This window comes from Streptomyces sp. NPDC001515, from assembly GCF_053597115.1.
Window position 1 is genome coordinate 454310 of sequence record NZ_JBSFHN010000001.1, and the last position, 354882, is coordinate 809191.

Genomic DNA, 354882 nt, shown 5'->3' on the forward strand with positions numbered 1-354882 from the left:
GAACGCTCCCAGTTCTGGAAGGACACCGCCGTCGGCTTCTTCGGCGCCAACCGGGACGGCAACAAGGTCACCCAGGGCAACAAGGACGCCTTCTGGTACATGGCCATGCAGGAGACGATCGAGGGCGGAGTCGCCTGCGTCGACGCCTTCGCGGCCACGGACTTCCACGACGACCTCAAGAAGTTCGACGTCCCCACCCTCGTCGTCCACGGCGACGACGACCAGGTCGTCCCCATCGACGCCACCGGCCGCAAGACCGCCGAACTCGTCCGGGACGCCGAACTCAAGGTCTACGAGGGCGGGTCGCACGGCATCGCCCTCGTCCCCGGCGACAAGGAGAAGTTCAACAAGGACCTCCTCGACTTCCTCAAGAAGTGAGGCAGACGCCCGAACGGAAACACTGAGCACATCGCTTGCGGGAGCCGGGACGACACCCCGGCTCCCGCAAGCGCCACGCTCACCGGTCGCCCCTGAGGGGAACGTACGGCGACACCGGCCCCCACCTGAACTGCGGCAAAGCCCCGCCCTCTCCCAACGGCAGCCCACCGCCCGTACCATGACCACACATCAGTGCGCGTCGATCGGCACATAAGACGCCCCTTCCCCCCCCCTGCCGCTTCTCCCGGAGGAACCATGCTCAAAGGCATGACGGCCGTCGTCACCGGTGGTTCCCGGGGCATCGGTCGGGCCGTCGTCGAGCGCCTGTGCCGGGACGGCGCGGACGTGGTCTTCTCCTACGCCGCGAACGAGGAAGCCGCGGCCGACGTCGTCAGGGCGGTCCGTACCGACGGCGGAAAGGCCCGCGCCGTACGCACGGACCTCTCCGAACCGGACGGCGCGGAAGAGCTGATGCGGACCGCCGACGACCACCTGGGCGGTCTGGACATCCTCGTCAACAACGCGGCGGTCGCCTTCACCCCGACCCCCCTCGCGGAGACCGACGTGGAGGTCTTCGACCACGTCATGGCGGGCAACGCCAGAGCCGCCTTCCTCACCATGCGCTACGCGGCCCGACACCTGCGCGACGGCGGCCGGATCGTGAACATCTCCACCCTGAACACCCTCCGGGCCGCCCCCGGCATCACCCCCTACGCCGCGAGCAAGGGGGCCCTCGAACAGCTCACCGCCGTCGCCGCCCGCGAGCTCGGCCCCCGGGGCATCACGGTCAACACCGTCTCCCCCGGCGCGACCGACACCGACCTCCTCCGCGGCACCAACCCCGCGGAGGCCCTCCAGGCCGTGGTCGGCATGACCCCCCTGGGCCGTCTCGGCGAACCCTCCGACATCGCCGACGCCGTCGCCTTCCTCGTCAGCCATGAAGGCCGCTGGATCACCGGCCAGAACCTCAGGGCGACGGGCGGCCTGACCTGAGCACGTCCGTGCTCACTGCGCGATCTCCCACACGTGACCTCCCGGATCAGCGAAGCTCGCCGTCCGAATCCCCCAGGGCCGGTCCATCGGGCCGTTCAGCAACGTCACCCCCCGCGCCACCAGTTCCTCGCACATCTTGTCCACGTCGTCCACGGGCAACGTCAGCTGCACCCGCGCGCCGGCCTTCGGGTCGGCCACCCGCGCCGGCGCGATCAGGTCGTGCGCCGCGTCGGCCCGCAGCAGATTGACGATCGTGTTCCCGAAGTCGAACACGGCCGAGTTGTCGTTGTCGTACGTCACCGGCAGGCCGAACACCTCACGGTAGAACCGCTTCGTCGCGTCCAGATCCTCCGTGAAGAGGGTGAGGGCACTGATCTTCCCGGGCCACGCGTTCTCGCTCGTCGTCTGAGTCACGATCGTCAACGATCAACGAACGCACGCAACGTGTACAGAGGCAGCGCGCCCTCAGGCACCCGTGGGTTCCTCCTGGCGTACGGGGGCGGCCGGGGGCGCGAAGTAGCGGCGCGCGTACAGGGCGACGTGGACGAGACCGATGAGTACCGGCACTTCGATCAGCGGACCGACCACCCCCGCCCCCGCCTGCTGTCCCCGACCCCGACCCCCACGACGACGCCGCGCGCCCACACCTGACCCCCTCCGCCCCACGTTGGCACTCGGCCCGTCGCCCGGCAGAGAACCCCCATGCCACGTCAGGAAAGTCATCCGCTCACTCCTTGCCGACGCGGCGCGAGGCGCCCAACGATCGGCAAGCTGTCCGACGCCATGGGCGGTACGGGCTGACGCGGTTGCTGTACTTCGCTGCTGTACGGGCAACGCGAGAGGCCCCCGGGATTTCTCCCGGGGGCCTCTGGCCTGCTGTGCACTCGGCAGGATTCGAACCTGCAACCTTCTGATCCGTAGTCAGATGCTCTATCCGTTAAGCTACGAGTGCTTGTGCTTCTTGGGCTTTTCTGCCCCGTCGGCGTTGCGAGAACAACATTACATGACCTGCGCCGGGACGCGAAATCCATTACCCACACCCGGCCTGAGCTGGGCAGACACCCGGGCGCGCCCACCCGGCGGACCCGGGGGACGGCCAGGGAACGACCGAAGCCCCGGCCGGGTGGGCTCGGGGCTTCGGTGGTGGGGCGGAGGCGGAGGGATTTGAACCCTCGATGGGCTTTAAGACCCAAACCGCATTAGCAGTGCGGCGCCATAGACCGGACTAGGCGACGCCTCCAGCACACCCACGCGAGCGCGGGTGGTGCGTGCAGATGATGACACAGCTGAGTGTTGCGTCACCAATCGACGCCTACGGTACTAGGCAGTCGGCCGCGAGGGCAAAGCGCCCGGGGTGCGCAACGCCGGGGCGTGCGGAGCGTTAGGAGGGGCGGGGCGTCCGCCCCCGTCGTTCCGTGCCGCCGGGAGTGCCGGGGGCGCGCCCGATCACAGGAGCCCGCAATGATGCGTCGTCTCGCTCTCACCGCCGTCGTGTCGCTGGCCGCGCTGTCGGCCGCCGCGCCCGGGGCGGTCGCGGCGACCGGTCCGCTGCCGTTGCCGCTGTCGCTGCCCGTTCTGCGGGGGGACGACGGGGGCACGCGGTTGACGGTGGTCGTGTCGGGGTCGGGGGACCCGGCGGCCGACGGCCGGTACGAGCTGGAGTGCGAGCCGGCCGGCGGCAGCCATCCGGTGGCGCGGCAGGCCTGCGAGCGGCTGGGGCAGCTGGCGGAGGAGGGCGCCGACCCGTTCGCGCCCGTGCCGAAGGGGGCGATGTGCACCCAGCAGTACGGCGGATCCGCCACCGCGCGGGTCACCGGTACGTGGCGGGGGCGAAGCGTCGACTCCGCGTTCGACCGGACGAACGGGTGCGAGATGGGGCGCTGGAACGCCCTGCGGCCGGTGCTGCCGAACGTGCGCTGAGCTGCGGCGGAGCCCGTTGCGGGGCGGCCGGGCGGGGGTGGCGGGGGCCGGGCCGTACACCGTACGCACAGAACCTTGGTGAGAGCTCCCCCTCATCCGCCGCCTCTTGCGCCTCCCCTGCCTTTAGACTCCTCCAGTGACAGTGTGCGGCCCGAGGGGCAAGATGGGGCCCGCTGTCCGCAAGGTGCAGTAATCAGGGAGGAAGCGTCGTCGTGAGCAGCAGGCCATCCCGAGGCGCTGCTCGCCTCGCCGCCATACTCGATGCACTCCCCGACGGGCTGCTGCTCGTCAACTGCAACGGCACGGTCGTCAACGCCAACACCATCGCCCTCGAAATGTTCGAGACGCCGGGCACCGCCCTCGTCGGGCGCGGCCTGCTCGACCTGCTGCCGGAGTTCGACTCCAAGCTGATCCCCGGGTCCATGCGGCGGCCCGACGCGGCGGACGAGCGGGGCCGTACGAAGCCCACGCGGATGACGGCGCGGCGCACCGACGGCCACGAGTACCCGGTCGAGGTGACGAGCGCCAGCCTGGAGGACGGGCAGGCGGCGTACAACGACGTCCAGGGTGCCCAGGGCCCGTACGGGGGCGGCGGCAGCTACACCGGTGACGAGCTGCTGATGCTGGTCGTACGCGACCTCTCCGGCACCGTCGACACCGAGGCCGAGCTGGCCCGCTCGCAGCGACAGACCGAGATGATCCTGCGGGCCGCGGCCGAGGGCGTCGTCGGTACGGACACGGACGGCCGGGTCGTCCTGGTCAATCCCGCCGCCGCGCAGATCCTCGGCTTCCGCGCCAGCGACCTCGGCGGCCAGGAGCTGCACCCGCTGATCCTGCACTCGCGTGCGGAGGGCGAGCCCTTCCCGTACGAGGAGTCGCCGCTCGCCGACACGCTCCGGTCCGGGCGCAAGCACCGGGTGCGCGGGCAGGTCCTGTGGTCCAAGAGCGGCACGCAGGTGCCCGTCGACCTCACCACCGCGCCCGTCCGCGACGGCGACCAGCTCGTCGGCGCCGTCATGACGTTCACCGACCGGCGGCCGTACGAAGAACTCGACGCGCGTCACACGGCCGAGGTCGCCGAGCTGACCGCCGGCCACACTGCGGAGATCACCGAGCTCACGGAGGCGCACGCCGCCGAGATCGCCTCCCTGACCGAGGCGCACACCACCGAACTCGCCGACCGCACCGAGCGCCACTCCGCCGAGCGCGAGGAGCTGACCGAGCGGCTGACGGACCTGACCGCCCGCCACGCCCAGCTCACCGCCGTCCTCGGCGAATCGCTGCGCGGCCCGCTGGAGGAGCTGCGCGGCGAGCTGTCCACGCTCGCCGCCGACCCGGCCGGCCAGCTCTGGCCCGAGGCCAACCAGATCCTGCACCACCTCGCCGCCGGCTACGCCCGGATGACGACCCTCATCGACAACGTCCTCGGCTACCAGCGCCTGGACAGCGGCACCGAAACCCTCGTCAAGACGAACGTGCTGCTCGACGGCGTCGTGACAGCCGGCATCGACGCCGCCGTCGAGCTGATCGGGCCCGGCCGGGCCCAGTTCGCCGTGCACGCGCCGCCGATCGAGGCCGAGGTCGACCCGGCCCGGCTGGTGACCGCGCTCGCGCACCTCGTCGCGGATGTCGCCGGCGTCGACTCGACCGGCAAGACCCGGCTCCTCCCGGGCGGCGGCTACGTGGACATGACCATCGTCGTCGCCGCCGCGCAGCGCGGTGACGTCGTCCGCATCGAGGTACGCGGCCCGTTCCCGGGCGGCGACCCCGTGCACGTCCCGATCGTGAGCGGCATCGTGCGGGCGCACGGCGGTGTGCTCCAGACGCACGAGATGCCGGGGATGAGCGGCAGCGCGTACGTCCTCGAAGTACCGCTCGGCGCCGGCACGGGCACGGTCCCGCCGCCCGTTCCCGCCGAGCAGCCCGTCCTCCCGCAGACCCCCGACGCCGGGGCGCACCCCGGCGCACCCGGCGCACCCGACGAGACCCCCGCGCCCGAGCCCGGTCGGGGGCGCCGCCGCGCACGCCGGTCCTCCACCGACGCCTTCCTGGACAGCCCCCTGGGCGGTTCCGACGGTACGGGCGAGCCGGGCGCGGCCGAGCCCACCGGGCGCCGGCGCGCGCGCCGTGCGGCAGCCGACGGAGACACGAACGAGGGCGTACCCGGAACCGATGCTGCCGGTGCGGTTGCCGCCGTCGGTCCCGACGGGGGCCGTCCCTCCGACACAGGGCCGCAGACCCTCCCGGCACCGCACGAACTCATCCCGGCCCAGCAGGGACCGGGCCAGGGGCAGGGTCAGGGAGCTGGTCAGGGCCAGGGGCCGAACCGGGGCTCCGGTCGTCGGCGTGGCCGGCCCAGCCCGGCGGAGACGGGTGAACAGCCCGTGGGCGCGCCCGCCCAGGGCCAGGCCCTCGCGCTGCCCGCCGCCCTGCCTTCCTCCTCGGAGAGCGGCGAGGGGGAACCGACACCCCGGACCGCCGGTGCCGCCGCCGGCCGCCCGCAGCTCGGCCCCGCGGTCCCTCCGCACGGCGTCACCGGCCAGGGCACGCCGGGGCAGGGCGTCCCCGGCCAGGGCACGCCCCCGCAAGGCCCGACCGGCGACCACGTGCCCCCGCACGGGGCGACCGCCCAGAACACTCCCGCGCAGGGCCTGCCCGGCCAGGACGTCCCGCCTGATGGCACTCCCGGCCGGCACACCCCCTTCCCGGGCGGCCCGGCCGTCCCCAACGCGCCGGCGCACCGTGCCCCGGCCGCCCACCACACCCCCGCCGGCCACAACTCCCCCTCCCAGAGCGCCCCTTCCCAGGGCGCCTCCGACCACGGCGTGCCCGACATCGGTCAGGGCGTCCCGGCGCACGCGGTGCCCGGCCTCGGACAGGGCGGCGCCCCGGCGCACGCGGTGCCCGAGCTGGGTCCGGTGGTGCCGCAGCAGGGCGCGTCCGCCGAGGCTCCGGTGCCGGTCTCCGCAGGGGCGCACCGGGGGATGGAGGGCCAGCTGGCGCTGCCCGCCGCCTCGCACGCGCCCACGGGGCCGCAGCCCGTGGGACCCCAGGGGCTCACCGGAGCCCCCGGCCGGCCGATGCGTGCTCCGGCGCCCTCGCAGGCGCCCCGGCAGGACGGGGCATCCCCGGCTCACGCCCCGGCGCTCGGGGACACCTCCGCTCCGGGGAACGCGGCGCACGCGCCGTCCGCGCCGCAGCCGACCGGGCGGCGGGCCCGGCGGGCGCTCGCGGCAGCTCAGGACCGGGCCGCGCAGGCGGAGGCGGGGCCCCGGGTCCCGTTCGCGCTGCCGCCGGCGGACGCGGACCGGACGCCGGACGCCGCCGGGGCGGACGCCTCGCCGGCCGGCCGCCACGACGCGGTGACCGGTGCGCCGGATCTGGACCACACCCCGCCGCAGGCCCATCCGCTCCCGACCGGAACCGGGCGGCGCCGTGCGCGCGCCGCCGAGGCGCCCCACCAGGACGCCCCGTTCGCGCTGCCCGCGCCGGGACGGCAGGACGGCCTCTTCACCGACGACCTCACGGACGACCGCACCAGCGACTTCACCGAAGACTTCACCGAAGACTTCACCAGCGATGGCGACGGTGACACCGAGGGCGACGTCTACGGTGGCCTCGACGGAGTCGGTCGGCCGCTCCCGGTCACCGGGCCCGGCGGGTGGGACGCGGACGACGCCCCGGGCGCGGCGGACGGGCCCGGGAACGGACCGGTGCCGCCCGTAACCGGCCCGACCACGCACACCACCGGCACGACATCCGCGGGCACTCCGGCCGAGACCGCCGCGACCACCGAGACCACAGGGACGGCAGGGACCGCGGGGCCCGGCGCGCCCCGCGTGCGCCGGCTCGCACCGGGGCCGGACCCGCGACGGCAGCCGCTGCCCGCCGAGGCCCCGATGCCCGGGTCGTCCGACTCGACGCAGGGGCGGGCGTTCAGCGTGCGCACCCTGGGCCAGGGCGTCCCGTTCGCCCAGCACATCGGGCACCAGCAGAACCACACGCTCGGCGGCGGCAGCGCCGGAGGGGCCGGGCGGCGCCGCAAGCTCGCCGCACCGCCCGAGGGCGACCGGGTCGCGCTGCCCCCGGCGGCCACCCCTGCCCCGCCCACCCCGTCGGCACCGCCCGCACCGCCCGCCCCGCAGCCGGGCGCCCCCGGGGCCGCCGGTGGCACGGTCCACGGACCCGGTTCCGGCCAGTTGCTCGCCACGTCCTCGCCCGAGGGGCGCGCGTACGCGATCGGTGCGCCCGACGAGGGTGCCGCCGAGGGCCCCGAGCCGCTGGACGGCCCCGGTGGCGCCGTCGAGGTCGCCAACCGGCCGCTGCCGCAGCCCGTGGACGACGAACTGCCCCCGGAGCCGCTCGACAACCCGCGCCGGCTGCTCGTCTGGCCCGCGCCCGACGTCTCCACCCAGCAGGCACTGAGCGACCGGGGCTACCGGCCGGTGATCGTCCACTCCCGCGAGGAGGTGGACGCCCAGATCGCGGCGTTCCCGGCCGCGCTCTTCGTGGACCCGCTGACCGGCCCCATCACCCGCAAGGCGCTCCAGTCGCTGCGCCAGGCCGCGGTGGCCGCCGAGGTGCCCGTCCTGGTGACGGCCGGTCTCGGCCAGGCGTCGCGGGACGCGGCGTACGGCGCCGACCCCGCCGTCCTCCTCAAGGCCCTCGCCCCGCGCGACAGCGAGCAGCACCCGCCCCGCGTCCTGCTGATCGAGGAGCACGCGGACATCGCGCTCGCCCTGACGCAGACCCTGGAACGCCGGGGCATGCAGGTCGCCTGCGCGGCGACGGACAGCGAGGCGGTCTCGCTCGCCACCCGGATGCGGCCGAACCTGGTGGTGATGGACCTCATGCAGGTGCGCCGCCGCCGGGCCGGAATCGTGGACTGGCTGCGCGCCAACGGCCGGCTCAACCGCACCCCGCTGGTCGTCTACACCTCGGCCGACATGAACCAGGCCGAACTGGCCGGGCTGGGTTCCGGCGAGTCCGTCCTCTTCCTCGCGGAACGCTCGACGAGCGACGAGGTGCAGTCCCGCATCGTCGATCTGCTCGCGAAGATCGGCACGAACTGACCGGCGGATCGACACAGACCGACCAGCGGATCGACACGGACCGACCAGCGGATCGACACGGACCGACACAGACCAACCAGCAGCTCGGCACGAACGAACGGCCGACGGACCGGCACGAACGGACCGGCGCCCCGTGCGGGGCTGCCGCAACGCACGAGGGCGGTACGGGAGTTCCCGTACCGCCCTCGTCGTCCGCGTACGTAGGCGCGTCCGCGTACGGACGCGCGTACGCGCCGTGGCTCAGAGCTGGGTGACGTCCAGCTCGCCCGCCGCGTACTGCTTGCGGATCACCTTCTTGTCGAACTTGCCGACGCTCGTCTTGGGGACGGAGGGGATGACCGACCAGCGCTCGGGAAGCTGCCACTTGGCGATGCCGGACTCGGCGAGGAACGCCTTCAGCGCCTCGTAGTCGGCGCTCGCGCCGTCCTTGAGCACGACGGTGGCCAGCGGGCGCTCGCCCCACTTCTCGTCCGGAACGGCGACGACGGCGGCCTCGGCCACGTCCGGGTGCGCCATCAGGGCGTTCTCCAGCTCGACGCTGGAGATCCATTCGCCGCCGGACTTGATGACGTCCTTGGCCCGGTCGGTCAGGGTGAGGAAGCCGTCCGCGCTGATGACGCCGACGTCACCGGTCTTCAGCCAGCCGTCCTCGCTGAACTTGTCCTCGGGGCGCAGCGCCTCGCCGTCGGCCCCGCCGTAGTAGGCACCCGCGATCCAGGGGCCGCGCACCTCCAGCTCACCGGCCGACTCGCCGTCCCACGGCAGGTGCTCGCCCCCCGGACCGACCAGCCGCGCCTCGACACCGGCCGGGAAGCGGCCCTGCGTGATGCGGTACGGCCACTCCTCCTCCGCGCTCAGACCGGCCGGCGGGTTGGCCATCGTGCCCAGCGGGGACGTCTCCGTCATGCCCCAGGCGTGGCAGAGGCGGACGCCCAGCTTGTCGTACGCCTCCATGAGCGAGGGCGGACAGGCCGCGCCGCCGATGGTGACGTTGGCCATCGAGGTGAGGTCGCGGGGGCGGGCGGTGACCTCGGCGAGCAGCCCCTGCCAGATCGTCGGGACGGCCGCGGCGTGGGTGGGGCGCTCGCTCTCGATCATGTCGGCGAGCGGGGCGGGCTGGAGGAAACGGTCCGGCATGAGCATGTTGACGCCGGACATGAACGTGGCGTGCGGCAGACCCCACGCGTTCACGTGGAACTGCGGGACGACGACCAGGGTCGTGTCCTTGTCCGTCAGGCCCATGGACTCGCTCATGTTGACCTGCATGGAGTGCAGGTAGATGGAGCGGTGGGAGTAGACGACGCCCTTGGGGTCGCCGGTGGTGCCGGAGGTGTAGCACATGGCCGCGGCCCGGCGCTCGTCCAGCTCGGGCCAGTCGAACTCGGTGGGCCGGCCGGCGATCAGTTCCTCGTACTCGTGCACCCGCAGCGGCGCGCCGTTCAGGACGGAGCGGTCGCCGGGACCCGCCACGACCAGGTGCTCCAACGAGGTCAGCTGGGGGAGCAGCGGCGCGACGAGCGGCAGCAGGGAGCCGTTGACGATGACGGCCTTGTCGTCGGCGTGGTTGACCACCCAGACGAGCTGCTCGGCCGGGAGCCGGAGGTTCAGGGTGTGGAGCACCGCGCCCATGGACGGGATGGCGAGGTACGCCTCCACGTGTTCCGCGTTGTTCCACATCAGGGTCGCGACCCTCTGGTCGCCGTCGATGCCGAGTTCGTCGCGCAGGGCGTGGGCGAGCTGCGTCGCCCGCCGGCCGATCTCGGCGAAGCTGCGGCGCTGCGGCTCGGGCTCGCCGGTCCAGGTCGTGACCTGCGACTTCCCGTGGATCGTCATCCCGTGCTTCAGGATGCGGGTGACAGTCAGCGGTACGTCCTGCATGGTGCTGAGCACGGCGTCCTCCCGGTGGGCGCTACGCGGCAGTAGGGTTCCGCTGATTCTGCGCACATACCGAGCGGTATGTCACTACTCCCGGGCCTACGAATCGGTCTCGCCCGACGAATTCCCCTCGTCCGGACACCCGGGCGGCTCTCCCCCGGCACACATGGTGACCAGCGACGACGTGATCAACGGACCGGCCGCGCGGAAGGGCGCGGACGCCGGACGGCCCCTCCGGGCGCCGCTCAGCGGACCGGGGTCAGCTCCGGGTCCTGCCGCAGCTTGCCCAGCGCCCGGGAGACCGCGCTCTTGACCGTGCCGATGGAGACCCCGAGCACCTCGGCGGTCTGCGCCTCGCTCAGGTCCTCGTAGTACCGCAGGACGACCATGGCCCGCTGGCGGTCGGGCAGCTTCAGCACGGCCCGCCACATGGCGTCGTGCAGCGACTGCTGCTCGGCGGGGTCCGGCCCCGGCACCGGCTCCTGCTCGGGCAGCTCGTCGCAGGCGAACTCGTCGACCTTCCGCTTGCGCCACTGCGAGGTCCGGGTGTTCAGCAGGGCACGGCGCACATACCCGTCGAGCGCCCGGTGGTCCTCGATCCGCTCCCAGGCGACGTACGTCTTCGTGAGCGCGGTCTGCAGCAGGTCCTCGGCGTCGCTGGCGTTGGCGGTCAGCGAGCGCGCGGCCCGCAGCAGCACCGGTCCGCGCGCCTTCACGAAGGACGTGAACGACGGATACGGAACGTACGGGGCACGCGGGGCGGCTGGGGTACGGGAGACGACGGCAGGGGTACGGGAGACGGCCGCGGCCCGAGAGACGGCCTGGGTGTGCGAGGTGGCCTGGGCGTGGGGAGCGGCCTGAGTGTGGGGCGTGGCCGGGGCGCGGGAGACGGCCTGGCTGTGGGAGACGGCCTGGGCGCGGGTGGCCGGGGTGCGGGAGGCCGGGGTGCGGGAGGCCGCCGGGGCGCGCGGCACGGCGTGCGGCGCGCGGGAGGCGCGTCCGGCGTGCGACGGCGCACCCGGCCCGGACGTCGTGTCCGGAGCGGTGGCGGCGGCTCCCCTGGCGGCGCCCGTGCAGACTGGCGTGGTCATGGCTCCACGCTAGGAGCGGACGCGGCCCGGGGGATCGGCCCCAGGTCCCGAAACCGCGTCCGCCTCAGGGTGTAGAGCCGCCTCCGCCTCCACCTCCTGTAGGTGGAGGGGCCGTTCCGGGGTCCTCGGGGTCGGACCCGGGCCCCGGTCCGCGCCCGCGCACAGGCCGCCCGGCGCGCAGGACGCGTCAGACGCGCCCCAGGACGAGACCCGAGGTCGGCACCCCCGTACCGGCCGTGACCAGGGAGGTCGCGGCCCCGGCAATCTGGTTGACGGAGGTGCCGCGGATCTGTCGCACGGCTTCCGCGATGCCGTTCATCCCGTGCAGATACGCCTCTCCGAGCTGCCCTCCGTGCGTGTTCAGCGGCACCGCGTCGGCGGCCACGAAGTCCGCGGCCTCCCCCGGCCCGCAGAAGCCGAATTCCTCCAGCTGCATGAGGACGAACGGGGTGAAGTGGTCGTACAGGATCGCCACGTCGATGTCGGCGGGCCCCAGCCCCGAGGTCCGCCACAACTGCCGGGCGACGACGCCCATCTCCGGCAGCCCGGTCAGACCGTCCCGGTAGAAGCTCGTCATCTGCTCCTGGGCCCGCCCCGCCCCCTGCGCCGCCGCGACGATCAGGGCGGGCGGCTGCCGCAGGTCCCGTGCCCGTTCGGCGCTGGTGACGACGATCGCCTGACCGCCGTCGGTCTCCTGGCAGCAGTCGAGCAGCCGCAGCGGCTCGACGATCCAGCGGGAGGCGGCGTGGTCGGCGAGGGTGATCGGCTTCCCGTGGAAGTACGCCGCCGGATTGGTCGCCGCGTACCGCCGGTCGGTGACCGCGACATGGCCGAAGGCCTCCGGCGTCAGCCCGTACGCGTGCAGATAGCGCTGGGCCGCCATGGCCACCCAGGAGGCGGGCGTGAGCAGTCCGAAGGGCAGGTTCCAGCCGAGGGCCGTGCCCTCGGCCGTGGGCTCGCGCCGCTGTACCCCGGAGCCGAAGCGGCGCCCGGAGCGCTCGTTGAACGCGCGGTAGCAGACCACGACGTCGGCCACCCCGCAGGCGACCGCGAGGGCCGCCTGCTGGACGGTGGCGCAGGCCGCGCCGCCGCCGTAGTGGACGCGCGAGAAGAACGACAGCTCACCGATGCCGGCCGCCTGCGCGACGGTGATCTCGGGGCTCGTGTCCATCGTGAAGGTGACCAGCCCGTCGACGTCGGCGGGCGCCAGACCCGCGTCGTCGAGCGCCGCGTGCACCGCCTCGACGGCCAGTTTCAGCTCGCTGCGCCCGGAGTCCTTCGAGAACTCCGTCGCCCCGATCCCGACCACCGCCGCCCGCCCGCCCAGAGAGTCGGCCCTGCGCACGCTCATGCCGATCCCTCCGGGTCGCCCACGCTCACCGTCACCGTTCCGGTGACGTGCCGGCCGATCCCGTTGACGCCGACGACCGCCACCCGGGCCGTCGTCCCGGCGTCGTCCACCTCGGTGACCGTGCCGCTGAGCACCATGGTGTCGCCGGGGTAGTTGGGGGCGCCCAGCCGGATGGCGACCTTGCGGAGGACCGCCGAGGCGCCGAAGTGGTCGGTGACGTACCGGCCGACCAGCCCGTTCGTCGTCAGGATGTTCATGAAGATGTCCGGCGAGCCCTTCTCCCGGGCCAGTTCGGCATCGTGGTGCACGTCCTGGTAGTCGCGGGAGGCGAGCGCCCCCGCCACGATCAGGGTGCGCGTCACCTCGATCTCCAGCGGGGCGAGTACGTCACCGGCCTTCACTCCGGTCCCTCCTTCACCAGCAGTTCGCCGAGTTCCTGAAGCACTTCGCTGCCGCAGCCCAGATGGGCGTCGAGCTGGCGCCCCCAGAGGAAGTGCCGGTGCACGGGGTGGTCGAGGTCGGCGCCCGTGCCGCCGTGCAGATGCTGGCCCGCGTGGACGACCCGCTTGCCCGCCTCGGAGGCCCACCACGCGGCGGTCAGCGCCTGCGCCGCGTACGGCAGCCCCTCGTCCCGGCGCCAGGCCGCCTCGTACGCCGTGACGCGGATCGCCTCGGTGTCCATGTACGCGTCGGCCGCCCGGAGCAGGACCGCCTGCCGGTGGTCGAGGGGGCGCCCGAACTGCTGCCGGCCGGCGGTGTGCGCGATCGCACGCGCCAACGACCCGGCGCACACGCCCACCTGGAGCCCCGCGAACGCCGTGCGCGCGGTGGCCAGGACGTCGTCGTACGCCCCCGACCCCTCGGCGCGCCCGCCGACCCCGTCCTCGTACGCCCCCGACCCATCGGCGCGCCCGCCGGCCCCGCCCTCGTACGCCCCCGGTCCCCCCACCTGTTCCGCCGGAGCCCCGGACAGCACGAGCCGGCCGGCCGACCAGGGGGCGGTGGTCTCGACGGGTTCGATCAGCACGCCGGGGTCCGCCGTCGTGACGAACCACAGCGCCCGGTCCGCGTCCGCGACCAGGACGTGCGTGGCGTCCCGCAGCCACGGCACCACGGCGACGGTGCCGCTCAGCCGGGCGTCCCCCTCCGCGCGCACGGTGCCCCGGTTGGGGAGCGCGCCCGCCGCCACCGCCGTACCGTCGCGGAACGCCGGCAGGAGGCGGTCGCGCTGTTCCTCCGTACCGTGCCGGGCGACGGCGAGCAGCCCGTACACCCCGCTCGACGCCAGCGGCACCTGGGCGGTGGTCCGGCCCTGTTCCTCCAGCATCAGCACCAGGCCGAGGAGTCCGGTCTCCTCGACGGCGGCGGGCAGTCCGGCCGCGCAGAGCTCCTTCCACAGCCCGGCGTCCGTACCTGTGCCGGCCGCGACGAGCCGGTCGTGCGTCGACAGATCACCGAGGATCCGGGCCGCGAGCCCCTGCGCCTCGGTCTGCTCCTCGCTCGGTGTGAAATCCATGTCAGCCCTCGCTCCCCCGGAAGAAATCCATGTCAGCCCTCGCTTCCCCGGAAGACCGGAAGCACCAGTTCGGGGTCCGTGCGCAGGAACTCCAGGCGCACCGCCATCCCCACCCGCACCTTGTCGAACGGCACCCCCACCACATTGCTGACGATCCGGACGCCCTCGGCCAGTTCGATCAGCGCCACGGCGTACGGTCCGCCCTCACCGTTCTCGCTGAACGCGGGAAACGGCGGATGGTGCATGACGACATGGCTGAAGACGGTCCCCTCGCCCGAGGCGTCGACCGTGTCCCAGTCCGCCCCGCCACAGGCGTTGCACCCCGGCAGCCAGGGAAAACGGAGCGTTTCGCAGGCCGTGCAGCGCTGGATCAGCAGCCGGTGCGCGGCGACGCCCTCCCAGAAACCGGCGTTGTCGCGATTGATCACGGGGCGCGAGCGTTGCGGGACCGTCTTCGGGGCGGCCGTGGCGCCGGGCCGGGGATTCCGGTGCGCCGGGCGGTACTTGAGGATGCGGAAGCGGTGCGTCCCGGCGGGCTCGCCCTCGGCCCGGACGTCCATGCGCGTGGTGACGAAATACCCCGTGCCGAGCTTCGTCGTCTTGCGCTCCGAGACCGATTCGATCACCGCGTCGAAGGTGATCAGGTCGCCGGGGCGCAGCGGGCGCAGATACTCCTGCTCGCAGTCGGTCGCGACCACCGAGGTGTAGCCCGCGCCGTCGAGGAGCCCGAAGAGCGCGTCGTACGCCCCGCTCCGGTCGGTGTGCCCCGAGAGCCCGCCCATGGTCCACGCCTGGAGCATGGCGGGCGGGGCGACGGCGTCCGGCCCGGTGTACGCGGGGTGCGCGTCCCCCATCGCCTCGCACCAGTGCCGGATCATCGGTTCGTTGACCCGGTCCTTGCCGACACCGGCCTCGGCGGCCGGCCGCCCCTCGTACGCCTTGAGCCGTACGTACAACGCGTCCGTGTCCCCGGGCCGGGGCCCACCGGCCGCGGGAATCCCCTCCGCACCGTCCGTCACCGCTTTCCCCCCTTCATCCCGAGCCGCATCGTGGCGACGAGTTCGCGCTGGACCTCGCTGACCCCGCCGCCGAAGGTGTTGATCTGCGCCGCCCGGTTCATCCGCTCCAGCTCCCCGTCCCCGAAGACGCCGGGCGAACCGGCCCGGACGAGACCGGCGTCGCCGGTGATCTCCTGGCACATCCGGTAGACCTCGACGGCGCTCTCGGTCCCGGCGAACTTCACCCCGCTCGCGTCACCGGGGGCCAGCGCGCCCGCGCCCACCGCGCCGACGAGCCGCCAGTTGAGCAGCCGGGTCGCCGCGAGCCGGGCGTGCGCCTCGGCCAGCCGGGAGCGCACCCACGGTTCGTCGGCGGGGCGGCGTCCGGTCACCGGGTCGGGGGTGCGGGCGAAGGCGAGGGCGGCGGCGTAGACGTCCTCGGCCTGCATCCCGATCGCGGCGAGCGCGACGCGCTCGTGGTTCAACTGGTTGGTGATCAGCCCCCAGCCGCCGTTCTCGGCCCCGACCAGCGCGGTGGCCGGGACGCGGACGCCGTCGTAGTAGGTGGCGGTGGTGGTGAGCCCGCCCACGGTCTCGATGGGGGTCCAGGAGAACCCGGGCGCGTCGGTCGGTACGAGCAGGATCGAGATGCCCCGGTGCTTGGGGGCCTCGGGGTCGGTGCGGCAGGCGAGCCAGATCCAGTCCGCGTTCTGCGCGTTGCTGGTGAAGATCTTCTGCCCGTCGATGGTCCAGGAGTCGCCGTCGCGTACGGCCCTGGTGCGCAGCGCGGCGAGGTCGGTACCGGCCTCCGGCTCGCTGTAGCCGATGGCGAAGACGGTCTCACCGGCCAGGATGCGCGGCAGGAAGTACGCCTTCTGCTCCTCGGTGCCGTATTTCATGAGCGTGGGGCCGACGGTGTTGAGGGTGACCATGGAGACGGGGGCGCCGGCCCGGTACGCCTCGTCGAAGAACACGAACTGCTCGTCCGCGCCCCGGCCCTGCCCGCCGTACTCCACGGGCCAGCCGAGCCCCAGCATCCCGTCGGAACCGATCCTCCGCAGCAGCAGCCGCTGGGCCTCGGGGTCCTGGTCGGGGACGGCGCGGCCACCGGGGGCGCCCCCCGGGCCGGGCATCACCTCGCGGAAGTACGCGCGGAGTTCGGCGCGGAGCGCCTGCTGGCGTGCGGTCGGGGCCAGGTGCACGTCGACTGCCTCCCGGGAACGGACGCGAGAATCAGGGTTTCTGACTGTCCGTCAGATTGCCGTCGACGTCAAGACGGAACGCACACGAGGCGGAATCCGCAACCCGGGCCCGGCTCCGGGCCCAGCACCTGGAGCCCCGAACGCAGACCCACACCCACAATCCGGAACCCCGAACACAGACCCACACCCACGATCCGGAACCCCGAACGCAGATCCGCGACCAGGTTCGGGAGCCCAGGGACACGGACCCACACCCACAACCCGGAACCTCGGACGCGGCTCCACACCCAGGACCTGGACCCCCGGGACGCGATCCGGAGCCCTGACACAGGTCCGCGCACCGCCACCGAAGCGGCGATGCGCAGACCCGACCCCGCTTCCCCCCGGCCGCGGTCCGGCCCCCCGACCGGGCCGCGCCAGGCGGTGGCTCACCAGAGAGGCGTGAAGTTCACCGTCACGCTGTGGTCGGACTGGTCGATCCAGGTGAACGCGGAGCCGTTCACCTGCGCGGAGTTGCTCGTGTTCGAGGCGCCCAGGCCGATGGCCTGCTGCTGCGAGGTGGACGCGTTCCCGAAGTTGTCGCCGCTGCTGCCGATCGTGGCCACCCCCGCGTTGGATCCGTCGTTCGCGATCGCGCCGGTGTCGGCCTGGGCCACACCGCCGAGCAGCACGGCGGCGAGCGGCAGAGCGGCCGCGGCGGCGAAAACGCGAGCGGTACGGATGCGTGCCATGTTTTTCCTCCAGAAACCGGAAGTAAGGCTGGCCCCGGGCCGGTTGGCCGACCGCCCCGGGTGAGTCGCGACGTCGCGCCAACAGTGCTGCCCAGGGCCGCCCCGGCGAACCACCCGCCTTCCGCGATTCCCCCGCAAGCGTGACGAAGAACCGCCAAACCCTCAGGCGTCACAACCTTCCGGACACCCGGATCCCCCGCCCAGACCCCGTACCCCCCAAGCGAAGAAGCGTTAGGCCACCGGCGCGGCCCCACCCCCCGAATGCCTCGGCACCCCTCCCCCCTTCCCATACTCGAACGCACGTACGAAAATGAATCCATGGCCACCTTCGACCGGCGAACCGCCACCCTGGCCCTGGCCCACGCGCTCTCCGCCGCCGAGCACGGGCTCCCCGTCATCCCGCTGTCCGCGAACAAACTCCCCGCCCTGCGCTCCCCGCACCGCGACCGGACCGGTCCCGCCACCTGCCGCGGCGCCTGCGGCCGCCCCGGGCACGGCGTCCACGACGCGACCACCGACCCCGCGGCGGTCCGCGCCCTGTTCGCCGCCGCCCCCTGGGCCACGGGCTACGGCATCGCCTGCGGACGGGCGCCGCACCATCTCATCGGCATCGACCTCGACATCGACGCCACCGGCCGGCACGACTCCGCCGCCGCCCTGCGCCACCTCGCCCTGGAGCACCTGTTCACCCTGCCCCCGACCGTCACGGTGCTCACGCCCAGCGGCGGCCGGCACCTCTGGCTCTCCGGCCCGCCGGACGTCACGGTGCCCAACTCGGCCGGCCGGCTGGCCCCCGGCATCGACGTCCGCGGCTCCGGCGGCTACCTCGTCGGCCCCGGCTCCCTGACCGCCCGCGGCGCCTACCGCCTGGTCCCCGGCACCGGCACCCTCCCGCCGACCCCCTGCCCCGACGCCCTCCTCCAGCTCCTCACGCCGCCACCCCGCCCGCGCACCGCCACGACGGATCACCCCGACCAGGGCCGGGGCCTCGTCCGCTTCGTCCTCGCCGCCCACCGCGGCCAGCGCAACACCCGGCTCTTCTGGGCCGCCTGCCGCGCCTACGAACACGGCTTCGGCGACGCCCTCGCCGACGCCCTCACCCGTGCCGCCGTCCGCACCGGCCTCCCGGAACCCGAGGCCCGCGCCACCATCGCCTCCGCCGCCCGCCTCACCACCCCCCGCTGCGCGCCCCCGACCTGACGGCCCACGGCACACGAACGAACGGCCCCCGACCGATTCCCCGGTCAGGGGCCGCTCCAGGCGATTCCGACCGGATTCGAACCGGCGTCCTCACGGTTTTGGAGACCGCGCGCGACGACCTCTGCGCTACGACTCCGCCCACCCCATCCTAAAAACCCCCACCCACCCCGCAAACGCCCCCGCCCGGCCCGCCCCGACCGTTCACGAAAGCACCGCGCCCACCAACAACGCGCCGTAGTGCACCCACTGGTGCCGCCGCTTGCAGTACCGCTTCGCCCGCCACATCGAACGCCGCGTAAACGACTTCTCGCACCACACACACGCCCGACTCCTCACATCCCCCATGTCCACGACCCTATCGGCCCCCCATCAACCACCCCGGCTCCCAAGGGAGACGCCCGCACCGGGAAACCAGCGAGACCAGCGGCGCCCGCCAGGGACCGGGCACGGCAACGGCCCCCGACCATACGTCCTGGTCGGGGGCCGTTCGCCTGCGGTGGGTGTGGGATTTGAACCCACGGTGACATCGCTGCCACGACGGTTTTCAAGACCTTTTGGCGGACGGATGATCGGCGGCTTCCGCCGCAGCTCAGAGGGGCCATAGCGCAGCGCCGGAGCCCTCGTCATTTTCACCGTGCCCCCTGCGTGCCCCCTACGCATGACAAGCACGTCCGGCAGCTTCTCCGCGTCCCAACCGAGACCGTCCAGCTGATCGGCTCTGTCCAACCGATGATGCGGTCGGTAGCTTCCTGATGTGCCAAGAACGAGCGTGGGTAACGAGACGGACAGCCTGTTGTGCGTATGGGTTGAGCCATGGGGAACGGATCATTGGATGCGCCCTGGCGAGGTGTTCACCGTTGTGACCGAGGCGGATGCTGAGGAAGCGCCGTTCAACGTCGTGATTCATGACCAAGGCATCAGCGTGTGGGTGAATGCCGGCTTCAGCGCCGAGGTCATCGACCAGGAAGGGCGCACGGCGGCCTGTGGTCACCAGCGTCCCGACGGTTTCGACGCGGACTCGCGCTGGCTCACGGCTTGGGGAAAGGGCCGCACGACAGAGCTGGAGACCAAAGAGGAGTAGGGGCGCCTCTTCACGAGACACCCCTACAAACCCGTCGACGTTCAGACAGAAGTGGATCCGTCACCGTCCTCGGGCCCTCTGTCTGTCCGCTTGTGATCGTGCCCGTTGAGCCAGAAGTCCGACGCTTCCGCTACTTGCTCATCCCGACCGGCGACCGGCCGGGCGTAGTGGCGAGTGGTCACGCTCGCGTTCGAGTGTCCGAGCCGGTGGGCGGCGGTCATAACGCCGTACCGATCGGCCACCCATGTGCCGTGTGAGGCGCGGAGATCGTGCGGCGTGACGTCAGTGAGCCCCGCCGCCGCCACGGCGGGATCGAAGTACGCCTTGCGCCACTGGTTGTAGCGCAGAGGCTTACCGCCGGGCGTGACGAAGAGGAGAGCGTCCTCCCCGCCGGGCACCTTCTCCAGGTGCCGGCCGATCCGCGCCGCGAGTGACGGTCCGATCCGCAGGACACGTTTCTGATGGGACTTGGGGGTGTCGAAGACGAGGGTGCCGTTCGCTTCGGCCAGGTTCTCATCGACGAGGACCAGGCCGCCGGACACATCGATGTCCGCCCGCCGCAGCGCGAACGCCTCCCCGACCCGCAGCCCCGCGTAGGCGAGCAAGGAAATCAGCAGGTCATGCGGTTTCGTCGCGCTCCGCACGATCCGTGAGGCTTCCATCGGGGTGAGGATGTGCGGCTCGGTCTGCGGCATGCGAGGCAGCTTCACACCCCTGCACGGCGTCTGCCCGATCATCTCGTTGTCGACAGCCGCTCGCATGATCTGCGAGAGCACTCGGTACGCCTGCCTGATCCGCGAGGCGCTGAGACCACGGGTCTTCATCGCACCGACCCACTCGACGACAGTGATCGACCGGAGGCTGGACAGCTCACGATCACCGAGCGCCGGAACGATCAGCGAGTTGATCAGGGACCGGTACGACGCCTGTGTCTTGTGTTTGAGCTGTGGGGAGACCGCGGCGAGCCATCGTGCCGACCAATCGCGCACAGTGGTCTGTCCCTCGGCGGGGTCGAGCCAGCGGCCCTCCTCCATCTCGATGCGCTTCCGTACCAGCCAGCGATCGGCGTCCGTGGTCGTCGCGAACGTCTGATCAGCGGGCCGCAGCACGCCGTCAGGCCCCGGATACCGAGCCTGGAACCGGCCGGACGGCAGCTTCCGGATCCGGCCGAAGGCGCGGCGGGACTTGCGTTTGGCGGCCATCAGGCGGCCCTCCGGTACGAGTACGCCGAGGCGGGCCGCAGGACGACCGGCGCCACCGTGTGGGCACTGATGTAATCCTCCACGGCGCTCTCGGGGATGCGGACGTGTCGACCGACCTTGACGAACGTGATGCGGCGTTCCTCGATGAGCCGGCGAGGGAAGCGGAGGCCGGTGCCGAGGCGTTCGGCGACCTGATTCACGGTGAGCAGTCGATCCGCCACGGTCACCGCTCCCCCTCGTTGGCGGTGAGCCCCTTCAGCGCGTCGCGTGCGGTCTCGCGGTTGGTCTGGAGGTCACGGGCGATGGTGGCGGCTAGAGCCCCTTCACCAGGGGTGTGCCCGTGGCCGAGGTACTGCCAGTCCGTCATGACGAGGACGGTGTCCGGTTCACGGTCTGCCAGGCCGAGGACGGTCGCTTCCTGCGCTGCGCGGTAGTCGGCACGTTCCTGGCGAAGGGCGCCGAGGGTGGTCGAGTAGGTGCGGGACTTGGACGAGAAGTGTCCGCGAAAACCGAGCATGTGCGCCCAGGCCCAGAGGCGCCGGTCCGGATAGATGCTGTCGAGTTCACGGCATGCGGTGATGAGCCGACGGGTGTGATCAGGAACGCGGTGGCGGTCGAGTTCGGCAAGTTCTCCGATGCGGCGGTCCAGGGTGCCGGTGTTCTCCGCGGCTTTGGTCGCGTACTTGGCTACGTACGACGCGACTGCCTGTTCGGTGACATCTGAACCTTCGCCGAAGGCCTTGATCGGGCGAACGTCAAGCTGTCGGCCCCATCGGAACGTCCGGGACGGTTCTCCACCGGCAGCCGGGACCGATACCGACGTGTACGAGTGCGCGGCTGCGGCGCGTATCGAGTCGGTGAGGAGATCGGCCGTGGCCCAAGAGGGCGGCGGCGTACGAGGTCCCTCCGGACCGTCGAGGCGTACGACGGCGTGGAAGTGAAGAGCTCCGCGCTTCTGGAATTCGGCAACCTTGCCGAAGGAGACGCGGAGATGGTCGCCCAGCTCGCGGCGCCGGATGCCCGCACGGACGCCGAGTTCGCGGCGGAGTCGGGTGGTGAAACGCTGCCAGAGCTCCCCGGCATGGTTGTTGAAGAGCACGGCGCCCGCGTAGTCGTAGGTCTCCGGATCAAGGGCGGTGCCCAGGTCACCGGAGTCCGAGGGGTGCGCGGCGCCACACCGGCAAGTGCCCCGGTCGGGGCGGTTGTGGACGGGGCCGAAGGACGGCGCGGTGAGGGTGGCGAAGACGCGCGGGTGGTCGCGGACAGCGGCGGTGATGTCGCGGCGGTCGTCTCCGGCGAGGCCGGCGCGGATCAGGTGGTAGGTGTCGCCCGCGTACGTCCAGGCGCAGGAGGGACAGCGGGAGGCTCGGCGGTTGCCGCAGGCGATACGGAGGCGCCCGCCGGGCTCGTACGCGGTCGAGTAGCGGTGCAGGGTCTCGCCGGTGGTCTTGTCCTTGTGGGTTACCCAGCCGCTCAGGTGGACGGGGTCGGCGCAGCCGCCGGTGCGGCGGATCTGGTCCTCCCAGCGGATGTAGTCGGAGGCCGAGGCCACCCGGAGGACGTCCCCGAGGACGGCCGGGTCGAGTCGTGGGGCGGGCATGGACGGCTTCTGTGTCGTGGGTGAGGCCCGGTGGGCCATGCTGGGGGTTCCTTCCGGTTGCGAGATCGATCGGTGGGGACGGCTCCCGGGCGGCGGATGCTTGGCGGTATCGAGGCCGCCCGGGGCCGGTCAGCGGCGCTTGGCGTCGGACGCGATCAGCGAGCGCAGGACGACCGCGCAGACGGCGACCGAGGCGCTGGTGACGGCGACCGCCAGGAGCAGCGAGACCAGGACGGTGCCGACGATCAGGACCACGGCGATGCCGGCGCCGACGAGTGCGAGCGCGGTGCCCGGGGTGAGCTGGACGACCGGACGGGACGGCGCAGGGGCGGCGGCGGGTGCCGGAGCAGCCGTGCCCGGCGTGATGGTGGTCGGCTGGACGACAGCGGGCGGGGTGACCAGGCCCGAGGGCTGCGGCATGGTCGGGATCTTGGGCTGGAACATGGGTGGTTCTCCTTCCCGGGCGCGGGCTACTTGACGGCGGTGTCGATGACGGAAGCGAAGAGGCTGTCGGCGAGGAGGTAGCCGCCGAGGAGGAGCACGCAGATCAGCCACACCGGCGGACGGAAAAGCTTGATGCCGAGGTAGCCGACGACCAGCAGGGCGATCCAGAGGGGGACGTCCATGGACGCTTTCTCCTAACGGACGGTGCAGCGGTGGGTACGGGCGGCGAGTTGAGCGGCGGTCCGGCTGGAGTAGTCGGCGGACCAGCCGCAGCGGTCGGCAGTGCAGACGGCGGCGTGGGCGGTGCGGCCGGCGCGGTCGCGGTGGGTGCCGATCTGCACGGGACCGATACGCATCACGGAGTGGAAGCTGTGGCGGGCGGGCATGCCGATCAGCCCCTGTCGGTCGTCGGGTCGGTGTACTGGGCTCGGATGCTGCGGGCGGTGGCCGGGTCGTCGACGCGCCGTGCGGCTTCCTCGGCAAGCAGGTGGGCGAGCAAGGGGCGTCCGGCCACCGCCATCTCACGTGCTCCGTCGAGGTAGTCGTCCACGGTCAGATCGGCGGGATCGTGGGTCATCTCGGTTCTCCTTTGCGGTCAGCTGAGGCGGGCGGCGATGGCGTCCGCGAGGTGGGGCGGAACGCCGAGGCGGGAGCGGAGGGTGTCGGTGTCGATCGGCGATCCGGTGCGGGTGCGGTACTCGTCGGCGACCTTGCGGGCGTGTTCGATCAGCACGGCTGGAACGGGCGGATCCGGGGACGGGACCGGGGGCGAGGACAGGGCCGTAATCGCAGGGGGTTCGTCGGGTGACGATGGGACCGGGACGGCCTCAGGCGTACGCACCGACTCGGCGTCCTCGGTCTTCGTGACGTCGGCTGACGGAACCTGCTCCGGCTCCCCCGACGAATGGGCGAGGAGAGTGCCACCGAGAAAGGCGAGTGCAGGCCATCCGGCGATGCCGAGCCGGAGCGGGGCCGGCGGGTCGGCCAGGTCGAGGAACCCGGCGGTGGCGACGTTGGCACCGAGCGAGGCGAACAGGGCGACCAGGAACCAGCACCAGGCCAGCCGGGACGGACCCTCACTGCGCAGCCGACGCCAGGCGGCGACAAGGAGCAGGTCGACGCTGACCGGGTAGGCCCACGCCTTCCAGCCGTCCTGTCCAGCAGCAGCGGCCAGGTCGTGCAGGTGAGCGAAGGACAGGGCTCCGGCGATGACCGCCTGGATCAACACCGCGTCGACCCGGAGACCGTGCCGGGCGCCCATCAGGAGTCCTCAGCGGAGTCGGAGTCATCCGGGAACAGGTCAGGCGGCGGCTCCGGCAGCGACACGGCGAGGGACGGGCTGACGACGTCCACGAAGTCGAGGTCGGCACCGCCCATCTCGGCGTACAGGGCGAGTTGGCCGAGCAGAAGGACGGTCCGGGCGAAGTCCTCGCAGTCGGGGCACATAGCGGTTCTCCCTTCTCTGGGCATGGCGGTGGTAGGGACCTGGCGCGAAGACGGTCGCGCCTACCGGGTGGGTGTGGGAGAGATCAGGCGGTGGCCGATGAGGCCGTCGCCGGTGGCACAAGCTCGGTTGCGGTACCGGCCGTGGCAGGCCGGAAGGAAGCCAGCTCGGGAAGGTCCGGGGTCCTGTCGGCGTACCGGTTGCAGAGGTTCACGGCCTGGCGGAGCGAGGTGTGCGGAGCGCGGATGCGGTGCCAACCGCCGGAGGCGTCTCCGGCGATGGCGAGCCCTCGCCGGTCGGCGGGAATCTGGATGGCGGCGAGGACTGCGTCCGGGGCGATGTCGCCGAAGGCCATGTTGGCGGAGGTCTCATCGTTGAGACGGTGGGCGGTGCGGCCGGTGAGTTGGGCGCGGAGCATCGTGATGCCCTTGCCGAGTTCGGAGCCGAAGCGCTGTCCGCAGATTTCGAGGTAGATGCCGGCCGCGCGGCCGAGCTGCGCGAGACGGACCAGGGCGGTGATGATGCGGTCCCGCCGCCTCTCCTCCTCCTTCGTTGCGTACAGAGCGAGTTCGGCTACTTCATCGACCAGAACGACCACCGGTGTCGGGCGGAGCTCATCAGGCAGGTCCCAGATGTCGGCGGCGATCTCCGCGTCCGGCACATCGACGGTGATGCGCTGCTGGGTACGGATGAGGCGGTAGACGTCCGCCATCCGCGCCACGAGTGCATCGAGGAGTTCGGCAGCCGCGTCCGGGCTGTCGGCCAGCGCGGAGAACCGGCGGGCCAGCGGGAAGAGTTCGACCCCCTGCTTGCAGTCGATGCCCACGAGGGCGACGTCCATGGGAGCGAGGCCGGCGACCAGGTTGCGTTGGTAGACGGACTTGCCGGACTCCGTGGCACCGAGGGTGAGGGCGTGAGGTATCGCCCGGTAGTCGCGGTAGTGCACCGCCCCGTCCTCCCGCAGGGCGACCGGCACCCGCATCGTCCGAGTCTCCGTCTCAGCAGGCATCTGCACCCGCTTGAGCACGTCGTATCCGGTCATCCGTACTTCGACGACACCGGAGCGCACCTCCCGCGAGGTGACGCCGAACATCGAGAACGAATGCCGAAGCCGGTCCGAGGCCGCCGCGATATCGAAGACGTCCTGCCCGGGACGGAGCTTGAGCCGCAGGACCAGGCCGGTGCGAGTGGGGCGCAGTCGTCGTATGCGCGGCGGGCGGGGCTCAGGAATCGGCCGACTGGTGGCCCGAGCCAGGGCTAACCGCCACCGCGCCGGCGGCACGGTCAACCCGCACGCGTCCATGACCGAGCGGTACCGGACCAGGACCCGCAGCGCGGCCAGAGTGACCCCGAAGGCCAGCCAGTACCAGGCGGGGCGTCGCCATCGCAGGAGCCCCACGGCGGCGACGACCAGCGCCAGAGCGGCCGTGACCATGAATACGGTCATGATCAGGCCGCCTTCGCCCCTGCGGCGGCGACGTCCGCGAGCGAGGTGACCGCGACCGCGCGGAACGCGATGCCGTGCCGCCGCTGGCCGTTGAAGTCGTTCTCCCAGGGGCGGGCGACCAGGCCGGTGAGCGCGACCGGTGTGCCCATGGACAGCTCACCGCTGATCCCGGGCTCCGGAACGGTGACGGACAGGATCTCCACCTCCTCGTTCGCCGCGAACATCACGTCCACCGTCATGAGCTGGGCACCGGTCTCCATGTCGGTGGCGACCTCACCGGTACGGCGGTCACGCACCTTGACCTGCGGAGTCTTGGCGACCATCACGACCGCGCCGGAGGTGTCGACGGGAATCTGACGCACAGCAGATCACTCCTCTATAGATGCCAAACTTTGCCACTCATGTATATGAGTGACATGAAGAAGAGTGCATCACTCCTGTACATGAGTCAACCCGCCGCGAAGAAGAACTTACGACGGGTTGCGGGAAGTTGAGCGGGCGTCAGTCGCCGGCCGGGATCCGATACTCGAAAACGAACTGGTCAGCAGCCATGAGCGTGTCGCACACCTCGACCACCCGCCCCGCAGTCGTACGGGCCTCCCGGATCAGGTGAACCACGGGCGCACCCGGGCTGAGCGCCAGTTCCGACGCCTCCGACTTCGAGGCCGGGCGCGCTTGCAGTGTCTCGACGAACTCCGCGAACTCATGCCCATGGTCTTCGAGTCGGGCGTAGATGCCACCGCCCCCGGGGTTCTCGGCGAACAGCTCCGGGATCTCCTTCACCACGTCCCAGGGCAGATAGGACGAGGCGGTCTCCACCGGGGTGCCGTTACGGAAGTAGAGGCGTCGACGGGCCAGCACCTGCGTACCAGCAGGGACGCCCAGGCGCTCGGCGGCGTCCTCGGGCGCGTCCATGGGCCCGATGTAGAGGACGCTGACCTTTGCTGTGGCGCCGGACTGCGCGGATTCCGCGAGATAGGCAGCCTGCCCACCCTGCCGGAGCGAACGCCGGAAGCGATCGGAGGAGCGGTGCCTTACGGGGGGCCGGTTCTTCACGATCGAGCCCTTGCCGTGCCGGGTCTCGACGAGCCCACTCGCCCGTACTTCGACCATGGCCTTACGGATCGTCCCGCCGGAGACTCCATAGCGGTCCACCAGCTCGGATTCGCTCGGCACCATGTCGCCGGCCTTGAGAACCCCCGCCCGGATCTGCTGCACGAGCTCATCAGCGATCTGCACATACCGAGGACCGGAACCGGCCCCTCCCGCCGCAGTTCCCATAGTCCTTCCCTGCCTCCTATGCTCCTCTACATGAGTCAACCACAGGAAGCGACGCCCCCTCCCCTGCACTCCGTCTCCGTAGCCGGAGTAGTGGTGCGCGAGGACGGCCGCCTCCTGGCGATCCGCCGAGCCGACAACGGCACCTGGGAGCTCCCCGGCGGCATTCTCGAACTCAACGAGACCCCCGAGGCCGGCGTCGCCCGCGAGGTCTGGGAAGAGACAGGCATCCACGTCGAGGTGGACCAGCTCACCGGCGTCTACAAGAACACGACCCGAGGCATCGTCGCCCTGGTCTTCCGCTGCAAGCCCTCCGGCGGCACCGAGCGCACATCAAGCGAGACGACAGCCGTCTCCTGGCTCACATCCAACGAGGTCAGCGCCCGCATGTCCGAGGTCTACGCGATCCGCCTCCTGGACGCCTTGGACGGCAACGGCCCCCACGTGCGAAGCCACGACGGCAAGCAGCTCATCCCAGCGGGATAAAACTTTCTCTACTTCATCAAGGCACCCGGCTACGCTCCGCTCCGCCGGGCGCGCTTCCCGGCTCTGGCTGCGCCCGCGCTCCTGCCTTCGGCCCGCTCGGCGCTGCCGCCGCCGACGCGCGCCCACAACTGGATAGGCCCGGGGGCATGAGACGAGAACCCAAGCCCGCGGCTTCAACACATGCCTCCGGCGGGGGCGCTCAGACTCCGGGATGGGAGAGGCGCCGTTCGCGAGTGCCGGCCGGAGCGTGGCGAGCGTCGTGGAGCTCCCATCCCGACCACCTTCGACCCAGGCAAAGCCGAGCAGTCGCGGCCCAGGGCGTCAAGGTCGTTCGTACAGTGGCGCGCTCCACCTTGACGCCCTGAACCACGCCCGCTCCACGGTGTGTGGGTCGAAGGCGGACGGGATGGGAGCCGGGGGGAGTGGTGGGTGAGGTTCGTCGGATGCGGCGCCCAATAATCATGTGAGCCTGATCACGCGACAAATGCGCCATCATGGGGACATAAGGCCAGGAGACACTGGGTTTGCAGGGATGATGGCACGTCAGTTGCCATACCCGTGTGATATGGCGTCGAGGTGCCCGTGTATCGCGGCTGGTCAGGGCCTCGCGTGATGTCGCAACGGAATCTGGGTCCGCGCCCGACTTCGAGGTGAACGACATCTCCGACGTCGAGAACGACAACTCGGTCGGCGTCACAGTTTGTCGGTGCCGTGCCATAGCGTAGGAGGACCAAACCGAAGGGCACGCCCGCCTCTTGGGGAAGATGCTTCGGGCGTGCCCTTCAAGAACCGGAGGAAACATGTTCATCCCGGATCTCGGTGGGGCGGCACTTAATGGCGCCCACCTTCTCCGTACTGTCGCACGCCACACTGACAGCCGCAAAGAACCGCTGTTCGCAGCGGCCTTCGTTTTGGCCTGCGTCATCAATGGCGACAGCCTGACGAGCGTGCTGCGGCAGGCCACGTGGTTCATCGTGGCCCTGATTGTGCTCATCCTCGTGCTGGTGATCAGCGAACGATTCACGACGACGTACACCAGCATCTCCGCGGGTGTCCAGCGTCGGACGATTGAGTGACATCAACTGCTGACACCAACAGCTACGACTCCACGCGGTGGGTCGCGGACTCTCGAACCGGCGCTGTCTGGTCGCACTCCATGTTGATCAGGTCCAGCGCGAGGGTCGAACCGACCTGATGAGGATGAGGCTCGAACCTGTCCCAGGCAGGGCGCCACCCTCGATCGATGGGTGGCGCCCCGCGAGCTTGACTCGACCATTGAGACTCCGTCGACCTGACGTCGTTCTCCGACAGCACGAAGGCCCTGCACGCCTCAAAGACGTCAGGGCCTTGATTCGTCAGCTCAGGCGAGGAGCAGCAGCCCAGCTGCAGATTCCTCGGCGACCGTCGCGGCCACTTGCAATACGGCCAAAACAGACTTTCGCGCGTTACTCATGGTTGTTCTCCCCTCGACTCGAAGCGGACCCTTGCGTTCCTGGCGTTGTAGTTCCTAGGACCAGAATCATGAACCGGGCAACTGCTGCGACCGAGACGAGCACGAGGAGGGCTGCAAGGGGAATCGAACCCCAAGCTCCCGCCCCTAGCCTCAACCGACGACGCGGACAGACTACAGCGCCACTCACGCGCTGGGACCGCCTCGGGGCCGTCTGAGGGTGCCCAACGGGGACCAACGCTGACAACCACCGACGACTAAGTCGCAGGTCGCGACGTTGATCGATTACACAGCCACAGGTCAGACACCCGCCCTGTCACTTCCAGCCAATCCGAGCCGTTTACCCGTTGTAGATCTGGGTGGTTCCATTGCGCGGTGATGGCGCAATCGGCCTCGCCAAGATGACCTCGGGATCAACTTAGCGACTACGCAGGGTGACAGCGTCAAGTGGCTTTACATCCGAGAGTGATTGCAGGGCCTCTAGCCCTCGCCGCGTGCCGGCTAGCATTCCTCAGGTCACGAAGAGGCCCACCTAACCGCGCATGCTGGCAGGCCGAGCGGCAGGTGGGCAACCGAACCCGGAGGTTCAACATGAGTTTGCCCCTTCCCGAGCGCTGCGTGTCAAACCCGCGTCAGCAACTTGTAGTGATCACGGTCATCGTCGTGATCGTGCTCGTTTCGCCGACGTCGGCCAAGGTCGTTGGTGCTTATAAGGACGCGGCGACCCTTCTCGCGTTCTGTCTCACAGCCAGCGGTACAGCAGCGAGGTACCGCAACTACAGCAGCCGGCCCCGCCCGCTAACGTCCATCTAGGACCTCGTAGCAGCCGGTATGGCCGTCGCTGACCGATCCGGCTAGAGCTACGGACCAGAAGGCATAGTCTGCTCAGCGGTGAGGTCGTCCGCACGGTAAAGGCATGGACCCGGGGTGCGACACGGGCCGGCTGCCTCGCCACTCAGAGCAGGTCGGGCCGGGCAAACTGAGTGCCTAACAGCGTGACTACCGCGACGCACAGCAGCGGACAATTTTGGGGGCCACCTGAGTTGCTTCGGGACGAAGCAGTCCTCAGGCCGCCCAAGGTTGGTGGAATTCAGTCGGCACGGCCAGAGGCCCGTAGCACCTGACCTTGTCAGAGCCATGGGCCTCTCTTTGCTGCGCAGTTCGGCAGGGCCGTAGGTCAGCGGGCGGGCTCACTCGGCTCGCCAGTTGCCCGGAGGCGGCCACGGCTCGTTGCAACGCGGAGAATGTCCCGCAGCGCCCCAGTCATTTCCCCGACCAGGCACTGCATATCGTCGAGGGACATGTCCTGATCGCCGAGGGCTTCTGATGCCTCGTCCAACAGCTCACGTGCCGCCCCAAGTTGGATCGCTTCGATGTTGTCCGCAAGGCGGGACATGTAGCTGTCCGGGTCGTCGGTGCTCAGGTAGCAGGGTTTGCCCCCCGAACCCGACCACGGGAGGAGCCGAAGTTCGTTCGTCGTCATCCTTGAATGGGCCTCTCATTGATCACGTGGTGGGCGGTGAAGACGGCGTCGACCCGGTCTCCCGGAAAGGCCAGGAGTGCGGCTTCAACGACGCGGCCGGTGACGTCGGTGGCGATGCGCGTGATCGCGAGAACGGCCATGGTGTTTCCGATCCGGAGGACCGACGCTTCGTCTGGGGTGGGAGAGCGGGCGCAGACCGTCTCTCGGACGGTGGCCGGCGGCGGGCCGAGGATGGCGAATCGCGTGGCTGCCTCCCGGCACATGGGGTTGTCGTCGAGGACTCCGTTCGGGGCCAGGTCGCGCGGGATGTAGATGCGGGCCAGGCCATGCGGCGAGCCCTGTTCGAGGCTGAGGCAGGTGTATTCGGCGAGAGGGCTGCCCACGGGGACCTTCAGCAACGTCGCCAGGGGCGCGGAGGCCGGAACCGTGGTGCTGCGGACCGTGATGCGCAACGTTGGCTCAGCGGCGGTCCAGGGGTCGAGCGTGCCCCAGCCACCGACGTACATGGTCTTGCGGCGGGGGTGACGGACGTAGTTGCCCTTGCCGTGGATCTTCTCGACGAGTCCTTCGCCCTGGAGCACGGCGAGAGCGCGTCGCAGGGTGACCGTGCTGACCCTGTACCGGGCGGCAAGACCCGCTTCGGACGAGAGGCGTTCGCCGGGCTTGATGCTGCCCGTCGTGATCTGGTGGCGTAGGTCGTCTGCGATGTCGTGATGGCGTCGGGGCACGGAGCCGGTCACCGCCTTCTCAGCAGTCGCAGGGCGTCGAGCCGCGTACGCGCGTGTATGGCCAGCAGTTCGCCCGACTCGAAGACAAGTTGCTTGGCCCCGTGGGAGAGCTGGACGAGGTCACTCACCCGGCAAGCCTGCCCGCCGAGTTGGATGATGTCGCCGCGCTGCACGGTGGCCGCAGTGACCTTGATGGGGGAAGCCAGTGCACCACCCGAGGCGTGGACCCTCATGCCATCACCTTCACGGGCACGATCGGGCCGGGGGTCGAGTGGCACGGGCAGATGCACACCTCGTAGATCACCGGTACGTCGTCCATCGCCGAAGGCGGGAACGGCTCGATGCAGGAGAGGTGCGTACCGATCCGGCACGCGGTCGAGCGGTAGGGGACGGAAGCCGCGTTCGCTGGGTGCGGTTGTCGGCGAGGAGGCATCAGTGGGCCCCCGCGAGGGCCGACCGGGCATCAGCCGGCAGGTGCGGAGCGACGAGCACCGTGCGCGTCCGTGCACGCCGCTCTTCCCATGCCAGCAGGTACGGACGGACAAGCGCGATGTCCTCTCCCCTCAGCGGATACCGGTGGACCGTGCCGACCGGAGCCCGCCCAAGGGTGATGGTGGAAGCGTCAACGGGCGCGGGGCGGGTGAGAGGGGCCGGCGGCCGGGAGGGCGTTAAGGGGCGGCGATGCCGGCCGTTGGGGAAGCACCGCGCTCTGGTGCGCGAGATGGCATGTCGAATACGGTTGAGCATGCTGTTCAGCTCCTATCGCTGATAGCCCGGTCCCCCGACGTCGCCTGTCGTGGGGACCGTTTTTCGTACGACCGCCCATAAGGTGCGGCCGTTCAAGCTGGTGGCCAGGAGGCCGAATCGATCGGCTTCGGCCACCGCCTCCAGGACCTCCCGCCATGAATCGGCGGAGAGCGTGTCCGGTACTTCTGCTTCGACCCTCGTGAAGCGCGTGTGCTCCTCCACGCGCGGGCGCAGGCCAGCGGCGGACAAGCGGGCGGCAAGAACCGCCGCGGTCACTCCCGAAGCGGACACAGCGCACCCTTCGCTACCGACAATCACGTTCAGTGAAGCTAGTTAACTAGATTAGAGCTAGTGGACTAGATTTTCCATATGTCTGAGCAACCGCCGTACCTCCGCATCGCCGACGAACTCCGGCGGCGCATCGCGGAGCACGTCTGGGAACCGGGTGACCGCCTCCCCTCGCGCGCCCAGATCGGCCAGGAGTGCGGCGTGGGCGAGAACGTGGTGCGCAGGGCACAGGAGTTGCTGATCTCCCAAGGAGTGCTGGAAGGCCGGGCGGGATCGGGGACCTATGTCGCCGAGCCTCGGCAGCGCGTGAGAGTCGTCCGGTCGTCGGCTCGTGAGCAGTCCAGCGGATCCCCGTTCCGCCAGGACATGAAGGCCCTTCACCGACAGAGCGACTGGGAGAGCCGGACCGATGCGAAGGTGCCGGCCCCGGCGGAGATCGCGACGCGGCTCGGGATCGACGAAGGCGAGCTGTGCGTCCGTACGACGTACGAGTTCTTGGCGGACGGCAGGCCGGTGCAGCTGTCGACGAGTTGGGAGCCGTACGCCGTCACCGGCGGCACCCTCGTCGTTCTCCCCGAAGGAGGACCGCACGCGGGGGCCGGGGTCGTGAACCGTATGGCCGCGATCGGAGTCACCGTCAGCCATGCGGTGGAGCAGCCCGAACCGAGGCATGCGACCGCCGAGGAGGCATCGCTACTCGGCATCCAGAAGGCCGCGCTCGTGACGCACATCCGGCGGACGTACTACAGCGACGAGGGCCGGCCCGTGGAAACGGCGGACATTGTGGTGCCCGCAGCGCACTGCGAGATCGTCTACGAGATCCCGATCAGCCGCTGACCGGCGGACCCCAGCGGCGACAGAAAGCAGTGCCCAGCCGTGCCCCCCGCGTGCCCCTTCCGTGCCCGATGGACCGGGAAACCAGGGGAAAGAGCGGTGGCCGGCAGGGACTGGGCATGGCAACGGCCCCCGACCATACGTACTGGTCGGGGGCCTCTCGCCTGCGGTGGGTGTGGGATTTGAACCCACGGTGACATCGCTGCCACGACGGTTTTCAAGACCGTTCCCTTAGGCCGCTCGGGCAACCCACCCATGCCCCGTGCGCCCGTCTGCCCGGCGCGGAACGGGCTACAGCCTACCGGCTGCGGGCCGGGCGCACGGTTGGCGCCCGGGGGTTGGGGCGGAGCCCCCGGGGAGGGGTCAGCTGTCGCCCTTGCGTTCGCCGAGGGTGACCTGGGCGGTGTGGGTCTTGCCGTCGCGCTTGTAGGTGAGGGTGACGGTGTCTCCGGGCTTGTGGGTCCAGATCTCGCCGATCAGGGTGGGGCCGCTGTCGACGACGGTGTCGTTGAACTTGGTGATGACGTCCCCGGCGCGCAGACCGGCCTTGGCGGCGGGGCCGTCCTTGGTGACGGCGTCCGTGCCGCCGGCGCCCTGGTCGGAGATGACGGCGCCGCCGGACTTCTCCTCCATCGTGACGGTGGCGCCGATGACCGGGTAGACCGGCTGGCCGGTCTTGATGAGCTGCTCGGCGACGTTCTTCGCCTGGTTGATCGGGATGGCGAAGCCGAGGCCGATGGAGCCGGCCTGGCTCTGACCGGTGCTGCCGGTGGACTGGATCGCGGAGTTGATGCCGATGACGGCGCCGCCGGCGCTCAGGAGGGGGCCGCCTGAGTTTCCCGGGTTGATGGAGGCGTCGGTCTGGAGAGCGCTCATGTACGAGTTGCTGCCGCCGGAGCCGTCGCCGGAGGCGACCGGGCGGTTCTTGGCGCTGATGATGCCCGTGGTGACGGTGTTGGAGAGACCGAACGGGGCGCCGATCGCGATCGTCGAGTCGCCGACCGCCACCTGGTCGGAGTTGCCCAGCGGCAGCGGGGTGAGGGACTGCGGAGGGTTCTTGAGCTTGAGAACGGCGACGTCGTAGCCCTGGGCCCGGCCGACCACCTCGGCGTCGTACTTCTTGCCGTTGGAGAACGTCGCCGTGAGCTGACCGCTGTCCGCCGCGGAGGCCACCACGTGGTTGTTCGTGAGGATGTGGCCCTCCTTGTCGTACACGAAGCCGGTACCCGTGCCGCCCTCGCCGTCGCCGCCCTGGGCGTCGATCGTGACGACGCTGGGGAGCGCCTTGGCGGCGACGCCCGCGACCGTGCCGGGGTCGCGCTTGAGGTCCTGCGGGGTGCCCGTGGCGGAGACCGTCGTCGACCCGGTGTCGTCGGAGCGGTTGTCCGCCGCCCAGAAGCCGAGCGCGCCGCCGATGCCGCCGGCGACGAGCGCCGCCACGACCACGGCGGCCACCAGACCGCCCGCGCCCCGCTTGCGCGGAGCGTGCGCCGCGTGCGGCTGCCCGGGCGGGCCCCATACGGGACCGCCGCCCTGCGCGGACTGGGCATACGCCGGAACGGCCGGCGGGGGCGGCGGCCAGTTGGCGTCGGCCGCGGACTGCGGCGCGTGCGGTGCCGGATACGGGGGCACGGCGCCGGGGACCGGGGCCGTGGGCGCGGTTCCCGGGTCCGGAACGGGGGCCGCGGGCTGCCCGGGGGAGGGGTCGGGCCGCGCCGCGGAGTGCGGGGCCGTCGGGGCGTCCGACGGCGGAACAGGAGGCTGCTGCGCCGTCGGAGGCTCAGACGGCGTGGGGGAGGGCTGCCGCTCGGCCGGCGCGTCCGGCCGCGGGGAGGCGGCGGGCGCGTCGTCGGCGGCGGCCCGGGGAGCGTCGGCTGGCACGGGAGGTACGGACGGGGCGGCCTCGGCCGCGGTGCCCTCGTTGCCCTCGTTCTCTGTGCTCACAGCTCTTTACTCCTCGGTTCCACGTCATGATTCGGCAAGAGATCCGCTGTGTACGTGTCTGGGAACAGCTTTTCCCACAGCACGTCAGGCCACTGTAAGCAGGACCTGTGCATCCGCGCACGAGCCTTTACATCGGACAAAACGGCCCCACCCCTCAAGGTGTCCCCACGCGCCGCCTCCCGGTGACACCATGGCGCGGGTGATCCCAGCACGGCAGCAGCGCCCCAGTCGGCATCCCATCCAGGTCATCGCCCACCGGGGCGCGTCGGACGACGCCCCCGAGCACACCCTGGCCGCGTACCGGAAAGCGATCGAGGACGGTGCCGACGCCCTGGAGTGCGATGTGCGGCTGACGGCGGACGGTCAGCTGGTGTGCGTGCACGACCGCCGGGTGAACCGTACGTCCAACGGGCGCGGCGCGGTCTCCGCGCTGGAGCTGAGCGAGCTCGCGGCGCTCGACTTCGGCTCGTGGAAGGACCGGGACGAGACGGAGTCCCCGGACTGGGACCCCGTTCCGGGCGAACTCACCTCCGTACTCACCCTGGAGCGGCTGCTCGAACTCCTCGTGGAGACCCGCGCCGCCGGACGCCCCCTCCAGCTGGCCGTCGAGACCAAGCACCCGACCCGCTGGGCCGGGCAGGTCGAGGAGCGGCTGCTGCACCTCCTCAAGCGGTTCGGGCTCGACCGGCCACCGGCTGAAGGGCCCTCCCCGATCCGGGTCATGAGCTTCTCGGCCCGCTCGCTGCACCGGATCCAGGCCGCCGCCCCGGACCTGCCCACCGTCTATCTCATGCAGTTCGTCTCCCCGCGCCTGCGGGACGGGCGGCTGCCCGCCGGGGCCCGGGTGGCCGGACCGAGCATGCGGATCGTCCGCAGCCACCCCGGCTACATCGAGCGCCTGCACCGCGCCGGCCACCGCGCCCATGTCTGGACGGTGAACGAACCCGCGGACGTCGAACTCTGCGTACGCCTCGGTGTCGAGGCAATCATCACCAATCGCCCGAAACAGGTCCTGTCACATCTGGGACGCTCGTAACATCAGTTACAGGGAGTACACCGGCGCATTCGGGCCGTACCCAATCGTTGCGAGTGCGTCACCAGCATGCCTTTGGCCGGTTTCCGGTCCAGTCCGGGAGGGCATCCACACCGTGGCGTGGGGCAAAGGAGGTCTCGGGGGTGGCGTTGGTGGTGGCACAGGAAGTGCCCACGTCGTCGAGCATGGCCGTTGCCCATGGCCCTGCGGGCGTGGGGCAGGCACGGCGCCGGATGCGTGAGCAGTTGCGCAGTCACGGGGTGTCGGACACGGTCGTCGACGATGCCGTATTGATCCTTTCCGAACTGCTGAGCAATGCCTGTCGGCACGGCAGGCCGCTGGGACGGCAGACCGAGGCGGGCGACGGCGATGTGCGCGTGGCCTGGTGCGTCGACAGGTCCGGCGGACTGACCGTCGAGGTCACGGACGGAGGCGGTCCCACCAGGCCGATTCCGGCCACCCCTTCGGTGACCGCGCGCGGCGGCCGGGGACTGAACATCATCAGCGCCCTGGCCGAGGAGTGGGGCGTACGGGACGACGCCCCCGGTGAGGTCACCGTCTGGGTGCTGGTCAACGAAGGACACGGCGGCCACGGCCGCGCCGGCGCGCAACGGGGCGCGCGCGGCGAAGGACGCGGTCGGGGCGCGGGGGTGCGCCACAGCGCCGGATCCGGGGCGGCCGGTCCGCACGGGACCCGCTCCGTCCACGCGATGAACAACGGCGTCAACGCCGTGGATCCGGTGGGTGTGGCCGGTCTGGACGGGCTCGACCTCGCCGCCCTCCTCGACGACGCGGGCTGAGCCGGCACCCCAGGATCCGGCGATCGGGGACCGGGTGGACCCCGCCCCGGGCACAAACGCGGCTGCACCCCGGGAGCGCGGACAGGAACCCCATAGACTCGCGGCCCAGACCGCACTGTCGCATTCGGGAGAAAGCCCACATGGCGAAGAAGCGCCCTCAGACCAAGGCCGGGAAGCAGCAGCTCAAGGACGGCGAGATCCCGGTGGTCGGGGCCCGTGAGCCCTGCCCGTGCGGTTCTGGCCGCCGCTACAAGGCCTGCCACGGGCGGGCCGCCGCCCAGGCCGTCACCGAGCTGGTCCAGCGCCCCTTCGAGGGCCTGACCGGCGAATGCGACTGGGTCGCCCTGCGCGAGCTGGTCCCGGCCGCCACGGTCGAGCTGTCCCTCAAGGGCGGGCTGCCCGACGGCGTTCCGTCGGTGACGCTCGCGACGGTCCTGCCGATGGCGTGGCCGGCGCTGCGCCGCGACGACGGCTCCGTGCTGCTCGCGCTGCAGAACGACACCTCGTCCGGCGACCTCAGCCGCGACCTCGCCGACACCCTCCAGCGCGCGCTGGAGGCCGAGCCGGGCTCGCCCGTGCCGGCGCGTCGCGTGACGGAGGAGGGCCCGCGCCTCCAGGACCTGCTGGACGCCGACGCGCCGTTCGCGCCGGTGGTGCACGAGGGCTTCGAGTTCTGGGTGCCGGACGCGGAGAACGCCACGGCGGAGGTGACCGCCTCCCTGGAGCGGGCCAACGACGCGGCGATCCCGACCGCGCTGCTCTCCGGCGTGGACGCGGCCTACTGGTGCGAGACCCCCGAGAAGAACCACCTGCGCTGGGTCATGCCGCACCCCGAGGAGCAGTTGCTCGACGCGCTCGCCCGGCTGCACGCGGCGGGCGGCTCCTCGCTCGGCGAGGGCACCCGGCTCGTCGGTTCCTTCCGCGCGCACGGCCTGATGGTCCCGGTGTGGGACCTGCCGAGCGCGATGGGTGCCGAGGAGTGCGAGAAGCCGGCCGCCGCGTTCGCGGAGCGGCTGGCCGGGGCGCTCGCCTCGGACGCGCCGCTCACCGCGGAGGAGCGCCGGGCACGCGGCGGGCTCACCAACCGTCAGGTGACCCTCAGCTGACAGTGACCCCCGCCGGACGCACTCGGTGACTCGCGTCACAGTCGCCCGTACCGACCGGTAAATCGCTGTCCGAATACACGAGATCGAATTTGCGAACGGCAGATCTCTTGTTACCGTTCTAGAAGCCCGGTCGCTGGTGCATCCCCCGTCGCCAGCGATCGGGCATCCTCATGCCCGGACCCGGCGCACACACGGCGCACCGGGCGGCGCGCGAGCCGCGCACAGGCCGGGAGCACGCTGTCCGCGCAGCCCCCGCTCGCACCCGGGGCGCGCCGCCCCCTCATCTCCGCTCCTCGCACTCTTCCGGCTGCCCCGGACGCCCTACGACCACCTCGGGACGTCAACCCGCCGCTCCCGAAGCACTGTTGGACTCGGCGTCGACACCCCGCCCGATCGGCGACAGGACCGCTCGGAATCGGACAGAAAGCACCGGGAGCCCCTGCGGCCGGAATGTCCCGGGGACGGGAACCGAAGAGACCTTCGACAGCAATGCGAACGCCCTGCGGAAGAGGCGTCAGAAATCGGAGCACCGGCGGACTTTGCACCGGCAGACTTTGCATGCCCGATTCGTCCGGCCCGGTTCACCCGTTCCCGTCGCGGCGTACACGAGATCCGACCGCGTTCGGTAAGGAAAACGCCTCAAGAAGAAGCGGACCGAGAAGACGCCACTCAAGAACCGCTTCAAGAAGAACAGAAAGAGATCAGAAGCGGCCCCGTCCGCTGCTCAATTTCCCGGTCGCGGTGGTCTGCCGGAGGGAGGCCGTTCCTGACGGGGCCGTTCCTGACGGGGGGCCGTTCCTGACGGGGGGCCGTTCCTGACGGTACGACGGAATTCGGCGCGGTCCGCTCCGGTCAGTACGACAGCCGGCTGCCGCCGTCCGGGGCTCCGGTACCGGCTTCGACGAGCGCGTCCAGCACCGTGCCCACGTCCGGGAGCCAGGGCGCCGCCCCGGCCGGCCGCGCACCGCCACGGGCGCCCCGCCGGTCCTCCCGCTCCGGCGCCCGCTCCCAGCGCACCTGCCCCGTCCCGATCACCGAGGCCGGGAGGACCAGATAGCCGCCCTCCCCGTGGAACCGCAGCGAGCTGGGCACCCAGTCCTGCGCGTACAGCAGCTCACCGAGCCGTTCCAGGCTGTACGGGGCGACGAGCAGCGCCCAGCGGGTGGGGGTGGCCACGACCGGCCCCAGCCGCACGCCCATCCGGTCCAGCTCGGCCAGGGCCCGGGCGCCGGCGACGGCCGGCAGGCTCAGGGCGCACGGCGCCCGGCCGCCGGTGGCCAGCAGGACCGGCGCGGCCGGCCGCTTCGTCCACCACCAGCGCACCATCCGGGCGTCGGTCGTCGCGGCGAGGAGTTCGGGGTCGAAGGGGTGCGCGCCGGGCACGGCGCATTCGGGATCCGGGCAGGCGCAGGCCCGGCCGCGCTCGTCACGGCCGGAGGTCTGCCAGAGCCCCGCACCGGGGAGCACGGGCCACTGCCAAGCGGTGGCACAGGTCAGGGCCGCGTCGAGCCGGGCCGGCCCGCTTCCGCGTCCGGGCCGGAGCCTGCGTCGCCTTCCGAGGATCTCGCGCATGAGCGCTCGTTCCTTTCCGTTGAACGCCGATGAACGCCGTGGTTCCACATCACACCACGCGCCCGTGACGTCACGTGCGCGTGTCTTCACTGTCCGTGCATGCTCATCGAGCTTTGGGTACGGGTCGGTCGTGGGTACCGCGCGTGAGCTGTGCTGAGCCGAATCGAGCCGGTTCCGGGTCGGGATCGTGGCGAGGTGCAGGGCGTGTGCCGCGCCTGCCGTCCGTGGTGCGACCTCGCCACTCGGGGGTGGGGCGTGGCCGTCACAGGAGAGGACGTCCGGGCCCGCCGCCAGGTTCCGGAGGTGATCACCACCACCTCTGGCCGTCCAACGAAGAACGTACCCAGCACACCCGGAATGACGCTCCCCAGGTCTTCACCCCACGGGCAACCCCCGTCGAGCAGAGTCAGTCGACCGCAAATACCTGTCGCGGGGTGCATTTTTTGGCCAACTTACTTGCCACGTGGACACCAGCAATCCCGCAGGGACAATGCTGGACATCGCCTTACTTGTACGTGTACATGTGGATGCATTGATAGCGGCGCAGAATGACATGGGGGTTTGCGATGCTATTCGACGAATCACACCAGTCGGAAAGCCGGCGACCATGAGCGCCCCACACCTGCCGAAAGTGGCTGGAATCGATCCCACAGTTCCGGTTTCGACGCACACTGCCGGGCCGCTGTCAGAAGTGCCCGCCGCCCCCGGCGCCTTCATCCAGGACCGCCTGGCGGGCTGGGTCTCCGACCTCACCACCCTCCACGAACTCACCGAGCGGCTGGCCAGAACCAGCACCCTCGACAGCGCCCTGCGCGAAACGCTCGAAGCCGGGGCCGCCCTCGTCGGCGCCCGGCGCGGACTGATCGCCTTCGAGCCGTCCGACCGCCGGGGTCCCGTCTCCACCGTCGGTCTCGGACTGGCCCACGCCGAGCTCGGCCAGATCGAGACGGTGCCGCGCGCCGCCACCTCGTACGGCCGGATCCTCGACGGCCTGCCGGACGCCGACACCGCGTCCGCCGCCCCCGATCTGCTCGGCGACCCCTCCCTGGACCCCCTCAGACGCGAGGTCGCCTCCCGGCTCGGCTACGCCGCCAGCTACACCCAGCCGCTCACCACCGAACGGACCGGCGCCCTCGCCGCCGCCGTCTGGCTCTACGACGAGCCGGCCGAACCGCTGGAGCGCCAGCGCCACCTCGTCGGCCTCTACGCCGGTTACGCCTCCGAGCACCTTGCCCGGCTGCTGGAGCTGGAACGGGCCAGGGCCGACGTCGCCACCGTCACCGAGGAACTGCTGCCCAGCCGGCTGCCCCGGGTGCCGGGCGTCCAGTTGGCCGTACGCCATCACGCGGCGGCGCAGAGCGGCAGCGACTGGTACGACGCGCTGGCCCTGCCGGAGGGGGCGCTCGGTCTGGCCGTCGGATCCGCCGGCGGCTCCGGTCCCAGCGCCCTGGCCGCCATGGGCCGGCTGCGCGCCGGCCTGCGGGCGTACGCGGTGATGGAGGGCGAGGACCCGGTCGCCGTCCTGTCCGACCTCGAACTGCTGATGCGGCTGACCGAACCGGCCCGCTCCGCCACCGCGCTCTTCGCCTACTGCGAGCCCACCCGCCGCAAGATCCTGCTGGCCGGGGCCGGGCACACCCCGCCGCTGATCGTCGGTGAGCGGCGCACCGAGTTCGTCGAGACCACGCTCTCCGCCCCGCTGGGCATGCTGTCCTGCTGGGAGGCGCCGAGCGTGGAGATCACCCCGGCCCCCGGCGAGACCGTGCTGCTGTACACCGACGGGCTGCTGCGCCGCAGCGGCGGCTCGACCGACCGGGCCTTCGCCCGGCTGCACTCGGCGGCGGCGAGCGTTCCGAGGGCGCTGCGCCACGACGCCGCGTCGGTCGCGGACCACGTGGTGCGCGCCGTGCTGCCCGACGGGATCGACCGGGGCGACGAGACCGAGGACGTGGTCCTGCTCGCCGCCCGTTTCGACTGACGCCCCACCCGCCCCCGGGCCCGCCGCCGCCTCCGCGTGTAAGAGGTCTTCCGGCCCTGGGCCCCCTTCCGTACGCCCGTACGATGGAGGGGGTCCAGCGTCGTATCAAGGAGAGACAGAGTCGTGTCTGAGGAGCTCATCCCGGAGAACCCGGAGAACCCGGAATCCGAAGAGACCGAACCGGTCAAGCAGCGGAAGAACGGCCTGTACCCGGGCGTCTCCGACGAGCTCGCCGCGAGCATGAAGTCCGGCTGGGCCGACACCGAGCTGCACGGCCTGGAGCCGATCGCCCAGGCCGGTCACACCGCCGACCGCCGCGCCGCCCTGTCGGCCCGCTTCCCCGGCGAGCGGCTGGTCGTCCCGGCCGGCCGGCTGAAGACCCGGTCCAACGACACGGAGTACGCCTTCCGCGCCTCGACCGAGTACGCGTACCTCACCGGCGACCAGACGCAGGACGGCGTCCTCGTCCTGGAGCCGACGGGCGACGGCCACGAGGCGACCGTCTATCTGCTGCCCCGCTCGAACCGGGAGAACGGCGAGTTCTGGCTCGACGGCCAGGGCGAGCTGTGGGTCGGCCGCCGGCACTCCCTCGCCGAGGCCGAGCAGCTGCTGGGCATCCCCGCGAAGGACGTCCGCGAACTGCCCGCCGCGCTCACCGAGGCCACCGGCCCGGTCCGCGTCGTCCGGGGCCACGACGCCGTCATCGAGTCCGCGCTGACGGACAAGGTCACCGCCGAGCGCGACGAGGAGCTGCGGGTCTTCCTCTCCGAGGCCCGCCTGGTCAAGGACGCTTTCGAGATCGCCGAGCTGGAGAAGGCCTGCGCGAGCACCGCGCGCGGCTTCGAGGACGTCGTCAAGGTCCTCGACAAGGCCGAGGCGACCAGCGAGCGCTACATCGAGGGCACGTTCTTCCTGCGCGCCCGCATCGAGGGCAACGACATCGGCTACGGCTCGATCTGCGCCGCCGGACCGCACGCCACCACCCTGCACTGGGTGCGCAACGACGGCGCGGTGCGGGCGGGCGAGCTGCTGCTGCTGGACGCCGGTGTGGAGACCAACGACCTCTACACCGCCGACGTCACCCGGACCCTGCCGATCAACGGCACGTTCACGCCGCTCCAGCGCAAGATCTACGACGCGGTGTACGAGGCGCAGGAGGCCGGGATCGCCGCGGTGAAGCCGGGCGCCGACTACCGCGACTTCCACGACGCCGCGCAGCGCGTGCTCACCGAGAAGCTCGTCGCGTGGGGCCTGCTGGGCGATCTGACCGTGGAGAAGGTCCTGGAGCTGGGCCTCCAGCGCCGCTGGACGTTGCACGGCACCGGTCACATGCTGGGCATGGACGTCCACGACTGCGCCGCCGCGCGCACCGAGTCGTACGTCAACGGGACGCTGGAGCCGGGCATGTGCCTGACGGTCGAGCCCGGTCTCTACTTCCAGGCCGACGACCTGACCGTCCCCGAGGAGTACCGCGGCATCGGCGTCCGGATCGAGGACGACATCCTCGTCACCGAGGACGGCAACCGGAACCTCTCGGACCAGCTGCCGCGGCAGGCCGACGAGGTCGAGGCGTGGATGGCCGCGCTCAAGGGCTGACGTCACCGCGCCGGAGGGCGCCCCGCTCAGGACACCATGAGCAGGGCGCCCTCCCGCCATTTCAGGACCTTGTCGAAGCTGACCACGGCGCCGCCGTGCCCCGGCCGGTTGCCGAAGTGGACGTGGTCGGCGAGCTGCTCGATGAGACAGAGCCCCCGGCCGTCCTCGGCGGTGAGCGAGGCGTGGTCGGCGCACTGCGCCCCGCACGTACCGGCGCCCCGGGAGCCGGCGCCGCGCGCCCGCGCGCGCCGGGCGGGAAAACCCGGTCCGGAGTCCGCGACCTCGATCCGGCACATCTCGCCGTCCAGATAGGCGGTGACCCGGTACTGCCCGCAGGCGGTGGCGGAAGGTTCCTCCCAGCCGTCCCGGCCGTCCTCGCCGCCGTCCGCGTCCCGGCGGGCCCCGCCGTGCTCGACGGCGTTGGCGCAGGCCTCGCTCAGGGCGAGCGACAGATCGAAGGAGACGTCCGGGTCCACGCCCGCCGACTCCATCGTGCCGAGCAGGAACCGGCGGGCGAGCGGGACGCTCGCGGCCTCGCGCCGCAAATGGAGTGACCACCAGATGCTCATGCTCCAGCCTCCTGGCTGCGGCTCGACATACCGATACGTATTGCCGCGCCGTGCCGTTGATAAGCACGGGCGGGGTGTGAGACCGCTCATTCGGCGGATACCCGGACATGCCACACGTGTGCATTCCCGGCCCACGGAACCTCTTCTGCCCCGTCCGTATGCGGTCCGAACGGTCCGGCCCGCACCCTTTCGGGCGGAAGGCGACCTTCCGGACCTGCCCTCCGGAGGCGGGGGGCCGGGTGCGATGATGGCCCGGCCATGTCTAGTCGTGTGGGACGCGCCGGAGCCGGTATGCGGCTGCTGAGGGCCGCGGTGTTCGCCGCGGTCTGCGTCGCGTTGTCCGCCGCCGGACATGCGCTGGCCGCCTGTGCGCTCGTCCCGTGGTGGACGCTGCTCGCCGGGTTCCTCGGGATCCTCGCGGTGGCCGTCCCCCTCGCCGGACGGGAACGCGCGCTGCCGTCCATCGCCACGGCCCTGGCGGGCGGACAGATCGCCCTCCACACGCTGTTCGGACTGGGGACGCACACCGCGTCGCCCCGCACCGCGTCCGGTGAGGACCCGCTGATCCGGCTCGCGGCGAGCATCGTCTGCGGAGCCGGGCCCGCGCAGCTGACCGCCGCCGACGCCCGCCGCATCGTCACCACCGCGGGCGTCGACCCGCTGTCGGTGGCCGCCCAGGCCCACCAGCACACGGCGGGCGCCGGCGGCTCCGCAGCCGGTTCCACCGTGGCCGGCCTCGCCGGAATCCTGCCGAGCCTGCCCATGCTGCTCGGCCATCTGCTGGCCGCGCTGGCCACCGGCTGGCTGCTGCGGCGGGGCGAGATCGCCCTCTTCCGGCTGGCCCGGCTCTCCGCCCAGGGCGCCCAGCAGATGGCGGCCGGGGCCCGGCTGCGCGCCCTGCGCGCCGCGCTCTTCCTGGTGTCGGCGCTCCGCGCCGGCCTGCCCGGCTGCCCGACGACCGGGCCGCGCACCCCCCGTACCGCCACGGACGCCCCGCCCCCGGCGGCCGGGGATCCGCTCCAGCATCTGGTGATCAGGCGCGGGCCGCCCACGGCGTTCGCCCTCGCCGCCTGACGCGACACCCGCCCCACGACGCACGCGCCCCGCCCGCACCTCCGGTGCCGGACGGCCCGGCCCGTAGCACCGCTCGTGCGGAAGAGGTGTCGCGATACCGGCGCGCACCCGCGCGCCGGCGCACCCTTCCTACGTGCCTCAGTGGAGTGATCCCTGCCATGAAGCTCTCCCGCATCGCCCTCTCCGGCGGCGTCGCCGCGACCACCGTGCTGCTGCTCGCCGGTACGGCCTCGGCCCACGTCGGCGTCCAGCCGCAGGGCGAGGCCGCCAAGGGCGGTTACGCCGTCATCAACTTCAAGGTCCCCAACGAGCGCGACGACGCCTCGACGGTCAAGGTCGAGGTCAACTTCCCGACCGACCACCCGCTGGCCTCCGTGATGCCGCAGCCCGTGCCGGGCTGGAAGATCGACGTCACCAAGAGCAAGCTCGCCAAGCCGCTGGAGATGCACGGCAAGACGATCAACGAGGCCGTCTCCAAGGTCACCTGGACCGCGTCCGCCGACGGCAAGATCGGCGCGGGCCGCTTCCAGCAGTTCCCGCTCTCCGTCGGCCCGCTGCCGGAGGACGTCGACCAGCTGGTGTTCAAGGCGATCCAGACGTACGACAACAAGGAGGTCGTGCGCTGGATCGAGGCCCCGAAGGCCGACGGCGAGGAGCCGGAGAGCCCCGCGCCGGTCCTTCGGCTGAGCGCGCCCGCCGACGAGGCGAAGGGCGCCACCGCCGCGTCCGGCTCCCACGCGGACACCTCGGCCAAGGACGCCAAGAGCGAGCAGACCACCGCGTCGTCGGGCTCCTCCAGCGACACCACGGCCCGGGTGCTCGGCATCGTCGGCATCGTCATCGGTGTCGCGGGCGTCGCCTTCGGCGTCCTGGCCGGCCGTCGCCGCAGCGCCTGATCACTCGCGGGGCCCGTCCGGCCCGTTGGACCGGACGGGCCCCGTGCCCCACCCCCGTACCACCGACCCACCAGGAAACAGTGCTCCATGGTTAAGAAGTCTGTGTTCGCCGCGGCGCTCGTCGCCGTGGCGGCCCTCACCCTGTCCGCCTGCGGCGGCAGCGACGACGAGAGCAAGAAGCCGGTCGCCGATGTCTCGGTGGAGGCGAAGACGAAGGCCGCGACGGTGCTCGACCAGCCGTTCACCAAGCCGAACCTCGTCCTCACCGACACCCACGGCAAGACGTACGACCTGCGCGAGCGGACCAAGGGCAAGCCGACGCTCATCTACTTCGGCTACACCAACTGCCCCGACGTCTGCCCGCTCATCATGAGCAACATCGCGATCGCCAAGAAGTCGCTGCCCCAGGCCGACCAGGACAAGCTCCAGGTCGTCTTCGTCACCACCGACCCGGAGCGGGACACCCCGACATCGCTGGGCACCTGGCTCAAGGCCCAGGACCCGTCCTTCATCGGCCTGACCGGCGACTTCCCCACCATCCAGGCGGGCGCCCGGCAGATCGGCATCGGCATCGACGCGCCGAAGAAGGAGAAGGACGGCACCGTCGTCTCGATGCACGGTTCGCAGGTCATCGCGTTCTCCCCGAAGACCGACAAGGGATACGTCCTCTACAGCGAGGACACCACGCCCGACGACTACACCAAGGACCTCCCCAAGCTCGTCGTGGGGGAGAACCCGTGACCCGCCGTACCGTCCTCGCCGGGGTCCTGGCCCTCTCCACCGGCCTGACCATGGCGGGGTGTTCGGCCACGGACGGCACGCCGGACCTGAAGGTCACCGGCGCGTTCATGCCCCAGCCCGTCAGCGACATGGCGGCCGGCTTCCTCGTCGTCCGCAACAGCGGCGGCGCGGCCGACCGGCTCACCTCCGTGACCAGCCCGCTCTCGGACGACGTGACCATCCACGAGACGAAGAACCAGGTCATGCGGATGGTGACGTCCTTCGACGTGCCCGCGGGCGGGGAACTCGACCTCGAACGCGGCGGGAACCACATCATGTTCGCCAAGCTCAAGGAACAGCCCAAGCAGGGCGACACCGTGCCCGTGGAACTGCACTTCGAGAAGGCCGGCCCCCTCAAGGTCGACCTTCCCGTGAAGGAGACCACCCACAACCCGAAGAAGCAGTGAGGGACCGACGACCATGACAGCCACCGCCCCGCCCTTCGGGCCGTCCACGCCGCCGCGGCACCGGCCGCTCGCCCTCACCGGGCTCGTCGCCGCCCTGGCCGGCGCCGTGTTCGCACTGCTGCTGGCCTTCGCGGGCCCCGCGTCGGCGCACGCCGCCCTGACCGGAAGCGACCCGCAGGACGGGGCCGTGGTCGCCACCGCGCCCAAAGAGATCACGCTGACCTTCTCCGAGCAGGTCGCCATGGGCAAGGACTCCATCAGGATCCTGGACCCCGACGGCAAGCGGGCCGACACCGAGGCCGCCCCGCGCGACCTGTCGGCCGGCTCCACCGTGACGTACGGCGTCGCGCTGCACGCCGGGCTCCCCGACGGCACGTACACCGTGGCCTGGCAGGCGGTCTCCGCCGACAGCCACCCGGTCTCCGGCGCCTTCACCTTCTCCATCGGAGCCCCCTCCGAGACCACCGTCGCCCTTCCGGACACCGAGGCCGGCGGCGGCCTCGTCGGCACGCTCTACGGCATCGCCCGCTACGCCGCCTACGCCGGGTTCATCCTGCTCGCGGGCGGCGCCGCGTTCGTCCTGGCGTGCTGGCAGCGCGGGGCCGGTTCGCGACCACTCCAGCGCCTCGTCGTGCGCGGCTGGCTGACCCTCACCGCGGCCACCCTCGTGATGCTGATGCTGCGCAACCCGTACACCGGCTCCGGAAAGCTCGGCGACGCCTTCGACCTCGACGGACTGAAGGCCGTCCTCGACACCAAGCCCGGCGCGGCGCTCGTCTCGCGGCTGCTGCTGCTCGGCGCGAGCGCGCTGTTCGTCGCGGTGCTGTTCGGCGCGTACGCCAAGCGCGAGGACGCACGCGAGAAGAAGGACCTCACCTTCGGGCTCGCCATCGGCGGCACGGTCGTCGCCGCCGGCATCGCGGGCACCTGGGCGCTCGCCGAACACGCCTCGGCCGGTCTCCAGCCGGGCATCGCCATGCCCGTCGACGTGCTGCACCTGCTCGCCGTCGCCGCCTGGCTGGGCGGACTCACGGCCCTGCTGGTCGCGCTGTACCGCGCCCCGGACCTGCCGGCCTCCGCCGTACGGCGCTTCTCCGGCATCGCGTTCGGCAGCGTGCTCGTGCTCACCGCCACCGGGATCTACCAGTCCTGGCGCCAGGTCGGCTCCTGGTCCGCGCTGACCGGCACGGGGTACGGGCAACTGCTGATGGTCAAGGTCGGGCTCGTCGCCGTCCTGGTCGGCGTCGCCTGGATCTCCCGCCGGTGGACCGGGCGGCTGATCACGGGGGCGGATTCCGGTCCTGACGTGCGTACGGAGACCGCGGCGGACGCGGAGACCCCGGCGCAGGCCCACCCGGACGCGTCGCAGGCGGACCCGGGCACCGCGGCCGATTCCGGCGCGCGGGCGGACGCGCCGTCCGGGCAGGGCCCGGCCGCCGTCACGGAAGGCGCATCGGTCCCCGAGGATCCCGCCGCGTCCGCCTCCGACGACCCCGCGCGGGCCGCTCAGCTCGCCCGGCAGCAGGCCGCCGTGGCGACCGCCGAGAAGAAGCGGATACGCGACGCCGACCCGGACCGGTCCGGGCTGCGGCGCTCGGTCCTGGCGGAGGTCGGTGTGGCCGTGGCCCTGTTGGCGGTGACCACCGTCCTGACCTCGACCGAGCCCGGCCGCACCGAGGAGGAGGCCCGTGCCTCGGCGCCGGCCGCCAGCGCCCCCGCCGCGAGCGAGCCGGTCGCCCTCTCCCTGCCCTTCGACACGGGCGGCCGGAACGGCAAGGGCACCGTCCGCCTGGAAGTGGACCCCGGACGCACCGGCACCAACTCGGTCCACCTCTGGATCGAGGACACCGACAAGAAGGCCATGGACGTCCCCGAGGTGAAACTGGCCTTCACCCTGACGTCCAAGGACATCGGCCCGCTCCCGGCCGCCCCCGTCCGACTGGCCGAGGGCCACTGGACCTCCAGCGGCGTCCAGCTCCCCATGGCGGGCGACTGGAACGTCTCGGTCACCGTCCGCACCTCGGAGATCGACCAGGTCACGGTCGACAAGAACGTGAAGATCGGCTGAGCACCACCGTGAACCCACAGAACGGAAAGACCCGCACCGGCGGGCCGCGCGGCACGGACAGCGGCACCCCCGCGTCGAACGGCGCCGGCGAGACGACCGGCGCGCTCTCCCGGCGTCGGCTGCTCGGCACCGCCGGGGCGGCAGGCGCGGCCGGGCTCGTCCTCGGGGCGGCCGGCGGCGCCACCGGGCACGCCCTGACCCAGGACGAGGAGCCGACCGCCCTCACCTCCGTCGGCTCCACCGAGGTGATGTTTCACGGGAAACATCAACCGGGGATCACCACCCCACTTCAGGCCCGGGGCCATCTCATCGCCTTCGATCTGGCCCCCGGAGCCGGGCGCAAGGAGGCCGCCGCGCTGATGCGCCGCTGGTCGGCGACCGCCCAGCGGCTGATGGCGGGCGAACCTGCCACGGGGGCGGCGGCCGACGGCACCGGCCACGACACGGGGATCGCGCTGGACGCCGGGCCCTCCTCGCTGACCGTCACCTTCGGCTTCGGCGCCACCTTCTTCGAACGCACGGGCCTGACGGACCGCCGTCCGCCGGGACTCGACCCGCTGCCGCCCTTCTCCTCCGACCACCTCGACAGCGCCCGCTCGAACGGCGACCTCTGGGTGCAGATCGGTGCCGATGACGCGCTCGTCGCCTTCCACGCGCTGCGCGCCGTGCAGAAGGAGGCCGGTTCGACGGCCACCGTGCGCTGGCAGATGAACGGCTTCAACCGCACCCCCGGTGCCACCGCCACCCCCATGACCGCGCGCAACCTCATGGGCCAGATCGACGGCACCGGCAACCCGAAGCCCTCCGACAGCGACTTCGACCGGCGGATCTTCGTCCCCGCACAGACCGCCGACACCCGGTACGCCTGGCTGGCGGGCGGCTCCTACGCGGTGGTCCGCCGCATCAGGATGCTGCTCGACGACTGGGAGAAGCTGTCGGTGGAACGGCAGGAGCGGATCATCGGACGGCGCAAGTCGGACGGCGCACCGCTCAGCGGAGGCACCGAGACCACCCCGATGGACCTGGACCGGACGGGCCCCGACGGGAAGCTCCTGATCCCGGACAACGCGCACGCCCGGATCTCCTCGCCGGAGCGCAACAGCGGCGCGGCCATGCTGCGCCGACCGTTCTCGTACCACGACGGGGTGGCCACGGACGGCACCCCGGACGCGGGGCTGCTGTTCATCTGCTGGCAGGCGGATCCGCTGCGCGGATTCGTCACCGTGCAGCGGAAACTCGACCGGGGCGACGCGCTGTCGCCCTTCCTCCGCCATGAGGCGAGCGGTCTCTTCGCGGTGCCGGGCGGCGCGGCGGAGGGGGAGTACGTGGGGCAGCGGCTCCTGGAGTCCTGAGCGGCGCGGGCGTGCGGCGTTCCGGATCCCGGAGGTACCGGCGCGCATTAGGGTGACGGTATGTCCGCCACGCGCTACGTCTATCTCGGCCCCGAAGGCACCTTCACCGAGGTCGCCCTCCGTACGCTCCCGGAGGCCGCCACCCGCGAGCTCGTCCCGATGGTGTCCGTGCCGGCGGCCCTGGACGCGGTGCGCAACGGCACGGCCGCCGCCGCCCTCGTACCGATCGAGAACTCCGTCGAGGGCGGCATCACCACCACCCTCGACCAGCTCACCAGCGGGGAACCGCTGATGATCTACCGCGAGGTGCTGCTGTCCATCACGTTCGCGCTGCTGGTGCGGCCGGGGACCAAGCTGTCGGACATCAAGACGGTCACCGCGCACCCGGCCGCGCAGCCGCAGGTGCGCAACTGGCTGGCGGCCCATCTCCCCCAGGCCGTCTGGGAGTCGGCCGCGTCCAACGCGGACGGGGCGCGGCTGGTGCAGGAGGGGCGGTACGACGCCGCCTTCGCGGGTGAGTTCGCGGCGGCGACGTACGGCCTGGAACCGCTGGTGACCGAGATCCATGACGCGGAGAACGCGCAGACCCGCTTCGTCCTGGTGGGCCGCCCGGCGCGCCCCTCGGCGCCCACGGGCGCGGACAAGACGTCGGTCGTGATCTGGCTCGGGGACGACCACCCGGGCGCCCTGCTCGAACTGCTCCAGGAGTTCGCGGTGCGCGGGGTGAACCTGATGCTGATCCAGTCCCGGCCGACGGGCGCGGGCATCGGCAACTACTGCTTCGCGGTGGACGCCGAGGGACACATCTCCGACCGGCGGGTCGGGGAGGCGCTGATGGGGCTGAAGCGGATCTGCCCGAACGTGCGGTTCCTCGGCTCCTATCCCCGGGCCGGAGTGAGCCCGGAGGATGTCCGTCCGCTCCGCGCGGGCACCTCGGACGCGGAGTTCACCGAGGCATCCGACTGGCTGCTGCGCAACCAGGACGGCCGGGCCTGATCTCTCCCCGCAGGCGGCGCGCTGCTGCGCGTACGCCTGCGGAACGCCGGCCCCCGCAGCCGATGCGATCACCCGATGACCCGATGGGGAAAGTTATCCACAGGCCCGGGGTTCGACCTGGGGACAAGTCGACACCGCAAGGCGACATGGTCGACAAATCCGCCCAGTCCGTCTGGACCGGCCCACAGGGCGACGGGTCACCTCTTGTCAGCGGAATTCCCTTGATCAACTCTTTAGGGCGAGCAATTCCCACCCGAACGAGTGCGCGATCGGGGTTTGAATCGTGAATCCATGGCACCTGACCCCCTTTTCGGAATGATCTCCTCCATGTCCACAGACCTTGCTCACAGCCTGTGGATAACCCCCACCCACCTTCCACCCCTGTGGACAAGCGGCGGCCAACTGCCCCTTCACTCAAGGCCGGTACGTCAAGACACTCGGCCTTTCTGCCCCATTTAGGGGAAATGGATCTCTTTCTTGACGGGATCACGCGCACCCTCGACGGGATCACACGCGCCGCACCGCAGAATCCATCCCCAGCATTACCAATACCGGCAATTCGGGCAAAGTGACACGCTTGGAGATATCGGTTCGAGTGGGGGAAGCCGACACCGGTAGCCTGGAGGGGTGATTGACCTTCGCCTGCTTCGTGAGGACCCCGACCGTGTTCGCGCCTCCCAGCGCGCCCGTGGAGAGGACGTCGGCCTCGTCGACGCCCTTCTCTCCGCCGACGAACGGCGCAGGTCGTCCGGGGTCCGGTTCGACGAACTCCGTTCCGAGCAGAAATCGCTCGGCAAACTCGTCTCCAAGGCCACTCCCGAGGAGCGCGCCGAGCTCCTGAAGCGGGCCGAGCAGCTCAAGGCCGACGTCAAGGCGGCCGACGCCGCCCAGAACGAGGCCGACGAGGAGACCAAGAGCCTGCTGCTGCGGCTCGGCAACATCGTCCACGCGGACGTGCCGGTCGGCGGCGAGGAGGACTTCGTCGTCCTGGAGACGCACGGCACCATCCGCGACTTCGGCGCCGAGGGCTTCGAGCCCAAGGACCACCTGGAGCTCGGCGAGGCGCTCGGCGCGATCGACATGGAGCGCGGCGCCAAGGTGTCCGGCTCCCGCTTCTACTACCTCACGGGCGTGGGCGCGCTGCTGGAGCTCGCCCTCGTCAACGCGGCGATCGCCCAGGCCACCGAGGCCGGCTTCATTCCGATGCTCACCCCCGCGCTGGTCCGCCCGCGCGCCATGGAGGGCACCGGCTTCCTCGGTCAGGCCGCGGAGAACGTGTACCACCTGGAGAAGGACGACTACTACCTGGTCGGTACCTCCGAGGTCCCGCTCGCCGCGTACCACATGGACGAGATCATCGAGGCGGACAGGCTGCCGCTGCGCTACGCCGGCTTCTCCCCCTGCTTCCGCCGCGAGGCCGGCACGTACGGCAAGGACACCCGCGGCATCTTCCGGGTCCACCAGTTCGACAAGGTCGAGATGTTCTCGTACGTCGACCCGGCGGACGCCGAGGCCGAGCACCAGCGCCTCCTGGACTGGGAGAAGCAGTGGCTCACCGCGCTGGGCCTGCCCTTCCAGGTCATCGACGTCGCCACCGGCGACCTGGGCGCCTCGGCGTCCAGGAAGTTCGACTGCGAGGCGTGGATCCCGACCCAGGGCAAGTACCGCGAGCTGACCTCCGCGTCCAACTGCGACGGCTTCCAGGCCCGCCGGCTCTCCGTGCGGATGCGGGACAACCGCGACGGCAAGAAGGTCCTCCAGCCGCTGGCCACGCTGAACGGCACGCTCTGCGCCGTCCCGCGCACGATCGTGGCGATCCTGGAGAACCACCAGCTCGCCGATGGTTCGGTGCGGGTGCCCGAGGTGCTGCGGCCGTATCTGGGCGGGCGCGAGCTGCTGGAGCCGGTCGCCAAGTGACCTTCCCGTACAAGCTCGTCGCGACCGACCTCGACGGCACGCTGCTGCGTGGCGACGACACGGTCTCCGGGCGCACGCGCGCCGCACTGGCCGCGGTGACCGCGGCCGGTGCGGCGCACATCATCGTCACCGGCCGGGCCGTCCCGTGGACCCGGCACATCCTGGACGACCTGGGCTACGAGGGCCTCGCGGTCTGCGGCCAGGGCGCGCAGGTCTACCACGCGGGCGAGCACCGGCTGCTGACCTCGCTGACGCTGGACCGCCAGCTCGCCGGGCTCGCCCTGTCCAAGGTCGAGGCCGAGGTCGGCCCGCTGGCCCTGGCCGCGAGCCGCGACGGGCTCGACGGCGAGGTGCTGGTCGGTCCCGGATACCGCGTCCAGGAGGGACCGCTGCCCGCCGTCCCCGTCAAGGACGCCTCCGAGATGTGGTCCGCCCCGCTGAACAAGGTGTACATACAGCATCCGGAACTGGACGACGACGCACTGGCGAAGGCCGCGCGGGCCGCGGTCGGCAATCTGGTGGACGTGGTCATGGCGGGTCCGGGCGTCGTGGAGATCCTGCCGCTCGGCCTCAGCAAGGCGACCGGTCTGTCGCTGGCCGCACGCCGGCTGGGCGTGAAGGCGGCGGACACCATCGCCTTCGGCGACATGCCGAACGACATCCCGATGTTCGCCTGGGCCCGGCACGGCGTGGCCATGGCCAACGCCCACCACGATCTGAAGGCCGTGGCTCACGAGGTCACCGCGTCCAACGAGGACGACGGCATCGCGGTCGCCCTGGAGCAGTTGCTGTAGGTACCGGCGGCCGGCGGGCCTTCGGCGGAGGATGCGCGGATCGAACGCGCGCGGGGTTCACGGCCCCGACGACGGCTTAGCAAGCCGCTGCCTTACCACTCGGCCAATCCTCCGGGAGGGCGGCCGCGCGCACCGCGCGGAACGGCCGCCCCGGGCGTGCTGCTCGGAGCGGCGCGGCGGAGCAGTCGCTGACTACTCCGGTGCCGGCTCGGGCATGCCCTGTGGGGAGCTCGACGGACTCGGACTCTCGGTCATCGTCGCGCTCCTCTCCCGGTCTGTGGTGCCGCACCCGGCGGACGCCGGTCCGGCGTATGCCGTCTCCGTTCACTGTGCCCGGTGCCCGGCGGCCGGTGCCACCCATATTCGGCGAGCGCGCGATGAGCGCCCGGTGAACACGCGTCGGGACAGCACCGGCCACCGGGGTGTTTCAGCGGTTCCTGTTCCGGCGGTTGAGGTCCTTCAGGCCGCGGGCCAGCGCGTCCATCCGCCCGTCGAGCCGGGCGATGTCGTCGGACACCCCGGTCAGCCGGACGCTCATGGCGCCGACCACCTGATGAGTGACCTCAAGCCTCCGGTCGAGGCTGTCCAGCCGGTGCGACATCCGCCCGAGGACCGGCCCGAGCTCCTGCAGAGCGGCACCCACACCGGCCAGGCAGCTTTCGACCCGGGTGACCCGGTGTTCGAGCGAGGCGTATCCCGCGCGCGCGTCCTGTTCGACGTCGAGGAGATACGTACGCACGCATCGGGCGATGTCGCTGTCGCGAAGCAGCATGGCGACGTTGAGGACGGTCCTGCGGGTGAAGAGGCGCAGCTGAGTGGCTGCCTGTGGATAACTTTCCCCCTCCCCGCCACCCCATAGCGACATCATGTCGCTATGGAAGGACCGCAGCTCAGAGCCTCGGAGCACCCGCATGCCGTTCTCCGTGAACTCCTCCTGATGGCGGTCGGTCAGCCTCCTGACGGCGCCTGTGGATACTTCGAAGTACCGCGCCACGTCCTCGGTGCGAACGTGAACTCCGTCCGGGAGCATGACAAGACTCTTCACCTTGTCGAGGGCGTCGACACGCCCCATCTGTTCGATGCGCAGCGCGCGTGATTCGAGCAGGGCCACTTCCGTGGGCATGGGTGGATCTTCCTTCGTGAGGGAACGAACGGGCGGCCCACTCCCCGGGCTTCAGGGGCGGAGGACGCTCACGGTTGCCACTCACTCATGGACCGACCGACGGGGCCACGGCCCCGCCGCATCGGCCTTCCTCGATTTCACGAAAGCCACGACGCCACGGATTCCAGGTGCCTCCACGCAACTGGAACAACGAGCCGATATCCGTACAGTCACGCGTAGGACTGTCCGATATGCGGAAACCCCCGTTCCGGAAGGAACGGGGGTTTCACAGGACCCGCGGTCTCACTCCTCGCCGGCGAGCTTCAGCGTGCGCAGCTTCTGGCCCGCGTACCAGGTCGCCACGACCGTGACCACGATCAGCAGCACGGTCGCGGCCGGGAGACCGACGTCCGAGGTGATGGTGCCGCCCCCGCCGGTCTTCTCGGCCAGGGCCAGGGACCACTGCTGGACGCTGAGCGTGCGCGCGCCGGGCACCAGGCTGCCGAACAGGGCCTCCCACACCAGCGCGTACACGAGCCCGAGGACGACCGCGTGCCGGCTGACCGTGCCCAGCAGCAGGAAGAGCGCGCTGTACGCGATCGACGCGACCAGCGCCGCGATCGTGTACGCCACCGCGATCTGCTGGCCGTTGCCGTTGAGGACCAGTCCGGCGATCATCGTCGGCACCGCCGAGAACACCATGGTCACCGCGACGGCCACGATCAGCTTGGTGAAGATGATCGTGGGACGTTTCACCGGCTTCGACAGCAGATAGACGATCGATCCGTCGTCGATCTCCGGACCGATGGCACCCGTACCGGCGATCACGCCGATCAGCGGCACCATGGTGGCGATGGCGAATCCGCCCAGGACGTCCGAGGCCACCTGGTCGTCCGCGCCCGCGAACATCCGTACCGCGATCGCGATGACGATCAGCAGGGCGGGCAGGACGAAGAGGATGGCGGCCCGGCGCCGACCGAGCAGGGCCCGGTAGGTGAGCCGGGCGACGGTGGGGTCGTACATGACGTCACCGCTCCTTTCAGGCCACTACTCAGGCCGCTACGAGATACGAGAAGACCGATTCGAGGGACTCGTCGGACGGGGATACGGTCAGCAGGCGGATGCCCTGCTCGCGCGCCACCCTGGGCAGCAGCGTGGTGAAGCGGCCGAAGTCGACGGCCTGGATCCGCAGGGCGTTCTCCCCGAGGTCGACCTCGATCCCGGCGGTCGACGGATCGGCGATGAGCGCGGCGGCCAGGGCGCGGTCGTCGCTGGAGCGCACGAGATAGCGGTGCGGACGGTCCGTCATCAGCCGGCGGATCCTGCGGAAGTCGCCGGACGCGGCATGGCGGCCGGCCACGATCACCTCGATGTGCGAGGCGAGCTGCTCGACCTCTTCGAGGATGTGGGAGGAGAAGAGGACCGTACGGCCCTCCGCCCCCATCTGCCGCAGCAGGTCCATGAGCTGCATCCGCTGACGCGGGTCCATACCGTTGAAGGGCTCGTCGAGCAAGAGCACCGAAGGGTTGTGCACGAGCGCCGAGGCCATCTTCACGCGCTGGCGCATGCCCTTGCTGTACGTCGAGATCTTGCGGTCCTGCGCGTACTCCATCTGGACCGTGGCCAGGGCGGCCGCCGCCTCGGCGTCACCCAGACCATGCAGTTCGGCGTTGGCCACCACGAACTCGCGCCCGGTGAGGAAGTCGTACATCCCCTCGCGCTCCGGCACGATCCCGATCTGCCGGTACACCGCCTCGTTGCGCCAGATCGGCTGCCCGTCGAGCGTGACCGCGCCCGTCGAGGGGGCGAGGAACCCGGCCATCATGTTGATCAGCGTGGACTTGCCGGCGCCGTTCGGGCCGAGCAGACCGGTCACGCCCGGACCCACGGTCATGCTCACGTCGTTGACGGCGACCACATTGCCGAACCAGCGGGACGTGTGGTCGATCTCGATGGTGGTCACAGCCCGACCCTCCGGTAGCGGCGCATCAGCACGGCGTAGGAGCCGGTGACGAGCGCGAGAACAACGATCAGGTAGACCACTCCGGCCCCGGCCCCCGGGCCTTCCCCTCCGGGGAAGGCGGACGTCGCGCCGAGGAACGCGGTCTGCACCCCGTCGACGAGCGTGATCGGTGAGAACAGTCCCAGCCACGGCACCGCGCCGGTGGATCCGGTGGACCAGGCGATGCCCTGGAGGGTGCTGACCGCTCCGTAGGTGATGGTCAGCACCGCGATGACGGCGGCGACGCCGAAACCGCGGCGCGGGGTGAGCGCGGCCATGACCAGGCCGAGACCGGCGAAGAGCACGGAGAGCAGGGCCACCGAGACCATCCCCTGGGCGAACCACGTGGTCTGGTCCGCGAAGTCGAACTTCCCCAGCAGCGCGCCCACGTACAGCACGACGAGCGGCGCGCCGGTGAGCACCAGCAGCGCCGTGACCATCGCGGCGAACTTGGCCAGCACGTAGTCGGCCCGCTCGATCGGCCGCGAGAAGTACAGCGGCACGGTCTTGAACCGCAGGTCCCTGGAGACCGACTGCGGTGCCTGCGCGGCCAGGAACAGGCCGATGACGGCCTGGAGGTAGATCGCGAACGAGGTGTACTTGATCGGCAGCTTCGTCGAGTTCGGGGTCGCGATGGCGACCGCCACGAGGATCGCCGCGACCAGGCACATCACGCCGAACAGCAGCATGGGCAGCACCTTGGACTTGGTCGAGCGGCCGAGTCCGAAGGAGCCGCGCAGCGACTGCGAGTAGAGCGACCGTCGTGCGTAGGCGCGGCCGAGGCGCGGGCCGTCGTAGGCGCGGTAGCCGATGTTGTGGATCCGGGAGGTCTCGCTCCCGGTCGCGGCGCCGGTCTCAGTGCTCATCGCGACCGCTCCCCTTCTGCGGTACGGCCCCGGCCGGCACGGCCGGGGCGGGGGCCTGGGCGTGTGCCGCCGGTTCCCCCTCGGTACGGAAGACCTCGGCGATGTGGTGACGGCGCTGTTCCATCCGGACGAGGCCGAGCCCGAGGTCCGCCACGCTGTCGCGCACGAGGTCGTAGGTCTCCTCGCCGGTCGCCTCGACGAGCAGGATGTGGCCGGCCCCGGGCAGACCCTGGGTGTCCAGCCCGTCGAGGCCGAGCAGGGTGACGCCCGCGCCGGTGAGGACGCGCCGCAGCGCGTCGGTGCCGTCGGGGTGGGTGTCGCTGTCGGTGACCTCGACCGCGAGGGTCGTGGTGGTCTGGGTGAAGTCGCTGGTGGAGCTGGAACGCAGCAGCGATCCGCCGTCGATCACGACGACGTGGTCGCAGGTGCGCTCCAGTTCGCCCAGGAGGTGGGACGTCACCAGGACCGAGATCCCGAAGTCGGTGTGGATCCGGCGGATCAGGCCGAGCATCTCGTCCCGGCCGACCGGGTCGAGGCCGTTGGTCGGCTCGTCGAGAAGGACCAGCTGCGGATCGTGGACCAGGGCCTGGGCCAGTTTCACGCGCTGCTTCATGCCGGTCGAGTAGCCGCCGATGGGGCGGTAGCGCTCCTCGTAGAGCCCGACGTGGCGCAGCGTGTCCGCGGTCCGTTCGCGGGCCGCCGTGGGTGGCAGACCGGACATCCGCGCCATGTGCACGACGAACTCGGTGGCCGAGACGTCGGGCGGCAGGCAGTCGTGCTCCGGCATGTAGCCGACCCGTTCCCGGATCGCGGCGCCGCTGGTGGCGACATCGAGGCCGAGCACCTCGGCACGGCCCTCGGTCGCGGGGGACAGACCCAGAAGGATCTTGATCAACGTGGACTTGCCGGCCCCGTTGGAGCCCACCAGCCCGGTCACACCCGGGCCGATGTCCAAGGAGAGCCGGTCAAGCGCGGTCACCCGGGGGAACCGCTTGCTCAGGCCTTCAGCCGCAATGACATTCACGTCATCGACGGTAGTGGCGCGCGCCACACCGGTCGTCAGACCTGACGGCTGGATTCCCGTCAGCCTCCAGACGTACGGCCCCGTAGGGGCACCCCACGAAGGACGACGCGGGCCGGACCGGTGGAGCCGGCCGGACGGGTACGCCGCGGGGTTGTCCACAGGCCCGGCACGACCCCTTGACGCAGCCGCCGGACATTGTCACATTCATCAGTGTCACGTTACGGGCACGTACCGCACACGGCAGGGAACGGACGGTGGCATGACTTCGCGCGTCTCGACCGAACAGGCCTCGGAGCTCCGGGGGTTCAGGGAAGTGCAGCGGCTCGCGTACGCCTGCGCGGAAGCGGTCGCGGCCCGGCTGCGGCCGGGGGTGACGGAGCGCGAGGCGGCGCGGATGCAGCGGACCTGGCTGCGCGAGCGCGGGGTGCGCGACTGGTTCCATCTGCCGTTCGCCTGGTTCGGCGACCGTACGGCGTTCACCGGCTTCAGGGTGCCGTTGCAGTTCTTCCCCACCGACCGCCGGCTGGAGCCGGGGATGCCGTTCATCCTCGACATGGCCCCGGTCCACAGGGGATTCACCGCGGACATCGGCTACTCGGGCTGCCTGGGCCCGAATCCGCTGCACGACCGGATGCTCGACGATCTGGCCGACCACCGGGCACTGATCCTGCGCGAGGTGCGCGAAAGACGCCCGTTGCGCGAGATCTACGAGGACGTGGAGCGCCTGATGATCCGGCAGGGGTACGCCAACCGGCACCGCGCCTACCCCTTCGGCGTCATCGCCCACAAGGTCGACCGGGTGCGTGAACGCCGTTGGTCGCCGCAGGTGTTCGGGTTCGGCACGCAGTCGCTGAAGGGGCTGCTGAGCGACGCGATGCACGGGCACCGGGAGGGCTGGTCGCCGCTCTGGAGTCCGTACCGATTCTCCGACCATCCGCCCCGGCCGGGGCTGTGGGCGGTGGAACCGCACCTCGGATTCCGGGGCACCGGCGCGAAGTTCGAGGAGATCCTGGTCGTCACCGACTCCCGGGACCCCGAGGAGAGCGCCTTCTGGCTGGACGACGATCTGCCGCATGTGCGGCGCTGGGCCGAGGAGAGGATGGCGGCGTGAGTCCGCGAGGTCTGACCGGGGCGCGCGAGCGCACGGTGTCCACGGGCGGCATCGAGCTGTGCGTGGCCGAGCTGGGCGACGAGACGCGCCCCACGATCGTGCTGGTGCACGGCTATCCGGACAGCAAGGAGGTCTGGACGGACGTCGCCGTGCGTCTGGCGGAGGAGTGGCACGTCGTGCTGTACGACGTGCGCGGTCACGGCAGATCGACGGCGCCCGCCCCGCTGCGCGGCGGCTTCACGCTGGAGAAGCTGACGGACGACTTCCTGGCCGTGGCCGACGCGGTGAGCCCGGACCGTCCGGTGCACCTGGTCGGGCACGACTGGGGTTCGGTGCAGTCCTGGGAATTCGCCACGGTCGCCCGCACCGAGGGCAGGATCGCCTCCTTCACCTCCATGTCCGGTCCGTCGCTCGACCACTTCGGGCACTGGATCAAACGCCGCATGTCCCGGCCGACCCCGCGCCGGGTCGGCCAGTTGCTGGGCCAGGGCGCGAAGTCCTGGTACGTGTACATGCTGCATACGCCGGTGCTGCCGGAGCTTGCCTGGCGCGGGCCGCTGGGCAAGCGGTGGCCCCGCATCCTGGAACGGCTGGAGAAGGTGCCCGCGGGCGACTACCCCACCGCGTCCCTGCCCGACGACGCGGCGCACGGGGCCTGGCTCTACCGGGACAACGTCCGGGCCCGGCTGCGCCGGCCGCGCTCCGACGCGTTCGCCCATGTCCCGGTCCAGCTGATCACCCCGACCGGTGACGTCTTCCTCTCGGAGGAGTTGTACGACGACCTCGACACATGGGTCCCCCGGCTGACCAGACGGGCGCTGCCCGCCAAGCACTGGGTGCCGCGCACCCGGCCGGACCAGCTGGCCGCCTGGATCGGCGAGTTCGTGACAGCCAACGAGGCGGCGGCCGAGCCCGGTTCACCCGTGCGGGAGGCGGTGCCGAAGGGGGTGTACGCGGAGCGGTTCGCCGGGCAGCTGGTGCTGGTGACGGGCGCGGGCAGCGGGATCGGACGGGCGACGGCCTTCGCGTTCGCGGAGGCGGGGGCACGGCTGGTGGCCGTGGACCGGGACGCGGAGGGGGCGCGGCGCACGGCGGAGCTGTGCCGGCTGATCGGCGCCCCGGCGGCCTGGGCCGAGACGGTGGACGTGAGCGACGAGGGGGCGATGGAGAAGCTGGCGGAGAAGGTCGCCGCCGACTACGGGATCGTCGATGTGCTGGTCAACAACGCCGGGATCGGGCTCTCCGGGCCGTTCCTGGACACCACCCCCGAGCAGTGGCGGGGGGTGCTCGACGTGAACCTGTGGGGGGTCATCCACGGCTGCCGGCTCTTCGGCAGGCAGATGGCCGACCGGGGCCAGGGCGGCCACATCGTCAACACGGCCTCGGCCGCCGCCTATCAGCCCTCGCGCGCCCTGCCCGCGTACAGCACGTCGAAGGCCGCAGTGCTCATGCTCAGCGAGTGCCTGCGCGCCGAGCTGGCCGAGAAGTCCATCGGGGTCAGCGCGGTCTGCCCCGGCATCGTGAACACCCCCATCACCTCGACCGCGCGGTTCGCCGGGGTCGGTGCGACGGAGGAGGCGCGGCTGCGGAAGCGCACGAGCAAGCTGTACGGGGCGCGCAACTATCCGCCGGAGAAGGTCGCCGACGCGATCCTGGACGCGGTGGTGCGCAACCGGGCGGTGGTGCCGGTGACACCGGAGTCCCGCGCGGCCCGCTTCCTCTCACGGGTCAGCCCGGGGACGCTGCGCCGGGTGGCCCGGCTGAAGCCGCCGCTGTGAGCGGGACCGGGCCGTCGGCGGCCGGCCGGAGCGCCGCCGAGTACCGGATCGAGGACCTGGCGCACGCGAGCGGCGCCACGGTCCGCACCATCCGCGCCTACCAGGACCGGGGCCTGCTGCCGACCCCGGAGCGGCGCGGCCGGGCCAATGTCTACCGGGACACGCATCTGTCCCGGCTGCGGCAGATCGCCGATCTGCTCGACCGGGGCTACACCCTGGCCAGCATCAAGGAGTTGCTGGACGCCTGGGACACGGGCCGGGGTCTCGGCGGGGTCCTCGGACTCGTGGCCGAGGTGCACGGTCCGTGGACGGACGAGCGGGCGGACCGCATCACCCGGGCGGAGTTGGAGGAGCGGTTCGGCGGCCGGCCCGATGACGAGGCGGTCATGGAGGCGGTGGACCTGGGCGTGCTGGAGCGCATCCCGGGGCGCGACGACGAGTTCCTGGTGCCCAGCCCACAAGAGCTGGCGGTGGCCGTGGAGTTGTCCGCAGCCGGGGTTCCGCTGGGGGCGATTGCCGGTCACCTGAGGGAACTTCGGGGTCAGGTGGAGCACATAGCGTCGCGCTTCCTGGAGTTCACGACCGAGCATGTTTTCGCCCGCTATCTCGGGCATCGGCCGCCGACGGACGCGGACGCGGCGGAAGCCGCGTCGATGGTGCGGCGGCTGCGTCCGCTGGCCCAGCAGACGGTGGACGCCGAACTCGCCAGGGCCATGCGAACGTTCGCCACCCGCCATCTGGAGCATCATCTGGCGGCGGAGGGCCCCTTCACCTCGCCCTCCTCGGCTCCGCCGCCCGCTTCTGTGCCCCTGCCGCCGGAGACGATCGCCGCGGTGGAACGGCTGGTTGGCCGCGAGAACGCGACCGCCTTCATCGCCGCTGCCGCCGAACGCGAGGTACAGGCAAGGACATTGGACGCACTTACCCCATCTCATGCTCATGCGGACAAACTTGAGCAAGTCGACTAATACGCCTGCTGGTTGTCCACAGAATCGCCAAGACCCCTGTGGATAACTCCAGTTGGCTGTGGATCAAACCTGTGGACGAGCATTGCTGAAGCGAAGAACCACGGGCGGCAGTCGGCCCCCAAATCCGGATGCACGGGAGGAGGGCCGCCCGGCACTCTGAGTCCATGAGTGAACATCCCATGGATGAGAGACGCACCGTCAAGGTGTCCAAGTACCTGTCGAAACACTTGCGCCATCAGCCCGAGCGGATCGGGATCACACTGGACGCCCACGGCTGGGTGGCGATCGACGACCTGCTGAAGGCCCTGGCCCGCCACCGGGTCCCGCTCACCCGGGCGGAACTCGACCACGTCGTGGCGACGAACGACAAGCGGCGCTTCGCCATCGAGGGCGACCGCATCCGGGCCAGCCAGGGCCACACCGTGGACGTGGATCTGGGACTGCCGCCGGCCGAGCCGCCCGCGTACCTCTATCACGGCACGGTCGCCCGGTTCCTGGAGCCTATCCGGGAGCAGGGACTGCGGCCCATGAACCGCACCCACGTCCACCTCTCGCCCGACCGCGAGACCGCGACCCGCGTCGGGGCCCGGCGCGGCCGCCCCGTGGTGCTGTCCGTGGACGCGGGCGCCATGCACCGCCAGGGACATGTCTTCCGGGTCAGCGCCAATGGCGTGTGGCTCGCCGACGCGGTGCCCGCACGGTTCCTCCGGCTGCCGGGCTGATCCGGACGCAAGGCCCTACCCGGCGAGCTGGTCGAGCCCCCGGGTGACGATCTCCTCGAAGAGCTTCTGGTCCGCCACGGCCGCGCTGAACTCCGGACTTCCGGCGGGCACGGGTGCGTGGATCACGATCTCCGTGAAGCCCAGCTCCGCATGCCGGCCCGCGAAGTCCACGAACGCGTCCGCGGAGGCGAACGGGCCCAGCCGGCCCCCGGTGAGGTCCGGATTGAACTCCGGGGTGAAGCCCGTGAGAAGGATCTTGTCGAGGTCGTCCACGTCCCTGCCGATGTCGCCGCACGCCTCGCCGAGACGGGTGATCTGCCCCCGGAGCGCGTCGAGCGACTCCGCCGCACTGCCCGCCTCGTACAGCGACGGATCGCCCGTGGTCACCCATGCCTGCCCGTACCGCGCGGCCAGCCGCAGCCCTCGCGGCCCGGTGGCGGCGACCGCGAACGGCAGACGCGGACGTTGTGCGCAGCCCGGCAGATTGCGCGCCTCCGTGGCCGCGTAGAAGGCCCCCTCGGACGTCAGTCCGGCGGGCTCGCGCAACAACGCGTCGAGCAGCGGGACGAACTCCCCGAAGCGGTCCGCACGTTCACGCGGTGTCCAGGGTTCCTCGTCCGCCCGCCGCAGCGTCGTCGCGTCGAAGCCGTTGCCTCCGGCGCCGATGCCGAGCGTGACGCGCCCGCCGGAGACGTCGTCGAGCGAGATCAGCTCCTTGGCCAGCGTGACCGGGTGGCGGAAGTTCGGCGAGGTGACGAGGGTGCCCAGGCGGATCGTCCCGGTCACCGCCGCCGCGGCGGTCAGCGTCGGAATCGCGCCGAACCACGGCCGGTCGCGGAAGGCGCGCCAGGAGAGATGGTCGTACGTGTACGCCGCGTGCAGCCCCAACTCCTCGGCACGCTGCCACTTCGCCCGTCCGCCCTCGTGCCAGCGGTCGACGGGAAGGATCACGGTACTCAGACGCGGGCTCATGGAGCGAGCCTACGTCGGGCACTCCGTGTGTCCCACCGGAGCGGGCCGGTCACCGCCCCGGGCCGGGCTCCGGGGCCATCCACCCGTTCACCTCGCTGTAGGGCGGCGCATCCGCGGTGAAGCCGAAGGTGCCGTCGTCCAGCACCTCCTGTGCCGCCCGGACGAAGCCGCCGAGCGCGGCGCGGAAGAGGGTCGAGCCGAGGCTGATCCGGCGGGCCCCGCATGCGGCGAGTGCGGAGACGCTCAGGGCCGGCCGCTGGCTCCCGGCCAGCACGTTGACCGGCTTGCCGACCGACGAGCAGACCGCCCGTACGGCCTCGGCGGAGGGCAGCGCCGGGGCGTAGAGCACATCTGCGCCCGCCTCCTCGTACGCCTGGAGCCGGCGGATCGTGTCGTCCAGATCGGGGCGGCCGTAGAGGAAGTTCTCGGCGCGGGCGGTGACGGTGAACGGGAACGGCAGGGCCCGCGCGGCCTCCACCGCCGCCGCCACCCGGTCCACGGACTCCGCGAGGGAGCGCACCGGATCGTCGGCCAGTCCGGTCGCGTCCTCGATCGACCCGCCCACCAGCCCTGCGGCCCCGGCGGCGGCGAAGGTCTCGGCGACCCCGTCCGGTGCGGCCGCGAAGCCGCTCTCCAGATCGGCGGAGACGGGCAGCTCCGTGGCCTCCACGATCTCCCGGGCATTGGCGATCACCGTGGCGCGGTCCAGTCCGTTGGCCCCGTCGGGGCGGCCCAGGGACACGGCGAGACCGGCGCTGGTCGTGGCCAGGGCCGGGAATCCCATCCCCGCCAGCATGCGGGCGGTTCCGGCGTCCCAGGGATTGGGGACGACGAACGCGCCCGGCCCCCGGTGGAGCTCCCGGAAGGCGGCGCCCCTGATTCGGAGGTCCTGAACCGACGGTCGCATTGGCCCACCCCTCGTCGCGCGCCGGCCCTCGCGAGGTGGCGCCCCATCGGCGCCACGGACACGCTCGCGCCGAGGGCCGGGCCGCGTGGTTTCACGGGAAACATACCGAGAGCAGTCAAACAGGCGGTCGGGATACCGGGTCGGATTCCGGCCAGGCGACCGGGTGGAACGGCACCCCGGCCCCTTCGGATCGGCCCGCCCGCGTGACGCCCCCCGGCCTCTGCAGAGCCGCCCAGGACACCGCTGTCATATGCCCAAGTCATACCCGCTGTTCAGCGGCACGCGCACTCAGATGGGCGCCCCTCCGCACGCCCGTGCACGCGCGTACGCGAGAATGGAGCGGTGACCTCAGCTACCGAACAGCCCGTTCCAGCCGCTCCCCGGCTGATCGCCACCGATCTGGACGGCACCCTTCTGCGGGACGACAAGACCGTCTCGGAGCGCACGGTCGCGGCGCTCGCCGCCGCCGAGGAGGCCGGGATCGAGGTCTTCTTCGTCACGGGCCGCCCCGCCCGCTGGATGGACGTCGTCAGCGACCATGTGCACGGGCACGGTCTGGCGATCTGCGCCAACGGCGCCGCCGTCGCCGATCTCCACGACGGCGGCCGGCTGCTGAAGGTCCGGGAGCTGGAGCGAGCCATCGCCCTGGACGTCGTGCACACGCTGCGCGCGGCCGCCCCCGGCACGGCGTTCGCGGTCGAGCTGGCCACCGGGATCCACTACGAACCCGCCTATCCGCCCTTCCACCTCGACCCCGGAGCCACGACCGCCGTCGCAGAAACGCTCCTGCACGAGGCGGTGGCCGGCACCGGCGCCCCCGTACTGAAGCTCCTGGCCCACCACGGCACCCTGGCTCCCGACGACTTCCTCGCCCTGGCGCACGGCGTGGCGGGCGAGCGTGCCTCGTTCACCCGCTCCAGCCCGACGGCACTGCTGGAGGTCAGCGGCCCCGGCGTCTCCAAGGCCAGCACGCTGGAACTGTGCTGCGCCGAGCGAGGGATCTCCCCCGCCGAGGTCGTCGCCTTCGGCGACATGCCGAACGACGTGGAGATGCTCCGCTGGGCGGGCAGCTCCTACGCCATGGGCAACGCCCACCCGGCCGCGCTCGCCGCGGCCTCAGGCCGTACGGCCACCAACAACGAGGACGGCGTCGCCCTCGTCATCGAGCGGATCGTCGCCGAACGCACCCGGGCGCACGCCGACCGCTGACGGCCTCACAGGGGGGCCTGCCACACCACGGTCGTCCCCCCGCCGCCCTCCCCGATCCCGGGCTCGAACCAGCTGGACCCGCCGAGCGACTCCGCCCGGCGGGCCAGGTTCCGCAACCCGCTGCGCCGGCCGCCCTCCGGAATGCCCACCCCGTCGTCGGCGACCGAGAGCCGTACCGCGTCCCGCCCGTCCGGCAGGCTCGCGGTCGCGTCCACCACCACGTCGATCCGGGCCGCGTCGGCGTGCCGGAAGGCGTTGGACAGCGCCTCCCGGAGCGCGGCGATCAGGTTCTTCCCGGTCAGCTCGCCCACCAGGGCGTCGACCGCGCCGATGAAGCGGTGGCCCGGCTTGAAGCCCAGCGGAACGGCCGCCATGTTGATCTCGCGCAGCACCCGGGTGCGCAGCCCCGAGGGCGCCTCGGCCGGTTCCTGCTGGAGCGCGAAGATCGCGGTGCGGATCTCCTGGATGGTCACGTCGAGTTCGTCGACCGCCCGGCCCACGCCCGTCCGCACCTCCGGCACGTCCGACCGGCGCTGGGCGCTCTCCAGCATCATTCCGGTGGCGAACAGCCGCTGGATGACCAGATCGTGCAGATCGCGGGCGATGCGGTCGCGGTCCTCGTAGACGGCCAGCCGCTCCCGGTCCCGCTGGGCCTCCGCCATCATCAGGGCCAGGGCGGCCTGCGAGGCGAACTGCGTGGCCAGCGTACGTTCCGCCTCCGTGAACGGCCGGCCGCCCCGCGCGCGGGGGGTGGCGAGCGCACCGAGCACCCGGCCACCGCTCTGGAGCGGGAGCAGCATGCTCGCGCCGAAGCGGTCCGCGAGACCGGAGACGATGCGCGCGTCGGTGGCCGCGTCGTCGATGAAGACGGCTTCGCCGTCGAGCAGCTTCGCCACCACCGGACTGTGGGCCGGAAAGATCGTCCCGAGGGATGCCGAGGGCTCCTCGCCGGACACGGCGACGATCTCCAGGCCCCCGTCCTCGGCCGGCAGCAGCACGATGCCGGAATCCGACCCGGCGAGACGGCGGGCCTGCTCGGCCACGACCGACAGCGCGTCGTCCGCGTCGCCGCCCGAGAGCAGGGCGGTCGTCACGGCCACCGAGCCGTCGATCCACCGCTCGCGCTGCCGGGCCGCCTCGTAGAGCCGCGCGTTGCCGATGGCGATGCCCGCCTCGGTGGCCAGCACCCGGACCATGTGCAGGTCGTAGTCGTTGAACTCCTGCCCGCCGGCCTTCTCGGCCAGATAGAGATTGCCGAAGATCTCGCCCTGGACCCGGATCGGCACGCCGAGGAAGGTCCGCATCTCCGGGTGGCCCGGAGGAAAGCCGGCACACCTCGGGTCGGTGGTGAGATCCGCCAGACGCACCGGGCGCGGGTCGTGGATGAGGGCGCCGAGCAGCCCCCGGTGCCCGTCCGGGCGGCGGCCGATCCGGCGCGCCACCTCGTCCGACACCCCGTAGGTGACGAAATCGGACAGCCCGTCGCCCCCCGCGTCCACGATGCCGATGGCCGCGTACCGGGCATGGGCGAGTTCGGCGGCGGTCTCGCAGATCCGGTCGAGCGTGGAGTGCAGTTCGAGGCCCGTGCCCACCGAGCGCATGGCTTCGAGCAGCCTCGGCACCCGGGCGGTCAGTTCCGTGGACAGGCCCTGGAGGCTGCGGGTCGCCTCCGTGGCGGCGTCGAGCGAGTGATGCGGATCCTGCTCTGCCATACCCAGAGCGTAGTTAGTCCTATTTCGTGGGGAAAGTCGAGTCGCGGGCGATCCCGCAGAGTCGCGGGGCCGTCCGGAGAGTCCCGGGGCCGTCCGGAGGGAGCGGGGCCGGGGCCGTCTAGAGGGAGCGGGGCCGTCCGGGAACGGGCCCCGAACAGCGCGACCGCACCGCCGCAGCGCAGCCGGCCGCCCTCGGCCCCCCTCAGCCGCTCGCGCCCACCATCCGGCCCCGCGCGTCCTCCGTCTCCCGCTCGCGCTCCCGCATCCGGCGCAGCGGACCGTCCACCTCCGCGAGCACCGCGTACGGGCCGCGCTGCACGATCGCGCCCGCCTCCAGCACCACCACCTCGTCCACGGCCTCCAGACCGGCGAGCCGGTGCGTGATCAGCACGGTCGTACGGCCCCGGGTCGCCGCCAGCAGGTCCGTTGTCAGGGCGTCGGCCGTCTCCAGGTCCAGATGCTCGGCCGGCTCGTCGAGGACCAGCACGGGGAAGTCCGCGAGCAGCGCCCGTGCCAGGGCCAGCCGCTGACGCTGTCCGCCCGAGAGCCGCGCCCCGTGCTCCCCCACGAGCGTGTCCAGGCCGTCGGGCAACGCCTCCGCCCAGTCGAGCAGCCGGGCCCGGCCGAGCGCCTCGCGCAGTTCGGCGTCGGTCGCGCCGGTCCGGGCCAGCCGCAGGTTCTCGCGGATCGAGCTGTCGAAGATGTGGGCGTCCTGGGCGCACAGGCCGACGAACCGCCGCACCGTGTCCCCGTCCAGCGCCGCCGCCTCCACCCCACCGATCCGGTAGCTTCCGGCCCCCGCGTCCAGGAAGCGCAGCAGGACCTGGGCCAGCGTGGTCTTGCCCGAGCCGGAGTGGCCCACGACGGCGATGCGCCGGCCCTCCACCAGCGTCAGGTCGACGGACTCCAGGGCATCCCGCGCCGCGCCCGGGTAGCGCGCCGACAGCCCCCGCACCTCCACCGGGAAGGGCGAGGCGGGGGCTTCCGCCGGGGTGACCGGTTCGCGGACCGGCTCCGGCGCGTCCAGCACCTCGAAGACACGCTCGGCGCTGCGCGCGACCCGCTGCCGGTACTGCACGGCGAGCGGCAGACCCGCCACGGCCTCGAAGGCGGCCAGCGGGGTGAGGACGACCACGGCCAGCTCCACGCCGGCCAGCCGCCCGTCTGCCACGGTCGGCAGCGCGACCAGGGCGGCACCGACGACGGTGAGACCGGCGATCAGCGCCCCGAGCCCGCCGCCGAGCGCGGTGGCCGTCGCCGCCCGGGAGGCGATCGCGGTCAGCACGGCGTCCGCCCGGCGCGTCCGCTCCAGGCGCCCCGGGAGCGCTCCGGCGACGGTCAGTTCCGCCGTGCCGCCGAGCAGATCGGTGATCCGGGTGGCCAGCTCGGACCGTGCCGGCGCCAGCCGTCGTTCCGCCGCGCGGGCGCAGGCCCCGCTGACGAGCGGGACGCCCGCTCCCGCCAGCAGCAGTCCGGCGGCCAGCACGAGTCCCGCCTCCGGCAGCAGCCAGCCGGTGAACCCGGCCGCGCCGACGCCCACGACCACGGCGGTGCCCACCGGGAGCAGCCAGCGCAGCCAGTAGTCCTGGAGCGCGTCCACGTCGGCGACGAGCCGGGAGAGCAGATCCCCGCGCCGGGTCCGCCGCAGCCCGGCCGGGGCGATCCGCTCCAGGCCCCGGTAGACGGACACCCGCAGGTCGGCGAGCATCCGGAGCACGGCGTCGTGCGAGACGAGGCGCTCGGCGTAGCGGAAGACCGCCCGTCCGATGCCGAAGGCGCGGGTCGCCGTCACCGCCACCATCAGATAGAGCACCGGAGGCTGTTCGGAGGCGCGGGAGATCAGCCAGCCGGAGACGGCCATCAGGCCCACCGCGGAACCCAGGGCCAGGCTTCCGAGCAACAGGGCGAGCAGCAGCCGGCCGCGCTGTGCGCCGGCCGCCTCCCGGACCCGGGTGAGGACGTGGCCGGTGTGCGCCTCCGTTTCCCGCAGCACCTCGGGCCCGGACGCCGTGCCGGGCACCGGGCCGGTCACGGGCGCCGACCCCGTACGGGATGGGGGTGCCGCCGCCGGGCGCGGGAGTGGGGCGGAGGCGGTACGCGGGGACGGTTCCAGGGTCACCACCCGGTCGGCAACCGCCAGCAGGGCCGGGCGGTGCACCACCAGCAGGACGGTCCGGCCGACGGCCAGCCTCCGTACCGCCTCGACGATGCCCGCCTCGGTCTCCCCGTCCAGGTTCGCGGTCGGCTCGTCCAGCAGAAGCAGCGGGCGGTCCGCGAGGAAGGCGCGGGCGAGGGCGAGCCGCTGGCGCTGTCCGGCCGAGAGTCCGGCACCGTCCTCACCGAGCAGGGTCCGCGCGCCGTCGGGGAGCCCGGCGACGAAGTCCTCGGCACCCGCGTCGCGCAGCGCGGCTGCCACGGCGTCGTCGTCCGCGTCGGGCCGGGCGAGGCGGACGTTGTCCGCGAGGGTGCCCGCGAAGAGGTGGGGGCGCTGGGGCACCCAGGCGATGTGCTCGCGCCAGCGTTCGGGGGAGAGGGCGGCCAGCTCGGTCCCGCCGACGCGCACCCGCCCCGCGTCGGGCGCGGTGAAACCGAGCACCACGTTCAGCAGGGTGGACTTGCCGACGCCGCTGGGGCCGACGAGGGCGACGGTCTCCCCCTCCTCGACCGCCAGGGACGCCGAGCAGAGCGAGGGCTCGGAGCGTCCCGCGTGGCGCACCGTCACGTCCTCCAGCTCCAGCCGCAGCGAGGCCGGCACCCCGGCCGTCCCGCCCGCGGGCGGCGCGGTCTCCAGGACGGCGAAAATCTCCTCGGCGGCCGAGAGCCCTTCCGCCGCCGCGTGGTACTGCGCACCCACCTGCCGCAGCGGCAGATAGGCCTCGGGCGCCAGGATGAGGACCACGAGGCCGGTGTAGAGGTCCAGTTCGCCGTGGACCAGCCGCATGCCGATGGTGACGGCGACCAAGGCGACGGAGAGCGTCGCCAGGAGCTCCAGCGCGAAGGAGGACAGGAAGGCGATCCGCAGGGTGCGCAGGGTCGCGCGGCGGTACTGGGAGGTGATCGCGCGGATGGACTCGGCCTGCGCCTTGGCCCGGCCGAAGACCTTCAGCGTCGGCAGCCCCGCGACGACATCGAGGAAGTGCCCGGAGAGCCGGGAGAGCAGCCGCCACTGGCGGTCCATGCGCGACTGCGTGGCCCAGCCGATGAGGATCATGAAGAGCGGGATGAGCGGCAGGGTGACGACGATGATCGCCGCCGACACCCAGTCCTCGGTGACGACCCTGGCCAGGACCGCCACCGGCACCACCACGGCCAGTCCGAGCTGCGGCAGATAGCGGGCGAAGTAGTCGTCGAGCGCGTCGATCCCCCGGGTGGCGAGCGCCACCAGCGAACCCGTGCGCTGGCCGCCGAGCCAGTCGGGGCCGAGCTCCGCCGCCCTGGCCAGCAGCCGGCCGCGCAGTTCGGACTTGACCGCCGCCCCGGCCCGGTGGGCGGCCAGTTCGGTGAGCCAGGAGACGAGCGCGCGGCCGAGCGCGACCGCGGCCAGCAGCAGGAGCGGGGTGCGCAGCCCCGAGACGGTGAGACCGTCCTCGAAGCCGCCCACCACCACCTCGGCCACCAGCATGGCCTGGGCGATGACCAGGGCGGCCCCGGCCCCGCCGAGGACCACCACGGCCGCCAGGAAGCCGCGGGTGGCACGGGCGTGGTGGAGCAGACGCGGATCGATCGGTTTCACGTGAAACACCCCATGCGGCTCGGCATGATCCAGAGGACGGGCCCGGGACCCCGGCCGCGTCGCCGACGCGGCCGGGGTCCCGGGCGGTCAGTGCGCTTCGGCGATGTGCTGCGTACCGATGCGCTTGCGGAACACCCAGTACGTCCAGCCCTGGTAGAGCAGGACGACCGGGGTCGCGATCCCCGCGCACCAGGTCATGATCTTGAGCGTGTACGGGCTGGACGAGGCATTGGTGACCGTGAGGCCCCAGGCGTCGTTCAGCGACGACGGCATGACGTTCGGGAAAAGCGTCAGGAACAGCATGGCCACCGCGGCGGCGATCGTCAGCCCCGAGAGCGCGAAGGACCAGCCCTCACGCCCGGCGGCCACCGCACCGATCGCCCCGACCAGCGCCAGCGCGGCGACGATCAGCGCGAGCAGGCTCCAGCCGTCCCCTCCGTCGGCCTGGGTCCAGATCAGGAAGGCCAGCGCGAGCACGGCGGTGACCCCGCCCAGCTTGAGCGCCAGCCCCCGGGCCCGGCTCCGGATGTCCCCGACCGTCTTGAGGCCGACGAACACCGTCCCGTGGAAGGTGAAGAGGAAGAGCGTGACCAGTCCGCCGAGGATCGCGTACGGATTGAGCAGGTCCCAGAAGTTGCCCACGTACTCCATGTCCGCGTCGATCTTGACGCCGCGGACGATGTTCCCGAAGGCCACGCCCCAGAGCAGCGCCGGGATCAGCGAGGTCCAGAAGATCGCGTGCTCCCAGTTGTTCTGCCACCGCTCCTCCGGCCGCTTCGCCCGGTACTCGAAGGCCACGCCCCGCACGATCAGGCAGAGCAGGATGATCAGCAGCGGGAGGTAGAAGCCGGAGAACAGCGTGGCGTACCACTCGGGGAAGGCGGCGAAGGTCGCTCCTCCGGCCGTCAGCAGCCAGACCTCGTTGCCGTCCCAGACGGGCCCGATCGTGTTGATCAGCACCCTGCGCTCGGTGCGGTCCCGGGCCAGGAGCTTGGTGAGCACCCCGACCCCGAAGTCGAATCCCTCCAGGAAGAAGTAGCCGGTCCAGAGGACGGCGATGAGCACGAACCAGACGTCGTGGAGTTCCATCTCTCTGCTCCCTGTGCGCTCAGTAGGAGAAGGCCATGGGGCGGTCGGCGTCGTCGTGGTCGCCGCCGATCCTGGTGGGCGGGTTGAGGTCGGCGTCCGTGAGCTCCGGCGGCCCGGCCTTGATGTACTTCAGGAGCAGCTTGACCTCGATGACCGCGAGGATCGCGTAGAGCGCGGTGAAGAGGATCAGCGAGCTGAGCACCTCGCCCTGCGAGACACCGGGGGAGACCGCGTCGCGGGTCTGGAGCACGCCGTAGACGACCCAGGGCTGGCGGCCCATCTCGGTGAAGATCCAGCCCCAGGAGTTGGCGATCAGCGGGAAGAGCAGCGTCCACAGCGCGAGGAACCAGTAGACCCGCGCGAACCTGGGGCTCAGTGCCTTGTTCCGGAAGAGCACCAGATGGGGCACCTCGTCCTCACCGGTGCGCAGCCCCGGTGGCAGCAGGAACTTCTTCCGGGTCAGCCACAGCCCCAGGATCCCGAGGGCGAAGGAGGCCATGCCGAAGCCGATCATCCACCGGAAGCTCCAGAAGGCGACGGGGATGTTGGGCCGGTAGTCGCCGGGTCCGAAGCGCTCCTGCTCGGCCTTGTTGATGTCGTTGATGCCGGGGACGTAGGAGTTGAAGTCGTCGTCCGCGAGGAAGGACAGTATCCCGGGGATCGAGATCTCGACGGAGTTGTGGCCCTTGCTCACGTCGCCGTAGGCGAAGATCGAGAAGGGCGCGGAGTTCTGTCCGTCCCACAGCGCCTCGGCGGCGGCCATCTTCATCGGCTGCTGCTTGAACATGACCTTGCCGAGCTGGTCGCCGCTGATCGCGGTGAGCAGGCCGGCGACGACGACCGTGATCAGGCCCAGCCGCAGCGAGGTCCGCATCACCGGGATGTGCTTCTTGCGCCCCAGGTGGAAGGCGGCGATGCCGACCATGAACGCGCCGCCGACCAGGAAGGCCGCCGTGATGGTGTGGAAGAACTGCGTGAGCGCGGTGTTCTGCGTCAGCACGTGCCAGAAGTCGGTGAGCTCGGCGCGGCCGCGTTCCTTGTTGATGCGGTAGCCGACCGGGTGCTGCATCCAGGAGTTCGCGGCCAGGATGAAGTACGCCGAGAGGATCGTGCCGATCGAGACCAGCCAGATGCAGGCGAGGTGGATCTTCTTCGGCAGCTTGTCCCAGCCGAAGATCCACAGCCCGATGAAGGTGGACTCGAAGAAGAACGCGATCAGGGCCTCGAACGCGAGCGGGGCGCCGAAGATGTCGCCGACAAACCGCGAGTAGTCGGACCAGTTCATCCCGAACTGGAACTCCTGGACGATGCCCGTGACGACGCCCATGGCGATGTTGATCAGGAAGAGCTTTCCCCAGAACTTGGTGGCCCTGAGGTACTTCTCCTTGTTGGTCCGCACCCAGGCGGTCTGCAGGCCCGCGGTGAGCGCGGCCAGAGAGATCGTCAGGGGAACGAAGAGGAAGTGGTAGACGGTGGTCGTTCCGAACTGCCATCGCGCCAGCGTTTCCGGCGCCAGAGCCAGCTCCACGTCGTCTCTCCTTACGTCGCCGTTGCTACACCGGCAGTTTGTCCTGTGAATCCACCCGATCACGGGAGGAACAGGACACGCTTGTGAACGCGTTCACATTCACAAGCAATTATGGCGCACACGCTTTCGGGAGTGATGACCGGGGGGTCCCCTTTCGTCGCACCGTGCCCGCGCACGCGAACGGCCCCGCACCTCGCGCACGAGATACGGGGCCGGGACCCCGGGAACGGGCCGCGCCGGGACTACAGCGACTGGCGGTACGACTCCGTCACCTTGAGGAACACGTCGTTGGCCTCGGACTCACCGATCGTGACGCGCACGCCTTCGCCGGCGAACGGCCTGACCACCACACCGGCCTTCTCGCAGACGGCGGCGAAGTCCGCCGTACGCTCCCCCAGCCGCAGCCAGACGAAGTTGGCCTGGGACTCAGGCACCGTCCACCCCTGACCCGCCAGCGCCTCCTGCACCCGCTGCCGCTCACCCACCAGGGACCCCACCCGGCCCAGGAGTTCGTCCTCGGCCCGCAGCGAGGCGACGGCCGCGTCCTGGGCGACCTGGCTCACACCGAACGGCACCGCCGTCTTGCGCAGCGCCGCCGCCACCGGCTCGTGCGCCACGGCGAAGCCCACCCGCAGCCCCGCCAGGCCGTACGCCTTGGAGAAGGTGCGCAGCACCGCCACATTCGGCCGGTCCCGGTAGATCTCGATGCCGTCCGGGACCTCGGGGTCGCGGATGAACTCCTTGTACGCCTCGTCCAGCACCACGAGCACATCGGAGGGCACCCGGTCCAGGAACCGCTCTAGCTCCGCCCGGCGCACCACGGTGCCGGTCGGGTTGTTGGGGTTGCAGACGAAGATCATCCGGGTGCGGTCGGTGACGGCGTCCGCCATCGCGTCCAGGTCGTGCACCTCACGGTCGGTCAGCGGCACCTTGACCGAGGTGGCCCCACTGACCTGCGTGATGATCGGGTACGCCTCGAAGGAGCGCCAGGCGTAGATGACCTCGTCGCCCGGCCCCGAGGTCGCCTGGAGCAGCTGCTGCGCCACACCGACCGACCCCGTCCCGGTGGCCAGGTGCGAGACGGGCACACCGAAACGCTCGGCCAGCTCGTTCATCAGACCGGTGCAGGCCATGTCCGGGTAGCGGTTGAACTGCGCGGCCGCGGCCAGCGCCGACTCCATCACGCCCGGCAGCGGCGGGTAGGGGTTCTCGTTGGAGGACAGCTTGAAGGCGACCGGCCCGTCGGCCGCCGCCGCCGGCTTGCCCGGCACATAGGCGGGAACGCCGTCCAGTTCCGCACGCAGCTTGGGGCTCGTCTCGCTCACCGCAGGTCCTCCTCGACCGTCTGTACACATCAATACTGCTCACCTTAAGAGGATTGGCAGCCGCTGCGAATGGGCGGAACGGGGATTCGCCCGGTGGGCCCCGGAATGAGGGGGAGCGCTCCGCACCCTGGCGCGCGCCGGTGGCTCGCGCCGTGGCGCGCGTCCCCCGAAGAGGTGAGTTGAGACCTCTTCGAAACATCGCCCCAAGGGCAGGCCCATCCGTCCGGACACGTGACACATGACGGCCAGACCCTCCAACGCCCTTGTTTATCAAGGCTATTGGGCACTTCTGATCATGCAGAAACGTGCCTGTCAACGGCTGCATATGCGGCCGGGCCAAGTACCCCTCCGAGCCCTACTATCGGCTCGCCATGACAGCAGCAGGGAAGCACCAGGTAAGCCGGACGGAGACCCCCCGGCGCGGCGGCAGGCAGGGACGAGCAGGTATCCGGGACGTGGCCGCCGCCGCCGGGGTCTCCATCACGACCGTCTCCGACGCGCTCAACGGCAAGGGGCGGCTCCCGGACGCCACCCGCCGCCATGTCCGCGAGGTCGCCGAGCGCCTGGGCTACCGCCCTTCCGCCGCGGCCCGAACGCTCCGTACCGGCAAGTCCGGCCTCATCGGCCTGACCGTGACGACCTACGGGGATGAACCTTTCACCTTCACCGAATTCGCGTACTTCGCGGAGATGGCCAGAGCCGCGACCTCCGCCGCGCTCGCCCGCGGCTACGCCCTCGTCATCCTGCCCGCCACCTCACGCCATGACGTCTGGTCCAACGTCGCCCTGGACGGCACGGTCGTCATCGACCCCTCCGACCAGGACCCGGTCGTCACCGAGCTCGTACGCCAGGGGCTGCCCGTCGTCTCCGACGGCCGCCCGGCCGGGTCGCTCCCCGTCACCGCCTGGGTCGACAACGACCACCGGGCGGCCGTGCTCGACCTCCTGGACCATCTCGCCGCCGCCGGCGCCCGCCGCATCGGGCTGCTGACCGGCACCACCACCGACACCTACACCCGGCTCTCCACCACCGCGTACCTCCACTGGTGCGAACGCGTCGGGCAGGACCCGGTCTACGAGTCCTACCCCGCCCACGACCCCTGTGCGGGCGCGGTGGCGGCCGACCGGCTGCTGGCCCGCCCCGACCGGCCGGACGCCGTCTACGGCCTCTTCGACCCCAACGGCACGGACCTCCTCGCCGCCGCCCGGCGGTACGGACTGCGCGTCCCCGAGGACCTGCTGCTGGTCTGCTGCTCCGAGTCGACCGTCTACGCGACGACCGAACCGCCCATCACCACGCTCTCGCTCAAACCGCGCCGCATCGGCACGGCCGTCGTCCAACTGCTCATCGACGCCATCGAGGGAGTCGACCACGACGGTCCGGTGGAGCGGGTGATACCGACGGAGCTCATCGTGCGGACCTCCTCGCAACGCCGTCCGCCCCGCACCACCGTGAGCGCGCCACGGTCACCGGCAGGGGATTGATCAGGTCAATTGGGATCAATCGCCCGGCGAACCCGGCCCGCTCCAGGATTCACCACCCCTGGTGCGTCACAGAGGACGATCCTCATTCCTATGATGGGCCCACGACACCGCGGACGACCCCGACCAGCAGGGCCCGTCAGGTGTACGGCGGCACGAAGGCGGTGGAGGGGTCGATGACACAGGGGGCCGGTCAGGATCCCGTGGTGCGGACGGCGACGTTGCGCGACTTCCGCGTACCGCCCTACGCACAGTCCCCCGCGCCGCCGCACCCGGGCGCCGCCGGTCCGGAGGGCGAGCCTCCGGAGGGGTACACGCCGACGGAGCGGGACCTCCCGGTGATCACACGGGAGGACACCGTCCAGGTGCGGGCCGTGCCCGAGCCCAGGCCCTCCCAGGACCCGGGGCGCGGGCCGCTCTACGTCGTCGGTGACGTCCACGGCTATCTGGACGAGCTGGTCGCCGCCCTCACCGAGCAGGGCCTGATCGACGCCGAGGGCAACTGGGCCGCGGGCAACACGCGGCTCTGGTTCCTCGGGGACTTCACCGACCGCGGTCCGGACGGCATCGGCGTCATCGACCTCGTGATGCGCCTCTCCGCCGAGGCGGCCGCCGCCGGCGGCTACTGCAAGGCCCTGATGGGCAACCACGAGCTGCTGCTCATCGGCGCCAAGCGGTTCGGCGACACCCCGGTCAACTCCGGCGCCGGCACCGCCACCTTCCAGGCGGCCTGGCTGCTCAACGGCGGCCAGAAGACCGACATGGAGCGCCTCCAGGACGTCCACCTCCAGTGGATGTCCCGGCTCGACGCGGTCGTCGAGGAGGACGACCACCTCCTGATGCACTCGGACACGACGGCCTACCTCGACTACGGCTCCACCATCGAGGACGTCAACGACACGGTGCACGCCATTCTCACGCGGAACGACGCCGACGAGTGCTGGGACCTGTTCCGGAAGCTGACCAAGCGGTTCGCCTTCCGCGACGACTCCGGGACCCAGGCGGTCCAGGAGCTGATGGCGGCCTACGGCGGACGGCGCATCGTCCACGGTCACAGCCCCATTCCGTACCTCCTGGGCGAGGTCGGAACGGAGGAGGGCGAGGACGGCGCGGGACCCGTCGTGGACGGTCCGCACGTGTACGCGGACGGGCTCGCCATCGCCATGGACGGCGGCGTGACCATGGCCGGAAAGCTGCTGGTCGCGCAACTCCCGCTGCATGACTGACGCACGGCGGGGAAGACGCTTCCCGATCTGAACACGCCAGCCGCTGGGCCTATTTACGGAAACACCCTGTCACCCCGTGCCGTGAGCGCTCTACCATCGGCGTACCAGTAGCAGGCTCTCCTCCGTTTCCGCCCGACAGCCCGGCCCGCCCGGGTGCTCAGGCCCTACGGAGCATCGGGGGATGCACATGAACAGCGCTCCGCACCTGCTGACCGAGGACCGCCCCGAGTACGAGCGGATCCTCGACGACGCACTGCGCCACGCTCATGAACGACCGGATCTGGCCGCCGTCGGAGAACGGCTCAATCCGGTGCAGTTGCGCACCATGGCCATGGCCGCCACGGCGCTGATCACCGCTGCCGCCGCCACCGAGTACGACCACTACGTGAAGGCCCGCGAGGAGATCCGGGCCGCCGCCGCGGCGGACGAGGACGGCGAGGCGGACACCCTGCCGGCCGGTTCCGGGTCCGGCGCCGGCATAGGCGCGGTCGTCACCGTCCTGGCGCCGCTGCTGGCCGGGACCGCCGCCCTGATCTTCCTGCTGATCGGCTACCTCCTGAAGATGCTCGACCCGCCACCGGCGTTCGCGCGCACGATGGTCGGCGCGGGCTGGTTCTTCACCGCGGTCACCGCCGCCGCCATCCTCGTCGCCGCCGTCGGGCTGCTCGTGACCGCCCTGCGCAACGGCTCGGAGGACCAGGACGCGGAGGAACCGGGCGAGGAACTGCCGGAGGACGTGGCCCGCGCCCGCGAGGCCTGGCGGCACGCCCTGCTGGAACGGGGCATCCTGCCCTTCCTGCGGGACGCGCTCGCCGACCCGGGTGCCGCCACGGCCGCCCGCGTCCCGCACCGCTCACCCCACCGCATCCCCAAGATCGGCTACAGCCGCCCGGACTTCTCCAGCCCGGACGACGGCCCGGCGGCGGCCCCGCGCCCCAGCTTCACCAGCCCGGACTTCACCGGCCCCGACTTCGGCGGGCCGGACCACGAACCGGAGTGACCGGCTCCGAGTCCCGGGGCCCGCACCAGCAAGGAAAGCGTGACATGACCGACCTGACCGATCTCCTCTCGGCCAACCCCTACCCGGGCCGGGGCGTTCTCTGCGCCCGGACCCGGTCCGGCGCCGTCCTCGGCGCCTACGTCCTCACGGGCCGCAGCGCCGCCTCCAAGGACCGTGCGCTGCGCGTGAACGGCGACGAGCTGACGGTCGGACCCGTCGCCCCCGTGGAACACGATCCGCTGCGCCACTACGCCGCGGCCCTCCACACCGCCGACTGGCTGGTGTTCGGCAACGGCGAGCAGGTCGCCCAGGTCGCCGAACGGCTCGACAAGGACATCGCCCCCACCGAATCCCTCGGCGGGCTGGAGTACGAGCCCGACCCGCCGATCCGCACCTCGCGGATCACGGCGCTGCTCAGCCGTGACGGCGGCCGCACCGCCGTGTTCGGCGCCGCCCGCCCGAGCCGGGGCGCCCGGACGTCCACCAACGTCATGACCCTGACCGTCCGGGACCTGGAGCCGGGCGAGGCCGTCCTGCTCACCACCTACCGCTCCGACGGCAGCACGGTGGACGTCGCCGGCCCCTTCGACGAGACGACGGTCACCGCGCACGACGGGCCGGAACTGCTCGACGAGATCTGGTCGGCCCTGAACCCCGCCTACCGGGTCGCCGCCGCCGTCCTGGATCCCGTACGGGGTCCGGCCTCCGCGATCCGGCGCTCGGAGCCGTAGACGGCCGCGGCGGTACGGCCGACGGGGCGTCGCCCGGAACGAGGACTTCCGGACGCCGCCCCGGGTGTACGCGGCCGACGACGCCCTATCAGTCGGCGAGCGGCAGATAAACCCGACTGCCCGAGGCCGCGAACTCCTTCGACTTCTGGAGCATCCCCTCGGCGACCTCCTCGGCCGTCGCCCCGGCGGCCTCCGTACCGCCGAACTGCTCGTTGATCGACCGGCTGATCTTCATCGAGCAGAACTTCGGCCCGCACATCGAGCAGAAGTGCGCCGTCTTGGCCGGCTCGGCCGGCAGCGTCTCGTCGTGGAACTCCCGTGCGGTGTCCGGGTCGAGGGCCAGATTGAACTGGTCCTCCCAGCGGAACTCGAAGCGGGCGTCCGACAGCGCGTCGTCCCACTCCTGCGCCCCGGGATGCCCCTTGGCCAGGTCCGCCGCGTGGGCCGCGATCTTGTAGGTGATGACCCCGGTCTTCACATCGTCCCGGTTGGGCAGGCCCAGATGCTCCTTGGGCGTCACGTAGCAGAGCATCGCCGTCCCCCACCAGGCGATCATCGCGGCGCCGATGCCCGAGGTGATGTGGTCGTAGGCGGGCGCCACATCGGTGGTCAACGGGCCGAGCGTGTAGAAGGGCGCCTCCTCGCAGATCTCCTGCTGGAGGTCGATGTTCTCCTTGATCTTGTGCATCGGGACGTGTCCCGGGCCCTCGATCATCGTCTGCACGCCGAACCGCTTGGCGATCGTGTTCAGTTCGCCGAGCGTGCGCAGCTCGGCGAACTGCGCCTCGTCATTGGCGTCCGCGATCGAGCCGGGCCGCAGCCCGTCGCCCAGCGAGTACGTCACGTCGTACGAGGCGAGGAGTTCGCAGAGTTCCTCGAAGTTCTCGTACAGGAAGGACTCCTTGTGGTGCGCGAGGCACCAGGCCGCCATGATCGACCCGCCGCGCGAGACGATGCCCGTTCTGCGGTTCGCCGTCAGCGGGACGTACGGCAGGCGCACGCCGGCGTGGACCGTCATGTAGTCGACGCCCTGCTCGGCCTGCTCGATGACGGTGTCCTTGTAGATCTCCCAGGTCAGCTCCTCGGCCCGGCCGTCGACCTTCTCCAGCGCCTGGTACAGCGGCACAGTGCCGATCGGGACGGGGGAGTTGCGCAGAACCCACTCACGGGTGGTGTGAATGTTGCGGCCGGTGGAAAGGTCCATGACCGTATCGGCGCCCCACCGGGTCGCCCAGGTCATCTTGTCCACCTCCTCCTCGATGGAGGACGTGACCGCGGAGTTGCCTATGTTGGCGTTCACCTTCACCAGGAACCGCTTGCCGATGATCATCGGCTCGATCTCCGGATGGTTGACGTTGGCCGGCAGCACCGCCCGGCCGGCGGCTATCTCCTCGCGGACCACCTCGGGCGCGACGTTCTCGCGTATCGCGACGTACTCCATCTCCGGAGTGATCTCGCCCCGGCGGGCGTACGCGAGCTGGCTGACCGCCCGCCCGTCCCTGCCGCGCCTGGGCTGGCGCGGGCGGCCGGGGAAGACCGCGTCCAGATTGCGCAGCCCACCGCGCGGAGCGGTGTGCTTGAGCCCGTCGTCCTCGGGGCGTGCGGGGCGACCCGCGTACTCCTCGGTGTCGCCGCGGGCGATGATCCAGTTCTCCCGCAGGGGGGACAGCCCCCGGCGGACGTCGGTCTCGGTGGCGGGATCGGTGTACGGCCCCGACGTGTCGTACAGCGTCACGTCCTTGCCGTTGGTGAGGTGCACCTGACGGACCGGCACCCGGAGGTCCGGGCGCGAGCCCTGGACGTATCCCTTGTGCCAGCCGATGGACTTCCCGGCCTCGTCGCTCTGGTTCGAGGCAGGCGTGCGTGCGTCCGATGTGGTCATGAGACCTACTCCCTACGCCGGCATTACCCGGTAACAGGTTCGGCGGTCGGCGCAGCCTCGTCCCGTACGGACGTACGGAGATCAGCGCCCTCTCAGCCCGGTGCTCCGAGCTCCCGCGTGTGCAAAGGTGCCACCACGCTAGCGTCCGCACGGCCGGACTGAACAGAGGGCCCCGAGTGGGACCGGACACGGAGAGCGATTCACCCGTTCGGCAGGTGTGCTGTTCGACCGGGTACCAGGCCCGGAGCACGGCCGGGGTCAGCCCGCGTTCTGCTCCTCGGCCAGAATTCGCCCCAACGCCTCTTCCAGATTGCCCTCGAAGTCACCCAGCGTGCACTCCTGCCCCAAGGGCACGAGCTTGTCCGTCCGGTCGAGAAACGCCACAAGGGGCGCCGTGCCCGCCCTGAACAGCGCGCGGTCCGCGCCGACCTGGAGCCGGATGTGGACGTCGGACAGGCCCTCGGGCTCGATCGGCCCGATGTGCACATCACCGTCACCACTGGGGCTGTTGAGGCCGTCGAGCAGCAACTCACGGCCGAAAGCCCAGGTGACGGGGGCGTCACCGGGCAGATGGAAGGTCATCCGGATCGCATACGGATCGCACACCTCGTACCGGAGCTCCACCGGGATACGGAAGGAGAGCTCCTCGGAGACGAGGAAGCTCATCATGACCTCAGCTTGAACCGACTCGCGCATCGTTCAACCCCGCAGTAGATGAATCTGGCCAGGAATGATCCCCCATGGCCCTATTGACGCCATCGTGGTGCACGCGATAGCAGATCACAAGGAGTGATTTTTCAGATACTGATAGAGAACACGAATGAACGCAAGAGGCTGGCCACTTCGCCACGTAGCCGTTCGACTGCGGGGAGCAACTGTTCTTCCCGGTCGAGCGGGACGGAAATGGCCACGGCTGCGGCCGTGAAACCGGCCGAGATCGGGAGGGCGGCACAGAGGGTGCCGAGCGCGTACTCCTGCCGTTCGACGACGGGTTCGACACGGCCGATCGTCCGCAACCGGTCGAGGAGCGCGGTACGGTCCCGCACCGAGTAGCGGGTCAACGGGCGCACGGGATGGCGGTCGAGGTGGTCCTCGCGGGCCTTCTCGTCGAGCTGGCTCAGCAGGCACTGGCCGATCGCGTGGGCGTGCCCGGTCTCCCCGAAGGCGGCCCACTCCTCGACGGCCGGCGCCTCCGGGCTGTCCGCGACCGCGACGAGTTCGATCTCGCCGTCCCGGTAGACAGCGCAGTACACGGGCACACCGATGATGTCCCGCCAGCGCCCCAGGGACTGGGTCATCCTGCTGCGACGATTCTGCAGCGCCCCGTCGCCGGCCAGCCGCTCCGCGGCGGCCCCGAAGAGGAAGACGCCGTTCTCCCGGCGCAGATACCCCTCGTGAGTCAGGGTGCGCAGCAGGTGGTACGCGGTGGGCAGCGGAAGCCCCGCCTCACGCGCGAGCTGTTTGGCCGGGGCCCCGTCGCGATGGGTGCCCACCGCCTCCAGCAGCCTCAGCGCCCGCTGCACGGATCCGATCAGCGTCGGGACGGCGGTACTCGATGCCGTGGCCAACGGTCACCCCCAGGCGTGGTGACGGGCGGTCAGCCCGCCTGTGGGGGCCACCCCCACAACTCTCCCGCGGGCCCGGGGTCCCGAAGACCGGATGCCGTACAAACCACTGGTCAGGGTGGCGGCTGACGGTACTTTCCCAGGCGGCGGCAGCGAACCGCCACTGTATCGGGAGCATCCGGACAGGGTGCCGTTTCGTCCTCCGCTTAGCTCAGCTGGGCTAACGGCCCGGCCGGTCGTGCGGTTACCAGCCGCCCTTCGAGGAGGAGGACATGAACTTCCGTACGACGAAGACCAGACCGCCCACCAGGATCACGAAGATCAGGACCTTGAACAGCAGGCCGATCACGAATCCGACGATGCTGGCGATGAGACCGCCGAACACCACGATCGCGATGACGGGCACCGCGATCCACTTCACCCACCAGGGCATCCCCGCGAATATCTCCCGCACGGCCATCGTCCCTACCTCGTCTCTGTGAGTTCCTGCTTCGATGCTAGAGGCGATGGGGCGGTCGACGGGGCCCCGGCAGCCCTTGGACTCCCCTGATCGATCCCCTAGGGATCCCCGAGGGAAGCGCTCACCCCTCGGGCGGGGAGAACACCACCATCACGCGGAGGTCCTCGGTGATGTGGTGGAACTTGTGCGGGGTGCCGGCCGGTACGTACACGACGCTTCCTCTGCCCACCTGCGTCGTTTCCATGCCGACGGTGATCGACGCACGGCCGCTGACGACGAGATAGACCTCGTCCTGCCGGTGGGGCTGCTGCGGATCGAGGTCGCCCGCGTCGAGCGCGTACAGACCGACCGACATGTTCCGTTCCCGGATGAACTGGAGGTACGCGCCGTCGTTGGCGGCCCGTTCCGCCTCCAGCTCGTCCAGTCTGAATGCCTTCATGGCCCGTGCGCCCCTTGCCTTGTGCCCAGCCGGTGTCCGCCACCGATCACGTCTGCCACGATCAGACACATGAAGAATTTCGTAGTCAAGACGATCGCCAACGCGGGAGCGCTGGCCGTGGCCATCTGGCTGCTCCAGGACATCACGCTCAGCGGCGGCGGCACCGGCCGCAAGGCCGTGACCCTGATCCTGGTGGCGTTGATCTTCGGCCTGGTCAACTTCGTGGTCAAGCCGGTGGTGAAGGTGCTCACGCTGCCGCTCTTCATTCTCACCCTGGGGCTCATCACCCTCGTGGTGAACGCCCTGATGCTGCTGCTCACCTCCTGGCTGGCCGGCGTGCTCGACCTGAGCTTCCACGTCCACGGCTTCTGGACCGCCGTCCTCGGCGGTCTGATCATCTCCATCGTCTCCTGGGCCCTGAACGTCGTCCTGCCCGAGGACGACTGAGAACGCGACCGACCCACCGGACCGCCCCGGGACCCTCCTCCCGGCGCGGTCCGGGCCGGGCGACGCCGCACCGCGCCCACCTGAGACAGTGCGGAGAACGGACCGGTGACCCGCCGGAGAGAGACGAGGACACGGACATGAGCACCATGGGCGACGGCACCCGGGCGGTACGCGCGGGGCTGCCGGAACCGGAGCAGTACGAGCCCACACTCCCCGGGCCGGTCTTCGCCGCGCACTACCACCTTGCCGGCGAGCCGACCGGGCCGTACACCTACGGCCGTGACTCGAACCCCACCTGGGACCGCCTGGAACGGGCCATCGGCGAGCTGGAGGCGCCGGGCGAGGCCGTGGAGACGACCGTCTTCGCCTCCGGTATGGCGGCCATCTCGGCCGTCCTGTTCTCCCAGGTGCGGACCGGCGACATCGTCGTCCTGCCCGACGACGGCTACCAGGCCCTGCCGCTGGCACGGGCGCAGCTGGAGGAGTACGGCGTCGAGGTGCGGACCGCGCCGACCGCCGGCGACGCCCAGCTGGCCGTGCTGGAGGGGGCCCGGCTGCTGTGGATCGAGACCCCGTCCAACCCCGGCCTGGACGTCTGCGACGTGCGGCGCCTCGTCGAGGCGGCGCATGCCGGCGGCACCCTCGTGGCCGTCGACAACACGCTCGCCACCGTGCTCGGGCAGCGCCCCCTGGAGCTGGGCGCCGACTTCTCGGTGGCCAGTGACACCAAGGGGCTGACCGGGCACGGCGATCTCCTGCTGGGCCATGTGACCTGCCGGGACGCCGGTCTCGCCGCGTCCGTGCGGCGCTGGCGCAAGGTCGTCGGCGCGATCCCGGGACCGATGGAGGCGTGGCTCGCCCACCGCTCGCTGGCCACGCTGGAGCTGCGCATCGACCGGCAGTGCGCCAACGCGCTGGCGCTCGCGCAGGCGCTCCTGGCACATCCCGCCGTGAGCGGGCTGCGCTATCCCGGACTGCCCACCGACCCCTCGCACGCGACGGCCTCGCGCCAGATGCGGCGCTTCGGTTCCGTGGTCTCCTTCGTGCTGCCCGACAAGGAGACCGCCGAACGCTTCCTCCTCTCGCTGCGGCTCGTGGAGGACGCGACCAGCTTCGGCGGCGTGCGGTCCACCGCGGAACGCCGGGCGCGCTGGGGCGGCGACGCGGTTCCGGAGGGCTTCATCCGCTTCTCGGTCGGCGCGGAGAACACCGCGGATCTCGTGGCCGATGTCGAACGAGCCCTGGCCGAGGCCGTCGCCGGCCGCTGACCGCCCGCCCCCGCGGTGCCCGTCATCCGGCGCCGCGGGGGTGTCGGACCGCTCCAGTACGCTTCCCGCGATCGCTCATCGACCGGGAGGAACAAGAGAATTGACCGGCCTGACCGCCTTCCCCCTGCCCTTCCAGGCTTCACGTCGCACGGAACGCGACGGGCCCCGGACGCTGCGCGAACTCCAGATCATGCAGTGCAGCGCCCATATACGGGCGAAGCCGGGGTGGTTCGAGAAGATGCACGACCCCGAGACCGTCGCCCGATGGACGCGTGAGGCGGTCGACCAGGGCCTGACCGACGCGCAGGTGCGGTACGTCCTCGACGAACTCGCGCACTACGCCTCGCTCCGCGACGCGGAAACCGGTGTCGAGGTGTCCGCCGTGGACGGCGTGTGGCACTCGGACACCCTGATCGACGACGCGCTGCGCACCCGCCTGCGCGAAGCCGTCCGGGTTCTGGAGGACGTCCCGGAGGCGGAACGGGACTGGCACCCCGGTTCGGACGGCCAGGTGCTCGATCTGGTGCACCCCTCGCTGTACTGCCTGGTCAACGGAGTGAGCGCCGGGCCGGAGCGCGCCTGGGAGAACCCGACCAACGCCTACTCGAAGCACGAGTTCTCGGAGCGGTTCCAGTGGCTTCCCACGGACGCCGACGTCGCCGAGGACGGGACCGTCTCCTTCCGCTCGTACGTCAACAACGTCCATCCGGAACGCCACGCCGAGCTGGCCGCCGTCCTCCCGGAACTGCTCGGCCGGATGCGCCCGCTGCTGGAGAACGTGCTCACCGACCTCCGCCATCCCCGGCCGATGCGGATCGAGGCCGACCCCTACGGCTGGTACGAACCGGAACCGGAGTTCCCGGACGAGGACGACTACAGCGACGAAGCCGCCTACAACGAGGCCGTGGAGGCGTGGGAGCAGGCTGAGGACGAGCGGTACGAGACCCGCCGCCCCGTGGTCCCGGACGCACCGGAGTTCACGGCACCCGAACCGCCCGCCCCCTCCGACCGGATCGATCTGCGCGGCCGCCGCCTCCAGGTCATCGTCAAGCTCGCCACCCTGCACCTCACCCCGGAGAAGCCCGAGTACCCGGGCGGTTCCTGGCACGTCGAGGGGATGCTGAACGAGCGCATCGTCTCGACCGGCCTCTACTACTGGGACAGCGAGAACATCTCCGAGAGCCGGCTGGGCTTCCGGACCGCCGTCGACGAGCCCGAGTACGAGCAGAGCGACAACAAGGGCATCCGCGAGGTCTACGGGCTGGAGAACGAGGGCCCGCTGAACCAGACGCTGGGATCGGTGGAGACCCGGGCGGGCCGCTGTCTGGCCTTTCCCAACCTGCTCCAGCACCGGGTGAGCCCGTTCCGCCTCGTCGACCCGACCCGTCCCGGGCACCGCAAGATCCTCGCGTTCTTCCTGGTCGACCCGTCGGAGACGCTCGTCTCGACCTCGGACGTGCCGCCGCAGCAGCCCTGGTCCGCGACCTCGACGATGACCCGCGAACAGGCCGAGGGCTTCCGCGAGGAGCTGATGCGGGAACGCACGTTCTTCGTCGACGAGCACAACGACCAGGTGTTCGAGCGCGAGTTCTCGCTCTGCGAGCACTGAGCCGCCCGGCGGCCGGCCACCCCGTCCTCGGCAAGGGACGGGGTGGTCCGAGCCTCCCCCCTCGTGGCTCGGACCACCCGGGTTCTCCGTCTTCTCCTCACGAAGAACCGCCTCGACAAGGCTAGTTGACTCTGCGTCAGTGTCCAATCACAGTAGCGGCAGCGACCTATCGACATATTTATCGTTGTCCGGGTCCGACGAGCCACTGCGGCGAGAGGGGGACGGACATGGACCTGGCCCTGCTGCGCACGTTCGTCACCGTGCACCGGGCCGGCTCCTTCACCCGCGCCGCCGCCCTCCTCGGTCTCTCCCAGCCCGCCGTCACCTCACAGATACGCACCCTGGAACGGCAGCTGGGGCGGCCGCTCTTCACCCGGCGGGCGCGCGGGGTGACCCCCACCCCCATCGGTGACGAGCTCGCGCACCGGGCGGCGCCGCATCTGGACGCCCTGGTGGAGATCACCGAGACCGAGCTGGACGAGGTGTCGGGCGTCCGCACCCTGCACCTCGCCGGACCCCCCGAGTTCACCTCGCTCCGCGCCCTGCCCGCGCTCACCCCGCTCCTCACCCAGGGCCTGGCCCTGCGGAGCTCGTTCTCGGCGGACACCGACGAGACCCTGGACGGCCTGGCGGCGGGCCACCACGACCTGGCCATCGTGACGGCGCGGCCACGCGGCGGACTGCTCACGGCCACCCCGCTCTGCGACGAGGAACACGTGCTGGTCGCCGCGCCGCGCTGGGCCGGGCGGCTGGGACCGGGCACCCTGCGCCGCGACGGACCGGTGGTCCTGGCGCAGCTGCCCGTCGTGGAGGTGCACGAAAGCCTGCCGCTCGTCTCCCGGTACTGGGCGGAGGTCTTCGACACCCGCCCCGCCGCCTCGGGCGCCGTCATCGCGCCGGATCTGCGGGCCGTCCTGGCCTGCGCGGCGGCGGGCGCGGGCCTCGCGGTCCTGCCACGCTATCTGTGCGAGGGCGCGCTGGAACGGGGCGAGGTGGTGGCCCTCCTGGATCCGCCGGTGCCACCGCTGCGCACCTATTTCCTGGCGGCGAGGACCGGCACCCTCGCCCTGCCGCCGGTCGCACGGGCCCACGAGGTGCTGCTGCGCGCGGCGAGCGACTGGTGACCTCAGGACGGCCCCGCGGCCGCCCGGTGTTTCAGAACCGGTCCGGCGGGCCACGCTCTTGCCATGACCGAACGTCCTGTGGTCAAGCGCACCGCACGCGCCATCCTGCTCGATGACAACGACCTGATCCTCATCAAGCGCACCAAGCCGGGCGTGGATCCGTACTGGCTCACGCCGGGCGGCGGGGTGGAGCCCGGGGACGCCACCGTCGTCGACGCCCTCCACCGGGAGCTGGACGAGGAACTCGGCGCCAAGATCACCGATGTGGTGCCCTGCTTCGTCGACACCGTCGAGCACATCGAGGGCGACGGGGTGAAGGGGGTCAAGGTCCAGCACTTCTTCGTCTGCCGGCTCGAATCGATGGACCTGTCCCTGCGCCACGGCCCCGAGGTCGACGAGCCCTGCGGGGAGTACGACGTCGTCCGGGTGCCGTTCAGCCGGGTCGGCATCGCGGCCGTCCATCTCGTACCTCTCTCCCTGCGCCACTACCTGGACGGCAACATCGAGGGCGTCCGTGCGATGCACGCGCCGGATCTGGGCTGACGGGCCGGAGCCGAACAGGCTGCTCCCCCGTCCTCCCAGGTGAGGTGTGTCGGCGCGGGCCGGGAACGCGGCCGCGTACGCCGAGGCCGGTACGCGGGGATACTCCCCTCGTCGGATGACCGGCGGCGGACCGGCCCGCACCGTGTTTCACGTGAAACCACTCAAGCGCCGCACCCGCAGAGCCCTGCTCGTCGCCCATGTCTCGGTATCGGTCGGCTGGCTCGGGCTGACCGTCTGCCTGCTGACACTCGGCCTGACCGCCTTTCTGACCGGTGATCCGGCGACCGCGGGGGCGGCGACGCGGGCCATGCAGATCTTCGGTGACTGGCTGGTCGTCCCCGTCGCCCTGGCCACCCTGGTCAGCGGTCTGGTGCTGTCCCTGGGGACGCCCTGGGGACTGGCCCGGCACCGCTGGGTCTGGACGAAGTTCTGGCTCACCCTGGTCACGGCCGGGCTGTCGGTCTTTGCCCTGCGCCCCGGAATCGACGAAGCGGCCGAACGCGGCACGGTGGACATCGACCTCGTGGTGGCGCCGTCGGTGGCCGCCGCGACCTATCTCTTCGTCACCGCGATCTCCGTTCTGAAGCCCTGGGGGCCGACCCGGCGCGGCCGGCGCCTACGCGTCTCGGCCAGATCCGCTAAAGCGGTGGACGAGCGATCACCAAGTCGGACAGCCTGAGGGGTATGCCCAGCTCCTTGCCCCGCCCGCTCGCCGATCTGCCGATCCGGCGCCTCACCCGGGACGATCTGGTCCCCTGCGCCGACCTCAGTGAGGACCGGGGCTGGCCCCGCGACGAACACCGCTGGGGTCTCCTCCTCACAGCGGGAACCGCCTACGGCATCGACGACCCCGAAGGCAAGGGCCTGATGGCGAGCTGCGTGGTGACCTCGTACGGTCCCGATGCCGCCGCCGTCGGGATGATGCTGGTGGCCGGACGCCACGCCCGTCGGGGGATCGCCCGGCATCTCATGCGCGCGGTGATCGAGTCCACCGGGGGAGCGGCGCTCAGCCTGTACGCGACGGACGCCGGCCGCCCGCTCTACGAGCGGCTGGGTTTCGAGGCCGTGGGCCGAACCGACCGGATGAGCGGCCTCTTCCGGTCCGGCACGGCCTCGGAGCCGCGTACCAGCGGCGAGGGAGCCGTACGCGTGCGCCCCGCATCGGCGGCCGATCTGCCGGGCATCCTGCGTCTGGACGCCCAGGCCACCGGGCTCGACCGCACCCACCTGCTGGCCCGCCTTCCCGCCTTCGCCGACCATCTGCGCGTGGCCGAGGAGAACGGCGCGCTCATCGGATACGGCGCGCTGTGGCCCAGCGCGCAGAGCCATGCGCTCGGTCCGCTGGCCGCGCGGGACACGGACACGGCGAAGCTCCTGGTCGTCTCGCTCGCCGCGGCGACGGACCGGCCCCTGCGGGTGGACATCGACGCCCGGCACACGGACCTGCTCTCCTGGTTCCGCGAGCGCGGCCTGGAGCCCGGATCCTCGACCACGGTCATGACCCTCGGCGGCGCGCGGCAGCCGGGGGACCGGGAGCGGTACTTCGCCCCGCTGAGCGTGGCGACCGGCTGAACGACGCGGTGATGCCCCCGGAGCCGGGGGCATCACCGTGCGTGCGCAGAACTCAGACGAGGCTCGCGACAGCGGTGGTGGCGAAGCCGTGGTCCTGCTCGGGTGCGCCGCCGCCGACGCCGACGGCTCCGATCAGCCGTCCGCCCCGGTGGACCGGGACACCACCGGCGATGAAGAGCAGCGGGCGGTCGAGCGCGGTCGGCAGGGTGTGGAAAAGGCCGCCCGGCTGGACCGCGTCGACCAGGTCGGCGGTGGGGGCGTCGAGCTGGAGAGCGGTGTACGCCTTGCGGGTGCTGGTCTCTCCGGCGATCAGGACGGCCCGGTCGTCGCGGCGGAAGGCCAGCAGATGACCCCCCGCGTCGAGGACGGTGACGGCTGCCGCGACGCCGGCGGCCTCGGCGGCGGTGCGGGCCGCCTCGATCAGCGCCTCCGCGTCCTGGGTGGTGAGCGGCGCTGCGGCGGTGGTGGGGGTGCTCATGGGATAACTCCTTGGTGCGGTTTCGGTGCGGTTCGGTGCGGTTCCGCGCGGGGTGCGGCTCTGCGGTGCGGTACGGATGCGGTGGTGCGGGCGGGTCGGCGCGGTGCGGTTCCGGTGTGGTGGTGCGGGGCCGTCGATCAGTGGCGGGAGGCCACGGGGGCGGCCACGGCTTCGGGGGTGTGCGAGGTGACGATCCGGCTCCGTGCGGCCGTACGGCGCTCCAGCCCGCTGGACACGACCGCCAGCACCAGGGCGGAAGCCGCGAGGGCGGCGCCCACCCAGTTCGGAGCGGTGTAGCCGAGTCCGGCGGCGATGACCATGCCGCCGAGCCAGGCGGCCAGCGCGTTGCCGAGGTTGAAGGCGCCGATGTTGACGGCGGACGCGAGCGTCGGAGCGCCCGCCGCCTGGTCGAGGACGCGCTTCTGGAGCGGGGGAACGGTCGCGAAACCCAGGGCGCCGATGAGGACGACGGTGAGGGCTGCCGCGACCTTGTTGTGCGCGGTGAGGGTGAAGAGCGCCAGGACGACCGCGAGGGCGCCCAGGGCCACGTAGAGCATCGGCATGAGGTGGCGGTCGGCGAACCTGCCGCCGAGCAGGTTCCCGCCGACCATGCCGAGGCCGAAGAGCACCAGCAGCCAGGTCACGGAGGAGGCCGCGTAGCCGGCGGTCTCGGTCATCATCGGGGTGATGTAGGTGATCGCGGCGAAGACTCCGCCGAAGCCCAGTACCGTCATCGCCATGGCCAGCAGGACCTGGACGTTGCGGAAGGCGGCCAGCTCGTGGCGCAGCCGGACGCCCTCGGGACGGGGCTGTTCGGGCACCAGGCGGGCGACACCGAGCAGTCCGACGACGCCCAGGCCGGCGACGACGAAGAAGGTGCTCCGCCAGCCGACGCTCTGCCCGATGTAGGTGCCGAGCGGTACGCCGACCACATTGGCGACGGTGAGCCCGGTGAACATCATCGCGATGGCGCCGGCCTTCTTCTGCGGTGCGACCAGATCGGCCGCGACCACCGAGCCGATGCCGAAGAAGGCCCCGTGGGCGAGCGAGGCGATCACGCGGCCGGCGAGCATCACGCCGAAGACCGGGGCGGTGGCGGAGACCACGTTTCCGATCACGAACAGCCCCATCAGCAGCATCAGCATGCGTTTGCGGCTGATCCGGGTGCCGAGCACGGTCATCAGCGGGGCCCCGAGGACGACGCCGAGCGCGTATCCGGTGACGAGGAAGCCCGCGGTCGGGATGGAGACGTGGAAGTCCGCGGCCACCTCGGGGAGCAGTCCCATGATCACGAACTCGGTGGTTCCGATACCGAATGCCCCGATGGCGAGAGCGAGGAGCGCGAGCGGCATGGCTTCACCTTCCCTGGAGAGTGCGTCTGCGGAGAGCGCGGACCCGGACGTGATTGCGTACGCGCCTTACGAGCGTCCACATTAATTGCATGCGCGGGTTAATTGCAAACGCGGGCTATTGCGGTCGTCGCCTATCCTGGGGGGACGAGCTCCCGCACGGAGGTGAGGACCCATGACAGCGACGGACCCCGCACTGACCGCCCTTTCCCAGGGCTGGTGCGCGCTCTCCCTGCTCCACGGGAAGATCGAGGCCCATATCGAGCGCGCCCTGCAGAGCGGTCACGGCCTCAGCGTGCGGGAGTACTCGCTGCTGGACGTTCTGAGCCGCCAGCACAACGGGCCGGGCGGCCATCTCCAGATGAAGCAGGTGGCGGACGCCGTGGTCCTCAGCCAGAGCGCCACCACCCGGCTGGTGACGCGCCTCGAGGACCGGGGCCTGCTCACCCGCTATCTCTGCGACACCGACCGCAGGGGCATCTACACCGACGTCACCGAGGCCGGGCTCGCCCTGCTCGCCGAGGCCCGGCCGACCAACGACACCGCCCTGCGGACCGCGCTGGACGAGGCGGCTGTCAATCCCGAACTGGCCCCGCTCGTAAGGGCGGTGGAGGGCCTGAAGGCTCCGGACCAGGCTCCGGTTCAGGCCCCTGCCGGGCACCTCTCCGACGGCCTCCCGGCGTAGGCTGCCGATCATGAGTGATCCGGAGATCCGCCCCGCCACCGCCCACGATCTGCCCGAGATCGTCGCCATGCTGGCCGACGATCCCCTCGGCGCCCGGCGGGAGTCACCGGACGACCTCATGCCCTACGAGACGGCGTTCCGGCGGCTCTCCGGCGACCCCCACCAGCATCTGGTGGTCGCCGTGCGGGCGGACCGCGTCATCGGCACCCTGCAACTCACGGTGATCCCCGGCCTGTCCCGGCGCGGCGCGACCCGCTCGGTGATCGAAGGCGTCCGGATCCACGCCGACGAGCGCGGCAGCGGTCTCGGCACCCGGCTGATCCAGTGGGCCGTGGACGAATCACGGCGCCAGGACTGCCAACTGGTCCAGCTCACCTCGGACACCACCCGGACCGACGCCCACCGCTTCTACGAACGGCTCGGCTTCGTCGCCAGCCATGTGGGCTTCAAACTCGCGCTCTGAACCCGGCACGGCAGCCAAGGAGACGCCCATGCACCGCATCACCGACGCACAGCGCCGCATAAGAATCGGGCGGCGCCACCTCTTGGCCCCCTCCCTCCGCGCGGACTCCCCCGTCGCCGTGGCCGACGCCCTCGTCGGCCTGCACGCCACGGACGCCGCCACCGTGTTCCTGTCCGCCTGTGCCCGGCTGCGGAAGCCCGACGTCGGCGCGGTGGAGACCTCCCTGTATGAGGAGGTCTCGCTGGTCCGGCTGCTCTCCATGCGCAACACGCTCTTCGTGGTGTCGGACGGCCTGGCCCCCCAGGTGCGGGCGTCCAACGCCGCCGCCGTCGCCGCCAAGGAGCGCAGGAACCTGCTCAAGCACCTCGCGGAGGACGGACAAGGGCTGGACGGGACGTGGCTGTCCGCCGCCGAGGACGCCACGCTCGCCGCGCTGACCGCCCGGGGCTCCGCCACCGGAAGCGAACTCTCCGCCGCCGTCCCCGCCCTCCGCACCAAGATCACGATCTTCCCCGGCAAGAAGCAGGAGGCGGTCCAGGGCATCGCCACCCGGGTGCTCCGGGTGCTGGCCGCGGAGGGACGGATCCGCCGCGACCGGCCTCGGGGCTCCTGGACCTCCAGCCAGTTCCGCTGGACGGCCTCCGACCCTCATCCCGAGGTCGAAACCGCCACCGCGCAGGCCGCGTTGGCGCTGCGCTGGCTGCGCGCGTACGGCCCGGCGACCGAAACCGACCTCAAGTGGTGGACGGGATGGGGCCTCGGCCAGGTTCGCGCGGCGCTGGCCGCCGCCCACGCCGTCGACGTACGACTCGACGACGGAGGCACCGCCTGGATCGCCCCGGACGACGAGGCCCCCGACACCGAGCCGGAGCCCTGGGCAGCCCTGTTGCCGGCGCTCGACCCGAGCGCGATGGGCTGGGCGGACCGGGGCTTCCATCTCGACCCCGACCTCCGGGCCCCGCTCTTCGACCGGTCCGGCAACATCGGGCCCACGGTGTGGTGGAACGGCCGGATCATCGGCGGCTGGGCTCAGCGCGCCGATGGCGAACCGGTCTGGCGGCTGCTGACAGACGCCGGCCGGGAGGCATCCGCCGCGGTCGAGGCGGAGGCCGCGCGGTTGCGGACGTGGGTCGGCGAGGCACGGATCACCCCGCGCTTCCGCACGCCGCTGGAAAGGGAGTTGACCGCCTGAGCGGTCCCGCACGCCGTTTCACGTGAAACGGCGTGTGCTCAGCCCTCCAGGCCACGCCAGCCACCCTCGTCCACGCCCCCGGGCACGGCGCTCTCCGGGGCGTACGGCTCCCGGGTGAAGACGAACGAGCCCAGGTCCAGATGGCCCACCCGGCCGTCGGCGGTCCGCACCACACGCAGGGTCTCCCCCGCGTAGTAGCCGTCCAGCCCGGTCCAGGTGCCGTCCGGGCGGGCGAGGAAACGGGCCCCGCGCCCCTGGCCGTTCAACGGCCGCAGCTCCAGACCGCGTTCGGGCAGCAGCCTCAGCACGTTCGCACGCGGACCCCAGTACCAGGGGCCGGTCAGCGCCAGCAGGTCCTGGTCCACCTCGGGCAGGGGCCGCCACGGCTCCGGGATCCTCGGTTCGGCCTCGGCCACGATGTCCACGAGGTCGGCAGCCACATCACCGATCGCCACTCCGGAGGTGACGTTCGCGAACACCACGGCGGCGACGTCGTCCTCGACGCTGATCCAGAGTGCGGCCAGGAACCCCGGCAACGAACCCGTGTGCCCGATGAGCGTCCGCCCCTTCGACCGCACCACCTGGAGCCCCAGACCGTACTGACCCGCGTGGTCCTCCGGCTCGGGCGGGCCCGCCGGCGCCCGCATCTCTGCCACGGACGCGGCGGAAAGCACCCGGTCGTCACCGTCGGCCAGAAAGGCGGCGAAGCGCAGCAGGTCCGCCGTGGTGGACCAGAGCTGTCCGGCCGGCGCCATCAGCCCCAGGTCCTCGGCCGGCTCGGGCAGCAGGACGTCCGCCCAGGGATGGACGGCCCACGCGCCGGCGTGCGGTACCTGCGGCTGCGCACTCGTACGGTGCATGCCCAGCGGCTCCAGCACCTCACGGCGCAGCGCCTCGGCCCAGGAGTCCCCGCGCACCGCCTCGACCAGCGAGCCGAGGAGGGTGTAGCCGGGGTTGGAGTAGTGGTGGCGCCGACCGGTCGGGTGCACCCCGGTACGGTCCTCCAGCACCTCAGCGAGTCCGGGACGCACCGTGCCGGGAGTCCGCTCCCACCAGGGTGCCGGCGCCTCGGCACCGAGCCCGGCGGTGTGGCCCAGCAACTGATGGACTGTGACGTCCCCGGCCCCCGTACCGGGCAGGTGCTTCTCCAGCGGATCCCCCAGATCCAGCAGCCCCTCGTCCCGGAGCCGCAGCACCAGCACGGCGGTGAACGTCTTGGTGAGGGAACCGATCCTGAACTGTGTATCGGTGTCCGGGGCATGGCCGTCCACACAGGAACGGGATCCGTGCCAGGCGATCTGTCCCTGCCGCCGCACGGCAGCGGTCATGGAGGGCGAACGTCCCTCCGCCTGCGCGGTGGCAAGGCGGTGCAGCAGCGCGCGCCGGGTACCCGGAAGCAATGGTTCGGCTGGAGAAGTCATGGTCCATGCCTACCGCCCCGGCCTCCCCATGGCGAACCGATTTGCTCGCCGGTCGCGACCGGCCGGGGAGGGCCCGTTCCGCTCAGGTCTGCGCCATGTCCACGAAGCGCGAATAGTGTCCCTGGAAGGCGACGGTGATCGTCGCCGTCGGGCCGTTACGGTGCTTGGCCACGATCAGGTCGGCCTCGCCGGCGCGCGGGGACTCCTTCTCGTAGGCGTCCTCGCGGTGCAGCAGGATCACCATGTCGGCGTCCTGCTCGATGGAGCCGGACTCACGGAGGTCGGAGACCATGGGCTTCTTGTCGGTGCGCTGCTCGGGGCCTCGGTTCAGCTGGGAGAGCGCGATGACCGGAAGCTGAAGCTCCTTGGCCAGCAGCTTGAGGTTTCGGGACATGTCCGAGACCTCCTGCTGACGGCTCTCGGCGCGCTTGGAGCCACCGGACTGCATCAGCTGCAGATAGTCGATGACCACCAGCTTGAGGTCGTTGCGCTGCTTGAGGCGGCGGCACTTGGCCCGGATCTCCATCATGGAGAGGTTCGGGGAGTCGTCGATGTACAGCGGGGCCGCGGACACGTCCGGCATCCGCCGCGCCAGGCGCGTCCAGTCCTCGTCCGTCATGGTGCCGGACCGCATGTGGTGCAGCGCCACCCGGGCCTCGGCGGAGAGCAGACGCATCGCGATCTCGTTCCGGCCCATTTCCAGGGAGAAGATCACGCTGGGCATGTTGCTCTTGATCGAGCACGCCCGCGCGAAGTCCAGCGCGAGCGTCGACTTACCCATGGCGGGGCGTGCCGCGATGACGACCATCTGGCCCGGGTGCAGTCCGTTGGTGAGGGCGTCGAGGTCGGTGAAGCCGGTCGGCACACCGGTCATCTCCCCGCTGCGCGAGCCGATCGCCTCGATCTCGTCGAGCGCGCCCTCCATGATGTCGCCGAGCGGCAGGTAGTCCTCACTGGTCCGCTGCTCGGTGACGGCGTAGATCTCGGCCTGCGCCGAGTTGACGATGTCGTCGACGTCGCCGTCGGCCGCGTATCCCATCTGCGTGATCTTCGTGCCGGCCTCGACGAGCCGCCGCAGGACCGCGCGCTCGTGCACGATCTCCGCGTAGTACGACGCGTTGGCCGCGGTCGGCACCGACTGGACCAGGGTGTGCAGATACGGGGCGCCGCCGACCTTGGTGATCTCACCGCGCTTGACCAGCTCGGCCGCCACGGTGATCGGGTCGGCCGGCTCGCCCTTGGCGTAGAGGTCGAGGATCGCCTGGTAGACGGTCTCGTGCGCGGGACGGTAGAAGTCGTGGCCCTTGATGATCTCCACGACATCGGCGATGGCGTCCTTGGACAGGAGCATGCCGCCGAGCACGGACTGTTCCGCGTCGAGGTCCTGGGGCGGGACGCGCTCGAAACCGGACGAGCCGCCTTCCCAGCCGTCGCTCTCCCGGCCCCGGTCGTGCTGCTCCCCGCGCTGCTGTCGGCCCTCGCCGCGGCGCTGACGGGACACGGGCAGCCGGTCGCTGGGACCGGTGTCGGCCCAGGGGTCGTCCAGGGGCTCAGGAATGCTCATCCGGCCACCTCCTCCCGTCCGCTCCGCGGACCTAGCCGTGCCACTCTTTCTTACGGCACGGCGCTGACAAACAAGACGCCCGACTCCGGTTCCGGTGTGTCGGGTTCGACGGTCTCCGAGGCCGGAACACGGTGGGGGCGCCGGACCACGGTAGGCGTCCCGGCACCTTCAGCCAATCTGGTTATCCACAGGGCATGTGGACGACGGACCAGATGCTGTGGAGAACTCCGCAGAACCTGTGCACGGAGCGGGGGACAGCACTGTGGACAAACTCATAGCAGGTCCAGCAGAAACGGCCTGACCTGCACCTTCTCCATCCACGGCCTGTGGGGGAGAAAAACTTTTCGCGTCGGCTCACGATCCCGCCCGCGCCCCTGTGGCCGAACACCCCTGCCCGGCAAATGTAAGGATCCTTTGAGGCTTGCGTCCATTACCTGTGGAAGATTAGATTGGCCCCCATGATCCAGGCACCGGCGACCCCGCCGTCCCGTCGTCGCAGACACGACCGCGAGATCATTTCGCTGGCCGTGCCGGCCTTCGGCGCACTCGTGGCCGAGCCCCTCTTCGTGATGGTCGACAGCGCGATCGTCGGCCATCTGGGAACACCCCAACTGGCCGGACTGGCCGTGGCCGCCGCACTGCTGACGACGGCCGTCAGCGTCTTCGTCTTCCTCGCCTATGCCACCACCGCGGCCGTCGCCCGCCGGATCGGCGCGGGCGATCCGGCCGCCGCGATCCGCCAGGGCATGGACGGCATCTGGCTGGCCATACTGCTCGGGGCCGCCGTCATCGCCGTGGCCTTCCCCCTCGCCCCGCAGCTCGTGGGCGTGTTCGGCGCCTCCAACACCGCCGCCCCCTACGCCACCACCTACCTCCGGATCTCCACCCTCGGCATCCCCGCGATGCTCGTCGTGATGGCCGCGACCGGGGTGCTGCGCGGGCTGCAGAACACCCGCACCCCCCTCTATGTCGCCATCGGCGGCTTCGCCGCCAACGCCGCGCTCAACGCCGGGCTCGTCTACGGCGCCGGACTCGGCATCGCGGGCTCCGCCTGGGGCACCGTGATCGCCCAGGTCGGGATGGCCGCCGCCTATCTCGTCGTGGTGGTCCGCGGCGCCCGGCGGTACGGCGCCTCCCTGCGCCCCGACGCCGCCGGCATCAGAGCCAGCGCCCAGGCGGGCGTCCCGCTCCTGGTCCGCACGCTGTCCCTACGCGCCGTCCTGCTCATCGCCACGGCCGTCGCGGCCCGGTTGGGCGACACCGACATCGCCGCCCATCAGATCATCCTCTCCCTGTGGAGCCTGATGGCGTTCGCCCTGGACGCCATCGCGATCGCGGGCCAGGCCATCATCGGCCGCTATCTGGGTGCCGACGATCCCAAGGGGGCCCGCGAGGCGTGCCACCGCATGGTCCAGTGGGGCATCGCTTCCGGGGTGGTCTTCGGCGCGCTGATCGTTCTGGCCCGCCCCCTGTTCGTCCCGCTGTTCACCGGCGACCAGTCCGTCCAGGACACGCTCTTCCCTGCTCTGCTGGTGGTGGCGCTGACCCAGCCGGTCGCCGGGGTCGTCTTCGTCCTGGACGGGGTGCTGATGGGTGCCGGGGACGGCCCCTATCTGGCCTGGGCCATGCTGGTCACCCTGGCGGTCTTCGCCCCGGCCGCCCTGCTGGTTCCCGTACTCGGCGGGGGGCTGACCGCCCTCTGGTGCGCGATGGCGTTGATGATGCTCGTACGGATGGCGACGCTGTGGTTCCGTACCCGTTCCGGGAAGTGGCTGGTCACCGGAGCCACCCGCTGAACGTGCGCCGGGTGTGTTTCACGTGAAACGGACTCGGCGTGCCCATGCAGGAAGAGCGCGGGACCACGGCAAAGGGCCGCACCCATGGGGTGCGGCCCTTCACTGTTCTGCTGGGTTGCGGCCCGAATCAGGCGGCAACGACCTCGACGCCGAGCTTCGCAGCGACCTCGGGGTGCAGACGGACGGACACCTGGTGTCCACCGAGCGTCTTGATCGGCGAGCCGAGCTCGACGCGACGCTTGTCGACCTCCGGACCACCGGCGGCCTTGATCGCCGAGGCGATGTCGGCCGGGGTGACGGAGCCGAAGAGACGGCCGGCGTCGCCGGAGCGAACAGCCAGACGGACCTTCACGGCCTCGAGCTTGGTCTTGATCTCGTTGGCCTGCTCGATCGTGGCGATCTCGTGGATCTTGCGGGCGCGGCGGATCTGCGCCACGTCCTTCTCGCCGCCCTTGGTCCAGCGGATGGCGAAGCCACGCGGAACCAGGTAGTTACGGGCGTACCCGTCCTTGACGTCGACGACGTCGCCCGCAGCACCGAGGCCGGAGACCTCGTGGGTGAGGATGATCTTCATGTTTCGGTCACCCTTCCCTTATCGCGCGGTGGACGTGTAGGGCAGCAGCGCCATCTCACGGCTGTTCTTCACGGCCGTGGCGACGTCACGCTGGTGCTGCGTGCAGTTGCCGGTGACGCGGCGGGCACGGATCTTGCCGCGGTCGGAAATGAACTTCCGCAGCATGTTCGTGTCCTTGTAGTCCACGTACTGGGTCTTGTCCTTGCAGAACGCGCAGACCTTCTTCTTAGGCTTGCGCACAGGCGGCTTCGCCATGGTGTTTCTCCTGTGTGATCAAGAAGTGGGGGTACGAGCTGCCCTAGAAGGGCGGCTCGTCCGAGTAGCCGCCGCCGGAACCGCCGGAGTTTCCACCCCAGCCGCCCTGGCCCCCGCCCTGCTGGCCGCCGCCGGACGGTGCGCCGGTGGCCCAGGGGTCATCGGCGGGAGCGCCGCCGCCCTGTCCACCGGAACCGGGACCACCGCCCCAGTTGCCGCCGCCCTGCTGGCCGCCGCCGTATCCACCCTGGCCGCCCTGACCACCGCGGCCGGTGGTCTTGGTGACCTTGGCCGTGGCGTTCTTGAGGCTGGGGCCGACTTCCTCGACGTCCAGCTCGTAGACCGTGCGCTTGACGCCCTCGCGGTCTTCGTACGACCGCTGCTTCAGCCGGCCCTGCACGACAACGCGCATGCCTCGCGTGAGCGACTCGGCGACGTTCTCCGCCGCCTGCCGCCAGACCGAGCAGGTGAGGAACAGGCCTTCGCCGTCCTTCCACTCATTGGTCTGCCGGTCGAAGATGCGGGGAGTGGACGCGACACGGAACTTCGCGACCGCCGCACCGGACGGGGTGAAGCGCAGCTCGGGGTCGTCGACGAGATTGCCGACGACCGTGATGACGGTCTCGCCTGCCATGGATGAACCTCTCGGCGGGATTTGCTTGGCTGCTTGCTGCTACTCGAACCCGATGACCGCTGAACTAGACGTTCAGTGGATCTCGGGACGGAGGACCTTGGTCCGGAGGACCGACTCGTTCAGGTTCATCTGGCGGTCGAGCTCCTTGACGACCGCAGGCTCGGCCTGCAGGTCGATGACCGAGTAGATGCCCTCGGGCTTCTTCTTGATCTCGTAAGCGAGACGACGACGGCCCCAGGTGTCGACCTTCTCCACCTTTCCGTCGCCCTCACGGACGACGGAGAGGAAGTTCTCGATCAGCGGGGAGACAGCGCGCTCCTCGAGATCGGGGTCGAGGATGACCATCACCTCGTAGTGACGCATGTGGAACCCACCTCCTTTGGACTCAGCGGCCACGGTCGTTCCGTGGCAGGAGGGTCGTGATGCGTGAGCATCGATGTCGTCGAGTAGAACAGCCGCCACTGACAACGCCCCGCCCCGAAGGTGGGGGGCTGTCCGTGCCGGGCTGGGCAGACACCGGTGCAGACCGTCCAGAGTACCCGCAGACCACCTTCCGGTTGAAATCCGGTGGTCAGGAGACGCAATCTGGACACATCGGGTGTGAGCGGCGCCACGACGCGCCGCCTTTCGGCCAGGAGGTGCTCCATGGCACAAGCAATGCGAACCCGCTCCCGCTCCTCCGTCTCGCTCTTCGCGACGGACGGCAGGCCCCATCCCCTCCAGAACGCCCTGGTGGCCGTGACGGTGGTCCTCGGCGTCCTCGCGTTCGTGACGGCGATGTTCCACAGCCTGCACCTGCTCAGCTCGTGGGCCGGGCTCGTGGGGATCCTCACCGGGGCGTACGGGATCTACATCTCCGCGACCACGCGCGAGCGGTTCCCGCTCTTCCTCGGCACGGGCGCGGCCGCCATCGGGTTCTTCCTCGGCATGGCCCACGGCGGGCTCTTCGGCGGCGTGATCGGCTGATCACGCACCGGCACGTCCCCGGCGGTGCGCGGGGCGGAGCGTCGACGGACGGTCCGCCCCGTTCCCGTGTGCCCGGGAGCACAGGTGCGACGGGGCCAGACCGTGCGCTGCCCGGTCACAGTAGGCTTCGGCGCGAGAGCCGGAGCCCCTGACCGATGGGGACACACCTGCCGAGGAGCGCCCCGCATGAGCCTGACCCTGAGGACCATCAGCCGAGAGCAGCATCTGGCGTACATCCAGAGTCTGCCCGCGGCCAGTCACATGCAGGTCCCGGCATGGGCGGACGTGAAGGCCGAATGGCGCTCGGAGAGCCTCGGCTGGTTCGACAAGGGCGGCCAGCTCGTCGGCGTCGGTCTGGTGCTCTACCGCCAGCTGCCGAAGATCAAGCGCTACCTCGCGTACCTCCCCGAGGGTCCGGTCATCAACTGGTACGCCCCCAACCTCAGCGACTGGCTCGAACCGATGCTCGCGCACCTCAAGCAGCAGGGCGCCTTCTCCGTGAAGATGGGCCCGCCCGTCGTCATCCGCCGCTGGGACGCCGCCGCCATCAAGGCCGGCATCCAGGACCCCGAGGTCAAGCGCCTGCGCGACATCGAGGCCACCCACATCGAGCCGCGCGCCTTCGAGGTCGCCGACCGGCTCCGCAAGATGGGCTGGCAGCAGGGCGAGGACGGCGGCGCCGGATTCGGTGACGTACAGCCCCGCTACGTCTTCCAGGTGCCGCTGGCCAACCGCTCCCTGGAGGACGTCCACAAGGGCTTCAACCAGCTGTGGCGGCGCAACATCAAGAAGGCCGAGAAGGCCGGCGTCGAGGTCGTCCAGGGCAGCTACGCCGAGCTGGCCGAATGGCAGCGGCTGTACGAGATCACCGCCGAGCGCGACCACTTCCGCCCGCGCCCGCTGGGCTACTTCCAGCGCATGTGGACCGCGCTCAACACCGAGGACCCCAACCGGATGCGGCTCTACTTCGCCCGCCACGAGGGGGAGAACGTCGCCGCCGCGACCATGCTGATCGTGGGCGGACACGTCTGGTACTCGTACGGCGCCTCGGCCAACCACAAGCGCGAGGTCCGCCCCTCGAACGCGATGCAGTGGCGGATGCTGCGCGACGCGTACGCCATGGGCGCCACCGTCTACGACCTGCGCGGCATCTCCGACTCCCTGGACGAGACCGACCACCTCTTCGGCCTCATCCAGTTCAAGGTGGGCACCGGCGGCCAGGCCGCGGAGTACCTCGGCGAGTGGGACTTCCCGCTCAACAAGCTGCTCCACAAGGCCCTCGACATCTACATGTCGCGCCGCTGATCCGCCGTACGGACCGCTGATCAGCCGCACAAGGCTGACGAAACCGGCTTCATTCGTTTCAATGGGCTCGTCCGGAAACTCCTGAGGAGGCGCTTCCGGAGCACCGCACCCCTTCGACCCCCCGCAGCCACCAGAAAGGTCCCGGACCGGCCATGGCGCTCTCCCTGTACGTCGACACCGCGCGCTGGCGGGCGCACCAGAAATCCGTCCTCGACCAGTTCCCCGGCCTCGTACCGGTCTGCAAGGGCAACGGATACGGCTTCGGCCACGAGCGGCTGGCCGACGAGGCGATCCGCTTCGGCTCCGACATCCTCGCGGTCGGCACCACCTACGAGGCGGCCCGCATCAAGGACTGGTTCAGCGGTGACCTGCTGGTGCTCACCCCGTTCCGCCGGGGCGAGGAGCCGGTGCCGCTGCCGGACCGGGTCGTCCGCTCCGTCTCCTCCGTGGACGGTGTGCACGCCCTGGTGGGCGCCCGGGTCGTCATCGAGTGCATGTCCTCGATGAAGCGGCACGGCGTCAAGGAGGAGGAGCTGGGGCTGCTGCACGCCGCCATCGAGGACGTACGCCTCGAAGGGTTCGCCCTCCACCTCCCGCTGGACCGCACGGACGGTTCGGACGCCGTCGAGGAGGTCATCGCGTGGATGGACCGCCTGCGCGCCGCCCGGCTGCCGCTGCACACGATGTTCGTCAGCCATCTGCGGGCCGAGGAGCTGGGCCGGCTCCAGCAGCAGTTCCCGCAGACCCGGTTCCGCGCCCGGATCGGCACCCGGCTCTGGCTCGGTGACCACGAGGCGACCGAGTACCGCGGCGCGGTGCTCGACGTCACCCCGGTGGTCAAGGGCGACCGGTTCGGCTACCGCCAGCAGAAGGCGGCCTCCGACGGCTGGCTGGTCGTCGTCGCGGGCGGCACCTCGCACGGTGTGGGCCTGGAGGCCCCGAAGGCCCTGCACGGGGTGATGCCGCGCGCCAAGGGCGTCGCACGGGCCGGGCTCGCGACCGTGAACCGCAATCTGTCGCCGTTCGTCTGGGCCGGCAAGCAGCGTTGGTTCGCCGAGCCGCCGCACATGCAGGTCTCGATCCTGTTCGTTCCCTCGGACGCCGAGGAACCGCGGGTGGGCGACGAGCTGGTGGCCCATCTGCGCCACACGACGACGCAGTTCGACCGGCTCGTCGACCGCTGACCGCGACTGAGCGGGGGCGCCCCCGCTCAGTCGGCGGCCGGCGCCGTCCCGGCCGCGCCCCACTCCACCCGCGGTGCCTCGGTCTCCCGGGCCGCGGGGTGCGGGGCGCGGGCACCCGCCCGCCTCAGGACGAACACGTCCTCGGCCCCGTCGAGCACTCCGCCCGACGGGTCGTCCGAGCCGTCCGCCCGAACCGCGTCGCGTTCCGGCATCAGGATGTCGCGTACGACCACGGCGCACAGGTACAGCGTGCCCACCAGGTGCAGCACGATCGCGAGCTGGTAGCCCTCGGTGGGCAGGCCCTGGTGCTTGTCGCCGCTCGTCGTGTACGCGAGGTACATCCAGATCCCCAGGAAGTACATGACCTCGCACGCCTGCCAGATCAGGAAGTCCCGCCAGCGCGGCCGGGCCAGCGCCGCCAGCGGGATCAGCCAGAGCACGTACTGCGGCGAATAGACCTTGTTGACCAGGATGAACACCGCGACGACGAGGAAGGCGAGCTGGGCGAAACGCGGCCGGCGGGGTGCCGTCAACGTCAGGACGCCGATCACCGCGCACAGCGCGATCACCATCAGCATCGAGATGGTGTTGACCGTGGGGACCTCGATGGGCTCGCCCGTGCGCTGCGTGATGATCAGCCAGAACGACCCGAAGTCGATCCCGCGTTCCTCGCTGAAGGAGTAGAACTTCTTCCATCCGTCGGGCGCGAAGAGCATGACCGGCAGATTGACCACCAGCCAGGAGCCGGCCGCACCGAGCACCGCCGCCCCGAACTCGCGCCATTTCCCGGCCCGCCAGCACAGCACGAACGCGGGCCCCAGCAGGAACACGGGGTACAGCTTGGCGGCCGTGGCGAGGCCGATGAGGACGCCGAACGCGAGCGGACGGCTGCGGGACCACATGAGCATCGCGGCGGCCGTGAGCGCGATGGCCAGCAGGTCCCAGTTGATGGTGGCCGTCAGGGCGAACGCCGGGGCCAGCGCGACCAGCAGGGCGTCCCAGGGGCGGCGCCGGTGCGTGCGCGCGACGCAGACGGCGATCACGGCGGTGCAGATCATCAGCATGCCCGCGTTGACGAGCCAGTAGATTTGCTCCTGGTGCTGGAGGGAGCCGCCGCCCGGGGTCAGCCAGGCGGCGATCTGCATGAACACCCCGGTGAGCACCGGGTACTCCAGGAACTCCATGTCGCCCGGGAGCCGGTCGAAGTACGGCACCAGCCCGTCCGAGAAGCCGCGTGCGGCGAACAGGTGCGGGATGTCCGAATAGCAGGCGTGGGTGTACTGCGAGCCCGCGCCCCGGAACCACGCCCAGTTGTAGCAGGGCAGCTTCTGCATCATGCCGAGCGCGAACATCCCGAGGGCCACCAGCGCGACAGCCCCGACGGGGGTGAGGGCGGTACTGCCCAGCCGCGTCCAGCGCCCCGACCTCCCGCCGATCAGCTCGCTGCCGGCCGCCGCCACCTCGTCGCGGTGCGTGGGCCGGACGACCGGCGGTTCCTGGTGCACGCTCGTGTCCTCTGCGCTTGGCATGCCGCACATCCTGCCGTACGGGACGGTGGAAACGGCGAGGGCCGCCGCACCCTGGGGTGCCGCGGCCCTCGTGTCCGTCCCGGATTCCGCTCCGGTCGCTAGCCGGACGTTCCGGCGAACCAGTTCCCGTTCCCGTTGCCGTTGCCGTTCCCGTTGCCTCCGGTATCGGGCGAGGGGCTGGTGCCTCCGTCGCCCGCGGTGGTTCCGGCGTCCGTGCCGCTGGTCGTCCCGTCGGTCGTTCCCGCGTCGGTACCGGCGTCGGTGCCGCCGTTGTTGTTGCCGCCGTTGTTGTTCTGGCAGTTCCAGTCCCAGGTGCCGCAGGTGGTCTGGGACGGGTCCGGCTTCGGCAGCTCCGGAGTGGGCGACGGGGTGACCTCCTGCGACGGGGAGGGCGTCGGCGTGGGCGTCGGGCTGGGCGTCGGCTTGGGGCTCGACGCGCCGCCGCCGTAGACCTTCTCCCCGATCTCTTCCGGCTTCGGGAAGGAGACCTTCTCCATGCCCTCCATGGCGTCCGCCATGTAGTCGTGCCAGATCTGGGCGGGGAACGACGCACCGTGGATCTTCTTCTCGCCACCGGTGCCGAACATCTTCTCGAACTCGCGGTTCTTGTTGGTCTCGTCGTCGTCCAGCCGGAACATGCTGATCGCGGTCGACAGCTGCGGGGTGTACCCCACGAACCAGGCGGAACGGTTGCCGTCGGTGGTACCCGTCTTGCCGGCGACATCACGGCCGGGAAGCTTGGCCGGGGTACCGGTGCCGTGCTCGACGACGTTCTTGAGGACGTCGGTCACGTTGTCCGCGATGACGTTGGAGAAGGCGCTCTTGGTCACCACCTCGTGGCGGTAGATCACCTCGCCGCGCTTCTTCACCTCGGTCACCGAGAACGGCTCGCGCTGCTGGCCGCTGGCCGCGAACGTGGCGTACGCGCCGGCCATGCGCGTCGCGCTGGGCGAGGAGGTGCCGATGGAGAACGAGGGCACCGTGGAGTCGGCCATGTAGTCGTCGTCCTTGAGGCCCGCTGCCAGGGCGACTTCCTTGACCTTGTCGGTGCCGACGTCCATGCCCAGCTGCACATAGGGGGAGTTGCCGGAGACCCGCATCGCCTCACGCAGGGTGACGGGGCCCAGGTTCTCGCCGCCGTCGTTGGTCTGGAGCCACTCCTTGCCCTTGTCGTCGAACCAGATGTCCCCGTTGTACTTCTTGATCTTCAGCTTGTTGTCGCCGTTGTAGACGCTCTCCGGCGAGACCTTCGTACGCTCCGACTCACCCTGCTTCGAACCGCCCGAGGGGTCGCGCTTGCCGTACTCCATGGCGGCCGCCAGCACGAACGGCTTGAACGTCGAGCCGACCGGGGCTCCGGTGGGGTCGGCGTTGTTGGCGTAGTGCTTCGTCGCGTCCTGGCCGCCGTAGATCGCCACGATCGCGCCGGTCTTCGGATCGATCGAGGAACCGCCGAACTGGACGTGCGTGTCCTTGGTCGGGCGCTTCTTCGGGTCGATCTTCTCCTTGTAGACCCGGTCGACGGCCTTGGTGAGCTGGTTGACCTTCTTCTTGTCGAAGGTCGTGTGGATCTCGTAGCCGCCCTGGGCCAGCTCTTCCTTGGTGACCTTGGTGTTGTTGAGGAAGTTGGCGCGGGCCATCGAGACGAGATAGCCGATCTGGCCGCCCAGCTGGGCGTCCTTCTTCGGCTTCACGGGCATCGGGAACTCGGTGTACTTGGCGCGCTCGGTCGCCGACAGCCGGCCGTCCTTGACCTCTTCGTCGAGGATCCACTTCCAGCGCTTCATGGCGCGGGCCTTGTTCTTCTCCGGCGTCGCGTTCACCGGATCGACCAGCGTGACGCCCGCGGGGTCGTAGTACGTGGGGCCCTTGAGCAGCGAGGCCAGGACGGCGCACTCGCTGGGGTTCAGGTCCTTGGCGTCCTTGTTGTAGTACGTCCGCGCGGCGGCCTGGATACCGGAGGCGCCTCGCCCGTAGGACGAGACGTTGAGGTACCCCGCCATGATGTCCTTCTTGTCCATCTTGCTGCCGACCTTCAGCGTGATGAACAGCTCCTCGAACTTGCGGCTCAGGGTCTGCTCCTGGGAGAGCCGCGAGTTCTTCACGTACTGCTGGGTGATGGTCGAGCCACCCTGGGTCTGGCCGCCCTTGGCCATGTTGAACAGGGCGCGGCCGATACCCATGGGGTCGATGCCGTGGTCGTGGTCGAAGGACTTGTTCTCCGCCGAGATGACGGCGTTGCGCATCGCTTCCGGGATCTGGGCGTAGTCGATGATCTGGCGGTTGACATCACCGCCGGTCGCGACCATCTGCGACCCGTCCTTCCAGAAGTAGACGTTGTTCTCCGCCACCGCGGCCTCCTGGACCTTGGGCATGCCGACCATCGCGTACGCGAGGCCGGCGAAGCCCATCAGCAGGCCGATGAAGCCCAGGCAGAGGCCCGAGATCAGCTTCCAGGAGGGCACCCAGCGGCGCAGGCCGCTGCGGCCCGCCCGCGGGTAGTCGATGAAGCGCTTCTTGACCGGGCGCTGGGCCGCGCGGCCGCGGCCGCGTCCCGGGCCCTCGTGGCCCCCGTCGCCGCCCCGGCGGCGTCCGCCGCCACCGCCTCCGTCGTGGCCGCCCCGGCCGCCGCCGGCGCCTCGCTGGGCGGCCCGTCTCGCCGCGGCGCGCCCGCCGTACGGGGCCGCGTCGCCGTGTGAACCGGAATGTGATTCAGAAGTCACTCCGCGTGACGGTGCTGCGCGGCGTCCGGAGGACTGCTGGGCGGCTCGTCTGGCCGCGGCACGTCCGCCACCTTGCGGTTGCGGCGTCTTGCGACGGTGCTCGCTCATCGAACGACTACTCCTCGGGCAGGCGAGAGCGCCTGGAAGCGGCAGTTGAGATCCGGTGTCCCCCGATGCGGACCGGTCCCGCGAGAGACCCGTCCGCAGTGCATCCGGTCACCCCGCGACGGCGTACGTCCCCGTACGTCGCACGGCTCCCGGTGGTCTGCATGCCGCACAGACTACGCACGGTCAAAACCCTCCTGGAGCCGAACTTCACCCCAAATTACGCAAGTCGGTTGCTACGAATTAGCGATGTGACACCGCTCACTAAGGCCCCCCTTGTCGCGGCACGCGGTCCGATCTATCGTGCTGATGTATCGAGTCGATACATCAGCACGGTACATCGACTCAGTACATCGGTCCGGTACACCGGTCCGGCACCCGGCCGTGCGAGAGCACGCGGAGCAGGCGGAGAAGGAGGAGGCGGGGTTGAGCAGACGCTCGGGCATTCTCGAATTCGCCGTTCTCGGACTGCTCCGCGAGTCCCCGATGCACGGCTACGAGCTGCGCAAGCGCCTCAACACCTCGTTGGGGATCTTCCGTGCCTTCAGCTACGGCACCCTCTATCCGTGCCTCAAGACGCTGGTCGCCAGCGGCTGGTTGATCGAGGAGCCGGGAACGGCTCCGACCGACCTCACGCCCGGCACCGGCCGGTCGGTCGCCCCCGCCTCCTCACTGGCGGGGCGCCGCGCCAAGATCGTCTACCGGCTGACGGCGGAAGGTAAGGAGCACTTCGAGGAACTGCTCTCGCACACCGGCCCCGACTCCTGGGAGGACGAGCACTTCGCGGCCCGTTTCGCCTTCTTCGGACAGACGGAGCACGAGGTGCGGATGCGGGTGCTGGAAGGCCGCCGCAGCAGGCTGGAGGAGCGCCTCGAGAAGATGAGCGCCTCTCTGGCCCGCACCCGCGAGCGCCTCGACGACTACACACTTGAGCTGCAGCGACACGGCATGGAGTCCGTGGAGCGCGAAGTGCGCTGGCTGAACGAGCTCATCGAGAGCGAGCGGTCGGGACGGGATCAGCGACGGTCCTCGCCCGAGGGCTCAGCTCAGCAGAACACCGCAGGAGAGCCGGACGGCCTGCCCCGGCGGGGTACCACCCCGCCGGATCCGTCCGGCGACACCGCCACGTGAGGTCCCCGCAGTTCCGCGGGGCCTCATCAGGAACATCCATTACACACAGGGAGCAACCGGAATGGGTTCGGTTCGCGTAGCCATCGTCGGCGTGGGCAACTGCGCCGCCTCGCTGGTCCAGGGCGTCGAGTACTACAAGGACGCCGATCCGGCCGGCAAGGTGCCCGGCCTGATGCACGTCCAGTTCGGCGACTACCACGTGCGGGACGTCGAGTTCGTCGCCGCCTTCGACGTCGACGCGAAGAAGGTCGGCCTCGACCTCTCGGACGCCATCGGCGCCAGCGAGAACAACACCATCAAGCTCTGCGACGTGCCCACCTCCGGTGTCACCGTCCAGCGCGGCCACACCCACGACGGCCTGGGCAAGTACTACCGCCAGACCATCGAGGAGTCCTCCGAGGCCCCGGTCGACATCGTCCAGGTCCTCAAGGACCGCAAGGTCGACGTCCTGGTCTGCTACCTGCCCGTCGGTTCCGAGGTCGCCGCGAAGTTCTACGCGCAGTGCGCCATCGACGCCAAGGTCGCGTTCGTCAACGCCCTCCCGGTCTTCATCGCCGGCACCAAGGAGTGGGCGGACAAGTTCACCGAGGCCGGTGTCCCGATCGTCGGCGACGACATCAAGTCGCAGGTCGGCGCCACCATCACGCACCGCGTGATGGCGAAGCTGTTCGAGGACCGCGGTGTCATCCTGGACCGCACCATGCAGCTGAACGTCGGCGGCAACATGGACTTCAAGAACATGCTCGAGCGCGAGCGCCTGGAGTCCAAGAAGATCTCCAAGACGCAGGCTGTCACCTCGCAGATCCGTGACCGAGAGCTCGGTGCGGACAACGTCCACATCGGCCCGTCGGACTACGTGGCCTGGCTGGACGACCGCAAGTGGGCGTACGTGCGCCTCGAGGGCCGCGCCTTCGGTGACGTCCCGCTGAACCTGGAGTACAAGCTCGAGGTGTGGGACTCCCCGAACTCGGCCGGTGTCATCATCGACGCCGTCCGCGCCGCGAAGATCGCGAAGGACCGCGGCATCGGCGGCCCGATCCTCTCCGCCTCCTCGTACTTCATGAAGTCCCCGCCGGTCCAGTACTTCGACGACGAGGCCCGCGAGAACGTCGAGAAGTTCATCCGTGGTGAGGTCTCCAACTGACGTCACCTGACAGGGTGCGTCGGCGCGGCGCGGCGGGAAGCGGCAACGCTCCCCGGCCCCCGCACCGTTGAGGGCCCCCGGGCAATCCGCCCGGGGGCCCTCAACGTATGTGACCCTTGCTCCCATGCCCGTCGTGCATGACCTGCGCATACTTCTGCGTCTTCGGAACTTCCGCCGCCTGCTGGCCGTGCGGCTCCTGTCCCAGTCGGCCGACGGCGTCTACCAGGTGGCCCTCGCGGCCCATGTCGTCTTCTCCCCCGAGAAGCAGGCATCCGCCGGCGCCATCGCCTCCGCGATGGCCGTTCTGCTGCTCCCGTACTCGCTCATCGGGCCGTTCGCCGGGGTGCTGCTGGACCGCTGGCCCCGCCGGCAGGTCTTCCTCCACGGGAATCTGCTGCGCGCCGCCCTCGCCTGCTGCACCGCCCTCCTGATGCTGGGCTCGGCCCCCGACTGGCTCTTCTACGCCTCGGCCCTCTGCGTCACCGCGGTCAACCGCTTCGTCCTCGCCGGGCTCTCGGCGGCGCTTCCCCGCGTCGTCGACCGCGATCTCCTGGTGCTCGCCAACTCCGTCTCCCCGACCGCGGGCACACTCGCCGCCACAGCGGGCGGCGGCCTCGCCTTCGCCGTACGGCTGCTCATCTCCGACTCCGATGCCGCCGTGGTGCTCCTGGGCGCCGGGCTCTACCTCGCTTCGGCCCTGGTCTCCCTGAGCCTCGCTGCCCGGCTGCTGGGACCGGACCGGGAGGACAGCGACCTCAGCGTGCGGACGGCCCTGGCGGTCACCGTCCGGGGGCTCGGTCACGGACTGCGCCATCTGGCGACCCGGAAGCACGCGACCCGGGCGCTGGCGGCCATGACTGTGATCCGCTTCTGCTACGGGGCGCTGACGGTGATGCTGCTGATGCTCTGCCGATACTCCTGGACCGACAACGAGTCCGACGGGCTGGCACTGCTCGGGCTGGCGCTCGGTGTCTCCGGGGCGGGGTTCTTCGCCGCCGCTCTGCTGACCCCCTGGGCGGCGGGGCGGCTGGGCCGGTTCCGCTGGATGACGGTGTGTGCGGGAACAGCGGCCGTTCTCGAACCCGCACTGGGCCTCTGGTTCCGGCCGGCGCCCATGCTCGTCGCTGCCTTCCTGCTCGGGCTGGTCACCCAGGGGGCGAAGATCGCGACCGACACGGTGGTGCAGACCGGCGTGGACGACGCCTTCCGTGGGCGGGTCTTCTCGCTCTACGACGTCCTCTTCAATGTCGCGTTCGTCGGCGCCGCGGCCGCCGCCGCGCTCTCCCTGCCCGCCGACGGGAAGTCCCCCACCGTGGTGGTCGGGGTGGGAGTGCTCTACGCCGTGGTGGCCGTGGCGCTGTTCCGGTGGCGCAGGACCGGCTGAGGGCGGTGTTTCACGTGAAACACCGCCCTCAGCCGGTCCTGCGGGGTCATGTTTCACGTGAAACATGACCTCAGTTCTGTGCTTCCCACCACTTCCGGAGTTCGGCCACCGCCTGGTCGTGCTCCATCGGACCGTTCTCCAGACGCAGTTCGAGCAGGAACGCGTAGGCCTTGCCGATGACCGGTCCCGGGCCGATGTCCAGGATCCGCATGATCTCGTTGCCGTCCAGGTCGGGCCGGATCGCGTCCAGCTCCTCCTGCTCCTGGAGCTGCGCGATGCGCTCCTCCAGGCCGTCGTAGGTCCGTGACAGGGCGTTGGCCTTGCGCTTGTTCCGCGTGGTGCAGTCCGAACGGGTCAGCTTGTGCAGCCGGCTCAGCAGCGGGCCCGCGTCGCGCACATAGCGGCGGACCGCCGAGTCGGTCCACTCGCCGTCTCCGTAGCCGTGGAAGCGCAGATGCAGCTCCACGAGCTTCGAGACGTCCTTCACCATGTCGTTGGAGTACTTGAGCGCGGTCATCCGCTTCTTGGTCATCTTGGCCCCCACCACCTCGTGGTGGTGGAAGGAGACCCGTCCGTCCTTCTCGAAGCGCCGGGTCCGCGGCTTGCCGATGTCGTGGAGCAGGGCGGCGAGCCGCAGAACCAGGTCCGGGCCGTCCTCCTCCAGGTCGATCGCCTGCTCCAGCACGGTCAGCGAGTGCTCGTAGACGTCCTTGTGGCGGTGATGCTCGTCACGCTCCAGCCGGAGCGCCGGAAGCTCGGGGAGCACATGCCCGGCCAGCCCGGTGTCGACGAGGAGCGCCAGCCCCTTGCGCGGGTGTGCGGAGAGCAGGAGCTTGTTGAGCTCCTCCCGGACCCGCTCGGCCGAGACGATCTCGATCCGGCCCGACATCTCCGTCATCGCCGCCACGACATCGGGAGCGACCTCGAAGTCGAGCTGCGCGGCGAAACGCGCCGCGCGCAGCATGCGCAGCGGGTCGTCGGAGAAGGACTCCTCGGCCGTGCCCGGAGTGCGCAGGATCCGCTGGGCCAGGTCCTCCAGGCCGCCGTGCGGATCGATGAACTCCTTCTGCGGAAGGGCGACGGCCATGGCGTTCACCGTGAAGTCACGGCGGACGAGGTCCTCCTCGATGGAGTCGCCGTAGGAGACCTCGGGCTTCCGCGAGGTCCTGTCGTACGCCTCGGACCGGTAGGTCGTGATCTCGATCTGGTAGCCGTCCTTCTGGGCCCCCACCGTGCCGAACGCGATCCCCACCTCCCAGACCGAGTCCGCCCAGGGCCGCACGATCCTCAGCACGTCCTCGGGACGGGCGTCGGTCGTGAAGTCCAGGTCGTTGCCCAGCCTGCCGAGGAGCGCGTCCCGGACCGAGCCGCCGACCAGGGCCAGCCCGAATCCGGCGTCCTGGAATCGGCGGGCGAGATCGTCGGCGACCGGGGACACCCGCAGCAGTTCGCTGACTGCGCGGAGCTGCACCTCGGTCAGGGCGCTGGAGTTGTCTGCATTGGCGTTCGACACAACTGAAAAGGGTACGTGCCCGGACCGGCCCGGACGTCCTGGTTTCCGCCCGCCCTGCCAGACTCTTCCGATCATGTGGCCCACTCCCCGGCACTCGGCCCCGGCGCACCTCGTTACCATGCGGGGACGCAGCGACGGACGACGATCGACAGCACGGACGATGACGAGGGACGGGTACGCGTGGCCGAGGCGGCAGACATCCAGGGGATGAACCCCGCTCCTGCGCGCCGGTGGCTGCGGCGCACGGCCGCCGCACTCGCGGGAGCCCCGCTGGTCGCCGCCCTGCTGACCGGAGTGGCCGCCCCGCAGGCGCAGGCCGGCGGAACGAGCAAGGCCCCCACCGGGTCGAGCACCGTCTCGGTGTCGCTGGACACCCTGACCCCCAGCGCCCCTGTGAAGGGGGACACCCTCATGGTCTCCGGCACGGTGACCAACAAGGGCAAGGAGACCATCACCGACGCCCAGATCGATCTGCGTGTCGGACCGAAGCTCTACAACCGGGCCGCGATCGACGCGGCGGGCGACCGCACGGGCTATCTGCCGGGCACCGATCCCTATCCGATCGACGACAAGTACAGCGCGACGATCGACAAGCTGCCCCGGGGCGGCTCCAAGGAATTCTCCCTGTCGGTCCCCGTCAGCAAGCTGAATCTCGGCGACGCCGGTGTCTACCAGCTGGGTGTCTCCCTGACCGGGCAGACCGCCCGCGTCCCGTACGGCCAGGTGCTCGGCATCGAGCGGACCTTCCTGCCCTGGCAGAGCGAGGACCGCGACACCAAGCCCGGTCTGAGCTTCCTGTGGCCCCTGATCGCCTCGGCGCACCTCACCGCGGAGACCGGCTCCGACGAACAGCAGACGCCCGTCTTCGCCGATGACGACCTCGCCGCCGAGATCGCGCCGGGTGGCCGCCTCGAACGCATGGTGTCGCTGGGCAGCCAGCTGCCCGTGACCTGGGTGGTCGACCCGGACCTGCTCGCCAGCGTCGACGCGATGACCAAGACCTACCGCGTGAAGTCCGGCGACACCACGGTCGCCGGCACCAACCAGGCGGTGGCCAAGAAGTGGCTCACCGCGCTGGAGGCGGCGGTGACCGAGGGCAAAGTGGTCGCACTGCCCTTCGGCGATCCCGACCTCGCCTCGATCGCACATCGCGGCAAGAATGTCTCGGGCACGCTCAGCCACCTCCAGACGGCCAGCGAGGTCGCGGGGGTGACCGTGGAGACCATCCTCCATGTGAAGCCGTCGACCGACTTCGCGTGGCCGGTCGACGGCGCGATCGACCCCTCGATCGTCGATGTCGCCACCTCCGCCGGCGCGCACAACGTGATCGCCCGCAGCGACAGCCTCCAGGAGGACGACAGCCTGTCGTACACGCCGACGGCCGCCCGGCCGATCGGCGGCGGCACCACAGCCGTGGTCTCCGACGCCCGCCTCTCGACGGCCTTCCAGAGCGACATGGGAGACGCGGGCAACGCCACGCTCGCCGTGCAGCGCTTCCTCGCCGTCTCCCTCTCGCTGGCCGAGCAGGACACGGAGAAGGACCGCAGCCTCGTCGTCGCCCCCCAGCGCATGCCGACGATCCCCCAGGCCCAGGCCATGGCCCGCGCGCTCCAGGCGCTCGACGACGACCGCTGGACGCACTCCGTCACGCTGCCCCAGGCCGCGGCGACGAAGCCCGACGCGGGCGCCACCACGGCGATCCCCCGGTCCTCCCAGTACCCGAAGCGGCTGCGCAGCCAGGAGCTGCCCACCCAGGCCTTCCAGGACATCAAGTCCACCCAGACCTCCCTGGACAACTTCCAGGTGATCCTCACCCAGCCGGAGCGGGTCGTGACCCCCTTCGGCAACGCGATCAACCGGTCCATGTCCACCTCGTGGCGCGGCAAGGCCCTGGAGGCCCAGCTCTACCGGGACTCGGTCCGCACCTACCTCCAGGGCCTGGTCAACGAGGTCCAGCTCATCACGAAGTCGGACGTCACCCTGTCCGGCCGCAGCGCGACCATCCCGGTGACCGTGCAGAACCGGCTCCTCCAGGACGTCGACCATCTGGTGCTCCGACTGAAGTCGGAGAACGCGACGCGCCTGGAGCTGAACAACGGCGGCGCGGTCGCCGAGCAGCCGATCCGGGTCGGAGCCGGCCACAGCCAGTCCGTGAAGTTCGACGCCGCGGCCAACATCAACGGCCAGGTGCAGATGACGGCCCAGCTCTACACGGAGGACGGCAAGCCGTACGGCGAGGAGATGGCCTTCACCGTGAAGGTGTCCGAGCTCACGCCGACCGTGCTGCTCGTGATCGCCGGCGGCCTCCTCCTGCTGGTCCTCGCGGGCATCCGCATGTACGCACATCGCAAGCGCGCCAACGCCGACGGCACGACGGGCGACGACGGCGGTGAACCCGAGCAGCCGAGTGACCCGACACCGGACACCGGTCCCGAAAGCGCCGAGCCGTCGGGCACGGGTGAGAAAGTGGACCGTTGAGCGATGTCTGTCGTGGCCGGTCGGCCCGGGACGATGAGGTGGGGTTTCGATGAACGCGCCGTACGACGGTGACCGCGGTCAGGGTGCCGGCGGAGCCGGGCCCTACGGCGGGCCACCGGTGCCTCCGGGCCCGGAGCAGTACCCCCCGCCCTCGGACCCGTACGCCCAGGACCCGTACGCCCCGGCCCCCGACCCGTATCTGCAGTCGGCGTACGACTACGACCCCTACCGGTCCCAGGACCTCTCCGCCCAGGATCCGGTGGGCGAGGCCCTGTACGACCGGGCCGCGCACCCGCCACCGCCCCCGGGCACCTATCAGCAGCCGCAGCCGCTCTACCAGCAGCCGCCGCCCGCCCAGTACCCGCCAGACCCCCGGATCTGGGCACAGACCCCGCCCCCCGAACCGGACGGCCCCTCCCGCCATCTGCCGTACGGCGACGATGCCGCGACCACCCAGTTCGTCGGGGTGGACGACCTCGTCACCCAGGCGTCGGCCAGCCGCGACGAGCCGGACGCGTTCGCCCACCTCTTCCGGGACCAGGAGGGCCCCTCGGGGTCACCGGCCGCCCCCCGCCCCGAGCCGGCTCCCGCCCCGGCGCCGCCGAAGTCCGGCGGAGGCCGGGCCTCGGGGCTGCTGAAGTCCAGCGCCGTGATGGCGGCGGGCACCCTCGTCTCCCGGCTCACGGGCTTCGTCCGCAGCCTGGTGATCACCGCCGCGCTCGGCGCCGCCGTGCTCGGTGACAGCTTCACCATCGCCTACACGCTGCCGACGATGATCTACATCCTCACCGTGGGCGGCGGACTCAACTCGGTCTTCGTCCCCCAGCTCGTCCGCTCGATGAAGGACGACGAGGACGGCGGCGAGGCTTACGCCAACCGGCTGCTGACCCTGGTGATGGTGGCCCTCGGGCTGATCGTCGCCATCGCCGTCTTCGCGGCGCCCTTCCTCATCCGGCTGATGTCGTCGACGATCTCCGGAGATCCCGCGGCCAACAACGTGGCCACGACCTTCGCCCGGTACTGCCTGCCCACCATCTTCTTCATGGGCGTGCACGTCGTCATGGGCCAGATCCTGAACGCCCGCGGCCGGTTCGGCGCGATGATGTGGACCCCGGTCCTGAACAACATCGTCATGATCTTCACTTTCGGGCTGTTCATCTGGGTCTACGGCACCTCGCACGAATCCCACATGGGCGTCCAGACGATCCCGCCGGAGGGCGTCCGCCTGCTGGGCGTCGGCACCCTGCTCGGCCTCGTCGTCCAGGCCCTGGCGATGATCCCGTATCTGCGCGAGGCCGGGTTCCGTTTCCGTCCCCGCTTCGACTGGCGGGGCCACGGCCTCGGCAAGACGGTCAAGCTCGCCAAGTGGACGGTGCTGTTCGTCTTCGCCAACCAGGCGGGCGTCCTCGTCGTCACCCAGCTCGCCACCTCCGCGGGCAAGGCATCCGGCACCAACGGGGCGGGCTTCCTCGCCTACTCCAACGCCCAGCTCATCTGGGGCATGCCGCAGGCCATCATCACCGTCTCGGTCATGGCCGCCCTGCTGCCGCGTATCTCCCGCGCCGCCCACGACAACGACCCCGGCGCGGTCCGCGACGACATCTCCCAGGGGCTGCGCAACTCCGCGGTCGCCATCGTTCCGGTCGCCTTCGCGTTCCTCGCCCTGGGCGTGCCGATGTGCACCCTGCTCTACGCCTCCAGCGGCCCCGAGGCCGCCCGCTCCATGGGCTTCATCCTGATGGCCTTCGGCCTCGGCCTCATCCCGTACTCCGTGCAGTACGTGGTGCTGCGCGGGTTCTACGCCTACGAGGACACCCGCACCCCCTTCTACAACACGGTCATCGTCGCCCTCGTCAACGCGGCCGCCTCGGCCGTCTGCTACGTCGTGCTGCCCGCCCGTTGGGCCGTCGTCGGCATGGCCGCCTCCTACGGCCTCGCCTACGCCGTCGGCGTAGGCATCGCCTGGCGCCGGCTGCGCAACCGCCTGGGCGGCGACTTGGACGGCGCCCATGTCGTCCGCACCTACGCCCGGCTCTGCCTGGCCGCCCTGCCGGCCACCGTCGTCGGCGGCGCCGTCGGCTTCGGCCTGCTCAAGGTGCTCGGGGACGGCGCCTTCGGTTCGCTCGTGGCGCTGATCCTCGGCGGGGCACTGCTCCTCGGAGTGTTCTTCGTCGCGGCGAAGCGGATGCGCATCGAGGAGATCAACGGCATGGTCGGCATGGTCAGGGGACGTCTCGGCCGCTGAGCGTCCCCGGTCCGCACAACCATCACCGGTCCCCGCGTGTCGTGCATGGTGCCGGAGTGTGGGCACAATTGGCGTGACTGTGCGGGGCTGGCTGGCATCGCCCAACGGATGGGGAGGCAGGAACGACGGTGGCGGAACGTAGCACGGCGGCCGTCGACGTGGACCACAGTGGTGACGAGCCGCTGGCCGCGAAGGCGGACGAGGCCACGAGCGACGGTACGGCGGAACCCCAGGACGGAAAGGGCACGGACCCGCAGGAGGCGGACGGCGGTCGGACCGGCTCCGATTCCTCCGTGCCGACCCCTGACCTGCACAGCGGTCACAAGCTTGCCGGGCGCTACCGGCTTGAGGAGTGCGTCACCCGTCTGGACGGATTCAGCAGCTGGCGCGCGGTCGACGAGAAACTGCGTCGCGCGGTCGGCGTCCACCTCCTGCCCGCCGACCATCCGCGGGCCCGCTCGGTGCTCGCGGCGGCCCGCTCGTCCGCACTGCTCGGCGATCCCCGCTTCGTCCAGGTCCTGGACGCGGTCGAGGAGAACGACCTCGTCTACGTCGTCCACGAATGGCTGCCCGACGCCGTCGAGCTGACCACGCTGCTCGCCTCGGGGCCCATGGAGGCCCACGACGCCTACCAGCTCGTCAGTCAGCTCGCCCAGGCCATGGCGGCCGCCCACCGCGAGGGTCTGGCCCATCTGCGGCTCACCCCCGGCGCGGTGCTCCGCTCCTCCTCCGGCCAGTACCGCATCCGCGGCCTCGCGGTGAACGCCGCTCTGCGCGGCATCACCTCGGACGGCCCCCAGCGGGCCGACACCGAGGCCATCGGCGCCCTGCTGTACGCGGCGCTGACCCAGCGCTGGCCGTACGAGAGCGACGCCTACGGCCTCACCGGCCTCCCCAAGGGCATGGGCCTGCTCGCGCCCGACCAGGTCCGGGCCGGCGTTCACCGGGGTCTCTCCGAGATCGCCATGCGGGCCCTCGCCAACGACGGTGCGACGGCCTCGCGCCAGGAACAGCCGTGCACCACCCCCGACGAGCTCGCCAAGGCCGTCGCCGCCATGCCGCGCATCCGCCCGCCCGAGCCCACCTTCGCCGCCCCGCCGGAGTACCAGCGGACCACGTACCAGCAGGGGACCTACGGCCGTCCGGCGGCGCCGGGCGCCGTACAGACGCAACCCGTCCTCGTGCCGCCCGCCCCGCTGCAGAGCCGCACCGGGAAGGCGCTCAAGTGGGCCGTCTCGGCCCTGCTCATCGCCGCCCTGGGTCTCGGAAGCTGGCAGCTGGCCGAGACGCTCCTGGACCGCGACAACGGCTCCGGCGACCCCGGCACCACGCAGACGAACCCGCAGAACGGCGACCCCAAGCCCGTCGCGGAGAGCAAGCCGGTCCCGATCGTCGGCGCCCAGGACTACGACCCGCTCGGCGACGGGTCCGAAAAGCCCAAGGACATCGGTCACCTCTACGACGGCGACCCCACGTCCTACTGGAACACCGACGGCTATTACAGCGCCCAGTTCGGCAACCTCAAGGAAGGCGTCGGCGTCGTCCTCGACCTCGGTTCCGTCCAGCGGGTCGGCGCGGTCGACGTGACCTTCCTCGGCGGCACGACCTCGGTCGAACTGCGCACCACGACGGACGCCACCGTGCCGAGCATGCCCGGGGCGTTCACCAAGGTCGCCGAAGGATCCGGAACGCAGGTCTCCCTCAAGCCCGGAAAACCCGTCCAGGCGCGGTACCTTCTGGTCTGGCTCACCAAACTGCCACCAAGCGACACCGGCAACTTCCGAGGCAAGATCTCGGACATCAAGGTCACCAGCTGACAGCATCAGGGGAGGGGGCTCACCGTTGGACGACACCAGATTCGCCGACACGAGCGATCAGGACCTCCTGACCCAGCACGTGGCCGGTGAACCGGATGCCTTCGGTGAGCTCGTCCGCCGCCATCGCGACCGGCTGTGGGCCGTGGCCCTGCGGACGCTGGGCGACCGCGAGGAGGCGGCGGACGCCGTCCAGGACGCCCTGGTCTCCGCGTTCCGCGCCGCCCACACCTTCCGCGGCCAGTCCGCCGTCACCACCTGGCTGCACCGCATCACCGTCAACGCCTGCCTCGACCGGGTCCGCAAAGCCTCCATCCGCAGGACGGCCCCGGTCGACGACCCCGAACGGCTCGACCAGCTGCTGGAGCCTCACGAGTCCGCCGAGGCACCCGCCGAGCGCCAGGACGTCCAACGCGAACTGATCGCGGCCCTGGCCACCCTCCCCGCCGAACAGCGCGCGGCGCTCGTCCTCGTCGACATGCAGGGCTATCCGGTGGCCGAGGCCGCCCGCATCCTCGATGTTCCGGTCGGCACCGTAAAGAGCCGCTGTGCTCGGGGCCGCGTCCGCCTCGTCCCACTCCTCACCCATCTCCGGTCCGGAGCCGATCCGGAGAAAACTGGAAGTACCGCAGAGGCGGGGAGCACCACACCGGGAGCCGCGGGGAACCGGACGACCCGACCATCCGTCCCACCGCCGGCGGGCCCCCGCGACAGCGGGCCGGACACCACGGAGACGAACGACACCGGTACGAGCAATCCAGCGGCAGCGAAGGGCGGAGGCGGGCGCGCATGACCTCGACGGCCGACACGACCCGGCACCCCGACGTCTCGGAGATCTCCGATCTCACCGAGGGACTTCTCCCCGCTTCCCGCACGGCCGATCTCCAACGCCATCTGGAAGGCTGCGAGCCCTGTGCCGAGGTACGGGCGTCCCTGGAGGAGATCCGCGGACTGCTCGGCTCGCTGCCCGCCCCCGAGCCGATGCCCTTGGACATAGCCGCTCGCATCGACGCCGCGCTCGCCGAGGAAGCCCGCTCCGGCCCCCCGGCGGCGGATTCCGACGACGAAGCCTTCCCTACAACCGATACCTCCCCGGCACCCTCGGCCGACGATGTTTCACGTGAAACCGAAGACGCCCCGTCGGCGCCCGAGCCCCTGGCCCGTCCCTCCGGCTATCCGCGCGCCGCGACGGGTCCGGGACGCCGCCCCGCGCGACGCAGGCGTCGGACAGTCGTGCTCGGCGCGGCCCTCGGCGCCGCCGTGGTCGGCGTGAGCGCCTTTCTGCTGCAGAACATTCAGCTCTCCTCGAACGGCGCGGACAGCGCCGCCCTGGACCAAGGAGCCAAGGCGTCGACGGCCGAGACGCACGCCTTCTCCCGAACCACTCTGGAGAGCCAGGTCCGCGACCTCCTCGACGCCGGGCCGGGAGAGAGCGCCCGGGAGAACGCCGGAGCCAACCAAGCGCCCTCGATGGGCGTGCAATCCTCACCGGAGAATCCTTCGTCCTCGTCGGACGGCCCGCAGAATCCGCTGCGCGCCGCCAAGGTGACCCTCCCGGCCTGTGTGGAGCAGGGCATCGGGCGGAACACCGGAGCCCTCGCGATGCAGCGCGGCACCTACGAGGGCACCGACGCCTTCCTCGTCATCCTTCCCCACCCCACGGATTCCTCAGAGGTCCAGGCGTATGTCGTCGACGCGTCCTGCGTCGGTGCCGAGCCCCCGAGCAAGGGGAAGATCCTGCTCACGGACACCTACACCCGGCCCTGAGAAGCGCGCCGGATCCTGCCCCGGCACGTCGGGAATGCATCCCCCGTAGGATCCGTTGGGTGGGGTGAGAGTCGTTGAACCGGCCCCAGTAGGCGTGGACAGTAGGCAGTCTGCAGAGACGAGGAAGAAACCCGTGAGCGACGTGCGTAATGTGATCATCATCGGCTCCGGCCCGGCGGGCTACACGGCCGCCCTGTACACCGCGCGCGCCTCGCTGAAGCCGCTGGTTTTCGAGGGCGCGGTCACTGCTGGTGGCGCCCTGATGAACACCACCGACGTGGAGAACTTCCCCGGCTTCCAGGACGGCATCATGGGCCCCGAGCTCATGGACAACATGCGCGCCCAGGCCGAGCGCTTCGGTGCCGAGCTCATCCCGGACGACGTGGTCGCCGTCGACCTCACCGGCGACATCAAGACCGTCACCGACACCGCCGGCACCGTCCACCGCGCGAAGGCCGTCATCGTCACGACCGGCTCGCAGCACCGCAAGCTCGGACTGCCCAACGAGGACGCCCTCTCCGGACGTGGCGTCTCCTGGTGCGCGACCTGTGACGGGTTCTTCTTCAAGGACCAGGACATCGCCGTGGTCGGCGGTGGCGACACCGCGATGGAAGAGGCCACGTTCCTCTCCCGCTTCGCCAAGTCGGTCACCATCGTCCACCGCCGTGACACCCTGCGTGCCTCCAAGGCCATGCAGGAGCGCGCCTTCGCCGACCCGAAGATCACGTTCGCCTGGGACAGCGAGGTCGCCGGGGTCCACGGCGAGCAGAAGCTCTCCGGCCTGACCCTGCGCAACACCAAGACCGGCGAGACCTCCGAGCTCCCCGTGACCGGCCTCTTCATCGCCGTCGGCCACGACCCGCGCACGGAACTTTTCAAGGGCCAGCTCGACCTCGATGAGGAGGGCTACCTCAAGGTGGAGGCCCCCTCGACGCGCACCAACCTCACGGGTGTCTTCGGCGCCGGCGATGTCGTCGACCACACCTACCGACAGGCCATCACGGCCGCCGGCACCGGCTGCTCCGCCGCCCTCGACGCCGAGCGCTTCCTCGCCGCGCTCTCCGACGACGAGAAGGCCGCCGCAGCCACCGTCTGATTCCCGCCCACCCCACACCCGCGAAGTTAAGGAGGCTGCCGTGGCCGGCACCCTGACGAACGTTACCGACGACAATTTCGACGAGGTCGTCCTCAAGAGCGACAAGCCCGTGCTCGTCGACTTCTGGGCCGCCTGGTGCGGTCCGTGCCGCCAGATCGCCCCCTCCCTGGAGGCCATCGCGGCGGAGCACGGCGAGATCGAGATCGTCAAGCTCAACATCGACGAGAACCCGGCCACCGCAGCCAAGTACGGCGTCATGTCGATCCCGACGCTGAACGTCTACCAGGGTGGCGAGGTGGCCAAGACGATCGTCGGCGCCAAGCCGAAGGCCGCGATCCTCCGCGACCTGGAGCCGTTCATCTCCGCCTGAACAGCTCCGCACCGTCGGATCCCGCGTCCTCGTACTGCGGCACCGATGTTTCACGTGAAACGGGCCCGCCCCCTCCCAGGGGCGGGCCCGTTCCGCATACCCGCTCACAACGGCCGCAGCGCCGGTTCCTTCTGTACTGCTCCGAGCAAGCGGTCGAGGGCCATCTCCACGTCTTCCTTCCACGAGAGCGTGGTGCGCAGCTCCAGCCTCAGCCGCGGGTGCACCGGGTGGGGACGCACGGTCTTGAACCCCACCGCCAGTAGATGATCGGCCGGCAGCACACACGCCGGCTCCTTCCAGCGGGCATCGCCGAATGCCTCGATCGCCTTGAATCCTCGGCGGAGCAGATCCTTGGCAACCGTCTGCACCATGACTCGCCCCAGCCCCTGCCCCTGGTAGCCCGGCAGAATCAGGGCCGTCATCAGTTGCACCGCGTCGGGGGAGACGGGGCTGGTCGGGAACGAGGTCGTCCGGGGTACATACGCGGGTGGGGCGTAGAGCACGAAGCCGACCGGAACATCGTCGACATAGACCACACGGCCGCAGGAGCCCCACTCCAGCAGCACGGCAGAGATCCAGGCTTCCTTCTCCAGCTCCGCTCTGCCGCCCTTGACCGCCGCCTCCCCTCGCACCGGGTCGAGCTCCCAGTACACACAGGATCGGCAGCGCCGGGGGAGATCGGGAAGGTTGTCCAGCGTGAGCGGTACGAGCCGACGCCCCATGGAGGCTGTTCCTCACTTCCCTCACCCACCACGGATCGGAAGCGATGTCCGGCGCGCCCCGTGCCCGGAGGTGGATCAACTGGATGTGCCCTACCAGAACGCATCGTATCCACCGGACGATCAAGCCGACACCGTAAGAAAGCAAAGGGCGGGCCGTCTTCCGTGGCCTACCGGAAGACAGCCCGCCCAGGGACCGCTCAGAACGTCAGCTCTCGTCGTCCTCGGCCTGCTCCTCGGACGTGGCGCGGTCGAGGACCCGGCCCTCTCCCGGAGCGAGGCTGCCGAGGATGCGCTCCAGATCCTCCATCGAGGCGAACTCGACGACGATCTTGCCCTTCTTCTGCCCCAGGTCGACCTTCACCCGGGTCTCGAAGCGATCGGACAGCCTGGACGCCAGCTCATTGAGCGCCGGCGACAGCCGGGCGCCCGCCCGGGGCCCCTTGGCCTTCGATGTGCTCGCGGGCTTGGAGCCCATGAGCGTCACGATCTCCTCCACCGCCCGCACCGAAAGACCCTCGGCCACGATGCGGTGCGCCAGCTTGTCCTGCTCTTCGGAGTCGTCCACCGACAGCAGCGCCCGAGCGTGTCCCGCCGAGAGCACACCGGCGGCGACCCTCCGCTGGACCGGCGGCGACAGCCGCAGCAGACGCAGGGTGTTCGACACCTGCGGCCGCGACCGGCCGATCCGGTCGGCCAGCTGGTCATGAGTGCACTTGAAGTCCTTCAGCAGCTGGTCGTATGCCGCCGCCTCCTCCAAGGGGTTCAGCTGAGCCCGGTGAAGGTTCTCCAGGAGCGCGTCCAGGAGAAGCTTCTCGTCGTCCGTGGCGCGGACGATCGCCGGAATCCTCTCCAGCTCCGCCTCACGGCAGGCCCTCCAGCGGCGCTCGCCCATGATGAGCTCAAAGCGTCCGGGCCCGGCCTGTCGCACCACGACGGGCTGGAGCAGTCCGACCTCCTTGATGGAGGTGACCAGCTCGGCCAGCGCGTCGTCGTCGAACACATCCCGCGGCTGGCGCGGGTTGGGCACGATCGCATCGACGGGAATCTCGGCGAAATAGGCCCCGGCCACTTCGGCCGGACCGCCGTTGCCCTCCGTCAGGGTCACCGGGCCGGCCGGCTCGGGCACCGTGGGTACCGCTCCCAGTGTGGCGACCTTCGCCGCCGCCACCCCACGGTCCGAAGTCAGGACCGAAGCCGCCCCCGGAGAGGTGGCCCCCATCCCGGCGGACGGTGCCTGCTTCTCCTGCGGAGCGGCGGGGATCAGGGCGCCGAGCCCCCGCCCCAAACCTCTACGACGCTCACTCACTGGATCCCCTCCGCATTGCTCTGCTGACTGTTCCGACTGCCCGTGCGGGCGTGCTGGGGCTCGTACTGGACCCCGACCCCGCGCAGCGCGATCTCCCGCGCCGCTTCAAGGTACGACAAGGACCCGCTCGAACCGGGGTCATAGGTCAGCACGGTCTGCCCGTAGCTCGGCGCCTCGGAGATACGCACCGAGCGAGGAATGCTCGTGCGCAGCACCTCCTTGCCGAAGTGGCTGCGCACCTCCTCCGCGACCTGCGAGGCCAGCCTCGTCCTGCCGTCGTACATGGTGAGCAGGATCGTCGACACATGGAGATCGGGGTTCAGATGGCCCCGCACCAGATCGACGTTCCGCAGCAGCTGGCCCAGCCCTTCCAGCGCGTAGTACTCGCACTGGATCGGGATCAGCACCTCGGCACCGGCCACCAGGGCATTGACCGTGAGCAGGCCGAGCGAGGGCGGGCAGTCGATCAGGATGTAGTCGAGCGGCTGCTCGTACGCCTGAATGGCCCGCTGCAGTCGGCTCTCCCGCGCCACCAGCGACACCAGCTCGATCTCCGCACCGGCGAGATCGATGGTGGCGGGGGCGCAGAAGAGACCTTCGACGTCCGGCACGGGCTGCACCACGTCGGAGAGCGGCTTGCTCTCCACCAGGACGTCATAGATCGAAGGTACTTCGGCGTGATGGTCGATCCCCAGAGCAGTGGAGGCGTTCCCCTGCGGGTCGAGGTCGACCACCAGAACGCGGGCCCCGTGGAGGGCCAGGGAGGCGGCCAGGTTGACCGTCGAGGTGGTCTTGCCCACCCCGCCCTTCTGGTTGGCCACCACCATGACCCGTGTCCGGTCAGGCCGGGGCAGCCCCTCGCCGGCACGGCCGAGGGCCTCCACCGCCAGCTGGGCCGCACGACCGATGGGTGTGTCATCCATCGGCGGCGGTGTTTCACGTGAAACACCGTCCCCCGCCGATTCGGTTCGGGGACCGGGGACCGGATCGGTCATCGGTCCCGCGATGTTGGCGTCGGACCGCAAGGATTCACTCTCCTCGACTTCAGGCTCGCAATGAGCAGAGCCTGCCATGGTTTCGGCGTCGTGAACCAGCGAGGCCCGCTCTTCTGTGGAGGAATCCTCTTCTGTGGACAACTCCGTAGCCCTAACGGGTCTGCGATGACGGGGAGCGGAGGCCGCACGACCGCGGCCGATGATTCCCTGCAGCAGTGAGCGACGTTTCACGTGAAACACGATGCCCCTGCAGCGTAACTACAGGGGCACGACACTCCGCGCGTGGCACATACGCCTCATCGACTCGCATAGCACCGGCAGGAGCGATAAACAGGGCGTAACGGTCGAATGCGTGGTGTTACCGCTTCGCTCAGCGGCGTCGCCTCGTCCGGCTGGTCCGCGCGGCCTTGGCGCGCTTTGCGGCGAACCTCACACCGCCAGGGCTCTCGCCGACCACCACACGCACCACCGTGGACATCGGATCGACGATGCCCTCGCCCACATGCAGCACCTCGGTCTCCACCACACCGAGCTTGCCGAGGGCCGCCCGCGCTCCGTTGATCTCCTCCTCGGCGGTGTCGCCCTTGAGCGCCAGCATCTCGCCGTACGACCGGAGCAGAGGAACGCCCCAGCCGGCCAGTCGGTCCAGCGGCGCCACCGCGCGCGCCGTCACCACATGCACGGGCTGGAGCGTCCCCAGCACCTCCTCGGCCCGGCCGCGGACGACCGTCACATGGTCCAGTCCCAGCAGCTCGACGGCCTCCTGGAGGAAGTTCGTCCGGCGCAGCAGCGGCTCCAGCAACGTGATCTTGAGATCCGGGCGGACCAGGGCCAGCGGAATGCCCGGGAGGCCGGCACCGGAACCCACATCGCAGACGGTGACGCCCTCGGGAACGACCTCGGAGAGCACCGCACAGTTCAGCAGGTGCCTCTCCCACAGACGCGGCACCTCGCGAGGACCGATCAGCCCTCGCTTGACCCCCGCGTCGGCCAGCAGTTCCGCGTACCGGACGGCCTCGGGAAAGCACGCACCGAACACCTCCCTGGCCGAGTCGGGCGCCTGGGGAAGCGCTACTTCCTCCGTCACGGGGACCGTCCTTCCATACGCACTACCGCGCCGTGGGTGGCTGACTATCAGGCTGACAAAGATCGGCCCCGTCTGCGAACAGACGGGGCCGACAGGAGAGGATCCGGTCAGGCCGGAAGGACGACGACGAAGCGCTGCGGCTCCTCGCCCTCCGATTCACTGCGCAGACCGGCCGCCGCGACCGCGTCGTGCACGACCTTGCGCTCGAACGGCGTCATGGGGTCCAGCTTCACCGGCTCGCCGGTGCTCTTGACCTCTTCCGCGGCCTTGGCACCCAGCTGAGCCAGCTCCGTACGCTTCTTGGCGCGGAAACCGGCGATGTCCAGCATCAGACGGCTGCGGTCACCGGTCTCCCGGTGCACGGCCAGCCGCGTCAGCTCCTGGAGCGCCTCCAGCACCTCACCGTCGCGGCCCACGAGCTTCTGCAGTTCACGTGCCGAATCACTGATGATCGAAACCGCTGCCCGGTCCGCCTCGACGTCCATGTCGATGTCGCCGTCCAGGTCGGCGATGTCGAGCAGGCCCTCGAGATAGTCCGCCGCGATCTCCCCTTCCTGCTCAAGACGGGTCAGGGTGTCGCTGCCCTCAGCGGCCGTGGAGGTGGTGCCTTCCGTCACGGATGGACTCCTTCTTACTTCTTGGACGGGTGCTTGGGCCGCTGCTGGCCCTTGCGCTGTCCGGACTTGGCTTGGCGTGAGGATCCGGACGAGGCCCGGCCCGCCGGCTTGGACGTCTCGTCCTTCGGCTCGCTCTTCTGCAGCGAGGTCTTGGACTCGGAACCAGAGGTCTTGGAGTCGGAACCACCGGACTCCGGGGTCTTCGCCCCGCCCTGGTGCGTACCGGTGGTCTGGCGCTGCGCCTTGGACTGCCGCTTGGGCTGCTGGCGCCGCTGCGCGGCCCCGCCCTCGGCCTCGGCGGCGGCGGTGTCGCTCTTCACGACGGTGCCGTCCTCCTGCGGAGCCAGACCGAGCTTGCCCAGGCCGACCACGAACTTCCGCTCGATGTCGTTGCGGTCCGGGCCCTTGGCGACGATCCGCTTGACGGTGTTGCGCCGGGTCCGGCCACGGACCTCGCCGTGCGCCGTGACACTCTTCAGCAGGCGGTTGAGGTACTGCTCCTGCGCCTTGCTGCCCGGGGTCGGGTTCTGGTTGATCACGTACATCTGCTGACCCATGGTCCAGACGTTGGTGGTCAGCCAGTAGACGAGGACACCGACGGGGAAGTTGATACCCATGACGGCGAAGATCACCGGGAAGATGTACATGAGCATCTTCTGCTGCTGCATGTACGGCGTCTTGACGGTCAGGTCGACGTTCTTCGTCATCAGCTGGCGCTGCGTGAAGAACTGCGAGGCCGACATCAGGACGATCATGACGGCGGTGACGACGCGGACATCCGTCAGCGAGGCGCCCAGGGCGTCGACCTTCTCCGCGCTGTCCATGAACTTGGCGGCCAGCGGCGCGCCGAAGATATGGGCCTGACGGGCGCTGTCGAGCAGCGGCTGGTCGATGACGCCGATGGTCTTGCCCGACGCGATCGCGGAGAGCACGTGGTACAGGGCGAAGAAGAACGGCGACTGGGCCAGGATGGGAAGGCACGAGGAGAGCGGGTTGGTGCCCGTCTCCTTGTACAGCTTCATCATCTCTTCGGACTGACGCTGCTTGTCGCTCTTGTAGCGCTCCTGGATCGCCTTCATCTTCGGCTGGAGCAGCTGCATGTTCCGCGTCGACTTGATCTGCTTGACGAACAGCGGGATCAGACAGATACGGATCAGCACCACGAGGGACACGATGGAAAGACCCCAGGCCCATCCCGTGTCAGGGCCGAAGATCGCCCCGTACAACTTGTGGAACTGGACGATGACCCAGGAAACGGGCCAGGTGATGAAGCTGAACAGACTGGCAATCGTGTCCACTAATCAGGCTCCTTGAGCATTGGGCGAAGTCTCTGCGGCCGGGCTCGGGAGGTCGGTGTCCGACGTCCCGGGAGGCACATCAGCGGCGGAGTCCCCGCCCTTGCCGCCGCGCACGGCACTGCGCAGCAGTTCGTGCCAACGCGGACGTTTGCGTGGTGGAACGTGATCCACGCCGCCGGGTGACCACGGATTGCACCGAAGGATGCGCCAGGCCGTCAGCGCCGTTCCCTTGATGGCTCCGTGCCGGTCGATCGCCGTATATCCGTAGTGAGAACACGACGGGTAGTAACGGCAGACGGGACCGAGAAGCGGGCTGATGGTCCACTGGTAGATCTTGATGAGAGCCAGCAGCGGGTACTTCATCGCACGCCTCCCAGCAGCCGCTGCAGAGCGGCGTCCAGGTCTCGGGCCAGCTGTTCATGGTCGGCGTCACCCGAACCGGGCAACGCACGTACGACAACCAGGCTACCGGGGGGCAGCAGGGCAAGCCGTTCGCGGACCAGATGGCGAAGCCTGCGCTTCACCGCCGTGCGGACGACCGCGCCACCCACGGCTTTGCTGACAACGAAACCCGCACGCGGCGGGGGAGCACTCTCCCCCGTCCCGTGCGGGTCGGTTGCACCGCTGCGTAGATGGACGACGAGGAGCGGGCGGCCCGCCCTGCGTCCTCGTCGTACCGCGGTCGCGAAGTCCTCGCGCCGCCTCAGCCGATTCTCGGTAGGCAGCACGTCATGACGACCTGTACGCGATCAGGCGGACAGGCTGGCGCGGCCCTTGCTGCGGCGGGACGCGAGGATCGCGCGGCCGGCACGGGTACGCATACGCAGCCGGAAGCCGTGGGTCTTCGCGCGACGACGGTTGTTCGGCTGGAAGGTGCGCTTGCTCACTCGGGGGCTCCAGAAAAGACTCGGGGTTGGCGGGACATCGCCTGGCTGTCACCGTGCGCCCACGAGAGACTCGCGTAAACGCCCTAGTGCACCGCTTCACAATCACAGATCGTGATCTTTGCCCATCGGAGGCAGGCGGCAGCAGCCATCGACAACTCGACCTGGTCACGGTACGCGCGGCTACGCCATCCGGTCAAACCGGCCGCAGGGCGCCCCCCATTGTGCACAGCCTGTGGACAACGACTTGAACCACGTGGGTCGCCCTGACTACCGTGGCTGAACCCCGGTTCTTTTTCTTCCCGCCTGCCGGTCCTCACCCATCCCGACCCATCCCGTCCCGAGAACCACACATTCGTGGGACCAGCGAGAGAGCGTGCCCTGTGGCTGACGTACCTGCCGATCTTGCCGCAGTGTGGCCACGCGTGCTGGAACAACTCCTCGGGGAGGGCCAGCAGGGCATCGAGCCGAAGGACAAGCAGTGGATCGAGCGCTGCCAGCCGCTGGCCCTGGTGGCCGACACGGCGCTGCTCGCCGTCCCCAACGAATGGGGCAAGCGCGTCCTGGAAGGCCGGCTCGCCCCGCTCATCAGCGAGACGCTGAGCCGTGAGTGCGGCCGGCCGATCCGCATCGCGATCACGGTCGACGACTCCGCGAACGAACCGCCGACGCCCCCCGCGCCGCCGATGCACCAGGCACCGCAGCCCCCGTCCCACCGCTACCAGGGCCCGCAGCACGACGAGGGCCGGCCCGGCGACGGCTACGAGGGATACGGCCACCGCCCCTCGGACGACGGCATGCCGACGGCCCGCCCCGCCTACCCGGACTACCAGCAGCAGCGTCCCGAGCCCGGCGCCTGGCCGCGCACCCAGGAGGACCTGTCCTGGCAGCAGCCCCGGCTCGGCGGCTTCCAGGACCGCGAGCCGGCCCCCGAGCAGTGGCGCGAGCCCTACGGCGGCCGCCCCCAGCAGCCGTCGCAGCACGACTACCGTCCGCAGCCGCCCGAGCGCCAGGGGTACGAGGCCCCGCGCCCCGAGCACCACGACCTGCCCGAGCCCCAGCACCGCACGGGCGCCGGCACCGGACGCCCCGGCGGCGGCACCGGCCCGATGGGCGCCCAGCCCGCCCCGGCCCCCGGCCCCGGCGAACCGCACGCCCGGCTCAACCCGAAGTACCTCTTCGACACCTTCGTGATCGGGGCGTCCAACCGCTTCGCGCACGCCGCCGCGGTCGCGGTGGCCGAGGCGCCCGCGAAGGCGTACAACCCCCTCTTCATCTACGGGGAGTCGGGGCTCGGCAAGACCCATCTGCTGCACGCCATCGGGCACTACGCGCGAAGCCTCTACCCGGGCACCCGGGTGCGGTACGTGAGCTCCGAGGAGTTCACCAACGAGTTCATCAACTCGATCCGCGACGGCAAGGGCGACACCTTCCGCAAGCGCTACCGCGACGTGGACATCCTGCTGGTCGACGACATCCAGTTCCTGGCGAGCAAGGAGTCGACGCAGGAGGAGTTCTTCCACACCTTCAATACGCTCCACAACGCCAACAAACAGATCGTGCTGTCCTCGGACCGTCCGCCCAAGCAGCTGGTGACACTGGAGGACCGGCTGCGGAATCGTTTCGAGTGGGGACTGACCACCGACGTCCAGCCGCCGGAGCTGGAGACGCGCATCGCGATCCTGCGCAAGAAGGCGGTGCAGGAGCAGCTCAACGCCCCGCCGGAGGTTCTGGAGTTCATCGCCTCCCGTATCTCCCGCAACATCCGGGAGCTGGAGGGCGCGCTGATCCGGGTGACGGCCTTCGCCAGCCTGAACCGGCAGCCGGTGGACCTCGGGCTGACCGAGATCGTGCTCAAGGACCTCATCCCCGGCGGCGAGGACACCGCGCCGGAGATCACGGCGACGGCCATCATGGCGGCGACCGCGGACTACTTCGGGCTGACGGTGGAGGACCTCTGCGGATCCTCGCGCAGCCGGGTGCTGGTGACGGCGCGCCAGATCGCCATGTACCTGTGCCGCGAGCTGACGGACCTCTCGCTGCCCAAGATCGGCGCCCAGTTCGGCGGCCGGGACCATACGACGGTGATGCACGCCGACCGCAAGATCCGCGCGCTGATGGCCGAGCGGCGCTCCATCTACAACCAGGTCACCGAGCTCACCAACCGCATCAAGAACGGCTGAGCCGCTCGCGGCCCGCTCGTACGCATCCGTCCGAAGGGCGCGTCCGGGACTCCGTCGGAGTCCCGGACGCGCCCTTTTCGCTGTGCGCGGGGCGCCGTGCGAGCCCTCCGGAGCCTCCCGGAGCCCTTTGGCACCGTCCTGTGCACGGCTCCGGGCCGCCCGCGCTGTTCGATTACCTGCTCCGAAGGGGCCGTTCTCCACAGATCTGGGGAGAATCTTCCCTCCACAGCCTGGGGATCGGAAAGTTGTCCATACTGCTTCCACAGGCACGGCACCCGATACTCCATCAGGCCAGCTCAGACGCCTGGGGATTTGTGGTCAACGATGATCCACAGCTTGTGGACAAGATTTTCCTCCACAGCCTGTGGGTAAAGTTGTCCACCGGCGGCCCACAGGGAGGCGGCCGTTTTCCCCAACGAGAGCGGGCTTCTCCACACCGCTGTCCACTGTTCGGCAACACGACACCGCCCGTCACCGCCCCGAGTGAAAGGCGTCACACCAAGAGGCTTGGTTGAGCTGTGGGGAAACGGGGTAAAGCTGGGGACAGGCCTGGGGAGAAACCCCCCTGTCCTGTGTACGGGGTGTGCACAACTTCCCGATGTCCACAGAGAGCCCTGGTTTTCCACTGCTGCCGCCCACAGGGCCGGTGGACAAAAAACAGCGCCTGACCTGCGCAAACGGGGTTATCCACGGTTTCCACAGGCCCTACTACTACTGCCAACTAGAGTTAGCCAGGAATCCGCTTCGAAGTGGGGCCTGTGCACAACTCGGCGCCGGAGCGCTCCGGACCTCTTGTCGCGACTTGACCCCGAGCAGCACCGAGTGTCGGTGCCGTACGTCAGACTGGTCCCCGGCGTCCTCCCCCGGTCTCGGCGGAGCGACCCGATCAGACGACGAAGGCCGGCAGGGCGAGCGAGCAACAGCAGGAGGCGGTTCCGGTGAAGATCCGGGTGGAGCGCGATGTACTCGCGGAGGCGGTGGCCTGGGTGGCCCGCAGCCTTCCGGCCCGTCCGCCGGCGCCCGTTCTCGCGGGCCTTCTGCTGAAGGCGGAGGACGGCGCCCTCAGCTTCTCCAGCTTCGACTACGAGGTCTCGGCCCGGGTCTCGGTGGACGCGGAAGTGGAGGAGGACGGCACGGTGCTCGTCTCCGGCCGCCTGCTCGCCGACATCTGCCGCGCGCTCCCCAACCGACCGGTGGAGATTTCCACAGACGGTGTACGGGCGACCGTGGTCTGCGGCTCCTCCCGCTTCACCCTCCACACCCTTCCTGTGGAGGAGTACCCCGCGCTGCCGCAGATGCCGACCGCGACCGGCACCGTGCCCGGTGAGGTCTTCGCCTCCGCCGCCGCGCAGGTCGCCATCGCCGCCGGCCGCGACGACACGCTGCCCGTCCTCACCGGTGTGCGCATCGAGATCGAGGGCGACACCGTCACCCTGGCCTCCACCGACCGCTACCGCTTCGCGGTCCGCGAGTTCCTCTGGAAGCCGGAGGACGCCGACGCCTCCGCCGTCGCCCTGGTCCCCGCCAAGACGCTCCTGGACACCGCCAAGGCCCTGACCAGCGGTGACACGGTGACCCTCGCCCTGTCGGGCTCCGGCGCCGGTGAGGGCCTGATCGGCTTCGAGGGCGCCGGCCGCCGGACCACCACCCGGCTGCTGGAGGGCGACCTGCCCAAGTACCGGACGCTGTTCCCCACCGAGTTCAACTCGGTCGCCGTCATCGAGACCGCCCCCTTCGTGGAGGCCGTGAAGCGTGTGGCCCTGGTGGCCGAGCGCAACACCCCGGTGCGGCTCAGCTTCGAGCAGGGCGTGCTCATCCTGGAGGCCGGCTCCAGCGACGACGCACAGGCTGTGGAGCGCGTCGACGCCGTCCTGGAGGGCGACGACATCTCGATCGCCTTCAACCCGACCTTCCTGCTCGACGGCCTGAGCGCCATCGACTCGCCCGTCGCCCAGCTCTCGTTCACGACCTCGACCAAGCCCGCGCTGCTCAGCGGCCGGCCGGCCGTGGACGCCGAGGCGGACGACGCGTACAAGTACCTGATCATGCCGGTCCGCCTCTCCGGCTGACCCGGCCCCGGTCCTGCCGCCGGCCGGTGAGCCGCGGCAGGGCCCGACGGGTGTGTTCAGCGCCGAGCACGCCCGGCGTCCTGTCCCCTGCCGGGCGTAGGCTCGGACGTGGGAACGCATCGGCACAACGCTTAAGGAATCTCTGATGGAGCTCGGTCTCGTCGGCCTCGGCAAGATGGGCGGCAACATGCGCGAGCGCATCCGCCGCGCAGGCCACACCGTCATCGGTTACGACCGCAACCCGGACCTCGCCGACGTCCACAGCCTCGAAGAGCTTGTGGGCAAGCTGAAGGGCCCCCGGGTCGTCTGGGTCATGGTTCCGGCCGGTGCCGCGACCCAGTCCACGATCGACGAGCTGGCCGAGCTCCTCTCGCCCGGCGACATCGTCGTCGACGGAGGGAACTCGCGCTGGACCGACGACGAGAAGCACGCCGTCGAGCTGGGCATCAAGGGCATCGGCTTCGTCGACTGCGGCGTCTCCGGCGGCGTCTGGGGCCTGGAGAACGGCTACGCGCTGATGTACGGCGGCGACGCCGAGCACGTCGCGAAGGTCCAGCCGGTCTTCGACGCCCTGAAGCCCGAGGGCGACTTCGGCTCCGTCCACGCGGGCAAGGTCGGCGCCGGCCACTTCGCGAAGATGGTCCACAACGGCATCGAGTACGCCATGATGCAGGCCTACGCCGAGGGCTGGGAGCTGCTGGAGAAGGTCGACTCCGTCACCGATGTGCGCGAGGTCTTCCGCTCCTGGCAGGAGGGCACGGTCATCCGCTCCTGGCTGCTCGACCTGGCGGTCAACGCGCTGGACGACGACGAGCACCTGGACAAGCTGCGGGGCTACGCCGCCGACTCCGGCGAGGGCCGCTGGACGGTCGAGGCCGCCATCGACAACGCGGTCCCGCTGCCCGCGATCACCGCCTCGCTCTTCGCGCGCTTCGCCTCGCGCCAGGACGACTCCCCGCAGATGAAGATGATCGCCGCGCTGCGCAACCAGTTCGGCGGCCACGCGGTGGAGAACAAGAAGTAACGCCCCCGGGGCGGGCCGCACGGGCCCGCCCCGCGGAGCAGGAAGCCGGAAGGGTCGGCGCACACCATGCACGTCACGCATCTGTCGCTGGCCGACTTCCGCTCGTACGCCCGGGCAGAGGTGGGTCTCGACCCGGGCGTCACCGTGTTCGTGGGCCCCAACGGACAGGGCAAGACCAATCTGGTCGAGGCCGTCGGCTATCTCGCCACGCTCGGCAGCCACCGCGTCTCCTCGGACGCGCCCCTGGTGCGCATGGGCGCGGAGCGGGCCGTGATCCGGGCGGCCGTCACCCAGGGCGAGCGCTCCCAGCTGGTGGAGCTCGAACTGAACCCGGGCAAGGCCAACCGCGCCCGTATCAATCGATCGTCGCAGGTCAGACCACGTGATGTGCTGGGGATCGTGCGGACCGTGCTCTTCGCGCCGGAGGACCTAGCGCTGATCAAGGGCGATCCGGGCGAGCGCCGCAGATTCCTCGACGAGCTGGTCACGGCGCGGTCGCCGCGCATGGCCGGGGTGCGTGCGGACTACGAGCGGGTGCTCAAGCAGCGCAACACGCTGCTGAAGTCGGCGGCGATGGCCCGCCGGCACGGCGGACGCTCCATGGACCTGTCGACCCTGGACGTCTGGGACCAGCATCTGGGCCGGGTGGGTGCGGAGCTGCTGGCCCAGCGGCTCGATCTGATCAGCACGCTCCAGCCGCTGGCCGACAAGGCGTACGGGGACGTGGCGCCGGGCGGCGGCCCGGTCTCGCTGGAGTACCGCAGCTCGATCGGCCCGGACGTGGCGCCCGCGCGCACCCGCGAGGAGTTGTACGGGCAGCTGATCGACGCCCTCGCCGGGGTCCGCAAGCAGGAGATCGAACGGGGCGTGACCCTCGTCGGCCCGCACCGCGACGACCTGGTGCTGGGGCTGCGCTCCATGCCCGCCAAGGGGTACGCGAGCCACGGGGAGTCCTGGTCGTACGCGCTGGCGCTGCGGCTCGCCTCGTACGATCTGCTGCGCTCCGAGGGCAATGAACCGGTGCTGGTGCTGGACGACGTCTTCGCCGAGCTGGACTCCCGGCGCCGGGAGCGGCTGGCCGAGCTGGTCGCCCCGGGCGAGCAGGTGCTGGTGACGGCCGCGGTCGACGACGACGTGCCCGGGGTGCTCACCGGAGCGCGGTACGCGGTCTCGGCGGGCGAGGTGGCCCGGCTGTGAGCGGCGACGGGGTCCAGGAACCGGCGAAGGTGCCGGAGCCCTCCGGGGTCGATCTGGCGCGGGTGGCGCTGCGGGCCGCCAAGGAGCAGGCGAAGGCGCGCGGCGCGGCCGCGCAGCAGCGCAAGCAGGCCCGGCGGGGCGGCGGGCTGCGTTCCGGGGCGCGGGCCGACGGCCGGGACCCGCTGCCGCTGGGCGCCGCGATCAACCGGCTGATCACCGAGCGCGGCTGGGAGACACCGGCCGCCGTGGGCGGGGTGATGGGCCGCTGGCCGCAGATCGTGGGTGAGGATCTGGCCAATCACTGTGTGCCGCTGCGCTACGACGAGGACCCCGACGAGCGGGTGCTGACCGTGCAGTGCGACTCCACGGCGTGGGCGACGCAGCTGCGGCTGCTGGCGCCCCAGCTGGTGGCCCGGCTCAACGCGGATCTGGGCCACGGCACCGTGCGGATGATCAAGGTGCTGGGGCCGGGAGGCCCGCAGCGCCGCTTCGGTCCCCTGCGCGCCCCGGGCAGTACGGGCCCGGGTGACACCTACGGCTGACCTGGCCTGACCAGCCGCTTCGCCCTGCCCCGGCGCGGGCGCGGACGGGCCGGCCGGGAGCCGTGCGGCCCGGGGTGCCCCCGTTGTCGGTGATGCCTCCGGTGGTCCTGTTGCGGGGGTGTGCGGTGGTTGCGGCCGGACGGCGGAACGGGGGCGTCCCTCACCGTAGCGGGAGGCTGACAGGCCGAAGCGCTCAATGCCCGCGTGAGCCTCTTGAGGCCCCTTCCCGGATATGGGGAGTCGTCAGCCGCTCATTCAGGGCGGCACATGCGTACTCAGGTACCTGCAAACCCCCATTCGGGTCGCCGCTACCGGTAGACTGGGAGACAATCCCGCGTGCTCGCGGGAATCGTCGATACAAGCCGAACGACGCAGCCGCTCCCGCCTGCCCGGAGAACGGCCTGTGCTGTGCCAGAAAGGGCGCTTCGTGGCCGATTCCGGCAACCCCAACGAGAACATTCCGTCCACCCAGGGTGAGAGCGACGGCGCTCCCGCCCCCGGCGAGGTGACGGCGTCCTACGACGCCAGCGCGATCACCGTGCTGGAGGGCCTGGACGCGGTACGCAAGCGACCTGGCATGTACATCGGCTCGACCGGTGAGCGCGGTCTCCACCACCTCGTGCAGGAGGTCGTCGACAACTCGGTCGACGAGGCCATGGCCGGGCACGCGGACAGCATCGACGTCACGATCCTCGCCGACGGCGGGGTGCGTGTGGTCGACAACGGCCGAGGCATCCCCGTCGGCATCGTGCCCTCCGAGGGCAAGCCGGCCGTCGAGGTCGTGCTCACCGTCCTGCACGCGGGCGGAAAGTTCGGCGGCGGCGGCTACGCCGTCTCCGGTGGTCTGCACGGCGTGGGCGTCTCCGTCGTGAACGCCCTGTCCACGCGGGTCTCCGTCGAGGTGAAGACGGACGGCTACCGCTGGACCCAGGACTACAAGTTCGGTGTTCCGACGGCGCCGCTGGCCCGTAACGAGGAGACCGACGAGACCGGCACGAGCGTCACGTTCTGGGCCGACGGCGACATCTTCGAGACGACCGAGTACTCCTTCGAGACGCTCTCGCGCCGCTTCCAGGAGATGGCCTTCCTCAACAAGGGCCTGACCCTCAAGCTGACCGACGAGCGCGAGTCGGCGAAGGCGACCGCCGGTGCCGACAGCGCGGAGGCCGCGGACGTCCCCGAGGAGGAGACGGCCCGCTCGGTCACGTACCACTACGAGAACGGCATCGTCGACTTCGTCAAGTACCTCAACTCCCGCAAGGGCGACGTCATTCACCAGTCGGTGATCGACATCGAGGCGGAGGACAAGGAGCGGCTGCTCTCGGTCGAGATCGCCATGCAGTGGAACACGCAGTACACCGAGGGGGTCTACTCCTTCGCCAACGCGATCCACACGCACGAGGGCGGTACGCACGAGGAGGGCTTCAGGGCCGCGCTGACCTCGCTGGTCAACCGGTACGCGCGCGACAAGAAGCTGCTGCGCGAGAAGGACGACAACCTCACCGGCGAGGACGTCCGCGAGGGTCTGACGGCGATCATCTCGGTGAAGCTGGGCGAGCCCCAGTTCGAGGGCCAGACGAAGACCAAGCTGGGCAACACCGAGGCCAAGACCTTCGTGCAGAAGGTCGTCCACGAGCAGCTGACGGACTGGTTCGACCGGAACCCGAACGAGGCCGCCGACATCATCCGCAAGGGCATCGCCGCCTCGACCGCCCGCGTGGCGGCCCGCAAGGCGCGCGACCTGACCCGGCGCAAGGGCCTGCTGGAGAGCGCGTCGCTGCCCGGCAAGCTCAGCGACTGCCAGTCGAACGACCCCACCAAGTGCGAGATCTTCATCGTCGAGGGTGACTCCGCCGGCGGCTCGGCGAAATCCGGCCGCAACCCGATGTACCAGGCGATCCTGCCGATCCGCGGCAAGATCCTGAACGTCGAGAAGGCCCGGGTCGACAAGATCCTCCAGAACACCGAGGTCCAGGCCCTGATCTCGGCCTTCGGCACCGGGGTCCACGAGGACTTCGACATCGAGAAGCTCCGCTATCACAAGATCATCCTGATGGCGGACGCCGACGTCGACGGCCAGCACATCAACACCCTGCTGCTGACCTTCCTCTTCCGCTTCATGCGGCCGCTGGTCGAGGCCGGCCACGTCTACCTCTCGCGCCCGCCGCTCTACAAGATCAAGTGGGGCCGGGACGACTTCGAGTACGCGTACTCGGACCGCGAGCGCGACGCCCTGGTCGAGCTGGGCAAGCAGAACGGCAAGCGGATCAAGGAAGACTCGATCCAGCGCTTCAAGGGCCTCGGCGAGATGAACGCCGAGGAGCTGCGCGTCACCACGATGGACGTCGACCACCGGGTGCTCGGCCAGGTCACGCTCGACGACGCGGCGCAGGCCGACGACCTGTTCTCGGTGCTGATGGGCGAGGACGTCGAGGCGCGGCGCTCGTTCATCCAGCGCAACGCCAAGGACGTCCGCTTCCTCGACATCTGAGTCGGCCGTACAAGCAAGCCGCAGCCGCAGCGCGAAAGGATTTTGACCAGCAATGGCCGACGAGAACACCCCCGCCCCCGTGACGCCCGAAGAGGTTCCGCCCGTCGAGGGCGTGGGCATGCGCGTCGAGCCCGTCGGGCTCGAGACGGAGATGCAGCGCTCCTACCTCGACTACGCGATGTCCGTCATCGTCTCGCGCGCCCTGCCCGACGTGCGGGACGGCCTCAAGCCCGTCCACCGCCGCGTGCTGTACGCGATGTACGACGGGGGCTACCGCCCCGAGAAGGGCTTCTACAAGTGCGCCCGCGTCGTCGGTGACGTCATGGGCACGTACCACCCGCACGGCGACTCCTCGATCTACGACGCCCTGGTCCGCCTGGCGCAGCCGTGGTCGATGCGGATGCCGCTGGTGGACTCCAACGGCAACTTCGGTTCCCCGGGCAACGACCCGGCCGCCGCCATGCGGTACACCGAGTGCAAGATGATGCCGCTGTCCATGGAGATGGTCCGGGACATCGACGAGGAGACCGTCGACTTCCAGGACAACTACGACGGCCGCAACCAGGAGCCGACGGTCCTGCCGGCCCGTTTCCCGAACCTGCTGGTCAACGGTTCGGCGGGCATCGCGGTCGGCATGGCGACGAACATCCCGCCGCACAACCTCCGCGAGGTCGCCTCCGGCGCCCAGTGGTATCTGGAGCACCCGGAGGCCTCGCAGGAGGAGCTGCTGGAGGCCCTGATCGAGCGGATCAAGGGCCCGGACTTTCCGACCGGTGCGCTGGTCGTGGGCCGCAAGGGCATCGAGGAGGCGTACCGCACGGGGCGCGGCTCGATCACGATGCGCGCGGTCGTGGCGGTCGAGGAGATCCAGAACCGCCAGTGCCTGGTGGTGACGGAGCTTCCGTACCAGACCAACCCCGACAACCTCGCGCAGAAGATCGCCGACCTGGTGAAGGACGGCAAGATCGGCGGCATCGCGGACGTCCGCGACGAGACCTCCTCGCGTACGGGTCAGCGCCTCGTCGTCGTCCTGAAGCGGGACGCGGTCGCCAAGGTCGTCCTGAACAACCTGTACAAGCACACCGACCTCCAGACCAACTTCGGCGCCAACATGCTGGCGCTGGTGGACGGGGTGCCGCGCACCCTGTCGATCGACGCGTTCATCCGCCACTGGGTGACGCACCAGATCGAGGTCATCGTCCGGCGCACCCGCTTCCGGCTGCGCAAGGCCGAGGAGCGCGCGCACATCCTGCGCGGCCTGCTCAAGGCCCTGGACGCCATCGACGAGGTCATCGCCCTGATCCGGCGCAGCCAGACCGTCGAGATCGCCCGCGAGGGCCTGATGGGCCTGCTGGAGATCGACGAGATCCAGGCGAACGCGATCCTGGAGATGCAGCTGCGCCGGCTGGCCGCGCTGGAGCACCAGAAGATCACCGCCGAGCACGACGAGCTCCAGGCCAAGATCAACGAGTACAACGAGATCCTGGCCTCGCCCGCGCGGCAGCGGCAGATCGTCAGCGAGGAGCTGGCGGCGATCGTCGACAAGTTCGGCGACGACCGGCGCTCCAAGCTGGTGCCCTTCGACGGTGACATGTCCATCGAGGACCTGATCGCCGAGGAGGACATCGTCGTCACGATCTCCCGCGGCGGCTATGTGAAGCGCACCAAGACGGACGACTACCGCTCGCAGAAGCGCGGCGGCAAGGGCGTCCGGGGCACGAAGCTCAAGGAAGACGACATCGTCGACCACTTCTTCGTGTCCACGACCCACCACTGGCTGCTCTTCTTCACCAACAAGGGCCGGGTCTACCGCGCCAAGGCGTACGAGCTCCCCGACGCCGGCCGGGACGCGCGCGGCCAGCACGTGGCGAACCTGCTGGCCTTCCAGCCCGACGAGCAGATCGCGCAGATCCTGGCGATCCGCGACTACGAGGCGGCGCCGTACCTGATCCTGGCCACGAAGGGCGGCCTGGTGAAGAAGACCGCGCTGAAGGACTACGACTCGCCCCGCTCGGGCGGCGTCATCGCCATCAACCTGCGCGAGACCGCCGACGGGGCGGACGACGAGCTGATCGGCGCCGAGCTGGTCTCGGCCGAGGACGATCTGCTCCTCATCAGCAAGAAGGCCCAGTCGATCAGGTTCACCGCGACGGACGACGCGCTGCGCCCGATGGGCCGTGCCACCTCGGGCGTCAAGGGCATGAGTTTCCGTGAGGGAGACGAACTGCTCTCGATGAATGTCGTCAGGCCCGGTACTTTCGTGTTCACTGCCACTGACGGCGGGTACGCGAAGCGGACCCCCGTCGACGAGTACCGCGTCCAGGGCCGCGGCGGCCTGGGCATCAAGGCCGCCAAGATCGTGGAGGACCGGGGCTCGCTGGTCGGCGCGCTGGTGGTCGAGGAGTCGGACGAGATTCTCGCCATCACGCTCGGCGGTGGTGTGATTCGTACGCGAGTCAATGAAGTCAGGGAGACGGGCCGTGACACCATGGGCGTCCAACTGATCAATCTGGGCAAGCGCGACGCCGTGGTCGGCATCGCGCGCAACGCCGAGGCGGGCAGCGAGGCCGACGAGGTCGATGGTCCCGACGACGCCGAAGGCGGGACGACCGACGCCGAGGCGACCGCCGAGGGCACGGTCGACGGCAGCGTCGAGGACACCACGTCCTCGACCGGGGAGCACGAGGAGTAGAGCGTGAGTGGAGCCACGGGCGCCGGTTCGGCCGCTTCAGGAGCCGGCGGGAGCGGTGCCCGTGGCCCCGCCACGGACTCCCAAGGGGGCACTGTGACGGACACCCGGGGCCCTCAGCCCCAGTACGAGGGCTACGCGACCGGGCCGCTGCCCGGCGAACGCGAGCCCGCACCGGCCCCGGCGGGCCCGTACCACCCGCCGCAGGCCTATCCCTCGCCGCCGCAGGGCGGAACGCACGGCGGCCGCCCCCGCGGCGGCCAGCCGGGCGTCCCGCCGTCGGCGGTCCAGGGGGTCCAGGGCGCCCGCAGGCCCCGTACGGGGGCGCGGACCACTCCGCGTACCCGCAAGGCGCGCCTGAGGGTCGCCAAGGCGGATCCGTGGTCGGTGATGAAGGTGAGCTTCCTGCTCTCCATCGCGCTGGGCATCTGCACGGTCGTCGCGGCGGCCGTGCTGTGGATGGTCATGGACGCCATGGGCGTCTTCTCGACCGTGGGCGGCACGATCAGCGAGGCCACCGGCTCCAACGAGGGCAACGGCTTCGACCTCCAGGCCTTCCTGTCCCTGCCCCGCGTGCTCATCTTCACCTCGGTCATCGCCGTGATCGACGTGGTGCTGGCCACCGCGCTGGCGACCCTGGGCGCGTTCATCTACAACCTGTCCGCCGGCTTCGTCGGCGGCGTCGAGCTCACGCTCGCCGAGGACGAGTAGCCCCTCGGGTATCGATTTTGGGACTGGCCCCGACGTGCGCTAATCTTCAGAAGTCAGCGCGACGCAAAAGCGCGGCGGGGCTATAGCTCAGTTGGTTAGAGCGCATCCCTGATAAGGATGAGGCCACAGGTTCAAATCCTGTTAGCCCCACCAGCAAGAAGACCACCTACTCACGTGAGTAGGTGGTCTTCTGCGTCTCGCAGGTGTGCCGAGCATGCCGCACCGTGGTCCGGCGGACGCCGGCTCGCTTCACCAAGGCGTCGAAGGTCCGGGAGAAGCCCACGGGGTCGATCCTCCCGCCGCGCTCCTGAAGCCCCCGGGCAGTAACAGGTTTCTCTGCTCATCAAGCCCCGGCTGCGCTCCGCTGCGCGCCGCGCTCCTGCCTTCGGCCCGCTGTCAGAGGCGGGTGTTAGGTTCCCACTCGTGCTGCCGAGGAGATCATTCGCCGCCCCCCTCGGACCGATTTGATCGGTACCTGACATTCGGTAGCCGTGTGCGTGAGACAGCCCGGTCCATCAGGACTGGGACCGCTCCTTATGAAGGAGAAGCGTGATGAGAAGCAGCGTGCTGGGCCTCAGCCTGGCCCGTACGGCGGCCGTCCTCACGGCGGCCGTGGCCCTGGCGGTGACGGCGGCACCGCTGACGGGCACGGCGGAGGCCCACGAGGCGGTGACGGGATCACTCAGCTTCAGCGGAGAACCGGGCGAGTACATCTCCGGCGGTCAGTCGTACAGCTACACGCCCGAGACGACCGAGATGTTCGACATCTCGGGGCCGGTCTCCGAGTCCGCCGTGGGCACCACGGTCGTGACGCCCGAGGGCGAGCGCTGGTACCTGCACATGGAAGCCCCCTACGGCCAGAAGCTGACGTCCGGCACCACATACACCAACGCCTCCAGCTGGCCCAACGCCCAGCCGGAGGACCCCAAGCTGGAGCTCAGTTCGACCGACCGGTACTGCGACACCGGCACCGGCTCCTTCACCGTCTCCCACATCGCCTACGGCCCCTACGGCTACATCAGCGAGATCGACGCCACCTTCGAGCGGTATTGCAGCGGCTCCACGCTGCCCGTGCGCGGCGAGTTCCACGCCCGTATGGCCGAGCCGCCGGCGGAGCTCGCCATCGGCATGAGTCTGAACACCACGGGCACGGTCGACACCCACACCGGCGAGATCACTGTCGGCGGGGCGGTGAACTGCAACAAACCAGCCCGCATCACCCTCACCGCCAGCGCCTACCAGACGCAGAAGAGCGAAACCGCGACCGGCTCGCATGAGGACCTGGTCGTCGTCTGCGAGCCCGGGGCTCCGGTCCCGTGGACCGTCTCCTTCCCCAGCAACATCGATCCCACCGCGTCCTTCAAGCCCGGCGCCGCCGTACTCCGGGGCGTGGGCAGGGCGGACGACCCTGACTACCCGGTGACCGTCAGCACCGGCTTCCCGAGCACCGACATCACTCTCGTCACGTCCTGATGCTGACGCGGGCCCGGCTGCGCAGAGCGGCCGGGCCCGCCTGACGCACCAAACCGTGGTGCGATACTTCTGCGGCTCGACAGCGGCATCGTGGCGGAAAGCTCGGTAGCGCAGATTGCCGACGATCTCCGTCAGAAGAGCGCGAAAGAGGCCGTCCGGTGGTCCGAGGGGGAGCGTTCATGCAGGTCGAGGTCGTCTGGTCGGATCTCTGGGTGCCGGTGTTCCTGATGCTGCTGAGCGTCGTCCTGGACCTCCTGGCCCGCCGCCGGCGCGTGCGGTCGTCCCGCCCGGTCCGGCCGGGTGCGCGGACCCACTGGCGATGGCTGCCGTTCCTGTTCGGCCTCTCGACGGCCCTGGGTGAACTCGCCGTTCTGCTCGACGTGCCCGGCGCCTGGAACACGGTCCTGGAGGCTGTCTCGTCCGTGCTCGCCGTGACGACCGTGCTCATGGCCGTCCGCGTGGTCTTCGTTCTCGTCGTACGCGGGGCCCGGCGGGGGCGTACGCGGGTGTGAGGAGGTCCTGCGGCGGGGCGCTCGCGGGTGACGAGTCGGGTGCGGTGCCGGGGGCGTGGTGCTTCGGTCGTCCCGGGCTCGGGAGGGAGTGCCGGGGTGCGGCGAGGAGGTCCACCCCTTCGTCGTCCTGGGGAGCCGGCGAACATCCTCGCCTGCCGTGACGTTGCGGCCGGTGCACGCGTGCTCGAACCGGATGTACTCGGTCGCCGGGTGCTGACGACCCGAGCCCGCTGGACGGAGACGCCGCGCCTTCCGCCGGGCGCGGGTCAGGGCGTGAAGAAGGCCCCCGCGGCCCCGTACCGGGGCATGAAGAAGGCCCCTGCCGGAGATCCGGTGCAGGGGCCTCGCCGGGGCGTGGTGCCGCGTGCTCAGGGGGGTAGCGGGACGCCGTCCTGGGAGGAGGGGTGGCCCGGTCCGGCGTGGGTGCCGTGGGGAGCGTGCGTGGTGTTCAGGGTGTCGGGGGCGAGGAGGCGGGTGGCGGGGGAGGAGCCGTGGGCCTCGGCGCGGATGCGCTGCTTCATCGTGGGGGGAAGGGCCCGGTCGCGCGGAAGGGTCCATCGGACCGAGGGGGTGGTCACGGTTGCGGGGACCGGGGCCGTGTGCTTCTGGGTCGTGGTCGCCGGCTCCGTGACCGTGGCTTCCGTGGCCGAGGCGGTGGAGCTCGCGAAGCCGAGCGCGGCGAGGAGGGCGAAGAAGGCGGTGACGAGGGCGGTCCAGATGTTCCTGGGCTTGAAGGTGCTCATGGCCCCTCACTTTCGGGTGGTCCGGTTTGCTTACCTTTCCGATGATGTGGATCCGGCCCGCGATTGCGTGGAGCGACGCCGCCGATATGCCGTTCTTCAGATGAACACCACTCGTATGGTTCAACCGGGCCCGGGGAGGGCCTCCGGGGAGGGGCCGGTGCCCGTGGCGGGGGGACGCACACATCGGTGGTGATCGCTCGCCGGCGGGCTCCAGTTGGGTTGCGGGGAGGTCACCGGCCGATATCGGCCGATGTGTATAGTCGGGCAGCAGAAGTCCCTTAAGCCAAGGAAAGACGAGGTCGCGCGGTGAAGAAGCTTCTCCTGGTCGCACTGGCCGCCATCGGCGGGCTCCTCGTGTACCGCCAGATCCAGGCGGATCGCGCCGAGCAGGATCTGTGGACGGAGGCGACCGACTCCGTGCCCGCAGGTTCGGGTGTGTGAGACGGAACAGTCCGTTACGGGGCCCCGGTCGCTGACGCGGCCGGGGCTTCGTGCTGTTGCGGGACCGTGACTCCTGTGCTCTTGGGTTCACGTACGCGAATCATTACGTTGCTGGAGTGAAGGGGTGCGGGGTTCCGGCCCCGGGGGCGGCGGACAAGAGGGGCGATTCGATCGCGTCCGCAGACAGCGGTGGTGCCGGAGGGGCAGGATGGACCGGCGTCGCGGCTGTTGCCGGTGCGGCCGTCCTGGCCGGGGTGCCCGCCGTGCCGTGCAGGGACGCAGCCGCCGCGGGGCACGGCGGCACGGACGACGAGGGGAAGCGCGTGATGAGGCAGCGCAGCAGGGGCCGGGTGGCGCTGGCGGCGGCCGCGGCGGTGTGCGCGGTGGCGGCGCTGCCGGGGCAGGCGTACGCGGCCGGCGCCGGGTACGGCTTCGACCCGGGCGCGAAGACGGTGAACGGCGCCGAGGTGAACACCGACGCCTCGGAACTGACGGCCGGTTCGGTCTACCGCTCCACGATCAAGGCCGGGCAGAAGCTCTACTACCGGCTCAACCTCGACGCACGGACCAACGCCTACGTCTCGGCCGTCGTCGTGCCCCCGTCCGGCGGCAAGGTCGCGTACGGGGACGGCATCACGGTCAGCGTCAGGGACGGTTCCGACCTGCGGTGCAGCTCCGGCGACGGGCACTTCCGGTCGGCCGACTTCCCGCACCCGGTCGCCGCGTACGCCTACCGGACCGTGGACAAGGACAGCGGCATCTGCCAGGCCGCCGGCACGTACAACGTCCTGGTCGAGCGCGAGAGCGCGGCCACCTCCTCGACCGAGCCGTGGGAGCTGGAGCTGCGCTACGACGCCGAGCCCGCGCCCGCCGACGGACAGGCGATGCCCACGCAGGCGCCCACGGACTGGCCGTCCGTCTCCCCGGCCCCGCCCACCCCGGCCACCGACAACCGCCGTCACGGCGGCGCGGGTTACTACGACGCGGTGAGCCTGGAGACGGGCGAGTGGAAGGACGAGATCGCCCCCGGGCAGACCCTGTTCTACCGGGTCCCGGTGGACTGGGGGCAGCAGCTCTTCGCCACGGTCGGCCTCGGCAACAGCACCGCCTCCGGCCGGAACGGCTTCGTCGGCAACGCCCTCGCGATGTCCCTGGCCAACCCGGCCCGGGGCCACGTCGACGCGACCTCCCCGCTGTCGTACACCGGCAAGCCCGGCTCCGTCTCGCTGAACCCGCTGCCGCCCGTCGCGTACGCGAACCGGCTGGCCTCGGCCGACGACGTGAGCGGAATGCGCTTCGCGGGCTGGTACTACCTGTCCGTGTCGCTGAGCCCGAAGGTCGCCAAGGACTACGGCGACCAGCCCCTCCCGCTGACCGTGTCCGTGAAGGTCACCGGGGACGCGGCCGATTCCCCGTACGCGGGCGACGCGGGCATCTTCGCCGTGACCAAGAAGGACAAGGACCTCGCGCGCACCGGCCGCAGCGGCCCGCAGGCGGCGGCCGACGAGAGCGGCACGATGAAGCTGATCGGTGCCGCGGGCGTCGGCGCGGGCACGGTGCTCGTCCTGGGCCTCGGCGTCTGGACCCTGCTCGCCAGGCGCCGCGCGGCCGGCGCCGCCGCCACAGCGGCAGCACCCGCTCAACCGCCGTACGGGCAGCCGCCGCAGCCCTGGTAGCAGGCCGGGTCCGGAGCCCCGGGCCTCGGCCCCAGAAATCCGGCCTCAGGCCTGGGTGAACGCCCAGATGCCCACCGCGAAGCAGACCAGCGCCAGCAGCAGCACCGAGGCCGCCACCTTCGGGGACGGTCCCGGCCGCGCCGCCGGGACCGCGTGGGCGGCCGGGCCCTGCGGGACGGGCGGGCTGGGGGAGGCGTGCGGGGCCAGGGGGTGCTGCGCGGTGTAGGCGCGCGTCGGCGGCTGCTCCTGCGGTACGGCCGCCGTCGGTGCCTGCGAGAGGTCCTGCGGGGGCGGCGCGGCGTACGTCGACGCCGTGGGCGTCGGGTACGGACCGGGGGCCGACTGCTGGGGCGGGGGCGGGAGATGGAAGCTCCCGGTCTCCGACATCGCGGGCGGCGGGGGCGGCGCGTACGGCTGCTGACCCCCGGTCTGCCGGTCACCGGGCTGTCCCCCGGTCGGCTGCCCCGTGAAGGCCGGCCCCGTGAACGCGGAGCCGGTGGCCGCCGACCCCGTGAACGACGACCCCGTGAACGGCTGTGCCGCGACCGGCTGTCCAGGGTTCTGACCGCCCGACGGCCCGCCGGCCGGGATCGGTCCCTCCGGGCCGAATCCGGCGGGCAGCGGGCCGATCTGGTCGAAGACCTCCACCGGCTCGTCGTCCACCGCCGGTTCGGGCAGCATCTCCGCGGCGGCCGCCAGCGCCTTGCGCGCCCCCGTCGCCGTCCGGAACCGGGCCTGCGGGTCCGGCTGGAGCAGTCCCGCGAGGACCTGCCACAGCGGCTCGGGGATGCCCTGCGGCGCGCTGGGCGTGCCGTAGGACGCGAAGTGCTCGACGAGGGCCTGGGAGTCGGGCTTCTGGCCCTGGAGCAGATACAGGGCGACCAGGCCGACCGCGAACAGGTCGGCGGGGAAGTCCGGTTCGGCGCCCATCATCTGCTCGGGCGCGAAGTAACCCGGCGTTCCCACCACGTAGTTGGTCTCGGTCAGCCGGGGCTCGCCCTTGCGCATGGAGATGCCGAAGTCGGACAGCCGCAGATGCGGCCGGCCCGTACCCGTCGCCTCCAGAAGGATGTTGGCCGGTTTGATGTCCCGGTGCACGACCCCCTCGGCGTGCACGGTCGACAGACCGGACAGCAGCTGGTCGAGCAGCGTGCACACGAACGCCGGGGGCAACGGCCCGTAGTCGCCGATGACATGGGCCAGCGAACCCCCGGTCACCAGGTCCATGGTGAACAGGACCTTGTCGTCGTCCGCCGCCCAGCTCGCCGGGGCGAGCACGTGCGGGTGCTCGATCCGCAGCGCCTGCTCGCGCACGAAGCGCAGCAGCGTGTGCGCGTCGCTCTGCTGGAGCACCTTGGCCGCCACGTAGCGGCGGCGCCGGTGGTCCCAGGCACGCCAGACGGCGCCGACCCCACCGCGTCCGATCGGATCGACCAGCTCGTACCGACCAGCGAAGACCTCACCCATGGCGCTGCGCCCGCTCTCCGTCCCTGTCCCGGTCCGTCCGTGTACGCCCGTGCACGGCGCCGTGCGCGCCATGCACCCCGGCTAGCTCTGGTGGGCCTCGTAGTGCGCCACCGCTTCGGCGGTGCGGCCCGCCCCGTACACCCTGAGGAACTCTGCCAGTTCCGGCTGGGTCGCCGCGAGGGAGTCGGCGGCATCGATGATGTCGCCGGCCGCCGCGACCGACCGCAGCAGCGACTGGATCTCGCGCACCACCCGGCGCACGGTGGGCGCGCCGCCGGTCGTCGAGGTCTGCCCGGTGCTCGTGAGCACCGAACCGCCCTGCGACTTCTTGATCTCCTCCATGCGGTCCGTGGCCTCCCCCGCGCTGACGCTGCCGTCCGCGACCTGCCCCGCCAGCTCCTGGAGCGCCTGGACGCGCTGGACGACCGCCGGATTGCCGATCTTCGCCCGCTGGCCGCTCATCAGCTGGGAGAGCATGGGGGCGGAGAGCCCGAGCACCGCGGCGAGCCGGGCCTGGTTGAGTCCGAGGTCGTCGATCAGCCGGCGGAAGAGCGCGCCCAGCGGCTCCCCGTACCAACTGCGCTGAAGATCCCTCGCTCTGGCCGTTGCCTCTTGCTGCGCTGCATCCATGGCGTCTCCCCTTCGCTGCGGCTTCGCTGCTGCGAACCTCGTCGTGCATCTTACGGAGCGTGCTCGAAGACCGGGAGGCCTTATCTTTTTGGAAGTTTCCGGGGGGTAGCCGGTAGTCTGGTCAGCGGCGGTGGCCCATGACGCATGCGGTCGTGCGCTGCCCGTTTTCCGGGGCCTTAGCTCAGTTGGTAGAGCGCTGCCTTTGCAAGGCAGATGTCAGGAGTTCGAATCTCCTAGGCTCCACAGCACACAAAGCACCCTCCGACCCGCGAGCAGCGGGTCGGAGGGTGCTTTCGCGTGTGGGGTCAGGACAGCTTGAACGCCGTGACCTGGTGGATGCCGTTGTCGGTCAGGAAGTAGCCGCCGCCGGACAGTCCGGCGGTGCGGTCCAGACCGCTGTCGTCGCCGTTCAGCGACAGCACCTCGTCGACACCGTCGCCGTCGAGGTCACCCGCGAAGTAGTTGCGGGCGCCCTGGGCGACGGGCATGTTTCCGACGGAGGGGGCCCAGCTGTCAGGGGAGTCGATCATGCTCGGGTCCCAGAGGTACAGGCCCGCCTCGGATCCGGCGACCAGCAGCGACCGTCCGCCGGGTCCGGTCAGGAACCCGCCGCCGTAGGACTGCGGCGTCACGCCCTGGTTCGTGAAGGCTCCGTTCGCCCCGAAGCGGCGCATGGACGCCGTGCCGCCCTCGTACAGCGCCCCGTCCTTGGCGAAGAAGCTGAAGTGCGTCCAGAGACCGCCGGAGAGCTTGGAGAAGAGCACCTCGCCGGTGCGGCCGTCCCGGATCTCGAAGAGGATCTGGGTTCCGGTGCCGTTGTTGCCGGAGGTGTCGAACTCGTACGGCGCGTCGACCGTCCAGGCGTACGCGACCGCGTGGCCGTCGGCGTAGGGGATCTCCTCGGAGGCGAAGACTCCCTCGTTGGCGACCGCCGTGCGGATCGGGGTGACCGCGCTGGCCGGCGGCTTCGGGGCCTCGGACCAGCGGATCGTGCCGGTCGTGGCGTTCAGCGCGACCGCGCCCACGGTCGGCTGGGCGAGGTCCAGTGCGCCGAGGCTGGAGTACGAGGCGTACACCTGGCCGTCGTTGACCGACGGGTCGGAGAAGCGCACGTCGCCCGCGGTCTCGGGGGCGTTGTACGTCCAGAGGGCGTGTCCGTCGCCGCGGTAGGCACGCAGCGCGTCCGTGGCGACGAGGATGTCCAGCTCGCCGTCGTCGTTCAGGTCGGCGAGCCGGGCCGAGCGGACGAACTGGCCGCCGCCGTCGATCGTGGCGAGCGCCCTTCCGGTCTTCCCGTTGAGGACGACCGTGGCGGTGTCGGCCGCGACGACGATCTCGGGCTTGCCGTCGCCGTTGACGTCACCGATCCGGATGTCGTGGACGCCGCCCGGAACGGTGGCCTGCCACAGCTTCTCGGGCTTGGAGCCGTTCACCAGCGAGGGGCCGGAGTAGGCCCAGACGCCGTTGGACGAGCCGCCCATGACCAGGTCGTTCTTGCCGTCCTCGTTCAGGTCGGCGCTCTGGGCGTAGGCGATGTCGCCCTGGAGCGGCGTGACGTTCTCCGCCTTGCCGTTGCCCAGCTTGAAGGTGCGGATGTTCTGTTCCTGGTCGATCACCCGGACGTGGGCGCCCTTGGCGTCGCTGTAGAGGTCCTGGAACATGGGTGAGGCCGCGACGTCCTCGGACTTCCACACGACCTTGCCGCCGCCGGAGAAGACGGTGAGCGAGGCGTAGCGCAGGCTGCCCCGGTTCTCCGGCTCGAACATCTTGCGGTCGTTCTGCGCGGAGGCGACCAGCTTGCCGTCGATGACCCCGAGGCCCCAGGTGCTGGGCGCGTCGTGGCCGTTCTCGGCATCCCGCTTGGTCGTGTTCGACCAGAGGATCCTGTCCGCGTCGTCGCCGTTGACGACGCGGATGGTGCTGGCGTTGATGAAGAGGTTCTCGTCGAACGAGGACTCCGAGACGGCGTACTCGTCGCCCGCCTTCGCCTTGAGGTCACCGACCGTCAGCGCGGTGGGCAGCACGTTGTCGCGGCCGCTCAGGGTGGTGCGGTGGCCGGTCTTCAGGTCGTACGCGGCGATCTCGTAGTGCACCGCGTCGTTGACGTCCGACTGCTCGATCGCGACGAGGCGCTTGCGGCCGGTGTCCACGCGCATCATGCGGCTGTAGAGCACGCTGTCGGTCCGCCAGGTGACCGAGCCGTCGGCGGTGTCGAGCACGGCGGTGTGGCCGCGGGCGTCGACGCCGTCGGCCTTGGCGAGGTTCCAGGAGACGGCGACCCTGCCCTTGCCGAGGTCCTGGATGTCGCCCCAGTTGGTGTACCGGGACTCCTCGGTGTCGAACGTCCAGGTCCGCGCCGGGGTCAGCTTCCCGTCCGTGCCCGCCGAGAAGCGGATACCGGTCAAGGTGGCGGTCGCGTCGGCCGGGACCTTCGCGTCGCCGCTCATCCGGGGCGCGTCGGCGATCAGCAGGGTGCCGTCGACGATCTTCACCATGGAGGCGTAGTTGTAGAGCTTCGACCAGACCGTTGCCCCGGTCTTCCCGTCGAGGACCGTCACGAAGGTGCCGGTGCTCAGGTCCGAGCCCGGGGACGTGAAGGGCCGCGGGTAGGGGGTGGCGCCGACCTTGGCCGAGAACACCAGGTCCGGCACGCCGTCCCCGGTCAGGTCACCGGCGGAGTAGCCGGACTGCGAGTTCGGCGAGAACGGCGTGACCGCGTTGTAGCCCATGAGGATCTGGGGCGGGTACGGCTCGACGCGCCAGACCTGGAGCGGCCTGACCTGCCAGTCCGTGTAGAACGAGCTGCTGGTGCGGGCCCAGGTCTCGCTGCCGTCGGCGGCGTGGAGCTGGACGTTGCCCATGCTGTTGACGGAGAAGTAGTCGCCCTTCGGGCCGGCCGGCACCGTGGCGCCCAGACCGCGCACGCCTTCCAGCGTGGACTTCGCGGTCATGGTGACCTTGGTGGACGGGTCGACGGCGGTGGCCGCGAGGCCGGTCTTCGCGGCGGACGCGTCCGGGGCGTCCTTCTGCGTGCCGGTGGTGTCCTCGGCCTTGACGTACGGGTCGAGGCCGACGTTGGCCGCGAGCTTCTTCGCCTGGGCGCTGGTCAGCTTCATCGGCGCGTCACCGCTGTCGGCGGCCAGGGCCTGCGGGGCCGCGGTCAGGCACAGACCCGCCGCGACGAGGCCGGCGGCGAGCTGAAGCGCCCGCCGGGAGTGCTGGGCTCTCATTACTTCGCTCCCTGGGTGAAGACGACGGCGGTGCCGGCGGCGATCACGGGCTGGTTGTACGCGTACTGGAAGGCGTCGGCGCCCGACTGGTCCGCGAGGCCGACGGTGGCGCCCGCGCCCTGGTCGGCGACGGTCTTGTACTGGAAGGTCACCGCTCCGGTGGCCTCGTCGAACACGGCCTCGAAGGTGGCGCGGCCCGCGGTGCCGTTGGCGTAGGCGGCGTTGTTCCACACGACGGCGAACGTGCGGCTGCCCTTGGTGCCGGTGGTGGCGGTCTGTACGGAGGACTTCTTGTCCAGCGTCAGGTCGTCCCAGAGCGGGGCGACGATGCCCTTCACGCCGTTGACGCCGGTCGTCGGCAGGGCGGTGTTGTTGTAGTCACCGACACGCGCGGACAGGAAGTTGATCAGACCGTCGGTGGTGACCGAAGCGGTGGAGTACGAGACGCCGTAGTGCTTCACCGGGAAGGGCAGCGAGACGGTGGCCGAGTCCTCGTCACCGGTCAGGGCGACCTTCTTGGAGCCCGCGATCCAGGAGTACGCGGCCGGGGCACAGATGTTGCCGGAGTTGTCCGTGCGGTTGGGGACCCGCACGTCCTTCGTCAGGTCGGCGGTGGCGACGGTGGCGTCCCCGGTGTAGACACCGTTGCACAGGACCGGGGCGGCGGGCTTCACGGCCAGGCGGTAGGAGCCCTCGGCCACCTTCTTGAAGGCGTACGCGCCGTTGGCGTCGGTCGTGACGGCGGGCAGAGGCGTGCCGTTCAGTTCGACCGTGGCGCCGGGCAGCGGCTTGCCGGTGACGTCGCGGACGGTGCCGGAGACCTGGTGACTGGGCACCGCGGTCAGCGCGATGTCCTGGGCGTACGCCTGGCTCTCGGCCAGGGTGACACCGGCGGCCGAACCGCTCGCGTAGCCGTAGCCGGTGAACGCGAAGGAGTAGGTGCCGGCGGCCAGCGGCAGGCGGTAGGTGCCGTCCGTGCCGGTGGTGACCGTGCGGACCGCGCCGGCCGCGTCGGTGGACTTCACGGTGATGTTGGGCAGCGCGGCGCCGGTCGCCCTGTCGGTGGCCTTGCCGCTGACGACGGCCGCGGTGTGCGGGGCCTTGTCGACGGAGGCGAGGATGTCGAGCTTGCCGTTGCCCCACACGTAGTTCATGCCGGCGGTGCCACCGCAGTGGGTGTCGTCGACGTCACGCGCGCCCTCGTCGAGGAGCTTGCGGGTCTCCTCGATGTTGCCGATCAGCGAGGGGGCCGCCGACCACAGGAGCGCGACCGCGCCCGCGACGTGCGGGGTCGCCATCGACGTGCCGTTGATGGTGTTGTACGAGCTGCCCGGCCAGGTGGACGGGATCTGGACGCCCGGGGCCGAGATGTTCGGCTTCTCGCTGCCGTCGGTCGGCGAGGGGCCGAAGCCGGAGAAGCCGGCGATCTTGCCGTTCACGTCGTAGGCGCCCACCCCGTAGGAGTCGGCCTGCGCGCCCGGCGGGTGGGTGGTCGAGCAGGTCACGCCGTCGCCGTCGTTGCCGGCCGCGAAAGCCTCGAAGATGCCCGCCGCGTCCCAGGCCGCCAGGATGTCCTCGTAGAACGGGGTGCTGGTGTCCTTGTTGCCCCAGGAGTTGTTGACGATGTTCGGGGCCAGGTCCGGACGCGGGTTCTGCCCGTTGTGGTCGGTCGGCGCGAGGATCCACTGGCCGGCGGCGAGCAGCTCGTCGTCGTAGCAGATGTCGGACGCGCAGCCCTTGGCGGCGATCCACTTGGCGTTCGGCGCGACACCGAGGCCGTTCTTGGCGACCATCGTGCCCATCGTGTGGGTGCCGTGGCCGTTGTTGTCGCACGGCGCGCTCGTCGGGCACTGCCCGCTCGCGTCGTAGAAGTTGTAGTCGTGCGTGAAGGTGCCGTCGCCGTTGTTGCCGCGGTAGTTCGCCACGAGGTCGGGGTGGTCGTACTGCACACCCGAGTCCACGTTGGCGATGACGATGCCCTCGCCGCGGTCCTGGTACTGGTCCCAGACCTGGTCGGCCTTGATGTCCGAGACGCCCCACGCCGGGGCGTCGGTGCCGTCGGCGGACGAGTCGGTGCCCAGCGCGGCGGCGCGCGAGGCGGTGACCTTCGCGTCGGAGGTCTCGATGTCGTCGAGCTTGAACGCGTGCTGCTTGACGACCGATGCCACGTCCGAGCGCTTCGCGATCTCGTCCACGAGGGCCTGGTCGCCCGTGACCTTGACCGTGTTGGCGATCCAGTAGTCCTCGTGGCCGACCTTCTTCTTGTCGAGGAAGGCGTTCAGCGAGCGCTGCGAGGTCTTCGCGTGCGCGCGCAGCTCGGTGTACGCGGCCGTGGCCCGCTTCGCGTGCGTCCTCTGCCTCTTCGCCCCGGTCAGGTCGGCCTGGTCCTTGAGGACGACGTAGAACGTGGCGTCGCCACCGTCGCGCACCGCGCTCGTGAGTGCCGCGTCGACCTTGGCGGAGGTGGCCGGGGAGGGGGAGTCCGCGGCCAGGGCCGGCAGCGGAGTGGTCAGCAGGGTGGCCGCGGCGAGCGAGGCCACCGCCCACACGGCGCGTCTGCGCCTGGGCGGTCGGGGCAGGGGCATCGGGCACTCCTCCGGGGGAAGGTACGAGGTGCCCGCACCCTAGGAAGGTGCCGTTACTGGGTCATTACTGCGAGGGGCGGCCCGTCCGGTCCGTGGAACGCCGTTGTTCCGTCACCGGTCTAGACCTCAAAAGCCGCACAGCGGACGGGTGTGCGGCGGTGCGGCGCCGCACGACGGACCGGGCGCCGAGGACCCTGTCGGTCCTCGGCGCCCGGTCGTCGCGCGGCGCGGTGGCGGTCGCTCAGGGGCGGCCGTTCTCCCCCTCGTCGTCGCCGGTGACCCCGCCGTCCGCCTCGGCGTCGGCCTGCTTGGCCCGGACCTCCGGGTCCAGGATCGGCTCCCCCTCGTCGTCGACCGAGGTCAGCGGGGCGCGGTCGTCGACCTCAGTGGGGGCGGGGGGCTCGACCAGCCAGTCGGGGTTGGCCTGCTTGTCCCACCACCGCCAGGCGGCGAAGGCGGCACCGGCCAGGAGACCGGCCACGGCGAGCCCCTTGAAGGCCCGGCCGCACCGGGCCCGCCGCTCGCGCTTGCGGCTCAGCTTCCTGATCTCGTCGGCCGAGACCTGGCCGCGCAGGGCGGCCAGCGCCGCGGCGCTGCGGGCCTGGGCCTCCTCGGCGACCGGACGGCTCGCCGCGACGGCCTGCTCGACGCGCGGGACGGTGTAGTCGGCGGCGCTCCGGGCGGCCCGGCGGGTGCGCAGCGCGGCCCGCTGGGCGGCCTCGTCGACCTTGGGCGGGACATGTGCGAGGGCGAGTTCGATGCGGGGGGCGAGGTGTGCGTCGTACTGCACGCGGGCCTGCTGCGCTGCCTTGGACACCCTGGGGGCGAGCAGTGCGCGGGCCTCGTTCGCATAGTGGGCGGCCTGCTCCTTGGCCGAGTCGGCGTAGGGCGCCACCACTACCGCGGCGTGCTGCACGCTGTCCCTCGCCGAGTCGGTTGCGGCGCGCACGCTGTCGATGCGGGTCACGGGATCCTCCTCCTTGGTGGCGGGTGGTACTCCGCCTTTCCACCCATTCCGAGATCATGCCTGTGGAGCGCCGCCGAGGCACGCAGAGCGGGCATCCGGGTCATACCGGCCGCCGTGTCTTCCCGCGAGGCCCGACGACGAATCCGGCGGGGGCGGAGCGAAGAGGCAGTGGGCGGTGGTGAAACGGGCGGCCGGTGTTGGTGAGCAGGCGGCGGGCGGAGGTGAACGGGGGGCGCAGGGGGGTGCGGGGGCGCACCTGCCCCGCGCGGCCGCCCGTCCGGCGGGCCGGGCCGTGCGAGGATCGACGGACGTCAGAGCAGACTTACGGAAGGCAGACCGTGGCCGAGCAGCTTTACGCCACCTTGAAGACCAACCAGGGCGACATCGAGATCCGGCTCCTGCCGAACCACGCGCCCAAGACCGTCAAGAACTTCGTGGAGCTCGCCAACGGCGAGCGCGAGTGGACCCACCCGGCGACCGGGAAGAAGAGCACGGACCGGCTGTACGACGGCACCGTCTTCCACCGGGTCATCAGCGGCTTCATGATCCAGGGCGGCGACCCGCTGGGCAACGGCACCGGTGGCCCGGGGTACGAGTTCAAGGACGAGTTCCACCCCGACCTCGCCTTCAACAAGCCGTACCTGCTGGCCATGGCCAACGCCGGTCCGGGCACCAACGGCTCGCAGTTCTTCATCACCGTCTCGCCGACCGCCTGGCTGACCGGGAAGCACACCATCTTCGGCGAGGTGACCAACGACGCGAGCAAGAAGGTCGTGGACGCCATCGCCGAGGCCCAGACCAACCCGCGCACCGACCGCCCGGTGAACGACGTGGTCATCGAGTCGGTCGTCGTGGAGAGCCGCGACAGCTGACCCGGCCGGCGGAGGACCGACCCGGCGGGTGGAAGGCCGGCCCGGGCGGGTGGAAGGCCGGCCCGGCCGGGAAGGCCCGGCCGGTGGAGCCGTTCCGCGCCCGCCGCTCGCGTCCCGTCACCTCCCGGTCACGCTCCGGTCTCCCCGTCCGGGAACCAACCGCCCCGCCCGTCCGTACTTGATGACAAGGGGACGCGCGGGGCGGTGCCGTGCGCGTCCCCGTGCCGAGGCCGAGGAGACCGGGACGTGAGGGAACCGATGGACCAGCAGCCGCCGGCCGGCCAGGAGCCGCAGCCCGTGGGCGGCCCGGTCGGCTGTTACCGCCACCCGGACCGCGAGGCGGGGGTGCGCTGCACCCGCTGCGACCGCCCGATCTGCCCCGACTGCATGGTCAGCGCCTCGGTCGGCTTCCAGTGCCCGGACTGCGTCCGCCAGGGCTCCGGTACGGGACACCACCCGGCCGCCACCACCCCGCGCACCCTCGCGGGCGGCGCGGTCGCGGCCGATCCCCGCCTGGTCACCAAGATCCTGCTCGGGATCAACGTGGCCGTGTTCGTCCTGGTCCTGGCCAAGGGCACCGCGCTGGTCGACGACCTGGTGCTGCTGGGCCGGGCCAACTTCTACTACGGCGGTCCGCCCGAGGGCATCGCCGAGGGCCAGTGGTACCGGCTGGTGACGTCGATGTTCCTGCACCAGGAGGTGTGGCACATCGCCTTCAACATGCTGGGGCTCTGGTGGCTGGGCGGCCCGCTGGAGGCGGTGCTCGGCCGGGTCCGCTATCTCGCTCTCTATCTGCTCTCCGGGCTGGCGGGCGGCGCCCTGACCTACTGGCTCGCCGCGGAGAACCAGCCGTCGCTCGGCGCCTCCGGCGCCATCTTCGGACTGCTGGGCGCCACGGTGGTGCTGATGCGCCGCCTCAAGTACGACATGCGGCCGGTCTTCACGCTCCTCGCGATCAACCTGGTCATCACCTTCAACCCCTGGGGCGGCATCGCCTGGCAGGCGCACGTGGGCGGGCTGGTCGCCGGGGTGCTCATCGGCTTCGGCATGGTCCACGCCCCCAGAGAGCGGCGGAACCTGGTGCAGTTCGCCACCTGCGCCGCGGTCCTGGTCGCGATCGTGGCCATCGTGATCGCCCGCTCCGCCGTGCTGACGTCCTGAGACCAGGAGACCAGGCCGCTGTGGATCGTTTCTGATCGAAGTTGTCCACAGCTTGCATCCGATCTTGTGCATTCTGTGGGCACAACTGCGCCCCTCGCCTCTGAACTGGGATTTTCCAGCAGGGGCAAGGGGCGTACCGCCCGCATCGCGGGTGGTTGCAGTCACACCGGCGTCAACGGCCGAGGAGTTATCCACAGATCGTCTGACCTTTTCCCCCGCCTGTGGATAACGCTGTGGGTAACTCAGGGCAAGGGTTGCGGGACGAGTGCCCGCCGTGGTCCTACGAGAGGGCCGGAGCTACTTCCACTGGGTGGAGACGCCGAAGCCGCCGGCGATGAAGCCGAAGCCGACGACGATGTTCCAGTTCCCCAGGGACGGGACCGGGAGGTCGCCGTCGGTCACGTAGAACACGACGATCCAGGCCAGACCGATGAGGAACAACCCCAGCATCACCGGCGCGACCCAGCTGCTGTTGGTCAGCTTTATGGCGGTCGCCTGCTTCGCCGGCGGGGGCGTGAAGTCGGCCTTCTTGCGGATACGTGACTTCGGCACGAGGAACTCTCCTGTCGATGCGCTGCGTGACCGCGCAGGGATCTGTGGCTGGCGCCGGTGCGGGGCGCGAGGGGGAATGCTGCCTCCCCCGGGCGTCCGTTAGCGTAGTGCTTCCGTGGCTCCGAAGGAGATAAGGGTACGTTGAGCAATTCTGCCGACTCTCCCCCAGGGCCGGTCCGGCGCTCCTTCCGGCATCCGGCCAAAGTGCTCACGGCTGCCGTTTTCGCCCTGGCCGGCCTCATCTTTGTGACCAGCGCCAATACCGCCAAGGGCACCAATATCCGTACGGACTCCTCGCTGCTGAAGCTCTCCGACCTGATTCAGCAGCGCAGCGACAAGAACGCCGGTCTGGACGAGTCCGTCACCGCCGTGCGCGACGACATCGACGCCCTCGTCCGGCGCGACGACGGCAGCACGGAGGCGGAGGACGCCCGGCTGAGGGCCCTGGAGCGCGACGCAGGCACCGCGAAGCTGTCAGGCCGCGCCGTCTCCGTCACCCTGAACGACGCCCCGTCGAACGCCACCGCCAGCCCCGGCTACCCCGACCCGCAACCCAACGACCTGGTCATCCACCAGCAGGACCTCCAGGCCGTCGTCAACGCCCTGTGGAAGGGCGGGGCCCGCGGCATCGAGGTCATGGACCAGCGGCTGATCTCGACCAGCGCCGTGCGCTGCGTCGGCAACACCCTGATCCTCCAGGGCCGCGTCTACTCGCCGCCGTACAAGATCACCGCCGTCGGCGACCCCGGGAAGCTGGAGAGCGCCCTCGACGGCTCCCCGGCGATCCAGAACTACCTCCTCTATGTGAAGGCGTACGGCCTCGGCTGGAAAGTGGACCGGCGCGAGGCGGTGACTCTTCCCGGCTACTCGGGCACAGTGGATCTCCACTATGCGGAGCCGGTGAAGTAGCGAGCGCTGCGGGGAGGCCGCCCGGTGTCGGTGCGACTGGTCGTCAGGACGTTCAGCGAACTGTGCATCACGATCGGTGCCCTGATCCTCCTCTTCGTGGTGTACGTCCTGTTCTGGACGGGTGTGAAGGCCGCAGGCGCGACCGCGCACCAGATAGACGACCTCCAGGACCAGTGGGCGCGCGGCACGGTCACCGCCCCCGCCCCGGCCCCCCAGCCCTCGGAGCCCGTGGCGCCCTCCCCCGTGCCCCGTACCTACCGCGACGGAAAACCGTTCGCGATGCTCTACATCCCCCGCCTCGGGAAGAGCTGGGAGTGGCCGGTCCTGGAGAACACCGAGGTGAAGACCCTCCAGAAGGGGCTCGGCCACTACCGGGGGACCGCCGGCCCCGGCGAGACGGGAAACTTCGCGGTGGCCGGGCACCGGCGCACCTACGGCGACCCCTTCAAGGACTTCCCCCGGCTCCGCCCCGGTGACGCCGTGCTCGTGACCGACGGGACGACCTGGTTCACGTACCGGATCGACCGGAAGCCCTACCGCACCGTCCCGAGCGACATCGGCGTCATCGACCCGGTGCCCCGCAAGTCCGGCTTCGACGGCCCCGGCCGCTACCTCACCCTGACCACCTGCGACCCCGAGTGGGGCAGCAGCCACCGGCTGATCGCCTGGGCGCACCTGGACGCCACCCAGCCCGTGACCGACGGCAGACCGGCGGCTTTCCACAGCTGACCCCCGGCCGAGCCCCGGCCCCTTACTCTGGTCCCGTACCGAATGGAGGGGTCAGGATGTACGGCTGGATCTGGCGGCATCTGCCGGGCAACGCGTGGGTGCGCGGGCTCATTTCGCTCGTGCTCGTCCTCGCGGCCGTCTATGTGCTGTTCCAGTACGTGTTCCCGTGGGCGGAGCCGCTGCTCCCGTTCGGCGATGTGACGGTGGACGGCACCGACGCGATGGGGGCCGCGCGGTGAGCGCCCGCATCCTGGTCGTCGACAACTACGACAGCTTCGTCTTCAACCTCGTCCAGTACCTGTACCAACTGGGCGCGGAGTGCGAGGTCCTGCGCAACGACGAGGTCACCACGGCGCACGCCCAGGACGGCTTCGACGGCGTCCTGCTCTCGCCCGGCCCCGGCACCCCCGAGGAGGCCGGCGTCTGCGTCGACATGGTCCGCCACTGCGCGGCGACCGGCGTTCCGGTCTTCGGCGTCTGCCTGGGCATGCAGTCGATGGCCGTGGCGTACGGCGGGGTCGTGGACCGCGCCCCCGAGCTGCTGCACGGCAAGACCTCACCGGTGCTCCACGAGGGCGGCGGCGTGTTCGCCGGTCTGCCCTCGCCGTTCACCGCGACCCGCTACCACTCGCTGGCCGCCGAACCGGACACCGTCCCCGACGAGCTGGAGGTCACCGCACGGACGGCCGACGGCATCATCATGGGGCTGCGCCACCGGGAGCTGGAGGTCGAGGGGGTGCAGTTCCACCCGGAGTCGGTGCTCACCGAGCACGGCCACCGGATGCTGGCCAACTGGCTCGTACGGTGCGGTGACACCGGCGCCGTCGAGAGGTCGGCGGGGCTCGCGCCGGTGGTGGGCAAGGCCGTCGCGTGACCCCACCCCGCCACGGACGAGACGCCGGACCGGACGGCCCGCACGAGGCGGGTGCGTACGAGGCCGCCGGCGCGTTCGAGGCGGCGGTCGACCAGCTGGTGGATCCGCTGAACGATCCGCTGCCGGGGGAGCACGCCTCGCCCTGGTTCCGGTCGGGCACCATCCCCGGCCGCCGCGAAGCCCCGGAGGGCGGCGGCCCCCCGCCCGCGCCGGCCTCGCCGCAGCCGCCGTACGGGCCGCAGACGGCCCAGGAGACCCCGCGCGAGTGGTACGACCCCGTAGGGTTCGCCCGGGACTGGTACGGCTCGCAGGGGCCCGCGCAGGGCCCTTACCGGGGCGCTCCACCGGAGCCCGGACCGACCGGTCCCGCCCAGGCAGCTCCCACTCCGGCAGCTCCCGCCCCCACTCCGGCAGCTCCCGGCCCCGCCGCCCCCACGCCCGCCGACCAGGGGGCCACGGAGGTCCTTCCGGTGGTGGTCCCCGGCCCGCGCTCCGAGCCCGACGCGGGGGCGCGGGCGGGGGCGGGGGAGGACGCGCCGGAAAAGCCCACCGGCGGCCGGGCCGAGCGGCGCCGCGCGGCGAAGGCCCGGGGCCGCGGCCGGGACGCCGGGCGCCCGGCGGCGCCCGGCGGCCCGGCAGCACCCGGCAGGCCCCTGACCCGCATGGAGGCGCGCAGGGCGGCCAAGGCCGCCAAGGACAGCCCCGCCGTCGTGGCCAGCCGGGTGGTCGGGGAGCTGTTCATCACCCTGGGCGTCCTGATGCTGCTCTTCGTCACGTACCAGCTGTGGTGGACCAACGTCCGCGCCGACCAGATGGCCGGCAAGGAGACCCACAAGATCCAGGACGACTGGGCCAAGGGCAAGCGGAACCCCGGGGTGTTCGCCCCCGGCCAGGGCTTCGCCATCATCCACATCCCGAAGCTCGACGTCGTCACCCCGATCGCCGAGGGCATCAGCAAGGAGAAGGTCCTCGACCGGGGCATGGTCGGCCACTACAGCGAGAAGCCGCTGAACACCGCGATGCCGTCGGACAAGCAGGGCAACTTCGCCCTCGCCGGCCACCGCAACACGCACGGCGAGCCGTTCCGCTACGTCAACCGGCTCCGCCCCGGGGACCAGATCGTCGTCGAGACGCAGGACGCCTACTACACGTACGAGATGACGAGCACGCTCCCCCAGACCTCGCCGTCGAACGTCTCCGTCATCGACCCCGTGCCGCCGCAGTCGGGGTTCAAGAAGCCGGGGCGATACATCACCCTGACGACCTGTACGCCCGAATTCACGAGTACGTACCGTTTGATCGTCTGGGGCAAGATGGTCGACGAACGGCCGCGCAGCAAGGGAAAGCCCGACGCGCTCGTGGACTGAGCGGGCCGAACGACTTCACGACAGGGACGGTGCGGTGGCAGCGAGGACCGAGGACCAAGAGCGGACCGAGGAGTCCGCGCCGCCGGTGAGCCCCCGGGGCCGCCATCCCGTCGCGACCGCCGTCAGCGTCTTCGGCGAACTCCTGATCACCGCGGGGCTCGTGCTCGGCCTGTTCGTCGTCTACTCCCTGTGGTGGACGAACGTCCTCGCGGACCGCGAGGCCACCAAACAGGGCGACACCGTCCGCGACCGCTGGGCCGGCGGACCGGGCGCCCTGGACACCAAGGACGGCATCGGCTTCCTCCACGTCCCCTCGATGAAGAACGGCGAGGTGCTCGTCAAGAAGGGCACCGACACCGACACCCTCAACGACGGCGTCGCCGGTTACTACACCGATCCGGTGAAATCCGCCCTGCCCTCCGACAAGGAGGGCAACTTCACCCTCGCCGCCCACCGCGACGGCCACGGCGCGAAGTTCCACAACATCGACAAGGTCCGCACCGGGGACGCGATCGTCTTCGAGACCAAGGACACCTGGTACATCTACAAGGTCTTCAAGGAACTGCCCGAGACGTCGAAGTACAACGTCGACGTCCTCCAGCCCGTCCCCAAGGGCTCCGGCGCCAAGAAGGCCGGCCGCTACATCACGCTGACGACCTGCACGCCGGTCTTCACCTCCAAGTACCGCTACATCGTCTGGGGCGAGCTGGTCCGCACGGAGAAGGTCGACCGCGACCGCACCAAGCCGGCGGAGCTGCGCTGAGCCCGGCCGCGCCGCGTACCGAAGGCAAGACACGCCGCGTACCGACGGGAAGACACAGGGCCCCGGTCACCTCGCCCGAGGTGACCGGGGCCCTGTGCTGTGGCGGGTGGGTGCCTAGCCGCCCCCGCCGCCGAACGGATTCCCGTTCCCGCCCATGGTCGTCAGCGTGATGACCGTGGTGGCCGGGTCGGCCTGGGTGCCGGCCTGCGGGTCGATGCCGATGACGCGCGCGTTGTCGTCCTGCGGGCTGTTCGCCGCGAACTGGACCTGCGTGAAGCCGGCGTCCGCCAGCTTCTGCCTGGCCTCGGACACCTTGGACCCCATGACCATGGGAACCGCCTGTGTGGCCGGCTGCGCCGGGCCCTTGGACACCTTGAGGATGATCGAGGTGTCCTTGCCCACCTTCTCGTTCGCCGCCGGGTTCTGCTCGACCACGGTGCCCGCCGGCTTCTCGGAGTCGACCTCGCTCTTGCCGATGTTGCTGAAGCCGTTTCCATTCAGCTGGGCGACCGCGTCGTCCCACGAGCGGTCGGTCACCGGAGGCATGGTGATCAGCTTCTCGGTGGCCACCGAGAGCTTCACCTCGGAGTTCTTCTCCGCCTTGGAGTTGCCCTTCGGCGTCTGGTCGAGCACCGTGCCGGGCTCGGCGTCGGAGGACTCGACCGAGGTGACGGTGACCGTGAAGCCCTTCTCCTCAAGGAGCTTGCGGGCGTTGTCCTCGGACTTCTCCGTGACGTCCGGGACCTCGATCTTCGGCGCCCCGCTGGAGACGAACACCGTGATGGTGTCGCCCTCGGAGACCTTCTCCTCCTTGGTCGGAGTCTGGCGGCAGATCTTGCCCGCGGGCTGATCCTTGCACTCCTCCTTGGGGCCTTCCTTGAGGAGCGTGTTGGTGTTGTCGGCGAGCTGCTTGGCTTCCTTGACGGTCGAACCGATCATGTTCGGCGCGTTGAAGGTGCCGTCACCGCTGTCGCCGTCGCCGCCGAAGACCGCCTTGCCGATCAGGATCGCGCCGACCAGCACCAGGATGCCCGCGACGATCAGCAGGATCGTCGAGGTGTTGCTCTTCTTCTGGCGGCGGCGGTCGGGGCGGTCGTCGTAGCCGTAGCCGCCGTCGTCCGGGTTGACCGGCGGCAGCATCGACGTCTGGGCGCCGTTCTGGTCCGCGGCCCGCAGGGCGGTGGTGGGCTGGTCGTTGTCATAGCCGCCGTACCCGCCGTAACCGGCCGCGCCCATCGCCGCGGTGGCGGCGACCGGCTGGCCGTCGAGGCACGCCTCGATGTCGGCGCGCATCTCGTCGGCCGACTGGTAGCGGTAGTCCGGGTCCTTGGTGAGCGCCTTCAGCACGATCGCGTCCATCTCGGGCGTGATCTCGGGGTCGAAGGTGCTCGGCGGCTGCGGTTCCTCCCGTACGTGCTGGTAGGCCACCGCGACCGGGGAGTCCCCGACGAACGGCGGCCGGACCGTCAGCAGCTCGTAGAGCAGGCAGCCGGTCGAGTACAGGTCGGACCGCGCGTCGACCTGCTCGCCCTTGGCCTGCTCCGGGGAGAGGTACTGGGCGGTGCCGATGACGGCCGCGGTCTGGGTCATCGTCATGCCGGAGTCGCCCATCGCACGGGCGATGCCGAAGTCCATGACCTTGACCTGGCCGGTGCGCGTCAGCATGACGTTGGCCGGCTTGATGTCGCGGTGGACGATGCCGGCGCGGTGCGAGTACTCCAGCGCCTGGAGGATGCCGACGGTCATCTCCAGCGTGCGCTCGGGCAGCAGCTTGCGGCCCGAGTGAAGAAGCTCACGGAGCGTCGACCCGTCGACGTACTCCATGACGATGTACGGGATGGAGACCCCGTCGACGTAGTCCTCACCCGTGTCGTAGACCGCGACGATCGCCGGATGGTTGAGCGAGGCGGCGGACTGGGCCTCACGGCGGAACCGGGCCTGGAAGGACGGATCGCGGGCGAGATCCGCCCGCAGCGTCTTCACAGCCACGGTGCGGCCGAGCCGGGTGTCGTGGGCGAGGTAGACCTCGGCCATGCCACCACGGCCGAGCACCGAGCCCAGCTCGTACCGGCCGCCGAGGCGACGCGGCTCTTCCATAACTGTTCCAGCCCTCTCCGTCAGTCCTGACCGCACCGGTGTGCGGTCCGGCGGTGTGCTGTCCGCGCATACGCTACCGGCCGCGCACTACGTGATCAGCCCGCAGGCAATACCTGATATCCGACCGGTATCCAAGGTGCGGGAATGGAGACCGGTGTGAGCGGCCTCACTTCTTCCCGTCGAGGACCGCCTGCATGACCGCCTTCGCGATCGGGGCGGCGAGACCGCCACCGGAGACGTCGGCCCGGGTCGCGTCGCTGTCCTCGACGACCACGGCGACCGCCACCGGGGAGCCGTTGTCCGTCTTCGCGTACGAGATGAACCAGGCGTACGGCTTCTCGCTGTTGTTCAGGCCGTGCTGGGCGGTACCCGTCTTGCCGCCGACCGTGACGCCGCTGATCCGGGCGTTCTGCCCGGTGCCCTTCTCGACGACCGTCTCCATCATCTGCTGGAGCTTCTGGGCGTTCTCCCCCGAGAGCGGCTGGCTCAGCTGCTCCTTCTCGTGGGTGTAGACCGCGTCCAGACCGGGCGTCTGGCGCTCGGCGACCATGTACGGCTGCATCAGCTTGCCGTCGTTGGCGACCGCCGCGGCGACCATGGCCATCTGGAGCGGGGTGGCGCGGTTGGACGCCTGGCCGATGCCGGCCATGGCGTTCTGCGGGCGGTTGTCCTTGGGGTAGATGCTCGCGGTGGCGCGGACCGGCGTGAAGACGTCCTTGTTGAAGCCGAACTTGTTGGCCTCGTCGATCATCGTCTGGTTGCCGAGGTCGTCGCTGATCTTGCCGAAGACCGTGTTGCACGACATCCGCAGCGCTTCCCGCAGCGAGGCGTTCTCGCAGGGGATGTTGCCCTCGTTCTCCAGGTTGCCGGTGGTCAGCGGCAGCCGCCAGGGCAGCGGCGACTTGGTGGCCGCGTCGATGTCTGTGTACAGCCCGTTCTCCAGGGCCGCGGCGGCGGTGACGACCTTGAACGTCGAACCGGGCGGGTACGTCTCGCGCAGGGCCCGGTTGAGCATCGGCTTGTCCGGGTCCTTGCCGAGCTTCTGCCAGGCCTTCGTGTCGGCCTCGGTGTTGCCCGCGAAGGTCGAGGGGTCGTACGAGGGGGTGCTGGCGAGCGCCAGGATGGCGCCGGTCTGCGGGTCGAGCGCCGCGACGGCGCCCTTCTTGTTGCCGAGCCCCTCGAAGGCGGCCTTCTGGGCGGCGCTCACCAGGGTGGTGACGACGTTGCCGCCCTGCTTCTCCTTGCCGGTGAACATGCCCTTCGTACGGTCGAAGAAGAGCTGGTCGTCGTTGCCGGTGAGGATGCCGTCCTCAAGGTTCTCCAGCTGCGTGGCGCCGAAGGCCTGCGAGGAGTAGCCGGTGACGGGGGCCCACATGGGGCCGTTCTCCCAGACGCGCTTGTACTTGAAGTCGCCGCTCTTGGTCTCGACGGAGCCGGTGACGGCTTTTCCGCCGTCCACGATGATGTTGCCGCGCTCGTGCGCGTACCGCTCGATGCGGACGCGGCGGTTCTCGTCGCGGGTGTTGAGCTCGTCCGCCTTCACGTACTGGAGGTAGTTGGTGCGGATGAGCAGGGCCAGGACGAGGATGCCGCAGAAGACCGCGATCCGGCGCAGGGGCTTGTTCACGGGCGAACCACCTGGGTCATCTCGGCGTCGGACGTGGGAGCGGGGGCGGGCGCGGGGCGCCGGGCCGTGTCGCTGATGCGGATGAGGATGCCGATCAGCGCCCAGTTGGCGATCACGGAGGACCCACCCGCGGCGAGGAACGGCATCGTCATACCCGTCAGCGGAATGAGCCCCATGACACCGCCGGCCACCACGAAGACCTGAATGGCGAAGGCGCCGGAGAGGCCGATCGCCAGGAGCTTGCCGAACGGGTCGCGGGCGGCGAGGGCGGTACGGATGCCGCGCTCGATGATGAGCGCGTAGAGCAGCAGGACGGCCATCATCCCGGCGAGCCCCAGCTCCTCACCGACGGTCGAGAGGATGAAGTCGGCGTTGGCGGCGAAGCCGATCAGGTCGGAGTGGCCCTGGCCCCAGCCGGTGCCCAGGGTGCCACCGGAGCCGAAGGACATGATCGCGTTGGAGATCTGCTCGCAGGCGCCGCTGACATCGGTGGAGTAGCAGGCGAACGGGTCCTGCCAGGCGTTCACACGCGACTGCACGTGCGGCTCGAAGGTCGCGACGCCGACCGCGCCGGCCGCGGACATCAGCAGACCGAAGACGATCCAGCTGGTCCGCTCGGTCGCGACGTACAGCATGATCACGAAGAGGCCGAAGAACAGCAGCGACGTACCGAGGTCGGTCTCGAAGACCAGGATCAGGATCGAGAGCGCCCAGATCACGAGGATCGGTCCGAGGTCTCGGCCCCGGGGGAGGTACAGCCCCATGAACCGGCGGCTCGCCAGTGCCAGGGCGTCTCTCTTGACCATGAGGTAGCCGGAGAAGAAGACCGCGATGATGATCTTCGCGAACTCGCCGGGCTGGATGGAGAAGGGGCCCAGACTGACCCAGATCTTGGCGCCGTTCACCGCCGGGAAGAACATCGGCATGATCAGCAGGATCAGCGCGGCCACCATCGAGATGTAGGTGTAGCGCTGGAGGATCCGGTGGTCCTTGAGGATCAGCAGGACGCCGACCAGCAGGGCCACACCGATCGCGGAGTACATCAGCTGCTTGGGGGCGTCCGGCGTGAACTTGCCCCACGCGCCCTCCGCCCGCTGGATCAGCCGCTGCGACTGGTCCAGCCGCCAGATCAGCACCAGCCCCAGCCCGTTGAGCAGCGTGGCCAGCGGCAGCAGCAGCGGGTCCGCGTACGGGGCGAACTTGCGCACCACGAGGTGGGCCACGCCGCCGAGCAGGACCAGGCCGAGGCCGTATCCGAACATGCCGGAGGGCAGCGAGCCGTCGATGGCGAGCCCCACGTTGGCGTAGGCGAACACCGAGATGCCGATGGCGAAGACCATCATCAGCAGTTCGGTGTTGCGCCGGCTCGGTGCGTCGATCGCGCCGATCGTGGTCGTGTTGGTGACAACGCTCATGGTGCTGAAGGCCCCCTACGGCTTTACTGCTTACCGCACTGCGGGACCAGCTTCTTCTCTTCCTCCGAGAGGCTGGGACCGGGAGTGGGAGTCGTGGACGTCTGCTTGCTCTTGGTGCCGCCCGACGACGTCTTGCCGCCGTCGGCCTCGGTCGCGTCCGTCTTGGTGGCGTTCGTCTCCGTGCCGGCGGCCTGGCCCTCGTCGCTGGGGGCGTTCTTCTCGGCCGCGCGCCGTTCCGCGTCCTTCTTGCACGCGCTGGCCTGGGTCGCGAGTTCGGTGATCTTCTCGCGGGCCTCGCCGAGGCTGCCCTCGGCGATCGTGGCCTCGACCTGCTTGCGCTGGTACGGCGGTAGGTACTTGAGTTCGATCTCGGGGTGGTCCGTCTCGACCTTCGAGAGGGAGAGCCACGCCAGGTCCTGGCTGATGCCCCGGTACAGCGCGACGTTGTCGTTCTTCGCGCCGACGTAGAACTGGGTCTGGGTCCAGCGGTAGCCGCCGTAGACCCCGCCGCCGATGACGGCCAGGGCGAGCGCGGTGTACAGCGAGCGCTTGAGCCACTTGCGGCCGCCGGGCTTCACGAAGTCGTCGTCGGTGTAGGCGTCGAAGGAGCCGTTCGGCATGGCGCCGTAGCCCGCGTCGTCACCGCTGCCGGGAGGGCCGAAGCCGCCCGGGGGCGGCGGGACGGGGCGGCCGAGGCCGGCCGCGCGCCCGGCGGGCGTCTGCATCGCGCCGCCGTCGTTCAGCTGCGAATTCTGGTTCTCCGCGACGGCCCCGACGACGACCGGGGTGTCGTTGAGCTGCCCGGCCATGGTGTCGTTGTTGTCGACGTCCAGGACGTCGGCGACGATGCAGGTGATGTTGTCCGGGCCGCCGCCGCGCAGGGCGAGCTGGATCAGCTCCTGGATGGTCTCCTGCGGGCCCTGGTAGCTGGCGAGGGTCTCCTCCAGGGTCTGGTGGGAGACGACGCCGGAGAGCCCGTCGGAGCAGATCAGATAGCGGTCGCCGGCCCGGACCTCGCGGATGGAGAGATCGGGCTCGACGTGGTCGCTGGTGCCCACCGCGCGCATCAGCAGGGAGCGCTGCGGGTGGGTGGTGGCCTCCTCCTCGGTGATCCGGCCCTCGTCGACCAGCCGCTGGACCCAGGTGTGGTCCTGCGTGATCTGGGTCAGGACGCCGTCGCGCAGCAGATAGGCGCGGGAGTCCCCGATGTGGACGAGGCCGAGGCGCTGGCCGGTCCACAGGAGGGCGGTCAGCGTGGTGCCCATGCCCTCCAGCTGCGGGTCCTCCTGGACCATCAGGCGCAGCTGGTGATTGGCCTGCTGGGCGGCGGTGCCGAGCGAGGTCAGGATGTCGGAGCCGGGCACGTCGTCGTCGAGCTGGACGAGGGCGGAGATCACCTCGGAGCTGGCGACCTCGCCGGCCGCCTGGCCGCCCATGCCGTCGGCGATGGCCAGGAGACGGGGGCCGGCGTAGCCGGAGTCCTCGTTGCCCTCCCGGATCATGCCCTTGTGCGATCCGGCGGCGAAGCGCAGGGAAAGACTCATGCGCACCTCACCCGTCGGTTCGGGGTACAGCCGGTCTCGAGCCACACTGCCCACCCTCCGGTCGGGAGCCTGGCCGGGTCCGATGCCCGGACCGCCGCGGCTCGCTCGCTCCGCTCGCTCATTGTCGTACTACTTCCGCAGCTCGATGACGGTCTTGCCGATCCGGATCGGCGCGCCCAGCGGAACAGGCGTGGGGGTGGTGAGGCGGGTCCGGTCCAGATACGTGCCGTTGGTGGACCCGAGATCCTCGACGATCCACTGGCCGTCACGGTCGGGGTAGATCCTGGCATGCCTGCTGGACGCGTAGTCGTCGTCCAGCACGATCGTTGAGTCATGGGCGCGGCCGAGCGTGATGGTCTGGCCCTGGAGCGCCACCGTGGTGCCGGTGAGCGTCCCCTCGGACACGACCAGCTTGGTCGGGGCGCCGCGGCGCTGGCGCCCGGGCTGCTGGCGCTGCTGGGGCGGCGCCGAGGCGTTCTGGCGCGTCTGTGGGGCGCGTCCGTCGGGCGCGGTGCGGCGCGAGCCGCGCTGCGTGACGCGCGTTCCGAACAGATCGCTGCGAATGACCTGCACGGCCACGATCACGAACAGCCACAGAACAGCCAGGAAACCTAGCCGCATGACCGTCAGGGTCAGCTCTGACATTGCCCCCGCTTCACCCTTCGGCTTGCCGGTAAACGATGGTGGTGCTGCCCACGACGATCCGCGAGCCGTCGCGGAGCGTAGCGCGGGTGGTGTGCTGCCCGTCCACCACGATGCCGTTGGTGGACCCGAGATCCTGGATCGTCGAGGGCGTTCCGGTCCGGATCTCACAGTGCCGGCGGGAGACGCCGGGGTCGTCGATCCGCACGTCGGCGTCGGTGCTGCGGCCCAGCACCAGCGTCGGGCGGGAGATCTGATGGCGGGTGCCGTTGATCTCGATCCAGCGCCTCATCTGCGCGTGGGGCAGGGGGCTGGGGGCCGGCGGGCGCCGGTCGTGGGCCGGTCCGCCGTGCCCGCCGCCCGGGGGCGGTCCCGGGGGCATGGGCGGAGCGGCGGTGGGCGGGTAGCCGTAGCCGCCGGGCGCCTGGTGGCGGCCCGGGGCCGGACGGCCGGGCGGTGCGCCCGGTCCCGGCTGGTTCTGGAAGGGCTGCTGGCCGCCGGGCTGGCCCTGCTGTGACGAACTCGACGCGAGGGTGCGGCTGCGCACCCGGTAGAGACCGGTGTCGAGGTCCTCGGCCTTCTCCAGGTGGACCTTGATCGGTCCCATGAAGGTGTACCGCTGCTGCTTGGCGTAGTCCCGGACCAGGCCCGAGAGTTCGTCGCCGAGCTGGCCGGAGTAGGGGCTGAGCCGCTCGTAGTCCGGGGCGCTCAGCTCCACGATGAAGTCGTTGGGGACGACGGTCCGCTCGCGGTTCCAGATGGTGGCGTTGTTGTCGCACTCGCGCTGGAGGGCGCCCGCGATCTCGACCGGCTGGACCTCGGACTTGAAGACCTTGGCGAAGGTGCCGTTGACCAGACCTTCGAGACGCTGCTCGAAACGCTTCATGACTCCCACGGGGCACCTCCTCCGGTGTCATCGTCCCTGTACTGCTTACTGATCGTATCCACGCGTCGGGAAATCGGCTGGTTCCCCTTGTCTGCACTGCGGATGAGTGTCCCCCCTCACACGGATCGTAGAGGCGGCCTCCTGACAGTGTCCCGCACCTTGGGTGCACTCAGGAGGAGTGGGGGGCGGCCGCTCCGGGTTCCCGGTTCCCTCCCGAGGTTCCTCGAAACAAACGGATGTGAATCCACCCTGCCCAGCGTGCTAATCTTCCGTTTGTCGCCAGGCGATCGCAGAACAAGCGAAGGTCTGGAAACACCACTCATGCGCGAGTGGCGGAACGGCAGACGCGCTGGCTTCAGGTGCCAGTGTCCTTAGGGACGTGGGGGTTCAAATCCCCCCTCGCGCACAAGAGAGAAGCCCCGCAGGCCCACGGTCTGCGGGGCTTCTTCTGTTGCTCCTGCGGTACGGACGGCGGCGACGGAGTCGGCGCCCCCGGGGCGTTCGTTTCACGTGAAACGTCCGATTGTGATGTACGGGAAGGGGGCCGGGGTTCCATGAACCCCGGCCCCCTTCGTGCCGCTCGGGCTGCCCCCCGCGAGATGCGGGAGGTTTTTCGCGACGCTCGGATCAGGCGGCGAGCTTGGCGGCGAGCGCCTTGGCCTTGTCCTCGGCGTCGGTCAGGGCCTTCGCCTTGGACGTCTCGGCGAGCGGGATCAGCTCGGCCATCTGCGGGTTGACGTGGGCCAGCGTGAGCTCCGGCACGATGAAGTCCACCTCGGCGGCGAACATCGAGGTGAGCAGCTTCTCCAGGTAGTTCTGGACGAACTCGGCGTCCGCGCGCGGGGTGCCCTCGGCGTACGAACCGCCACGGCTGGCGACGACGGTGATCGGGGTGCCGGCGACCGGGCTGTCGGGGCCCACGTTGAGGCCCACGATGATCACGTGGTCGAGCCAGGCCTTCAGGGTCGACGGAATCGAGAAGTTGTACATCGGCGCACCGATCAGGACCGCGTCGGCGGCGGCCAGCTCGGCCGCGAGTTCGGCGCGCAGCGGGTGCTCGGCACCGGCCGCGGCGGCTGCGGCGTCCAGGTGCGGAAGCGGGTCGGCGGCCAGGTCGCGGTAGACGACCTCCCCGTCAGGGTGCTGCTCGCGCCAGGTCCGGACAAAGGCGGCGGTGACTTCGCGCGACGCGGAGCCCTGGGGGAACACGGCGGAGTCGAGGTGCAGAAGCGTGGCCATGAGGGGTCTCCATGGGGTAGCGGATCGACTGAGAAGTAAGCAGCCGAGGTTTCGTATGCACCTATTAATAACATAGGGGCTTACGAATAGTAAGTCCCGCACGGTGACGCAGTACCCTGGGGGCATGGCGGATCACGGCGAGCAGGCGTGCAGGCGGGTGGATGTCGGCATCAGCCGCGTCTTCGAGCTGTTCGGCAAGCGCTGGACGGGGCCGATCGTCTCCGTGCTGATGCAGCAGCCGGTGCACTTCGCCGATCTGCGGCGGGCGATCCCGGGCATCAGTGAGCGGATGCTCTCCGACCGGTTGTCCGAGCTGGGGGCGTCGGGCCTGGTGGTCCGCGAGGTCGACGAGGGACCGCCGCTGCGGGTCTCGTACCGGCTGACCGAGGCGGGTGCCGCGATGGAGCCCGCGCTCAAGGAGCTGGGCCGCTGGGCCGAGACGCATCTGCGGGACGGCATCGGCGGCTGCTAGGACGTGTGGTGAAAGTAGCGCCGTCCGCCAGAGCGGGCGGCACTTTCATAACACGCCCTTAGCTTAGGGGACGCCCCGGGGGAAGGGCGCGGCTGCCGGCGAACGGCCCTTGTGGGCGGGCTCGCCTGCGGGGCGCCAGGGCGGTGAGGTTCAGACGGCGGGGTCGTTCGGGCCGTCGGGGCCGCCCGAGGCGTTGTACCGGAGCAGATAGTCCGCGAAGCGCGCGAGATCCTCTTCCGTCCACTCCGCGAGCCGTTCCTGATAGGCGGCGCGGCGGCTGGCCTGGGTCGAGGCGAGCGCCCGGGTGCCGGCCTCGGTGGGGTGGAGCACCTGGATGCGGTGGTCGTCCGGGTCCGGATGGCGTTCGACCAGACCCAGCTTCTCCAGCGTGCCGATCTGCCGGCTGACCGTGGACTTGTCCAGCATGTAGTGCGCGGCCAGGTCCGTGGCGCGACAGCCGTGCCGGTCGTCGATGTGTGCCAGCAGCGTGTACGAGACCAGGGGCAGCTCCGGATGCAGGCGGGCCGCTGCGGCGCGCGCCCGGCGCGCGAACGCGGTCAGCTCGCGCTGGATGACGTCCAGCGACTCTTCGCGGTCCTCCGGGGTGCCTGGCACGGGTTCACCTTTCTCGACTTTTCAGTTGTATAGTACAACGGAATAGGAGTTGTAAAAGCCAACCATTTGTCGATCTTCCGGAGCGTTCCCGATGTCCTCGTCCTCAGGCCCGAGCGCCGCGCCCGGCTCCACCGCCGCCGCGCTGCGCCATGTGCTCAGCCATCTCGTCACGCCACTGCTCATGTGCGTCGGCATGGGGCTGGCCTACCTCGGGGCCTTCCACGCCCCCGAACCGCATGATCTGCGGGTGGACGTGGTCGGCTCCGGAGCGAGCGCCCAGGTGCTCGCGCAGACCCTCCAGGACCAGGGCGACGGCGCCCTGACCGTCCGCACGGTCGCCGACCGCGCCACGGCGGTCGACCACCTCAGGACCCAGGACAGCTACGGCGCCTACGTGCCCGGCGCCCACCCCGAACTGCTGGTGGCCTCGGCGTCGTCCGACACCAGCGCGACCGTGGTGGAGAAGGTGTTCACCGAGGTCGCGGCGGGCCAGGGCGCCCCGCTGAAGGTGACGGACACGGCCCCCACCGCCGACGGCGACCCGACCGGACAGGGCATCTTCTTCCTGCTGGTCGCGGTGAGCATCGGTTCGTACGCCTCCGTCGCCGTGATCGGGGGCGCCGGCGCGGCGCTGCCGCTGAGGATCAGGGCGGCCCTGGCGGCGGGCGCCTCGCTCGTGGTCAGCGCGATCGGCGCGGTCTTCGCCGGACCCCTCTTCGGGCTGGTGGACCACGGGCTCGGCGGGCTGTGGGCGATGGCGTGGCTCTACGCCGCCGGCATCCTGCTGATCGGCGTCGGGCTGCACACCTTCCTGAAGCGCTGGACCACGCTGGGCGTCATGGTCCTGTTCGTCATGCTGAACTTCACCAGCTCCGGCGGGATCTTCCGGCCCGAACTCCAGCCCGGCTTCTTCGGCGCCCTGCACGCCTTCTGGAACGGGGCGGGCTTCGTCGAGGGCGTGCGCGGCCACGTCTACTTCGGCGGCCACGGGCTCGGCCGCAACGTGCTGGTGCTGACGCTCTGGCTCGTGGCGGGCCTGGTGCTGATGGGCCTCGCCGGTCTGGCCGAGCGCAGGCGGAGGGCCGTCGCGGCGGCCGGGACGTCCGCCCCGGTGGCGGCGGCCCCGGCGGCGCCTGCGGGGGAGCGGCGCGAGGTCCCGGCGGAGCCGGAGGCGGAGAGCGCGGCCGAGGAGGAGATGGAGGAGGCCGTAGGCGTGTGACCTGCGCAAATCTCTGAGGCAATGCCTGAGAGGTGTCCGGCCGGGCATCCGTGACGGCACGCGCTCACGGACGCCCGGCCGGGGCGCGTGACCGGGGCCCGGAGCGCTCGCGGGCGGCCGGTCCGTGACGTTGTCCACAGGCCCCTTCAGGGGTTGTCCACAGGGGCAGACGGGTGCGGGTGGACGGCGGTACGGTCAGCGGTAGTTGATGTTGGACCGGGGACGCCGGGCGCCGAGCGGGCGTCGGCCGGGTCGGGGGAGGCTGCGCGCCATGAGTGACATCGAAGCGACGACGGTGCCCGTGCAGCGGGACGGGTACGGGGGCCCGCGCATTCCGGTGGTGCCCGGGTTCGCCCGCCGCCCGGCCGCCGGGCCGGACGGTTCGGCGGCCCCCTCGCCGAGGGACGCGGGCAAGGCCCTGCGGCAGAGCGTGCCGCGCTCCTCGCACGCCTCCCTGACCCCGCCGCAGGGCCGGCCGGACGCGGTGCGGGCGGTCGAGGAGTCGAACCGGGGCAGGGTGCCCGCGCTGACGCCGATACGGGTGGGGCGGATGGCGGCCACCCCGTTCGCGTTCCTGCGCGGATCGGCCGGGCTGATGGCCCACGACCTGGTCGGGACGCCCGTCACCGGCGTGACCGCCCAGCTCTGCGGCGACGCGCACGCGGCCAACTTCGGTCTCTACGGCGACGCGCGGGGCAGCCTCGTCATCGACCTCAACGACTTCGACGAGACCGTGGTGGGGCCCTGGGAGTGGGACCTCAAGCGGCTCGCCACCTCGCTGGTCCTCGCGGGCCGCGAGGCCGGGGCCGACGAGGACACCTGCCGCAGGGGCGCGTACGACACGGTGGGCGCGTACCGGCGGACGATGCGGCTGCTGGCCAAGCTCCCCGCGCTGGACGCGTGGAACGCGATCGCCGACGAGGAGTTGGTCTCGCACACGGATGCCCGCGATCTGCTGGGCACGCTGGAGCGCGTCTCCGAGAAGGCCCGGAACAACACCAGCGCCCGCTTCGCCGCGAAGTCGACGGAGGCCACCGAGGACGGCGGACGCCGGTTCGTCGACGCGCCCCCGGTGCTGCGCCGGGTTCCGGACGCGGAGGCCGCGGCCGTGGCGGCGGGGCTCGGCCCCTATCTGGACACCGTGTCCGAGGACCGGGTGCCGCTGCTCGCGCGGTACGCCATCCAGGACGTGGCGTTCCGCGTGGTCGGCACGGGCAGCGTGGGGACCCGGTCGTACGTGGTGCTGCTGCTGGACCACCGGGGCGAGCCGCTGGTGCTCCAGGTGAAGGAGGCCAGACCCTCGGTGCTGGTCCCCCATCTGGCCGCCGCGGGATTCGCCGTCCCCGAGGTCGCGCACGAGGGGCGTCGTGTGGTGCTCGGGCAGAAGCGGATGCAGGTGGTCAGCGACATCCTGCTGGGCTGGGCGACCGTGGAGGGACGCCCGTTCCAGGTGCGGCAGTTCAGGAACCGCAAGGGCAGCGTCGATCCGGCGGCCCTGGCGGCCGACCAGGTCGACGACTACGGCCGGATGACCGGCGCGCTCCTGGCCCGAGCCCATGCCCACAGCGCGGACCCCCGGCTGATCGCGGGGTACTGCGGCAAGAACGACGAACTGGACGAGGCCGTGGCCGCGTTCGCCGTGACGTACGCGGACCGCACCGAGGCGGACCACGCCGAACTGGTCCGGGCGATCGCCTCGGGCCGGACAGCCGCCGAGCAGGGGGTGTGACGGCCGCTCCGCCGACCGCGCGTCCTCGGCACGGTGGCCGTGGCCATACGCTGGACGGGTGACCGACGAAGCCGCCGGGGTACCGACCTCCCGGAACGACGATGCCCGGCAGGACGACCTCCTGCCGCACGAGCAGGCCGGCTCCCCGGCCGAGACGCCCGCAGCGACCGCCGACGCGCGCGCGGAGGGCACGGCCTCCGCGGGGAGCGCGGATGCCGCCGAGGCCGCCTCGGTGTCCGCCTTCGGCGCGGACGCCGAGGCCGGTACCACGGGAGCCGGTGACGGCTCGGGGGGCGGTTCCGTGGACGGCTCCGGCGTGGCTTCGGCCGGCGGTGCCGGCGAGGGCTCGTTCGGCGGTGCCGGCGAGGGCTCGTTCGGCGGTGTCGGCGAGGGCTCGTTCGGCGGTTCCGGTACGGGGTCGGCCGACGCTTCCGGTGCGGGTGGCGGGCCTGGTGCGGGTGGCGGGGCCGATGTGGCCGACGCGTCCGGTGTGGGCGATGCGTCCGGTGTGGGCGATGCGTCCGGTGTGGGCGATGGGGCCGGTGCGGGTGACGGGTCCGGTGCGCCTGAGGCGCGGGGCGAGGGTGACGGGGGCGGGGACGAGCGGCCCGAGGCGCGGCTGGCGCGGGCCGTGCGGGTGGCCGAGCAGGCGTTGATCGAGTTCGAGATCGCGGTGGAGACCTTCCGCGTCGAGGTCGAGAACTTCTCCCGGCTGCACCACCAGCGGCTCGGCCCCATGTACGCCCGGCTCGACGAGTTGGACGCGCAGATCGCGGAGGCGCGGGCGGCCCGCACGGGAGATCCGGAGGACCTCCGCAAGGCGCAGGACGCGCGCTCCATGGTGCTGCCCATGCCCGGGGTCGATGAACTGTTCCACGACTGGATCGACTCGGACGGCCTGTCCCCCGAGGCCGCCGCCATGCTGACCGAGCAGCCCGTCCGGCCGCCCAAGCGGGTCCGCCCGACCGACGAGGCCCGCAAGCTCTACCGCGAACTGGCGCGCAAGGCCCACCCGGACCTGGCCCAGGACGAGACGGAGCGGGCCCGCCGGGAGGAGTTCATCACCCGGGTGAACGGAGCCTACGGGCGCGGCGACGAGGCGCTGCTCAGGGAGCTGGCCGAGGAGTGGGCGGCGGGCCCGGTCCAGCCCGAGGCGGAGCTGGGCGAGGCCGACGAGCTCTACGCCCGGCTGAACTGGCTCACCCAGCGCAAGGAACTGCTGACCGTGCTGGCCCAGGAGCTGGAGGAGAGCGCCATCGGCGCCATGCTGCGGATGGCCCCGGACGACCCCGACCAGCTGCTGGAGGAGATCGCCGAACAGCTGCTCGGCGAGGTCGCCCGGCGTGAGAACGAGCTGGCCGCCCTGGTGCAGTAGCGTTTCCGGTGAGCCCGGCGCACTGATCCGGCCGCACCGATTCGGCGCATCGACGAGAGAAGGCATGACCATGAATTACGCCCCGCTCCCCGCGGTCGACGTCACCGCGGTCCCGGCGGACGGCCTGGTGCTGGACGTCCGGGAGGCCGACGAATGGGCGGCCGGACATGTCGAAGGCGCCCTGCACATCCCGATGAGCGAGTTCGTGGCCCGGTTCGGTGAGCTGACCGAGGCGGCGGAGGACGGCCGGCGCGTGCATGTGATGTGCCGGGTCGGCGGCCGTTCAGCCCAGGTCACCCAGTATCTGGTGCAGCAGGGCGTCGACGCCGTGAACATCGACGGCGGCATGCTCGCCTGGGAAAGCGCGGGGCGCCCCATGGTCACCGACCACGGCGGTCAGGCGTTCGTCGCCTGACCTCCCCCGCGCCTGCCCCCGGCCCCGCGCCGGGCCCGGCGCCCTGCGCCTGCCCCTGGCCCTGGCGCCGCGCGCCTGCCCCGGCCCTGCGCCTGCCTCGGTGCTTTGCGCCTCGCCCTCCCGGCGCCGACCCGCTGGCGCCCCTGGCTTCCCGCCCGCCCCCGCGCCTGACTTCTTGTCTGCCCGCGCCGGCCCCGCGTCGGCCCGTCCGGTCAGTCGGCGGGATGGGTGGCCAGCAGGTCGCCCAGGGCCTCCTCATGGGCCGCTGCCGGGCCGAGGGAGAGTTCGATCTGCTTCGCCCAGGCGTGGAAGCGGTGCAGGGGGTAGTCGGTGTCCGCGCCGAAGCCTCCGTGCAGGTGCTGAGCCGTCTGTACGACCCTCCGGACCCCTTCGGACGCCCAGATCTTGGCCACCGCGACATCGGCGGCCGGTGGCAGCTCGCCCGCCCCGCCGACGGAGATCCGCCAGGCGGCCTGCCAGAGGGTCACCTCCATGGCCCGCAGATCGATGTAGCGGTCCGCCGCCTGCACGGCGACCGCCTGGAACGTCGCCACCGGGAAGCCGAACTGCTCGCGCTTGCCCGTGTACGCACTCGTCATGGCGAGCACCGCCTCGCCCAGGCCCAGCGCGAGGGCGCAGGTTCCCGTGGTGAGCAGCGAGCGCAGCCACTCCCAGGCGCCGGGAGCGTCGATCAGCTCACGTGCCGTCACGCGCACCGCGTCCAGCCGTACCTCGCCCAGGAGTTCGCCGTTCGTCGAGACCTGCTCCGCGACGGTGACGCCCTCCTGGTCGCGGCGGACCAGCGCCACGACGGCGCGGCCGTCGCCGGTCTGCGCCGGTACCGCGATCAGGTCCGAGACCTGAGCCCATGGCACCCCCGACTGCACGCCGTCCAGGATCCACCCCGCCTCTGCACCCTTCCCGGTGCCGGTGCCGGTGCTTGTGCTTGTGCCTGTGCCGGATCGGATGGCGTCCGCACCGTCTGCCTCACCCGGCCCGCCCCCGCCCTCCCCGTCAGCCCTGTCCGCCCGGTCCGCTCCCTGCGGTCCGTCCGGGCGGGCGGTGACGGATCGTTCCGCCGGGTCGTGGCCCGTGCGGCCGTTGGCGCCGACGGTCAGGACCAGCTCTCCCCGGCCGACACGGGGCAGTAGCTCGGCAGCCAGGCCCCGGTCCCCGTACCGGTCCAGTGCCGTCGCCACCGCGCAGGTCTCCAGCAGCGGCACCCGGGCGAGCACCTTGGCGGACTCCCGCAGCACCAGGCAGAGCGCGATCGGGTCCAGGCCGGCACCGCCGTGCTCCGGGGCCAGGGTCAGGCTCAGCAGGTCGCCGCCGGCCAGTCGGGCCCACAGCGGCCGGTCGATGTCCTCGGCCACGGCCCCCGGCACGAGAGCGGGGCTCGGCACGGCGTCCGGGGCGACGCCCGAGAAGACGGCCCGCGCCGCCTCGGCCGCTGCCTGCTGTTCCTCGGTGAAGGTGAAGTCCACTGTCCCGGCCTCCCGCGAACCGCTGTGTCCGTACCCTGACCTGACGGAGCGTCAAGATAGAACAGGTTCTACAAGAAGGGAACAGTCCGCCGCGCGGTCAGCGGTCGAAGTCCAGCTCCACCTCCCCGGTCACCGGATGCGACTGGCAGGCCAGCACATACCCCGCCTCCATCTCCTCCGGCTCCAGCGCGTAGTTGCGGTCCATCCGCACCTCGCCCCTGACCAGGAACGCGCGGCAGGTGCCGCACACCCCGCCCTTGCAGGCGTACGGCGCGTCCGAACGGCTGCGGAGCACCGTCTCCAGGAGCGATTCGCCGTCCTCCACCGGCCAGGTGCCCGAGCGCCCGTCCAGATGCGCGGTGAGCGTGCTCCGTGCGGAGGTCGCGGCCCTCGGCCGGGCGACGGCCCCCGGGGCATCCTCGACGTGGAAGATCTCCTGGTGCACGCGGCCGCGGTCGACCCCCAGGCCGTGCAGCGCCTCCTCGGCGGCCCGCACCAGGCCGAGCGGCCCGCACAGGTACCAGCCGTCGATGCCGGCGACGGGGAGCAGCGCCGGGAGCAGGGCGGTGAGCCGCTCGCGGTCGAGCCGGCCGGAAGGGAGGCCCGCCTGCTGCTCCTCCCGGGAGAGCACGGTGACCAGCTGGAAGCGGTCCGGGAAGCGGTCCTTCAGGTCGGCGACCTCGTCGAGGAACATCGTGGAGGCGGCGGTCCGGTCGCTCCGGACCAGGCAGAACGAGGCGTCGGGCTCGCGGTCCAGCAGCGTCGCGGCGATGGAGAGCACCGGGGTGATCCCGCTGCCGCCGACGATCGCCGCGAACCGGCCGGGGCGCGGCGCGATGACGAAGCGGCCCATCGGGGGCATCGCCTCGACCACGTCCCCGACGGCCAGTTCCTTGAACGCGTAGGTGGAGAAGGCCCCGCCGTCGACGAGCCGGATGCCCACGCGCAGCACCGGCTCGGCCGGTCGCTCGGTGGCCGGGGCGCAGATCGAGTACGACCGCCGGATCTCCTCGCCGGCCACGGTGTAGCGGATGTTGAGGTGCTGGCCGGGCTTGTGGCGGAAGGTTTCGCGCAGCTCGGGCGGCACGGCGAAGGTGACGGCCACCGCGTCGTCCGTGAGCCGTTCGATCGCGCTGACCCGGAGCGGATGGAACATCTACAACTCCTTGAAGTGGTCGAACGGTTCGCGGCACGACACACAGCGGCGCAGCGCCTTGCAGGCGGTCGACGAGAAACGGCTGAGCAACTCCGTGTCGGTGGAGCCGCAGTGCGGGCAGCGCACCGACAGCGTCAGCGGCACGGGTCCGGAGGAAGGGGCGGACGCGTCGTGCGGCCGGGGCGGCGCGATGCCGAACTCGGCCAGTTTGCGCCGCCCTTCCGCGCTGATGTCGTCGGTCGACCACGCGGGGGAGAGCACGGTCTCGACGGAGACCTCTGCCATGCCGTGGTCGTGCAGCACGCGCTCGATGTCGGCGGACATCGTCTCCATGGCGGGGCAGCCGGTGTACGTCGGGGTGAGGCGCACCGTGACCCTGCCCGGGGCGAGGACGTCCACCCCGCGCAGCACCCCCAGCTCCTCAAGGCTCAGCACGGGCAGCTCCGGATCGGGAACCGAGCCCGCGAGGGCGAACAGCTCCTCCTCCAGGGGGGTCCGGGTCACCATGACGCCCCCGGGTGGCTGCGGTGCAGATGCTGCATCTCGGCGAGCATCCGGCCGAAGGGCTCGGTGTGGAGGCCCTGCCGCCCGGCGCCGGCGGCCCACGCCCCCGACCGGGGACCGGTCGGCACGGACAGCGTCGCCCGCTCCAGGAGCGCGGTCACCGACTCCAGCCAGCCGTCCCGCAGCGCCTGCCAGTCCACGTCCACGCCTTCGACGGGCTGGAACAGCTCGTCGGTGAACCGCCACAGCGCGTCCAGCCCGCGCTGCATGCGCGCGTGGCTCTCGTCCGTGCCGTCGCCGAGGCGCAGGGTCCACTGTTCGGCGTGGTCCCGGTGGTAGGCCACCTCCTTGACGGCCTTGGCCGCCAGACCGGCGAACGGGCCGTCTCCGGAGGCCAGTTGTCCGTACAGTCCGTGCTGGTAGACGGAGAAGTAGAGCTGGCGGGCGATGGTGTGCGCGAAGTCGCCGTTCGGCTGCTCGACCAGTTGGACGTTCCGGAAGGCGCGCTCCTCGCGGAGAAAGGCCAGCTCGTCCTCGTCTCCCTCCAGGGAGAGCAGGACCCGGGCCTGTCCGAGCAGGTCCAGCGCGATGTTGGCGAGGGCTACCTCCTCCTCCAGCACCGGGGCGTGGCCCGCCCACTCCCCCAGCCGGTGCGACAGCACCAGCGCGTCGTCGCCGAGGGCGAGGGCTGCGGTCACAGGTGCTTCACCCCGTCCGGGATCGCGTAGAACGTCGGGTGGCGGTAGGGCTTGTCGCCGGCCGGCTCGAAGAAGGCGTCCTTCTCGTCGGGCGAGGAGGCCGTGATCGCGCTGGAGGGGACCACCCAGAGCGAGACGCCCTCCGAGCGGCGGGTGTACAGATCACGGGCGTTGCGCAGGGCCATCTCCGCGTCCGGCGCGTGCAGGCTGCCGGCGTGGGTGTGCGAGAGGCCGCGCCGGGAGCGCACGAACACCTCCCACAGTGGCCAGTCGGTCGAGCTGCTCATGCTGTCGCCTCCCTCTTCGTGCCGTCCGTCGTTGCGGCGTGGGCCACCGTCGCGCTCGTGCGCGATGCCGTCGTGTGTTTCGCCGCGTGGGCCGCGGCGGCCTCGCGGACCCAGGCGCCCTCCTCGTGGGCGCGCCGACGCTGGGTGAGCCGCTGCTCGTTGCACGGCCCGTTGCCCTTCAGGACCTCCTGGAATTCGGCCCAGTCGATCGCCCCGAAATCGTGCTGACCGCGCTCCTCGTTCCACCGAAGATCCGGGTCGGGGAGGGTGAGACCGAGGGCCTCGGCCTGCGGGACGCAGATGTCCACGAAGCGCTGCCGCAGTTCGTCGTTGGAATGCCGCTTGATCTTCCAGGCCATCGACTGGGCCGAATGCGCCGAGGCGTCGTCCGGAGGACCGAACATCATCAGGGACGGCCACCACCAGCGGTCCACCGCGTCCTGGGCCATCGCGTGCTGCGCGGGCGTCCCGTTGCTGAGGGCGAGCAGGAGTTCGTAGCCCTGGCGCTGGTGGAAAGACTCCTCCTTGCAGACACGGACCATGGCCCGTGCGTACGGACCGTAGGAGCAGCGGCAGAGCGGGACCTGGTTGGTGATCGCGGCGCCGTCCACCAGCCAGCCGATGGCGCCCACGTCCGCCCAGGTCAGCGTCGGGTAGTTGAAGATCGATGAATAGCGCTGGCGGCCCGCGTGCAGCTTGTCGAGCAGTTCGTCGCGGCCGACGCCGAGCGTTTCGGCCGCGCTGTAGAGATACAGCCCGTGCCCGGCCTCGTCCTGGACCTTGGCCATCAGGATGGCCTTGCGGCGCAGGGACGGCGCGCGCGTGATCCAGTTGGCCTCCGGCTGCATGCCGATGATTTCCGAGTGCGCGTGCTGGGCTATTTGCCTGACCAGCGAGGCGCGGTAGGCCTCGGGCATCCAGTCGAGGGGCTCGATGCGCTCGTCGGCCGCCACCGCGGCGTCGAACGCCGCCGCGAGAGCCGCCTCCACCCCTTCGGCGCCCCCCGCTGCCGTCTGCGCTGTCTGGCTCGCAGCCACTGCCGCCATCCCGGACTCCCTACCGACCGATCGTTCGGTTCTCTGTCTTCAATGGTGTGTCCGGGGCCCGTAGGGTGTCAACCCTGTGGATAACTGACCGGGATCGACGGGGATCGGGGCGGGATGGATTCGTACGACGACAGGGGCGTCGGCGGCGGGGGAACCGGCGGAGGTGCCGACGGGCGGGACGACGCGGTGCCCGGCCCCCAGCCGCTGGAGGTCGGCTCGGAGCCCCTTCCACCGGACCCCGGCCCGCCGCCGGCCGGTATCGAGCCGTCCTCCGCGCAGACGCTCGCCGCCTCGCGGGGTCCCGGCCCCGACCGGCAGGCCGACGCGGTCGGTGGCATCGCCGGGCTGTCGTTCCCGTACCAGGTGGTCGCCGCCGTCGCGCTGGCGGTCATCGGACTGTTCGGCTGTGTCCAGCTGGCCATGGTGTTCCTGCACGTCGCCCCGTCCAACACGCTGACGAAGGCGCACGGCGAAGCGGTGGACCAGTGGGTCTACCCCGAGTTCGAGCAGAACTGGAAGCTCTTCGCCCCCAACCCGCTCCAGCAGAACATCGCCGTGCACGTGCGCGCCGAGATATCCGGGGCCGACGGACGGCGCACCACCCCCTGGATGAGCCTGTCCGGCGAGGACGGCAAGGCGATACGCGGCAATCTGCTGCCCAGCCACGTCCAGCAGAACGAACTCCGCCGGGGCTGGGACTTCTTCGTCGGCTCGCACGACAGCCAGAACCGCGCCAACGGCCTGCGCGGCAGGCTCTCCGAGCAGTACATCCGGCGCATCGTGATGCTCCGCCTCGGCGAGCACGACTACGGCGGCACCGTCCTGCGCATCCAGGTCAGGTCCGAGACCCGATCCGTGCCGGCTCCCCCCTGGAGCCAGGAGAAGATCAGTACCGAGCCGTCCTACCGGGTCCTGCCCTGGTGGACCGTGACCGCGGCCGACCTTCCCGAGGGTGCCGCATCCCAGGAGGCCGGCCAGTGAGCACCCCCGGATCCGGCCACGCACTGGCCCGCGGCATTCAACGCGTCACCGCCTCGGCCCTCGGCCCGTACCAGAGCGCCGTCATCCGCATCGGCTTCTCCGCCACGTATCTGCTCTTCCTGCTGCGCGAGTTCCCGCACCGGCACGAGATGTACGGCCCGGACGCCCCCTGGCGCTGGGACATGGCCCAGCAGCTCATCTCGGGCAACCAGGCGTTCACCACGCTGATGTGGACCGACAGCACCGTCTGGTTCGAGATCGTCTACGCGCTCGCGCTGGTCGCCTCCGGCCTGCTGATGGTCGGCTGGCGCACACGGGCCATGTCCGTGCTGTTCATGGCCGGGGTGCTCTCGCTCCAGAACCGCAGCATCTTCATGGGCGACGGCGGCGACAACGTCATCCACCTCATGGCGATCTACCTGGTGCTGACCCGGTGCGGACAGGTCTGGTCGCTCGACGCCCGCAGGGCCCGGAAGACGCCGGACGGGACGCGCGGACCCGTCGACGTGGTCGGGCCGCTGCTCTGGGCCGCCTTCGGCGGCGTCCTCGTCTGGGGGACGGCCACCGACAGCCTCGGCGGCACCCGGTGGCTGCCGGTGTTCTTCTGGATCCTGTGGGTCGGCCAGGCCGCCTGGTGGGCCGTGAACCGGTACGCCCCGCGCAGCGAGCACCGCACCCTCCTCGACGTCATCGCCAACCTCGCCCACAACGCCACGCTCGTCGTGATCATGGCCGAGGTCTGCCTGATCTACGCGACGGCCGGCTGGTACAAGATCCAGGGCTCGCGCTGGCAGGACGGCACCGCGCTCTACTACCCGCTCAAGCTCGACTACTTCTCTCCGTGGCCCGCGCTCTCGGACATCCTCGCGTCCAGCGGGCTGATGGTGATGGTGGTCACCTACGTCACCGTGGCCGTGCAGGTCGCCTTCCCGTTCACCCTGTTCAACCGGCGCGTCAAGAACGTGCTGCTGGTCGTGATGATCTGCGAGCACGCCGGAATCGCCCTGCTGCTCGGACTCCCCTTCTTCTCGATGGCGATGATCGCCGCGGACGCCGTCTTCCTGCCGACCGTCTTCCTGGTCTGGCTGGGCGGCCGGGTGGCCCTCGGGCGCGACCGGCTGCTCGGACGGCGGGCGCGCGTGCCCGCGCCGCGCGACGGCCACGCCGCCGCGCCGGGGGCGGGCGTGCCCGGAGCGGGCGCCCGGGAGGCGGCGGAGCACGGCAGCGACGGGGGCCATACGCTCGTCGGGTGAGCAGCGAGACAAGCCCCACGAACAACACGAGCGGTACCGACACCCCGGGCGCGGGTGCGGACGAGCCGGCGCAGTACGACGACGGGTTCGGGAACGGGATCGGGGTCGGTCCGCATCCGCTGCCCTGGCCCGAGGGCGAGCGGTACGACCCCGAGCTGCTCGCCCACGGCGACCGCCGCAATGTGGGGGACGCCTACCGCTACTGGAGCCGGGAGGCCATCGTCGCCGACCTCGATCTGCGGCGGCACGACTTCCATGTCGCGGTGGAGAACTGGGGCCACGACTTCAACATCGGCTCGGTCGTCCGCACCGCGAACGCCTTCCTGGCCAAGGAGGTGCACATCGTGGGGCGGCGGCGCTGGAACCGGCGCGGCGCGATGGTCACCGACCGCTACCAGCACGTCCGCCACCACCCGGACACCGCCGATCTGACCGCCTGGGCCCGCGCCGAGGGCCTGCCGATCATCGGCATCGACAACCTCCCCGGCGCGGTGCCACTGGAGCGGACCGTGCTGCCCCGCCGCTGTGTGCTGCTGTTCGGACAGGAGGGGCCCGGACTGACCGAGGAGGCCCGCGCGCACGCCTCGATGGTTTGCTCCATCGCGCAGTTCGGCTCCACCCGCTCCATCAACGCGGGCGCCGCCGCCGCGATCGCGATGCACGCCTGGGTGCAGCGCTACGCGGACATCCCCGAGCCCTCCCTCCCGGACGCCGGCGGGGCCTGACGGCGGCCGTGCTGCCCCGCCGCTCCGGAGGCGGCGACCCCGGAAGTGACGCTCCGGAGGCGCCGGTCCGGAGGCGTGGCGGTCCGGAGTTCAGCGCTGGCGCCGGACCTCCACCGTACGGAAGCGGTTGGAGACGAAGGCGCCGTCGCACAGGGCCGCGTTGGCCGCGGGGTTGCCGCCCGAACCGTGGAAGTCGGAGAAGGCCGCCGTCTGGTTGACGTACACCCCGCCGGTCAGATTCAGCGAGAGCTGGGCCGACTCGTCCAGGCAGACGTCCTCCACCGCGCGCTCCACCTCCGGCGAGGTCGTGTACGCGCCGACCGTCATCGCGCCCTTCTCGCGGACGGTGCGCCGCAGCAGCTCCACCGCGTCGGCCGTCGAGTCCACGGCGACCGCGAAGGAGACCGGGCCGAAGCACTCGGTGAAGTACGGGGAGTCGTCGTCCGTCTTGGCGCCGTCGAGCTTCACGATCAGCGGCGTGCGCACGACCGCGTCGGGGAAGTCGGGATGGGTGACCGCCCGGGAGGGCAGGGCGACCTCGCCGAGCTGCGCCGCCGCCTCCAGGCGGGCCTTCACATCGGGGTTGACCAGGGCGCCGAGCAGTCCGGTCGCGCGGGCGTCGTCGCCCAGGAGACCCGTGACGGCGGAGGCGATGTCCGCGACCACGTCCTCGTACGACTTGTCGCCCATGTCCGTCGCGATGCCGTCCCGGGGGATGAGGAGGTTCTGCGGGGTGGTGCACATCTGGCCGCTGTAGAGCGACAGGGAGAACGCCAGATTGGCCAGCATGCCCCGGTAGTCGTCGGTGGAGTCGACCACGATCGTGTTGACCCCGGCCTTCTCCGTGTACACCTGGGCCTGGCGGGCGTTGGCCTCCAGCCAGTCACCGAACGCCGTCGAACCCGTGTAGTCGATGATCCGGATCTCCGGGCGCAGCGCCAGGGCCTTGGCGATGCCCTCGCCGGGCCGTTCGGCGGCCAGCGCCACCAGATCGGGTGCGAAGCCCGCCTCGGCGAGCACCTCGCGCGCCACCTGGACGGTCAGGGCCAGCGGGAGGACGGCCCGGGGGTGCGGCTTGACCAGGACCGCGTTTCCGGTGGCGAGGGAGGCGAAGAGGCCCGGGTAGCCGTTCCACGTGGGGAACGTGTTGCAGCCGATCAGCAGCGCGACGCCGCGTCCCGCCGCGGTGAACGTCTTGTGCAGGTCGAGCGGGTCGCGCTTGCCCTGCGGCTTGGACCAGTCGGCCGAGCGGGGAACGCGCTGCTGCTCCTCGTAGGCGTACGCCACGGCCTCCAGGCCGCGGTCCTGGGCGTGCGGGCCGCCGGCCTGGAAGGCCATCATGAAGGCCTGGCCGCTGGTGTGCATCACCGCGTGGCCGAACTCATGGGTGCGGGCGCTGATCCGCGCCAAAATCTCCAGACAGACCAGGGCCCTGGTCTCCGGACCGGCCGCGCGCCAGGCGGGCATCGCCGCGCGCATCGCCGGAAGCAGCACGTCCGGGTCGACGTGCGGATACTCGACGCCCAGCTCCGGGCCGTACGGCGAGATCTCGCCGCCCGTCCATCCGTCGGTGCCCGGCTGGCCCAGGTCGATCCGGGTGTGCAGCACGGCGTCGAACGCGGCCTTGCCCTCGGCGGGGCCCAGGCTGCCCGGGGCGCCGCCCTCGCCGTACGCCTTCGGGTGCTCGGGGTGGGGCGACCAGTACGCCCGGGTGCGGATCGCGTCGAGGGCGCGGTCGAGCGTCGGGCGGTGCCTCTCGGACAGCAGGTTCGGGGAGAGCTCGGCGGCCATGACGGACCAACTCCTCTTCGAGCTGGGCAGGGACGGGCGGACAGAGTTAGAGTAACCGAACGATCGGTCGGGACAAGGGGGCCCACGAAACCTGTGGACAACTCGTAGGGGAGGATCGCGGGCATGACCACGGCCAAGCGGGACACGTACACCCCGGAGACCCTGCTCGGCGTCGCCGTCCGGGTCTTCAACGAGCGGGGATACGACGGCACGTCGATGGAGCACCTGTCGAAGGCGGCGGGGATCTCCAAGTCGTCCATCTACCACCACGTCACGGGCAAGGAGGAGCTGCTGCGGCGGGCGGTCAGCCGGGCCCTGGACGGACTCTTCGGCATTCTCGACGAGTCCGGGGCGACGCGGGGCCGCGCCATCGAGCGGGTCGAGTACGTCACCCGCCGTACGGTCGAGGTGCTGATAGCCGAACTTCCCTACGTCACCCTGTTGCTGCGGGTGCGGGGGAACACGAAGACCGAGCGCTGGGCGCTGGAGCGGCGGCGCGAGTTCGACCAGCGGGTCGCCGATCTGCTCAAGGCGGCCGTGGTGGACGGCGATCTCCGCTCCGACGTGGACATACGGCTCGCCACGCGGCTGCTGTTCGGGATGGTCAACTCCCTGGTGGAGTGGTACCGGCCGCTGCCGGACGGCGGCGCGGAGGCGGAGCGGCTGGCCGACACGGTCGTTCGGCTGGCCTTCGGCGGCATGAAGTCCCGCGCGACCGGCCATTGACGCGGACCTTGGTCCAGACCAGCATCCCGGCATGACCGCTGTGCTCCGGGTGTCCGGACTTCTCTGTACCGCTGCCGCACTGCTCGTCACGGCCTCGCTGGCCGGCTGCTCGGGAGGCGGCGGGGACGCCGAGGACGACGGCGGCGGCGCCGCGGCGGAGAAGCCGGACGACTTCGGCTGTCTGACGGCGGCGGAGGCGAAGCGCTCGTCCATCACCTTCACGATCGACGACGGCTCCGAGACCGGCACCTACGCGCCGAAGGGCGGATCGGGCGCCGGGATCGTGCTGGCCCACCAGTCCGACGGCACGGCCTGCCAGTGGAAGGACAAGGCCGACGAGCTGAGCAAGGCCGGCTACCGGGTCCTCGCGGTGAACTCGAACGGGCAGGAGGTCGCCGAGGTCGTCGGCGCGGCCGGATATCTCCGCGACAAGGGCGCCAAGAAGCTGCTGCTGATGGGCGCGTCCAAGGGCGGCACCGCGGTGCTCGCGGCGGCCCCCCGGCTCACGCCCCAGCCGGACGCCGTCGTCGCGCTCTCCGCCCCGACGCGGTATCAGACCATGAACGCCCTGAAGGCCGTCCCCGAGCTGACCGCGCCCGTGCTGTACATGGCTGCCGAACGGGACGGGGACTTCGCCGACGGCGACAAGGAGATGAACCGGAAGAGTGCGAAGTCGCCCGAGCACCGGTTCGTCCTCGTCCGCGGCGAGAGCCTGCACGGAGTCGCGCTGCTCGACGACGCGAAGCGCTGGGACACCGTGCGGACGTTTCTCGCGACGTACGGGTCCTGAGGGCGCCTCCCGCCCCGCGCGGGCCCGTTTCGGACGGTACGGGCGGCGAAAGGCCGGCTCACCCGTTCGGTCGTACGGCTCCGAGGGGCCCGGTCATCCGCTCGGTTCAGGTCGGCCGGGCGGTTCGGTCCAGGTCGGACGGGCGTGTCAGTTCAGGTCGGTCGGGCGGTCCGTACCCGGGCTCAGGTCCGTTTCCTCGAACACCAGCAGGGTGCGAGTGGAGAGCACTTCCGGTATGGCCTGGATGCGGGTGAGGACGAGTTCGCGCAGCGACCGGTTGTCCGGTGTGTGGACCAGCAGAAGTACATCGAAATCCCCGCTGACCAGGGCGATGTGCGTGGCTCCCGGCAGCGCCTGGAGCTGTTCGCGCACCGTGCGCCAGGAATTCTGGACGATCTTGAGGGTGATGTAGGCCGAGGCGCCCTGCCCGGCCCGCTCGTGGTTCACCCGGGCACCGAACCCGCGGATGACGCCGTCGTCGATGAGCCGGTTGATCCGCGCGTAGGCATTGGCGCGCGAGACGTGGACGCGGTCGGCGACCGAGCGTATCGACGCCCGGCCGTCCGCCTGGAGCAGTCGCAGGATGGCGCGGTCGATGGCGTCCAGCGGACGGGCGGGCGGAATCGGGGCCGGTTCCTCGCTCCCCTCGGCCATTTGTTCAGCTGCCATGTTCCCGTGCCTCCCCGTCCTGGACGACCTGTGCCCATCCCAAGCTGTGGAGAACCGTTTGTCCACAGGCTGGCGGTGCCTGTAGCCAAAATGCGCTCGCGACCGAACAATCGGTAGGTGAGGCGCGCCACACTCACGCCTCGTGGCTGTACGGACAATTCGATGTATTTCGCAAGCGTCGACGCCCCCTCGACACCCCTAGAGACGCTTCGACACCCCGCGGCACCGGGACACCCCCGGTGCCGCGGACGCCGCTCGATACCCCTCGACGCCAGGAGGTGCTTGTCATGACGGTCCAAGAGCTGCCCGGCGCGGCCGCCTACCGGCCCACGCCGCCCCCGGCCTGGAAGCCGCTCACCGATCCCGCGCCGCTGCTCCCGGACCCGGAGCCGTATCGCGTGCTCGGTACGGACGCCGCGGCCGAGGCGGACCCGGAGCTGCTGCTGCGGCTGTACGCCGAGCTCGTGCGCGGGCGGCGGTACAACGCGCAGGCGACCGCCCTGACCAAGCAGGGCCGGCTCGCCGTCTACCCGTCGAGCACCGGGCAGGAGGCCTGCGAGGTCGCCGCCGCCCTGGTGCTGGAGGAGCGCGACTGGCTGTTCCCCAGCTACCGCGACACCCTGGCCGCCGTGGCACGGGGCATGGACCCGGTCGAGGCGCTGACCCTGCTGCGCGGCGACCGGCACACCGGCTACGACCCGCGCGCGTACCGCACGGCACCGCTGTGCACCCCGCTCGCCACCCAGCTGCCGCACGCGGTGGGGCTGGCCCACGCGGCCCGTCTCAAGGGCGACGACGTGGTCGCGCTCGCCATGGTCGGCGACGGCGGCACCAGCGAGGGCGACTTCCACGAGGCGCTGAACTTCGCGGCCGTGTGGCGGGCCCCCGTCGTCTTCCTCGTGCAGAACAACGGCTTCGCCATCTCCGTGCCCCTGGCCAAGCAGACCGCGGCCCCGTCCCTGGCCCACAAGGCCGTCGGGTACGGCATGCCGGGCCGGCTGGTCGACGGGAACGACGCGGCGGCCGTGCACCAGGTGCTCTCCGAGGCCGTGGCGCGGGCCAGGAGCGGCGAGGGCCCCACGCTCGTGGAGGCCGTCACCTACCGCATGGACGCGCACACGAACGCGGACGACGCGACGCGCTACCGCGAGAGCAGCGAGGTCGAGACCTGGAAGGCGCACGATCCGGTGCGGCTCATGGAGCGGGAGCTGACCGGGCGCGGACTGCTCGACGACGAGGGCATCGAGGAGGCCCGGATGGCCGCGGAGCGGATGGCGGCGCAGTTGCGGGACCGCATGAACGCCGATCCGGTGCTGGACCCGATGGAGCTCTTCTCCCATGTGTACGCGGAGCAGACCTCGCAACTGCGCGAGCAGGCCGCCCGGCTCCGGGTCGAGCTGGACGCGGAGCACGACGAGCACGGCACGGACGACAGGGGTGCGGGGCGATGACGACAGCGGCGGCCACGGCCGGGAAGCGGGCCGCGAAGGCCGGTCCCGCGACGATGGCGCAGGCACTGGGGCGCGCGCTGCGCGACGCGATGGCCGAGGACCCCTCGGTGCACGTCCTCGGTGAGGACGTCGGCACGCTGGGCGGGGTCTTCCGGATCACCGACGGCCTGGCCGAGGAGTTCGGCGACGCGCGGTGCACGGACACCCCGCTGGCCGAGGCGGGAATCCTCGGCGCGGCCGTCGGCATGGCGATGTACGGGCTGAGGCCCGTGGTGGAGATGCAGTTCGACGCCTTCGCCTATCCGGCGTTCGAGCAGTTGGCCAGCCATGTCGCCAAGATGCGGAACCGGACCGGCGGCAGGATGCCGTTGCCGATCACCATCCGGGTGCCCTACGGCGGCGGCATCGGCGGAGTCGAGCACCACAGCGACTCCTCGGAGGCGTACTACATGGCGACCCCGGGGCTCCATGTGGTCACTCCCGCCACGGTCGAGGACGCCTACGGGCTGCTGCGGGCGTCGATCGCCTCGGACGATCCGGTGGTCTTCATGGAGCCCAAGCGGCTCTACTGGTCGAAGGCCGGCTGGTCGCCGCAGGCACCGGCCGCCGTCGAGCCGATAGGCCGGGCGGTCGTGCGACGGCCCGGCCGCAGCGCGACGCTGATCACGTACGGGCCCTCGCTCCCGGTCTGTCTGGAGGCGGCGGAGGCGGCCGTCGAGGAGGGCTGGGACCTGGAGGTCGTCGACCTGCGGTCGCTGGTTCCCTTCGACGACGAGACCGTCGCCGCCTCGGTGCGCCGCACCGGCCGCGCGGTCGTGGTCCACGAGTCGAACGGGTTCGGCGGACCGGGGGGTGAGATCGCCGCCCGGATCACCGAGCGCTGCTTCCACCATCTGGAGGCGCCGGTGCTGCGGGTGGCCGGATTCGACATTCCGTATCCGCCGCCGATGCAGGAGCGTCACCATCTGCCGGGCGTGGACCGGGTGCTCGACGCCGTCGCGCGGCTCCAGTGGGAGGCGGAGAGCTGATGGCCCAGGTACTGGAATTCAAGCTTCCGGACCTCGGTGAGGGACTGACCGAGGCGGAGATCGTGCGCTGGCTGGTGGAGGTCGGCGAGGTCGTCGCCATCGACCAGCCGGTCGTCGAGGTCGAGACGGCCAAGGCCATGGTCGAGGTGCCGTGCCCCTACGGGGGCGTGGTCACCGCCCGGTTCGGCGAGGAGGGCACCGAACTCCCCGTCGGCGCACCCCTGCTGACCGTCGCCGTCGGATCCGTGGAGTCGTCGGATCCGGCGGCGGAGCCCGGCGCGGGTGGCTCCGGGGAGACCGCGTCCGGGTCGGGGAACGTCCTGGTCGGGTACGGGACCGGCGCACCGCCCACGCGGCGCCGCCGGATCCGGCCCGAGGGCTTCGGGGCATCGGCGGCTCCGGCGGCACCGGCCCAGGGCACCGGCAGGGGTGCGGCACCTGCCGCCGCGTCCGTGTCCGCGCCCGCCGCCGTGCGGGGTCGTGCCCGGGTCTCCGCCGCCGCTTCCGCCCCGGCTCCCGCTGCCGACGGGGAGGCCGGCCCGGTGGCCGTCGTCTCACCGCTGGTGCGCAAGCTGGCCCGGCAGCACGATCTGGACCTGCGCCGGGTAGCCGGATCGGGGCCGGACGGGCTGATCCTCAGGGCCGATGTGGAAGCGGCGATCCGGGCGACGGCGGAGGCGGCCACGGAGACCGTCGCCGCACCCGTCGCATCCGTCGCACCCGTCGCACCGGTCGGACCTGCCGCACCCGGCGAAGCCGCGCGGGCGTCGTCCGCGGGTGAGCGGATTCCGCTGCGCGGGGTACGGGGCGCGGTCGCCGACAAGCTGACGCGCAGCCGGACCGAGATCCCCGACGCCACCTGCTGGGTGGACGCCGACGCCACCGAACTGATGGCGGCCCGCGAGGCGATGAACCGGGCGGGCGGTCCCAAGGTGTCCGTGCTCGCGCTGCTCGCCCGAATCTGCACGGCCGCGCTGGCGCGCTACCCCGAGCTCAACTCCACGGTGGACGGGGAGGCGCGCGAGATCGTGCGGCTGCCGGAGGTCCACCTCGGGTTCGCCGCCCAGACGGAGCGCGGGCTGGTCGTGCCCGTGGTCAAGGACGCTCAGGCGCGCAACGCGGAGTCGATCGGCGCGGAGATCGCCCGGCTGACGGAGGCGGCCCGTACGGGGACGCTGAAGCCGGCCGAGCTGACCGGCGGCACGTTCACGCTCAACAACTACGGGGTGTTCGGGGTCGACGGTTCGACGCCGATCATCAACCACCCGGAGGCGGCCATGCTCGGGGTCGGCCGCATCGTGCCCAAGCCGTGGGTCCACGACGGCGCGTTGGCCGTGCGGCGGGTCGTCCAGCTCTCGCTGACCTTCGACCACCGGGTCTGCGACGGCGGCACGGCGGGCGGCTTCCTGCGGTACGTGGCGGACTGCGTGGAACAGCCGGCGGTGCTGTTGCGGACGTTGTAGCGGCGGCCGGGGTTCGTGGGGCGGGGCCGGGGTCGTTGGCGCGGGGCTGTGGCTGTCGTCGGGGCCGAGCCCGGCGTCGGGCCTGAGCCCGTCGTCGGGGGCACGCCGTAAGCCGGGGCCGCTGCCCGGTCCGTGCGCGGAGCCTGGGGCACCGCCCGGCGTCGGCCGAGCGTGCCACGGCCGACCGTCCACGGCCGTGTGCCGCGTGCCGTGCGCCCACGGTCGCGCGCCGTGCACCGGGTGCTTGGGGCGGGCCGTCCGGTGGATGCGGGCGTTCACCGGGGGAGACGGGCCCGCATACTCGTGGCATGACCGCGTTCGACGCCATCGTTCTTGCCGGAGGGGCCGCGAAGAGGCTCGGGGGCGCTGACAAGCCCGGGGTTCGCGTTGGCGGGCGGGCGTTGCTGGACCGGGTGCTCGGGGCGTGTGCCGGAGCCGGGACCACGGTGGTGGTGGGCGACCGGCGGCCCACCGGGCGCACGGTGATCTGGACGCGTGAAGAGCCCCGGGGCGGCGGGCCGTTGGCCGCCCTCGGCGCGGGCGTACGGCACACGACGGCGGAGCGCGTTCTCGTGCTCTCCGCCGATCTGCCGTTCCTGGGCCCCGACACCGTGCGTGCGCTGGTGGAAGCGGCAGGCCGAGCGGAGGCCGAGGGCGCGGTCTGCGCCGACGCGGACGGCAGGGACCAGCCACTGGTGGCGGTCTACCGGGCGGAACCCCTCCGCCGTGAACTGGCGCTCGTCGCCACCGAGCACGGCGGGTTGGCGGGGCTGCCGCTGCGGCTGCTCACCCGGGAACTGCGGCTCGTCCGGGTGGCGGCCGCCCCCCTGGCCTCGTTCGACTGCGACACCTGGGAGGACATCGCATCCGCGCGGGCCCGGATCAGAGAGCATGGGTCCGTGCTGGATGAATGGATCACCGCAGTCAAGAACGAACTGGGCATCGAACTCGACGTCGACACCGACGTCCTCCTCGACCTCGCCCGTGATGCCGCCCACGGCGTCGCCCGCCCCGCCGCACCCCTGACCACCTTTCTGGTCGGGTACGCGGCGGCGAAGGCGAGCGGCGAGGGCGGCGGCCCCGAGGCGGTGGCCGAGGCGGCCCGGAAGGCGGCCGCGCTCGCCCTCGGCTGGGCGGACGAGACCGGGACACCATGAGCGGCCTCCACGGAGGGCCCGAGCACCCGCCGCCCCCGGACCCGGGCCGCCCCGGTCGCTGCTCCTGCGGGGCCGCCCCCGCAGCCGCTGCCCCGCTTCCGGCCGGCCGGGGCGCGGACGGTGCTTCCGGGGACGCCCTCGGCGGCGAGACCGCCGCGCCCGGCCGGACCGGCGAGACCACCGCGCCCGGCCGAACCGGTGACGAAGACCCCGCCGCCCGGATCGGTGACACCGGCCCCGCCGACCCCTCGGACCCCGCCGCCCTGGCCGCCCTCGCCGCGGCGGACGAGGAGCGGGCCGTGCAGCAGGCCCTCGCCCTGGTGGGCCGGCCGACGGCCCCGCGAGGCGAGACGGAGGCGTCCGCCACGGACCACGCGTCCGCCACGGACCACGCGTCCGCCACGGACCACGCGTCCGCCAGGGACCGCGCATCCGCCCGAGACCGCCGACCCGACGCGGCCCGTACACCCCGGACGCCCCCCGCCCCCCGCACCACGGACCCGCGCGCCTCGGCCACCCCACCCGGCCCCGGGCCGAACCCCGGGCCGCGCCCGGGGCCGAGCCCTGCAGGGGACCCCGCCCCGGACTCCGGACCGCGCCCCGCCCCGGACTCCACACGGAAGCCCGCCCCGGACTCCGGACCGCGCCCCGCGCCGAACTCCGCGCCGCACCCCAGGTCGAGCCCCGCGACGGCGGCGGGCAGCCCGTATCCGGTGTCGCATCGCGGCGCGGCCCCGGGCACCTCCTCCGCCACGCCCATCCCCCGCGCCGGCGCCGTTCCGTGGGCGGTGGCGCGGGGGATCGCCGCTCGTGCCGGGCGGGCGGTTCCCGCCCGGGCCGAGCGGTTGTCGCTGGGACGGGCGCTCGGGCATGTGCTGGCCGAGCCGCTGGCGGCGCTCACCGATCTGCCACCCTTCGACACCTCGGCCATGGACGGCTGGGCCGTCGCCGGGCCGGGGCCCTGGCGTATCCGGCCGGACGCGGGCGTGCTCGCCGGGGGCGAGGCGCCCGAGCCGCTTCCCGACGGCGAGGCCGTCCCCATCGCCACCGGGGCCCGGATCCCGGCGGACGCCACGGCGGTCATCCGGAGCGAGCACGCGGAGTCGGATCAGGCCAAGGGACTGCTGTACGCGGGGCGGCAGGTGAGTCCGGGTCAGGACATCCGGCCGCGCGGCCAGGAGTGCCGGTCGGGCGATGAACTCCTGCCGGCCGGAACGCTCGTGACGCCCGCCGTGCTCGGGCTCGCCGCCGCGGCGGGCTACGACGGGCTGCCGGCCCGGCCCCGCCCGCGCGTCGAGGTTCTCGTCCTCGGGGACGAACTGCTGACGGCGGGACTGCCGCGCGACGGGCTGATCCGGGACGCGCTGGGCCCCATGATCGGCCCCTGGCTGCACGCGCGGGGCGCCGAGGTCGCCGCTCCCCGGTGGCTCGGGGACGACGCCGAGGCCCTGCTGCGCGCGCTCACCGGTTCCGAGGCCGACCTGATCGTGACGACGGGCGGGACCGCTGCGGGCCCCGTCGACCATGTGCACCCCGTTCTGGGCCGGATCGGCGCCGAGTTGCTGGTGGACGGGGTCGCCGTGCGGCCCGGCCACCCGATGCTGCTCGCCCGGCTGCCGGCCGGGGGCCCGTATCTCGTCGGGCTGCCGGGCAACCCCCTGGCGGCCGTATCGGGTCTGGTGACCCTCGCCGAACCCCTGCTCGACGGGCTCGCGGGACGGTATGCGGAGGACCCCTACCGGGTGGCCGTCCGCGACGAGGTGCAGGGGCATCCGCACGACACCCGGCTCGTTCCCGTGGTGCACCGCACCGGCCCGGCCCCGGCGTACGGCGGGCGAACCCCCGGGGGAAGCGGTGTCGGTTCGGGAACCGGGAGAGGTGGGGAGCACGTCGTACCCCTGCGGTACAACGGTCCCGCCATGCTCCGGGGCATCGCCGCGGCGGACGGGCTGGCCGTGGTGGAGCCGGGCGGGGTACGGTCCGGCACCGAGGTGGAGATCCTCGATCTACCGTGGGCCCCGGCGACGCCGTGGACTGAAGGGTGTTTCACGTGAAACTTCCCGGCCATGACGCGATGGCCAGACGTGTCGACGAGCAGATCGTCCCCACGCGGGTCATGCTCCCGCGACGGGTCGTCGACCGGCCGGCCCGCCAGGTCGCCAAGCGGCTCTCCATGGCCCTGCTGGTGCTGGCCGTCACGGTCGTCATCGTCTGGGTCGACCGGGTGGGCTACCACGACGCGGCCGACGGCAAGGTCGACCTGCTGGACGCGGTGTACTACGCGACGGTCACCCTCTCCACCACCGGCTACGGCGACATCACCCCGTACAGCGACGGCGCCCGGCTCATCAACGTGGTGCTCGTGACACCGTTGCGGGTGCTCTTCCTGATCATCCTGGTCGGCACCACCCTCGAAGTCCTCACGGAACGGACCCGCGAGGACTTCCGACTGAAGCGTTGGAGATCCCACTTGCGTGACCACACCGTCGTCGTCGGCTTCGGCACGAAGGGCCGCTCGGCGATCCAGACGCTCTGCGCCACCGGACTGGCGAAGGAACAGATCGTCGTCGTCGACCCGGCGACCAAGGTGATCGAGATCGCCAACGCCGAGGGCTACACCGGCGTGGTCGGGGACGCGACACGCAGCGATGTGCTGCTGCGGGCAGAGGTGCAGAAGGCCCGTCAGATCATCATCGCCACCCAGCGCGACGACACCGCCGTCCTCGTCGCGCTGACCGCGCGCCAGCTCAACCGGGGCGCGAAGATCGTGGCCGCGGTGCGCGAGGAGGAGAACGCCCCGCTGCTGCGGCAGTCCGGCGCCGACGCGGTGATCACCAGTGCCTCCGCCGCGGGCCGGCTGCTCGGGCTCTCCGTGCTCAGCCCCAGCGCGGGCACGGTGATGGAGGATCTGATCCAGCAGGGCAGCGGACTCGATCTCGTCGAACGGCCGGTGATAAAGGCCGAGGTCGGCAAGAGCGTCCGGGAGACCGAGGACCTCGTCGTCAACGTCCTGCGCGGCCACCGGCTCCTCGGGTACGACGACCCGGCGGCCAGCCCGTTGCAGCTGACGGACCGGCTGATCACCATCGTGCGGGTCTCCAACGACCCGCCGCTCAACCACCCCCGGCCCCCCGCGCCCCGGGACTGAGCAGAGGGCCCGGGGCCGGCCCAATCGCCGGACTCCGCCCGGACTCCGCCCGGCTCCGTGGCCCGGCGGGGACCACGGAGTAGCCTCGCGGCCATGCATGCGATCACGATTCCCGAACCCGGCGGCCCCGAGGCACTCGTCTGGACCGAGGTGCCCGATCCCGTACCCGGCGAGGGCGAGGTCCTCGTCGACGTGGTGTCCAGCGCGGTGAACCGGGCCGATGTGCTTCAGCGGATGGGCTTCTACAACCCGCCGCCCGGCGCCTCCGCCTACCCGGGTCTGGAGTGCGCGGGACGGATCTCGGCCATCGGCCCCGGGGTCGTCGGCTGGGCCGTCGGCGACGAGGTCTGCGCGCTCCTCGCGGGCGGCGGCTACGCGGAGAAGGTCGCCGTCCCGGCCGGGCAGTTGCTCCCCGTACCGGCGGGGCTGGACCTCACGCTCGCCGCCGCGCTCCCCGAGGTGACGGCCACCGTCTGGTCCAACGTGTTCATGGTGGCCCACCTGCGGCCCGCCGAGACGCTGCTGGTGCACGGCGGGTCCAGCGGCATCGGCACCATGGCGATCCAGCTGGCCAAGGCGGTCGGCGCCCGTGTCGCCGTGACCGCGGGCGGCCCCGAGAAGCTGGCGCGCTGCGCCGAACTCGGCGCCGACGTCCTCATCGACTACCGGAACCAGGACTTCGTCGAGGAGGTGCGTCGGGCGACCGACGGGGCCGGCGCGGACGTCATCCTCGACATCATGGGCGCCAAGTACCTGGACCGGAACGTGCAGACCCTCGCCGTCAACGGCCGGCTCGCCATCATCGGCCTCCAGGGCGGGGCCGTGGGCGAACTGAACCTCGGTGCCCTGCTGAACAAGCGGGCCGCCGTCACCGCGACCTCGTTGCGCGGACGCCCGCTCGCCGAGAAGACCGCCATCGTCGCCGCCGTACGCGAGCACGTCTGGCCGCTCCTGGCCGACGGCGTCGTCAAGCCGATCGTGGACCGCACCCTGCCGATGACGGAGGCCGCCGAGGCGCACCGGGTGATGGAGTCCAGCGCCCACATCGGCAAGGTCCTCCTCCGGGCGCCCTCGGCCGCCTGACCCCGGCCCCGGCGGGGACACGCGGACGTGGGAAGGGCCCGGCACCGAGGTGCCGGGCCCTTCCGGTGCGGGTCCGATGGGGCGTATGCGGGTGCGGGGGCCTACAGATACGGGCCGGAGCGGACCGGGCCGTGCGGATCGGCGCCGCCGTCCTCCTCCTGGACACTGCCGGGCGGCAGCGCGCGCCGCATCTGCTCCAACTGAGCCCTGGCCGCCATCTGCTGGGCGAACAGCGCCGTCTGGATGCCGTGGAACAGGCCCTCCAGCCAGCCGACCAGCTGGGCCTGCGCGATCCGCAGCTCCGCCTCGGACGGGACGGAGTCCTCGGTGAACGGCAGCGAGAGGCGTTCCAGCTCCTCCACCAGCTCCGGGGCGAGGCCGTCCTCCAACTCCTTCACCGAGCCGGCGTGGATCTCCTTGAGCCGGACCCGGCTCGCCTCGTCGAGAGGGGCCGCCCGGACCTCCTCCAGGAGTTGCTTGATCATGCTGCCGATGCGCATGACCTTCGCGGGCTGCTCGACCATCTCCGTCACTGGGACCTCACGCGACTCGTCGTCAGTGCCACCGCCGCCGATCGCCATGCCGTCCTGTCCCACCACGAGGACTTGGGGGTGCTCCTGCGACCGTTCATTCCTCGGCATCTCCATGCGGCCCATTGTCTCGCACATGCGGTGTTCCTCACTGTGGTGCCCCCGGAAACGGATGATCCACCGTCTCCGGGGGCACCGGAACGCCCGAACGGGCCTGCGGTCACCCGGCGCGACGGGCCAGGGCAGGCCGCGACCGGCTGAAGACCGCCGCCAGCAGCCCGGCCAGCAGCGGTACGGCCACGGCCAGCACCCCTATCGCCGTCCAGGGCATCACGATCGGCGTGTACGCGGACTCCATCGGGTTGACCCGCATCGCCTCCATGGACTTGCCCAGATCGGTCAGGCGCACCGCCACCGCCGGCACCAGACCGGCCACGGTGCCCAGGAGCACCCCCGTGAAGGCCACGGTCATGCACTGGAACCCGGAGAGCGCGCGCCGCACCCGCGGGGGCGCGCCCACCGCGCTGAGCGTGGTCAGGTCCGCCTCGGCGTCGGCCTTGGCGAGACCGGTGGTGATCGCCGCCGCGCCCAGGGTCACCACCCCGGCGAACAAGGTCAGGATGAGCAGCGTGGTGTCGTCGCGGTCACCGGGACCGGGGTCGGTCTGGAGCCAGACGCCGCCCCCGGCCTCCTCGATGGTGGCCGCGACGCGCTGGTCCTCGGCGTCCGAGGGCCGGTGCGGGACGGCGTACACGCTCCCGCCCTCCTGGGTGTGCAGCCCGATCCTCTCGGCGGTCTTCCGGGGCATGATCATGCGGATGCCGGGGGTGGTGGCGTACGGCGCGTCGGCGACGTACACCCTGAGCCGGTCGGTGGTCCTCCGGGCCGGGCCGGGGTGCAGCTTCCGGTTCTCGGTGTCCTTGGGGTTGTAGGTGTGCACGGCCTTGAGGGTGACCTCGCCGTCCTTCGCGTACGCCCGGTTCAGCAGCACCGGGGTGCCGGCCTCCAGGGCGGCAGCGGCGGCCGGGTCGTCGAGCTTCACGTACGTCCTCAGGAGGTCCGGGCCGCCGACGACGATGTTGTTCTCGTCCGTGCCGAACGAGCCGGCGGACACGTGCTCGTCGACGCAGGCCGGGGTCCGCATCAGCGTGCGGTGCTCCTCCGAGGAGAGCCGGGCGGCCAGCTCCTTGGCGCCCTTGGCCTGGAGCGGGCAGGTGTGCCCCTTGCCGGTGGGCTTGACCAGGGCCATGCTGCCGCAGCCGGACGCGTCGTCCTCGTAGAAGACGTTGCAGTCGCTGCCCGCCCAGACCCGTGCGTAGTCGGCGCGGCGGCCGGTCACGGTCATGGTCCGTTCGACGGCGGCGCGGGCCAGCGGCAGCCGCGCGGCGGAGTCCTCGTCGGACGCCGACAGGACCATCGTTCCCTCGGCGAGCATGGGGACGCGGCGGTAGTCCGATTCCGCCATCGTGCTGGACATGTACGTCGCGAGGGCCACCGAGCCGGCGACGGCCGCCATCACGGCGGCGACCGCCGGGGCGGTGCGGCCCCGGTTGCGGGCGGCGTCCCGCAGGGCCATGCGCGGGGAGAGCGGCAGCCTGCGGCCGAGGCGGCCCAGCAGCCCCACGATCACCGGGATGCAGCCGAGCAGCCCCAGCTCGGCGAGGACGGAACCGCCGGCGACCAGCCGGGTGTCGTCGCTGGTGCCGCCGTAGACGGCGACGGCCGTTCCGAGCGCCAGCACGCACGCGCCCGCGACGGGCAGCACCCGGGAGCCGCGGCGCACTCCGCGCCGTCCGGTCAGGGACTCCAGGACGGACTGCCGGGAGGCCACGATCGCCGGTGCCAGCGCGGCCAGCACCCCGGTGACCAGGCCGAGCAGGGCGATGGTGAGCAGTTCGCCGGGGTCGAGGACCAGGGAGCCGAAGCGCTGCCCGGCCCACTCCTCGATGGTCGGCCGGAACGCCACGGTGAGCAGCAGCCCGGCCGCGACCCCGGTCACCGCCCCCACGGAGCCCAGGACGATGCCGCCGGCGAGCACCACGGCGCGGATGTGCCGCCGGTCGCCGCCGCAGGTGTCGATGAGACCGAGCTGCCGGCGCGAGCGGCGGGCGCCGACGGCGAAGGCCGGTCCGGCGAGCAGAACGATCTCCAGGACGGCCATGGCGACCACGGTGACGGCGTCCGCGCCCACCTCGGCGGAGGTGCTGTCCTTGTAGGGAGTGATGGAGCGGGCCAGCGGGATCTCGGAGGCCGGCGGCGGGTCCAGGACGACCTGGCGGGAGACGACCAGCGCTCCGACGCGGTTGGCCGCGAGGACGTCGTCCCAGTCGACGCCGGAGCCGCCGGCGCCGGTGACGAGCCACTGGACGGAGCCGGTGTTGGGCGGCAGCACGTCCGGGTCGCGGTCGGCGGCCTTCTGCCACGGGGCGATGACCGCGCCCGGATCGGCGTACAGCCCCTTCGCGTTCAGATCGGAGGGCTCCTCGACGACCCCCGTGATCGTGTACGTGCGGCCGGTGCTGTTCACCGTGGTGCGGGAGCCGACGTGCAGACCGGCGGACTTCATGAACGGTTCGGTGGCCGCCATCTCGTCCGTGCCGTGCGGGAAGGCGCCCCGGATAAGCTCGACCCGGCCCCGGACCATCGCGTCCGAGATGCGCAGCTCGGTGATGTCGGTGCCGACCAGCCCGTACGCCGTGGTGACGGTGGCGGGCACCGACCGGACGGTGAGGGCCCGCGCGCCCTCGGGGAGGGCGGCGCGCATGTCGATGGGCGGGATGTCGCCCTCGGGCACGCTGCCGCCGACCGCGTCGTACATGTCCCCGTCGGGCATCTGCTCCAGCGGGCCCAGCCCCGGATCGGTGAACAGGGCGTCGGCGGAGCCCATGCGGGCCGTCAGCAGCTCGGCCTCGCTGGTGTCGGCGCTGCGGTACGTGACGTCGGCGGCGGTCACCCCGAGCACCGGCAGCGCGATCATCGCGACCACCAGGGCGCTGCGGCCCTTGGCCCGCAGGGCGTCGCGGCGGGCCATCCGGAGGGCGGCGCGCCACCCCGTGAAGAGGCTCACTCGGCGCCCCCGGCGGCGAGCAGCGATTCGGCCCCGGAGGCCAGCGTCTGGTCGACGATCGAGCCGTCGCGCAGGAAGACGACCCGGTCCGCCCAGGCCGCGTAGCGCGGTTCGTGGGTGACCATGACGCCGGCGGCGCCCTGGTCGCAGCGGTTGCGCAGCAGGGCGAGGACGGTCTCCCCGGTCTCCGAGTCGAGCGCGCCCGTCGGCTCGTCGGCGAGCACCAGCCGGCGGTCCCCGACCAGCGCGCGGGCGATGGCGACGCGCTGCTGCTGGCCGCCGGACATCTCGTCGGGGAAGCGGTCGGCGACGTCCAGGAGCCGCATCTCCTCCAGCGCCGCCCTGGCCTCCTTGCGGGCCTTGCGGACGGAGACGCCGTCGAGTTCGCGGGGCAGGGCGATGTTCTCGGCGGCGGTCAGGGCGGGGATCAGGTTGTAGTCCTGGAAGACGTAGCCGACGCTGCGGCGGCGCAGGGCGGCCATGCCCCTGCGGCCGAGTGCGGAGATGTCCTGGCCCTCGATGACGACCTGGCCCGCGGTCGCGGTGTCGAGCCCCCCGGCGAGCGTCAGCAGGGTGGACTTGCCGGATCCGGAGGGCCCCATCACGGCGACCAGTTCGCCGGGGTGCACGGCCAGGTCGATCCCGCGCAGGGCGTGCACGGTGGCCATGCCGGTGCCGTGGGTGCGGGTGAGCCCGCGGAGTTCGAGTACCGGGGCGTCCACCGGGTGCGGCGGACCGGCCGGGGACGGGACGTGCTGGGACATGACGGTGGGTTCCCCCTCGGAACGGTGGTGTGGTCGGGGCCGGCGTCGCCCGCGCCCCCGGCGCGGACGCACCGCGTCGGGGCGTACGCCGGTTCAGCGGCGGGCGCGGGGCCGGTCGGTGCCCCGGGCCGTGCCGCGGCGTACGGGCTGCTCCGCCTCGGGCTCCGTGGCGGCGGCCTCGGCGAGCCGCACCAGCCGGGATTCGCAGTGGTCCAGCCAGCGGGCCTCCGCCTCGGCCTGGAAGATCAGCTGCTCCACGACGAGGAGCCAGGTGACCTCGTCGCGGTTGGCGGGGACGTCGGCGAGGGCCTGGGCCTTGAGCCGGGTGTAGTCCTGCATGGCCTTCACCGTGTGGTGGCGCTGGGACTGGATGACGGCCCTGATGTCGACGCCGGGGGCCCCGACGGCCATGGCGAGCTTGATGGCCAGCTCGTCGCGGGGCGGGTTGCTGCGGTCGACCGGGGTCTCGAACCAGGCGCGCAGTGCGTCCCGGCCCGCGTCGCTGATGGCGTAGAGGGCGTGTCCCTGGTCGTCCTCCCCGTCCTGGACGACCAGGCCGTCGCGCTCCAGCCGGCTCAGTGTCGTGTAGACCTGCCCGACGTTCAGCGGCCAGGTGGAGCCGGTGCGGGACTCGAATTCGGTGCGGAGCTGGGAGCCGTAGCGGGGGCCTCGCTCCAGCAGGGCCAGCAGGCCGTGACGGATCGACATACTGAGTATGTATACCGAGTATGCACCTGAGTGCAAGGCGTTCCGGTACGCGGCGGCCCGGACCGGCGTCCCCGTCGCGGCCCGGACAGGCGCCCCCGTCGCGGGCCGGTTCGCCGCCCCGTACGCCCCTCAGCCGGAGCGGCGCATCCGCAGGGCGAGGAAGCCCAGACCCAGCCCCACCAGGGAGATTCCCACGCCGAGCGAGATCTGCTGGACCCGCCGCACGGCCGGTTCGCTCAGCGCCTGGCGCGAGGGCCGCCCGATTCCGGCGGTCGTGGTCGCGTCGGGGGCGGCGGTGGGCGGCGTCGGCTCCGGCTCGTTCGCGGAGTCGTCGGTGTCGGCCCGCTCCAGTTCCTGGGGGCTCAGCGTCCGGCCCGGCCGGGGCCGTCCCTCCCCGGCGGGCAGCCCGGCCATCGGAGACTGGACGCCTTCGGGCCGGGGCGATGCGGGGCCGGGCGAGGAGGGGCCGGTGGCGGACGGCGGAGGCGCGGGACGCGCGGGCGCCCCCGACGGCACGGCGGGTCCCGGAGCACCCGGCGCGGCGGGCACCGAGGACACCGGCACGGTCGCGGAAGCAGGAGCAGGAGCAGGAGCAGAAGCGGGAGCGGGAGCGGAGGGCGGGGCGGGAGTGGCGGGCGGGGGCGCGGTGGAGGCGAGGGCGGGCGGGGGCGCGTGCGGCGCACCGGGCGGCGGCTCGGCCGACGCCTCTCCCCGGCCGGAGACCCGCGCGTCCGCGTGCGCCTCACCGGCCATGACACCCCCCAGCGTCGCGGCTGCCGTCAGTGCCAGGCAGGCCACGCACCGTGTGGGCCGTGCGGCCAGGTGTGCTGAAGCCATGAGGTCACCGTCACATGTGACGGGCCGTCCGGCATGTCGGACGGGACGGACGGGTGGCGGGCCCCGGCGCTCGCGGGACGGCGCACACTCCGTCAGGCGCACACTCCGTCAGGTGCGTGCACCGTCAGGCGTGTCGCCGTGTGCCGTACGCCCCGCGCGGCGCGCGCCCCGGCGGGCGACGGGAAGGGGCAGCGAGGCGCTACGCCGGATCGCCGGTGGCGATGCGCAGTTCGAAGTGCGCGCCGACCTTGGGGACGGCGGTGCCGGAGGTCGGGAACTGGTCGATGACCTGGTCCTCCGCGTACGCGTTGCCGGGGACCTTGATCTGCTTGATGGTCCAGCCGGCGGCGTCCGCGCAGGCGCGCGCCGAGAGGATGTCCTTGTAGAGGAAGCTGGGGGCGTCGACCTTGTTCGGGTCGTCGTTGTCCTCCATGGCGTCCGTGCAGTCCTCGGTGTCCATCGTCCGGTTCCGCTCGGGATCCTTGTGCTCACCGGACGGGGACTCGCTCGACGTGGCCTCGGTGCCGCCCTTGTCCGAGTCGTCGTTGTTCAGCGCGAGCGCCGTGATCAGACCGCCGATGGCGATCAGCGCGACGACGATCGACCCCACGACGAACGGCATGTTCCGCTTGGAGCCGCCGCCCGAGGACGTGGTGTGCGTCTGCGGCGAGACCGTGTACGGCGGCGGGGTCTGCTGCTGCATCGGCGACATGGCGGCCGGGGTCTGGTAGCCCGGGGCCGACTGCGGATAGCCGTACGAGGGGGCCGGGGTGGGCGCCGGGGTCGGCGTCCCGTACGGACCGGGCTGCTGCTGCGACGGGTACGGGTTCGGCTGGTACGGCGTCTGGACGTGCTGCGGGCCCGGGGCGGACTGGTCGACCGGCGGGAAGACGGCCGAACCGACCCCCGAGCCGCTGTTGGCCGGGGTGCCCGCGCCGCTGACGATCACCGGGGCGCCGGTCTGGCCGCCCGCGCTCAGCACGCGCGCGATCTCGTCCTGCATCGCGGCGGCGCTCGGGAAGCGCTCGTTGGGGTTCTTCTTCAGCGCGCGGGCCACCAGCGCGTCCATCGCCGGGGTGAGCGCCCGGTTGATGCTGGAGGGCGCGACCGGCTCCTCCTGCACATGCGCGTACGCGATGGCGAGCGGGGAGTCCGCGTCGAACGGGATGCGGCCGGTGAGCAGCTGGAACAGCATGATCCCGACCGAGTAGAGGTCGGAGCGCGCGTCCACCCCGCGCCCCAGGGCCTGTTCGGGGGAGAGGTACTGCGGGGTGCCGACGACCATGCCGGTCTGGGTCATCGACGTGACGCCCGACTGCATGGCGCGGGCGATGCCGAAGTCCATGACCTTCACGACACCGCGCTTGGTCACCATGACGTTGCCCGGCTTGATGTCGCGGTGGACCAGGCCCATCTCGTGGCTGGTGTCCAGCGCGGCCAGCACATCGGCCGTCACCTTGAGCGCCTTGTCGGCGGGCATCGCGCCGTAGGCGGCGACATCGGCCTGGAGGACGGAGCCGAGCGGCTGCCCCTCGACGTACTCCATGACGATGTACGGCATCAGCGCGCCGCCGAGTTCGTCCTCGCCGGTGTCGAAGACGGAGACGATGTTGGTGTGCTGGAGCTTGGCGACGGCCTGGGCCTCGCGGCGGAACCGTTCGCGGAAGGACTGCTCGCGCCCCAGCTCCGTGTGGAGCGTCTTGATCGCCACCTGGCGGTCGAGCGCGGTGTCGTACGCGAGGTACACGGAAGCCATACCGCCCTCGCCCAGCAGGTCACGCAGCTGGTAACGGCCGCCGGCGACCGAACCGCCCGCGTAGCGACCCTGGGCACCCTGTGCGCCGTCCTGGCTCATGACTTGCTTCCCCCTAGGGCGCGCTCGCTCGCGCGAAGATCCGTATTACTGGCCAAGTCTGCCCGAGGGGTACGACACGTCAAGCCAGGTGCCCGTTCCGTGACCGTACGCACAAGAAGCGTCTCGGAAGCGTTACAGGATCCCCGTCGAATTTGCGCCGGTGGCCCGCCGGCCGATTGGATGGCCCGTCCCTCTCGAAAACGGTGTGTCGGACAGAGGCTGTAGCGTGACGTGGCAACGCGGCCGACAACGCGGTCGGCGACGCAGCAAAGCACCGTGAGAACCCGCGGACGCGCGCGGACAGACGCGGACAGATACGACGGCGAGGACTGATGGCACCCGAACCCGAAGCAAACGGCGGCGGAGTTCCGGATGGCACCGAATCCTGGGGCATCGGCGGTGTGGTCGGCGACGGGCGCTACCGGCTGACGCACCGGCTCGGCCGGGGCGGCATGGCCGAGGTCTTCGCGGCCGAGGACGTCCGGCTCGGGCGCACCGTCGCGGTGAAGCTGCTCCGCTCCGACCTGGCCGAGGACCCGGTCTCCAAGGCCCGGTTCACGCGCGAGGCGCAGTCGGTCGCCGGCCTCAACCACCACGCGGTCGTCGCGGTCTACGACTCCGGCGAGGACACGGTGGCCGGCCAGACCGTGCCGTACATCGTCATGGAGCTGGTCGAGGGCCGCACCATCCGCGATCTGCTGATCAACGCCGAGGCCCCGCCGCCCGAGCAGGCCCTGATCATCGTCTCCGGGGTGCTGGAGGCGCTGGCCTACTCGCACCAGCACGGCATCGTGCACCGGGACATCAAGCCGGCCAACGTGATCATCACCAACTCCGGTGCGGTGAAGGTGATGGACTTCGGCATCGCCCGCGCGCTGCACGGGGCGCAGTCGACGATGACCCAGACCGGCATGGTCATGGGCACGCCGCAGTACCTCTCCCCGGAGCAGGCGCTCGGCAAGGCCGTCGACCACCGCTCCGATCTGTACGCGACCGGCTGTCTCCTCTACGAACTGCTCGCGCTGCGGCCCCCGTTCACGGGCGAGACGCCGCTGTCCGTGGTGTACCAGCACGTCCAGGACACCCCGGTCCCGCCGTCGCGGGTCTCGGACGTGGTCCCGCCGGAGCTGGACGGGCTCGTGATGCGCTCGCTCGCGAAGGACCCGGACGACCGGTTCCAGAGCGCCGAGGAGATGCGCGGACTCGTCCAGTACGCCCTGCAGATGCTCCAGGCGCAGGGCGGTCACACCGGGGCGTGGAACACCGGTCCGGTCGTGCTCGACGCCGGTCCGGGCACGCCGCCGCAGGGCATGACGGGCGCCACCCATCAGATGGGGTACGCGCACCACGGCGACACCTCGCAGGGTCCGATCCTGCCGCCGATGAACCCGGACGACGGCGGTTACGACGGCGGCGGCCGGCCCGGCGGCGGGCGCGGCAAGCTGTGGCTGTTCGTCGTGCTCGCGCTGATCGCGATCGCGGCGGGCGTCGCGATCGCGGTGAACGCGGCGCAGGGCGGCGACGGGAAGCCCAAGGCCCCGGCCACCTCGACGTCGAGCAGCCCCTCCCCCTCGGAGACCTCGGCCAGGCCGAGCCAGGAGCAGACCACGCAGGACACCGATCAGCCCGGGAGCAGCGGCGGGGACGAGCAGGAGTGGTCGCACAAGCCGTCGTACACCCCGTCCTACACCCCGAGCCGGACGGCCGACCCCTCGCCGCCGCCCACCCCGTCGCAGACGGACACCCAGGGCACCGGCGACGGCGGCGCGGACGCCGGGACGGACGCGGGCACCGACGCCGGGACGGACGCGGGGACCGACGCGGGCACCGACGCCGGGACGGATGCCGGGACGGACGGGGGCACCAGCACCGGCACGGACGCCGGCACCAGCACGGGAACGGACGCCGGGACGGCCTCCGGGACCAGCGCGGGCGCGGCGGCGGGCGCGGGCGGCGCGGGACAGCAGTAGGGCCTGTCCGGCGGTGCGGCCCGGCGCCGCACCGCGCCGGGCTCACCCCGTGAACGCCTCGCGCACCGCGTCGTACGCACGGGTCCACCACACCACCAGGGCCGACACCGCGGGGAACTGCGGGTCGGCCCTGCGGTCGTTCAGGCAGTAGCGCCAGTGCAGTATCCAGAAGTCGTTGAGCCGCTCCCACCACACCCGGTGCACGGCGGCGGCCAGTTCGTCGGCCCCGGCGCCCGCGGCCCGGCGGTAGGCGCGGGCGTACGCCCGCACCTTCGCGAGGTCCAGCTCACCGGCCGGCCGGACGAAGAAGATCGCCGCCGCCCGCACCGCCTCCTCCGCGCGGGGCTGCACACCGAGCCGGTCCCAGTCCAGGATCGCCACCGGATCGGCGTCCCGGTAGAGCACGTTGAGCGGATGGAAATCGCCGTGCACCCAGCCGGTGGCCGGTCCGTCCGGGGCGGGCGGTCTGCGGTCCGCGTGCTGTTCCAGCAGTGACCGCCGCTCCTGGAGCCGGTGTTCGGCCAGTTCGTCGAAGGAGTCCCGGGGGCTGCGGGAGCGGGCCGCCGCGAGCAGGGTGTCGATCAGCGCGAAGGTGTCGGCCGGATCGGCGCTCGCGTGCCCGGACCGCCCGCCGGCCGCAGCCGTCGGGTCCATCACCTGTTCGAGACCGGTGTGTACGGCTCCGAGGAGCGCCCCGAGCCGCAGCGACTGGGCGAGGGTGAGCTGGGCGCCCGCGCGGTGGAGTCCGTCGACCCAGGGGTGCAGGGCGTAGCAGCGACCGCCGATCTCGGCGACCGTGCCGCCCTCGGTGTCCACCAGGGGCGGGGCGACGGGCACGCCGAGTGATTGGAGGCGCTGGGTGGCCCGGTGCTGGCGGACGATCGTCGCCCGGTCGCCCGTGGTGTCGTCCAGATGGTGCTTGAGGAAATACGAGCCGCGCGTGGTGGACACCCGGTAACCATGGTTGAGCAGGCCCTTGTCCAGGGGTTCGCAGCTGAGCGGGGTCCCCGTCCCGGGGTACCGGAGCAGCACGTCGCGGACGGGCGGGACAGGGGGATCGATGACAGATGAGCGCGGCACGCGACAGATGTTAGATCACGCTGTGTTGCGGGATTCGCGGAGTTGCGTGGAAGTCCAGAGTGTGCACAGTGACGAAGTGCGGGTCGAGCCGGAGGTAGGCCGGGTCGAAGGGTTCGCCGTTGACCTCGACCGGTGCGGGGCCGAAGAGTTCGCGCTGTGCGCAGGTCGGCTCGACGAGTCGCGCGGGGCCGGTGAACTGCACGGACCAGACGTCGCGGGCCCCGGCCGAGGCGCCGGCGTTGTAGTTGTCCGCTCCGTAGGCGACGACGGTGCCGTCGCAGGCGTCGTGGTAGCCGAGGCCGCTGTGCAGCCGCAGCACGACATGGCCGTCGGCCACGATGTGACGGGCCACGGTCAGGATCGGGAGGGCCCGCATGCTCGTCGCCAGCCGGCCGTAGGGCACCCGGCGGAGCAGCTCGATCGCGTGGAGTTCCTCAAGGGACATGTCCTCCACTGTCCCCGGCCGCGCGGGCCGGAAGAAGAGGCCGGGGCCCCGGTCCGGCAGGGACCAAAGTCCCCTGTCGGGCGGCTCTCAGCGCTTCTCGGCCTGGATCCGGGCCACGTACGCGGCGGCCTGCGAGCGGCGCTCCATGCCGAGCTTGGCGAGCAGGCTGGAGACGTAGTTCTTGATCGTCTTCTCGGCGAGGTGCAGCCGCTCGCCGATGACCCGGTTGGTCAGCCCCTCCCCGATCAGGTCCAGGATGCGGCGCTCCTGCTCGGTGAGGCTCGCGATCCGGTCGTCCTCGCGGCCCTTCTTGCCGTCCCGCAGCCGCTCCAGCACCCGCGCGGTCGCCACCGGGTCCAGCAGCGACTTCCCGGCCGCCACGTCCCGGACCGCGCTCAGCAGCTCGTTGCCCCGGATCGCCTTGAGGACATAGCCGGAGGCTCCGGCCATGATCGCGTCGAACAGCGCCTCGTCGTCGGCGTACGAGGTCAGCATCAGGCAGTGGATGGACTCGTCCCGGGAGCGGATCTCCCGGCAGACCTCGACGCCGCTGCCGTCGGGCAGCCGGACGTCGAGCACGGCCACGTCGGGACGGGTGGCGGGGATCCTGACCAGCGCGTCCGCCGCGGTCCCGGCCTCGCCGACGACCTCGATGTCGTCCTCGACCGACAACAGCTCATGAACGCCGCGTCGGACGACTTCGTGGTCATCCAGGAGAAAAACGGTGATTTTTCCATCTTCGCGCACAAACGCAGTCTCACACACTCCCCCCTTCCCTGCCGCTGTCGGGCGGGATAACGTGCCGTTGTTCCGGCAGCCTGCGAGGCTGTGACCAGTGCTGTGACCAGCGAGAGTTCCCGATTTCCGCGATTTACTTGGATATCCAAGCAAAAACGCAGGTCAGGAAGGGTTTCGCAGTTATGCGAAGCACTGGGTAACGTGCCTTGAACAGGGCGCTCGCCGGGGCACCTGTCACGCCTGTTCCCGGCCGAGCGGCACCCACCCCGTGCACGGGTACGGACACAGGCGAGCCGCACTGGTCTCCCGGCAGACCCCGGGGACCGGACCGACGGAGGAGCACGCACGTGACCGTGGAGAGCACTGCCGCGCGCAAACCGCGACGCAGCAGCAAGCGGACCAGCGCCGCGAAGACGCCACAGACTTCCGGACCCGAACTCGTACAGCTGCTGACGCCCGAGGGCGAGCGCGTCGAGCACCCGGAGTACTCGATCGATCTGACCGCCGAGGAGCTGCGCGGTCTGTACCGGGACATGGTCCTCACCCGCCGCTTCGACGCCGAGGCCACCGCTCTCCAGCGCCAGGGCGAGCTGGGGCTGTGGGCCTCCCTGCTGGGCCAGGAGGCGGCCCAGATCGGCTCCGGCCGGGCCCTGCGCGACGACGACTACGTCTTCCCGACCTACCGCGAACACGGTGTGGCCTGGTGCCGGGGCGTCGACCCGACCAATCTGCTCGGGATGTTCCGGGGCGTGAACCACGGCGGCTGGGATCCGACCACCAACAACTTCCACCTGTACACGATCGTCATCGGCTCGCAGACCCTGCACGCCACCGGCTACGCCATGGGCGTCGCCAAGGACGGCGCGGACTCGGCCGTGATCGCGTACTTCGGCGACGGCGCCTCCAGCCAGGGCGACGTCGCGGAGTCCTTCACCTTCTCCGCCGTGTACAACGCCCCCGTGGTGTTCTTCTGCCAGAACAACCAGTGGGCGATCTCCGAGCCGACCGAGAAGCAGACCAGGGTTCCGCTCTACCAACGCGCCCAGGGCTACGGCTTCCCCGGCATCCGGGTCGACGGCAACGACGTCCTGGCCTGCCTGGCCGTGACCCGGTCGGCCCTGGAGCGGGCCCGCCGCGGCGAGGGCCCCACCCTCGTCGAGGCGTTCACCTACCGCATGGGCGCGCACACCACCTCCGACGACCCGACCAAGTACCGGGCCGACGAGGAGCGCGCCGCCTGGGAGGCCAAGGACCCGATCCTGCGGCTCCGCGCCTACCTGGAGAAGGAGGGCACCGCCGACGAGGCGTTCTTCACCGCCCTGGACGAGGAGAGCGAGGCCCTCGGCAAGCGGGTCCGCGAAGCGGTACGGGCCATGCCCGACCCGGACCGGATGGCGATGTTCGACCACGTCTACGCCGACGGGAGCCCCCTCGTCGACGAGGAGCGCGCCCAGTTCGCCGCGTACCAGGCTTCGTTCGCCGAGGAGGGCAAGTAGCCATGGCCACGGAAAAGATGTCGATCGCGAAGGCGCTCAACGAGTCGCTGCGCAAGGCCCTCGACACCGACCCCAAGGTCCTCGTCATGGGCGAGGACGTCGGAAAGCTGGGCGGGGTCTTCCGGATCACCGACGGCCTCCAGAAGGACTTCGGCGAGGACCGGGTGATCGACACCCCGCTCGCCGAGTCCGGCATCGTCGGCACGGCCATCGGCCTCGCGCTGCGCGGCTACCGGCCGGTCGTGGAGATCCAGTTCGACGGCTTCGTCTTCCCGGCGTACGACCAGATCGTCACCCAGCTCGCGAAGATGCACGCCCGCGCGCTCGGCAAGGTCAAGATGCCGGTCGTCGTGCGCATCCCGTACGGCGGCGGCATCGGCGCCGTCGAGCACCACAGCGAATCGCCCGAGGCGCTGTTCGCGCACGTCGCGGGGTTGAAGGTGGTCTCCCCGTCGAACGCGGCGGACGCCTACTGGATGATGCAGCAGGCCGTCCAGAGCGACGACCCGGTCATCTTCTTCGAGCCCAAGCGCCGCTACTGGGACAAGGGCGAGGTCGACACCGAGGCCATTCCGGGCCCGCTGCACCGCGCGACGGTCGCCCGCACCGGCACGGACCTCACGCTCGTCGCGTACGGCCCGATGGTGAAGGTCTGCCTGGAGGCCGCCGCGGCCGCCCAGGAGGAGGGCAAGTCGATCGAGGTCCTGGACCTGCGCTCGATGTCCCCGATCGACTTCGACGCCATCCAGACCTCGGTCGAGAAGACCGGCCGGCTGGTCGTGGTGCACGAGGCGCCGGTGTTCTACGGCTCCGGCGCGGAGATCGCCGCGCGGATCACCGAGCGGTGCTTCTACCACCTGGAGGCACCCGTGCTGCGGGTCGGCGGCTACCACGCCCCGTACCCGCCGGCGCGGCTGGAGGACGAGTACCTGCCGGGCCTCGACCGGGTGCTCGACGCCGTCGACCGCTCGCTGGCGTACTGAGGACTGGGACGTGACAACGATGACCGACACTTCCAACGCCGCTCGCTTCCGTGAGTTCAAGATGCCCGACGTGGGCGAAGGACTGACCGAGGCCGAGATCCTCAAGTGGTACGTCCAGCCCGGCGACACCGTCTCCGACGGCCAGGTCGTCTGCGAGGTGGAGACGGCGAAGGCCGCCGTGGAACTGCCGATCCCGTTCGACGGGGTCGTCCACGAACTGCGCTTCCCCGAGGGCACGACCGTCGACGTCGGCCAGGTGATCATCGCGGTGGACGTGGCGCCGGGCTCCGGCGACGCGGCCCCGGCCGAACCGGCCGCCGCGCCGGAGCCGGAGGCGGCCCCGGACGTGGAGGAGCCCAAGGGCCGCCAGCCCGTGCTGGTCGGCTACGGCGTCGCCGAGTCCTCCACCAAGCGGCGCGCCCGCAAGGGCGCCGCACCGGCCACCGGCACGCCGGCGGCCGCCGCGACCGCGATCCAGGGCGAGCTGAACGGGCACGCCGGACGCGTCCCCGACGCCCGTCCGCTGGCCAAGCCCCCGGTCCGCAAGCTGGCCAAGGACCTGGGCATCGACCTGGCGACGGTCACCCCGACCGGCGAGGGCGGGGTCATCACCCGCGAGGACGTGCACGCGGCCGCGGCGCCCGCACCCGCCCCCGAGGCGCCGGCCGGGTCCGTTCCGGCTCCGGTCGCGGAGGAGGCGGCTCCGGTCGCCGTGCCCGTCGAGGCGGGTGCGCGCGAGACGCGCATCCCCGTCAAGGGCGTCCGCAAGGCGATCGCGCAGGCGATGGTGGGCAGCGCGTTCACCGCGCCGCACGTCACGGAGTTCGTGACCGTCGACGTGACGCGCACGATGAAGCTCGTGGCGGAGCTGAAGGAGGACAAGGACATGGCGGGGGTGCGGGTCAACCCGCTCCTGATCATCGCCAAGGCCCTCCTCGTCGCGATCAAGCGGAACCCGGACGTCAACGCGGCCTGGGACGAGGCGAACCAGGAGATCGTGCGCAAGCACTACGTCAACCTGGGCATCGCCGCCGCCACCCCGCGCGGTCTGATCGTGCCGAACATCAAGGACGCGCACGCGCAGACGCTGCCGCAGCTGGCCGCGTCGCTGGCCGAGCTGGTCTCCACCGCCCGCGAGGGCAAGACGTCGCCGGCCGCGATGGCGGGCGGCACGGTGACCATCACCAACGTCGGCGTCTTCGGCGTCGACACCGGCACACCGATCCTGAACCCGGGCGAGTCCGCGATCCTCGCGGTCGGCGCGATCAAGCTCCAGCCCTGGGTCCACAAGGGAAAGGTGAAGCCGCGTCAGGTGACCACGCTGGCGCTGTCGTTCGACCACCGGCTGGTCGACGGCGAGCTGGGCTCCAAGGTCCTGGCGGACGTCGCCGCGATCCTGGAGCAGCCGAAGCGGCTGATCACCTGGGCGTAGCGAGGCCGCTCGCCCGGTCGTAGTGACGTCCCGGGCAGGCGTTTAGCAGGAAAGGGACGGGTCCGTGCGGTTTTCGCGCGGGCCCGTCCCTCGTGTGTGCACGGACCCCTACTCTGCGGAGCGATCGGGCAGTTCACCCCGTTCCCTGAGGAGGCAGGCCCTGTGACATCGAGTTGCGATCCCCAGTACGCGCCCGTCGGCGATGTGGGCGCGGCCCTTCTCCTGATCGACTCCCGCCTCACGAGCGTCTACGAGGGCGGATCGGGCTCCCCCGAACAGCGGGAGCTGGCCGAGCAGTACCTCGGTTCGCTGGGGCCGGAGGGAGCGGCCGAGGTCCTGGACGGCACGTGCACGCTCATCTTCATGTTCATGAGCTGGCTGCGGCAGACGCACGAGGCGCACGGCAAGGACGTCATCGAGTACGTGGTGCCGGGTCTGGTGGTCTCGCTCGGCCGCATGCCCCGGAGCGTGCGCCCCGAGGCCATCCCCACGATGGCGGGCCTGGTCATCGCGGCGGGCACCGGCCTGAGTCCGAACCTCTGGCGCATGCAGTACGGGGAGTGGACCAGCGCCGAGATGAACCCGCTGGAGGCCACGGCGTTCCTGCTGGCCGAGCAGATCAACCGGATCACCGACGACCGCGCGTTCGCGACCCGGCTGATCGCGGGGGTGCTGGAACAGGCGGACGGACTCTGAGGGGCCTGAACCCGGGGCTACTTGTGCAGGCCGGCGCCCTGGGCGTGGATCAGCGCCCGCCAGGTGTCCTCGTCTGCGGTGCCCGTGGCGGGCAGGGCATGGGAGGACTGGAACTCCTTCAGTGACCGCATGGTCGAGGGGGTGTACGTCCCGGTGTTGTCGGTCTGCACCCCCGCGCGGTGAAGAAGGTACTGCACGGCGGTGACGGCGTCCGCCTGGGTGGTGCGGGAGTCGACCTGGATGATCAGGAGGCGCCAGGTGTCCGGGCCCACCTTGCCGTCCGGGTTCAGTCCGTGGGCGGTCTGGAAGCGGGTGACGGCGGCGGCCGTGGCGGGGCCGTAGTCGGCGTCGACCTTCACGTCGTACGCGTGGGCCCGCAGGAGCAGTTGCACGGTGCGGGCGCCCCAGAGGACATGGCCCTTGCTGATGACCGGCCAGTCCGCCGGGCTCGTCGTCGCGGTGGTGCCGGTGGCGCTGGTGCCGGTGGTGGCCTTCGCGTCGTCGCCGGGTGCCGGGACCGCCCACCACACGAGCCCCCCGACCACCAGCAGGAACAGGGTGGTGACGGCCAGGCCGGGGAGGGTGGCGGGGAGACGGGTCAGAGGGCGGCGGGGGCGCGGCGGCACCTCGGCGGCGGTGAGCACCTCGGTGACGGGGGTCGGTGCGGCCGTGGCGGTGGCGTCGGGGCCGGAGGCGTCCGGGGTGTCCGGGGCTTGCGGGACCGGGGAGGGGCCGGGGGTGTCCGGGGCTTGAGGGGTCGGGGAGGGGGCGCCGGTCGTACGCCGGCGGCCGGGGGCGGCCTCGGCCGCCGCGTCGGCCAGGGCGCACGCCCGCGCGAGGTCGTCCTCGGGGGCGCGCAGCACCTCGTGCAGGCGCTCGACGATCCGGCGCGGGGCGTTGGAGGTGTGGCGGGGGTTCAGATAGCGCGACAGCGTGGTCTGGTCGATCCCGAGCCGTTTGGCGAGGGACTGCTGCGTGGGTTTGTCCCGGCCGTCGCGGGCCGACGCCTCCCACCAGGACCTCAGGAGTGCGGCGAGGGCCCGTCCGGGCTGCGTCCCGTGGCCGGTCCCCGTGGTCTCCGTCATGCGTGTCTCCGAAGCGTCCGTGTGCATAGTCGCAGGTCAACGCCGTGCATGAGGAGCATGCCTAGGCGCATCGACGTGCGGGACGCAGAGCGTAATGAAAGCCGCGTTCCGTGCGGCACAGTGGTGGAGCGGCCGGCCCGAGAGCCCCGCGACCCCCACCCCGTTCCCGCCCCTTCGCAGGGGTGCTCCGGCCTGCGCGTTTCCTGGCCGGCGGGGAGCCCCGGGGCCCGTTCACCTCAGAAGCAAGGAGTTCCGCGTATGCATCCGACATCACCCGTACGAGTGCGTGCCGCGTTGGCCGGAGCGGTCGTGGGAGCGACGCTGCTGACGCTCGGCGGCCCCGCGCCGGGGGCCCAGGCCGCACCGCCCACGTCGTACGCCGTGACCGGGGTGGACACCAGCCACCACAACCACGGGACCAAGGGCACCACCTCGATCGACTGGACGCGGCTGGCGAACGCCCACCGCTTCGCGTTCCTCAAGGCCACCCAGGGCGTCTCGGTCAAGGACGGCTGGTTCGCCCGTGACTACGCGGCGGCCTCCCGGACCTCGCTGTTGCGCGCCCCGTACCACTTCTTCGACCCGCGCGGCACGGGCGACGGTGCCGCCCAGGCCCGGCACTTCGTCACGACCGTCCGGGCCGCCGGCTACCGGGGCGGTGAGCCGGGCGAACTCCCGCCGGTCCTCGACGTGGAGAAGCTGCCCGCCAAGGGCGGCAAGGAGGTCTGCCCGAAGGCGCTGCGCGCCGACCAGATCCGGGCCTTTCTCCACGAGGTGAAGAGGACCTTCGGGGTCACCCCGATCGTCTACACCCGCGCGTCCTTCGTGCACGACTGCATGAACGGCAAGGGCCAGGTGTTCGCCGGTCACCCCCTCTGGCTCGCCCGCTACGGCAGCGGCGCGAAGGAGCCGCAGCAGGTGCCCGGAGCGGGGCGCGCCTGGACGTTCTGGCAGTACACCGACCGCGCCCGCGTGGCGGGGATCGAAGGACCGGCCGACCGCAACGTCTTCCGGGGCAGCGCGGCGGAACTGAAGGCCCTGGGCACCCGCGCCGGCTGACCGCCACGTCTCGGGCGTCGACGTCGCACGATTCCGCCCACCCGCCCCATCAACGCCACACCATCACTGAGGAGTTCCCATGGCCACGTCCCTCCCCGCGCGCCGCGCCGCCGCCCGTCTGCTGGCCGGCCTGGTCGCCGCTGCCGCCCTGACCACGTCGGTCGCGGTGGCGTCCGACCGCCCCGCCCTCAAGGCGGACACCCGGGCGTCCCTCGCCAAGCAGATCCTGGCCCAGAAGCAGATCAGCCTCGCCACGGTCCACCCGGGCGGCACGCACGCCGGCTCCACGGTCCGCCAGAACGTCATCGACACCTCGAACGGCAAGGGCGCGCTCACCAGCCCCTGGGGCGACAAGCCCAACCGCCGCGTCGCGCTCGACACCCGCATGCTGAACGGTCTGCTCAAGCTCCGTACGCAGTACGCCTACCGGCTCTCGGTCTCCGAGATCGTCGGCGGCGACCACAGCGCCAACTCCCGCCACTACGCGGGCATCGCCTTCGACATCACCCACATCAACGGCCGCCACGTCGGCAGCGGCGCCCCGCACAAGCAGTTCATGGCCGCCTGCCGGAAGCTCGGCGCGACGGAAGTCCTCGGCCCCGGCAACACCGGCCACAGCCGCCACGTGCACTGCGCCTGGCCCCGCTGACCCCCGGGGGCCCCTTCGGCAGGCCGTCAGCCCACGGGCAGGCGGCCTGCCGCCGCGTCCGCCGCGTGCCCCAGCACCAGTTCGGCGAACACCGTCTTCCCCACGCACCGGGGCTCCACACCCCAGCGGTCCGCGATCGCGTCCACGATCACCAGTCCTCGCCCGAAGCGGTCCGTTTCCCCCGCCACCCGCACCTCGGGCAGCCGGTCCGCCCGGGGGTCGGCCACCTCGATCCGCAGCACGTCCCCCACGACGGCGACCCGCACCTGAAACAGCCGCTCCCGCACCGATCCGTGCAACAGCGCGTTGGTCGCCAACTCCCCGGTCAACAGCGCCGCCTCCCCGGCCCGCGCCCCGTACCCCCACTCCCGCACCAGCCGCGCCACCCGCCTCCGGGACAACGTGACGCTCCGCGCCGTCGGCGTATAGGCGAGCGTGTCCTCGTAGAGCGGGGGGACGGGGTCGGGCGCGGGGCTCTTCTCCTGGGCTGCGGTCATGGTCGCGTGCCTCCGTTGGTACGGGCGGTGGCCTTGCCGGACCCTGCGGGGCAGGGCGGTGCGCTTCCGCCGATCGGTGCCACTGAGTGATGGCTACGCGACCGAACGTAGCGGAAGCTGGTCAGGGGCAGCAATAAGTTCGGGCAGAAAATTCTCTGCCCTAATTGGTGTTCGATGGTCCGGCGCTTCAGACTGAGGCCCTTGAGGGAGGGAGACGACCGTGGCAGGTAACAGCCCGGACCGGGGGCGTACGGTCTCCACCGTGCTCGGACGCCGCCTTGGAGGCGAACTGCTCCGGCTGCGCGAAGCTCGCTCCATGCGCCAGTCGCACGCTGCCGACGCGTTGACGGCGTCGGTGGCCAAGGTGGCGAAGATCGAGCGGGGTCTGGTCCCGATCCGGGACCCTGACGTCCGGGCCCTGTGCCACCTGTACGGGGAAGCGGACGACGCCGTGATCGGCAGGCTTCTCGCCCTGGCCAGGGCGGACCGCGAACGGCGCAAGGCCAGCGGCTGGTGGAACCAGTACCCGGGGCTTCAGTCGATGGTCGAGTACGTGGCGCTGGAGGACATCGCGACGGCCATCCGCACCTGGCAACTCGCCATCGTGCCGGGCCTGCTGCAAACGGCCGACTACGCGCGTGCGCTCGCTGTGGGCAACGGCTCCTGGGAGGACCCCGACGAGATCGAGCCGTTCGTCGAGGCCCGCATGGCCCGGCAGGCCCGCCTGACCGGCGACCGGCCGCTGGAGCTATGGGCCCTCGTGCAGGAGAGTGCGCTCCGCCAACTGGTCGGTGGACGCGAGGTGATGAGGGCACAGCTCGGCCACCTGCTGGACATGGCCCGGCGCCCCAACGTGAAACTCCAGGTCATGCCGTACCTCGCCGGTGCCCACCCCGGCATGACGAGTGCCTTCACTATCGTGTCGTTCGCCGAGCCCGGGGCCTTGGACGTGGTCCACATGGACACCACCTCGACCACTCTGTGGCTGGAGAGCGATACTGATGCCGAGCGTCACGACCGGATCTTCGACCGCATGACGCGCCTTGCCCTCGCTCAGCGCAACTCGGTCGCACTGATCGACGGAATCATCAAGGAGTTGTAGACCGCGTGCCCGCGTACAGGTTCGTCAAGTCCAGCTACAGCGGGGGAAACGCCGGCCAGGAGTGCGTCGAGGTCGCCCGCAACATCCCCTCCACCGTCGCCATCCGCGACTCCAAGCGGACCGACGGCCCCGTCCTCGTCGTCGCCCCTGCCGCCTGGGACGCCTTCCAGGCCGCGATCCGCCAGGGCTGAGCCGCGACCGGAGGGCGCCGGCCGGACACGTGGACCGGCACGGAGCGTGGGGATTACCTTGATCATCCGCAGCCGCACGGGGCGCGCGAAAAAGGTTCGGAGAAAGTGTCGGCCGGATGTCGAGGCCCGGCCGTCCGCTCCGACTGAAGGGTGACAGCGCGCCGGAGGGGTGCGCGGGAGCGGGAGGACACCCGAGATGAAGTACATCGCGATGATCTACGGCAACCAGGAGAAGTGGGACTCCTTCCCGGCCGAGGCGTGGCCCGAGGCGATCGCCCGGCAGGAGGCGTTCAACGCGAAGTACCGCGAGAGCGGGGAGCTGTTGGGGGCCTACGGGTTGGCGGACGCGGTCAACGCCAGGCTGGTGCGGCGGAAGGACGGCGTGCCGGCCGTGACGGACGGGCCGTACCTGGAGACGAAGGAGTACATCGCCAGCTTCTACCTGCTGGACTGCGAGAGCCAGGAGCGGGCGGAGGAGATCGCGGCGGACATGCCCTTCGCGTCGGAGGACCCGGTCGAGCTGTGGCCGGTGCTGCACGAGTCCGCGGCGGACGTGTGAGCCAGGCCGGCCACGCCGAGGACCGCCGCACCGAGGAACACCGCGTGGAGGACCTGCTGCGTGCGCTCGCGCCGCAGGTCCTCGGCGCGCTCGTGCGCCGGTACGGCGGCTTCGACATGTGCGAGGACGCCGTGCAGGAGGCGCTGCTCGCCGCGGCGGTGCAGTGGCCGGCGGAGGGGACGCCGGAGAACCCCCGGGGCTGGCTGGTCACCGTCGCCTCGCGCAGGCTCGTGGACCAGGTGCGCAGCGAGCGGGCGCGCCGGCTCCGGGAGGACCGGATGGCGCTGGCGACCCCGCAGGCGGAGCTGCTCAGCCGGGCCGCAGACGCGGATGCGGCCACGGACCGGGACGACTCGCTGGCGCTCCTCTTCCTCTGCTGCCACCCCGCGCTGTCCGCGCCGAGCCGGATCGCGCTGACGCTGCGCGCGGTCGGGGGCCTGAGCACGGCGCAGATCGCGGCGGCGTTCCTCGTACCGGAGGCGACCATGGCCCAGCGCATCAGCCGGGCCAAGCAGACGATCAAGAACTCCGGGGAACCGCTGCGGATGCCCGACGCCTCCGACCGCGCGGAACGGCAGCGGGCCGTGCTGCACGTGCTGTACCTGATCTTCAACGAGGGGTACGTGACGACGGACGGGGACGACCTCACGGCCCCGGCCTTGTCCGCCGAGGCGATCCGGCTGACCCGCTGGCTGCACCGGCTGCTGCCCGAGGACGCCGAGACGGCCGGACTGCTGGCCCTGATGCTGCTCACCGACGCCCGCCGCCCCGCCCGCACCGGCCCCGGCGGCGATGTGGTCCCGCTGGCCGAGCAGGACCGCGGCCGGTGGGACCGGGAGCTGATCGCGGAGGGCTGCGCCCTGCTCACCGCGACGCTGCCGCGCGGCGAGGTCGGCCCGTACCAGGTGCAGGCGGCCGTCGCCGCCGTCCACGACGAGGCCGCGCACGTGGACGCCACGGACTGGCCGCAGATCCTGCTGCTGTACGGACTCCTGGAGGAGCTGGCACCGAACCCGATGGTCACCCTCAACAAGGCCGTGGCCGTCGCCATGGTGCACGGGCCGGCGGCCGGGCTCGACCTGATCGCCGGGCTGGAGGACGACAAGCGGATGGCGGGCCACCACCGGCTGTTCGCCACCCGCGCCCATCTGCTGGAGCTGCTGGGCGACACGGCCTCCGCCGCCGCGCAGTACCGGGAGGCCGCCCGCCGGGCCACCAGCGCCGCCGAACGCCGCCACCTCACCGCCCGCGCCGCAAGGCCGGCCGCCGAAGTCCGGTGAGCGGGGCATCGGTTCGGGGGTGAGATCGCGTCCCTCCCACGGTGCGGCAGCCATCTCGTGGCAGGAGGCAGGCGGCATAGACGTTCCGCCTTCGCGCGGCCCCACCGTCGCGGGATCGGCCGCGCTACGGCCGCTCCGCCTCCGTAGCCCCGCCGCTGCCGGAGAGCTCCAGGAGGAGGCGGGCCGTGCCCTCGGGGTCGACGGTCTGGTGCAGGTGTTCGCCGGGCAGCCGGGCGGTCCGCCAGCCCCGTTCGCGGGCGTCCTCGGCCGTCTCCTCGTACGGCGGTCCGAACAGCAGGTAGGAGCAGGGGTGGTCGTCCCAGCCCTCGGGGACCGGGACGTGCTGCTCGTAGTAGGAGAGCGGCAGCCTGGGCTGCTCCTCGGTGATCCGCCGGCGCGTCTCGGGGGCGGCGAACATCGGGGCCACGTCCGCCTCGTCCCACCAGTCCGTCCAGCGCGGCAGTATGCCGTCCACGGCCAGGGGGCGGAGGAAGTCCAGGAGGTCGGGCGGTGCCACGGGGGTCGGTCCGGTACGGGCCGGCAGCGCGGCGTCGACGAAGACCGAGGCCGTCACCGGGTGGTCCAGCCCCGCGCGGACGGCCGGGAGGAACAGCCCCGCGTTGCTGTGCGCCACCAGGACGACGGGGTGGTCCGCCGGAATCCCGGACAGCCCGTCCCGGACGGCCGAGGCGGCCCGGGGCCAGAACGGCGGTCCCCCCGCGCCCACGTCCAGCAGCGACGGCACGCGCACGGAGTGGCCCGCGGCGGTGAGGCGTTCGGCCACCGGGTGCCAGGTGGAGGGCCCCACGGAGGGGCTGTGGACGAGGACGAGAACGGGGCGCATGCGGGCATCGTGCCGCCGGGCCGTACCGCGTGCCACCGGATCGGCCGACGGCGAAATCCGCTCGGACCGCCTCGCGAACCCCTCGCCCGGTGGCTGTTCAGCCGCCCGCCGTCTCCGTCCACGGTCCCGGAAGCGTGGCCAGGCTCTCGTCCAGGGCCTCGCGCGTCAAGGCGCGGAGGTACAGCCGTCCCCGCTCCACCGCGTCGTCCGAGCGGTCGTCGTGCACCAGGACCTCTGCGCCCGCGTACCACCGGCCCGCGCTCCGCGCGCCGCCCACGGTCAGCAGGGGCGGCACGGGGGTGAGGGACCGCTCCAGGCGCGCGGTGTCGCCGGGCAGCCCCTCCCGGGTCCAGCCGCCCCAGTCCCCGCACAGGGTGTTCTCCGACAGCACCGTCTCCACACAGGCGGTGGAGAAGCGGTCCGCGTAGGGTTCCCAGTGTTCGTACGCCTGCGAGGTCCCGTCGATCACCACGGGCGGGTCGGCCTCCGCGCACCGGTCGAGCGGCACGGCGATCTGGTACAGCCAGAAGCTCTCCACCTGCCAGGTCAGGGCCTCGTCGTCCGCCTCCAGCTCGTCCGGGGGCAGCAGTGTCCTCGCACCGTGCAGGAGGTCGTGGCGGCGTCCGAACCGGCCGTACCACTCGCGCATCGCCTCCGGCAGCCGCAGTCCGAGCCGGCCTTCGGCGGCGGCGAGTTCGGACTCCGGGAAGCCGTCGTCCGGTCCGGCCGGCGCGCCGAGTCGTGCGGCGAAGCGTTCGACGAACCGCCAGGCCGCCGGGGGTCCGGCGAGGGCGGCGGGCAGTTCGTCGCGGAGGTCGAAGGTCGGGGGCATCCGCACACCCTAGGGTCTGCGCACACCCTGGGGTCTGCCGGTGCCGGGGGTCGGACCTCCCCGCACACGACGGGAGGGGCCCCGCCGTGCGGGACCCCTCCTGCGGCGACCCGAGCCGAGCCGTGCCGCGTGCCGTGCCGAGCGAGCGGGCTACTTCTTGAAGCCGTAGTCCATCAGCTTCTTCGCGTCCGACGTGCGGGCCGCCTCCGAGGTGGAGGCGAGGACGGTGCCGATGACCGTCTTGCCGTTGCGGGTGGCCGCGAAGACCAGGCAGTACTTGGCCGTCGGGCCGGAACCGGTCTTCAGACCGATCGTGCCGCTGTAGGTGCCCAGCAGCTTGTTGGTGTTGGTCCACGACATGTAGCGGTAGCCGCCGCTCTTCGTGGTGACCTTCTGCTTGGTCGACTTCGTCTTCACGATCGTGCGGAACGTGGAGTACTTCATCGCGCTGCTGGCGAGCTTCGTCAGATCGCGCGGGGTCGAGTAGTTGGACCCGTTCCCTATGCCGTCGAACGAATCGAAGTGCGTGTTCTTCATGCCGAGCGACTTGGCCGTGCTGTTCATCTTGCCGAGGAACGACTTCACCCGGGCCGCACGCGTGGTGCCGGAGCCGAACTTGTCGGCCAGCGCGTACGCGGCGTCGCAGCCGGACGGCAGCATCAGGCCGTACAGCAGCTGGCGGACGGTGACCTTGTCGCCCACGATGAGGCGGGCCGAGGAGGCGCCCTTCGAGACGATGTAGTCGCTGTACGCCTTCTGGATCGTGACCTTGGAATCCAGGTTCAGGCCCTTCTGGGCCAGGACCACCCGGGCGGTCATGATCTTCGTGGTGGAGCCGGTGGAGCGACGGGTGTCCGCTGCCTTGGTGAACAGCGTCTTGCCCGTGCCGTTGTTCATCACGAAGCCGCCCTTGGCGACGATCGAGGGAGTCGGCGGCGTGGCGGCCTGCGCCGTGGAGGCGAAGGCGCCGCTCGCGATGACGGCCCCTGCGGTGAGCGCCACCGTGGCGGTGGCGGAAACGCGCCTTATGCCCGTAATGCCGATATTCAAGTTGAACGCTCCAAACGCCCCTGGAATGCGGCCACATGAGGGTGCCGCGCGCTGATGAGACCTATGGGGGCGAGGAATGGTTGTGGCGTACGAGGGGTGATTTCTCCGGACATCCGGGGGCGGCGCTTCCGGTCGCCGGCGTCCGCATCCTGGAACGGTTCCGTCTTGCGTGCATGTTGTATCTATGCTGTGTGCATGCCTGCTCCAGCCCCGTCCCCCGCCCTGCCGCCCGTGAAGCCGCCGCCCGCCGCCGAGCGGGTCTACACCCACATCAAGGACGCCGTCCTGGACCGCCGCTACGAGGGCGGGACGCTGCTGACCGAAGGCCATCTGGCCGAGGCCGTGGGGGTGTCCCGGACGCCCGTGCGCGAGGCGCTGCTGCGGCTGGAGGTCGAGGGGCTGATCAAGCTCTACCCGAAGAAGGGCGCACTGGTGCTCGCCGTCTCCGCCCAGGAGATCGCGGACGTCGTGGAGACCCGGCTGCTGGTCGAGGAGTTCGCCGTACGCCGGGCGGTGCCCGCCCCCGCGACGCTGATCGCCCGGCTCGAAGAACTGCTGGAGGAGCAGCGGCGGCTGTCGGAGGCCGGTGACCTGGCCGCCGTGTCCGTGAAGGACCGCTGCTTCCACGCCGAGATCGTCCGGTACGCGGGCAACGAGATCCTGTCCCGTCTCTACGACCAACTGCGCGACCGTCAACTGCGCATGGGCGTCGCCGTCATGGAGGCCCACCCCGGCAGGATCGCCGCCAACATCGCCGAGCACGGCGAGCTGCTGGAGGCGATCAGGTCCGGTGACGAGGAGGGCGCCGCACAGGTCGTCCGCCGCCACGTCGGCCGGGTCAAGGTGCTGGTCCGGGGTGAGGACAGGTGAGTTCCGCCGCCGCCCCGACCCTGTCCCTGCCCGGTGATCCGCCCGGCGGCCGGCGTGCCGCCTGGGTCTGGGGCATCGGCGTCGCCGTCTACTTCGTGGCGATCATCTTCCGCACCAGCCTCGGCGTCGCCGGACTCGACGCGGCCGACCGCTTCCACGTCAACGCCTCGGCGCTGTCCACCTTCTCCATCCTCCAACTGCTCGTCTACGCGGGCATGCAGATACCCGTCGGCCTGATGGTCGACCGGCTGGGCACCAAGAAGGTGCTGGCCCTGGGGGCCGTGCTGTTCACCCTCGGCCAGCTCGGCTTCGCGCTCTCCCCGTCGTACGGCACCGCGCTCGCCTCCCGCGCCCTGCTGGGCTGCGGCGACGCGATGACGTTCATCAGCGTGCTGCGGCTGGGTGCGCGCTGGTTCCCGGCCCGGCGCGGACCGCTGATCGGGCAGGTCGCCGCGCTGTTCGGCATGGCGGGCAACCTGGTCTCGACGCTCGTGATCGCCCGCGCCCTGCACGGCTTCGGCTGGACCCAGACCTTCGTGGGCAGCGCCCTGGCCGGGGTCGTGGTGCTGGTGCTCGTCCTGCTCTTCCTGAAGGACCACCCCGAGGGCTTCGAACCGCCGCCCGTCGAGCACGCCGGCGTCGCGTACGTCCGCCGGCAGATCGCCGCCTCCTGGCGGGAGCCCGGCACCCGGCTCGGGATGTGGGTGCACTTCACCACGCAGTTCCCGGCCATGGTGTTCCTGCTGCTGTGGGGGCTGCCGTTCCTGGTCGAGGACCAGGGGCTGAGCCGGGGGACGGCGGGGGAGCTGCTGACGCTGGTGGTGCTCTCCAACATGGCGATCGGCCTGGTCTACGGGCAGATCATCGCCCGCCACCACGCGGCGCGGCTGCCGCTGACGCTGGGGACGGTCGGCACGACCGCGCTCCTGTGGGCGGCGACGATCCTGCACCCCGGGAACCACGCCCCGATGTGGCTGCTGGTCACCCTGTGCGTCGTGCTGGGCGCCTGTGGGCCCGCCTCGATGATCGGCTTCGACTTCGCCCGCCCCGCCAACCCGCCGGAGCGGCAGGGGACGGCGTCGGGCATCGTCAACATGGGAGGCTTCATCGCCTCGATGACCACGCTCTTCGCCGTCGGCGTGCTGCTGGACGCGACCGGCGACAACTACCGCGTCGCCTTCTCCTCGGTCTTCGTCCTGGAGGCGCTCGGCGTCGCGCAGATCCTGCGGCTGCGGCTCAAGGCCGCCCACCGCGAACGCGAGCACCACGTGATCAGCCGCGTGGAGGCCGTGCACGTCCCGGCCTGACCGGCCCGGCCCGCGGCCCGTCCGGCGGTGCCCACCCCCCCCGACGGGGGCGGGCACCTCCGGACGACGCGTTACGGGGTGACGGCGAAGTTCCGCAGGATGGCCTCGGCCAGCTCCTGGTCGCCCTCGGCCTTGACCCGGTCCGCGACCGCGCCCGGCCGCACCCGCCCGCAGGCCAGCCGTACGTACGTCTCCCAGTCCATCGCCAGCGTCACGGCGGGGCCCAGCGACGGCGCGCCGTCCACCGAACCGCGGCCCTCCGCGTCCACCCTGACGGTCCGCAGGAACTCCACCGGCCCGTGCACATCCAGCACGACCGCCGAGTTGGCCGGGGCGCCCGCGTCCTTGGCCACCACCTTCGGCAGCCCCAGGAGCAGGACGTCCCGGGCGACCGCCGCGCCGGGGGAGTCCAGGTTGCCCGGCTTGCCCAGCGCGGTCCGCAGGTCCTGCTCGTGCACCCAGACGTCGAAGGCGCGCATCCGCAGCGCCACTTCGAGGGTCTGCTCGGCGCCGAGCGGCGCCCGCGTCATGGTCTGCGGGTCACGCGTCTCGTTGCGCAGCTGACGGGAGCGCCGGATGATCGTGTACTCCAGCTCGGAGGTCATCTCCGGGGCGGTGTGGTGACGGCGGACGTCGACCTGCATCTCCATGTAGCGGGCGAAGTCGCTCTGCACGTGGTACAGATCGCGGGGCAGCGTGTGGATCGGGCGCGGATCGCCGAGCTGTTCGCTCTCCATGCCGATGATGTGCGACACGATGTCGCGCACCGACCAGTTGGGGCAGGGCGTGCGGCCGTTCCACTCCCCCTCGGCGAGCGGGCTCACCAGCTCGGCTATCGACTCGATGGAGTGGGTCCAGGCGTCGGCGTAGGTCTGGAGGCTGGGATGGACGGTCACGGGACCCCTCGTGGCGGTTCTGCGGTGCATGGGCTGGAGTGCTGGGCGCGGGCTGCGAGCTGCGATGAGGTTCGGTCGCTAAGTTACGCTGCGATCAGGCACCCCGGCAGTGCTTTCGTGTGACGATCGTAGGCCGGTGTTCACGGCTCGAATGTCAGGACGGTGGTAGTGTGCGCGCCTCCCTCATCCAGATCGCAGTAGACCCGGACGAATCCGTCGGTTCCCGCAGGGAACGCGCTGCCTCGCTGGTGACCGCGCAGCGGGGGGCGGATCTGGTGGTGCTGCCCGAGCTGTGGCCGGTCGGCGCCTTCGCGTACACCGCCTTCGAGACCGAGGCCGAGCCGCTGCTGGGCCCCACCCACACCGTGATGGCCGAGGCCGCCGCCGAGGCCGGAGTCTGGCTGCACGCCGGTTCCTTCGTGGAACGCGACCCGGACGGGACCCTCTACAACACCACGCTGGTCTTCACCCCCGAGGGCGAACGGGCCGCCGCCTACCGCAAGATCCACCGCTTCGGCTTCGACCGGGGCGAGGCCGTCATGATGGGCGCCGGCGAGAAGCTGGTGACCGTCCCCTTCCCGGGGACCACGCTCGGCCTCGCCACCTGTTACGACCTGCGCTTCCCCGAACTCTTCCGCGGTCTCGTCGACGCCGGTGCCGAAACCCTCGTCGTCGCCGCCGGCTGGCCCGAGCGCCGCCGCGCCCACTGGACCCTGCTCGCCCAGGCCCGCGCCGTCGAGAACCAGGCGTACGTCCTCGCCGTGGGCTCCGCCGGCACCCATGCCGGAATCGAGCAGGCCGGCCACAGCATCGTGGTCGACCCCTGGGGCGAGGTCCTGGCCGAGGCGGGTGCCGACGAGGAGGTCCTGACCGTGGACATCGACCCGGCGAAGGTCGCCACCACCCGCGAGCAGTTCCCGGCGCTCAAGGACCGGCGGCTGTAGCCGGTCGATCCGGTCACGCCGGCGCGTTCCGCCCGTCCGACGCGAGGGCCCCTGTTTCACGTGAAACAGGGGCCCTTCGGGCAGGGCATCCGCCTCAGTCCTCGTGCTCCTTCTCCGCGAGGACGATCACGCAGACCGCCACCGCGATGAGGAGGGAGGCGTCGGCGTCGTCGCGGACGATGTCGATGCCGTAGGTGTCGCGGACGGTGAGCCAGCGGCGGGAGATCTGGGCGAGGAGTTCGCCGTCGTAGTCGACGGCGAACTCGCGGTCGAGGATCTTGCCGCTGACGTCGAGTTCGGTCCCGTCGACCAGGGTCACGCGGTAGTGGTTGCGGAGCAGGGAGAGGCGCTTGCGCTTGACCTTGGCCAGTTGTTCGCCGTCGCGCTCGATCAGCATGGTGTCGCGGAGGCTGAGCAGCTTCTGCCGGATCTCCGCGACGATGCGGCCCTGCGCGTCCTTCAGCTCGAAGGTGTCACGCATCCGCATGGCCTTGCCGTCGACCAGGAAGACCTTGCGGCCGTTCTCGTCCTCGATCCAGTAGTCGTCACCGATGCCGAACAGGCGCTCACGCACGAGAAGTCTCATGGCTCACAGGTTCCCCGAGCCCCTGGGGGAATGCGGGGACGCCACGGTGCTGTTGACTGTTCCCATGGCAACACGTGCACGCGTCCGGGCCCCCGAACTCATCGGCAAGGGCGGCTGGCTCAATACAGGCGATCAGCAGTACACCCTCTCCGACCTGCGAGGACGCATTGTCATCCTCGACTTCTGGACCTTCTGCTGTGTGAACTGCCTGCATGTGCTCGACGAGCTGCGCGCGCTGGAGGAGAAGCATCGCGACACCGTCGTGATCGTGGGGGTGCACTCCCCGAAGTTCGTCCACGAGGCGGAGCACCAGGCGGTGGTCGACGCCGTCGAGCGGTACGAGGTGCACCACCCGGTACTGGACGATCCCGAGCTGGCCACCTGGAAGCAGTACGCGGTCCGCGCCTGGCCCACCCTCGTGGTGATCGACCCCGAAGGCTATGTCGTCGCCCAGCACGCCGGCGAGGGCCACGCCCACGCCATCGAGAAGCTGGTCGAGGAGCTGGAGGCCGAACACGCCGCCAAGGGCACCCTGCGACGCGGTGACGGCCCCTACGTCGCGCCCGAGCCGGTCGCCACGCACCTGCGCTTCCCGGGCAAGGCGCTGCTCCTGCCCGACGGCGGCTTCCTGGTCTCCGACACCACCCGCCACCGGCTGGTCGAGCTGGACGCGGACGGCGAGACGGTCCGCCGCCACTTCGGCTCGGGCGAACGCGGCTTCGCGGACGGCGGGCCCGAGACGGTCCGGTTCAGCGAACCCCAGGGACTCGCGTCCCTGCCCGACGGGCGGATCGCCGTCGCCGACACCGTCAACCACGCCCTGCGCGCCCTCGACCTCGCGACCGGCGAGACGACGACGATCGCCGGCACCGGCCGCCAGTGGTGGCAGTCCGCGGCCACCAGCGGCCCCGCCCGGGACGTCGACCTCTCCTCGCCGTGGGACGTCGCCTGGTTCGACGGCAGGCTCTGGATCGCCATGGCCGGGGTCCACCAGCTGTGGACGTACGACCCCGAGGACGGCACCGTACGGGTCGCGGCCGGCACCACCAACGAAGGGCTGGTCGACGGGCCGGGCGCCGAGGCGTGGTTCGCCCAGCCGTCCGGCCTCGCAGCGACCCCGGACCGGCTCTGGGTCGCCGACTCCGAGACCTCCGCCCTGCGCTGGGTCGACCGCGACGGAGCCGTGCACACCGCCGTCGGCACCGGGCTCTTCGACTTCGGCCACCGCGACGGAGCCGCCGGCCAGGCGCTGCTCCAGCACCCGCTGGGCGTCACCGCGCTGCCCGACGGGTCCGTCGCCGTCAGCGACACGTACAACCACGCCCTGCGCCGCTACGACCCCGCGAGCGGCGAGGTCACCACGCTCGCCACGGATCTGCGCGAACCGAGCGACGCCGTGCTGGTGGACGGCGATCTCGTGGTCGTCGAGTCCGCCCGCCACCGGCTGACCCGGCTGCGGCTGCCGGAGGAGGCGGTACGGGTCGCGGACCGGGCCCACCGCACCCAGCGCGCGGCCACCGAGATCGCGCCCGGCACGCTCCGGCTCGACGTCGTCTTCCAGGCGCCCGCCGGACAGAAGCTCGACACCCGGTACGGGCCCTCGACCCGGCTGCTGGTCTCCTCCACCCCGCCGGAGCTGCTGGCCTCCGGCGACGGCGCGGGCACCGACCTCTTCCGCGAACTGGTCCTCGCCGACGGCGTCACCGAGGGCGTCCTGCACGTCTCGGCGATGGCCGCGTCCTGCGACGACGACCCCGACAACGAGTACCCCGCCTGCCACGTCCACCAGCAGGACTGGGGCGTCCCCGTCCGGGTGACCGCCGATGGCGCCGCCCGGCTGCCGCTGGTGCTGGCCGGAATGGACACGGAGGACTGAGACCGGAGGGGCCGGCCGCGCGCCCGCGACCGGCGCCTCCGCCCGTCCGTCGGCGGAGGCCGACCGGATTGCCGGGCGCGTCCCGCTCACCCCGTGGCCAGGAGCACCCGGCCCGCCCGTCGGCCGGCGGGCGCCGCCGGTCCACTCACCCGTCGGCGGCCAGCCGCCGTACCGCCCGCTCGTACCGCCGTACGTGCTCCGGGGCGGCCGTCACCCGCAGCAGCGCCTCCAGCGCCCGCACCGCGCCCTCGTCGTAGCCGGCCCGCTCGGCGTCCGCCGCCGCCAGATCCAGCAGCCGCGCCCCCTCGTCCTCCTCGCCCAGCGCGAGCCGCGCCTCCCCGCTCACCGTCGTCAGGAGCACCCGGCGGGCCGTCTCCTCGGGCTCGGGGCCCAGACCGAAGGCGGCGCCGGCCGAGTCCAGGGCGTCCCGCGGCCGTCCCGCCGCGAGCTGCATCCGGGCCAGGTGCTGGAGGGCCAGCATCTCGGTGTGCGCGTCGGACTCCTTCCGGGCCAGCTCCAGCGCCCGGCCGCACCCCTCCAGCGCCAGATCGAGCCCGCCCTGCTCGGCCTGGACGAGCGCCAGGTTGATCAGCGCGGTCGCCTCGCCGAGCCGGTCCCCGACCTGCCGGGCCAGCCCCGGCGACGGCTCCAGCAGGGCCACCGCCTCGCCCGTCCGGCCCTCCTCCGTCAGCACCCAGCCCAGCAGATTGCGCACCCGGGACTCCGCGTACGGATCCCCGATCGCCTCCGCCGCCGCCAGGGCCAGCTCCAGCATCGGCGCCCAGCCGTCCCGTACCCGCCACACCACGTGCGGCCACTGGAGCAGGATGATCCGCCAGGCCCGGTCGTCGAGACCGGCACTCCGGGCGGCGGCCGCCGCCAGCGACAGGTCCTCGCGCTCGGCCGCCAGCCAGTCCATCGCCTCCGCCCGGTCGGTGAAGTCCCGAACGGCGACGGGCCGCCGGAAGTCCTCGGGCAGCACGAAGCACGGCTCCCCGCCCGGTTCGGCGGTGTCCGCCGCGGCGAGCGCGGTGGCGATGTAGTGGTCGAGCACACCCAGCAGCGCGCCGGGCCCGGCCGCCGGGTCCAGCCCCCGCGCGTACAGCCGCACCAGATCGTGCAGTATCCAGCGCCCCGGCCCCGCCTCGGTGACCAGATGGGCGCCGGCGAGCCGTTCCAGCGCGGTCGCGGCGGTCACCGGATCGGTGCCGGCCAGCGCGGCGGCCGTGTACGGGTCGAAGTGGCTGCCCGGGTGGTGGCCCAGCCGGGCCAGCTGGTGCACGGCGTCCGGGGGCAGATGCTGCACGGTCAGCCGCAGCGCGGCGGAGACCCCGGTGTCCTCCACGTCGAGATAGCTCAGCCGGCTCCGCTCGTCGGCCAGCTCGTCCGCCATCCCGGCCAGCGTCCACTGCGGGCGCCCCGCCAGCCGGGCCGCCGTGACCCGCAGGGCCAGCGGCAGTCCGCCGCACAGCTCGGCGAGCCGCCGGGCCGCCACCGGCTCCGCGCGCACCCGCTCCTCGCCCAGCACCCCGGCCAGGAGCGCGGTGCCGTCCAGGGGTTCGAGCACGTCCAGCGGGACCGGGACGGCGGCCTCGGAGGCGATCAGCCCCTCCAGCCGGTGCCGGCTGGTGATCAGCGTGACGCAGTCGGCGCCCCCCGGCAGCAACTGCCTGACCTGGGCGGAGTCCCGGACGTTGTCCAGCACGACGAGCAGGCTGAGCCGGTCGGTCAGGGAGCGGAAGAGCGCCGCCGCACCGGCCACCGACTCCGGGACCCGGCGCGGCGCGACCCCGAGCGCCAGCAGGAACTCCCGCAGCACCTCCAGCGGCGTCGGCTCGCCCGTGTCGCCGAAGCCGCGCAGATCCGCGAAGAGCCGCCCGTCCGGGAACGCGGCGGGGGAGCGGCGCGCCCAGTGCAGGGCCAGCGCGGTCTTGCCCACCCCGGCCGGCCCGGTGACCAGGCAGACGGGCGCCTCGCCCGCGGCGGCCCGGGAGATCGCGGTCAGTTCGGCGGCGCGCCCGTGGAAGCCCCGGGGGGCCCGGGGCAGCAGATCGGCGGGGTGCGCCGGGGCCGGAGCGGGGAGGACGGGCCCGGTGTCGGGGCGGGGCACGACCGGGCCGCGCCGGTCCCGCGCGCCGGGCACCACCACCGGTTCCGGCTCCGCCGGACGCGGAACCCCGGCCGGATCCGCCACGGCCGGCGGTTCGGGTTCACCGCGCAGGATCTGCGCGTACGCGTCGGCCAGTTCGCGCCCCGGATCGATGCCCAGCTCGTCGGCGAGCAGCCGGCGGGTGCGGTGGAAGCAGTCCAGGGCCTCCGACTGGCGGCCCGAGCGGTACAGCGCGGTCATCAGGGAGGCGGCCAGGGTCTCCCGCATCGGATGGGCGACGGACTCCGCCCGCAGCACGGCCGCCGCCCGGTGGTGCTCACCCTGTTCGCCGTAGGCGCGGGCCAGTTGCTCGACCGTGGCCAGCCGGGACTCCTCCAGCGCCTGCACGGCCGCCTGGAGCGGGGCGCTGGGATACGTACCGGTGAGGGCCGGGCCCTGCCACAGCGACAGGGCCTCCTTCAGCATGAGGACCGTGTCGGCCGGGGTGCGCTGCTCCCGGGCCAGCATCAGCAGTTCCTCGAAGCGGTGCGAGTCCAGCAGCGTCTCCGGCACCCGCAGCACATAGGCGTCGCCCAGGGTGGCCAGTTCCACCCCGTACGCCTCGGCGTCCGCCCCGACCAGCAGGGCGCGCAGCCGCGAGACATGGCCCTGGATGACGGTGCGGGCGTGCAGCGGGGGCGCGTCGTCCCACAGGCAGTCCGTCAACCGGGCCATGGACACCGGGGTGTTGGCGCCGAGCAGCAGCGCGGCCAGCAGGCTGCGGCGCTTGGCGGGGCCGAGCGGCAGCGGCCCGGTCAGCGTGTCGACGCAGACCGGGCCGAGCAACCGGAACTCCACGAGCGGCTCCCTGACAGGCGTGGCGCGCCCGGTTCCGGGTCACGGACAAGTGCCCAGAATATCGGGGTTCACCGGACATCGGACCACGCGGTCCGGCCGCTCCGGGGCCGGATCAGAGCCTGCGGTCGTCCTCGGACACCACGGTGGTGGAGGGCGGGACGACCATGCGCCTGCGCCGCATCACCGACGCGTAGACGCACACGCCGACCACGCCGACGACCATCAGGATCCAGCCGACCAGTTGGACGTTGACGCTGTCCAGTTCCCAGTCCGTCGCGAAGGCCAGGATCGCCCCCACGCCGATGAGAATGATGCATCCTCCGAGTCCCATTGATTCCGCCTCCTCGACGGTCCGGAGGCTCCGGACCGTGTATGCGGCGGGTACCCGGCCCGGCCGACGCCATGCGGCGGGCCGGGCAGCGGGTCGGGCGGTCAGCCCTCCAGGAACGCGGCCAGGGCGTTGGCCAGGTGGGCCGGGTCCTCGGCGCCGCACAGCTCACGGGCGCTGTGCATGGACAGGATGGCCACACCGATGTCGACCGTCTGGATGCCGTGGCGGGCGGCGGTGATCGGGCCGATCGTCGTGCCGCACGGCATCGAGTTGTTGGAGACGAACGCCTGCCACGGCACGTCCGCCCGCTCGCACGCCTCGGCGAACACGGCCCGGCCGCTGCCGTCGGTGGCGTACCGCATGTTGACGTTGACCTTCAGGATCGGTCCGCCGTTGACGACCGGGTGGTGCGTCGGGTCGTGGCGCTCCGCGTAGTTGGGGTGGATGGCGTGGCCGGTGTCCGAGGAGAGGCAGACGGTGCCGGCGAAGGCGCGCGCCCGGTCCTCGTACGTGCCGCCGCGCGCGAACACGGAGCGCTCCAGGACCGTGCCGAGCAGCGGACCGTCCGCGCCGGTGTCGGACTGCGAGCCGTTCTCCTCGTGGTCGAAGGCGGCCAGCACCGGGATGCAGGGCAGCTCGGCGTCGGGCAGGCCGGCGACGGCGGCGAGCGCGGCGGTCGCGGCGTGGACCGAGAGGAGGTTGTCCATGCGCGGACCGGCGACCAGCTCGCGGTCGCGGCCCAGGTAGGAGGGGGCCTCGACGGGGTGCGGCATGAGGTCCCAGCCGGTGATGTCCTCGGCGTCGACGCCCGCCTCCTCGGCGACGAAGCGGATGAGGTCGCCCTCGGCCACGTCACCGAGGCCCCAGATGGGCTGCATGTGCTTCTGGCGGTCGAGCTTGAGCCCGTCGGGGTTGACGGAGCGGTCCAGGTGCACGGCGAGCTGCGGCACCCGCAGCAGCGGCCGGGCGATGTTCACCAGCCGGTGCGTGCCGTCGCGCAGCGAGATGCGCCCGGCGAGCCCGAGGTCGCGGTCCAGCCAGGTGTTCAGCAGCGTGCCGCCGTAGATCTCCACGGCGACCTGCCGCCAGCCGTACGCCCCGGTGTCGGGCAGCGGCTTCACGCGCAGGTTCGGCGAGTCCGTGTGCGCGCCGACGATCCGGAACGGGGTGTGGGCCTCGGCGCCCTCCGGCACGTACCAGGCGACGATCGCGCCACCGCGCAGGACGTACTTCCCCCCCGTCGTGCCGTCCCAGGCCGCCGTCTCCTCGACCTGGCGGAACCCGGCCTTCTCCAGCCGCGCGGCGGCGGTCGCCACGGCGTGGTACGGGGAGGGCGAGGCCATCAGGAAGGCCATCAGGTCATCGGTGTGCGTGCGGTCGAAGCGGGGGGAGGTGCTCATGCTCTTCACTGTAACGAGAGAGCGCTGTCCGCTATCCGGTGCCCGGGGGTCGCGCCCCGGAGCGTGCCGGTCGCCGCGCGGCCGTCGTGCGGCACCACGCACGGCACCGCCACCCGGAAGCGTGTCCGGGTGGCGGTGCGTGGTGACGGCGGGAAGCCCCTAGAACGCGGCCTCGTCCAGCTCCATCAGCGAGTTGTCGACGGACTCCGCGAGCGCGCGCTCGGTGCTCACGCCCGGCAGGACGTTCGCGGCGAAGAACTTCGCGGCGGCGATCTTGCCCTGGTAGAAGGGGACGTCCTTCGCGGCGGCGGACGGCAGCTTCTCGGCGGCCACGGCCGCCCCCTTCAGCAGCAGGTAGCCGACGACGACATCGCCGGAGGCCAGCAGCAGACGGGTGGAGTTGAGGCCGACCTTGTAGATGTTGCGGACGTCCTCGCCGGTGGCGGTGAGGTCGGTGATCATCGTGCCGACGATCGCCTCCAGGTCCACGGCCGCCTTCGCGAGCTGGTCCAGCGCGCCGCCGAGCTCGGCGTGGCCCTGGTGGGCCGAGAGGAACTTCTTGATCTCCTCGGAGAGCGCGTTGAGCGAGGCGCCCTGGTCGCGGACGATCTTCCGGAAGAAGAAGTCCTGGCCCTGGATGGCCGTGGTGCCCTCGTACAGCGTGTCGATCTTGGCGTCACGGATGTACTGCTCGATCGGGTACTCCTGGAGGTACCCGGAGCCGCCGAAGGTCTGGAGCGACTGGGCCAGCTGCTCGTAGGACTTCTCCGAGCCGTAGCCCTTCACGATCGGGAGCAGCAGGTCGTTGAGGCCGTGCAGCGCCTTGGCGTCCTCGCCCGCAGCCTCCTTCTCCTGGATCGCGTCCTGGACGGAGGCGGTGTAGAGGACGAGGGAGCGCATGCCCTCGGCGTACGCCTTCTGCGTCATGAGCGAGCGGCGGACGTCGGGGTGGTGCGTGATGGTGACCTTGGGGGCCGTCTTGTCCATGAACTGCGACAGGTCGCTGCCCTGGACGCGCTCCTTGGCGTACTCCAGCGCGTTGAGGTAGCCGGTGGAGAGGGTGGCGATGGCCTTCGTGCCGACCATCATGCGGGCGAACTCGATGATGCGGAACATCTGGCGGATGCCGTCGTGCTTGTCGCCGATCAGCCAGCCCTTGGCGGGGTGGTTGTCGCCGAACGTCATCTCGCAGGTGTTGGACGCCTTGAGGCCCATCTTGTGCTCGACGTTGGTCGCGTAGACGCCGTTGCGCTCGCCCAGCTCGCCGGTGGTCCAGTCGAAGTGGAACTTCGGGACCATGAAGAGGGAGAGGCCCTTGGTGCCCGGTCCCGCGCCCTCGGGGCGGGCCAGCACGTAGTGGATGATGTTCTCGGACATGTCGTGCTCGCCCGAGGTGATGAAGCGCTTCACGCCCTCGATGTGCCAGGAGCCGTCCTCCTGCTCGACGGCCTTGGTGCGGCCGGCGCCGACGTCGGAGCCGGCGTCCGGCTCGGTCAGCACCATCGTCGAGCCCCACTGCTTCTCGACGGCGATCTCGGCGATCTTCTTCTGCGCCTCGTTGCCCTCCTCGAAGAGGATGCCGGCGAAGGCGGGACCGGAGGAGTACATCCACACGGCCGGGTTGGCGCCGAGCAGCAGCTCCGCGTAGCCCCAGATCAGGGAGCGGGGCGAGGTCGTGCCGCCGATCTCCTCGGGCAGGCCCAGGCGCCAGTACTCGGAGTCCATGAACGCCTGGTACGACTTCTTGAAGCTGTCCGGGACCGGTGCGGTGTGGGTCTCCGGGTCGAAGACCGGCGGGTTGCGGTCGGCGTCCGCGTAGGACTCCGCCAGCTCGTTCTCCGCGAGGCGGGCGACCTCGTCGAGGATGCTCTTCGCCGTCTCGACGTCCATCTCCGCGAACGGTCCGGTGCCGTACAGCTTGTCGCGTCCGAGGACCTCGAAGAGGTTGAACTCGATGTCGCGGAGATTCGACTTGTAGTGCCCCATGGGAAGGCTCCGTAATCAATAGCAGTGGCGCGCAGCGCCCCGTGGAGGGGTGGCCCGGACGTATCAGCTGACCTCTCCGATGATGCTACCCGCCAGTAATAAGACGCAACCCCTCTTGGGCCAGATGTGTCCGATTACTCTTTGTCCCATGTACGGCTACGACCAGAACCAGGGCGCACAGCAGCCGATGGGCGGCTACGGCGAGCAGCCGCTGTATCCCGAGCCCTCGCCGCCTTCGCTGGGCGACGCCGTCCGGGCCTTCACCACGGGTTCGCTGGCCGCCGAGGACTTCCAGCAGATCTTCGCGACCTCGAAGGTCTACTGCCCGCGCGGCGACAATCCGGGGTTCCTGGCGCTGCACAACACCCAGCAGCCGGTGATCCCGATGTTCACCACGCTGAAGGAGCTGCGGCTGTACGCGGGCAAGGACTCCAAGTACTTCGTGATCACCGGCGCCGAGGTGATCGACCTGCTGCCCACCGGCTACGGCTTCGTCCTGGACATGGAGGGCGAGCACCGCATCGTCTTCGACGCCAAGGCCGTGGAGCAGATGGTCGACTTCGCGATGCGTCGCATGTACGGCTGACCGCGCGCTCCCGCGCCTTCGGAAGGGGCCCGTGCCGCTGGGTACGGGCCCCTTCCGCGTGTGCGGGGCGGGCCCGTTCCGCGCGTGCGGATCGGTCCGTTCCGCGTGTGTGGAGAGGCCCGGGAATGAACTCCGCCTTGCAGGATGTTCACCATTCAACTAAATTGGTTCCAGAACGATCCCCGGAGGTGGCTCCCATGCCCGCAGTGACCGTCGAGAACCCGCTGACCCTGCCCAAGGTCGTCGCGTCGGCCGACGCGACCGCACGCCCCGTGCTCGCCGTCACCACGGCGCCGAGCGGCTTCGAGGGCGAGGGCTTCCCGGTCCGCCGCGCCTTCGCGGGGATCAACTACAAGTACCTCGACCCGTTCATCATGATGGACCAGATGGGCGAGGTGGAATACGCCGCCGGCGAGCCGAAGGGGACCCCCTGGCACCCCCACCGCGGCTTCGAGACCGTGACGTACCTGATCGACGGAACCTTCGTCCACCAGGACTCCAACGGAGGCGGCGGCACCATCCGCAACGGTGACACCCAGTGGATGACGGCCGGTTCCGGCCTGCTCCACATCGAGGCGCCGCCGGAGTCCCTCGTCCAGTCCGGCGGCCTCTTCCACGGCCTCCAGCTCTGGGTGAACCTGCCCAAGGCCGACAAGATGATGGACCCCCGCTACCAGGACATCCGCGGCGGCCAGGTCCAGCTGCTCGCCTCCCCCGACGGCGGCGCGCTGCTCCGGGTGATCGCGGGCGAGCTCGACGGCCACGAGGGCCCGGGAATCACCCACACCCCGATCACGATGATCCACGCCACCGTGCGCCCCGGCGCCGAGGTGACGCTGCCGTGGCGCGAGGACTTCAACGGCCTCGCGTACGTGCTCGCCGGACGCGGCACCGTCGGCGAGGAGCGCCGGCCGGTCCACATGGGCCAGACCGCGGTCTTCGGCGCCGGCTCCTCGCTGACCGTCCGCGCGGACGAGAAGCAGGACGGCCACACCCCGGACCTGGAGGTCGTGCTGCTCGGCGGCCGTCCGATCCGTGAGCCGATGGCGCACTACGGGCCGTTCGTGATGAACAGCCAGGCCGAACTGAAGCAGGCCTTCGAGGACTTCCAGGCCGGCCGCCTCGGCACCGTGCCCGCCGTCCACGGCATGTGAGTTGCGGTCGTACGGGTGACGGGCCGCCGCATGACGGCCCGTCACCCGTACGGCGGCGCGGGCGGGACACCACCCGCACGGCGTGATCGGGTGGAAGGGTGCAGACCCAGAAGCCCCTCCTGCCCGAGGCCGCCCGGCGGACGGCCGCCTGGTGCGGTGTCGTCCTCCTGGTCGCCGGTGTGGCCGGTGTCGCCGTCTTCCTGTGCATCGTCCTGAAGACCGCGGTCACGCCGGTCCTCCTCGCCCTCCTCGGCACCGCGCTCCTGGGACCCGTCAACCGCCGGCTCACCGCGCGGGGGGTGAACCGCTCGGTGGCCGCCGGGATCACCTGTGTGCTGCTCCTCGCGGTCGGCGGCGGCGCCGTCTACATCGTCGTCGCGGCGCTCATCGAGACCGGTGACCAGATCGTCGCCTCGCTCAAGGACGCCGGGCAGTGGGTCATCGACCACTTCGGTCTCGAGGACGGCGCGAACGTGGACGCGCTCGCCGACAACGCCAAGAAGCTCGTCGAGAAGTTCGGCGCGAGCGCGGCGGGCGGGCTGCTCTCCGGCATCAGCCTGGTCGGCTCGTTCCTCGCCACCGCCGTCCTCTCCTTCCTGCTGACCTTCTTTTTCCTGCGCGACTCCGACCGGGCCGCCAACCTCGCGCACACCGTCGCCCCCCGGGGCACCGGGGACCTGGTCGAGGCGATGGGGCGGCGCGCCTTCGAGGCCGTCGAGGGCTTCATGCGCGGGACCACGTTCATCGCGCTCATCGACGCCGTCTGCATCACGATCGGGCTGCTGATCCTGCGGGTGCCCGGGGCGGTCGGGCTCGGCGCGCTCGTCTTCGTCGGCGCCTACATCCCGTATCTGGGCGCCTTCCTCTCCGGAGCCGTCGCCGTCCTGGTGGCGCTGGCCGACCGGGGCTTCGCGATCGCCCTCTGGGCGCTCGGGGTGGTGCTGGCCGTCCAGGTGCTGGAGGGCCACGTCCTGCAACCGATGATCCAGAGCCGGACCGTGCAGATGCACCCCGCGATGGTCATGATCGCGCTGACCGCCGGCGCGAGCGTCGCCGGACTGCTGGGGATGCTCCTGGCCGTACCCCTCTGCGCCGCCGCCTTCGGCATCATCGGCGAACTGCGCGCCGGTCCGCCCCCGCCCCCCGAGGAGCCGGCCGCCCCGCCCGGCGAACCCGGGCCCCGCACCCCGTAGCCCCCGGGAGCGTCACCCCGGCGGCAGCTCGTCCTCGTACAGCTCGAACCAGATCGACTTTCCCGCGCCCCGGGGGTCCACTCCCCACGCGTCGGCCAGCATCTCCATCAGGACCAGCCCCCGGCCGCTGGAGGCCATCTCGCCCGGCCGCCGCTTGTGCGGCAGCTCGTCGCTGCCGTCCGAGACCTCGACCCGCAGCCGCCGCTCCCCGTGCTCCCCGACCGCCTGCGCCACCATCAGGGCGTCGCCGTCCGTGTGCACCAGCACGTTCGTCACCATCTCGGACACCATCAGCACCGCCGAGTCGACCTGCTCGGCGTCCGCCCAGTCGTGCAGCATCTCGCGCAGCAGCTGCCGGGCGGCGGCGATGCGCTCCGGTTCGGCCTGGGCGATGCTCAGCGCGGTACGGCGGGGCGCGCCCGGATGTGCGGTGGTGGCCTCGCGCCGCAGCAGCAGGACGGCGACGTCGTCCTCGCGCCGGTCGGCGAGCGGGCCCGTCGTGTAGTGCGAATCGGGCCCGTGGACCGCCTGCACCAGCGCGTCGGCGAGCTTCTCCAGATCCTCGGCACGCCGCTCCAGGATCGGCCGCAGCCGCACCCAGCCGGTGGCCAGATCGTGACCGCCGGTCTCGATCAGCCCGTCCGTGCACAGCATGATCGTCTCGCCGGGCTCCAGCGTCACCCGGGTCGTCGGATAGTCCTCGTCCGCCTCGACGCCCAGCGGCAGCCCGCCCTCGGTCTGCCGGATGACGGCCGTGCCGTCGGCGGTCACGACGACCGGATCGGGGTGCCCGGCCCGCGCGATGTCCAGGACGCCGGTCTCCGGGTCCGCCTCCGCGTACAGACAGGTCGCGAAGCGGGCGCCGCGCACGGGGTCCTCGGACGCGTCCGTGAGGCCGGACAGGAAGCGCGAGGCACGGGCGAGGACCGCGTCCGGGCGGTGGCCCTCGGAGGCGTACGCGCGGAGCGCGATCCGCAGCTGGCCCATCAGCCCCGCCGCGCGCACGTCGTGCCCTTGGACATCGCCGATGACCAGGGCGATCCGGCCGTTCGGCAGGGGGATCAGGTCGTACCAGTCGCCGCCGACCTGGAGCCCGCCGCCGGTCGGGACATAGCGCGCCGCCACCGTCATCCCGGGGATGTCCGGCCCGAGCGAGGGCATCATCGCGCGCTGGAGGCCCAGCGACAGCTCCCGCTCGGACTCCGCGGCCTCCGCCCTGGCCAGTGCCTGGGCGAGCATCCGGGCCACGGTCGTCAGCACCGAGCGCTCGTCCGGCGAGAACGCCACCGGATGGCGGAACCCTGCCATCCAGGTGCCCATCGTGCGCCCGGACACGATCAGGGGCAGAAAGGCCCAGGACCGGCGTCCGAACCGCCGCGCCAGCGGCCAGGTCGCCGGATAGCGGCTGCGGTAGTCCTCGGGCGAGGCCAGATAGATCGCCCGCCCGGTCCGCACGACCTCGGCCGCCGGATAGTCGGTCTCCAGCGGCATGTTCGTGAAGGGGCCCTCGTCGCCCACGTCGTGCCCGTGGTGGCCGATGATCGTCAGCCGCTCGCCGTCCACCCCGAAGACCGCCAGACCGTCCGGCGAGAAGCCGGGCATGGAGAGTGCCGCGGCGACCCGCAGCACCTCCGCCGTGGACCGGGCCTCGGCCAGCGCCCGTCCCGCGTCCAGCAGGAACGCCTCCCGCGAACGCCGCCAGTCGCCGGTGATGGGGGTGTGCGCCCCGATCGTGCCCGGCTGCGGCTCCGCCACCTCCTGGAGCGTGCCGACCAGGACGTATGCCTGCCCGTCGGCCGGTTCGGACATCAACGGCTTGGAGCGGCTGCGCACGGTCCGCAGCACCCGGCCGTGCTCGTCCATGATCCGCAGCCGGGATTCGGCGAGCGTGCCCTCGGCGACCGCGAGGTTCACCACCCCCGCGATCTCGTTCCAGTCGACGGGGTGGAAGCGCGCGCGCACCTCGGTAGCGCGGTAGACGCCGTACTCGGCGGGCAGCTCCAGCAGCCGGGCGGCCTCCGCGTCGAGGGTGACCGTCCCGGCCCGGTTGTCCCAGCGCCAGAGACCGGTCGCGGTCGCGGCCAGGACGTCCTCGGTGCGCATTGCCCTACTTTATGGAGATGTGCGCCCGGGACGCCACCGAGGGGCCGTGAGCGGAGCTGCCGGACGATCTTGGTGCGGACAATGACAATGAAACGCTCCGGTCGCGGGCGGTAGCCTGGGGAGGCTGAATCCACCCCAACCGCGAAGACTGGATGAACGACGATGCATCGGTACAGGTCCCACACCTGCGGCGAGCTCCGCGCCTCTGACGTCGGCACCGACGTCCGGCTGAGCGGCTGGCTGCACAATCGCCGAGACCTGGGCGGCATCCTCTTCATCGATCTGCGCGACCACTACGGTCTGGTGCAGCTCGTCGCCCGTCCGGGCACGCCCGCCAACGAGGCGCTGTCGAAGCTGACCAAGGAGACCGTCGTCCGCGTCGACGGAACGGTCTCCGCCCGCGGCGCCGACAACGTCAACCCGGAGCTGCCCACCGGCGAGATCGAGATCGAGGTCTCCGAGGTCGAGGTGCTGGGCGAGGCCGCCCCGCTGCCCTTCACGATCAACACCGAGGACGGTGTGAACGAGGAGCGCCGCCTGGAGTACCGCTTCCTCGACCTGCGCCGCGAGCGCATGCACCGCAACATCATGCTGCGCTCTGCCGTCATCGCCTCCATCCGCTCCAAGATGGTCGCCCTCGGCTTCAACGAGATGGCGACGCCGATCCTCACCGCGACCTCCCCCGAGGGCGCCCGCGACTTCGTCGTCCCGTCCCGGCTGAACCCGGGCAAGTTCTACGCGCTGCCGCAGGCGCCGCAGCAGTTCAAGCAGCTGCTGATGATCTCCGGCTTCGACCGGTACTTCCAGATCGCGCCCTGCTTCCGCGACGAGGACGCCCGCGCCGACCGTTCGCCGGGCGAGTTCTACCAGCTCGACGTCGAGATGTCCTTCGTCGAGCAGGAGGACGTCTTCCGCCCGATCGAGAAGCTCATGACCGAGCTGTTCGAGGAGTTCGGCAACGGCCGCCACGTCACCTCGCCGTTCCCGCGCATCCCGTTCCGTGAGTCGATGCTGAAGTACGGCAACGACAAGCCGGACCTCCGCGCCAAGCTGGAGCTGGTCGACATCTCCGACGTCTTCGCGGACTCGGAGTTCAAGGCGTTCGCCGGCAAGCACGTCCGCGCCCTGCCGGTGCCGGACACCGCCGGTCAGTCGCGGAAGTTCTTCGACGGTCTCGGCGAGTACGCGGTCGAGCACGGTGCCAAGGGCCTGGCCTGGGTGCGCGTGGGCGAGGACGGCACGCTGGCCGGTCCGATCGCCAAGTTCCTCACCGAGGCGGACATCAAGACGCTCACCGAGCGGCTCTCCCTCGTCCCCGGCCACGCGGTGTTCTTCGGGGCCGGCGAGTTCGACGAGGTTTCCAAGATCATGTCGGCCGTCCGCGTCGAGGCCGCCAAGCGCGCCGGCCACTTCGAGGAGGGCGTCTTCCGCTTCTGCTGGATCGTCGACTTCCCGATGTACGAGAAGGACGAGGAGACCGGGAAGATCGACTTCTCGCACAACCCCTTCTCGATGCCCCAGGGCGGTCTGAAGGACCTGGAGGAGAAGGACCCGCTGGACATCCTCGCCTGGCAGTACGACATCGTCTGCAACGGCATCGAGCTGTCCTCCGGCGCCATCCGGAACCACGAGCCCGAGCTGATGATCAAGGCATTCGAGATCGCCGGCTACGACCGCGGCACCGTGGAGCGCGAGTTCGCGGGCATGCTCAAGGCCTTCCGCCTCGGCGCCCCGCCGCACGGCGGCATCGCCCCGGGCGTCGACCGCATCGTGATGCTGCTGGCCGACGAGCCCAACATCCGCGAGACGATCGCCTTCCCGCTGAACGGCAACGCGCAGGACCTGATGATGGGCGCGCCCACGGTGCTGGAGGAGGCCCGTCTGCGCGAGCTGAACATCCAGCTCCGCAAGCCGGCCGCCGGCACGAAGGACGCCGCCGACAAGTAGGAGGGATGCGCCCATCGGGTGCGTCCGGCGTGTTTCACGTGAAACGGCCCCCGCGCCGGAGCGAAGGCTCCCGGCGGGGGCCGTTCCGCGTCTTCTTCGGGGCGGTTCGCCTACGGAGCGGGAGCCGGGGCCGGGCCGCCGCAGACACACAGGTACGCACAGCCCGCGCCCATGTCCCTGCCAGCTCGGCTGTCTAGCCTCCCCCGCATGACGGACACACAAGAACCTTCACACAAGGCGGACTTGACTCGCCGGCGCATGCTCCTGGCCGGTGGTGCGGCCGTCGCGGCGGCCGGAATCGGCGCCGGGGCGGTCGCGAACGCCTCGGCCGGGGAGAGCGCCGGCCGGGGCAAGAACCCGGCCGACGCGAGGGAGGCGTGCTACCGGCTCACCTCGGAGACCACCGAGGGCCCGTACTACATCGACGCCGACAAGATCCGCAAGGACATCACGGAGGGCAAGGAGGGCATCCCGATGACCCTCCGGCTCAAGGTGATCGACTCCGACACCTGCAAGCCCGTCGAGCGGGCCGCCGTGGACATCTGGCACTGCGACGCGCTGGGGCTGTACTCGGGGTACGAGAGCATGAGCCAGGGCGGCCCCGGCGGTGGCGGCACCCCGCCGACCGGGCCGCCGCCGACCGGCGCCCCCACGGACGCGCCCACCGGCGCGCCTCCGTCCGGCGGCCCCGGAGGCCCTGGCGGCCACAGCGAGCCGACGGACGACAAGCGCTACCTGCGCGGCACCCAGCTCACCGACAAGCACGGCTATGTGGAGTTCCGGACGATCTTCCCGGGCTGGTACCAGGGCCGGGCCGTGCACATCCACACCAAGGTGCATGTCGGCGGGACGATGACCGACGCGGGCTACGAGGGCGGGCACACCTGCCACACCGGCCAGTTCTTCTTCGCCGAGGCGGCGGTGCTCGACTCGGCGAAGGTCGCGCCGTACTCCACCAGCACCACCACCCGCACCACGTTGACCGAGGACACCATCTACGACCAGAGCGGCGTCACCGGTGGGCTGATGAAGCTCTCGTACCGCAGGAAGCACATGGACCGGGGGGTCGTCGGCTCGATCACCATGGGCGTCGACCCGGACGAGACCCACGACGGCACGGGGATGTGAGCCGCCGGGACTGACCCCGCACCCCTTCCCCAGCGGCTTCCTCATGCCTCCGCGCCGCTGCGGGGGCGACGGGCCCGGCACCGGGCGTCCACCCCGGTGCCGGGCCCCTGCACGTGCCGTCCGCGTCGTCCGCTGCCCGGTCGCGGGCATTCCCATATGACGAATCACCCGAACGACGAGACCCGGATGGCCCCGGCCACGGATTGGCGGTCTCCGGCTGCGGCAAAGACTGCCTGGGACCGACCCCGGCCCGGCGGACCCGCGTGCCCGCGACGGCCCGGCGGCCGCCCGACCGCTGAGGAGCTCTCCGTGCCCGTGCCCCGTCCGCGCGTTCCGCTGCGTCTCCCGTACGTCGTCTGCGCCACCGTCCTCCTGCTGCTGGCCGGCTACGGATCGGGAGCCTTCGGCGGGCCGGGGGGCGGGTCCACCACCCGGGCGGACGGTGCCGCGGGCGTACCGGGCCCGCCCGGTGCCGCCTCCGCCTCCGCCTCCGCCCGGCCGCGCCCGCCCGCCCCGCCGCGCGAGATCCCCGGGCTCGGGCCCCGGACCAGGGCGCGCATCCCCGACGGGGCGCGTCAGGCCCTCGTCGTCACCGGCGAGTCCCCGGACTCCAACCGCTCCACGGCCGTCCTCTACACCCGGGACGACCCGGCCCTCGGCTGGCAGACCGCCCTGGCCCCCTGGCCCGCCCACAACGCCCTGAACGGCTGGACCCCCGAGCACTACGAGGGCGATCTGCGCTCCCCCGTCGGCGTCTTCTCCCTCACCGCCGCCGGCGGCCGCCTCGAACCCCCGGCCACCGCCTTCCCGTACGACCTCAGCCCCGACTTCACGGCCCACGGCGAGGGCTTCCACGGCGAACCGCTGGAGGGCTCCTTCGACTACGTCATCGCCATCGACTACAACCGCGTCCCCGGCACCTCCCCCCTCGACCCCACCCGCCCCCTCGGCGACGAACGCGGCGGCGGCATCTGGATCCACGTCGACCACGGCGGCCCCACCCAGGGCTGCGTCTCCGTCACCGAGGACCGCATGAAACAACTCCTCACCGTGCTCGACCCGGCGAAGGAGCCCGTGATCGTGATGGGGGACGCGGCGTCGCTGAGCGGCTGAAACGGACCGCGAGCCCAGGCCACCGCCCGTAGTCTGGATCTGCCCGACCGATTCCGAGGAGGCTGGCGTGACCGTGGTTGACGACCGTGTGCTGACCCAGGAGGTCTTCGAGGATCTGGCCCGTCACGCCATACGCATGGAAGAAGCGCTGCGTCTGGAATTCGTGAACGGGAAGTTGGGGGTCAAGGCTGTGCCGGACGGGGACCACGGGCGGATCATCGAGTGGCTTACTCGGCAGTGCATGCAGGCCGATCCCGGGCGCTGGCTCTACGCCGAACAGGGCCTGCGCATCGAGACGTACCGTAAGGGGAACGCCCGGCCCGACGGGGCGCTCGCCCGCAGTGGCACCTTCGTCGGCCAGGGCGAATGGGCCAGCCCGGACGGCGTTCTGATGGTCGTCGAGGTGACCTCCTACGACGAGGACACCGACCGCCGGGACCGGGTCGAGAAGCCGCGGGCGTACGCCGAGACCGGCATCCCGGTCTATCTGCTCATCGACCGCGAGACCTGCGAGGTCAAGGTGCACTCGCAGCCCGACGGGGTGCGGTACGAGACGGTGGTGACCGTGCCGTTCGGCAAGAGCGTCCGGCTTCCCGATCCGGTGGGCATCGAGCTGGACACCGAACCGCTCAAGGACTGGACGCGCTGACCCCCGGATACGGCGGAGGGGCGGGACCGTGGTGCGGTCCCGCCCCTCTCGCGTGGGTGCAGCCCCTTTACGCGGTCTTCTCCTCCAGGCGCGGGAACAGGACCGCGCCCTTCGTGACCGTGGCGCCGGCGGGGAGGAGGCCCCAGGTGCCGGCGTCCTGGACGGGCTGGTCGGCCAGGGCGCCGAGGGACTCCTCGGCGCCGAGGGACTCCCAGAGCTTCTGGGAGGTCTCCGGCATGACGGCGTTGAGCAGGACCGCGACACCGCGCAGGGACTCGGCGGCCGTGTAGAGGATCGTCGCCAGGCGGGCGCGGCCCTCCGGCGAGTCGTCCTTGGCGACCTTCCACGGCTCCTGCTCCGTGATGTAGCCGTTGACCTGCTTCACGAAGTCGAAGACCGCCAGGATGCCGCCCTGGAAGTCCAGCTCCTCGCCGATCTTCCGGTCGGCCGTGGCCACGGCCTTCGCCAGTCCGTCCCGGACCGCCTGCTCGGCCTCGCCCGCGGCCGTGGCCTCGGGGAGCGCGCCGCCGAAGTACTTGCCGACCATGGCCGCGACCCGCGACGCGAGGTTGCCGTAGTCGTTGGCCAGCTCGGAGGTGTAGCGGGCGCTGAAGTCCTCCCAGGAGAAGGAGCCGTCGCTGCCGTAGGCGATGGCCCGCAGGAAGTACCAGCGGTAGGCGTCCACGCCGAAGTGCGAGGTCAGGTCCTGCGGCTTGATGCCGGTCAGGTTGGACTTCGACATCTTCTCGCCGCCGACCATCAGCCAGCCGTTGGCGACGACCTTGCCGGGCAGCGGGAGGCCCTGCGCCATCAGCATGGCCGGCCAGATGACCGAGTGGAAGCGCAGGATGTCCTTGCCGATCAGGTGCACGTTCGCCGGGAACGTGCCGTCGAACTTCTCCTGGTTGGCGCCGTAGCCGACGGCCGTCGCGTAGTTCAGCAGGGCGTCGACCCACACGTAGATGACGTGCTTGTCGTCCCACGGGACCGGGACGCCCCAGTCGAACGTCGAGCGGGAGATCGACAGGTCCTGGAGGCCCTGCTTCACGAAGTTCACGATCTCGTTACGCGCGGACTCCGGCTGGATGAAGTCCGGGTTGGCCGCGTAGAACTCCAGGAGCTTCGGGCCGTACTCACTGAGCTTGAAGAAGTAGTTCTCCTCCTTGAGGATCTCCACCGGCTTCTTGTGGATCGGGCACAGCTTGACGCCGTCCTCGTCCTCGATCAGATCGCCGGGGAGCTTGTACTCCTCGCAGCCCACGCAGTACGGGCCCTCGTAGCCGCCCTTGTAGATCTCGCCCTTGTCGTACAGGTCCTGCACGAACTCCTGCACACGGTCCGTGTGCCGCTTCTCCGTCGTCCGGATGAAGTCGTCGTTCGCGATGTTCAGGTGCTCCCAGAGGGGCTTCCAGGACTCCTCGACGAGCTTGTCGCACCACTCCTGGGGTGTGACGCCGTTCGTCTCGGCCGTGCGCATGATCTTCTGACCGTGCTCGTCCGTGCCGGTGAGGTACCACACCTTCTCGCCGCGCTGGCGGTGCCAGCGGGTGAGCACGTCGCCTGCGACGGTCGTATAGGCGTGGCCCAGGTGAGGAGCGTCGTTTACGTAGTAGATGGGGGTCGAGACGTAGAACGCCGTCGCCGCCTGCTTCTCGGATCCAGTGGCCGCCATGGTCGAAATCCTAACGGTCCGGGGGAGAACCCCTCGCACGGATAAACCCCGCCCCGGGGACGGAGACCTTTGCGAAACATCCCTTCCCGTAGCAAAGACGCATCCTGGGAGGGAGTGGACACGCATGCACGAGGCAGGGGACATCACGATGCGGGTACTGGTCGCCGAGGACGAGGAGATTCTGGCGGAACTGGTCGCCACCGGGCTGCGACGGGCCGGGTTCGCCGTCGACACCGTGTACAGCGGCGACGCCGCCCAGGCCTACCTCGGCCTGCACGACTACGACGTCGTCGTCCTGGACCGCGATCTGCCCCGGGTGCACGGCGACGACGTCGCCCGCCAGCTGGTCGCCTCCGGCTCCCGCACCAGGATTCTCATGCTCACCGCCGCCGGCAGCATGGAGGACCGGGTCTCCGGCCTCGACCTGGGCGCCGACGACTACCTGGGCAAGCCCTTCGAGTTCCCCGAGCTGGTCTCCCGGGTCCGCGCCCTGCGGCGGCGCAGCGCCCGCCCCGTGCCGCCGCAGCTGGCCCGGCACGGCATCCGGCTCGACACCGTGCGCCGCACCGCGAGCCGCGACGGCCGCGAGCTGGACCTCTCGCCGAAGGAGTTCACCGTGCTCCAGCTGCTGCTGGAGGCCGACGGCGCCACCGTCAGCGCCGAGGAGCTGCTGGAACGGGCCTGGGACGCCAACGCCGACCCCTTCACCGGGGCCGTCCGCGTCTGCATGAGCAAGCTCCGCGCCAAGCTCGGCGAGCCGAACGTCATCCGCACCGTGCAGGGCGTGGGGTACGCCCTGTGAAGCGCCCGGCCCTCCTGCCCCGCCTCACCATCCGGACCCGGATCGCGCTCGTGTACGGCGGGGTCTTCCTGGTGCTCGGTACGGCGCTGCTCGCGACCGTCAATCTGGCCTCCCGCTCAGGAACGGACTCCCAGGCGCGCGCCATCGCCCGGAGCGCCGCCGTCGTCCAGCCCGGCTACGCGGTCAACGGCCCCCTCGTGACCCGCCGCAACCTCGGCCCGCCGACCGTCTACGACCTCACCGACCACGTCAGCGACGCGGCCGGGGACGAGCTCCTGTACTGGTCGATCGCGGCCCTGCTGGTGATGACGGCCTGCGCGGTCGCGGTCGGCTGGTGGACCGCCGGGCGGGTCCTGCGGCCCGTGCACGCCATGACGGCCAAGGCCCGCCGGCTCTCCGCGCACACCCTCCACGAACGGATCGGCTCCCACGGCCCCGACGACGAGCTGAAGGAGCTGGGCGAGACCCTCGACGCGCTGCTCGCCCGGCTGGAGAAGGCGTTCGACGGCCAGCGGCGGTTCATCGCCAACGCCTCCCACGAGCTGCGCACCCCGCTGGCCACCCAGCGGGCCGCGATCCAGATCGGCCTGGACGATCCGACGCCGGAGGACCTGGTCCGCACCCGGCAGACGCTGCTGGACAACAACCGGCGCAGCGAACGGCTCATCGAGGGGCTGCTGCTGCTCGCGCGCAGTGAGCGCGGATTGGGGGAGGGCGAGCGGGAGGCCGTGGACCTGGCGCGCGTGGTGGCGGAGGAGTCGGCCTGCCACCCGGGCGCGACCGTGGACGCGGAGCCGTGCGAGGTGCGCGGCAACCGGGTGCTGCTGGCCCGTCTGGTGGCCAATCTCGTCGCCAACGCGACGACGTACAACGTGCCCGGCGGGCGGGTGGACGTGTCCCTGACGCACGTCGGCGCGGGGGTGCTGCTGGAGGTGCGCAACACCGGGCCGGTGGTGGACGCGGCGGACGTCCCCGGGCTCTTCGAGCCGTTCCGGCGCGGTGAGGGGCGGGACAGGACGGGGCCGGGCTCGGGGCTCGGCCTGTCGATCGTGCGCTCCATCGCGGTCGCGCACGGCGGTACGGTCACGGCGGTGCCGGGCCCGGAGGGCGGGCTCGCCGTGACCGTACGCCTGCCGGCCGGTCAGGCGCCGGCTTCCGGCTCCCGGGCCGCGAACCAGGCGGCCGGGGCGGCCAGGACCTCGCGGTAGAACGCGGCGTCCGCGACCTCGCGGGGCGCGGGGCCGGCGTGGAAGAAGCCGGCGTTCGGGGCGTCCAGCTTCCGCAGGAAGTCGAAGCCCTTGGCGTCCTGCTCGCCGAAGGCGACGAACTGGAAGAACAGCGGCAGCCGGGCCGCGTCCGTCAGTGCCTGGCGGGCGGCCTGCTTGACGTCCGGCGGGCCGTCCGTCTGGAAGACGACCAGCGCCGGTCCGGTCCGCCCGGACGCCTCGTAGTGCGAGACGACCTCCTCGACGGCGCGGTGGTAGTTCGTCCGGCCGAGGCGGCCGAGGCCGGCGTTCAGCTCGTCGATCCGGCCCGCGTGGCCGTCCAGCTCCACGGTGCCCGTGCCGTCGATGTCGGTCGAGAAGAACACCACCTGGACGGTGGCGGCCTCGTCGAGGTGGGCGGCCAGGGCCATCGTGCGGTCGCCCAGGTGCTGGGCGCTGCCGTCCTTGTAGAACGGGCGCATCGAGCCGGAGCGGTCGAGCACCAGGTAGACGGCGGCCCGTGCGCCGGTCAGGCCGTGGGCCTTCAGCCCGGCCTGGGCGGCCTTGTACATCCCGACCAGCTCCGGCGCGCGCGTCTTGACCTTGGCCAGCGTGAGCGCGGGCTTGCCGGCGGGGGGCGCCGGGGTCGCGGGGGCAGGGGCCTCGGCGGCCGGTTCGGCGGTGGCGGGCTCCTCGGCGGCCGGTTCGGTGGCGGCGGGGGTGGGCTCCTCGGCGGGGGCCGGCTCCGGCTCCGGTTCCGGGGTGGCGGCCTCGGGCTCGGGGGCCGGGGCGGGCTCCTCGGTGGCGGGCTCGGGCTCCTGGGTGGCGGGCTCGGCGGTGGCGGTCGGCTCGGCCTTGACCGGCTCCGGCTTCGTCTCTGCCTCGGCCTTCACCGGCTCGGGCTTCGTCTCTGCCTCGGCCTTCACCGGCTCGGGCTTCGTCTCTGCCTCGGCCTTCACCGGCTCGGGCTTCGCCACCTCCGGCTTCGCCACCTCCGGCTTCGCCACCTCCGGCTTCGCCACCTCCGGCTTCGCCACCTCCGGCTTCGCCACCTCCGGCTTCGCCTCCGTCACCGCCGTGCGCTCGCTCTGGGCCGGGACCGTGGCCACGGGCTTCGGGGCGGGGGCGGCCGGGTTGTCGAAGGCGGCGGCCACCAGGTCGGCGGCGGCTCCGCCGTCCTCCGACGCCGTGGAGCGCCTGGGGGACGCGGGGGCGGGGACGGTGGTCCGGGCGGCGGCGGCTGGGGCGGGCTCGGACGCGGCCTCGGCCACCGGCTCCGACGCGCCCGCGGGCTCCGGCTCCGGCGCCGGCTCCGTGGCCAGGGTGCGCTCGCTCTGGGACGGGACCGTGGCCGTGGTCGGCTCGTCCTGCTCCGTGCGGTCACGGCCGAACACCTTGCGCAGCAAGCTCCGAATGCCCATGGGCGAGGCCTTTCGCATGAGTTGGGTGCGATATATGTCCGTACTGCGGGAATTGATCCCTGGCCAGGGCGGATACGTAAGGTTAGCGGCCGTATCCGGCCCTCCGGTGGTGCGGCCCGCCCTGTGGGTGAACCGATCCCGGACCGATTCCGGACCGATTCCTGACCGACTCCGGACCGATTCCGGACCGAGTCCTGTGCGGGCGGTGTGCGGACCTTGTGGGTGTCGTCGTCAAGTGACCGATGTCTGCCGCAAGGTGCTCTTTCTTGTTGCTAGCGTGATCGAACGGTGTGCCTGACGCTCAGTCAGGCACACCGATTTCTTTGTTCCTCCCATGCGCGACAAGAAGGGCTCTCCCATGCGGAACCCATCCCGCCGAATACGGCTCGCGGCCTGTGCCGCCGCGGCCGGGGCGATGCTTTCCGGCCTGGTGCCGGCCGCCTACGCCTCCGCCCCCGCCGCCGGTCCCGCCACCGCGGCCCCTGCCGCCGACGACCCCGTACAGGGCCACGAGGGCATGCCCGACGACGGGTTCGACGACGAACCCGAGGGCGAGCAGGACGATACGGCCGGGCCCGGCACGGCCGCGGCGAGCCGGGGCGCCCTGGCGGCGGCCGCCCCGGCGCCCGGCCGGCCCGCCGACTTCGCGCTGGCCAAGGGCACGGATCTGTCCGGGCTGGTCGCGAAGTTGACGGCGAGCCTTCCCAGTCAGGGGCTCACCGAGTTGATGACCCAGGCCAACCGCGATTCCCCCGCCTGCGGATCGCCCACCGTCTACGGCCCGGACCTCACCGCCGACCAGCGCTTCTGCTGGAAGTCCGACGACGCCGTCTCCACCGAATGGGTGCCGCAGGCCATTTCGGGTGTTTCGGATGCCCAGGAGGACGAGGACTGGGGCACCTCGGACGCCGATCCCGTCGCCGTGGCCGGGTACGACGCGAAGAACCCGGGCCGCAGCGACTACGCGGCCGGCCGCGACAACTGCGTGCAGACGTCCGCGAGCGACGCCTGCAACGAGAAGGGCGTCCGGGTCACCTTCTTCAACCAGAAGACCCGGATGTACCGCCATGTGCTGCTGGCCTGGCCGTACATGAACTCCAAGGACCACATCTCCTTCGACGCCCTGCACGCCGCCGAGGGCAGCTGCGTCTCCACCGTCACGCCGAGCTGCGCCGCGCAGAACGGCATCCACGCCGGCGGCATGGTCTGGTACGGCAACTACCTCTACGTCGCCGACACCGCCAACGGCATGCGGGTCTTCGACTTCCGCCGGATCCTGGACCTCAACCCGGACAACGACGCGGACGTCAACGACCCGACCCCCGACGGGCTCGTCAGCGACGTCCTGGACAAGAAGCGGATCGGGCGGCAGAGCAACGTCTGGTACGCCTACGGCTACCGCTACGTGATGCCGCAGGTGGCGTCGCTGAAGTTCACCGCCGCCAAGAACGGTGGCCCGACCTCCGGCAACCAGTGCTACAACACCGGCCGCCCCAAGGCCTCGTACCTCTCGCTCGATCGCACGGGCACCGACCACATGATCATCGGGGAGTACTGCAACACCAACAACGGCGGTGACCCCGGCCGGGTCGCCACCTACCCGATGGCCTCGCTCGCCGCCGCCGTCGAGGGCGCGACCGGCACGGCCGTGAGCGCCGACGAGGCGTACGGGCTCCCGGTCGGAGCCACGTTCAACGGCGAGGCCCTGTGGCACAAGTTCCAGGGCGCGATGCGCTACGAGGGTGCCTGGTACTTCCACCGCAGCAACGCTTCGTCCCACGGGCTGCTGCTCCAGGCCACCGTGGGCACCGTCGACGGCGCCGCGCGGCTCGTCGGCAACGCGAAGACCCTGCGGTCGACGATCGGACCCGAGGACCTGTACCTCGCCCACGGGCGCGGCGACAACCTCCCGCCGAGGCTCTGGTCGCTGAGCGAGCACGCCACCACCGCCGACTGCTCCGCCTGCGCCCGTGAGGTGTACAGCTACCCGATGGCGGACGTGGTCTCCTCCTTCGGCTGACCGCCGCCCGGGGACCGCATCGGTCCGGCGCCCCGCACTACAGTCGGACCCATGGTTTCGGGTGAGGCGCCGCAGGCGGCGGGCAGTGTGCGGGTCGATGTCTGGATCTGGTCGGTCCGGCTCACGAAGACCCGCGCACAGGCGGCCGCCGCCTGCCGCGCCGGACATGTGAAGGTCGCCGGTGAGCGGGCCAAGCCCGCCCAGGCGGTGCGCGTCGGCGACGAGGTGCGGCTGCGGCACGCGGGCCGGGACCGGATCGTCGTGGTGTCGAAGATCGTCAAGAAGCGGGTCGGGCCGCCGGCGGCGGCCGAGTGCTTCATCGACAACAGCCCGCCCCCGCCGCCCCGCGAGGCCGCGATCCAGGTTCCGGTACGGGACCGGGGCGCGGGCCGGCCGACCAAGCGGGACCGTCGCGAGATGGACCGGCTGCGGGGCGGCGGCCCCGTGGACTGACGGGCTTCCTACGGCGCGGGCGAGGCGATCGCCCGCGCCGCCGCCACCTCCTGGCGCAGCGGGGCCAACACGCCGTGCTCGTCCCCGGGGAGTTCGGCGCGCACCTCCACCAGGACCTCGCTGGCCCGCAGCCCCTCGGCCAGTTCGCGCAGTTGGGTGGCGACCGCGGCCACCTCCTCCGGTTCCGGTTCCGGCGCTCCGTGGTCGACGCGGACCCGGGCCGCCGTCGTGGCGTCCACGATGCGTTCCACGGCCACCACCAGCGGCCACCAGGCGGCGGCGCGCGGTCCGGTGGGCGGCGGCTCGGTCAGCGCGCGCTGGAACTCGGAGCGCACGGACGACAGGTCGCGGTAGAGGCGGCGCCGCGACCGGACCCGTTCCGCCCTGTCGCCGCCCGGCTCGAAGGCGTACGCGACGTAGCCGGCGGTGTCCGCCACCGCGTCGGCCAGCCGGTGCCCGATCCGGGTGTGCCAGCTCTCCGGCCAGAGCAGATATCCGGCCACCAGCACGATTCCGCAGCCGATCAGGCTGTCCAGCAGCCGAGGCCAGACCAGGCCGACGCCCTGGTGGTTGAGCAGGTCCGACAGGAGCAGGATGACCGGGGTGACCGCCGCCGTCTGGAAGGCGTAGCCCTTCGCGGTGAGCGCCGGGATCAGCGCCGCGAGCACCATCATCACCGGCACGTCCCACCACCCGATCGGCACCTCCGCGAGCACCGGGGCCGCGACGACGAGCCCGGCCGCCGTGCCCACGGCGCGCAGCACCGCGCGGGAGAACACCGAACCGAAGTCCGGCTTGAGGACGAAGGTGACGGTCAGCGCCACCCAGTACGAGCGGGGCACGGCGATCAGCGAGGTCAGCGCCTGGGCCAGTCCGATGCAGAGCGCCAGGCGCAGCCCGTACCGCCAGGACGTCCCCGAGAGCAGCACCGTGCGGGCCGCGCGCCGGACGCGGACGCCGAGCGCGGCCGGGCGGCCGAGCCGGTCGTCGACGTTGAACGGGGCGGGGTCGGTCTTGTGGACGACCACGGCGGCGTGCCGCAGGGCGCCGTCGACGGCCCGGGTGGCGGGCGAGTCGGGCGCGGGCAGGTCCGGTTCGCCGCCGCCGGTGCGCCCGGCGGCCATGTCGGCGGCCAGCCCGCGCACGGCCTCCGGGATCGCGTCCGGCAGCCGGATTCCGCGCACGTGGACGGCGGGCGCGGCCTCGACCAGCGGGATGACCACGTTGAGCTGGGAGAGCAGCCGCACCCCCGTCCCGCTGCGGCCGTGGTAGCGGCTGCGGTGGGCGAGGATCAGGTCGTAGGAGGTGTTGAGGGACTCGGTGACCGCCTGCCGCTTCGCCTCGTACGCCGGTCCGCCCGCGGCGGCCAGCAGTTCGGCGACCGCGAGATAGGTGGACACGACGGCGGCCCGCTCCGGACGTTTGCTCCGCAACGGCCAGGCCAGCAGGGTGAGGGCCAGGACGAACAGACCGCCCACGGTCAGCAGCAGCGGCGCCACCCACCACGGGTCCGGCATCGGCAGACCCGCCCCCACCACCGCGTTGAGCAGGAGCAGCAGACCGGACACGGAGGCGACCGCGCCGATCGTCGACATCATTCCGGAGACCAGGCCGATGAGCGTGAGCACCAGGACGGCCGTCCAGCCCGTGCCGTACACCAGGGTGCCGGTCATGAGGCCCAGGGCGCCGAACACCTGCGGCACGGCGATGTTGAGGACCCGCATCCGGTACGCGTCGGCGGTGTCGCCGATGACCCCGGAGAGCGCGCCCATGGAGACCAGCGCCCCGTACACCGGCCGGTCGGCGGCGAAGCCGACCGCGAGCGGGGCGGCCAGGGCGACGGCGGCGCGGCCGACGGCGGCCCAGGGCACGGGGGTGGGGCGGGGGCGCAGACCATAGCGCAGCCAGACCGGCGGTGTGCCCCGGCGCTGCGCCGGGGTGGTGGACGGCTTTCCCTCGGTCCCGGTGGTCACCCGCGTCCCCCTCGTCCCTGTTCCGCGTTCAGCAGGTTCCATGGTCCCGCAGGACGAAGACGGTCTTGCCGCGTGCCCCGCCGCTGCGCCCCGGGTCCAGCACCCTCGGCGCCTCGGCCAGCGGGAGTGCGGCCTCGATGGGGACGCGCAGGACGCCCTCGGCGGCGCCGGCGGCGAGCACGTCGAGCAGGACCGGGGTGGGTTCGAGGCGGAAGTCGACGGGGCGGACCCCGCCACCGGGCCCCGCCCCGGCCGCGACCCCCCTGGTGGAGAGCGCGATGCCGCCGGGCCGGACCGTCGCGGCGTACGCGGCGAACGCGGCGGGCGTCGCGGAGGCCAGGTCGACCAGGGCGTCCACCCCGTCCGGACCGGCTTCCCGGATCGCCCCGGCGACCTCGCCCCGGGTGGTGTCGACCGTGACGGCGGCGCCCAGCGACCCCATCCTGGCCCGTTCCCTCCCGCGCACCACGGCGATCACCCGCACATCGCGGGCGCGGGCGAGCTGGGTGAGGCAGCTGCCGACGCCGCCCGCCGCGCCGACGACCAGCAGGCTCTCGTGGCCGCGCGGCCCCACCGCCTCCAGGATCTGCGCGGCGGCCATTCCGGCCGACGGCAGCGCGGCCGCGATCCGGGCGTCGAGCCCGCGCGGGACCAGGGAGATCGCCGATTCCTGGGGGACGCACACGTAGTCGCAGTAGGTCCCCGCGCCCGCCGCCGGTCCGCCGGCCCGGCCGAAGACGTGGTCGCCGACCCGGAAGCGGTTGTCCCCCGGGCCGATCATGTCCACCCGGCCCGCGTAGTCCACGCCGACCACCAGCGGGGGGCCGGGCGGCGGGCGCCGGCCGGAGAGCTCGCGGTCGGGCGGGTTGAGCGCGGCGTACTCGACGCGCACCCGCACCTCGCCCGGGGCCGGCTCGGGTTTGGGGAGTTCGACGAGGGCGGGACCGGCGCTGAGCGTGCTCACGGCGATGGCGCGCATGCGGAAGACCTCCCAGTCGCCCCCGGCAGTCACCTCCTCCACTGTTGCCCGGCCCGGTCCGCCGCGCACTTCGGCGCGGCGGACCGGCGGGTTCAGGCGCGGGGCGGTGCGGCCGGCGCCGCCGCCACCGGGGCCGCGGCCGGGGCGGAGGGCTTCGGCCCGTACCGGATCCGGGTCGCCACCGCGCAGACCGCGCAGGCCAGGCCCACGCCGAGGACGATCCACACCGTGGTGCGCAGCGAGCCGGTCAGCGCGTCGTAGACGGCCGCCGCCGCGTCCCGTTCGGTGCCGTTCACCTCCGCGAGGATCCGGTCGCGGGCCAGGGCGAGCGCCCCGCGCAGCACCAGCGCGCCGAGCGCGTAGCCGGTCCCGGCGACGGCGGTCGCGGCGAGCAGGGCGCGGACCCGGCCGCGCCGGTCCGGGCCGCCGCGCAGCCACGCCACCACGAGGCCGAGCAGCGTGAACAGCAGGGTGCCGACGGCCGGCCACACACTGGCGGCCCGCAGCCAGCGGAAGCTCTGGCGCAACTGGTCGGCGCGGTCGGCGGAGATGAGCCGGATGTCGGTGTGCTCGACGGGGATCTGGTCGGCGAAGGGGACCCCGTTGTCGACGAGGTTCTGTCTCACCTTCTCGGTGACGGGGGCCAGATCGATGGTGACGCTCTCGCCGGTCTGCCCGTCGAGCGCGGCCGTGACGGCTTCGTGGGCGGTGCGGTTGGCGGCGTTCCACGCGGCCTGGAACGCCTCGGTGGTGGTGAAGGACCCGACGGCTTGGTGGAGGAAGTCGCGGACGGGCTCCTGGAGCGGTCCCACGTCGATCTGCTTCATCGCCTCGTCGGTGATCAGATCCGCGACCGTGTCCCGCACATCGGGGTCGGAGGCGAGCGGCGCCACGGCGGCCACGTACCGGTCGGTGTCGTCGATCTCCAGATCGACCCAGGCGGAGAGCGCGCTCAGCGGCACCAGGACGGCGAGCAGCACCAGGAAGGCCGCCGAGAGCACCGCCGAGATGTAGGTCCGCACCCCACCAGGGAATCCCGGATGGCCGGGGCGTGCCGGGGGCCGTAGCCCATCCGAGTTGCCGGGGGACCCGGCCGGGTGTGCCCTGGAGGGAAAGCGGGGGCGACGGAAGGAGCTCTCAGCCATGGCCACACACGTTTCGGCGCCGGCGCGCGGAGCGCACGCGCGTCCCCGGCACCGGTCGACGCTCAGTTGGGCGGTGCCCGTCACCCTGGGCGTGATCCTCGGCTGGTACGCCACCTCGATCGTCCGGGGCGGCGGAGTGCTCACCGGTACGCAGCTCGCGCTCGGCCTGGTCTCCGGCGCCGTGCTCGCGGTGCTCAGCTTCGGGCTCGGCCGGGTGCAGCGGCGCCTGCCGCGCGAACTGAGCGCGGCCGCGTACGGTGCGCTGTTCGGCGGCTCGATCGGCTTCCTGTACAGCCTGTCCGGCAAGAGCGTGCTGTCGGCGTCGGTGCTCGGGCTGCTGACGGGGGCGGCGATGCTGCTGGCCTCGTACTACATGTTCTACACCCGGGAGGACTGAGCCCTCCCGGGGCAGCGTCCGCGCTTGTGGCCCGCGCCCCTGCGGGGGCGCGGGCCGGACGCGTGCCGGGGACCGGATGCCGGGATCAGTCGCGGACGACGGTCACCGGGCAGGGCGCGTGCTGGGTGACGTGCAGACTGACCGAGCCCAGCAGCGTGGCCTTGAAGCCGCTGTACCCGCGCGCGCCCACCACCAGCAGATTGGCGCCCTTCGCCCGGTCGAGGAGGGCCTGCGCCGGGTTGCCGATCACGATGACCTTGGTGACGGCGGCGGCGCCCTCGGCGCCGAGCGCCTCCTCCAGGGCCTCGTTCAGCGACACCGTGGCGACGGCCTGCGGGTCGAAGTCCTCCGGCATGCCCGGCATCATCGACGCCCAGCTCGTCGTCGGGTACTCCCAGCTGTTGACGGCCTCGACCGTGTCCCCGGTCAGCTCCGCCTGGCGCACGGCCCAGTGCAGCGCCTTGATCGACGACTCGGAGCCGTCCACGCCCACCACGATCCTGCCCATCTCTGCCTCCAGCTCGGTTGTGGCTCGCACCTGCGGGCGGGGTGCGGTCGCCCGCACCACGCGCCTTCCCGACTCACTGTAGTCAAAACGGACAAAACCACAGTGCTCGGGGTGATCAGGCCGGCCGGAGCGCGGCCAGCTGCTGTTCGAAGGGGACCACCTCGTCGTCCAGACCCAGGGTCTTGGACGCGCCGGAGACCGCCCGGCCGCCGGAGACGGCCTGCGCCAGCTCGCCGCCCGCGCGCCGGATGCGGGCCGGCAGGCCCTCGGTGTGGTCGTCGCCCGAGCCGCCCCAGTCCTCCGAGGCCGCGTAGACGGACGTCGGCAGGGTGACCGCCCGCAGATAGGCGAAGAGCGGGCGCATCGCGTGCTCCAGCACCAGCGAGTGGCGGGCCGTGCCGCCGGTCGCGGCGACGACCACCGGCTTGCCGGTCAGCGCGGTGTTCTCGACGAGGTCGAAGAACGACTTGAACAGTCCGCTGTACGAGGCGGTGAAGACCGGCGAGACCGCGATCAGCCCGTCGGCCCCGGTCACGGCCGCGATCGCCTCGGCCAGGGTCTCGGACGGGAACCCGCTGACCAGGTGGGACGCGATGTCGTGGGCCAGGTCGCGCAGCTCGATCACCCGGACCTCGACGGCCCGGTCCTGGTCGGCCTCCAGCCGTTCCCGGGTGGCGGCGGCCAGCCGGTCGGCCAGCAGCCGGGTCGAGGAGGGGTTGCTCAGCCCGGCCGAGACGGCGACGATCCTCAGCGGTTCGGTGGCGAACACGGTTCAGCTCTCCTTCGGGGTGGTGGCGACGGCCGGGTGGAGCGGGGCGGACTCGGGGACCCCGGCCGGCCGCAGGGCGGCGAACTCCTTGCGCAGCACCGGGACGACCTCCTCGCCCAGCAGGTCGAGCTGTTCCAGGACCGTCTTGAGCGGCAGCCCGGCGTGGTCCATCAGGAACAGCTGGCGCTGGTAGTCGCCCACGGCGTCCCGGAAGGACAGCGTCCGCTCGATGACCTCCTGCGGGGAGCCGACGGTCAGCGGGGTCTGCCGGGTGAAGTCCTCCATCGAGGGGCCGTGCCCGTAGACCGGGGCGTTGTCGAAGTAGGGACGGAACTCCCGGACCGCGTCCTGCGAGTTCTTGCGCATGAACACCTGGCCGCCGAGGCCGACGATCGCCTGCTCGGCCGTGCCGTGGCCGTAGTGCGCGTAGCGCTGCCGGTAGAGCTGGACCATCTTCTTCGTGTGCTCCATGGGCCAGAAGATGTTGTTGTGGAAGAAGCCGTCGCCGTAGTACGCGGCCTGTTCGGCGATCTCCGGGGAGCGGATCGAGCCGTGCCAGACGAACGGCGGGACGCCGTCCAGCGGGCGCGGGGTCGCTGTGAAGGACTGGAGCGGCGTGCGGAACTTGCCCTCCCAGTCGACGACGTCCTCGCGCCACAGCCGGTGCAGCAGGGCGTAGTTCTCGATGGCGAGCGGAATGCCCTGGCGGATGTCCTTGCCGAACCAGGGGTAGACCGGTCCGGTGTTGCCGCGGCCCATCATCAGATCGACGCGGCCGTCCGCGAGGTGCTGGAGCGTGGCGTAGTCCTCGGCGATCTTCACCGGATCATTGGTGGTGATCAGCGTCGTCGAGGTGGAGAGGATCAGGCGCTCGGTGCGGGCGGCGATGTAGCCGAGGGTGGTGGTCGGCGAGGAGGGGACGAACGGCGGGTTGTGGTGCTCGCCGGTCGCGAAGACGTCGAGCCCGACCTCCTCGGCCTTCTGCGCGATGGCCAGGGTCGCCTTGATCCGCTCGTTCTCGGTGGGGGTCCGCCCGGTCGTCGGGTCGGTGGTGACGTCTCCGACGGTGAAGATCCCGAACTGCATGGCGCCCGCCTCCTTGGTGCTCGCCGCTGTGGCCTAAACCCGGGACGACCGGATGATCGGCCCTTGTGGTTGAACATTGAACTATCTGAACACACCCTACAACGGAGCACCCCCGCTCCCTATTCCGCCGCCCCCGCCGCGCGCCGCTCCGCCACCCAGCGCTCGGCCCGCTCCACCGCCTCGTCCTGCGCCCCGAAGATCTCCCGCCGCGCCGGCACCACCCGGTCGTCGCCCAGCTCCGCCGCGAGCCCGGTGCGCCGCAGCACCGCCAGCAGCCGGGGCTGGACGCCCGCCAGGTAGAGCCGCCCGCCGTGCGCGTCCAGCTCCTGCGCGTACCGGCTCAGCAGCTTCACCACCGCCGAGGACGGCACCTCCGGGGCGGTGCGCAGCGCCAGGACGACCGCCGAACCGCGCGCCCGCGACACATCGGGCCACTGGGCGTCGATCCGGGGCGCCTCGGCGAACAGGCTCGCCCTGCCGTAGAAGAGGACCCGCACCTCGCCCGGCCCGATCCGGGCGGGCGGATCGGTGAACCGCCAGCTGCCGGGGCGGGGGCCGCGCTCCAGACCGCGCAGCCCGCTCTGCCGGGCCGCCTGTACGCAGTAGAGCAGCAGCGAGAGCAGCGCCCCGATCACGATCGCCTGCTGGAGGGGGAGCTGCGTGGTGGCGATGAACGTGACCACCATGGCCGCGGCCGGCAGCGGGGACGTACGGACCACCAGCAGGATGTCCTCGCGGCGGCCCCAGATCAGCTCGCAGCCGATCACGATGATCAGCCCGCCGATGACGGGCATCGGGATCCGCTCCGCCAGCGAGCCCAGCGTGAGCACCAGCAGCGCCAGCCACACCCCCGCGAAGATCCCCGTCCACCGGGTGCGGGCCCCGGCGCTCACGGCGACACCGGTCCGGGACATCGACCCCCCGGCGGGCAGCGCGCCGAAGAGGCCGCCGCCGAGATTGCCGAGGCCCTGGGCGACGAAGTCGCCGTTCACGGACGACTTCGAACCGTCGGGGTTGCGGACCGTCGGGCCGATCGAGGCCGCCTGGGCGAGCGCGACCAGCGCCACGGCGAAGGCCCCGGGCAGCAGCGTGCCGACCGCGGACAGGTCGGGGGCGGTGAAGTGCGGCAGCGAGGCCGGGATGCGCGCGATGTCCCGGGCCAGCTCCACATCGACGGAGAACAGCCCGACGCCGAGGCTGACGGCGACCAGCGCGATCAGGATCGCCACCGGTTCCAGCCGCCGCACCAGCCGGACCAGTGCCCAGACGGCGACCGTCACCAGGGCGGTCAGGGTGGTGGCCGCCTTCCAGTCGCCGACGTGCACGAGCCAGTCGCCCAACTGGGTGAGGCGGTTGTGGCCCCGGGGCTTGTAGCCGGTTGCGTCGTCCAGCGAGCCGGTGATGATCTGGAGGGCGATCCCCGTCGAGAACCCGGTCATCACGGCGTTGGAGACGAAGCTCATCACCGCGCCGAGCCGCAGCAGCCCCAGCACCACCATGACCAGCCCGGCGAGCACGGTGACGGTCGCGATGTTCCCCGCGTCCCCGGGGTCCAGCCCCGCCCCCGACAGCACGCTCTGCGAGGTCAGCGCGATGGCCGAGGTCAGGGTCGTGACCATCAGCACGGTACGGGCGAAGAACGAGCTGAGGATCGTGGGCACGACGCCCGCGTAGATGCCGCTGACCGGACTGAAACCGCCGATCGCCGCGTAGGCCATGCCCTCGGGGATGGAGAAAAGACCCGTGACCAGCCCGGCCGACACATCGGACGGTGTGGGCCGCCCCAGCCCCGGTTTCCTGCCCGCCTCGCTCATGGCACCCCAGTAGAACCCGGTCGGGTGAGCCCCGCACCTCGTCGCTCCGCCCGGCCCACGGCCCGCCGGTGCGTACCCTGGACGGGCGGAGGCCGTACGGTCCCGCCGGACGGAGGCGGACCATGAGCGGCACGGGAACGACGGGCGACGGCATCCCCCGCACCGCCGACGAGAGCCGTCCCACCGACGACAGCCGTGCCGCCGGTGGTACCGAACGCTGGAAGGAGCGCGGCGTCGCCCTGCGCGTCGGCGTCTACGTCTTCGCCACGCACCTGTTCGCCGGGTTCATCTGGATCCTCTTCTACGTGGGCGAGCACGCCAAGAAGTAGCGGTGGCGCCCCCGCGCCCGGGGGATGCCGCCCTCGAAATCGGCCGCGACGCCCCCGCTCCCGCCCCTATGCTGGGGCCATGACCTTCCTCCCCTGCCGTCGCTGGTGGCGCTCCTCATAGGAGCGGCCACCTCACGAGCACGGGACCAGGGCCGTTCGAAAGGACGGCCCTTCTTCTGTGTCCTCTTCCGGTACGGCTCCGAGCCGGAAGGGCCGTCCTCCCCGCATCCGCCACCGCGAGGAGAGACCTCATCATGACCACGACCCACGCCCCGGACACCGCCCCGCTCGACGCGCGCCTCCGGCGCGACCCCGCGCGCTTCCGGGTGATGACCGGGGACCGGCCCACCGGCGCGCTGCACCTCGGCCACTACTTCGGCACCCTCCACAACCGGGTGCGGCTCCAGGAACTCGGGGTGGAGGTGTTCGTCCTGATCGCCGACTACCAGGTACTCACCGACCGGGACACCGCCGAGCGGCTCACCGAGACCACGGAGGGCCTGCTGCTCGACTATCTCGCGGCCGGGATCGACCCGGACCGGTCGGTGGTCTTCCACCACAGCGCCGTCCCCGCGCTCAACCAGCTGATGCTGCCCTTCCTCAGCCTGGTCTCGGTCGCCGAACTCGGCCGCAACCCCACGGTCAAGGACGAGATCACCCACTCCCGGCAGGCATCCGTCAGCGGGCTGATGTACACCTATCCGGTTCACCAGGCGGCCGACATCCTTTTCTGCAAGGGCAATCTGGTGCCGGTCGGCCAGGACCAGCTGCCCCATCTGGAACTCACCCGCACGATCGCCCGCCGCTTCAACGAACGGTACGGACGGGTCTTCCCGGAACCCGAGGCGCTGCTCTCCGAGGCCCCGCTGCTGCTGGGCACCGACGGCACGAAGATGAGCAAGAGCCGGGGCAACTCCATCCCGCTCGGCGCCGACGCGGACGAGACCGCCCGGCTGATCAGAAGGGCGACCACGGACGCGGAACGGCACATCACCTACGACCCCGCGCGCCGCCCCGGGGTGTCCGGACTGCTCCAGCTCGCCGCCCTCTGCCTGGACCGGACCCCGCACGCGGTGGCCGAGGAGATCGGGAACGGCGGTGCGGCGGCGCTCAAACGGACCGTCACCGAGGCCGTCAACACCCGGCTCGCCCCGATGCGGGCCCGCCGCGCCGAACTCGCCGCCGACAGGGGGTACCTCCGCTCCGTCCTCAGGGCGGGCAACGCCCGTGCCGGCGCGCACGCGGAGGCCACGCTGAAGGAGGTGCGGGAGGCGATGGGCGGCCTGCTCTAGAGGACGGGCGGGGAGGGCTCCTCCGGGAAGGCCCCGGTCGGGAAGGTCCAGGCCGGGGACGTCTCCGCCGGGTCGGTCTCCGGCGGGGGCCAGGCGTCGCGGGCCGCCAGGTCCAGGACCAGGGCCGCGATGTTCCACGCGTCGTCCGCACCGCTGTGGTGGCGGCCCTCCAGGGGCAGGCCCGCGATGCGCAGCGCCTCGGCCATGCCGGGGCGCTTGCGCAGCCCGTGGGCGGCGGTGAAGGGGATCTTGGCGTTGGTGTGGCGGCGGCCGAACGGGTACGGGGTGCCGGTCGCGCGGCACTGGCGCTCGAACTGCTTGCGGTCGTAGTCGCCCCAGCTCGCCCAGGGCCGGACCCCGGCCCCGTGCTCGGCCGCCAGCACCCGGCACGCCTCGGCGAACGGGAGGCCGGTGGCCACCTCGGCCGGGGTGAGCCCGGTCAGCTCGGTGCAGAAGGCGCTGACGGAGGAGCGGGCGGGCCGGACCAGGACGCGGTGGCGGGCCAGCCGTTTCCCGGCCCGCAGGTCCACGACGGTCAGCCCGATCTCGATGATCTCGCTCACCGCACCGGGCGGCGGCTGCCCCTCCCAGCAGGTGGCCTCGATGTCCACGACGTTGAGTAGGCCGTGCCCCGGTCCACTGTCCATGGACGGCAGCGTAGGAGGCGGGACGCCGGCCGGGCATCCCGATTTCCGGGGCCCGGACCCCGCCGTCAGCGCCGGGTCAGTGAGGCGCGTCGGCGCAGCAGTTCCGCCAGACCGCGCCGGGTCGCCGCGATGACGACCCGGTCGGTGGGCTGGAGGACGTAGCCCGGGTGCAGGTTCCAGACGAGACCGCCCGGGGAGTCCTGGGCGGTGCCGGGTGGCGGCGGCGACAGATCGGGGCGGCGGTCGGCGGGCGGGGCCACGTCCAGGGCCAGCACCCGCCACGCCCCGGCGCGGAACGCCTGCTCCACCGTCCGGCCCTCCAGCTGCGGATGCCCCGCGACCTCGACCGCGGCGAACAGCATCACCTTGCGCTCCACCGGCACCGCGCCCAGGATCTGCCGGCCCATCATCGCCACGGCGAAGGAGGGCGCCGCCAGATGGGACACCGAGCGGGACCGGGTCAGCGCCTGCGGATGGGCGGTGCGCAGGGTGCGGTAGACGGCGGTGGCGAACTCGTCGTCGAACAGGCGCAGCGTCACCCGCAGATCCGGCTTGACCGAGCGCGCGTACAGCGCGGCCTCCAGATTGGTGGTGTCCACGCTGGTCAGGGCCAGCAGCGCCCGCGAGCGCTGGATCTTCGCCGCTTCCAGGACGCCCTCCTGGGTGACGTCCCCGATGACCACCGGCACGTGCAGCCGGCGCGCCACGGGGATGCCGCGCGCGCCCGGGTCGTCCTCCACGCACACCACGGGGATGCCCAGTTCGCGCAGCTGCACCAGGACCCTGGTGCCGATCTTGCCGAGCCCGAGCAGCACCACGTGCCCGGAGAGCCCGCGCGGCGGCCGGCGCAGCGCCGAGGCCGTCCGCAGCGAGCCGAACGCCTCCAGCACCCCGGCCACCAGCAGCGGGAGCAGCATCAGCCCGGCCACCCCGGAGAGCAGTTGGATGATCTGCCGGGCGGTGGGGTCGCCGATCGCCGGGTCGCCCATCGCGAACAGGTCGAGCAGGGTGAGGTAGGCGGCGTGCAGCGGATCGTCCCCGGTGGTGAACGTGGACGCCACGGCGAGGCCCAGCACGGCCGTGCCCACCCCCAGCGCGGACCAGCGCAGCCGGCGCGAGAACACCTGGCTCAGGGGCGCGCCCCGGCCCCGCATCCGGCGCCGTCCGGTGGATGCCCCGGCCTGGCTGACCGCTTCCAGGACGATCGTCCCGCGTCCGGTGGCGGCGGCCACCTGCGCCTGGTCCGGCAGCAGTTGGGGCCCCTCGTCGCCGCTGCTGTCCGAGCCTTCGGAGCCGGCCGGGTCGTGGGTGGTGGAGGAGAGCAGTGCCAGCGTGCAGAGCCCGGGGTCGGCGACCTGGCCGCCGGGCGGCGGGGTGCGCTCGGCGGCCCTCAGCAGCAGCCCCTCTGCCTGGATGACCTTGCTGGAACCGGCGAGCGCGGTCGCCGCCAGGGCGGGCGCGGCGGTGTCCGCGTCGGACAGGACGGTGGTGGAGGCGTCCAGAGCGGTCTGGTCGATCCCGGGGGAGGCGACGGCGGCGGCCTGGTCGAGGAGGTTCTCCAGATGCTGGCCGAGCTTGCGGTTGTAGAGCCGGATCACCAGCCGGACGCGGGGGTTGAGCCGGCGGGCGGTGAGCGCGGCCCGGATGTTGCGCTCGTCGTCGTCGTAGACCAGGGCCAGCGCGGCGGCCGAGTCGACCCCGGCCTCCTCGAAGACCTCGTCGGACGGCTCCGCGGCCTGGAGGACCCTGACCGCCTCCACCCCGGCGTTGGTGTCGTCGTCCCCGTTCCCGCCGCCGTTGCCGAGGCCGCCGGTGCGGCTCATCGCGGACGACATCCGGCCGAACAGCGCGGCGGCCCGGCCGCGTCCGGTCAGCGGCAGCTCCGGCCGGGCCGTCCGGCCGGGCTCCGGCGGCACGACCAGCGTGACCCGCTCCCCGTAGACGTACCGCAGCTCGACCGCGAGGCGCTGGGCGAGCGCGTCGTCGCCGCAGACGACCATGTGGCCGGAGAACGAGGAACGTTGGGGCTGCTGCGGAAGTGGAGGCACGTGTCCCAGCATGCCCTGATCCTTTCGCGTGGCGGGTGGGGTCAGTGGACTGCGGGTGTCGGGGGCGCCGGGGGCGCCGGGGGCGCCGGGGCCGTCGGGTGCGTGAGCGGCCTGCGCGGGTCGGCGGCCCGGCCGATGGCGCTCTCCACGGCCGCGATCCGGTCCGCGAGGAGGCCGAGTGCGGCCACCGCCCGGGTCATCGGATCGCCCTCGGGCCCGCCGAGCGCCTGGGTGCGGACGTACGAGGCGGTGACGGCGGCCCAGCGTGCGGCCTGTGCGGCATCGAGCGTGCCGCGCAGCGCGGCCAGTTTCAGCAGTGCCGCCTCGGTGCCGGAGGTGAGCGTCTGGGCCTCGCCCGCGTAGTGGTCCTCGATCACGGCGTTCAGTTCCGCGTCGTTCATCACGGGCATGATCCGCTCGGCGATCCGGTTCATGTTGCGGTACGAACCCTGGAGCCGGAACGGCGGTTCGGTGCGGGTGGCGTCGGTCCGGGCGGCCGAGGCGATGTACGCGGCGTTGACCGTGAGCACCGTGTCCCGGGCCGTCAGCAGATGGCGCAGCACGGCGGTGATCCGCTCCACCTCGGCCGGAGTGCAGGGGTGTTCGAGGCGGTCGGCGCGGGCGGCCGGATCGCCCGAGGCCAGCCGCAGCAGCAGCGCGAGGTCGGCGCGCGGGCGCCCGGCGAGCGGGGCCAGGACCGGGTTGGCGGTCAGGGCGTTCTCGACGAAGCTCAGCGCGAAGACGTCCTCGCGTCCGCTCAGCACGTCGCCGAGGTTCCAGACGTCGGCCCGGTTGGCCAGCATGTCGGGGACCTGGAAGCGCGCGCCCGACTCGGTGTACGGATTGCCCGCCATGCAGACCGCGAAGCGCTTGCCCCGCAGGTCGTAGGTGCGCGGTTCGCCGTTGCCGACGCCCTCGATCCGGCGGGTGGCGTCGCACAGCGGGATGAACTTCTGGAGCAGTTCCGGCGAGGTGTGCTGGATGTCGTCCAGGTAGAGCAGGGTGTTGTTGCCCGCCTCCAGCGCGAAGTTGATCTTCTCGACCTCCTGGCGCGCGGTGGCGCTGCCCGCCCGCGCCGGGTCGAGCGAGGTCACGTCGTGTCCCAGGTTCGGACCGCTGACCCGGACCAGGACGAGGCCCAGCCGGTCGGCGACGTACTCCATGAGCGTCGTCTTGCCGTAGCCGGGCGGTGAGACGAGCAGCAGCAGCCCCTGCGAGTCCGTGCGCCGGCCGGCGTCGGCGGTGCCGAGCTGCTTGGCGAGGCTGTCGCCGATCAGCGGGAGGTACACCTCGTCGAGGAGCTGGTTGCGGACGAACGCCGACATCACGCGCGGCCGGTGGTCCTCCAGCCGCAGCCGGGCGCGCTCGGCGTCCACCAGGGCGGTGCGCCGCCGCTGGTAGGCGCGGAAGCCGGGGACGGTCTCGGCGCGGAACCGTTCGGTGCGGGCCAGCAGTTCGTCGATGCGCACGGTCAGCGTGCCGCGGTCGATACGCGGATGGACCCCGAGCAGCCCGTCCACGCGCGCGGTCAGCCGCGCGTCGCTCTCGTAGCGGGCGAGCACCGGCTCGGGGCACAGCTCGACGGCCACCGCCTCCGCGAGCAGACCCGCGTCGGGCTCGCCGCCGCTCGACGCGGCGTACGCGCCGAGCCACCCCTCCACCAGTTGGCGGCGGGCCGGCAGATCGTCCGCGAGCGCGGCCAGGTCCTCGTCGTACGCCGGGGTCCCGGTCGTCCGGCGGAACGTGTCCAGGAAGGCGCGGACCCCGGCCGCCGTGACGAAGCCCTCCGGACCGCCGGTCAGCTCCTCGAAGAGGTACGCGGCCACGGCCCCCGGCTCCGCGGCGGTGCCGGCCCGCGTCGCGTCCTCCGCGATCGCCGCCGCCCACTCCTCCCGGAGCGCGTCCACCGCCCCCGACAGCCCGAACGTCTCCCGGGCACGGGCCAGCGAGCGGGCCCGGCGGGTCCACGAGACGCGCCGCGCCTCGTCGGTCCCGTACGCCCAGAAGAGCTGGGCGGCGGCGCGGACGGCGGGCGGGCAGCGCAGCAGGCCCGCCCCGGGGTACAGCTCCAGCAGGGCGGTCAGGATCGCGGTCGCGTCCTCGTCGTGGACCCCGCGCTGGTACCCCTCGTCGTACGCGGCGGCGGCCGACTCCCGCACCAGCGCGGCCAGCTCGTCCTCCGCCAGCGCGGCCAGCCGGTCCGCGCCGTGCTCCGCGAGCAGCCGGGCGGCCAGGTGCTCGCCCCGGTAGACGTCCGGCGACTCCGAGGGCAGCGTCTGCTGCCAGTACGGCCGGGTGGCGGCGAACTCCGGGTCGGTGACGGGCATCCGGTAGTCGGTGCCGGTCACGGCGAACGCGAGCCCGTCGCCCTGCGGCACCAGCGTCAGCTCGAACGGCTGGGTATTGACCGCGAAGCGGTGCCGGCCCAGCCGGATGGTCGCCCCGCCGTCCGCGTACAGCTCGCCCCGGTCGCGCAGCGCGCGCACCGCCTCCTGACGGGCGGCCAGCAGCTGCCCGTCCAGTTCCTCGGCCCGTACGGTGTCGCCGAGTTCGCGCAGTTCGCCCGATGTGCGGCGGACCTTGGCGACCATCGGGTCGGAGGCGAAGTAGGTGTGGACGGCGTCCGCGTCGGCCAGCGCCACGCTGCGGCGCGCGATGGTCTCCAGGACCCGGTGCGCCGAACCGGCCAGGCGTTCGGTGCGGCGGGCCAGCTCGTCCGCGAGGGTCTGGCGACGGGCCGAGAACACCTCGTACACCTCGGTGCGGCGCTCGGCCAGCTCGGCCAGGAAGTCATCGAACTCAGCGAACCGCGCCTCCAGGTTCTCCAGCTGGAGCAGCAGCCGGGCGAGCTGGTCCGCGCAGGCGTCCGGGGTGTCCGAGGCGGCCAGCGCGGCCGTGACGGCCTGCCCCAGCAGCGCGGACTCGGCGGCGAACCCGGCCCGGCCCTCCCGGTCCAGCAGCTCCCCGCGGCGGTGGTCGAGCATGGCGCGGGCGCGGTTGACACCGCCCAGCACCTCCGCGATCCGCTCCAGGATCGAGGTGCGGACGACGCCGTCGCCGATGTCGAGACCGGCGACCACCTCGGTCACCGTGCCCAGGCCGTCCGTCATCGCCGCCAGCCGCTCGCCGAGCGCGGCGGCGTCGGTGACGGTGGCGAGACCGGCGGCCTCCTCGGTGAGCCGGGCGACGTCCTCGTGGTAGCCGCTGAAGGCGTCGGGGCCCGACAGGAACGCCACCGCACGCCGGCCCGCCGCCTCGATGTCCTCCGCCGTGCTCGCGGTGAGCCCGGCGATCCGCTCGGTGTCGGCGTACCGCATCTCCGAGAGCGTCGCCAGGTGGCCGTAGGCGCCGCGCAGATCGGTCAGCCGGCCGACCCACTCGGCGGCCGTGCGCGGGGCCTCGCCGCGCACCGTGCGCACCAGTGCGGTGATCCGCTCGGCCGTCTCCTCGACGGCCTCGGCGGCCCGCCGGGTCTCCTCCTGCACGGAGGCGAACTCGGCCAGCACCTGGCGAGCGGTCCCGCTCAGTTCGGCCAGCGGCTCGCCCAGCGCGCCGAGCGCCTCGTCGTCGAGCCAGTGGTAGCGGTCGGTGGCCCGGGAGCAGTCCGCGACCAGCCGTTCGTAGACCGCGACGGTCGGGGTGGTCGCGGCGGCCCCGTGCGCGAGCGCCAGGCAGTCCGAGATCCCGCGCACCAGGTCCGCGTTGCCGATGCGGGCCAGCGGGCCCGCCCCGGCCGGGCGGGAGGCGGCATGGGTGTCGGAGACGAACGGCGTCCGCCAGCGCTGTACCGGATGCACCCGGGCCGCACCGCCGTCCGCGCCCTCCACCGGCTCCCGCAGCAGCACCAGCGTGCCGTCGTCGAGCAGACCGTGGCCCCGGCCCTGGAGCGGGGTCGCGACCTCCTGGCGGATCAGGTTGTACGGAAGCAGCAGGGCGCGGCCGTCCTCCCGCGAGCGGAAGGCGTACAGGACGTCCTCGCCGTTGGGGGAGCGCACGGCCCCCTCGAAGACGGGGTCGGTGAGCGGGCGCGCGATGTCGAAGGTCTTCGCGGTCCCGGAGGTCAGGTAGTAGCCGCCGGGGAAGATCAGGCCCTGGTCCTCGGGGAGCCGGTGGCAGGCCGGGCCGATGCCGTCGAGCCGGACGACCGTGCCCAGCAGGGAGTTGAAGACGAAATGGCGGCGCGTCTCCTCCTTGTAGGGGCGGATCCGCAGCAGCACCAGCGGGCCCAGCTCCGCGTACTCGACCTCGGCGTCGGCCAGGGACTGGAGCGGTTCCGCGACCGGCTCCCGGTAGATCCCGTCGGGGGTCTCGGTGTCGTTGACGGTCTTGACGGTGAGGTGGCCGTTCAGCGTGTCGACGAACAGCCGGGGCTCCCCGCCGATGGCGATGTGCGGATGCCGCCCCGCCACATGGGCCTCCCGGCCCGCCGTGATCCAGGTGACGTCGTGCTGCGGCGGGAACACGTGGTCGCGCTCGCCCCGGGCGTCCAGGAACGCGCCCGGCGAGCCGTCCGCGGTCAGGGCCCAGCGCAGCACCCGGATGTCCTCGGCGCTCTCGCCGGTGCGGAAGACGGCCAGCAGCCGGCCCTCGGTCCGGCGCAGCCGCAGCAGCCGCGCGTCGCGGAAGTACCGGTGCAGCCCGTGGAACTCGCGGACGAACGCCTCGTCCGTGAGCGGGCCCCCGGTGCCGGGCGCGAGATCCGCCCCGTACAGGGCGAGCACCTCGTCGACGGCCGGCTCCCCGCGCTGCCCCGGGCCCCGCTCGAAACCGAAGAGCAGCCGGCCGCCGACGGCGACGAGATCGCGGGGGACCGAGGGCCGCTCGGTGCGGATCTGTTCGCTCCCGAGCAGGCGTAGCCCGGTCGAGCCGAACTCCTCGGTCCGGCGGGCGTTGAGCGCCTCGGCCCGGCGCACCAGCTCTGCGGCCTGGGCGCCGAGCCGCCGCCTGAGCACGTCGTAGGCCCCGGCCTCCGGCCCGGCGGGGGGCGGGGTCACGGTGTTCATGCGGGTCTCCTCACGGGGGCGTCGAGCGAGCGGGGCGCCCGGTGGCGGGTCCGGCCGGGTGGGGCCGGGCCCGGGGGCCGTGACCGTTTCACGTGAAACAGTCACGGTCGTGGGGGTGCGTACCGGTACGAGCGCGGGGCTACGCGACCGGCGCGCCGTTGCGGGAGGGCGGCACCAGCTCCGTGACGGGAACGTCGGCGAGCCCCAGCGAGCGTGCGTGGTCCAGCAGTTGACGGACCTGGTCCGCGCCGACGCCCGCACCCGGCGACTGCATCATCCGCATGAGCAGGGACGACACCGTGAGGTTCCGTACATCCCCCGAGGTCACCGAGGAGAGCACCCGGGTCAGGTCGTCCGTGAAGGACGCGCTGCCGTCCAGCCACGGTCCGGCCAGCGTCTTCGCCGTCTCGGAGTTCGCGACGAAACCGTCCAGGCTCTTGCCCATCGAGATGGACGAGACCAGCCGGTCGAAGAAGACCGACTCTCCGCCGACGATGTCGATGTCGGCGTTCTCCAGTCCGGTGGCCAGGACCGTCGCCTGGGCCTCGGCGACCTGCCGCTGGACCTCCAGGCCGGCGAGCCGGATCTCCTTCTCGGCGGCCAGCCGCAGGCGGTACTCCTCGTGCACCCGCGAGGCGTCGTCCAGCGCCGCCATCGCGGCCGCCTTCTCCGTCAGCCCCGCCGCCTCGGCCTTCAGCTTCTCGCCGATCATCGCCGCGTCGGCTGCCGCCTGCGCCTGGGTGCCCTCGGCCGTGGCGAGCGCCTTGAGCCTGGCCCCCTCCGCCTCGGCCCGCAGCCGTGCGGACGCGGCCTCGGCCTCGGCGAGACCGGTCTTCTCGATGACCTCGGCCGCCGCGTCGCGCACCTGCACGTCCGCGAGTCCGGGCGCCGCCGTCTCGGCCCGGATGCCCTCGGCCAGCCGCAGCTTCGCCTGCGCGTCCAGGTCCGCGGTCTTCAGCCGGGCCTCGGCGAGCGTCAACTGCTCGGCGGCCCGGTGGGTCGCCGCGGCCTCGGCGGCCTCGGCCGCCTTGATGTCCTTGACCAACTGCTCCTGGGCCTCCGCCTCGGCGGCGATGATGACCGACTTGCGGGTGCGCTCCGACTCCTCGACGGACCGCAGCGTCTTGATGGACTCCTCCTGCTCGGCGACCGTGCGGTCCACCGCGATGCGCTCGCGGATCACATCGGCGACCTCGCGGCGCTCCGCCTCGACCTCCTTCGTCGCGGCGATCCGGTTCAGCTCGGTCTCCCGCTCACGGCTGATGACCTCGATCAGCCGGTCCTTCTCGATGCGCTCGTTCTCCACCGCGATGACCCGCTCGCGGTTCTTCTGCGCGACGGCGATCTCCCGGGCCTGGTTCTCCCGCTGGATGCCGAGCTGCTCCTCGGTCCTGATGAACGCGGCCTGGGCCCCCAGGCGCTCCTCCTCCTGGACCCGGGCGGTCACGGCCTCCTCGCGGGCCCGCAGCGTCTCGACCTCGCGGCGCTGCTTGATCTCGGCCTCGGCCTGCCGGCGCTCCAGCTCCAGGATCGTCTCGCGGGCGTCCACGTCCTGGCGGGTGATCTCCTTCTGCTCGGTGCGCTGGAACTCGTTGGTCCGCACGTGCTCGATGGCCGTCAGCTCGGTGATCTTCCGGATGCCCTGGGCGTCGAGGATGTTGGCGCCGTCGAGCTGGGCCATCGGCGTCTGCTCCAGGAAGTCGATCGCGGCGTCGTCGAGGTGGTAGCCGTTCAGGTCGGTGCCGATGACCCGGATGATCCGGTCCCGGAACTCCTCGCGCTTGGTGTAGAGGTCGACGAAGTCCAGCTGCTTGCCGACCGTCTTCAGCGCCTCGGAGAACTTCGCGGCGAAGAACTCCTGGATGGCGACCTTGTCGCTGGCCCGCTCGGTGCCGATGGCCTGCGCGACCTTGATGACGTCCTCGACGGTCTTGTTGACCCGGACGAAGAACGTGATGTGGATGTCCGCGCGGATGTTGTCCTGGCAGATCAGCCCCTCGCGCCCGGTGCGGCGGATCTCGATCGTCTTGACCGAGATGTCCATCGACTCGGCCTTGTGCAGCACCGGCAGGACGACGGCGCCCGTGAAGGTCACGTCGACCTTCTTCGTCTTGGAGATGATCAGCGCCTTGCCCTGTTCCACCTTCCGGAAGAGCCGGGTGATGATCAGGAGCAGGGCGATCGCGATGAGCAGGACCACGGCGACGAGCAGGCCGAGGCCCAAGGAGATGGCTTCCATGTCAGTCCTTGGCGGCTGGGTGGTGCGGAACGGAAGAAGTCGAAGGGGCCGGCGCGGGGCCCGGACGGGCGTCCGGGGGCAGGCCGGACCGGCGCCGGGCGGGCCCGGACGGCGGACGGTGCGGTGGGCGGGCGCTCCGGAGGGACGGAGCGGTGGACGGCTGCCGGGTTACGGAGCCGCCGTCGGCGGGCCCGGGTCGAGCGCGCGGTCGTACGGCGAGACCCAGAAGAACTCGCCCTCCTCGTCGTACGCGTAGAGCAGCCCGGGGCTGCCCGACGTGAACTCGGCGTCGGCCGGCCGCAGCTGGCGCACCTGGACGATCGCGGTCGAGCCGTCGGCCGCGGCGACCTCGGCCTGGCCGAAGTCCGTGCCCACGGAGCCCGTGCGGATCGTGCAGACCCGGCCCAGGAAGTCCTGGCGTGAGGGAGGAGGCTGATCCGGGAAGAAGCGCCGGAAGTGGCGGACGAGCAGGCGCACCACGGCCCAGGAGACCAGCAGCGCCCCGGCGAGGACCGCGCAGGCGAGGGCCGCGCGCAGGGTGCCGACGGCGTCGCTGCGGTGCAGCAGCACGGCACCGGTCAGCGAGATGAACCAGCCGACCGCGACCATGACGGAGACCGACAGCGTGACCGGCACCCCGCCGATCCCGGCGGCGTGGGTGTCCAGATCGGTGTCGAAGGAGTGGTGGTCGGCGGCGCCGACGAGGACGAGCAGCCAGAAGGCGATGACGACGACCAGCGCCGCGGAGAAGAGGACGGTCGGGAAGGACAGTGCCGCGTCCAGGAATTCCCGCATCGTTTCCGCCCCCTGCCGATCCGCCGGCGGTTCGGGCCGGCCCTGTCCGGGGTGCGGCGGTGACCCCGGTGCCGCGACGCCGCTGTGCGCGGCCCCGCGGCGACCGGGTCTTCCCCCGTATCCCCCGTGTGCACCCCCGTGTTTCCCCCGTGGTCCCCCGGTCGGTGCTGAAGAGATCGTGTCATCCGGGGTCCGCGAACCGCATTGCCGGATTCCGGCAGTGTTGCTCCCCGTCGGCATGCCGGGCACCGGCACTCACCCGTATGGGTTGTGCAAATATCTACGCGACACAGGAAGTGGAGGCGGGTACGTGGCGGAACCGGAGATTCCCGACCATTTCCTGGAGGGCTACGCCCGGATTCTGGCCGACGTGGCCGAGTCCGGCCGCCGGCTCACGCGCGAGGAGCTGGAGACCCGTCGCTCGCTGGGCCGGCAGGCCGCCGAGGCCGGGCACCAGCTGCGCGCGCTGGTCCGGATGCACCTCGCCGAGACCCGCAGCGCCTGGCCGGCCGCCGCCCCCGGCGCCACCCCGGCCGCCGCCACGGCGGCCACCGAGAGCGTGCTGGCCGCCGTGGAACAGGCCGTCGACGCCTTCGCCGAGGGGTTCGAGCGGGCCCAGCGGCTGACCGTCCGCCGGGAGGAGGCGGCCCGCCGGGAGTTCATCGACGACCTGCTGTACGGGCGCAGCGATCTGGGCCGGCTCGCCGAGCGCGCCACCCGGTTCGGGCTGCGGCTCTCCCGGGCGCACGCCGTCGCGGTGGCGACCGGCCCGGAGGCGTACACCGAGACGGACGCCGTGCCCCGGCAGGTGGAGTCGGCGCTGCTGACCCGCTTCAGCGGGCGCAAGATCCTGCTGACGACCAAGGACGGGCGGCTCATCTGCATCGCGCCCGGCAGCCAGCCCGACGTCCTGCGCTACTTCGCCAAGCAGGCCCACGCCGCGACGGACGGCGGCCGGGTGGCCGTGGGCCGGGCGCACCGCGGCCCCGGCGGCGTGGTCCAGTCGTACGACGAGGCCCTGGAGGCGCTGGAACTGGCCGAGCGGATGGGCCTGGACGACCCCGTCCTGTTCTCCGCCGATCTGCTCGTCTACCCCGTGCTGACCCGCGACCGCCAGGCGATGGCCGATCTGGTGCGCAGCGAACTGGGCCCGCTCCAGGAGGCGCGGGGCGGTGCCGAGCCGCTGCTGAAGACACTGGCGGTGTACTTCGACTCGGGCTGTGTGGCGGCCGAGACGGCCCGGCGGCTGGCGCTGAGCGTGCGCGCCCTCACCTACCGGCTGGAGCGGATACACCAGCTGACCGGTTCGGACCCCTCCGATCCGATGCACCGCTACACCCTCCAGACGGCGGTGATCGGGGCCCGGCTGCTGGACTGGCCCGCCAAGGAGATCTGAGCGCCCGCCACCGGTGGGGCCGTCCGCTGCCGGGTTCCGGCAGCGGACACCCTCACCGCCGAGGCCCGCCCGGGGTGCGGGCGCTCTCCTCCAGCCGGACGAAGGGGATCGCGCGGCCCACCCGGCGGTAGTCCTCCGTACCGCCGTCGACGGTGAACCCCATGAAGGCGCTGAGCTTCCGCGCGGCGCGGGGGTGGCGCGGAGCGTAGCGGGCCATCAGCTCGCCGCCCTCCTCGGGCTCCAGGAACCGGGCCGTCACCGCGTGGAAGGCGCGCCCCACCTGCACGGTTGCCTGCGGCGTTCCGCGCAGATTGCGGTACCAGTCGGCGCCGGGCCCGAATCCCGACGCCACCGTCCAGCTGCGCCGCCCGTCGGCGGCGGCGGCGGACTCCACGACCTCGATCACCGTGCGGCGGTTCAGCCCCGAACTGCGCCCGGTGTGCACCAGGAGCAGCAGCCGCCCCCGGAACAGGGGGCCGAGCCCCGCCCGGAACATATGGACGGGCAGCCGGGCGAGGGTGCGCCGCCAGCCGGTGGGCAGGGGCGGCCGGTGCGGTTCGGGCGCGGGCGCGGATTCAGAGGTCACCGTGCAAACGTTGCACAGTCCAAAGATGGTGTCATGGTGAAGGGGGGCGGATTCGGTACCGGTTCGACACCGTTTCGGACTCGATCCGTCCGCTCCGTTCCGACTGCAGCCGTCCGCACGCCCGTACCGGCCGCTACCCTCGCGGGCATGCCCGAGTCCGCCGCCCTCACCGCCACCCGCCAGGCGTACGACGCCGCCGCGCCCACCTACGCCCGGCTGTTCCGCGACCAGTTGCGCGACCGCCCGCTGGACCGGGCCATGCTCGGCGTCCTCGCCGAGGCCGTCCGGGAGACCGAGGGGGCGGGCGGACCCGGCCGGGTCGCGGACCTGGGCTGCGGGCCGGGCGACGTCACGGCGTACCTGGCCGGGCTCGGCCTCGACGTGTGCGGGGTCGACGCCTCGGCCGAGATGATCGCGACCGCCCGGCGCACCCATCCGGAGCTGCGGTTCACCACCGGGTCGATGGCCGGTCTCGACCTCGCCGACGGCTCGCTGGCCGGGGTGCTCTCGCGGTGGTCCGTCATCCACACCCCGCCTCGGGAGCTGCCGGCGATCCTCGCGGAGTTCCACCGGGTGCTGGCCCCCGGCGGGCATCTGCTGATCGGTTTCTGGGCCACCGACGACGCCGCGACCCCGACGGAGGTCTTCGACCACGCGGTGGCCCCGGCCTACCGCTGGTGGCCCGACCGGCTGGCGGAGCTGCTGCGGGCGGCCGGACTGACCGAGGTGGCCCGCGCGGTGCGCGCACCGCAGCCCGCCGACCGCCGGCAGTTCCGGGAGACCCACCTGCTTGCCCGCAGGGGGGACTGAGCCTGCCGGGACTGAGCCCGCAGAAACTGAGCCCGCAGGGACTGAGCCTGCCGGGCCCCACCCCCCCCCGGGACGTCCTCCGGTTCCGGTCCGGGGAACGATTCGAGTACGCCGTCCCCGCACGGTACAAAGAGGCATGGCCGCGCACGAACAGTCCGCCGAGGAACGCCCGTCCGCTCCGGACGACCCCGACGCCCCGGGGCGGGACGACGTGGACGCGGTGACGGGCGCGGTGCTCACCGCCTCGCGGCTGCTGGTCGCGGTCTCCGCGCGCTCGCTGGCCGCCGTCGAGGACCGGGTCACGCTGCCCCAGTTCCGGCTGCTCGTCGTCCTCGCCACCCACGGCGAGGCCAAGCTCGTCGCGCTGGCCGAACGGCTCGGCGTGAACCCGTCCACCGCGATGCGCATGGTGGACCGGCTGATCGCGGCCGGTCTGGTGGAACGCCAGATCAATCCGGCCAACCGGCGCGAGACCGCCCTCCGGGTGACCCCGGAGGGGGCCAGGCTGGTGGCGGACGTGACCTCCGCCCGCCGCCGGGAGATCGCGGCCGTCGTCGCCCGCCTCGCCCCCGGGCAGCGCACCGCGCTGATCGACGCCCTCACCGCCTTCAGCGCGGCGGGCGGCGAACCGGCCGCGCCCGTGGGCGGCGCGGACGCGTATCCGCTGGGCTGGGCCCCGGACCTCCCGGCCTGACCGATCCGGGCAGGGGCGTGCCCCCGGCCTGGTCGATTCCGGGCGGGCCGGGGCCACGCGGCCCGGAGCGACGTGGCCCCGGCCTGACCGGAGCCGGTCGGGACGTGCCCCCGGACCGGTCGTGCCCCCGGCCTGACCGGAGCCGGGCGGGTCGGGGCCACGCAGCCCGGAGCGACGCGGCCCCGGCGCGCGAGTGTGTCAGGAACCGTCCTTCGACCCGGCCAGCTCCTGCTCCTGCTCCTGGTCCGCCGTCGCGGCGGGAGCCGGAACGGCTGCGTCCGCACCTGACGACGGAACCTGAGCGGCCGAGTCCGGGGCCTGCGCATCCGGCCCCGCGGCCGGCGCGGACGCCGTGCCGCGCCGCTTCTGGATCATCTCCACGACCGGCTGCGTCCAGCGCGCGGTGAGCGGGCCGACGATGACCAGGATCAGCACGTACGCGGTGGCGATGGGCCCGATACGGGGCTCGGTCGCCACGGCCAGACCGGCGATGACGATGGAGAACTCGCCCCGGGCGACGAGCGTGCCGCCGGCCCGCCAGCGCCCGCGCGATCCGATCCCGGCCCGCCGGGCCGCGTACCAACCGGTGCCGATCTTGGTGAAGACGGTGACGACGGCCAGCAGCGCGGCCGGCAGCAGCACCGGCGGGATCTCGGCCGGATTGGTGGAGAGCCCGAAGAACACGAAGAAGACGGCGGCGAACAGGTCCCGCAGTGGGGTCAGCAGCTTGCGCGCGCCCTCGGCGACCTCGCCGGAGAGCGCGATGCCGACGAGGAACGCGCCGACGGCGGCCGAGACCTGGAGCTGCTGGGCGACCCCGGCGACCAGGACGGTCAGTCCGAGGACCACGAGGAGCAGCATCTCCGGATTGTCGGAGGAGACCGCGCGGCTGATCAGCCGGCCGTGCCGCAGCGCCAGATAGAGGACGAGGCCGACCGTGCCGAGCGCCACGAGGAGCGCGAGGCTGCCGCCCGCCAGGCCGACGCCCGCGAGCATCGCGGTGAGGAGCGGCAGATAGACGGCCATCGACAGGTCCTCGATGACCAGCACCCCGAGGATGACGGGCGTCTCCCGGTTGCCGAGGCGGCCCAGGTCCGCGAGGACCTTGGCGATGACGCCGGAGGAGGAGATCCAGGTGACCCCGGCCAGTGCCACCGCGCCCACCGGGCCCCAGCCCAGCAGCAGGGCGGCGACCGCGCCCGGGGTCGCGTTGAGCACGAAGTCCACGGCGCCCGACGGGTACTGCGTCTTCAGACTGGTGACCAGTTCGGAGGCGCTGTATTCGAGGCCGAGGAGCAGGAGCAGGAGGATGACGCCGATCTCGGCGCCCACGGCGGTGAACTCCTCGCTGGCCCCGAGGGGCAGCAGGCCGCCCTCGCCGAAGGCGAGGCCGGCCAGCAGGTAGAGCGGAATGGGGGAGAGGCCGATCCGGCCGGCGAACCGTCCGATGATGCCCAGCCCCAGGATGACGGAGCCGAGCTCCACCAGCAGTGCGGTCGTGTCGTGCACGGTCAGCCCTCCGCGATGATCTCGGCGAGGGTGTCCACACCCTCGCGCGTACCGACGGCGACGAGTGTGTCCCCGATGGCGAGCCGGAAGTCCGGCCCGGGAGACGGATGCGCGCTGTGGGTGCGCAGCACCGCCACGATCGACGCCCCGGTACGGGTGCGCGCCCGGGTCTCCCCGAGCAGCCGGCCGCCGTACGGGGACCGCGTCCCGAGCGGGATGTGCTCGGTGACCAGGTCGATGCCCTCGGTCCGTACGGCGTCGATCGGCGCCGCGTCGATGAGGTGGGCGAGCCCGGTCGCCTCCTGTGGGGTCAGGGGGACGGAGAGGCGGCACGAATCAGGGTCGTCCTGATCGTAGAAGCCGATGAACCGCCGCCCGTCGTGGTGGACGACCACGGAGATGTGCTGCCCCGACTCGGTGGTGTAGTCGTACTGGACGCCGACTCCGGGCAGCGTGGTGCGGTGGGTTCCCATGGCTTCCTCCCGAGGGGCGCGCGGTACGCCTGATGTTCTTGGCCGTCTCTTTAGATCCGCATTACCTTATCCGGAGGGTTCCGCCGGTCAGCGGGCCGGGCGCGGAGACGGCCGGCCTCGGACACGGCCGTGCCCGGCCGGTACGGGACCGGCCGGGCACGGGAGCCGCTGGGGACCGGGGTCAGTCGCTGATCTCGATGGCACCGTTCCGCTCGGCGGTCTCCGGCTGGGCCGGGACCGGCGGCTTCGCGTTCGCCCCCTTGAGGTTGACCAGCAGGGCGCCCAGGTCGACGCCCGTGGTGGAGCTGAGCAGTTCCATGCCCTGGGCGACGTTCTCGGTGACCGTGCGCGACAGCTGGCTGGCACCGTCCGTCGAGATGACCGTCATCTTGTCGATGGCGCTCATCGGCTCGGCCGCCTTGGCGACGACCTGAGGCAGCACCTCGACGAGCATCTGGAGGACGGCCGCGTCCCCGTACTGCTTGAAGGCGTCGGCCTTCTTCTGCATGGCCTCGGCCTCGGCGGCACCCCGCGCGGCGATCGCGGCGGCCTCGGACTCGCCCTCGATGCGCACCGCCTCGGCGAGCGCGGAGCGGTGCAGCTTCTCGCCCTGACCGGTCAGCCGGGCGCGCTCGGCGTCCGCCTCGGCCTCCTTGACCTGGGCGATGCGGCGGGCCTCGGCCTCCTGCTCGGCCTGGTAGCGGGCGGCGTCGGCCGGCTTGCGGACCTTGGTGTCGAGTTCGCGGTCGGTCAGGGCGGCCTGCCGCTCGGCGACCTTCTCCTGCTCGGCCAGGACCTCCTGCTGGCGGGCGGCCTCGGCGAGCGGGCCCGCGGCGTTGGCCTTGGCGGCGGCCGCCTCGGTCTCGGCCTTGATCTCGGCCTGCTTGAGGTAGAAGGTCCGCTCGGCCACGGCGATCTCCTCGGCGGCCTTCAGCCGGGCCTGCTCCGAAGCGCGCCGGGCGATCGCCTCGGCGATGTCGGCCTCCTGCTTGGCGCGGGCGGCCTCCGGACGGCCGAGGTCCTCCAGGTAGGAGCCCTCGGTGGTGATGTCCTGGATCTGGAAGGCGTCCAGGATCAGGCCCTGGCCGGACAGGCTGGCCTCGGCCTCCTCGGCGACCTGGGCCGCGAAGGCGGCGCGGTCGCGGATGATGTCCTCGACCGACATCCGGCCGACGATGGCGCGCAGCGCGCCCGAGAGCACTTCCTGGGTGAAGCCGACGATGCCCTGCTGCTGCTGGAGGAAGCGCTGCGCGGCGGCGCGGATGGCGTCCTCGCTGCCGCCGACCTTGACGATGGCGACGCCTTCGAGGTTCGACTTGACCCCGCGCAGGGTGACGGCGCCGCGTACGGCGACGGGGATGTGCCGGCTGGAGAGGTCGAGCGTGAACTTCTGCTGGACGAACGGGACGACGAAGACGCCGCCGCCGACCACGACCTTCTGGCCGCTGTTGTCGATGCTGGCCCGGCCGGTCACCGGATCGATGGACTTCTTGCCGCGGCGGCCGGTGATGATGAACGCCTGGCTGGGCCCGGCGACCTTGTAGCGGGTGATCACGGCGAGCGCGATCAGGACGAGGAGTACGACGACTCCGGCGACGGCGATCAGAACTGGACTCATGAGGCGGTCCCCCTCTGCCTCCCGACGGGGACGGCAGTCGTGTGGCGTCCGGCGGACCTTCTGGCGTCCGGCGGAACTACTGGCGTTCGACGGGGCGGACGGCGACCGAGGTCGTCGAGAGCGCCGCCTCGACCCAGACCTCGGCGCCGCGTGCGACCGGCACCTGGCTCTTCGCCGAGAGCTTCACGGGCTGTCCCCCGAGCCGCAGCAGCACCTCCCCGTACCCGTCGGCCGGGATGGCCGTGACCACGGAGCCCGAGGTGCCGACGAGGTCCGACTCACGCGGTGTGGCATCGGTCTGGTCCCTCATCAGCGCCCGGCTGAACTTCCAGGTCAGCCAGGCCGCGACCAGGCCGGCGAGCGCGCCGGCGGCGGTCGCGACGACGGTGCCGGCCCCGGTCGTGCCGAGCACGATGGCACCGCCGAAACCGAGCATCGAGAGGAACCCGGCGATCACCGGCAGCGAGACGAGCCCGCTGAACAGTCCTTCGAGCAGGCCCCCGAAGAGCCCTTCGAGGATTCCGTCGAAGACCAGGGACAAGGCCAGCAGCGCGATCCCCGCGATACCGAGACCGAGGAACACGGTCATCCGATCACCCCTCCCCGGCCCCCGCGGCCCCCGCCGCGCATCCGTCGAACTGGCTGGATCGTCCCATACGGGCGGCGCGCCGGACACTGCCGTGTCCCGGCAGTGTTCTAGCTGTTACGGATGCCGGACACGTGCGTCGCCAGGGTGTCCAACGACTGGAACGTGGCCCCCAGCAGCGCCACGTGCTTCCACCGCAGCACCCCCTCGGGATCGACCAGGAACACCGAGCGCCGCACCCCGATCCCGGGCGCCGCGACCCCGAAGGCCCGCGCGGTCTCCCGCCCCGGATCGGCCAGCAGCGGCATCCGCAGCCCGTGCGCGCGGGCGAACGCCTCATGGCTGTCCACACCCTGGGGACTGATCCCCCAGACCTCCGCGTCCAGCCCCTCGAAGGTCTCCAGACCCGAGGAGTACGCGCAGAGCTGCTTGGTGCACACGGCGGTGTTGTCCCCCGGGTAGAAGGCCAGCACGAGAGCCCGGCCGCGCGCCCCGGAGAGCGTGTAGTCGCGGCGTACGAAGGAGTCCCCGTCGAGGACGCCTCCCGCCAGGGTGAAGTCGGGGAGCGTGGTGCCGAGGTGCGGTGACGATGCCATGGTGTGCCCTTCGGTGTGCGGCGCTGGTGGACGGAGCGGCCGGTGCTCCGTACAGGATGCGCGCCGGGCGTACGGGGGCCGCGCCGGACCGCCTGGGGATGCGGGCGCGGTGCGGGCGGCCCACGATAGGGAACCGGGCGGACTGGGCGTCCCGTGCCCCGCCCCAGGAGGTTGACTTGCAGGCCGAAGCGCACGCCGACATGCCGTCGCCCCTGGACGCCGGGGCGCTGGCGGCGCTGCTCGACGGCACCACGGCCGGGGTGGGCGTCCTGGACACGGGGCTGCGGTTCCTCTACGTCAACCCGGCCCTCGAACGGCTCAACGGCCTCCCGGCCGCCGCCCACCTCGGCCGCACGGTCGCCGATGTGCTGCCCGAGGTCGACGTGCGGGAGGACCTGATGCGCGCGGTGCTGGCCGACGGGCGGGCGCGCGAGATCACCTCCAGCGGGTGGACGCCCGCCGCCTCCGGCACCGACCGGCGCTACTGGCACGGCGCCTACCACCGGCTGGAGGTGGACGGCCGGATCGTCGGCCTGGCCGGGATCGTCCTGGAGGTCAAAGCCTCCGACGAGGAACAGCGCCGGCTGGCCCAGGCCCGCCGCCATCTGACCCTGCTGGACATCGCCGGCAGCAGGATCGGCACCAGCCTCGACATGGACACCACCTGCGCCGAACTGGTCGACCTGGTCGTCCCTGAGCTGGCCGACCTCGCGACCGTCGAGGTCTTCCCCCGGGAGGTCGCCACGCCGGTGCGCCCCGCGCCCCCGGGCCTGGTGAGGCTGAGGCGGGCCGCCGCCACGGCGGTGCCCGCGCTGCGCGGGGCGCTGGCGCGGTTCGGCGCGACCGGCGACTACGTCGACTACCAGGAGGACGCGGCCGTACCGCGCTGTCTGGCGGCCAACCGGCCCGTTCTCGAAAACCTCACGACCGACGACCAGCTCGGCCGCTCCGCCCCCTCCCCGGACCGCATCGCCGCCTACCGCGCCCTCGGCATGCACTCGGCGGTGGTCGTGCCGCTCTCCGTGCGCGGCGAGCCGATCGGTGTGCTGGGCCTGGTCAGGGCCGGGGACTCGCCCGTCTTCACGGAGGACGACGTGCTGGTCGCCCGCGAGCTGGCCGGGCGGGCCGCCGTCGGCCTCGACCACGCGCGCCGCTTCACCCATGAACACACCATCGCCCTGGAGCTCCAGCGCTCCCTGCTCTCCGAACCGCGCCCGCCGCACCCGCACATCGAGATCGCCACCCGCTATCTGCCGGCCGACCGCGGTGCCCTCGTCGGCGGCGACTGGTTCGACGTCATCCCGCTGCCCGGCGGACGCCACCTCAAGGCCATGGGCGATGTGATGGGACACGGCGTCGAGGCGGCCGTCGCCATGAGCCACTACCGCTCGCTGCTGCGGCTGCTGGCCGACGAGCAGTTGCCGCCGCACCGCATCCTGGAGCAGCTGGACCGGATGGTGGAGCGCTCCGGGATCGACCGGGCTGCCACCTGTCTGCTCGCCCTCGTCGACCGGGCCGGGCAGGTGTGCCAGGTGTCGAGCGCCGGTCATCTGCCCCCGGTGTTCATCGACCCCGGACCCGGCGGCACGCGGATCGCGGACGTACCGGCCGGACCGCCGCTCGGCACCGGCTTCGGCGGTTACCGTACGACCTCGATCGCCTGCGGGCCCGGAACGGTGCTGTTCATGTACACCGACGGTCTGGTCGAGCGGCGCGACGAGGACATCGACGTCTCCGTCCGCAGACTCTCGGAGCTGACGCTGCCGCCCAGCGGCGCCATGGAGGAGCTGCTGGACGCGGTGCTCGACCGCTTCGGCCCCGGCGCCGAGGACGACATCGCGGTCCTGGCCTCGCGCGCCCGGCCGGACCGGCCCGCCTGACCGGACCGGGCCGCCCCGCCTGACGCGGGACATCGGGACACGGCTCCCGGCCCGACCGCGTAAGGGACACGACTCCGGGCCTCACGCCCCCGCCCTCGTCCAGCGGGCAACGCCCCCGCCCTCACCGCAGCAGGAACGCGCCCGCCGTCGCCGCGCCCAGGGCCGCGCCTGCCGTCACCTGCGCGGTCGTGTGGTAGCCGAGGGCGACCCGCGACCAGCACACGGCCACCGTCATGGCGTACCCGAACAGCCACCACGGCGAGTGCACCGCGCTCAGCAGCGCGACCGAGGCCGAGGCGACGGAGGCGTCCACCGAGATCTTCCAGACGGTGTTCACGGCCAGGAGCACCACGGTCATCGCCCACAGCGCGAGCATCGCCGTGAGGATGCCGGAGGGGGCGCCGCCCGCCACCATGACGACCGAACCGGCGCCGATGGAGCCGAGGATGACGAGGAAGATCGGGGCCCGCTTCGTCCGGTCGACGACATGGCGGTCGCCCCAGGTGCCGCGCCCGCGTTCCCACTCGATGTATCCGGCCGGGACGATCCCGGCGCACAGCGCGCCGAGCAGCCCCCAGAGGAGTCCGGTCCAGTCGCCCGCGGCGGCCAGTCCGATGGCGAGCATCCCGCCCAGCAGGACGTTGCGGGGCTGGAAGACATCGGTCACGGTGCGCGCGACGGGGTGCTCGGCCGGGGCGCCGGTGGTGCTGTCGTTGGTCGTGGTCATGCCGGGTGCTCCTCGACGGCCGCGGGGGACTCCAGGAGCCGCCGGGCGTCCTGCTCGGTGACGGTGCGGAAGGCGGCGGCGACCCGGACGAGCCGGGCGATCTCGCCGTCCTGGTCGGTGGCGTGCTGCGCGGCGACGGCGGCGGCCGGCCCGGCGGGCGCCCCCTCGCCCCGGGCCACCAGCGCCGCCCGGATCCAGAGCGCGTCGGCCGTCGGACCGGGCCCGCCGCCGGCGGCCTCGGCGGCCGGGAGCAGTGCGTCCGGCACGTAGTGGCGCAGCTTCTCCACCGCGTCGGCGATGTCCGCCGCCCAGCGGTCGATCCGCAGATCGGCCGGGGTCCCGAACCGGGTCAGCTCGCGCAGCAGCGGGGCCGGGGGTTCGAAGGGCTGCTCGGGGAAGGCCGTCATCAGCTCGGACCAGAGGGGGTGCAGCCGGGCCTGGGCCCGCCAGAGCTTCGCGCGGCGCGCGACGTTGTGGCAGGCGGGCACGGAGGCGCCGACCGCGAAGAACGCGAACAGGACGAGCTGGGCGGCCTCCGTGATCTCGTCGAAGCGCAGCGCGAACGCCTCGCCGGGCCGGTCCACGACGCTGATCCACAGGAACAGCGTCCGGCTGACGGTGTAGCCGACGCCGATGAACATCGCGAACGTCATCATCCCCAGCCCCACCCGCAGATGGAGCCGCCGGGCGCTCCCGGTGGCCAGCGCCCACTGGTAGGCGCAGACGGCGGACGCGGCACCGAGGTAGAGGTAGAAGACCGTCATGTAGAGCGTCGCGCCCCACTGGCCGGCGTGGTCGGCGACGAAGCGGTCCGAGGGGGCGGAGCGGTCGACGACGGTGAAGAAGAGGACGGTCAGCAGGACGAGCGTGGCCACCGACGCCTTCGCCGCGACCTGCTGGATCAGCCGGGCGAACCGCACATGGCGGGGGATGGCCCCGGCGTCCGCGTAACTCCCGTAGATCGCCACGATGTAGCTGAGGATGGCGAGGATCGCGACGGTCGCGGTGTAGTGCTTGATGAGGACGGACAGATCGGTGACCGGGCTGTCGTTGAGCCCGATGCGCACGACGCGGGTCTTGGTCCAGAGCGCCGCCGCGAATCCGGCGTAGCAGCCCCAGAGCGCCCGGCGCCGCCGGTCCTCCTCGTCGCCCCACAGGGCGGCCGGCATGCGCCACAGGGCGACGGCGGTCATCAGACCGGCTATGAGGTAGCCGGCGGCGTCGAGCGGGGTCACGGCAGGGGTCCTTGGGGTGGGGGACGGGGAGGGGCCGGCGGGTCAGGGCCGGCGGAAGAGCCCCCGGCGGCGGCGGGCGACCGGCCGGGCGAGCGAGGTGGCGAGCCGTCCCACCATGTCGTCGCTGGTCACGTCCCGGGCCATCCGGGGGATGAGCGAGGCCCCGAGTTCGGCCATGCGCTCGTCGTGGGTGTCGTACTGCGCGCGGGCCTGCACCGCGTCCGGCGCGAGCACCGCCTCCGGTCCGACGACCCGGGCGATCAGCGAGGTGTCGAAGACCGGCAGCAGCCGCCGCAGTTGCTCGGCGTCCAGCGAGGCCCCGTGGTCGAACCACTCGTGGCACAGCTCGTGCAGCACGACGTGCTGGGTCTGGTACGCGGTCGGGCGCCGGCGGTAGAGGACGAAGCTGGTCCCGCCGGCCTTCAGCCGCAGCCCGCACGCGGTGTTGACGCGGGCGAGCCGGTCGGGCATCTCCTGGAGCACGATGGTGCGGCCGGTGGCCTCCTCCATGTTCGCCACCAGCCCCTCGACGGTGAAGGGGAAGGGGATCGGCAGCCCTGCCAGCCCCGCCTCGCACTCCCTCCTCAGTTCACGCATGGACGGAACCCTAGGGCCTTTCGGTGCCCGGGGTCTCCCGGTCCTTGGCGTCCTGGAGGAGGTCCAGGGCGAACTGGAGCAGTTCGGGCGGCAGCCCGTCCTCGTCGAGGCCCCGTCCGGCGATGCCGCTGATCTCCCCGGTGCGCCGTTTGGCGAGGAACTGGAGGCCGGCGACGACGTCGTCCACGACCTCGGACTCCTCCTTGAAGAACCGCCAGTCCACCCCGAAGCCGAGGCCGAGCGCCTTGAGGATCTCCTCGGAGGGCTGGGTCACCTTGCCGGCCAGGATGTTGGAGAAGTAGCTGTGGGAGAGGGAGCCGCCGCGCTCCTTGACCAGGTCGGCGAAGACCCGGCCCGAGATCTTCCGGCCGGGAAAGGTCTTCTCGACCATGTACTCGACCTTCTGCCGCAACGTCCGCAGCTCCGGCGCGCGTTCCTCGCCGCTGTCCATCCGGTCCCCCACGTTCCCGTCCACCGCGCGGGCGCCCGTCGGGCCGTCCACGCTGCTCGTTTCGGTCAACGGGCTCGTACTGTAACCAACCCGCGGGTTCGGTCCGCCGCCCGGGAGGCCAGGGGGGCGCCGTAAGGGGATGAAGTGGAGCATGTCGCTCCGGTGCTCGGAGCGGGCTTGCGCAAACACTCTACGTCACTGTTAACTCGAAAAAACATGGGCAGGGGACCACGAGGGGAGTCCCTTGCCCATGAAGACGTACGCGCGGGCTCCTCCGGGGGAAGAGGGCCCGCGCGCACAGGGGTGTAGCCCTTCACGACGGGGGATGCGTGAAGGGCTACCTCTCCATTATGGCCCCTGGTCAGGCAGTCATCAACTGACCCGCTGGTCAGTGCCCTTGGTGCGCGTCCCCGCGTGCCTCCCCATGCCCTGCCCGGCCCCGGACCGCCGGACGCGCCCCCGGACCGCCGCCCGGCCGCGCCCGCCGGACCGCCGCCCGCCGCCGAATGTCCTTTGCCGCCTCCGTCGAATTCCCCCGGGGCGCGGACGGAAATGATGGTCCGACCGGTCCGTCGCAATTACATGCCGCGCTTGTTCGGATTCACCGTGCTACCGTGGACGTCAGTTGCAGTTGTGGTTCCCGATGACATCGGTGCTTCTCCCGGAGAAATGGTCCGGTGAGCGCGCTTGAGCATTTTTCCGGTTCGTTGTTCCGGACGGGGTAATCATCGCGACGACGTGGGACCTGCACGGTGCGGGTTCCCGGGCTCTGCCCCAGAAGGAGAAAAAACATGGCCAGCGGCACGGTCAAGTGGTTCAACGCGGAAAAGGGCTTCGGCTTCATCGAGCAGGACGGCGGCGGCGCCGACGTCTTCGCCCACTACTCGAACATCAACGCCACCGGCTACCGGGAACTGCAGGAGGGCCAGAAGGTCGTCTTCGACGTCACGCAGGGCCAGAAGGGCCCGCAGGCGGAGAACATCGTCCCCGCGTGATTCCGATGGCACCGGCGCTCCGGCGCCGCGTGGACATTCACGGCCGGGTCCCGCACCACAGGTGCGGGACCCGGCCCGTTCGCGTATACCGAAGGGCCGTTCCAGTGATTTCCGTGCCGCAATGCGCATCGAATTCCCCGATACCCGTCCGGCCGAGGAAGGACATCCCATGAGCCGCGACCGTTCGGGCCGCCAGGACCGTTCCGGCCGTTCCGACGACCGGGATTTCCGGGCGCGGGGCGCCGGCCCCCGCCGGTCCCGTTCCGGGGGATTCCGCGCACCGGGTCAGGACAAGCCCGGCGCCCGCCGTCGATTCGGCGCCCCGGTGCGGCCCACCGCCGAAAGCGGCCGGCGCACCGCCACCCGGAAGGGCGAGTTCACCCTGCCGGAGACCGTCACCCCGGCGAGGCCCGCCGTGGACTCCTTCGCCGATCTGCCGCTGCTGCCCGCCCCGCTGCTGGCCGCGCTCGACGCCGAGGGCCTCACCGTCCCCTTTCCGGTCCAGGGCGCCACGCTGCCCGACGCGCTCGCCGGCCGCGACGTCCTGGGCCGCGCCCGCACCGGCTCGGGCAAGACGCTCGCCTTCGGCCTGGCGCTGCTGGCCCGTACCGAGGGCCGTCGCGCCGCCGCCCGCCGCCCGCTCGCCCTGGTCCTCGTCCCCACCCGCGAACTGGCCCAGCAGGTCACCGCCGCCCTCGCCCCGTACGCCCGCGCGCTGAAGCTGCGCACGGCCACCGTCGTCGGCGGCATGTCCCTCGGCGGGCAGAGCGCGGCGCTGCGCGGCGGCACCGAGGTCGTCGTGGCCACGCCGGGCCGCCTCAAGGACCTGATCGAACGCGGCGACTGCGCCCTGGACCGGGTCATGGTCACGGTCCTGGACGAGGCCGACCAGATGGCCGACCTGGGCTTCATGCCGCAGGTCACCGCACTGCTCGACCAGGTCCACCCGGAGGGCCAGCGGATGCTGTTCTCCGCCACCCTGGACCACAACGTCGGCTCCCTGGTCCGCCGCTATCTCCACGACCCCGTCGTGCACTCCGTCGACCCGGCCGCCGCGACCGTGGCGACGATGGAGCACCACGTCCTCCACGTCCGGCCCGGCGACAAGGACGCCACCACGGCGGAGATCGCCACGCGCGAGGGCCGCGTGATCATGTTCCTGGAGACCAAGCAGGCCGTGGACGAACTGGCACGGCACCTGCTCTCCCTGGGCATAGAGGCCGGGGCGCTGCACGGCGGGAAGTCCCAGCCGCAGCGCAACCGCACCCTGGAGCGGTTCCGCACCGGCCAGGTGCCGGTGCTCCTCGCCACCGACGTCGCCGCCCGGGGCATCCACATCGACGCGCTCGACCTCGTCGTCAACGTCGATCCGCCCACCGACGCCAAGGAATACCTCCACCGCGGCGGACGCACCGCGCGGGCCGGGGCCTCCGGCAGCGTCGTCACCCTGGTGATGCCCTCCCAGCGCCGGGAGGTGGCCCGGCTGATGGCCGAGGCCGGCATCACCCCGCACATCGCGGAGGTGCGCCCCGGCGGGGCCGAGCTGGGCCGGATCACCGGGGCGCGTCCGGCCGGACGGGAGGCCGACGGCGGGAAGACCGACAGCGGAAAGACCGGAAAAGCCGACGGCGGAAAAGCCGACGGCGGGAAGGCCGACGGCGGGAAGGCCGACGACGGGAAGGCCGACGGCGGGAGGGCCGACGGAAAGGTCAGGCCCACACGGCGTCGGCCAGGGTGACCCCGGCGAAGGCCGCGCCCAGGCCCGCGACCACGCTCGCCGCCGCGTTGACGGCGGCGTAGAACCGGGCCCCGTCCTCGGCCAGCCGCAGCGTCTCGTAGCTGAACGTCGAATACGTGGTCAGCGCCCCGCAGAGCCCCGTGCCCACCAGCAGCTGGACGTGCGTGGAGGCGGCTCCGGCCGCCACCGCGCCGGTCAGCAGCCCCAGCACCAGGCTGCCGCAGACGTTGACCGTGAACGTCCCCCACGGGAAGACCGTGTCGTGCCGGGCCTGCACGGCCCGGTCCGTCAGATAGCGCAGGGGAGCGCCGACGGCCGCGCCGACGATGACGAGCAGCCAGTTCACCGCTGCTCCCCCGCGTCCCGCCCCGGCCCCGGCGCGGGATGCGGCCGGACGATCTCGCAGGCGTCCAGGGTGACCGGTCCGCCACCGGTCAGCTCGGCGATGCGGGGCAGGAAGGCCCGGATCCGTTCTTCTGTGTCCACGACGACCACGGCCACCGGCAGGTCCTCGCTCAGCGAGAGCAGCCGCTGGGTGTGGATCATCGAGGAGGCGCCGAAGCCCTCGATGCCCCGGAAGACGCTCGCGCCCGCCAGCCCCGCCGCGTGCGCCCGGTGCACGATCTCCGTGAAGACCGGCCGGTGGTGCCAGGTGTCCGACTCGGCGACCAGGACGGTCAGCCGCAGACCCGCGTGTGACTCCGGTGCGCTCATGCCTGCCTCCACGCCAGCGCGCGGCGGGTCAGCCACACCGCGCTCCACACCGCCGCGAGGGCCGCGAGCAGCGTCAGGGCCAGATAGGCCAGGCCGGTCCGCGCCCGGCCGCCGTCGACCAGCCGCTCGATGTCCACGGCGTACGTCGAGAACGTGGTGAACCCGCCCAGCACCCCCGTACCGAAGAACGGCCGCACCAGGCGGTGGGCCGGCCACGCCTCGCTGATCACGACCATGAACACCCCGATGACCGCGCAGCCGGTCACGTTGACCACGAGGGTCGTCCACGGGAAGCCGCCCGCCGGGGTCGGCCACAGCAGCGAGGCCCCGTACCGGGCGCACGCGCCCGCGGCGCCGCCCAGCGCGACGACCGCGACGACCGCGGTCTGCGGGTTCCTGGTCTTCTCGGACACACGTCTCCTACCTGCCGGGGCGACCGCCGGACGCGGGCGCGCGCACGTACGCAAGTAGGGACCGTTGGCGGTGCGGTGACCGCGGTTCGGATACGGCGGGCCCCACCGCCGCGCGGCGACCGTTCCCGGTCCCCGCTCCCTCCAGATTATCGCCCGCGTCCGGCCGGGGCGTACCCGGTGGATCAGAGGCCCTAGGGTGACCCGCGTGTATGCCGGCGGGGAATTGCGGACGACAGTCGACGACAGAGTGCGGGTGCCACTGCCCCGCCGTGGGGACGGAGGGGCGGCGACGGGCCCGGTGGCGGGGCCGCCCTGGTGGAGGCGGCAGCGGGTCCCGCTGACCGCCGTGGCCGCGGTGGTTCCGCTGTACGCCGTATGGGCGATGTTCCTGGGCACCGGCGGCGGCGACCTCGCGGCCCAGCTGGCCTGGTCGGGATTTACCGCGCGGCATCCGGGCGCCGCCTACAACCTGTCCTGGTACGGCGGGACGCACACCGCCAACTACAGCGTCTTCTCCTCCTATCTGATGGCGTTCGCCGGCGTCCGCGCGGTCTCCGTGGCCGCCGGGCTCGCGGGCACCTGGCTGCTGGCCGTCCTCTTCGAGCGCCGGGGCATGGCGCAGCCGCTGCTCCCCGCGCTGTTCGGGGCGTTCGCCCTGTGGTGCAACGTCGCCTCCGGACGCACCACGTTCACCCTGGGCGTCGCCATCGGGCTCGTCGCCTGCCTGTACGCGGAGCGGGCGCTCGTCGCCGTGGCGGCCGGGGCGCTGTCCACGATGGCCAGCCCGGTCTCCGGCCTTTTCCTGGTGGTCACGGGGGCCGCGTATCTGCTGGACCGGCAGTGGCGCAAGGGCGCGGTCCTCAGCGTGCCGTTCTTCGTGGTGGTCGGGTCCACGTCGCTGCTCTTCCCGTTCCACGGCGAGCAGCCGATGCCCGGGAACCGGGTGTGGATGCCGCTCGCGATGTGCGCGGTGCTGGCGGCTGCGGCCCCGGCGGGGCGTTCCTGGCTGCTGCTGCGGTACGGCGCCGTCGTGTACGCCGTGGGCGTGGTGCTCACCTACTTTGTCGCCTCGCCCATCGGGACGAACGTGGAGCGGCTGCTCGGTCTGGTCGCGCCGCCCCTGCTGCTGGCGGCGGCGTGCGCGCTGCGCCGGGAGGGGTCCCGGCGGCGGGCGGCGGTGATGGCGCTGGCCCTGGTGGTGTCCTGCGGCTGGCTTCTCAACAAGACCGTGAGCGACCTCAGGGTGTCCAGCAAGGTGCCGGTCTGGGCGGCGCACACCGAGGGCGTGGTGGCCGAACTGCGCCGCCTGGGCGCCGACCGGGGACGCGTCGAGGTCGTCCCGGCCCGCAACCACCGCGAGGCGGCGGTCCTCGCCCCGTACGTGAACATGGCACGCGGCTGGAACCGGCAGCTGGACGTCGAACGGGGCCGGCTCTTCTACGACGGGACGTTCTCGCCGCAGGCGTACCGGGCCTGGCTGGACCGCTGGGCGGTGGGCTTCGTGGTGCTCCACCACGGCAAGCCGGACGGCCCGGCGCGGGCCGAGGCGGAGCTGGTCGCGGCCGGACAGCCCTGGCTGACCCCGGTGTGGCGGGACGCCGGCTGGACCGTCTACCGGGTCCACGACGCGACGCCCCTGGTCGAGGCCCCCGCGCAGGTGGTGCGCGGCGACGACGCGGAGCTGGTGGTGCGGGTGCCCGAGGCCGGTTCGGTGACGATCCGGGTGGCCCATTCGCCGTGGCTCCGGGCGCGCGGGACGGACGGCGCGCGGGCCTGTCTGCGGCCGGACGGCGAATGGACCCGGCTGACGGTGCCGAAGGGCGGCACATACCGGCTGGACTCGGCGTACCGGCTGCCGCGCGGCGGGGGCTGCTGAGGCGCGGGGGCGGTCTGCGGGGCGGGGGTTGCTGAGGCACGGGGGCCGGTCTGCGGGGTGGGCGGCGCCGCGTACCGGGGTGAGCGGTGCCGCGTTCCGGGCCGCGCCCCGGTGCGTGTACGCCGGGGCGCGGTTCCTGGTGCGCGAGCCCGGGGCGCGTCCCCGACCAGGGGTTTCACCCGATCGGCCACGCTTTCTGCGCACCGGGCGGTGAGGCCGCAGGGTGGAGGTCATGTGGCCCCATCAACGGATATGGCTGGGCGCCGCGGTCCTCCCGCTCGCTTTCCTGGTGCTGCGGGACGCCCCGGTGCGCTTCGTGTCGTCCGCGCCCGCCGCCCCGGTGCACGAACGGGCCCCGGGGGTCCCGCAGCCGGCGATCGTCACCCGGGCGGCCTGGCACGCGGACGAGGGCATGGTGCGCGAGCACGCGGTCTACACGGGCGCGGTGCGGGCGGTCTTCATCCATCACACGGGGGAGTCCAACGCCTACGACTGCGCGGACGTGCCGCGGATGCTGCGCGCGGTCGAGGAGTCCCACATCAAGGGCAACGGCTGGGACGACATCGGCTACAACTTCCTCGTCGACCGCTGCGGAACCATCTACGAGGGCCGGGCCGGCGGCATCACGCGCCCGGTCCGGGGGGCGCACACCACGGGCTTCAACGCGGACAGCGTGGGCGTGGCCGTGCTGGGCGACTACGGGAAGGGGGCGAAGGTGCCCCGTGCCCTCGTGCGGGCGCTGGCCGAGGTCGCGGCCTGGAAGCTGCGGCCCGGCTCCGATCCGCGCGGCACGGTGCGGCTCGTCTCGACGAACGACGCGAGCCGCTACGGCAAGGGCGAGACGGCCGTGCTCCACGTCATCTCCGGCCACCGCGACGCCTACCAGACCAACTGCCCCGGCGAGGCGCTGTACGCGGCGCTGCCCGCGATCCGGGAGGAGTCGGCGGCCCTCCGGCGGGCCCGCACCGGCACGGCGGACGCGGAGTCCCCGCGCGGGCCGGAGCGGGACGGAGAGCCGGGCCGGAGCGGGCCGCCGTCACTCGTTCCGGTTTCGCACTAGTACGTAACCTTGTTCTGTCTAGTGTGAATGGCCTAGCATGGCGGTATGCCCGCGACACAGCCTCTTCCCGTGACCCTGACCGGCCGCCATGTCCGCATCGAGCCGTTGTCCCCCGACCATCTCGACGACCTCTTCGCCGCCGGAGGCGACGACGAGGAGGTCTGGCGCTGGCTGGGCCGACCGACACCCCGCACCCCCGAGGAGCTGGCCGAGGTCATGGCCGGACTGCTGGAGGACGCCCGGCGCGGGGCGTACGTCCCGCTCGCCGTCATCCACCGCGAGAGCGGCCGGGCGATCGGCTGGACGACCTTCATGGACATCGATGTGGCCGACGAGCGCCTGGAGATCGGCTTCACCTGGTACGGCCGCGCCCACTGGCGCTCCGCGGTCAACACCGAGACGAAGATTCTCCTGCTCACCCACGCCTTCGAGGAACTGGGCATGGGACGCGTCCAGTTGAAGACCGACCATCTCAACGTCCGCTCCCAGCAGGCGATAGCCCGCCTCGGCGCCCGCCGCGAGGGCGTCCTGCGCCGCCACCGCCGCCGCCCGGACGGCACCTGGCGCGACACGGTCTACTTCTCGCTGCTCGCGGAGGAGTGGCCGGAGGCCAAGGCCCGTCTGTCGGCCCGCATATGAGGGGTACGGAGGACTTTCACCGCTCCTGAGGGGCACGGAGGCTCTTCGCCGTGCGGGGTCCGGCGTGCGGGGTGGCCCCGTGGCGTGGGACGCCCGGTGGCGATGGGCTCAGAGCCGGGGCAGCGCCTCGGCCACGGCGGTCTGGGAGGGGTCGATGGCGGTGCGCCCGTCCTCGATGTCCCACAGCGTGTTCTGCAACAGCCGGGCCAGGGTCCAGCCGGCCGCGCGCCGGCGGTCCAGCCCGAGTGCCTCGGTCAGCAGGTCGAAGCGCCGACGCACCACCCGGGGAGCGTCTCCGGTGGCGCGCAGCCTCTCCCAGCCGGTGTCCAGCGCCGGCCACAGGTCGAAGCCCGGGTCACCGACGAGGGGTTCGGGGTCGACGGCCAGCCACGGCTCGCGTGCGGCGGCGAGTACGTTGCCGTAGTGCAGGTCCCAGTGCAGCATCCGGTGGCCGGGCTCCCCGGCCAGTTCGGCGACCGCCGACGCCCAGCCGTGCAGCCGCCGCCGGTCCTCGGGGTCCGGCAGCGCGCCGACGGCCCCCGGCACGGACGCCAGCATGTCGCGTGCGATGTCACCGAGGCCGCGCAGGCCCTCGGGCGCCGGGACGGAGTGCAGCCGGGCCATGAGTCCGGCCAAGGTGCTCATGGCCGCGTCGTCGTCCTCGACGGAAGCCAGCGTGCGTGAGTCGTCCAGGCGCTCCAGCAGCATGGCGCTGCTCTCCGGGTCGTGGTCGAGCAGCCGCACGATGCCGTCGCCGTTCCACGCCCGCAGCCCGATCAGGGCGGCGGTCGTCTCCTCACGGGGCATCTGGAGGCGGAGCGCGGCGCGGCTGCCGTCCCTGCGGCGCACCGGTACCACCAGGGCGGCCTCGCCGGACCCGACGCCGCCGTCGCGCCGCAGTTCCCATCGGTCGAGCAGTTCCGCCACCAGCTCGGGCAGCCGGGCGATCCAGGCCCGTTCCCTGTCACCACCGTTCCTCGTGTACGACGCGATCAGGGCGTCGGGGACGTCGACACCGTGCGGCAACCTCATGGGCGTTGTCCTTCGGGGAGCGGGCGTCCCACCGCGACGCCGCACCGGACCGCGCGGTGGCCGGACCTCCCACCAGCATCTCCCACAGCGCCTCCCGGGCCCGGCGACACCACCCCCGGTCATGCCGTCGGCAGGGGAGGCGCGGCCGTACCGGGCCCCGGAGGCCGGAGGCCCGCTCGCAGGACCGCGCCGACCGTACGGGGGATGCCCCGGGCTCGTGCCCACCGGTCCCGGGCCCGTGTCCACCGGTCGGTGGACACCGGGTTCCACCGGCCGGGGCTGCCGGGCGGGACATGCCCCGGACCAGCATGAACGCATGACAATTCGCCCCGTGCGCATGGCACGTTGGAGCGCCAGGCACCCCTGGCGCGCGATCACCGGCTGGTTCGTCTTCGTCCTGCTCTGCCTCGGTGGAGGGATCGCCGCGGGGAGCAACTCCGCGACCACGGAGGACTTCTGGGTCGGCGAGGCCGGGCACGCCGAGTCGATGGCCACCGAGGCCGGCCTCCAGCGCCGCCCCACCGAGCACGTCCTGATCCGGTCCCGGTCCGGCCCCCTGGACACCGCGCGGGCCGACGAGGCGGCCCGCGATCTGACCGCCCGCATGGCCGCCCTGCCCGAGGTCGCCGAGGTGGCACCGCCGGTCCGGGCGAAGGACGGCAGCGCCCTGCGCGTCACGGTCGTCCTGAACGGCCCCGAGCTGGAAGGGAAGGAGAACGTCGTGCCGCTCCTGGAGCGGACCGCCCGGGTGGCCGAGGCCCACCCGGACCTGATCGTCGAGGAGACCGGATCGCCCGCCATCAGCAAGGGCGTCAACGACCAACGGGACGACGACCTCGCGCTGTCGGAGCGGCTGTCCCTGCCGGTGACCCTCGTCATCCTGCTCGTCGTCTTCGGCTCGGCCGTCATGGCCGGGGTGCCGCTGCTGCTGGCGCTCTCGTCCATCGCCGCCGCCATGGGCCTGTCCATGCTGGCCTCGCACCTGCTGCCGGACCCCGGTGTCGGGACGAACATGATCCTGCTCATGGGCCTGGCCGTCGGCGTCGACTACACCCTCTTCTACCTGAAGCGGGAGCGCGAGGAGCGGGCGCGGGCGGGCGGCAGGCTCGGGCCCGAGGCGCTGGTGGAGCTGGCCTCGGCCACGGCGGGCCGGGCGGTGCTGGTCTCCGGGCTCGCGGTGATCGTCTGCACGTCCACCCTCTATCTGGCCACCGACGTCATCTTCTCCTCGCTGGCCACCGGTACCGTCCTCGTCGTCGCGGTCGCCGTGCTCAGTTCGCTGACCGTGCTGCCCGCGCTGCTCGTGAAACTCGGCCACCGCGCCGAACGGCGGGCCGCGCGGAAGGCCGCCCGCCGACCGCGGCGCGGGGCGCCCGTCCGCGGCGGGAAGGAACGGCCGGAGAACGGCCGCGTCTTCGAGGCGCTGCTGCGCCCGGCCCGGCGGCGGCCCGCGCTCACCCTCTGCGTCTCCGTCCTGGTCATGCTGGCCGTCGCCGCCCCCGCACTGGGGATGAAGCTGATCGACCCGGGCAAGGACACCTTCTCCCGCTCCATCCCGGCCATGCGGGTGTACGACCGGCTGACCGCCGCCTTCCCCGAACTGCTTGTCACGCACGAGGTCGTCACCCGCAACGCGCCCGGCCGTGCCACCGAGGTCAGGGAAGCCCTGACCGAACTGGGCCGGCGGGCCCAGGCCGATCCGCTCTTCGCCCGGGGCGCCGCGCCCGTGGTGCGGACCTCGGCCGACGGCCGGACGAGCGTGCTGGCCCTGCCCGTCCCGCATCCGGCGCCCTCCGACGAGGCCATCGACTCGCTCACCCGGCTCCGGGACCGCTACATCCCGGCGACGGTCGGCGCGCTGACGGGAACGGACACGGCGGTCAGCGGGGACGTGGCCCGGGGGCAGGACTATGTGCGCCATGAGCGTGGCCAACTCCCACTGGTGCTCGGCCTCCTGCTGCTCCTGACCTTCGCGACGACGGCGATAGCGTTCCGCTCCACGGTCATCGGACTGCTCGGCGTCGGACTGAACCTGCTCTCCGCCGCCGCCGCGCTCGGCGCGCTCGTCCTGGTCTTCCAGGGCAGTTGGGCGGAGGGACTGCTCGGCTTCGACTCGCTCGGCGCCATCGCCTCCCGGGTGCCGCTCTTCCTCTTCGTGCTGCTCTTCGGGCTCTCGATGGACTACCAGGTCTTCGTCGTCAGCCGGATCAAGGAGGCCCTGGACCACGGGGCGACGGCGCGCGAGGCGGTGCTCGACGGCATCGCCCGCTCGGCCAAGGTGGTGACGAGCGCGGCCCTGGTCATGGTCACGATCTTCGCCGCCTTCGTCTTCCTGCACCTCACCGAGATGAAGCAGATGGGCTTCTGCCTGGCCGTCGCGGTCCTCCTGGACGCCGTTGTCATCCGCCTGATGATCCTGCCGTCCGCCCTGCTCCTGCTCGGGGAGCGGGCCTGGCGCCCGCTGCGCCCCGCACGGCGGGCCCCGGCCGCGTCACCGTCCACGGGCCTGGCGACCGCTGCTGCCCCCGCCGCCCCGCCCGTAGGCTGACGACCATGCTTCAGCGGCCCCGGCGGGGCGATCCGGTCTGGATCTGGGTGCTCCACGGATGGGAGGCCCTGTCCTGGGGCCTGACCGCCCTCGTCGTCCTGATCACGACGCTGGGCGGCACCCCGGCGGACCGCAAACTCGGCATCCTCGCGCTGACGGCCGCACTGGCCCTCTGCTACGCGGCGGTGCGGCTGCGCCCCGGAAACCGGGTGCTGAGGCCGTACGGGTATCTGGGCGTCCTCGTCGTGGTGCTGGGCGGACTGGCGTATCTGGGCGACGGATACGGGGTCTTCTACACGGTGATGCTCGCCCAGTTCCTCGTCTTCTCGGACAGTCCCCGGGGCGTCGTCGTCCTCACCGGTCTCGGGGCCGTGGCCATCACGGTCGGCGGGAGCCTGCGGGAGGGCGGCGGCGCGGAGGTGTTCCTCACGAACGCCATCTCCTCCGCCGCCGTCTGGGCGGTCGCGGTCGTGATGGCGCTGCTGACGCCCCGGGCCCTGGCCCAGCGCGACGAACGGGCGGTGCTGCGGGCCCAGTTGACGAGCACCCGCCTCGAACTGGCCGAGATGTACCAGCGCCAGGGCGCGGCGGAGGAACGCGAACGCATCGCCCGGGAGATCCACGACACCCTCGCCCAGGGCTTCGCCTCCATCATCGTGCTCGCCGAGGCGGCCGCCGCCCAGCTCGACGTGGACACCGCCCGCAGCGCCCAGCAGCTCCGCTCCATCGAGCGCACGGCCCGGGAGAACCTGGCCGAGGCCCGGATCCTGGTCGGCTCCGCCCCGGCGGGCGGGGCCGCCGACCCCGGTTCCCTCGCGACGACGCTCCGCCGCACCCTGGACCGCTTCGCCGAGGACACCGGGCTCGCCGTGACGGCGGAGCTGAACGACGTGGCGTGCGACCGGCCCGCCCGGATCGCCATGCTGCGCTGCACCCAGGAGTCCCTGGCCAACGTCCGCAAGCACGCGGGCGCCACCACGGTCGGGCTGGTCCTGGTGCAGGCGGCCGACACCGTCGAGCTGGAGATCACCGACGACGGACGCGGGTTCGTCGTCAAGGAGGCCCGGGGCTTCGGCCTCGACGGGATGAGGCGCAGGCTCGCGGAGTTCGGCGGCGGCCTCACCGTGACCAGTTCGCTCGGGGACGGCACCCGCGTCCTCGCCACCATCCCGCTCCCCCTCGACGGACAGGTGTGACCATGACCGAAGGACCTGCGGGACCCCCGCCCCCGCTGCGGATCGTCCTGGCCGACGACCACACCGTGATGCGCTCCGGTCTGGTCGCCCTGCTCTCCTCGGAACCCACTGTCGAGATCGTCGGCGAGGCCGGCGACGGCGCCGAGGCGGTGCGCCTCGTCGAACGGCTCCGCCCCGACGTGATCCTCCTGGACCTGCGGATGCCCGTCCTCGACGGGGTGGGCGCCACCGAACGCATCGTCGCCGGCGACGCCCCCACGCGCGTCCTCATCCTCACCACCTACGACACCGACGCCGACATCGAGCGCGGCGTCGAGGCCGGCGCCACCGGCTACCTCCTCAAGGACGCCACCCGCGAGCAGTTGGTCGAGGCCATCCACACCGCGTCCCGGGGCGAGACCGTCCTCGCTCCCCGCGTGGCCCAGCGCCTCGTCGCCCGCATGCGCCGCCCCGCGCCCGTCACCCTGACCGCCCGCGAGGCCGAGGTCCTGCGGGCGGTCGCGGACGGCCTCTCCAACGGCGACATCGGCCGCCGCCTCTTCATCGGCGAGGCCACCGTCAAGACCCACCTCCTCCGGATCTTCGCCAAACTCGACGTCAGCGACCGCACCCGCGCCGTCGTGGTCGCGCTGGAGGCGGGGCTGCTGAGCGGGGAGTGAGCGCCCGTCCGGGAACGCGAAGACGCCCGGCCGGAAACCCGGCCGGGCGGGCGCTTCGAACGCGGGGGTCAGGTCGTGGTGCAGGTGGTGGTGCCCAGGCGGAAGGCCGTGGGAGCGGCGGTGTTGCCGGTGTGGGTGGCCTGGTAGCCGATCTGGAGGGAGGCGCCGGGGGCGAGAGAGGCGTTGTAGGGGAGGTTGGTGGCGGTGACGGTGCCGGTGGTGGGGGAGTAGGTGGCGCTCCAGCCGGAGGTGAGGGTCTGGCCGGGCGGCAGGGCGAAGGTGAGGGACCAGCCGTTGAGGGGGGTGGCGCCGGTGTTGGTGAGGGTGACGGAGGCGGTCAGTCCGGTGTTCCAGGCGCTGGTCGTGACGGCGACCCGGCAGGCCGAGGGGTCGGTGCCGGGGTCGGGGTCCGGGTCGGTCGGGGTGGTGGAGTCCAGGCCGAAGAAGGTGATGGCGCGCGCCTCCATGCCGGACAGGGGCAGGCTGTGGCCGACGCCCTGGACGCTGATCGCCTCGACGGGTGCGCGGTCACCGGTCGCCCCGTACCGGGTGCGGGTCCAGCCGGCCTGCGGGGTGTCGGTGGAGACCGGGGTCCGGGAGACGCCGAGGACATGGGTCCACTGGTCGATCTCCTCGCCGAAGTTCGGGTAGCGCAGGGTGGCGTCCTCGGTGCCGTGCCAGAGCTGCATCCGGGGCCGGGCACCGCTGTAGCCCGGGTACGCGGCGCGGGCCAGGTCGCCCCACTGCTGCGGGGTGCGGTCCACCGTGCCGTTGGCGCAGGCACTGTTCCAGCCCGAGCCGTCCGTGGTGGCGAAGCAGGAGTGCGGGACGCCCATGAAGGCCGCGCCCGCCTTGAACACGTCCGGGTAGTCGCCCAGCAGGACGTTGGTCATCATCGCGCCGGAGGAGGCGCCGGTGACGTACGTACGGTCGGGGTCGGCGCCGTAGCGCTGCTGGACGTATCCCACCATCGACCGGATCCCCACCGGGTCGCTGCCGCCGTCCCGCCGCAGCGCCTGCGGGGAGGAGACGTCGAAGCAGTTGCCGCTGCGGGTGGCGGACGGGTAGATCACGAGGAAGCCGTACCGGTCGGCGAGCGAGGCGAACGCCGTACCGGAGTAGAAGGCCGGGCCGGACCCCGTGCAGTAGTGCACCGCCACCAGGACGGGCGGGCGGGCCCCGGCGGAGGCCGGCACGTAGAGGTGCATGCGCAGGCCGCTGGGGTTGGCGCCGAAGTCCGTCACCTCGGTCAGCGAGGCGGCGGAGGCCGGGGGCGACACGGCGAGCAGCAGCGCGGAGAGGAGCGGCAGCACCCCGCCGAACAGCGCGGCCAGCCGGCGCCCGAACGGGCTCCGCCCCGGCATCCGGCCACGGGCGGCGGCCGGTTCGCGCGGGGTGCGCGGAGGCGTCCTCCGGAGGTGCGCGAGGGGGCCGGCCGGGGTCGCGGTTCGGCCGGTCATGGATCTATTGGTCATGTCCCTGTCCTTCCTAGACTGCCCGCTGTGAAGGGATTGCTGCTGCGGCTCTCGGCGCTGGACGCCGACGCCGCCACCGCCGTGCGCGTGATCGCCCACTTCGAGGCGCTGCTCGGCGGCGGTCCTGACCCGGTGTCCCTGGCGCGGTCCACGGCGGGTCTGGCCGGGTGCGCGGCGGGGCTGGAACTCCCCGACGGGCGCGCGGCACGCTTCGGTCCCGGCGGCGCGGCCCTGCGCGGGGCGCCCGTCCAGGTCTCGGGCCGGGTGGCGCTGGAGCCGTCCGGCGCGGTCTGGCTGGAGCGGCCCGGCGCCCCCGAGCCCTTCGACGAACTCGTCCTGGAGTGGATGGCCATCACCGCCCGGGTGCTGGCCGGCCGCCCCTGGCAGCCGCCGGGCCTGCGCCCCGCCGATCCGGCCCTCGTGGAACTCGTCCTCTCCGGCCGCGAGGACGTCCCCGACCGCGTCCGCGCCCTCCGGCTGCTGGGGTTCTCCCCCGACACCGGCCTGCGCGTCATCGCCGTCGCCTCTCGCCCCGGCGCCGACCCGGGCGTGGAAGCCGTGGCCCTGCTCGGACGTGGCGCCCCGATGGGCACCGTCCGGGTGGCCCGGGTCGGCGCACTGGGCGCCGCGCTCGTCCAGCCCGCCGACGACGGGCCCGGGACAGATGCCGACGACGATCCGGCGGCCCGGCTGCGGGAGGCGCTGCGGACCCGCGCGGGGGACGGAACGGTCCGGCACGGGCGGGACGCGCCCGGCATCCGGGTCGGGGTCGGTGGCGCGGCCGGTCCGCTGGAGGCGCGTGCCTCGTGGTGCCAGGCGCGGGCGGCGTTGCGGTTCGCGGTGGCGGGGGACCCGCTGGAGGCGGTGGCCGACCACGGTGAGCTGGGGCCGGTCGCGCTGCTGGCCGATGTCCCGGCCGACCGGCTGCGGGCCCAGCCGGACGTGCGCGGGCTCGGGCGGCTGGCCCGGGACGAGCGGGGCGGGCAGGGCGCCGCGCTGCTGGCCGCGCTGTCGGCGTTCTGCCGCACCGGCACCCTGCGCCAGGCGGCGGCCGAACTCCACCTCCACCACAGCTCGGTGGCCGCCCGGCTGGCCCGGGTGGAGAAGGAGTGCGGCTGGAACCTCCGTGACCCCCACGACCGCTTCAGCGCCCATCTCGCGCTGTACGCCCTGCGGCTGGCGGAGGCGCCGGACGCGGGGGAGCCACCGGAGCGGGGGTGAGGCACGGGGCGGCCCCTCAACCAGCCTCGCTCGGCGCATGGTTGGAGCGCGACCGGCCACGCCCGCCCCTTCACCCTCGCCCCAGCGCCGCGCCGAGCACCGAGACGGCCTCGTGGGTGGCGTCCTGGATGACGGCCGCGTGGTCGACCGCCCAGGCCCCGTGAAAGGTCCCGGGGAGCATGCGGATCCTGGCGGGGACGGCGGCGGCGGCCAGCGCGTGCGCGTAGTCGATGCCCTCGTCCCGCAGCGGGTCGAATTCCATGACCGAGATGTACGCGGGCGGCAGCCCGGTCAGCGCGGCGGCCGGGGCACGGCCCGGGGCGGCGTAGACGGGGACGGGCGCACCGGCCCGCGTCCGGCCGCCCAGGTACGCGTCCCAGCTGAGGCGGGCGTGGTGCCGGTTCCACACCGGCGTATCGGTGAACAGCCGGGCGCTGGGCGTCTCCAGGCGGTCGTCGAGCGCGGGGCTGCACAGGTGCTGGAAGCGGATCGCGGGGCCGCCCCGGTCCCGGCTGAGGAGGGTCAGCGCGGCGGCCAGACCGGCTCCGGCGCTGTCGCCCCACAGGGCGATCCGGTCGGCGCGCGCCCCGAGGGCGCCGGCGCGTTCCGCCAGCGCGCACAGCCCGGCGTAGCAGTCCTCCAGGGCGGCGGGGTAGGGGTGTTCGGGCGCGAGCCGGTAGTCGACGGAGACGACGAGCGCCTCCAGCTCCCGGCAGAGCAGCAGGTTCCAGTCGTGGTCCACGTCCGGTGAGCCGAGGACGAAGCCGCCGCCGTGGATGCCGTACACGACGGGCAGCGGCTCGGCCCCGCGCCTGCGGAGCCGGGGCCGGTGCAGGCGCAGCGTCACGTCCGGGGCGCCCGGCGGCCCCGGGACGCGCAGCTCCTCGATGTCCACGCCCTCGCTGTCCGACGCGGCCAGCGCGACCGCGAGCTGCCGGGCCTGGGCGGCCCGCGCGGCGGCGAGGTCGGAGAGGTCGACCTCGGGCATCAGCGCCAGTGCGGCGGCGAGTTCAGGATCGAAAGCGTGCGGTGCGCGCATGTCCCTCCTCCGGTTCCGGACGTGCCCGGCGGTGCGGTGGTCAGACGTTCTCACGCCGTGTTCGCGCAGGTCATCCGACGTGTGTCGGGAGGAGGGGCGGCCGGACCCGCCACGGTGGAGGAATCTGCCGGGTTCTCCACCGGGCGAGCCCCGGAGAACCCGCCTCTGACCTGCGGATTCGACGCCCCCGTACGGAAATCGGGCCCTCTTGACGCGGGCCTGGGGCGTCCCTAGGTTCTCCTCGCTCGATCGGTATCACACTCGAAACTTTCGGCGTGGGGGCGGTAGTGAACAGGAACAAGAGCACGAACGGGAACGGGAACGGGAACGGGAGCAGAGGGGGAGGCGGGGGCGCGGGCGGGCGCACGGGCCGACGCGGAGCCTCCGCCCGGCGTCGCGGCCTCGCCCGCCGGGTGGCCCCGCTGCTGCTCACCTGCGGGATGTGCCTGGGCGCGCTGACGGTGACCGGGACCGCCCGCGCGGACCAGGCCGGCACCGGCATCGTCGACTCCACCCGGCACGGCGGCCGTACGGTCGCGCTGACCTTCGACGACGGGCCGAACCCCACCGAGACGCCCCGGCTGCTGTCGGTGCTGCGGGCGCACCACGTCAAGGCGGTGTTCTGCCTGTGGGGCGAGCACGTGCGGGCCCACCCGGAGCTGGTGCGGGCGATCGTGGCGGGCGGGCACACGCTGTGCAACCACACCATGAACCACGACGATCTGGCCTCCTGGCCCCCGGAGCGGATCCGGGCCGATCTGGAGCGGACGAACGCCGAGATCCGCCGGGCGGCCCCGGGCGCGCGCATCCCGTACTTCCGTGCCCCGTACGGGAGCTGGGGGCAGAGCCCGCAGGTGGCGAGCGGTCTGGGGATGCAGCCGCTGGGCTGGCGGCTGGCGGTCGGCGACTGGGAGCCGCCGGGCACCGACGAACTGGTCCGCCGGCTGGAGGAGGGCATCACCCCCGGCTCGGTGGTGCTGCTGCACGACGGCGGGGGCGACCGCAGCCAGACGGTCGAGGCCGTCGACCGTCTCGTGCCGTTGCTCAGGTCCCAGGGCTGGCGCTTCGAACGCCCCGCCCGCCGCGCGTAGGACGACCCGACAGGAGAGTTGGATGGATACGCATTCCGCACGACGGCACGGACGACCGGCGCCCCGGAGCGGGCCGCGCGCCCGCCGGGCCGGCGCACGGATCGTGGCCCTGGTGGCCGGGGCCCTGCTGCTGGCCACCGTGCAGCCGGCCGCCGCCGCGCCCCGGCCGCACCCCGCGCAGACGGCCGCGGCCGGCCGGGGAGCGGCCACGGACCCGTGGACGGGCACCTGGGCGACCACGCCCACCGGGCGGCCCGCTTCCGACACCACCGTGTTCGAGGACCAGACCATCCGGCAGGTCGTGCACCTGAGCCTCGGCGGTGACCGGGTGCGGCTGCGGCTGTCGAACGAGTTCGGGGACCGGCCCCTGGTGATCGGGCAGGTCCGGGTGGCCCGCCCGGCGCCCGGGGGCCCGGACTCACGGACCGACCCGCGCACCGACCGGCCGGTGACCTTCGGCGGCCGGACGTCGGTGACGGTCCCGGCGGGCTCCCCGCTGCTCAGCGACCCGGTCGAGCTGCGGGTGGGGGCGGGCAGCGACCTCGTCGTCAGCATCCATCTGCCCGAACGCACCCCCGGCACCACGCTCCACGCCTTCGCCCAGCGGCAGAACTACCTCGCCCCCGGCGACGTGACCGCCCGCTCCGCCATCGACGCCACCGCCACCACCGACCGCTGGTACTTCCTCACCGGGGTGAGCGTGAGCGGCGGCGGGGCCCGGGGCGCGGCGCGCCCCTCCGCCGTGGTCGCCCTCGGCGACTCCATCACGGACGGCGCGAACACCGAGCCGGGCGCCGACCACCGCTGGCCCGATCTGCTGGCCGAGCGCCTGCGGACCGCCTCCGGACCGGCGTACGCGCGGGGCGTCCTCAACGAGGGCGTCAGCGGCAACCGCCTGCTGCACGACCCCAATCCGCCCGCCGGATCCGACGCCGAGAACTTCGCCGCCTACTTCGGCCAGAGCGCCCTGCGCCGCTTCGACCGCGACGTCGCCTCCCAGCCGGGCGCGTCCCATCTCCTCGTGCTCCTGGGGGTGAACGACCTCGGCCACCCCGGAACCGTCGCTCCCCTCTCCGAACGGGTGTCGGCCCAGGACCTGATCGACGCCCACCGGCAGCTCGTGGCACGGGCGCACGCGCGCGGACTGAAGGCGTACGGCGGCACGATCCTGCCGTTCAAGGGGGACACCCTCGGCTTCTACAGCGCCGAGAACGAGGCCGCCCGCCAGACGTTCAACCGCTGGCTGCGCACGAGTGGCGTCTACGACGGCGTCATCGATTTCGACCGGGCCCTGCGCGACCCGGCCGATCCGCAGCGGCTGCTCGCCGCGTACGACAGCGGCGACCACCTCCACCCGAACGACGCGGGCGCCCGTGCGATGGCCGACGCGGTACCGCTGAAGCTGCTGCGCTGACGGGGGCGGGTCCGTCGGGGCCTGGCCGGGTCCGGTGCCCGGGCGGGGTCCGGTGGTCCGACGGCGTCCGGCGGGCCGGTCCCGGCGGGCCGGTCCCGGCGGGTGGCTGCGCCAGGACGAGTGGTCCGCAGGCGCGATGGGGGCCGGTCCCGAATCCGGCGGGACCGGGCACCGTCCTACAGAGCGTCCGGGCCCCGCTCGCCCGTGCGGACCCGCACGACCGTCTCGACCGGCTGCACCCACACCTTGCCGTCGCCGATGCGGCCGGTGCGGGCCGCGCCGGTGATCGCGTCGAGGGCGGCCTCCGCGTCCGCGTCCGCGACGACGACCTCGACGCGGACCTTGGGAACCAGGTCGACGCGGTACTCGGCGCCCCGGTACACCTCGGTGTGACCGTGCTGCCGGCCGTAGCCGCCGGCCTCGGTGACGGTGAGCCCGTGCACGCCGAGTTCCTGGAGGGCGGTCTTCACCTCGTCGAGGCGGTGCGGTCGGACGACGGCGGTGATCAGCTTCATGGGGCGGGGTTCCTGTCCTGGGGAAGCGGGGGGAGCGTGGCCGGCCGGACGGTCACGGCCGGCGCGGCACCGTGACCCAGGGCGCCGTGATCGTAGGCGCTCTCCGCGTGCTGTGTCTGGTCCAGGCCCGTCAACTCCTCCTCCGCCGAGGCGCGCAGCCCCATGACGCGGTCGACGGCCCGGCCGATCGCGTACGTCATGCCGAAGGTGTACGCCGCCACGGCGACGACGGCGACGGCCTGCCGGGCGAGCTGGCCGAACCCGCCCCCGTAGAGGAGCCCTTCGGCGCCGCCGGTCATCGTGGCGGTGGCGAACAGGCCGATGAGCAGGGTGCCGACGACCCCGCCGACGAAGTGCACGCCGACGACGTCCAGGGAGTCGTCGTAGCCGAGGCGGAACTTCCAGGCGACCGCGTACGAGAGACCACGCCCGCCGCCAGTCCAACCGCGGCCCCGCCCAGGACGCCCACGGTGCCGCAGGCCGGGGTGATCGCGACCAGTCCGGCGACCGCGCCCGAGGCCGCGCCGAAGGTGGTGGGGTGGCCGTCGCGCCGCTGCTCGACGAAGAGCCAGCCGAGCAGTCCGGTGCAGCCGGCCACGAGGGTGTTGAGGACGGAGGCCGCCGCCAGGCCGTCGGCGGCGAGCGCGGGGCCGCCGTTGAACCCCAGCCAGCCGAACCAGAGGAGGCCCGCGCCGAGCATCACCATGGGCAGGCTGTGCGGGCGCATCGCCTCCTTCCGGAAGCCGATGCGCGGACCCACGACCAGGGCGAGCGCCAGCCCGGACGCCCCGGACGCGATCTCCACGACGAGCCCGCCCGCGAAGTCCAGCGCGCCCAGCGACTCCTTGATCCAGCCGCCCGGACCCCACACCCAGTGCGCCACGGGGGCGTACACGAGGAGCGTCCACACCGGGACCAGGACCAGCCAGGCCGCGAAGCGGGTGCGGTCCGCGACCGCCCCGCTGATCAGCGCGGCGGTGAGGATCGCGAACGTCAGCTGGAACGTGGTGAACAGCAGCGTGGGGACCCCGCCCGTGAGGCTGCCGGGCCCGATGCCCGCCATCCCCGCGTGCCGGAGGTCGCCGACGAGCCCGCCGAACGCGTCGTCCCCGAAGGCCAGCGCGTAGCCCGCGAGGAGCCAGACGACGGTGACGAGCGCCACCGAGACGAAGCTCATCATCAGCATGTTGAGTACGTTCTTCGTCCGGACCATCCCGGCGTAGAACAGGGCCAGTCCGGGCGTCATCAGCAGGACGAGCGCGGTGGCGGCGAGCAGCCAGGCGGTGTCACCTGTGTCGAGCCCTGCCGCCGCCACGGTCACGCGGGCCATGGGCGTTCCTTCCTCGGGGGTGCGGGCGACTGCGAGCGTGACCCGTGCGCGTTTCGTCCCGAGGTCCCGAAGGTTTCCGCCGCATTTCATTGCGCCGGGGTTGCCGCGATCTCACGGCGGGGCGCGGTGCCCGCCGAACGGCACCGCGCCCCGACGTCCTACGCCTCGATCCCGGCGTCCTACGCCTCGATCCGGGCCCCGGCCCCGCTCACCCGCACCCGGGGGTCACCCGCGCGCAGTTCGACGCGGAGTTCGCCGGGGCGGCCCATGTCCGCGCCCTGGTGCAGCAGGAGGACGGATTCCTCGGGGACCAGCCCCAGGTCCCGCGCGTACGCCCCGAAGGCCGCCGCCGCCGCGCCGGTCGCCGGGTCCTCGACCACCCCGCCGACGGGGAACGGGTCGCGCACGTGGAACACCGACTCCGACTCCCGCCACACCAGTTGCAGGGTGGTGAGTTCCAGCCGCGTCATGAACGCCTTCAGCCGCTCGAAGTCGTACGCGAGCGCCGCGAGCCGCTCCCGGGTCGCGGCGGCCAGTACGAGGTGCCGGGCGCCCGCGTAGCCGATCCGGGGCGGCAGCGCCGGATCCAGATCGGCGGCCTCCCAGTCCAGGGCCGACAGCGCCTCCGCGACGTCCTCGTGCGCCACCGCGTGGACCGAGGGCTCCACGCTCGTGAGGGTCGCCCGCAGGGTCCCGTCCGGCCCCCGCACCACCTCGACCGGAACCGTCCCGGCCGGGGTGGCCAGGACCAGCTCGCCGGGGCCGTGGCGTTCGGCGTGGGCCAGGGCGGTGGCGATCGTGGCGTGTCCGCAGAAGGACACCTCGGCCAGCGGTGAGAAGTACCGGACGGTGAAGGCGCGTTCCCGGCCGCGGAGCTCCGCCGGGGGTGCGGTCAGGAACGCGGTCTCGCTGTAGCCCAGCCGGGCGGCGATGGCCAGTTGCTCGGCGTCGGACAGCCCGGTGGCGTCCAGCACGACGCCGGCCGGGTTGCCGCCCGCCGGGTCGGTGGAGAAGGCGGTGTAGCGGAGGACCTCGGGGGCGGGGCGTGAAAGGGATGTCGGTGTCGTCACCGGTCAAGGATGCGGGCGGCGGGCCCCGTACGGAAGGAACGGCCCGGGGCACCCTCGTGGTGACGGCCCGGCCGCATGCCGGGGAGAGGGACGGCGGGGGGCACGACGTCCCAGGTCGCGGCGGGCGCGAGCCCTTTGGCACCGGTGCGGGAAACCGTCCGACACTGTCGCGGAACCGCCGTCTCTGTCGCAGCGGCCCTGCAGAATTGTCCGTGATCGGTAACCGTGCTATCTCGAAGGCCTGTTCGCATGTCTTGATGGGTGCACGGCATCGGTGACGGCGACCAAGGGGCGGGGCGGACATGGCGAAGCACAAGGGCAGAGCAGGGCACTTCCGGCTGATGGCCGCGGCGCTCGGGGTGACGGCGCTGGCCGCGGCGACCTCGCTGTGGACCGCGCAGGCCAACCCGGCCGAGGGCACGCCGCAGGCCGGTGTCTCCTCGCCGGCCGCCGAGCACCACGAGGAGGCGGAGGGGGACAAGGTCGTCAAGGTCGCGGAGGACATCGCGCACGCCTCGGACCGGGGCGAGCACGGCGTCAACATCACCATCGACGACGGCCCGGACCCGCGCTGGACCCCGCAGGTGCTGGAGCTCCTCAAGGAGAACAAGGTCAAGGCCACGTTCTGCATGGTCGGCACGCAGGCCGAGGCGTACCCGAACCTGGTGAAGGCGGTCGTGGCCGGCGGGCACAAGCTCTGCAACCACACCGTCTCCCACGACACCGCGATGGACAAGAAGTCCGAGGCGTACCAGTCGAAGGAGATCCTGGACGCCGAGCGCATGATCACCAAGGCGTCCGGCGGGGTCCGCCCGCAGTACTACCGCGCCCCGGGCGGCGCCTTCACCCCGTACAGCCGGCACCTCGCCGCCTCCCACGGGATGCGCCCGCTCGGCTGGAACGTCGACACGAAGGACTTCGAGCGCCCCGGCGTCGACGCGATGGTCTCCACGGTCAAGAGCGAGATCGCCAACGGCCCGACGGTCCTCTTCCACGACGCGGGCGGCGACCGCTCCCAGACCCTCGAAGCGCTCCGCCAGGTCCTGCCGTGGCTGCGGGAGCAGGGCTACGAGTTCGGCTACCCGGTCCGCTGACCCGGCCGCCCCCCCCGCCGTACCGCATCACCACCGCCCCGACCGCCTGACGGACGCCCCCGTCAGGCGGTCGCGCGTGCGAGCGCGGCCGTCAGTTCGGTGAGCGCCCCGATCCGCAGGTCCGAGCCGTCCGCCTCAGGCGACGGGCCGCCCGTATAGAAGTCCACGCCCCGGTCCAGCCAGACCCCGGTCAGCCCGGCCCGCACCGCCGCCCGCGCGTCGCCCTCCAGCACATCGCCCACATTGACCGCCCGCGCCGGCTCCACCCCCATCCGCGCACACGCGGCCGCGTACGCGTGCGGCTTCGCCACCCCCAGTTCGGCGGGCGTCAGCACCGCCTCCACGTAGTCCAGCAGCCCGAACCGCTCCAGCTTCGCCCGCTGCTGCCCCGCGTTCCCGTTGGTGAGCACGGCCAGCCGGGGCCGCCCCTCAAGCCCCCTCAACTCCTCCAGGCACGGCAGCACATCGGGATAGCACCGCCAGTTCTCCGCGAACGGCGCCAGATACCGCTCCGCTATCCACGCGTCCAGCCCCTCTCCGTCCGGCACGACCTCCCCAGCACCGGCAGGAACGCCCGCAGCCGCCGCCGGTGATGCTCCCCGAACGAGCACTCCCCGGCCAGGTACTCCCCCATGTACCGCGCCTCCAGCGCCCACCACAGGTCCGCCAACTCCCCCGTCGGGGCCGTCGCGTTCGGGGACTCGCGGGCGATCCGGCCGATGGTCTCGAAGACCGCGCGCCGGTGATCGACCAGGGTGCCGTCGAGATCGAGGAAGATGACGTCCGCCATGGGGCGATCATCCCCGGGGCCGGATGTCAGTGCCAGGTCGCACACTAAGACGTCGTTGCATTTGGCGGTGATCGTTAGACTGCGGACGTGACGAGCGCAGAGGACGAGACGGAGACTGTCTGCCGGGTCTGTGGTTTTGAGGGTGAGGTGTTCTGGCAGGGGGGCTGGCCGAATGAGGCTGCCATCTGTCCCTGCTGCAACAACGAGCCCGATGTCGGGGACGCCAGCGTCATGGGCCTGCGCAACTACCGCGGATACTGGGTGGGACAGGGGGCCCCGTGGGGCAGCCAGTTGGAGGAGCGCAAGCACAAGCGCGAGGGTTGGGACCTGCTGAAACAGATGCAGAACATCCCGCCACAGTGGCGCTGATCTGGGCGATCGGTACGTGCGTCACGGCGTGAGCTGGCGGTAACAGATGAGGGTGGCTGCGATCCCGGCGAAGGCGAGGAGGTGCTCGGGCTTACGTTCATAGCGGCGATGGAGATCAATCGCCCAAATGCAACGATGTCTAAGAGGTCGTTTCATCCTGTTGTTTCATCCTGGTATGCGGCTTTGATGTGCTGGTGTCGGGTCGCGCCAGGAGATGGTGTTTTCGCCGGTGAGGCGGCGGGCCATGAGGTCGGTCATGGCGAGGTGGATCATGGCTTCGGAGCGGTGTGGGTGGGTTTCGTAGTCGCGGGCCAGGCGGCGGTGGAGCATGAGCCAGCCGTAGGTCCGCTCGACCGCCCACCGCTTCGGGATGGGTGTGAAGCCCCGGGTCCCGGGCTTGCGGGCGGTGATTTCCATGTCGATGCCGAGGGCGGCGGCGTGTTCGACGAGGTGCTGGCGGTAGCCGCCGTCGACCCAGACTTTCCGCAGGCCGTCGGCTCGGCGCTCTTCCCCTCCTGCTGGCGCACCAGCTCTCTGAGCAGGCCGTTGAGCTGGGCGAAGACACCGTCCTTCTGCCACCTGGCGAAGTGGCCGTAGACACTCTGATGCGGCGGGAAGTCATGTGGGAGATAGGCCCACTGGCAGCCGGTGCGGTCCACGTAGAGGATCGCGTTCATGATTTCGCGCAGGTCGTGCCGTGGAGGCCGGCCGAAGTCCAGGGCCCGACCACGGCGCTCGAAGCGCCATGCGGACAGCACCGGCTCGATCAACTCCCAGCGCGCATCGGACAAGTCACTTGGATACGCACGTCGTTCCGTCATGAACTGGGCATACCGCCAGCTGGGGGCGTGCGCCCAGGCGTGCAACCCGCCGTGTCGAAGCACGGGACAGACCTGGGCGTCCTGGAATGAGACAGGCGCGAGCAGGCTCCCGCCCCACCTGACACACCACCGGCCCCACCAGACAGAACGACCACTACAGCCCCACCAGCAACACTTCGACGAGAGGCGCAAACCGACCTAAAGAATGGCACTCAAGATGAAAACGACCTCTAAAACTCCTGCCGCGCGACCGACGTTCGCGCACGGACGGAGGGCCATGGACTGGGACGAGACCGTCGCCCGGTACGCCTGGGCCGAGAGCGACGACCTGATGGCGTACACGTTCTCGGTGATCTCGGGCGCGACCGAGGACGACGTGGTGCGGGCGTTCGGCGGGGACCCCGGGGACACGCGGCGGATGACGTTCGACGAGGCAGCCGACGAGTCGGCGCAACACCTCTACCAGGACCACGCCCTGCTGGGGGTCGTCACCCTGGACCGGCACGTCCTCACCGTCGAGTCCGGGTACCACGGCAGTCTTCCGGAGATCGGCGCACGTGCCTCGGCCGGCGGGGGAGAGTTCTTCAGCGTCTCCACGTCGGTCAACGGAGTCAGCCAGGTGCTGTACGCGGTGGACGGCCAGGTGGACGGCATGTTCGACCCGGCGGATCTGGAGGACGCCGCGTGGATGGACCCCGCCCCGGTGATCCCCGGATGGGCCCAGGGCGTCGACTTCCATCTGGAGAGCCTGCGCGCCGAGTCGTTCGCGCTGATGGAGCGCGTGACGGGGGCGGTGATCGACCCGGCGTGGCTGACGGCACCCCTGCGCACGGTGCGCCTTCCGCCGCTCGACGTGCTCCTCGGCGATACGTGGGCGGCCCGGCCGTCCTGAGGAGCGCTGCGAAGCCGGCCCTTCCGGAACCACCCGCCCCCGCCTCGCGTCATGAGGATCATGGAACTGGCCGGAAGCACCATGGGCGACGACCCGTCCTGGGGTGAACTGCTGTTGGGGTTCGTCATCATGGGGCTGTTTCCGCTGGTGATCGGCGGGGCGGTGCTGTTGAGCGTGATCGCACTGGTCATGTGGGCGACGGCGCCGTTGCGGCGGCGGTCGCGGGAGCGGGCGGAGACGCCGGAGCCCGGCGCGGAAGGGTCCGTGCCGGGCTCCGGTTCGTGAGGTGAGGCGGGTGCCTCGGGGGCGGGTCAGCGGACGTTGACCGCCTGGATGATCTCCTGGGTGACGGTGCCGCCCTTGTTGTCCTTGGCGCCGGCCCTGAGGGAGATCGAGGCGGCGTCGCGGGGGACGGTGAGGGTGCCGGTCCAGGAGGCGCCGGAGCCCTTCAGGGCGACGGACTTCCAGGTCGTGCCGTTGTCGTAGGAGACCTGGAGGGTGCCGCCGCCCAGGGTGCCGGTGCCGGCCGCGTCCTTGACGTACGCGGCGGACAGCCCGATCGGGAGGCGGGAACCCGGCTTGACCGTGCCGGCGAGGTCCGTGTCGAGGGCGTAGTCGAGGTTGATCAGCGGGAGGAAGGTGTACCGGTCGTTCGGGGTCTCGGCCGAGCGGAAGGTCCACTCGCTGTGCGCGGTGGTTCCGATGCCCCAGACCTTCGGGTCGAGTGCGGTGTCGGTGGCCACCTTGAAGGGCAGTTCGGAGCCGTCGGTGACGCCGAACTGGGCGGTGCTGCCCAGCCTGCGGCCCGCGCTCTCGCCGTCGACCCACGCCTCGGTGTACTGCGTGGTGCCGGCGGTGGAGCTGTACGGGTCGCCGAATCCGGTGTGGTCGGGGCCGGAGTCGCCCCAGCCGGGGATGTTGAACTGGAGGGAGTTGCCCCGCCGCTGCTGGCCCCAGCCGAGACCGCTGCCGCCGTACGGGTGCCAGACCGGCTTGAACCAGTTGAGCTCGGTGCGCTTGCCCGCCGGGTAGGTGACGAGGCCGCTGCGCTGCTCCAGGCTCTCGCCGATGTTCACCGACTCGTGCCACTGCTGGCCGTCCTCGACCGACACGTAGTCCGTGCGGTGGCCGGGGAACGTCCGCGCCTCCTGGAAGCCGCCCGCGACCCGGAAGGACGGGTCGACGGAGTAGCGGAACTCGGAGCCGGCGGCCTTCTTGTCGCCGTAGTAGGTGGTGTCGACGGTGGCGAGCTGGTTCGCGCGCGGGGCGAAGACCAGGCTGCGGTCCGGGATCGCGCCCCGGTAGCCCTTCGACAGGTCGTAGACGTAGTCGAGCGTGTCACGCGGCGTGCCCGTCGTCTCGGCCTTCCGGCCGTGGCGCTCCATGGTCAGCAGCCGGGCGAAGTCCGCCGCGTTCACGCTGGTGATCTGGATCGGGCGGTCGTTGCCCGCCTCGTCGTAGAAGACGGTGTTGAGGCGCCCCGGGGCGTCGTCCGTGAGGTACAGCGCCTTGGCGCCCGCGTCCTGCGCGGCCTGGGCGATCTGCGCCGGGGTCAGCGTGCCGTCGACGTGCACGAGGGCGGCCTTGCCCGTGACGTTCCGGCCCGCGTAGTCGGCGGGCGCACCGGCCCCGGCGTTCACCAGGGCCAGCCGGTTGCGGCCCGGGAGCACGGTGGAGCCGGGCTGGTTCCAGGACTCCTCGACGCCCTTGGTGACGACCTGCGGCTGCCCCTCGCGCCAGGTGGTGCGGAAGGCGTACGTGCCGTCCTCGACCTCCTCGGTGGGCGCGGCGAGCAGAGTGTCGTACGCGATGGGCATGAGGACCATGCCGTACACGTCGGTGCCGCCCGCGTTGCGGTCGTACTGGATCAGCGTCTGGTGCGGCTCGGTGTCCTTGGCGACCCGGGTGCCGACCTCGCGGAGCGTGCTGCCGTCGAGGGTGATCTCGCGGTCGCCGTCGAGCGTGACCTCGGGGGAGGAGAGGTAGCCGAGGCCCAGGGAGTCCGTGCCGTGGACGCCGGGCACGTCGAGGAAGGTGTCCAGGTAGTAGGAGCCCGGCTTCAGGCGCAGCTTGACCGTGCCGGACTCACCGACCTCGGCGCTGCCCGGCAGGGCGCCCTTCGCGAGCTGCATGAAGCTCAGACCGGCTGCCGTCGGCTTTCCGGCCCGGTCCTTGACGTGGACGGTGAGGGTGTAGCGCTCCTCCTCCTTGACCAGGCCGAACGCGGTGTGCGCGACGACCGTGCCGCCCGAGGTGGCGGTGATCTGCCCGGAGTTGGTGCCGACGGCGCCCTTCGCGCCGTCGCCCGTGACGGTGGTGGAGGCGGTGCCGTGCGCGGGGACGGTGAGCGTGGTGTCGGCGAGCGTGGCGAGGCCGGCGGCGCCGCCCTGCACGGCGAGGTCCAGGACGACGTCCGTGCCGGAGGCGTTGGAGTAGGTGACGGTCCGGGTGACCGGCTTGTTGTTCTCGTACGGCCAGGAGTACATGCCGAGGTCCACGCTGCCGGTCGCGGTCACCCGCGCGGCGATCGCGTCCGGGACGGAGACCCGGCCCGCGCCGATCGCGTACGCCGAGGCGTCCAGCCGCTTCGACGAGGACATCAGGGCGTCCTTCAGCTGCCGCCCCGTCCAGTCGGGGTGCTCCTGCGCCAGCAGCGCGGCCATGCCCGCGACGTGCGGCGTCGCCATCGACGTGCCGCTCATCGCGGTGTACGCCCCCGAGCCCTCCGTCAGCGAGGAGCGGGCGGCGAGGATGTCCACGCCGGGCGCCGAGACGTCCGGCTTGAGGCCGTTGTCGCCCAGGCGCGGGCCCTGGCTGGAGAAGCCGGCCCGGCGGTCGTTCGCGTCCACGGCGCCGACCGTGAGCGCGGAGTCGGCGGCGCCCGGCGAACCGATCGTCCCCGGGCTGTACGCGTTGCCCGCCGCGATGACGAACAGCGCCCCGGTCTCCTCGGAGAGGGTGTTCACCGCCTGGGCCATCGGGTCGGTGCCGTCGCTGCCGGTGTCGGAGCCGAGCGACATGGAGATGACCTTGGCCTTGATGTCCTTGGCCGCCCACTCCATGCCCGCGATGATCTGCGACTCGTCGCCGTAGCCCTCGTCGGAGAGGACCTTGCCGACGGCGAGCGTGGCGTCGGGGGCGACGCCCTTCTCCTTGCCGTCGGAGGCGGCGCCGGAGCCGCCGACCGTGGACGAGACGTGGGTGCCGTGGCCGTGGCGGTCCGCGACCTCCTGGCCGGCGATGAACGACTTCGATTCGGTGACGCGCGAGGCGAGATCGGGGTGCGAGGCGTCGTAGCCGGTGTCCAGGACCGCGACCTTCACGCCCTTGCCGGTCAGCCCGGCCTCCCACGCCTCGGGCGTGCCGATCTGCGCGTTGGACTCCGCCATGTCGGCCTTCACCCGGCCGTCCAGCCAGACCTTGCCGATGCCGGAGGAGTAACCGGCTTTCGTGGTCAGGTCGTTCCAGAAGGCGCGGCCCTTGTCCGCGTCGAGCGCGGCACCGCCGATGGCCCCCAGCGTGCGGGTGCGCTCCGCGCCCCGGGGCGCGGCGGCGGTGCCGCGGGCGGCCTTGCCGCGGTAGGTGACGATCAGCGGGGTGGCGTCGGCCCTGGTGTCCGCGAGCCCCTGCTCCAGCAGGCCCGTCACATCGAAGAGCCGCCGGTCGAGCGTGCCGGCGGCGAGATACGGCCGGGCCTCGTCGGGTATGACGCTGATCCGTCCGTCGACGACCTGGGTCCGGACGAGTCCGTCCACACCCTGGGGACGCGTGACGTCGACGGTCTGCCGGCCGCCGCCGATGTCCCTCACGGTCACCTTGTCGCCGGTCACCAGCGTCACCGTGTGGGCGGCGCGGGCGGCCTTGGTTGCCGGGGCGGGCGCGGCGCTCTGCGCGGCCGGCGCGGCGGACGCGCCGGCCATGGGCAGGAGCGCGAACGCGAGCCCGGCCGACAGCAGGGCCGCGCCGTGTCGCGCGGTACCTCTTGTCATCGTTGCCCTCTCCTCGTAGCGGCGCCGGGTGAGGGGTGTCACCCGGCGTTGCGACGAGTGTCCGGGCGGTGATCGGCTCGCACGAGGTCCCTGACCTGGCGGGAAACTGCCTCGGCATGTTCCCGCCAACACCGGTCAGGGGGTCGGGGGTGCGGTTCAGGTGGTGGGTGCGTCGGCCGGGACCGGGCTCGGGGCGGTGCGCGCCTCCGGGGCGACGACGGGGCGGCGCCGGGTGGGCAGGCCCAGGGTGGGGTTGGCGACGCCCCAGGCGGCACCCTTGCAGACGACCTCCTTGTAGAAGGCGGCGAACCGTCCCGTGAGGGCGCGTTCGACGGAGCGGTCGTCGGCGGTGACGAACTGGATCAGCCCCTCGCCCCGGCCCAGCGAGACGCACTGGTTGAAGTAGCGGATCGAGACCTGGGGGACCTCGGTCCCGGTGAGGCGGGCGGCGATGGCGTCGGCCGCCTGCCAGGCCATGGGGACGCCCGAGGCGCAGGACATGCGCAGCGGCTTGTCCTCGGGACCGAGGGCCAGGGCGGCGTCGCCCACGGCGTACACGTCCGGGTGGGAGACCGAGCGCATGGTGCCGTCCACGACGATCCGGCCGTCCTCGGCGAGTTCCAGGGCGGTGCTCCGGGCGAGAGCGTGGGTGGCGAAGCCGGTGGTCCAGACGGTGGCGTCGGCGGGCAGGCTCCGGCCGTCGGCGGTGGTGACGTGGTGGTGCCCGACGGCCTCGACGGCGGTGTGCTCGTGGACGGTGATGCCGAGCCTGCCGGTCACCTTCCGCAGGTGGGCGCGGCCCTTCTCCGAGAGCCAGTCGCCCAGGGTGCCGCGTACGGCCAGGGAGACGTCGAGCCGGGGGTGCGCCTCGGCGATCTCCGTGGCGGCCTCCACACCGGTCAGCCCGCCGCCGACGACGACCACGGACCGGCCGGCCTCCAGCGCGGCGAGCCGGTCGCGGAGCCGCAGCGCCCCGGCGCGTCCGGCGATGTCGTGGGCGTGCTCGGCCACGCCGTCGACGCCTCCGTCGTTCCAGCCGCTGCCGAGGGCGTAGACGAGGGTGTCGTACTCCAGGACGTCCTGCGCCCCCGCTCCCGGCCCGTCCGCGGCGGTGACCGTCACGGTCCTGCGCTCCACGTCCACGGCGGTGACGCCGGCGAGCTTCAGCCGGACGCCGGTGCCGGCGAACATCGACCGGAAGGGGCGTGCCTTGAGCTTCTGGCCGGCCGCGAGCTGGTGCAGCCGGACGCGCTCGACGAAGTCGGGCTCGGGGTTCACGAGGGTGATGGTCACGTCCTCGGGGCGCAGCCGCCGGGCGAGACGGCCGGCGGCGACGGCCCCGGTGTAGCCGGCTCCGAGGACGACGATGCGGTGCTGCATGTCCGGGCTCCTGTCTGGGCGGTTCCGCCGTGGTTCGGCGTCGTGTCACCCCCTGAACCGGACGGCGCCCCGATCCCTGACAGTCATGTCGAGTGACCTGCCTCACACGATCGGCGGGCGGTGCCGGCTACAGGACGTACAGCGGTTCCTCGCCCCGGCGGGTGGCGGCCCAGTGGCCGTTCGCCCGGACGAGCTTGTCGGGGTTGACCTGGCTGCGCAGGGCGACGATGCCCTCGGGGCCGACCTCCAGGCAGGTGACGCCGACGATCCGGCCGTCGACGGCCACGACGACGGCGGGTTCGCCGTTGGCCGTGGTCGCGTAGACCTCCGGGGTGCCGCCGAGCAGGTTCCGCTTGGCCTGGCTGGGCTTGAACAGCCCCCGCAGGAACGTGGCGACGGCCCGCACCCCCGCGAACCCCTGCGCACGGGCGGGCACCTTGCCCCCGCCGTCCCCGACCGCCACCGTGTCCTGGGTGAGCAACTGGACGAGCGGTTCGGTCCGTCCGCTGGTCGCCGCCGCCAGGAACTCCTCGACGATCCGCAGCGCTGCGGCCTCGTCGATCTCGGTCCGCGTCCGACCGTCGGCGACGTGCTTCTTCGCCCGGTGGAAGATCTGCTGGCAGGCCGACTCGGAGAGGTCCAGGATCCGGGCGATCTCCCGGTGGGGATAGTCGAACGCCTCGCGCAGCACGTACACCGCCCGTTCGTTCGGCGTCAGCCGCTCCAGAAGCACGAGCACGGCGTACGACACCGAGTCGCGCTGCTCGGCCGTGTCGGCGGGCCCGAGCATGGGGTCCCCCGCCAGCAGTGGTTCGGGCAGCCACTGCCCCACGTACGTCTCGCGCCGGGCCCGCGCCGAAGTCAGCAGATTGAGGCACCAGTTGGTCAGCACCTTCGTCAGCCATGCCTCGGGCACCTCGATCCGCCCCACGTCGGCGGCCTGCCACCGCAGGAACGTCTCCTGCACCGCGTCCTCCGCCTCGGCCGCCGACCCGAGCAGCCGGTACGCGATGGCCTCCAGGCGGGGCCTGGCCGCCTCGAACCGGTCCACGTCATTCACGGTCAGCGCCATGCCGCGATTTTAGGGCCTGAGCCCGGGGGGCGGGCGGAACGCCCGCGTGCGGGCGCGGAATTGGACCTGCGGACCTGCGGACCTGCGGACGGGCGGACCTGCGGACGGGCGGACGGGCGGACGGATGGCCGGACGGGCGGAGAACCGGTGGGCGGCGACGGTCGGACGGGCGGAAAACCGGTGGGCGGTGGGCGGGCGGGCTGCTGGGATGGAGGCATGTCCTTCCCTCCCGGCGATTCCGCCCGCGTCCCCACGTCCGCAACCGCGTCCGGAACGACTTCCTCCGCTGTCTCCGTGACACTTCCCGTCGTGGTCCGCGATCTGACGGTGGCCGATCTCCCGCACTGCGGATGGTCGGGGTCGGCCCGTCATCTGGTCCACGAGGAACACGCGTTGGAGCGTGCGGCGGCCGGTGAGGTGGACTATCTCGCGGTGTGCACGCCGGCGGATCTGCCCGTGGCGATCGGCGGGGTGGACTACCGGGTCAGGGCGGGCGCCGGAACGCTGTGGCAGCTCGGCGTCATGCCGGCCCTCCAGTCCTGCGGTCTCGGCACCGTCCTCGTCCGCGCCGCCGAGGCCCGCATCGCCGCACGCGGCCTGCACCGCGCGGAACTCGGTGTCGAGGAGGGCAACCCGCGCGCCCGCGCCCTGTACGAGCGCCTGGGGTACGTGGCCTTCGGCAGCGAACCGGACGCCTGGGACGTGGAGGAACCGGACGGCACCCTGCGCCGGTACGAGACGATGTGCACGCTGATGGGCAAGGACCTGCCGTAACCGGCCCCATGGCCGAAAACCCGGGAAGACACATGGCCGTACAGATATGGACGTCCCTCCTCGCCCTCGCGGGGGTGGCCCTCGGCGGCGGCCTGACCGCCTTCTCCCAGCGCGCCGTCCAGCGCTCCGCCGAACGGGCCGAGGAACGCCGCCTGGCCGCGGCCACCGGCGAGGCCCGCCGCGCCGAACAGCTCCAGGCCGTCAAGGACTTCCTCGCCTGCGCCCAGGAAGCCGAACGCCGTGCCTACAGCCGTCCCGAGAACTGGGGCGAGGACGAGACCTGGTACGCGGCCACCTCGGACACCATGACGGCCCTCTGGATCTCCGAGCGCCACCTCGTCCTCCTCTGCGACCCCGGCCTCCACGCCCCCGTCCAGTCCTACGCCCGCGCCCTCAACCAGGCCGTCTGGCGCGAGATCGGCGACACGGAGGTCAACGAACACGTCGACCCCCACAAAACCGCCTTCATGACGGCCGCCCGCGCGAGCCTGTATGTCTCGGGGGCGGGTGGCGGACGGAGAGCGGCGCCCTAGCCTCGGGGAATTGACCGTGGTCTCGGGCGCCGCCCTTTCACCGCATCACCCCAGTGCCTGGCCGGCCGGCATCGATATCATGATGAATCCCAGAGTGGCAAGGGAGAGGGTGGCGGCCGTGAGGATTTTGTGCACGTGCAAAGCCCTTTCGTGTTCGCTGTACTGAGGCGGGACACTATCAGGGGCACGGTTGGCAATGGAATTCGTGGCCCGAGCTTTGGCATATGCCAATGGCATTACCGGAGGATTCCGCGAGATCTGGGCGCTCAGACCTGGCGCCGGACTTCCCGGATGTGTTCCCGCTCGACTTCCCCCAGGCGGCGGCTGATGGTGCGCGCGTCTGCCGGGCTGTGGTGCCGTGCCAGCTCCAGCGCGAGGTGAAGGTCGCCGCGCGCCGCGTGGAGGTTGCCGGCCTTGATGTGCGCTTCTGCCAGCAGGTTATGGGCTTGGATCACGTAATGAGAAGCACCGATGGCTTGGGCGATCGTCAGCGCTTCCCGGAAATGCCGAATTGACTCGCCCGCGTCCCCCAGGCGTCCATGAGTCTTTCCCAGGCTGATGAGGGTTTCGGCCTGACTCTTGCGGTCGCTCAGTCTGACAAATACGGAAAGGGCCGTGTTCAGGACGGGGAGGGCGGCTGCGGGGTCGGGCGAATCGATCAACGTCTCGGCAAGGTTCCTCTGTACGGTGGCGCGGTCATATGCGCTGCCGCCGACCTCCAGAAGGATGAGTGATTCTTCGAAAGAGTGTCGCGCGCCCTGCCGCTCCCCGGATTGCAGCTGCAATTCTCCGATGTTGTTGAGCGCCTTGCCGGCGGCGACCGGATCATCCGCCCTTCTGAAGTCGCGAAGGGCGCCGTGGAAGTTCGCGAGGGCCTGATCCGGCTCGCCGGCGAGGAACAGGGCGACTGCCACGTTGTTCCGGCTGCGCGCCTTGTCCCAGATATCCCCGTGCAAAAGGTTGAGGGTCAAGCATTCCTGGAGGAGCGTCAGTGCCTGCCGATTGTTCCCCAGATGCCAGTTCAACGTGCCGAGCACCCGCAGCGCCTCCGCCTCCGCGCCCGCGTCCCCGCACGCGCGGGCGAGGTCCAGGGCGCGTTCGCCGGCCGTCGCGGCGTCCGCGTACTCACCGATGCTGGCGTTGGCCGCGCAGAGGTCGATGAGGGCGTGGCGGAGTTCGGAGGGGTGGCCGCCGTCCGCCCGGTCCCAGTGGGCGACGGCATGGGCGAGGAGCCTCGTCGCGTCCTGCCAGTGGCATTCGGTCTGGAGGAACCCCGCCACGCTGCACGCGAGCCGGGCGGCGGCCTCGTGGGCGCCGGTCCTGCGGGCATGGTCCTCGACGGCGAGGAGGTTGGCGTGCTCCGCGATCAGCCAGGCGCGCGCCGCCGTGGGGTCCGGCCAGAGCGGCGGGGGCAGCGGCGGGGGCGGCGCGGGCGGTGCGGGCCGGACGCGCCGGGGGTAGGCCATCCGGTCCGCCCGGTCCGCGGCCACGACGTAGAACGCCGTGAGGCGGTCCACGGCGAGGCGGCGGTCCTCCTCGCCGTCCTCCGAGGCCGCCAGCCCGGCGGCGTACTCGCGGAGCAGATCGTGGAAGCGGTAGCGATCCGGTACCGGCTCGCGCAGCAGGTGGCAGGCGAGCAGCGCCTCCAGCAGGCGTTCCGCCCGGTCCTGTTCCGTCCCCAGCAGGGCCGCCGCGGCCGCTGCGGTGAAGTCGGGCCCGGGATGGAGCCCGAGACGCCGGAAGGCGGTCCGCTGCTGCGGGGTCAGCGTGCGGTAGGAGAGGGCGAACGCCCGCGCCATCTCGTGTTCCTGGTCCGCGCTGTGGATCTCGGCGAGCCGTCCGGGGCTCCGGGCCAGGCGCTCCGCGAGGACCGTCAGCGTCCACGACGTACGGGCCCGGAAGCGGTGCGCGACCAGCTCGATGGCGAGCGGCAGACAACCGCAGAGGCGGACGATGCGGCGGGTCTCCATGGTGTCGCGCGTTCGCTCCTCGCCGGCGAAGCCGCGGAAGAGCGCGATGGCGTCCTCCTCCGGCAGCGCGTCGAGCGGCACCGAGAGCGCGTGCGGGATCCCGGACAGATGCCGGCGGCTGGCGATGATCGTGAGGGACGGCGAACCGCTGGGCAGCAGCGGAATGACCTGCTCGGGGCCGGTCGCGTCGTCCAGGACGACCACCATGCGGCGTTCGGCCATCATGGTCCGCCACAGCGCCGTACGTCCCTCCAGCTCGGCCGGGATGGAGAAGGCGGGGGCGCCCAGCAGCCGCAGCAGCGTGGCCAGCGCGGCACGTGCCGTCAGCGGTTCCTCGGACGGCGAGTGGCCCCGCAGGTCGATGTACAACTGCCCGGCCGGATACCGCTCGGCGAGCAACTCGGCCGTGGCCACGGCCAGCGCGGTCTTGCCCACCCCGGCCATCCCGGAGACCGCCTCCACCGTGACGACCGAGCCGTCGCCCGCGTCGTTCCTCGTGAGCGCGGAGACCAGGGCCCGCAACTCCGCCCGGCGGCCGACGAGCGGCGGCTGCAGGGGGAGGTTGCGGCACGGCGGGGCCGTGGGAGCCGGGGTGGCGACGGGTTGTGCGGGGGCGGGCCCGTGCGAGGACGTCGTCGCGGGTCCGGTCGACTCTTCCTGGGCATCGTCCGGGGCCGGGGCTTCGGCCAAAGACCCGGCAGGAGCCGGAGAGGGGCCGGCACCAGGAGCAGGGGCGGAGGTCGCAGCCGGAGCCGGAGCCGGAGCCGACCTGGCGCCCGCGTCCGCCGCTCCCGCCGGCCCCGTCGCACCACCCCCGCCCCCCTCCACCAGCTCCCGGACCGGAACGCGGGACAGCACCCCCCGGTGGATCAGGTTCAACTCCGCGCCGGGGAGCGCCCCGTACTCCGCCATGAGGGTCTTACGGGCCCGCTGGTGCACGCGCAGGGCGTCGCCGTAGCGGCCGCTGCCGTAGTAGGCCACCATCAGCAGGCCGAGCAGCGTCTCGTCGCCGGGGTTGGCGTCGACCAGCGCGGAGAGTTCGGCGATCTGGTCGGCGTAGCGGCCCAGCCGCAGCCCGGCCGCGAGGCGCGAGGTGCTGGCCGCGAGCCGTGACTCGGCGAGCGTCCGCCGTACCGTCGCGGCCCAGAGCCCCGGGAGGCCGGCCAGCGCCTCGCCCTGCCACAGGGCCTCCGCTCGGGCCAGGGACGCGACCGCGCGGGCGTCGTCGGTCTCGGCGCGGGCCGCGTCCACGAGGTCCTGGAAGCGTCGGCGGTCGACGGCACCGGGCGGGGTCATCAGGGTGTACGTGTGGGCCCGCCCGAGGAGGGCGGGGGCGTCGGGTCCCGCGTCGGGCGGGTGCAGCCGCCGGCGGAGCCGCGAGACGTACGTGTGCGTGTTCTCCCGGGCACGCGCGGGAGGATCGCCGTCCCAGAGCCGTTCGATCAGCTCACCGATGGCGACCGGGCGCCCCGCGTCGAGAGCGAGCGCGGCCAGCAGCACCCGTTCCTTGTCCGATCCGAGCGCCAGCCAGTGCCCGTTCAGACGCAGGCCCACCGGTCCGAGAATCTGGATGTCCACCAGCGCCCCCGCTGGTCCGTCGGATGAAGCATGAGCATGGCACCGGGAAGTGAGTTCCGCTATACGGTGCCTGCGTGCACGGGCGATCCGGCTCATTTCTGACGGTCATTCCATGGCGACTCGGGGTAGAACGCGAAGGAGTTCGGGCCAATCGCCAAGGGATCTGCGGGGGCGGAGAGTTGAGCGATGCGACGGCGGCCTCATCGGGGCCGCACCGGAACGAGATCGGTGGCGACGCGACGATCAATGGCCCCACCATTCAGGCCCGGGAGGTGCACGGGGGAATTCACCTCCATCCCGCTCCGGCGGCGCCCCCGGCTCCGGCCGCGCACCCCCCTCCGCGTCAACTGCTCCCCGTACCACCGCATTTCACCGATCGCTCGGCCGATCTCGGCGCCCTGGACGATCTTCGGGGCAACGGAATGCCGTTGATCGTCGTCAGCGGTCAGGCGGGAATCGGGAAGACGACACTCGTGTCGAAATGGATGCGTTCCCTGAGCGCGGAATTCCCCGACGGGCAGCTCTACGCCGATCTGCGCGGCCATTCGGGGGGCGCGCCGGTGGGGCCGTCGGAGATCCTCGGCCAGTTCCTCCGCGCGCTCGGCGCCGGACCGCCCCCGGCGGACCCGGTGGAAAGGGGCGCGCTGTGGCGTTCCCTCACGGCGGACCGGCGGATCGCGGTCATGCTGGACAACGCGTTCACGGCCGCCCAGATCAGACCCCTGCTCCTCGGCGGGGCGGACGGTCTGGTCGTCGTGACCAGCCGAAGGCGGCTGACCGGGCTGCGCATGCAGGGAGCGGGCTTCCACCAGCTCGACGCCCTGGGCGCGGACGCGGGCGTCGAGCTGATCACCCGGGGCATCGGCGAGGACCGGGTCGCCGGTGAACTCGCTTCGGTGCGGCGGCTGGTGGCGCTCTGCGCGGGGCTGCCGCTCGCGGTCTGCCTGGCCTCCGCCCGGCTCGCGACCCGGCCGAGGCAGTCGGTGGGCGCCCTGGCCGACGCCCTGGCCCGGAACGCCGGGGGCGACCGGCTGGCCGCCCTCGAAGTGGAGGGGGAGACATCGGTGCGCACGGCCCTGGACGCCTCGTACGCGGTACTGAGCGGGGACACGGCACGTCTCTACAGGACGCTCGGCCTGCTCCCGGTGCGGACCTTCGACGCCCTGACCGCCGCCGCGGCCTGCGGGGAGTCGCTGGACTGGGCGGAACGCCGCCTGGACGAGCTGGTCGAGGCCAACCTCGTGGAGGACGTCGGCCCGGACAGCTGCCGCCTCCACGACTTGTTGCGCATCCACGCGCACGACCTCGCGACGCGGGACGACACGGAGGCGGCCCGCGAGGAGGCGCTGAGACGTTTCTGCGACTGGAGTCTGTTCACCGCCACCGCCGCCCAACAGCGCCTGACCCCGGCGCAGTTCACCCTGCCCCGGGTCTACGTCCACCGGCCCGGCCCGGGTCTTCCGCTGCCCTTCGACGACGACGTCGCGGCGCTCGGCTGGCTCGACGCCCACCGGACCCAGCTCCTGGACGCCGTCCGGCTCGCCTCGCGGAGCGGCTGGTACGACACGAGCTGGATGCTGACGGACGCCCTGTGGCCGCTCTTTCTCCGATTACGCCACTACGAGGAGTGGATCGAGGCCCACGAGATCGGCCTCGACGCCGCCCGCCGGGCCGGGAACGGGGAGGCCGAGCGCCAGATGCTCAACTCGGGCGCCATCGGCCTCGGTGCGGCGGGGCGTACCGACGAGGCCACCGCCTGGTACGGGGACTCGCTGGCCGCCGCCCGTGCGGCGGGGGACGTCCGGGACGAGGGCCAGGCGCTGATGGGGCTCGGGGCGTGCCACCGCGAGGCCGGCCGGCCCGACGAGGCCGTGGCCCATCTGAACCGTGCCATCGCCGTGTGGGAGGAGTGCGGCTACCCGAGGGGGGCCGCCCTCGCCCGTACGACCCTCGGCGAGATCGCGCTCGCGGCGGGAGAGCCGGAGGAGGCGTCCGACTGCTTCGCCCGTGCCCATGCCGCGCTGGTCGCCGTCAACGATCCTCACGACGCCGCGCGGTCGCTGGCGTTCCTGGGGCGCGCCCGGGTCCGCGCCGGGGCGTACGCCGAGGGCGTGGCGCATATGAACGAGGCGCTGGCGGTCTTCACCGCGTCCGGGGCGGCCTTCTGGCAGGCGCGCACCCTGGAGATGCTGGGCGACAGCGCGGCCGAACGCGGCGACGAGCCCGCTGCGGCGGACCTCCTGGCCCGCGCCCGCGAGCTGTTCGCGGCAACCAGCCCGGTGGACGCGCGCCGTCTCGACGGGGGCGGGGGCGGCGACGCGGGCGGGTGACGGTGGGCGGGGGATTCCCCTCGGCCCCGGTCCACGGCCGTCGGCGGCCCGCCCTCGGCGCCTCCCCGCCCTCGGCACCTCCCCGCCCCCACTCCCCTCGTCAGCGGCGGGGCGGGGGCGGGGGTGGGGCGGTCAGCGCGGCAGCGGCGCCTCCTGGGCGTACGGGCACCCCGAGGGCCCGCCCACGCGCACCGTCAGAGCGGCAACGGCGCTTCGCGGGCGTACGGCCACTCCCGAAGCGCCCTCCCCGCCACCAGCCACGCGTGCAGGCACGACGGAAGCAGCGACTGCCCCGCGAGGGCGGCCCCCGCTGACGGCGTTCCGGAACGGCAGTCCACGACGACCATGCCGCCGGCCGTGTCCGCACCGCACGCGAGAGCCCAGCCGCCGGGCAGGTGGGCCCCGCCGACGGCGCTGCCCCTGTCGCACCCGTCGTGCATGTGGCGCCCGCTGACGGCGGCGCCCCCGTCGCACTCGCCGCCCCTGTCGCACCCCCCGGCGCAGCCGTCCGCCGGGGTGTCGGCGCGGGCCAGGGGGACGGCGGCGAGGCCGCACGCCGGGTGGGCGGAGAGGAGTTCGGCCAGGAGGCGGCGTGCCCCGGTGACGGAACGGGCCCGACTGGCCTGGAGGACATCGGCGCAGTCCAGCAGGGAGCCGTCCCGGCAGGCGTCGGTGTCGACGACGAGGTGTTCGTCGATGACGGAGACGGGGTGCCCGTGGCCGCCGGGCCCCAGGCGCACCCGGAGCGACCCGCCGGAGCAGTGCGCGTACAGCACCTCCGGGAACGGCCGGGCCTCGACCCTCACGAAGCGGTTCACGCCGAGACCTCCCCGTACCCCGGTGTCCAGGTCGTCAGCGGCGGCGGCTTCGGCAGCGTGACGGTCACGGGCTCGTGGGCGGGCTGGCCGATCCCCAGGAGCCGGTACATCAGCCGCCGCATGTTCCGGTTGAACCGGCCGGGCTCCGAGGTGATGCGCGCCCTGATCGGGGCGTAGTCCTCGTGCCGGTACTCCAGTCGCGCGTAGTCGAGCTGGTCCGACAGCGGATGGGTGGGGGAGAGCGCCGGCGCCTGGGCGGCGAGGGCCGCGGCCGGGGACGCGGGGTTGATCTCGTGCTCGGGCGAGGCGGCCAGCAGCATCGGCACCCCGGTCAGGGTCGCGTACATGCTGACCGAGCCGTGGTCGCCGATCACCGCGTCGGCCGCGATGAGAATGCTGCGCCAGTCGGCCTCGGGCGGCACGACCCCGAGCCCCAGCCGCGCGCACCGCGCCAGCCACGACCGCACCTGGTAGGCGCCGTGCCCGGCCCACACGTTGGGGTGGAGCAGCAGGGCCGTGCGGTAGCGGCCCGAGGGCAGCTCCCCGATCAGCCGGGGCAGCAGCGCGTCGAACCGCCCGAAGGCGGAATCGGCCCCCCAGGTGGACACGGCCACGACGAGCTGCTGGCCCTCGACGATCCCGAGCGCGCGGCGGTAGGCCGCCCGCAACGGCAGACTCGCCGTGATCCGGTCGTGCGCGGGGTCACCGATGACATGCGCCAGCGGCAGCACCTCCGGGCAGCTGCGCGCCAGTTCGCGCAGCTCGTCCCGGTGCGGCACGCCCACGGCGGCCGGCGCCCGGCCGCCGGGGAGCAGGTCCTGCCGCCGCAGCCCCGCCACGCCCGCGCCGGCCCCGCCGACGACCCGCTTCAGATAGCCGGCCCCGTGCGGCAGCGTGATCAGCGGTGCGTCGATGTCCTGCACACCGCGCGGCCCGGCCGCGAGCGCCAGGTCGAACGACATGCGGGTCGCCTGTTCCCACGGCAGCACCACGCTCCCCAGCCGTGCGAGAAAGGCGGGCACGTCGTCACCGAACGCGTGCGGCGGCGCGGTGAACAGCACCTGGAGCCGGAAGTCCGCCTCCAGGAGGGACAGGACGTCGAGGAGCCTCTTCCCGTACGTCACCGTGTGGATGACCGCCAGCACCTTCTTCCGTCCGACCAGCGTCAGCCACTGCCGCGCCTCGGGCCCGTCCCCGGTCCCGGCGCCCTCCGCGCCGCCCGCCGCCACGCCGTCCCCGTCCGTGCCCGAGGCGAACCTGCCCGCCACGGTCGTACTCGATCCCGAACCAGTGGTGCTCAACGCCGACATGGCGTCCCCCTGTTGAGTCGTTTCGAGTGCCTGGAATCGCTTCCGTGAACGACATGCCCGGCCGGGGGGACGGAAGGCTCGACCGGACCTTGCGAGAACCTTGCACAGCGCTGTCGGCCCCGAACGGCCCATGGACCAGGGCAGGGCGAAGCCGTGGACAGGGAGCGGAGGGGGAAGAAGAGGGAGAGGTGCTAACCGGAGTGACGTGGCGCCGTCACTCGGTGGCGTCCCGGCCGAGATGGAACGTGGGGCTGGTGAAGTCCCGCCCCTGGAGCACGGGTCCGTTCTGCGTGCCGCCGCTGATGGAGTTGTGGATCTCGTCGCCCGCCTCGCGCCGGGCCTCCTGCCACCATGCGTCGAGCAGCGTGCGGAACTCGCCGTCCAATGCCGCCCGGACACCGAGCGCGGTCGCCAGAGCCTGGGCGCGGAGCGGGTCCGCCGGGTGGGCGGCGAGCGCCGTGAGCTCCGGCTCCCCCGAGCTGATACCGGGATCGGCATCGGGCCGGGGGTCGTCCGCCGAACCGCGACGGAACGGGCGCCGTACGAGCGCCGTCAGCCCTTGCCACGCCTGCCGGCCCGCATCGCCACCGACACTGCCGGCCAGGGCCGTGAGGGCGGCCGCGGTGATCGGGTCCATGCAGGGCTCCCTGGGCAGGCGGTGTCCTCCACCCTCAGGGTAGGCGCGGCACCGGAGCGCCGCCCCGGGCTTGTCACAGGTGGCCGGAAAGCGCGGTGTCCACAGCCGCAGACGCGCGGTCCGCCCTGTGACACAGGTCACTCGGTCCTCGCCGATGAATCCGATGACACCCCTCGGTCAAAGGAGCGACACCAACGAAACCCGGAACCCGGAGCCCGGAACCCGCTCAGCCGACTCGCCCTCGGCGGGGGCGGCTGGATCCGGCCAGGCACGTCAACCTCTCCCGAAGGAGTCGACCCAGCATGACGAACACCCCGGCCGTCAAGGGCCCCGCCAGCTACTTCCCCTCCATCGAGAAGACGTACGGCCGCCCGGTCTCCGACTGGAAGGACCTCATCCGCTCCTCCCCCCTCACCAAGCACGGGGAACTCGTCACCTGGCTCAAGACCGAACACGCCCTCGGCCACGGCCACGCCAACGCGCTGGTCGCGCACACGCTCGCGGAGGACAAGGGGGAATGACCGCGCCGTGAGGCAGGGGGCGCGGACCGCAGGGGCGCGGCCGGCGGTGCCCGGTGGGCACCGCTTCAGTCCGCGGCCGGCGGCTCCGCCGATTCGGCGGCGCGGCGGTACTCGGCATTGATGCGCTGCGCCTCTTCGAGCTGGTCCTCCAGGACGACGATGCGACAGGCGGCCTCGATGGGCGTGCCCTGGTCGACCAGTTCGCGGGCGCGGGCGGCGATGCGCAGCTGGTAGCGGGAGTAGCGGCGGTGGCCGCCCTCCGAGCGCAGGGGGGTGATCAGCCGGGCCTCCCCGATGGCGCGCAGGAAACCCTGGCTCGTGCCGAGCATCTCGGCGGCCCGGCCCATCGTGTAGGCGGGGTAGTCGTCGTCGTCGAGACGGCCGTACGAGTCGTCTGCTGTCACTTGCACCTCTCTTGTGGAACGTCGTGGGGCAACGCATGGAGGGGCCTTGGTGCCACACGGCACCAAGGCCCCGAAGGAACTACTACACCACCTGCCGGCCCTGACACGGCACCGGCCTTCTGTATCCGCGGCTCCGACCTGGCTGCTGTCGGGCGCGCGGGGATCGCGGTTGCTTGACCGGAGACCACCTCGCTGTCGATGTCCTGCGGTACCCGGGCGGGCCGTGGGCTCGGTCCCGGGCGATCCTGATGGCGCGGGCTCCTCCTTCTTTCTTCTGCGGTGATCGATTGCCAACCAGCGGGTCCTGCGTACTGCGTTCGCGGGTGCCGCCGCCGTCCTGGCGGCGGTCCCGCTCCGGCGGCCCCTCTCTGCGGGCCACCCGGTCCGGCCGTCAGTCCCGTCGCCGTTCCGCTACAACTCTGGCTTCGAAACTCCACCGCCGCACCGTCCTGCGACTTCCTGCACCACCGGCAGTCCATCTCTGCCGGGCCATACTGTCTTCTTGGGTTACGAGAAAAATGCTAGCCGGGTCACAACCCAATGTCTACTGCGGCGGAGATAGATTTTCGGGCGCCTCCTCGGCAGGTCACCGACCACCCCAGGGACGGCGGGCCGATCCGTGCATAGGATCGGCTCTCATGTCGAAGCCTGACGAGCTGCTCGTTGACGTCGCCACCCTGGTGGAGTCCGGGCACAGCAACCAGATGTCCCTGACCGTGGTCGCCGGGGGTGCTGTCATCACCGGCCGGCTGGCACCCGAAGCCGTGTGGCGGCAGAGGGTGTCGGAGGTCCTGACGGACTCCCCCCGGCTGGGCGAGTTCTCCGCCGTGTTCACCGCTCCCACGCGCCGGGACGGGCCGCCCGAGTACCTGCACTTCCATATGGCGCGGATCCTCCAGGGCATGGTGGGGATCCCGGAGACGGGCGGGATGTACCGCGTCTCGATCGCGGACGTCAGCGCCTGGACCATGGGCGACTTCACCTACTCCGAACACTGACGCCGCCCCGAGGGGCCCACGGCCGCCGAGGAGCCCGTGGCCGCTGAGGAGTCCATGGCGTACGCGTGAGGGCCCGACCGGCATGTGCCGGTCGGGCCCTCACCTGTGTGCGGGGGCTGCCCGTCGTTCTGGAACGCTGAAAGGCCGGGCGGCCGTCAGACGAGCGGACGGCCGCCGTCGGGCTGCCGGGCATCGCCGTGGAGCGCCGGAACGGGCTGCGGGGCGGGGAGGCCGCTGCGGCAGGTGAAGCCGAGCTTGGTCATCGCCCGGAAGACCTCGTCGGCGGTGAAGTCGCGGCGGTCCTGGCCGGTGACGACCTCGCCGACCTGCTTGAGGGGGAAGGCGCGGCGCCCGATGGTCACGGAGCCGCCGACGACCTCCTCGGGCTTGATGTCCTTCATGGAGTCCAGGACGCCGTTCTTGGTGAGCTCGAACGGGAAGCGGGCGATGACACAGCGCACGATGCCTCACAGGGGGAGAAAGGGGAGGGGGACGGTTCCGGGGGAGGAAGTTCAGAGGGCCGGGGCGAGGGCGCTCGCGGTGCGGCCCCTCCCGTCCACGAAGAAGCGGCCGGCGCGACCGGGGCGCGTGCTCGGCTCCGCCGACCGGACGCCGGGCGCGGTGTGCGGACGGCCGCCGCCGAGGACGTCGCGCAGCTGGAGCCGGTCCGTGTAGGCGGGTCCCTCGCGGACGACGGTCAGCTGGGCGCGGGTGACCAGTGCGGTGCACACGCTGTCGTGGTCGCAGATCCTCAGGTGACCGGTTCGGGCACTGGCCATGACGGAGAGGGCGACCTCCACGGTCATGTCGTCGCAGACCCGCGGAGCGGCCGCGTCCAGGGCGCCGGCACCGGCGCCGGCGCCGGACGGGGCCGGGGGGACGGGGCCGGCGTCCGCCGGACGGGGCTGATTCTGTACCGGTGTCACCACGTGCCTCCTGGGGGGATGGTTGGGCGTGCGGACCGCGCGGAGCTCAGGCCGCCGCGTTCCGGACGGGCCGGCGCCCGCCGCGCCGGGCGGACGCGGCCGGGTTGCGCCGGCCGCCGGGGGACGTGCCGCGCGTACGCCGCTCGGGAGCGGGCGCGGTGATCGTCACGGGGACGCCGGAGGGGGTCCGGGCCCCGGTGATCCGGCTGAGCACCGCCTCGCCGGAGCGGACGCGGGTGGTCCGGGGCACGATGCCGGCGTCCGCCATGACGCGGGTCATGTCGCGGCGCTGGGCGTCGGTGACGAGGGTGACGACCTTGCCGGACTCGCCGGCCCGCGCGGTACGGCCGCCGCGGTGCAGGTAGTCCTTGTGGTCGGTCGGCGGGTCCACGTTCACGACGAGATCCAGGTGGTCGACGTGGATGCCGCGGGCCGCGACGTTCGTCGCGACCAGGACGGTGACGTCCCCCGTCTTGAACTGGGCGAGGGTGCGAGTGCGTTGCGGCTGCGACTTTCCGCCGTGCAGGGCGGCGGCACGGACCCCGCTGGCGAGGAGGTGCTGGGCGAGGCGGTCCACGGCGTGCTTGGTGTCCAGGAACATGATCACCCGGCCCTCGCGCGCGGCGATCTCCGTCGTCAGCCGGTGCTTGTCGGCACCGTGCACGTGCAGGACGTGGTGCTCCATCGTGGTGACCGCGCCCTGGGAGGGGTCGACGGAGTGGACGACGGGGTCGGTGAGGTAGCGCCGGACCAGGAGGTCGACGTTGCGGTCCAGGGTCGCGGAGAAGAGCAGGCGCTGCCCGTCGGGGCGGACCTGGTCCAGGAGCGCGGTGACCTGGGGCATGAAGCCCATGTCCGCCATCTGGTCGGCCTCGTCCAGGACGGTGGTTGTGATTCGGTCCAGCCGGCAGTCGCCGCGTTCGATCAGGTCCTTGAGGCGGCCGGGGGTGGCCACGACGACTTCGGCACCGCCCCGCAGCGCGCTCGCCTGCCGGCCGATCGACATCCCGCCGACGACGGTGGCGAGACGCAGCCGCGCCGCGCGGGCGTAGGGGGTGAGGGCGTCGGTGACCTGCTGGGCGAGCTCCCGGGTGGGCACGAGGACCAGGGCCAGCGGCAGCCGGGGCTCGGCGCGCTGCCCGGCGGTGCGGGCCAGCAGGGCCAGACCGAAGGCGAGCGTCTTGCCGGAGCCGGTCCGGCCGCGCCCCAGGACGTCCCGGCCCGCGAGGGAGTTCGGCAGCGTCGCGCCCTGGATCGGGAACGGCGTGGTCACACCCTGCGTGGTGAGTTCGGCCAGCAGGCTCTTCGGCAGGTCGAGGCCGCTGAACGCCTCGACCGCGGGCAGTGCCGGGGTGATCGTCTTGGGAAGGGCGAACTCGCCCCCCACCGTGGCGGGCCGCCGGCCGCCCGAACCGCTCGGGCGGGAGGAACGGCTGGGGGCGGGCGAGGAGCGGCGACCGCCCCGGGCGGCACCGGTGGCGGGGTCGTAGCCGTGGCCGTCACCGCGACGGGCGCGGGGGGAACGGCTGTTCGTGCGTGTGGGGTTCATGCGAAACCTTCCTTGATACGGCACGCATCAAGGAATTCCCCAGCGAAAGAGTGGCACGGGGAATCACAGGCACGGACCGAATGGCATGCGCGCGCGGTCCACGGAGAATCCGGGCCGGCGTACGCGCAAAGAAAAAAAGGGGTGCGAGGTCGAATCCGGCGTATCGCCGGCTGCGGCTTCGAGGATGCCGCACCCCTCGGCCGTGTGTTCCCGTGGACATGGCCCACCAGGAAATGCAAGCAACTGGGGCCCGCACCCCGAAGGATGCGGGCCCCAGCTACGAAACGCGCGTCAGCGTCAGGCGGAGACGATGTTCTCGGCCGTCGGGCCCTTCTGGCCCTGAGCGATGTCGAAGGACACCTTCTGGCCTTCCTGCAGCTCGCGGAAGCCCTGGGCGGCGATGTTCGAGAAGTGGGCGAACACGTCGGGGCCGCCACCGTCCTGCTCGATGAAGCCGAAACCCTTTTCCGCGTTGAACCACTTCACGGTGCCAGTAGCCATGTCAATCTCCTTTGGGGCAGTACACCGGAATCCGCACTCTACGGACCCCGTGTCGCCGCGATGATGCCCTGCCCGGAAATGACCGGAAACCGGAAATACGAAGCGCCCCTCTGCGGCATGTGGCCGACCCGAGGCGCTTGAAATCTTTGGGTACCAAAACTGCAACTGACTTCGACAGTAGCACGCCGGGGAGGATTATGTGCGTGAAGGATTTTCCCGCCCATGTCGCGACAGAAAGCCTCCCGGTGCGGGCCATTAAATTCTGAGACCGCCGGCACAGATATACGGGGCTCTCGACGCGGGCTCCCGGCGCGGCGCCGTGCGGAAACGGGACGGCGGTCCCCGCGAATGTCAGGAGCCGCGCGGCCCGACCAGGCCGGATTCGTACGCGAGGACCACGAGCTGGGCCCGGTCGCGGGCGCCGAGTTTGGTCATCGCCCGGTTGAGGTGGGTCTTCGCGGTCATCGGACTGATCACCATGTGGCCGGCGATCTCGCCGTTGGACAGGCCCCGCGCCGCGAGGGCGACGGCTTCGCGTTCGCGGGTGGTCAGCACCTCAAGTCCCTTGCGCGGACCGATGGCGGGCGGCTGGGACACGTACCGCTCGATCAGCCTGCGGGTGATCGAGGGCGCGAGCAGGGCGTCGCCCCGCGCGGCCACGCGGACCGCGTGCAGAAGGTCGTCCGGGAGGATGTCCTTCACCAGGAAACCGGCGGCGCCGGCGCGCAGCGCGTCGAGGACGTGCTCGTCCATGCCGTAGTTGGTCAGGATGACGACGTGCACCCCGGCCAGGGCCGGGTCGGCGGCGATGCGCCGGGTCGCCTCGATGCCGTCGACGGCCGGCATCCGGATGTCGACGAGAGCGACATCGGGCAGGTGGCGCCGGGCCAGCTCCAGCCCCTCAGCGCCGTCGGCGGCCTCGGCCACCACCTCGATGTCGTTCTCGAGGTCGAGAAGGGCGCGGAAGGCGCTGCGGATGAGCGGCTGGTCGTCGACGAGCAGGACGCGGATCACAGCGGCGGCTCCACGGGGAGTTCGGCGCGGACGGTGAAGCCGCCTTCGCGGCGCGGTTCGGCGCACAGAAGGCCGCCGAGGGCGGTGACCCGTTCGCGCATGCCCAGCAGCCCGACGCCGGGCCCGGCCACCTGGCCGGGTGCGCCCGTGCCGTCGTCGTCGATGCGCAGGGCGAGGGCGTCGGGCCGGTAGTGGATCCGCACCGATGCCGTGGTGGCGGCGGCGTGCCGGACGACGTTGGTCAGCGACTCCTGGACGATCCGGTACGCGGTCCGGCCCACCGCCGCAGGGACGTCCCGCCGCCGCCCCTCGATCGTCAGCGTCGCCTCCAGACCGGTCAGGCCGGCCCGTTCCACGAGGTCCGGTACGTCGGCGAGCCCGGGGGGCGGAGCCGTGTCGTCGTCCCGGAGCGCCTCCAGCGTCGCGCGCAGCTCCCGGCTCGCCTCCCGCCCGGCCTCCTGGATCGCGAGCAGGGCCTCCGGCACCTCCTCGCCGCGTCTGCGGGCCACATGGACGGCGACTTCGGCCTGCACCTTGATGACGGAGATCTGATGAGTGAGCGAGTCGTGCAACTCCCGGGCGATGTGCAGCCGCACCTCGTCGCCGCGGCGCCGTGCGGTCTCCTTCCGGGTGCGCTCCGCCTCCTCCGCCCGTCGTTCCGCCTGCCGCACCGCCTCCCCGGCGGCGAACGCGGCGACGAGCCAGGCCAGTTCCAGCGTGCCCCGGGCCCGCACCGACACCTCGCCCACCGGCCCGTCGCGGAGCGCCAGGGCCGTGAGCTGCAGCGCCACCAGCAGGGTCACCGACCCCGCCAACGCCACGGCGCGGTACCCGGCCCGCACCGCGCCGTACACCGCCACCAGATACGCGACGCTGAGCACGTCGAACCCGGCCGCCTGGTACCCCACCGCACAGAGACCGCTCACGGCCAGGACGGCGACCGGCGCCCTCCGGCGCGCCCCCAGCGCCAGGCCGCCGGCCGCGAGGAGTACGGCGCCGAGCGGACCGGGCCCCGCCCCGGCGTGCGGCCCGGACCAGCCGTCGCGCAGCATCAGCGCCGCCACGCCCCCGGCGAGCACCCAGTCCCCGGCCCCGGCCGGCACACCGAAGCGTCGTATGCCCATGCGCGCACCCTAAGGGCCGCCCCGCGAACGGGGCGTCCGGCTCGTGGAGGAGCGGCCGGCTACCGCGCTCGCGGTACGCGCGCGTCCCCTGCCGCCCTCGCGGCAGCCGCGTACGCCGCCGACGGCAGCGCGAAGTGCCTCCCTCCGAGGGACGACCGGCGAGGGGCCCGGCGGACAGGATCGGGCGGTGCGGTGCCCAGGAGCACCACCCGTACGAGAAGAAGGAGTACCCCGTGTCCGTACACCCCGTGCCGGCCGCGCCCGCGATCGTGCGCGCTTCGGCCCGGCCGCTCGCCGCCGACGCCTACGACCTGACCACCGGCCGCCTCGTCGGAACCGCCGGCGCCCTGGTGGCGCTGGCGGCGTCGTCCTCGGCGCGCTCGTCCTCACCCGCTTCACCGCCCCGGCCCGCCGGGGCGCCCGGAGGAGAGGCGCCTTCGAGGCCCTGGCGGCGGGGCTGGCCGGAACAGCCGTCGGCGTGGTGAACCTCTCCGTCGCCGACGGCGGCCCCGGCACCGGCAACGGAGTGGTCGGCGGCGCGGCGGCGCTCGTCCTGGGCCCGCTCGCCGCGGCCCTCGCCGCCCTGGCCCTGCGCCGGTCCCACCGCGCCGGCGCCCCGTCCGCCCACCCGTCCCGCTGACCTGGGCGAGGGCGGGAACCGGAGCGGCGCCGCACCCGCTCGGGAACCGGAGCGGCGCCGCACCCGCCCACCGGGCTGAACCGGGACCGACGTCCGCGAGGGCCCGTACAACCAACCGGCCCTCCTGATCGTCTGGTTCGTCGACGCCCGGCCAACCGGAACCGGCATCGTCCGCCGAACAGGACTGAAGGACTCAATGATTTCAGCCGGACGCACGACCGCCACCGCCTTGGTTCTGGCCACGGTGGCGGGCGGAGTGCTCCACGCCGCCGCCGGCCCCGCGTCCGCGGCGGTGACCTGCGTATCTCCCGTGTTCAAGAGGCAGTTCTTCGCGAACACGACGTTCTCGGGTACGCCGAGGAAGACGGACTGCGACTCCGCGATCGACCAGAACTGGCGCACGGGGGCGCCCGTCTCCGGCATGCCGTCCGACAACTTCGGGGTGCGCTGGTCGGTGACGCGGGACTTCGGCTCCGGGGGCCCCTTCACGTTCACGGCCTCCGCCCAGGACGGGATGCGGGTCACGCTCGACGGCGTCCGCAGGATCGACATGTGGAAGAACGTCTCCACCACCGTCAAGAAGACGGTCAACGTGACGGTCCCCAAGGGCACGCACACGATCCGCGTCGACTACGTCAACTGGAAGGGGTCCGCGAACGTCAGGTTCGCCTACGCACCGCGCACCTCCGCCGCCTCCGACAGGGCCAAGCCGCTCGCCCCGGCCGGAGCGGCCGTCTCGTACGACTCCGCCACCGGCGCGGCCAGGCTCGGCTGGGCGAGGAACAAGGAGATGGACCTGGCGAACTACCGGGTCTACCGGCGGCTGAAGGGCGCCCCGTTCCCGGGCAAGCCGCTCGCGACGACCACCGCCACGGCGTACACCGACCGTGCGCTGCCCAAGACGGGCGCGGCCTACTTCTACGAGGTGCGCGCCGTCGACAAGGCCGGCAACGTCTCCGTGGGCAGTGCGGACAAGCTCGTCACCACCGTCGACCGGACGCCGCCCGCCGCGCCCTTCGTCGCCTGGGACGCCTGCCCGGCCGGACAGCCTTACGCGGCGCCGGAACTCGTCACCACGGCGAAGAACGCCGCCGACATCGTCCGGTACGAGATGCAGCGGCTCGACGCCACCACGCAGCGCTGGAGCACCGTCTATTCCGGTCCCAAGGGCGCCATCTGCGACACCGGTTACCGGGCCGACGGCAGCAAGGTCACCTACCGGGGGCGGGCCCGGGACGCCGTCGGGAACTGGTCGGCGTACTCGGCCGCCACGACGTTCACCACCCCCGACCTGACCCCGCCCGCCGCCGTCACGGGGCTCCGCGTCGCCTACCGCTCGGGCGTACCGCACCTGATCTGGTCGCCCGTCACCGGCGCCGCCTCGTACCAGGTCCTCCAGTACGACCCGGCGACCGGCGGCTACACCGACGCCCGCCCCGCGGGAAGCCCCGGCGCCCTGACCGACGTGGTGCCGCGCCAGACGGTCGCCGTCGCCGACAGCTACCGGTACGCGGTGCGCGCGCTCGATGCCGCGGGCAACGCCGCCGCGCCGGTGGAGATCACCCTGGACCTGGCCGGCCGGCCCGAGGCCGTCCCCGTGTTCAGGACCACCGCCCACCGGTTCGACGAGGGCGTGATGGTCGAGTGGAGCGGCGTCGACCCGTGGACCGTCGACGAACGGCCACTCCCCACGTACACGATCGTCCGGACCGACACCGCCACCGGTGAGGCCGGCGTCGTGGCCGGGTGCAAGCCCTTCACCTCGGTGGACCAGCCGCTGACCGGCCCGGACACGTACGGGACCTGGGCGGACGACGACGCCCCGCTGGGCGCCCGCAGGCAGGTCAACGGCAGTTGCTGGGACGTCGGGGGCGCGTCGGAGACGACGTACGAGTACCGCGTCGTGACGACCGACCGCTACGGCCACGTGTCGCAGGCGGGACCGCCCGCCACGGCGACCACCCCGGACACCGTGCGCCCCGCCCCGGTCCGGGACCTCACCGCCGAACGCGTCCCCCTCGGCGTCCGGCTGACCTGGACCCCGCCCGGCGACGCGGACGTCGCCGGCTACCGCGTATGGCAGGGCGTCACCGACGCCGGCGGCGGAGAAACGGTCTGGAAGGAGAACTGCTGGACCGGCACCTCCCTGGCCAGGACCGAGATCCTCTGCCCGACGGTCGCCGACGGTGCCACCCATGTCTACAAGGTGGCCGCCACGGACGCGCTGTCCCTGGACGACGACGAGGCGCTCGACGTCCTCCACCCCGCCGAGATCTCCGTCACCCTGCCCGACACCCGCCCACCGGGCTGGACCGGGACGGACGTCCGCGAGGGCCAGTACCCGAACCTGTACGTCGGCTGCTCCGAAAGCTCCGGACTCGGCGACTGCACCCGCTTCGCGCGCTACCGCGTGGAACGCTGGGACCCCGCCACCGCCACCTCGATCGTCCTGGCCGAGGGCCCGACGGGCGGCGCCGCGTTCTTCATGGACACCACGGTGCACGAGGACCTGCTCGGCCTGTACTACTACCGCGTCGTCCGCACGGACGCCTCCGGAACCGAGTCCGTGACCCGCTCGACGGCGTACGGCATCTGGGACTCCTGGCTCTGACCCGGTCGCCGGGCCCCTGGGGCCGGCATGCGGGGGCCGCGGGAGCGGGTAACGTCCGTCTCCCGGGGGAGCGCGTGACGGACCCCGTCGATACTCCGGGGTGCGGACACGACCGTCCCCCGCACCGCCCACCCGTGGATCACTCCACCCCATGACCGGGAGAACCCGTGACCGACAGCAAGAACATCAACAACCCCGTCGGCCAAGGCGGCGGCCAGCGCAAGCGCCTCTCGCGCGCCGAACGCCAGAACAACGGCCCTCACCGCAACCTCGACCGCCGGAGCGCCGCCGACCGCAAGGCGGAACTGGCACGCAAGATGCGCGAGAAGACCCACGGCGCCGAGGGCACGGGGCGGACGGACGACGACGCCGCCCCGGAGAGCTGACGCCGTCCCGCCGGGCCGGATCGGCCGTCGGCCGGGTGACGTCGTCGCTCCCGGGCTCCGCCCCGCCCGGGTACCGGGCCGGGGACGCGTCGTGGCCCGATGCCGAACCGCACGTCATGCGCGCGAGCTAGCCCGCCTCGCGTCCGCCCGCCCACGTGCCGGAGGGGTACGCCTGCGCGTCCTCGTCGAGCGGGAAGGTGTCGACCTCCCCGAAGTCGGGGGCCTGGAAGGGATGGGCGGTGGGACGCGGCGCTGCCGAGGCGGGGCGCGACGGCGCTTCCGCCGGTTCGGAGAACAGCGAGGTCAGGTCGATGACAGGGGTTCTCTTCCTTGAAGGTCCGTGAACGGATCGGGTGGGCCGTGACCGGGCACGGCGTACACGGCGGCGGTCCTACAGCTTGCTCATCTTGGCGTACGGACTCAGGATCCGCTGCTGCGCCGAGCCGAAATCCACGACTACCGCTATTCCGGCCTCGATGCCGGTGACCCGGCCGAGGCCGTACACGTCGTGGGTGACCTGGTCGCCCACGGCGAACTGCTTGGGCGGCAGCGTGACCGGGGCTTTGAAGGGGCTGGTGGGCAGAATGCGCTTCGGTGCACTTGGCTTTGTCATTGCTGCCAGTATGCGCCCCCGCACGTCCCCTGCGGCAGGTCCTGTCCACAGCGTGCGATGACCGAGAAGGATCTCCCCACAAGGCCCCGGCTCCGGGTCACCGTCGGAGCCCGATCCGCCCAGGACCCGCGCCGAGCCCGCGGCCCTGGCAACGGACATGCCGCCCGTGCCGGGCCCACCCCACCAGACGAGCAGCCCCCGGAACGGACACGTACCGGCTGACACCCGAGCGGGCCGGTGACACCGAGCCGCTGGACGAGGTCGATGGCGAACTCGGTGGGCGAATTCGGTGGTGAAGGCAGGATCGACCAGAAGGGTCGGGTTCGGCCAGAAGGGTCAGCAGGCGGACGCGGGCAGGTCCCGGAAGCCGCTCCACCGCCTGAGAAACGGCCGGCCGCTCGGCGCGTTCGGCGCGGGCCAGGCTGCCGCGTGCCCCGTAGACGAAGGGCGCGGCAGGCCGTGCGGCAGACCTCGCCAGGGGGTGCGCTCGGTGTGGGCCGATTCGATAGCGTGCCGGAAACCCGTCCGGTTGCCGGCGATGATCGGCCCGACGAGGTAGCCGGCGTCCTTCAGCTCCTTGAGTGCCCACATCGTTGGGTGGACTCGGCCGACGAACAGGCTCGGGACATCTCGACGAGCCCTGCCGCCTTCTCCTCCGCCTGCTGGGTCAGCAGCGCGTGGAGCCGGTGCATGGGCTCGCGGTGGTGAAGGCCCCGGTCGGAGAGTGGTGCGGGCAACAAACAAGGCCCTGGTCTCCGACCAGGGCCTTCATCAAAGAGCGGGTGACGAGAATCGAACTCGCGCTCTGAGCTTGGGAATCACCCGGCACTTCGACCCATGAATAGCCTCTGACCTGCGGCGATGTCTATCTTGGGATGCTCGCGGCCAGCTCCCGTGAAGCCCCTAATGACCGCTGCTTACCGCCCCTACTGGCACGTTGTGGCACGACCTAGGCCCGATGGGAGGGATCGGTTCACCCGTGCAGATTTCTGGGCCAGGATGACTCGGAACCGGATGGAGGCACAGTCGGACCCCAGGGTCTCGTCAGTCGGCCCGTCACGGGGTACGAGGCCCATTCGGGCTCACCATGCGTGAGAGGAGGGAGGACGCGGGCAGCGGGGGAGCCGCGGAGGGCTGCTTGTCAGCCCCCGTCGAATCCCTCTGCTCCTTTGCCAAACCGTCGATCTGGGCCAAGAGATTTATGGTCGGAGTCCATCTGGCCAGGAGATCCATCAGGTCGGGCAGAGAAGCAGCGTAGGTGGTGAGTACGGATCCGTAGGTGTTGCCCGTCAGCACGATGACGAATCGGGGCACACGCGAGTGCCTCTCGTACACGACCAAGTTCAGCGGCACGTGACGGTCGTGGGCGTAGCGGCTGTCGACCTTGTCCGCGAATCCGTCTGCGGCGAGCCAAGGATCGAATTCCGCCGCGCGGAGATCGTCATAGAAGTCGCCGGTGCCCGCGTCCGGTACGGGATCGTAAGCCAGGTCGACCCACTCACCGCAGGAGTACATCTGTTCATGTGCCCCAAGCCTGGTTCCGTTCCGGACCGGATTCTGGGTCTGCCCGAACTGAACCTGACCACCCATGATCACAGGGCCGTGGAAGGTACCGCCGCTGGCCTCGTTGTTGATTTGAGATGCCGTACTTTGCCGCCGGGGGTTGCCGGCTGCGCGGTGCTCTTCCACCACTCCACTTCCGTTCGCATCGTTCGAGACGACTATCGTGCATCAGGAGTGTCGGGGCGCGTGCGCGATTCGCCGCAAGATGTGAGGGACGCGACGGACCAGGCAGGGTGGCGGTACGCAGTCCCACACGATGCCGTCGCGGCGGGCATCGTGGTGAGCCCGATCCGTCTACTTGCGATCCGGCTTCTCAGTCCCGCGGGTCATGTGGAAGGTGAGGTTGGAGAAGTCGCGGCCTTGGATCACCGGACCGTTCTGCGTACCTCCCGAGACGCTGTTGTGCACCTCGCCACCGGCTGCCTGTGCCCTCTGCCACCACTCTTCGAGGCGGACGCGGAATTTTTCGTGTAGAGCCGCCCGTACGTGAAGGGCTGTCACAAGTGCCTGCGCCCGGTTCAGATCGGTGCTGTCTTCCTGTAGCGCGGCGAGCTCCAGTTCGCCGGAGCTGGCCCGGGGCGGCCCATTCCCAGCCGGCTCCGGAACCGTCCTGCGCTGGAACGGGCGTCGCACCAAGGCAGCCAGCCCTGCCCAAGCTTGGCGGCCGACCTCACTTCCCGCGCTCCCTGCCAGTGCTGCCGAAACAGGAAGGTCGGACGACCTATGGCCAGGGACTTTCCCGCCTCCATGCGGATCGCCGACACCGATCCGCTGTGGGTCTACGCCGTCAAACACGAGGTCGCCGAGATCTTCAAGGCCGCCTTGAAGCAGTAACGCGCCCCACAGCAACAACACGGGACACATCGCCAGACGCAACCTAGAAGCACCACCGGCGCCCTGCAATCAAGCGGGACGATGGCGGGCACCTCGGCACTGCCCCGGCTCGTAACGACGTCCTTGACGGTCCGATCCGTGTCGACCGCCCTCGACTCCGGGCTTATGCGTATCCACCGCCCATGCACCGGGCTGCACGACGAGCTACCGGGCTACGCATGGGACCCCGCAGCATCCGACCGCGACGAGGACCAGCCGATCAAGCGTGACGACCACAGCGCCGACGCGCTGCGCTACGTCGTGCACTCCAATGCGCACGAGTGACGCCACCGGCTCACCACATCCACCGATGCCGGGGAACTGGGATAGTCCGCCCCGTCCGGGCCCTCCACAAGAGCACGGAGCAGTGGACCCAGCCGAACAGGGAGATCAGCCCAAACAGAATACCCAAGGCGCCAACGAGCGCAGCGGAGGGGAACACGCGCAGATACCCCAGCGCCACGGCCAGACCCTCAACCAACAGCAACCACAAGTTCCAACGTCGCTTCCTGTGAATGACCCTGACGTAATCTTCAAACCTGCGCTGCTCTGCCGCCTCTTTGGCGGTCTCTTCATCGAGGATGCGCCGCTGACGTTCGCTCCAACGTCGTTGCGTCTCCACTGCCTCTGGGTCCACCGGCGCAGCGGGCGAAGTGAACACAACGTCGCCGTGAATAGCACCGGACTGCACGACGTGGCCCCCGACGCTCCCACTCAACTCGTTGCGTATGGACGGCTGTTCGCTCATGAGGCGGAAGATACGCGCTTGACGCACAAGATCACCATCGAAGCGGCCGATGCCAATGCCCGTGAACACACTTGGTGACCGCCCCCTTCGCCGTTCCGGAGAGCGGCGTACCGTGGCCGGCGTGGGCCCCGTACTGCCGCCAGGCTCAGGTCTGACCGAAAGGTGTCCCGAAGCTCAGCGAGCCCACGTTGCCAGCCTGAATCACTGGGCCGTGCTGCACGCCCCCGCTGATCGTGTTATGGACATCCGCGACCTGTTGATCACCCTTTGGGGGCGCCAAGTCAGCAATCATTGACCGCAGTTCGGCAGCCGCGGCCGGATTTGCCAGCAAAATGCGCCGCAATCGTGTACGCCACTCCGCCTGGACGTCCAAGGCGGTCTGTTCGTCGCTGGCCTCCATTGCCGCCGCCAGTTCTCCGCGCGAGGTCTCCAGCTCCCCCTCGATCACGTCTTCCTCACCACCACCGCGACGCGAGAAGAACGACACCATCCGGTCACGAGCTTGTGCCCAGGAGTCCACCGCCATCTGCTGAACCAATGTCGTAGCGCCTGCGGCAGCAAGTGCCACCAACTCCGCTTCCATCGAACCACCTTTGCAGCATCTGAGGCAGCCACCGTACCCCCTGACACTCGACGACCACAGCGTCGACGCCCTGTGCTACGCCGTCCATGCCACGGCACACGATTGGCGCCACCTGCTCGCCCATCAGCTATGCAGGATTGGCCTCTTGTACTTTCCTGGTTTCGTCCCAGAACCTCGGCAACCGTTCGTACAACCCCTCTCGAAAGCGCTCGTGGTTCGACCGTCCAGCCTGCTGGAGATCAAAACCTGCAGCGCGTACCAGCTCGATGAGTGGCTCGCCGGTGTGCCGGACGAGCCGACGCCGCAAACGCAGTGGTACCTCGCTGTGACCGGGTATGAGCAGGCGCACGTCGCTGCACTGCTCGGCGGGAACCGGCTGGTTGTGCACCGTGTCGACCTGCGTTCGTGGCACATCCGGCTCGACGACAACCCGAGCCTCTCCGCGGCCTACATCGATGCGCTGCGGGCCGAGTACGTCGGACTCTGGCGCCGCCGGATGATCGAGGGCACCTGGGTGATCGCCGAGGGCGCGGTCTACGACATGTTCGACGAGCAGCGGCACGTCGTCGACGAACTGCCGCCGATGCGCCGGTGCTGGGTCGCCATCGACTACGGAACCGCGAACCAGTTCTCGGCGATCCTGTACGGTCTCGGCGCCAACGACCGGCTGTACGCGGTCAACGAGTGGCGCCCCAACTCGTGAGCCGCACACCGACAGATGACCGACGCGCAGTTCAGCCGCGCCGTGAGCGCACGGCTCGACGAGCAGCAGGTCGTTCCCGAGTAGACGTTTATTGACCCGTCCGCGACGAGCTTTTCCACTCAGTTGTGGACAGACAGGCATCCCGTCGTCACCCTTGCGAACAACGAGGTGCTCAACGGCATCCGCAGCCTGTCGACCGCGCTCGGCTCGGGGCTGTTGCGCGTACATCACTCATGCCGGGGACTCCTCGACGAGCTGCCCGGTTACGCCTGGTCAGAAGAGGCCACAGCACGCGGCGAGGACAAGCCGATCAAGTGCCACGACCACTCCTGCGACGGGCTGCGGTACGTGATCCACTCGACTGCGCACGTGCGGCGCCAAGTGTCAGACGTATTGAAGGACAGCGGTTGATCAGCTGCTCAATCCGGGACTCAGCGGTAGCGTCGAAGAGCCAACCAGTGCTTCGCCAGGAATCCGAAACCGATCACCACGTCGAACCACCCAATCGACGCCCACATCACTCGCGTGCTGTCGCCCCCGGATCCGTGACCACCGACAACCAGGAACAGGCCGAAAAGGATCCATACGACAGACCCGTAGATTCCACGACGTGCCTTTTTGAGGAATCTCTGTCTTTGAAACTGAGACTGGGCGTAGCGTGCTGCACGTTCTGCATCTTCGGCGTCCAGGATTCGTTTCGTGCGTGCCGACCAGCGAGCACGTAACTCTGCCTCCTCTGGGCTCGGCGTAGCAGGCAGGATCACATTGCCGTTGATGGATCCAGCCTGGACCACGGGCCCGTTGACATGGCCGCTCACGTCGTTACTTACGTTGTTGGTGACGTCCCGTCCCTCTCCCATGTTCCAGAAGGTACGGGAGGGCGACACCACTCTCAATCGACTCATGTTGATCCATGCCTGGCTCGCTTGGTACGCGGAGAAGAGCCCGGGCGGGTTGTTGTTCGTGGGCGAGCGGGGCAAGCCTTTCCGTCGTTCGACCTTCGGCCGGGAGTGGCGCAAGGCCCGCAGCGTGGTCGGACTGCCGGCCGATGTCCGGTTCTACGATCTTCGTCACACCGGACACACCCTGACCACCCGATTGGGCGCGACGCTCAAGGACACGGTGGTGCGTGTCGGCAGTCCATGGAGAGGGCCGCGCTCATCTATCAGCACTCGGACACCGAGCGTCAACGTGAGGTCGCTTCCGGGCTCGACTCCCTGATGCAGGCCGAACGTCGGAAGGCTGCGGCCAAGGCCGATGAACAGGCATCGGGCACGGAGCGGGCACGAGACACCTAGACAGGTCTAGACAACAAACAGGCTTTTGGCTCACACTAACCCGGCTGTCGACAACCTGAAGAGGAGAGTCGAGGAAGTCGCGCCAGGTGGCCATGGCGCCGTCGACGTCGCCTTGGCGGAGGCGGACGCCGCCGAGGTCGGCGAGGACGATGGCGCGGGTGCGGCGGCGGTCGAGGCCGTGGATGTCGAGGGCGAGGTGGAGGTGTTCCTCGGCGGCGTCGAGGTCGCCGAGGCGGGAGAGGATCATGCCGGATTCGTGGGCCCAGCGGCCGGGGGAGTAGTGGGCGGCCCAGGAGTCGCCGGCTGCGGCGGTCGGCTTGCCGATGGCGGTCTCGGACAGGGCCAGGTGCTTGGTGGCCATGCGACGGTCGTCGTCCTGGGCGGCGGCGTTGGCGAGGGTGGCCTCGTAGTAGGCGACGGCCCGCGGGTTGTCGAGCTGGTGACCGTACTCCACGCAGGCTTCGCCGAGCTGGACGGCTTCGGCGCGATAGCCGAGGTCGACGCACTGCACGGCGAGGCCGCGGAGAGCCGTCGCAGAAAGCTCCGGATCACCGGCCTCCGCCGCCAGGCGGAAGGAGTGGGCGTAGTAGCGCTGGGCGAGGCCGCGCAGCTCTGGGGTGTCGCCCTCGTCCTGCGCCATCCAGCCGGCGAGGTGGACGAGCTGGGAGGTGGCGGCGAACAGGTCGCGGCCGGTGGCTTCGGTGAAGTGGCCCTCCAGCCAGGGGGCGACGTCTTGGGTGAGGTAGCGGACGGCCAGGTGGCGGGCGTGCCCGCCACCGAGTTCGGAGGCGGAGTCGCCGAGGGCCTTGACCATGTGCCGTACGGCGGCCACCTCGCCCTGGCCGACGCGGACCGCTCCGGGGTGGGCGGTCTTGGTTCGGCGGGTGATGCTGTCCATGTCGGGCAGGCCGAGTGCGGACAGCGCGTATCCGCTGGAGGCGAGGATGAACTCCCGGCGTTCCACGTCGCTCCTTCCCAGTTGCAGGACTGATGCAACGGTATCTGTGTGGGGTGCCGCAGGCGCGGGCTCCGGGAGGTTGATCGCTTCGGGATTCAGTGCCAGCACCTGGGCGATGTAGGGCCACCAGTGGCCGGGGGTTCGTTCGCCTTCTATCCACCGCCGGGCGTGCTGGCGCTGCAGGCGGCGCGGGTCACCGCATTCGGCGAGGCCGAGGGCACGCGCCAACTCCGAGGGCCCCCAGCCGCGTTCTTGGCAGGCCCGCTTGATCAGTTCCGCGACGGCCGGGTTCTTCGGCACCCCGTCACCCTCCCCACCTGGATTACGCGGGATTACGCAGGACTACATCCTGGGCCCTGTCCCGGGAGTGCGGCCCGTCGTTCACTGAACATCACTCCGCAGATCTCCGAATGGCTCGAATAGGCCCTGTTCAGGGCCTGTTGGCGCCTGCCCGGACACGTTGAGAGGAACCGACGGTGGCGATGCCCCCTGACAACGCACGGACCCGCACGATTCCGCTCTCGCGCCAGCCCAGTGCGGCACAAGGCTCCGCCGTCCGAGAGGCAGTCCGATGAGCCGTTCCCACGTACCCGACCCGCTGGAGACCGCCCTGAGCTGGGTGTGGGCCCTCGGCACGGCTGCCGGGCTCGCCATGGTCGGACTTCTGGCCCACACCGAGCACTCCTCCGCGCAGGTCCCGTTGGCGCAGCCGACGCTCAGCGCCGAGGACGTTCCGTTGGCCGACGGCCCCGTATAGGCACTCCGGCCCGTCCTTGCCTCTCGACCGGGGCGAGGTCGGAGCCCCATCGAGTTCTCGCCGCAGGGCGCTCACGGCGCCTTGCAGGCGTACCCGCTCGGCATCATTAGTGAAGGGAAGCCGATGTCCAGTTCGTACAACAGCGACACGTATCCCCTCCCCGTGTCGGTCGCGTTCAGCGGCCCCGACAACACCGGGAAGACCAAGCAGATCGGAATCCTCGCCCGGCGCATGGGCCCGGCCGCGACCTCAGCAGGCCCGCTCGACCACTACGACCCCCGCTGGACCGCCATCAAGGCCGACGGCATGGCCCGCTGGTGGTTCGAGACCGGCCCGGTCGAGGAGGTCGCCGACCTCCTCGCCACCTCCTACCTGGAACGCTCCCGGCACCCCTTCTCCGCGCCGGTGCGCCTGCTGGACCGGGGCATCCCGATGCTGGAGGCGTCCGTCGCTGCGACGGTCGCAGTCCGAGACGACCTGGACGCCGCACAGGCCGCAGACCGAGCCCGCCTCCTGCTGGCCCCGTACGAGACCGACCTGCGGGCCGCCGAGAAGAGCGAACACGCCCTCGTCCTCCTGCACTGCGAGGATCCGGAGGAAGGCGCCCGCCGGAGCCTGGCCCACGAGGTGACCGTCACCGACGTCTACTCGTCCTATCAACGCCACCTCCATGAGCAGATCAACCGCCTCGTCGACGAGGGACGCTTCCCGACGGCGATCCGGATCGGTGATCGGCCGACCGTCGCCGTCCAGGACGAGGTACGACGGCTTCTGGCACCGCTGCACCCGGAGGTACCCGGTCGTGCCCTGCCCGGAGTGCACGTCACCGCGCTGGGCGGGATGTCGGAGAGCGGCAAGAGCACGGCCGGTGAATATCTGCGCACCCAGCACGGCCACGCCCGCCTCAAGATCGGGTATCTCATCGAGAACGCCGCCAACCGGGCCGGAATTCGCGACCCGTACCGACTGGCACCGGTCGTGCAGGCCGAGTTGATCCTGGACTCGCTGGACCGCTTCTGCCAGGCCCACTACTTCCTCGACTCCGTCAGCATCGAGTCGCTGCACGACTTCGACTCAACCGCCGAACTCGCCCGGACGCTCGGGCCCCAGTTCACCATCGCGTACCTGGACGCCTCCGAGGCCACACGCACCCGGCGAGGCACCGTCGGCTCCCAGGACATCGTCGACCGCGACCTCGTCAAATGCGCACGAGGCGCGGACAAGATCGTCTCGATCGCCCATGAAGTCATCGGCAACGACGGGCCCCGCCTGGAGCTGGAGCGCCGGTTGGACCGCATCGCGCTCGATCGACGCTGGCCGGAGCACGAGCCCTCCACCATGCCGGTCAACGCGCTAGGGCGTGTCCGAAAAGTCATGGGAGCCAGAGCTGGAGGCAGGCGAGGGTGACCATGGCTTGGTAGTGGGCGGCTCGTTTGTCGTAGCGGGTG

At 71.7% G+C, this 354882-nt stretch carries 317 protein-coding genes, 7 tRNA genes and 5 pseudogenes (1 of these 329 running past the window's edge); 159 read left to right on the top strand and 170 right to left on the bottom strand.

Annotated features, from left to right (window positions below):
* Positions 1-378, top strand: the end of a protein-coding gene (locus ACWCXC_RS02040; RefSeq protein ID WP_450682448.1) for an alpha/beta fold hydrolase. 450 nt of this gene lie to the left of the window's left edge; only the last 378 of its 828 coding nucleotides appear in the window; the start codon falls outside the window, past its left edge; its stop codon occupies positions 376-378.
* A 255-nt stretch (positions 379-633) separates the two neighbouring features.
* On the top strand, positions 634-1371 hold the full coding sequence (locus tag ACWCXC_RS02045) for an SDR family NAD(P)-dependent oxidoreductase (RefSeq protein ID WP_450886015.1): 738 nt from the start codon (positions 634-636) through the stop codon (positions 1369-1371).
* 12 nt (positions 1372-1383) lie between these two features.
* Here the strand turns inward: ACWCXC_RS02045 and ACWCXC_RS02050 are convergent, their stop codons facing one another.
* The 4 genes and pseudogenes from ACWCXC_RS02050 to ACWCXC_RS02065 form a co-directional block, all read right to left on the bottom strand.
* Entirely contained in the window at positions 1384-1785 is a 402-nt protein-coding gene (locus tag ACWCXC_RS02050) for a VOC family protein (RefSeq protein ID WP_450886017.1), read from the bottom strand.
* Between the two features lie 51 nt (positions 1786-1836).
* Positions 1837-1974: pseudogene (locus ACWCXC_RS02055) on the bottom strand (ACR3 family arsenite efflux transporter); the annotation flags it as partial.
* 276 nt (positions 1975-2250) lie between these two features.
* Positions 2251-2323 (bottom strand) — tRNA-Arg (locus ACWCXC_RS02060).
* Between the two features lie 197 nt (positions 2324-2520).
* A tRNA-Ser gene (locus ACWCXC_RS02065) sits at positions 2521-2611 on the bottom strand.
* Positions 2612-2832: 221 nt separating this feature from the next.
* Here ACWCXC_RS02065 and ACWCXC_RS02070 point away from each other — a divergent pair.
* Positions 2833-3291 (top strand): SSI family serine proteinase inhibitor, encoded by a 459-nt coding sequence (locus ACWCXC_RS02070; RefSeq protein ID WP_450682451.1) that lies wholly within the window; start codon positions 2833-2835, stop codon positions 3289-3291.
* A gap of 212 nt (positions 3292-3503) precedes the next feature.
* On the top strand, positions 3504-8363 hold the full coding sequence (locus ACWCXC_RS02075) for a PAS domain-containing protein (RefSeq protein ID WP_450886019.1): 4860 nt from the start codon (positions 3504-3506) through the stop codon (positions 8361-8363).
* A gap of 240 nt (positions 8364-8603) precedes the next feature.
* Here the strand turns inward: ACWCXC_RS02075 and ACWCXC_RS02080 are convergent, their stop codons facing one another.
* The 8 genes from ACWCXC_RS02080 to ACWCXC_RS02115 form a co-directional block, all read right to left on the bottom strand.
* On the bottom strand, positions 8604-10253 hold the full coding sequence (locus tag ACWCXC_RS02080) for a long-chain fatty acid--CoA ligase (protein WP_450886021.1): 1650 nt from the start codon (positions 10251-10253) through the stop codon (positions 8604-8606).
* Positions 10254-10483: 230 nt separating this feature from the next.
* Complete coding sequence (locus ACWCXC_RS02085) at positions 10484-10954, bottom strand: SigE family RNA polymerase sigma factor (RefSeq protein WP_450682520.1); 471 nt, start codon at positions 10952-10954, stop codon at positions 10484-10486.
* 562 nt (positions 10955-11516) lie between these two features.
* Positions 11517-12680, bottom strand: a complete 1164-nt coding sequence (locus ACWCXC_RS02090) for a lipid-transfer protein (RefSeq protein WP_450682454.1) — start codon at positions 12678-12680, stop codon at positions 11517-11519.
* Positions 12677-13081 (bottom strand): MaoC family dehydratase, encoded by a 405-nt coding sequence (locus ACWCXC_RS02095; protein ID WP_450682455.1) that lies wholly within the window; start codon positions 13079-13081, stop codon positions 12677-12679. The genes ACWCXC_RS02090 and ACWCXC_RS02095 overlap by 4 nt, the downstream gene beginning before the upstream one ends.
* Positions 13078-14196: an acyl-CoA dehydrogenase family protein gene (locus ACWCXC_RS02100; RefSeq protein WP_450886024.1), complete on the bottom strand. Its 1119-nt coding sequence runs from the start codon at positions 14194-14196 to the stop codon at positions 13078-13080. Before ACWCXC_RS02100 ends, ACWCXC_RS02095 begins: the two co-directional genes overlap by 4 nt.
* 32 nt (positions 14197-14228) lie before the next feature.
* Complete coding sequence (locus ACWCXC_RS02105; protein ID WP_450886026.1) at positions 14229-15215, bottom strand: bifunctional MaoC family dehydratase N-terminal/OB-fold nucleic acid binding domain-containing protein; 987 nt, start codon at positions 15213-15215, stop codon at positions 14229-14231.
* Entirely contained in the window at positions 15212-16396 is a 1185-nt protein-coding gene (locus ACWCXC_RS02110) for an acyl-CoA dehydrogenase family protein (protein ID WP_450886028.1), read from the bottom strand. Before ACWCXC_RS02110 ends, ACWCXC_RS02105 begins: the two co-directional genes overlap by 4 nt.
* 428 nt (positions 16397-16824) lie before the next feature.
* Positions 16825-17127 (bottom strand): hypothetical protein, encoded by a 303-nt coding sequence (locus tag ACWCXC_RS02115; RefSeq protein WP_450682459.1) that lies wholly within the window; start codon positions 17125-17127, stop codon positions 16825-16827.
* Between the two features lie 318 nt (positions 17128-17445).
* Between ACWCXC_RS02115 and ACWCXC_RS02120 the strand changes: the two genes are divergently transcribed.
* Together ACWCXC_RS02120 and ACWCXC_RS02125 are read left to right on the top strand one after the other, a co-directional pair.
* Positions 17446-18327: a bifunctional DNA primase/polymerase gene (locus ACWCXC_RS02120; protein ID WP_450886031.1), complete on the top strand. Its 882-nt coding sequence runs from the start codon at positions 17446-17448 to the stop codon at positions 18325-18327.
* 769 nt (positions 18328-19096) lie between these two features.
* Positions 19097-19408: a hypothetical protein gene (locus ACWCXC_RS02125; RefSeq protein WP_450886033.1), complete on the top strand. Its 312-nt coding sequence runs from the start codon at positions 19097-19099 to the stop codon at positions 19406-19408.
* 41 nt (positions 19409-19449) lie between these two features.
* Here the strand turns inward: ACWCXC_RS02125 and ACWCXC_RS02130 are convergent, their stop codons facing one another.
* The 12 genes from ACWCXC_RS02130 to ACWCXC_RS02185 form a co-directional block, all read right to left on the bottom strand.
* Positions 19450-20610 (bottom strand): tyrosine-type recombinase/integrase, encoded by a 1161-nt coding sequence (locus tag ACWCXC_RS02130; RefSeq protein ID WP_450886035.1) that lies wholly within the window; start codon positions 20608-20610, stop codon positions 19450-19452.
* Positions 20610-20837 (bottom strand): helix-turn-helix domain-containing protein, encoded by a 228-nt coding sequence (locus ACWCXC_RS02135; protein ID WP_450886037.1) that lies wholly within the window; start codon positions 20835-20837, stop codon positions 20610-20612. Before ACWCXC_RS02135 ends, ACWCXC_RS02130 begins: the two co-directional genes overlap by 1 nt.
* The gene (gene repSA, locus ACWCXC_RS02140; RefSeq protein WP_450886039.1) at positions 20834-22249 is read right to left on the bottom strand and encodes a replication initiator protein RepSA; all 1416 of its coding nucleotides are present in this window, start codon (positions 22247-22249) and stop codon (positions 20834-20836) included. The genes ACWCXC_RS02135 and repSA overlap by 4 nt, the downstream gene beginning before the upstream one ends.
* Positions 22250-22339: 90 nt before the next feature.
* Positions 22340-22654, bottom strand: a complete 315-nt coding sequence (locus tag ACWCXC_RS02145) for a SpdD-like protein (protein WP_450886041.1) — start codon at positions 22652-22654, stop codon at positions 22340-22342.
* Positions 22655-22680: 26 nt separating this feature from the next.
* Positions 22681-22836: a hypothetical protein gene (locus ACWCXC_RS02150; RefSeq protein WP_010060553.1), complete on the bottom strand. Its 156-nt coding sequence runs from the start codon at positions 22834-22836 to the stop codon at positions 22681-22683.
* 12 nt (positions 22837-22848) lie between these two features.
* Positions 22849-23040, bottom strand: coding sequence for a mobile element transfer protein (locus tag ACWCXC_RS02155; RefSeq protein WP_450886043.1), 192 nt, complete (start codon positions 23038-23040; stop codon positions 22849-22851).
* A gap of 5 nt (positions 23041-23045) precedes the next feature.
* Complete coding sequence (locus ACWCXC_RS02160; protein ID WP_450886045.1) at positions 23046-23231, bottom strand: hypothetical protein; 186 nt, start codon at positions 23229-23231, stop codon at positions 23046-23048.
* Between the two features lie 18 nt (positions 23232-23249).
* Positions 23250-23915 carry a DUF2637 domain-containing protein gene (locus ACWCXC_RS02165; protein WP_450886047.1) on the bottom strand — a complete coding sequence of 222 codons (666 nt, stop codon included), beginning with the start codon at positions 23913-23915 and terminating at the stop codon, positions 23250-23252.
* Positions 23915-24100, bottom strand: coding sequence for a hypothetical protein (locus tag ACWCXC_RS02170; protein ID WP_450886049.1), 186 nt, complete (start codon positions 24098-24100; stop codon positions 23915-23917). Before ACWCXC_RS02170 ends, ACWCXC_RS02165 begins: the two co-directional genes overlap by 1 nt.
* A gap of 83 nt (positions 24101-24183) precedes the next feature.
* Complete coding sequence (locus ACWCXC_RS02175) at positions 24184-25545, bottom strand: FtsK/SpoIIIE domain-containing protein (RefSeq protein WP_450886051.1); 1362 nt, start codon at positions 25543-25545, stop codon at positions 24184-24186.
* 2 nt (positions 25546-25547) lie between these two features.
* Positions 25548-25907 (bottom strand): SCO3933 family regulatory protein, encoded by a 360-nt coding sequence (locus ACWCXC_RS02180; protein ID WP_450886053.1) that lies wholly within the window; start codon positions 25905-25907, stop codon positions 25548-25550.
* Between the two features lie 139 nt (positions 25908-26046).
* Positions 26047-26826 (bottom strand): GntR family transcriptional regulator, encoded by a 780-nt coding sequence (locus ACWCXC_RS02185; protein WP_385108701.1) that lies wholly within the window; start codon positions 26824-26826, stop codon positions 26047-26049.
* An 18-nt stretch (positions 26827-26844) separates the two neighbouring features.
* Here ACWCXC_RS02185 and ACWCXC_RS02190 point away from each other — a divergent pair, with 18 nt between their 5' ends.
* Both ACWCXC_RS02190 and ACWCXC_RS02195 read left to right on the top strand, forming a co-directional pair.
* Positions 26845-27309, top strand: a complete 465-nt coding sequence (locus ACWCXC_RS02190; RefSeq protein WP_450886055.1) for an NUDIX hydrolase — start codon at positions 26845-26847, stop codon at positions 27307-27309.
* A gap of 800 nt (positions 27310-28109) precedes the next feature.
* On the top strand, positions 28110-28385 hold the full coding sequence (locus tag ACWCXC_RS02195) for a hypothetical protein (protein ID WP_450886057.1): 276 nt from the start codon (positions 28110-28112) through the stop codon (positions 28383-28385).
* Positions 28386-29936: 1551 nt separating this feature from the next.
* Here the strand turns inward: ACWCXC_RS02195 and ACWCXC_RS02200 are convergent.
* The 5 genes from ACWCXC_RS02200 to ACWCXC_RS02220 form a co-directional block, all read right to left on the bottom strand.
* On the bottom strand, positions 29937-30242 hold the full coding sequence (locus ACWCXC_RS02200; RefSeq protein WP_450886059.1) for a hypothetical protein: 306 nt from the start codon (positions 30240-30242) through the stop codon (positions 29937-29939).
* On the bottom strand, positions 30239-30982 hold the full coding sequence (locus ACWCXC_RS02205; RefSeq protein WP_450886061.1) for a GntR family transcriptional regulator: 744 nt from the start codon (positions 30980-30982) through the stop codon (positions 30239-30241). Before ACWCXC_RS02205 ends, ACWCXC_RS02200 begins: the two co-directional genes overlap by 4 nt.
* Positions 30979-31203, bottom strand: coding sequence for a hypothetical protein (locus tag ACWCXC_RS02210; protein ID WP_450886063.1), 225 nt, complete (start codon positions 31201-31203; stop codon positions 30979-30981). The genes ACWCXC_RS02205 and ACWCXC_RS02210 overlap by 4 nt, the downstream gene beginning before the upstream one ends.
* Before the next feature lie 199 nt (positions 31204-31402).
* The gene (locus ACWCXC_RS02215; RefSeq protein WP_450886065.1) at positions 31403-31717 is read right to left on the bottom strand and encodes a hypothetical protein; all 315 of its coding nucleotides are present in this window, start codon (positions 31715-31717) and stop codon (positions 31403-31405) included.
* A 12-nt stretch (positions 31718-31729) separates the two neighbouring features.
* Entirely contained in the window at positions 31730-32008 is a 279-nt protein-coding gene (locus tag ACWCXC_RS02220; RefSeq protein ID WP_450886067.1) for a hypothetical protein, read from the bottom strand.
* A 78-nt stretch (positions 32009-32086) separates the two neighbouring features.
* Here ACWCXC_RS02220 and ACWCXC_RS02225 point away from each other — a divergent pair, with 78 nt between their 5' ends.
* On the top strand, positions 32087-32842 hold the full coding sequence (locus ACWCXC_RS02225) for a GntR family transcriptional regulator (protein WP_450886069.1): 756 nt from the start codon (positions 32087-32089) through the stop codon (positions 32840-32842).
* Between the two features lie 164 nt (positions 32843-33006).
* On the opposite strand, the gene ACWCXC_RS02230 is transcribed toward ACWCXC_RS02225, so the two are convergent.
* Positions 33007-33093 (bottom strand) — tRNA-Ser (locus ACWCXC_RS02230).
* Positions 33094-33202: 109 nt separating this feature from the next.
* Positions 33203-34783 (bottom strand): trypsin-like peptidase domain-containing protein, encoded by a 1581-nt coding sequence (locus ACWCXC_RS02235; protein ID WP_450886071.1) that lies wholly within the window; start codon positions 34781-34783, stop codon positions 33203-33205.
* 190 nt (positions 34784-34973) lie between these two features.
* Here ACWCXC_RS02235 and ACWCXC_RS02240 point away from each other — a divergent pair, with 190 nt between their 5' ends.
* The 3 genes from ACWCXC_RS02240 to ACWCXC_RS02250 all read left to right on the top strand — a co-directional run bounded on the left by ACWCXC_RS02240 (position 34974) and on the right by ACWCXC_RS02250 (position 37722).
* Positions 34974-35819 (top strand): glycerophosphodiester phosphodiesterase, encoded by an 846-nt coding sequence (locus ACWCXC_RS02240; protein WP_450682462.1) that lies wholly within the window; start codon positions 34974-34976, stop codon positions 35817-35819.
* Positions 35820-36049: 230 nt separating this feature from the next.
* Positions 36050-36616 carry an ATP-binding protein gene (locus ACWCXC_RS02245; RefSeq protein WP_450886397.1) on the top strand — a complete coding sequence of 189 codons (567 nt, stop codon included), beginning with the start codon at positions 36050-36052 and terminating at the stop codon, positions 36614-36616.
* Positions 36617-36756: 140 nt separating this feature from the next.
* The gene (locus ACWCXC_RS02250) at positions 36757-37722 is read left to right on the top strand and encodes a DUF5926 family protein (RefSeq protein WP_450682463.1); all 966 of its coding nucleotides are present in this window, start codon (positions 36757-36759) and stop codon (positions 37720-37722) included.
* A gap of 852 nt (positions 37723-38574) precedes the next feature.
* Here ACWCXC_RS02250 and ACWCXC_RS02255 read toward each other — a convergent pair.
* A complete protein-coding gene (locus ACWCXC_RS02255; protein ID WP_450886074.1) occupies positions 38575-39294 on the bottom strand; it encodes a bifunctional DNA primase/polymerase in 720 nt (239 codons plus the stop codon).
* Positions 39295-39901: 607 nt separating this feature from the next.
* Between ACWCXC_RS02255 and ACWCXC_RS02260 the strand changes: the two genes are divergently transcribed.
* Positions 39902-41272, top strand: a complete 1371-nt coding sequence (locus tag ACWCXC_RS02260; protein WP_450886076.1) for a PP2C family protein-serine/threonine phosphatase — start codon at positions 39902-39904, stop codon at positions 41270-41272.
* A gap of 123 nt (positions 41273-41395) precedes the next feature.
* Positions 41396-42868, top strand: a complete 1473-nt coding sequence (locus ACWCXC_RS02265) for an aminopeptidase P family protein (protein ID WP_450682466.1) — start codon at positions 41396-41398, stop codon at positions 42866-42868.
* 26 nt (positions 42869-42894) lie between these two features.
* Here ACWCXC_RS02265 and ACWCXC_RS02270 read toward each other — a convergent pair whose 3' ends face one another.
* Complete coding sequence (locus tag ACWCXC_RS02270) at positions 42895-43437, bottom strand: ATP-binding protein (RefSeq protein WP_450886078.1); 543 nt, start codon at positions 43435-43437, stop codon at positions 42895-42897.
* A gap of 258 nt (positions 43438-43695) precedes the next feature.
* On the opposite strand from ACWCXC_RS02270, the gene ACWCXC_RS02275 reads away from it, so the two are divergent.
* From ACWCXC_RS02275 to ACWCXC_RS02315, 9 genes are all read left to right on the top strand, one after another.
* The gene (locus tag ACWCXC_RS02275) at positions 43696-44511 is read left to right on the top strand and encodes a hypothetical protein (RefSeq protein WP_450682468.1); all 816 of its coding nucleotides are present in this window, start codon (positions 43696-43698) and stop codon (positions 44509-44511) included.
* A 158-nt stretch (positions 44512-44669) separates the two neighbouring features.
* Positions 44670-45407, top strand: a complete 738-nt coding sequence (locus tag ACWCXC_RS02280) for a YcnI family copper-binding membrane protein (protein ID WP_450682469.1) — start codon at positions 44670-44672, stop codon at positions 45405-45407.
* A gap of 87 nt (positions 45408-45494) precedes the next feature.
* Positions 45495-46148 carry an SCO family protein gene (locus ACWCXC_RS02285; protein ID WP_450682470.1) on the top strand — a complete coding sequence of 218 codons (654 nt, stop codon included), beginning with the start codon at positions 45495-45497 and terminating at the stop codon, positions 46146-46148.
* Positions 46145-46594, top strand: a complete 450-nt coding sequence (locus ACWCXC_RS02290; RefSeq protein ID WP_450682471.1) for a copper chaperone PCu(A)C — start codon at positions 46145-46147, stop codon at positions 46592-46594. Before ACWCXC_RS02285 ends, ACWCXC_RS02290 begins: the two co-directional genes overlap by 4 nt.
* Before the next feature lie 13 nt (positions 46595-46607).
* Complete coding sequence (locus tag ACWCXC_RS02295; RefSeq protein ID WP_450886082.1) at positions 46608-48662, top strand: copper resistance protein CopC; 2055 nt, start codon at positions 46608-46610, stop codon at positions 48660-48662.
* A gap of 119 nt (positions 48663-48781) precedes the next feature.
* Positions 48782-50014: an iron uptake transporter deferrochelatase/peroxidase subunit gene (gene efeB, locus ACWCXC_RS02300; protein WP_450682522.1), complete on the top strand. Its 1233-nt coding sequence runs from the start codon at positions 48782-48784 to the stop codon at positions 50012-50014.
* A gap of 60 nt (positions 50015-50074) precedes the next feature.
* Positions 50075-51010 (top strand): prephenate dehydratase, encoded by a 936-nt coding sequence (gene pheA, locus ACWCXC_RS02305; RefSeq protein ID WP_450682473.1) that lies wholly within the window; start codon positions 50075-50077, stop codon positions 51008-51010.
* A 627-nt stretch (positions 51011-51637) separates the two neighbouring features.
* The gene (serS, locus tag ACWCXC_RS02310) at positions 51638-52927 is read left to right on the top strand and encodes a serine--tRNA ligase (RefSeq protein ID WP_450886084.1); all 1290 of its coding nucleotides are present in this window, start codon (positions 51638-51640) and stop codon (positions 52925-52927) included.
* On the top strand, positions 52924-53721 hold the full coding sequence (locus ACWCXC_RS02315; protein WP_450886086.1) for an HAD family hydrolase: 798 nt from the start codon (positions 52924-52926) through the stop codon (positions 53719-53721). The genes serS and ACWCXC_RS02315 overlap by 4 nt, the downstream gene beginning before the upstream one ends.
* A 25-nt stretch (positions 53722-53746) precedes the next feature.
* Here the strand turns inward: ACWCXC_RS02315 and ACWCXC_RS02320 are convergent.
* The 6 genes from ACWCXC_RS02320 to ACWCXC_RS02345 form a co-directional block, all read right to left on the bottom strand.
* Positions 53747-53834: transfer RNA gene (locus ACWCXC_RS02320), tRNA-Ser, on the bottom strand.
* A 314-nt stretch (positions 53835-54148) separates the two neighbouring features.
* On the bottom strand, positions 54149-54844 hold the full coding sequence (locus tag ACWCXC_RS02325; RefSeq protein ID WP_450682476.1) for a hypothetical protein: 696 nt from the start codon (positions 54842-54844) through the stop codon (positions 54149-54151).
* A gap of 282 nt (positions 54845-55126) precedes the next feature.
* Positions 55127-55846, bottom strand: coding sequence for an ABC transporter permease (locus tag ACWCXC_RS02330; protein WP_450682477.1), 720 nt, complete (start codon positions 55844-55846; stop codon positions 55127-55129).
* A gap of 28 nt (positions 55847-55874) precedes the next feature.
* The gene (locus ACWCXC_RS02335; RefSeq protein WP_450682478.1) at positions 55875-56786 is read right to left on the bottom strand and encodes an ABC transporter ATP-binding protein; all 912 of its coding nucleotides are present in this window, start codon (positions 56784-56786) and stop codon (positions 55875-55877) included.
* Positions 56783-57691, bottom strand: a complete 909-nt coding sequence (locus ACWCXC_RS02340; protein ID WP_450682479.1) for an ABC transporter permease — start codon at positions 57689-57691, stop codon at positions 56783-56785. The genes ACWCXC_RS02335 and ACWCXC_RS02340 overlap by 4 nt, the downstream gene beginning before the upstream one ends.
* Positions 57681-58715 carry an ABC transporter ATP-binding protein gene (locus ACWCXC_RS02345; RefSeq protein ID WP_450886090.1) on the bottom strand — a complete coding sequence of 345 codons (1035 nt, stop codon included), beginning with the start codon at positions 58713-58715 and terminating at the stop codon, positions 57681-57683. Before ACWCXC_RS02345 ends, ACWCXC_RS02340 begins: the two co-directional genes overlap by 11 nt.
* Before the next feature lie 259 nt (positions 58716-58974).
* On the opposite strand from ACWCXC_RS02345, the gene ACWCXC_RS02350 reads away from it, so the two are divergent.
* The 4 genes from ACWCXC_RS02350 (at position 58975) to ACWCXC_RS02365 (ending at position 63294) form a co-directional block, all read left to right on the top strand.
* Complete coding sequence (locus ACWCXC_RS02350; RefSeq protein WP_450886092.1) at positions 58975-59826, top strand: M24 family metallopeptidase; 852 nt, start codon at positions 58975-58977, stop codon at positions 59824-59826.
* A complete protein-coding gene (locus ACWCXC_RS02355; RefSeq protein WP_450886094.1) occupies positions 59823-61604 on the top strand; it encodes an SDR family oxidoreductase in 1782 nt (593 codons plus the stop codon). Before ACWCXC_RS02350 ends, ACWCXC_RS02355 begins: the two co-directional genes overlap by 4 nt.
* Positions 61601-62572, top strand: a complete 972-nt coding sequence (locus ACWCXC_RS02360) for a MerR family transcriptional regulator (RefSeq protein ID WP_450886096.1) — start codon at positions 61601-61603, stop codon at positions 62570-62572. Before ACWCXC_RS02355 ends, ACWCXC_RS02360 begins: the two co-directional genes overlap by 4 nt.
* Positions 62573-62751: 179 nt before the next feature.
* Entirely contained in the window at positions 62752-63294 is a 543-nt protein-coding gene (locus ACWCXC_RS02365) for an RNA 2'-phosphotransferase (RefSeq protein ID WP_450886098.1), read from the top strand.
* A 15-nt stretch (positions 63295-63309) separates the two neighbouring features.
* Here ACWCXC_RS02365 and ACWCXC_RS02370 read toward each other — a convergent pair whose 3' ends face one another.
* Positions 63310-64266, bottom strand: a complete 957-nt coding sequence (locus ACWCXC_RS02370; RefSeq protein WP_450886100.1) for an LLM class flavin-dependent oxidoreductase — start codon at positions 64264-64266, stop codon at positions 63310-63312.
* A gap of 49 nt (positions 64267-64315) precedes the next feature.
* Positions 64316-65173, bottom strand: coding sequence for an isocitrate lyase/PEP mutase family protein (locus ACWCXC_RS02375; protein WP_450886102.1), 858 nt, complete (start codon positions 65171-65173; stop codon positions 64316-64318).
* 342 nt (positions 65174-65515) lie between these two features.
* On the opposite strand from ACWCXC_RS02375, the gene ACWCXC_RS02380 reads away from it, so the two are divergent.
* Complete coding sequence (locus ACWCXC_RS02380) at positions 65516-66382, top strand: HAD-IIB family hydrolase (RefSeq protein WP_450682487.1); 867 nt, start codon at positions 65516-65518, stop codon at positions 66380-66382.
* Positions 66383-66387: 5 nt separating this feature from the next.
* Here the strand turns inward: ACWCXC_RS02380 and ACWCXC_RS02385 are convergent, their stop codons facing one another.
* The 5 genes from ACWCXC_RS02385 to hisC all read right to left on the bottom strand — a co-directional run bounded on the left by ACWCXC_RS02385 (position 66388) and on the right by hisC (position 75769).
* A complete protein-coding gene (locus ACWCXC_RS02385) occupies positions 66388-68094 on the bottom strand; it encodes a GAF domain-containing sensor histidine kinase (RefSeq protein ID WP_450682488.1) in 1707 nt (568 codons plus the stop codon).
* A 202-nt stretch (positions 68095-68296) separates the two neighbouring features.
* Positions 68297-71827 carry a thiol reductant ABC exporter subunit CydD gene (cydD, locus tag ACWCXC_RS02390; RefSeq protein WP_450886105.1) on the bottom strand — a complete coding sequence of 1177 codons (3531 nt, stop codon included), beginning with the start codon at positions 71825-71827 and terminating at the stop codon, positions 68297-68299.
* A gap of 87 nt (positions 71828-71914) precedes the next feature.
* Entirely contained in the window at positions 71915-72916 is a 1002-nt protein-coding gene (gene cydB / locus ACWCXC_RS02395) for a cytochrome d ubiquinol oxidase subunit II (protein WP_450886107.1), read from the bottom strand.
* A 19-nt stretch (positions 72917-72935) separates the two neighbouring features.
* Positions 72936-74444 carry a cytochrome ubiquinol oxidase subunit I gene (locus ACWCXC_RS02400; RefSeq protein ID WP_450682491.1) on the bottom strand — a complete coding sequence of 503 codons (1509 nt, stop codon included), beginning with the start codon at positions 74442-74444 and terminating at the stop codon, positions 72936-72938.
* Between the two features lie 242 nt (positions 74445-74686).
* Positions 74687-75769, bottom strand: coding sequence for a histidinol-phosphate transaminase (hisC, locus tag ACWCXC_RS02405; protein WP_450682492.1), 1083 nt, complete (start codon positions 75767-75769; stop codon positions 74687-74689).
* 371 nt (positions 75770-76140) lie between these two features.
* On the opposite strand from hisC, the gene ACWCXC_RS02410 reads away from it, so the two are divergent.
* The 4 genes from ACWCXC_RS02410 to ACWCXC_RS02425 all read left to right on the top strand — a co-directional run bounded on the left by ACWCXC_RS02410 (position 76141) and on the right by ACWCXC_RS02425 (position 80207).
* Positions 76141-77253, top strand: coding sequence for a LacI family DNA-binding transcriptional regulator (locus ACWCXC_RS02410; RefSeq protein WP_383631522.1), 1113 nt, complete (start codon positions 76141-76143; stop codon positions 77251-77253).
* Positions 77254-77426: 173 nt separating this feature from the next.
* A complete protein-coding gene (locus tag ACWCXC_RS02415; protein WP_450886110.1) occupies positions 77427-78476 on the top strand; it encodes a metallophosphoesterase in 1050 nt (349 codons plus the stop codon).
* A 181-nt stretch (positions 78477-78657) separates the two neighbouring features.
* Complete coding sequence (locus ACWCXC_RS02420) at positions 78658-79476, top strand: hypothetical protein (RefSeq protein ID WP_450682494.1); 819 nt, start codon at positions 78658-78660, stop codon at positions 79474-79476.
* A 44-nt stretch (positions 79477-79520) separates the two neighbouring features.
* Entirely contained in the window at positions 79521-80207 is a 687-nt protein-coding gene (locus tag ACWCXC_RS02425; RefSeq protein ID WP_450886113.1) for an IMP cyclohydrolase, read from the top strand.
* An 88-nt stretch (positions 80208-80295) separates the two neighbouring features.
* On the opposite strand, the gene thiC is transcribed toward ACWCXC_RS02425, so the two are convergent.
* From thiC to ACWCXC_RS02450, 5 genes are all read right to left on the bottom strand, one after another.
* A complete protein-coding gene (gene thiC / locus ACWCXC_RS02430) occupies positions 80296-82089 on the bottom strand; it encodes a phosphomethylpyrimidine synthase ThiC (RefSeq protein WP_450682496.1) in 1794 nt (597 codons plus the stop codon).
* 258 nt (positions 82090-82347) lie between these two features.
* A complete protein-coding gene (locus ACWCXC_RS02435) occupies positions 82348-82785 on the bottom strand; it encodes an SsgA family sporulation/cell division regulator (RefSeq protein WP_018553937.1) in 438 nt (145 codons plus the stop codon).
* Positions 82786-82886: 101 nt separating this feature from the next.
* The gene (locus ACWCXC_RS02440) at positions 82887-83657 is read right to left on the bottom strand and encodes an IclR family transcriptional regulator (RefSeq protein ID WP_450886116.1); all 771 of its coding nucleotides are present in this window, start codon (positions 83655-83657) and stop codon (positions 82887-82889) included.
* A 241-nt stretch (positions 83658-83898) separates the two neighbouring features.
* Entirely contained in the window at positions 83899-84108 is a 210-nt protein-coding gene (locus tag ACWCXC_RS02445) for a DUF5326 family protein (protein ID WP_450682498.1), read from the bottom strand.
* A gap of 127 nt (positions 84109-84235) precedes the next feature.
* Positions 84236-84553, bottom strand: a complete 318-nt coding sequence (locus ACWCXC_RS02450; RefSeq protein ID WP_450682499.1) for a cupin domain-containing protein — start codon at positions 84551-84553, stop codon at positions 84236-84238.
* Between the two features lie 69 nt (positions 84554-84622).
* Here ACWCXC_RS02450 and ACWCXC_RS02455 point away from each other — a divergent pair, with 69 nt between their 5' ends.
* The 7 genes from ACWCXC_RS02455 to ACWCXC_RS02485 all read left to right on the top strand — a co-directional run bounded on the left by ACWCXC_RS02455 (position 84623) and on the right by ACWCXC_RS02485 (position 91116).
* Positions 84623-85000 carry a phage holin family protein gene (locus tag ACWCXC_RS02455; protein ID WP_450682500.1) on the top strand — a complete coding sequence of 126 codons (378 nt, stop codon included), beginning with the start codon at positions 84623-84625 and terminating at the stop codon, positions 84998-85000.
* 137 nt (positions 85001-85137) lie between these two features.
* Positions 85138-86268, top strand: a complete 1131-nt coding sequence (locus ACWCXC_RS02460) for a cystathionine gamma-lyase (RefSeq protein WP_450886119.1) — start codon at positions 85138-85140, stop codon at positions 86266-86268.
* Positions 86269-86368: 100 nt separating this feature from the next.
* Positions 86369-87877 carry a DUF4246 domain-containing protein gene (locus ACWCXC_RS02465; protein ID WP_450886121.1) on the top strand — a complete coding sequence of 503 codons (1509 nt, stop codon included), beginning with the start codon at positions 86369-86371 and terminating at the stop codon, positions 87875-87877.
* A gap of 227 nt (positions 87878-88104) precedes the next feature.
* Positions 88105-89001, top strand: a complete 897-nt coding sequence (locus ACWCXC_RS02470) for a LysR family transcriptional regulator (RefSeq protein WP_450682503.1) — start codon at positions 88105-88107, stop codon at positions 88999-89001.
* Positions 89002-89064: 63 nt separating this feature from the next.
* Entirely contained in the window at positions 89065-89544 is a 480-nt protein-coding gene (locus ACWCXC_RS02475) for an NUDIX domain-containing protein (protein ID WP_450682504.1), read from the top strand.
* A 151-nt stretch (positions 89545-89695) separates the two neighbouring features.
* The gene (locus ACWCXC_RS02480) at positions 89696-90223 is read left to right on the top strand and encodes a DUF2269 domain-containing protein (protein ID WP_450886124.1); all 528 of its coding nucleotides are present in this window, start codon (positions 89696-89698) and stop codon (positions 90221-90223) included.
* 5 nt (positions 90224-90228) lie between these two features.
* On the top strand, positions 90229-91116 hold the full coding sequence (locus tag ACWCXC_RS02485) for a GNAT family N-acetyltransferase (RefSeq protein ID WP_450886126.1): 888 nt from the start codon (positions 90229-90231) through the stop codon (positions 91114-91116).
* A gap of 52 nt (positions 91117-91168) precedes the next feature.
* Here the strand turns inward: ACWCXC_RS02485 and ACWCXC_RS02490 are convergent, their stop codons facing one another.
* Positions 91169-91594, bottom strand: a complete 426-nt coding sequence (locus tag ACWCXC_RS02490) for a GlcG/HbpS family heme-binding protein (protein WP_450886128.1) — start codon at positions 91592-91594, stop codon at positions 91169-91171.
* Between the two features lie 137 nt (positions 91595-91731).
* Positions 91732-92946, bottom strand: coding sequence for an MFS transporter (locus ACWCXC_RS02495; RefSeq protein ID WP_450682508.1), 1215 nt, complete (start codon positions 92944-92946; stop codon positions 91732-91734).
* Between the two features lie 172 nt (positions 92947-93118).
* On the opposite strand from ACWCXC_RS02495, the gene ACWCXC_RS02500 reads away from it, so the two are divergent.
* The 3 genes from ACWCXC_RS02500 to ACWCXC_RS02510 are packed head-to-tail and all read left to right on the top strand — an operon-like array spanning position 93119 to position 95283.
* Positions 93119-93628 (top strand): MarR family winged helix-turn-helix transcriptional regulator, encoded by a 510-nt coding sequence (locus ACWCXC_RS02500; protein WP_450682509.1) that lies wholly within the window; start codon positions 93119-93121, stop codon positions 93626-93628.
* Between the two features lie 10 nt (positions 93629-93638).
* The gene (locus ACWCXC_RS02505; protein ID WP_450886131.1) at positions 93639-94091 is read left to right on the top strand and encodes an N-acetyltransferase family protein; all 453 of its coding nucleotides are present in this window, start codon (positions 93639-93641) and stop codon (positions 94089-94091) included.
* 28 nt (positions 94092-94119) lie between these two features.
* Positions 94120-95283, top strand: a complete 1164-nt coding sequence (locus ACWCXC_RS02510) for a winged helix DNA-binding domain-containing protein (RefSeq protein WP_450886133.1) — start codon at positions 94120-94122, stop codon at positions 95281-95283.
* 38 nt (positions 95284-95321) lie between these two features.
* Here ACWCXC_RS02510 and ACWCXC_RS02515 read toward each other — a convergent pair whose 3' ends face one another.
* Both ACWCXC_RS02515 and dnaB read right to left on the bottom strand, forming a co-directional pair.
* On the bottom strand, positions 95322-96704 hold the full coding sequence (locus ACWCXC_RS02515) for a serine hydrolase domain-containing protein (RefSeq protein WP_450886135.1): 1383 nt from the start codon (positions 96702-96704) through the stop codon (positions 95322-95324).
* Positions 96705-96786: 82 nt separating this feature from the next.
* On the bottom strand, positions 96787-98268 hold the full coding sequence (gene dnaB, locus ACWCXC_RS02520; RefSeq protein ID WP_450682513.1) for a replicative DNA helicase: 1482 nt from the start codon (positions 98266-98268) through the stop codon (positions 96787-96789).
* 458 nt (positions 98269-98726) lie between these two features.
* On the opposite strand from dnaB, the gene ACWCXC_RS02525 reads away from it, so the two are divergent.
* Positions 98727-100064: an MATE family efflux transporter gene (locus tag ACWCXC_RS02525; protein WP_450886137.1), complete on the top strand. Its 1338-nt coding sequence runs from the start codon at positions 98727-98729 to the stop codon at positions 100062-100064.
* A 127-nt stretch (positions 100065-100191) separates the two neighbouring features.
* Here the strand turns inward: ACWCXC_RS02525 and rplI are convergent, their stop codons facing one another.
* The 4 genes from rplI to rpsF form a co-directional block, all read right to left on the bottom strand.
* Positions 100192-100638, bottom strand: a complete 447-nt coding sequence (gene rplI / locus ACWCXC_RS02530) for a 50S ribosomal protein L9 (RefSeq protein ID WP_383631455.1) — start codon at positions 100636-100638, stop codon at positions 100192-100194.
* An 18-nt stretch (positions 100639-100656) separates the two neighbouring features.
* Entirely contained in the window at positions 100657-100893 is a 237-nt protein-coding gene (gene rpsR / locus ACWCXC_RS02535) for a 30S ribosomal protein S18 (protein WP_003967857.1), read from the bottom strand.
* 43 nt (positions 100894-100936) lie between these two features.
* Complete coding sequence (locus tag ACWCXC_RS02540; protein WP_450682515.1) at positions 100937-101527, bottom strand: single-stranded DNA-binding protein; 591 nt, start codon at positions 101525-101527, stop codon at positions 100937-100939.
* A gap of 72 nt (positions 101528-101599) precedes the next feature.
* Positions 101600-101890: a 30S ribosomal protein S6 gene (gene rpsF, locus ACWCXC_RS02545; RefSeq protein ID WP_018957345.1), complete on the bottom strand. Its 291-nt coding sequence runs from the start codon at positions 101888-101890 to the stop codon at positions 101600-101602.
* Positions 101891-102172: 282 nt separating this feature from the next.
* Between rpsF and ACWCXC_RS02550 the strand changes: the two genes are divergently transcribed.
* The 3 genes from ACWCXC_RS02550 to ACWCXC_RS02560 all read left to right on the top strand — a co-directional run bounded on the left by ACWCXC_RS02550 (position 102173) and on the right by ACWCXC_RS02560 (position 104982).
* A complete protein-coding gene (locus tag ACWCXC_RS02550; RefSeq protein WP_450682516.1) occupies positions 102173-102493 on the top strand; it encodes a hypothetical protein in 321 nt (106 codons plus the stop codon).
* A 186-nt stretch (positions 102494-102679) separates the two neighbouring features.
* Positions 102680-103798: a lipid II:glycine glycyltransferase FemX gene (locus tag ACWCXC_RS02555; RefSeq protein WP_450682517.1), complete on the top strand. Its 1119-nt coding sequence runs from the start codon at positions 102680-102682 to the stop codon at positions 103796-103798.
* Between the two features lie 152 nt (positions 103799-103950).
* The gene (locus ACWCXC_RS02560) at positions 103951-104982 is read left to right on the top strand and encodes an alanine racemase (protein WP_450682518.1); all 1032 of its coding nucleotides are present in this window, start codon (positions 103951-103953) and stop codon (positions 104980-104982) included.
* Positions 104983-105008: 26 nt separating this feature from the next.
* Here the strand turns inward: ACWCXC_RS02560 and ACWCXC_RS02565 are convergent, their stop codons facing one another.
* Both ACWCXC_RS02565 and ACWCXC_RS02570 read right to left on the bottom strand, forming a co-directional pair.
* Positions 105009-106511 carry a glycosyltransferase family 87 protein gene (locus tag ACWCXC_RS02565; RefSeq protein ID WP_450886141.1) on the bottom strand — a complete coding sequence of 501 codons (1503 nt, stop codon included), beginning with the start codon at positions 106509-106511 and terminating at the stop codon, positions 105009-105011.
* Positions 106512-106609: 98 nt separating this feature from the next.
* Positions 106610-109342 carry a transglycosylase domain-containing protein gene (locus ACWCXC_RS02570; RefSeq protein WP_450886143.1) on the bottom strand — a complete coding sequence of 911 codons (2733 nt, stop codon included), beginning with the start codon at positions 109340-109342 and terminating at the stop codon, positions 106610-106612.
* A gap of 423 nt (positions 109343-109765) precedes the next feature.
* Between ACWCXC_RS02570 and ACWCXC_RS02575 the strand changes: the two genes are divergently transcribed.
* The 3 genes from ACWCXC_RS02575 to ACWCXC_RS02585 all read left to right on the top strand — a co-directional run bounded on the left by ACWCXC_RS02575 (position 109766) and on the right by ACWCXC_RS02585 (position 112998).
* Positions 109766-110470, top strand: coding sequence for a PadR family transcriptional regulator (locus ACWCXC_RS02575; RefSeq protein ID WP_450683797.1), 705 nt, complete (start codon positions 109766-109768; stop codon positions 110468-110470).
* Between the two features lie 61 nt (positions 110471-110531).
* Entirely contained in the window at positions 110532-111614 is a 1083-nt protein-coding gene (locus tag ACWCXC_RS02580; protein WP_450683798.1) for an inositol-3-phosphate synthase, read from the top strand.
* A gap of 124 nt (positions 111615-111738) precedes the next feature.
* Positions 111739-112998: an MFS transporter gene (locus tag ACWCXC_RS02585; RefSeq protein WP_450886146.1), complete on the top strand. Its 1260-nt coding sequence runs from the start codon at positions 111739-111741 to the stop codon at positions 112996-112998.
* 70 nt (positions 112999-113068) lie between these two features.
* On the opposite strand, the gene ACWCXC_RS02590 is transcribed toward ACWCXC_RS02585, so the two are convergent.
* Positions 113069-114511, bottom strand: coding sequence for a CCA tRNA nucleotidyltransferase (locus ACWCXC_RS02590; RefSeq protein ID WP_450683800.1), 1443 nt, complete (start codon positions 114509-114511; stop codon positions 113069-113071).
* A 180-nt stretch (positions 114512-114691) separates the two neighbouring features.
* On the opposite strand from ACWCXC_RS02590, the gene ACWCXC_RS02595 reads away from it, so the two are divergent.
* The 7 genes from ACWCXC_RS02595 (at position 114692) to trxA (ending at position 124281) form a co-directional block, all read left to right on the top strand.
* Complete coding sequence (locus ACWCXC_RS02595; protein WP_450683801.1) at positions 114692-116989, top strand: DUF6049 family protein; 2298 nt, start codon at positions 114692-114694, stop codon at positions 116987-116989.
* 49 nt (positions 116990-117038) lie between these two features.
* Positions 117039-119234: a murein biosynthesis integral membrane protein MurJ gene (gene murJ / locus ACWCXC_RS02600; RefSeq protein ID WP_450886149.1), complete on the top strand. Its 2196-nt coding sequence runs from the start codon at positions 117039-117041 to the stop codon at positions 119232-119234.
* A gap of 128 nt (positions 119235-119362) precedes the next feature.
* A complete protein-coding gene (locus ACWCXC_RS02605; RefSeq protein ID WP_450886151.1) occupies positions 119363-121051 on the top strand; it encodes a serine/threonine protein kinase in 1689 nt (562 codons plus the stop codon).
* A gap of 25 nt (positions 121052-121076) precedes the next feature.
* The gene (gene sigM, locus ACWCXC_RS02610; RefSeq protein WP_450683804.1) at positions 121077-121841 is read left to right on the top strand and encodes an RNA polymerase sigma factor SigM; all 765 of its coding nucleotides are present in this window, start codon (positions 121077-121079) and stop codon (positions 121839-121841) included.
* A complete protein-coding gene (locus ACWCXC_RS02615) occupies positions 121838-122815 on the top strand; it encodes an anti-sigma factor family protein (protein WP_450886153.1) in 978 nt (325 codons plus the stop codon). The genes sigM and ACWCXC_RS02615 overlap by 4 nt, the downstream gene beginning before the upstream one ends.
* 133 nt (positions 122816-122948) lie before the next feature.
* Positions 122949-123911 carry a thioredoxin-disulfide reductase gene (gene trxB / locus ACWCXC_RS02620; protein WP_450683806.1) on the top strand — a complete coding sequence of 321 codons (963 nt, stop codon included), beginning with the start codon at positions 122949-122951 and terminating at the stop codon, positions 123909-123911.
* A gap of 40 nt (positions 123912-123951) precedes the next feature.
* Positions 123952-124281 carry a thioredoxin gene (trxA, locus tag ACWCXC_RS02625; protein WP_383631406.1) on the top strand — a complete coding sequence of 110 codons (330 nt, stop codon included), beginning with the start codon at positions 123952-123954 and terminating at the stop codon, positions 124279-124281.
* A 104-nt stretch (positions 124282-124385) separates the two neighbouring features.
* Here trxA and ACWCXC_RS02630 read toward each other — a convergent pair whose 3' ends face one another.
* The 9 genes from ACWCXC_RS02630 to rpmH form a co-directional block, all read right to left on the bottom strand.
* Complete coding sequence (locus ACWCXC_RS02630; protein WP_450683807.1) at positions 124386-125003, bottom strand: GNAT family N-acetyltransferase; 618 nt, start codon at positions 125001-125003, stop codon at positions 124386-124388.
* Between the two features lie 205 nt (positions 125004-125208).
* Positions 125209-126309, bottom strand: coding sequence for a ParB/RepB/Spo0J family partition protein (locus tag ACWCXC_RS02635; RefSeq protein WP_450683808.1), 1101 nt, complete (start codon positions 126307-126309; stop codon positions 125209-125211).
* Positions 126306-127382, bottom strand: coding sequence for a ParA family protein (locus ACWCXC_RS02640; RefSeq protein ID WP_450683843.1), 1077 nt, complete (start codon positions 127380-127382; stop codon positions 126306-126308). The genes ACWCXC_RS02635 and ACWCXC_RS02640 overlap by 4 nt, the downstream gene beginning before the upstream one ends.
* Positions 127383-127674: 292 nt before the next feature.
* Complete coding sequence (gene rsmG / locus ACWCXC_RS02645; protein WP_450683809.1) at positions 127675-128391, bottom strand: 16S rRNA (guanine(527)-N(7))-methyltransferase RsmG; 717 nt, start codon at positions 128389-128391, stop codon at positions 127675-127677.
* Between the two features lie 107 nt (positions 128392-128498).
* Positions 128499-129008 (bottom strand): Jag family protein, encoded by a 510-nt coding sequence (locus tag ACWCXC_RS02650; RefSeq protein ID WP_383631393.1) that lies wholly within the window; start codon positions 129006-129008, stop codon positions 128499-128501.
* 14 nt (positions 129009-129022) lie between these two features.
* A complete protein-coding gene (yidC, locus tag ACWCXC_RS02655) occupies positions 129023-130306 on the bottom strand; it encodes a membrane protein insertase YidC (RefSeq protein WP_450683810.1) in 1284 nt (427 codons plus the stop codon).
* Between the two features lie 3 nt (positions 130307-130309).
* Positions 130310-130669 (bottom strand): membrane protein insertion efficiency factor YidD, encoded by a 360-nt coding sequence (gene yidD, locus ACWCXC_RS02660; RefSeq protein ID WP_450683811.1) that lies wholly within the window; start codon positions 130667-130669, stop codon positions 130310-130312.
* Positions 130666-131034, bottom strand: coding sequence for a ribonuclease P protein component (gene rnpA, locus ACWCXC_RS02665; RefSeq protein ID WP_450683812.1), 369 nt, complete (start codon positions 131032-131034; stop codon positions 130666-130668). The genes yidD and rnpA overlap by 4 nt, the downstream gene beginning before the upstream one ends.
* A gap of 21 nt (positions 131035-131055) precedes the next feature.
* Entirely contained in the window at positions 131056-131193 is a 138-nt protein-coding gene (gene rpmH / locus ACWCXC_RS02670; RefSeq protein ID WP_006348049.1) for a 50S ribosomal protein L34, read from the bottom strand.
* Between the two features lie 380 nt (positions 131194-131573).
* Here rpmH and dnaA point away from each other — a divergent pair, with 380 nt between their 5' ends.
* The 11 genes from dnaA to ACWCXC_RS02725 all read left to right on the top strand — a co-directional run bounded on the left by dnaA (position 131574) and on the right by ACWCXC_RS02725 (position 146081).
* Complete coding sequence (gene dnaA / locus ACWCXC_RS02675; RefSeq protein WP_450886158.1) at positions 131574-133373, top strand: chromosomal replication initiator protein DnaA; 1800 nt, start codon at positions 131574-131576, stop codon at positions 133371-133373.
* 938 nt (positions 133374-134311) lie between these two features.
* Positions 134312-135442 (top strand): DNA polymerase III subunit beta, encoded by a 1131-nt coding sequence (dnaN, locus tag ACWCXC_RS02680; protein ID WP_383631378.1) that lies wholly within the window; start codon positions 134312-134314, stop codon positions 135440-135442.
* 145 nt (positions 135443-135587) lie between these two features.
* Entirely contained in the window at positions 135588-136466 is an 879-nt protein-coding gene (gnd, locus tag ACWCXC_RS02685) for a phosphogluconate dehydrogenase (NAD(+)-dependent, decarboxylating) (protein ID WP_383631375.1), read from the top strand.
* Positions 136467-136532: 66 nt separating this feature from the next.
* Positions 136533-137663, top strand: a complete 1131-nt coding sequence (recF, locus tag ACWCXC_RS02690; RefSeq protein WP_450683814.1) for a DNA replication/repair protein RecF — start codon at positions 136533-136535, stop codon at positions 137661-137663.
* Positions 137660-138205, top strand: coding sequence for a DUF721 domain-containing protein (locus tag ACWCXC_RS02695; RefSeq protein ID WP_450683815.1), 546 nt, complete (start codon positions 137660-137662; stop codon positions 138203-138205). Before recF ends, ACWCXC_RS02695 begins: the two co-directional genes overlap by 4 nt.
* 403 nt (positions 138206-138608) lie before the next feature.
* Complete coding sequence (gene gyrB, locus ACWCXC_RS02700) at positions 138609-140696, top strand: DNA topoisomerase (ATP-hydrolyzing) subunit B (RefSeq protein ID WP_450683816.1); 2088 nt, start codon at positions 138609-138611, stop codon at positions 140694-140696.
* A gap of 52 nt (positions 140697-140748) precedes the next feature.
* The gene (gene gyrA, locus ACWCXC_RS02705; protein WP_450886162.1) at positions 140749-143388 is read left to right on the top strand and encodes a DNA gyrase subunit A; all 2640 of its coding nucleotides are present in this window, start codon (positions 140749-140751) and stop codon (positions 143386-143388) included.
* Between the two features lie 93 nt (positions 143389-143481).
* The gene (locus ACWCXC_RS02710; protein WP_450683818.1) at positions 143482-144096 is read left to right on the top strand and encodes a DUF3566 domain-containing protein; all 615 of its coding nucleotides are present in this window, start codon (positions 143482-143484) and stop codon (positions 144094-144096) included.
* 76 nt (positions 144097-144172) lie between these two features.
* A tRNA-Ile gene (locus ACWCXC_RS02715) sits at positions 144173-144249 on the top strand.
* A gap of 399 nt (positions 144250-144648) precedes the next feature.
* Positions 144649-145569, top strand: coding sequence for a hypothetical protein (locus ACWCXC_RS02720; protein WP_450886164.1), 921 nt, complete (start codon positions 144649-144651; stop codon positions 145567-145569).
* Between the two features lie 179 nt (positions 145570-145748).
* A complete protein-coding gene (locus ACWCXC_RS02725) occupies positions 145749-146081 on the top strand; it encodes a hypothetical protein (RefSeq protein ID WP_450886166.1) in 333 nt (110 codons plus the stop codon).
* A 129-nt stretch (positions 146082-146210) separates the two neighbouring features.
* Here ACWCXC_RS02725 and ACWCXC_RS02730 read toward each other — a convergent pair.
* Positions 146211-146453, bottom strand: a pseudogene (locus tag ACWCXC_RS02730) (DUF6879 family protein); the annotation flags it as partial.
* Positions 146450-146824 carry a DUF6344 domain-containing protein gene (locus ACWCXC_RS02735; protein WP_383631330.1) on the bottom strand — a complete coding sequence of 125 codons (375 nt, stop codon included), beginning with the start codon at positions 146822-146824 and terminating at the stop codon, positions 146450-146452. The gene ACWCXC_RS02735 and the pseudogene ACWCXC_RS02730, both read right to left, overlap by 4 nt.
* 306 nt (positions 146825-147130) lie before the next feature.
* On the opposite strand from ACWCXC_RS02735, the gene ACWCXC_RS02740 reads away from it, so the two are divergent.
* Entirely contained in the window at positions 147131-147265 is a 135-nt protein-coding gene (locus ACWCXC_RS02740) for a DLW-39 family protein (RefSeq protein ID WP_003958712.1), read from the top strand.
* Between the two features lie 326 nt (positions 147266-147591).
* Positions 147592-148941, top strand: a complete 1350-nt coding sequence (locus ACWCXC_RS02745) for a hypothetical protein (protein WP_450886169.1) — start codon at positions 147592-147594, stop codon at positions 148939-148941.
* 45 nt (positions 148942-148986) lie between these two features.
* On the opposite strand, the gene ACWCXC_RS02750 is transcribed toward ACWCXC_RS02745, so the two are convergent.
* Positions 148987-150408: a protein kinase domain-containing protein gene (locus ACWCXC_RS02750; RefSeq protein WP_450683822.1), complete on the bottom strand. Its 1422-nt coding sequence runs from the start codon at positions 150406-150408 to the stop codon at positions 148987-148989.
* An 81-nt stretch (positions 150409-150489) separates the two neighbouring features.
* Complete coding sequence (locus tag ACWCXC_RS02755) at positions 150490-151038, bottom strand: helix-turn-helix domain-containing protein (protein WP_450683823.1); 549 nt, start codon at positions 151036-151038, stop codon at positions 150490-150492.
* 170 nt (positions 151039-151208) lie between these two features.
* Here ACWCXC_RS02755 and ACWCXC_RS02760 point away from each other — a divergent pair.
* Positions 151209-151281 (top strand) — tRNA-Ala (locus ACWCXC_RS02760).
* 62 nt (positions 151282-151343) lie between these two features.
* Here the strand turns inward: ACWCXC_RS02760 and ACWCXC_RS02765 are convergent.
* The 3 genes from ACWCXC_RS02765 to ACWCXC_RS02775 form a co-directional block, all read right to left on the bottom strand.
* A complete protein-coding gene (locus ACWCXC_RS02765) occupies positions 151344-154268 on the bottom strand; it encodes an FG-GAP repeat domain-containing protein (RefSeq protein WP_450886171.1) in 2925 nt (974 codons plus the stop codon).
* Entirely contained in the window at positions 154268-156853 is a 2586-nt protein-coding gene (locus tag ACWCXC_RS02770) for a S8 family serine peptidase (protein ID WP_450886173.1), read from the bottom strand. The genes ACWCXC_RS02765 and ACWCXC_RS02770 overlap by 1 nt, the downstream gene beginning before the upstream one ends.
* Positions 156854-157094: 241 nt before the next feature.
* Entirely contained in the window at positions 157095-157820 is a 726-nt protein-coding gene (locus ACWCXC_RS02775; RefSeq protein ID WP_450683826.1) for a DUF5324 family protein, read from the bottom strand.
* 338 nt (positions 157821-158158) lie between these two features.
* Here ACWCXC_RS02775 and ACWCXC_RS02780 point away from each other — a divergent pair, with 338 nt between their 5' ends.
* Complete coding sequence (locus ACWCXC_RS02780) at positions 158159-158692, top strand: peptidylprolyl isomerase (RefSeq protein WP_450886176.1); 534 nt, start codon at positions 158159-158161, stop codon at positions 158690-158692.
* Between the two features lie 258 nt (positions 158693-158950).
* Positions 158951-159853, top strand: a complete 903-nt coding sequence (locus tag ACWCXC_RS02785; protein ID WP_450683844.1) for a rhomboid family intramembrane serine protease — start codon at positions 158951-158953, stop codon at positions 159851-159853.
* Between the two features lie 297 nt (positions 159854-160150).
* Here ACWCXC_RS02785 and crgA read toward each other — a convergent pair whose 3' ends face one another.
* Entirely contained in the window at positions 160151-160405 is a 255-nt protein-coding gene (gene crgA / locus ACWCXC_RS02790) for a cell division protein CrgA (protein WP_450683828.1), read from the bottom strand.
* Between the two features lie 141 nt (positions 160406-160546).
* Between crgA and ACWCXC_RS02795 the strand changes: the two genes are divergently transcribed.
* From ACWCXC_RS02795 to ACWCXC_RS02820, 6 genes are read left to right on the top strand one after another with little or no spacing between them, the layout of a single operon-like run.
* Positions 160547-161314 carry a DUF881 domain-containing protein gene (locus tag ACWCXC_RS02795; RefSeq protein ID WP_450683829.1) on the top strand — a complete coding sequence of 256 codons (768 nt, stop codon included), beginning with the start codon at positions 160547-160549 and terminating at the stop codon, positions 161312-161314.
* A 24-nt stretch (positions 161315-161338) separates the two neighbouring features.
* Entirely contained in the window at positions 161339-162043 is a 705-nt protein-coding gene (locus ACWCXC_RS02800; RefSeq protein ID WP_450886179.1) for a class E sortase, read from the top strand.
* 56 nt (positions 162044-162099) lie between these two features.
* The gene (locus ACWCXC_RS02805) at positions 162100-162282 is read left to right on the top strand and encodes a hypothetical protein (RefSeq protein WP_450683831.1); all 183 of its coding nucleotides are present in this window, start codon (positions 162100-162102) and stop codon (positions 162280-162282) included.
* On the top strand, positions 162279-162917 hold the full coding sequence (locus ACWCXC_RS02810) for an aminodeoxychorismate/anthranilate synthase component II (protein WP_450683832.1): 639 nt from the start codon (positions 162279-162281) through the stop codon (positions 162915-162917). Before ACWCXC_RS02805 ends, ACWCXC_RS02810 begins: the two co-directional genes overlap by 4 nt.
* Positions 162914-164284 (top strand): class E sortase, encoded by a 1371-nt coding sequence (locus ACWCXC_RS02815; RefSeq protein WP_450886182.1) that lies wholly within the window; start codon positions 162914-162916, stop codon positions 164282-164284. Before ACWCXC_RS02810 ends, ACWCXC_RS02815 begins: the two co-directional genes overlap by 4 nt.
* A gap of 34 nt (positions 164285-164318) precedes the next feature.
* On the top strand, positions 164319-165047 hold the full coding sequence (locus tag ACWCXC_RS02820) for a class E sortase (protein ID WP_450683834.1): 729 nt from the start codon (positions 164319-164321) through the stop codon (positions 165045-165047).
* A gap of 114 nt (positions 165048-165161) precedes the next feature.
* Here ACWCXC_RS02820 and pknB read toward each other — a convergent pair whose 3' ends face one another.
* From pknB to ACWCXC_RS02850, 6 genes are all read right to left on the bottom strand, one after another.
* Positions 165162-167144, bottom strand: coding sequence for a Stk1 family PASTA domain-containing Ser/Thr kinase (gene pknB / locus ACWCXC_RS02825; RefSeq protein WP_450683835.1), 1983 nt, complete (start codon positions 167142-167144; stop codon positions 165162-165164).
* Between the two features lie 166 nt (positions 167145-167310).
* Positions 167311-168771 carry a penicillin-binding transpeptidase domain-containing protein gene (locus ACWCXC_RS02830; RefSeq protein ID WP_450683836.1) on the bottom strand — a complete coding sequence of 487 codons (1461 nt, stop codon included), beginning with the start codon at positions 168769-168771 and terminating at the stop codon, positions 167311-167313.
* On the bottom strand, positions 168768-170186 hold the full coding sequence (locus ACWCXC_RS02835; protein ID WP_450683837.1) for an FtsW/RodA/SpoVE family cell cycle protein: 1419 nt from the start codon (positions 170184-170186) through the stop codon (positions 168768-168770). The genes ACWCXC_RS02830 and ACWCXC_RS02835 overlap by 4 nt, the downstream gene beginning before the upstream one ends.
* A 23-nt stretch (positions 170187-170209) precedes the next feature.
* Positions 170210-171730: a Stp1/IreP family PP2C-type Ser/Thr phosphatase gene (locus tag ACWCXC_RS02840; protein WP_450886185.1), complete on the bottom strand. Its 1521-nt coding sequence runs from the start codon at positions 171728-171730 to the stop codon at positions 170210-170212.
* 129 nt (positions 171731-171859) lie between these two features.
* The gene (locus ACWCXC_RS02845; RefSeq protein WP_450683839.1) at positions 171860-172375 is read right to left on the bottom strand and encodes an FHA domain-containing protein FhaB/FipA; all 516 of its coding nucleotides are present in this window, start codon (positions 172373-172375) and stop codon (positions 171860-171862) included.
* Positions 172376-172385: 10 nt separating this feature from the next.
* Entirely contained in the window at positions 172386-173267 is an 882-nt protein-coding gene (locus ACWCXC_RS02850) for an FhaA domain-containing protein (RefSeq protein WP_450683840.1), read from the bottom strand.
* 314 nt (positions 173268-173581) lie between these two features.
* Here ACWCXC_RS02850 and ACWCXC_RS02855 point away from each other — a divergent pair.
* Positions 173582-173664: transfer RNA gene (locus tag ACWCXC_RS02855), tRNA-Leu, on the top strand.
* A 221-nt stretch (positions 173665-173885) separates the two neighbouring features.
* Here ACWCXC_RS02855 and ACWCXC_RS02860 read toward each other — a convergent pair.
* Positions 173886-174497: an FMN-dependent NADH-azoreductase gene (locus ACWCXC_RS02860; RefSeq protein ID WP_450683841.1), complete on the bottom strand. Its 612-nt coding sequence runs from the start codon at positions 174495-174497 to the stop codon at positions 173886-173888.
* 124 nt (positions 174498-174621) lie between these two features.
* Between ACWCXC_RS02860 and ACWCXC_RS02865 the strand changes: the two genes are divergently transcribed.
* Positions 174622-174969, top strand: coding sequence for a winged helix-turn-helix transcriptional regulator (locus ACWCXC_RS02865; protein WP_450886188.1), 348 nt, complete (start codon positions 174622-174624; stop codon positions 174967-174969).
* A gap of 150 nt (positions 174970-175119) precedes the next feature.
* On the opposite strand, the gene ACWCXC_RS02870 is transcribed toward ACWCXC_RS02865, so the two are convergent.
* On the bottom strand, positions 175120-175584 hold the full coding sequence (locus ACWCXC_RS02870; protein WP_450681336.1) for a MarR family winged helix-turn-helix transcriptional regulator: 465 nt from the start codon (positions 175582-175584) through the stop codon (positions 175120-175122).
* Between the two features lie 91 nt (positions 175585-175675).
* Here ACWCXC_RS02870 and ACWCXC_RS02875 point away from each other — a divergent pair, with 91 nt between their 5' ends.
* The 4 genes from ACWCXC_RS02875 to ACWCXC_RS02890 all read left to right on the top strand — a co-directional run bounded on the left by ACWCXC_RS02875 (position 175676) and on the right by ACWCXC_RS02890 (position 180322).
* Positions 175676-176803: a hypothetical protein gene (locus ACWCXC_RS02875; protein ID WP_450886190.1), complete on the top strand. Its 1128-nt coding sequence runs from the start codon at positions 175676-175678 to the stop codon at positions 176801-176803.
* A gap of 271 nt (positions 176804-177074) precedes the next feature.
* Positions 177075-178532, top strand: coding sequence for a DUF2252 domain-containing protein (locus ACWCXC_RS02880; RefSeq protein WP_450886192.1), 1458 nt, complete (start codon positions 177075-177077; stop codon positions 178530-178532).
* Between the two features lie 508 nt (positions 178533-179040).
* Positions 179041-179907 (top strand): J domain-containing protein, encoded by an 867-nt coding sequence (locus tag ACWCXC_RS02885; RefSeq protein WP_450681456.1) that lies wholly within the window; start codon positions 179041-179043, stop codon positions 179905-179907.
* Positions 179908-179977: 70 nt separating this feature from the next.
* Positions 179978-180322, top strand: coding sequence for a rhodanese-like domain-containing protein (locus ACWCXC_RS02890; protein WP_450886401.1), 345 nt, complete (start codon positions 179978-179980; stop codon positions 180320-180322).
* Between the two features lie 212 nt (positions 180323-180534).
* On the opposite strand, the gene ACWCXC_RS02895 is transcribed toward ACWCXC_RS02890, so the two are convergent.
* From ACWCXC_RS02895 to paaA, 6 genes are all read right to left on the bottom strand, one after another.
* Positions 180535-181806 (bottom strand): acyl-CoA dehydrogenase family protein, encoded by a 1272-nt coding sequence (locus ACWCXC_RS02895; RefSeq protein WP_450886194.1) that lies wholly within the window; start codon positions 181804-181806, stop codon positions 180535-180537.
* A 97-nt stretch (positions 181807-181903) separates the two neighbouring features.
* Positions 181904-182962 carry a 2Fe-2S iron-sulfur cluster-binding protein gene (locus ACWCXC_RS02900; RefSeq protein WP_450886196.1) on the bottom strand — a complete coding sequence of 353 codons (1059 nt, stop codon included), beginning with the start codon at positions 182960-182962 and terminating at the stop codon, positions 181904-181906.
* On the bottom strand, positions 182963-183469 hold the full coding sequence (paaD, locus tag ACWCXC_RS02905) for a 1,2-phenylacetyl-CoA epoxidase subunit PaaD (RefSeq protein WP_450886198.1): 507 nt from the start codon (positions 183467-183469) through the stop codon (positions 182963-182965). It abuts the gene before it with no gap.
* Positions 183463-184164, bottom strand: coding sequence for a 1,2-phenylacetyl-CoA epoxidase subunit PaaC (gene paaC, locus ACWCXC_RS02910; RefSeq protein ID WP_450681342.1), 702 nt, complete (start codon positions 184162-184164; stop codon positions 183463-183465). Before paaC ends, paaD begins: the two co-directional genes overlap by 7 nt.
* Positions 184161-184451, bottom strand: coding sequence for a 1,2-phenylacetyl-CoA epoxidase subunit PaaB (gene paaB, locus ACWCXC_RS02915; protein WP_450681343.1), 291 nt, complete (start codon positions 184449-184451; stop codon positions 184161-184163). The genes paaC and paaB overlap by 4 nt, the downstream gene beginning before the upstream one ends.
* A complete protein-coding gene (gene paaA, locus ACWCXC_RS02920; protein WP_450886201.1) occupies positions 184448-185497 on the bottom strand; it encodes a 1,2-phenylacetyl-CoA epoxidase subunit PaaA in 1050 nt (349 codons plus the stop codon). Before paaA ends, paaB begins: the two co-directional genes overlap by 4 nt.
* Positions 185498-185611: 114 nt before the next feature.
* On the opposite strand from paaA, the gene ACWCXC_RS02925 reads away from it, so the two are divergent.
* Genes ACWCXC_RS02925 through ACWCXC_RS02935 form a run of 3 tightly spaced genes read left to right on the top strand, consistent with a single transcriptional unit; the run spans position 185612 to position 188456 of the window.
* Complete coding sequence (locus ACWCXC_RS02925) at positions 185612-186478, top strand: DUF5819 family protein (protein WP_450681345.1); 867 nt, start codon at positions 185612-185614, stop codon at positions 186476-186478.
* Positions 186475-187731 carry an HTTM domain-containing protein gene (locus ACWCXC_RS02930; protein ID WP_450681346.1) on the top strand — a complete coding sequence of 419 codons (1257 nt, stop codon included), beginning with the start codon at positions 186475-186477 and terminating at the stop codon, positions 187729-187731. Before ACWCXC_RS02925 ends, ACWCXC_RS02930 begins: the two co-directional genes overlap by 4 nt.
* Positions 187728-188456: a TrmH family RNA methyltransferase gene (locus tag ACWCXC_RS02935; protein WP_450681347.1), complete on the top strand. Its 729-nt coding sequence runs from the start codon at positions 187728-187730 to the stop codon at positions 188454-188456. Before ACWCXC_RS02930 ends, ACWCXC_RS02935 begins: the two co-directional genes overlap by 4 nt.
* A 90-nt stretch (positions 188457-188546) precedes the next feature.
* Here the strand turns inward: ACWCXC_RS02935 and paaN are convergent, their stop codons facing one another.
* Positions 188547-190247, bottom strand: coding sequence for a phenylacetic acid degradation protein PaaN (gene paaN, locus ACWCXC_RS02940; RefSeq protein ID WP_450886204.1), 1701 nt, complete (start codon positions 190245-190247; stop codon positions 188547-188549).
* 123 nt (positions 190248-190370) lie between these two features.
* On the opposite strand from paaN, the gene ACWCXC_RS02945 reads away from it, so the two are divergent.
* A complete protein-coding gene (locus ACWCXC_RS02945; RefSeq protein WP_450886206.1) occupies positions 190371-190973 on the top strand; it encodes a TetR/AcrR family transcriptional regulator in 603 nt (200 codons plus the stop codon).
* A gap of 31 nt (positions 190974-191004) precedes the next feature.
* A complete protein-coding gene (locus tag ACWCXC_RS02950) occupies positions 191005-191763 on the top strand; it encodes an alpha/beta hydrolase family protein (RefSeq protein ID WP_450886208.1) in 759 nt (252 codons plus the stop codon).
* A gap of 147 nt (positions 191764-191910) precedes the next feature.
* Here ACWCXC_RS02950 and ACWCXC_RS02955 read toward each other — a convergent pair whose 3' ends face one another.
* Positions 191911-192417, bottom strand: a complete 507-nt coding sequence (locus ACWCXC_RS02955) for an Lrp/AsnC family transcriptional regulator (RefSeq protein ID WP_450681458.1) — start codon at positions 192415-192417, stop codon at positions 191911-191913.
* Positions 192418-192719: 302 nt separating this feature from the next.
* On the opposite strand from ACWCXC_RS02955, the gene pdhA (ACWCXC_RS02960) reads away from it, so the two are divergent.
* The 7 genes from pdhA (ACWCXC_RS02960) (at position 192720) to ACWCXC_RS02990 (ending at position 201762) form a co-directional block, all read left to right on the top strand.
* On the top strand, positions 192720-193883 hold the full coding sequence (gene pdhA, locus ACWCXC_RS02960) for a pyruvate dehydrogenase (acetyl-transferring) E1 component subunit alpha (RefSeq protein WP_450681351.1): 1164 nt from the start codon (positions 192720-192722) through the stop codon (positions 193881-193883).
* Positions 193880-194911, top strand: a complete 1032-nt coding sequence (locus ACWCXC_RS02965) for an alpha-ketoacid dehydrogenase subunit beta (protein WP_450886211.1) — start codon at positions 193880-193882, stop codon at positions 194909-194911. Before pdhA (ACWCXC_RS02960) ends, ACWCXC_RS02965 begins: the two co-directional genes overlap by 4 nt.
* The gene (locus tag ACWCXC_RS02970; protein ID WP_450886213.1) at positions 194911-196374 is read left to right on the top strand and encodes a dihydrolipoamide acetyltransferase family protein; all 1464 of its coding nucleotides are present in this window, start codon (positions 194911-194913) and stop codon (positions 196372-196374) included. The genes ACWCXC_RS02965 and ACWCXC_RS02970 overlap by 1 nt, the downstream gene beginning before the upstream one ends.
* A 308-nt stretch (positions 196375-196682) precedes the next feature.
* Positions 196683-197531, top strand: a complete 849-nt coding sequence (locus tag ACWCXC_RS02975; protein WP_450886215.1) for an NTP transferase domain-containing protein — start codon at positions 196683-196685, stop codon at positions 197529-197531.
* Positions 197528-199585, top strand: coding sequence for a molybdopterin-binding protein (locus tag ACWCXC_RS02980; protein ID WP_450886217.1), 2058 nt, complete (start codon positions 197528-197530; stop codon positions 199583-199585). Before ACWCXC_RS02975 ends, ACWCXC_RS02980 begins: the two co-directional genes overlap by 4 nt.
* 20 nt (positions 199586-199605) lie before the next feature.
* A complete protein-coding gene (locus ACWCXC_RS02985) occupies positions 199606-200679 on the top strand; it encodes a potassium channel family protein (RefSeq protein ID WP_450681459.1) in 1074 nt (357 codons plus the stop codon).
* Positions 200680-200772: 93 nt separating this feature from the next.
* Entirely contained in the window at positions 200773-201762 is a 990-nt protein-coding gene (locus tag ACWCXC_RS02990) for an NAD(P)H-quinone oxidoreductase (RefSeq protein WP_450681356.1), read from the top strand.
* 101 nt (positions 201763-201863) lie between these two features.
* On the opposite strand, the gene ACWCXC_RS02995 is transcribed toward ACWCXC_RS02990, so the two are convergent.
* From ACWCXC_RS02995 to ACWCXC_RS03020, 6 genes are all read right to left on the bottom strand, one after another.
* The gene (locus ACWCXC_RS02995; RefSeq protein ID WP_450681357.1) at positions 201864-202409 is read right to left on the bottom strand and encodes a bacterial proteasome activator family protein; all 546 of its coding nucleotides are present in this window, start codon (positions 202407-202409) and stop codon (positions 201864-201866) included.
* A 103-nt stretch (positions 202410-202512) separates the two neighbouring features.
* Positions 202513-205359, bottom strand: coding sequence for an FtsX-like permease family protein (locus tag ACWCXC_RS03000; protein ID WP_450886219.1), 2847 nt, complete (start codon positions 205357-205359; stop codon positions 202513-202515).
* Complete coding sequence (locus ACWCXC_RS03005) at positions 205356-206123, bottom strand: ABC transporter ATP-binding protein (protein WP_450886221.1); 768 nt, start codon at positions 206121-206123, stop codon at positions 205356-205358. Before ACWCXC_RS03005 ends, ACWCXC_RS03000 begins: the two co-directional genes overlap by 4 nt.
* 93 nt (positions 206124-206216) lie before the next feature.
* Positions 206217-206831 (bottom strand): PadR family transcriptional regulator, encoded by a 615-nt coding sequence (locus ACWCXC_RS03010; RefSeq protein WP_450886223.1) that lies wholly within the window; start codon positions 206829-206831, stop codon positions 206217-206219.
* A gap of 129 nt (positions 206832-206960) precedes the next feature.
* Positions 206961-207245, bottom strand: a complete 285-nt coding sequence (locus ACWCXC_RS03015; RefSeq protein WP_450886225.1) for a hypothetical protein — start codon at positions 207243-207245, stop codon at positions 206961-206963.
* A 622-nt stretch (positions 207246-207867) separates the two neighbouring features.
* Complete coding sequence (locus ACWCXC_RS03020) at positions 207868-209523, bottom strand: protein kinase domain-containing protein (protein ID WP_450886227.1); 1656 nt, start codon at positions 209521-209523, stop codon at positions 207868-207870.
* A 332-nt stretch (positions 209524-209855) separates the two neighbouring features.
* Here ACWCXC_RS03020 and ACWCXC_RS03025 point away from each other — a divergent pair, with 332 nt between their 5' ends.
* Positions 209856-211493, top strand: a complete 1638-nt coding sequence (locus ACWCXC_RS03025; RefSeq protein WP_450886229.1) for a protein kinase domain-containing protein — start codon at positions 209856-209858, stop codon at positions 211491-211493.
* A 42-nt stretch (positions 211494-211535) separates the two neighbouring features.
* On the opposite strand, the gene ACWCXC_RS03030 is transcribed toward ACWCXC_RS03025, so the two are convergent.
* The 3 genes from ACWCXC_RS03030 to ACWCXC_RS03040 form a co-directional block, all read right to left on the bottom strand.
* A complete protein-coding gene (locus ACWCXC_RS03030; protein WP_450681460.1) occupies positions 211536-212525 on the bottom strand; it encodes a phosphotransferase in 990 nt (329 codons plus the stop codon).
* Between the two features lie 58 nt (positions 212526-212583).
* Positions 212584-213018 carry a pyridoxamine 5'-phosphate oxidase family protein gene (locus ACWCXC_RS03035; RefSeq protein WP_450681364.1) on the bottom strand — a complete coding sequence of 145 codons (435 nt, stop codon included), beginning with the start codon at positions 213016-213018 and terminating at the stop codon, positions 212584-212586.
* An 87-nt stretch (positions 213019-213105) separates the two neighbouring features.
* On the bottom strand, positions 213106-213765 hold the full coding sequence (locus tag ACWCXC_RS03040; protein WP_450681365.1) for a response regulator: 660 nt from the start codon (positions 213763-213765) through the stop codon (positions 213106-213108).
* Positions 213766-214103: 338 nt separating this feature from the next.
* Between ACWCXC_RS03040 and pdhA (ACWCXC_RS03045) the strand changes: the two genes are divergently transcribed.
* From pdhA (ACWCXC_RS03045) to ACWCXC_RS03060, 4 genes are all read left to right on the top strand, one after another.
* The gene (gene pdhA / locus ACWCXC_RS03045) at positions 214104-215252 is read left to right on the top strand and encodes a pyruvate dehydrogenase (acetyl-transferring) E1 component subunit alpha (RefSeq protein WP_450681366.1); all 1149 of its coding nucleotides are present in this window, start codon (positions 214104-214106) and stop codon (positions 215250-215252) included.
* A gap of 2 nt (positions 215253-215254) precedes the next feature.
* Positions 215255-216235 (top strand): alpha-ketoacid dehydrogenase subunit beta, encoded by a 981-nt coding sequence (locus ACWCXC_RS03050; protein WP_450681367.1) that lies wholly within the window; start codon positions 215255-215257, stop codon positions 216233-216235.
* Between the two features lie 10 nt (positions 216236-216245).
* Positions 216246-217667, top strand: a complete 1422-nt coding sequence (locus tag ACWCXC_RS03055) for a dihydrolipoamide acetyltransferase family protein (protein WP_450886232.1) — start codon at positions 216246-216248, stop codon at positions 217665-217667.
* 162 nt (positions 217668-217829) lie between these two features.
* On the top strand, positions 217830-218363 hold the full coding sequence (locus ACWCXC_RS03060) for a hypothetical protein (RefSeq protein WP_450886234.1): 534 nt from the start codon (positions 217830-217832) through the stop codon (positions 218361-218363).
* 17 nt (positions 218364-218380) lie between these two features.
* On the opposite strand, the gene ACWCXC_RS03065 is transcribed toward ACWCXC_RS03060, so the two are convergent.
* On the bottom strand, positions 218381-219448 hold the full coding sequence (locus ACWCXC_RS03065) for a peptidoglycan-binding protein (protein ID WP_450886236.1): 1068 nt from the start codon (positions 219446-219448) through the stop codon (positions 218381-218383).
* A 258-nt stretch (positions 219449-219706) separates the two neighbouring features.
* Here ACWCXC_RS03065 and ACWCXC_RS03070 point away from each other — a divergent pair, with 258 nt between their 5' ends.
* Together ACWCXC_RS03070 and ACWCXC_RS03075 are read left to right on the top strand one after the other, a co-directional pair.
* Positions 219707-220507, top strand: a complete 801-nt coding sequence (locus tag ACWCXC_RS03070) for a glycoside hydrolase family 25 protein (protein ID WP_450886238.1) — start codon at positions 219707-219709, stop codon at positions 220505-220507.
* Between the two features lie 79 nt (positions 220508-220586).
* Positions 220587-221156, top strand: coding sequence for a hypothetical protein (locus ACWCXC_RS03075; protein WP_450681372.1), 570 nt, complete (start codon positions 220587-220589; stop codon positions 221154-221156).
* 26 nt (positions 221157-221182) lie between these two features.
* Here ACWCXC_RS03075 and ACWCXC_RS03080 read toward each other — a convergent pair whose 3' ends face one another.
* Positions 221183-221653, bottom strand: coding sequence for an ATP-binding protein (locus ACWCXC_RS03080; protein ID WP_450886240.1), 471 nt, complete (start codon positions 221651-221653; stop codon positions 221183-221185).
* A 220-nt stretch (positions 221654-221873) separates the two neighbouring features.
* Here ACWCXC_RS03080 and ACWCXC_RS03085 point away from each other — a divergent pair, with 220 nt between their 5' ends.
* From ACWCXC_RS03085 to ACWCXC_RS03100, 4 genes are all read left to right on the top strand, one after another.
* Positions 221874-222755, top strand: coding sequence for a helix-turn-helix domain-containing protein (locus ACWCXC_RS03085; RefSeq protein WP_450681374.1), 882 nt, complete (start codon positions 221874-221876; stop codon positions 222753-222755).
* Positions 222756-222760: 5 nt separating this feature from the next.
* Positions 222761-222946, top strand: a complete 186-nt coding sequence (locus tag ACWCXC_RS03090) for a DUF397 domain-containing protein (protein WP_450681375.1) — start codon at positions 222761-222763, stop codon at positions 222944-222946.
* Positions 222947-223142: 196 nt separating this feature from the next.
* Entirely contained in the window at positions 223143-223505 is a 363-nt protein-coding gene (locus ACWCXC_RS03095) for a YciI family protein (protein WP_450681376.1), read from the top strand.
* The gene (locus ACWCXC_RS03100; RefSeq protein ID WP_450886243.1) at positions 223502-224785 is read left to right on the top strand and encodes an RNA polymerase sigma factor; all 1284 of its coding nucleotides are present in this window, start codon (positions 223502-223504) and stop codon (positions 224783-224785) included. Before ACWCXC_RS03095 ends, ACWCXC_RS03100 begins: the two co-directional genes overlap by 4 nt.
* A 124-nt stretch (positions 224786-224909) precedes the next feature.
* On the opposite strand, the gene ACWCXC_RS03105 is transcribed toward ACWCXC_RS03100, so the two are convergent.
* The 3 genes from ACWCXC_RS03105 to ACWCXC_RS03115 form a co-directional block, all read right to left on the bottom strand.
* Complete coding sequence (locus ACWCXC_RS03105; RefSeq protein ID WP_450886245.1) at positions 224910-225629, bottom strand: alpha/beta hydrolase; 720 nt, start codon at positions 225627-225629, stop codon at positions 224910-224912.
* Positions 225630-225726: 97 nt separating this feature from the next.
* A complete protein-coding gene (locus ACWCXC_RS03110; protein WP_450886247.1) occupies positions 225727-226461 on the bottom strand; it encodes a hypothetical protein in 735 nt (244 codons plus the stop codon).
* A 150-nt stretch (positions 226462-226611) separates the two neighbouring features.
* A complete protein-coding gene (locus tag ACWCXC_RS03115; protein ID WP_450681380.1) occupies positions 226612-227511 on the bottom strand; it encodes a D-alanyl-D-alanine carboxypeptidase family protein in 900 nt (299 codons plus the stop codon).
* A 195-nt stretch (positions 227512-227706) separates the two neighbouring features.
* On the opposite strand from ACWCXC_RS03115, the gene ACWCXC_RS03120 reads away from it, so the two are divergent.
* Positions 227707-228381 carry a GntR family transcriptional regulator gene (locus tag ACWCXC_RS03120; RefSeq protein ID WP_450681381.1) on the top strand — a complete coding sequence of 225 codons (675 nt, stop codon included), beginning with the start codon at positions 227707-227709 and terminating at the stop codon, positions 228379-228381.
* Positions 228378-229688 carry an MFS transporter gene (locus ACWCXC_RS03125; RefSeq protein WP_450886250.1) on the top strand — a complete coding sequence of 437 codons (1311 nt, stop codon included), beginning with the start codon at positions 228378-228380 and terminating at the stop codon, positions 229686-229688. Before ACWCXC_RS03120 ends, ACWCXC_RS03125 begins: the two co-directional genes overlap by 4 nt.
* 71 nt (positions 229689-229759) lie before the next feature.
* On the opposite strand, the gene ACWCXC_RS03130 is transcribed toward ACWCXC_RS03125, so the two are convergent.
* A complete protein-coding gene (locus ACWCXC_RS03130; protein WP_450681383.1) occupies positions 229760-230584 on the bottom strand; it encodes a maleylpyruvate isomerase family mycothiol-dependent enzyme in 825 nt (274 codons plus the stop codon).
* Positions 230585-230754: 170 nt separating this feature from the next.
* Between ACWCXC_RS03130 and ACWCXC_RS03135 the strand changes: the two genes are divergently transcribed.
* Positions 230755-231528, top strand: coding sequence for a carbon-nitrogen family hydrolase (locus ACWCXC_RS03135; RefSeq protein ID WP_450886252.1), 774 nt, complete (start codon positions 230755-230757; stop codon positions 231526-231528).
* Between the two features lie 94 nt (positions 231529-231622).
* Here ACWCXC_RS03135 and ACWCXC_RS03140 read toward each other — a convergent pair whose 3' ends face one another.
* Positions 231623-232114, bottom strand: a complete 492-nt coding sequence (locus ACWCXC_RS03140) for an LURP-one-related/scramblase family protein (protein WP_450681385.1) — start codon at positions 232112-232114, stop codon at positions 231623-231625.
* A 64-nt stretch (positions 232115-232178) separates the two neighbouring features.
* Here ACWCXC_RS03140 and ACWCXC_RS03145 point away from each other — a divergent pair, with 64 nt between their 5' ends.
* Positions 232179-233990 carry an NHL domain-containing thioredoxin family protein gene (locus ACWCXC_RS03145; protein WP_450886255.1) on the top strand — a complete coding sequence of 604 codons (1812 nt, stop codon included), beginning with the start codon at positions 232179-232181 and terminating at the stop codon, positions 233988-233990.
* Between the two features lie 145 nt (positions 233991-234135).
* On the opposite strand, the gene ACWCXC_RS03150 is transcribed toward ACWCXC_RS03145, so the two are convergent.
* The 4 genes from ACWCXC_RS03150 to ACWCXC_RS03165 all read right to left on the bottom strand — a co-directional run bounded on the left by ACWCXC_RS03150 (position 234136) and on the right by ACWCXC_RS03165 (position 240654).
* Positions 234136-236937, bottom strand: a complete 2802-nt coding sequence (locus ACWCXC_RS03150) for an AfsR/SARP family transcriptional regulator (RefSeq protein ID WP_450886257.1) — start codon at positions 236935-236937, stop codon at positions 234136-234138.
* Between the two features lie 112 nt (positions 236938-237049).
* Positions 237050-237268: a DUF6458 family protein gene (locus ACWCXC_RS03155; protein WP_450681388.1), complete on the bottom strand. Its 219-nt coding sequence runs from the start codon at positions 237266-237268 to the stop codon at positions 237050-237052.
* Between the two features lie 101 nt (positions 237269-237369).
* Complete coding sequence (locus ACWCXC_RS03160) at positions 237370-238668, bottom strand: M18 family aminopeptidase (protein WP_450886259.1); 1299 nt, start codon at positions 238666-238668, stop codon at positions 237370-237372.
* Between the two features lie 159 nt (positions 238669-238827).
* Positions 238828-240654 (bottom strand): acyl-CoA dehydrogenase, encoded by a 1827-nt coding sequence (locus tag ACWCXC_RS03165; protein ID WP_450886261.1) that lies wholly within the window; start codon positions 240652-240654, stop codon positions 238828-238830.
* 148 nt (positions 240655-240802) lie between these two features.
* Here ACWCXC_RS03165 and ACWCXC_RS03170 point away from each other — a divergent pair, with 148 nt between their 5' ends.
* The 3 genes from ACWCXC_RS03170 (at position 240803) to ACWCXC_RS03180 (ending at position 243587) form a co-directional block, all read left to right on the top strand.
* Positions 240803-241240, top strand: coding sequence for an SseB family protein (locus ACWCXC_RS03170; protein WP_450681391.1), 438 nt, complete (start codon positions 240803-240805; stop codon positions 241238-241240).
* A gap of 197 nt (positions 241241-241437) precedes the next feature.
* A complete protein-coding gene (locus ACWCXC_RS03175) occupies positions 241438-242394 on the top strand; it encodes a pirin family protein (protein WP_450681392.1) in 957 nt (318 codons plus the stop codon).
* Positions 242395-242492: 98 nt separating this feature from the next.
* On the top strand, positions 242493-243587 hold the full coding sequence (locus ACWCXC_RS03180) for an AI-2E family transporter (protein WP_450886264.1): 1095 nt from the start codon (positions 242493-242495) through the stop codon (positions 243585-243587).
* Positions 243588-243599: 12 nt separating this feature from the next.
* Here ACWCXC_RS03180 and ACWCXC_RS03185 read toward each other — a convergent pair whose 3' ends face one another.
* Positions 243600-245690 (bottom strand): ATP-binding SpoIIE family protein phosphatase, encoded by a 2091-nt coding sequence (locus ACWCXC_RS03185; RefSeq protein ID WP_450681394.1) that lies wholly within the window; start codon positions 245688-245690, stop codon positions 243600-243602.
* Positions 245691-245852: 162 nt separating this feature from the next.
* Here ACWCXC_RS03185 and aspS point away from each other — a divergent pair, with 162 nt between their 5' ends.
* The 4 genes from aspS to ACWCXC_RS03205 all read left to right on the top strand — a co-directional run bounded on the left by aspS (position 245853) and on the right by ACWCXC_RS03205 (position 250527).
* The gene (aspS, locus tag ACWCXC_RS03190; protein ID WP_450886267.1) at positions 245853-247637 is read left to right on the top strand and encodes an aspartate--tRNA ligase; all 1785 of its coding nucleotides are present in this window, start codon (positions 245853-245855) and stop codon (positions 247635-247637) included.
* A gap of 207 nt (positions 247638-247844) precedes the next feature.
* Entirely contained in the window at positions 247845-248765 is a 921-nt protein-coding gene (locus ACWCXC_RS03195) for an intradiol ring-cleavage dioxygenase (RefSeq protein WP_450681396.1), read from the top strand.
* 309 nt (positions 248766-249074) lie between these two features.
* The gene (locus ACWCXC_RS03200) at positions 249075-249878 is read left to right on the top strand and encodes a L,D-transpeptidase family protein (RefSeq protein WP_450886269.1); all 804 of its coding nucleotides are present in this window, start codon (positions 249075-249077) and stop codon (positions 249876-249878) included.
* 67 nt (positions 249879-249945) lie between these two features.
* Positions 249946-250527: a Uma2 family endonuclease gene (locus tag ACWCXC_RS03205; protein ID WP_450681398.1), complete on the top strand. Its 582-nt coding sequence runs from the start codon at positions 249946-249948 to the stop codon at positions 250525-250527.
* A gap of 67 nt (positions 250528-250594) precedes the next feature.
* Here ACWCXC_RS03205 and metG read toward each other — a convergent pair whose 3' ends face one another.
* Positions 250595-252199, bottom strand: coding sequence for a methionine--tRNA ligase (gene metG / locus ACWCXC_RS03210; protein WP_450681399.1), 1605 nt, complete (start codon positions 252197-252199; stop codon positions 250595-250597).
* 148 nt (positions 252200-252347) lie between these two features.
* On the opposite strand from metG, the gene ACWCXC_RS03215 reads away from it, so the two are divergent.
* Both ACWCXC_RS03215 and ACWCXC_RS03220 read left to right on the top strand, forming a co-directional pair.
* Positions 252348-253001, top strand: coding sequence for a response regulator transcription factor (locus tag ACWCXC_RS03215; RefSeq protein ID WP_450681461.1), 654 nt, complete (start codon positions 252348-252350; stop codon positions 252999-253001).
* The gene (locus ACWCXC_RS03220) at positions 252998-254209 is read left to right on the top strand and encodes a sensor histidine kinase (protein ID WP_450681400.1); all 1212 of its coding nucleotides are present in this window, start codon (positions 252998-253000) and stop codon (positions 254207-254209) included. Before ACWCXC_RS03215 ends, ACWCXC_RS03220 begins: the two co-directional genes overlap by 4 nt.
* Here ACWCXC_RS03220 and ACWCXC_RS03225 read toward each other — a convergent pair.
* The gene (locus ACWCXC_RS03225; protein ID WP_450886272.1) at positions 254143-255627 is read right to left on the bottom strand and encodes a VWA domain-containing protein; all 1485 of its coding nucleotides are present in this window, start codon (positions 255625-255627) and stop codon (positions 254143-254145) included. The genes ACWCXC_RS03220 and ACWCXC_RS03225 overlap by 67 nt on opposite strands.
* Positions 255628-255985: 358 nt before the next feature.
* Here ACWCXC_RS03225 and ACWCXC_RS03230 point away from each other — a divergent pair, with 358 nt between their 5' ends.
* Both ACWCXC_RS03230 and ACWCXC_RS03235 read left to right on the top strand, forming a co-directional pair.
* The gene (locus tag ACWCXC_RS03230; protein ID WP_450681402.1) at positions 255986-257647 is read left to right on the top strand and encodes a hypothetical protein; all 1662 of its coding nucleotides are present in this window, start codon (positions 255986-255988) and stop codon (positions 257645-257647) included.
* Between the two features lie 51 nt (positions 257648-257698).
* A complete protein-coding gene (locus tag ACWCXC_RS03235; protein ID WP_450681403.1) occupies positions 257699-258100 on the top strand; it encodes an RNA-binding S4 domain-containing protein in 402 nt (133 codons plus the stop codon).
* A gap of 8 nt (positions 258101-258108) precedes the next feature.
* Here the strand turns inward: ACWCXC_RS03235 and ACWCXC_RS03240 are convergent, their stop codons facing one another.
* The 3 genes from ACWCXC_RS03240 to ACWCXC_RS03250 all read right to left on the bottom strand — a co-directional run bounded on the left by ACWCXC_RS03240 (position 258109) and on the right by ACWCXC_RS03250 (position 262074).
* Positions 258109-260073 (bottom strand): FUSC family protein, encoded by a 1965-nt coding sequence (locus ACWCXC_RS03240; protein ID WP_450886275.1) that lies wholly within the window; start codon positions 260071-260073, stop codon positions 258109-258111.
* 28 nt (positions 260074-260101) lie between these two features.
* Entirely contained in the window at positions 260102-261052 is a 951-nt protein-coding gene (locus ACWCXC_RS03245) for an NADP-dependent oxidoreductase (protein ID WP_450886405.1), read from the bottom strand.
* 92 nt (positions 261053-261144) lie between these two features.
* Positions 261145-262074, bottom strand: coding sequence for a hypothetical protein (locus tag ACWCXC_RS03250; protein ID WP_450681405.1), 930 nt, complete (start codon positions 262072-262074; stop codon positions 261145-261147).
* A 121-nt stretch (positions 262075-262195) separates the two neighbouring features.
* Between ACWCXC_RS03250 and ACWCXC_RS03255 the strand changes: the two genes are divergently transcribed.
* The gene (locus ACWCXC_RS03255; RefSeq protein WP_450886277.1) at positions 262196-262594 is read left to right on the top strand and encodes a hypothetical protein; all 399 of its coding nucleotides are present in this window, start codon (positions 262196-262198) and stop codon (positions 262592-262594) included.
* A gap of 85 nt (positions 262595-262679) precedes the next feature.
* Here ACWCXC_RS03255 and ACWCXC_RS03260 read toward each other — a convergent pair whose 3' ends face one another.
* The 4 genes from ACWCXC_RS03260 to ACWCXC_RS03275 form a co-directional block, all read right to left on the bottom strand.
* Positions 262680-263102, bottom strand: coding sequence for a universal stress protein (locus ACWCXC_RS03260; RefSeq protein ID WP_383632106.1), 423 nt, complete (start codon positions 263100-263102; stop codon positions 262680-262682).
* A 115-nt stretch (positions 263103-263217) separates the two neighbouring features.
* Positions 263218-263871: an FMN reductase gene (locus ACWCXC_RS03265; RefSeq protein WP_450681407.1), complete on the bottom strand. Its 654-nt coding sequence runs from the start codon at positions 263869-263871 to the stop codon at positions 263218-263220.
* A 3-nt stretch (positions 263872-263874) separates the two neighbouring features.
* Positions 263875-264957 carry an LLM class flavin-dependent oxidoreductase gene (locus tag ACWCXC_RS03270; RefSeq protein WP_450681408.1) on the bottom strand — a complete coding sequence of 361 codons (1083 nt, stop codon included), beginning with the start codon at positions 264955-264957 and terminating at the stop codon, positions 263875-263877.
* A 119-nt stretch (positions 264958-265076) separates the two neighbouring features.
* Positions 265077-266771, bottom strand: a complete 1695-nt coding sequence (locus tag ACWCXC_RS03275; protein ID WP_450886280.1) for a SulP family inorganic anion transporter — start codon at positions 266769-266771, stop codon at positions 265077-265079.
* A gap of 152 nt (positions 266772-266923) precedes the next feature.
* Between ACWCXC_RS03275 and ACWCXC_RS03280 the strand changes: the two genes are divergently transcribed.
* Together ACWCXC_RS03280 and trpS are read left to right on the top strand one after the other, a co-directional pair.
* Entirely contained in the window at positions 266924-267100 is a 177-nt protein-coding gene (locus ACWCXC_RS03280; protein ID WP_450886407.1) for a DUF6126 family protein, read from the top strand.
* 254 nt (positions 267101-267354) lie between these two features.
* The gene (gene trpS / locus ACWCXC_RS03285; protein WP_450886282.1) at positions 267355-268392 is read left to right on the top strand and encodes a tryptophan--tRNA ligase; all 1038 of its coding nucleotides are present in this window, start codon (positions 267355-267357) and stop codon (positions 268390-268392) included.
* On the opposite strand, the gene ACWCXC_RS03290 is transcribed toward trpS, so the two are convergent.
* The 5 genes from ACWCXC_RS03290 to ACWCXC_RS03310 all read right to left on the bottom strand — a co-directional run bounded on the left by ACWCXC_RS03290 (position 268389) and on the right by ACWCXC_RS03310 (position 279124).
* Complete coding sequence (locus ACWCXC_RS03290; RefSeq protein ID WP_450886284.1) at positions 268389-269039, bottom strand: exonuclease domain-containing protein; 651 nt, start codon at positions 269037-269039, stop codon at positions 268389-268391. The two genes, trpS and ACWCXC_RS03290, sit on opposite strands and share 4 nt — an antisense overlap.
* A gap of 65 nt (positions 269040-269104) precedes the next feature.
* On the bottom strand, positions 269105-271099 hold the full coding sequence (locus tag ACWCXC_RS03295; RefSeq protein WP_450886286.1) for an NAD-binding protein: 1995 nt from the start codon (positions 271097-271099) through the stop codon (positions 269105-269107).
* A 29-nt stretch (positions 271100-271128) separates the two neighbouring features.
* Complete coding sequence (locus ACWCXC_RS03300; RefSeq protein WP_450886288.1) at positions 271129-276090, bottom strand: DNA repair ATPase; 4962 nt, start codon at positions 276088-276090, stop codon at positions 271129-271131.
* Positions 276091-276229: 139 nt separating this feature from the next.
* Positions 276230-278329: a flotillin family protein gene (locus ACWCXC_RS03305; RefSeq protein WP_450886290.1), complete on the bottom strand. Its 2100-nt coding sequence runs from the start codon at positions 278327-278329 to the stop codon at positions 276230-276232.
* 168 nt (positions 278330-278497) lie between these two features.
* Positions 278498-279124 carry a hypothetical protein gene (locus ACWCXC_RS03310; RefSeq protein ID WP_450681414.1) on the bottom strand — a complete coding sequence of 209 codons (627 nt, stop codon included), beginning with the start codon at positions 279122-279124 and terminating at the stop codon, positions 278498-278500.
* 310 nt (positions 279125-279434) lie between these two features.
* Between ACWCXC_RS03310 and ACWCXC_RS03315 the strand changes: the two genes are divergently transcribed.
* Positions 279435-280520, top strand: coding sequence for a PucR family transcriptional regulator (locus ACWCXC_RS03315; protein WP_450681415.1), 1086 nt, complete (start codon positions 279435-279437; stop codon positions 280518-280520).
* 52 nt (positions 280521-280572) lie between these two features.
* On the opposite strand, the gene ACWCXC_RS03320 is transcribed toward ACWCXC_RS03315, so the two are convergent.
* Positions 280573-281106, bottom strand: a complete 534-nt coding sequence (locus ACWCXC_RS03320) for a nitroreductase family deazaflavin-dependent oxidoreductase (RefSeq protein WP_450681416.1) — start codon at positions 281104-281106, stop codon at positions 280573-280575.
* 147 nt (positions 281107-281253) lie between these two features.
* Here ACWCXC_RS03320 and ACWCXC_RS03325 point away from each other — a divergent pair, with 147 nt between their 5' ends.
* Entirely contained in the window at positions 281254-281916 is a 663-nt protein-coding gene (locus ACWCXC_RS03325; RefSeq protein WP_450681417.1) for a methyltransferase domain-containing protein, read from the top strand.
* 136 nt (positions 281917-282052) lie between these two features.
* Positions 282053-282610 (top strand): MarR family winged helix-turn-helix transcriptional regulator, encoded by a 558-nt coding sequence (locus tag ACWCXC_RS03330; RefSeq protein WP_450886293.1) that lies wholly within the window; start codon positions 282053-282055, stop codon positions 282608-282610.
* A gap of 198 nt (positions 282611-282808) precedes the next feature.
* Here the strand turns inward: ACWCXC_RS03330 and ACWCXC_RS03335 are convergent, their stop codons facing one another.
* The 5 genes from ACWCXC_RS03335 to ACWCXC_RS03355 form a co-directional block, all read right to left on the bottom strand.
* Positions 282809-284119, bottom strand: coding sequence for a cation:proton antiporter (locus ACWCXC_RS03335; RefSeq protein WP_450681419.1), 1311 nt, complete (start codon positions 284117-284119; stop codon positions 282809-282811).
* 2 nt (positions 284120-284121) lie between these two features.
* A complete protein-coding gene (locus ACWCXC_RS03340; protein ID WP_450681420.1) occupies positions 284122-284592 on the bottom strand; it encodes a cation:proton antiporter regulatory subunit in 471 nt (156 codons plus the stop codon).
* A gap of 181 nt (positions 284593-284773) precedes the next feature.
* Positions 284774-286210 carry an SPFH domain-containing protein gene (locus ACWCXC_RS03345; protein WP_450886296.1) on the bottom strand — a complete coding sequence of 479 codons (1437 nt, stop codon included), beginning with the start codon at positions 286208-286210 and terminating at the stop codon, positions 284774-284776.
* A gap of 76 nt (positions 286211-286286) precedes the next feature.
* Entirely contained in the window at positions 286287-286799 is a 513-nt protein-coding gene (locus ACWCXC_RS03350; protein WP_450681422.1) for a hypothetical protein, read from the bottom strand.
* A gap of 107 nt (positions 286800-286906) precedes the next feature.
* On the bottom strand, positions 286907-287392 hold the full coding sequence (locus ACWCXC_RS03355; protein WP_450681423.1) for a peroxiredoxin: 486 nt from the start codon (positions 287390-287392) through the stop codon (positions 286907-286909).
* A gap of 200 nt (positions 287393-287592) precedes the next feature.
* On the opposite strand from ACWCXC_RS03355, the gene ACWCXC_RS03360 reads away from it, so the two are divergent.
* Positions 287593-289272, top strand: a complete 1680-nt coding sequence (locus tag ACWCXC_RS03360; RefSeq protein WP_450681463.1) for a SpoIIE family protein phosphatase — start codon at positions 287593-287595, stop codon at positions 289270-289272.
* 121 nt (positions 289273-289393) lie between these two features.
* Here ACWCXC_RS03360 and ACWCXC_RS03365 read toward each other — a convergent pair whose 3' ends face one another.
* From ACWCXC_RS03365 to ACWCXC_RS03380, 4 genes are read right to left on the bottom strand one after another with little or no spacing between them, the layout of a single operon-like run.
* Positions 289394-289999: a hypothetical protein gene (locus ACWCXC_RS03365; RefSeq protein WP_450886299.1), complete on the bottom strand. Its 606-nt coding sequence runs from the start codon at positions 289997-289999 to the stop codon at positions 289394-289396.
* On the bottom strand, positions 289996-291234 hold the full coding sequence (locus tag ACWCXC_RS03370; RefSeq protein WP_450681425.1) for an MAB_1171c family putative transporter: 1239 nt from the start codon (positions 291232-291234) through the stop codon (positions 289996-289998). Before ACWCXC_RS03370 ends, ACWCXC_RS03365 begins: the two co-directional genes overlap by 4 nt.
* 42 nt (positions 291235-291276) lie before the next feature.
* Positions 291277-291831, bottom strand: a complete 555-nt coding sequence (locus ACWCXC_RS03375; protein WP_450681426.1) for a toxin — start codon at positions 291829-291831, stop codon at positions 291277-291279.
* Positions 291832-291841: 10 nt separating this feature from the next.
* Complete coding sequence (locus ACWCXC_RS03380; RefSeq protein ID WP_450681464.1) at positions 291842-292282, bottom strand: hypothetical protein; 441 nt, start codon at positions 292280-292282, stop codon at positions 291842-291844.
* 791 nt (positions 292283-293073) lie between these two features.
* Between ACWCXC_RS03380 and ACWCXC_RS03385 the strand changes: the two genes are divergently transcribed.
* Positions 293074-293277: a cold-shock protein gene (locus ACWCXC_RS03385; RefSeq protein WP_450681427.1), complete on the top strand. Its 204-nt coding sequence runs from the start codon at positions 293074-293076 to the stop codon at positions 293275-293277.
* A gap of 169 nt (positions 293278-293446) precedes the next feature.
* Positions 293447-295015: a DEAD/DEAH box helicase gene (locus ACWCXC_RS03390; protein WP_450681428.1), complete on the top strand. Its 1569-nt coding sequence runs from the start codon at positions 293447-293449 to the stop codon at positions 295013-295015.
* Here the strand turns inward: ACWCXC_RS03390 and crcB (ACWCXC_RS03395) are convergent.
* The 3 genes from crcB (ACWCXC_RS03395) to crcB (ACWCXC_RS03405) are packed head-to-tail and all read right to left on the bottom strand — an operon-like array spanning position 294987 to position 296142.
* Positions 294987-295361: a fluoride efflux transporter CrcB gene (gene crcB / locus ACWCXC_RS03395; protein ID WP_450681429.1), complete on the bottom strand. Its 375-nt coding sequence runs from the start codon at positions 295359-295361 to the stop codon at positions 294987-294989. The genes ACWCXC_RS03390 and crcB (ACWCXC_RS03395) overlap by 29 nt on opposite strands.
* Complete coding sequence (locus ACWCXC_RS03400; RefSeq protein ID WP_450681430.1) at positions 295358-295729, bottom strand: DUF190 domain-containing protein; 372 nt, start codon at positions 295727-295729, stop codon at positions 295358-295360. The genes crcB (ACWCXC_RS03395) and ACWCXC_RS03400 overlap by 4 nt, the downstream gene beginning before the upstream one ends.
* Positions 295726-296142: a fluoride efflux transporter CrcB gene (gene crcB, locus ACWCXC_RS03405; RefSeq protein ID WP_450681431.1), complete on the bottom strand. Its 417-nt coding sequence runs from the start codon at positions 296140-296142 to the stop codon at positions 295726-295728. Before crcB (ACWCXC_RS03405) ends, ACWCXC_RS03400 begins: the two co-directional genes overlap by 4 nt.
* Before the next feature lie 382 nt (positions 296143-296524).
* Here crcB (ACWCXC_RS03405) and ACWCXC_RS03410 point away from each other — a divergent pair, with 382 nt between their 5' ends.
* The 3 genes from ACWCXC_RS03410 (at position 296525) to ACWCXC_RS03420 (ending at position 299717) form a co-directional block, all read left to right on the top strand.
* Complete coding sequence (locus tag ACWCXC_RS03410; protein WP_450681465.1) at positions 296525-298018, top strand: hypothetical protein; 1494 nt, start codon at positions 296525-296527, stop codon at positions 298016-298018.
* A gap of 232 nt (positions 298019-298250) precedes the next feature.
* On the top strand, positions 298251-299078 hold the full coding sequence (locus tag ACWCXC_RS03415; protein WP_450886303.1) for a peptidoglycan recognition protein family protein: 828 nt from the start codon (positions 298251-298253) through the stop codon (positions 299076-299078).
* Positions 299079-299123: 45 nt separating this feature from the next.
* Positions 299124-299717 carry a GNAT family N-acetyltransferase gene (locus ACWCXC_RS03420; RefSeq protein ID WP_450681433.1) on the top strand — a complete coding sequence of 198 codons (594 nt, stop codon included), beginning with the start codon at positions 299124-299126 and terminating at the stop codon, positions 299715-299717.
* Positions 299718-299825: 108 nt separating this feature from the next.
* Here ACWCXC_RS03420 and ACWCXC_RS03425 read toward each other — a convergent pair whose 3' ends face one another.
* Positions 299826-300749, bottom strand: coding sequence for an aminoglycoside phosphotransferase family protein (locus tag ACWCXC_RS03425; RefSeq protein WP_450886305.1), 924 nt, complete (start codon positions 300747-300749; stop codon positions 299826-299828).
* Positions 300750-301086: 337 nt separating this feature from the next.
* Here ACWCXC_RS03425 and ACWCXC_RS03430 point away from each other — a divergent pair, with 337 nt between their 5' ends.
* The 3 genes from ACWCXC_RS03430 to ACWCXC_RS03440 are packed head-to-tail and all read left to right on the top strand — an operon-like array spanning position 301087 to position 305152.
* The gene (locus ACWCXC_RS03430; protein ID WP_450886307.1) at positions 301087-303297 is read left to right on the top strand and encodes an MMPL family transporter; all 2211 of its coding nucleotides are present in this window, start codon (positions 301087-301089) and stop codon (positions 303295-303297) included.
* Between the two features lie 5 nt (positions 303298-303302).
* Positions 303303-304493, top strand: coding sequence for a sensor histidine kinase (locus ACWCXC_RS03435; RefSeq protein ID WP_450886309.1), 1191 nt, complete (start codon positions 303303-303305; stop codon positions 304491-304493).
* A 2-nt stretch (positions 304494-304495) separates the two neighbouring features.
* The gene (locus tag ACWCXC_RS03440) at positions 304496-305152 is read left to right on the top strand and encodes a response regulator (RefSeq protein WP_450886311.1); all 657 of its coding nucleotides are present in this window, start codon (positions 304496-304498) and stop codon (positions 305150-305152) included.
* 68 nt (positions 305153-305220) lie between these two features.
* Here the strand turns inward: ACWCXC_RS03440 and ACWCXC_RS03445 are convergent, their stop codons facing one another.
* Positions 305221-306516, bottom strand: a complete 1296-nt coding sequence (locus ACWCXC_RS03445) for an extracellular catalytic domain type 1 short-chain-length polyhydroxyalkanoate depolymerase (RefSeq protein ID WP_450681466.1) — start codon at positions 306514-306516, stop codon at positions 305221-305223.
* Between the two features lie 138 nt (positions 306517-306654).
* Here ACWCXC_RS03445 and ACWCXC_RS03450 point away from each other — a divergent pair, with 138 nt between their 5' ends.
* Positions 306655-307848: a PucR family transcriptional regulator gene (locus tag ACWCXC_RS03450; protein ID WP_450886313.1), complete on the top strand. Its 1194-nt coding sequence runs from the start codon at positions 306655-306657 to the stop codon at positions 307846-307848.
* Positions 307849-307918: 70 nt separating this feature from the next.
* Here the strand turns inward: ACWCXC_RS03450 and ACWCXC_RS03455 are convergent, their stop codons facing one another.
* Positions 307919-308887 (bottom strand): alpha/beta hydrolase, encoded by a 969-nt coding sequence (locus ACWCXC_RS03455; protein ID WP_450681439.1) that lies wholly within the window; start codon positions 308885-308887, stop codon positions 307919-307921.
* A gap of 413 nt (positions 308888-309300) precedes the next feature.
* Here ACWCXC_RS03455 and ACWCXC_RS03460 point away from each other — a divergent pair, with 413 nt between their 5' ends.
* Entirely contained in the window at positions 309301-309978 is a 678-nt protein-coding gene (locus ACWCXC_RS03460) for a polysaccharide deacetylase family protein (RefSeq protein ID WP_450886316.1), read from the top strand.
* Positions 309979-310000: 22 nt separating this feature from the next.
* Positions 310001-311392: an SGNH/GDSL hydrolase family protein gene (locus ACWCXC_RS03465; protein ID WP_450681441.1), complete on the top strand. Its 1392-nt coding sequence runs from the start codon at positions 310001-310003 to the stop codon at positions 311390-311392.
* 176 nt (positions 311393-311568) lie between these two features.
* On the opposite strand, the gene ACWCXC_RS03470 is transcribed toward ACWCXC_RS03465, so the two are convergent.
* From ACWCXC_RS03470 to ACWCXC_RS03480, 3 genes and pseudogenes are all read right to left on the bottom strand, one after another.
* Positions 311569-311907 (bottom strand): P-II family nitrogen regulator, encoded by a 339-nt coding sequence (locus ACWCXC_RS03470; protein WP_450681442.1) that lies wholly within the window; start codon positions 311905-311907, stop codon positions 311569-311571.
* Positions 311904-313237: pseudogene (locus tag ACWCXC_RS03475) on the bottom strand (ammonium transporter). Before ACWCXC_RS03475 ends, ACWCXC_RS03470 begins: the two are co-directional and overlap by 4 nt.
* A 179-nt stretch (positions 313238-313416) precedes the next feature.
* Complete coding sequence (locus ACWCXC_RS03480) at positions 313417-314307, bottom strand: PhzF family phenazine biosynthesis protein (protein WP_450681444.1); 891 nt, start codon at positions 314305-314307, stop codon at positions 313417-313419.
* Positions 314308-314609: 302 nt separating this feature from the next.
* Here ACWCXC_RS03480 and ACWCXC_RS03485 point away from each other — a divergent pair, with 302 nt between their 5' ends.
* A complete protein-coding gene (locus tag ACWCXC_RS03485) occupies positions 314610-315401 on the top strand; it encodes a polysaccharide deacetylase family protein (protein WP_450681445.1) in 792 nt (263 codons plus the stop codon).
* Between the two features lie 62 nt (positions 315402-315463).
* On the opposite strand, the gene ACWCXC_RS03490 is transcribed toward ACWCXC_RS03485, so the two are convergent.
* Both ACWCXC_RS03490 and ACWCXC_RS03495 read right to left on the bottom strand, forming a co-directional pair.
* On the bottom strand, positions 315464-315949 hold the full coding sequence (locus ACWCXC_RS03490) for an HAD family hydrolase (protein ID WP_450886319.1): 486 nt from the start codon (positions 315947-315949) through the stop codon (positions 315464-315466).
* Positions 315916-316191: an HAD family hydrolase gene (locus tag ACWCXC_RS03495; protein ID WP_450886321.1), complete on the bottom strand. Its 276-nt coding sequence runs from the start codon at positions 316189-316191 to the stop codon at positions 315916-315918. The genes ACWCXC_RS03490 and ACWCXC_RS03495 overlap by 34 nt, the downstream gene beginning before the upstream one ends.
* 87 nt (positions 316192-316278) lie before the next feature.
* Between ACWCXC_RS03495 and ACWCXC_RS03500 the strand changes: the two genes are divergently transcribed.
* Positions 316279-316560, top strand: a complete 282-nt coding sequence (locus tag ACWCXC_RS03500; protein WP_450681447.1) for a hypothetical protein — start codon at positions 316279-316281, stop codon at positions 316558-316560.
* Between the two features lie 165 nt (positions 316561-316725).
* Here the strand turns inward: ACWCXC_RS03500 and ACWCXC_RS03505 are convergent.
* Positions 316726-317381, bottom strand: a pseudogene (locus ACWCXC_RS03505) (transposase).
* 277 nt (positions 317382-317658) lie between these two features.
* Here ACWCXC_RS03505 and ACWCXC_RS03510 point away from each other — a divergent pair.
* Both ACWCXC_RS03510 and ACWCXC_RS03515 read left to right on the top strand, forming a co-directional pair.
* A complete protein-coding gene (locus ACWCXC_RS03510; protein WP_450681448.1) occupies positions 317659-318273 on the top strand; it encodes a DUF6461 domain-containing protein in 615 nt (204 codons plus the stop codon).
* A 60-nt stretch (positions 318274-318333) separates the two neighbouring features.
* Complete coding sequence (locus tag ACWCXC_RS03515; protein ID WP_450681449.1) at positions 318334-318558, top strand: hypothetical protein; 225 nt, start codon at positions 318334-318336, stop codon at positions 318556-318558.
* 26 nt (positions 318559-318584) lie between these two features.
* On the opposite strand, the gene ACWCXC_RS03520 is transcribed toward ACWCXC_RS03515, so the two are convergent.
* The 3 genes from ACWCXC_RS03520 to ACWCXC_RS03530 form a co-directional block, all read right to left on the bottom strand.
* On the bottom strand, positions 318585-322262 hold the full coding sequence (locus ACWCXC_RS03520; RefSeq protein ID WP_450886324.1) for a S8 family serine peptidase: 3678 nt from the start codon (positions 322260-322262) through the stop codon (positions 318585-318587).
* A gap of 156 nt (positions 322263-322418) precedes the next feature.
* Positions 322419-323642 carry an NAD(P)/FAD-dependent oxidoreductase gene (locus ACWCXC_RS03525; RefSeq protein WP_450886326.1) on the bottom strand — a complete coding sequence of 408 codons (1224 nt, stop codon included), beginning with the start codon at positions 323640-323642 and terminating at the stop codon, positions 322419-322421.
* Positions 323643-323769: 127 nt separating this feature from the next.
* A complete protein-coding gene (locus tag ACWCXC_RS03530; protein WP_450681452.1) occupies positions 323770-324714 on the bottom strand; it encodes an RNA polymerase sigma-70 factor in 945 nt (314 codons plus the stop codon).
* 294 nt (positions 324715-325008) lie between these two features.
* On the opposite strand from ACWCXC_RS03530, the gene ACWCXC_RS03535 reads away from it, so the two are divergent.
* Positions 325009-325488 carry a GNAT family N-acetyltransferase gene (locus ACWCXC_RS03535; protein WP_450886328.1) on the top strand — a complete coding sequence of 160 codons (480 nt, stop codon included), beginning with the start codon at positions 325009-325011 and terminating at the stop codon, positions 325486-325488.
* 32 nt (positions 325489-325520) lie between these two features.
* A complete protein-coding gene (locus ACWCXC_RS03540; RefSeq protein ID WP_450681454.1) occupies positions 325521-326021 on the top strand; it encodes a hypothetical protein in 501 nt (166 codons plus the stop codon).
* Between the two features lie 266 nt (positions 326022-326287).
* On the opposite strand, the gene ACWCXC_RS03545 is transcribed toward ACWCXC_RS03540, so the two are convergent.
* Entirely contained in the window at positions 326288-329569 is a 3282-nt protein-coding gene (locus ACWCXC_RS03545; RefSeq protein ID WP_450886331.1) for an AfsR/SARP family transcriptional regulator, read from the bottom strand.
* Between the two features lie 485 nt (positions 329570-330054).
* Between ACWCXC_RS03545 and ACWCXC_RS03550 the strand changes: the two genes are divergently transcribed.
* Positions 330055-331899, top strand: coding sequence for a tetratricopeptide repeat protein (locus ACWCXC_RS03550; RefSeq protein ID WP_450886333.1), 1845 nt, complete (start codon positions 330055-330057; stop codon positions 331897-331899).
* A 194-nt stretch (positions 331900-332093) separates the two neighbouring features.
* On the opposite strand, the gene ACWCXC_RS03555 is transcribed toward ACWCXC_RS03550, so the two are convergent.
* From ACWCXC_RS03555 to ACWCXC_RS03565, 3 genes are all read right to left on the bottom strand, one after another.
* Complete coding sequence (locus ACWCXC_RS03555) at positions 332094-332717, bottom strand: hypothetical protein (protein WP_450886335.1); 624 nt, start codon at positions 332715-332717, stop codon at positions 332094-332096.
* Positions 332714-334027: a hypothetical protein gene (locus ACWCXC_RS03560; RefSeq protein ID WP_450886337.1), complete on the bottom strand. Its 1314-nt coding sequence runs from the start codon at positions 334025-334027 to the stop codon at positions 332714-332716. Before ACWCXC_RS03560 ends, ACWCXC_RS03555 begins: the two co-directional genes overlap by 4 nt.
* Positions 334028-334241: 214 nt before the next feature.
* On the bottom strand, positions 334242-334664 hold the full coding sequence (locus ACWCXC_RS03565) for a hypothetical protein (protein WP_450683022.1): 423 nt from the start codon (positions 334662-334664) through the stop codon (positions 334242-334244).
* A gap of 302 nt (positions 334665-334966) precedes the next feature.
* Here ACWCXC_RS03565 and ACWCXC_RS03570 point away from each other — a divergent pair, with 302 nt between their 5' ends.
* Positions 334967-335185: a DUF4287 domain-containing protein gene (locus ACWCXC_RS03570; protein WP_450683023.1), complete on the top strand. Its 219-nt coding sequence runs from the start codon at positions 334967-334969 to the stop codon at positions 335183-335185.
* 65 nt (positions 335186-335250) lie between these two features.
* Here the strand turns inward: ACWCXC_RS03570 and ACWCXC_RS03575 are convergent, their stop codons facing one another.
* Positions 335251-335589: a MerR family transcriptional regulator gene (locus ACWCXC_RS03575; RefSeq protein ID WP_450683024.1), complete on the bottom strand. Its 339-nt coding sequence runs from the start codon at positions 335587-335589 to the stop codon at positions 335251-335253.
* 638 nt (positions 335590-336227) lie between these two features.
* On the opposite strand from ACWCXC_RS03575, the gene ACWCXC_RS03580 reads away from it, so the two are divergent.
* A complete protein-coding gene (locus tag ACWCXC_RS03580; protein WP_450683025.1) occupies positions 336228-336587 on the top strand; it encodes a hypothetical protein in 360 nt (119 codons plus the stop codon).
* A gap of 155 nt (positions 336588-336742) precedes the next feature.
* On the opposite strand, the gene ACWCXC_RS03585 is transcribed toward ACWCXC_RS03580, so the two are convergent.
* The 6 genes from ACWCXC_RS03585 to ACWCXC_RS03610 form a co-directional block, all read right to left on the bottom strand.
* Positions 336743-337048: an SCO5918 family protein gene (locus ACWCXC_RS03585; RefSeq protein WP_450683026.1), complete on the bottom strand. Its 306-nt coding sequence runs from the start codon at positions 337046-337048 to the stop codon at positions 336743-336745.
* Positions 337049-337099: 51 nt separating this feature from the next.
* Positions 337100-337513, bottom strand: a complete 414-nt coding sequence (locus tag ACWCXC_RS03590) for a CBS domain-containing protein (RefSeq protein WP_450886341.1) — start codon at positions 337511-337513, stop codon at positions 337100-337102.
* Positions 337514-337559: 46 nt separating this feature from the next.
* Positions 337560-339062, bottom strand: a complete 1503-nt coding sequence (locus tag ACWCXC_RS03595) for a DEAD/DEAH box helicase (protein ID WP_450886343.1) — start codon at positions 339060-339062, stop codon at positions 337560-337562.
* Between the two features lie 297 nt (positions 339063-339359).
* On the bottom strand, positions 339360-339563 hold the full coding sequence (locus ACWCXC_RS03600; RefSeq protein WP_030323642.1) for a cold-shock protein: 204 nt from the start codon (positions 339561-339563) through the stop codon (positions 339360-339362).
* A gap of 351 nt (positions 339564-339914) precedes the next feature.
* Complete coding sequence (locus tag ACWCXC_RS03605; protein ID WP_450683029.1) at positions 339915-340577, bottom strand: response regulator; 663 nt, start codon at positions 340575-340577, stop codon at positions 339915-339917.
* A complete protein-coding gene (locus ACWCXC_RS03610) occupies positions 340574-341701 on the bottom strand; it encodes a sensor histidine kinase (protein ID WP_450886346.1) in 1128 nt (375 codons plus the stop codon). Before ACWCXC_RS03610 ends, ACWCXC_RS03605 begins: the two co-directional genes overlap by 4 nt.
* Positions 341702-341888: 187 nt before the next feature.
* Here ACWCXC_RS03610 and ACWCXC_RS03615 point away from each other — a divergent pair, with 187 nt between their 5' ends.
* The 3 genes from ACWCXC_RS03615 to ACWCXC_RS03625 all read left to right on the top strand — a co-directional run bounded on the left by ACWCXC_RS03615 (position 341889) and on the right by ACWCXC_RS03625 (position 345338).
* Entirely contained in the window at positions 341889-342341 is a 453-nt protein-coding gene (locus ACWCXC_RS03615; protein ID WP_450886348.1) for a DUF6223 family protein, read from the top strand.
* Between the two features lie 196 nt (positions 342342-342537).
* Complete coding sequence (locus ACWCXC_RS03620) at positions 342538-344952, top strand: PA14 domain-containing protein (protein WP_450886350.1); 2415 nt, start codon at positions 342538-342540, stop codon at positions 344950-344952.
* 167 nt (positions 344953-345119) lie between these two features.
* Positions 345120-345338: a DUF6243 family protein gene (locus ACWCXC_RS03625; protein ID WP_450683033.1), complete on the top strand. Its 219-nt coding sequence runs from the start codon at positions 345120-345122 to the stop codon at positions 345336-345338.
* Between the two features lie 391 nt (positions 345339-345729).
* On the opposite strand, the gene ACWCXC_RS03630 is transcribed toward ACWCXC_RS03625, so the two are convergent.
* Together ACWCXC_RS03630 and ACWCXC_RS03635 are read right to left on the bottom strand one after the other, a co-directional pair.
* Complete coding sequence (locus ACWCXC_RS03630) at positions 345730-345951, bottom strand: hypothetical protein (protein WP_450683035.1); 222 nt, start codon at positions 345949-345951, stop codon at positions 345730-345732.
* 1056 nt (positions 345952-347007) lie between these two features.
* Complete coding sequence (locus ACWCXC_RS03635) at positions 347008-347643, bottom strand: hypothetical protein (protein WP_139131394.1); 636 nt, start codon at positions 347641-347643, stop codon at positions 347008-347010.
* Between the two features lie 843 nt (positions 347644-348486).
* Here ACWCXC_RS03635 and ACWCXC_RS03640 point away from each other — a divergent pair.
* Complete coding sequence (locus tag ACWCXC_RS03640) at positions 348487-348672, top strand: hypothetical protein (RefSeq protein WP_450886353.1); 186 nt, start codon at positions 348487-348489, stop codon at positions 348670-348672.
* 82 nt (positions 348673-348754) lie between these two features.
* Positions 348755-349213, top strand: a complete 459-nt coding sequence (locus tag ACWCXC_RS03645) for a hypothetical protein (protein ID WP_450886355.1) — start codon at positions 348755-348757, stop codon at positions 349211-349213.
* A 67-nt stretch (positions 349214-349280) separates the two neighbouring features.
* Here ACWCXC_RS03645 and ACWCXC_RS03650 read toward each other — a convergent pair whose 3' ends face one another.
* Positions 349281-349718: a hypothetical protein gene (locus tag ACWCXC_RS03650; RefSeq protein ID WP_450886357.1), complete on the bottom strand. Its 438-nt coding sequence runs from the start codon at positions 349716-349718 to the stop codon at positions 349281-349283.
* Between the two features lie 325 nt (positions 349719-350043).
* Between ACWCXC_RS03650 and ACWCXC_RS03655 the strand changes: the two genes are divergently transcribed.
* A complete protein-coding gene (locus ACWCXC_RS03655; RefSeq protein ID WP_450886359.1) occupies positions 350044-350421 on the top strand; it encodes a hypothetical protein in 378 nt (125 codons plus the stop codon).
* Between the two features lie 168 nt (positions 350422-350589).
* Complete coding sequence (locus ACWCXC_RS03660) at positions 350590-350832, top strand: hypothetical protein (RefSeq protein ID WP_450886361.1); 243 nt, start codon at positions 350590-350592, stop codon at positions 350830-350832.
* A 20-nt stretch (positions 350833-350852) separates the two neighbouring features.
* On the opposite strand, the gene ACWCXC_RS03665 is transcribed toward ACWCXC_RS03660, so the two are convergent.
* Positions 350853-351281, bottom strand: coding sequence for a hypothetical protein (locus ACWCXC_RS03665; protein WP_139131396.1), 429 nt, complete (start codon positions 351279-351281; stop codon positions 350853-350855).
* A gap of 61 nt (positions 351282-351342) precedes the next feature.
* Here ACWCXC_RS03665 and ACWCXC_RS03670 point away from each other — a divergent pair.
* The 3 genes and pseudogenes from ACWCXC_RS03670 to ACWCXC_RS03680 form a co-directional block, all read left to right on the top strand.
* Positions 351343-351719, top strand: a pseudogene (locus ACWCXC_RS03670) (tyrosine-type recombinase/integrase); the annotation flags it as partial.
* 1529 nt (positions 351720-353248) lie between these two features.
* On the top strand, positions 353249-353434 hold the full coding sequence (locus tag ACWCXC_RS03675; RefSeq protein ID WP_069171775.1) for a hypothetical protein: 186 nt from the start codon (positions 353249-353251) through the stop codon (positions 353432-353434).
* 123 nt (positions 353435-353557) lie between these two features.
* Positions 353558-354841 (top strand): hypothetical protein, encoded by a 1284-nt coding sequence (locus tag ACWCXC_RS03680; protein ID WP_450886364.1) that lies wholly within the window; start codon positions 353558-353560, stop codon positions 354839-354841.
* The last annotated feature ends 41 nt before the right edge of the window (positions 354842-354882 follow it).

Coding starts and splice junctions, on each gene's coding strand:
- ACWCXC_RS02045 (WP_450886015.1), top strand. CDS start 634: ATGCTCAAAGGCATGACGGCCGTCGTCACCGGTGGTTCCCGGGGCATC.
- ACWCXC_RS02070 (WP_450682451.1), top strand. CDS start 2,833: ATGATGCGTCGTCTCGCTCTCACCGCCGTCGTGTCGCTGGCCGCGCTG.
- ACWCXC_RS02090 (WP_450682454.1), bottom strand. CDS start 12,680: ATGAGCGTGCGCAGGGCCGACTCTCTGGGCGGGCGGGCGGCGGTGGTC.
- ACWCXC_RS02100 (WP_450886024.1), bottom strand. CDS start 14,196: ATGGATTTCACACCGAGCGAGGAGCAGACCGAGGCGCAGGGGCTCGCG.
- ACWCXC_RS02115 (WP_450682459.1), bottom strand. CDS start 17,127: ATGGCACGCATCCGTACCGCTCGCGTTTTCGCCGCCGCGGCCGCTCTG.
- ACWCXC_RS02120 (WP_450886031.1), top strand. CDS start 17,446: ATGGCCACCTTCGACCGGCGAACCGCCACCCTGGCCCTGGCCCACGCG.
- ACWCXC_RS02130 (WP_450886035.1), bottom strand. CDS start 20,610: ATGGCCGCCAAACGCAAGTCCCGCCGCGCCTTCGGCCGGATCCGGAAG.
- repSA (WP_450886039.1), bottom strand. CDS start 22,249: ATGGCCCACCGGGCCTCACCCACGACACAGAAGCCGTCCATGCCCGCC.
- ACWCXC_RS02145 (WP_450886041.1), bottom strand. CDS start 22,654: ATGTTCCAGCCCAAGATCCCGACCATGCCGCAGCCCTCGGGCCTGGTC.
- ACWCXC_RS02150 (WP_010060553.1), bottom strand. CDS start 22,836: ATGGACGTCCCCCTCTGGATCGCCCTGCTGGTCGTCGGCTACCTCGGC.
- ACWCXC_RS02155 (WP_450886043.1), bottom strand. CDS start 23,040: ATGCCCGCCCGCCACAGCTTCCACTCCGTGATGCGTATCGGTCCCGTG.
- ACWCXC_RS02160 (WP_450886045.1), bottom strand. CDS start 23,231: ATGACCCACGATCCCGCCGATCTGACCGTGGACGACTACCTCGACGGA.
- ACWCXC_RS02165 (WP_450886047.1), bottom strand. CDS start 23,915: ATGGGCGCCCGGCACGGTCTCCGGGTCGACGCGGTGTTGATCCAGGCG.
- ACWCXC_RS02170 (WP_450886049.1), bottom strand. CDS start 24,100: ATGTGCCCCGACTGCGAGGACTTCGCCCGGACCGTCCTTCTGCTCGGC.
- ACWCXC_RS02175 (WP_450886051.1), bottom strand. CDS start 25,545: ATGACCGTATTCATGGTCACGGCCGCTCTGGCGCTGGTCGTCGCCGCC.
- ACWCXC_RS02185 (WP_385108701.1), bottom strand. CDS start 26,826: ATGGGAACTGCGGCGGGAGGGGCCGGTTCCGGTCCTCGGTATGTGCAG.
- ACWCXC_RS02190 (WP_450886055.1), top strand. CDS start 26,845: ATGCTCCTCTACATGAGTCAACCACAGGAAGCGACGCCCCCTCCCCTG.
- ACWCXC_RS02195 (WP_450886057.1), top strand. CDS start 28,110: ATGTTCATCCCGGATCTCGGTGGGGCGGCACTTAATGGCGCCCACCTT.
- ACWCXC_RS02200 (WP_450886059.1), bottom strand. CDS start 30,242: ATGACGACGAACGAACTTCGGCTCCTCCCGTGGTCGGGTTCGGGGGGC.
- ACWCXC_RS02210 (WP_450886063.1), bottom strand. CDS start 31,203: ATGAGGGTCCACGCCTCGGGTGGTGCACTGGCTTCCCCCATCAAGGTC.
- ACWCXC_RS02215 (WP_450886065.1), bottom strand. CDS start 31,717: ATGCTCAACCGTATTCGACATGCCATCTCGCGCACCAGAGCGCGGTGC.
- ACWCXC_RS02225 (WP_450886069.1), top strand. CDS start 32,087: ATGTCTGAGCAACCGCCGTACCTCCGCATCGCCGACGAACTCCGGCGG.
- ACWCXC_RS02240 (WP_450682462.1), top strand. CDS start 34,974: ATGGCGCGGGTGATCCCAGCACGGCAGCAGCGCCCCAGTCGGCATCCC.
- ACWCXC_RS02245 (WP_450886397.1), top strand. CDS start 36,050: ATGCGTGAGCAGTTGCGCAGTCACGGGGTGTCGGACACGGTCGTCGAC.
- ACWCXC_RS02250 (WP_450682463.1), top strand. CDS start 36,757: ATGGCGAAGAAGCGCCCTCAGACCAAGGCCGGGAAGCAGCAGCTCAAG.
- ACWCXC_RS02255 (WP_450886074.1), bottom strand. CDS start 39,294: ATGCGCGAGATCCTCGGAAGGCGACGCAGGCTCCGGCCCGGACGCGGA.
- ACWCXC_RS02260 (WP_450886076.1), top strand. CDS start 39,902: ATGAGCGCCCCACACCTGCCGAAAGTGGCTGGAATCGATCCCACAGTT.
- ACWCXC_RS02270 (WP_450886078.1), bottom strand. CDS start 43,437: ATGAGCATCTGGTGGTCACTCCATTTGCGGCGCGAGGCCGCGAGCGTC.
- ACWCXC_RS02275 (WP_450682468.1), top strand. CDS start 43,696: ATGTCTAGTCGTGTGGGACGCGCCGGAGCCGGTATGCGGCTGCTGAGG.
- ACWCXC_RS02280 (WP_450682469.1), top strand. CDS start 44,670: ATGAAGCTCTCCCGCATCGCCCTCTCCGGCGGCGTCGCCGCGACCACC.
- ACWCXC_RS02285 (WP_450682470.1), top strand. CDS start 45,495: ATGGTTAAGAAGTCTGTGTTCGCCGCGGCGCTCGTCGCCGTGGCGGCC.
- ACWCXC_RS02295 (WP_450886082.1), top strand. CDS start 46,608: ATGACAGCCACCGCCCCGCCCTTCGGGCCGTCCACGCCGCCGCGGCAC.
- pheA (WP_450682473.1), top strand. CDS start 50,075: ATGTCCGCCACGCGCTACGTCTATCTCGGCCCCGAAGGCACCTTCACC.
- ACWCXC_RS02325 (WP_450682476.1), bottom strand. CDS start 54,844: ATGCCCACGGAAGTGGCCCTGCTCGAATCACGCGCGCTGCGCATCGAA.
- ACWCXC_RS02330 (WP_450682477.1), bottom strand. CDS start 55,846: ATGTACGACCCCACCGTCGCCCGGCTCACCTACCGGGCCCTGCTCGGT.
- ACWCXC_RS02340 (WP_450682479.1), bottom strand. CDS start 57,691: ATGAGCACTGAGACCGGCGCCGCGACCGGGAGCGAGACCTCCCGGATC.
- ACWCXC_RS02350 (WP_450886092.1), top strand. CDS start 58,975: ATGACTTCGCGCGTCTCGACCGAACAGGCCTCGGAGCTCCGGGGGTTC.
- ACWCXC_RS02365 (WP_450886098.1), top strand. CDS start 62,752: ATGGATGAGAGACGCACCGTCAAGGTGTCCAAGTACCTGTCGAAACAC.
- ACWCXC_RS02370 (WP_450886100.1), bottom strand. CDS start 64,266: ATGAGCCCGCGTCTGAGTACCGTGATCCTTCCCGTCGACCGCTGGCAC.
- ACWCXC_RS02375 (WP_450886102.1), bottom strand. CDS start 65,173: ATGCGACCGTCGGTTCAGGACCTCCGAATCAGGGGCGCCGCCTTCCGG.
- ACWCXC_RS02385 (WP_450682488.1), bottom strand. CDS start 68,094: ATGGCAGAGCAGGATCCGCATCACTCGCTCGACGCCGCCACGGAGGCG.
- cydB (WP_450886107.1), bottom strand. CDS start 72,916: ATGGAACTCCACGACGTCTGGTTCGTGCTCATCGCCGTCCTCTGGACC.
- ACWCXC_RS02410 (WP_383631522.1), top strand. CDS start 76,141: ATGACAGCAGCAGGGAAGCACCAGGTAAGCCGGACGGAGACCCCCCGG.
- ACWCXC_RS02415 (WP_450886110.1), top strand. CDS start 77,427: ATGACACAGGGGGCCGGTCAGGATCCCGTGGTGCGGACGGCGACGTTG.
- ACWCXC_RS02420 (WP_450682494.1), top strand. CDS start 78,658: ATGCACATGAACAGCGCTCCGCACCTGCTGACCGAGGACCGCCCCGAG.
- ACWCXC_RS02425 (WP_450886113.1), top strand. CDS start 79,521: ATGACCGACCTGACCGATCTCCTCTCGGCCAACCCCTACCCGGGCCGG.
- thiC (WP_450682496.1), bottom strand. CDS start 82,089: ATGACCACATCGGACGCACGCACGCCTGCCTCGAACCAGAGCGACGAG.
- ACWCXC_RS02435 (WP_018553937.1), bottom strand. CDS start 82,785: ATGCGCGAGTCGGTTCAAGCTGAGGTCATGATGAGCTTCCTCGTCTCC.
- ACWCXC_RS02450 (WP_450682499.1), bottom strand. CDS start 84,553: ATGAAGGCATTCAGACTGGACGAGCTGGAGGCGGAACGGGCCGCCAAC.
- ACWCXC_RS02455 (WP_450682500.1), top strand. CDS start 84,623: ATGAAGAATTTCGTAGTCAAGACGATCGCCAACGCGGGAGCGCTGGCC.
- ACWCXC_RS02460 (WP_450886119.1), top strand. CDS start 85,138: ATGAGCACCATGGGCGACGGCACCCGGGCGGTACGCGCGGGGCTGCCG.
- ACWCXC_RS02470 (WP_450682503.1), top strand. CDS start 88,105: ATGGACCTGGCCCTGCTGCGCACGTTCGTCACCGTGCACCGGGCCGGC.
- ACWCXC_RS02475 (WP_450682504.1), top strand. CDS start 89,065: ATGACCGAACGTCCTGTGGTCAAGCGCACCGCACGCGCCATCCTGCTC.
- ACWCXC_RS02485 (WP_450886126.1), top strand. CDS start 90,229: ATGCCCAGCTCCTTGCCCCGCCCGCTCGCCGATCTGCCGATCCGGCGC.
- ACWCXC_RS02490 (WP_450886128.1), bottom strand. CDS start 91,594: ATGAGCACCCCCACCACCGCCGCAGCGCCGCTCACCACCCAGGACGCG.
- ACWCXC_RS02495 (WP_450682508.1), bottom strand. CDS start 92,946: ATGCCGCTCGCGCTCCTCGCTCTCGCCATCGGGGCATTCGGTATCGGA.
- ACWCXC_RS02500 (WP_450682509.1), top strand. CDS start 93,119: ATGACAGCGACGGACCCCGCACTGACCGCCCTTTCCCAGGGCTGGTGC.
- ACWCXC_RS02505 (WP_450886131.1), top strand. CDS start 93,639: ATGAGTGATCCGGAGATCCGCCCCGCCACCGCCCACGATCTGCCCGAG.
- ACWCXC_RS02510 (WP_450886133.1), top strand. CDS start 94,120: ATGCACCGCATCACCGACGCACAGCGCCGCATAAGAATCGGGCGGCGC.
- ACWCXC_RS02515 (WP_450886135.1), bottom strand. CDS start 96,704: ATGACTTCTCCAGCCGAACCATTGCTTCCGGGTACCCGGCGCGCGCTG.
- dnaB (WP_450682513.1), bottom strand. CDS start 98,268: ATGAGCATTCCTGAGCCCCTGGACGACCCCTGGGCCGACACCGGTCCC.
- ACWCXC_RS02525 (WP_450886137.1), top strand. CDS start 98,727: ATGATCCAGGCACCGGCGACCCCGCCGTCCCGTCGTCGCAGACACGAC.
- rplI (WP_383631455.1), bottom strand. CDS start 100,638: ATGAAGATCATCCTCACCCACGAGGTCTCCGGCCTCGGTGCTGCGGGC.
- rpsR (WP_003967857.1), bottom strand. CDS start 100,893: ATGGCGAAGCCGCCTGTGCGCAAGCCTAAGAAGAAGGTCTGCGCGTTC.
- ACWCXC_RS02540 (WP_450682515.1), bottom strand. CDS start 101,527: ATGGCAGGCGAGACCGTCATCACGGTCGTCGGCAATCTCGTCGACGAC.
- rpsF (WP_018957345.1), bottom strand. CDS start 101,890: ATGCGTCACTACGAGGTGATGGTCATCCTCGACCCCGATCTCGAGGAG.
- ACWCXC_RS02550 (WP_450682516.1), top strand. CDS start 102,173: ATGGCACAAGCAATGCGAACCCGCTCCCGCTCCTCCGTCTCGCTCTTC.
- ACWCXC_RS02555 (WP_450682517.1), top strand. CDS start 102,680: ATGAGCCTGACCCTGAGGACCATCAGCCGAGAGCAGCATCTGGCGTAC.
- ACWCXC_RS02560 (WP_450682518.1), top strand. CDS start 103,951: ATGGCGCTCTCCCTGTACGTCGACACCGCGCGCTGGCGGGCGCACCAG.
- ACWCXC_RS02565 (WP_450886141.1), bottom strand. CDS start 106,511: ATGCCAAGCGCAGAGGACACGAGCGTGCACCAGGAACCGCCGGTCGTC.
- ACWCXC_RS02570 (WP_450886143.1), bottom strand. CDS start 109,342: ATGAGCGAGCACCGTCGCAAGACGCCGCAACCGCAAGGTGGCGGACGT.
- ACWCXC_RS02580 (WP_450683798.1), top strand. CDS start 110,532: ATGGGTTCGGTTCGCGTAGCCATCGTCGGCGTGGGCAACTGCGCCGCC.
- ACWCXC_RS02585 (WP_450886146.1), top strand. CDS start 111,739: ATGCCCGTCGTGCATGACCTGCGCATACTTCTGCGTCTTCGGAACTTC.
- murJ (WP_450886149.1), top strand. CDS start 117,039: ATGAACGCGCCGTACGACGGTGACCGCGGTCAGGGTGCCGGCGGAGCC.
- ACWCXC_RS02615 (WP_450886153.1), top strand. CDS start 121,838: ATGACCTCGACGGCCGACACGACCCGGCACCCCGACGTCTCGGAGATC.
- ACWCXC_RS02630 (WP_450683807.1), bottom strand. CDS start 125,003: ATGGGGCGTCGGCTCGTACCGCTCACGCTGGACAACCTTCCCGATCTC.
- ACWCXC_RS02640 (WP_450683843.1), bottom strand. CDS start 127,382: ATGGCAGGCTCTGCTCATTGCGAGCCTGAAGTCGAGGAGAGTGAATCC.
- yidD (WP_450683811.1), bottom strand. CDS start 130,669: ATGAAGTACCCGCTGCTGGCTCTCATCAAGATCTACCAGTGGACCATC.
- gnd (WP_383631375.1), top strand. CDS start 135,588: ATGGAGCTCGGTCTCGTCGGCCTCGGCAAGATGGGCGGCAACATGCGC.
- recF (WP_450683814.1), top strand. CDS start 136,533: ATGCACGTCACGCATCTGTCGCTGGCCGACTTCCGCTCGTACGCCCGG.
- gyrA (WP_450886162.1), top strand. CDS start 140,749: ATGGCCGACGAGAACACCCCCGCCCCCGTGACGCCCGAAGAGGTTCCG.
- ACWCXC_RS02720 (WP_450886164.1), top strand. CDS start 144,649: ATGAGAAGCAGCGTGCTGGGCCTCAGCCTGGCCCGTACGGCGGCCGTC.
- ACWCXC_RS02725 (WP_450886166.1), top strand. CDS start 145,749: ATGCAGGTCGAGGTCGTCTGGTCGGATCTCTGGGTGCCGGTGTTCCTG.
- ACWCXC_RS02735 (WP_383631330.1), bottom strand. CDS start 146,824: ATGAGCACCTTCAAGCCCAGGAACATCTGGACCGCCCTCGTCACCGCC.
- ACWCXC_RS02745 (WP_450886169.1), top strand. CDS start 147,592: ATGAGGCAGCGCAGCAGGGGCCGGGTGGCGCTGGCGGCGGCCGCGGCG.
- ACWCXC_RS02750 (WP_450683822.1), bottom strand. CDS start 150,408: ATGGGTGAGGTCTTCGCTGGTCGGTACGAGCTGGTCGATCCGATCGGA.
- ACWCXC_RS02755 (WP_450683823.1), bottom strand. CDS start 151,038: ATGGATGCAGCGCAGCAAGAGGCAACGGCCAGAGCGAGGGATCTTCAG.
- ACWCXC_RS02765 (WP_450886171.1), bottom strand. CDS start 154,268: ATGAGAGCCCAGCACTCCCGGCGGGCGCTTCAGCTCGCCGCCGGCCTC.
- ACWCXC_RS02770 (WP_450886173.1), bottom strand. CDS start 156,853: ATGCCCCTGCCCCGACCGCCCAGGCGCAGACGCGCCGTGTGGGCGGTG.
- ACWCXC_RS02785 (WP_450683844.1), top strand. CDS start 158,951: ATGGACCAGCAGCCGCCGGCCGGCCAGGAGCCGCAGCCCGTGGGCGGC.
- ACWCXC_RS02805 (WP_450683831.1), top strand. CDS start 162,100: ATGTACGGCTGGATCTGGCGGCATCTGCCGGGCAACGCGTGGGTGCGC.
- pknB (WP_450683835.1), bottom strand. CDS start 167,144: ATGGAAGAGCCGCGTCGCCTCGGCGGCCGGTACGAGCTGGGCTCGGTG.
- ACWCXC_RS02835 (WP_450683837.1), bottom strand. CDS start 170,186: ATGAGCGTTGTCACCAACACGACCACGATCGGCGCGATCGACGCACCG.
- ACWCXC_RS02840 (WP_450886185.1), bottom strand. CDS start 171,730: ATGAGTCTTTCCCTGCGCTTCGCCGCCGGATCGCACAAGGGCATGATC.
- ACWCXC_RS02845 (WP_450683839.1), bottom strand. CDS start 172,375: ATGTCAGAGCTGACCCTGACGGTCATGCGGCTAGGTTTCCTGGCTGTT.
- ACWCXC_RS02860 (WP_450683841.1), bottom strand. CDS start 174,497: ATGGCCACGCTTCTGCACCTCGACTCCGCCGTGTTCCCCCAGGGCTCC.
- ACWCXC_RS02865 (WP_450886188.1), top strand. CDS start 174,622: ATGGCGGATCACGGCGAGCAGGCGTGCAGGCGGGTGGATGTCGGCATC.
- ACWCXC_RS02875 (WP_450886190.1), top strand. CDS start 175,676: ATGTCCTCGTCCTCAGGCCCGAGCGCCGCGCCCGGCTCCACCGCCGCC.
- ACWCXC_RS02880 (WP_450886192.1), top strand. CDS start 177,075: ATGAGTGACATCGAAGCGACGACGGTGCCCGTGCAGCGGGACGGGTAC.
- ACWCXC_RS02890 (WP_450886401.1), top strand. CDS start 179,978: ATGAATTACGCCCCGCTCCCCGCGGTCGACGTCACCGCGGTCCCGGCG.
- ACWCXC_RS02900 (WP_450886196.1), bottom strand. CDS start 182,962: ATGTTCCATCCGCTCCGGGTCAGCGCGATCGAACGGCTCACGGACGAC.
- paaD (WP_450886198.1), bottom strand. CDS start 183,469: ATGGTGACCCGGACCCCCCTGGAGGAGGAGCTGTTCGCCCTCGCGGGC.
- paaB (WP_450681343.1), bottom strand. CDS start 184,451: ATGAGCAGCTCGACCGACTGGCCACTGTGGGAGGTGTTCGTGCGCTCC.
- paaA (WP_450886201.1), bottom strand. CDS start 185,497: ATGGCGGCAGTGGCTGCGAGCCAGACAGCGCAGACGGCAGCGGGGGGC.
- ACWCXC_RS02925 (WP_450681345.1), top strand. CDS start 185,612: ATGGATTCGTACGACGACAGGGGCGTCGGCGGCGGGGGAACCGGCGGA.
- paaN (WP_450886204.1), bottom strand. CDS start 190,247: ATGGCCGCCGAGCTCTCCCCGAACCTGCTGTCCGAGAGGCACCGCCCG.
- ACWCXC_RS02945 (WP_450886206.1), top strand. CDS start 190,371: ATGACCACGGCCAAGCGGGACACGTACACCCCGGAGACCCTGCTCGGC.
- ACWCXC_RS02950 (WP_450886208.1), top strand. CDS start 191,005: ATGACCGCTGTGCTCCGGGTGTCCGGACTTCTCTGTACCGCTGCCGCA.
- ACWCXC_RS02955 (WP_450681458.1), bottom strand. CDS start 192,417: ATGGCCGAGGGGAGCGAGGAACCGGCCCCGATTCCGCCCGCCCGTCCG.
- pdhA (WP_450681351.1), top strand. CDS start 192,720: ATGACGGTCCAAGAGCTGCCCGGCGCGGCCGCCTACCGGCCCACGCCG.
- ACWCXC_RS02965 (WP_450886211.1), top strand. CDS start 193,880: ATGACGACAGCGGCGGCCACGGCCGGGAAGCGGGCCGCGAAGGCCGGT.
- ACWCXC_RS02970 (WP_450886213.1), top strand. CDS start 194,911: ATGGCCCAGGTACTGGAATTCAAGCTTCCGGACCTCGGTGAGGGACTG.
- ACWCXC_RS02975 (WP_450886215.1), top strand. CDS start 196,683: ATGACCGCGTTCGACGCCATCGTTCTTGCCGGAGGGGCCGCGAAGAGG.
- ACWCXC_RS02980 (WP_450886217.1), top strand. CDS start 197,528: ATGAGCGGCCTCCACGGAGGGCCCGAGCACCCGCCGCCCCCGGACCCG.
- ACWCXC_RS02985 (WP_450681459.1), top strand. CDS start 199,606: ATGGCCAGACGTGTCGACGAGCAGATCGTCCCCACGCGGGTCATGCTC.
- ACWCXC_RS02990 (WP_450681356.1), top strand. CDS start 200,773: ATGCATGCGATCACGATTCCCGAACCCGGCGGCCCCGAGGCACTCGTC.
- ACWCXC_RS02995 (WP_450681357.1), bottom strand. CDS start 202,409: ATGGAGATGCCGAGGAATGAACGGTCGCAGGAGCACCCCCAAGTCCTC.
- ACWCXC_RS03005 (WP_450886221.1), bottom strand. CDS start 206,123: ATGTCCCAGCACGTCCCGTCCCCGGCCGGTCCGCCGCACCCGGTGGAC.
- ACWCXC_RS03010 (WP_450886223.1), bottom strand. CDS start 206,831: ATGTCGATCCGTCACGGCCTGCTGGCCCTGCTGGAGCGAGGCCCCCGC.
- ACWCXC_RS03015 (WP_450886225.1), bottom strand. CDS start 207,245: ATGGCCGGGCTGCCCGCCGGGGAGGGACGGCCCCGGCCGGGCCGGACG.
- ACWCXC_RS03020 (WP_450886227.1), bottom strand. CDS start 209,523: ATGAGCCAGGACGGCGCACAGGGTGCCCAGGGTCGCTACGCGGGCGGT.
- ACWCXC_RS03025 (WP_450886229.1), top strand. CDS start 209,856: ATGGCACCCGAACCCGAAGCAAACGGCGGCGGAGTTCCGGATGGCACC.
- ACWCXC_RS03035 (WP_450681364.1), bottom strand. CDS start 213,018: ATGTCCCTTGAGGAACTCCACGCGATCGAGCTGCTCCGCCGGGTGCCC.
- ACWCXC_RS03050 (WP_450681367.1), top strand. CDS start 215,255: ATGGCCACGGAAAAGATGTCGATCGCGAAGGCGCTCAACGAGTCGCTG.
- ACWCXC_RS03065 (WP_450886236.1), bottom strand. CDS start 219,448: ATGACGGAGACCACGGGGACCGGCCACGGGACGCAGCCCGGACGGGCC.
- ACWCXC_RS03070 (WP_450886238.1), top strand. CDS start 219,707: ATGCATCCGACATCACCCGTACGAGTGCGTGCCGCGTTGGCCGGAGCG.
- ACWCXC_RS03075 (WP_450681372.1), top strand. CDS start 220,587: ATGGCCACGTCCCTCCCCGCGCGCCGCGCCGCCGCCCGTCTGCTGGCC.
- ACWCXC_RS03080 (WP_450886240.1), bottom strand. CDS start 221,653: ATGACCGCAGCCCAGGAGAAGAGCCCCGCGCCCGACCCCGTCCCCCCG.
- ACWCXC_RS03095 (WP_450681376.1), top strand. CDS start 223,143: ATGAAGTACATCGCGATGATCTACGGCAACCAGGAGAAGTGGGACTCC.
- ACWCXC_RS03105 (WP_450886245.1), bottom strand. CDS start 225,629: ATGCGCCCCGTTCTCGTCCTCGTCCACAGCCCCTCCGTGGGGCCCTCC.
- ACWCXC_RS03110 (WP_450886247.1), bottom strand. CDS start 226,461: ATGCCCCCGACCTTCGACCTCCGCGACGAACTGCCCGCCGCCCTCGCC.
- ACWCXC_RS03120 (WP_450681381.1), top strand. CDS start 227,707: ATGCCTGCTCCAGCCCCGTCCCCCGCCCTGCCGCCCGTGAAGCCGCCG.
- ACWCXC_RS03140 (WP_450681385.1), bottom strand. CDS start 232,114: ATGAGACTTCTCGTGCGTGAGCGCCTGTTCGGCATCGGTGACGACTAC.
- ACWCXC_RS03145 (WP_450886255.1), top strand. CDS start 232,179: ATGGCAACACGTGCACGCGTCCGGGCCCCCGAACTCATCGGCAAGGGC.
- ACWCXC_RS03155 (WP_450681388.1), bottom strand. CDS start 237,268: ATGGGACTCGGAGGATGCATCATTCTCATCGGCGTGGGGGCGATCCTG.
- ACWCXC_RS03160 (WP_450886259.1), bottom strand. CDS start 238,668: ATGAGCACCTCCCCCCGCTTCGACCGCACGCACACCGATGACCTGATG.
- ACWCXC_RS03165 (WP_450886261.1), bottom strand. CDS start 240,654: ATGGGGCACTACAAGTCGAATCTCCGCGACATCGAGTTCAACCTCTTC.
- ACWCXC_RS03170 (WP_450681391.1), top strand. CDS start 240,803: ATGTACGGCTACGACCAGAACCAGGGCGCACAGCAGCCGATGGGCGGC.
- ACWCXC_RS03175 (WP_450681392.1), top strand. CDS start 241,438: ATGCCCGCAGTGACCGTCGAGAACCCGCTGACCCTGCCCAAGGTCGTC.
- ACWCXC_RS03185 (WP_450681394.1), bottom strand. CDS start 245,690: ATGCGCACCGAGGACGTCCTGGCCGCGACCGCGACCGGTCTCTGGCGC.
- aspS (WP_450886267.1), top strand. CDS start 245,853: ATGCATCGGTACAGGTCCCACACCTGCGGCGAGCTCCGCGCCTCTGAC.
- ACWCXC_RS03195 (WP_450681396.1), top strand. CDS start 247,845: ATGACGGACACACAAGAACCTTCACACAAGGCGGACTTGACTCGCCGG.
- metG (WP_450681399.1), bottom strand. CDS start 252,199: ATGGCGGCCACTGGATCCGAGAAGCAGGCGGCGACGGCGTTCTACGTC.
- ACWCXC_RS03215 (WP_450681461.1), top strand. CDS start 252,348: ATGCGGGTACTGGTCGCCGAGGACGAGGAGATTCTGGCGGAACTGGTC.
- ACWCXC_RS03225 (WP_450886272.1), bottom strand. CDS start 255,627: ATGGGCATTCGGAGCTTGCTGCGCAAGGTGTTCGGCCGTGACCGCACG.
- ACWCXC_RS03230 (WP_450681402.1), top strand. CDS start 255,986: ATGCGGAACCCATCCCGCCGAATACGGCTCGCGGCCTGTGCCGCCGCG.
- ACWCXC_RS03235 (WP_450681403.1), top strand. CDS start 257,699: ATGGTTTCGGGTGAGGCGCCGCAGGCGGCGGGCAGTGTGCGGGTCGAT.
- ACWCXC_RS03245 (WP_450886405.1), bottom strand. CDS start 261,052: ATGCGCGCCATCGCCGTGAGCACGCTCAGCGCCGGTCCCGCCCTCGTC.
- ACWCXC_RS03255 (WP_450886277.1), top strand. CDS start 262,196: ATGGCCACACACGTTTCGGCGCCGGCGCGCGGAGCGCACGCGCGTCCC.
- ACWCXC_RS03260 (WP_383632106.1), bottom strand. CDS start 263,102: ATGGGCAGGATCGTGGTGGGCGTGGACGGCTCCGAGTCGTCGATCAAG.
- ACWCXC_RS03270 (WP_450681408.1), bottom strand. CDS start 264,957: ATGCAGTTCGGGATCTTCACCGTCGGAGACGTCACCACCGACCCGACG.
- ACWCXC_RS03275 (WP_450886280.1), bottom strand. CDS start 266,771: ATGAGCGAGGCGGGCAGGAAACCGGGGCTGGGGCGGCCCACACCGTCC.
- trpS (WP_450886282.1), top strand. CDS start 267,355: ATGACCACGACCCACGCCCCGGACACCGCCCCGCTCGACGCGCGCCTC.
- ACWCXC_RS03290 (WP_450886284.1), bottom strand. CDS start 269,039: ATGGACAGTGGACCGGGGCACGGCCTACTCAACGTCGTGGACATCGAG.
- ACWCXC_RS03295 (WP_450886286.1), bottom strand. CDS start 271,099: ATGCTGGGACACGTGCCTCCACTTCCGCAGCAGCCCCAACGTTCCTCG.
- ACWCXC_RS03300 (WP_450886288.1), bottom strand. CDS start 276,090: ATGAACACCGTGACCCCGCCCCCCGCCGGGCCGGAGGCCGGGGCCTAC.
- ACWCXC_RS03305 (WP_450886290.1), bottom strand. CDS start 278,329: ATGGAAGCCATCTCCTTGGGCCTCGGCCTGCTCGTCGCCGTGGTCCTG.
- ACWCXC_RS03310 (WP_450681414.1), bottom strand. CDS start 279,124: ATGCGGGAATTCCTGGACGCGGCACTGTCCTTCCCGACCGTCCTCTTC.
- ACWCXC_RS03325 (WP_450681417.1), top strand. CDS start 281,254: ATGCCCGAGTCCGCCGCCCTCACCGCCACCCGCCAGGCGTACGACGCC.
- ACWCXC_RS03330 (WP_450886293.1), top strand. CDS start 282,053: ATGGCCGCGCACGAACAGTCCGCCGAGGAACGCCCGTCCGCTCCGGAC.
- ACWCXC_RS03340 (WP_450681420.1), bottom strand. CDS start 284,592: ATGGGAACCCACCGCACCACGCTGCCCGGAGTCGGCGTCCAGTACGAC.
- ACWCXC_RS03345 (WP_450886296.1), bottom strand. CDS start 286,210: ATGAGTCCAGTTCTGATCGCCGTCGCCGGAGTCGTCGTACTCCTCGTC.
- ACWCXC_RS03350 (WP_450681422.1), bottom strand. CDS start 286,799: ATGACCGTGTTCCTCGGTCTCGGTATCGCGGGGATCGCGCTGCTGGCC.
- ACWCXC_RS03355 (WP_450681423.1), bottom strand. CDS start 287,392: ATGGCATCGTCACCGCACCTCGGCACCACGCTCCCCGACTTCACCCTG.
- ACWCXC_RS03360 (WP_450681463.1), top strand. CDS start 287,593: ATGCCGTCGCCCCTGGACGCCGGGGCGCTGGCGGCGCTGCTCGACGGC.
- ACWCXC_RS03365 (WP_450886299.1), bottom strand. CDS start 289,999: ATGACCACGACCAACGACAGCACCACCGGCGCCCCGGCCGAGCACCCC.
- ACWCXC_RS03375 (WP_450681426.1), bottom strand. CDS start 291,831: ATGCGTGAACTGAGGAGGGAGTGCGAGGCGGGGCTGGCAGGGCTGCCG.
- ACWCXC_RS03380 (WP_450681464.1), bottom strand. CDS start 292,282: ATGGACAGCGGCGAGGAACGCGCGCCGGAGCTGCGGACGTTGCGGCAG.
- ACWCXC_RS03385 (WP_450681427.1), top strand. CDS start 293,074: ATGGCCAGCGGCACGGTCAAGTGGTTCAACGCGGAAAAGGGCTTCGGC.
- ACWCXC_RS03390 (WP_450681428.1), top strand. CDS start 293,447: ATGAGCCGCGACCGTTCGGGCCGCCAGGACCGTTCCGGCCGTTCCGAC.
- ACWCXC_RS03400 (WP_450681430.1), bottom strand. CDS start 295,729: ATGAGCGCACCGGAGTCACACGCGGGTCTGCGGCTGACCGTCCTGGTC.
- ACWCXC_RS03410 (WP_450681465.1), top strand. CDS start 296,525: ATGTTCCTGGGCACCGGCGGCGGCGACCTCGCGGCCCAGCTGGCCTGG.
- ACWCXC_RS03415 (WP_450886303.1), top strand. CDS start 298,251: ATGTGGCCCCATCAACGGATATGGCTGGGCGCCGCGGTCCTCCCGCTC.
- ACWCXC_RS03420 (WP_450681433.1), top strand. CDS start 299,124: ATGCCCGCGACACAGCCTCTTCCCGTGACCCTGACCGGCCGCCATGTC.
- ACWCXC_RS03425 (WP_450886305.1), bottom strand. CDS start 300,749: ATGAGGTTGCCGCACGGTGTCGACGTCCCCGACGCCCTGATCGCGTCG.
- ACWCXC_RS03430 (WP_450886307.1), top strand. CDS start 301,087: ATGGCACGTTGGAGCGCCAGGCACCCCTGGCGCGCGATCACCGGCTGG.
- ACWCXC_RS03435 (WP_450886309.1), top strand. CDS start 303,303: ATGCTTCAGCGGCCCCGGCGGGGCGATCCGGTCTGGATCTGGGTGCTC.
- ACWCXC_RS03440 (WP_450886311.1), top strand. CDS start 304,496: ATGACCGAAGGACCTGCGGGACCCCCGCCCCCGCTGCGGATCGTCCTG.
- ACWCXC_RS03445 (WP_450681466.1), bottom strand. CDS start 306,516: ATGCCGGGGCGGAGCCCGTTCGGGCGCCGGCTGGCCGCGCTGTTCGGC.
- ACWCXC_RS03455 (WP_450681439.1), bottom strand. CDS start 308,887: ATGCGCGCACCGCACGCTTTCGATCCTGAACTCGCCGCCGCACTGGCG.
- ACWCXC_RS03465 (WP_450681441.1), top strand. CDS start 310,001: ATGGATACGCATTCCGCACGACGGCACGGACGACCGGCGCCCCGGAGC.
- ACWCXC_RS03470 (WP_450681442.1), bottom strand. CDS start 311,907: ATGAAGCTGATCACCGCCGTCGTCCGACCGCACCGCCTCGACGAGGTG.
- ACWCXC_RS03485 (WP_450681445.1), top strand. CDS start 314,610: ATGGCGAAGCACAAGGGCAGAGCAGGGCACTTCCGGCTGATGGCCGCG.
- ACWCXC_RS03495 (WP_450886321.1), bottom strand. CDS start 316,191: ATGGCGGACGTCATCTTCCTCGATCTCGACGGCACCCTGGTCGATCAC.
- ACWCXC_RS03510 (WP_450681448.1), top strand. CDS start 317,659: ATGGACTGGGACGAGACCGTCGCCCGGTACGCCTGGGCCGAGAGCGAC.
- ACWCXC_RS03515 (WP_450681449.1), top strand. CDS start 318,334: ATGGAACTGGCCGGAAGCACCATGGGCGACGACCCGTCCTGGGGTGAA.
- ACWCXC_RS03520 (WP_450886324.1), bottom strand. CDS start 322,262: ATGACAAGAGGTACCGCGCGACACGGCGCGGCCCTGCTGTCGGCCGGG.
- ACWCXC_RS03525 (WP_450886326.1), bottom strand. CDS start 323,642: ATGCAGCACCGCATCGTCGTCCTCGGAGCCGGCTACACCGGGGCCGTC.
- ACWCXC_RS03530 (WP_450681452.1), bottom strand. CDS start 324,714: ATGGCGCTGACCGTGAATGACGTGGACCGGTTCGAGGCGGCCAGGCCC.
- ACWCXC_RS03540 (WP_450681454.1), top strand. CDS start 325,521: ATGGCCGTACAGATATGGACGTCCCTCCTCGCCCTCGCGGGGGTGGCC.
- ACWCXC_RS03550 (WP_450886333.1), top strand. CDS start 330,055: ATGCGTTCCCTGAGCGCGGAATTCCCCGACGGGCAGCTCTACGCCGAT.
- ACWCXC_RS03560 (WP_450886337.1), bottom strand. CDS start 334,027: ATGTCGGCGTTGAGCACCACTGGTTCGGGATCGAGTACGACCGTGGCG.
- ACWCXC_RS03565 (WP_450683022.1), bottom strand. CDS start 334,664: ATGGACCCGATCACCGCGGCCGCCCTCACGGCCCTGGCCGGCAGTGTC.
- ACWCXC_RS03570 (WP_450683023.1), top strand. CDS start 334,967: ATGACGAACACCCCGGCCGTCAAGGGCCCCGCCAGCTACTTCCCCTCC.
- ACWCXC_RS03580 (WP_450683025.1), top strand. CDS start 336,228: ATGTCGAAGCCTGACGAGCTGCTCGTTGACGTCGCCACCCTGGTGGAG.
- ACWCXC_RS03595 (WP_450886343.1), bottom strand. CDS start 339,062: ATGAACCCCACACGCACGAACAGCCGTTCCCCCCGCGCCCGTCGCGGT.
- ACWCXC_RS03600 (WP_030323642.1), bottom strand. CDS start 339,563: ATGGCTACTGGCACCGTGAAGTGGTTCAACGCGGAAAAGGGTTTCGGC.
- ACWCXC_RS03610 (WP_450886346.1), bottom strand. CDS start 341,701: ATGGGCATACGACGCTTCGGTGTGCCGGCCGGGGCCGGGGACTGGGTG.
- ACWCXC_RS03620 (WP_450886350.1), top strand. CDS start 342,538: ATGATTTCAGCCGGACGCACGACCGCCACCGCCTTGGTTCTGGCCACG.
- ACWCXC_RS03630 (WP_450683035.1), bottom strand. CDS start 345,951: ATGACAAAGCCAAGTGCACCGAAGCGCATTCTGCCCACCAGCCCCTTC.
- ACWCXC_RS03650 (WP_450886357.1), bottom strand. CDS start 349,718: ATGGAAGCGGAGTTGGTGGCACTTGCTGCCGCAGGCGCTACGACATTG.
- ACWCXC_RS03665 (WP_139131396.1), bottom strand. CDS start 351,281: ATGGGAGAGGGACGGGACGTCACCAACAACGTAAGTAACGACGTGAGC.
- ACWCXC_RS03675 (WP_069171775.1), top strand. CDS start 353,249: ATGAGCCGTTCCCACGTACCCGACCCGCTGGAGACCGCCCTGAGCTGG.
- ACWCXC_RS03680 (WP_450886364.1), top strand. CDS start 353,558: ATGTCCAGTTCGTACAACAGCGACACGTATCCCCTCCCCGTGTCGGTC.